Genomic DNA, 453584 nt, shown 5'->3' with positions numbered 1-453584 from the left:
GTGATCTTCGAGTCGCTGACGCTGGAGGATATGCTGGGCACGCCCGACCTGGCCCAGCAGGTCATCGAGGCCTGAGCCCACCCCCGCACCCGGGTTGATTCAGGTCAATGCGTCCCCGGCCGGCAAGATGTATTCGATCCAACGAATATGTCTGTCCGACGGGAGGAATCGGGGATGAGCAAGGACCGGGGGCTGCATGCCTCGCGCCGCGGCTTTCTGGCGCTGGCGGGGCTGGGGGCCGCTGCGGGTGCGGTGGGGGCCGGTGGCGCCGCGCCTGTCGCCGCACAGGCCACCCGCGCCCGCATCGTCATCATCGGGGCCGGGGCCGGCGGCACCGCGCTGGCCAACCGGCTGGTGCAGCGGCTCGACGGCGCTACAATCACGCTGCTGGACCCGCGGCCGGACCACCTCTACCAGCCGGGCCTGTCGCTGGTGGCGGCGGGGCTGAAGCCGCCGGCCTATGTGGTCAGCCGGACGGCGGACTGGCTCCCCCGGGGCGTGACCCTGATCCCCGAACCCGCCGCAGCCATCGACCCGGTCGCCCGGACGGTCGCCACCGCCTCGGGCCAGCGGCTGGACTACGACTTCCTCGTGCTCGCGCCCGGGCTGGTGCTGGATTACGGCGCCATCGAGGGCTTCTCCACCGACCTGATCGGCTCGAACGGCATCGGTGCGCTCTATGGCGGGCCGGATGCGGCGGCGAAGACCTGGCAGGCGGCGCGCCGCTACGCGGAAGAGGGCGGCGTCGGGCTGTTCACCCGCCCCGCGACCGAGATGAAATGCGCGGGCGCGCCGCTGAAGCACACCTTCCTGATCGACGACATCGCGCAGCGGGCCGCACCCGGCAAGCACGAGATCCGCTATGCCTGCCCGCAGGCCGCGCTGTTCTCGGTGCCCATCGTGGCCGAGAAGGTGCGCATGCTGTTCGGCGAACGCGGCATCGCCACGCACTATGGCCACACCCTGACCGCCATCGACCCGGGCACGCGGCGCGCGACCTTCGCCACCGTGACCCGGGACGCGGCGGGCGTCGAGACGCGCTCGGACACGCAGCTGGACTACGACTACCTGCATGTCATCCCGCCGCAGCGCGCGCCCGAGGTGATCCGCCAGTCCGGCCTGTCCTGGGCCGACAAATGGGTCGACCAGGGCTGGGCCGAGGTCGACCAGAAGACGCTGCGCCATCTGCGCTTTCCCGAGGTCTTCGCCATCGGCGATGTCGCGGGCGTGCCCAAGGGCAAGACCGCGGCCTCGGTCAAGTGGCAGGTGCCGGTGGTCGAGGATCATCTGGTCGCCGCCATCGCCGGGGGCGAGGGCACGGCCAGCTATGACGGCTATACCTCCTGCCCGCTGATCACCCGCGTGGGCCGGGCGATGCTGGTGGAGTTCGACTACAACAACAACCTCGTCCCCAGCTTCCCGGGCGTGATCGCGCCGCTGGAGGAGTTGTGGATCAGCTGGCTGATGAAGGAAGTGGCGCTGAAGGCCACCTACAACGCCATGCTGCGCGGCCGGGCCTGAGGAGGCGACGATGAAGGAACTGACATACGGCACGATGATCGCGGTCTTCGAAGAGATCTTCGGGCGCAGCCTGTTCTGGGTCATGGTCGCCGTGGCCGCCGCGGTGACGCTGGCCTACCTGTTCGTGCTGATCCGGGACCGCGCCATTTCCTGGCGCAAGTTCCTGCTGGCGCAGCTGTCGATGCCGGTGGGCGCGGTGGCGGCGGTGCTGTTCGTCCTGCGGGTCACCCATTCCGGCCTGCGCGACATCGGCGGCCCGATCGACGTGATCGTGCTGCTGGCGGTGGCCGGAATCGGCGCCGTGGGGCTCGCGATCCTCGTCTACACCGTGCAGTCGCTGCTGCGCCCCGGGCGGGACGGGATCTGAGACGGGCGCGCCCCGTCCGCCGAACGGACGCAAAACCCCGGCAAAGGCCGCTTGTTGCCATAGTCTCGCCATGCAGCCGGCCATAGTCTGAAGGCATGACCCAGGATGTGCTGATCACTGCTGTCCATGCCATCGGCCTGCTGTGCCTCTGTACGGTGGTGTTCAGCCACGCGCAGCGGTCGCTGCGCAGCGACTGGCTGCGGCAGATGGCGACAGGCGCAGTGCTCGGCCTGGCGGCCAGCGTCACCATGCTGCAGCCCTACATGGCCGTCGACGGGTTCCAGCTGGACGCGCGCAACCTGTTCGTGGGCATGGCCGCGGCCTTCGGTGGGCCGATCTCGATGGCGGTCATGCTCGCCCTCTCGGCGGCGACCCGGCTGGCGATCGGCGGCGACGGCGCCCTGACCGGGATCGCCTTCATGCTGCTGGTGACGATGGGCGCCGGGATCTGGGCCTTCACCACCCGCAACGTGGCGCAGCGCCCCTGGACCAGCTGGATCACGCTGGGCCTGATCGTCAGCCTGCCGGCGATCCTTGCGCTGCCGATGGCGGGAACAGAGCTGTCGAACTGGCTGATCTTCCGCATCTCCTCCAACATCGCCACGGTCGCCCTGTTCGGCCGGCTGTTCGAGACCGAACTGCGCCGGGCCCGCCGCGAACGCGAGCTGGACCGCGAGGCCAGCACCGATCCGCTCACCGGCCTGCCGAACCGCCGGTCGCTGATGCGCATGGTCGACAGCCTCAGCGAGGAGGAACGGCGGTCGATGGCGCTGGTCATCGTCGATATCGATCATTTCAAGGGGATCAACGACGCCTATGGCCATGACACCGGCGACCGGCTGCTGAAGGAATTCGCGCGCCGCCTGGCCGACAATATCCGCATCTGCGATTTCGTCGCCCGCTGGGGCGGCGAGGAATTTGCGGTGCTGATCGAACTGACGCATGCCCATGACGGCTACGGTCTGGCGGACCGGCTGCGCAAGGGCGTCTCGGGCCAGTATCTGGTCAACGGACAAGAGATCGAGATCACGGCCAGCATCGGCGGCAGCTGCCTCGCGCTGGATCCGACCGGCTTTCCCGCCGCCTACAAGGCCGCCGACAAGGCGCTGTACAGCGCCAAGCATCTGGGGCGGAACCAGACCGTCTTCGTCTGACCGCCGCGCCGGTGACGGGTCAGTCGCGACCAGCGCAAGCGCCGAGGGCCGCGCGTCGGCAAAGGCCGGCCGACGCGACCGGCGGGCGGCCGCGCCGGTTCGCAGGCGGGACTGCTTTCGTCTTGGCACCGGCGGTCGATCGCGGCAGGGTCGCCCGCGAGACCGACAGCAACCCGACAGGTGAGGAATGACCGAAGATCCGCGACAGGTCGTCGAAGAGGAGCTGGCCCGCGGCCTTCCCTCGCGCGACCACCTGCCAGAGCATCTGCGGCCGGTGCTGGAACGCCACTGCGCCAACCTCGTCGGGCTGGCCGCCGCGCTGCAGGCGGCGGGCAATGATCGCGATACGGTACGCGAGGTGGTGGGCAAGCTGGTGCGCACCTATGAGGCCGACCTGATCGCGGCGCTGGAGACGCGCTGATGGCGAAATTCTCGACCTTCAAGCCGGATGACGAATCCGGCCGCCTGGCCGCGCTGCACCGCTATGAAATCCTCGACACCCCGTCCGAGAAGGAGTTCGACGACATCGTCGCGCTGGTGAAGACGGTCTTCCGCACCGACTTCGCCGCCGTGACCCTGATCGACGCCGACCGCCAGACGGTCAAGGCCTCGGCCGGCCTCGACATGCCCGATTGCGACCGGGCGGACTCCTTCTGCACCCACACCATCCGCACGGCGGAACCGCTGCAGGTGCCCGATGCGCTGACCGATCCGCGCTTCGTGACCAGTTCCTTCGTCACCGGCAGGCCGGGGCTGCGCTCCTATCTCGGCGCGCCGCTGATGACGCCCGACGGCTATAACGTCGGCGCGCTCTGCGTCTTCGACACCCGCCCGCGCAGCTTCACCCCGCAGGAGGCCGAGGTGCTGCAGAACTTCGCGCGGGTCGTCGTCTCGCAGATGGAACTGCGGCAGACCGCGCGGCGCGACGGGCTGACCCGCGCGCTCAGCCGCCGCGCCTTTCAGGACCGGGTCGAGGCGGCGGTCGCGGGCGAACCGGCCCCTGACGCGGCCTCTGCCGAGGCGGTGCGGACGGCGAGCCTGATCCTTGTCGACATCGACCATTTCAAGCGGATCAACGACACCTATGGCCATCCGGCGGGCGACAGGGTCCTCTGCGCCGTCGTCGACAGCATGACGGCGCAGGTGCGCCGCACCGATGCCCTGGGCCGGGTGGGGGGCGAGGAATTCGCGCTGCTGCTGCCCGACACGGGGCAGGAGGCCGCGATGGCGCTGGCCGAACGGCTGCGCGCCGCGGTGGCCGGCCAGCCGATCCCGGCGATCGGGCTGGAACCGCCGACGATCAGCCTCGGCGTCGCGGAACTGCGGCGGGGCGAGACCGCCGAGGCCTGGTTCGCGCGGGCAGACCGCGCGCTCTACGCCGCCAAGCGCGGCGGCCGCAACCGCGCGGTGGCGGCAGAGGAGCGGGCGGGGTGAGCCGCGCCCCAGAGGAACGCGTCCTTGCGGCCTTGGCCAGGATTGGCGAAGCGCGTGGAAAGTTTATTCCGCTGGCGGTATTTCGGAAGGCATTTCCTGAGCCATCCAAGATCCTTGCCCCATCGCAACAGATCTATGTGGTGCTTTCACAGGGCACACCGTTGGAAAGCGCTTCACCGTCCATTCTGGCGACTGCGCTCACAAACGTTGCAATCCGACAGCTCACACGCGCGCGCTACTTTTCCCTCATCCGGCTCACCCGTGAAATAGGAATGATCAATTATGATCGCCCGTTGGGAATGGAGGAGATATTGACGCTGCTGCAAGTGGATGGGGACGGCGTCTTAGGCTACGATGAAAACATGACCTTCTTGTTCTATCTTGACTACGATAATTCAGGGCGCGTTATTGAGTTAGAGTACCCGAAGAACTACATAAATTGAACAAGGCTCACTTCAAAGGCCAAGCCACCGATCGAAGCGAGAAGTTGGAGGCATGACCACCCTGGGAGCACGAGATGACCACCGACTCCCATACCGACTGGTGCCCCTATCACGAACTGCCCGGCTTTACGGAACTGCTGTTGGAAGAGAGCTATGTTCTGGAAATCTCTTGTCGCCCCGAAGGAGTATGCATTCGAGTCGAGCTCGCACTGCTGATGGGGCATCCCAAGTATTCGCCACCCGCAGCCGACGAGCGCCATTGCTATAAGATGGGCGAAATACGTTTTGCGGCGCCACGAGAGGTGTGCTTGAGCGTGAAGCGTTGGGCTGTTTTCTTTGACGCGAGCGAAGAAGCCGATCTTGGAAATATTGACGCCTTCGTTTGGCTTAACGAGAGGCATTTCCTTGAAGGCGATTGGGGAAAGCTGGACCTGAGATCGAGCGCGCCCTCAATCTCGCTGACGTAGCTTCTGCGAAGCGCCGCGCGAGACTCGTTGGTAGCAGCCGCGGCCGGCGAATGGGCTGGCGGACGAGGATACGATCTGCCGGCCCTTCGGCGCGAGGAGAGACGCCCCTCAGCCGAAGACCGCCGCCAGCGGCATCCGCTGACCGAGCGCGAAGCCCTGCGCTTTGTCGATGCCCTCGGCCGCCAGCGCGGGCACGAGGTCCGGCCGGTCCACCTGTTCGGCGACGACGGTCATCCCGGCCTTCGCCGCATAGTCCCGCACCTGCCGCACGATCAGCTGGTCGTGGCTGCCCGGCTGCAGGCAGTCGCGCATGAAGCTGCCATCGAGCTTCAGGCAGTCCACCGGCAGGTTGCGCGCCCGCCAGAAGTTCGACCGCCCGGTGCCGAAATCGTCCAGCGCGATCCGGCAGCCCATCCGCCGCAGCCGGGCCAGCAGGTCGCAGGCCCGGTCCGGCGCCGACAGGGCCGCGCTCTCGGTCAGTTCGAACTGCAGCCGCTGCGGCGGGACGCCCGAGCCGCGCAGCATTGCCTCGACCCCGTCGCCGCCGGCACCGCTGACGGTGACCGAGGACAGGTTGATCGACAGGTCCACCTCGGGATGCGCGGCCAGATCGGCGGCATGGCCGAGGACGCGCGCCACGATGGCGAGGTCCAGCGCCGGCATCAGCCCCTGACCCTCGGCCTGCTGGACCGCGTCCGAGGTGGGCAGCAGCGCCCCGTCCGGCAGCCGCAGCTCGACCAGCACCTCGTATTCCCGGCGAAGGTTCGGACCCTGCAGGGCGACGATCGGCTGCGCGATCAGGTCGAAGCTGCAGGCGCTGATCGCCCGCGCCAGCAGGGCATGTTCCAGCGGCTGGACGGCCGGGGCCGGCATCAGCCCCGCGCCCTGCCCATCGCCGGCCCGTCGGGCGCGGCAGGTCCTGCGGGGCGCGGCCCCGGCGGCGCCCCCGTTCCGGGCCGGATGGTCGGAACCTGCGCGCGCAGGCACAAGCGGATCATTGCAGTCTCCTGGCGCGGTCCCCGCACGGGCGGCTCGACGTTCTTCTCACCCTTCATGTCCCGATTGCAAGCCGCGCTCAACCGCCCCCGCGCGAGGCGCGCATGCCCGCACGGGTGTCGTCCCCCGCCATCTGGTTGTGCATCTGTTCGAACAACCGGAAGGCCTGCGCGCGCTTGCCCGCGTTCAGATAGGCATAGGCCCGCAGCACGCCCAACCCGCGGTTGAGCCCGCCCTGCATCTCGTCCAGCGCGTCGAGATAGCCGATGGTGCGCAGGTAATCCTGCCGGTCGTAGGAGGCAACGGCCCGCTGGGTCAGGATCTGTCCCTCGACCGCGCGGCGCTGTTCCAGGGTGAAGTTGGTGGCGGCGGCGATCTTGGCCGCCTCGTTGGTCATTTCCATGTCCAGATAGGACAGCGCCATGCCATAGCGCGCATCGCGCGCCATCGCGGCCGGGACGCGCCCCTGCGCCACGGCGGCGAAAGAGCTCAGCGCCTCCATCGGCCGGTCGAGGTTGAGGCTGCACCAGCCGCGTTCGTTCAGCAGGTCGAGCGAGCGGGGCTGCGGCGTCAGGGCGAGGCAGCGCTGCCATGCCCCGGCCGAGGCCGCGGCCCGCATCTGCCCCAGCCGCGGATCGCCCGACACCGGCAGCCGGCCCCAGGCGGTCGCGGGCATCGGGATGGCGCCGCCGGCATTGCCCGGGGCCGGCGCCGGGGCGCGGGCCGAGGACTGGCCCGCAGACTGGCCCGAAGACTGGCCCGACGACTGGGCCGAAGGCGCGGCACGGCGCGGCGCGGGATCCGCAGCCGCGGCCTGGCGCGACGCACCCGGGCGGGCGGCGGGCGCCGTGGCCGGGGCGGCGGTCGTCACCGTCGCCTCGCCCCGCCCGGCGCGCAGTTGCTGTTCCAGGTCGGCCAGCGCCGCCTCCTGCCCGGGAAAGCGCGACGCGGCCTCGGCGAACATCGCGTCCAGCTGGTCCAGGGGCGCGACGGGGTCGGCCTTCTGCAGCGTCGCATAGACGTCGGGGAAGGCCGGGCAGGTGGCGACGATGGAACGGTAGGCGCCAAGGGCCTGCGCCCCCTGCCCCGATTTCTGCTGCGCCTCGGCCAGCCGCCAGACATTGTTGATCCGGTCGCAGCGGGTCAGCGCCGGCGTGGTGCGGGCCAGTTGCGCCGCCCGCGCCGGATCGCTGTCCACGATGCTGTCGAACTGCTGCTGCGCCCGCGCCGTGGCCAGCAGGCTGCGCATGTCGGCGGGCGGCACCCAGTCGGCGAAGCGCGCCTGCGTCGCGGTGATCAGCGCCTGCGCCTCGTCCAGCTGGCCCGAGGCGATCAGGCGGTAGATCTGGTCGATCTCGGCGGTGGGGGTGGCCTCGGCCTCGATCCGGCTCAGGTCGGCGGGCGGCGTCCAGTCGGGATAGATCTGGCGCAGCCGCTGCAATTCGGCCTGCACGGAACTCTGGTCGCCCTGCTGCACGTAATAGCGCAGCGCGGCGAGGTCGGAAGTCGAGGGCGCCGATTGCGCCACGGCCGGCCCCGCCAGCAGCGACAGCGCCAGAACCAGCGGCGCGACCGCACCGCGCCCGCGGATCAGATCGGAACGCATGCCGGGAATCCTTCAAGCTGGGCGATCAGCACGAACAGGTGCAGCGTCGCGGGATAGTAGGGCTGGTCGATGGTGAACAGCGGGATCGGCAGGCCCGTGCCGGATGCGGGCGCGGCACAGCGGGAAAGCCCGGCGATCGCGGCATAGCCGGAATGGGGGCTGCGTTCCTGCACCGCGCCCGTCAGCGCGTCCATGACCGTGGGCGTGGCGTCGCCCCCGGCCATCGCCGCGGCATAGGCGGCGGCGAAGCGCGCCACCAGCGGGTGCCCGCCCTGCCCGCTCAGGCACAGATACAGCGGCAGGCGCATCGCCTCGTATCCCGCATTGGCCGAAAACCCCGCGGGCGGCGGCTGCCAGCCGGCCTCGGTCGCCAGCGCCCAGTCGGGCGCCAGCCCGCGCGCGGCAAAGGCACCCAGCTGGCGCAGCGCCGCCTCGGCCGCCTGCACCAGCCGCGGCCGGTCGAATTCGGTGCCGAGTTCGGTCATCAGGCGGGGCATCCAGTAGGAGGGGTTGAAGATCACCCCTTCCGGCCGGTCGAAGCCCTCGGCCCCCGGCAGCATCAGCAGCGCGCCCGGCTCGGCGGGCAGCGGGCGCAGGCAGACCTCGTCCAGCGCGGCGGCGATGGCCGCGGCCCGGCCCCGGGCCTCGGGCAGGCCGAAGGGCTCGGCACCCGCGGCCAGCGCCCAGGCATAGAACAGATCGCCATCCGAGGCGTTGTTCAGATCCTCGACCGGCGGCGTCGCCTCGGCCCGCCAGCGCCAGGCCAGAAGTCCGTCGCCCCGGATGGCGAGGTTCGCCTCGGTCCAGGTGTAGATGCGGCGGAACGCGTCGCCATCGCCGAAGCGGGTGGCGAGGTACAGCCCGTAGCCCTGGCTTTCGGAATGGCTGGCGCCTTCCTGATAGGCGTCCACCACCCGGCCATCCGCCGTCAGGTTCGCGGTCTTCCACGCCTGCCACGCCGTGTTCAGCGGCGCGAGCGTCGGCGCCTCGCCGGTTTGTGCCGGCGCCGCGCGCGGCGCCAGGCCCAGCCCGGCCGGGATCAGGGACAGCGAGGCGCAGATCATGCCGCGACGGTTCATCCGTGGTTCCCCTTTCCGCGTGTCAGCCGCACGAAGGCGATGGCCGGCAGCACCGACAGCAGCGCCAGCCCCACCAGCACCGCCGTGTAATAGGCCGGCCCCCAGGAGGCGAAGTTGCCCACCACCGCCAGCAGGTTGGCCCGGGTCACCGGCCCCTGCAACTGCGGCGCGGGCCGCGGCGGCCAGCTGGTCCAGCTGCCATCCTCCAGCCACAGCGCGACCTCGGCACCGTTCGCGGCGCGGTCGTGGCGGAAGCGGTCGAAGGCAAGCGCCGCCGCGGACGCATCCTCGCCCGAGCGCAGGACCAGCGACCATTGCCCCGGCTGCCCCTCTGCCGGGGCCAGCAGCACCGCCCGGGCCGAACGGCCCGCGATCCAGTCGGCCAGCGGTTCGGCATCGGGCACCACGGTGTTCCAGATCGGCTCCACCACCGCGCGGGGGGACCAGCGCGGCCCGGGCGCAGGCTCGGCTTCGGCCGCGGCGGTATCGGCGCCGGAGGGGGCGGCCTGCTGCAGGGTGAACCCGGTCGGCTGCGTGGCGGGCTGCGACGGGGTGGATGCCGCGGGCGCAGGCAGCACCTCGATCACGCCTTCCAGCACCTGCAGGATCTGCTGGCGGCTCAGCGCGGCGCGGTCCGGCAGGCGCGACAGGTCCTGCGGCACCTGCCCGACGACCAGCGTCTGCGGCTCGGGCGGCGGCGGGGTTTCCGCCGCCAGCTGCGCCTGGAACGGCAGCGCCAGCGTCCCGCTGTCCGACATCGGGCCGACCTGTCCGCCGCCGATCGACAGCAGGTCGTCCTGGCTGTCGCCAAGGTTCATCGGCGGGCTCGGCGGCACCGACAGCGTGCTGTCCCCGAGGATGGCCAGCATGTCGGTTTCCCGCGCCGGGCATTCCAGCGTCGGCGGGTCGCCGGGCACCACCATCTCGAACGACACGCGGTTCTCGCCGCCCTGCAGCAGGTTCGCCGGAAAGCGCACGCGCAGGGGCGGCAGCACCGCACCCCCCTGCAAGTCCAGCGGCAGCAGGCTGATCGTCTCGCCATTGACCTTGACCAGCAGGATCGAGCCGTCGGGCAGGCCCGCACCATAGCCATAGCGCAGGTTCAGCGTCGCCCGCTGCGAGGCCAGCAGCATCCAGTCGTCCGGCAGGCGGAACGGCACCTCCGCATCGGCATAGCGGGTGTTGCGCACGATCAGCGGCTGGCCCAGATCGGCGAAGCTGACCTCGCGCCCCGGTTCCAGCAGCGGCAGCACCGGCTTCGCCACCTCCGGCCCCAGACCCTGCGCCAGCAGCCGGTCCAGCCCGTCGCCCTCGGTCACGCGCAGGATCAGCGCGCCCTGCGCGTTGCGCAGGAAGCGGATCGAGGCGGTCGTGCCCTGTTCGATGGAAATGCCGACGCGCCGGCCCGCCCCCTGCACCGGGTCATAGGGGCTCAGAACCCGGACCTCGGGCATCTGCGGCAGGATGGCGCGCACCGCCTGCATCACCGTGCCCAGCGTGGCGGGGTCCACCCCCGGCTGCATCCGCACCTCCACCGGCAGGCCGCGGCTGACGGCATTGGTCGCCAGCACCCGGAAACTGTCGGCGGCCAGCGGCACGTCCCCCGCGGCGAGGCTGACGCCGCTGCGCATCATGTCGATCTCGGTCCAGACGCCGAAGCTCGCCTCGGGGCCGCAGAAGATGCGGTGATGCTGGGTCAGGTCCAGCAGGATGCGGTTCACGCCCGGCACCAGCGCGTCGCCGGGAATGGCGATCTGGCCCCAGCCGTCCTGCTGGTCCAGCGGGAAGGTGCCCGCCTCGGTATCGTTGACGCGGACGACCAGCCGCGACTGCTGCGGCAGCAGGTTGATCCCCGACCGCAGCACCAGATCCAGCGTGCCGGGGATCGCCGCGCCATCGGGCAGGACCAGCGTCATGTCCTGCTGCACCGTCTCGCCGGTCAGGCGCAGGATGGCATCCTGCGGCAGGCTGGCGCCCATCGTCACCCGCCCCTCCGGCAGGCCGGGCGGCAGGCCGAAGCCAAGCCGCCAGTCGCCGCTGCCGGCTGCCGGAACCGGCGCGGCGGCGTCGCGGCGGACGGCGCCGATGCCGGGCAGCGGCCCCGTGGCCGGAGGCGTCACGGCGGGAGGCGTCGCGGTCGGCGCGGCGTCGGCTGAGTCGGCATCGGCGGCATCCGCCGCGGGCGTGGCGGCGGTGCCGGGCGATGCGGGATCGGCCGCTGGCAGGTCGGGCAGCAGGATCGTCGGCGATCCCGCCTCGCCCTCTTGCGCCGCGGCCGGCCCGGCCGCCAGCAGCGGTGCCAGCATCAGCGCCGCCAGCGCGGCCTTCGGCAAGTGCACGACCCCGGTCATGCCGCCCCCCCGCCCGCGGCCGCCGCGACGGGCGGCGATGTATCCTCGACGAAGTCGCGGCCGAAGGCGACCAGATGCGCCGGCTGCTGCTGGCGCGGGGCCACCGCCGCCTTGCGGCGCCGGGCCGGTTCGCCCACATAGTCGCGGAAGGTCAGGGGCAGGCTGCGGATCGCGAGCCAGGCGATATACAGCAGCCCGCGCGTCAGGCCGACTCCGGCCCGCGTATCCTCGCGCATCTTTTCCCAGACATCGCTGTTGCCGAAGATCAGGAAGGCCACCGCCTCGCGCGCCGTCATCGGCTGGTCGGGCGGGAACAGCAGGCGCAGGGCGATGGTGCCGCCCTCCTCCTTGGTGCTGCGGATCACGCCGCGCACCGGCCGTTCCAGATGCCGCGCATCGGGAAAGCGCGGCACGAAGCTGACCATGTCCCCGACCGCGACGCCCGCCCCCGCCAGATGCCGGGGCACCACCACCTGCGCGCCCGAGGTCGAGGCATCGATGATCGTCGCCTGCACCGCCTGCGACCCGGCCAGCGTCACCTCGGCCGGGACCTGCATCGCGATCCGGGGCGAGGCGCGGCGCTGCTGCTTTTCGCAGGTCGCGCGCAGCGACAGCGACACCAGCAGGAAGTTGAACACCGCCCAAGCCCCCACGACCTGCAGCACGGCGCGGTCGCCGGGGAAGGCGATCCAGCGCCCGATGGCCAGCAGCACCCCCGCCAGCATCAGCCCGAACAGCGCCAGCAGCGGGCCGTAGACCGGCGAGATGAAGTCGCTGTCCAGCGTCTCGTCCTTCGCGGTCACGTTGAACCGCGCCGCGCGCGGGCGGCGGAAGGTCTGCACGATGGCGCGGAACAGATAGGGCGCCTGCGCCACCTCGTAGACCTCGGATACCAGCGGCCAGCGGAAGCGCGAGAAGATCGCGTTCTGCGTCAGGAAGCTGAGGATCATGTAGGTGCCGGTATAGGCCGCGGCCTCCTGGATCGTGGCCACGAAGATCTCGATCCCGAAGATCAGATAGACCAGCGGCGCCAGCAGATAGACCAGCCGGATGACCGGGAAGAACCAGAAGCTCATCGAGTTCAGGTAGCACAGCCGCTGCCGCAGCCCGAGCCCCTTGCGCATCAGCGGGTTCTTCAGGAGCAGCATCTGCATCATGCCGGTGGCCCAGCGTCCGCGCTGCTGGATGAAGGACGAAAAGGTTTCGGGCTGCAGCCCGGCGATCATCGCGCGGTTCAGGTAGAGGCTCTTCCAGCCGCGCGAATGGATTTCCAGCGCGGTTTCGGCATCCTCGGTGATGGTCTCGCCGGCGAAGCCGCCCACGTCGTCCAGCGCCTTGCGCCGCAGCACCGCCGCCGAGCCGCAGAAGAACGCCCCGCCCCAGCGGTCGAGCCCGCGGTGGATCAGCCCGTAGAACATCTCGTTTTCCGGCGGGCATTTCGCCGAGAAGCCGACATTGCGCTCGATCGGGTCCTTGTTGATGAAGAAGTGCGGCGTCTGCACCAGGAACAGCTTCGGGTCCTGCCGGAAATAGCCGACCGTCCGGGCGAGGAAATCGCGCGACGGCACGTGGTCGGCGTCGAAGACCACCACCAGTTCGCCGTCGAGCCGGGCCAGCGCGGCGGACATGTTGCCGGCCTTCGCATGTTCGTTCTTCGCCCGGGTCGAGTAGATGATCCCCAGTTCCGCGCACAGCGCCTGCAGTTCCGCCCGCCGTTCCCGCGCCCGCGCCGCCAGCGTCAGGTCCGACGAGTTGCAGCGCTGGTCGGTGCCGCCATCGTCGCACAGCACCACGCGGCGCTTGGCGGTGGGGTAGATCATGTTCTTCGCCGCCGACAGCGTCACGCTCAGCATCTCGGTCGGTTCGTTGTAGGACGGCACGAGGATGTCCACCGTCGGCAGATCGGCCACATCGGTGATGCTGGGCGGCACGAAGCGCCGGGTCGGGTCGGCCACGAGGAAGGCGTTCAGGAAGAACACCGCGATCGAATAGGTCTCGATCGCCAGCAGCAGCACCGCGAAGGTGAAGGAAAAGCTCAGCCCCGGATCGGGCAGGGTGCTGGTCACCCGCCACAGCCAGTAACGCAGCACGATCACGCTGCCCACCGCCAGCAGGATGAACCGCGGCCAGCCGCGCCGGGCATAGGGCTTGACCAGCACCACGATCACCAGCGCCACGAAGGACACGCACAGCTGCGTGGCCAGCGAGGTGGGCGCGCTGATCAGCACGAGGATCGGCACCAGCAGGACGATCCAGGTCGCGAGCAGCAGAAACGAGGTCATCCGGGCCATGCGCAATAAGTCCTTACCTGTCGGGCAGCGGCCCGGCGAGCGGCGACAGCAGCCGGCTGCCGGTCTGCCCCGCCAGCCCGCTGCGCCGGCCGTATCCGATCGTTTCGGCGCGGATCGGCGACAGGGCCGCCGTCGAGTCGCCGTTCACGCAGTTGCGCAGCACCGCGTCCAGCCCGTTCATGCCCTGCGGGATCAGCCGTTCGCCGCCGTCGAACCGGCGCATCGCCAGCACGCAGACGGTGGTCGCGCCATAGCTTTCCTGCACCCAGCTGTAGGTGCCCAGTTCGTCGGTGCCGATAACGAAATCCGATTCCGTCACCTTGTCGAAGGGGGCCGGGAACCCGCCGATGCGCCGGCGCAGCGCGTCGAACTGCAGCCGGCCGGGCGCCTCGCGCCCCGGGGCGAAGGCGCGCAGGATCAGCGCGTTGTCGCCCTGAACGGCGGTGTTGTTCGGAAGGGCCACGACCTGTTCCCGTTCGGCGCCCACGACGCGTTCCATCGTCAGGATGCTGCCGGGCGCGTTCACCCACACCCGCCCGGCGGGAACCGCCTGAAAGGTGGTCACCCGGCGCGCGAAAGGGTCCGACAGATCGGTCGTCCCGTTGCTGCCGCAGGCCGCGACAAGCCACAGCAATGCCACGGCAGCGATCCGTCCGCTGCGAGACGTGCAACGCATGCCTGTCTCCTTGTGCCTCGGGCCGCCCTTGTGCGGACGTCCTCCGACCCCTTGTACCGGGGTCTTATCTCGTTGACTGCACCCGGCAAGAGTAGATGATTCAAGAACTAATCAATAAGTTGGACCGATTTGCGGCACCATGGCGGCATTCTTGCCGCAGTGCCGAAGGGCGGTCTTTCCCGCGACCCGACCCCTCCTGCCCGCCCCCTGTCACAAAGACTTGATGTTGGCGGCGTACTCCGGCGGCGAACGCAGAAGGGACTCATCATGAAACACATTCTTCTTGCTACGTCCGCCCTCGTCGCCGTCGCCGGTGCCTCGATGGCGCAGGATCTGCCTCAGGCCGGCACCGAATGGTTCACCGATGCCGAGGCCGCGCTCGCCGCGCGCCTGGAAACCCAGCCGATCACCGCGCGCGCCAAGAACGTGATCCTGTTCACGGCCGACGGCAACGGCGTCGGCACCAACTACGCCATCCGCCTGTTCTCGGGTCAGCTGGAAGGCGGGCTTGGCGACGACTACGTCCAGCCGCAGGAAACCCTGCCCTATTCGGCGCTGGTGAAGACCTATTCGTCGAACGGCCAGACCCCGGACTCCGCCCCCACCGCCATGGCGATGAACTCGGGCGTCAAGGGCAAGAACGGCATGATCAACGTCATGGACACCGTCGCCGTCGGCGACTGTGCCGCGGGCGCCGAGGCCGGCACCAAGACCTTCGCCGAGATCGCGTCGGAAATGGGCAAGTCGGTCGGCGTCATCTCGACCGCGCGCATCACCCACGCCACCCCGGCGGCCGTCTATGCCCGCACCGTCAACCGGGACTGGGAAGACAACTCGCTGCTGCCCGAGGGCTGCACCCAGAAGGACATCGCCGACCAGCTGATCGACCAGATGAAGGCGGGCGTGATCGACATCGCGCTCGGCGGCGGCCGCCAGCACTTCCTGCCCACGGAAACCACCGATGTGGAAGGCAAGGCCGGCAAGCGCACCGACGGCCGCGACCTGACCGCCGAGGCCACCGAGGCCGGCGCGCAGGTGGTCTTCGGCGACGAGGATTTCGCCGCGCTGACCATGGGCGACAACGCCCCGGTCCTGGGCCTCTTCGAAGCCAGCCACATGAAGTACGAATATGACCGCACCGGCGAACCCTCGCTGGCGGAAATGACCGAGGCGACGATCAACGCGCTGTCCTCGAACGAGGAAGGCTACTACATCTCGATCGAGGCCGGCCGCGTCGACCACGCCAACCACGAAGGCAACCTCTACCGCGTCCTGACCGACGGCAAGGCCTTCGCCGACGCCATCGCCAAGGCGATGGAACTGACCAACCCGGAAGAAACGCTGATCATCGTCACCGCCGACCATGAACACGCGATCGCCTTCAACGGCTATTGCGGCCGCGGCTCGAAGATCAACGGCCTGTGCATGGGCGAGAACGAGCAGGGCACCGAACACACCGGCGAGCCGAACCTCGGCGATGACGGCAAGCCCTACACCGTCGTCAACTACCTGAACGGCGCCGGTGCGGTCGTGACCGAACAGGCCGACGGCACCTGGTCGGGCAGCCGCCCGGACCTGACCGAGGAAGAAGCGACCGATCCGGACTATGTCCAGCAGGCGCTGATCCCGCTGTCGTCGGAAACCCACTCGGGCGAGGACGTCGCCGTCTTCGCGCGCGGCCCCTGGGCGCATCTGTTCCGCGGCGTGATCGAGCAGAACGAGATCTTCCACGTGATGAACTACGCGGTCCACGCCGAATAAGGCCCGCGACCATCTGACAGGGCCCCGGAGCGATCCGGGGCCCATTCCTTTGTGACGTTGTCACGGTCCTTTGGCAGACTGCCGCCGTGTCACCGCCGCGCGCCCCCCGATCTGCCGGGGGCCGCCGCCCGTGAGAAGGAGGGTTCCATGAACCGCCGTCACCTCTTGTCCGTCCTGCCCGCCCTCGCCCTCGCCGCGCCGCTGCGCGCCGCCGAAGAGCCGATCCGCCTGCGCGAGCTGTACGAGAAGGACCTCAGCTTTTCCGACATCGCGCTGGATGCCGAAGGGCGGCGCATCCCGATCTGGGGCTTCATGGCCCCGCCGCTGAAGGCGGATTCCGTCTTCTTCGTCCTGACCAACCGGCCGATGGCCGTCTGTCCCTTCTGCGAACCCGGCATGCCCTGGCCCGACGACATCCTTGCCGTCTATGCCAAGCGCATCGTCGATGTCGTGCCCTTCAACGTGCCGATCGTGGTCGAGGGCGTGCTGGAGCTGGGCGATTACGTTGACCCGGAACTGGGCTTCTATTCCAAGGTCCGGCTGGCCGATGCCACCTTCCGCCGCGTCTGAACCCGCCGGGTCCCGCACCGCGCCGGGGCCCGCCGCGCCCGACCTGCTGGTCGAGGCGCTGCAGGTCCGCGACGGCGGCGGGCGCGTGCTGCTGGCCATCGACCGGCTGACGCTGCGCGCCGGGCAGTCGCTGGCGGTGCAGGGGCCGTCCGGCGCCGGCAAGTCGACGCTGCTGCATGTGCTGTCCGGCCTGATCCGCCCCGCCACGGGCCGGGTGGTCTGGGGCGGCACCGACATCGCCGCGCTGTCCGAACCGGCCCGCGCCGCCTTTCGCCGCAACCGGCTGGGCCTGATCTTTCAGGACTACAACCTGTTCGAGGAACTTCCCGCGCTCGGCAATGCCGCACTGGCCGCGGCCTTCGCCCCGGCGCGCGACCGCGCCGCGCTGCGCGACCGGGCGGCGGGCTGGCTCGACCGGCTGGGCCTGGGCGCGGCGGGGGGCCGCACCGTCGCCTCGTTCTCGGGGGGGGAACGGCAGCGCATCGCCGTCGCCCGGGCGCTGGCCGCCGATCCGCCGGTGATCCTCGCCGACGAGCCGACGGCCAGCCTCGACCGTGCCGCGGCCGACGCGCTTGGCGCCGATCTGGCGCGGCTGGCGCGGGATGGCGGGCGCACGCTGGTGGCGGTGACCCATGACCCGGCGCTGGCCGGGCTGTTGCAGCGGCGGCTGGCCATCGCCGATGGCCGGGTGGTGGAGGACAGCGATGCGTGAGATTTGGGCGGGCCTCTCCCCCGACCTGCAGGACGCGCTGATCGCGCTGGCGCTGCTGGCGCCGGGGCTGGCGGCCGGGGCGCTGGTGCTGCGCGGGCTGGCGCCCTTCGGGCTGGTGCGGGCGATGCTGCGCCGCTTTGCCTGGGTCAACCTGCTGTTCGTGCTGCTGATCGCGGTGTCTGTCGGGCTGGGCGTCGGGCTGGTGGCGCAGGAACGCGGGCTGCGGCAGGGCTCTGCCCGCGCCGCCGAGGGCTTCGACCTGATCGTTGCCGCCCCGGGCAGCGAGGTGACGGTGATGCTGGCCGCGGTCTATCTGCAACCCTCGGACATGGCGCTGCTGACCGGTGCGCAATATGACGAGATCGCCACCGCCGAGGGCGTGGCCTTCGCCGCCCCCATCGCCTTCGGCGACAGTGTCGACGGTGCGCCGGTGGTGGGCACCACCCCCGATTTCGTCACCCATCTGGCCGGCGATCTTGCCGAGGGCAGCATCTTCGCCACCGAGGCAGAGGCGGTCGCGGGCGCCTTCGCCCCCGTCGGCCCCGGCGACAGCTTCACCCCCGCGCATGGCCATGGCGCGGCGGCCGAGGGCGAGGCCCATGCCGGGTTCAGCTATACCGTCACCGGCCGCATGGCCCCGACCGGCAGCCCCTGGGACCGGGCGGTGCTGGTCCCGGCGGAAAGCGTCTGGTCGGTGCACGGGCTGGCCAACGGCCATGCGCCCGGCGACGACCGCATCGGCCCGCCCTATGACCCGGTCTATATGCCGGGCACGCCGGCGGTTCTGGTCCGCGCCACCGAATTGTGGGGCAATTACGCGCTGAAATCCCGCTTCACCCGCAGCGACATGATGGCCTTCTTCCCCGGCACGGTGCTGGCGCAGCTGCACGGGCTGATGGGCGAGGTGCGCGCCGCGATGTCGGCGCTGGCCACGCTGACGCAGGTTCTGGTCACGCTGTCGGTGCTGATCGGGCTGGTGATCCTCGTCCGGCTGATCGCCCGCAGCCTTGCCGTGCTGCGGGCGCTCGGCGCGCCGGTCCGCTTCGTCTTCGCCGTGGTCTGGAGCTATTCGGCCGCGCTGATCCTGACCGGGGCGGCGGCGGGGCTGGTGCTGGGCCTCGGCGCGGCGCGGGCGCTGGCGGCGCTGATCACCGTCCGGACGGATGTGCTGGTGACCGCACGGCTCGGCTGGTCCGAACTTCACCTCGTCGCGGGCTTCGTCAGCCTGACGCTGATCCTCGCGCTGCTGCCCGCCTGGGCCGCGATCCGCCGTCCCGTTCTTGCCGATCTTCGCAACTGAAGGAGTTGTCCATGCGACTGCCGATCACCACGCTCGCCCTTCTCGCCGCGCTGGCGACTCCCTTGGCCGCACAGGAGCATGACCATCACGACGACCATGTGGCCGAGGCCGATGGCCTGCGCGTCGTCCATGCCTGGACGCCCGCGCGCGGTGCCGGCGACGAGGCGCTGATCTATATGGATGTCGAAAACCGGACGGATGCCGAGGCTATGCTGACCGGTGGCGAGGCGATGGGCCAGGAACTGGCGCTGGTGGGCTTTACCTATGGCGCCTCGGGCGAGGTCTGGACCGTGCTGCCGGGCCTGCCCGTCCCGCCCGGCGGCGAGGTCGAACTGGCCCCCCGCGTGCTGGCGCTGCGCCTGCCCCGCCTGGCCGAACCGCTGGTCGAGGGCGAGGAGCTGGAGATCGAGGTCGAATTCGGCGGCACCCATCTGCACGCCCATGCCGAAATCGGCGCGTCCTCGGCCACCGCCCACAGCCATGCGGGCCACAACCACTGACGAGGGTCGTCGCGGCGCTCAGTCGCGCGCGTCGGCGAGGATGGCGAGGAAGGCCGCGCCGAAACGGTCGGCCTTCTGTTCGCCCATGCCCGGCAGGCGGGCGAGGTCGGACAGGCTGCCGGGGCGGCGTTCGGCGATCTGGCGCAGCGTGGCATGGCTGCAGGACAGCGGCTTGCCGGTGCCGTCCTCGCCCCGCGACAGGGCGACGGCCGCCTCGGCCAGCCGGTCGAACAGCGCGCCCTCGGGCCGCCCCGCCAGCCGCAGCCGCGCCGGATGCATCTGCTCCGCCGCCCCCGCGATCACCTCGAGGAAGGTGGCCCCGTAGGTCTGCAGCTTTTTCGCGCCGACGCCGGTGATGCCCGCCATCCGGTCCAGCGTCTGGGGCCGCGTTTCCGCCATCTCGATCAGGGTGCGGTCGGTGAAGACCACATAGGCCGGCACGCCCTGCGCCTCGGCCAGGGCGCGGCGCTTGGCCTTCAGCGCCGACAGCAGCGGCGCATCCTCTTCCGCCACCAGCGCGTGCACCACCGGGCCGCGCCGGGCGGCCAGCGTGTCGCGGCGCAGGGTGACGGCGGCCTCGCCCCGCAGCACCGGGCGGGCGTTGTCGGTCATCCGCAGCGCGCCGTGACGGTCGGGATCGGGGCGGACGAGGTCATGGCCCATCATCTGCCGGAACACCGCCTGCCATTGCCCGCGCGGCAGATCGCGCCCGACGCCGAAGGTGGGCAGCGCGTCATGGCCGCGCTCGCGCACCTTGTCGGTGGCATTGCCGGTCAGGATGTCGATCAGGTGTCCCGCGCCGAAACTTTCCTGCGTCCGCAGGATCGCGGACAGCGCCTTGCGCACCGCCTCGGTCCCGTCGAAGGTGTCGGGCGGGCTGTCGCAGATGTCGCAGTTCCCGCAGGGTGCCGCCTGTTCGCCGAAATAGCCCAGCAGGCGCTGGCGGCGGCAGGCCACCGCCTCGGCCAGACCCAGCAGCGCGTTCAGCCGCGCATGGTCGGCGGCCTTGCGGTCGGGCGGGGCCAGCCCCTCGTCGATCTGGGTGCGGCGATAGCGGATGTCGTCGGCGCCATACAGCGTCAGCGTCTCGGCCGGCGCACCGTCGCGGCCGGCGCGGCCGATTTCCTGGTAATAGGCCTCGATGGATTTCGGCAGGTCGGCATGGGCGACCCAGCGGATGTCGGGCTTGTCGATGCCCATGCCGAAGGCGACGGTCGCCACCACGATCAGCCCGTCCTCGCGCTGGAACCGCCCCTCCACCTCGCGCCGCGACTCCGGGTCCATGCCGCCGTGATAGTGGCAGGCGGCATGGCCCTCGGCCCGCAGCGCCTGTGCCAGAACCTCGGTCTTGGCCCGGGTGCCGCAATAGACGATGCCCGACTGCCCGCGCCGGTCGGCGGCGAAGCGCAGGATCTGCGCGCGCGGACCGTCCTTGGCCGCGAAGGCCAGATGGATGTTCGGCCGGTCGAAGCCGCGCAGGAAGGTGTCGGGCGCCGCACCGTCGAACAGCCGTGCGACGATCTCGGCCCGCGTCTCCTCGTCGGCGGTGGCGGTGAAGGCGGCCAGCGGCACGCCGAGCGTGCGGCGCAACTCGCCGATGCGCAGATAGTCGGGGCGGAAATCATGGCCCCACTGGCTGACGCAATGCGCCTCGTCCACCGCGATGGCGGTCACGCCGGCCCGGCGCAGCAGATGCAGTGTGCCGCCCGCGCCCAGCCGTTCCGGCGCCATGTAGAGCAGTCGCAGCGTCCCGGCATCGAGCGCGGTGAAGACCTCGTCGGTTTCCGCCTCGGTATTGCCCGAGGTCAGCGCCCCCGCCTCGACCCCCGCGGCGCGCAGGGCGCGGACCTGATCCCGCATCAGCGCGATCAGCGGCGAGATCACCACCGTCACCCCCTGCCGGCAGAGGGCGGGCAACTGGTAGCACAGCGACTTGCCGCCGCCCGTGGGCATGATCGCCAGCACCGAGCGCCCGGCCAGCACGGCGCGCACGATCTCTTCCTGCCCCGGCCGGAAGGACGGAAAGCCGAAGACCGAGGTGAGCAGGGAGTCCGGGGATGCGTTGGCCACCGGCTCAGTAGCCGTAGAAGAAACCGGCATTGTTCTGCAGCGCCTGCCGCAGGATCAGCAGGATGATGAAGGCCACCAGCGGCGCAAGGTCCAGCCCCGCCGTGTTCGGCAGGACCCGGCGGATCGGGCCGTAGATCGGTTCCAGCAGGTTGTTCAGCCCGTACCACAGCTGCGCCACCAGCGGCTGGCGGATGTTCAGCACCTGGAAGTTCAGCAGCCAGGACAGGATGATATGCACGATCATCACGAACCAGACCACCTGCAGGATCAGCATCAGGGCCTGATAGAGGGTCGTCATGCAGATCTCCGAATGGATGGCGCGTCGATGCGCCGACAGAGGTAAGGCCAAGCCCGCGGATGCGCAACCTCTGCCGGGCGACATCGGTAACGCGACGTAGCGATTGACGGGGGCGCGCCGCCCGGGCGACGCCTTGGGCAGACCCGCGCCCGGAGCCGCCCATGTATCCGCTGATCCGCCTTGCCACCGGCATCGCCCGCGCGCGCCGCGCCGCGCGGCTCGGGCTGTTCGACACGCATGTGTCGCAGCACATCTGCTGGCCCTGGGACATCGACCCTTGGTCCGAGCTGAACAACGGGCGCACGCTGACGCTCTACGATCTCGGCCGGCTGCCGCTGGCCGTGCGCACCGGGCTGGTGGACACGCTGCGCCGGCACCGCTGGGGCCTGACCGTGGCCGGCAGTTCCACCCGCTATCGCCGCCGCATCCGCATGTTCGACCGGTTCGAGATGCGCAGCCGGGCGCTCGGCTGGGACGGGCGCTTCCTCTATATCGACCAGAGCATGTGGCGGGGCGACGATTGCACCAGCCAGGTGCTGATCCGCATGGCCTTTACCGGGCGGGCGGGCATCGTGCCGCCGGCCGAGGTGGTGACGGCGATGGGCCTGCCCGCCGACAGCCCCGCCCTGCCGGGCTGGGTTGCGGCCTGGATCGCCGCCGAGGCGGAGCGGCCCTGGCCGCCCGCCCCCTGATTTCAGCCGCCTGATCCGGCCCCTTGGTCCGTCCGGGTGCCCGGGTCCGGCCGTGGCGGCGGGGGCTTCGCGCCCCCGCACCCCCGCGGGATATTTGGATCAGCTGCAGGGGGCGGCGAAGGCAGGACGGACGCCGCCTTTGCGGCTTGCGGCAGGGGCGGCTTTGAGGCCTTATCCCGCTGCGGCAGCGCGGAGGGCGGTGAATGGCGAACGTGGCGGAACTTCCGGCGGCGGGCCTGCCGCAGCCGGCGCGGCGGCGGATCTGGGGCTGGTATTTCTTCGACTGGGCGAGCCAGCCCTATGCGACGCTGCTGCTGACCTTCATCTTCGCCCCCTATATCAAGGACGTGCTGGGCGACGGCACCGCGGCACAGACCGCCTGGGGCTATGGCATCGGCATCGCCGGGATCGTCATCGCGCTGATGTCGCCCTTGCTGGGGACCATCGCCGACCGCGCCGGCGGGCACCGGGGTTTCCTGTGGCTGTTCTCGGCCTTCTACATGCTGGGAGCCTGGGGCCTGTGGTGGGCGCGGCCCGGCGATCCCAACCTGATCCTCGTGCTGGTCAGCTTCGGCATCGGGCTGGCGGCGATGGAATTCGCCACCACCTTCACCAACGCCATGCTGCCGGGGCTGGGCACGCGCGAGGAGATCGGTCGCATCTCGGGCACCGGCTGGGCCTTCGGCTATGCCGGGGGGCTGCTGGCGCTGGTGCTGATGCTGACGCTCTTCGCCGAAAGCGGCGAGACCGGGCGCACCCTGATCGGGATTTCCCCGGTGCTGGGCCTCGACCCCGCCTTGCGGGAAGGGACGCGGGCGGTGGGGCCCTTCACCGCGATCTGGTACGCGCTGTTCATGATCCCCTTCTTCCTGTGGGTGCGCCAGCCGAGGCGGCCCGATGCGCTGCCGCTCGGCCAGGCGGTGCGGGCGGCCTGGCCGGACCTGCGCGCCTCGCTGCGGCTGCTGCCGGGACGGCGCAGCCTGTCGGCCTATCTGCTGTCCTCGATGTTCTACCGCGATGCGCTGAACGGCATGTATGCCTTCGGCGGCATCTATGCGGCGGGGGTGCTGGGCTGGTCCGTGGTCGAGGTCGGCACCTTCGGGCTGCTGGCGGCGCTGGCGGGCGCGATCTTTGCCTGGATCGGCGGGCGGGCGGATGCGCGCTTCGGTCCGAAGCCGGTGATCGCCGCAAATGTGCTGCTGCTGACGCTGATCGCGGTGGGGGTGATTTTCGTGTCGCGCAGTTCCGTCTTCGGCATCCCGGTGGCACCGGACAGCAGCCTGCCGGACCTTGCCTTCTATGTCCTCGGCGCGGGCATCGGCGCGGCGGGCGGCGCGCTGCAATCGGCGAGCCGGACCATGCTGGTGCGGCAGGCGGACCCGTCGCGGATGACGGAAAGTTTCGGCCTCTATGCGCTGGCGGGCAAGGCCACCTCCTTCATCGCGCCCCTGTCCATCGGCGCCGTGACCCAGATCACCGGCAGCCAGCCCGCGGGGATCACGCCGTTGATCCTGCTCTTTCTTCTCGGGCTGGTGGTGCTAGTCTGGGTGCGCCCGGAGGGAGAACAGGCCCGATGATCAGACATGTCCTCGCCGCGCTCACGCTCGCGGCGCTCGCGCTGCCGCTGCAGGCCGAACCGCTGGCCCGGCAGCTGTTCGGGGCGGAATCGCTGCCCTCGCGGCAGGCGTCGCAGCCGATCGGTTTCTATTCGCGCGGCTGCGCGGCGGGGCTGGTGCAGATGCCCGAAAGCGGGCCGACATGGCAGGCGATGCGGCTGTCGCGCAACCGCAACTGGGGCCAGCCCGAGATGATCCAGTATCTGGCCGACCTGTCCGCCACGGCGCGCAGCCTGGGCTGGGCGGGGCTTTACATCGGCGATATCAGCCAGCCGCGGGGCGGGCCGATGACCGGCGGCCATGCCAGCCACCAGATCGGGCTGGATGCCGATATCTGGATGCTGCCGCCCCGGCGGCTGAACCTGTCGGTGGCGGAACGCGAACGCATCTCGTCGATCTCGGTCCGGACCGAGGATCAGACCCGGGTGAACGGCAATTACACCCCTGTCCATGCCGAGCTGCTGAAGCGGGCGGCGAGCGATCCGCGCGTCGACCGCATCTTCGTCGCCGCCGCGGTGAAGATCGAGATGTGCCGGACCGCGACCCGGCGCGACACGAAATGGCTGCAGAAGATCCGGCCCATCGCCGGGCACAACACCCATTTCCACGTCCGGCTGAAATGCCCGCGCGGCAGCCGCCTGTGCGAGACGCAAAGCCCGACCGTCGCCGAACTGTCGAAGGGCGGCAATGGCTGCGACGAGACGCTGACCTGGTGGGTGACGGATTACCTGCGCGGCCCGCAGCCCGGCGACGATGCGCCCGAACCCGACCCCGGCCCGCCGAAGAAGACGGCGCGGACCTATGTGATGGCCGACCTGCCGCCGCAATGCGCCGCCGTCCTGCGGTCGGACTAGGGCTGGCGGCGATCCTCGCCGCGCTGCTGCTGGCGGCGCGGGTGGGGGCGCAGGCGCAGGGGCCGGCGGAACTGGCCGGCGTGCATATCTGGCGGTCCACGCAGCCCCGGCTGGGCGGCATATCGGGCTTCGACCTCGCGCCGGACGGGGTGACGTTCACCGCAGTGTCGGATCGCGGGCGGCTGCTGACCGGGCGGCTGCAGCGCGACGCGGCGGGCAGCGTCACCGGCACCGGCCCGGTCGAGGCCTGGCCGCTGCTGGATGAACGGGGCCAGCCGCTGGACTGGGGCGCCGACGATGCCGAGGGGCTGACGGTGACGGCCGGGGGGATCGTGGTGTCCTTCGAGGGCGCGGCGCCCTACAGCCGGGTGATGCGCTATGCCCGCCCCGGCGGGCCGGCTGTCGCCCTGCCCCGCGCGGCAGAGTTCGACGGCTTCCCCGAAAATGGCGGGATGGAGGCGCTGACCGCGGATGCCGCCGGCGCCATCTATACCCTGCCGGAACGCGGCGGACCCGACATCCCGGTGCTGCGGCTGGCCGGGGGACGGTGGAGCACCGCCTTCCACCTGCCGCGCGACCGGTTCTGGAAGCCGGTGGCGGCGGATTTCGGACCGGACGGGCGGCTCTATCTGCTGGAGCGCGGCTTCTTCGGGCCGGGCTTTTCCAGCCGGCTGCGCCGCTTCACCCCCCGCGGTGCCGCGCTGCTGGCGGAAACGCTGCTGGAAACCGGCCCGGGCTATCACGACAACCTCGAGGCGCTGGCGATCTGGCGCGACGGTGCGGGCCGGCTGCGCGCCACGATGGTGTCGGACGACAACTTCCTGTGGCTGCAGCGGACCGAGATCGTGGATTATCGCCTGCCGGAGTAGGGGGAACGGGCTTGACCCGATGACGCGCCGGGCGTATCGCACCGCGTCCCCTGCCCGGCCCGCCGCCGGGCCGGGGGCCAAGTCTCCGCCACCTTGTCAAAACGGACGCGATCATGACCCGTCTTCTTCCCGGCATCCTTGCCATGGCCGCCATCGTCGTGGCCTCGAACATCCTCGTGCAGTTCCTGTTCGGCCAGTGGCTGACCTGGGGCGCCTTCACCTATCCCTTCGCCTTCCTCGTCACCGACCTGACCAACCGCCTGCAAGGCCCGCGCGCGGCGCGGCAGGTGGTGGTGGCGGGCTTCGCCGTCGGCGTGATCTGTTCGCTGATCGGCAGCCGGATCATGGGCGAGTTCGGGCCGCTGGTCAGCTTCCGCGTGGCGCTGGCCTCGGGCGCGGCGTTCCTCGCGGCGCAGCTGACCGATGTGGCGGTCTTCGACCGGTTCCGCCGCGCCGGCTGGTGGAAGGCGCCGCTGGTGTCGACGCTCGTCGGATCGACGCTGGATACCGCGATCTTCTTCACCCTCGCCTTCGCCGCGGCGCTGACCTTCCTCGAACCCGGAAACGACGTGTCCTGGGCGAACGAGGCGCTGCCCCTGCTGGGGGTCGGCCCGGTCCTGCCGCTGTGGATGTCGCTGGCGGTGGCGGACTGGAGCGTGAAGATTCTGCTCGCTTTGGTGGCACTCGTGCCGTTCCGGGTGGCGATCGGCAAACTGAACGCGCGCGCCACAAGGGTTGCGTAAAAGGGTTTGACACACACAAAATCTGTGGCACCCTTTCACTAACGGCAACGCAATGAAAGGAGGTGGTCCAGTGTCTAGAGTGATATTGGAGAGTGGTGTTGGGACAGTCAGGGGGGCCGTGGCCTGAGGGCAACCCCGAGGGCTTTTGAACCCTGACTGGGCCGTGCCGGTCTCCGGCGCCCTAACTGGCCCACCTCCGTAGATCTCGGGGGCCGTTTCCGGAAGGAAACGGCCCTTTCCCATTGCCGCCTGCCCGCCGTGGCCCCACATTCCGCCCTCGGGACCCCCCGCCCTTCGCCAAGCCAGAGGACAGCCGGCGCCATGCTGCGCATCACCGACACCATCACCATCGCCGACTGGGAGCTGACGGAGACCTTCACCCGCGCGCAGGGTCCGGGCGGGCAGAACGTCAACAAGGTGTCGACGGCAGTGGAACTGCGGTTCGAGGCGGATCGCAGCCCGCATCTGCCGCCGCCCGTGAAGGCGCGGCTGCGGCGGCTGGCGGGGCGGCGCTGGACGGCGGACGGGGCGATCGTGCTGCGCGCCGAGGAAACCCGCAGCCAGGCCCGCAACCGCGAACTGGCGCGCGAACGCCTGGTCGAGCTGATCCGGGCGGCGCTGGTCGCGCCCCGGCGGCGCATCGCCACCAAGCCGACGCTCGGCAGCCAGCGCCGGCGGCTGGCGGGCAAGGCGGCGCGGGGCGAGGTCAAGGCCCTGCGCGGAAAGGTCGAGGATGCGGATTGATCCCCCGCCCCCCGCGGCCGGCGCGGCCCGCGGCCAGCCGCCGCTGTTCGCGCGGTTTCGCGGCGCGCTGGCGCTGTTGCTGGGGCGGCGGCCGCCGCTGCTGCAGGTGGCGGCGCTGTGCCGGCGCGAGGGGCCGGCGGGGACCGAGATGCTGTTGATGACCAGCCTCGATACCGGTCGCTGGGTCCTGCCCAAGGGCTGGCCGATGCGCGGACGCAGCCTTGCCGGCGCGGCGCTGCGCGAGGCCTGGGAAGAGGCGGGGGTGGTCGGCTCCGCGGCGCCCGACCCGGTGGGCAGCTATCTGTATTTCAAGCGCCGGACCGGCGGCTATGTCCAGCGGGTCGAGGTGAAGGTCTTCCCGGTGCGGGTGCGCCGGATGGACAAGCATTTTCCCGAACGCGGCCGGCGCCGTCTGGTCTGGTTGCCGCTTGCCGAGGCGGCGGCCCGGGTCGAGGAAGAGGGGCTGCGCGAGTTGCTGATGACGCTCGCCGCGCCGGAACAGCCGCTTGCGGGGGGCGTTGTCAGGCCTTAGGACAGCGTCCCGCCCGCATCCGCGGGCGCCCGCCGGAGACATCGCCACGACACCGCCCCCTCGCCACCCCGCCGCCCCGCCTTCGCCTGCCCGGCCATCCCCTGCCCGGCCGTCGCCCCCGCCCGGACCCGATGCCCGCGGCACGGCCGAATGGGCCGGGCTCGACAAGGATCTGTCCCGCTTCGCCCGGCTGGAGGACGCGGCGCAATTCGCGTTGCGGCCGACGGTGGCGCCGGCGCTGGCACTGGTGTTCATCCTCGTTTCGGCGCTGGTGGCGGCGCTGGCGCTCGGCCACCAGCCGGCGGCGCTGGCCGGGGTCATGGCGGCGGCGGCGGCGGCCTATATGGCGCTGAACATCGGCGCCAACGATGTCGCCAACAACATGGGGCCGGCGGTGGGGGCCCGGGCCGTCAGCCTGCCCGTGGCGCTGGTGCTGGCCGCCATGGCCGAGGTCGCGGGCGCGCTGATCGGCGGCGCCCGGGTGGCCGAGACGGTGGGCGGCGGGATCGTGCAGCCGGGGGCGCTGCTGCCGCAGGGAATGGTGCTGGCGATGACCGCGGCGCTGCTGGCGGCGGCGGTCTGGATCAACATCGCCACGCTGATCGGCGCGCCGGTCTCGACCACGCATTCGGTGGTGGGCGGCGTCGTGGGCGCGGGCCTGGCCGCCGGGGGCGCGGCGGCGATCGACTGGACCGGGTTCCTGTGGATCGCGGGGGGCTGGGTCGTCTCGCCCCTGCTGGGGGGCGGGCTGGCCGCGGGGCTGCTGGCGCTGGTGTCGCAGCGCATCCGCCGTTCGCCGGACCCGGGCGGGGCCGCCCGACGGTGGGTGCCCCGGCTGTTCGCGCTGATGGCGGGGATCTTCGCGCTCTATCTCGGCTGGACCGGGATGCCCGGCCTGCCGCCGCTGCCCGCGGGCATCGTGCCGGTGGTGGCCCTGCTGGCGGCGCTGGCGGGCGGCGCCTTGGGCCGGCGGACGGCGCGGCGGGTGCTGGCGGACGCGGACAGCCCGGACGGCAAGAAGGCGGTGAAGGCGCTGTTCGCGCCGGCGCTGGTCGCGGCGGGGACGCTCCTGTCCTTCGCGCATGGCGCCAACGACGTGTCGAACGCCGTTGGGCCGCTGGCCGCGATCCTCGCCGCGCAGGCGGGTCTGGCGGCGGTGCCGGGGGAAGCGGTCGCGGTGCCGCTGTGGGCGCTGGCGCTCGGCGGCGGCGGGATCGCCCTGGGGCTGATGCTCTTCGGGCCGAAGCTGATCGTGATGGTCGGGCAGGAAATCACCCGGCTGAACCCGCCCCGGGCCTTTTGCGTGGCGCTGGCCACGGCCCTGACCGTCATCCTCGCCTCGGGGCTGGGGATGCCGGTCAGTTCCACCCATGTCGCGCTCGGCGCGATCTTCGGCATCGGCTTCTATCGCGAATGGGAGGCCGCGCGGGACGCCCGCGTCCGGCGGCCCAACACCCGCCCCGAGGAAGAGCGCGAACGGCGGCGTCTGGTGCGCCGGTCCTATCTGGTGACCATCGTCGCCGCCTGGACCGTCACCGTGCCGGTGACCGCGGCCATCGCGGGCGCGATCTATGCGCTGGCCGACATCGCCGCCGGCTAGGCGCCGCGCCTCAGACCAGCACCTCGGCCGCCGCCTGTTCGCCGACGCCGAAGATGGCGCGATAGCGCGCGATCTCGTCCGCGGGGCCGGTCGCCTTGTTGGGGTTGTCCGACAGTTTCACCGTGGGCCGCCCGTTGACGCTGGCCGCCTTGCAGACAAGGCTGAAGGGCGCCAGCGCATCGTCCGGCAGCAGCCCGCGGAAATCGTTGGTCAACAGCGTGCCCCAGCCGAAGCTGACCTTCACCCGGCCCGCGAACTGGGCCTGCAGCTCCTCGATCTTGGCCACGTCCAGCCCGTCCGAGAAGATCACCAGCTTTTCGCGCGGATCCTCGCCGCGCGATTTCCACCAGGCGATGGCGGTTTCCGCCCCCGTCGCCGGATCGCCGCTGTCGACGCGCACGCCCGTCCAGCCCGCCAGCCAGTCCGGCGCATGGGCGAGAAAGCCGGCGGTGCCATAGGTGTCGGGCAGGATCACCCGCAGGTTGCCCTCATGCTCCTCGTGCCAGTCGGCCAGCACCTTGTAGGGCGCCTCGCGCAGTTCGGCATCGCTGTCGGCCAGCGCCGCCGTCACCATCGGCAGTTCATGGGCATTGGTGCCGATCGCCTCGATGTCGCGGCGCATGGCGATCAGGCAGTTCGACGTGCCGGTGAACCGCTTGCCCAGCCCCTCGATCATCGCCTGCACGCACCAGTCCTGCCACAGGAAGCTGTGGCGTCGCCGGGTGCCGAAATCCGCGATGCGCAAGCCGGGCAATTCGCGCAGCCGTTCGATCTTGGCCCACAGCTTGGTCATCGCCCGGGCGTACAGCACCTGCAGCTCGAACTTGCCCATGTCATGCATCACCGCGCGCGAGCGCAGTTCCATCAGCACCGACAGCGCCGGGATTTCCCACAGCATCACCTCGGGCCATTTGCCCTCGAAGGTCAGCTCGTACTGCCCGTCGCGCTTTTCCAGATGATAGGGCGGCAGGCGCAGGCCCTCGAACCACTCCATGAAATCGGGGCGGAACATCTGGCGCTTGCCGTAGAAGGTGTTGCCGCGCAGCCAGGTCGACTCGCCGCGGCTGAGCGACAGCGAGCGGATGTGATCCAGCTGTTCGCGCAATTCGCCCTCGTCGATCATCTCGGCCAGCCGCATGTGGCGCGACCGGTTGATCAGGCTGAAGGTGACGTCGGCATCCGGGCGGTTGCGCAGGATCGACTGGCACATCAGCAGCTTGTAGAAATCGGTGTCGATCAGCGACCGCACGATGGGGTCGATCTTCCACTTGTGGGCCCAGACCCGCGCGGCGATGTCCACGGCCTAGCCCTCCAGTGTCACGCCGGCCGCGCGCATGTCCGCCAGCGCCGTGTCGAGCGAGCCGTCGAGGTCGATGGCCCGGCAGGCATCGAGCCGCACCCGCGCGTCGAAGCCGAGCCGGCGCGCGTCGAGCGCGGACCAGCCCACGCAGAAATCGGTGGCAAGCCCCACGAAGGTCAGCTCGGTGATGCCGCGGTTGCGCAGATAGCCCTCCAGCCCGGTGGGCGTGCTGCGGTCATTCTCGAAGAAGGCGGAATAGCTGTCGATCCCGGGGCGAAAGCCCTTGCGCAGGATCAGGTCGGCGCGGTCCGTGCGCAGCGCCTGGTGGAACCCGGCGCCCCCCGTTCCCTGCACGCAATGCGCGGGCCACAGCACCTGCGGACCATAGGGCATCTCGACCGTCTCGAACGCGTCGCGGCCGGGATGGCTGGCGGCGAAGCTCAGGTGACCGGCCGGGTGCCAGTCCTGGGTCAGCACCACGGCGAAGGCCTCGTCCATCAGCCGGTTCACCAGCGGCACGATCGCATCGCCGCCGGTCACCGCCAGCGCACCGCCGGGGCAGAAATCGACCTGCAGGTCGATCACGATCAGGGCCTCGGTGGCATGTTCAGGTCCGGCGGGCATGGCGGTTCCTCCTCGCCCTTGGTAGGCAGGGGTTGCGGCAGGGTCAATGCCGTGATCCCGCTGCCGGGTCGCCACGGCCTGCCAATGTCCGGGCGCGACCCCTGCCCGCTCCCCCTTGCGCGGGGTATGACTTCGCCCCTATCTGCCGCCCATGTTCGCCATTGCCGCGCTGTACCGTTTCGCCCCGCTGCCCGACCCCGCCGCCTTGCGCGGGCCGCTTCTGGACCTGTGCCGGGCCGAGGGCGTGCGCGGCACGCTGCTGCTGGCGCCCGAGGGGATCAACGGCACCATCGCCGGCACGGCCGGGGCCCTCGCCACGGTCATCGCGCATCTGGAAACCTTCCCCGGCTGCGCGGCGCTGGAGGTCAAGCGAAGCGAGGCCGAAACCATGCCCTTCGGCCGGATGAAGGTGCGGCTGAAGCGCGAGATCGTCACCATGGGCCAGCCGCAGGTGGACCCGCTGGCGGGCACCGGCCGCTATGTCGAGCCGCAGGCCTGGAACGCGCTGATCCGCGCCAACGATGTCGTGGTGATCGACACCCGCAACGACTATGAGGTGGCCATCGGCAGCTTCGCGGGCGCGGTGGACCCCGGCACCCGCAGCTTTCGCGACTTCCCCGACTGGTGGCGCGCGCATCGCGACGATTTCGCCGGCAAGCGCATCGCGATGTTCTGCACCGGCGGCATCCGCTGCGAGAAGTCGACCAACTTCCTGCTGGGCGAGGGCGTGGACGAGGTGTTCCACCTGCGCGGCGGCATCCTGAACTATCTGGAACAGGTGCCGCGGGAAGACAGCCTGTGGCGGGGCGAATGCTTCGTCTTCGACCAGCGCGTCAGCGTCGGGCACGGGCTGGTTCCCGGCGGCCTGAGCAGCTGCCACGCCTGCCGCCGTCCGCTGGACGCGGCCGATCGCGCCCATCCGGATTACGAACAAGGCGTGTCCTGCCCGCGCTGCCGGGCGGACCAGACCGAGGCCGACCGCGCCCGGTTCCGCGAACGCGAGCGGCAGATGCGCATCGCCGCCGCCCGCGGGCAGCGCCATCTGGGGGCGGAGTTCGGCTGAACGACCGGCACCGCCGGAACGGAAAGGGGGCGGCCCCGAAGGACCGCCCCCGATGTCACGCGACCGGCGCCGGCAGGGCGCCCGTCGATGTCAGGCCTTGCGGCGACGCAGCAGGGCGAGACCGCCCAGAGCGCCGACGAGCAGCAGGCCGCCGGCCGGAAGCGGAACCGGCGCGGGCGTCACGGTGATGAAGCCCGACGAGGTGGTGGTGCCACCCAGGGTCAGCGCCGCATGGTCCTTGAAGTCGATGGTGACCATGCTGCCGTCGGACAGCGTGAAGGTCGCCGGGACCGAGTCGTCCCACATCAGCGTACCGCCGATGATCGAACCGGAGAGCAGGAGGCCCGAGCCCGAACCGCTGGCGGTGAGGGTGAACGGTTCCGGCCCGTCGAACACGAGGTTGACCTCGATGCCGTAGGACAGGTAGCCCGTGCCTTCGCCGGTGAAGGTCAGGAAGTCGAACTGGGTCGTGGTGCCCTCGTCGGCCGAGAAGTCGGAGTCGGCGAAACCGACGTCGAGCCCGCAGGACGAGAGATCGCAAACGACACCACCCTCTTGGGTGAGGGTGATCGAGGAGGCGGAGAGGTCGAGCGAGAAGTCGACCGTAGCGGCGGACGCTTCGGTCGGGATCGCGAGGCTCGCCACGAGGGCGAACGCCGCGGCCGAAACGGCCTTAGCGAGCGTCTGGAACATGTTGGTTTCCTTCAAGGGCTTTTTGTTTATTCAGGTCTGCGCGCAGGGAGCCGATTACGTAGCCACTGGTCAACACGTCCGCGCCGTCGCACGGCACTCGTCACAGGGGGCCAAAAGCACTCGGAGTTCCCGCCACAGTGTTACCACAATTTACGCAGTCTAGTTCCTGAACTTTTGGCCTCTGGCCGGTCCGGCGCAGATTTTCTTCTGCGGTTGCATCCGCGAGGTGCACAATTCCGCAGGATCGCAGTTTTGCTGCCGATTTTCTGCACCGCCGCGCGATGCGTCCGCCGCGCGGGCCCATGCGGGCGGGCACCGGCGGCAGATGATTCGCGGGCGCCGCATCACGGTTTCGGGGCTGAAAACGCGACTCGCTGCGGGCCGCGGCGGACCCGCCGGACAGGGTCAGCGGTCGCGGATCAGCCCTTCCAGATAGCGGCCGTAATCGCTTTTGCCGAAGCGTTTGGCCTGCGCCGCCAGCGCCTCGGCATCGATCCAGCCCAGCAGGTAGGCGATCTCTTCGGGGCAGCCAGATTGCATGCCCTGCCGGGCCGACAGGGTCCGCACGAAGTTGCCCGCGTCCAGCAGGCTGGTATGGGTGCCGGTGTCGAGCCAGGCATAGCCCCGGCCCATCTTCTCGACCGACAGCGAGCCTTCGCGCAGGTAGATCTCCAGCAGGTCGACGATCTCCAGCTCGCCCCGGGGCGAGGGCTTCACCTCGCGCGCCCGGTCGCTGGCGCGGCCGTCGAGGAAGTAGAGGCCGGTCACCGCATAGTTCGACGGCGGCACCTGCGGCTTTTCGACGATCTCGCGCGCCCGGCCGTCCGGGTCGAAGGCCACGACGCCATAGCGTTCCGGATCGGCGACATGATAGCCGAAGACGGTGCCGCCCTCGGGCTTGGCATCGGCGGCGGCCAGCATTTCCGGCAGGCCGTGGCCGAAGAAGATGTTGTCGCCCAGCACCATGGCCGACGGCGCGCCGTCGAGGAACTCCTCGGCCAGCAGATAGGCCTGCGCAAGGCCGTCGGGCGAGGGCTGGGTCAGGAAGGTCAGGCTGACCCCCCACTGGCTGCCATCCCCCAGCAGCCGCCGGAACTGCGCCTGATCCTCGGGCGTGGTGATGACCGCGATCTCGCGGATGCCGGCCAGCATCAGCACAGACAGCGGGTAATAGATCATCGGCTTGTCGTAGATCGGCATCAGCTGCTTCGACACGCCCAGTGTGATCGGCCAGAGGCGGGTTCCAGACCCGCCGGCGAGGATGATGCCCTTGCGGCGGGTCATGCGCGTGCTCCGAGTTCCTTGAGGACGATGTCGAGCCCCGCGCCCCAATCGGAACGGGCGAGGCCGAAGGCGGCGAGGCCCGCGCAGTCCAGCCGGGAATTGGCGGGCCGGCGGGCCGGCGTGGGATAGGCCGAGCTGGGGATGTCCACCACCTCGGGCGCGAGGCCGGCACGGGCAAAGATGGCGCGGGCGAAATCGGCCCAGCTGACATCCGGGGCGCCGGACAGGTGATAGATGCCGGTCAGGCCGGGCGCGTCGCCCAGCCCGGCCGCGATGGCGAGGCAGGTCGCGGCGATGTCGCGGGCGGGGGTCGGCCCGCCGATCTGGTCGGCGACGATGGTCAGCCGGTCGCGCTCGGCCCCCAGCCGCAACATGGTCTTCACGAAGTTTGCCCCATGCGCGGAAAAGACCCAGGAGGTGCGCAGGATCGCATGGACCCCGCCCGCCGCCTGCACCGCCTGTTCCCCGGCCAGCTTCGTCCGGCCATAGGCGCCGAGCGGCGCGACCGGGTCGTCGGGCCGCCAGGGCCGGTCGCCCGACCCGTCGAAGACATAGTCGGTAGAGATCTGGACGAAGGGGATGCCCCGCGCCGCGCATTCCGCCGCCATCGCCCCCGGCGCGGCGGCATTGACCAGATGCGCCGCCGGCTCTTCGGTCTCTGCCTTGTCGACTGCGGTCCAGGCGGCGGCATTGATCACCGCGGCGGGCGCATGGGCGCGGATCGCCGCGGCACAGGCGGCGGGATCGGACAGGTCCGCCGCCGCGCGCCCCAGGAAGGTCGCCTCCGGCGCCAGCCGCGCCAGTTCCCGCGCCACCTGGCCGGTGCTGCCGAAGACCAGCAGATCGCCGCTCACGCGACCTTCTCCGCTCCGCCAGAGCCTGTCGTGCCCGGGCCGGTCCCCAGCCGGACGCCGACGCCCTGCCGGGCCTGCAGCGGCCGCCACCACGCCTCGTTGTCGAGATACCATTGCACGGTGCGGCGCAGGCCCTCTTCCACCGTCACGCTCGGCCGCCAGCCCAGTTCGTCGCGGATGCGGCCCGGGTCGATCGCATAGCGCGCGTCATGGCCGGGGCGGTCGGCGACGAAGGTGATCAGCTCGGCATAGGGCCGCGCGGCGGGGCGCAGATCGTCGAGGATCGCGCAGAGAGTGCGCACCAGATCGAGGTTTGTGCGCTCGTTCTCGCCCCCGATGTTGTAGCTGCGGCCGACGGCGCCCTTCTCCAGCACCAGAAGCAGCGCATCGGCGTGATCCTCGACATAGAGCCAGTCGCGGATGTTCTCGCCCTTGCCGTAGATCGGCAGCGGCTTGCCCGCCAGCGCGTTCAGGATCACCACCGGGATCAGCTTTTCCGGGAAGTGATAGGGTCCGTAATTGTTGGAACAGTTGGTCAGCACCACCGGCAGGCCATAGGTTTCGTGCCAGGCCCGCACCAGATGGTCCGACGCCGCCTTCGATGCGGAATAGGGCGAGCGCGGGTCATAGGGCGTGTCCTCGGTGAACTTCACCGCCGGGTCGGGCGGCAAGGAGCCGAAGACCTCGTCCGTCGAGATGTGGTGGAAGCGAAACCCGCCGGGCCGGCCCGCCGCCTGCCAGTAGCCGCGCGCGGCCTCCAGCATGTTGAAGGTGCCGGTGACATTGGTGGCGATGAAGTCGCCGGGCCCGTCGATCGAGCGGTCCACATGGCTTTCCGCCGCCAGATGCATCACCGCATCGGGCCGATGGGTGGCGAAGATCCGGTCCAGCGCCGCGCGGTCGCGGATGTCCGCCTGTTCGAAGCTGTAGAGGTTCGATCCCGCGACCGTCGCCACATTGTCGAGGCAGGCCGCATAGGTCAGCGCGTCGAGGTTCACCACCTCATGCCCGCGCGCCACGGCAAGCCGCACCACGGCCGAGCCGATGAAGCCCGCGCCCCCGGTGACGAGGATCTTCATGCCGGCACCCCGTCGAAGGCGAAGGGGCTGTCGAAGGCGGCCAGCAGCGGCGCCTTCGCGTCCTTGTCGGACAGGACCGCCGCCGTCTCGATCCCCCAGTCGATGCCGATGGCCGGATCGTTCCACAGGATCGCGCCGTCGCATTCGGGCGCGTAATAGTCCGAGCACTTGTAGACGATCTCGGTATCCGGGGCGCGGGTGACGAAACCATGGGCAAAGCCCGCGGGGATGAACAGCTGCAGCCCGTTCTCCGCCGACAGTTCGACCCCGGCCCAGCGGCCATAGGTCGGGCTGCCGCGCCGCAGGTCCACCGCGACGTCGAACAGCACCCCCTGCCCGCAGCGCACCAGCTTGGCCTGCGCATGGGGCGGGGTCTGGAAATGCAGGCCCCGCACCGTGCCCGGCTGGCGCGACAGCGAGTGGTTGTCCTGCACGAAGTCGAGGTCGATGCCCCCCGCCGCCAGAACCCGGCGCGACCAGGTCTCGGCAAAGAAGCCGCGGTCATCGCCAAATCGGCGTGGCTCGATCAGAATGAGGCCCGGCAGGTCGAACGGGGAAATCTTCATCGGGCTCTCCGGTCAAATATGCCGGGAGGTTAGCCAGACCATCGGCCCCGTGCAATCGCAGCAGGCCGATTGCCCGGCTTTTTCTGCACGGCAGCGACAGCTGTCGGCTCAGTCCCGCTGACGGAGGACGCGGGCCGGGACACCCGCGGCGATGGCGAAGGCCGGCACGTCGCGGGTCACCACCGATCCCGCGCCGATGACGCAGCCCTCGCCCAGCGTGACGCCGGCGGTGATCACGCATCGGGTGCCGATCCAGCAGTCCGGGCCGATGGTCACGTCGCGTTCGGTCATCGGCTGATCGGTGATCCGCTGGCCCGCGGCCAGCCCATAATCGGCGGCGGTGACGAAACAGTCGGGCCCGATGGTGGTGCGCGCGCCGACCGTGATGCGCCCGGTCGCCTTGCCAGCCCACAGCGACGTCCGCGCGCCGACCTGCACCGCGTCGCCCAGCTCGATCCGCTCGCCATGCGCGAACGAGGCATTGGGCGCGATGCGCACGCCCCGACCGAGGATCATCCGCGACCGGGGCACGACATGGCTGTAGCCGTAATAATGCAGCAGCCGGAACGGATGCAGCAGCAGGCCCGGATGCAGGACCGACGCCGCGAGCCGGCGCAGCCTGTCCGCCGGCGTCTGCTTGGTCGGCATGGATCTGGCCGGCATGGCACCCTTTCCCGTCTGGCCGCACCCGGCGGCGTCATCTTTCAGCGCAGGGCGACGATGCCGCTGGCTGTCGTCCCGGTGGCGAGCACCCGCCGCACCCGCAGCGGGTAGATCATGCCCGCCTGCGCCTCGGCCAGGGTGACGGTCGCCCCCGACAGCATCTCGACCGCCAGCGTGCCGGACCCGCCCACGTACAGCGCCCGGCTGACTGCGGCCAGAGGCTGGCTGTCGCTGGGGGTGACCGCATCGGCGTCGCGGGCGGGGGAATCGAGGGCTGTGGCAAGCCCGGCGAAATCATCGGCCATGTTCGTCGTCTCCTCGGCTGGATGGTGGCCGAGGTCTAGGCAGGCGGCGCTGAACGTCCGCCTGCGCGACCGGACGCCGCGGCCGCCCCGCAGGCAACGGCGGCGATCAGGACGCAGCCGATCAGGAGCCGTAGCCATAGGCATAGCCGTCGGCGGGGTCGAGGAAGCGGCACTTGTTCACCACCACGCCCATGACATTGGTCTGGGCCGCCAGCTCGCGCTCGCACAGGTCGATCTGCTTGATCGTGGTGGCCTCGGCCGCCGCGACCAGCAGCACGGCATCGACCTTGTCGACGAAGGCCATCACATCGTCGCCGGTCATCATCGGCGGCATGTCGAACAGGGTCACCGTCGGGGCATAGACCGTCTCCATCCGCTCCAGCGCGGTGGCGGCATGCGGCTGGCCGAGGATTTCGGCGGAATTGCGCAGGCCGGCGGGATTGGTCGCCACGGCTAGGTTGTCGGCCAGGCGCAGGGCGCAGTCGCCGAATTCGGCCTCGCCCGACAGCACGGCCGACACCGGCGCCGTTTCCGGCAGGCCCAGCATCCGCACCATCGAGGGCCGGCGCAGGTCCGCCTCGACCAGGATCACCCGCAATTCCGGCTGGCGGGCAAGGCTGAGCCCGAGGTTGAGCGAGATGGTGGTCTTGCCGCAGGCGGGGCTGGGCGAGGTGATGGCAACGCGGCGCCAGCCATTGGTGCGGATCGCCTGCAGCAGCCGCGTGCGCATCACGTCGAAGGTGGTGGCCTCGCGGCGGTCGCCATCCTCGATCAGGTGGTTGCGCAGAAACACCTCGGGTGCCGGGCGGAAGGCGCGCAGCGACGACCATGCGGCCGAGGTGGCCGAGACGCCGGCGAAGGCCGCCGCGGGGCCGGCATAGCCGCCGCCGGCCGCCGCGCCCTTGGTGCCGCGGGCCGGGGCGGCTGCCCCGGCGCCCCGCGCGGCGCGGGCCTTGGCGAGTGCGGCCTGGATCTTTTCCATGCGCGATACTCCGGGTTCAGCCGATGGCGCGCTGCAGCGCGTCGGACAGGGTGAAGATCAGGTCGTCGATCGGCATCACCAGCATGTGGATCGCCGCCAGCGCCGCGGGAAGGGCGATCAGCGCCACGGTGGTCACCGCGCCGCCGCCCGCGGGTTTGCTGCGCCGCTGCGTCTCGTCCGGCTCGCGCATCAGCGGGACGGTGGCGAAGGGCGTGATCCCCAGCCGCGCCGTCAGTTCCGACGGGCGACGGATCGCGGTGTTCGTCATCTCGATCAGCAGGATCAGCGCCAGTCCCAGCATCATCCCGCCGCCGAGCCCCGCCGCGGCGATCAGCGGCCGGTTCGGGCTGTCAGGCTGGCGCGGCACCTCGGCCTGTTCGATGATCGAGATCTTCTGGCCCTTCGACAGCGCCTCGATCAGGTCGCCGGTTTCTGCCTGGGCCTTGCGCGCCACGGCGGTGTCGTATTGCTGGCGCACGTTCGCATAGTCGCGTTCCAGCGTTTCCAGCGCGATGGCGTTGCCCGGCGTCGCGTCGATGGTGGCGGTCAGCTCTTCCATCGTTGCCGTCAGGCGCGCCTTCTCTTCGGTCAGCTGCGCGATCTGGGCGTCCATATCGGCCACCTGCAGGTCGAAGGCCGACAGCGGCGCCTCGGTCTCGGCCGGGTCCGGCGCAGCGTCGGCGGCCTGCGCCGCCACGATCCGTTCCAGCGCCGCGACCTGGCTTTCCAGCAGCCGCACGTTCGGATGCTGTGGCGAATAGACTGCCAGCGCCCGCGTCAGCGCGTCGCGCGCCTCTTGCAGCTGGCGCGCCTCGGGGGTGCGGGTATCGGTCGCGACGGACACCTGCCCGGTGCGCGAAAAGACCTCTTCCAGCCGCGTGCGGCGCTCGGTCAGGCTGGACAGGTCGCGCTCGATCTGCAGCAGCCGCTCCTGGATCACCGCCTGCTGGTTGCGCCGGTAGTCGAGGCTGTCGGGCAGCGCCTGCATGTTGGCCTGCTTGAAGGCGAGGATACGCTCGCTGCGCAGCGCCACCTCGCGGTCCAGCCGCTCGACCTCCTGCGTGAAGAAGTCGACCGTATCCGAGGATACGCCGGTCCGCAGGGCCACATCCTCGGACAGGATCATGGTCACGACCTCGTTGGTCACGCGCGCGGCGAGCTGCGCGCTCGCATCCGCGAAGGACACGGTGACGATGGTGGCCTGGCGCTGGCCGCGCGCCTCGCCGCCGGTGGTGACGATGCGGATCCGCTGACGCAGGTCCTTGACGATGTCATCCGGCGTCGGCTGCGGCGACGCGCCTTCATAGATGCCCAGCCGGTTCGCCAGCTCGATCAGTTCCGCCCGCGTCTGGATGCGCTGCTGGATGATCTGCAGCTGTTCCGTCGCCTCCACCCGTACCGTGGATTCGGCCAGATCGCCCGGGATCTGCTCGCTTTCCACCAGCAGGCGCGCCTCGGCCACATAGGTCGGCGGCAGCACGGCGGCCACCCCCAGCCCCAGCCCCAGCCCGACGAGGCTGAGAAGGATGAACCATGGCAGCCGCCGCAGGAACAGGGACAGGTAGAACTTGAAGTCGAAGGTCATGATCAATGTCCCATTCTCAGATCCTGCGGCACCGGCCCAGGACGCACGGCACCGCCGCCGAAGAAGACCCCGTCATCCAGCACCTGTTGCACGGTGGACCGCGCGACGCGCTGGACATTGCGGGTGAAGGCATAGACCAGCGCCAGATCGCAGAGCTGGTTCACCAGACGGGGCACGCCGCCCGACGCCTCGCACACGAGGTCGCAGGCGGCCGCGCTGAAGATGTCCGATTCCGCCCCGGCGATGCGCAGGCGATGCCGGATATAGGCGCGGACCATCGGCGCATCCATCTCGGGCAGGTGAAAGCTCGCGGCGACCCGCTGCGCGAATTGCGTCAGGTCGGGCCGGCGGATGGTGTCGCGCAGCTCGGGCTGGCCCACGAGCACGAGCTGCAGCAGCTCGTCCTTGTTGGAGTTGATGTTGGTGAACATCCGCAGTTCCTCGAGCGACTCGCGGCTGAGGTTCTGCGCCTCGTCGAAGATCAGGATCACGCGCCGGCCTGCGGCATATTCCTCGATCAGGAACGTCTGGAACTGCCCGAACAGATCGACATAGCAGGCGTCGGACGCGGCCGACTGGCCCAGGGCCAGCAGCACCCAGCGCAGAAGCTCGCCCCGGTCGCCATGGGCATTGGCGATCAGGCCGATGCGCACGTCATCCTCGACGCTGCGCAGCAGGTGGTGCAGCAGCGTGGTCTTCCCCGCCCCCACCTCGCCGGTGATCAGGGTGATCGGCGCGCGGGTGACCAGACCGTATTCCAGCATGGCGAAGGCACGGCGGTGGTTCGCCGACCAGAACAGGAAGTCGGGATCGGGCACCAGCGTGAACGGGCGCTCCTTCAGGCCGAAGTAGGAGGTGTAGACGTCGAGTGTGCTCACCATGTCGCTTCGTTCGCTGAAGGGGGGCACGCGCCGGACCGGAGCGGGTAGTCCGGCACATCCGCCCGATCGCCGGGCCCCCGACCTGTCTGCCGCGTCCCTTTCTGCCAAGTCCGGCCGCCGCTGGCCAGCCTTCGCGGGGGGTCGGCGAAACTTTCTGCGACAGCGAAATGGGTATGTTTGGCGACAATCGGATGCATTTTCCAGATTCGTTCGGTTATTGACCCCAATCAAATGCGCAACCTTCGACAGGATCAAGACAAAGGATAGACGACAGCCCGGCCTTCGGGGGCCGCCGGCGCTGCCCGGCAAGTACCCGAATCAGAACACATTCACGATGCTGCATCGCGGCGCCGATCAGACCCGGATCGGCGCCGGCGCGAGGGTCGAGGCCGCAAAACTGACATCTGTGGCGAAACAATCAGCCGGAATCCGGCAGAAATCCGCGCTGCGGTCGCAAATCGGGCCGGCTTTTGCCGCGTTTGCTGCCATTGCGCTTTCGTCCCGCCGCCGCCCGTGCTTAAAATTGAACTGCGGTCGGGCATCTCGATCCCACTTTACGCCGACTGACTTTTCGCCGCGGCCCCCGCCCGCGCGCCTCCTTATCGCCGATGGCCATGCGCCAAGCGGAGTAGAATTATGACATTGCAGTGTCACGATATTTCGAAATCCGCGGCCATCGTGCGGGACCACCCTCCGCGCCAGGTCGCCGGCGGGGTAGCCGCGTCGAAAGGGTTCACCCGGCCGGAACCGGGCGATCGCGCGGACCGCCGGGGCCTCTATGACCGCGGGCTCAAGCGCTGGTTCGACCTCGCCGCCGTGATCCTGATGGCGCCCGCCGCGCTGCCGCTGATCCTGCTGCTGGCGCTGTGCGTCGCGATGGATGGCCACGGCCCCTTCTTCCGGCAAAAGCGGGTCGGACGCGGGGGACGCGTCTACACGATGTGGAAGCTGCGCAGCATGGTCCATGACGCCGAGGCGCGGCTCGAGGCGCATCTGCTGGCCGATCCGGCGGCCCGGCTGGAATGGGACGTCACGCAGAAGCTGCGTCAGGACCCGCGCATCACCCGCTTCGGCCGGTTCCTGCGCAAGACCTCGCTCGACGAGCTGCCGCAGCTGTGGAACGTGCTGACCGGCGACATGAGCCTGGTCGGCCCCAGACCGATGCTGCCCGACCAGCAGCACCTTTATCCCGGCACCGCCTATTACGCCCTGCGCCCCGGCATCACCGGCCCCTGGCAGGTGACCTCGCGCCATACCTCCGGCTTTTCCGAGCGCGCCCATTATGACGCGGCCTACCTGTCCGAGATGTCGCTGCTGACGGATCTTCGCCTGCTGGGCGCGACCGTCGGCGTCGTCGTCAATGGCACCGGCTGCTGAGGCGCGCCAAAGGCCAGAGACCAATCACGGAAGGCAGACCATGACCCATGCGACCCGCATCCTTGTCGCGGCGGCATTCGTTGCGGTGGCCTTCGGCCTGTCGGGCTGCCAGGACAAGGCCACCCGCGCGGCGAACCACTTCGCCTCGGCCCAGACCCTGCTGGCGGAGGGCGACGAGGATCGCGCCATCGTCGAGCTGCGCAACGTCTTCAAGTATGACGGCCTGCACCGCGAGGCGCGGCGCACCTATGCCGACCTGATGCTGAAGCGCGGCGACACGAACGAGGCCTACAGCCACTATCTTCTGCTGGTCGAACAGTATCCCGACCTCGTGGAGGTGCGGGTGATGCTGGCGGAACTGGCGCTGGCCCGCGGCGACTGGCGCGAGGTCGAGCGGCACAGCGCGGCGGCGGCGACGGTGGATCCCGATGCGCCACGGGTGCAGGCGCTGCGTCTGGCCGTCGACTATCGCAATGCCGTCGGCATCCGCGACGTGACCGCCCGGACCCGCATCGCGGCGGCGGCCCGCGACCTGCTGGATGCCGATCCGGACCTGCCGGTAGCGCGGCGCATCCTGATCGACGACCTGATGAAGGGCGCTGACCCGCAGCGCGCGCTGCCGGAACTCGACGCGGCGCTGGCGCTGCAACCCGATGCCTTCGACCTGAACATGCTGAAATACCGGCTGCTGGCGCAGTCGGGGGACCCGGCGAAGACCGGCGCGCAACTGCAGGCGATGCACGCGCTGTACCCCGACAACATGCAGATCCAGGGCCTGCTGGTGCGCTGGTATGTCGCCTCGGGGCAGTTGCCCGAGGCGGAACGGTTCCTGCGCCGGCTCGCCGGCCCCGATGACGGGCCGCCCGAACGCCACATGTCCGTGGTTCAGCTCCTGCGCGAAACCCAAGGGCTCGACGGCGCGGCGGCAGAGCTGCAGCGGCTGGCCGCGGCCAACCCGGACAGCGACCTTGGCACCTACTACGCCGCCCTGCGCGCGGGCCTCGCCTTCGACGAGGGCGACCGGGCGGGCGCCATCGCCACCATCGAGTCGCTGCTGCGGGACGCGGGGGCGAGCGACCGCACCCGCAACGTGCGGGTGATGCTGGCGCGGATGCTGATCACCGAGGGCAACCGCGTCGGCGGCCGCGCGCGTATCGAGGAAGTGCTGCAGGAAGACCCCACCCATGTCGGCGCGCTGAAGCTGCGGGCGGGCCTGCTGATCGGCGAGGACGATCCCGGCGCGGCCATCGTCGACCTGCGCACCGCGCTTGGCCAGGAACCGAACGATCCCGAGATCCTGACGCTGATGGCGGCGGCGCATGAACGCGACGGCAGCCCGGAACTGGCGGGCGAGCGACTGGCGCTGGCGGTGGACCTGTCCGGCGGCGCTCCGGCGGAATCGCTGCGCTATGCCCAGTTCCTGCTGCGCGACGGGCGCCGTGCCGCCGCCGAGGCGGTGCTGGTGGATGCCGTGCGGGTCTCGCCGCAGGCCGTGCCGGTGGTCGCCGCGCTGGCCGAACTGCGGCTGGCCAACCGCGACTGGACCCGCGTGGCCGAGGGCGTGGCGCAACTGCGCGACATCGGCACACCGCCCGCCATCGCCGCGGCCCAGCGCCTGCAGGCGGCGCTGCTGACCGGGCAGGACCGGGTCGACGAAAGCATCGGCTTCCTGCAGGGGCTGGTGGCCAGCGGCAATGCCGACAACAGCGCGGTGGCGCTGATCCTGCAGACCCAGCTGCGCAGCGGCCGAGCGGCCGAGGCGCGCAGCTATCTCGACGGCATCCTGGCCGAGCGGCCCGGCGATTTCGGCCTGCGGCTGCTGGGGGCGAGCCTCGACGCGCTGATCGGCGAGCCGGAGCGGGCCGAGGCGACGCTGCGCCGCCTGATCGACGAGGCGCCCGAGGCCGAACCGCCGGTACGCATCCTGCACGGGCTGCTGATCGGGCAGGGACGCCGGGACGAGGCCTCGGCGCTGGTCCGGACCGCGCTGGAACGCCAGCCCGGTTCGGTGACGCTGCGCTGGATCCGGGCGGGTGAGCTGGAGAATTCGGGCGATATCGACGGCGCCATCGCCATCTACGAGGCGCTTTATGCCGAACAGAGCAACAACCTCGTGATCGCGAACAACCTCGCCAGCCTGATCACCGCCCACCGGACCGATGCGGAAAGCCTCGAGCGCGGCTATGCCATCGCGCGGCGGCTGCGCGGGTCGGAGGTTCCGGCCTTCCAGGACACCTATGGCTGGATCGAGTTCCGGCGCGGCAACCGCGACGCGGCGCTGGAGGTGCTGTTGCCCGCGGCCGAGCGGCTGGCGAACGACCCGCTGGTGCAGTTCCATGCGGGCGCGGCGCTGGCGGCGGCCGGCCGCACCGACGAGGCCGAGGCAAAGCTGCGGCGCGCGCTGGAACTGTCGACCGATCCGCCGCTGCCGCAGATGCAGACGGCACGCGACCTGCTGGCGCGGATCGAGGCGGGCGAAACGGCACCGCAGCTGGCGGCACCGGCCGCCCCCCCGGGCGGGGCGGCGGACAGCGGCGGTGGTTGAGGCCGCTCCGGGAGGACAGAGGCGCGGCGGGCGCGGATGCCCCGCTGTTGCAGGGCCGGCACGTTTGCCTTGTGCCGGAAGGGAAATTCGGAGCCGCCGCGTCAATTCGATTGGTGAGCCACCGGCATTCGGGTAGAAAATTTGAACAGGCGCGCTTCGAGCAGACCTAGCGGGCAAGCCCTGAGGAGAATGACCAGATGACCTTCAAGACCGTTCTGCTGACCGCTGCGCTGGTCGCGGCGACGCCGGCCCTGGCGCAGGACAGCTACCGCATCGGCACCGGCGACGTGCTGCGGATCGAGGTTCTGGAGGATGGCGACCTGAACCGCACCGTGCTGGTATCGCCCGACGGCCGCATCACCGTGCCGCTGGCCGGCAGCGTCCCCGCCGCGGGCCGCAGCCTCGATCAGGTGCAGGCGGACCTGGCCGGGCGGCTGGCCCCGAACTTCGCCGCCGCGCCCAATGTCTATGTCTCGCTCGACCGGCTGGCGGAACGCCGCGCCGCGACGGGGCCGACGACCCCCGCCACGATCGAGGTCTACATCCTCGGCGAGGCGGCAAAGCCCGGCGTGGTGGAACTGGAGCCCGGCACGACGCTGCTGCAGGCGCTGGCGGCGATGGGCGGCTTCTCGAAATTCGCGGCGACCAAGCGGCTGCAGCTGCGCCGGATCGGGCCGGACGGATCGGAACAGGTCTACCTGATCAACTACCGCGCCATCGAACAGGGGCAGAGCGCCGCGGGCAACACCGTGCTGGCCGAAGGCGACGTCATCATCATCCCGCAACGCGGCCTTTTCGAATAGGGCCGCGACGGCACCCGGACTGCCGGGCGGCATCCCCCGCGCCGGACATGGCCGAAGAACCGGACGACAAGGCGGGGGCGAGCGGCGAGGAGAGGGCAGGTCTTGGCGCAGGCATCCCAAGGGCGGGCGAATGACCGGAAGGCGATCGCCGGAATGGCTATGATCGGGCGGGCCTCGGTCTGGCGCGGGCTGGTCCGGACCGGGCTGGTGCTGGTGGCGGGCGCCCTGCCCGCCGCGGCGCAGGACGAGGTGCAGCCGCGCCTGACCTTCAACGTGACCGAGCGGCTGGAAAGCACCGAGAATCTGGGGCTCGACCCAGACAGCCTCGGCCGCACCGACCAGTCGCTGACCTCGATGTCCCTGCGCTGGCACAGCGCGACCCCCACCAGCGAGCTGATCTTCGATCTGGGCGGGCTGGTGCGCATCGACGACGGGCCCGAGGCCGACGACACGGTGAACGGTCTGACCGATCCGCGACTGTTCTTCAGCTATTCGCGCGAGGCGGCGACCGCCGCGCTGTCGGTCACCGGGCGCTATCGCCGCATCCCCATCACCTCGCTGCTGCCCGATCCCGACGATCCGCTGGGCGTCGAGGACGAACGCGGCACCGGGCTGCGGGAGGACGCGGAACTGGGCGCGCGCATCGACTGGGGCATCGGCACGCCGGTGGGCTTCGGGCTGGAGGCGAACCTGCGCGACGTCGACTATTCCGACGACGATGGCGCCAACGATCCCTACCGGCGCGAAACGGTCAGCGCGCGGCTGCGCCATGCCTTCGACCACGCGACCGAGGGGCGCGTGACCCTGCGCTATTCCCACTACAAGGCCGAGGACGAGGACGCCCGCGAAACGCCCGGCCTCGATGTCGAACTGGACCGGCAGCGCCCCGACGGGCTGTGGACCGGGGTGCTGGGCTTCGACGATCCGCCCGAGGGCCTGCGCACCCGGCTGGAATTCGGCCGCGACCGCGACCTGCCCGCCGGCCGGATCGGGTTCCGCATCGGCGCCACCCATTCCGAAGCCGCGGACAAGACCATGCTGACCGGCCGTTTCGACTGGCGGCGCGACATGCCGCTGGGGCGTGTCGATTTCGGCCTGAACCGCAGCGTGCGGTCGGGCGAGGATGACGAGGAAACGCTGCTGACCGGCCTGCGCGCGGGCCTCAGCCGCGAGATCGGGCCGCTGAGCGCGCTGTCGCTGAACCTGTCCTATGTCGTGTCGGAAGAGCAGGGCGGGGATGACGAGACGACGCGGGACGGCACCCTGTCCGCCGCCTATCGCCGGACGCTGGCGCAGACATGGGACCTGTCGCTGGGCTACCGCCACCGGATGCGCGACGAGGAGGGCGAGGACACGGCCCGGTCCGACAGCGTGTTCCTGACGCTGGAGCGCAGCTTCGTGCTGCTGCCCTGAACGGGCCCGGCCCGGCCCAGTCCGGGCGGGCGTGAACGCAACGGCGACGGTCAGGCGCGGCCCGCGCCCTGCCCGTCCGCCCGACGACCGGAGGCTGACGGATGCCGATGACCACACCGCCCGAAGGCAGGACCGCCGCCCGGCTTCAGGGCGTGGACCCGGTCGCGGCGGGCTGGTTCGTGCTGCTGCTGGCGGCGCCGCTGCCGCTGTTCTGGCCGGGTTTCGCCGCGCTGGCGGCGGCATGGTCGACGCCGGAATACAGCCACGGACCGCTGATCCCGATCATCTCGACCTACCTGTTCCTGCGCGAGTTGCGGCGGGACCGGCAGGCCGGCCGGATGCCGGTTCCCGGCGACAGCCGCCTGCCCGGCATCCTGCTGATCCTGGCCGCGCTCACGGTGGCGGTGCTCGGCAATCTGGTGCGCATCCCGGATGTCGTGACCTACGGCTTCATCCTGTGGGTCGGCGGCGTGGTGCTGACCGGCTTCGGCTGGCGGTCGGGCCGCCGGCACTGGGCCCCGGTGCTGCACCTGATCTTCATGCTGCCGCTGCCGCAGATCCTGTACTGGAAGCTGACGATCTTCCTGCAGCTCGTCTCCTCGGAACTGGGCGTCTGGTTCATCGCGCTGGCCGGGGTGCCGGTCTATCTGGAAGGCAACGTGATCGACCTCGGCATCTACAAGCTGCAGGTGGCCGAGGCCTGTTCCGGCCTGCGCTACCTGTTCCCGATCCTGAGTTTTTCCTACCTGTTCTCGATCCTCTATCGCGGCCCGCTGTGGCACAAGGCGACGCTCTTGCTGATGGCCGCGCCGCTGACCGTGTTCATGAACGCCTTCCGCATCGGGGTCATCGGGGTGCTGGTCGACCGCTACGGCATCGAACAGGCCGAGGGGTTCCTGCATTTCTTCGAGGGCTGGGTGATCTTCGGCACCTGCGTGGCGATCCTGTTCCTGACCGCCACGATGCTGCAGCGCACCACCCGGACCCCGCTGACGCTGGCCCAGACCATCGACCTCGACACGCAGGGCTTCGCGGCCGAGATCGCGCGCCTGCGCAACATCGGCCCGGCCCGCCCCCTGGCCGCCGCCGCGCTGCTGACGCTGGCGGTGACGGCGGTCACGCTGGCCGCGCCGGCGCCCGCCCGCGAACCGGTGTCGCGCGACCAGTTCCTGCTGTTTCCCCGCGCGCTGGACGACTGGTCCGGCTTCAACGAGCCGCTGGACCCCGAGGTGGTTCAGGTGCTGGCGGCCACCGACTATGTCCACATGACCTTTGCCGCGCCCGGCCAGGCGGGCGCCGTCAACTTCTTCGCCGCCTGGTACGAGAACCAGACCGAGGGCGCGGGCATCCATTCGCCCGAGGTCTGCCTGCCCGTCGGCGGGTGGGAGATTTTCTCGCTGGAACAGGTCACCCGCTCGTTCCCCGGCACGGTGCAGGGCACCTTCCAGGTGAACCGTGCGGTGATCCAGAAGGGCCTGTCCCGGCAACTGGTCTGGTACTGGTTCGAACAGCGCGGGCGGCGGATGACCAACGACTATGCCGCGAAGCTGGCCGTGGTGCGCGACGGGCTGGTGCGCGGCCGCACCGATGGCGCGCTGGTCCGCTTCGTCACCCCGATCGTGGGGGACGAGTCCGAGGCAGATGCCGAGGCGCGGTTGCAGCAACTGGTTGCGCAGGTCCTGCCAAGACTGCCACGCTTCATCCCGGAATGATCCGCGACCGGAGTCCGGACGGGATATGTCAGCGATGAAGATCCGCGCCGTGAACGGGCCGGGGGCGGCCAGCCTGCCCGCGGCCCTGCCGCTGTGGCTGCTTTGCGCGCTGTGCGTGGCGATCGAGGCGCTGCTGACGGCGGCGGATCACGGCCTGATCGGTTCTGCCCGGTGGCGGCCGATGGCCTATCAGTATGGCGGCTTCTGGTCGGGGCTGATCCGCGGCGGCTGGCAGCCGAACTTCGCCGCCCAGCCGGTGACGATGTTCGCCACCTATGCGCTGCTGCATGCGGGGCCGGGGCATCTGCTGGGCAATGTGGTGACGCTGCGGCTGCTGATGCCCGAGATCGCGCTGCGCTTCGGCCGGCGGGCGATCCTGACGCTGTGGGCGCTGTCGCAGCTGGGGGGCGGGCTCGGCTTCGCGGCGCTGAACCGGGGCGCGGCGCCGATGGTCGGCGCCTCGGGCATCGTCTTCGGCTTCCTCGCCGCGCTGGTCGCGGCGCGGCTGGCGGGGCGGCCGGGCCGGCAGTGGCTGCGCGGGCTGGCGGGCGCGGCGGCGGGCTTCGTGGCGCTGAACGCCGCGATGTGGCTGCTGCTGGGCGGGCGCATCGCCTGGGAAACCCATCTGGGCGGTGCGCTGGCGGGGCTGGCGGCCGGCTGGCTGATGGCCCGGCGCGGCTGATCAGCCGGCGGTGGAGGCGGCCGTGCCGCCACCCGCCGGCGCCGGCAGCGGCGCGGTCTTGCCGGCCCTGGCGAAGACCCGGTCATAGGCGGCCAGCAGATGCGGCACCGAATGATCCCAGCTCAGCCGCGACAGCACCCGTTCCCGCCCCAGCTTGCCCATCCGCGACCGCAGCGCCGGATCGTCGATCAGCCGCGCGATCTGGCGGGCGAAATCCTCGGGATCGTTCGCCCGGGCATAGAGCGAGGCCTCCCCCGCCGAGGCGCGGCCCTCGGTCAGGTCGAACTGCACCACCGGCTTTTCCAGCGTCATGTATTCCATGACCTTGTTCATGGTGGAGATATCGTTCATCGGGTTCTTCGGATCGGGCGACACGCCGATATCGGCGGAATTCAGCACCGCCAGCAGGTCTTCGCCGTAGAGCGGCCCGGTGAAGGTGAAATGCGCCTCCAGCCCGCGCGCCGCCACGTCCTTCTGCACCTCGGGCAGATGCGGGCCGAAGCCCACGATCGCCACATGTACTGACGGATAGCCGAGCTTGCGCACCAGATGGTCCACCGCCGCCACCAGCAGGTCCATACCCTCCTGCTGGCCGATCACGCCGACGTAGCCCAGCAGGATGTCGGCGCCCTTCCGGTGTGCCGGGTCGGCGGGGCGCAGCTCGAACTTCTCGATCCGCGGGGCGGATCGGACGACGAATACATCCGCGGGCGCCATGCCGCCCCGGCCCTCGGCGATGGCGCGGAAACTTTCGTTGGTGGCGATGGAGACGGAGGCGGTGGCGAAGGTCAGCTTTTCCCACCACAGCATCACCCGGTAGAGCAGCCCCTTGCGGCCGAACTTCGCCTCGAACAGTTCGGGGCAGACGTCGTGATGGTCGAAGAGATAGCGCACCCCCGCCAGCCGCCAGCGCCAGGCCAGCAGGAAGACCAGGTCGGGCGGGTTGCAGCCGTGGATCACGTCGAACCCCTGTTCGCGGCGCACCTTCCGCGCCAGCCGGAACATGTGCCACAGCGCGAGGCCGTATTCGACCGCATAGGCCTTGGCGCCGGAATGCGCCTCGGGCGGTTCGGGATAGCGGTAGATATGCACGCCTTCCAGGCATTCGTAGGGCGCGTCCCAGCCCCGCCCCGTCGGGCAGATGACCGAGACATGATAGCCCCGGCCCACCAGGGTCGTCGCCTCCAGCCAGACGCGGCGGTCCAGCGGCACGGGAAGGTTTTCGACCACGATCAGGACCCGGCGGCTGGATTGGTCGGTCATGCAATATCCCCTGCCTGCAATGCCGCGGCAGGATACCGCGCATTCGCTGCACATGCAAAGTGATGGGGGCAGCTTCCGCCGGGTAGCTGTGGACAGAAATTCCGCCCCCCACTAGAAGAAGCTGGTTGCCGGAGTGCCTGTACATGCTCGATGCCATCAGCGCGTGGTCCCTTGTGCCGCGAAGCCGGATGTGGCGATGGAGCTTCGCCGCGCTCGCCTCGCTCGCAGCCTTTCTGCTGCGCTACCTGCTCGATGGCATCCTGCCGCCGGGCTTTCCCTTCCTGACCTTCTTTCCGGCGGTGATCCTGACCACCTTCTTCGCCGGGATCCGGCCCGGCGTGGCCGCCGGCATCGCCTGCGGGCTGGCCAGCTGGTACTTCTTCATTCCGCCGCTCCGCTCGGTGGCGCTGACCCCGTCCTCGGCCCTGGCCATGGGCTTCTATGTGCTGATCGTGGCGACCGACATCCTGATCCTGCACCTGATGCGCCGCGCCGCCGAAGGTCAGGCGCGCGAGATGCAGCGCAATGCCGAACTGGCCGAATCCCGCCGGCTGATGTTCCACGAACTTCAGCACCGCGTGTCCAACAACCTGACCGCCGTCGCCTCGCTGCTGAAGCTGCAGCGCCGGCAGGTGGCCGACGCGGCGGCGCGCAAGGCGCTGGACGAGGCGGTCAACCGGATCGCGCTGATCGCGCGGATGCAGCGGATGCTGCACGACCCCGGCATGCAGCAGATCGACTTCGCCCGCTTCCTGCAGGACATGTCCGAGGATCTGCTGAATTCCGCCGGGGCGGCCGGCCGCATCCGCTGCGACGTCGAGGCCGAGACGGTGCGGATCGGCCCCGACCAGTCGGTGCCGCTGGGGCTGATCGCCACCGAGTTTCTGGCCAATGCCATGGAACATGCCTTTCCCGACGGTCGCGCGGGCCAGCTGCGGATCCGGCTGTCCCGCGACTGCGACAGCGATCCGGCCCGCGCCCTGCTGGAGATCCACGATGACGGCGTGGGCCTGCCGTCGGATTTCGCGCTGGACCGGACCGAAAGCCTTGGCCTGATGATCGCGCGGCAGTTCGCCCAGCAACTCGACGCCGATATCGCGATGATCCGCCATCCCGACGGCGGCACCGTATCGCGCCTGCGGTTCCCGATGCCTGCCTGAGGCGGATCGGAAAGGTCAGGCGGCGGGCCCGCCCTGCAGGCGCTGCGGATGGCTGTGCAGCTCGAACGCGGCGCCGCGGGTGCGCGCGATCAGCGTCAGCCCGGCGCGCGTGGCCTCGCGCACGGCCAGCGTCGTGGGGGCAGAGGCCGCGACGATCACCGGCGCGCCGATGATCGCGGCCTTCTGCACCATGTCGGCCGAAATGCGGCTGGTCAGCACCACCACGCCCGCCGACGCCTCCCGTCCCGCCGCCAGCATCGCCCCCGCCAGCTTGTCCAGCGCATTGTGCCGGCCCACATCCTCGCGCACCAGGATCGGCGCCTGCGGCTGCCAGAACCCCGCGCCATGGACCGCGCGGGTCGCGTCGTGCAAAGGCTGCGCCGCCGCCAGCGCCGCCATGGCCGCGGCGATATCGGCATGGGTCACCCGCGGCCCGTCGGCGACCTGCGGCAAGGGGCGCAGCGCCTCGGCCAGGCTGTCGATTCCGCACAGGCCGCAGCCCACCGGCCCGGCCATCGACCGCCGCCGCGCGGCGACCCGGTCGGCGGCGGGCGCGGCCAGCCAGACCTGCGCCTCGATCCCCTCGGCCAGCGGCAGGATCGTCATCTCCTCGATCTCGTCCGGCCGGGCCAGCCCCTCGGTCAGCAGGAAGCCGCGGGCGAAATCCTCCAGATCGGCGGGTGTCGCCATCATCACCGCCTGCGTGGTGCCGTTGATGGTGATCGCCACCGGCACCTCTTCGGCCAAGGGGCGGTCCACCTGCTGCCATGCACCCTCGCGCCATGCAGCCGGCGTGAAGGCGGGGCGGGGCGGGATCGGATCGGCGGACAGGGCGGCCTCCTTCCTGGGTGCAGGCCCATCTAGGACCGGCCCGTCCCCGCTGGCAACCGCCCTCACCGCGCCTTGCCGAGCCGCTCGGCCGCCGCGACCAGCGCGGCCAGCAGCGGGGGATGCGGCGCTCGCAGCGGCGCGACGAGGCCGACCACATGGCTCGCGCCCACGCCCGCGATGGGGACCGCCGCCAGATCGGCCGAACGCGCGAACAGGACCGCCAGCGCCTCGGGCACGACCGAGCCCCAGCGGCCGGTGGCCACATGCGCCGCCAGCGCGATGGTGGAATTCGTCTCGACCTGCGGGACCGGGGGCTGGCCCGCGCGCGACAGGTGGCGGTCGACGATCCGGCGGTTCTGCATGTCGGGGGTCAGCAGGCACAGCGGCAGGCCCGCCACCTCGTCCCAGGTCACCTCGGCCCGCTCCGCCCGGGGATCGCGCGACGACACCAGCAGCCGCAGGCTTTCGCGCCACAGCGGCAGTTGCGCCAGACGGCCGGTCGGCTCGTTGTCCAGATAGGTGACGCCCGCATCCAGCTCCAGCGCCTCGATCCCGGCCAGGATCCCGTCCGAGGTCCGCGACAGCACCGTCAGCCGCAGATCCGGCCCGCGCGCCAACAGCGGCGCCGTCAGTTCGGCGATGCGCGGCAGCGCGGTGGGGATGACCCCGATCCGCAGCATCCCCGACAGGCCCTGCCGGGCGGCGCGCATCTCGTCCTTCAGCGCACGGGTGTCCGCCACGATCCGCCGCGCCCGGTCCAGCAGCCGCTCGCCCTCGGGCGTCAGGCCCTGAAAGCGCGACCCCCGCTGCACCAGCTGCACGCCCAGCGTCTCTTCCAGCTGCCGGATCGCCGAGGACAGCGTGGGCTGCGTCACCCCGACCGCAAGGGCCGCCCGGCCGAAATGCCGTTCGCGCGCAAGGGCGAGGAACATCTCCAGCTTGTCGATCATCCTGCCTTCCCCTGCCCGGTATCCCCCGCCCGGCTGGCACAGGATATTGCCGCGGGCCCGCTGCGCAAGCGCGCGACTTGTTCCGAAGGCCGGCGCGGACTAGATCGGGGGCATGACCGTCATGCCCCGCCGCCCCGCCCTGCCCTTCCTGTCCCGCCCGCCGCGCGTATCCGTGCTGCGGCTGCAGGGCACCATCGGCGGCGCCGGCCGGATCGGCGGCGGCGGGCTGACCGATGCCGGGCTGGCGCCGCTGGTAGAACGGGCCTTCCGGCGCGGCAGGCCGGCGGCGGTGGCACTGGTCGTCAACTCTCCGGGCGGATCGCCGGTGCAATCCTCGCTGATCGCCGCCCGCATCCGCCGTCTGGCGGCCGAGACGAAGCTGCCCGTCCATGCCTTCGTCGAGGATGTGGCGGCCTCGGGCGGCTACTGGCTGGCCTGTGCCGCCGATGACATCTGGGCCGATGACAGCTCGATCCTCGGCTCCATCGGCGTGATCTCGGCCAGCTTCGGCTTTCCCGAATTCCTCGCCCGCCACGGGATCGAGCGGCGGGTGCACACCGCCGGCGGATCGAAGAGCTTCCTCGACCCCTTCCGCCCGGAAAAGCCCGAGGATGTGGACCGGCTGAAGAGCCTGCAAGAGCAGATCCATGCCAGCTTCATCGCCCATGTCCGCGCCCGGCGCGGCGACCGGCTGGCGGCGCGCGACGACCTGTTCACCGGCGAGGTCTTCGTCGGGCAGGGCGCGGTCGAGGCGGGGCTTGCCGATGGCATCGCCCATCCGGTGCCGAAGCTGAAGGAGCTGTATGGCGACAAGGTGCGGATGACGGTCCTGGCGCGGCGCCGCCCGCTGTTGCGCCGGATCGGGACCGAGGCGGCGGGGCAGCTGATCGGCGCGGCGGAAGAGCATGCGCTCTGGTCGCGCTACGGGCTGTGACCGGATGCTGCTGAAGATCGTCCTGCTGTTTCTGCTGGTGATGGCGGTACTGGGCATGGTCGGCGCCTTCCGGGTGCGCGGCCGTCGCGGCGCGCCGCCCCGCCGTCGGGGGGTCCGCAGATGACGGCGCTCGTCACCGGCGCGGCCCGCCGGATCGGGCGCGAGATCGCGCTGTGCCTCGCCCGCCGGGGGCATGACGTGGCAATCCACTACCATGGCTCGGCCGAGGCGGCCGAGGCGACGGCGGCCGAGGCGCGGGCGGCGGGCGTGCGCGCGGTGACGCTGGCGGCCGATCTGCTGGACGAGGACCAGACGGCCGCGCTGGTCGGGCGGGCGGCGGCCGCGCTCGGCCCGCTGACGGTGCTGGTGAACAACGCCTCGATCTTCGAATACGACACGCTCCACAGCGCCACGCGCGACAGCTGGAACCGGCATATCGGGTCGAACCTGCGGGCGCCGTTCCAGCTGATCCAGGCATTCGCGGCACAGGCCCCGGCGGCCGGCACGCAGGACGGCGAGCCGGTGGCGACGGCGCTGGTCGTCAACATGATCGACCAGCGGGTGCTGAAGCCTACGCCCGAATTCATGACCTATTCGCTGGCGAAGGCGGGGTTGTGGGCCTTGACGCGGACGGCCGCACAGGCGCTGGCCCCGGCGATCCGGGTCAATGCCATCGGTCCGGGCCCGACGATGCAGGGCGCGCGGCAAAGCGCCGACCACTTCGCCCGCCAGCGCGCCGCGACGGTTCTGGGCCGGGGCGCCGATGCGGACGATATCGTGGCGGCGCTCGGCTATCTTCTGGATGCGCGGGCGGTGACGGGGCAGCTCATCTGCGTGGACGGAGGCCAGCACCTCGGCTGGCGGACGCCCGACGTGCTGGGCCCGGAGTGACGCTGCGTGAGCCGACCGGCAAAGTTGTGCACCGGCCATACAAGCGTAACATTTCCGTTATGAATCCTTTAATAGTTTCAGGGATTTGCCGCCATACCGATTTTTTACTAATATATATCAATAGCTTGACGTTTTGCCTATTTCTTGTGCGAGCAGCTCAGGGAGCCTGAAAACAAGGAGGATTCCGTCATGGCGGAATGTTCCCAACAGAGTTGTCCACAGAAACGGTGGAGATGTTTTCTCTTGCCCGATGACGCGTAAGATTGCAGCCCGGACATGGAATCGGAACGAGACGGAATGACCCAGCCCCCCGACGGCGACACGCGGCAGAGCGCGGCACCGGCCCTGACGGGTCATGCCGTGATCGCGGATGCGGTGCGTCATCTGGACAATTCGCCCGGCGTCTACCGGATGCTGAATGCCGCGAACGAGGTGCTGTATGTCGGCAAGGCGCGGAACCTGAAGGCGCGCGTGTCGAACTATGCCCGCCCCTCGGGCCATTCGGCGCGCATCGCCCGGATGATCCGCGAAACCGCGCAGATGATGTTCCTGACCACGCGCGCGGAAACCGAGGCGCTGCTGCTGGAACAGAACCTGATCAAGCAGCTGAAGCCGCGCTACAACGTGCTGCTGCGCGACGACAAGAGCTTTCCCAACATCCTCGTCAGCCAGAGCCACGCCTTCCCGCAGATCAAGAAGCATCGCGGCAAGAAGTCGGAACCGGGCAACTACTACGGCCCCTTCGCCAGCGCCGGCGCCGTCAACCGGACGCTGAACCAGCTGCAGAAGGTGTTCCTGCTGCGGAACTGTTCGGATTCGATGTTCGAAAGCCGGACCCGGCCCTGCCTGCTGTACCAGATCAAGCGCTGTTCGGCCCCCTGCGTGGGCTATGTGGGCACCGGGGACTACGCCGCGCTGGTATCGGATGCCGAACGCTTCCTGCAGGGCCGCTCGACCCGGGTGCAGGCGGAACTGGCGCGGCAGATGGCCGAAGCCTCGGCGGCGATGGAGTTCGAGAGGGCGGCGGCCCTGCGCGACCGGATCCGCGCGCTGACCAACGTGCAGTCGTCGCAGGGCATCAACCCCCGCGGCGTGGCCGAGGCCGATGTGGTGGCCCTGCATATGGAGGGCGGGCAGGCCTGCGTGCAGGTCTTCTTCATCCGGGCGCATCAAAACTGGGGCAACCGCGACTTCTACCCGCGCACCGGCGCCGGCGCGGAAGAGCCGGAGGTGCTGCAGGCCTTCCTCGCGCAGTTCTACGACGACAAGGAACCGCCGCGCCTGATCCTGCTGTCGCATCCGATCGAGGATGCGGACCTGATGACCGACCTGCTGTCGCAGCGGGCCGGGCGCAAGGTGGTGCTGGGGGTGCCGCAGCGGGGCGAGAAGGCGGAGCTGGTGGAGAACGCCGCCCGCAATGCCCGCGAAAGCCTGGCCCGCCGGATGAGCGAAAGCGCCACGCAGTCGAAGCTGCTGGACGGGCTGGCCGAGGCCTTCGGGCTGGACGGACCGCCCACGCGGATCGAGGTCTACGACAACTCGCATATCCAGGGCAGCGATGCGGTGGGCGGCATGATCGTCGCCGGGGCCGAGGGCTTCCTGAAGTCGCAATACCGCAAGTTCAACATCCGCGGGCAGGACCTGACCCCGGGCGACGATTTCGGCATGATGCGCGAGGTGCTGACCCGCCGCTTCACCCGGCTGCTGAAGGAAGACCCGGACCGGCAGACCGATGCCTGGCCCGACCTGCTGCTGATCGACGGCGGCGCGGGGCAGGTCTCGGCGGTGCAGGGCATTCTCGAGGAGCTGGGGGTGGAGGACATCCCGATGGTGGGCGTGGCCAAGGGCATCGACCGCGACGCCGGCAAGGAAGAGTTTCACCGCCCCGGCCAGCAGCCCTTCGCCCTGCGCCACAACGACCCGGTGCTGTATTTCGTCCAGCGGCTGCGGGACGAGGCGCATCGCTGGGCCATCGGCGCGCATCGGGCGAAACGGGCGAAGGCGGTGGGGGCGACGCCGCTGGACGACATTCCCGGCGTGGGCGCGACGCGCAAGCGCGCCCTGCTGCAGCATTTCGGCAGCGCCAAGGCGGTGGCGCGCGCCGGGCTGGCGGATCTGGAGGCGGCCCCGGGCATTTCCAGCGCCATCGCCCGGACGGTGCACGACTTCTTCCACGCAAAGGGCTGAGCCGGTCAGTCGGGCCAGAAGCCTTCGTGCACCTTCCGCGCCTCGGTCTGCAGCATCGGTCCCACCACCTGCACCTCGCCGCCCGCGGCGGCCAGCACCGCACGGCAGCGGATGTCACGGGCCGATTGCGCGCCGGCGCTGCCGAACCCGGCCATCTCTTCCTGCGGGGTGCCGAAGACGACGCGGCCGATCCCGGCCCACCGCGCCGCGCCCGCGCACATCGAACAGGGCTCGGTGCTGGCATAGAGCGTGGCGCCCCGCACCCGGTCGCGCCCCAGTTCGCGCATCGCCCGCGACAGCAGCGCCAGTTCCGCATGGGCCGTGCCGTCGCCGCTGGTGACGACGGTGTTGCCGCCCTCCATCAGCAGCCGCCCCTCGTCATCGACAAGGCAGGCGCCGAAGGGATGGTCGCCCCGCGCGCGGGCGAGGCTGGCCTGATGGATCGCCTGCCGCAGATGGGTCACGTCGTCGAAGGTCGGTTCGGGAAGGTCCATGCTGCCTCGCGATGCTGGTGCGGCCAATACCCGCTGACGGGCCCTGCGGTTCCCGTCGTCAGCCGCTTCCCGCCGCGCGGGCTTTCGGCTAGGACTGCGGCATGAAATGGACAATCCCCAACATCCTCACCGTCCTGCGCCTGCTGGCCGCGCCCGGGGTGCCGGTGATGTTCCTGTATTTCAGCCGCCCCTGGGCCGACTGGGCCGCGCTGGCGCTGTTCATCGGCGCGGCGGTCACCGACTGGTTCGACGGCTATCTCGCACGGCTGTGGAAGCAGGAATCGCGCTTCGGCGCCATGCTGGACCCGATCGCCGACAAGGCGATGGTGGTGATCGCGATCATGGTGATTACCGGCTATTCCGGCATGAATCCCTGGCTGATCCTGCCGGCGACGGTGATCCTGTTCCGCGAGGTCTTCGTCTCGGGCCTGCGCGAATTCCTCGGGGTCGAGGCGGCGCTGCTGAAGGTGACGAAGCTGGCCAAGTGGAAGACCACGGCGCAGATGGTGTCGATCGCAGTCCTGTTCCTGGGCACCGGGCTGACCTATGTCGCCCATGGCCACGGGCCGGAGGCGGGCGGCGCCGTCCGCTTTGCCCAAGGGACGGCGGGATGGGCGACAGTGGCGGGGCTGGCACTGATCTGGGTGGCCGCCGCGCTGACCTTCATCACCGGCTGGGATTACTTCCGCAAATCGCTACCCTATCTGAAGGACCGGCCCTGACCGCCGGTCCCATCGGGAGGGGCGGGTGGAGTTCGACTATATCGTGATCGGGGCGGGCAGCGCGGGCTGCGTGCTGGCGAACCGGCTGTCCGCCGATCCGCGGGTGACGGTGCTGCTGCTGGAGGCGGGGGGCAGCGACGCCTATCACTGGGTGCATATCCCCGTGGGCTATCTCTACTGCATCGGCAATCCGCGCACCGACTGGCTGTACAGGACCGAGCCGGAGCCGGGCCTGAACGGGCGCGTCCTGGCCTATCCGCGCGGGCGGCTGATGGGCGGATCCTCCTCGATCAACGGCATGATCTACATGCGCGGGCAGGCCGCCGATTATGACGGCTGGCGGCAGATGGGTTGCACCGGCTGGGGCTGGGACGATGTGCTGCCGCTGTTCCGCCGGCAGGAAGACCACTATCGCGGCGCCGACGGGATGCATGGCGCGGGCGGGCCGCTGCGGGTGGAAAAGGCGCGCGTCCGCTGGGATGTGCTGGACGCCTTCCTCGCCGCCGCGGTCGAGGCCGGAATTCCGCTGACCGACGATTTCAACCGGGGCGATAACGAGGGCGGCGGCTATTTCGACGTGACCCAGCGATCCGGCCTGCGCTGGAGCGCGCGGCGCGCCTTCCTGCCGCCAAGGGTGCGCCGCCGCCCGAACCTGCGCATCCTGACCCATGCCGAGGTCGACCGCCTGATCGTCGAGGGCGGCGAGGTGCGGGGCGTCCGCTTTCATCGCGGCGACACCGCGCAAGAGGCCCGCGCCCGGGTCGAAACGGTGCTGGCGGCGGGTGCCATCGGCTCGCCCGTCATCCTCGAACGCTCGGGCTTCGGACGGCCCGGGGTGCTGGCGGCGGCGGGGATCGCCGTCCGGGCCGAGATTCCGGATGTGGGCGAGAACCTGCAGGACCATCTGCAGTTGCGGCTGATCTACAAGGTGACCGGCGTCCCCACCCTGAACGAACGCGCCAGCCGCCTGACGGGCCGGATGTCCATCGGGATGGAATACCTGCTGCGCCGGTCCGGCCCGATGGCGATGGCGCCCAGTCAGGTCGGCATCTTCACCCGGTCGGGGCCGGAAAAGGCGACGCCCGATCTGGAGTACCATGTGCAGCCCGTCAGCCTCGACCGCTTCGGCGAACCGATCCACCGCTTTCCGGCGATGACCGCCAGCGTCTGCAACCTGCGGCCGGACAGCCGCGGATCGGTGCACCTGTCCGATGCCGCGCATCGCAGCGCGCCCCGGATCCGGCCGAACTATCTGTCGACGGACAGCGACCGCGAGGTGGCGGTGCGGGCCATCGAACTGACCCGGTGGATCGCGGCGCAGCCGGCCTTCGCGCGCTATGCACCCGTCGAACATCTGCCCGGGGCCGAGGTCACCGGGCGCGAGGCGCTGATGCAGGCGGCGGGGGCGATCGGCACCACGATCTTCCACCCGGTCGGCACCTGCCGGATGGGGGCGGATGCAGGCTCGGTCGTCGATCCGCAACTGCGCCTGCGGGCGGCGGGGCGGTTGCGCATCGCCGATGCCTCGATCATGCCGCGCATCACCTCGGGCAACACCAACGCGCCGGTGATGATGATCGCCGAGAAGGCGGCGCAGATGATGCAGGAGGCGCGGGGCGCCTGACCCCCGCCGGTGGCCGCCGGGCTTCGGCCTTGTGTCCCGCCGCCGTCTGCGGCAGGACTGGACCACCCCCCGCGACGGAGGCCGCATGACCATCGACATCCTTTATTTCGCCTGGGTCCGCGAGCGGATCGGCCTGCCGCGCGAAACGGTCGAGACGGCGGCCCCGACCGTCGCCGCGCTGGTGGACGAGTTACGCGCCCGGGAAGAGCGCTACGCCGCCGCCTTCGCCGATCTGTCGGCGCTGCGGGTGGCGCTGGATCAGGACATGGCGGGTTTCGACGCGCCCCTCGCCGGCGTGCGCGAGGTCGCCTTCTTCCCGCCGATGACGGGGGGCTGACGATGGCGGTGCGGGTTCAGGCCGAAGCCTTCGATCACGGCGCGGAAGTCGCGGCCTTCGGCCAGGGCGGACGGGACACCGGGGCGGTGGTGACCTTCCTCGGCATCGTGCGCGACGACAGCGGCCGGATGACGGCAATGGAGATCGAGCATTATCCCGGCATGACCGAGCGCGCCCTGCAGGCCATCGAGGCCGAGGCGCGGGCACGGTGGGACCTGACGGACTGCCTGATCCTGCACCGTCACGGCCGGCTGGCGCCGGGAGAGCCGATCATGATGGTGGCCACCGGGTCGCGGCACCGGGCGGCGGCCTTCGCCGCAGCGGAATTCCTGATGGACTATCTGAAATCCCGCGCGCCGTTCTGGAAGAAGGAGATCGGCGACGATGGCGCCGCCTGGGTGGCGGCCAGGGACGAGGACGAGGCGGCGCTGTCGCGCTGGCAGCCGAAGGGCTGAGGATCAGGCGGCGGAGGTGCTGGAATTCCCGGCCGAGGCGCCGCTGCAGATCACCGTCTGCAGGGTGCGCTCCAGCACCGGCTGCGACAGCGGCTTTTCGATCACCACGGCGCGTTCGTCCGACGGCAGGCTGCCCGGCGCATAGCCCGTCGCATAGACGACCGGCACCCCGGCATCGAGCAGCCGGTTGCCAAGGTCGAACGAGGTCCGGCCGTTGCCAAGATTGACGTCCAGCAGCGCAAGATCCGGCAGGCCGCCGTTCAGCTGCCGTTCCGCCCCGTCCAGCGAATAGGCGACGGCGACATCGCCGAAGCCGATGTCCCGCAGGACCTCGGCCGTTTCCAGGGCGATGATCGCTTCGTCTTCAAGGTAGAGGATCCGCATGTCCGAGGGGGTCCTTCTCGCTGTCATAGTCCACTTCCGTCGCCGCTTCCCACGCAACGGTCATAACAGCCGTCAAGCCCTCGGGTTCCCAACGGGATTCGAGCACCCCGCCCAGGGACCCCTCGATCATCGATTGCACCAGTTGGCTGCCGAAGCCCCGTCGCCCGGGGGGTGACACGGCCGGACCGCCCCGTTCCTGCCAGCGCAGCACCAGCAACTCGCCGTCGCCGTCATCCGTCTTCGACCAGCGCACGGTGACCTGCCCCTCGGCGTTGGAGAAGGCGCCGTATTTCGACGCGTTGGTCGCAAGTTCGTGCAGCACCATGCCGATGGCCAGCGTCGCCCGCGCGTTCAGCCGCAGGTCGGGGCCGCGCAGTTCCACCCTTTCGGGCCCATAGACCCGCACCAGTTCCAGGTCGAGGATGTCGCGCAGCGCGGTGGAGGACCAGTTTTCCGCCGTCAGCAGGTTATGGGTATTGGCGAGTGCCCCGATGCGGCGCGACAGCGTTTCGAAGATCTCCTTCGGATCGCCCTGTTCCCGCCCCGCGCGTTTGACCAGCGCGATGACGTTGGACAGCATGTTCTTCACCCGGTGCTGCAACTCGCGCATGATCCGCCGCAGGTCGGCCTGCAGGACCATCAGCTGCGTCACGTCTGTGAGGTTGAAGCCCACGCCCCGGGTCTGCCCGTTCGAGAGCACCGGATACCAGTCGATCTGCCAGATGCGCCGTTCGCCCGGCGCCTCGGCCGAAGTGCCGCGCACCATGTCGTGCAGCAGCGGTTCGCCCGACTGCAGCACCCGCCGGATCGAGGGCAGGACGAGCGCCGCGAATTCCGGCGCGATCTCGGCCAGCCGGGCGCCGATCAGGTCATCCTGCGGCACGCCGGTGATGCCGGTCAGCCGCCGGCTGGCCCGCAGCACCCGCAGATCGGAATCGATCAGCCCCATCGCACTGGGGCTGGTGCTGTAGAGCGTTTCGATCTCTTCGGCCCGGGCGCGGATTTCCGCCTCGGCGCGGGCGGCCTCGCGGGCATAGCGCGCGACCTTGGTGACGTCGAAGATCGAGAACACGACCCCGCCACCATTGCCGGCGGAATCCGACCGGTAGGGCGCCACCCGCAGCAGCACCGAGGCATGGCCGTCGGTGGTGGCCATCTCCAGTTCCTCGACCTCGCCATTCGACAGCACCCGCTGGCAGGCGGCGATCAGAAGGCCCATGTCCAGCCGGGTGCCGATATCCCCCAGGTCGCGGCCCCGGTCGTGATCGACGAACCGGAACCATGTGGTGGCCTCGGGCGTGAAGGTGCGCAGCCGCAGCGAGGAGTCGACGAAGACGGTGGCGACCTGCGTCGATTCCATGAAGTTGGCGAGGTCGTTGTTGGCCTGTGCCAGTTCGCGCAGCTTGCTTTGCAGCTCGTCGTTGGTGGTCGACAGCTCCTCGTTGGCCGATTGCAGCTCCTCGTTCATGGACATCATTTCCTCGTTCGAGGATTTCAGTTCCTCGTTCGAGGTTTCGAGCTCTTCCACCGTGGTGCGGATCGTCTGGCGGGCATTTTCCAGCTCGTCTTCCAGCTGGCTGACATAGGCCTCGTCGATGACGATCTGCGCCTTGCCATCCTCGGCTCCGGGTTGGGGGGCATCCGGCCGCGCCTCGGCCCTCTCGAAGGTGACGACACGCTCGCCGCTCGCCAGGATCCGGGCACCGATGGCCAGCTTCGGCGGCAGGTCGGGGCCGGAATTGGACAGTTCCAGCCGCCGATAAGGGGCATTTTCCAGTGCCAGGCCGGTCAGCACCCGTTTCAGCGCCGGCTCCAGTTCCGGCAGGATCAGCGCCCGCGCCCCCAGCGACACCCGCCCCGCAGACACCCGCAGGAACCGTTCGGCGCCGCGGCCGATCACCGCGATCTCGTCGTCCGGCTTCAGCACGATGAAGGGCGGCACATAGCGGTCGAACAGCGCCTGCGCGACCGCGGGCGCCATGCCCAGCACCTCGAGGTCCTCGTCCGCGCCGCGATGCGCGCCCGCGTCGGGGGTCGGGCGAAAGCTGCGGGGCAGGTCCAGCGGGCGCACCTGCGCGGACGTCCGCCGCCAGATCCTGAATTCCGTCGCCGCGGGGGCAAAGCTCGGATCCTCGGCCGGCAGGCCCTCGCTGGTGCCCAGCATCAGGAAGCCGCCGGGGCGCAGCCCGTACTGGAACACCCGATGCGCCAGCGCCTGCAACCCGCTGTCGAAATAGATCAGCACGTTGCGGCAGGTGATGAGGTCCAGCTTGGAAAAGGGCGGATCCTTGATCAGGCTCTGGATCGAGAAGCGGACCATGTCGCGGATTTCGGACTTCATGTCATAGCCCGCGCGCGTGGCGTTGAAATAGCGCTCGAGGAAGGGCTGCGGCACCTCGGCGGCGATGCTGGACGGGAAGCTGCCCTTGCGCGCGACGGCGATCGCCTCTTCGTCGATATCGGTGCCGAAGATCGAGACCTGCGGCCGCACGTCGCTGCGCGACATCTCTTCGGCGAAGAGCATGGCGATGGTGTAGGCTTCCTGCCCGGTGGAACAGCCCGGCACCCAGACCCGCACCTCGTCATCCGGCGATTTGCTGTCGAGGATGGCGGGGATCACCCGCGTTCGCAGCGCCTCGAACACCTCGGGGTCGCGGAAGAAGCTGGTGACGTTGACCAGCAGGTCGCGGAACAGCCGTTCCGCCTCGCCCCGGCTCTGCACCAGTTCGCGCAGGTAGTCCGCCGGGCTTTCCAGTTCCAGCACCGACATCCGCAGCGAGATGCGGCGCAGCAGCGTGCCGTGCTTGTAGCCGGAAAAGTCGTGGCCGGTGCGATAGCGGACGTTCCGCACCACCTTTTCGATGAATTCGGAATCGCTTTCCAGCGCCGGGACCAGCCCGGTCTGGCGCATGTGAAAGTCCCGGAGGACAGAGATCGTATCGGCGGCCGGCACCACCATATCGACGGCGCCCGTGGCCATGGCGCTGCGCGGCATGCCGTCATAGCGCGCCTCACGCGGTTCCTGGGCGAAGACCAGCCCGCCCGCCTCCTTGATCGCGCGCACGCCCTGGCTGCCGTCGCTGCCGGTGCCGGACAGGATGATCCCGGCGCAATCCGGCCCGTGTTCGCGGGCCAGCGCCTCGAAGAAGCTGTCGATCGGCCGGCGCAGCCCGCGCGGGCTGTCGAAGGGGCGCAGGCGCAGGGTGAACCCCTCGATATCCAGCTCATAGGCGGGGGGGATCAGATAGATATGGCCGCGTTCGACCGTCTGGCCGTCCTCGATGGACAGGACCGGCAGTCGTGTGCGCTTGGCCAGCAGTTCCGGCAGCAGGCTTTCATGTTCCGGGTCGAGATGCTGCACCAGGATCAGGGCGAAATCGTCACTGGGACGCAGCGCGCCCAGCAGGCTGCGGAACGCCTCCAGCCCGCCGGCCGACGCCCCGACCCCCACAAGGACGAGCCTGCGATCGGGCTCGGGACCTGCGGGGCTGGAAGTGGCGTCGCTCATGTGTAACCCTTGTCAACGGCAGGGCCGCCTGCCTTCGTCGCCACTGCCCGTCGCGTGTCCGGGCGTCCGTGCCCGGTCGCGGGCGCACTATCGCCGCCGGTCCGGGCAACCTATATCCTTGCCCGACGGGGTCAAGAACGCCCCCGAGCGCCAGAAGAGAAATGCAATGCCCGACAATCCGTTCCCCCGTGCCACCGCCGTGATAGAACGGTCGGCGGTGGCGCTGACGCTGGCCGACCTCGAGGCGGAGGATTCGCCGCTGGTGGCGGCGAACGGCCGTTTTTCCGACCTCACCGGATATGCGGCGGCACAGGTCCTGGGGCGGAACTGCCGCTTTCTTCAGGTGCCGGGGGAGAACGCCACCGAACGGGCCGAGATCCGCCGCGCCATCGCGGAGCGGACGGAATTGCAGGTGATCCTGCGCAACCGGCGCAAGGACGGCTCCGAATTCGACAACCTTCTGTTCCTCAACCCGGTGCGCATCGGCCCCCATGCCTATATGCTGGGATCGCAGTTCGAACTGGCGGACCGCGCCGGCGCCCGTGACGGGGCACCCCGGCATGCGAACCTGCTGGCCGACGATATCGGCCGAATCATGGACAAGGCAGGCCAGCTGCAGATGGGATACCGCCGGCATCTGGCCGAGACGGCCACCTTCCTCGTCGGTCGCTGGGCGAGCTGACCCTGTCTCGGCGGATCGCACCGCCGCAGTGCGGCGTAATTCTGCCGCAATGCCGCGAAAAGCCCGTGACCCCGGGTCACCGCGCTTGACCTGCGGGGGCGGACATGCACGATGGCAGCGATTGAGCGACAGGCCGGTTCGGCGCCAGTTTGGCGCAAAAGACGTTGAATACAATCATTCGCATGGAGCGTACGATGGCGACCACAGACATTGCCGACAGTTCGGTCAGCGTGGTGCGTGAGCAGCTTGCTGGCATCCGCGAGATCGAGCGCAGCGAGGGGCTGGCCGCGGCAGAGCGCGCGCTGGTCGAATATATCCGCGGCGGCGTGCAATCGCACCTCGCCTTCATCGCGCTGGCCCGCGTGCTGATGAAGCAGCGCAAGTTTGCCGATGCCGCCCGCGCCGCGACCAAGGCGCGCTCGCTCGCCCCGCTGGAGCCGGAACCGCCGATCGCGCTCGGCATCGTCAGCATCCGGCTGAAGGAATTCGCGCAGGCGGCCGAGGCCTTCGCCGCCGCAATCCGCATCGACCCGAACAACGCCCGTGCCCATCTGGGTGCCGCGGCGGTGAAGATGGCGGACGAAAGCTATGACGACGCCATCGCGCTGTGCGAACGGGTGCTGGACCTCGACCCCTCGCTGGAACGCGCGCATGAGCTGATCGCGCGGATCCGCATGCGGCAGGGCCGCAAGGAAGACGCCATCGCCGAACTCAAGACCCTGATCGCCAAGAACCCGGGCAACCGCCGGGTGCTGCGCGCCTATGTGCAGCTGATGCGCAACGAGGGCCGGGGCGACGAGGCGATCTCGTTCCTCGAAAGCGATGTGGCGGCCAATCCCGACGACAAGGCCCGCGTCGCGCGCCTGTCGCTGGTCGCCGCCCGCGCCGGCCGCCCCGACATCGCCGTGCAGCAGTTCCAGCGCGTGATGGACGAAGGCAATGCCACCATCCTCGACCGGGTGCGCTATATCATGGCCCTGATCGCGGCCGACCGGATCGGCGAGGCGCGCAGCGCCATCTCCGAACTGGGCGACGTGAAGATGATGAAGCCGGTGATCGCCAAGCTGGAGGGCGACATCGCCCTGAAGGGCGGCGATGCCGAGGCGGCGATGACGCAGTACCGGCTCGCCTGCCGCGCGGCGCGGGTCGAACCGCTGCCGGAGGAGGAAGAGGCCGGCGCCGACACGCCCGAGGCCAAGGCCAAGCTGTGGCGCGCCCATGCGCTGAAGTCCGTCACCGACGCCTTCCGCCGCCGCCGCGCCGCCGCTTGACGGCCCCCTGCCGCAACGGGCCGGGCGTCTGCCCGGCCACCCCCTCCAGTGACCGCAGTGCGCGGGGACCATCATGGCCAAAGACCTGATCTACATCATCATGGACAGCTGCCGCTACGACAGCTACGTCCGCGCGAAGACCCCGAACATGGATCGCATTGCCATCGCCGAACAGCGGTTCAGCTATGCCTCCTGGACGGCTCCGTCGCATCACAGCATCTTCATGGGGCAGGTCGCGCATAACAGCCCGACGAAGATCCTCGCCTCCGAGGTGTACAAGAAGGAATTCGCCAAGTGGGTGCACCGGATCGACGTGCCCGACCTGTCGTTCAAGTCCTTCATCCCCGAACTCAGCCTGTCGAAGATGCTGCAGAAGATCGGCTATCGCACGACCGGCCGCGTCTCGATGCCGGTTCTGAACCCGCTGACGGGGTTCAGCCGGTTCTTCGACGACTACAAGCTGATGAAGGATCATAACGACTTCAAGGGCATGGTCGACGAGGTCAGCTTTTCGGCGGATCAGCCCAGCTATTACTTCATGAACCTCGGCGAAACGCATTACCCCTACATGCTGAAGGACGAACAGCTGCCCCGCATCTCGGGCGTGCATGGCGTCATGAAGGGCATGGACGAGGCGATCGCCCGGTCGGGCGACGTGCCGGACGAGGAACCGCAGTTCTTCACCATGCCGGAAATGCAGGCGCTGCACGACCAGCAGGTGCGCTGCGTCGAATATGTCGACAGCGTGCTGGACGAGCTGATCTCGAAGGCGCCGGTCGGCACCCATTTCATCATCGCCGCCGACCATGGCGAATGCTTCGGCGAGGGCGATTATTTCGGCCATGGGCCGGTCATGCACAACAAGGTGTTCGAGGTGCCCTTCCTCGAAGGCCGCAAGACCTGACGCCGCAGGATCCCCACGCCGGATCCTTACCCGGACTGAAAAGGCCCGCCGCATGGCGGGCCTTTGTCTTGCGGCAACGGCCGGCGCGTCAGGCGGCGCTGTCCACCTCGCCCTCCTCAGGCGCGGCGGTGCCCTCCAGCAGCAGCGCGCCGCCGTCCAGCCGCGCCAACCGCAACGGCCGGTCGGATGTGGCGACAACCTCGGCCTGCAGCGCGGGGGTGACGCGATGCAGCGCGGTCGCGCCCGCCGGTTCGGCCGTCAGCACCAGCAGGTCGGGCCCGTCCAGCGCCAGTTGCAGCGGGATCGACCGCGCCTGCCCCAGCAGGCTGCCCGGTCCGATCCGCGGCACCAGCAGCCGCGCGGGGCTTGTGCGCAACTCGCCCGCCAGCAGCACCGGCAGGTCATCGGGGCCAAGCGCCATCAGGTCGCCGGCGATATGCAGCCCCGGGATCGCGGCGCGCACGCCATCGTCCGGACCACAGGCCCAGACCGGCACCCCGCCCCAGATCAGCGCATCGGTCACCGCCGCATTGGTGCCATAGCGGCTGGCCCCGTCGCCGGTCAGCAGGTGCCATTCGCCATCCTGTTCCCGCCACAGGTGAAACCCGCGTTGCGGATCGTTCAGAAACAGCAGAACCCGCCCTTCGGCATCGGTCAGCATCGGCCCCGCCACCTGCCCGGGCAGCAGGTCCGGCCCCTTGCGCCCCGGCGCGCCGAAATCGCGCAGCGCGGGCCGCGTTTCCACCAACCGGGTCGTGCTGCCGCCCGCATCCATCAGCGCCAGCAACCGACCGCCGGTCATGGCGATGCGCAGCGGCACCTCGCCATCCGCCTCGATCACCTCCTGCCCGGCATCCACATGCAGCAGGATCTCGCCCGGAACCAGCAGCAGCGCGCCGCCCTGTCCGTCGGGCAGCAGGTCGCATTGCGCCGCCGCCGGATCGGCCGAGGTCCAGATCGGCTCTGTCCCGTCGGGGCCGGCCAGCGCCAGCAGCACCGCATCCTCTACCATCGGCGAGGGGCCGGCCAGCAGCACCTCGCCGCTGTCCAGCGCGCAGGCGGCGAGCGGCGCCGCCGGGCGGAACATGGCGGCGGGGTAGGTCAGGCCGGGGCGGGCGCGGGACGAACGAGCCATCACTGATATCCGAGGCAATTGGCCAGCTGGCGCAGATAGGCCTGCCGGGGTGCGTCGAGCCGGGTGCCGTCCTCGGTCGCGAAAAAATCGTCGAGCCGCCCGAGCCGCGGCTTGCCGGGGCGGAACTTCGGGCTGTCGATGAATTTCGGGTCGTTGCCGAAGGCCGCATTGACCGGCCCCAGCACCGCATAGGGCGATTCCTCGGGCCGCAGCATCGCGGCGATGGCCGCGTCATCGGTCCGCAGACCCAGCCATTCCGCCACCTGGCGCATGACGTTGCTGGCATCCGACAGCACATCCTCGCCGCGGATCCGCAGATACTGGCCCGGCGCGAGGGTCGAGCAGAAGTCGAGGATGTTGCGCTGCGTCACCGGCCACATGGTCATCGAATTGCGCAGCCGCACGTCCTTTTCCACGTCGCTGAGACGGGTCAGCTCGCGGATATATTCGTCCATCGACTTCTTCAGGTTCACCGGATGCCGGGTGACGTGGATATACATCGCATCCGGCCAGGCGCGGCGGATCCGTTCCATCGCCGGCGGCAGGAAGGTCACCGAGGGCGACTTTTCCAGGCAATACTTCGCCCCGGTCACCTCGGTCGCGCGGTCCATCACCAGATTGATGATGTCTTCGGACCGGGTGTTGGCGTTGTCTTCCAGAAAGTTCGCCGCTTCCAGCACGTTCTCGGCGGTCTGGCCGCCATAGACCAGTTCGGCCAGCGTGCGCAGCAGGCCGGGCGGGCCGAGGAAGCGTTCGCAGTTCCGCTCCCACTTCAGCGCCTCGCCCACCGTGTCGCGCATCATGATGTGCAGTTCGGGGAAGCCGTAGATCTCGGGGTGCTGGCCGATCATCGTCGAGACCAGCGACGAGAAGGATCGCGGCGGCGACAGCAGCATCAGCATCCGGGCCATGCGCTACTCCTTGCCGGCGGCGGAGACGGTCTTCCTGCCGGCGGCCGCCTTCTTGCCACCCGCGGTCCTCTTGCCTTCCGCAGTCTTCTGGCCGTCCGCGCCCTTCTTGCCGGCGGCGCGCGCCTTGCCCCCGGGCCGGGCCGCCGCCGCGTCGGACGGCGCAGGCTCGTCCGCCAGAGCCTCGGCCAGCGCCGTGGGCGGGGTCGGGTCCGGCGCGGTCTGCACGGGTTCCGGCGGCGCGGCCTCGACCTCGGTCAGGCGCTGCTTCAGTCGCTTCAGCAGCCCCTCCAGCCCCTTGCCGACGGAATCCACCACCGCCTTGCGCGCCTCGAGGTCGCGCTGCAGCATCAGCAGTTCCTCGCGGTCGCTGCCGTCCATCACCGCGAGGCTTTCGTTGTGCAGCTGGTCGCGCAGCGACCGCCACACCGCCGCCGCGCCGCGATGGGCCGCCTCTTCGGGCGTATGCATCAGATGCGGGCGCGCCAGCAGATCCTCGCGCAGATCGCCGTTCACCCGCAGGGTGCGGCGCAGGTCGCCCTTGCCCTTCAGGAAATCGGCATAGTCGGCCGAGAACGGGTCGCGGGCATAGAAGGCCTCTTCGTCCTCGGGCATGGCGTTCGGCGGCATGACCTGTTCAAGGAAGTCATCCCGCTCTGCCGAGAAATCGGCGATCGACGCCTGTGCGATGTCCAGCGCCACCGGAACGGCGCTGGACGGGAATTCGGCTGGACGACCGGGCGTGTCAGCGCGCGGGCCGGGTTTCTTCGCGGTCTTCTTCGTCATCGGCGCAGGCGATCCCCGTTGCCAGCGGTTTCTGGGCTCGTTCCGGCTTATTCGGCGGCGAGCGCGGTCACGCCCAGCGGTTCGTCGCTGAGACGCATGATGATGTCGCGCTTGCCATCCTCATAGGACCGGCGACCGTGCATCACCCGCATGTTGTCGACGATGGCCAGCCAGCCCGGCTGCCAGTCGATGTTCTGCGTCAGCGATTCACCGATGGCGTGGATCTTGTACATCAGCTCTTTCGGCAGTTCGGACCCGTCCTCGAACCGGACCTTGCTGTCCTGGATGCCCTCGATGTATTCGCGCGCCATCCAGACCAGAACCGAGTTGATGAAGGCGCGGCCGGCCGGCACGTCGTGATAGGCGTGGCAGACATGCAGCGTCTCGATCGTGCCGTCCTCGTGTTCGGTCAGCTGCACGCCGTTCTTGGCGCAAAGTGCCCGCACATGGTCGAGGCTGTCGGTCTTGTAGACCTTCTTCCAGGCATCGTCGTTGTAGATGCGGCGATAGGCCAGGCGCTTGGTCTCGAACAGCTCCTTCGCCTCGTCCGGCAGGGCCGCCCAGAACTTGATGCCGTCGCAGATCGTGGTCTGGCCGTTTTCGGAGGCCGGGTTGATGCAGCAGAAGAACAGCGTCTCCGGCCGCGGCAGGGTGTAGAACATCTCGCCATGCAGCGGGATCGCGTATTTCGCTGCCGATCCGCCCGTCACCGTCAGCACCGTCTTGCTGGCGCCATAGGCCGAGTCGCGGTCGTTGTTGGCGCCGCCCACATATTCCATGAAGCTGCCGGCCAGCCGTTCGGTCACGGCCACGAATTCGGCATGGCGAATGTCGCAGCCGGTGATGACGACGGCGCCGTAGGTCTTGAACGCGTCGACGATCGCCGGAAGGTCGAGCTTGGCCGGATCCTTCACGGCAGAGGCGTCGATCATCGCACCGGAGGTCAGGGGGGTGATGGTCATCGAGGGAGTTCCCGTCATGTGTTCAGTCGTCATTGCAAATCATCCTGAATGGGACCTTCAATCGTGACCGCAGCGTCCTCCTGGGTGGCTGCGCGGTCGGGTTCACACAATACTCATTCGGCCGGCATGGCAAGCGGGTAGCCCAGGTCCCGCGCCAGCCCTGCGACCTTCGGAAGCAGGGTGTCGCCGTCGCCCCGCCAGGGCAACGGCCGGTCGGCGCGGCCGGGGCTGCGCCGGTCGGCGGCGCGGCGCAGCGCATCGCCGATGGTCAGGCCCACGATCTCGAAATCCGTGCCGAAGGGCGCGGTATAGGGACCGGGCGCGGCATAGCCGGGCAGGCCGCCGGTTAGCATCGCCTGCACGGTCGCGGCATCCGCGTCGGCCCCCAGCCGGGTCAGCAGCCCGGTCAGCACCTCGCCCGGGCGTTCGACCAGCGCCTCCAGCTCGACCCGGGTGACGCGCTCCGCCGGCAGGTCGGCCAGCACCCGCCGCGCGGCATCGTTGGTGCGATACCAGGCGTATTGCGGGTCGAAGACCGGCGGCTGGCAGGACCAGTCGATCAGCTGTTCGCCGATCTCGAATACGTCCATGCAGGGCTGCAGCCGCCCGCGCCGGTCCCAGAAGTCGAGGCTGAGCGTGATCGACTGCCAGACCGGCAGGCTGACCGCGCGGCCCTGCGACAGGGGATCGCGGGTCAGGTGGATCACATGCGCCTGAGGCAGCGCATCGACGGCCCGGCGCATCGCCGGTTCGTTCTGCGACACCAGCGGCGAATAGTCGACCAGCCGGCGCGGCGCGACCAGCCCCCGCAGCCGCATGTGCAGATCCGCCGCGCTGTCGTCGCGGGCGTTGCGGCCCAGCCAGCGCAGCGCCGCCTGCACCGACTGCACCGTCTGTTCCGCCATCAGCTCCTGCCCCAGAAAGCGCAGCAGCCCGTGCATGTGGCTGTCGCGCGGGATGCGGGCATATTGGGCGAGTTGCCAGAACGCCTCGAAGGCCAGCACGTTCAGATGCGGCGCGCCGCAGAACCCGGGATGCATCCCCAGCAGCGAGGACAGCAGGCTGCCCCCGCTTTCGCGGGCCGCGAGGATCAGGACAGGAGGAGGAGTGTCGGACAAGCGTGCCTCAGGAACCGTTGAGCCGCATGAAGATGATGGCAGAGTCCTTCTTCGACGGCGTGCGCATCGTCGAGGGGCCGGCCTCCAGCTCGCCGCGGAAGCGCAGCACCTGCGCGAGGTAGCGGCCATCGGGCGAGACGCCCAGCACATCGCCGAAGGCGCCCGACCCGTCGCCCAGCGTGTCGGGCATGTAGACGAAGCGCAGCTCGCCGTCCGGGGTCAGCCCCGCCAGATAGCTGGTGGGATTGCCGGTGGGCGAGGACAGCTCGGTGATCTTGCGCTTGTTGTGGCGCACGGTGACCTTGCCCGCGACCAGGGCAGAGATCACCACGCCCTTGGCGTCGGCGCGAATCTCCGGCCCGGTGCCCGGGCCGCCGCCGCCGGCGCTGGCCACCCACATCGGTTCGCCGCTGCCGTTCAGCCGCAGCAGGAAATCGTCGCCGCGCTTGCCGATCGCCGGCACCTCGCGCGAGATCATGAAGGCCGGGCCGACATAGGCGCCCGCGACATAGACGGACCCGCCCGGGCCGGCCGCGATGCCGCGGATCAGGTCGGTTTCCCGGCCGCCGACACCCTTGATCCAGGCGAGCCGTCCCTCGGCCGTCAGCTTGGCCACGGCCCCGTCCCAACCGCCGCGCGACTCGACCCGCGTGTTGCCCGACCCGACCGAGCCCTGGAACTGGAAGCCGACGAACACCTCGCCGGCCGAATTGATGCCCATACCGCGAATCCGCTCGGCGCCCGGTCCGTTGAAGGGTGCGACCCATTTCACGCTGCCATCGGCGCCCATGCGGATCGCATAGGAATCGCGCCGGCCGCCGCCGAACCCGAATTGCTGTCCGTCGATCTCGACATCGCCTTCGGTGATCAGCGCCACCGCGATCTCGCCGCTCGGCAGCACCTCGATCTCGTTGCCGCCGTCGCCCTGCGGGCCGCCGAAGCTTTTCGCCCAGACCGGCTTGCCGTTGCGGTCCAGCTTGACCACGAACATGTCGGTCGCGCCGCGGTTGCGCAGCTCGCGGTCGCCGATCGTCACGCCCGCGGAAAACCATCCCGACAGGATGATGTTGCCCTGTCCGTCGGTGCGCAGGTCGAAGGTGTTCTCGTCGCCCGGTCCGCCGGCCTGCATTGCCCAGTTGATGCTGCGGTCGGGCGCGATGCTGGCGACGAAGATGTCGCCCTCGCCCTTGCTGGTGAAGGTGCGGTCGCCAAAGCGCACATCGCCCCGGAACACGCCCGACACGACGGTATTGCCGTTCGGGTCCACCGCGACGGCATCGACCTCATCCTCGTCGACATCGGTTTCGCCGACCGGCAGCGCCCACAGCACCTCGGGCCTGGAGCCGCCCGCGAATGCCTGCATGTCGTCTGCCGCGGCGGGCAATGCCGCCAGCAGCGCAAGTGCGGCCGCGGCCGCCCCCGTCACGATCGTTCCGAAGTGCCGAACCATATCTCGGTGCCTCCTCGCGGGTTGTCGTGGTATTCCCAGCGTCCCTTTTCGACCTGCACCGCCGAGCGCGGGCCGAACTGGTTGGTCGAGCCGATATACAGCCCTTGCGGCGTGGACAGCAGGTTGCGCACGCCGTGGTTATAGGGGTTCTCGAAGCCGGAGCGGGTGACGGGCACCCAGTTCTCGCCGTCGCGGCTGCGCCAGACGTCATAGCCGCCCCAGCCCTCGACGAAGGATTCCACGTCCATGCGGCGCAGGATCTGGGCGGCCGGCGAGTCGAGCTTGTCGAAATCGCGGTACAGCAGGAAGGACAGCCAGTCCTGCGTGCCGCAATACAGCCAGCCGTCATGCACGTTCTGCTTCCAGATCGAGCCGCAGAAGACATTGTTCCAGCCGGGCAGCATGCCGCTGATCGGCCCGCCGGGCACCCGGTTTTCGCCCATGATCACGTCATGGCTGCCGTCGGGGTTCAGGCGCACCAGTTCCGGACCGGCGGGGCCGACGCGGTTTTCCTTGTCGATCCCGCCCTTCTGGATGCCGGAGCCGACGAAGATGCAGTCGCGGAAGGCCGCCATCGACACGACGCCCTGGTTGAGCCGCCCGCGCCCGGCGCCATCGGACAGCACCTGTTCCCAGTCGTAGGGCGGGTTGCCCTCGGCCTTGGTCCGCCACAGCTGATAGCCCTTGGCGAGGTTTGCGGTCCCGGCATAGAGCCAGTCGCCCGAGGTGATGATCTCGAACACGCCAAGGTTGTTGCGGTCGCCGAAGCCGCGGGTATTGGCATGAACCCATGTCCCCATCCGCGGGTCGCGGCTTTCGAGGATGGCGGCGATGCCCGAGGCGTTCTGCCGTCCGGCGGTCGAGCCCGTGGGGCTGGTGAACAGCCGCCCCTTGAACGGCACCAGCGACCGGGTGGAGGTCGCGTCGAGCCCGCCGAGGCCGGGCGGCCCCACCGGCTCGAAATGCAGCCCGTCCTCGGTCCGCAGGATCTGCATCCCCTCGCCGCGCGACCGCGACCAGTTCGAGACGTAAAGGCAGGGCTCGTCGTCGCTTTCGCCCTGGAACACGCACATGGCGCGATAGCCGAGGTCGCGGCTCATCCAGGTGCCGTCGGTGCCATAGACCATCGGCGCCTGATAGACGCGCGTCCAGACGCCCACGGCGGGGTCCATGCGCCAGATTTCCGCCCGGGCCTGCACGGTTTCGAATTCGGGGGTGAAGACGCGGTGGGTCAGTTCCACCGGCCAGGCGTCAAGGCTGACATCCTTCATCCCGCCCTTGTCGCCCGCCCCCAGCAGCGCCATCGTCGCGCGCGATGTGCCGGCATAGACATAGCCTTTGAACCAGGCCATCGAATGGGTGTAGGCGTTGTAGCCGTCGCCGAAGCCGTTGACGTTGATCTTGCGGAAATCGGCGCGGCTGAGGCCACGGTTCGCGGCCTTGGGCTGGGCCGGCTTGACGAGCGCACCTCCGTCCAAATCCGATGCTCCCTTTCGCGCCGGCACATCGGCCGGATTCCGGGGCCATCGCTCACCTTCTGGCGGCCCGCCCCTGCGACGTTAAATCGACGAAATCATAACCTTTGGTAAAGCGCCGGCGGTTCAACAACCCGTGCCCGAAGCGACCATAGCCTTCCCCGTCGGGCCTGACAATGCTGCAGGGCAGCAAAGGGGCCTGCGGCGGCGCGGTTCCGCCGCAGGTTGTGCCGGTCACAGCGCCAGCAGCATCCCGCCCGCCGCAATGTGCAGCCGCCCGCCCAAGGCATGGAGATCCGCCGACTCGGGCACATCGTCGCCGAAGACGGTGGCGCCGATCTCCTCCCAGGTCTCGCCGTCCGTGCTGCGATAGAGGCTCGACCTGCCGCCCGCGCCGAAACAGGTCGCGGCGAAGAGGGCATCGCCCGTCCCGGCCAGCGCGATCCGGTCGCAATCGCTGTCGAAGCCGGGGCCGAACAGCGCCGCGGGCACCTGCATCCCCTGCCGGGAAAACCGCGGCTCGCCCACCAGCAGATCCCAGTCGCCGTCGCCGTCGAGACGCAGCAGTTCCGGCGCGACATGCGGCAGCGGATCTTCCGACTCGCAGCCCGTCGCCAGCAGCAGCGCGCCGTTCCACGGCTGGATCGCGGTCAGCCGCGCGTTCATGCCATAGCGGGCGGCACCCTCGTCCAGCCGCTGCTCCCACCCCTCTGCCGCGGGGTTGGCCATCGTCCACAACTGGAAACCCCGCAGGGGGTTCGAGGTCGCCAGCCACAGCCGGTCGTCCTCTGCCGCCAGGGCCGAGATGCCATCGTTGTCCGCGTCGCCCAGACCCGGTTCGCAGAAGGGCTGCCACGAGTCGGGCCGGGCCGGGTCATCCGAGACGATCAGGCTGGCCGGGGCAAAGCCGCCGCCGATCATCCCGCCCGCCGCCGGCCCCGTCGCCAGCGCCAGCCGTCCCGCCCACAGGCAGGCGGCACCGATGCCGCAGCGGAAGCCATGGCGCGGGCCCAGCACCACCTCGGCCGCGCCGGTGTCATCGACCGCCAGCACCAGCCCGCCGCTGTCGGCCGAACAGACGACGTAGAGCCGCGGCGCCGCGTCCGAGGTGCCCTGCATCCGGGCCATCGCCAGCACCGGCGCCGTTGCCGCGCCTGCCGGCAGGGTCAGTTCGGCCTCGGCCCCGTCGGCTTCCAGCCGGATCAGCCGCGACCGCCGCGCCGCCGCATCCCAGACGGCCACGACCAACGCGTCGCCTGCCTCGGCCAGCGCGGTGATCCGGCCCGGCCAGATGCCCAGCATCGCGGCCGCTCGCGGCCGTGCGGCCGGCTTTCGGTGAACCTGCGTCATCAAAATCTCTCCGGATCTAGCGATAGCCGTAAAATGCGGCAAGCCGGCGGGTCTGGGGCGAGAACGCGCGCTCGGGCGCCCAGTCCATCGGCGCGTCGAGCGTGGGCGTCTCCATCCGGGCCAGCCGGTCGAAATCGAGCGTCGGATTCTCGAGGAAGCCGGAATTGGTGCCATGCGGCGCATTGGCAGGCCCGGGAACGGAATAGGGCGAGTCCTCGGGATGCAGCATCGCCTCGATCGCCTCGGCATCGTCGCGGATGTCCAGCCATTCGCAGATCTGCGGCAGCCAGAACCGCGACTCGCGCAGCAGATCCTCGCCGATGATCCGCATCATCTGTCCGGGCGGCAGCTGCCGGCCCAGATCGTGGATCATCACATGGGTGTCGGTCCACTTCGCCTCATAGTCCAGCTCGCCGCCCAGCATCGACTTCAGCCGCATCAGCGCCTGCTGCCGCATCGCCTTCTGATGCGACAGGCCGCGGCTGCGGGGATGGCGCAGCAGCTGCAGGAAATGCGCCGAAGGATAGGCTTCGACCACGCGGTTGAGGCAATGGGCCTGAATGACGTTTGCGGGGCTTTTCTCGACAAGGATGCGGTCGCCCACCAGCTCCTGGATATGATCCATCACCTGCCGGGGGGTCATGCGGCGGTTCGCCTCCATCCAGGCCACGGCCAGATCCACCGTCTCTTCGGTCTGGGTGCCGTGATGCAGTTCGGCGATGGTCCGGCGCAGCCCGGGCAGCGCCCGCCGGCCCGAGGCGGAATAGGCGTCCAGCGCCTCGCCCAGCGTGTCGGCCACGAAGATCGACAGTTCCGGCAGGCCATAGCATTGCGGGTGCTGGCCGATCATCGCCGAGACGACGGACGAGAAGGATCGTCCCGGGCACAGAATGAACAGGGGTTGCGGCATCGGTCGTTCCTGATCTCGCACCCGGCCGTGCCGGCCGCCGGTGCAGGGAGGGCGAAGGACGCGGCGGCGGGTCCGCCGCGCCGGCTGTCACGCGGCGGTCAGGGCAGCCAGGACCACAACTCGACCCGGAAGAACCGCTCGATCACCCGGCCGAAGGCCTGCCAGACCGGGCGCTCCGCCGCCTCGATCTTGCCGAAGCCGGTCATGTTGCCCGCCAGCCGCCCGTCCGGGTTCGGCACCTCGACCTTCACGCGGATGATCTGGCCGAAATCGCGTTCCTCGGCGCGGGGGGCGATGGACCGGACGGTGCCCGCCAGCGGTTCGTCCGGCGCGCTCCACAGCCGCAATTCCGCGCTGGCCCCGATCTCCACCTCTTCGATATCGGTCTCAGGCACCTCGATCTCGACCATCACCACCCGGTTGTCCTCGAGCTCGGCGAAGAGCCCGCCCTCGGGCAGGAAGGCCCCGACCGGCACGGTGGACAGCGACCCGGCGATGCGGCCGTCCACCGGGGCGCGGATCTTGGTCTCTTCCAGCAGGCGCTGCAGATAGGCCAGTTCCTGGCGGTTGCCGTCGATATCGGCCTGCTGGGCGGCGGTCTCGCTCTGCCGCGCCTCGGACCGCACCTCGGCGAGGTTCGCCGCGGCGCGGTCGCGTTCGGCGATGGCCAGCTGATGCGCGCTGCGCGCATCTTCCACCGCCTTCTGCGACACCGCGCCGCTGGCGAACAGCGCCTCTTGCCGCGCCAGATCGCGCGCCGAGACCTCGACCGCGACCTCGGCCCCGGCGACGCCCTGCTGGGCCACCGCGATCTGTTCGGGGGTGGAACCGGCGATCAGCGTCGCCAGCTCGGCCTCCTGCCGCGCGATCTCGGCCTCGCGCACGGCGATGTCGCGGCGCAGGTCCCAGTCCGACAGCTGTGCCAGCATGTCGCCCTGCTCGACCCAGTCGCCCTCGTTCACCGCGACCGAGACGATCTCGCCCGCCGTGCGGGCGCGCACCTCGATCCGGTCCAGCGGCTGCACGATGAAATCGCCGCCCACCTCGAACGGATAGGGCAGCATGGCGACCCAGACTGCGCCTGCCAGCGCCGCGACCCAGAACAGCCGCGCCAGCCAGATCCGCCAGCGCGAGGGGCGGGCATGGCCGGTGCGCAGCACGCTGTCGAGCTCGCGCATCTGCGGCGACACCGCACCCCGGCGCGGGGCGGCCGGAACCGGCGCCTGCCGGGGCAGCGCCGGGGCCGGGACCGCGGCGGCGGTTGCTGCGGCGGCAGCTGCGGCGGCGGGGGAGGGCGAGGGTTGCGCGCGGCGGGCGGCGGGGTCGGTGACTGCAGCCGGGCCGGGCTCCGGCCGGGCGGCCGACGGTGCCACAGGTTCCGGCGCGGGCGCCGGAACCTCGGCATCGGCCAGCAGGCCCATCAGGTCGTCGTCCTCCTCGACGGGGGGCGCCGGATCGGGCTGCGGCTCCTCGAAGGCGGCGAGGATGGCGTCGAGTTCCTCCGACGAGGCGCCGCCCTCGGCCTCCGGCGGGTCGGGCAGGCGAGAGCCCCGCGCGGCGGCCCGCTCGGCGGCACGTTCGGCCAGGCTGCGCTGCGTCTTGGCCGCGGCGACGGCGGCGGCCAGCGGCGTGCCGGAAAACCGCGCCGGCGCGGTCGAGGTGCCGAGGATATCGTCCAGCGTCGCATCCATCGGCGCATCCGCGGCGGCGGCGGGCGCCTCCTCCTCGTGATCCCAGTCCGAGGGATGGGCGAGGTCCCAGTCCGGATCCTCGCCCGGCCCGCTCCAGACCGCCTCGTCCGCCAGCAGTTCCGACAGCGCCTCGGACCCGGTCGCGGCATCATCGGCAGGCGAGTCGGCCTCGCCGCCCCGAACCGGACCGGGGCGGCCCGCCCTATCCGCCCTGCGCGCCACCCGCGAACTGTTGCTGGCCATCTGTTCCTGACTTTCTGAAACGACTTCCGGAGATGAAATACGAAGGTAGGACTGCGCGTTCGCCGCGAGCGCCGGTTGCGGCGATGCTGGCCGCTTCGCTGCGCCTTGGCGAGGACCGGCCGCCGCGCCACTCTTGCGCCGCTTCCGATTTGCCCGAACGCTTAGCAGAAATGTCCCCACGCTGACCAGCAGCAGACAGAAGATGAAGACACCGGTGCCGCGGAACCGCTCTTCCAGGGCGAAGGCGATGGCGGTCAGCACCAGGTAGACGATGACGGCGGTGAAGACGATCGACGCCAGGGCATAGGTCATCAGCAGCCAGTATTCCCGGCGGGGCAGATCGGGCGGGATCGGACGGCGGGTGACGGTCATCCACAGCACCTGCATCGCGTGCGGGCGCAGCTTGGGCCGCTGCGTCGCGGCGGCCACCCAGTGATAGCCGTCCGCCGGCCACAGCGGGTTGGCGTTGAACAGGAAGGCCCCGAAGCCCACCGCCCCGACCGCCAGCAGCAGTTCCGACAGGCCGGGGGCCGAGCGGTGCAGCATCGTCCAGCCGAGAATCCCCCCTGCGAAGACCGACAACCGCGCCAGCAGCGGCGCGGCATAGCAGGCACGCTGGTTGCGGAAGGACATGCCGCGAATCGCCTGATGCTCGATGTAGAAGCGCGGCAGGAAGCCGAAGGCCAAACGGATGCCGAATTCGCGACTCTGCGCGCCGCACCAGTTCATGGTGATGCCTTGGGCCAGTTTCGCGCTCAGGTTGGCGGAAAACAGCCCAAGAAGCAGGTTCTGCAGGAACGAGAAGGTCAGCATCACCCGGTCCAGGTGATCGACAAGCTGATACCAGTTGAATGCTGCGGCGCAGCAGGCCAGAATGGCGGCGGGCCAGACGAGGCGCCAAAGGAAACGTAACGGCAGAAGGAGGGCCGCGAGAAAGCTGAACGGCAGCCGAGGGTCGAACAGCTTCAGCGAGAAGGGAACATGTGGAGCGGCATCCGACCGGCCCCGGGGGCCGGATCCTGCATCGGAACGTGCCGCTTCGCTGAAGGCCATAGGTCAATTTCCCGGCGAGAATCGATTTTGCGTGAACAGCTTGCACCGAACCCAGCTTGCTGTCTTGTGCCGAGATTGATACCATCGCCCCCGTTTTCGACAGGTAGAGTTAAAGTAAGTTTTCGTCTGACCCCAACTTCACGACCCGGCAGCATTTGATACCGAACGGATAGGGATAAGAACATGCCGAACTCCAATGGAATGGACGCGATGGCGTCGGTGGACGACCGCAAGCAGAAACGGCAAGCCCGCATGGCGGCCCTTGTCGGGCGCCGTGGCGGCACCGCAGCGAAGGTTTCGGGCGCGGAGGTCACCACCCGCGATCGCGCCAAGGGCTTTCTCACCGGTCCGGAAGGGCAGCAGCACCGCAAGTCGCTGGCCCGTATCTATCGCGTGATGACCGACACCCCCGCCGATGACACGGGGATGGTCGAGGGCACGCCCTTCAGCAAGGCGGGGGTCGCCACCCTGATCGCCACGCTGGACAAGCGCGCGGCGAACGAATCCGCCCCGGGCGCCAAGATGGCGGGGGCGCTGAAGCGCGTCCTGACCAACAAGGCCGAGGACGAGGGCGAATCGGTTCACGGCGTAAGCGTGGCAAAGCTTCAGAAAATTGCCGAAGTTCTGGGCAAGTTGAAACAGAAGCGCGCCGCAAAGGCCTGACAGGCTTTCCGGCGGCGCGGGCCGGGCGGATAGACCCCGGCCAGCAAGTATTAGTCTTCGCCCCCTGCCAAGGGGGCGTCGCACAAAATGTTTTGGATCGGAGTAGGGCGAGCGCATGGCTGACAGGCTGGGGAAACCGCCGGCGGATGACCGTTTTCGCTGTGTCGTTCTGGCTCCTGCCGGGCTCGACCCGGCCCGGCTGCTGATCGCATCCGAGAGGGCGGGCGCCACGCCCCTGATCCCGGTGCAGCCCGGGGCGGGGATCGCGGCCGCCCTGCGCATCGCCGCGGATGCCGGCCTGTCCGGCTTCGGCCTGCTGATCGACCAGCCCGCGCTGGTGCCCGCCGCGACCGAGGTGCCCGCCGGGCTGCGGCTGCTGGTGGCCCCGCCCGCGACGCTGGCCGGTGCCCGCCGGTCGGTGCAGGCACTGCGCCGCCGCGGGGTCGAGGTGCTGTGCGAGGCGATCCGCGCCGACGAAGCCGCGCTGGCGCTGGAACCCGAGATCGACGGCTATGTGCTGAAGGGCCACGAATGCGGTGGCATCGTGTCCGAGCAGACGACCTTCATCCTGCTGCAGGAATTCCGGCGCCGCACGGCGCTGCCGCTGTTCCCCCGCGGCGGCATCACCCCGGAAACCGCCGCCGCCGCCAGCCTCGCCGGGGCGCGGGGCGCGGTGCTGGACGACCAGATCCTGCTGCTGGCCGAATCGCCGCTGACGGACGAGGCGCTGCGCCGCCGCCTCTCGCGCTTTTCCGGCAGCGAGACGCTGCAGGTCGAGGAACCGCGCGGCGGGCGCTATCTGCGCGGGCTGGACCAGCCCGGGTCGAAGCGGATCGAGGATTTTGCCGCGCAGCTGCGCGCCGATGCGGGCGCGATGGAACGGATCGCGGCCGGCTTTTCCTGGGCCGGCGCCGCGACCGGTGAAACCGTCGCCCCGGCGGGCCAGGGTCTGGCGCTGGCCGGGCCGCTGGCCGACCGCTATCGCACGCTCGGCCGGCTGATCGGCGCGATCAGCGCCGCCGTCGACAAGCTGCCCGCCGAGGCCGCCACCCGCGCGGCACTGGCCGAGGGCGCGCCGCTGGCTCAGGCGCTCGGCATCCGCTATCCGATCCTGCAGGGCCCGATGACCCGCGTGTCGGACGTGTCGGACTTCTTCCTGAAGGTCGCCGAGGGCGGCGCCCTGCCCTTCGCGGCGCTGGCGCTGCTGTCGGGCGAAAGCACGGAAAAGCTGCTCGCCTCGACCCGCGATCTGCTGGGCGACCGGCCTTGGGGCGTGGGGATGCTGGGCTTCGCCGACACCAAGGTGCTGAAGCCGCAATTCGACGCGGTGGACCGCATCCGCCCGAACTATGCCATCATCGCCGGCGGCCGCATCAACCAGGTCATGGATTTCGAGGGCAAGGGCATCCCCACCTTCGTCCATTCCTCGACCGCCTCGCAGATCCGCCACTATCTGGACGAGGGCGTGCGCCGCTTCATCATCGAGGGGCGCGAATGCGGCGGCCATATCGGCCCGCTGTCCAGCTTCACCCTGTGGGGCAGCATCGTCGCCACGCTGCGCGACCATCCGGCGGTGGCGCGCGACGGCAGGAAGATCATGGTCGTCTTCGCCGGCGGCATCCATGACGAGCTGTCGGCGGCGATGGCGATGACCGTTGGCGAACCGCTGGCCGCGCTTGGCGTGAAGATCGGCGTGCTGATGGGCACGGGCTATCTGTTCACGAAGGAAATCGTCGAGTCGGGCGCCATCGTGCCGGACTATCAGGAGGTGGCGCTGTCCTGCGACAGCACCGTGTCGCTGTGGGAAGGCCCGGGCTTTGCCAGCCGCTGCGCCATCACGCCCATCGTGGACGAATTCCGCGACACCAAGCTGAAGATGGAATCCGAGGGCGCCAGCGTCCCCGAGGTGCGCGAGGTGCTGGAAAGCTTCTCGCTGGGCCGGCTGCGGATGGCGACCAAGGGGCTGGCCCGCACCGGCCCCGAAAAGACCCTGACGGAGATCGGGGCCGAGGAACGGCGCCAGCGCGGCATGTACATGATCGGCCAGATCGCCGCGATGCGCCACGAAGTCAGGACCATCGCCGAGTTCCACGACACGGTCTCTGCCGGCTCCGTTGCCTTCCTGTCCGAGGCACAGCGCGACCGCGCCCGCCGCCGCCAGCCCGCCCCCCCCGCCGCCGACATCGCCATCGTCGGCATGGCCACGCTGCTGCCGGGGGCGGATACGCTGGACCGCTACTGGCGCCGCATCCTGTCGGGCGAAAGCGCGATCCAGCCGGTGCCGGCCGACCGCTGGGTCGAGGACGACTACTTTTCGGAAGACCGCCACCTGCGCGACCATGTCTATTCGCGGCGCGGCGGCTTCCTCGACGACGTGGCGTTCAACCCGCTCGACTACGGCATTCCGCCCACCACGCTGGAAGCGGTGGACCCGATGCAGTTCCTCGCGCTGGAACTGGTGTCGGACGCGCTGAAGGATGCCGACATCGCCCCGCAGGACGAGGGCGACCGCGCCCGCACCTCGGTGCTGTTCGGCTTCTCGGGCGGTCTGGGAGAGATGGGCTCGCGCTATGCCACGCGGGCGGAACTGCCCCGGCTGATGGGCGAGGTGCCGGAATCGCTGCTGGCGCAGTTGCCGGAATGGACGGAAGACAGCTTCGCCGGCCTCTTGCCGAACGTGGCGGCGGGGCGCGTCGCCAACCGCTTCAACTTCGGCGGCACCAACGTGACCATGGACGCGGCCTGCGCCTCGTCGCTGGCCGCGATCTATGCGGGCGTGCTGGAACTGGAAAGCGGCCGCGCCGACACGGTGGTGGCGGGCGGCATCGATTCGCTGCAATCGCCCTTCGGCTATCTGTGCTTCTCGAAGACGCAGGCCCTGTCGCCGCGCGGCATCTGCAACACCTTCGACAAGAAGGCCGACGGCATCGTCATCTCCGAAGGTCTCGCCGCCGTGGTGCTGAAGCGTCTGGCGGATGCCGAACGCGACGGCGACCGCATCTATGCGGTGATCAAGGGCGTCGGCGCCTCGTCCGACGGCAAGGCCAAGGGCCTGACCGCGCCGCTGCCCGCCGGGCAGCAGCGGGCGCTGGCCCGCGCCTATGCGCAGGCGGGCTTCGATCCGGCGCAGGTGGAACTGTTCGAGGCGCATGGCACCGGCACCGTGGCCGGCGACAAGGCGGAACTGGAAACGGTGACCACGGCGCTGTCCGCCGCGGGCGCCGGGCCGAAGACCGCCGCCATCGGTTCGGTCAAGACGCTGATCGGCCATACCAAGGCGTCGGCGGGCGTGGCGGGCCTGATCAAGATCGCGCTCGGCCTGCATCACAAGGTGCTGCCGCCGCATGCGCTGGTCGAGGATCCGAACGCGGTGTTCGAGGATGACGCCTCGCCGCTGGTCCTGTCGCAGAAACCGCTGCCCTGGATCACCGCGCCGGGCAACCGCCGCCGCGCCGGCGTGTCGGCCTTCGGCTTTGGCGGCACCAATTTCCATATGGCGCTGGAGGAATATGTCGATCCCCACGCCCCGGCGCCCGCCGCCGATCTGGGCCGCGACATCCTGCCCTTCGCCTTTGCCGGCGCCGACCGCGCCGCGCTGCTGAAGCAGGTGCAGGGTCTGGGCGAGGCCGCGACGCTGCAGGCGCTGGCGCTGAAGGTGCTGCGCAAGCCGGGGACCGGGCCGCTGCGGCTGGCCTTCGCCGCCGCCTCGATGGACGAGGCGCGGGCGAAGCTGGCGCTGGCCGCCGACTTCCTGTCGGGCACTGCGGACACCGCGCCGAAGGGGCTGTACTTCTCGGCCGCGCCGCGGCTGCTGAACGGCGGCAAGCTGGCCTTCGTCTTCCCGGGCCAGGGCTCGCAATATCCCGACATGATGCGCCAGACCGCGCTGATCGACCCGGCGATGGTGGGCGTGCTGCAACTGGCCGAAGAGGTGCTGGCCGATGCGCCGAGCCTGGCCGGGCGCCGGCTGTCGCGGCTGATCTACCCGGGCGAGGGCTTCACGCCCGAGGCGAAGAAGCGGCAGATGGCCGAACTGACCGCGACCGAGATCGCGCAGCCCGCGCTCGGCGCCGTCGAGGCCGGGATGCTGCGTGTCCTGTCCCGGCTGGGCGTGGTGCCCGACATGGCGGCGGGCCACAGCTATGGCGAATTTGTCGCGCTGCATGCGGCGGGCGCCTTCGACCTGCCCGCGCTGATCCGCCTGTCCGAGGCGCGGGGCCGGGCGATGGTCGCCAATGCCGATCCCGACCGTCCGGGCGCCATGGCGGCGGTCGCGGCGGATGCCGATGCGGTTCGGGCGGCGATCGCCGCCTTCCCCGATGTGGTGGTGGCCAATCTTAACAGCCCGCGCCAGACGGTGATCGCAGGACCGCGCGCCAGCGTCGAGGCGGCGATGGCGGCGATGACCGCGGCCGAATTGCAGGTGACGGCGGTGCCGGTCAGCCAGGCCTTCCACTCGCCGCTGATGCATGCGGCGCGGGCAGAATTCGACGGCGTGCTCGCCGGGATCGACTGGCAGGCGACGGCGCTGCCGGTCTATTCCAACACGCTGGCCGCCCCCCACCCGGCCGATCCCGAGGCGCAGCGGCGCCTGATGGGCGAACATCTGGTCAGTTCCGTCGATTTTACCGGCATGGCCCGGGCGATGGCCGCCGATGGCGCGACCGTCTTCCTCGAGGTCGGGCCGCGTTCGGTCCTGTCGAACCGGCTGGTCGAGATCCTCGGCAGGGATGCCGCGGCGACCATCGCGCTCGACCGCAGCCAGGGCGACGCGGCTTCCTTCATCGAGGGGCTGGTGCAGCTTTATGTCGAGGGCGCGCCCGTCGATCTGGCGAAGCTCGCCGCCGGCATGGCCGCGCCCGCCCCGCGCCATCGCGACGGCGACCCGCGGCACCTTTGGCTGCTGAACGGCGCCTATGCCCGCCGGGCCGACGCGCCGCGCCGCCGTGCCACCGCGCCCGAGGGGCTGAGCCTCGCCCCGGCCGCTGCCGCCGCCGCCCCCGCATCTTCCGCGGCACATCTTGCCGCCACTGCCCCTGCCGCGCTTACGGCGCTGCAGTCCCGATCGCTGACCCCTACCACCCCGGAGGCCGCGCCCTCCCCAGCAGAGGAGCTTGAGTTCATGGACGTGACCGAGACCGACCCGCGGCACGGAGGCGGCTGGACGGCCGGGCCTTCCGTGCTCGGCGACTACCACACGATGATGATGGAATTCCTGCGCGTGCAGGAACGGGTGATGATGACCTATCTCGGCGGCGAGGCGCAAGCCCCCCGCGCGGTCGAGATGCGGCCCGCGATGGCGGCGCCGATGGCCGTCGCCATGCCCCGTCCGGTGGCAATGCCCGCCCCGATGCCCGTGCCGGTGGCGATGCCCGCGCCGGTGATGGCCCCCGCCGCGGTGGCAGCGCCCGCCCCGGCCCCCGTCGCGGCGCCCGCCCCGGCGCCTGCCCCGGCCCCCGTCGTGGCGGCCTCCGCCACCGTCGTGCAGATGCCGGTCGCGGCACCCGCCGCTGCCGCCGCCCCGGCCGCCGCCTTCGACCTGCTGGCGCAGTTCACCGCCATCGTGGCCGACAAGACCGGCTATCCGGAAGACGCGCTCGACCCCGATCAGGGCATGGAATCCGACCTGGGCATCGACAGCATCAAGCGGATGGAAATCCTCGGCGCCGTGCAGAAGATCCTGCCCGCCACCGCGGCCGAGGCGATGCGCGCCGAAATGGACCGGATCGCCGAACTCGCGACCATCCGCGAGATCGTCGATTTCATCGGCACCCGGATGCCTGCGGGCGGTGCCCCGGCCGGAGGCGCCGTCGCGGCGGAAGCCCGCCCTTTTGATCAGACCGCGGGAGGGGAAATCGCCGCTGCCGTCCTCCCGCGGTATATCCAGGTTCCGTTCGCGGAGCCTGCCGACCACGTGACGGAAACCCTGCCCCAGGGCTTCCGGATCGTGGTCACCGAGGCAGCGGACGGGTTCCACACCCCTCTGGTCGCGGCGCTTGCCGCGGCCGGCGCCGTGCCGGTGGTGATGCCCCGGTCCGTGCTGGTGGGGGCCGGAACCGACGAATTGAAGGCCTGGGTCGCCGAACAGGCCGCCGGCGGACCGCTGGGACTGGTCTATCTCGACAGCCGCGCGGCGCTGCCCGACATCGCCACGCTGGACTTCGACGGCTGGCACGCGCTGCACCAGGCCGGCACCAAGCGGCTGTTCCTGATCCTGCAGGCCTTCGAGCCGCATCTGCGCAGCGGCGGCCGGCTGATCTGTGCGATGGAAACGGGCGGGCTGTTCGGCCGCACCACCGGCCCGGTGAAGCATGGCGTCTCGGCGGTGGCGGGTGCGCTCGGCCTCGTCAAGGCGCTGTCGCTGGAATGGCCGGAATGCAGTTCCAAGGTCGTGGACCTCGACCCCGCGCAGGGGATCGAGGCGCGCGCGGCGCAGATCGCGAAGGAGTTGTCCTTCCTGCGCGGCCGCCGTGAGGTCGGCTATCCGGCCGGCCAGCGCACGATCCTGCGCACCGAACCCGCGACCCTGACCCCGCCCGAGGCGCCGGTCGTGCCGAACCGGGACTGGGTTGTGGTCGCCACCGGCGGCGGGCGCGGCATCACCGCCGAATGCCTGCGCACCATCGCCCCGCACGGCGCGCGGCTGATCCTGGTGGGCCGGTCGAAGCTGCCGGCGCCGGAAACGCCGGAACAGGCGGCACTGGATGCGCCGGGCCTGCGCCAGCACTTCATCGAGGCGGCGCGCGCGGCGGGCGAGAAGATCCGGCCGGCCGAGATCGAATCCAAGGTCGCCCGCCATCTGGGCAACCGCGACATGACCCTGAACATCCGCGATTTCGAGCGGATGGGGGCCAAGGTCGAATACCGCATCGCCGATGTGTCGGACGCGGCGGCGGTGAAGGGTCTGTTCGACGACCTCTATGACAAATACGGGCGCGTCGATCTGGTCGTGCATGGCGCAGGCCTGATCGAGGACACGCTGCTGGAGAAGAAGACCGCCGAAAGCTTTGCCCGCGTCTTCGACGCCAAGGTGGACAGCGCCTTCCTGATCGCCCGCGCGCTGCGGCCCGAAACGCTGAAGGGCCTGTGCTTCTTCACCTCGGTCGCGGGCCGCTATGGCAATCGCGGCCAGACCGACTATGCCGCCGCGAACGAGACGCTGAACCGCCTTGCCTGGGACCTGCGCCGCCGCTGGGGCGAGGGCGTGGCGGTCAAGGCGATCAACTGGGGCCCCTGGGCCGCGACGACCACGGGGGCCGGCATGGTCACCACGGCGGTGCGCCAGCAGTTCGAAAGCCGCGGCATCTTCATGGTCGAACCGGTGCCGGGCCGCGACCTGTTCTACAAGGAAATGTTCTGGTCGCCCGCCGACCAGGTCGAATCCGTGGGCTGGGTCGCCGATGGCGAGACGATGGAACAGGCCGTCTGCGCCCTGCCCGACCTGCCGGGGCACGAACGGATCGGCGCGCCGCTGACGCTCTTGCGCAATGGCTATCGGCGCGAGAATGGCCGGCGCGAGGTGGTCTGGCGGCTGGATCTGGTGAACGCGCCCTATATCGACCATCACCGCTTCGACGGGGTGGGGGTGATGCCCGTCGCCGCCGTCATGCAGGCGATGAGCGAGATGCCCGCCGCCTTCGGCATCTCGGAACCGGTGGTGGCGATCGAGAACCTGCAGATGTTCAAGGGCCTGACGCTGGGCGACGGGCCGATCGACCTGCGGGTCGAACTGGAGGCCGCCGCCGCCGACGGTCGCCGCCGCGTCAATATCCGCACCGCCGACGACAAGCTGCGCGTGCGCTATCGCGCCGACCTGCGCTTTGCCCCGGCGATCCCGGCGGGCAACCGGGTGCTGACGCCCGGCAGCCTGCGCAAGGTCTGGACCGGCCCCGGCATCGACGGCGTCTATCGCCGCTGGCTCAGCCACGGGCCGCGCTTCCAGACGCTGACCGATATCCTCGACGTGACGCCGGCCGGCGCCTGGACCACCGCCTTCGGCACCCGACCCGCCGATTTCGTGCCGGTGGAACCGACGCAGCGCTGGAACTTCGACCCCGGCCTGATCGACGGCATGCTGCAGACGGTCTGGATCTGGTCGCGGGCCATCCAGGGCGCCTCGACCCTGCCGCTGTCGGTGGCGGCGGTGCGCCGCTTCTCCGGCGATCCGCTGAACGGGCCGCTGACGGCGGAAACCGTGATCCTGTCGGGCAAGGACGATCCGACCATCGTCACCACGCTCCGGGTCTATGACAGCACCGGCGCGCTCTGCTACGAGCTGGAGAACTTCGAAGGCCAGTCCTCGCGCCAGCTGAACCGCCTGGGCGGCGGCTGGCAGGGCGGGGTGCGGGAAATCACCACCTCCAGCGGAGAGCGGGCGCAATGAGCTTCGAGACCGCGGATATCGCCATCGTCGGCATGGCCGGGCTCTATCCCGGCGCGGACGATGTGGACGTGTTCTGGCAGAACATCCTGACCAAGGTCGATGCGGTCACCGACTCGGCCGAGGGCTGGGTGGGCGATGGCAGCATCCTCGACCCGGAAAGCGACGATCCGCTGAAGATCTACACGCGGCGCGGCGGCTTCCTCGGCGACCTGTCCCGCTTCGACGCGCGGCAGTTCGGGACCATGCCGCTGTCGGTGTCGGGCGGCCAGCCCGACCAGTTCCTTGCGCTGAAGGTGGCGCATGACGCGATGGTGGATGCCGGCTATGCGCCCGGCACCTATGACAGCAGCGCGACGGGCGTGATCCTCGGCCATGCGATCCATGCGCATCGCGGCAATTCCAACGGCATGCAGCAGGTCTGGTTCAACCCGCAAATGCAGGCGCTGCTGCAGGCGCTGTTCCCCGACCTGCCGGCCGCACAGGTCAACGACGCGATCCGGCTGATGCAGGCGAAACTGCCGCGCATCCTGCCCGAGGCGGTGCCGGGCCTGGTGCCCAACATCCTGACCGGGCGCATCGCCAACCGGCTGGACCTGATGGGGCCGAATTACATCATCGACGCGGCCTGTTCCTCGTCGATCATCGCCGTGGACCTCGCGATCAACGAATTGCGGTCGGGCCATGCCAACATGATGCTGGCGGGCGGCGTCAACACCACCACCTCGCCGCTGGTCTACAGCGTGTTCTGCTCCGTCTCGGCCCTGTCGCGCGAAGGCCGCATCCGGCCCTTCGACCGGCAGGCCAGCGGCACGGTGCTGGGCGAAGGCTGCGGCATGGTCGTGCTGAAGCGGCTCGACGATGCGCTGGCGGCGGGCGACCGGGTCTATGCGGTGATCAAGGGCGTGGGCCAGTCCTCGGACGGCAAGAGTTCGGGCCTGATGGCGCCGCGGCTGGAAGGCGAGGTGCTGGCGATGCGCCGCGCCTATGCCAATTGCGGCATCGACCCCGCGACCATCGGCCTGCTGGAGGCGCATGGCACCGGCATTCCGCTGGGCGACAAGACCGAGGTCGAATCGCTGCGCGCCATCTTCGGCGAGCGGCAGGGCAAGCTGCCGACGGTGCCGGTCGGCTCGGTCAAGTCGATGATCGGCCATTGCATCCCGGCCTCGGGATCTGCCGCCATCATCAAGATGGCACTGTCGCTCTATACCGGCATCCAGCCGCCGACCCTCTGCGACGAGGTCAGCGAGGAGATCGGGCTGGACAGCACGCCCTTCCACGTCGCCACCGAGGCGCGGCCCTGGGTGCATTCGGCGGATCATCCGCGCCGCGCGGCGATCAACGCCTTCGGCTTTGGCGGGATCAACGCGCATATGGTGCTGGAAGAGGCGCCCGGCGCCGCCTTCCGCGACCCGACCGCCGCCTTCCTGCCCGCGATCCTGCCCGAGGCGATCGCGGCGCCCGAACATGTCTTCGCCTTCGCCGGCACCGACCGCGCCGGGCTGATGGCGGCGGTGGACGGCTTCCTTGCCACCGCCCATGCGGGCAGCCTGGCCGAACGCGCCGCCCATGCCTGGGCCGCCGCCGCGGCCAGCCCGGGGCCGGAACGTCTGGCCATCGTCGCCGCCTCGGAAGCAGAGCTGGACAAGAAGGTGGCGGGCCTGCGCGCCAAGCTGGCGAACCCGGCGCAGGGCGCGATGCAGACCCGGAACGGCATCTATTTCGAACCCGCCCCCATCGGCGGCAAGGTCGCCTTCCTGTTCCCGGGCGAGATGGCGCAGTACCCGGGCATGATGCGCGATGCAGCCATCGCCTTCCCGATGGTGCGGGCCTGGTTCGACGATGTCGCCGCCCTGACCGAGGGCCGCCGCGACGTGGCGCTGCAACAGGTGATCTTCCCGCCCGACACGCTGGTCGATGCCGCGGGGCAGGCGGAACTGGAGGCGCTGATCCACCGGGTCGACTACGGCTCGGAAATGGTCTTCGCCGCCGATCAGGCGGTCTTTGCCCTGCTGACGAAGCTGGGCGTGAAGGCCGATGCGATGCTGGGCCATTCGACGGGCGAGAATGCCGCGCTTGTCGCCTCGGGCCTGCTCGACATCGACCGCGCCGGGGTGCTGGCAATGATCGCCCGCATGAACGAGATCTTCGACGAGGTGCAGGCCAGCGGCGCTGTGCCGACCGGCGTGCTGCTGAACGTCGCCGCGCTGGAACGCGCGAAGCTGGAAACGCTGGTCGCGAAGCACGGCAGCCTGCATTTCACCATGGACAACTGCCCCAACCAGGCGATCCTGTTCGGCCAGGCAGAGGAGATTGCCGCGCTGCAGGCCGATGCGGTGGCCGAGGGCGCGATCTGCACGCAGCTGCCGATCAGCTGGGGCTATCACACCGAACATGTGCGGCCGCTGGCCGAGCGGTTCGACGGGCTGTTCGACGGCGTCGGGCTGAAGCCTTCGGACGTGACGCTCTATTCCTGCGGGACCGCCGCGCCCTTCCCCGAGACGGTGGCAGAGTTCCGGTCCACCGCGATCTCGCAATATGTCTCGAAGGTGCGCTTCACCGAGGGGATCGAGCGGCTGCATGCCGATGGCTGCCGCGTCTTCGTCGAATGCGGGCCGAACGCGGTGCTGTCCTCCTTCGTGCGCGACATCCTCGGCGACCGGCCGCATCTGGCGGTCAGCGCCGACAACCGCCGCCGCGGAATGGTCGCGCAGCTGCGGCATCTGGTGGCGCAACTGTTCGTCGCCGGCGTGCCGCTGGAGCCGATGGCGCTGCTGGCGCCGGTCGAGGGAGCGGACCAGACGCGCCGCCGCGAGATCCGCGACAAGCAGCGCAAGGCCCCGCGCCTGCCCAGCGAACTGCCGGTGGTGACGCTGGCCGAGACCGACATCGCCCAGCTGCGCGAGATGCTGTTGCCGGCCCGTGCCGCCCTCGCCCTCGGCAACGCGGCGCCGGCCAACGGTGCGCTGGCCGCCGTGGCGCCGGCCCCCATGCCCGCCGCACCGGCACAGGCGCTGGCGGCGGTGCCGGTGCAGGCCGCAGCGCCTGCCCCGCAGCCGCAGCCGGCACCGGTTGCCGCGGCCCCCGCCACTACCGCCGCCGCCCCGGCCGGCGGTCTGGCGGTGCACGACCATATCGGCCTGATGACCGGCTTCCTGCACAGCACGGGCCGCGTCGCGAGCCAGGCCCTGGGCGGTACGGGCAACGGCACGGCGCCTGCTCCTGCCCCGACCCGGCGGATCGAGGTCATCGACCTAGCCCGGCTGTTCCGGCTGCCCTTCGAGCTGCGCGCCTATGCGATGCACGGCTCGCCCAGCTTCGAAAGCCTGCTGCCCTATCTGGCCCCGTCGGAACAGGACGAGGCGCGCGAGGTGCTGATCCGGCGTGGCCACGCGGATGCCTGGCAGGAATGGAGCCTCAGCCGGCTGGCGGTGAAACGCGCCGCGGCCGAGGTGCTGCGCAACGGCGCCGCGAACCTGCCGCCGCAATCGGCGCTGGAAATCCGCAAGCATGACAGCGGGGCGCCCTATCTGGCGGTCGACGGCGCGGCGGCGGCACCGGCGATTTCGCTGTCGCATGTCGAGGCGGTGGGCGCGGGCGCCGCGGCGGCCCCCGGCTGGCGCATCGGCATCGACTATGAACGCCCGGCCCGCATCCGCGATCCGCAGGGCTTTTATGAATCGGTGACCAGCGAGGCCGAACGCGCCGCGCTGAACCTGGCCCCCAGCCGCGAGGCGGCGGTGCTGGTCTGGAGCGTGAAGGAGGCCGCGGCCAAGGCTCTTGGCCTTGGCATGCAGGGGCGGCCGCAGGAATTCGCCCTTCTGGGCTACGATCCGGCGCAGGGCAGCGCGCTGGTGCAACATCAATCGCATCTGGTGTCGGCGCAGGTGCGCCCGGTGCGCGACGCCATCTGCGCCATCGCCTATGCCGCGGCTTCCTGAGCGGCGCCACCACCCGCCGGACCCCGGCGGGCAGACATCGCCGCAAGGCAGCGCCGTCGATGGACGGCCAGAACGAGGGACGGAAGAGCATGAGCACGGACATTCAAGAGCGCCTGAGGACGGTCCTGCAGGAATTCGTCGCGGATTGGGGGCTCGACGTGCCGATCACCGAGGACACCGCGCTGGTCGAGGATCTCGGTTTCGACTCGATCGACGTCATCCAGTTCGTTGTCGCGGTGGAGAACGCCTTCCAGAACCGCAAGCTGGGCTTCCAGGACCTGCTGATGCAGAACGGCCGCTATGTGGACGACCTGAAGATCGGCGAGATCGAGACCTTCCTCGCCTCGCGCCTCGCGCTCGCCTGAAGACCAGCCAAAGGACCGGCCCCATGACCACGCGTACCCTCCTCATCGGCCTCGACGGCGCCACCTACACCGTGCTGGACCAGTTCCTGAAGGGCACCTGCGAAGAGGGCGTGGTGATGCCCTTCCTCGCCGGGCTGATGGAACAGGGCTATGCCGCCAAGCTGAAGTCCACGAACCACCCGCTGACCCCGCCGGCCTGGACCTCGGTGATGACCGGGCGTACGCCGGGGGTGCACGGCATCTACGACTTCGTCCGCTTCGAGGATATGGGGCACGAGCTGTTCTTCACCCTCTACGACGCGCGCGACATCAGGGTCGAGACGATCTGGGAATTCGCCAGCCGCGCCGGCCAGTCGGTGGTGTCGCTGAACTTCCCGATGATGGCGCCCCCGCCCCGGATCAACGGGTCGCTGGTGCCGGGCTTCGTGTCATGGAAACACCTGCGCCGCAACGTGACGCCGCCGGAACTGTATGACCGGATCAAGAGCTTCGACGGTTTCGACCCCAAGGAACTGTCCTGGGACTTCGAGCGCGAAAGCCAGATCGGCGACGTGATGGAGGACGCGGAGCTGTATCGCTGGGTCGAACGGCACCTGCCGCGCGACCGCCAGTGGTTCAACATCGGCATCCGCCTGCTGAAGGAGGATCAGCCCGACCTCTTTGCGCTGATGCTCGACGGCACCGACAAGATCCAGCATCAGGCCTGGCATGTGCTGGACCCCGCGCTGTGGGACGGCGGCAAGACCGAGGACGCAAAGAAGGTGCGGGCGCTGGTCGTCAGCTACTTCCGCGAACTCGACGGCTTCCTCGCCGAACTGCACGCCGCCGCGCCCCAAGCGCAGATGATCATCGTGTCCGACCACGGCTTCACCGGGTCGGAAAAGGTGGTCCGCGTGAACAAGTATCTGGAAACGCTGGGCGTGCTGACCTGGCGCGAAAGCGATGGCTCGGATGCGGCCAAGCGGCGCGACATGGCGAACTTCGCCAACCTGGACTGGACGCGCACGCAGGCCTTCTGCCCCACGCCCTCGTCCAACGGCATCGTCATCCGCAAGAAATCCGACGCCTGCCCCTGCGGCGTGGCCCCCGAGGACTATGCGGCCTTCCGCGACAAGCTGATCGCCGACCTGCTGGAGATGCGCGACGACGCCACCGGGCTGCCGGTGATCCAGGCGGTGCTGCCGCGGGAAGAGGCTTTCCCCGGCGGCGCGATGGAAAATGCGCCCGACCTGACGCTGATCCTGTCGGACCACGGCTTCGTGTCGGTGCGCAACAAGGAGCCGGCGGTGGTGACGCGGCCGATCCCTCTGGGCACCCATCACCCCGACGGCATCTTCATCATGGCCGGCCCCGGCGTCGCGCATCAGTCGGGCGCGCCGATGTCGATCGTCGACACCACGGTGATCGCCAGCCACTGCCTGGGCCTCGACATCCCGTCGGACCTGGAAGGCCGGATCCCCGAGGACCTGTTCACGGCGGACTGGCTGGCCAGCCATCCGGTGAAGATGGGCGCCGCGACGGCGGCGGGGGCGGCAGCCGCAACGGCGGCCCCCGCCCCCGCGACCCCCGGCGCGGCCGAGGACGAACAGCGCGAGGAGATCCTCGCGCAGCTTCGTCTGCTCGGCTACCTCGAGGACTGAGGGCGGCGGCGTAGGATGGCGCGGGTTCCCGTCAACGGCACGACCCTCGCCGTCACCCGGCTGCCGCAGCGCAAGGGGCCGGCCCGGCATCTGGGGGACGGCACCCCGATCGTGATGGTGCACGGGCTCGCCGCCTCCTCTGCCTTCTGGTACGCGGCGGGGGCGCAATTCGTATCGCTGCTGGGGCCCGTGCTGATGTACGACCTGCGCGGCCACGGCAAGAGCGAGACACCCGAAACCGGCTACAGCGTCACCAACATGGCGCGCGACCTGCTGGCCCTGCTGGATGCCGAAGGGGTGGAGAGGGCGCATCTCGTGTCCCACTCCTTCGGCGGCATGATCTGCCTCGCCTTCGCGCTGGCCCATCCCGACCGGGTCGCCAGCCTGACGCTGGTGGACGTGCGGGTGCGGCCGATCCAGCGCAAGCTGTCGATCCCGGCGCGGCAGCTGCCCCCGGCGGTGGAACGGCGGCTGGCCTCGCTGGGTCTCGACATCGCCGCGATCAATACCCAGGACGACGGCATCCACTATCTGAAGACCGTGGCCCGGATCGAGGTGGAGGCGGGCGAAGAGGCGGTGGAGCTGCTGAACGCGCTCTATCGCCACCCTCGGCTGTTCCGCAACCGCCGCGCGGCGGAACGCTGGATCACCCTGACCGAGCGGGTCAGCCTGATCGCGGATCTGGAGGAGGAAGAGGCTTTCACCGCCCGCGATCTGGCGCAGTTGCAGTTGCCGATGCTGATCCTCGTCGGCGGCAATTCCACCACCGTGCCCTCGGCGCAGGAACTGGCGCGGCTGTGCCCGCATGCGATCCTGCGCGAGATCCCGGATGTCGGCCATTTCTTCCCGATGTCGCAGCCCCGCCTGTTCCTGCAGCCCACGCTGCGCTTCCTGCGCGCGCTGGAAACGGGGCGGCTGGCGGGGCCGCGCGGGCGGGCGGGGCTTCGCTCCGATGGCGACGGGCGGCCCCCGGCCCGGTAGGATGCCCGCGGGCCGGGCACCCCGCCGGCCCGGTCAGGTCAGGTCAGCTGGTCGTGCAGCCAGGGATGGCTGTCGAACAGCGCCGCCAGATGGTCCGCGACCCCGACATCGTCCTGAACGGCCGGAACCGGCGTCACGGCGGCCGTCTGCACCTGCGCCGCGGCTGCCGCATCCTCGGGCACGGTCAGGGTAACGTCGGTGACGGTGCCCGCGACGCTGTCGCCCTTCAGGTCGCCGACGATCAGGCCGTATTTGCCGGGATCGTCGGTGCTGCCGCTGGCCGCGCCGGTCGCCACCACCTCGCCGTCGAGGAGGATCGACATCTCGCTGCCGTCATAATGCAGGCCGATCTCGTGCAGGTCGGTATCGCTGAAGGTGCCCGGCGCGCTTTCGACGACATAGCGTCCCTCGTCGGTCTTCATCTCGAAGCGCAGCGCTCCGTCATCCGTCACCGACAGGCCCAGAACCTTTTGCAGGCTCAGCAGGTTGCCCGAACCGCCGGCGCTGTCCTTCTGGAAGTCGAGCGTGATGTCGAAGGCGTCGTAGCCGGTGATCTGCTCGTTGCCGCTGTCCACCGCGAAGCCGTTCTTGCCCGAGACGTGAAAGCCGCTGTCGCCGCCCGCGTCCAGCGTGCGCAGCGCCGTCTTGCCGCCGCGCACGAGGATCGAGGTGTCATAGCCCGACACGTCCGACAGGCCGTTGGCCGCGAAGTCGATGTCGAGGAAGACCTTGCCGGCCGGTATCGGCTCGCCGGTGTCCTCGCCCGTATCGCCGCCCGTGTCCTCGCCCGCGTCCTCTCCCGTATCGCCGCCCGTATCGCCGCCTGTCCCGGTGTCATCGGGGATGTCGGGCTGCTCGGCCGGCGCCTCGCTGGGGATCGTCATGCTGAAATCGTCGACCAGCCCGGTGGCATCCGTTCCCCACGGGTTGCCGAGGACCAACCCCCAATAGGCCACGTCCGGCGTGCTGCCGGTGGCGGCGCCGGACGCCTCGACCTCGCCATCGACCAGGATCGACATGGTGCTGCCGTCATAGGCCAGCGTGATGTCGTGCCATTCGGTATCCGACATCACGCCGGGTCCGGTCTTGACGGTAAAGCTGCCATCGGTGGTGGTCAGCTTGAACTGGATCGACCCGTCCTTGAGGATCTGCACATCCGTCGTCTGGTGCAGGTTCAGCAGGCCGCCATAGCCGGCCGCGCTGTCCTGCTTGAAGGACAGATTGATCTCGAAGGCGTCGAGGCTGTAGATCTGCAGGTTGCTGCGATCCACCGTCAGCGTCGTCTCCGCGCCGAGATGCCAGGCGGTATCGCCGCCCTCCGACACCAGCGCCGTTCCGCCCGTGCCGGGGGTGACGGTGGTGTCCTGACCCGAGCCGTCGGCCAGCGCGTTCTCGAAATCGAAGTCGAACAGCACCGGGTTCGTCACCTCGACCACGCGGGTGATCGTGTCGCTGTTGCCCTGCCCGTCCGTGACCGTCAGCTCGACCGAATGCAGGCCCGGCGTGGCGAAGACATGCTCGACCGTCCAGCCCTCGGCGGTGGTGCCGTCGTCGAAGACCCAGGTCGCCGTCGCGCCGCTCCGGGCCAGCGCGCCCGTCTCGCCCAGGCTGTGGCTGGCGTCGAAACTGATGGCGAGCGCATTGCCCTCCACATCCTCCAGCGCCATCACCGCCTCGACCCCGTCCTCGCAGGACTGGTCGGAACTGATCGTCGCCCCGTAGACGCCGTACCAGTCGCTGTCGACCCTCAGCCGCAGGTCCCGTAGGTCGCCGTCGCTGCCCCAGTTGACGATATGGTTGCCGACATAGTTGGGAGCGTTGACCAGCGTGTAGCTGACGACGGCATTTTCGGCCGAGGCACCGGCGGGCATGGACGTGCCGCCGAGGGAGCCGGTGATGTTGCCCGACACCTCGACATCGATGGAATTGCTGACGTTGATCGAGGGCGCGGTGCTGCCCGGGGCGGAACTGGCGCTGGACTTGGTCGCCGCATCCGGGTCCCACAGGACGGTGTTCGAGTCGATGGTCACCCCGGCGGCGTCGGTGACGCTGATCCCGTGATAGGCCCCATTCGAGATCAGGTTATCCTCGATCACGATATTCTCGTAGCGGCCGTTCACCTCGGCCTCGCCCTTGCCGTAGATCTCGTTGCGGATGAAGATCGTCTGGGTCGCCGCGCCGTCGCCGGCGTCGAAGACGTTGCCGGAAATGGTGATGTCGCTGGTCAGCGTCTTGGCGTTGGTGCCCCAGATCTGGATCATGTCGGAATGGTTCAGCGTCTGGGTCGAACCATAGAAATCGTGGAAATTGTTGTCCTCGATGGTGACGTTCTGCCAGCCGCCGCCGCGGATACCGTCGCCCTGCACCGCGAAGATATCGTTGCCCGTGATCTCGACATTCTGGCATTCCAGCATGCCGATGCCGTGGAAGACGTTCGAGATCGAGTTGTCGACGATGGTGATGTCCTGCGAATCCCGCACGAAGATCGCGCCTTCGCCCTGGGTGGCCGTCCCGTCCTCGGACAGGTAGCCATCCGCCCCGCCGGTGAAGGTATTGCCGATCAGCGCGATATTGTCGGAACTGGCGATCCGCACATCCTCGGCCTTGTCGCCATGCCCGCTGATATCCAGGCCCACCAGCGCCACATGCGACACCTGGGTCAGTTCGGCGCTGCTCAGCAGGGCGGGTTCGGCGGGATCGGCCGAGGTGATGACGATCGGCGATTCCGCCGAGCCGGCCTTGTAGAGGTCCAGCGTATAGGGGTTGCCCGCCGGATCGAGGAGGATCGTGCCCCCGCCGGTCATCTCGAGCGTCTCGAATGCCTCGGCCAGTTCCTCGGACGACGAGACGGTGATGGTGCGATCATCGAACCCTTGCGGATAATCCCAGTCGGGCAGGTGCAGGCTGGCGTCGGTGGTCATTGGATCAAGCTCCTCGGGGTCGCGCGGACTGACCGGATTCGGTTACGCCCGCCGAACTCCGCCGATGGATGCCACGGCAAGCGGGCAGCGGGCGGGCCGGAAGGCGGCGGAAATGCGGAGGACGGGCACAAATCATCTGCGCCTTACTCCCGGAAGGCCCGATCCAGCTGGCTGGCCAGCGGATCGAGCAGGTAGGACAGCACGGTATGGCTGCCGGTTTCGAGGAAGGCCTCGGCCGGCATCCCCGGCACCAGCGACACGCCGTCGAGCCGGGCCAGTTCCCCGGGCGGCACCTCCAGCGTGACACGGTAGAAGGCCCGGTCGGACACGGGATCGCGCACCGAGGCGGGTGCCACCGAGGCCACGGTGGCAGCGAGTTTCGGCATGTCGCGGCTGTCCAGCGAAGCGATGGCCAGCTGCGCCGGCTGGCCCGGCCAGACCTCGTCGATGCGGCGCGGATCGACCTGAAGCTCGAACTCCACCCCCTCGTCCAGCGGGATGATCTGCAGGATGGTGGCCCCGGGCGCGATGACGCCGCCGATGGTCGTGGCCGCCAGTTCATGCACCACCCCGTCGGCGGGGGCGCGGATCTCGACCCGGTCGAGCTGCGCCATCGTCGTCACGATCTCGATGGTCAGTTCCTCGATCTCGGCCGTCACCTCGCGCAGTTCGGTCACCACCTGTTCGGTAAAGCTGCGCCGGTCCTGCAGGGTGGTCAGTTCGGCATCGCGCAGAGCGTTGGCAAGGCGCGCCGCCTCGGCCTGAAGGGCGGCGATCTCGCCCGCGACCTCGGCCCGGTCGCGCTGCAGTTCCTTCACCTGGCTGTCGCGGACCAGACCCTGGTCCTTCAGCCGCCGGAAATCCGCCAGTTCGCTGTCCAGCAGCGACAGCCGTTCGCGCGTCGCGGCAAGCTGCCCCTCGGCCCCGGCGATCTGGTTGTCCAGCTGCGCGACCTTTTCGCGGCCCTGCGCCTCTTGTCCCGACAGAAGGATGCGGCGCGCCTCGAAGATGCGGGTCTGGCCGGCCTCGGCCCGCGCGGTGTCGGGCAGGGCGAAGGGCAGCGCCGCATAGACGAAACGCAGCGACGCCAGCCCCTGCTGTTCCGCCTCGAGCCGTGCGCGCCAGGCCAGCGCCTCGGCCAGCCGGCCACGCGCGATGTCGAGGTTGACGGCCAGCAGCGTCGGGTCCAGCCGCAGCAGCAGATCGCCCCGCGCCACCCGCGCGCCATTCGCCACCTCGATGGCGGCGACGATGCCGCCGTCGAGGCTTTGCACCAGTTTCGGCTGGCCGCGCACCACCGCCTGACCGGAGGCGATGACGGCGCTGCCGATCGGCGTCACGGCGGCCCAGCCGACCAGCGCGCCCAACAGCAGCACCGACCCCACCGCGCCCAGCATCAGCGGCAGGCGCAGCCCGGTCTTCAGCCCCACATCCTCGCGGGTCGTCGCAGATCCGCGCGGCAAGGCCAAGGCGGCGGATCGCAGCGTGTCCAGCGACAGGTTCGCTTCGGCCCCCATGGATCAGCCCCCCCGCGTCAGGTCGCCCGCCGCGGCGGGACGGTCGGGGGCAGCGGCGAGCCGCGCCAGCTTGGCCGCGACGCGGCCCCCGGTCATCGGGCTCGGCCCTGCCGGTTCCGGCGCGACGGCCGGGGCCACCGGCGCATTCGCGGCCGGCGCGGCAGCATGCGGCATCGCCGGCACCTGGCGCGCCCGCAGCGCAGCGGGGATCGCGGGCTCGCCGGCCACAGGCGGGGTCGCCGCGCCCGCAGATTGCGTCGCCATCCGTCCGCGGACCGAGGGCGCCAGCACCTCGTCCTTCGGGCCGAAGCGCGCCACAGCCCCGTTGCGCAGCAGCAGGATGCGGTTGACGGCGGCCAGCGCGCTCGGCCGGTGCGCCATCACGATGACGATCGAGCCGCGGGCCCGAAGTTCGGTGATGGCGGCGGTCAGCGCCTCGTCCCCGGCCATGTCGAGATTGGCGTTGGGTTCGTCCAGCACCACCAGCTTCGGCAGGCCGAAGATCGCCCGGGCCAGACCGATGCGCTGGACCTGCCCGCCCGACAGCGGTGCGCCCCCGCCCGCGCCCTGCGCCCCGACCTGCGTGGCATAGCCCTGCGGCAGCGACAGGATCATCTCGTGCACCCCGGCCAGACGCGCCGCGGCGATCACATCGGCATCCCGCGCCGCCGGATCGAAGCGGGCGATGTTGTCGCGCAGCGTGCCGGGCAGCAGTTCCACCGTCTGCGGCAGATAGCCCACATGCCGGCCGAGCGCCGCGGGCGCCCATTGATCCGCCGTCGCGCCGTCCAGCCGGATCTCGCCCTGATCGGCGGTCCAGGCGCCCACCAGCAGCCGGGCCAGCGTCGATTTGCCCGATGCGCTCGGCCCGATGACGCCAAGACCCTCGCCCGGTTCCAGCGCGAAGCTGACATCGTTCAGGATCCGCCGCCGCTCGCCGGTGGCGCCGGCCAGGCCCAGCTTCACCAGCCGGTCCACCTGCAGCGCGCCGGCAGGCGGCGGCAGCTGGATGGCGCGCGGCAGGTCGGGCAGCGCGGCGAACAGGTCGCGCAGCCGGCGATGCGCGGCGGCGGCGGCGCCGATGCTGCGCCACTGGCCGGTGATCTGGTCCACCGGCGCCAGCGCCCGCCCCGACAGGATCGACGAGGCGACGATGGCGCCCGCCGACATCTCTTGCCGCAGCACAAGGAAGGCACCCAGCGTCAGGATCGCCGATTGCAGCAGCATCCGGAAGGCGCGCGAGGCCGCCGACAGCACCTCGGCCGCGTCGCTGCCCCGCTGGGTTTCGGCCAGCGCCTTGCGGCGCAGCACGGACCAGTGCTGGGCCAGCCGGTCCTGCATCCCCATCGCGCGCGCGGGTTCGGCCCCGCGCCAGCACTGGTCGGCAAAGTCGCGTTCGGCGGTTTCCGCCGCCACGGCGCGGGCGATGGAGCGGTTCGACAGCGCCCGGTTCGCCAGCGCGATCAGCGCCGCGACCGCCCCGCCCGCCAGCGTCAGCCAGCCCAGCCAGGGATGCAGCAGGAACAGCACGGCAAGGTAGACCGGCGCGAAGGGCAGGTCGAAAAGGCCGGATGCGACCGGGCTGCCGACGAAGCCGCGCACGGTGTCGAGGTCGCGCAGGGGCCGCCCGCCCGCATCGCCGCCGCCGGGCCCGCGCCGCGCATCGACCCAGGCCAGCAGCGCCGGTTCGGCCGCGGCCACGTCCAGCCGCGTCGCCAGCCGCGACATCACCCGCGACCGCAGGAAATCGTAGAAGGCGAGGAACAGGTAGAGGACGACCACGATCAGGAACAGTCCCGCCAGCGTCGGGACCGAGCCCGAGGTCAGCACGCGATCATAGACCTGCAGCATGTAGATCGAGCCGGTCAGCATCAGCAGGTTGATCACCAGGCTGAACCCCGCGACCGCGATCAGGCTGGATCGCGCCGCGGACAACGCGGCGCCATAGGCCGTGGCGGTGGCAGGCCGCCCCCCGGCAAGTGTCGTCATCCGTCCGTCCCCACGTCCGTCCCCAGGTCGGGCGCCCGCCGCAAGTGTCCGGGCAGCCCGCACGTTCAGGTTGACGGGCGCAAATGGCGGCATTCCGAAAGGTTTCGGGCCATTTTGGGGCAGTCGGATCGAGTTGCGGCGGGAATGCGGCGTCGCAGAAAACAGGCGCTGTCCCCGCCGGCCCTACCGGGCCAGGCAGCCGGGCCGGGCGGTGGGTCAGACGGCCGGTTCCCACCCGCAGCGGCGGGCGAACAGCCGCGGATCGCTGCCGGGGTCGAGCGCCATGGCCCGCCGCCGTTCCAGCGATCGCCAGGCCCGCAGCCGATAGGCCGGCAGGCCGAGTCCGAACCGGTCCACCCGGACGATCGGGCTCCAGACCGGCAGCCGCGCCGCCCATTTGCGGCGCAGGAAATCATAGGCCGCGCCGAAATCCGCGCCGAGCCGCCCGTGGAAGCCATCGTTGTGCACGCAGGCCAGGTCGGCGACATAGGCGCCCCGGCCGGCCGCGCGCGCCGCCTGCACGATGTCGGTGCCGTAGAGATGCCACAGCGGCAGCGCCTCGTCGAAGCGCAGCCCGGCATCGCGCCGCATGACCAGCAGCAATTCGTCGAAACTCGCGACCGGCTGCGGCTCGGCCGGGGGTTCGCCGAGCGCGCGGCCCAGGCTGGTGGACCAGACATGGCCGACATGGCCGCCGCCGTCGCGCACGCCATAGGGGCCGATCAGCGCCCAGTCCGGGTCGCGCGCCTCGACCGCCGCCAGTGCCCGGGCCAGCCGCGCCTCCCACCCCGCCGGCAGGTAGACGTCATGATGGGCGAAGATGACCAGCGGCGCCGCCGTCGCGTCCAGCCCGCGATTGTAGGCCACCGCGGCCGACGGTGCGCCGCGCACCACCTCGACCGGGACGCCCGCGGCGACCAGCGGCGAGGCCAGCAGGTTGCGGTTCAGCACCTCGTCCGAGTTCGAGGCGACGACGATGCAGATCCGGTCGCGCAGGTCCTGGGTCATGTCTCAGCTCCGGTCGAGGGGTCTGCTGCGGTCCAGCACCCAGGCATAGCCCCGCTGGCCGAACAGCAGCGCCAGCAGGGCCTTGGCCCATCCCGTCAGGGGGCGGGGGTGCCGCCGTGCGGCGCGGATGGCAAGGCGGCGCGCATCGGCAGGTTCGGCCGGGTGCAGCGCCTGCGCCAGCCGGAATTCGGCGCCCGACAGCATGCGCTCCACCAGCGCGCGGCGGGCGGGCGACAGGGGCCGCGCTGCCAGCGCCTGCAGATAGCGGCAATGCATCTGCCGGGCATAGGCCGGATCCTTGCGCGTCAGGCTGGTGATGCTGTCGCCATCGCCGGGCAGGCGGATGATGTCGGCCATCGGCGCGGCGGTCACGAGGAACGGTCCCTCCAGCGCCAGCAGGCAGAAGAGCGCGGTATCCGACAGCATCCGCATCCCGGTGTCGAAACCGCCCATCCGCCGCAACACATCGGCCCGGATCGCCGCCGCCTGCAGCGTCATCCCGGAAATCACCAGCGGCAGCGCATCGTCGACCCGCTCGGCCCGGTCGGGCGGAAACTGTCGCCCCTTGATGGCGAACAGCCCCTCGCGATAGCCCTCGCCCAGATAGTGCACGTCGCCCAGATGGCAGACCACATCGGCGGGCGCCGCCGCGAGGTCGCGCGCCACCGCCGCCAGATGGCCGGGGGTCCACAGATCGTCGCTGTCCTGAAAGGCGATCCAGTCGCCGGTGGCGGCGGCGAGCCCGGTGTTGCGGGCGGCGGCCACCCCGGCATTGGCCTGCCGGATCAGCCGGATCCGGCCCGCATAGGGCGCAAGCGCCGCCATGATGCCGTCGGTCGATCCGTCATCGACCACGATCACCTCATGCGGGGGCACCGTCTGCGCCAGCACGCTGTCCAGCGCGGGGGCCAGGCTGGCGGCACGGTTGTAGACGGGCAGGATGACCGACACGCGCGGGTCGGGCGGCAGCGCGGGGACGGGGTCTGCGGCGGCAGGGATCGCATCCGGATCTGGCAATGCGGCAACCTCTATCGCTGTCGTGCCGTTGCCGGCGTGGAATGACTTGTCCTGAAGCCGGTTCAGAAATAACACCCTTGGCGGGGAAGGGTAAGTCGGTTCGGGCATATCCCGCCGGAGGGCCTTTGTCTGTCATCCACCGCCTCACCGCGCTGTTGCCCGCCTTCGTGCGCAAGACGCTGGCGTCCTTCCTGCTGCGCTTCACCGGGCTCGGCCTGCAGTTCGTGGGCGCCATCGCGATTTCGCGCGCCATCGGGGTCGAGGGCTTCGGCGCCTATACCTATGCCTTCACCTGGGTCACGCTGATCGGCACCGTGCTGGGGCTGGGCTTCGGCCAGCTGGCGGGGCGGGAATTGCCGGTCTACGTGGCGCAGGGGCAGCACGGGGCGCTGCGCGGCTATCTCGTCGCCGGCCCCGCCGCCATCCTCGCCACGGGTATCGTCGCGGCGATCGTCCTGGCCGTGCTGCAACGGGCGGGGCTGTTCAACCTGACCGTGGGCTGGCTGCTGGTGTCGCTGGGCGCGATGCTGCACGCGGCGATCCTGAACACCTCCTCGATTCTTGCCGGCTTTCAGCAAGTGCTGAAGGCGCAGGTGCTGGAATCGCTGCTGCGCCCGCTGATCTTCCTGGGGCTGCTGCTGGCGGTCTGGGCCTCGGGATGGGCGCTGTCGGCGAATCTCGTCTTCTCGATCTCGCTGCTGGCGATGCTGCCGCTGCTGGCGCTGAGCCTGCGGGCGATGGGACGCGCGGCGCGCGAGGCGCTGCCCCCCGATGCCGAACCCCGGCGCTATCTGCTGGCCGCGTGGTTCGCGGCCTCGCTGCCGATGCTGGCCTCGAGCCTGTCGACCTTCATGCAGACCAATATCGACGTGATCCTGCTGGGGATGATCGATGGCGACGTGGCGGTGGGACAATATCGCGCGGCCAGCCGCGCGGCGGACTTGACGCTGATCGCGAACGGCATCGCGCTGCAGGTGCTGGGACCGATGCTGTCGCGGGCGCTGGCCTCGGGCGACCGGGCGGGATCGCAGCGGATGATCTCGCAAAGCGCGATGATCTCGGGCGCGGTGGGCATGGCGATCTGCCTGACCTTCGGGCTGGGGGCGGAGCTGTATCTGTCGCTTTACGGCGAGGCGTTCCGGCCCGCCGCCGATGCCCTGCGGCTGCTGATGCTGGCGCAGGCGGTGTCGATCCTCTGCGGGCCGGTGGGCGTGATCCTGATCATGATGCGCCGCGAACGGACGGTGCTGGCGCTGAACCTCGCCAGCCTCGTGGCGAATTTCGTGCTGAACCTGCTGCTGATCCCGCGCTTCGGACTGACCGGCGCGGCCTTCGCGACGATGCTGGCGGTGGCGGGGGTCAGGCTCGCGCAGCTTTGGGTGGTGCTGCGGGTCTCGGGCTTCGACCCGACGGTCTGGACGCCGCTGCGCCGCCGCTTCGGCCGGGGGCGGGGCTGACATCCCCGGCCTGTTCCTGCGGCGCGTCGGCCAGCCAAGCCCCCGCGCCCAGCATGAACATCGCGAAGACATAGGTCGCGTTCCACAGATGGACGGTGGCGATCTGCAGGCCAAGGCCGATCAGGGCGAAGACCAGCGCCTCGCGCATCAGCCGTGCCCCCGGTGAGGTCGGGCGCGCCCGGCACATCGTCACCAGCGCCGCGAAATAGATCCCGACAATGCCGATGAAACCGGGGATGCCGAACTTCATCGCGTTCACCAGCCAGAAGTTGTCGACACTGCGCGAGGCCATCCATTCGGGCCGCGCCCAATCCCCCATCCCGAGCCCGACCAGCGGATGGGCCCAGACATTGTCCATGCCGAAATCGAAGATCAGCACCCGCCAATAGGCGGTATGCGCGTCGAAGGCGAGGAGGCTCATCAGCACCTGGGGCGCGCTGCGGTTCGACGCCAGGTCGATGAAGACATAGCCGGCCGCGACCAGCGCGCCGAGGATGTGCCAGCGCCTCGGCACATTGCGGAACACCAGGCCCCAGGCGATCAGCCCGCATTGCGCCATCAGGCCCAGCCATGCCCCCGCCGACAGCGAGAAGAACGTCACCGCCGCCGCCGGCGCCGCGAACAGCAAGGCCGTCGTCTCGCTGCGGCCCTGCGCGCGCGCCAGCGACCGGATCGGCGCGAACAGCATGCCCGCGAAGATGCCCGACAGGATCGGATGTTCGAAGGCCGTCTGCGCCCGGGTCAGGCCAAGGCGGGGATCGGTGTTCGCCGCGGGCGGGGTGGTGAAGACCGTATCGAGCAGCGCCAGAAGCGGCGCCCGCCCGGTCACCGCCTCGAAACAGGCCAGCGGCGCGAGGATGACCACGATCCAGAACAGGATGCGCAGCAGCCCGGCGAAATCCGCCTCGCTGCGGATGAAGACCCGCGCCATGAAATAGGGGGCGAGCACCTCGATGCAGGAGATGCCGACCAGTTCCAGATTGGCCGCGCCGCCCGTCACCAGATAGGACAGCGACAGCCAGAAGCAGAAGAACAGCGCGAACCCGTCCGAGGCCCGGACCGGCCCCGCCCGCCCCGAGGCCCACAGGATCAGCGCCGGGAACAGCGCGACCGCCAGCACCAGCCGGTTGGGCGACAGGCGCAGCGGCCCGAGGTTGAAGAAGATCGGCAGGACCAGCGCGATCATCAGCGCCGGGACCAGCGGGTTCAGCCGCCGCGCCGCATCCATAGGGGCGACACGACCGGGCACCCTGCCGGCGCGGCCCGGTGCGCTGTCGGGAGCGGTATCCGGCGCGCCGTCATCCGGCCCGGTCGCGCCCGGCACCCCGGCGGGGGCGGGCGGCGGAAAGCGGGTGTAGCGGCTCATCTTGCGTCCCGATCATGCGCTCGGGTCCAGTATCCAGACCGGGGCGGCGCTGTCCACTGCGGCAAGCGCCCTCAGCACCCGGCGGGCGACATAAACCCGCCGATTGTTTCGCGATTGCAGCATGGCCATTGCCCTGCCCGGGGTCGCGCCACAGTCTGGAAACCATACCGAAGGAGGCGCGCCGCCATGATTCTCCGCCTGTTGCCGCCGTTGCTCGCGGCATTCGCGCTGCTGCCCGCGACGATGGCCGCCGCCGCCGACATCCACGTGGCCGCCCCCTCGGCCCGTCCGGTGGCCGAGGCGGACGGATCGGCGGAGCGGCCTTTCCCGCAGCTGGACGCGGCGTTGCAGGCGGTGCGGGGGGGCGACCGGGTGCTGCTGCTGCCGGGCGACTGGCCCGAACTTTCCATCCGCAAGCTGCAGCCGAACCGGCCGGTGACGTTCCGCCCCGCCGCGGGGGCGCAGGTCCGGGTGCAGCACATCACGGTCGAACAGTCGCGCAACCTGACGGTCGAGGGGCTGACCGTCGTGCCGGTGCGGCATGACCGGAAGGAACTGGTGACGACCGACACGCGGTCCGAGGACATCACCTTCCGCAACCTGACGATCCTCGCCCGGCCCGACGCCCGCGACTACCGGCGCTGGAGCCTCGACGACTGGCTGGACAGCCGGCAGTCGGGCGTGCTGCTGCGCGGGCCGCGCAACACGATCGAGGACAGCGAGGTCTGGGGCACCCGCTTTGCCATCGCCACCACCGGCCCCGAGGCGCGGGTGGAACGCAACCGGATCATGGGGTTCAGCGGCGATGCGCTGCGCGGGCTGGGGGACCGGTCGGTGTTCCGCGGCAACTACGTCGCCGATTGCGTCAAGATCGACGACAACCATGACGACGGCTTCCAGTCATGGTCGCTGGGGCCGGATCGCCGGCCCGGCGGCGGCACGGTGCGCGGCCTCGTCATCGAGTCCAACACCATCCTCGAATGGACCGGGCGCGACCATCCGCTGCGCTGCGCGCTGCAGGGCATCGGATTGTTCGACGGCATGTTCCGCGACACCACGATCCGCGGCAACCTGATCGTGGTGCAGGCCTATCACGGCATCTTCGTGTCGGGCGCCATCGACACCACCATCGCCGACAACACGCTGGTCAACCCGTTGAAGCCGGGCGCCACGCAGCCCTGGGCCGGGGCCGGGCCGCACAAGAACGGCACCCCGGCGCGCGGGGTCCGGATCACCGGCAACATCGCCCCCCGCATCCGCGCCGATGGCGAGGGGGTCGCGGCGCCGCGCGATGCCAACCTGATCGCGACCTATCCGGCGCAGCTGCTGGTCGCGCCCTATGCCGGCGACTACCATGCCCGGCCGGGCAGCGCCGCCACCCGCTTCGGCGTGCCCTCGCTGCGCTGAGGCCCGGACGCGCCGGCGGTCGCGCGCGGCGCGCGCGCGCCCCGGGCGGTGCGGCGGCAACGGCGGGAAACGCCTTCTAGGATCGCGCCCCATCGCGCATCCCCGGAGGAGTTCATGCAGATCGGCCTTTCGCTCGGCAGGCAGGGGCGCCGCCGCGCCGCCGCCGCGCCCGTCCACATCTTCGTCATCGCCGGCCAGTCCAATGCGCTCGGCCGCGCGGCGGATGACAGCGTCGACAGCTACCCCGCCGGCACCATCGAATACGGCGCCGGCGACAGCTGGGCGCCGGTCGGGCCGCGCCTCTATCACGGCGCCTGGTCGACCGACGAAGCGCTGGCCCTGCCCGCCGCCGGCGCGAATTTCGGCTGGGACCGCGCCTTTGCCGCCGCCTATGCGGCAGAGAACCCGGGCGTCACCGTCGGCCTGATCGGGGTGGCCGATGGCGGCACCGGCTTCGTCACCAACCAGTGGAACAAGGGGCAGCCTTCTTACACCCAGGCGGTCGCCCGCATCGCCGCCGCCCTCGCCGCCCGACCCGCAGGCGCGGTGCTGAAGGGCATCCTCTGGCACCAGGGCGAGAACGATGGCGTCACCGCCGGGGGGCCCGCGGCCTATGACGCGGCGCTGATGCAGTTCCTGACCGATTTTCGCGCCGATACCGGGACCACGGACGTGCCCTTCGTGCTGGGCGGCCATGTCTTCGCCACCGGCTATTACAACAGCGAGATCCAGCGCACGATCCAGTCGATCCCGAACCGCGTGCCGCTGACCGGCTATGCCGATGTGTCGAGCCCCGTCGAGGCGACGATCTTCGACGCGGTGCATCTCGACGCGGCCTCGCTGCGCCGCTTCGGGCCGCAATATCTGCGCGGGCTGAAGGCGGCGGCGGCCAATACCGGGCTCGGCGGCACGGGGCCGATCACCGCCGGCACGCCGGTCCTCTACCAGATCCCCGGCACGACACCCGCCACGCACACCGCCAGCGGCCTCGCGCTCGGCACCCCCGCGCCGGACCGGCTGATCCTCGCCGCCGTGACCTGCCGGGGCACCAATGCGCGCTGGCCCGTCAGCCTGACGATCGGCGGCGTCGATGCGGTGCGGGTGGGCGAACCCGCCAGCGGTTCCTCGCAATGCGGGGTGACGCTCTTCCAGGCCGAGGTGCCGGAGGGGGCGACGGGCGAGCTGGCGGTGGCGTTCAGCGGCAGCGTCAACACCAACCAGTCGGCGGTCCTGCTGCTGCCCGTCTATGGCGCCCGGCCCGGCATCGCCACGAATGACGGCTTCGGCTCGGCCAAGGGGGGCACGGCGCATGGCACGGCCCTCGGCTGCGAGGTGGACGTGGCGGCGGGCGATCTGGTCTTCGCCGCCGCCGCCGGCATCGCCTCGTCCAGCCCGGCCGCGACCGGCACGCTGAACCTCGCGGGCAGCCAGACGCTGGCGCATGCGGGGTCCAACATGTGCAGCCAGATCGGTTTTGCCATCGCCGCCGCGGCGGAGGACGGGCGCGCGGTGACGGCCAGCTTCTCGAAAACGGTCAACTATCCCTCCGTCGCCGCGATGGTGCTGAGGCCGCGCTAGGTCAGCGATTCTCTGGCAGGCCACACCCCCACAGGTGTCTCCGTACAGCAGTAGCGAAGCGGCCGTGCCGGCCACATCCTATGGCATGGTCGCGACCCGCCTCACAGGCGAACCGACCGTGGGCATCCTCTGAAAGAATCGTGGGGGCGCCGCAGCCGTTCAGGCCCGGGATGCAGACCGGGCCGTCACCAGATCGATGAACCCCCGCAGCTCGGGCGAGGCGTTGGCGCCGCTCCAGGCGATCGAGATGTGGGACCTGAAAAGCGGGTGCTCGATCCGGCGCGCGACCACACCCGGCCCCAGAACCCCGACCAGGCTTTCGGGAAAGACCGTAATCCCCAGCCCGGCCGCGACCAGCCCGGCGATGGCCAGGGTATGGGCCGCCTCGAAGCGCGGAGTCAGCGACAGACCCTCTGCGCCGAACAGGCTTTCCAGCCGCCAGCGATATTCGTCCCATTCCTGCATCTCGCCCAGGACAAGCGGCTGCTCCGCCACCTCTGCAGGGGTGACGGACGGGCGCAGCGCCAGCGGATGCGCCGCCGGAAGGATCGCGTAAAGCGGTTCATCGGCGAGCTGCCGGCTGTAGAAATCGGGATGATCGAACGCGCCGATGAGAAAACCTGCATCAAGCTCGTTCTTCGCCAGGGCCAGTTTCTGCGCCTGCGTCCGCAGATAGGTCGTCGTCAGCCGCACATAGGGATAGGCCGCGTGATACTGCGCCAGCAGACCGGGCATCAGTTCGGGCGCGGCAAAGGTCATGTAGCCGATGCGCAGGCCATCTGTATGGCCCGCGGCGACACGACGGGCCGCCTGAACCGCCTCGCGATAGCTGTCCATCAGCGCCGCGTTGTCGCGGTAGAAGGATTGGCCTGCAGGTGTCAGCGACACTTCCCGAGTGTTGCGCTGCAAGAGCCGAAATCCCAGCAGATGCTCCAGCTTCTGGATGCGTCTCGTCAGGGCAGACTGATCCAGATTCAAGCGCTCCGCGCTGCGGCGGAAGTTAAGCTCTTCTGCTACAACGATAAATGACGAAACAAGCTCCAATCCGCCGAGTGGTTTCACAAAACGTCCTCGCCAGTTCCCATGATGCACTCAGTGCATCAATTCTTGATCAATGACCATTTCATTTTCGACTTTGCCCCTCGCATCCTTGGTCCAGATGCCTCGCGCCGCCCCGCGGGGGATGGCTTTGGACCGGAGAGACCCATGCAAGACCTAGACCCGAAAGAACTGGACCGCCTGCTCCAGCAGGCCTTCGACACGGCCAGCAAGCTTTATCAGGAACGTGGCTTCCAGCGCCGCGTCGGCTTTGGCCACCGGCCGGCGCTGATCAGCGTCGACCTGGCGAATGCCTGGACGCGACCCGGCAATCCCTTCACCTGCGATCAGGAAAAGATGGACGGCGAAATCATTCCGTCGATGCAGAAGCTGCTCGCCGCCTGCCGCACGAACGGGGTGCCGGTCATTCACGTCACCACCGCCTACGAGATCACCGACCGCACCTCGCCCTTCACCGACATGGGCCTGTGGCATGACAAGATCCCGGTCGAGGCCGTGAACCTCAAGGACACGGAGCTCTGGGCCATCGACAGCCGGATCGCGCCTGTCGAGGGTGAATACACCCTGCTGAAGAAGCGCGCCTCGGCCTTCCACGGCACGGAACTGGCGGGCATCCTGCGCGCCGCGAATGTGGACACGATCCTCGTCACGGGGGTGACCGCCTGCGCCTGCGTCCGCCAGACCATCTGTGACGGGCTTGCCGACGGTTTCCGCACCATCGCGGTCAGGGAAGCCATCGGCGATCGTGTGCCCGGGGCAGTCGCCTGGAACCTCTTCGACATCGACGCCAAGTTCGGCGACGTGGTGGGGGTCGACGACTGTGTCGCCTACCTCAACGGGATAAAGGCGCGTCAGGCCGCCGCCTGATCCCCGACGCTAGGGCTGCGCCGCCGGCCTGCGGGCCGAGCGGCGCAGGTATTTCAGGAACGTGTCCAGCGCCAGCGACCGGCTTGTCCTGTCCCAGACCGCCGTGACCGGCAGCTTGTTGGTCACGTCGCTGAGAGGCCGGACCACCACGCCCTGGCGCGGCAGATTGCCCACGCAGCTGGAATAGATGGTGATCCCCACACCGGCCACGACCAGCCCGAAGATGCCTTCGCTGTTCGACGCCTCCAGCGCGATGTCGGGGAAAAAGCCCCTGCTGCGGCATTCCGCGAAAAGACGATTGCGGAAGGCAGACCAGTTGTCACCCGTACCGAGGACGAACTTTTCGTCCGACAGTTCGGCCAGCGTCAGCACCTCACGATCGCTGAGCCGGTGGGAGGCCGGCAACAGCGCGACATAGTCATCCTCGTCGAAGGTCAGGCTGCTGGTCGTCTTGTGCTCGAAGGCACCGATCATGAACCCGATGTCGATCGCCTGCTGCAGCAATGCCATGTGCTGCGCCGTGGTGGGCATGAAGATCAGGTTCAGGCGGATATCGGGATGCGCCCCCGCAAAGTCGCGCAGCATATGCGGCAGCCGCCCGTTGATCGCGAAATCGGTGTAGGCGATTCTCAGCTCGCCCCGAAGCCCGCGTGCCGCATGGCGCGCGCTTGCCACCGCCTGTTCGATCTGCGTCTCGATGCTCGCGATCTCCGCCAGGAAGGTCTTGCCCGCCTCGGTCAGCTCGACCCTTCGCGTCGTCCGCAGCAGGAGCGGCGCACCGATCTCGACCTCAAGCTGCTGAATGATCTTGGAAAGAGCGGGCTGCGCCATATGGAGCTGATCGGCAGCCCGGCCGAAATGAAGCTCTTTGCCAAGGGCGGTGAACGCGCGGAGATGGCGAAGGTCCAAGCCCATTTCATGCTCGAAGTTTGATATCCACACGGAATTAATAGAGCAACAATTGATATTTTACAATCGCTGCAGCAACCCCCATCGTAGTCCGACACCGCAAACGAAGACCGACGCAGGCACCGCACCTGCCGGCACAAAAGGGAAGTAGACACAGATGACCGCCGATCTTCGCACCGCGCCCCGCCTCTCGCGCCGCCGCCTTCTTGGCCTGCTCATGGCCGGAACCGCCCTGCCCGCGCTGATGCCCCGGACCGTCCATGCGGCGGGCGGAACCATCGTCGTTTCCAACTGGGGCGGCGACTGGAACGACCGCACCGTCCGTTTCGTCGAAAAGCCATTGCTCGAGGACAAGGGCTTCACCGTCGTCCGCGATCTGGGGATGGAGCCGGAGCGCAAGGCCAAGCTTCTTGCCGAAAAGCGCATCCGCCGCGCCTCGGCCGATGTCATCCACGTCAACAGCTCGGACGCTTTCGAACTGCGGCAACAGGACGTTGTGGCGGATCTGGATATGGCGCAGATCCCGAACTACGCCAATGTCGCGGAAGAGCTCAAGGCGCCCTACTTCGTGCCATGGCTCTACAGTGCGGTCGTCATCATCTACAACAAGGACAAGGTCTCTGAGCCGCCGAAATCCTATGCCGAGCTGTTCGATCCCAAATGGGCGGGGCGTATCGGGCTGACCAACCAGCTCTACTTCAACTACATGATGATGGCTGGTCTGGTCGCCAAGGGCGACATGACCAGCGTCGAGGACGGCAAGCCCCTGCTCGAGAAGCTGGCGGCCGAAAACGGCCCGCGGCTCTACGCGGCACATCAGCAGCTTCAAGCCGGTCTGGCGAACGGCGAAGTGGACATCGCCGTGAACTACAAGGCCCGCGGGCTGCAATGTGCCAAGGACGGCCTGCCGCTGGCGATCCAGTATCCCGAGGAAGGGGCGATCGCTGTCACCTTCGGCGCCTGCCTGACCGAATACGGCCCGAACCGCGAGGGCGCCTACGCCTATCTCGACGCCATGCTCGATCCCCAGGCGATGGCGGATCTGGCCGAGGCGAGCCTCTACGCCCCCGCCAATGCCCAGGCCGCGCTGTCCGACGAGCTGCGGGCCCTGGTCGATTTCTCGGCCGAGGAACGCGCGAAGATGCGTTTCCTCGACTACGCCTATGTCGCCGAAAACACGGCCGAATGGCTGGAATGGTGGAACAAGTCCTTCGCGATTTGATCTGCATCTGGCCGGGGAAGACGCATGAGCATGTCACATACCGCTGCCGGCAGCCCTGCCCCCGTCGCCCCCAACGGGGCGGCGCGCAGGGCAGGCACACCCATGCTGGCCGCGCCCGGCCTTGTCTTCGTGACGCTGGGCCTTCTGTTGCCGCTGGCATTGATGCTGCGCAACAGCCTGAACCGATACGATCCGTCGGAACTGATGATCAGCGCGGTCACGGCCGAGAACTACCTCAAGTTCTTCGGCGATGCCTTCTATCAGGAAGTGCTGTGGCGCACGGTCTGGATCTCGGGCCTGTCGACGGCCATCTGTCTGGTCGCTGGCGTGCCGGTCGCCTATTTTCTGGCCCGCCACGTCAGCGCATTGGCCAAGCGCATGTTGCTGATCGTCATTCTGGTTCCCCTGCTGATCGGCAATGCGGTGCGCACATCGGCATGGATGCTGATCCTCAACGACAAGGGCGTGCTTGCGGCATTCCTGGGTCTTTTCGGGCATGAGGGACCGCTTGGCCTGATGTACTCGGCGCAGGGCGTCATCATCGGCCTCGTCTCGGTGCTGCTGCCCTTCATGATCATCACGCTGAACAGCGTCTTTGAATCGATCGACCAGAATCTGGAAGATGCCGGTCAAAGCCTCGGTGCCGGCCATTTCACCATCATGCGCCGGATCGTCTTGCCGCTTGCGATGCCGGGCGTCCTCGCGGGCTCGGTCCTGTGCTTCATCCTCTCGATGAACGCCTACGCGACGCCCGTCCTGATCGGCGGGCCGACGTTTCACATGATGGCGCCGACCGTCTACCAGCAGATCGCGAAGGTCATGAACTGGCCCTTCGGCGCCGCCCTGGCCTTCATCCTCATGGCCGTCACGTTGATCCTGACCGTCGGCGTCTCGGTCGTCGTGCAGCGCAGATACCGGAAGTGGAGCGAATGATGCGCGCGGGTCAGTCCAGGTCCATCCGTATCGGCTATACGGCCTTCAGCATGGCCGTGATCGGCTTCATCGTGCTGCCGCTGATCTTCATCGTCTGGATGAGCTTCTACTCGAACAAGATCCTGTCCTTCCCGCCCGAGGGCTACACCCTCGACTGGTACCGCCGCGCCTGGGCGCTGTCGGATTTCCGCAACGGCTTCTTCCTCAGCCTCCGCACCAGCCTGATCGCGACGGTCGTGGCACTGTGCCTTGGCCTTCCCGCCAGCTTCGCCCTGGTGCGCGGCAGGTTCTGGGGCCGCGAGACCGTCAGCACGGTGCTGATGTCGCCGATGGTGGTGCCCGGCATCGTCGGGGGCAGCGCGCTGTTCGTCTTCTTCCTCGAGGTCGAGTTCCTGACCGGCTGGCGGGTCGCAGGCACCAGTCTGGGACTGATCGTCGCGCATAGCCTGATCGCCCTTCCCTGGATGATCCGGTTGGTGACCACCTCGCTCATCAGCGTGAACCCGTCGATCGAGGAGGCCGCCAGAAGCCTCGGCGCCGCACCGCTGACCGTCTTTTTCCGCATCACGCTGCCGGTGATCAAGCCGGGGCTGATCGCGGGATCGCTCTTCGCCTTCATCAACTCGTTCATCGACCTCGAGAAGTCGATCTTCCTGGTCGGGCCCGACAGCACGACCCTGCAGATCGCACTGATCAACTATCTGGAATGGAACTTCGATTCCACCATCGGCGCCGTGGCGACGGTGCAGATCGCCCTGATCACGGTGCTTCTGCTGATCACCGACCGCTACGCCAAACTCAGCCGCGCCTTCTGAAAGGACACAGATATGCCGGACGTCGTTCTTCAGGATGTCGCAAAGCACTACGGGCCAGCGGTGGCCGTCGCGAACATGTCGCTGCGCATCGGCGACGGCGAACTGGTCGCACTTCTGGGCCCCTCGGGGTGTGGCAAGACCACGACGCTGCGCATGATCGGCGGCTTTGTCGAAACGACCAGCGGCTGCATCACCGTGGGCGGGCGCGACGTGACCGCCCTGCCCCCCAACCGGCGCAACATGGGCTTCGTCTTCCAGAACTACGCGCTTTTCCCGCATATGACCGTGGCGCAGAACGTGGCCTTCGGGCTCGAGATGCGCGGCGTCAACCGCAGCGACACCGACCGCAAGGTGCGCGAGGCCCTGGTGCGGGTGCGCCTTGCCCAATATGCCGACCGCCTTCCCCGGCAATTGTCCGGCGGCCAGCAGCAGCGCGTCGCGCTTGCCCGTGCGCTGGTGATCGAACCCGACGTTCTGCTTCTCGACGAGCCGCTGTCCAATCTGGATGCCTCGCTGCGGCAAGAGATGAAGATTGAGATCCGGCAGTTGCAGCAGTCGCTCGGGCTGACGACCATCTTCGTCACCCATGACCAGGACGAGGCGATGAGCACCGCCGACCGCATGGTGCTGATGTACAACGGCAAGGTCGAACAGGTCGGCCCCCCGGACGAGGTCTATGGCGCCCCGCGCTCGGTGTTCGCGGCGGGCTTCCTCGGCATCCCGAACCTTCTGCCGGGCCAGATGCTGCCCGGCCAGCAGGGCTTCCGGTTGGAGGCAGGCCCCGTTCTTCGCCTGTCCGGTCAGGCCGCCGTCGCCGGGCGGTGCTTTCTTGCCCTTCGCCCCGAAGTCATCTCGATCCATGCGGCGCCGCCGTCAGACGCCGAGAATTGCCTCGCCGGGCGGGTCGAGATCATGACCTACCACGGCTCCGCGGTGGAGTATCAGCTGCGCACCGATATCGGCCTGACGCTGACCGCGCGCGCCGTGGCCCCCGGTCTGGGCGGGCCCGCACTCTTGCCCGAGGGCAGTCGGGCCTGGCTGTCCTGGCCCGCAACGGCAGGCGTCACCGTCAGCGAGAACTGAGTTTCCAGGAGTTGAAATGATGAACCAGCAAACCCTCCTTTCGGAGGCCGAAATCCTGCATGCCCGCCTCACCGTCCTGGACGGGCTGATCGTATCCGATTTCGGCCCCGAGGTCTTCCGCGACATGCGCAAAGGCGGCATCACCGCGGCCAACTGCACCTGCTGCATCTGGGAAGATTTCACCGCGACCATGCGCAACATCATGCAGTGGAAGGCCTGGTTCCGCGACCATGGCGACCTGATCCTACAGGTGAAGACCACCGCCGACATCCGCCGTGCCAAGGCCGAGGGCAAGACCGGCATCATCCTGGGCTGGCAGAATGTCAGCGGCATGGAAGACCAGCTCGGCTATCTGGCGCTGTTCAAGGAACTGGGTGTCGGCATCATCCAGATGGCCTACAACACGCAGAACCTTGTCTGCACCGGCTGCTACGAGACGAAGGACGGCGGTCTGTCCGATTTCGGCCGCGAGATGCTGGCCGAGATGAACCGCCTGGGCATCCTCTGCGACTTGTCCCATGTCGGACCGAAAAGCAGCAGCGACATCATCGAGGCATCGACCCAGCCCGTTGCCTATTCACATTGCCTGCCGGCCGGTCTCAAGGCGCATCCTCGCAACAAGAGCGACGAGCAGTTGCGCTTCATCACCGACCATGGCGGCTTTGTCGGGGTGACGATGTTCACACCCTTCCTGGCCCGCGGGGTGGAGGCCACGGTCGACGACTACGTCGAAGCCATGGAATACGTCATCAACCTCTGCGGCGAGGATCGGGTCGGCTATGGCACCGATTTCACCCAGGGCCATGACCAGCAGTTCTTCGACTGGATTACCCATGACAAGGGCTATGCCCGTCGCCTGACCGAATTCGGCACGATCCAGAACCCTGCGGGGCTCGACACCATCGGCCATACCGGCGCATTGACCGACGCAATGCTTCGCCGCGGCTGGAAAGAAGCGCGGATCGAAAAGATCATGGGCGAGAACTGGGTTGCGCTTCTGCGCGAGGTTTGGGGGGCCTGATCGGACGCGCACCCTTGCCCGGTCTGACGCCTGCCGTGGCGCAGGCTGCCGTGCATCCCGGCCGTGCGACTCCGGACACCGGACGAACGACCCGGCTAGGGTTCGGGCGGGATCGCGGACGGCATCGCGGAAGGGGAGCCGAGAGCAAGCCGCGATGCGGCCCCCGCCTTCGCCAGCAGCCGCGGCGCGATCTCTGCCGCCACCACCGCCGCGCCGCCCGGCAGGTAATGCGCGTGGTCGAAGGCGAAGGGCGCGCCGCCGGCATGGGTCCGGCAGGGCCCGCCGGGGCAGATCAGGGCCAGCAGGTCGAGGTATCCGGCCCCGGCCGCCCGCGCCGCCGCCGCGATTTCTTCCCCCACGGCCCGGCGGTCGGGGTTGGTCGCGCCGGCCGCCGTCCGGCTGCCCCGCATCAGGTCGCGGGCCAGCAGCTTCGGCAGCGGCGCGCGCCATTCCGGCGTCACCCCCAGGACCAGAACCTGCGCCACCCCCGCCGCCCGCAGATGGGCCACGGTCGCCGCCAGCGCCGCGCCATCCCCCGCGCGCCAGTTCGCGCTGATCACCACCGCCTCCGGCGGCGCGGCGGGTAGCCAGTCCTGCAGGACGCGACGCATCAGCGCCACACAATAGGCGGGCCCCACGGGTTCCAGCACCGGCCGGCAGGCCGAGGCATTGGCCTGCAGCACCGCCAGGTCGGGCCGCGCCGCCGCCAGCGCCGGCACCAGATGCGCCGCATAGCTGTCGCCCAGCATCAGCACCCTCGGCCGCCCGCCGCCATCGCCCAGACAGAAATCCGCGTCGAAAGCCGCGGCGCCCGCCGGCGTGGTCGAGGTCACGAAGCAGCGGTCCCGCCGGTCGCGGGCGCGCCCCTCCTCGGTGAAGGCCCAGCCTGTCAGCGATTCGAGCCGCGCCACCTCTGCCGGCCAGTGGCGCAACCGCTCGGGCCGCTGCGCGATGGCGACCGACAGCGCCACGCCGAGGCCCAGCACCGCCGCCGCCCCCGCCAGCAGCCGGCGGTCCCCGAAGCCCGGCGGCAGGGCGCGCAGCGGTTCCTCCACCAGCCGCGTCGTCAGTGCCGCCAGCACCACCGACAGCGCCGCCACCCCCGGCAGGGCGCCCGGCGGCAGGTCGGGGCCAAGGCGCAGCCGGCACAGCACGATCAGCGGCCAGTGCCACAGGTAAAGCGCATAGGAGATCCGGCCCATCCCGACCGGCAGCGCCCGCGACAGCAGCCGCCCGCCCATCGATTCCGGCCCCGCCGCGATCAGCGCCACCGCGCCCAGCACCGCCGGCAGCGCGCCCGGCCCGGGAAACGGATGGCCGGGCCGCAGCAGCAGGAAGCTGCCGAGGATCAGCCCGATCCCGGCCAGCGACAGCGCGTCGTGCCCCGCCCGCGGCCGCCACGCCACCATCGCCAGCAGGCTGCCCGCCCCCAGTTCCCACCAGCGCGACGGCAACAGGTAGAAGGCCGCCGCCGGGGCACGGCCGACCAGCACCGCCGCCAGCAGGAAGGACAGCGCCACGCTCGCCGCCAGCGGCCAGACCCGCCGGCCCGGTGGCAGGCGCAGCATCAGCCAGACCAGCGCGGGCAGCAGCAGGTAGAACTGCTCCTCGACCCCCAGCGACCATGTGTGCAGCAGCGGGTTGTCCTTCGCCACCGGTGCGAAATAGTCGACCTCGACCCAGAACAGCAGGTTGGACCCCGACATCAGCGCCGCCGCCGCCGCGCGGGCGGTCGCCCGCACCTCGCCCGGCAGCAGGACCGCCACCGACAGCACCAGCGTCGCCGCCACCACCAGCAGCAGCGACGGCAGGATCCGCAGCGCCCGCCGCCGGTAGAAGCGCATCAGCGAAAACTGGCCCGCCGCCATCTCGCGCCGCAGGATCGCGGTGACGAGAAAGCCCGAAATGACGAAGAATACGTCGACCCCGGAAAACCCGCCCGGCAGCCAGCCGGCCCCGAGGTGATAGACCAGTACCCCCGCCACCGACAGGCCGCGCAGCCCGTCGATATCGGCGCGCCAGTCCCCGGCCCGCGCCGCCCCCGCCTGCCATGCGGGCCGGCCCGCCTGTCCGTTCCTGATCAGACCCGCCATTCGGCTTCCTTGCATCACGCCCTGCCCCCGCGCCCATAGCGGCAGGGAGTGGTTAACGACTGGTTAGCGCGGCCCGGCCCGCGGCCCCGCGGACCTGCGTTCCGGCACCGCCGCCCCTCGCCCTTGGCAGGCCGATGCTCTATCCTGCGCGCGCACCCCGAGCCCGGCGGCCAGATGCCAGAACAGGCGGACCGACAGATGCCCGATCCCGAACCGGCCGATGCCGGATCCGGCCCCGCCCATCCCGAGGCGCCGCCGCCGGAAGCCGCGATCATCATCCCGCACTATAACGATGTGGACCGCCTGCTGCGCTGCCTCGCCGCGCTGGTGCCGCAGCTTCGCCCCGCGGTGGAACTGGTGATCGTCGACAACGGATCGACCGACAGCCTTGCGCCGCTCGCCGCCGCCCATCCCGGGCTGCGGGTGGTGACCGAGCCGGAGAAGGGCGCCGCCGCCGCGCGCAACCGCGGCGTGCGCGACACGACCGCGCCCTGGCTCTTCTTCCTCGATGCCGATTGCGTGCCGGCCGCGGACTGGCTGGACCGGGCGCTCGGCCATGCCCGCGTGGGCGAGGCGGCGGCGCAGGCCGACCTGATTGCCGGGCGGGTCGATGTCTTCGACGAATCGCCCGGCCCCCGCAGCGGCGCCGAGGCCTTCGAGACGGTCTTCGCCTTCCGCTGCCGCGACTATGTGGAAAAGGAAGGCTTCTCCGTCACCGCGAACCTGCTGACCCGGCGCGCGGTGTTCCTCGCCACCGGCGACTTCGTCAACGGCCTGCCCGAGGACAAGGAATGGTGCCTGCGCGCCCGCGCCCGCGGCTTTGCCATCGCCTATGACGACGCGCTGGCCGTGGCGCATCCGACCCGGCGCGACTGGCCCGCGCTCCGGCGCAAATGGCGGCGCCTGAGCCAGGAGGCACATGCGCTCCACCGCCTGCAGGGCGGTGGCGCCGGGGCCTGGGCGCTGCGCGCGGGCGCGGTACTGGCCTCGGGGTTCGCGCATCTGCCGCAGATGCTGCGCGCGCCCCTCGCCCCCGGCGAACGGCGGCGCGGGGCGGCGACGCTGCTGCGGCTGCGCGCGGTGCGGGCGGGCTGGATGGCGCGGCAGGCGCTCGGCCTGCCGATCTGAGCGCGGCGCGGCGAGTGGCGCGGCCGCCGCGCGACGCCATGGCGTTGCGGGCTGCGGGCTGCGGGCGGCAGCGGGGGTTGCGGCGGCGCGCGCGGATGATGCAGGCGGGCTTGCCCCATCCGTGCCGAGACGGCAGAACGGTCGGCGGGGCCGCCGCGGCCCGATCCCGAAGCGGAGAGTGTCGATGCCCACCGTCCATGTCCTCAACGGGCCGAACCTGAACCTGCTGGGCCAGCGCCAGCCGGAAATCTATGGCACGACCACCCTTGCCGATATCGAGGCCGACTGCATCGCCACCGGCCGCGACCTGGGGCTGGAGGTCCGCTTCTTCCAGTCGAACCACGAGGGCGCCCTCGTGGAACTCATCCATACCGCCCGGCAGGAGGCCGCCGGCATCGTCATCAACCCCGCCGCCTTCACCCACACCTCGGTCGCGATCCTCGACGCGCTGTCGGCCTTCGACGGCCCGGTGATCGAGGTGCATCTGTCGAACGTCCACAAGCGCGAAAGCTTCCGCCACCGCTCCTTCGTCAGCCTGCGCGCCGACGGCGTGATCGCGGGCTGCGGTCCCCAGGGCTATGACCTGGCCCTGCGCCGCCTAGCGCTGCTGCTCGACGCGGGGGGGTGAGAGGGGTCTGCGGTCGGGCTGAGGGGCAGACCGGGGCCGGCGGGCGCGGCCTGAAGTGGCAGGCGGGCGGGCGGCGCGAGGCGTGAGGCGTGTCAGGCGCCTCTGCATGGGTGAAGTGCCGTCCGGTAGGGCGAGGCGCAGGGCCCACCCCGCCCCCGCGCCGGGCGCCAGCCGCCTCACCGACCCGCGCGCGAGCGAAGCGCGCGCGAATGGCTCCAGACCGCGAGGATCGAGTAGCGCCGTGGCCGCTGCGCGCCGCGCTCACCGATACCGTCGCGGTGAAGCGGCTTTCGGAGGGCCCACCGCGCCCTCGGACCGGGCGCAACCCTCCATCCCGCGCGCGGGCAGGGCAGGCGCGGATAGCTCCGGTCCGCGGGGATCGCGCAACCCCGCGGTCTTAACCGGCCCCCTCCCCCCCGGCGCGGGCAAGACAGCCGCAAGCGGCCCCCACCCGGCGCGCGCCCTGTCGGATGAAGACTCGGGGATAAAACGGCGTCTTGCCGGGCAGGGAGGATATTCCTCCACCACCCGCCGGACCCGAACCGCAGTCATCGGGCCGGCAGCAACCGGCCACCGGCGCCATCCGGCACGGGCATTCCGACCGCGCCACCGACCCAGGGGTTGGGGGCCCCGATGCCGCCCGCCGACTGCCGCCCCCCTCAATGCACCACGAATTCCGCGTGCAGGGCGCCGGCGGCGTTGATGCTTTTCAGGATGTCGATCATGTCGCGCGGGCTGACGCCGAGCGCGTTGAGGCCCGCCACCACGTCCGACAGCGTGCTGCCCTCCGGCAGTTCCGCCATGCCGATCCCGGGCTCCTCGGTCAGGCCGGCGCTGCTGCGCGGCACCACGACCGTCTCGCCGCGGGCGAAGGGGTTGGGCTGTACCGCGAGCGGCGCCTCCTCGACCCGCAGCGTCAGGTTGCCCTGGCTGACGGCCACCCGGCTGATCCGCACATCCTCGCCCATCACGATGGTGCCCGACCGCTGGTCCACCACGACCCGCGCCCGTCCCTGCGGCTCGACCGCGAGGTTCTCGATCCGCGACAGCAGATGCGCGGGCGAGCCGCTGCGCGCCGCCGCGATGTCGAGCGCGACGGTCCCGGCATCGGACATGCGCGCGACACCGCGGCCGAGTTCGGCGTTGATCGCCGCCTCGATCCGGCGCGCGGTGGTGAAGTCGGGGCTGCGCAGCGCCAGCCGGATCGTGGCCATCCCCGAGAAGTCGAAGTCGATCTCGCGCTCGATCCGGGCACCGGCGGGGATCGAACCCGAGGTGGGCACGCCCTGCACGACGCGCGCCGCATCGCCCTCGGCCGCGGCGCCGCCGGCGAGCACGGTACCCTGCGCCACGGCATAGATCTGCCCGTCGGCGGCGTTGAGCGGCGTCATCACCAGCGTGCCGCCCAGCAGGCTTTTCGCGTCGCCGATGGCCGAGACGGTGACGTCGATGCGCCCGCCCGCCCGGGCGAAGGGCGGCAGCGCGCCGGTGACCAGCACCGCGGCGACATTCTTCGGCCGAAACTGTTCGCCCGCGACGTTCACGCCCAGACGTTCGAGGATATTGGCCATGATCTCTTCGGTGAAGGGCGAATTCCTGAGCCCGTCGCCGGTGCCGTCGAGCCCGACGACCAGCCCGTAGCCCACGAGGTCGTTGCCCCGCACGCCGTCGAATTCCACCAGATCCTTCAGCCGGATCGGGGCCGCCCCCGCCGCCGTCGGGATCAGCATCAGGGCCGTCAGCAGGGCGGCGAGGATCTTCATCACAGGTAATCCGCGAGGCTCAGCTGCGACAGGCGGGCCGTCACGGCATAGAGCGTCTCGATCTGGGTCTGCACCGCCTGAAGCTCGGTCGCGGCGTCATACTGGTCGACCCCGATCAGCCCGGCCCGCGCGAGTTCGAGTGCCGTGGCCTCGGCCGCGTTGCGGGTCTGCGCCTCGGCGATCGTGGAACCGGCGGTGCCCGTCCTCGCCTGCAGCGCCACAAGCCCCGGCGCGGCGGCGAGAAGCCGCTGGCCCGCCGCCTGCAGCAGTTGCGCCTGCGCCGCCGGATCCCCGGCGAAGGTGCCGCCATCGACCAGCGCCGCCAGCGCCAGCCCCTCGATCACCGCCCGCAGCGCGGGATCGGCGGCGGTGGGCGGGGCGGCAACCGTCATGCCGTCGCCGAGGCGAAACCCGGTCATCGGGTTGTCCGACCCGAGATAGACCGTGTCGAGATAGCCGCCCGCGCCGGCCGGCGCGGCGAACCAGTCGCCGACCGCGGCTGCCGCATCCTCCACCGTCGCGGCCCCCGCCGCCGCGGCCGAGAGCGCCGCCATCAGCGTGCCGGCAGGGGCGAGCGGGGCGGTGTCCGTCGCCGCCCCCGCGAAGACATGCCGGCCACCCGCCGAGGCGCCGAGCAGCGCGACCGCCTGGTCCAGACGGGCGCGCGCCTCGGCCCCCAGGGTCGCGGTGCCGATATCGGCGGCACCGGCGAGGCCCGCGAGGTCCGCCCCGAAGCCGGCGGTCAGATCGTCGAGGCCGGACAGCGCCGCCGCGGCCGCCGAGGTCAGCACCGCCGCCTCGGCCGCGGCGCGGTCATGCGCGTCGAGCGTCGCCAGCGCGCGTTCGATGCCCGAGAGGGTCGAGAACCGGCCCGAGACGGCGGCGGCGCGATCGTCAGCCAGCCCGGTCACGGTCTCGCGGCCCAGCCGGTCGAGCCGCAGGGCCAGTTCGGCATTCTGCCGGCGCAGCGTCATCGACTGGGCGAGATCGCCGATGGAGGTGAAGGTCATCTCAGATCTCCAGGATTCGTTGCAGCATCTCGTCGATGGCGGAAATCACCTGCGCGTTCGCCGCATAGGCGCGTTCGATCAGCAGCAGGGCCTGCATCTCGGCATCGGTGTCGACGCCGTTCCGGGCCAGCGTCGCGGCGAAGGCGTCGCGCTGGCTGCGGGCGACGGTCAGGTCATCCTCGGCCGACAGCCGGTCGCCCGAGACCTGCGACAAGAGCTCGGCGGCCAGCCCCCCGGCACTGCGCGCGGTGCCGGTGAACGCGCCCGAGGCCGGGGGCACCTCGGCCGCCAGCGCATCGGCCAGCGCCAGCAGCAGCGCCGACTGGCCGGCCTCGCCCTCGGCGGCGGCGCCGAGGCCGTCGCGGATGCGCCACAGGTCGCCACCCTGCGCGGGATCGGCCAGCGGGTTGACCGCGATGCGGGCGGAAAGGCCCGCCTCGTTCAGGGAGTCGAAGGCCGCGCCGCCATCGGTCAGCAGGCCCCCCGCCCCCGGTGCGAGCGTCGGGTCCGCCGCCGCCAGCCGCTCCACCAGATCGCGGGCGATGGCGTCGAGCTGCGCCTGCGCCTCGACCGCGAGATCGTCGCGGACGGCGAAACCGGCGGACAGCGCGCCGCCGCCGATCAGCCCGGTCTCGCCGGTCGAGATCGCCTGCCCGTTGACCGTCAGGCCCGACAGGGCGCCGCCCTCGACCGTCATCGCCTCGGTCACGGTGCCGGCCGGATCGAAGCCGAAGGTCACCGGCGTGTTGTCGAGCAGCAGCAGCCCGCCCTCGGAATAGAGCGTGACCTGCCCCAGCTCTCCCGGCACCTCGCGCAGGGGGACGATCACCGCGATCTCGTCGATCAGCCGCTGGCGTTCATCCATCAGCGCCGAGGGGTCGCCGCCCGTCGCCCCGACCGTGACGATGTCGGTGTTGAGGCTGTCGATCCGCTGCAGGTTGGCGTTGAGCGTGGCGACCTGATCGGCGATGGCGGCATCGGCCTGCAGCCGCGCGTCCTGCACATGGTCCGACAGCGCGTTCAGCCCCTCGGCGAGGTCGGCGGCGGCATCGAGCACCGCCTGCAGGCCGGCGTCGCTGTCCGGGCGGCTGGCGGCGTCGAGCAGCGCCGCCTTGAGACCGGCGATCTGCGTGGTCAGTGCCCCCGGCTCGCCCGGCAGGCCGAGCGCCGTCTCGAACCCGGCGTAGAAATCGCCGCGGACCGTCGCCCCGGCCACGGCGGCATCGGCGCCGCGCCGGGCGGTCAGCACGGCCGGGTCCACCTGCCGCGACACGCCGTCGACCCGGACCCCGCCCCCGGTCCCGCCGAGCGAGACGGAGGACAGCGACAGGCTGCGCCGGGCGTAATCCTCGGTCAGGGCATTGGCGACGTTCCCGGCCACCACCTCGCTGGCGCGACTGTTCGCCGCCAGGCCCGAGACGGCGATGTTCATGGCGCTGGACAGGCTCATGGCTCAGACCCTCAGCGCTTGATGTTGGTGGTTTCCTGCAGCATCTCGTCCACCGTCTGGATGACCTTGGCGTTCGAGGAATAGGCGCGCTGCGTCTGGATCAGCGCGGTCAGTTCCGCGCCGACATCGGTGGTGGAGCCTTCGAGCGCATAGCCCACCACCGCCCCGGTCGGCCCGTCCCCCGCATCCCACAGGAAGAACGATCCCGAATCGGGCGAGACCTGGAAGCACTGGTTGTTCAGCACCTTCAGCCCGTCGGGATTGGGCACGTCCACCAGCGGGATCTGATAGATCACCCGGGTGAAGCCCGTGTCATAGGTGGCGGTGATGAAGCCGTTCTCGTCGATCTCGACCCCGGTCAGGTTGCCCACGGGCGAGCCGTCCTTGGTGATCGAGGTGGTGGCGAAGCTGTCGGACAGCTGCGTCAGCCCGTTGGTGTCGCCGATCTTGCCGATGGTCATTTCCATCGGCCCGCCGGCCACGGTCAGCGACAGGGTGCCGGTGGTCGAATCGTAGGCGCCGCCCGACACCACGGTGACGGAGGACAGGGTGCCGCCGTTTTCGCGGCTGTCGTCGAAGGTCAGGACATATTCGCCGATCACCGCATCGCCCTGCGCGCTGTCGGTGATGACCATGGTCCATTCATAGGACTTGCCGCTGGCCGGGATTGTCGGCGTGAAGGTGATGCCCAGCGTTTCCGACGTGCCGAGATTGCCGAAATATTCCACCGACAGCGGCAGCGGATCGCCCGAGGCGTCGAAGGCCGTTTCCGTCGCCGGCAGATTGACGCCGAGGTTCATCGTGGTGGTCGGGTCGCCCGCCGTCTGGTTGGCGTTGATCACCACGGGTTCCAGCCCCGCGGTGGTGTCGCGCGGCATGGTGGGGATGGTGCCGTCGGCATTGGCAGGCCAGCCGAGCAGCACCAGACCCGAATCGGTCATCAGCACCCCGTCGGCATCGGTGTGGAACGAGCCCGTCGAGGTCATCATCATCGGCTGCTGGCCGGTGGTGCCCGCATCCATCGCCACCGAGGTGGTGACGGGCAGGAAGCCCCGGCCGGAAATCGCGATGTCGAGCGCGTTGGAGGTGGAGACGAGCGCGCCCTGTTCGTTGATGTCGCGCGAGGTCGTCACCCGCACGCCGCCGGCCGAATAAGTGCCCGACCCGGCCGATCCGGTGATGACGAGGCTTTCGAAGGAGGCGTCGGCGCCCTTGTAGCCGTAGGTGCCGGAATTGGCGATGTTGTCCGAGATGGTGGCGAGCCGGGTCGCGTTCGCGGCCAGGCCCGCGACCCCGGAATTCAGCGAAGAGGAGATGGACATGCCGGGATGCGCCTTTCTGCTGCGAAGGTCCGACTTCGCCCCCAGACTGGCCCTCGCGGCTTAAGATGCGCCTAACGGCCTCCGGCAGGATCGGACCGCAGCAGGATTAGCTCCACCCGGCTGTTGCGGGTGGCCATCGGATTGGGGTCTGCGGGGCGGCGGTCGGCAAGGCCCGTCACCCGCTCGATCCGCCGCGGGGGAAGGCCCGCCTCCTCCAGCAGCAGCCGCAGACGCATGGCGCGGCGGGCGGACAGGTCCCAGGACGGATCGACGCGCAGAACCTCGGGCTGGGCGCGGATATGGCCCTGCACGGCCACGCCATTCGTCACCAGACGGAAGGCCCGCGCCGCCGCCCCGGCCAGCGCGACCATGACCGGTTCGGGTTGGTCGCCGCCTTCGGCAAACAGCGGGTCGGTGTCGGTGTCGAAGAACTCGACCACCAGCCCCTCATCCGTCAGCCGGGTCAGGACATGGCGGGGGAGGTTCGGCGTGACGAGGCTTTCGCCGCCGATCCCCTGCAGGGCGGCCGCCACCTCTTCCAGCGCGCGCCGCTCTGCCGCGGCGGCTGCCTCGGCCCCGGCAGAGCCCGCCGAGGGGTCGGCGGCGGCCGTGCCCTCGCCTTCCGGCACGACGCTGCCGCCGGCGCCCGACCGGCTGAGCGCGTCCTGCGTGAACAGGCTGTCGCCCCCGAGCGCGCCGTCGCCGCCGCCCGAGATCCGGTTCACGGGGATCGTCGGATTGAAGTAATCCGAGATCCCCTTCCTCTGCTTTTCAGTCGTCGCGTTCAGCAGCCACATCAGCAGGAAAAAGGCCATCATCGCGGTGACGAAGTCGGCGTAGGCCACCTTCCATGCACCGCCGTGGTGGCCCCCGCCGGCCACGACCTTCTTCCGTTTGATGATGACCGGCGCCGCGTTGTCACCCGCGCCCATGCCATCCACCCGTATTCACCCGGGGCAAAACGTAAGCGCCCGGCTGTTACCGGGCGCTTAACGGGGTCACGGTCGAACTGGCGGGGTCAGGCGTGGCGTTCGCCGCCGTGGCCGGTCTCTTGCCCCGCACGTTCCCTTTCGCGCTTGTCCAGCGCGAAGGCCGCGTCCGATTGCGAGATCAGCGTATAGAACATCGGCACCACGAAGAGGGTAAAGCAGGTGCCGATCATCAGACCCGAGAAGATGACGATGCCCATGGCCTGACGGGCCGCGGCGCCCGCGCCCTCGGCGATGATCAGCGGCACCACGGCCAGCGCCATCGCGGCGGTGGTCATCAGGATCGGCCGCAACCGGGTCTTCGCCGCCGCGACGATGGCCTGCCGCCTGCTCATCCCGTGCTCCTCGCGCTGCTGGTTGGCGAATTCGACCATAAGGATGCCGTGCTTGGTGATCAGGCCGATCAGGGTGATCAGGCCCACCTGCGTATAGATGTTCAGCGTGCCGAGCCCGAGGTTCAGCGGCAGCACCGCGGCAAAGATCGACAGCGGCACCGACATCAGGATGATCAGCGGGTCGCGGAAGCTCTCGAACTGCGCCGCCAGCACCAGATAGATCACCACCACCGCCGCGGCGAAGGCGATCAGGATGGTGTTGCCCTGCGTCACCTCCAGCCGCGACTGGCCCGAGTATTCGAGGAAGAAGCCCTCGGGCATGATCTCGTTCGCGGCGTCGATGATCACCTGCAGACCGGTCCCCGTCGCCACGCCCGGCAGCGGCAGCGCCGAGATGGTGGCAGAGTTCAGCTGGTTGAACTGCTCGATCGCCGCCGTCGTCGCCTGCGTCTCGATCCGCACCACCGACGACAGCGGCACCATCGACCCGTCGGCGGCGCGCACGAAGAAGTCGCCCAGCCGTTCGGGGTTGTTGCGCCAGTCGCGCGGGACCTGGGTGACGATGTCATAGCTGTTCGACTCGCGGTCGAATTCCGAGATCGCGCCCCCGCCGACGAGGATGCCGAGCGTGCCGCCGATTTCCGAGATCGGCACGTTGAGGCTGGCCGCGCGGTCGCGGTCGATGGTGACGACCGCCTCGGGCGCGTCGAAGGCCAGCGAGTTCTGCACCACGATGAACTGGCCCGAGGCCTCGGCCCGCGCCTTGATCTCCTCGGCCACCTCGACGACCCGTTCGGGATCGTGGATCGACTGGATCACGACCGAGATCGGCAGGCCGCCCCCCGTCCCCGGCAGCGTCGGCGGCGCGAAGACGAAGCCTTCCAGCCCGCCGATCTTGTTCAGCTCGGCCTGGATCGTCTGCTGCACCTCGGCCTGGCTACGCTCGCGCTCGCCCCATTCCTGCAGCGCCCAGATGTAGATGCCGGAATTGTTCTCGCCGCCGAAGCCCGCGATGGAGAATTCCAGATCGACCTCTTCGATGTCGCGCGTCAGCTGCGAGATCTGGTCGGTGTAGAGCGCGGTATACTCCTTCGTCGCATAGCGCGGCCCGGTCAGCAGCGCGAAGAGCGCGCCCTGATCTTCCTCGGGGGCGAGTTCCGACGAGGTCTTGGTGAACATGAAGCCCGTCGCCCCGACCAGCGCCAGCACCATCAGGATCGTCACCGGCCGGTAGTCCAGCGACGAGGAGACGCGGCGTTCGTACCAGTTGGACAGCCGGTCGGAGGTGCCGTCGACGATGCGCTGGAACCGGCTCGCCTGCCCGTGCTTCAGCAGCCGCGCGGACATCGCCGGGGTGATGGTCAGCGCCACCACGCCCGAGATGATGACAGACCCCGCAAGGGTGAAGGCGAATTCGGTGAACAAGGCCCCGGTCAGCCCGCCGGTGAAGGCCAGGGGCGCCAGCACGGCGGCCAGGGTGATCGTCATGGCGATGACGGGGCCGGTGATTTCCTTCATGCCGACGATGGCGGCCTGCATCGGGGGCAGGCCGTCCTCGATATGCCGGTGGACGTTCTCCACCACCACGATGGCGTCGTCGACCACCAGACCGATGGCCAGGACCATGGCGAGCAGGGTCAGCAGGTTGATCGAATAGCCGAGCGCCAGCAGCACCGCGCCCACCCCGATCAGCGACAGCGGGATGGTGACGATGGGCATCAGCACCGACCGCAGCGAACCGAGGAACAGCAGGATCACCACGATCACGATGGCCACGGCCTCGGCCAGCGTCTTGAACACCTCCTCGATCGAGGCGCTGATCTGGTCGGTCGAGTCGTAGACCAAGTCGATGCTCATCCCCTCGGGCAGGGTGTCGTTGATCGCGGGCAGTTCCGCCACCACCGCCGCGGCGGTGTCGAGCGGGTTGGCCTCGGGCGTGGCCGAGATGCCGAGGAAGGTGCCCGACCGGCCGTTGAAGGTGACGATCTCGTTGCCGTCTTCCGAGGCGAGTTCCACCCGCGCCACGTCGCGCAGGCGCACCACCTCGTCGCCCTCGCCGTTGATCGGCAGCGCGCCGAAGGCTTCGGGCGTCTGCAGCGTCGATTGCAGGCTGATCGAATAGGCGAAATAGTCGTTCTCGGTCGATCCCGCCGCGGCAAGGAAGTTCGCGGCCTGGATCGCCTGCGCCACTTCCGAGGCGGTGATGCCGCGCGCCGCCAGCTTCAGCGGGTCGATCCAGACCCGCATCGCATAGTTGGCCGCGCCGATGACCTCCAGTTCCGCCACGCCCTCGATGGTCGACATCCGCGGCCGCACGACGCGCTGCAGATATTCCGTCAGCTGTTCGGGCGTCATGTTAGGGTTCTGCGCCGCAAGATACATCAGCGCGAAGGTCTGGCCGGTGCCCGACACGATCACCGGGTCCTCGGCATCGCCGGGCAGCTGGCCGCGCACCGACTGGACCTTGGACAGCACCTCGGTCAGCGCCGCATCAGGGTCGGAACCGAGCTGCATGTTCACCGACACGATCGAGGCGGAGGGCCGCGAGGTGCTGGAGACGTAGTCGATGTTCTCCGTCGTCGCCACCGCCTCGGCGATGGGGGCGGTGATGAAGCCCTGCATCAGGTCGGCCGAGGCGCCGGGATAAGTGGTGGTGATGGTCACCACCGTTTCCTCGACCTCGGGATACTGGCGGACCGGCAGGTTGATGATGCCCTGTGCGCCGATCAGCAGGATGAACGCCGCCAGCACGGTCGTCAGGACCGGCCGCCGGATGAAGAGTTCTGAGATGTTCACCGGCTGTCCCTCACTCGCTGGCGGCGGGTGCGGACGCGCCTTGGCCCGCTCCGCCCCCGGCCGCTCCGTCGCCGGCCGTTCCGCCTTCGCCCGAGCCGCCCTCGGCGGCCTGGCTTTCCGCATCGGGGGCGGGCACCTCGGTTCCCGGCGCGCCCGGGGCGGGGGCATCCTGGCCGGCACCCTCTTCGGCCGCATCCTCGACGGCCGCGTCGCCGGCGCCCGGCGCCGGGGTGACCGTCTCGCCCGCAGGAACGGGGGCCACGCTGTTGTCGATCGTCACCGCCGCATTGCCGGACAGCCGGTTCTGGCCGGCATTCACCACCCTGTCGCCGGCCTCCACGCCTTCGGCGATCTCGATCAGGTCGTCGGACCGGCGGCCCAGCCGGACGAAGACCTGCTCGACCCGCATCGGCTCGTCCTCGGCGGTGGGATCGCGCACGATCCAGACCGAGTTCCCGTAGAGGTTGGAGGTGACGGCGGTCTGCGGCAGGGCGATCACGCCCTCTTCGGCGGGCAGTTGCACCCGCACCCGCAGGAACTGGCCAGGGGTCAGCGCCGCGCCGGGATTGTCCACCTCGGCCCGCATGTCCACCAGCCGGCTCGCCGGGTCCACCTGCGGCTCGATGCCGGTGATCCGCCCCTGCGCGGTCACGTCGCCCACTTCCGAGGAGACGGTCACCGGCGTGCCGATGCGCACCATCGCCGCATCCTGTTCGGTCAGCGCGAAGTCGACGCGCATCCGGCTGATATCCTGCAGGGTCGCATAGATGGTGCCCGGGGTGACATATTCGCCCGCCTCGATCTGCGGGATGCCGACGGTGCCGGAGAAGGGCGCCACGGCCCGCTTCTGGTCCAGCGCCGCGTTGATCCGCTCGACCTGCGCGCGCGCCTCGACCGCGCTGGCCTCGGCCGTGTCCAGGGTGTCGGCGGTGCTGACGCCGCGCGCCTCCAGCGCGCGGGTCCGGGACAGTTCCGTCTCCGACAGGTCGCGCGCGGCGATGGCGGCGGCAAGGTCGGCCTGCTCGCTGCGGTCGTCGATCTGCACCAGTTGCTGGCCCTGCTCGATCTGCTGGTTCGGCTCGAACAGGACCTCGCGCACCACGCCCGAGGCCTCGACCGACAGGTCGACGCCCTGCGCCGCGCGGGCGGTGCCGACGGCCTCGATGCCCGGCGTCCAGGTGATCGGCGTCGCCTCGGACACCGAGACGACGACCGGCGGCGGGGTCATGCCGGCAAAGTACTGCGCGATCATCTTGTCGCGGAACAGGTTGAAGCCGACGATGCCGCCCACGACCACCCCCAGAAGGATGATCGCGATGATGATGCGCTTGACCACAGGACACTCCGCCCGTTCGGCGGGAACCCATCCCGCACATGTTTCTTTCCATCCCGGGGCAGTAACTGTACCGTCCAGACGGTAAAGTCAATAACCAGGAGCATACGACTCGTGAACATACCCCGGCACCGCAACGCCACGGATACACGCCGAAGGCTGCTGGAAGCAGCCGGAGACATAGCGCGCGATGCAGGTGCGGCGAGCCTATCGCTGGACGCGGTGGCCGCAAGGGCGGGCGTGTCGAAAGGCGGGCTGCTGTATCACTTCCCCAGCCGGCACGCGCTGCTGGCGGCGCTGGTCGCCGACAAGATGACCACGATGCGCCGCTTCGTCGAGGATCATGCCCCCGGCGCCCTGTCGGGCGAGGGCAATGCCATCGACGGGGCGCGGGCCTATCTCGACCTGATGGAGCAGAACTTCACCTGCTGCGAACGCCCCGCCTCGGGCGTGCTGGCGGCGATGCTGGAGGATCCGGAGTTCATGCAACCCGTCTGCGATTTCCGCGACGCGGTGGCCGCCATGTTCGCCCGCTGCAACGATCCGGAAACCGCGCGCGTCGTCTACCTGGCCTGCGAGGGGCTGAACCTCTTGCGCCTGACCGGCGGCGATCCCTGCCCCGACGGGCCGCAACCGCAGATCTTCGTCACGCTGCGCCGCCTGCTCGACCGCGCCTGCGGCACCTGATCCCGGGGACGGCGCCGCCCGAAGGGTCGCAGTCTCGGGCCGAACACTGCATCGGCGATTGCCAGACGTTCCGCGCCGGTGCAACGCTGCGGGTGCCGCAACCAGGTGCCGCCATGTTCCGACGCCCCCTTCGTGCCCTGACCCTTGTCTGCCTCGCCGCGCCGCAGGCATTGGCGCAGACCCCTCTCGGGTCGCCCGTCGGGGCCGCGCCGGACCCGGGTGCGCTGGTCGCGCTCGGCACGCCGATCCGGCCCGGCGCCGACCTCGCCCCCGTCATCGCCCCGGACGACACCACTCACTCGGCGCAGCCTCCGGTCAGCGCCACGGGCACCGGCTTTGCCGTGACGGCCGAGGGCCATGTCCTGACCAACCAGCACGTGATCGACGGCTGCGCCGGTATCCGCGTTGACGGCCGGCAGGCGGAACTTGTCGCCGAGGACCCGGTGCTGGATCTTGCGCTGTTGCGGGGCGCGGCAGCCGGGCCGGTGGCGCGCTTCGCCCCGCGGCCCGCGCCCCTGAACAGCGACGTCACCGTGGCGGGCTTTCCGCTGGCCGGGCTGCTCGACGGGCTGAACGTCACCCGCGGCGCCGTCACCGGGCTGACCGGGCTCGGCGCGAACCGCGACGAGATGCAGATCTCGGCCCCGGTGCAGCCGGGCAATTCCGGCGGCCCCGCGCTGAACGCGAGGGGCGAGGTGGTGGGCGTCGTGGTGGCGAAGCTCGACGCGCAGCTGGTGGCGGCGGAACTGGGCGATATCCCCCAGAACGTCAATTTCGCGATCCGGGGCGAGGCGGCGCAGCATTTCCTCGCCCAGAACGGGGTGATGCCGCAGGTCGGCGGCGCCGTCGAGCCGCTGCCGCCCGAGGCGCTGGCCGAACTGGCCGCCGCGATCACGCTCTTTGTCGAATGCGAGGCGGGGCCGGGCTGAGCGCGGTCAGCGCAGCAGCCGGTCCAGATCGATGCTGTACCAGCTGGCCGACCCCTTGGCGGCGCCGATGTCGAACCCGGCGCTCAGCCCCGGAATGTCCAGGCAGGCGATGGCCTTGGTCTTGTCCGCGGCCAGCTGCCGCAACAGGGCCAGCATCTCCCAGGCCTGCGCGCCGAGGGCCTGCAGTTCGACCCCCTTCAGCAGCAGCTTCCACAGGCCCTTGAAATCCCCCTCCAGCCCCAGCGCGAAGGAGGCCTCGTCCGCGCCGCCCGAAAACCCGTTCATCTGCGAAACGCTGGCAAAGCCCTTTGCGGCCAGCACGCCGATCCCGGCATTGGCGGCGAAGGAGGTGGGCAGCTTGTCCAGTTCCTTCGCCAGCGCCTCGAGGAACTTGACCATCGTCGCGCTGGCGCCGCGCGACCGCGCCAGCCCCGCCAGCTTGCCCGCCGTCAGCGTGCCCCCCGCCCCGTGGCGCGGCGTCAGGCCCAGCAGATAGCCGGCCGGCCGCAGCGCGGCCATCGCGCCCGGCTTGCCGTTGCGGATGCCCTTCATCTCGCCGATCACCAGATCGAATCCGATGGGGACCGAAACCCCCAACGGCGCCAGCAGCACCCGCACCGCGCCCGAGACATAGGGGTCGGTCAGCGAGATCTTGACGGCGGGGCCATAGAACAGCGGGGGATCGAAGGTGACGGCGGCGAAATGCTCGGGCGTCGGCTGCACGCCCTGCGGCGGCACCGGCTGCGGCGCGGGCTGCGGGGCGGCCCCGCCCGAGGACAGCCGCTGCAGCTTGGTGAAGGTGGTTCCGCCCGGATCGACCACGCCATCGACCACCCGGAATTCGCCGCGCTGCTTCCACAGCGTCTGGAAGTCGACGATCGCGCGGTGCAGGTCGGGCGAACAGACCCGCTCGCTGACCAGGGGCGGCAACTCCCACCGGCCCTGGCGCCCGCCGCTGGCGGCGGGAATCGCCATCAGCATCTCGATGACCTGCACCTGATCGACGGCCCGGTTCGCGACCTGCGTCATCCCGTTCCGGATGCCGACGGGCTGCGCAATCTGCCCCTGTGGCATGAGATACCCTCATCCTGGCCCCACGCCGGGGGCGCGCCAATGTCTGTATGCGGACCGCGACCGCGCCGAAATCGGGGGCAGGGCCGGGTCGAAGCCGAGAAGATGAATGTCCTGCACGCAAATGCGACCGTGCAGACGCGCCGAGCATCGCCGAACTCGCCCGCTCGATCAAGCATGTCGCCGAAATGCCCAAGGGCCGCCGGCATCGCTGCCGGCGGCCCTTGCGGATAGGATGGTGAGCCCGACAGGATTCGAACCTGTGACCCACTGATTAAAAGTCAGTTGCTCTACCAACTGAGCTACGGGCCCATCACAGGGGGCGTATCTAGAAAGCTCGCGAACCGAGGTCAAGCGGAAATCGGACGGAAAATCCGGCCCACTGGCAAATGCGCTGTCAAGGGCGTATATGCCCGGCCATGAAGGACTCGGCCCAGCCCGCCGGCCTGCCGTTCATGAAGATGCATGGCGCCGGCAACGATTTCGTGGTGATCGACGCGCGCCGCACGGATGCCCCCGTGACGGCCCGGCTGGCGCGTGCGCTGGCGGATCGCAACCGGGGCGTGGGCTTCGACCAGCTGGCGGTGATCCGCGCGGCCGCGGATGCCGATGTCGCGCTGCAGTTCCTGAACGCCGACGGGTCCGAGGCAGGGGCCTGCGGCAATGCCACCCGCTGCGTCAGCGATTTCCTCCTGCGCGAGACCGGGCAGGACAGCCTGCGCCTGCGCACCGCGCGGGGGATGCTGCAGGCGCTGCGCCGGGCGGACGGGCTCGTCAGCGTCAACATGGGGGCGCCGGTGCTCGACTGGGCCGCCGTGCCGGTGGCGCGCGAGATCGACCTGCTGCACCTGCCCGTGCCGGGCGATCCGGCGGCGGTGGGCATGGGCAACCCTCATTGCATCTTCTTCGTCCCGGATGCCGAGGCGGTGGACGTGGCCGCGCGCGGCGCCGCGATGGAACGCGATCCGCTGTTCCCCGAGGCGACGAATGTCGAATTCGCCAGCGTCACCGGGCCCGACAGGCTGCGGATGCGGGTCTGGGAACGCGGCGCGGGCATCACGCTGGCCTGCGGATCGGGCACCTGCGCCACCGCCGTCGCCGCGCATCTGCGCGGGCTGACGGGGCGCCACGTCACCGTGGACGTGGATGGCGGCACGCTCGACATCGACTGGCGCGACGATGGCGTCTGGATGAGCGGCCCCACCGCGCATGTCTTCGACGGCTGGCTGACACCCGATTTCCTGGCCCGCCACAGATGACGCAGGTCCCCGTCTTCGCCACCCTCGGCTGCAGGCTGAATGCCTACGAGACCGAGGCGATGAAGGAATTGTCCGCCGCCGCCGGCCTGCCGGGCGCGGTGGTGGTCAACACCTGTGCCGTGACGGCCGAGGCGGTGCGCAAGGCCAAGCAGGAGATCCGCCGCCTGTCGCGCGAACATCCCGGCGCGCCGGTGATCGTGACGGGCTGCGCCGCGCAGACCGAACCCGAGACCTTCGCCGCCATGCCCGAGGTGACGCGGGTGATCGGCAACCACGAAAAGATGCAGGCCGACACCTGGGCGGGCCTGCGCCGGGACCTCGCCGTGCCCGACCTGATCGGCACGACCGAGAAGATCCGCGTCGACGACATCATGTCGGTGAAGGAAACCGCCGGCCACCTGATCGACGGCTTCGGCCGGCACCGCGCCTATGTGCAGGTCCAGAACGGCTGCGACCATCGCTGCACCTTCTGCATCATCCCCTTCGGGCGGGGCAATTCGCGGTCGGTCCCGGCAGGGGTGGTGATCGAACAGATCAAGCGGCTGGTCGGCAAGGGCTTCGCCGAGGTGGTGCTGACCGGGGTGGACCTGACATCGTGGGGCGCGGACCTGCCGGGGGAACCGCGGCTCGGCGATCTGGTGATGCGCATCCTGCGGCTGGTGCCGGACCTGCCGCGCCTGCGGATCAGTTCGATCGACTCGATCGAGGCCGACGACAACCTGATGCTGGCCATCGCCGGCGAGCCCCGGCTGATGCCGCATCTGCACCTGTCGCTGCAGGCGGGCGACGACATGATCCTGAAGCGGATGAAGCGCCGCCACCTGCGCGACGATGCCATCCGCTTCTGCGAGGAGGCGCGGCGCCTGCGGCCCGACATCGTCTTCGGCGCCGACATCATCGCGGGCTTCCCCACCGAAACCGAGGCGATGTTCGACAATTCGCTGAAGCTGGTCGAGGACTGCGGGCTGACCTTCCTGCATGTCTTCCCCTTCAGCCCGCGCCGGGGCACGCCCGCGGCGCGGATGCCGCAGGTTCGCGGCCCGGCGGTGAAGGAGCGCGCGGCGCGGCTGCGCGCGGCGGGCGACGCGGCGCTGGTCCGGCATCTGGCGGCGCAGGCGGGGCGGCAGCACCGCGTGCTGACCGAAGGGCCGCGCATGGGCCGGACCGAGCAGTTCACCGAGGTCGCCTTCGCCAGCGACCAACCCGAGGGCGCCATCGTCCCCGCCCGGATCGCGGGCCATGACGGCGCGCGGCTGCTGGCCTGACGGTCGGCAGGCAGGGCGGTTCGCAGGCGGGGCGGTTGGCAGGCGGGGCCGGGCGGGCTAGGATCGCGGCGCAACGCCGGAGATCCCCCATGCGCCTGTTCCATTCCGCCACCTCGCCCTATGTCCGCAAGGTGATGGTCACCGCGATCGAGACCGGACAGGCCGAGGCGATCACGCTGGTGCCCTCGAACGGCACGCCCCTGACGCCGGACGAGGCGGTGGCCGCGCACAACCCGCTGGGCAAGGTTCCGGCGCTGGAAACCCCCGAGGGGCAGATCCTGTTCGACAGCCGGGTCATCTGCCGCTGGCTCGATGCCCGCGCCGGGGCCGGGCTCTACGGCAGCGGCGATGCGCAATGGGATCTGATGACGCTGGAGGCCGCGGCGGACGGCATGATGGATGCGGCGCTGCTGATGGTCTACGAGGACCGGCTGCGCCCGGAACCGATCCGCTCGCTCGACTGGGTGGAAGGCCAGTGGAAGAAGATCGCGCGCACGCTCGACGTGATCGAGGACCGCTGGATGGCGCGGATCGAGGCGCCGGAGCTGAACATCGGCCAGATCGCCACCGCCTGCGCGCTGGCCTATCTGGACCTGCGGCACGGGGCACGCGACTGGCCGGCGGGGCGCGACCGGCTGGCGGGCTGGTTCACGGGTTTCGCCGCCCGGCCCTCGATGACCGGCACCGGGCCGGCCTGACCGCCCCGGGCTTCACGCTGCCCTCGTGCGGCTCAGAAGCGGTAGCTGACCCCGATATTGACCGCATGGGTCACGATCTCGGTCTTCAGCGTCTCGTCATCCTCGAGGTCGGCCTCGTGGTCGGACCAGGTGCCCTTGTATTCCGCGAAGACGGCCCAGTGCTCGCTGACCGGCCGGCTGACCCCGGCCACTGCCTGCACCACCGGCCCGGTCACCTGATATTCGAAGGTGTCCGACCCGCCCACCGGCGTCACCTCGACATGCGGCACCGAGATGCCGAGGCCGCCGCCGACATAGGGTGTCCAGCCGGCCCAGCGGTCCTGCCAGCGGTAGAAGACGTTGGCGGTGACGAAATTGATCCCGTCGGTGAATTCCAGCGTCTCGTAGCCGTGATCCTCGGCATCCTTCGCATAGATCTTGGCGTGATTCACCTCGGCGCCGAAGCCCCAGCCGTCCGGGCGCCACCAGGTCGCGCGGATCCCGTAATAGGGCGGCATGTCAAAGGACCGCCCGTCCCAGCTGATATCCTCGCTGCCGGCTCCGCTGCGGCTGACATCGCTGTCCATCGCGCCCTGGAACCCGGTATAGAGGCTGATCTCGACCTCGGCCCGCGCCGTGGCCGGCTGCATGGCCACCAGTGCCGCGGTCGCCAGTGCCGCCGCCCCGACGGCCGTTCTGCCCGTTCCCGTCATCGCCCCACCTCCTCGCTTTCTTCCATCGCAGGAAAACCCTGACATGCGAAGTGGTTCCCTCTTGCAAGGGATTCAATGTCACGGCGCGGCGAAGTGCCTCACCTGCGCCTGATTGTCTTCTGGACTGGTCCGCGCGCTGCGGCTAAAAACCGCCCCGAGGGGCTGCGTTTTCGCGGCCCGGTACCGCATCTGGCCAGTCCCCTGGCCGAGAAGGGAGAAGGCTCGTGTCCCACGCAGACGACCACGCAGGCACCACCCGAAGGGATTTCCTCTACTACGCGACGGCGGGCGCCGGCACGGTCGCAGCGGGAACCGCGGTCTGGACGCTGGTCAACCAGATGAACCCTTCGGCTGACGTGCAGGCGCTGTCGTCCATCTATGTCGACATCAGCGCGGTGCAAACCGGCACACAACTGACCGTGAAGTGGCGCGGCAAGCCGGTCTTCATCCGCCGCCGCACCCCCGAGGAGATCGAGGCGGGCCGCGCGGTGCAGATGTCGGAGCTGATCGACACCAATGCCCGCAACGCCAATATCGACGCGGCGTCGGATGCAACCGACCAACACCGCACCATGGACGAGGCCGGCGAATGGCTGGTGATGATGGGCGTCTGCACCCATCTGGGCTGCGTGCCGCTCGGCAATGGCGCGGGCGATTTCGGCGGCTGGTTCTGCCCCTGCCACGGCTCGCATTACGACACGGCCGGCCGCATCCGCCGCGGCCCCGCGCCCGAGAACCTGCCGGTGCCGACCGCGCAGTTCTCGGACGAAACCACCATCCTGCTGGGCTGAGGAGGAAACGATGGCCGGTATTCCGCACGACCATTACGAGCCCGGAACGGGCGCCGAGAAATGGCTGTTCAAACGTCTTCCCATCGTCAGCCTCGTCTATGACACGCTGATGATCCCGACGCCCAAGAACCTCAACTGGATGTGGATCTGGGGCATCGTGCTGGTCTTCTGCCTCGTGCTGCAGATCGTCACCGGCATCGTGCTGGTCATGCACTACACGCCGCATGTCAGCCTCGCCTTCGCCAGCGTCGAACATATCATGCGCGACGTGAACGGCGGCTACATGCTGCGCTACCTGCACGCGAACGGCGCCTCGCTGTTCTTCTTCGCCGTCTACCTGCACATCTTCCGCGGCCTCTATTACGGCAGCTACAAGGCCCCGCGCGAGGTGACGTGGATCGTCGGCATGCTGATCTACCTCTGCATGATGGGCACCGCCTTCATGGGCTATGTGCTGCCCTGGGGCCAGATGTCCTTCTGGGGCGCCACGGTGATCACCGGCCTCTTCGGCGCGATCCCGGGCATCGGCGGCGCGCTGCAGACCTGGCTGCTCGGCGGGCCGGCGGTGGACAATGCCACGCTGAATCGCTTCTTCTCGCTGCATTACCTGCTGCCCTTCGTGATCGCGGCGCTGGTGGCGGTGCATATCTGGGCCTTCCACACCACCGGCAACAACAACCCCACCGGGGTCGAGGTGCGCCGCGGCTCGAAGGCCGAGGCGCAGAAGGACACGCTGCCCTTCTGGCCCTATTACGTCATCAAGGACGTCTTCGCGCTGGCGGTGATCCTGATGGTGTTCTTCGCCATCGTGGGCTTCATGCCGAACTACCTGGGCCACCCCGACAACTATATCGAGGCGAACCCGCTGGCGACGCCCGCGCATATCGTGCCGGAATGGTACTTCCTGCCTTTCTACGCGATCCTGCGCGCCTTCACCGCCGATGTCTGGGTGGTGCAGCTGGTGCAGTTCGTGACCTTCGGCATCGTCGATGCCAAGTTCTTCGGCGTGCTGGCGATGTTCGGCGCGATCGCGGTCATGGCGCTGGCGCCCTGGCTCGACACCTCCTCGGTGCGCTCGGGCCGCTACCGGCCGATGTTCAAGTGGTGGTTCCTGCTGCTCTGCATCGACTTCGTGGTGCTGACCTGGGTCGGCGCGATGCCCACCGACGGGATCTATCCCTGGATCTCGCTGATCGGGGCGACCTACTGGTTCAGCTACTTCCTGATCCTGCTGCCGCTGCTCGGCGTGATCGAGAAGCCGCTGCCGATCCCCGCCACGATCGAGGACGACTTCAACGCCCATTATGCCCCGAATGTCGGCGGCACCAAGACCGTCGCGGCCGAGTGAGGATGCCTGACATGATGAGGAAACTCGCGCTCTCCGCCGTCGCGGCCCTGTCCTTCGCCGGAATGGCCCATGCCGCCGGCGAGGAAGGCCATATCCACGACCACGCCTTCTCGTTCGAGGGGCCGTTCGGCACCTTCGACGAATTCCAGCTGCAGCGCGGGCTGCAGGTCTATACCGAGGTCTGCTCGGCCTGCCACGGCATGAAATTCGTGCCGATCCGCACGCTGGCCGACGAAGGCGGGCCGCACCTGCCGGAAGACCAGGTCCGCGCCTATGCCGCGAACCTCGACCCGGTGGTTCTGCCCGACGGGACGGAACGCCCGCGCGAGGCGACCGACCACTTCCCCGAACGCACGGGCGAGGGCATGGGCCCCGACCTCAGCCTGATGGCCAAGGCGCGGGCCGGCTTCCACGGACCCTACGGCACCGGGATCAGCCAGATCGTCAACGGCATGGGCGGGCCGGAATACATCGTCGCCATCCTCACCGGCTATACCGGCGAGGAGAAGGTCGAGGCGGGCACCACCTTCTATGCCAACACCGCCTTCCCCGGCGGCTGGATCGCCATGCCCCCGCCGCTGTCGGACGATCTGGTGACCTATGCCGACGGGCATGAGGCGACGGTCGAACATCTGGCCGAGGATGTGGCGGCCTACATGATGTGGGCGGCCGAACCGAAGATGATGGCGCGCAAGCAGGTGGGCTTCGTCGCCGTCCTGTTCCTCGGGCTGCTGTCGGTGCTGCTGTACCTGACCAACAAACGGCTGTGGGCCGGCGTGAAGGGCAAGCAACACGCCTGATCCCGCCCGCGCGGCGCCCGCGCCGCCATGGCAAGCTGCATGACGCCCGCCCCTCCGGCGGGCGTCATCATGTTCCCAGATAGGCCGCCAGCGCCGGCGGCGGCCTGTCCAGCAGCGGCCCCGCCGGCACCGGCGGATGCGCCCGCCCCTCGGCCACGAGGATCGCCTCGCCCTCCAGCCGGCGGGCATCGGCCGGGTCGTGGCTGACCATCAGCAGCGTCGCCCCCTGTTCCGCCGCGATGTCCTTCACGAGGTCCAGCATTTCCACCTTCAGCGCGGGGCCGAGCGCGGCGAAGGGCTCGTCCAGCAGCAGCACCGGCCTGCGCCGCAGCAGCGCGCGGGCCAGTGCCACGCGGCCCTGCTGCCCGCCCGACAGTTCCGCCGGCCGCCGGTCCGCCATGTCCGGCAGGCCCACCCGGTCCAGCGCCGCCGCGACGGCGTCCCGATCCGCGCCGGTCAACCGCAGGGCGGGGTTCAGCCCCAGCCCGACGTTCTGCGCCACGCTCAGATGCGGAAACAGGTTCTGGTCCTGAAACAGGATCGAGACCGGCCTCTGCCCCGGCCGGAGCGCCGCGAGGTCTTGCCCCTGCCACAGCACCCGGCCCGTCGTGGGCAGAACGAAGCCCGCGATCAGCGACAGGAGCGTGGACTTCCCCGCGCCCGACGGCCCGATCACCGCCACCCGCGCCCCCGGCGCGACCCGCAGGTCGGCGGCAAGGCGAAAGTCGCCCTGCACCAGCGTCACGTCATCGAGTTGCAGCGCCATGCCGGCCCCCCCGGTCGAAGATCCAGAACAGCCCGAGGCTGAGCGCCGTCAGCAACAGCGCGGCCCCCATCGCCGCCTCCATCCGGTAGGCACCCATCAGGCGGTAGAGGTGCAGCGGCAGCGTCTCGCTGCGCCCGTCGGCGAAGAGCGTGATCACACCCAGATCCCCCGCAGACAGGGCCGCCGCCAGCCCCGCCGAAAATCCGATCGGCGCCCGCAGCCGGGGCAGCACCAGCAGCCGCCAGCGTGCCGCCCCCCGCAGGTCCAACGCCGCCGCCAGCCGCCCGTAATCCGCCTGCACGTCGCGCAGCGGCGGCAGCACCGCCCGCAGCGCGAAGGGCAGCGCCATCACCGCATTGACCAGCATCGTCACCGGCAGCGCCGCCTGGGCCGGTGCGACCTGCCCCCGCAGGATCAGGAACAGCCCCGTGCCCAGCACCAGCGACGAGGTGGCGAGCGGGATCAGCCCCACCGCCTCGAACCAGCGGCCGAACGGGCTGCGTGCCGCGGCGTCGGCGAGCGGCAGCGCCAGCGCCAGGCACAGCGCCGTCGACGCCAGCGCCAGCGCCAGCGACCGGCCTGCCGCGGCCAGCGCCGCCGGGCCAAGCTGCGTCAGCCCCGGCAGGCCGGACAGCGCCACCAGCGCCAGCGGCAGCAGCAGGAACAGCGCGGCCGCGCCGATGGCGAGCGCGTCCTGCAGCCGCAGCCAGACCCCGCCCCCCGGCGCGGGCAGCGGCCGGTCCATCCCCGCCCCGAACCCCGCCGGCCGCGCCACCCCCGCCGCCAGCGCCGCCGCGCCGAGGCACAGCGCGATCTGCACCCCCGCCAGCAGCGCCGCCCGGCCGAGGTCGAAGTCGAAGCGGAAGGCCTGATAGATCGCCAGTTCCACCGTGGTGGCGCGCGGCCCGCCGCCCAGCGTCAGCGCCACCGCGAAACTGCTGAGGCAGATCACGAAGATCGCCACCCAGACCCCCGGCAGCACCGCGCGCAGCATCGGCCGTTCCAGATGCCGCGCCACCTCGGCCGGGCCGAAGCCCAGACTTTCCGCCAGCCGGAACCGTTCGGCCGGGATCGCGCCCCAGCCCTGCAGGATCAGCCGCACCGCCAGCGGCAGGTTGAAGAACACATGCGCCAGCACCACCCCCTGCAGCCCGTAGATCGACACCGGCGGCAGCCCGGCCCAGACCAGCGCGCCGTTGACCAGCCCGCCGCGCCCGAAGACGGCCAGCAACCCCAGCACCGCCACGATCACCGGCAGGATGAAGGGCGCCCCCGTCAGCAGGATCAGCGCCGCCCGCCCCGGAAAGCGCCGGCGCGCGAAGGCCCGCGCCACCGGGATCGCCAGCCCCGCCGACAGCGTCGCCGACAGGATCGCCTGCCACAGGGTAAAGCGGATCGCCTGCAGGTCGGCGGGGCCGAGCGCCGCGCCCGCGCCCTCGGCCAGCCCCCGCCACAGCACCGCCGCCAGCGTGCCGAGCCCGAGCGCGAGGATCAGCGCGGCGACCGCCAGCCCCGGCAGATGCCGCGTCACCGCGACAGGGCCGCCTGCCATTCGGCCAGCGCCTCGTCGCGGATGTCCTCTGCCTCGCCGGGAGGATAGAGCAGCGCCTGAACCGGGGCGATCATCGTCTCGAACCCCGCCGGCAACCCGCCCGGCGGCGTGACGGCCGGATACATCCAGTTGGTTTCGGGGATCACCGACTGGAAGTCCGGCGTCACGATGAAGGCCATGAACCGGTCGGCCAGATCGCTTTCGGCACTGGAGGCGATCTTGCCCGCCACCTCGACCTGCAGGTAATGCCCCTCGGCAAAGCTGGCGGCGGCCTTGCTGTCGTCGCCTTCCGCGATCAGGTGATAGGCGGGCGAGGTGGTGTAGGACAGCACCATGTCCGCCTCGCCTTCGGTGAACAGGCCATAGGCCTCGGACCAGCCGGGGGTGACGGTCAGGATGTTGTCGGCCAGACCCTGCCAGATCTCGGCGGCGCGGTCGGGATAGGCGGCCTTCACCCACAACAGCAGACCCAGCCCGGGGGTCGAGGCGCGCGGGTCCTGGATCACGATCTTCAGGTCCGACGCGGCCAGCGCGGGAAAGTCGGCGGGCGGCTCGGCCACCCGCGTCCGGTCGTAGACGAAGGCGAAATAGCCCCAGTCATAGGGCAGGAACATCGGGTCGTCCCAGACCACCGGCATGTCGAAATCGACATCCGTCACGCCGTGATCCGCAAACAGCCCCGTGGCCGTCGCCGCGGCGGTCAGGTTGCTGTCCAGCCCCAGCACCACGTCGGCCTCGGTCGTGGCGCCTTCCAGCCGCAGCCGGGCCAGCAGTTCGGCGCCGTCCCCGGCCGCGACGAAGACCAGATCGCAGCCGCAGATCGCCTCGAAGGCAGTCTCGACCTGCGGCCCCGGTCCCCAGTCCGAGACGAAGCTGTCATAGGTATAGACCGTCAGCACCGGACGGTCCTGCGCGGCGGCCGCGACAGGCAGCAGCAGCGCGGTAAGGGTCGAAATCGGGCGGATCATCGGCTCATCACCTCCAGCCATTCGGCAAGGGCCGCTGCGCGCAGCGCCTCGGCCTCGGTTTCGGAAAAGAACAGCGTCTTCGGCGGGCGCGGCAGACCGGCAAAGCCGGCGGGCAGCCGCGCCGGGTCCAGCCGCGCGGGATAGGACCAGTTGCCGGTGGCGATCATCGACTGGAAGGGTTCGGACAGGATGAAGTCCATGAAGTCCTGCGCCAGCGCCGGCTGGTCCGTCCCGGCCAGTTGCGCCGCCAGCTCGACCATGAAGTAATGCCCCTCGGGAAAGATCGCGGCCTTCTTCGTCGCATCGCCCTCGGCAATCAGGTGATAGGCGGGCGAGGTGGTGTAGGACATCACCATGTCCGCCTCGCCCTCGGTGAACAGGCCGTAGCTTTCCGCCCAGCCCGGGGTGACGGTCAGGATCTTCGGCTTCAGCCGCGCCCAGGCCTCGGCCGCGCCCTCGCCATAGACCGCCTTCACCCACAGCAGCAGCGCCAGCCCCGAGGCCGAACTGCGCGGGTCCTGGATGACGATCTTCAGGTCGTCCGGCGCCGCCAGCAGCGCCGCGAAGCTGGCCGGCGGGTCGGGCAGCCGTCCGGTGTTGTAGACAAAGGCCGTCTCGCCCCAGTTGAAGGGCAGGAAGACCTCGTCGGCCCACGCCACCGGCATCGTCAGGTCCGAGGTGTCCTGCCCATGCGGCGCGAACAGGCCCGAGGCCCGCGCCCGCGCCGTCTGGTCGGTGTTCAGGCCGATAATCGCATCCGCCTCGGTCGCCGCGCCCTCCAGCAGCAGCCGGGACAGCACGTCGCCGGTGACGAAGCGCAGGTCGCAGCCGCAGCGCGGTTCGAACAGCGCCTCGATCTGCGGGCCGGGTCCCCATTCGGAGCCGAAATAGTCGGGTGCGTAGACGGTAAGCACGGGCGTTTCCTGCGCCATGGCCGTGCCGGCCAGCAGGAAACCCGCGACGATCGGAAGCGGTCTCATGCATCCTCCAATGCCTGCGGGCGGAGCAAGGGCTGGAGAATGTCCATCTGTCCTTCCCTCCGCCGGTTCTAACCGGATCAGGTTCGACGGGTTCGCTTGCGCATCTCAGCCCGTTGCCGGGCACCCCGAGGTAGGGCCGAACATACCGCCGGCGGCGCGGCTGGCAAGAAGAAACCGTCACAAACGCAAGCGGCGCCCGAAGGCGCCGCCCGGGACAGGAAAGCCCTGTCCCATCTTCTGTTCCCAAATATCCCGGGGGTGAATGGCCCCGACAGGGGCCAGAGGGGGCAGCGCCCCCTCCTCTTGCCTCAGGCCCGCGCCCGGCGCGACAGCAGGCTGTCGGGCCGCGCCCGCGCCACGCCCGCGGTGATCATGCCGGCCAGCGCCGCCTTGATCAGGTCGCCCGGCACGAAGGGCAAGAGCAGCGGCAGCACCCCGGACAGCGGTTTGTCCAGCACCAGCGCCATGCCCACCGCCCCGCAGGCATAGAGCACCACGATCCCGCCCAGGACCGCCGCCCCGATCGCCACCGGCAGCAGCGGCAGGCCGCGCAGCCGTTCGACGATCAGCCCGGTGACGAAGGCCGCGGGCAGCCAGCCCAGGAAGAAGCCCACGGTGGGGCCGGCATAGACGCCGATCCCGCCGCGCCCGCCCGCCAGCAGCGGCAGGCCCAGCGTCACCAGCACGATCAGCAGCAGCACCGCCAGCGCCCCCTTGCGCGCGCCCAGAACGGTGCCGCACAGCATGATCCCCATGCTTTGCGCGGTGATCGGCACGCCCGACATCAACGTGATCGGCGGCACCAGCCCCAGCGCCGCCACCAGCGCGGTGAACAGCACCACCAGTACATAGTCCTTTTCCATCCGTCCCTCCTTACAGGTCGTCGGGCAGTCCGCCCCTTGCCTTCAAAGCCTCGGCCACATGATCGGCATCGTCCAGCGCCATCACGATCCAGGGCATCAGAATCTGCCAGCCCGGCCGCCGCGGGCTGCGCGCCCGCCATGCCTCGGCCAGCCGCGCGCCCTTCTCGGCCAGAACCGGCGTGAAGCGCAGCACCAGCACCGCCGCGAAGGCCGGCCGCGCCGGGTTCAGCCCCAGCCAGCGCAGCGGCGACAGCAGCCGCACCAGCAGCGCCATCATCGCGTCGAAGCGCGTGGTCAGCGTCACGAGGTTCGCCAGCGCCACCGCCGCCAGCAGCCGCAGCGCCAGCATCAGCCCCAGCGCGGCCTCGCCCGTCCACAGGTGCCAGGCCAGGATCAGCGCCGCGAAGACCGCCACCATCCGCAGCGGCGCCAGCCCCTCGCGCGCAAAGGCCGCCCCGCCCGACAGATACAGCGCCCCGGTCCCCGCCAGCGCCAGCGCCGCCGCGCCCGGGCCGGGCAACCGGAACAGTGCCACCGTCGCCGCCGACAGGGCGGCAAGCTTGGCCCAGGCGGGCAGGCGGTGCATCCAGGTGCTACGTTCCGAGGTCAGGCTCAGCATCCGCCGCCTCCATCGCGCGGGCATAGTCCGCCAGGACCGCCGCCGCCGGCCCGTCCCCGGCGATGCGCCCGGCCTCCAGCCAGAGGGCGCGGTCATAGCCGGCGAGGGCGGACAGGTCGTGGCTGACATGGATCAGCATCGCGTCCACCCCGTCCAGCACCCGGCGCAGATGCCGCGCCGTCGGCATGTCCAACCCCGTGAAGGGTTCGTCGAGCACGATCACCGCGGGCCGCATCGCCAGCACCGCCATCAGGCAGACCAAGTGCTTTTGCCCCTGGCTGAGCGTTCCGGTCGGGCGGTCGTGCCAGTCGGCATGGCCGAAGCGGGCCAGCACCGCCCGCGCCGCCGCGCCCGCCTCCTCCCGCGACCGCTTCATCTGCCGCAGGCCGAAGGCCAGTTCCTCGCCTACCGTAGGGAAGACGATCTGGTGGTCGGGGTTCTGGAAGATCATGCCCACCCGCGCCAGCGCCGCCTTGCGGTCGCGGGCGACGGCGGCACCGTCCACCGTCACCTCGCCCGCATCGCCGGCGATCAGGCCGCAGATGGCGCGGGCCAGCGTCGACTTCCCCGACCCGTTGCGCCCGATCACTGCCACCCGGCGTTCCGTCAGCGTCAGGTCCAGCCCGTCCAGCACCCGCCGCCCGCCGCGCGACAGCGACAGGCCGCGGATCTCGACCCGCGCCGCACCGGTCATTCCCGAAGTTTCGGCCACCCGCCCATCCGTTCCGCCCGCCGTGGGCGCGGACCCTAGCCGCAGCTCTGCCCCCCGGCAAGCGCCGGCAGCACGGTCACGGGCAGGCGATCAGGGCGCCAGATGCGACAGCGGCGCGCGGAAGACGGCGCGCAGCCCTTCGGGATGAAAGTCCACCTGCGGCGGCTCGGACCCGACCAGACCCGCCTGGATCAGCCGCGAGCCGAAGCCCTGACCGTCCGGCGGCACCACGGGCGGGCCATCCCGTTCGCGCCATTCCAGCACGAAGGCGGGCTCGCCCGCGGTGTCGTCAATCGACCATTCCACGTCCACGCCGCCCTCCTCGACCGACAGGGCGCCGTATTTCATCGCGTTGGTGGTCATCTCGTGCAGCAGCATCGACAGCGACAGCGCCGCCCGCGCCCCCAGCCGCAGCGGCGGACCCTGCAGGCGGAAGGCGCCGACGCCGCCTTCGGCCACGGATACCGACAGATCGAGGATCTGGCGGATGTCGGCAGCGGCCCAGCTGTCATGCGCCAGCAGGTCATGGGCCCGGGCCAGCGCCTCGAGCCGAGTCGAGAAGACCTGCATCCGGCCGGGATCGAGCTTGCCGAAGGACTGGCGGGCCATCGCGCGGACCATCGCCATCATGTTCTTCATCCGGTGGTTCAGCTCGTGGTTCAGCAGCTGCTGCTCTTCCTCGGCGCGGCGCTGCGCCAGCGCCGCCTGCAGCCGATCGCCCACCGACCGCACGAAGACCTCTTCCTCGGCGGGGATGGCGCGGGGCCAGTCGTAATGCACGAAGACCACCAGTTCGAACCGCCCGCTCCGGAAGATCGGCACATTGATCAGCACGCGGATGCCGATATCCAGCAGCGCCCGGCAGTTCTCGGCCGTGCGCGGGTCGGTTTCGACATCCGCCACGATCACGGTCTGCCCGCGCTTCAGATCCTCGATGAAGCTGCCATAGGTGCGGAAATGGTGCGGCCCCGCCAGCGTGCCGATGCCGGGCGCGCGCCATTCCGGCTGCATCTGCACCGTTTCGGCCTCGGGGTCGACGATGCCGAAGCCGGCGCGGCTGGCATCCATGGTCCGCGCAAGGATCGTGGCGGCGGCGGTGATCATGTCGGCCGAGTCGCGCAATTCGCTCAGCCGGTCGCCCAGTTCGACCAGCGCCAGCGCCCGGCTGGCGGCGGCGCGCATGGCGGTGACGTCGCGGACTGCGCCGCGTAGGATCTCGCGCCCCCAGGCATCCCGCACCCGGTCCCCGCGCCGCAGGATCCAGCGCGCGGCACCGTCGCCGGGCCGGCGGATGCGGTATTCGACATCCGCCACCGGTCGGTCGTCGCCCGGGGCATGGCCAAGGTCGAAGATCGGCAGATCCTCGGGCAGGACCAGCGCCCGCACCGTGTCGAGGGGCAGCGGCGCGCCGGTTTCGGGCAATCCGAAAATCGCGCAGAAATCTTCCGACACGTCGAGCGTCCGCGCCGCGACGTCGAGGTCGAACAGCCCCAGCCGGCCCCCCTGCCGCAGGGCGCGGCTGCGGAAGTCCTGCGCCTTGCGCGCCAGTTCCAGATCGTCCAGCAATTCGCCCAGCCGGGCCCCGGTATGCCCGGCCTGCCGGGCAAGGATCAGCGCCACCGTCTGCCGGGCCAGCGCCAGCAGGCCGTCGCGCTGTCGCCGGGTCAGGCCTTCGGGGCGCGGTTCCGTGTCGATGACGCAGACGGTGCCGACCGTCACCCCGTCCGGCAGGGTCAGCGGCGCCCCGGCATAGAAGCGGATGCCCGGCGCACCGGTCACCAGCGGGTTCTGCGCCGTGCGCGGGTCGGTCACGGCATCCGGAACAACCAGCAGCTCGCCCCTCGCTACCGCATGCCGGCAGATGGAGTGCGAGATCGGCGTTTCGGACGGATCGAAGCCGATGCGCGCCTTGAACCACTGCCGGTCGCGATGCACGAGGCTGACCAGCGCCACCGGTGTGTCGCACAGCGCCCGCGCCAGCAGCGCGATGTCGTCGAACTCCGCTTCGGGCGGACTATCGAGAATGCCGACGGCGTCCAGTGCCTCAAATCGGCGTTGATCGGGCATCAACGGCGTTTCCTGTGCGGATATGATTCCGAGTTTGCAGGCCTGCAGGAAAGGTGCAAGCCTTATCCGACGCCACGGGGGGCATCCGCAGCGATCAGGTCTCGTAGCGGCTCAGATCCCGCACCGCGCCGCGGGCAGCGCTGGTGGTGAAGGCGGCATAGACCTTCAGCGCCGTCGACACCTGACGGTCGCGACTGACGGGTTTCCACGCCCGGTCGCCCTTCGCCTCCATCGCGGCGCGGCGGGCGGCCAGCACCTCCTCGGGCACCGCCAGCCGGATCGTGCGGCCGGGGATGTCGATCTCGATCCGGTCGCCATCCTCGACCAGCGCGATGGTGCCGCCCTCGGCCGCCTCGGGCGAGACATGGCCGATCGACAGGCCCGAGGTGCCGCCCGAGAACCGCCCGTCGGTGATCAGCGCGCAGGCCTTGCCCAGCCCTTTCGACTTCAGATAGCTGGTCGGATACAGCATTTCCTGCATCCCCGGCCCGCCCCGCGGGCCTTCGTAGCGGATCACCACCACATCGCCCTCGACCACCTTGCCGGTCAGGATCGCGCTGACGGCATCGTCCTGGCTTTCATAGACCTTGGCCGGACCCGCGAAGACGAGGATGCTTTCATCCACGCCCGCCGTCTTCACGATGCAGCCGTCGAGCGCGAGGTTGCCCGACAGCACCGCAAGCCCGCCGTCTTGGCTGAAGGCATGGGCGCGGTTGCGGATCACGCCCGTCTCGCGGTCGGTGTCCAGTTCGGTCCAGCGCTGGCGCTGGCTGAAGGCCACCTGCGTCGGCACCCCGCCCGGGGCGGCGCGGTAGAATTCGTGCACCTTTTCCGACTGGGTGCGGGTCACGTCCCAGCGGTTCAGCGCATCGGCCATCGTCGGGCTGTGGACGGTGGGCAGGCTGGTATCCAGCAGGCCCGCCCGTTCCAGTTCGCCCAGGATCGCCATGATCCCGCCGGCGCGGTGCACGTCTTCCATATGCACGTCCTGCTTGGCGGGGGCGACCTTGCACAGGCAGGGCACCTTGCGCGACAGCCGGTCGATATCGTCCATGGTGAAGGGCACGCCGCCCTCCTGCGCCGCGGCCAGCAGGTGCAGCACGGTATTGGTGGACCCCCCCATCGCGATGTCGAGGCTCATGGCATTCTCGAAGGCGGCAAAGCTCGCGATGCTGCGCGGCAGGACGGACTTGTCCTCCTGCTCGTAATAGCGCTTGGCCAGATCCACGATCAGGTGGCCCGCCTCGACGAACAGCCGCTCGCGGTCGGCATGGGTGGCGAGGGTCGATCCGTTGCCAGGCAGCGACAGGCCCAGCGCCTCGGTCAGGCAGTTCATCGAATTGGCGGTGAACATGCCGGAACAGGAGCCGCAGGTCGGGCAGGCGGACCGTTCGATCACCTGCACCTCTTCGTCGCTGATCTTGTCATCGGCGGCGGCGACCATCGCATCGACGAGGTCCAGCGCAACCTCCTTCCCCTTCAGCAGGACCTTGCCCGCCTCCATCGGCCCGCCCGAGACGAAGACAGCCGGGATGTTCAGCCGCATCGCCGCCATCAGCATGCCGGGGGTGATCTTGTCGCAGTTCGAGATGCAGACCATCGCATCGGCGCAATGGGCGTTGACCATGTATTCGACGCTGTCGGCGATCAGCTCGCGCGAGGGCAGGGAATAGAGCATCCCCGAATGGCCCATGGCGATGCCGTCATCGACGGCGATGGTGTTGAATTCCTTGGCGACGCCGCCCGCTCTCTCGATCTCGCGCGCCACAAGCTGACCCAGGTCCTTCAGGTGGACATGGCCCGGCACGAACTGCGTGAAGGAGTTGACCACCGCGATGATCGGCTTGCCGAAGTCGCTGTCCTTCATGCCGGTCGCACGCCAGAGGCCACGCGCCCCTGCCATGTTGCGGCCGTGGGTCGATGTGCGCGAGCGATAATGCGGCATGGGTCTCACCTTCGGCTGGCCGGGCCGGCCTGCGCCGCCCGTTCGAGGGGCGCAGCATAGGCCCCGCGCCACCGGAGTCCAGCCCCGCGCTGTCGCCGCCAGCCCGCAGGGGGGCCGGCGGCGGCAGGTTAGAGGATGACGTTGATCAGGAACAGCGCCACGACCACGACGCCGATGATGTAGAAGATGCTGTGCATGGGTCCTCCGAAAGCGGGCAATGTCCGGGCGATGCCGGTCAGGGGGCGAACAAGGCTTGGGCTGGTCTGGTTCCCCATTTGCTGCCGCGCCGGGCTGCCCCCCCGCCGCTGCACCCCGCCGGAACAAAGCCCCGGCGTCCATGTTCGGATCACCGCGGGGCTCGACCCGCACCAGATTGACGGTCCGGGCATCCGCCGCCCGGACACGGATCCAGCACATCTGCCCCACGGAGGATACCGATGGCCGACAAGACGCTCGACACCCTGTTCCACGAGACGCTGCGCGACATCTACTATGCCGAGCGCAAGATCACCCAGGCGCTGCGCAAGATGGCGCGGGCGGCGCAGGACCCCAAGCTGAAAGAGGCTTTCGAGACGCATGAGGACGAGACGCAGGGCCAGATCGAGCGCCTGACCAAGGTGTTCGAGCTGATCGGCAAGCGTCCGCGCGGCAAGACCTGCGACGCGATCGAGGGCATCATCTCGGAAGGCGAGGAGGTGATGGAGGAATTCAAGGGCTCGCCCGCCCATGACGCCGGCCTTCTGGCCGCGGCGCAGGCGGTGGAGCACTACGAGATCAGCCGCTATGGCACGCTGAAGGCCTGGGCCACGCAGCTTGGCATGGACGAGGCCGCGGACCTTCTGGGCCAGACCCTGGCCGAGGAGGAGAAGACCGACGGGCTGCTGACCAAGCTGGCGAAGACCGCCGTGAACACCGCCGCGCAGAAGAAGGCCGCCTGATCGAGCCGCCCCGCGGGCAGCCCCCGCCGGCCAAATTGACACGCCCCGCCGGCAATCGCGCCGGCGGGATTGTCGTTTTATGGCCGCAATACTAAGGTTGTCTTCACAAATCCGGATGCGATCCTCAGGACGCCGATGACCGAGAGCACGCCTTCCCAGCCCGGCGCCGATCTGGCCGCGATGCTGACCGAGCTGCGGGAAGAGCTGGCGCGGGCCGAGGTGCCGCCGGAGCTGATCGAGCTTGCCCTGCGCCTGCAGCAGGAACTGGAGGCGCTGCCTCTGGCCGCCCCGGCGACGAATGGCGCGCGCGGCAGTTCCCCGGGCCGCGCCGACCTGGGCTGAGGCGCGAAATCCCCGACGAGGCTTGCGGCACCCGCGCGCCGCAACTATTCCCGCCACACGGACCCAGCGGGAGCGCGTGATGAGCGTCAACACATTCGGCCACCTGTTCCGCGTCACCACCTGGGGCGAAAGCCACGGGCCGGCGCTTGGCGCCACGGTGGACGGCTGCCCCCCCGGCATCCCGCTGGACGAGGCCGCGATCCAGCACTGGCTGGACAAGCGCCGCCCCGGCCAGAACCGCTTCACCACCCAGCGGCAGGAACCGGATGCGGTGCGGATCCTGTCGGGGGTATTCGAGGGCCGCACCACCGGCACGCCGATCCAGCTGATGATCGAGAATACCGACCAGCGGTCGAAGGACTATGGCGACATCGCCCGCCAGTTCCGCCCCGGCCATGCCGACATCACCTATCACCAGAAATACGGGCTGCGCGACTATCGCGGCGGCGGCCGGTCCAGTGCCCGGGAAACCGCGGCGCGCGTCGCGGCGGGGGGCGTGGCCCGGGCCGCGCTGGCGGTGCTGGCGCCGGGGCTGACGATCACCGGCTACATGGTGCGGATGGGGTCCAGGGCGCTGGACCGCAGCCGGTTCGACGCGGCGGCCATCGGCGAAAACCCCTTCTGGCTGCCCGATGCGGCGGCGGTCGAGGACTGGGCCGACTATCTGGACGGGCTGCGCAAGTCGGGCAATTCCGTCGGCGCGGTGATCGAGGTGCTGGCGCAGGGCGTGCCCCCCGGCCTGGGCGCGCCGGTCTATGGCAAGCTCGACGGCGACCTGGCGGCGGCGATGATGTCGATCAACGCGGTCAAGGGCGTCGAGATCGGCGAGGGCATGGCGGCGGCGGAACTGACCGGCACCGAGAATGCCGACGAGATGCGCATGGGCAATGACGGCCAGCCCGTCTACCTGTCGAACCATGCGGGCGGCATCCTCGGCGGCATCTCGACCGGGCAGGACGTGGTGGTGCGCTTCGCGGTAAAGCCCACCTCGTCGATCCTGACCCCGCGCCAGACCATCGACACCGGGGGCAACCCCGTGGACCTGATCACCAAGGGCCGGCACGATCCCTGCGTGGGCATCCGCGCCGTGCCGGTGGGCGAGGCGATGATGGCCTGCGTGCTGCTGGACCATCTGCTGCTGGACCGGGGCCAGACCGGCGGCGTCCGGGGTCGCATCGGCTGATCCGCCCGCCGGTTCGTGCATCTGGGATACAGCTTCCGCCGAAGCCGCGACGCTCACGATCTTGCAGGTTGCATCCGGCGCGGGCATCGGCGAAAGCCGGGCACAGGGAGGAGGCGTCGGACGCAGCCTCAGGAGACCCGCATGGCCAGCCCCACCTGCCTCCCGCTGGAGGACGCCGCCCGCCCCGCCGCGCCGGTGAAGCCCGGCATCGTGCTGTTCGCCCTGGCGATGGGCGGTTTCGCCATCGGCACCACCGAATTCGCGGCGATGGCGCTGGTGCCCTATTTCTCGCCCGATCTGGGCGTGTCCGAGGCGAAGGCGGCCGAGGCGATCTCGGCCTATGCGCTTGGCGTGGTCGTGGGCGCGCCGACGCTGGCGGTGCTGGGCGCGACGATGTCGCGGCGCATCCTGCTGATCTGGCTGATGCTGGCCTATGCGCTGTTCAACACGCTGTCGGCCCTGTCGCCGGATTTCGGCACGATGCTGCTGTTCCGCTTCCTGTCGGGCCTGCCGCATGGCGCCTATTTCGGGGTGGCGGCGCTGGTCGCGGCCTCGGTCGTGCCGCCCAACCGCCGATCCGCCGCCGTGGCGCGGCTGATGATGGGGCTGACCGTCGCCACCACGCTTGGCGTGCCCTTCGCCAACGTCCTCGGCCAGACCATCGGCTGGCGCTTCGGCTTCGGGATCGTGGGCGTGCTGGCCACCGCGACCGCCATCGCCGTCTTCCTCGTCGCGCCGCGCGATGCGCCGCGGCGGGGGGTGAACCCGCTGCGCGAACTCGACGCACTGAAAAGCCGGCAGGTCTGGCTGATCCTCGCCACCGGGGCCATCGGCTTCGGCGGGTTCTTCGCCGTCTACACCTACCTCGCCTCCACCGTCATCGAGCGGATGCCGGGGCAGGACTGGCTGGTGCCCGCGGTGCTGATGCTGATGGGGGCGGGGATGACACTGGGCGCGCTGATCGCCGGCTGGGCCTCGGACCGCAATCAGGAGGTGGCGGGCTTCGCGATCATGGGCAGCATGTTCGTGATGCTGATGATCTATCCCGTGGCCACCAACAGCATCTGGACGATGCTGCCCGTGGTGCTGGCCATCGGCGCCACCACCGGCCTGTCCACCGTGCTGCAGACCCGGCTGATGGATGTCGCGGGCGAGGCGCAGACGCTGGCCGCGGCGCTGAACCATTCCGCCTTCAACGTCGCCAACGCGCTCGGCCCCTGGCTCGCGGCCGAGGCGCTGCGGGCGGGCCACGGCTTCGCCTCGTCGGGCTATGTCGGCGCGGCGGTGACGGCGGCGGGCATCCTGATCTTCGCGGTGACGGTGATCGACGGCCGACGCCGGCCGCGGCTCGGCTAGGTCTCTGCCGCCAGCAGCGCCGCCAGACCGCGCCGATAGTCCGGATAGCGCAGGGCGATGCCCAGATCGGTCTTGATCCGGTCGTTCCGCACCCTTTTGGATTCCGCATAGAAGCTGCGCGCCATCGGGGTCATCCCGTCCGCGACCGCCGCAAAATCCTCCGCCGGCGGCACCGGCAGGCCCAAAAGGCCCGCGGCATGGGCGATCACCTCTTCCGGCGGGGCCGGGTCGTCATCGCAAAGGTTGTAGATCGCGCCCGGCTGCGGCCGCGCCATCGAGGCCGCCAGCACCTGCGCGATATCCTCGACATGGATGCGGCTGAACACCTGCCCCGGCTTGACGATCCGCCGCGCCGTGCCCGCCCGCAGCTTGGCGAAGGGGCCGCGCCCGGGGCCATAGATGCCGGCCAGCCGGAAGATGTGCAGCGGCAGCCCCGCCTCTGCCGCCCGCCGCTGCCAGTCCGCCTCGGCCGCGACGCGCATCCGCCCGCGCAGGGTCGCGGGGGCAAGCTCCGACCCCTCGTCCACCCAGTCCCCGCCGCGGTCGCCATAGACCCCGGTGGTGGACAGGTAGCCCGCCCAGACCAGCCCCGGCGCCGCCGCGGCAATGGCGGCGCGTTCGGTGCGCAGCACCGGGTCGCCCGCCTCGTCCGGCGCGACCGAGGTCAGCAGATGCGTGGCCCGCGCCAGCGCCGGGCGCAGGTCGGCGGTGGGCCAGACCAGCGGCTCCACCCCCTCGGCGCGCAGCTGGTCGGCGGTGGCGGCGGTGCGGGTGGTGCCGATCACCTGCCAGCCCGCGGGCCGCAGCAGCGCGGCCAGCGCCCGCGCCGAATAGCCGTGGCCGATGGACAGCAGCGTGCCGGTCACGACTGCCCCCCCGCCTGTCCCGCCCGGTCGAGATGGCCGAGGTCGCGGTCGGGCGCGATCACGTCGCGCACCCGGCCCTTCAGCGTCTTCACGTCGGGACAGCCGCCGTCGCGCTTGCGTTCCCAGACCAGCGCGCCGTCCACCCGGATTTCGAACACACCGCCATGCCCGGGGATCAGCGCGACCGAGCCCAGATCCTCGCCGAAGGTGGACAGCAGTTCCTGCGCCATCCATCCCGCCCGCAGCAGCCAGTTGCACTGGGTGCAATAGGCGATGGTGACGGCGGGCAGGGTCGCGGCTTCGGGGGCGGGGTCAGACATGGGGCGGCTCCTTCCGGCGCGGCCAGCCTAGGCGCAGCGGCCCGGGAAGGAAAGCTCAGCCCGCCAGCAGCCGCAGCAGCGCCCGCTCTGTCAGCCGCAGGCCCTCGACCTCGGGCAGGGCGCGGGTCAGGTCGGCGCGGTCGGCCTCGGACAGGTCCGGCAGGGCCAGCACCCCGGGATGGATATAGCTGCCCCGCGCCACGGTGGGGGTGTTGTGCAACCGGTCCGCCGCCGCCTGCGCCATCAGCTTCACCGTCGGCCGGTCCGCGGCCAGCGCCGCCTCCAGCGCCGCGACCGAACCGTTCCAGGTGCGGAAGGTCTTGGCCGTCGCCCCCGCATCCTCCACCAGTTCCGCCAGCCGGGCGTTGACCATGTCGGATGTCACGGGCCGGCTGCGCCCCTCGGCGTCGATCCAGCGCACCAGCGTGCGGCCGGGCAGATCGTCCATTTCCGCCAGCACCCGGTTCAGCGTCCGGTCGGCCACGGCGGCGCGGATGCGCTGCCCGCCCTTGGCTGTATAGTCCAGCCGCAGCCCCTGCGCCGTCAGCTTCAGGTGCCGCCGCTTCAGCGTGGTCGCGCCGAAACTGCCGTTCATCTCGGCATAGGCCGGGTTGCCGACCCGGATCGACAGCCGGTCGATCATCGCCAGCACCGCGGCCACGGCGAAATCCTGATCGCCCGCCTCGCCCTGCAGGTCGCGCCGGATCGCGCGGCGGATGCGGGGCAGCGCCTGACCGAAGACCGGCATGCTCGCATATTTCCGCTCGGACCGGAACGCCGTCCAGTCGGGGTGATAGCGGTACTGCTTGCGCGCCCGCGCATCGCGCCCCGTCGCCTGCAGATGGCCAAGGGGCAGCGGGCAGATCCAGACATCCTCATAGGCGGGCGGCACCGCCAGCGAGGCGATGCGGGCCCGTTCCCCCGGATCGTCGATGCTGGTGCCGTCGGCCGCGCGATAGCTGAAGCCGCGGCCGCGGCGCAGGCGGCGGATGCCGGGTTCGCTGTCGGGATAGTAGACGAGCTTCGGTCGGTCGGCTGGCATGTCGGCTCCTCCGCCGGTCAGAACAGCCGGCGGGGCGGTCGGGTTCCGGGACGCCGCTGGCGGGTGCCGAGCGGGGGCCTCGCGCCCCCGCACCCCCGCGGGATATTCGATCGGCTGCAGGATGCCGCGCGTCGCTGAACCGTCACTTGCGCCTGCGCCGGGGCGGTGCCAGATTTCGGCATGGAACCGAAGCACGATCTGCCAAGCTGGCCCGAGGCCGCGCCCCGCCTCGTCGCCGTCGCCGCGGGGCGCGAGATGGCCGATCTGGTGATCCGGGGCGGGAGATGGGTCAACGTCCACAGCCGCGAGGTGCTGGACGGCCATGACATCGCCGTGGCCGCGGGACGCATCGCCTTCGTCGGCCCCTCCGCCGCGCATTGCACCGGGCCGGGGACAGAGGTGATCGAGGCCGCGGGCCGCTACATGATCCCGGGCCTCTGCGACGGGCACATGCATGTGGAATCCGGCATGCTGACGCCCGCCGAATTCGCCGCCGCCGTCATCCCCCACGGCACCACCACCATGTTCGCCGACCCGCACGAGATCGCCAACGTCCTCGGGCTCGCCGGCGTGCGGATGATGCATGACGAGGCGCTGATGCAGCCCGTCAACCTGTTCATGCAGATGCCCTCCTGCGCGCCCTCGGCGCCGGGGCTGGAAACCACCGGCTTCGCCATCAGCGCCGCCGACGTTGCCGAGGCGATGACCTGGCCGGGCATCGTCGGGCTGGGCGAGATGATGAATTTCCCCGGCGTGATCGCGGGCGATCCGCAGATGCTGGCCGAGATCGCGGCGACGCAGCGGGCGGGCAAGACGGTGGGCGGGCATTATGCCAGCCCCGATCTGGGCCTGCCCTTTGCCGCCTATGTCGCGGGCGGGCCCGCCGACGATCACGAGGGCACGGTCGAGGCCGATGCCGTGGCCCGGGTCCGGCAGGGGATGCGGGCGATGCTGCGGCTCGGCTCGGCCTGGTACGACGTCGAACGGCAGATCACGGCGATCACCGAACGCGGGCTCGATCCGCGCAACTTCATCCTCTGCACCGACGACTGCCATTCCGGCACGCTGGTGGACGAGGGGCACATGAACCGGGTGGTGCGCCATGCCATCGCCTGCGGCTGCGATCCGCTGGTGGCGCTGCAGATGGCGACGATCAACACCGCCACGCATTTCGGCATGGAGCGCGAGCTGGGCTCGCTGACGCCGGGACGACGGGCGGACGTGATCCTGACCCCGGACCTGCGGACGCTGCCCGTCGAGCATGTGATCGCCCGCGGGCGGACCGTGGCGCGCGACGGGCGGCTGCTGGTGGACTGCCCGCATTACGACTGGCCGGCGGCGGCGCGGGCGACGGTCCGGCTGGGCAAGCGGCTCGGCGCCGGGGATTTCGCCATCGCCGCGCCGGAGGGTGCGAACAGCGTCACCGCGCGGGTGATCGGCGTGGTGGAAAACCAGGCCCCCACCCGGGCACTGACCGCGGAACTGGCGGTGACGGACGGGCGGGTGGAACCGGACGAAGGCCAGGACGTGGCGCAGATCGCGCTGGTGGAACGGCATCGCGCGACGGGGGGCGTGGTCAACGGCTTCGTCTCGGGCTTCGGCTATCGCGGGCGGATGGCCATGGCCTCGACCGTGGCGCATGACAGCCACCACATGATCGTCGTCGGCACCGACCGGGCGATGATGGCCGCGGCGGCGAACCGGCTGGGCGAGATCGGCGGCGGCATCACCGTCTGGAAGGACGGGGCGGAACTGGCCGTGGTGCCGCTGCCCATCGCCGGGCTGATGAGCGACAGCCCCGCCGCCGAGGTGGCTGCGCAGGCGGGCGCGATGATGCGGGCGATGGCCGAATGCGGCTGCACCCTGAACAACGCCTACATGCAGCATTCGCTGCTGGCGCTGGTGGTGATCCCGGAACTGCGCATCTCGGACCTCGGGCTGGTGGATGTCACGCGCTTCGAACTGACCGGACTGTTCCAATGACCCTGCACGACACGCCCGCCGGCATCGCCATCGCCCCCTGCCACGCCGCAGAGGCCTTCACCGATCCCGCCGCCGCGGTGGACCGGCTGGAGGCGCTGTATGGCCAAGCGACGGATTTCCTGCTGGACGGGTTCAACCGCGTCATCGCCGAGGGGCATCCGGGCCGGCGCATCCGGGCCTTCTATCCCGAGGTGCGGATCACCGTCACCAGCCACATGAAGGGCGACAGCCGCCTGAGCTTTGGCCATGTGGCCTTGCCCGGCACCTATTCGGCGACGATCACCCGGCCGGACCTGTTCCGCAACTACCTGATCCAGCAGCTGGGCCAGCTGATGCGCAACCACGCGGTGCCGGTGATCGTCGGCCTCTCGGCCACGCCGATCCCGGTGCATTTCGCCGTGGCCGGACGCGCGGGGGTCGCGGTGCCGCAGGAGGGCGTGCTGGATTTCAGCCTGCGCGACGTGTTCGACGTGCCGGACCTCGCCACGATGGACGACGACATCGTCAACGGCACCAACCTCAGCCATCCGGACGGGTCCGGGCATCTGGCGCCCTTCACCGCGCAGCGGGTGGACTATTCGCTGGCGCGGCTGTCGCATTACACCGCGACCGGGCCGGAGCATTTCCAGAACCACGTCCTGTTCACCAACTACCAGTTCTATGTCGACGAGTTCGAGGCCTTCGCCCGCCGGGCCATCGCCACGGGCGACAGCGGCTATTCCGCCTTCGTCGGGCCGGGGAACATGGTCATCACCGATCCCGAGGCGCCGCTACCGCATCTGCCGCGCCTGCCGCAGATGCCCGCCTATCATCTGGTCCGGCCCGACGGGCAGGGGATCACACTGGTGAACATCGGCGTCGGCCCCTCGAACGCGAAGACGGCGACCGACCACATCGCGGTGCTGCGCCCCCATGCCTGGCTGATGGTGGGCCATTGCGCGGGCCTGCGGCACACGCAGCAACTGGGCGATTTCGTGCTGGCCCACGCCTATCTGCGCGAGGATCACGTTCTGGACGACGATCTGCCCACATGGGTGCCGATCCCGGCGCTGGCCGAGATCCAGATCGCCCTGCAGGAAGCGGTGGCCGAGGTGACGCAGCTCGACGGGTACGAGCTGAAGCGGATCATGCGAACCGGCACCGTCGCCACCATCGACAACCGGAACTGGGAGCTGCGCGACCAGTCCGGCCCGGTGCAGCGCCTGTCGCAATCGCGGGCCGTGGCGCTGGACATGGAAAGCGCCACCATCGCCGCCAACGGCTTCCGGTTCCGGGTGCCCTACGGCACGCTGCTCTGCGTGTCGGACAAGCCGCTGCATGGCGAACTGAAGCTGCCGGGCATGGCGTCGGACTTCTACCGCACCCAGGTCAGCCGGCATCTGCTGATCGGCGTGCGCGCGATGGAACGGCTGCGCGACATGCCTCTGGAACGCATCCACAGCCGCAAGTTGCGCAGTTTCGAGGAAACGGCCTTCCTGTGACGCCGGGAAATCGCCGATGCGGGCGGAAAACGCTTGCCATGCTGCGCGAAAAGCCGTTTAGCAGCCCGAGGATGACGCCAAGGCGATGACCCCGAACGGGGCAGATGTGAGGAGATGAACATGTCCAAACCGATGACCAAGACCGAACTGGTCAAGCAGCTGGCCGACGAGATGAGCGCCGACAAGAAGACCGCGACTGCGGCTCTGGATGCGCTGGCGGCCGTCGTGTCGAAGGCCGTCGCCGATGGCGGCGCCGTGACCATTCCGGGCATCGGCAAGGTTACCTGCCGCGAGCGTCCCGAACGTCAGGTCCGCAACCCGGCCACGGGCGAGACCATGACCAAGGCCGCCGACAAGGTGGTGAAGGTCACCATCGCGAAGTCGCTGAAGGACGTCGTGAACGGCTGATCCCGTTCCGCCCGGCGGCTGGTCCGCCGGTGTTTCAGGGGGCCGGCTCCGTGCGGGGGCGGCCCCCTTCTCGTGTGTCGCGCCCCGATCGGAGTCTGCCATGGACCTGCGCGCCGTCCTGATGGGCCTCGCCTTCGCCTTCATGTGGTCCTCGGCCTTCACCTCGGCCCGGATGATCGTGGCCGATGCCGCGCCGATGCATGCGCTGGCGCTGCGCTTCCTCGTCTCGGGCGTGGCGGGGGTCGTCCTCGCCCGGATCATGGGGCAGGACTGGCGGCTGACCCGGGGCGAATGGCGCACGGTCGTCATCTTCGGCCTTTGCCAGAACGCGCTGTACCTCGGCCTCTATTTTGTGGCGATGCAATGGATCGAGGCGTCGCTGGCCTCGATCATCGCCTCGTCGATGCCGCTGATGGTGGCGCTGGCCGGATGGCTGGTCTTCGGCGACCGGATGACCCGCGGCGGCGTGGCGGGGCTGGTCGCCGGCATGGCCGGCGTGGCGCTGATCATGGGATCGCGGCTGTCGGGCGGGGCCGATCCCCTGGGCGTGGCCTTCTGCATCCTGGGTGCGGTGGCGCTGACGGTGGCCACCCTGTCGATGCGGGGCACCGCCTCGGGCAACCGGGTGATGATGGTGGTGGGGCTGCAGATGCTGGTGGGGTCCGCCGCGCTCGGGCTGGTGGCGGTGGCGGTGGAACCGCCGCATGTGACCTTCACCCCCCGACTGGTGATGGCCTTCCTCTATACCTGCTTCGTGCCGGGGCTGCTGGCCACCTGGGTCTGGTTCCTGCTGGTGGGCCGGATCGGCGCGCTGAAGGCCGCGACCTTCCATTTCCTCAACCCGTTCTTCGGTGTGGCGGTGGCAGCGGCCCTGCTGGGCGAGGGGCTGGGCTGGGTGGATGTGCTGGGCGTCGCGGTGATCGCGGCCGGTATCCTTGCCGTGCAGCGGTCGCGTGCGGTGCAGATGACGCGTTCGTGATCGGCGGCGGCGTAACCGCCCCCGCCCGCCGCCCGTAGAGACCAAGGAACAATCGGGGGCGACCTTGGACCTGATCCTTGCTTTCGCGGCGGGCCTGCTGACGCTGATCAATCCCTGCGTGCTGCCGGTGCTGCCGCTGGTGCTGGCCTCGGCGGCGCAGGCGCATCGCTGGGGCCCCGTCGCGCTGATGGCGGGGATGAGCGCCTCGTTCGTCGCGGCGGGCCTGCTGGTGGCCGCGGCGGGCCAGAGCCTGGGGCTCGACGAGGAGCGGATGGTGCAGGCCGGCGCGCTGCTGATGATGGCCTTCGGCGCGGTGCTGCTGGTGCCGTCCTTTTCCACCGGCTTCGCCACCGCCACCGCCGGCATCGCCGCCCGCGCCGATGCCGGGATCGACCGGCTGGATCGCGGCCCGGCGGGCCTCGCGCTCGGCGGCGCCTTCCTCGGCCTGGCATGGAGCCCCTGCATCGGCCCCACCCTTGGCGGCGCCATCGCGCTGGCGAGCCAGGGCGAGAACCTGCTGCGCGCCGGGGCGGTGATGCTGGCTTTCGCCGCCGGGGTATCGGCGCTGATGCTGGCCTTCGCCTATGGCGCCCGCGCCGCGCTGCTGCGCCGGCGCGCGGCGCTGCGGGCGCTCGCCGTCCGGTCGCGCCCGATCCTCGGCGCCGCCTTCCTGATCATCGGCCTTGCCACCCTGACCGGCGCGCTGCGCGGGCTCGAGATGCTGGCCGTCCGCTACCTGCCGCCCTGGCTGCAGGACCTGTCCGTTTCGATCTGACCCCGCGAAAGGAACCGCCATGACCCGCCCCCGTCGCCTTCGACCCGAACTGATCGCCGTCCTGACCGCCGTCTCGCTGGTGGCGCCGCTGCCCGCGACGCTCGGCCCGACGAAGGCGCGCGCGGAAACCCCGGCCGCCAGCGCCAGCGCCGCGGCGCCGATGGACTACACCCCAGGCCTGATCGACAGCCTGCTGGCCGAGGGGCGCGTCGTCTTCGTCGACTACAAGGCCAGCTGGTGCACCACCTGCGCCGCGCAGGAACGGGTGATCGCCCGGCTGCTGGCCGAGAACCCCGAATATGCGGAGCGCATCGCCTTCGTGAACGTGGACTGGGACCAGTGGAAGCGCGATCCGGTGACGACCGGCCGCGACGTGCCGCGCCGCTCGACCCTGCTGCTGCTGCAGGGCGACCGCGAGCTGTTCCGCATCGTCGCGGGCACGTCCGAGAAGGACATCCGCGCGATGCTGGACCGGGGCCTGCAGGCCGCCGCCGCCTGAGGCGGGCGCAGGATCAGGCGCGGCGGGTCGCCACCGCCACGCCCAGAACCTCCAGCACCTTGGCCTCGATCTGCGGGGCGTTCATGCCGGCAACGGCATACATGTCCTCGGGCGACATCTGGTCGATGAAGATGTCGGGCAGGACCATGCTGCGGAAGGTCAGGCCGCGGTCGAAGACGCCCTCTTCGGCCAGCAGCTGCGCGACATGGCTGCCGAAACCGCCGACCGCGCCTTCCTCGACACAGATCAGCGCCTCGTGCTCGCGCGCCAGCCGCAGGATCAGCTCGCGGTCCAGGGGCTTGGCGAAGCGAGCGTCGGCGACGGTGGGGGCAAGGCCGCGCACCGCCAGCGCCTCGCGCGCGCGCATCACCTCGGCCAGACGGGTGCCGAAGGACAGGATCGCCACGCGTCCGCCCTCGGCCACGATGCGGCCGCGCCCGATCTCCAGCGGGACGCCCTGTTCCGGCATCTCGACCCCCGTGCCCTCGCCCCGCGGATAGCGGAAGGCGATGGGACCCTCGTCATGCGCGGCGGCAGTGGCAACCATATGCACCAGCTCTGCCTCGTCGGCGGCGGCCATGACCACGAAGCCCGGCAGGTTCGACAGGAAGGCCACGTCGAAGCTGCCGGCATGGGTCGCGCCATCGGCGCCCACCAGACCCGCCCGATCGATGGCAAAGCGCACCGGCAGCCGCTGGATCGCCACGTCATGCACGACCTGATCGTAGCCGCGCTGCAGGAAGGTGGAATAGATCGCGCAGAAGGGCTTCATCCCGCCCGCCGCCAGCCCCGCGGCGAAGGTGACGCCATGCTGTTCGGCGATTCCCACGTCGAAGCAGCGGCGCGGAAAGCGTTCGGCGAAGAGGTTCAGCCCCGTCCCGTCGGGCATCGCGGCGGTGACCGCCACGATCTTCGGGTCGGCCTCTGCCGCGCGGACCAGTGCCTGCGCGAAGACCTTGGTGTAGCTCGGCGCGTTCGACGGCGCCTTGACCTGCGCGCCGGTGACCACGTCGAATTTCGCCGTGGCATGGCCCTTGTCGGCGGCGCGTTCGGCGGGGGCATAGCCCTTGCCCTTGCGGGTGATCGCATGGATCAGCACCGGCCCCGTCGCCCGCGTCCGCACCGCGCGCAACAGCGGCACCAGCTGGTCGAGGTCATGGCCGTCCACCGGGCCGATATAGGTGAAGCCCAGTTCCTCGAACAGCGTCCCGCCGACGGCGAGGCCCTTCAGCATTTCCTTGGCGCGCTTGGCGCCTTCCTGCAGCGGCGGCGGCAGCAGGCTGACGGCACCCTTGGCCGCGGCTTTCAGTTCCTGGAACGGCCCCTTGGCATAAAGCCGGGTCAGATAGGCCGACAGCGCCCCCACCGGCGGCGCGATCGACATCTCGTTGTCGTTCAGGATCACGAACAGCCGCTTGTCCAGATGGCCGGCATTGTTCATCGCCTCGAAGGCCATGCCCGCGCTCATCGCGCCATCGCCGATCACCGCGATGGCGTCGCCCGGATCGCCCCCCAGATCGCGCGCCGCGGCAAAGCCGAGCGCGGCCGAGATCGAGGTCGAGCTGTGGGCGGCGCCGAAGGGGTCATAGGGGCTTTCGCTGCGCTTGGTGAAGCCCGAAAGCCCGCCCTTCTGTCGCAGGCTGCGGATGCGCTCGCGCCGCCCGGTCAGGATCTTGTGGGGATAGCACTGGTGACCCACATCCCAGATCAGCTTGTCGCGCGGCGTGTCGAAGACGGCATGGATCGCCACGGTCAGTTCGACCACGCCCAGACCCGCGCCCAGATGGCCGCCGGTCACCGACACCGCGTCGATCGTTTCGGCCCGCAGCTCGTCGGCCAGCTGGCGCAGCTCGCGCTGCGACAGCGCCTTCAGGTCGGCGGGCTGGTGCACCCGGTCCAGCAGCGGGGTGGCCGGGCGCGTGTCGGGGCGGGTGTCGGGACGGTCGCTCATCGCTGCCCTTTCCTTCCGGTCAGTTGCGCCGGGCGATAGCGAAGCGCGCCGCGTCGCGCAAGGTTCCCGCCGCCGCACCGTAGGGGTCCAGCGCCGCCTCGGCCTCGGCAACCAGTGCGGCGGCGCGGGCCTTGGCGCCATCGAGCCCCAGCAGCGACACGAAGGTGGCCTTGCCGGCGCCCGCATCCTTGTTCAGCCGCTTGCCCGCCGCCGCAGGGTCGCCCTCGACATCGAGGATGTCGTCCGCGATCTGGAAGGCAAGGCCCAAGGCCCGGGCATAGTCCGCCAGCGGCGCGGGGTCCGCCCCGGCCAGGATCGGCCCCGCCTGCGCGGCAAAGCCGATCAGCGCCCCGGTCTTGCCCGCCTGCAGCCGTTCGATCTGCGGCAGGGTCAGCGGTGCCGGGGCGGATTCGGCGGCGATGTCCAGCGCCTGGCCCAGCACCATCCCTTCGGCACCCGAGGCGCGCGCCAGCGCCGCCACCAGCGCCACCCGCCGCTCTGCCGGGCCGAGCGCGGGGTCGCAGCACAGCTCGAAGGCCAGCGTCTGCAGCGCGTCGCCGGCCAGCACCGCCACCGCCTCGTCCCATTTGACATGCACGGTCGGCTGGCCGCGGCGCAGGTCGTCATCGTCCATGCAGGGCAGGTCGTCATGGACAAGGCTGTAGGCATGCAGCGCCTCGACCGCCGCCGCGGCCGGCATCGCGCGGCCGGACCCGATCCCGTGCAGCGCCGCGCCTTCCAGCACCAGAAAGCCGCGCAGCCGCTTGCCGCCCGCCACCGCATAGCGCATCGCCTGCACCACCGGCTCGTCGCCGCGCGTGGCCAGCGCGGCGGTCAGCGCGGCGCCGATCGCCGTGGCATGCGCCGCCAGCACCTTGTCGAACATGTCAGAGCCCGTCCACCGGCGTCAGGCCCGAGGGCTGGCCATCGGGGCCCAGCGCGATCTTCGCCACCTTTTCCTCGGCGGCGCGCAGCTTGTCGTCGCAATGGGCGCGCAGGGCCGCCCCGCGTTCGTAAAGGCCGATCGATTCCTCCAGCGGCACGTCGCCCTTTTCCAGCTTGCCCACCACCGCCTCGAGCTCTTTCATCGCCGTCTCGAAGCTCATCGCCTTGATGTCGTCCATCCGCGCCTCCTTGCCTTGGGCACCGATATAGCGGCCCCGCGCCTGAGCGGCCACCCCGGGGCGGCGGCTTGGCAACCCGCTGCCGCCCGCCCCGGGCCGCTATTCCGGCATCAGCATGTAGCCCGCACCGCGGACCGTCTGCAGATAGCGCGGTTCCTTCGGATCGCCCTCGATCTTGCGGCGCAGGCGGGTGATCTGCACGTCGACGGCGCGTTCCTGCGTGGCCTCGGCGCCGCCCTTGTCGCGGCCCAGTTCCTCGACCAGAACCTGCCGCGACACCGGCTCGCCCGGGCGGCCGGCGAAGATCCGCATCAGCGCGGATTCGGTGGCGGTCAGCCGCACCGGGCTGTCGCCGCGCCACAGCTCGCCCCGGTCGATGTCATAGCGCACGGGGCCGAGATGGATGAATTTCGGCCCGTTCTCGGCCGGCGGCGGGGTGCGGCGCAGGATGGCGTTGATCCGCAGCAACAGCTCCCGCGGCTCGAAGGGTTTCGGCAGATAGTCGTCCGCCCCCGCCTCCAGCCCCTCGATGCGTTCCGCCGTCTCGCCCTTCGCGGTCAGCAGCAGGATCGGCATCGACGCCTGCCGCCGCAGGTCGCGGGTCAGGCTGATCCCGTCCTCGCCCGGCATCATCACGTCGAAGATGCCCATGTCGAAATCGAGCCCCGCCAGCAGCCGCCGCGCATGGGCGGCATCGCGGGCGCCGGTCACCAGAAAACCCTGCCGCACGAGGAACTTCTGCAGCAGGCTGCGGATGCGTTCGTCGTCATCGACGATCAGCAGATGCGTGTCCGCGGTCATTGCCTGCCCCTCCGTCCTCGTCTGGCGCCTCCGCCGGGCCACGGCCCGCGGTCAGGAGCCACCGTCCTTCATCGACTGATAATACCGCCGCAGGTCCGGGTCCATCATCGCCTCGAGCACCTGCCGGAAGCCGGCCACCGCCTGCGGGCCGGCATTGCGATAGGCCGCCCGCATCCGGCGGCGCTGCGCGTCCGACAGTTCGCGTTCCAGCTCGTCCCCCGCCGGGGTCAGGAACAGGTGGCGTTCGCGCTTGTCCTTGCGGCCCACGCGGCTTTCGACCAGCCCGTCGTCGATCAGCGAGCGCAGCACACGGTTCAGGCTCTGCTTGGTCACGCCCAGCACCCCCAGAAGCGTGGTCACGGTCTGCCCCGGGGCGCGGTGGATGAAGTGGATCGCGCGGTGATGCGCCCGGCCATAACCCCGCGCCTCGAGAATGCGGTCGGGATCGGCGGTAAAGCCGCGATAGGCGAAGAACATCGCTTCGATCCCCTTCCGCAGCTGCTCGTCCGTCAGGAACAGCAGGCTTTCGCCCCCGTCCCGCGCGCGTGCGCCCTGGGTCATGGTCCCCCCGATCACCTTTGCCTTCGATCGGCCCCTATTTACGTCAGCCTTGTTGACTTTCCAAGAATCAATTGATAGCCCGAGGCCGCGCAAACGAAAGAATATGTCCGCTTCGGACGTTAGGAGCGCAACATTCGCAAATGCAGCAGGGGCTGCGAGGAGGTGGAGATGGCTGGATCCTATGAGGACCGCGACGGCAAGATCTGGATGGATGGCCAGATGGTCGAGTGGCGCGGGGCGCAGGTCCATATCCTGACCCATGCGCTGCACTACGCGTCGAGCGTGTTCGAGGGCGAGCGCTGCTATAACGGCAAGATCTTCAAATCGACCGAACATTCGCAGCGGCTGCTGAAATCGGGCGAGCTGCTGGATATGCCGATTCCCTATACCGTCGAACAGATCGACGCGGCGAAAGAGGCGGTGCTGGCCGCCAACGGCCTGACCGACGCCTATGTGCGCGCCGTGGCCTTCCGCGGTGCCGGTGACGAGATGGGCGTGTCGGCCATCGGCAACCCTGTGCGGCTGGCCATCGCGGTCTGGTCTTGGGGCGCCTATTACGGCGACGCGAAGATGAAGGGCGCGAAGCTCGACATCGCGAAGTGGAAGCGTCCCTCGCCCGAAACGATCCCGACCGCGGCCAAGGCGGCGGGGCTCTACATGATCTGCACGATGGCCAAGCACTCGGCACAGGCCAAGGGCTGTTCCGACGCACTGTTCTTCGACTATCGCGGCTATGTGGCCGAGGCGACGGGGGCCAACATCTTCTTCGTCAAGGGTGGCGAGGTGCATACACCGCTGCCGGACTGCATCCTGAACGGCATCACCCGCCAGACGGTGATCGGCATGCTGCGTGCCAAGGGCATCACCGTGCACGAACGGCATATCGAGCCGTCGGAACTGGAAGGCTTCGAGCAGTGCTGGCTGACCGGCACCGCCGCCGAGGTGACGCCGGTGGGCCAGATCGGCGACTACCGGTTCGAGGTCGGCGCCCTGACCCGCGACATCGCCACCGAATACGAGGCGCTGGTCCGCGCCTGACCGCGCCGCAACGGCAAGGGCCGCGGCGGATGCCGCGGCCCTGACACGTGCCGGGTGCGGCCTGTCCGACGCTCAGGCGTCGTGGCCGCGTTCGATGCGAAGATACTGTTTCAGCCGGGCAAGGCTGCCCGAGGGGGCGGACCCCTTCCGCGGCCGGCGCGTCAGCGCCCGGGCGGCGGGATGGTCGCCCTCGTCCCGATGGGTCCGTTCAAGCTGCAGGAACCGGCGCAGGCGCGCGCTGGTGGCAGCCTTCTGCTTGTCCGCGATATGGCGTGTCATCTCTGGATCCTCCTTCCACGAAACTTGGACAGAGTGACACAGCAACACCCGAGTCGGGCAGATGTTTCCGCCGCGACCCGCCGCAGGCCCGGCCCGGCGCGCCGCCACCGGGCGTCAGGCATGGCCGATCAGCCGCGTCTCGACCGCGACATTGCCCGCCACCGCGTTGGTGTAGGGGCAGTAGAAATGCGAGCGCTCGAACAGCTTTCTGGCCGATTCCTCGCTATAGCCCGGCAACAGCACGTCCAGCGCCAGTGCCAGTCCGAAGCCGCCGTCATCGCGCGGGCCGATGCCCACGGTTGCCGTCACCGCCGCCTCCGGCGCGATCGGGTCCAGCCGGTCCTGTGCCACGACATAACGCATCGCGCCCAGAAAGCAGGTCGCGAAGGCCGCGGCGAAGAATTGTTCCGGATTGTTGCCGCGCCCGTTCCCCCCCAGTTCGCGCGGCACGCCGAACGCGACGTCAATCGCGCCATCCCCCGTCGACACGTGACCACTCTGTCCGCCTCCCGTCGCGGTGGCCTGCGTCGTGTAGAGTATTGTAACTGCCATAACTTCCCTCAAAACCATCGCGCACGATCTTGTCGGGCGCGGCGATGCTGGAACGCAGAAAGCCTCTTTCGGTTTCGGTCTAAAATGCCGAACGCTGATTGTTCGGCGGAATGACGTCAAGTAAGGACACGTCATGGACGAGCACGACGCGCACATTCCCCTAGAGCGACAGTTATGCTTCGCGCTGTATAGCGCAAGCCGAACTATTCAGCAGGCGTATAAACCGATCCTCAACGACATGGGGATCACCTTCCCGCAGTATCTGGTGCTGGTGACGCTGTGGGACGAGGATGACCGCACCGTCAGCCAGATCGGCCAGAAGCTGCAACTCGACAGCAACACGCTGACCCCGCTGCTGAAGCGGATGGAGGCGATGGGGCTGGTGGTGCGGACGCGCGACGCGGCCGACGAACGGCAGGTGCGGCTGCGGCTGACCGGCGCCGGGCGCGATTTTCAGGCACGGGCCGGCGAGTTCGTCGATTGCGTGGTCAGCAAGACCGGGCTCAGCGTCGAGGAACTGACATCGCTGCAGGCCCGGATCACGCTGTTGCGCGACCGGCTGCGCGGGCGCTGCGATCCGGAACCGGACGCCGCGTTCTGAAGGTCCCGCGTCCTAGAAGTCCAGATCGGCGTAGTGCGCGGGCGGCGGGAAGCCCGGCACCTGATCGGCAAGGATCGCGCGAAACGAGGGCCGCGACTTGATCTTCGCATACCATTCCCGCACCGCCGGCTGCCGGTTCCAGTCCACGTCCGAGATGTAGTCGAGACAGCTCAGATGCGCGGCGGCGGCGAAATCGGCCAGCGTCATCTGGTCGCCCGCCAGCCAGCGCCGCTGATCCAGCAGCCAGGCCATGTAGTCGAGGTGATACTTGATCCGGGTCGCGCCGAACTTGACGTTCTTCGAGTCCGGATAGCCGAGGCCCATGACCTTCTTGTTCACCCGTTCATACAGCAGCTTCGACGTCACATCCTCGTGGAACTTGTCGTCGAACCAGGCGCAGAGGCGGCGCACCTCGTAGCGGCCGTCGGCATCGCGCGGAAACAGCGGCGGCTGGGGCACCGTCTCTTCCAGCCATTCGCAGATCGCCTGGCTTTCGCTGAGCGTGCGGCTGTCCCACCGCATCACCGGCACCTTGCCGGCCGGGTTGCGGCGCAGGAAATCGGGGCTCTGCTCCCAGTACCGCTCTTCGACCAGCTCGACCTCGATCTTCTTCTCGGCCAGCGTCAGGCGCACCTTCCGGCAAAAGGGCGACAGGGCGACGTGGTAGAGACGGACCATGGTGGCTCCCGGGTTGCGGCCTGTCGGGTGTAGACCCAAGGCCGGGTCCTGTTCAACCCGGGCGGTCCCTAGCCCTCGAAACAGGCGGCGCGGCCATCGACCTTGATGGTCCCCGCGCCGTCGACGATGGCCTCGGCCCGGCGCAGCAGGCTGCCGGGCAGGTCGGCGGGGTTGCGTTCCTTGGGATTGGGCAGCACCGCCGCGATCCGGGCCGCCTGCATCGGCGTCAGCTCCGACGCCGGCACGCCGAAATAGTGCTGTGCCGCCGCCTCGACCCCGAAGATGCCTTCGCCCATCTCGGCCACGTTCAGGTAGATCTCCAGCAGCCGCCGCTTGGTCCAGACCAGTTCGACCACCGGGGTCAGCAGGGCCTCCGCCGCCTTGCGCGGCCAGCTGCGCCCCTGCCACAGGAAGACGTTCTTCACCACCTGCTGACTGATGGTCGAGGCGCCGCGCTGCGCGCCCCGGTCCAGCGCGTCGCGGATCGCCGCCATGTCGAAGCCCCAGTGCAGGCAGAAATTCGCATCCTCCGCCGCCACCGCCGCGCGCAGCATCACCGGCGCGATCCGGTCCGCATCGACCCAGTCGACGGAAAGCGGGCCGATCCGCATCCGTTCCGCGATCATGTAGGGCGTGCGGATGGGATTGATCACGGTCAGCGCCACGATCAACGCCAGCAGGGCCAGCGCCGCGCGCCCCGCCCACAGCCCGGCCAGCCGCAGCCAGCCGCGCGACCGGCGCGGCGCGGGGGCAGCCGTCGCGCGGGACGCCTTCGCGCGGGACGATGTCGCAGGTTTCCGGGCCATGCGCCGCTTAACTCATGCCCGCCCCGGCGGGTCAAGACCGGGGCGCCCGCAGGCGTCAGGCCTCGGGCACCGCCACCGATTGCCGCTCGATCAGGGCGCGCAGCCGCGTCTCGTCCTCATCCGACAGCGAGGTCTGCAGCACATGGCCGCGCGCGCGGAATTCTTCGAGCCGGGCCAGCAGCTTGTCACCCGACAGCCGCCGCGCCAGCACGCACAGCGCCGATCCGCCGGGGCGCAGCTTCTCGCCGATTTCCTTCATGAAGCCGTCGTCGATGCCGGTATCGGTGACGGCGCCGGAAATCGCCCCGGCCCCGGCGCCCACTGCCGCGCCCAGAAGGGGGTTGAGGAAGATCAGCCCGATCAGCATCCCCCACAGCGATCCGCCGACCGCGCCTGCCGCGGCGAGGTTCACCGCCTGATGCAGCCGGACCTTGCCATCATCGTCGCGGGTGACGACCACGACATCCTCCATCTCGATCAGGTATTCGCGCTGCAGCCGCGCCAGCGCCGCGCGCATCTCGAAGGCCGTCGTATCGTCGTCGAAGGCCACCACCAGCAGGTCGGACATGGAACTGTCTCCGGGTTCGGGGTTCGGGGTTCGGTTTCGGGGTCTGGCGAACCATCGCGCGAAGCCTGTGTCGGTTCCGTGACGGGGAGGGCGGCGCCGCCGCAGCCGCCCGTTGATCTGGCACAAGGCAGCCGGGCCGATTCGCGCGCAGCATGCTGTCCGGCCCGTCCCGGGCCTGCGGAGAGACGTCATGTCCGAGACCGACAAGAAAGACCGCACGATCGTCGAGGAAATCGAGGTCGGCGGCAGCCAGCTGATCGACAAGGTCAAGCACCTGATCGCCGAGGGCCGCGTGCGCAAGCTGCGCATCCGCACCGAGGATGACTTCAGCCTCGAACTGCCCGTCAATGTCGGGCTGCTTGCGGGCGGGGTGGTGGCGCTTGGCGCGCCGTGGCTGGCGGCCATCGGCGTCATCGCGGCGCTGGTCGCGCGGGTGAAGATCGAGGTGGAGCGCGAGCCGGAGGCGGCCCCGGCAGAGACGCCGGCCGCCGAAGCCGCCGCGACCGGCGAAAACGCCTGACCCACCGGCGGGTCGGCCGGACATCGCCGGCCGGCCCGTCATGTCATTCCGCCGGCACCGCCTGCGGTTCGTCCGACAGCGGATGAGGCAGGTGCACCAGCATCTCCTTCGGGCAGACCTGGATGAAGTTCGCCCGTTCCTCGACCCAGTTCTGCAGGATCGCCTGCGCCTTCAGGCTGCCGGTCTCGCGCGCGTGGCGTTCGATCAGGCCCTTCAGCTGCGCCTCCCAATGCGGATGGCTGACCGCGCAGGTAACGAGGCTTTCGAGGTTCATCATGTCCTCGGCCGTGCCGTCCGGGTCGTGGATATAGGCCATGCCCCCGGTCATCCCGGCGCCGAAATTCGCGCCGATGCGGCCAAGGATCACCGCCACGCCGCCGGTCATGTATTCGCAGCCATTGGTGCCGCAGCCCTCGATCACCACCTTCGCGCCCGAGTTGCGCACACCGAAGCGTTCGCCCGCCCGGCCCGCCGCGAACAGATGGCCGTCCGTGGCACCATAGAGCACGGTGTTGCCGATGATGGTGTTCTCCGACGCCGTCAGCGGCGAGGACATCGGCGGGCGCACCACGATGGTGCCGCCCGACAGGCCCTTGCCGACATAGTCGTTGGCATCGCCCTGAACCTCGATCTTCAGGCCCGGCGCGGCGAAGGCGCCCAGCGACTGCCCGCAGGACCCCGCCAGCTTCACCGTCAGATGATCGGGCTGCAGCGCGTTCCGCATCCCGAAGTTCTGCACGATATGGCTGGAGGCGCGGGTGCCGATGGTGCGGTGGGTGTTCCGCACCGCGTAGGACAACTGCATTTTCTCGCCATCCTCGAAGAACCTTGCGCCGTCCTTGACGATTTCCGCGTCCAGCGTGTCGGGCACGAAGTTCCGCGGCTTCGACCGGTCGTAGACGATCTTGTCGAAACCATCGACGGTGATCAGCAGCGGGTTCAGGTCCAGATCGTCCAGATGCGCGGCCCCCCGGCTGACCTGGGTCAGCAGGTCGGCCCGGCCGATGATTTCGTCCAGCGACCGCGCGCCGATGGAGGCGAGGATCTCGCGCACCTCCTGCGCATAGAAGGTGATCAGGTTCACCACCTTGTCGGCATTGCCGGTGAACTTGGCCCGCAGCCGGTCGTCCTGCGTGCAGACGCCCACCGGGCAGGTGTTCGACTGGCACTGGCGCACCATGATGCAGCCCATGGCGATCAGCGCGGCGGTGCCGATGCCGTATTCCTCGGCCCCCATCATCGCCGCGATGACGATGTCGCGCCCGGTGCGCAGCCCGCCATCGGTGCGCAGCGTCACCCGTTCGCGCAGCCGGTTCATCGCCAGGACCTGATGCGCCTCGGTCAGGCCCATTTCCCAGGGCAGGCCCGCATATTTGATCGAGGTGCCGGGCGAGGCGCCCGTGCCGCCGTTATGGCCGGACACGAGGATCACGTCGGCCTTGGCCTTCGCCACGCCCGCCGCGATGGTGCCCACGCCCGAGGCCGACACCAGCTTCACCGTGACCTTGGCGCGCGGGTTGATCTGCTTCAGGTCGTAGATCAGCTGCGCGAGGTCTTCGATCGAATAGATGTCGTGATGCGGCGGCGGCGAGATCAGCGTGACGCCCGGCGTCGAATGGCGCAGCCGCGCGATCAGCGCCGTGACCTTCATCCCCGGCAACTGCCCGCCCTCGCCGGGCTTGGCGCCCTGCGCGACCTTGATTTCCAGCTCCTCGCAGGCGTTCAGGTATTCGGCGGTCACGCCGAACCGGCCCGAGGCCACCTGCTTGATCTTGGCGGACGGGTTGTCGCCATTCGGTTCCGGCACGAAATGCGCCGGATCCTCGCCGCCCTCGCCGCTGTCGGACTTGGCGCCGATGCGGTTCATCGCGACGTTCAGGGTCTTGTGCGCCTCGGGCGACAGCGCCCCCAGCGACATGCCCGGTGTCACGAACCGCTTGCGGATCGAGGTGATGGATTCCACCTCCTCGATCGGCACCGCCTTGCCGATGGGCTTGATGTCCAGCAGGTCGCGCAGATGGATCGGCGGGTTGGCCCGCATCGCCGCGGAATACTGCTTCCACAGGTCATAGCTGGCCCGGTCGCAGGCCGCCTGCAGCATGTGCATGGTCTGCGCTTCCCAGGCGTGCTTCTCGCCCGACCGGCGCGCCTTGTAGAAGCCGCCGATGGGCAGCACGTCCGCATTGTTCCGCCAGCCGCGGGCATGCACCTCTTCCAGCTTGTGCTGGATGCCGTGCAGGCCGATGCCGGAAATGCGGCTGTGCATGCCGGGGAAATATTCCGCCACCATGGCGCGGGACAGGCCCACCGCCTCGAAGTTCAGGCCGCCGCGATAGGACGAGATGACGGAGATGCCCATCTTCGCCATGATCTTCAGCAGGCCCGCATCCACCGCGTCGCGATAGCGGCGCATGGCGTCGATCAGGCTGCCCTCGATCAGGCCGCGGTCGATGCGGTCTGCGATTGAATCCTGCGCGAGGTAGGGGTTCACCGTGGTGGCGCCGCAGCCGATCAGCACCGCGAAGTAATGCGGATCGATGCATTCCGCCGCCCGGACATTGACCGAACAGAAGGTGCGCAGCCCCTTGCGCGTCAGCCAGCTGTGCACCGCGCTGGTGGCAAGGATCATCGGCATCGCCACCCGCTCCGGGCCCTGATGCTGATCGGTCAGCACCAGATGGCTGGCGCCGGACCGCACGGCATCCTCGGCCTCGTTCCGGATCCGCTCCAGTTCCTGCCGCAGCGCATCCTGGCCCGCGCCTTCGGGGAAGGTGCAGTCGATGATCGCCACGCTTTCGCCGAACTGGCGCACCATCTCGTCGAATTCGGCATTGGCGATGAACGGGCTTTCCAGCACGAGGATCTCGGTCTGGCTGCTGTTTTCGTCCAGTACGTTCTTCAGGTTGCCGAAGCGCGTCTTCAGGCTCATCACCCGGCTTTCGCGCAGCGAGTCGATGGGCGGGTTGGTGACCTGGCTGAAGTTCTGGCGGAAGAAATGCGACAGCGGACGATAGACGCTGGACAGCACCGCGGGCGGCGTGTCGTCGCCCATCGAGGCGATCATCTCCTTGCCGTCCTCGGCCATCGGCGCCAGCACCTGCTCCAGTTCCTCCAGCGTGTAGCCGGCGGCGATCTGGCGCTTGCGCAGGTCCGGCCCCTCGAAGACGCGGGTTTCCGGTACGTCCTTCATCAGGGCGTTCAGGTCGGTGACCTTCTCGATCCACTCGCCGAAGGGCTGGCTGTTGGCGAGCCGGTTCTTGATCTCGACATCGTGGTAGAGCCGCCCGTCGCGCATGTCGACGGCGATCATCTGACCGGGGCCGAGCGCGCCCTTTTCCTTCACGCGGGTCTCGTCGACCGGGACCATCCCCGCCTCGGACCCCGCGATCAGCAGCCCGTCGCCGGTGACGACATAGCGCAGCGGGCGCAGGCCGTTGCGGTCGAGCCCGCCGCAGACCCAGCGGCCATCCGTCATCGCCAGCGCGGCAGGGCCGTCCCACGGCTCCATCACCGCGTTGCAATAGGCATACATGTCGGCCCAGGCCTTCGGCATCTCGCCGGTCGATTTCGACCAGGCCTCGGGGACCATCATCGTCTTGGTCATCGGCGCCGACCGGCCCGAACGCACCATCACCTCGAACACCGCGTCCAGCGCGCCCGAATCCGAGGTACCGGCGGGGATGATCGGCTTGATGTCCTCGGCCGCCTCGCCGAAGGTGGACGAGGCCATGCGGATCTCGTGGCTTTTCATCCAGTTGATGTTGCCGCGGATCGTGTTGATCTCGCCGTTATGGGCCAGCATGCGGAAGGGCTGGGCCAGCCACCATTGCGGGAAGGTGTTGGTCGAATAGCGCTGGTGATAGATGGCGAAGGCGCTTTCGAACCGCGCGTCCTGCAGGTCGGGATAGAAGACCGACACCGCCTCGGCCAGCATCATCCCCTTGTAGATGATCGACCGGCAGGACAGCGAACAGAGGTAGAGCCCCGCGATCTGCGCGGCGACGGCCGCCTTCTCGATCCGGCGGCGGATGATGTAGAGCTCGCGCTCGAAGGTTTCCTCGTCGATGTCCTTCTCGCAGCGGATCAGGATCTGCTCGATCTCGGGGCGGGTGGCGTTGGCCTTCTCGCCCAGGACATCGGTGTTCACCGGGACGTGGCGCCAGCCATAGATGTAATGGCCCATGCGCAGCACTTCGGTCTCGACGATGGTCCGACAGCGTTCCTGCGCGCTGAAATCGGTGCGCGGCAGGAAGACCTGGCCCACGGCGATCAGCTTGGTCCGGTCGGGTTCATGGCCGGTGCGGCGCACCTGGTCATAGAAGAAGGGAACCGGGATCTGCACATGGATGCCCGCGCCGTCGCCGGTCTTGCCGTCGGCATCGACCGCGCCCCGGTGCCAGACGGCCTTCAGCGCCTCGATCCCGTTCTGAACCACCTGCCGCGACGGCTTGCCGTCGATGGACACGACCAGCCCGACCCCGCAGGAGGCGTGTTCGTCATCGGCGCGGTACAGCGAATGTTCGTCCATCCACTTGCGCTTGGCTTCCTCGGCGGCAACCCAGGCTTCATCGTATTGCGTCATGGCTCACTCCTCTGGGCTGGCGACGGAGGCGAGGAACTCGGCCTCGGTGATCTTCTTGCTGTCGCCCGCAAAGGCGAAGGCATCGGGCTTGCGGTCGAAGAACAGCTCGTGCCCGATGTGCATCCCGCTCAGGTCGTCGAACAACCCGGCCGCGACATAGTGGGTGACGGTCTGGCCCGGGATCGTCAGGTGGTACCAGAGCGTCGAGCCGCAGACCCGGCAGAAGCAGCGTTCCGCCCAGTCGGACGAGCGGAAGGCCGCGACATTCCCGGCGCCTTCGACCGCCAGGTCGGCCTCGGCCACGCCAAGGGCCATGGTGCACAACCCCGTCCAGCGGCGGCACATCTCGCAATGGCAGGCGCCCAATTCGTGCGACGGGTTGGTGACGGTGATGGAAACGCCACCGCACAGGCAGTGTCCGGTCCGGGTCTCAGCCATGATCGGCCTCCTTCGCGTGGGGCAGCGGCGCCCGCGACATCAGTTCCGTGCAGTCGAACAGCGGCACCGTGGACAGATAGCCCGGCTCGCCCGGAAAGATGAACAGGACCGGTGTATTGTCGGTCGGCAGCACGCCTGCCCTCCCCTCCCACATCTCGGCGCCCGAAAAGAACAGCCGCCAGTCGCGGTGGATGAACTGGTTTCCCCAGCGGCGGGCGGTGACCGTGCCCGTCTCGTCGGTCTCGGTCATCTCGAACTCGGTCACTTCCAGCGGGATGCCGTCGATCGTCTGCGTGCGGCCGGTCAGCCGGTCGAAGCCTTCATAGTTCAGGCGGCGCCCCGTCTCGTCGCGGGTGGTGAAGTCATAGCGGTCCTCGCCGGTGCCGATCAGCGCCGAGAACGAGGCCGGGTCGCGCGAGGAGTCGAGCAGGATGGTCAGCGGCGGGTCGATCTCGTGGCTTTCGACCCACTGGTATTCGGCATCCACGCGCGAGGTGAAATAGGGCCCGTCGGAGTCGTAGAGCGTGTCCCACTGTTCGCCCGGCGCATCGCCCGCGCAGCTGTAGTAATGCGCGACCAGACAGCCGCGCATCTGCACGGTCATCTTCGCGGTGCAACCCTGCGGCGGCACGAAGGTGCCGGCCAGCGCGGCACAGGGGCCGGCGGCCGCCAGCAGCGCGACCGCAGCCAGTCGGGAAAGGCGTGGGCTGGTCCTCATGTCCCGGGTCCCTTCGCTGGGCCGCCTCACTCGGCGGCGATGGTGGCAGGTTGCGCCAGATAGCCGAGGATCGCCTCGGCTGCCTCGCGTCCGTCGCGGATCGCCCAGACGACGAGGCTGGCACCGCGCACGATGTCGCCCACCGCATAGACGCCCGGCAGGCTGGTGGCATGGGTGCGGAAATCGGCCTTGATCGTGCCCCAGCGGGTCACTTCCAGTTCCGGCACGCCCCACAGCGCGGGAATGTCCTCGGGCTCGAAGCCGAGCGCCTTGACCACCAGATCCGCATCCTCGACATAATCCGCGCCCTCGATCAGCTCGGGGCTTTGCCGGCCGGTCGCGTCGGGCGCGCCAAGGCGCATCTTCTGCACCATCACGCCCGCCACCTGCTCGCCGCCGGTGAAGCCCTTGGGCGCGGCCAGCCAGACGAACTCGACGCCTTCCTCCTCGGCATTGGCGACCTCGCGCTGCGAACCGGGCATGTTGGCCCGGTCGCGCCGATAGAGGCATTTGACCGAGGTCGCCCCCTGCCGGATCGCGGTGCGCACGCAGTCCATTGCCGTGTCGCCGCCGCCGATCACCACCACGCGCTTGCCCGCGGCGTTCAGCTCGCCCGAGTCGAATTCCGGCACCTCGTCGCCGAAGCTGCGGCGGTTAGAGGCGGTCAGATAGTCGATGGCGCGCACGATGCCTGCCGCGCCCGAGCCCGGCCCCTTCAGGTCGCGGGTCTTGTAGACGCCGGTGGCGATCAGCACCGCGTCATGCCGGCCGCGGATCGCGTCGAAGCTCAGATCCTCGCCCACATTGCAATTCAGCACGAACTGCACCCCGCCCTGTTCCAGCTGGGCGTTGCGGCGCATGACCACGTCCTTTTCCAGCTTGAAGCCGGGGATGCCATAGGTCATCAGCCCGCCCGCGCGGTCATAGCGGTCATAGACCGTCACCTGCAGCCCGGCCCGGCGCAGCATGTCGGCGGCGGCCAGCCCGCCGGGGCCCGCGCCGATGATGCCAACGCTTTCGGTCCGTTCGGCCGCCGGCACGATCGGCTTCACCCAGCCGTTTTCCCAGGCGGTATCGGTCAGGAACTTCTCGACGGACCCGATGGTGACGGTGCCGTGGCCCGACTGCTCGATCACGCAATTGCCTTCGCACAGGCGGTCCTGCGGGCAGATGCGGCCGCAGATTTCCGGGAAGGTGTTGGTGGCCTGGCTGACCTCATAGGCCTCCTGCAGCCGGTTCTCGGCGGTCAGGCGCAGCCAGTCGGGGATGTTGTTCTGCAGCGGGCAATGCGCCTGGCAGTAGGGCACGCCGCACTGGCTGCAGCGACCTGCCTGCTCCTCGGCCTTGGGCACCGCATATTCGCGATAGATCTCGGCAAAGTCCTGCGCGCGATCCGTGGCGGGACGCTTTTCGGGCGTCTCCTTCGCGACGGTCACGAACTGGAGCATGCGTTGCTTGGCCATCGGCTGCGCCTCCATCAATCTGCGGTGCGCATTGCTACACTGGGTCGCCGCCGCAATAAAGTCAGCACACGTGACCTATTTCCATTATTTTCGCCGCCTGATGCCGCTTCCGGCCGCCAACGGGCAGAAATTAGGTCAGCACGTTTTCCATATCTGCTACAACCCGGCCTGCAACGCCACCAGAACGACGCCGCCTACAACGATTCGCCACCAGCCGAACAGCGCGTAGCCATGACGGGAAACGTAGCCGAGAAGCCCCCGCACCACGAAGAGCGCCGCGACGAAGGCACAGAGGAAACCGACCGCGATGTCGCCCAATGCCGAAGAATCCAGCAGATCGCGGTTCTTGTAGAGGTCATAGGCAAAGGCGCCCGCCATCGTCGGCATCGACAGGAAGAACGAGAATTCCGCCGCCGCCCGCTTCGATGCACCGAGCGCCAGCGCCCCCACGATGGTCGCGCCGGACCGCGACACGCCCGGCACCATGGCGAGGCACTGGCAGAAGCCGATCGCCACCGCCAGCCAGACCGGAAACCGTTCCGCGTGATCGTATTTCTGGCTCAGCGGCATCCGGTCCACCGCCAGCAGCACGAAACCGCCGAGGATCAGCATCACCGCGATCAGGTGCGGCGTCTCGAACAGCACGGTCTTGATGAAGTCATGCGCCAGAACCCCGATCACCACCGCCGGCAGGAAGGCCAGCAGCACCGACAGGATGAACCTGCGCGCCACGGGGTCATGCGGCGCGGCCGAGAAGATCGCCCACAGCCGCACCGAATAGACGCCGAGGATGGCGAGGATCGCACCCAGCTGGATCACCACCTCGAAGGTGTTGCCGGGGCTGTCGAAACCGAGGAAATGCCCGGCGAGCAGGATATGCCCGGTGGAGGAGACGGGGATGAACTCCGTCAGGCCCTCGATTAGGCCGAGAAATGCCGCGACCAGGGTGGAATTGCCGTCCATGCTGCGCCCTCAGGTTCTTGCCGCGGCGCAGAATGGCGGGGGGTCGCGGAAAAGTCGATGCCCCGGGGCACGGAACGCCCTGCCCCGGCAGCGGGACGCTCAGGCCTTCAGGTTCTTTGCCGAGGCCTTGATCGCGTCATACTGGCCCGAGGGCCGGAAGCGCCACAGATAGCCGGGCAGCACCGCCTCGACCGGCGTGGAGGTGATGCCCAGATCGGTCAGCCCCCTCGCCCCCGGCGACACGACATTGTCGCGGGCGAGGTTCGCCACCTGGTCGCGGGTCAGGGTGCCGTTGTGGATCAACCCCATCGACACCGCCTGCACCAGCCCCAGTGCCCCCGCCATCAGACGAGCGATGCCGAAGGGGATGTTCACGATCAGCCGGCGGCGATGGATCGTGGCCAGCATCTGCCGCATCAGGTCGCGGAATGTGTGCACGTCCGGCCCGCCGAGTTCATAGACCCCCGGCGCCGCGGTGCCGAGGACGCCCATCACCGCCGCCTGCGCGACATCGTCGACATAGACCGGCTGGAATTTCGTGCCGCCGCCGACGACCGGCAGCACCGGCCCCAGGCGCGACATCGAGGCGAAGCGGTTGAAGAACTGGTCCTCGGGCCCGAAGATCACCGAGGGCCGCAGGATCACCGCCTGCGGAAAGGCCGCCAGCACCCAGGCCTCGCCCGCGGCCTTGGTCCGGGCATAGCGGCTGTCCGACTCGGCATCGGCGCCAATGGCCGAGATATGGACCAGCCGCGGCACGCCCATCTCCGCGGCGATCCGCGCCACCCGGCCCGCGCCCTCGGCCTGCACTGCGTCGAAGCTGTTCTTCGCCCGTTCGGTCAGCACGCCCACGCAGTTGACCACCGCATCCGCGCCGATCATCGCGGCGCGCACCGATTCGTCATCGCGGATGTTGCACAGCACCGGCTCGACCTGACCGACGGTCCCGTAGGGTCGCACGAAGATCGCCTCGTTCGGGCGGCGGACGGCGACGCGGACGCGCCAGCCCTGTTTCGCCATGCGCCGGGCGATGTAGCGCCCCACGAACCCCGAGCCGCCATAGATCGTGACCAGTCTGGACATGGGCGAAACCCCTTCAAGCCTTGACGGCCCCTGATTAGCGCCAGACGCCGCACCGGACAAGGCGCAAAGGCCCTCCCTCCTGCCCCGCATGGCCCTGCATCCGCCCGCGAAACGGCCCCGCAACTTCCGCTGAAATCGCCGTTGACAGCCCCCGGAACCGGCTATAGACACCGCCTCCACGACACCGGCCCAGGTGGCGGAATTGGTAGACGCGCACGGTTCAGGTCCGTGTGCCGCAAGGCGTGGAGGTTCGAGTCCTCTCCTGGGCACCATCGTCGATCGTCTCTTCGGCCGAACGTCTTCGGGCAGGGAAGCGCCAGCATCGAGACACCCCCCGGAAAACCTGATCCAGCACCGACGGAGCGCGCGCCCGCCGCACGATTTCCGTCACCTGCATGGCCGCGCGGACAACGTGAACCCCACAACCCCGGGTCGCGGGAACGTCGCGGCCGGTCGGGCTGCGGTTCCGGTTAACGCGGTGTTTGCAAACGCACTTCCATCAAGGCACTGCCTGGAACAGCGGATGATTGCGGTCACCGGGGCAAAAGAAGACGATAATGCCGATATGGCCATGCGACGCTGCCACCAAGGCCTGTGGCGGTTTGTGCCAGTGCGGGATCAGGGGCCTTGGCATAACTCCGTGGGCAATACATGACGTGCGATCAATCCGACCTGTCTCAAATGATGCAGCTGAGCTCCTTCGCGTTGGTCGCCCGCGACATCAACGATGTGGACATCGATCACCTGCATGCGCTGACGATTTCCGTGCGCTGGCCGCATCGGCAGAAGGACTGGGGGTTTCTGCGCCGGGTCGGGCGCGGCATTGCCGCCGTCGACGAGATCGGGCGCGTCTTCGGCAGTGCCATGTGGTTCCCGCAGGGAGAGGACTTCGCCACGGTCGGCCTTGTCATCACCACCCCGCGCGTGCAGGCGCAGGGCGGTGGCCGCTGGCTGATGGAGCAGCTGTTTGCCCGCTGCGGCAAGCGGAACCTGGCCCTGAACTCGACCCATGCCGCCTATTCGCTGTATCTGTCGCTTGGCTTCACCACCGAGGGGATCGTCCACATGCGGCAGGGCGTGGTCCGCGCTGCCCTGCCGGATCTGCCCCCCGTTTCGGGCACCTGCGCCGCCCTGCCACGAGAGCGGGTGGCCGAACTCTTCGCGCTGGACGCGCGGGCCTTCGGCCATGACCGGTCCGACATGCTGATCTCCCTCGCGCCGCTGTCGTCCATCATCGTCCTGCGGCGCGAGGGCGAGATCGCGGGCTATTCCATGTGTCGCGAATACGGGCGCGGGTTTCAGGTCGGGCCCACCGTCGCCTACGACAGTGCCGATGCCACCCATCTGACCGCAGCGCATCTCGGATCGCTGGGGGGCCGCTACGCAAGGGTCGACACGCACGAGACGGATGGTCCCTTCGCCGCCTTCCTCGAAGGCTGCGGCCTGCGCGTGGAAGAGACCGTGACGACGATGTCGCGGGGCCGCCCGTTCCTGAACGTTCAGAAATCGGAACCGCGGGTCTTCGGCCTTGCGGCGCACGCCATCGGCTGACGGCCCTCCGAGTCTGCCGCACCGGCCGGAGGCGCGGCTAGAAGTAGCCGAGGATGGACTTGACCTCGAGATACTCCAGCACGCCCTCCACCCCGTATTCGCGGCCATCGCCCGACTGCTTGAACCCGCCGAACGGCGCATGCGGGTCCCAGGCGGGGTAATTGAGGTGCACCTGCCCCGCCTCGATCCGGGCCGCGACATGCCGCGCGGTCGCAAGATCGGTGCCCTGCACATGCGCGCCCAGCCCATAGACCGTGTCGTTGGCGATGGCGATCGCCTCGTCGACGGTGTCATAGGGAATGATGCACAGGACCGGTCCGAAGATTTCCTCCTGCGCGATCCGCATGTCGGTGCGCACGTCCGAGAAGATCGTGGGCCGCACGAAATAGCCCACGGCGCATCCCTCCGGGCGGCCGGGACCGCCGGCCAGCAGCCGGGCGCCCTCGTCGATCCCGACGCGGATCATGGTCTGGATGCGGTCGAACTGCGCCCGATTGGCGATGGCGCCATGTGTCGAGTTGTCGGCCAGCGGATCGCCGACCACGATCTGGGCGGCGGCCTGCCGCGCCAGGTCCTCCACCTCTTCGAGGCGGGCGCGCGGCACCAGCAGGCGGGTCGGGGCGCTGCAGGACTGGCCGAGATTGCGGAAGGCGGCGGCAACGCCAGGGGGGATCGCCTTGGGCAGATCGGCATCCGGCAGGACAAGGTTCGGCGACTTGCCCCCCAGTTCCTGGGCGACCCGCTTGACCGTCGGCGCCGCGGCCTGCGCAACGGCGATGCCCGCGCGCGTCGATCCCGTGATCGAGATCATGTCGACATCCGGATGCGCGGCCAGCGCCGCACCGACGCCCGGACCGTCGCCCTGCACGAGGTTGAAGACGCCGGGGGGAAAACCGGCCTCCTCCATCGCTTCCGCGAACAGGAGGGCGGAGAGCGGGGCCAGTTCGCTCGGTTTCAGCACGATGGTGCAGCCGGCCGCCAGCGCCGGCGCCACCTTGGCGGTGATCTGGTACAGCGGCCAGTTCCACGGCGTGATCAGCGCGCAGACGCCAATCGCCTCGCGCGTGACGGCGGTGGTCCCCCGCCGCTCCACGAAGCGGAAATTCGTCAGGACCTCTCGCGCGGTTCTGACATGGGCAATCGCCAGCGGCACCTGCGCCGACCGCGCATACCCGATCGCCGCGCCCATCTCGAGCGTCAGGCACCGCGCCAGCAGGTCCTGCCGCGCCTCGAGCCCCGCCTGAAGCCGGTCCAGCAGCTCCGCGCGGCGGGCCGGTTCGGTCCACTTCCAGCCGGCAAGGGCCCGCCGGGCCGCGGCGACCGCGTCCGCCACGTCCTCGCCATTGCCCAAGGGCACCTCGCACAGCGGTCGTTCCGTGGCAGGGTTCACCACCGCGGCCACGGCGCCGCCCCGGGGCGCGACCCAGCGACCGTCGATGAAGAACTTGCCCAGGTGGGCGGTGCCGGACAGATGTTCAAGCGGAGAGTTCATCAGGCGACGTCCTGCAGGCGATAGGGTGGGACAGGTTCGGTGATTGCGGACACGCCGGCCTACCAGCCGCGGATCCGGGGCCAGCGGGCCTCGATATCCGGGCGGGTGCCGGCAACCACGTTGTAGACCTCGTGCTGGGCGGCCATCGCACAGGCGTGGTTCGGCAGGATGCGCACCCTGTCGCCCACGTTCAGATCCGGCAGTTTTCGCTGCGATCCGGGGCGGACCGTCAGGATGCCATGTTCCTGGCTCGCCTGCGCGACGATCACATCCTCAAACACCCGCCCGGCCGCGTCACAGACCAGGCCATAGCCCTGATCGACCGGCTGGCTGGCCGTTCCCCGGTCGCGCGACAGCGCCATCCAGCCGGCATCGACCAGCACCCAGCCCTTTTCAGGCTTCGTCCCGATCACCGTCGCCAGGACCGAGATCGCCAGATCGTCGATGGCGCAGACGCCGACCCCGTGCTGCACCAGATCGAAGAACATGTAGACGCCGGCGCGCAACTCGGTCACGCCTTCCAGCGAACGGGCGAAATGGGCGGTCGGGGTCGAACCGATGCTGACGATGGGGCAGGCATGGCCGTGGCTGCGAAGGCGTTCGGCGGCATGGACGGTGGCCTGACGTTCATTCTCGGCCGCCCGTTCCAGCGCCTCGGGCGTGTTCAGCGCATAGGACTCGCCGGCATGGGCGAGAACGCCCGCAAGCGTCCAGCCCGAGGCGACGACCCGCTCCGCGACCTCGATCAGCCTCGGATCGTCGGGCTTCAGGCCGCCCCGGTGATCGTCGCAATCGAGCTCGATCAGGACCGACCCCGCCATGCCCGTGGCGGACCGGATGCCGGCCAGCGCATCGGCCTGTTCCACGGTGTCCAGCAACAGCCGGATATCGGCCCCGCTGCGGCGGCCGATCTGCATCGCCCGCAGCGCCGAAGCCGGCGAAAGACCGACGGCATAGATCATGTCCCGATAGCCGTGGCCGGCGAAATACTCGGCCTCGGCCAGTGTCGAGACGGTGATCGGGCCGGGCCCGTCCGGGAACAGCCTGCGGACGACATCGACGCTCTTGGCGGTCTTCACATGCGGCCGCAGGGTGACGCCGAGGTCCCGGGCGCGGGACGCCAGCCGCCGGATGTTCCTGTCCAGCCGCTCCCGATCCAGCAACAGCGCCGGGGTAATCAGGTCGCCGATCCTTGCCGCATCCTGTGTCGCGGTCCTGTCCTCGACCGGTGTGTCCATCTCTGCAGGCTCCCGAATGACGTCTGTTTCCGCAGGCGTTGGCGGCGGTGGGCTCGCCTCGGCCGGTCTGCGCATCAGACCGTGTCGCTGCGCACGTCCAGCGCGTCGCGCAGCCCATCGCCGATGAAGTTGAAGCTGGCCACGGCCACGGTGATGGCAGCGCCGGGGATGATCGCCAGCCAGGGCGCGCCGGCCAGATACTGCTGCGCGCCGTTCAGCATGTTGCCCCAGCTGGGCAGGGGGGGCTGGATGCCGAACCCGAGGAAGCTGACATAGGCTTCAAGCAGGATCGCCCGGGCCACCGTCAGGGTGGCCGCGACGATGATCGGCCCCATGACATTGGGCAGCAGTTCGCGGAACATGATATGCGCCCGTCCCAGCCCCAGCATGCGCCCGGCGAGGATGAACTCGCGCTCCTTGAGCGAACGGACCTCGGCCTCGACGATCCGGGCGACCTCCATCCAGCCGGTCAGGGCGATGATGACGGTGATCATCATCGGGCTGGGCTTAAGCGCGGCAGACAGGGCGAGCAGCAGGAAGATCGAGGGAAAGGACAGGAAGCCGTCGACGGTCCGCATCAGCACGGCGTTGATCCAGCCGCCCCGATAGCCCGCGATGACGCCGACCAGGGTTCCGACAAGGATGGCCAGCGCCATGGCGATGAAGCCGACCAGCAGGGACACCCGCCCCGCCATCAGAAGCCGGGCCGCGATGTCGCGCCCCAGCGGATCGGTGCCCAGATAATGGTTGCCGGTGAACGGCGGCGCGAAACGGGCACGCAGGTCGATGAAGAGCATGTCATAGGGCAGCAGCCACGGACCCACCACGCAGGCCAGCGTCAGCAGACTGATCATCACCAGCCCGAACAGCGCCAGCTTGTGACTCATGAAACGGCGCATGACGCGGCTTTGCCACCAGTGGCTGGGCGAGCGGGCTGCGGTGATGGCGGTCATTGTGCGACTTCCTTGTCTTTCATCCGGATCAGGCGAGGCGGATGCGCGGATCGACCAGCGCCACGACGATATCGGCGATCAGGTTGCCAAGAATGGTCAGGATGGCAGAGAACATGAGCAGGCCCATCACGACGGGATAGTCGCTGTAGCCCAGGCTATCGAGGAACAGCCGGCCCATGCCCGGCCAGGTGAAGACGGTCTCTGTCACCAGCGCGCCCGTCAGGATCGAGGGCAGCTGCACGCCGGCGAGCGTGATCATCGGAAGAAGCGCGTTGCCGACGACATGCTTCATGATCACGCGCCGTTCGCTCAGCCCCTTGGCGCGGGCGGTCTTCACGAATTCCTGGCTGATCGCATCCAGCGTGGACGCGCGCATGAAGCGGCTCCAGATCGCGATATGCACCAGTGCCAGCACCGTCGACGGCATGATCAGGTGGTGCAGGTAGTTCAGGACCGACCCGTCGCCGATCGTGTACATGCTGCCTGCCGGCAGCCAGCCCAGCTTCAGCGAGAAGACATAGATCCCGATCAGGCCGAACCAGAAGGTCGGGATCGACAGCGCCACCATGGCGCCGATCGTCGCGGCATAGTCGAAGATCGAATAGCGGTGCGTCGCGCCGCGGATCCCGATCCAGGTACCGATGGCGACGGCGATGACGGTCGACGACCCCATGAGGAGGAAGGTCGCGAAGACATGGCGGCCGATCACCGTCGTCACCGGGTTCCCGTCCCGGAACGAGGTGCCCCAGTCGCCCTGCAGCATCCGCCAGGCCCAGTCGAAATACTGCACCCAGATCGGCCGGTTGAGGCCAAGCTGTTCGGCAAGCCTGTCCATGTCGTCCTGCGTCATGCCGGGATCGAGGGCATATTGGGCCATCGGCCCGCCGGGGATCAGGTTGAGCACGGCGAAGCCGATGATCGAGACGATCACCAGCAACACCAGGCTCTGCAGCACGCGCTTGAGCAGGAAGGCGGTCATGGACGGCTCCGTTCCAACCAGAAGGTGTCGGTGCGGCCACCCGCGCCGTTCGTGGCGCGGGTGGCGGAGTGTCGGATCAGGCCCAGTACCAGCCCGCCGCGTGCCAGGACTCGGTCCGGGTGTTCGCGTTCGCGGTGAAGCCTTCGACGCCCTTCTTGATCCCGTAGACCGAGGTATTCGCGAAGAGCGGCATGAACGGCAGGTCCCTCCGGATGATCTCCTGCACCTGCAGGTAGATGTCCTTGCGCTTCTCGGGGTCGAAGGTGCGCGCGCCCTCTTCCAGCAGGGCGTCGACCTCGGGGTTCGAGTATTGCGCGTTGTTCGAGCCGCTGCCGCCCTTGGCCACGATCGCCTTGGTGTGGAAGCGGTTGGTGACATCGGGATCGGAGCCGATCAGGTAGGTGATGCCGACCATGGCGGTCTCGAACTGCGAGCGCACCCAGAAGTCGCCCCACATCACCGCCGAGGGCAGGTTCTCGATCAGCATTTCCACGCCGATCTCGGCATAGGTCTGCTGGATGAACTGCTGCGCCTGCTCGCGCAGATGTGCCCCGGACGTGGTCGAGTTCTTGAAGGACAGCCGCACCCCGTCCTTGGCGCGAATGCCGTCCGCGCCGGGAACCCATCCGGCATCGTCGAGCAGCTGACGCGCCCGGTCCAGGTCGAATTCATGCTTCGGCAGGTCGGGATTGTAGAAATACGACTGCGTCGGCATGAAGGTCTCGGTCTCGCGCGGAACGCCGTAGTTCAGCGCGTCGATGATCGCCATCCTGTCGATTGCGGCATACAGCGCCTCGCGCACGGCGAGGTCCTGGAACTGCGGAAGATCGAGGTTGAAGTAGATGGATTCGACCGATGCCTTGGGAACCAGCGTCACGACGCGGTCGGGCAGGTCCTTCGCCTCGGCATAGTTGTCGGGGGTAAGATAGGACTGGCCCACGACGTCGATGTCGCCGCTGCGGAACTGGGTGTACAGCACCGTCATGTCGGGGATGTACTTGAAGACCAGCTGCTCGATATAGGGCCCCTCGCCGAAGTAGTCGGGGTTGGCAACCAGTTCCAGCCGGTCGCCGGCAATGCGCCGGCCCCACTTGAAGGCGCCGGTGCCGATCGGGGCCTGATGGAAGGCACCCTCGTTCATGTCGGCCTGAGCTTCGAGGATGTGCTTGGGCACCATGAAGGTTTCGGTCAGGAACGACAGGTAGGGCGCGAAGGCCTCTTCCATCCGCCAGGTCAGCTCGGTCGGCGACACCACCGTGATGTCGCGGACCAGCGCGTGGCCGGTCGTGCGCCATGCGCGGAAATCGGGATTGGTGATCAGTTCCAGCGTGTATTTCACGTCGTCGGCCGAGAAGGCCGTACCGTCATGCCAGCGCACGTCGTCACGCAGCTTGATGCGCCAGTTCAGCCCGTCTTCCGAAATCCCGCCGTTTTCGAGGCTGGGAACTTCGGTCGTCAGGTTCGGCACGATCTCCCCTTCCGGGGTGATGCGGAACAGCGCGTCGAACATCGAAAAGTTGACGCCGTCATCCACCTCGATATGGGCCATCAGCGGGTGGAACACCGTCGGCTCCTGCGACAGGCCGACGATGATGCGGCCGGTCGGGGCGGCGGGCGGGGTCTGGGCGAAGGCAGGCTTGCCCAGAAGGTTGGGGGCGATCAGCCCGGCAACGCCACCCGCCGCAATCATGCGCAGCGCCGCGCGGCGGGAATGGTCGATCTGTCCGTTCTTGTTCTTGGTCATCTGGCAGTTTCCCTTGTTGGAGCTTTTGTCGTTGATCTTAGTTTGCGGCCGCGACCGGATGCGGCCCCCGCGGACTTTCGCCCGGGATGGCGGCCACCAGTTCGCGGGTGTAGGCGGATCGCGGATCGAGGAAGATCTGCGACGGCGGACCCTGTTCCACGATCCGCCCCTTCTGCATCACGGCGATCTGGTCGCAGATCTGGCTGGCGACACGAAGATCGTGGGTGATGAAGATCATCGACACACCGGTGTCGCGCTGGATGCGGTCCAGCAGCTGCAGGATCTGGGCCTGGATGGAGACGTCGAGCGCCGAGACAGCCTCGTCCGCGATCAGCAGCCTGGGCTTGAACATCAGCGCGCGGGCGATGCCGATGCGCTGGCGCTGGCCGCCCGAGAATTCGTGCGGGTAGCGGTCCAGCGCACCCGGGTCCATCCCGCACTGATCCAGAAGCGTGCGCGCCTCCTGCCGTGCCCTGTCATGGGACATGCCATGGGCGACAGGGCCGACCGTCAGGATGCGGCCTATGGTCATGCGGGGGTTCAGCGAGGCGAAGGGGTCCTGGAAGATCATCTGGATCTTCTGGCGAAGGCTCCGGAAGCCGGCCTCCGGCAGCGGCGCGATGTCCTGGCCGTCGAACAGGATCTGGCCGCTGTCGGCCTCGATCAGCTTGATCAGCAGCCGCCCGAGCGAGGATTTTCCCGATCCGCTCTCGCCGACCACGCCCAGCGTCCGTCCGGGGGCGACCTCGAAGGAGACGTCCTGCACCGCCGGCACGATCCGTTCGGTCCGAAGGAAGGCGCTGCCGCTGCGATAGGTCTTGACCAGGTTCCGGACCCTGATCACCGGTTCCGTGTCGGCGACCGGCACCGGGGCACGGTCCACGCCGGTCAGGTGCGGCACCGCCGCGATCAGCCGGCGGGTATAGGGATGGTCGGGCGTGCGCAGGACCTTGGCGGCGCTGCCCTGTTCGACGACCCGGCCCTTCTCCATCACTACGACGCTGTCGGCGATCTCGGCCACCACGCCGAAATCATGGGTGATGAACATCACGCTCATCCCCTTGCGGGCCTGAATGTCGCGGATCAGCTTCAGGATCTGGGCCTGGGTGGTCACATCCAGCGCGGTCGTCGGCTCGTCCGCGATCAGGATCGAAGGTTCCAGCGCCAGTGCCATGGCGATCATCACCCTCTGCCGCTGACCGCCGGACAGGCGGAACGGGTACTGGTGATACATCAGTTCGGGATCGGGCAGGCCCACTTCGGTCAGCAGCTCGATGGCCCGCTCGCGCCGGGATGTGGGGGTTCCCACACCATGCGCCAGCATCGCCTCGTCGATCTGCGCGCCGACCGTCATCAGCGGGTTCAGCGCGGAAAGCGGGTCCTGGAAGATCATCGACACGACCCGGCCGCGCAGACCGCGAAGGGCTTCCGGCCCCATGCCGACGATCTCGCGCCCCTCCAGCCGGATGGACCCGGCCGTAATACGGATGGCCTTGGGCAAGAGCCCCATGATGGTATTGGCCGTCACCGACTTCCCGGAACCGGATTCGCCGATCACGCACAGGATCTGGCCACGGCGCAGATCGAACGAGACGCCCTCGGCGGCATGGACGCGTTCCATGCCTTTGGGCAGGCTGATCGTCAGACCACGCACGGACAGGGCGACATCAGGCTCGGCCTTGCGATCGGTCTTGGCTGTCATCGGAACCCCTTGCCCTTCCGCTTCGAGATTGCGCGCTCCGGTCGCGGTCCCGCCGCCGTCAGCCGGAGATGACAGCCCGAAGGATTGCACAGCGACTTCGGGAGAGGACCTCTCGCGAACCAGGATCATTATTGTCAAACTCCCCGTTACGGCTTCGATGGCCGCAATCTTTTGGTTGTGTCGCCAATTCTGCTTCGGCTGCCTGACAAACGGTGCTGAAACCGGCCGGATCGGCAGCACTAGCAACTGTAGTTGTGGCGACCGCGGCAGATAATTCTGCTCTGCCGCAGCCCGCAGGCCACTCGCCCGGGCCGCCCCTTATCCGGCATCGGACGCAGAAGCCCGCCTCAGCCGAAGGACTGGTTTGCCAGGGCGAATATGCGGGCGTCGCCGGCCGGTTCCGGCAGCACCCCCCGGACCATCGCGGTCGCCTCCGAGACGCGGCGCAGGCCAAGGCTGTCCAGCCACTCGCCCAGCCCGTCATGGGCATAGACGTCGATCCGCACGAATTGCCCCTGCAGATGGGCCAGATGCGCGAGGATCAGTGCCTGCGCGGCTTCGGCGGTATCGGCGACGACCGGACCGACGACATGGCCGCGCCCGAACAGCCGCGCGACCGAATAGCCCAGGATCCGGCCGGCCCGCTCGGACAGCATGACCCGGCCCGTGCGGGCAAGTTCGCCGATCAGCGCGTGCCGCGGCATCCCGGCCGCCTGCGCATCGAACTGCCGAAGCGCTGGCAGGTCCTCCGCCGTCGCCGGGCGGAGGGCAGCTGACGCATCCGGCGCCACGGCGTCGACAAGCGGCCCCTGATGCTGCAGCACTTGCGCCCAGGGCGAGAAACCGCGCCGCCGATACAGCGCGAAGCCTTCCTGCGTCGAGTTCAGGAACAGGTTTCGCCCCTCGGTTGCCGCCAGCAGGCCGTCGAACAGCCGGGCGCCGTGACCGCAGCCCTGTTCGGCAGCGGTCACGATGATCATTCCGGCAGAGGCGAAATCCTGACCGTAGGTCCACCACAGCGCGGTTCCGATCACCGTGCCCGACCGTTCCAGCACAAGCCCCTGCCCCAGCGTCGCGGCGGTTTCCCAATCCTCGAACCGGTAGGGCCAGCCCATCTCCTGCGAGAGCTTCAGCGCGCCCGGCAGATGGCGCCGCTCCAGCGTCGTCAGCCCCGCCGGGGCGCATGTCCTGGGATCCGTTTCCTGAAGCGTCATGGGCGTGTCCTGCCGTATCCGATCGTTTGGAGTTGCCAGCCTGGCGGCAACGCCCCGGCTTATGCTGCCGTTTCCCGCGGTCGCAGGGGCGGCATCATTCGTTTCCCGGCAGGGATCAGCAGAAAAAGCGGTCCCGGCCGGACTAGGAACGGTCTGAAGGCCGGTCGCCGGTCAGGGCGGCCCGGGTCCGCGGAACGGAACGAAGGAACCCCGATGATCTATGTCAGCGAAGAAGAATCCGCCGCGCTTGTCTCGCACGAACTGGCCTATGAGGCCGTGCGCCGTGCGCTTGTCGCGGCGGCCTCGGACCAGTGCGAGGTCTTTCCGGCGGTGCTGGGGCGGACGCGCGAGCCGACCAACACCTTTTCGATCAAGTCCGGTTGGGCCGAGGACCTCACAGGGGTGAAGATCGGGTCCTTCTGGTCGGGAAATCCCGCGCGCGGCCTGCCGAGGCACAACTCCACCATCGTGCTTCTCGATCCGTCGAACGGACGGCCCGCCGCCCTGATCGAGGCCGGGCGGGTCAATGCCTACCGCACGGCGGCGGCCAACGCCGTCGCCGCCGATCTGCTGGCCCGGCAGGAGTCGCGGGTTCTGGCGGTCTTCGGCGCGGGCAACCAGGCCGGATTCGAGGTGGCGGCGCTGGCCCGCATCCGGCCGCTCGACACCGTGCTGGTCGCCGCGCGGCCCTCTGCCCGGCGGGACGCCTTTGTCGAGCGGCTTGGCGACACCGGGCTGGCTGCACGCGCCGCGACGCCGGAGGAGGCCGTTCGCGCCGCCGATATCGTGGTGACAGCGACCCCGGCCCGGGAACCGCTGTTCGACGCCGCCTGGGTGCGGCCGGGCACCCATGTCGTCAGCATGGGCTCCGACGCGCCGGGCAAGCACGAGCTTCCGGTCGAGCTGTTTCCCGCGGCGACGCTCTTCTGCGACCTGCCGTCCCAGTCCCTGCAGATCGGCGAATTCCAGCACGTGCGCGAGGAGGTCCATGCCGGCAGGCTGACGCTCACGCCCATCGGCGACGTGATCGAGAAGCGGGCGCCCGGCCGCCGCCAGGACGACGAGATCACCGTCTTCGACAGTTCCGGCATCTCGCTGCAGGACCTCTACATGGCGGCCGCCCTGCTTCAGGTCCGGGCGGCCTGAACCTCGCTCGGGCCATAGGGGGAAATTCCCGACAAAAACACTATTGATTGTCGGGGGGCGGAGGGCTAACGCAGGGCGACCGGTTTATCGGAAATGGAACCATGAGACCTGCCAGACTTGCGGCCCTCGGCGGAGTTGCCGCCGCCCTGTTGTCCACTGCCGCGCTGGCCGAGGCGACGAGCTACCCCCTGACCATCGAGAACTGCGGCCAGCAGGTGACCTTCGAGAAGGCCCCCGAACGCGCCGTGGCCCTTGGCCATAACAGCGCCGAGATCCTGTTCCTGCTGGGGCTGGAGGACAAGATGGCCGGAACGGCCTTCTGGCCGAACAGGGTGCTGCCCGAGCTTGAGACCGCCAACGCGAAGGTCGAGGTCCTGACGGTCGAGTTCCCGACGCTCGAGGCGATCCTGGCCCGGCAGCCGGACTTCGTCCCGGCGATGCTGGTCACGCTCCTCGGTCCCGACAGCAAGGTCGCCAAGCGCGAGGATTTCGAGAAGCTGGGCATTCCGACCTATCTGTCGCCCAGTGCCTGCACCACGGTCACCGACGCCGACAACACCACCGGCAGCGGGGCCACCAGCGTCTATGGCCTGCGCGAAAACCTGTGGAACATGGACCTGCTGTATCAGGAAATCGACGATCTGGCGCGGATCCATGACGTTCAGGATCGCGGGCAGGCGCTGATCGCCGATCTGAAGGCGCGCGAGGCCAGGCTGCGGGACGAGTTTGCCCGACGCGACGATCTGACCTTCCTCTTCTGGTTCTCCTCGCCCTCGCCGTCCGACGACGCCTATCTGGCGGGCGGCAATGGCCCCTCGGGCTTCATCGCCGACCTTCTGGGCGGATCGAACGCGCTGAAGACCGAGGCCGAATGGCCCGCGCTCGGCTGGGAGGGCATCATGGCCTCGAACCCGACGGTCATCGTCGCGGCGCAGGTCGACCGCAGGCGCTGGGGCCTGGACGAGGCGCAGACGAAGATCGAGTTTCTGACCACCGACCCCGCCGTCAGCCAGATGGAGGCCGTCAAGGCCGGCCGGATCGCCGTGATCAGCGGCGCCGCGATGAACCCCTCGGTCCAGACCCTTTACGGCGCGGAACAACTGGCCGAACAGCTGCGGACCTTTGATCTGCCGTGACGGATGGCGGCACAAAGCCGGGCGGGGCAGGCACGCTTGCCCTGTTCCTGGGACTCGTCCTGATCCTGCTGGTCCTCGCGGTCGCCTTTGCCACCGCCATCGGCGACTACAGGATCGGGATCGGCACCGTGTTTCTGGCCGTGACCAACGGTCTGGGCCTGACCGCCGCCGACATTCCGCCGATCGAGCAGAGCGTGGTCTGGGACCTGCGGCTGAGCCGGGCGCTGGTCGCGGCGCTGGCCGGGGCGGGGCTGGCGATCTGCGGCGCGATCCTGCAGGCGCTTCTGCGCAATGCGCTGGCCGAGCCCTTCGTGCTGGGCGTGTCGGCCGGTGCCTCGACCGGGGCGGTGGCGGTGATCGTCCTGGGGATCGGCGCCGGCAGCCTGTCCCTGTCGATGGGTGCCTTCGCCGGGGCCTTCGCGGCCTTCGCCCTGGTGGCGCTGCTGTCCAATGGCGCGACAAGCGGGCCGAACCACACGATCCTCGCGGGCGTCGTTGCCTCGCAGCTCTTCAATGCCCTGACCTCCTATATCGTTACCACGTCGGGCAATGCCCAGCAGGCGCGGGACGTGATGTTCTGGCTGCTGGGCAGCTTCGGCGGCGTGCGCTGGCCGGATTTCCAGCTTCTGATCGTGGTCGTGCTGATCGGCCTTGCGATCTGCCTGTTGATGGCGCGGTCGCTGGATGCCTTCACCTTCGGCGATGAGGACGCCGCAGCCTTGGGCGTGCCGGTGGCGCGCATCCGGCTGATCCTGTTTGCCGTGACCGCGCTGATGACCGCGACCATCGTCAGCATGGTCGGCACCATCGGCTTCGTCGGCCTCGTCGTGCCCCATGCCGCGCGCTATGTCGTCGGGCCGCTGCACCTGCGCCTGCTGCCCGCCTGCGCGACGGTGGGGGCGGTGTTCATGGTGCTGGCCGACATCGCCTCGCGCGTGGTGGCCGAACAGCAGGTCATTCCCATCGGCGTGGTGACCGCGCTGGTCGGCGTGCCCTTCTTCGCCGTCATCCTGTACCGGGCAAGGCCGCAGACATGACCGTCATCGCGCGGAATCTGGTCTGGGGCGTGCGGCGCCGGACCATCGTCAACGACGTGTCGCTGACCGTGGCCGAGGGCGAGACGCTGGGCCTGATCGGCCCCAACGGTTCGGGCAAGTCGTCGCTCCTGCGGCTTCTGTCGGGGTTGAAGGCGCCGCAGTCGGGGCGGGTGGAGATCCGGGGCGAGGATATCGCCCGCATCTCGCGCCGGGCCCTTGCGCGGCAACTGGCCTTCGTCCAGCAGAATGCGACCACCGATACCAATGTCTCTGTCCATGACGTGGTGCGGCTGGGCCGGACGCCGCACCGTTCGGCGCTGGCCGGCTGGACCGCGGCGGACGAGACCGCCGTGGCGACCGCGCTGACCCGGGTCGACATGGCCGACCGCCGCGACCAGCCCTGGCAGACGCTGTCGGGCGGCGAGAGGCAGCGCGTTCACATCGCCCGCGCCCTCGCCCAAAGCCCGCGGGTGATGTTCCTCGACGAGCCGACGAACCACCTCGACATCCACCACCAGATCGAGATCCTGCGCATGGTGCGCAGGCTGGACGTGACCAGCGTGATCGCGCTGCACGACCTGAACCTTGCGGCCATGTTCTGCGACCGGATCGTCGTCCTTCGGGGCGGGGCCGTGGTCGCCTGCGGAACGCCGGCCGAGGTCCTGACGGAATCGCTGCTGCGCGACGTGTTCCGGGTGGAAACCGAAGTCGCGCTCGGCCCGGACTCCGCGCAGCCGCATATCCGGCTGAAATCCGATCCGCAGGCAGGGCGCTGACGGACCGCCGGACCGCCCTTCACCGCCACGCGTGGGAAAAGGTGGCCCGGTCAGCGTTTGGCGCGCCACCAGGAAATCCGGTCCCGGACCGCATAGCTCTTGATGATCGCGGGCATGAACCAGGGATTGCCCCGATACAGCGGCACCGCGGCCGGCGGACGGAAGTCGAAGGCGCTGCGCGCCTGCTCGGCATGGCCCAACAGCCTGTAGGCGGCCCGCATCCCGACCCAGGGCGCCCAGACCACACCCGAGCCGCAGAAGCCGCTGGCATAAAGCACGCCGTCCTTTTCGAAGATGCGGGGGATCATGTCGCGGTTCATCGCGACATTGCCGAACCAGCTGTGCGACAGCCTGACGTCCTTCAGTTCGGGGAAGATCTCTGCCAGCCCGGCGCGGACCCGGAGCGTCGGGGCCGGCGGGTCGCCGGCCAGCGAGCTGTCGCGCCCGCCCAGCAGGATCCGCGACCCGTCGGGCGTCGGACGGTAGTAGAAGCCCAGGATCCGGCTTTCCCCCATCATCATGCGCCTCGGCAGCAGCCGGTCCATGACCTCGGGCGCCAGTTCCTCGGTCGTGATGATCCGGGCGCGGACGGGCACGAGGCGCCGGCGCAGATAGGGGGCGGCGCCATCGGTATAGCCATTCGTGCAGACAAGGACCTGCCGTGCCCGGACCGGCCCCGCCGCGGTCAGGACCCGGAACCGGTCGCCGTCGCGCGCGATCTTCGTCACGGGCGTATTCGCGTGGACGGTCACGCCCGCCGCAAGCGCAAGGCGCAGGATTTCCGCGTGCAGCTTCCCCGGATGCAGGCCGCCGATATCCATGCGGGCCGTGCCGCCGCGGTAAAGATCGCTGCCGACATAGCCCTGTTGTTCCGCGCGCGGAACCGCGAAGGAGTCGATCCCCAGCAGCCTTGCCAGCCGGTCGGCACCGCGGGCCATGCTGTCATACTGGTTGTAGCCGAGCGCGCCCTTGAAGAGGCCAGTCAGCCTGAAGTCGCAATCCAGCCCCTCGCGGCGGATGAAATCGTACAGGAATTCGCGCGCGGCCTTTCCTTCCCTCTCGATCGCCAGCGCGCGCTCCTCGCCGAAATGCTTGCTCATCGTGGCGAAGTCGGGCCGGATCGTGCCGCTGGTGATGCCGCCATTGCGCGAGGATGCACCCTCGCCGGGGTTCATCCTGTCGAAGATCGCGACCGAGCGCCCCTCGCGCGCAAGCACCAGCCCAGCCGACAACCCGGCGAATCCCGCACCGACGATCAGCACGTCGATGCTGGCGGTCGGTTGCTGCTTGGGCAACGGTTTGACCGGAGCGGCCTCCCACCAGTAGGGGGTGCTCTTGTCGGCGATCCTTGGTGCAGGCACGGTTCTGTCTTTCACAATTGATCCGGGGCCGACCATCATCCGGGGCGGAACTGGCCAGACTCCTCCGAAGTCTGGCCGGGTTCCCCGCAGCTTCTGCGCCGAAACCGCGCCCCGATGCAGCACGAGCGGCTGATCTGCCTGCCCGTTTCGGCACGTCCTGTCGTGCCCCCGCGCCCGGGCCGCAGCGGGCCGCCGGTCAGAGACCGAGAGCCCGGGCCAGCCCCGAGATGTCGGAAACCTCGACATAGCCATAGTAGGGGTTGGCGGGCTCGTGGCCGCGGTTGACCCAGACCTTGTTCTTGATGCCGGCATCGTAGGCGGACATGTGATCGTAGCGGAAGCTCGACGAGACATGCACGAAGTCCTCCGGCGCGCATCCCAGCGTGTCGAACATGTATTCGAAGGCCCGCAGGTGCGGCTTGTAGGCGCCGGCGTCCTGCGCCGTCAGGACATGGGTGATCGGCGCGCCGAGCCTGGCGATGTTATGCGGGATCTGGGCGTTCATCGCGTTGGTCAGCGCAACCAGCGGGATCTCCTTGGCGACCTTCTCCAGACCCGCGGGCACATCGGCATGCGGCCCCCAGGTCGGCACGCGGCCGTAGATCTCGGCGGGCACCTCGGGATCGAAGGCGATACCCATGCGCTTGCAGGTGCGTTCGACCGAGTTGTGGATGACCTCGGAATAGGGCTTCCAGTCGCCCAGCACCTCATCAAGCCGATAGGCCGCGAAATGGCGCACAAACTCGTCCATCTGCGCGGGAGACAGTCTTGCGCTGTAGTGATCGCGGGCAGCGCCGGCCATGTCGAAGTCGATCATGGTGCCGTAGCAGTCGAAGCTGACGAATTTCGGGCGGAAGGACATCATTCACTCCATTCAGGGTTGGTGCATCAGCATCGCCCGATTCAAAAGGCAGTCCTTGCTGCTCTCGACCGGCGGGGAGCAGGTTATTGCGGATGGGGGCAAGACATGCGGCACAGTGTGCTGTGCGGCCGCGTCATTCGGTGACGCTTGCGGCGCGGTCCCGGCCAGTCTTTCCCTGCACGGTTGCAGCAAGGATTCATGCACATGACCACCATCGTTCCGATCAATCCGAAGCCGGATTTCGCGCCGCGCCCCGGCGTGCCGTTGCCCGAACGCCTGATCGACGGAAACCCGGTGTTCAGCACCTGGGAACAAGACAACACGCCCGCCGGCGAGATCCGCTGGAACAAGGTCCTGACCGGCGTGTGGGAAGCCAGGCCCGGGCTGACCCATTCCATCAAGGGAACGACGTTGGAATTCTGCCACATCATTCATGGCAGCGCCGAGATCACCTCGGCGACCGGAGAAAGCTGGACCTTCGGACCCGGCGACAGCTTCGTGATGAAGCCGGGCTTCGTCGGGACATGGCGAACGATCGAGACGATCCGCAAGATCTACGTCGTCGCACAGGAGTGATCGGTCGGATGAAGCCGGAACCGCTACCGCCCGAGGCCATGCTGGCGCGACTGGTCGCCTTTCCCAGCGTCGTCGGCCGTCCGAACGGCGCGATCACCGGCTTTGTCCGCGACTGGCTGGGCATTCATGGGGCGCTCTGCCACGTCCTGCCGGGACCGGAAGGCGACCGGGCGAACCTGTTCGCAACCATCGGACCGGCGGACCGGCCCGGTTACGTCCTGTCCGGTCATCTGGATGTGGTGCCGGCGTCCGAGCCCGGCTGGCTGGCCGATCCCTTCACCCTGCGCAAGGTGGGGGACAGGCTGATCGGACGCGGCGCCTGCGACATGAAGGGATTTGTCGCCGCGGCCCTCGCTCTGGTGCCCGAGCTTGCCGCGATGGACCTCGCGGCGCCGATCCACCTGGCCTTGTCCTATGACGAAGAGGCGGGGTGCCGCGGCGTGCCGCATCTCCTGTCGCGACTGCCCGAATTGTGCGCGCCGCCGGCCGGGGCGATCATCGGCGAGCCGTCGGGGCTTGTGCCCGTCCTCGCCCACAAGGGCAAGGCCGCGATCCGTCTGCGGGCGGATGGGGTGGCGGGGCATTCCTCCCGTCCCGATCTCGGGTCGAATGCGATCCACGCCCTCGTGCCCGTTCTCGACGCGGCCGTCGCGCAGGCGGCCGTGCTGCGGTCCGGGCCGCAGGACGCGCGCTTCGCGCCGCCCTGGTCCAGCCTGCAGATCGGGACGATCTCGGGCGGTCTGGCGCTGAACATCATTCCGGACCGCGCCGAGGCCGAACTCGAGGCCCGCGCCATCGCCGGCGTCGAGCCGAGGGACCTTCTGGCACCGGTGACGGAGGCAGCGCGCACCGCCGGGGTCGCGGTCGAGACCCTGTCCAGCTATCCGGCGCTGGCGCTGGACCCCGATCATCCCCTGGCCGCGCTGATCGAGGATCTGTCGGGCAAGGCCCCCCTGGCAGCCGTCAGCTACGGCACCGAGGCCGGGCTTTTTCAGGCGGCGGGGGTTCCTGCGGTGATCTGCGGACCGGGCGCGATCGACCGCGCCCACAAGCCCGAGGAATATCTGACGACCGGCGAACTCGACTCCTGCTGCGCGCTGATCCGCCGGCTTGGGCAGCGATTGCTTGGCTGACGAAACTTCCTGCCGTGGCCCGTCCGGCGACAGGCGCAAGCTGCCGTCCGTTCCGGTGTTGGAGCCAAAGATGCCGCCAAAGCCGGTCTAGGCTGGCGGCGAACAGACCGCAGCCTGTCAGCCCGACTGCGGGCAAGGCGGCACGAAGGGAGCAATCATGTTTACCGGGAAGATCCTCGCGAACTCGCTGGTCGAACTGGATCGCCGGCATCTGGTGCATCCCGTCTCGTCCTTCCGGGGCCACGAGGCGCGCGGGGTCCGGCTGATCGTCTCGGCCCAAGGGGCAACGGTCACCGACTCCACCGGCCGCCAGCTGATCGACGGCTTCGCGGGTCTCTGGTGCGTCAATGCGGGATACGGGCAGGACAGCGTGGTCGAGGCCGCCATGCGCCAGATGCGCGAACTGCCCTATGCGACGGGCTATTTCGACCTTGGCGCCGAGGCCCCCATTCGCCTTGCCGCGGCCCTGGCCGAGCGGGCGCCGGGCGACCTGAACCATGTCTATTTCACCCTGGGCGGATCGGATGCCGTGGACAGCACGATCCGCTTCATCCGCTATTACTGGCATTCGAGGGGACAGCCGGCGCGCGACCAGTTCATCTCGGTGGCATCGGGCTATCACGGCTCGACCAGCATGGGCGCCGGGCTGACGGCGCTGCCGCTGTTCCATGAGGGGTTCGGCATCCCGCATGACTGGCAGCACAAGATTTCGTCGCATGCGCTGTACCGCAACCCCCTGGCCACCGATCCCCGGGCCGTGATCGACGCCTCGGTCGCCGAACTGCGGGCCAAGGTGGCGGCCATCGGCGCCGACCGCGTCGCGGCCTTCTATCTGGAGCCGATCCAAGGATCGGGCGGGGTGCTGGTGCCTCCGCCGGGCTGGGTCAAGGCGATGCGCGACACCTGCACCGAGCTGGGCATCCTGTTCGTCGCCGACGAGGTGATCACCGCCTTCGGTCGCACCGGCCCGCTGTTCGCCTGCGAGGACGAGGGGATCGTGCCCGACCTGATGACGGTCGCCAAGGGCCTGACCTCGGGCTACCTGCCGATGGGCGCCGTCCTGATGTCGGACGAGGTCTACGAGACCATTGCCGAAGGCGCCGGTGCCAGGGCCGTCGGCCACGGCTTCACCTATTCGGCGCATCCCGTCTCGGCCGCCGTGGCGCTGGAGGTGCTGGCGCTGTACGAAGGCGGCCTTCTGGACAACGGCCGCCGCATGGGCGAGCGGCTCCAGGCCGGTCTGCGCGGGCTGGCCGATCATCCGCTGGTCGGGGATGTCCGGGGGCGCGGCATGCTGGCCGCTGTCGAACTGGTCAGCGACAAGGCGGCGAAGACACCGCTGCCCGCGGAACTTGATCCGGCAACCCGGCTGTTCGACCGGGCCTGGGATCAGGGGCTGATCATCCGGTCCTTCGCACAGGGCGTGTTCGGCTATGCCCCGCCCCTGTGCTGCACGGCGGACGAGATCGACGCCATCGTCGAACGCACCGCCAAGGTCCTGGACCTGACCCTGCAGGATCCCGAAATCCGGGCGGTACTGGGCTGATGGCGCTGCTGTTTCTGTCAACCCGCGAACGGGCGCCGGTCTGGCATCGTATCCTGACCGAGGCCGGCGAAGAGATGGTCGACGGCGAGGCGGCCGTCACCGATCCCGCCGCCATCACCGAAATTGCCTGCTGGACCCCGCCGGCCGATCTGGGGCGCTATCCCAACCTGCGTGCCGTCATCTCGGTCGGCGCGGGGGTCGATCACCTGCCGCCCCTGCCGCCCGGGGTCGTGCTGTCCCGCACCCTGTCCGCCGGCATCGACGCGATGGTGCGGGACTGGGTGATGATGGCCGTGCTGATGCTGCATCGCGACCTGCCGGCCTATCTGCAGCAGGCCCGGCAGGGCCTCTGGAAGGCCCGGCCGGTGCGCGAGGCGGCGTCCCGGCGGATCGGCATTTTGGGGATGGGGCGGATCGGCAGGCTGGTGGCCGACAGCCTGACGACCCTCGGGTTCGACGTCGCGGGCCAGTCGCGATCGGGCGCCGGGGGGCCGGGCAGCACGCTCTTCCGGGCCAGCGAGACCGAAGCCTTCCTCGCCCGCAGCGATCTGCTGGTCTGCCTCCTGCCCCTTACCGAGGAAACCAGGGGCATCCTCGGCGCCCGGACCTTCGCGATGCTTCCCCGTGGGGCGGGCCTGATCCATGCCGGGCGCGGCGGTCACCTGCGCATGACGGACCTGCGCGAGGCGCTGGACGGCGGCCAGCTGTCCGGCGCGGTGCTGGATGTCACCGACCCCGAACCCTTGCCGGCGGATCACTGGCTCTGGTCGGACCCTCGGGTCATCGTGACCCCGCATGTCGCGGCCCAGACCAACCCGGTCGAAGGCGCGCAGCACGCGCTGGCCGTGATCCGGGCCCTGCGCGCCGGCCACGCGGTTCCGGGACGTGTGGATCGGGAACGGGGCTATTGACGGTGTGAATGGCCCGTCGGCCGGATCAAGCCCTGGACCTGCGGTTCCCGGACATGGGATGGGTGCGGCGGAATCCGAACGTGCTAGTCCCGCTCGTCGAACAGACGGGCCAGCGGGATCTGCTGTTTCACGAATGGGGTCTTCAGCACCACGAAGCTGAAATACTTGTCGATCCCGAGATTGCGGTCGATCAGTCCCTCGACCATCGACTGATAGGCGGAGATGCCGGAGGTCACGAATTTCGCGAGGTAGTCGTACCCGCCAGAGACGAGGTGGCACTCGACGCAGCTCTCGACCTTCTCCAGCGCCTCCTGGAAACGGGCGAAGTCGATCTGGCGATGGTTCTTCAGGGTGAACTCGGTGAAGACGGTCAGGGTCTCGCCCAGTTTCGACAGGTCGATCTGGGCCGAATAGCCGGTGATATATCCCGCCTGCTGCAGCTTCTTCACCCGCATCAGGCAGGGCGAGGGCGAGAGGTTCACCTCGTCGGCAAGCTCGACATTGGTGATGCGGCCGTTGCGCTGCAGGACCGCCAGAATCTTCACATCAATCCGGTCGAGCCTGTAGTGACCTGTCATGGTCATGTCCCTCACAGCGTGCTGTCGCGTGCCTCTGTCAGCGTACCGCAACCCTCTTCCGCGCAACAATCGAAAGCCTTCCGCATTCAGCATAAAATGCCGCGGGCGCCCGGGACATCGGAAGATTGCCGCATGATCGGGCTGCTAGCGTCCCCGCAGACACAGGAGATTGCCATGCCGGCCCCACTGCTAGAGGTCGCGACCTCGAACCACCTTCCCCCCTCGGCAGATTGCGTGGTGATCGGGGGCGGGATCGTGGGCGTGTCGGCGGCCTACTGGCTGGCCTCCGCCGGGCAGAAGGTGGTCCTGCTGGAAAAGGGCCTGGTCGGGGCCGAGCAGTCCAGCCGGAACTGGGGCTGGTGCCGTCAGCAGAACCGCGACGCGCGCGAACTGGCGCTGGCGACGCGGAGCCTCGATCTGTGGGAACGGATGGCGGAGGATATCGGCGACAGCCTCGGCTTCTCCCGCTGCGGGCTGCTGTACCTGTCGAATTCGCCCGCAGAGATCGAGGGCTGGGCAAACTGGGGCCGCTTTGCGCGGGGCGCGGGCGTCGAGACGCACATGCTGACCGCCGCCGAGGCCACGGAACGGGGCGCCGCGACGGGCCAACGCTGGGCCGGCGGGGTCTGGTCGCCGTCGGACGGGACAGCGGACCCGTCCCGCGCCGCGCCGATGATCGCCCGCGGGGTCGAGGTGCATGGCGGCCATGTCGTGCAGAACTGCGCCGCGCGCGGGGTGGAACTTGCCGCGGGGCGCGTCGCCGCCGTGATCACCGAACGAGGCACCATCCGGACCTCCGCCGTCGTGGTCGCGGGCGGGGCCTGGGCCGGAAGTTTCGTGAACCAGCTCGGCATCGCCTTTCCGCAGGCCTCCGTCCGCAGCTCGGTCCTGTCGGTCGCGCCGGGGGCGAAGGGCCTGCCCCCCGCGCTCGTCTCGGGCGGCGTGGCCGTCACCCGGCGCGGCGACGGCGGGTATATGCTGGCGATCTCGGGCCGGGCCTGCCTCGATCCGACGCAGGGCGCGATTGCCGGCATCCGGCATTTCCTGCCGATGTTCGCCCGCAGGTGGCGCTCGCTGCGGCCCGGCGGCCTGCAGGCCTGGAACGCCGGCTTCGAGACCCGCGCCCGCTGGGCGCTGGACCGGCCCACGCCGATGGAGCGGACGCGCATCCTCGATCCGCGCCCCTCGGCAAGGATCATTGCCGAGACGCTGGCCAAGGCGCGGGCTCTGGTGCCGGACCTGCGGCACCTGCCGGTGCAGGCCACCTGGGCCGGCTATATCGACAGCACGCCGGATGGCGTTCCGGTGATCGACGCCGATATCGGGATCCCCGGGCTGGTGCTGGCCGCCGGCCTGTCGGGCCATGGCTTCGGCATCGGTCCGGGCGTCGGCCATCTGGTCGCCGACCTGGTCCTGGGCCGCCGCCCCATCGCCGACACGAAACACTACCGGCTGGCCCGTTTCGGCCTCAGCCAATGGGGCAAGGTGTCCGACTTCTAGGCCTGTCGGGTCCGGGCGCGCCTCGCTCTTCTGTCGCGCCGGGTCCGGAACGGCGCGATCTGCCGCCAATCGCGCCCGATCCGGCATCATGGACCGCGATCCGGCCCGCATTCTGCACGCGCTACCCAAGGAGACTGCCATGAGGACGCACAAGCTGGCCGTGATCCCCGGTGACGGGATCGGCGTGGATGTCACGGACGCCGCGCTGGCGGTCCTGCACGCGGTCGCAGGCCGCTTCGGCTTCGGGGTCGCGACGCAGGGCTTTCCCTGGTCCTGCGCCTACTATCTCGAAACCGGGGCGATGATGCCCCCGGACGGCATCGACACCCTGCGCAGCTTCGACGCCATCCTGCTGGGCGCGGTCGGCTGGCCGGAAACCGTGCCGGATTCCGTCTCGCTGCACGGGCTGTTGCTGCCGATCCGCAAGAGCTTCAACCAATATGCCAATATCCGTCCGCACCGGCCTCTGCCGGGGGTCGACGCGCCGCTGAAAACCTCTGCCTTCGACATCCTCTGCATCCGCGAGAATACCGAAGGCGAATATTCCGGCGCCGGAGGCCGCGTGCATCAGGGCACCGCCGACGAAGTGGCGATCGAGACGTCGATCTTTACCCGTACCGGGGTGGAACGCATCCTGCGCTTTGCCTTCGATCAGGCACGGGCGCGCCGGGGGCACGTCACCTCGGTCACCAAATCCAACGCCCAGCGACATTCGATGGTGTTCTGGGACGAGGTGACCCGCCTTGTCGCCGCCGACTACCCCGATGTCCGCGTCTCGCAGATCCATATCGACGCGATGGCGGCGCGGATGGTGATGGCGCCCGACAGCCTCGATGTGGTCGTGGCCTCGAACCTGTTCGGCGACATTCTCACCGACCTCGGCGCCGCGATTCAGGGCGGTCTCGGCTTTGCCGCCTCGGCCAATATCTGCCCGGACCGGTCCGCCCCCTCGATGTTCGAACCGGTGCATGGCTCGGCGCCCGACATCGCCGGGCGCAATGTCGCGAATCCGATCGCCGCCATCTGGTCGGCGGCGATGATGCTCGACCATCTCGGCGAAGCCGCGGCCGCCGGCGCCGTCATGGAGGCCGTCAACGCGACGACGGCCCGGGGCATCGGCACCTCGCAGGGGCGCAACACCACCGATGAGATCACGGCGGCGATCCTCGCCGCGCTGGAGGCGCAATGATGAAGCTGCACGATCCCGACCTGTTCCGAAACGCCGCCCTGATCGACGGCGAGTGGCTGGCGCGCGCCGACATGCCGGTCACCGATCCGGCGACGGGCGACACGCTGGGGATGCTGCCCGACTGCACCGCAGAGGAAACCGCCACCGCCATCGACGCGGCGGCGCGCGCCATGGTCGGTTGGCGGGCCCGGACCCATGCGCAGCGCGCCGACATGCTGATGCGGTGGTATCAGCTGATGCTGGACAATTCCGAGGATCTGGCGCGCATCCTGACCGCCGAGCAGGGCAAACCCATGTCGGAAGCGCGCGCCGAAGTGGCCTATGGCGCCAGTTTCGTGCGCTGGTTCGCCGAAGAGGCGCGGCGCATCAACGGCAAGATCATCCCCTCGCCCGTGGCGGGCAAGAAGATCCTTGCCATGAAAGAGCCGGTCGGCGTCTGCGCGATCATCACGCCGTGGAACTTCCCCATCGCCATGATCACGCGCAAGGTCGCGCCGGGGCTGGCGGCGGGCTGCACGATGGTGGTGAAACCGTCGGACTTCACCCCCTATTCGGCGCTGGCGCTGGCCGTCCTGGCCGAAAGGGCGGGCATCCCTGCGGGCGTGCTGAACATCCTGACCGGCAAGCCCGAGGCGATCGGCGCGACGCTGACCGCGAGCCCGGTCGTGCGCAAGCTGTCCTTCACCGGCTCCACCCGGGTGGGCGCGTTTCTGGCCGAACAATGTGCGCCGACCCTGAAACGCCTGAGCCTGGAACTGGGCGGCAACGCACCCTTCGTGGTCTTCGACGACGCCGATCTCGACGCCGCGGTCGAAGGCGCGATGCAGTCCAAGTTCCGCAACGGCGGGCAGACCTGCGTCTGCGCCAACCGGATCATGGTGCAGTCGGGCATCCATGATGCCTTTGTCGACGCGCTGGCGCAGCGTGTCGATGCGTTGAAGGTCGGCCCGGGAACAGAGGCGGGGGTGGACATCGGACCGATGATCAACGCGGCCGCCATGGACAAGATCGGCGCGCATGTGGCGGATGCGCTGGACAAGGGCGCGACCCGGGTCACACGGACCCGCAACCTGCCGGGAAACTTCGCCGATCCCGTGGTGCTGTCGGGCGCCAGCGGCGCGATGCGGCTGGCGACGGAGGAAACCTTCGGCCCCGTCGCACCGATCTTCCGGTTCGAGACCGAGGATGAGGCGCTGACACTGGCGAATGGCACGCCCTTCGGACTGGCGGCCTATTTCTACACCCGCGACATGGCCCGCGCCTTCCGCTTCGGCGAGGCGCTGGAATTCGGAATGGTCGGCCTCAACACCGGGCTGATCAGCAACGAGGTCTCCCCCTTCGGCGGCGTCAAGGCGTCCGGCCTCGGCCGCGAAGGCGCCGAGGAGGGGATCGAGGAGTATCTGGAAACCAAGGCCTTCCATTTCGGAGGACTGTAGTCGTGCGGGCGGCCTGCGGGACGGCTGGCCGACAGGCCGGCCGCGGCCCGCAGGTTATGCGCCACGCCCGGCGAACAACGCTATTTTGTTTCGCGCAGCCGCGGCATCCGACAGCAAACGTTTCCCGATCCGCAGTCCCCTGTAGGGCATGACGGCAGTCGATGGGGAACCCTGCTGGAAAACCCGATGCGCCTACCTCCAACCCGCAAACGCGAGCCACGTCCATGTCCGGTCTGAACGCCCCCTTCTTCGCCGATGATGCCGTCGCCACCCCGTTCTGGTGGGATGCGGCCCGCCCGAACGGGACCAATGCCGACGACATCCCCTCCACCACCGAGGTGGCGATCATCGGGGGGGGCTTCACCGGCCTCAACGCGGCGATTGTCCTGGCAAGGGCCGGCAAGCAGGTCAGCGTCTTCGACGCCGATGCGCCGGGCTGGGGCGCCTCGTCGCGCAATGGCGGGTTCCTTGGGCCCGGCTGGGCCTTCTTCGATACGGCCATGCAGCATGGCGAGGACGTGGCGCGCCGCGTCGTGGAAGAAAGCTTCGAGTCCCTGCAACACGTCAAGGACGTGGTTGCACGGGAAGGGATCGACTGCGACCTGAAGGTTGTCGGTTACTTCAAGGGGGCGATGACCCCGCGCATCTATGACAGCCTGGGCAGGAACATCGACCGCATCAGCAAGGTGATGCCCTGCGACGCCTACATGGTCCCCCGGTCCGAACAGCACAAGGAAGTGGGCTCGGATCTCTATCACGGCGGGGTCGCGATGCCCGGCTATGCCGGCATCCACCCGGCGAAATACGTCCGGGGCCTCGCCGAAGCGGCCCGGCGACTGGGCGCCCGGGTCTTCGGCCAGGCACGGGTCACCGATCTTCGTCAGGCGGACGGCACCTTCGCCTTCAAGGTGCAGGGCCGCGACGTCAGGGCGCGGCAGGTCCTGATCGCGACCAACGGATACAGCGGCGCGCTGCTGCCCTATCTGAAGCGGCGCATCATCCCGGTCGGAAGCGGCCTCGTCGCCACCGAGGAGCTGCCGCCCGAGCTCATGAACAGGCTGATGCCGAAACAGCAGATGCTGGCCGGCAGCCAGCGCGTGGTGACCTACTATCGTCCCTCGCCGGACGGAAAGCGCATCATCCTGGGCGGGCGCGTGCTCGACATGAGCGGGACGGACAGAAGCAACGTCGCCAATGCCACCTATATCCGCAGCCTTCTGCTGAGGATCTTTCCGGAACTCGCCGCCTACAAGATCAGCCATTACTGGCACGGCCAGCTCGGCTTCACCTTCGACCATCTCCCGCATGTGGATACTATCGACGGGGTGTATTTCGCCGGCGGCTACAACGGCACGGGCGTGGCGCGCGCCAGCTGGCTGGGCAGCCGCATCGCGAACCGGATGCTCGGCAACGACGACGGCAGGACGGTCTATGGCGACCTCGCTTTCCCGTCGCGCCCCTTCTACAACGGCAAGCCGTGGTTCCTGCCTCTGGCGGTCTGGTACTATGGCATGCTGGACAGATGGGATCAGCGGTGACCGGGACGGGTCCGCATCCCGTCAGCGCTGATCCAGCAATCGCGTCTGAAGGTCTTCCCAGTGCTCCTGAAAGGCATCGCGGGCGGTGCCGTAGTGGCGGCTCTTCAGGCTGTCGATCAGCCGCTCATGCTCCAGCGCCATGTCCTCGGCCGCCGCATAGAAGCCCTGCCTCTGGATCAGCAGAAGCTCGATTTCGCCCTCGAGGCCGGAATAGGTCCGCTTCAGCCGCGCGCTCCCGCTCGCGGCGATGATCGCGCGGTGAAAGTCGCGGTCGGCGGTCACCAGCGCCGACCGGTCGGCCGACCGCGCCGGATCCCGCATGACCGCGACCGCGTCCAGCGCGGCGGGCGGGATCACGCCGGTCAGCACGATCATTCGGACGGCCTCGCCTTCGATGGCGCCGCGCAGGCGGGTGATATCGACGATGTCGTCAGGCCCGAACTCGGGCAGCATGAAGCCCCGGTTCGGAATCTGGCGCAGCAGGCCCTGGGTGACGAGCACAAGCGCCGCCGTCCGGAACGTGTGCCGCGAGGTCGAATGCTCCTCGCACATCTTGACGTCGCGCAGGAACTCGCCGGGCCTGAAATCGCCGGACAGGATGCGTCGCCGCAGGTCCTGCGTCAGGATCTCCACCGCGCTGGCGGGGATGGGTCCGGAACCGGACGGAAGTTCCTGAACGTGCGTCATGGCTTTGGCCGTGGGTGAAGCGTCTTGCGGCGTCGCGCCTACCCCTGCACCGCCCGCAGCGCCGCGTCCACACCTTCCAGCAGGCGGCCCGCGTCGGAGGAGGTGAAGACCAGCGGGGGCCTGATCTTCAGGATATGGGCATCTGCCCCCGTCGCGGAAATCAGGATGCGCCGGTCGCGCAGGGCGTTCACCGCCGCCAGCGCCCGGTCCATGTCGGGAACCTTGCGGTCGCGATCCTTGACGAGCTCCACCGCGAAATAAAGGCCGGTGCCGCGCACATCGCCCACGAAGTCGTACTTGTCCTGAAGGTCGCGCAGGCCGGAGAGGATGTCGCCGCCGACTGTGACGGCATTGTCCATCAGGCCCTCGTCGCGGATGGTGTCGAGCACGGCCCGAGCCGCGGCAATGGCGACGGAATTGCCCCCGAACGTGTTGAAATAGCGCATGCTGGCGCCAAATTCGGCAACGAGATCGGACCGCACCACCAGACCCGCGACGGGGTATCCGTTGCCCATCGGCTTGCCGAGGGTGACGATATCGGGATCGACCCCGTGACGGGCATGTCCCCACAGATGCGTGCCGGTCCGTCCGAAGCCGGATTGCACCTCGTCGGCGATGAACAGCCCCCCCGCCTTGCGCACCACGTCCGCCACGGGCCCCAGCACGTCGGTCGGATCGACATAGAGCCCGTCCGACGAGAAGACCGAGTCGGCGACGAAGGCCGCCAGTCCGCCGCCATGCCGTTCGATGTCGGCGATCTGGCGGGCGACATCCTCGGCCATCCTCCGGCCGATTTCCTCGACCGGCAGCCGATAGGAATCGGGCGCGGCAACCGTCCGGACAAAGGGATCGAGCGCCGACTTCCTGCCCAGCGAGGGCGAGATCGCCGCCACCGCGCCGCTGTTGCCGTGATAGGCCTCGGCGGTGACGATGACGCCGGTCTTGCCGGTGTGATATCGCGCGATCCGCAGGGCCAGATCGTTGGCTTCCGACCCGGTGCAGGTGAACATCGCGCATCCGGTCCGGCCCAGTTCGCCGCCGAACGTGCCGATCAGCGCCTCGGCATAGTCCAGCAGGGGTTCCTGCATGTAGCGGGTATGGGTGCAGAGAACTTCCAGCTGTTTCTGGATGGCCGCGACGACCCGCGGATGAGAGTGACCGACCGACACCACGTTGTTGTAGGCATCGAGATATTCGGTGCCGTGCCTGTCATAGAGGTAGACGCCTTTGGCGCGGGATACCTCGACCGGCGTTTTGTAGAAAAGCCGGTAGGCGGGGCCGAGCAGCCTTTGCCGCCGTTCCACATGCGCCGCATCCTCGCCTGAAAGATGGGCCGCGTCCTGCGGGTTGAAGCCGTTCGCCATGTCGCCGCGGTAGCCCCTGGGCAGGGTCGTCGCCTCTTTGGACATCAGGTTTCCTCTCGGGTCAGAAGGTCGGCGATCTGGGCGGTGGACATCGTGCTGAACCATTCGAGATTCACCCAGCCCGCTTCGGTATGGCGCAGGATGTAACGGCTGTTTTCCGGAAACAGCGTGGCGCGCCAGCAGGTCAGCAGCGCGCGGACCGCCAGCCTGCCGAGGGCGAGGAAGGGGATGAGGCGCAGTTCCTCTGCGGTCAGGTCGGCATGGCGGAGATAGCCGCGCAGAACGTCGCGCGGCCCGTCGAACGGGTCCGACCGGTTCCCGGCGTCGAGAGTCCTGGGCATCTGGTTCATCAATGCCGTCGAGACATCGACGGCGATGGCCGTCCGGACCGCATCGCCGAAGTCGATGACGCCGGTCAGGAACCGGGGATCGGCGGGATCCACGACGAGGTTGGAGGTATTGAAATCGTTGTGAAGCACCTGCCGCCGGCACCGGTCCAGCCGCGGCTTGATGCCGGCAAACTGGTCGAGCGCATGGAGCGTCCACGCCCGCTTGCTGCCCTCCGGAACGAAGTCCAGAAGGTCCGACAGATCGAGCAGATGCGTGACATCCCAAGCCAGCCTCCGGCCGTCGGCGGGATGAGAGAAGTCCGCCATCGAATGACGCAGCCCTGCCAGAACCTCGCCGATCCGTTCGCGCTGCGGCGCGGTGGAGGTCGTCCGGTCCAGCGGCGTGCCGGACAGAAAGCTGATGAGCCGGACCGCGCGCCGCTCGCCGGCCCCGGTCATGACGACGGGCAGATCCACCCCGTCCAGGTCGGCATGGGCGCGCGGGACGGGAAGGCCGGGATCGCGCTTCTCGACATGGCGCAACAGCGCCACCTGAAAATCGAGTTCGTCCATCCGCTCGGACGGATGGGCGATCTTCAGGACGAACTTGCCCCGATTCGCACAGTCGAGAAGGAACGTGTCGTCCTTCTCGGTCTCGAACCGGGTAGCAGAACCGCTCATGCCGTAAAGGCGTCCGGCGATGTCCTCGGCTTCGGCCGCACCCACCCGCTGGCACGCCTGCGAAAGCTCCGAGGCGCGGGCCGGCTTCAGCTGACGATCGTGGGCCATCTTCCACCCGGGATCTTGCGCGTCGAGATAACGCGCGGCGTTGCAGGCGGGAGCACCGTGCCGACCCTTTATTGTCCAACAATATCTGTGGGTCAAGTGCGGGCACTGCGGATACTATAGTAAGTTTTGGTGCGAATAGGCAGAAACGTGCCATTTTTGTTGAACACCAATACCTCTCGCCGCCGGCACCCCCCGCCGCTGCCGCCTGTTGAACCTCGAGGACAACGCCCGCACCGGTCCCCGCTAGGCCGACCCGTTCCCCGCCGTTGACAGCCCCCGGAACCGGCTATAGACACCGCCTTCACGGCACCGGCCCAGGTGGCGGAATTGGTAGACGCGCACGGTTCAGGTCCGTGTGCCGCAAGGCGTGGAGGTTCGAGTCCTCTCCTGGGCACCACATTCAAAACGCCTCCGCCCTGCGGGGGCGTTTTGCGTTTCCCGCCCGGCAGATCGCAGCCTGCGTTGGCATCCGGGGCGGCGGGTGCCTATATGGCGCCAGACCGGACAGACAGCAGCGAAGGCGGCCCAAGTGACCATCCACCTCTACCAGAACGACCTGCCCGACGGGCTGGACCTTGGCCCCGTGGTGGCCATCGACACCGAGACGATGGGCCTCGATCCCCGGCGCGACCGACTGTGCCTGGTGCAGATGTCCTCTGGCGACGGCAACGCGCATCTGGTGCAGATCGCCCTTGGCCAGACGCGCGCGCCCAACCTCGAACGGATGCTGACCGATCCGTCGGTGCTGAAGCTGTTCCATTTCGGCCGCTTCGACATCGCCGCACTGGAGAATGCCTTCGGCGTCGTCACGGCGCCCGTCTGGTGCACCAAGATCGCGTCGAAGCTGATCCGCACCTTCACCGACCGCCACGGGCTGAAATACCTGCTGGCCGAACTCGTGGGCGTCGACGTGTCCAAGCAGCAGCAGACCTCGGACTGGGGCGCGCTGTCGCTGACTGAGGCGCAGCTCGACTATGCGGCCTCGGACGTCCTCTACCTGCACCGGCTGAAGGACGAGCTTGAGGCGCGGCTGGTCCGCGAGGGCCGGCTGGAGCTGGCGCAATCCTGTTTCGACTTCCTGCCGGTGCGGGCCCGTCTGGACCTGCTGGGCTGGTCCGACACCGCCGACATCTTCAACCACTGAGGTCCCGATGACCCCCCGCCTGTCCGCCCCGCCCACCGAAGACGACGCCCGGACCTTCCTTGCCACCGGCCGGCGGGTGGTGGGGATCGAGGCGCGCGCGCTCGACCTGCTGGGCGCGGCTCTCGACGACAGCTTCGCCCGGGCGGTGGCGCTGATCCTCGGCTCGCGCGGGCGGGTCATCGTGTCGGGCATGGGCAAGTCGGGTCATGTCGCGCGCAAGATCGCGGCGACGCTGGCCTCGACCGGGACGCCCGCGCATTTCGTCCATCCGGCCGAGGCGAGTCACGGCGACCTTGGCATGGTGACGCCCGAGGATGTGGCGCTGGTCCTGTCCAATTCCGGCGAGACGCCGGAACTGGCCGATATCATCGCCCATACCCGCCGCTTCTCGATCCCGCTGATCGGGGTGGCGGCGCGCGAGGGCTCGACCCTGCTGCGCCAGTCCGACGTGGCGATCCTGCTGCCCCGGGCCGAGGAGGCCTGCGGCACCGGCGTCGTGCCCACGACCTCGACCACGATGACCCTGGCGCTCGGCGATGCGCTGGCCGTGGCGCTGATGGAGCACCGGCAGTTCACGCCCGAGGATTTCCGGACCTATCACCCGGGCGGCAAGCTGGGCGCGCGGCTGAGCCGCGTGTCGGACCTGATGCATGCCGACATGCCGCTGATCGACGAAGGCACCCCGATGCCCGAGGCGCTGCTGGCGATCAGCCGCAAGGGCTTCGGCGTGGTGGGCGTGACCGACGGTGCCGGGCGTCTGGTCGGGATCATCACCGATGGCGACCTGCGGCGGCACATGGAGGGGCTCTTGTCCCATAGCGCCGCCGAGGTGATGACCCGCAACCCCCGCACCATCGACCCGGGCGCGCTGGCCGAGGCGGCGGTGGCCCTGATGCAGGAGCGCAAGATCACCTGCCTCTTCGCGCTGGACCCCGAAGGCGACGGCCGGCCGCGCGGGATCCTCCATATCCACGACTGTCTGCGCGCCGGGGTCGTCTGACCGATGGCAGCCTTCGACAATGCCCATTCCCGCATCGTCGCCTGGCTGAAGGTGTTGCTGCCGCTGGCGGCGCTGGCGCTGCTGTCGACGCTGTTCCTGGTGTCGCGGCGGATGTCGCCCGACATGGACCTGCCCTATAGCGAGGTCGAGGTGCAGGAGATCGCGCGCGAATCCCGGCTGAACGCGCCGCGCTTTTCCGGTGTCACCGCCGATGGCGCGGCGCTGTCGGTGACGGCGGTCGCCGCGCGACCCGACCTCGCCCGCCCCGGCGACGCCAGCGCCGAGGGGCTGGCGGGGCGGCTGGAAACGCCGGACGGGATCGTGACCACGCTCGCCTCGGTCAGCGGGCGGCTCGATGCCGGGGCCGATCTGGTGACGCTGCAGGGCGATGTGCGGGTGGAAACCTCGGCCGGCTACCGCATGACCTCGGAACGGCTCGATGCGGCGCTGGACCGGACCCGGCTCGAATCGCCCGGCACGGTCAGCGCCACGGCGCCGATGGGCCGGATCGAGGCGGGGTCGATGCTGATGACCGCCGAGGGCGCCCACTATGTCGTGGTTTTCAAGGATGGCGTGAAGCTGGTATATCGGCCGCGCCAGCCGGATACGCCCGATCCCGCCCCCAGCCCGTGATGGACAGAACATGCCGCGCCCCTTTCGCCTGACTCCCGTCCTGCTGGCTGCCGCCGTCGCCGCGCTGCTGCCCGGCCTGGCCTCTGCCCAGGGCACCGACCTGACGGTGTCGGGCCTGCAGCAGGATACCTCGGCCCCGGTCGAGGTGACGGCGGACAGCCTGGCCGTGGATCAGGCGCAGGGCACCGCGGTCTTCACCGGCAACGTGCTGATCGTGCAGGGCGGCATGCGGCTGGCCGCGGCCGAGGTGACGGTGACCTATGCGAAGGCCGCGGATGGCAGCATCGACACCTCGACCATCGACCGGATGACCGCGACCGGCGGCGTGACGCTGGCTACCCCGGCCGAGGCGGCGGAATCGCAGGAGGCGGTCTATTCGCCGGGTCCCGGCGATCTGGTGATGACGGGCGACGTGCTGCTGACGCAGGGGGGCAATTCCGTCTCGGGCCAGCGGCTGACCGTCGACCTCGACACCGGGGCCGGGCGGATGGACGGGCGGGTGCGCACGCTGCTGCAGACCGAGGGCCGGCAGGGGCAGCCCGCCGGGTCCGCGCCATGACCCCGCCCCCCGACCTGACCGTCGCCGATGGCAGCCCGGGTCTGCGCGTCGTCAACCTGCGCAAGAGCTACAAGCGCCGCCCGGTGATCCGCGACGTGTCGCTGGACCTGCGCCGGGGCGAGGTGGTGGCGCTGCTCGGCCCGAACGGATCGGGCAAGACCACCTGCTTTTACAACATCGCCGGGCTGATCACCCCCGAGGGCGGGCAGGTCACCATCGACGGGCGCGACGTCACCGGCCTGCCGATGTATCGCCGTGCCCGCCTCGGCATCGGCTATCTGCCGCAGGAAGTGTCGATCTTCCGCGGCCTGTCGGTCGAGGACAACATCCTCGCCGTGCTGGAAATCACCGTGTCCGACGGCCACAAGCGGCGCGAACGGCTGCAGGAACTGCTGGCGGAATTTTCCATCGCGCATCTGCGACGCGCGCCGGCGCTGGCCCTGTCGGGCGGCGAGCGGCGGCGGGTGGAAATCGCGCGCTGTTTGGCCGCCGATCCGAAATACCTGCTGCTGGACGAACCCTTCGCCGGGGTCGACCCGATCGCGGTGGGCGAGATCCGGACGCTGGTGCATGACCTCAAGTCGCGCGGGATCGGCGTGCTGATCACCGACCACAACGTGCGCGAGACGCTGGAGATCGTCGACAGGGCCTATATCCTGCATGACGGCAAGGTGCTGATGAGCGGCACCACCGAGGAAGTCGTCCGCGATGAAAACGTGCGCCGGGTCTATCTGGGGCAGAGCTTCCGCATCTCCTGACCGGGGGCCGTCATGGCCCTGACCGGGCGGCTGCGGCTGTCGGCCAGCCAACGGCTGGCGCTGACGCCGGGGATGCGGCAGTCGCTGGCGATCCTGCGGCTGCCGGCGCTGGACCTGTCGGACGAGGTGGCGCGGCTGGCGGCGGACAACCCGTTCCTGATCGTCCGCACCGCCTTGGGCCGGGGAACGGTGCTGCCCGAACAGGCCGACGGGCCCCCCTCGCTCTATGTCGCGCTGGCGCGGCAGATCGCCGCCCAACGGCTGCCCGATGCGGTGCGGGACGCCGCCCGGGTGCTGATCGCGGAACTGCGCGAGGACGGCTATCTCGACGCGACGCTGGCCGAGATCGCGGCAGAGACGGACCTGCCGCTGCCGGTGCTGGAGGCGGCGCTGACCGCGCTGCAGCGCTGCGAGCCGCCGGGCGTCGGCGCCCGCGACCTGCCCGAATGTCTTGCGCTGCAACTGGTGGCCCGGGGCCATCCGCCCGATCTGGCCCGCGCCATCTGTTCCCGCCTCGACGCCTTCGCCGAAGGCCGCTGGCCGCAGCTGCAGCGCCTGCTGGGCCTGCCGCAGGCGGAATTGCAGCGCATCGCCGCGCTGCTGCCCGGGCTGAAGGGCCGGCCGGCAGAACCCGAACCCGCGCCGACGGTGCCGCGGATCCCCGACCTCATCCTGTCCTTCGCGCCGGATGGCAGCCCGCGGGTGCTGCCCAATCCCGATGCGCTGCCGGTGGTGACGCTGGCGCCGGCGATGGCCGGGGCGGGCCCCGACCTGACGGCCGCCCGGGCCGAGGCGGGGCTGATCGTCGCGGCGCTGCGGGCGCGGGTCGCCACCCTCTTGCGCATCGGCGTCTGGCTGGTCGGCGAACATCGCGGCCATTTCACCAGCGCACTCAGCGAACCGCTGCGCCCGCTGACCCGCGGCACCGCCGCGGCGGCCCTGGCGATGCATCCCTCGACGCTGGGACGGGCGATCGCGGGCAAGGCGATCCTCGCCTTCGGCCGGCCGGTGCCGCTGGACGAGCTGTTCCCCCGCGCGCTGCAGGGGCCGGAGGGCGCGGTGTCGGCCCATGCGGTGCAGCGGCGCCTCCGCGCGCTGATTGCCGCCGAACCGCCCGGCTCCCCCCTTGCCGATGCCGCGCTTCAGGCCCAGCTTCGGAAGGAGGGCGTTGACATCGCGCGCAGGACTGTCGCCAAATATCGCAAATGCATGCGTATCGCCTCATCGTACGAGCGTCGGCGCAGGACGGTCCCGCAGGATCGCCCGCCAAGCGGTTCGGCCGATGGCCCGGCCGGATACTAACCGTCCCGAAAGCCGTGACGACCGATGCTTCCCGGCGCAACGGGGCAATCACCTGAAGGAGGAGCCATGCGCTATCAGATCAGCGGCAAGGGGATGGAAGTGGGCGATGCCCTGCAGACCCACGTCAAATCCGAACTGGGCGAGACGCTGGAAAAATATGCCGGCCGCCCGACGGATGCGACCGTCGTGTTCTCGAAGAATGCGTATGAATATGTCTGCGAGGCGACGGTGCACCTGTCCACCGGCCTGACCGCCGCCTCGACCGGCAAGGCGGGCGACATCTACCCCGCCTTCGAGGCCTGCCGCGAGAAGATGGACAAGCAGCTGCGCCGCTACAAGCGCCGCCTGAAGGACCACCACAAGGAGCGTCTGGAGCCGGTTGAATTCGCGGGCGCGCCCTCGTATATCCTCGCCGCGAACGGGGAAGCCGACGACGCAGAGCCCGACAGCCTGCAACCGATGATCATCGCCGAGATGGAGACGAAGGTGCCCACCCTCTCCGTCGGCGAGGCGGTGATGCAGATGGAGCTGTCGCAGGCCGCGATGCTGGTCTTCCGCAACGAGAAAAGCGGCGGCGTCAACATCGTCCATCGCCGCGACGACGGCAATATCGGCTGGATCGACCCGGCCCAGAGCAGATAGGGCGCCACGGATCCGGGGCGTGGAACAGTCAGGTCAGATGGAACTTTCTCAGCTGCTGAAACCGAATGCCGTCAAGGCATTCGGCCACGCCACTTCGAAGAAGCGCCTGTTTCAGGACCTGGGCGAGATCGCCCAGTCCGTCTACGGGCTGAACGCGGCCGATACGGTGGATGCGCTGCAGGAACGCGAAAGCCTGGGCCCCACCGGCGTGGGCCATGGCGTGGCCCTGCCCCATGCGCGGCTGCACGGGCTGGACCGGGTGGTGGGCGTATTCGTGCGGCTGGACAAGCCGATGGATTTCGACGCGGTGGACCGCCAGCCCGTCGATCTGGTCTTCGCCCTCTTCGCGCCGAAAAGCTCGGGCGTCGATCATCTGAAGGCGCTGGCGCTGGTGTCGCGGACCATGCGCGACGCCGCCACCTGCGCGAAACTGCGCGCCAATTCCGACCCCGCGACGCTGCATGCCGTGCTGACCGAGGCGCGGGGCACGCAGGCGGCATAGGGCGTCAGCCCCGCCACTCCCCATAGCCGAAGGCCGCATGGTCGCGGGCATAGGCCTCGCGCAGCGCCGCCGCGATCTCGTCCGTCATCACCTCGGCCAGCGGGAAGGGTCCCGTCGACCCGGGCGGCGCCAGCGGCGGGCTGTCGCGGCCCAGCATCGCCGCCAGATGGCCGAGGTCGCGTTCCAGCGTTTCCTCGCGGGCGATCAGGTCGGGCGCGGCGAATTGCGCGAAGCCGTGCAGCACCGCCGACTGGCTGGCCCAGGCCCCGTCGATCCGCACCGCCGTCTGCCCGGCCAGATTGCCCTTCAGGAACCGCGCAAAGCCGAGGAAGGCCGCCCGATGCGCGGTCAGGTCCATCGCCGCCACCTTCGCCGGCGCAGGCAGCGGCAGCTTGTAGGTCCGGCGCAGCTGGTCGCGGATTTCGGCATAGCGGCCGTTCAGCACATAGTCGCAGAAGGCCCGATGCGCCCGCACCGCCGGATGCGACAGGACGGTGAACCCGCGATGGCCGGGCCGGTCGCGCAGCCACTGGCGCAGCGTCTTCTGGGTGAAGCCCTCGTCCACCCCGCCCTCCGCGCCGCCCAGCCGCCCCAGCCAGTCCGCCACCCGTTCCACCGGCCCCGCCTTCACCGGCATGAACAGCGCCGGCGCGCCGCGCGCCGCCAGGAAGCCGGGCACCGCCGGGCCGCGCCGCGGCTCGAAATTCGGGGTGCGCGCCAGGTTGAACCGGTCGAGCGTGGCCAGCGCCGCCTCCATCGCCGGCAGGTTCGCCACCTTTTCCTCCAGCGGTTCGGGGTTCTGCTTCACCAGCCCCGCCGGCTGATCCTCGACGCGGCCCTCGACGCCCAGAAAGGCGGCAAGACCGTTCAGCACCGACAGGTCCTGCAGATCCTCGTAATCCAGATAGAAAGCCGTCTGTCCCGCCGCCTGCAGCCCGCGCAACAGCCGCAGCTGGAAGTCCTGCAGGCCCTGCAGATGGTCGCGGAACTCGTCGGCGTCGAAGATCACCTGCCCGCGCCGCTGGTGCCGGGCATCGCCCAGCTTCCACTGCCCGGTCTGCCGCGCGATCTTCAGCGAGACATAGCTTTCCATCGGGTTGCGGGTCAGCACCACCTTGGCGCAGCGCGGATCCCCGATCAGCGCGTCGAGGATCCGCGGGTCGTGGTCGTGGAAATAGCGAAAGCCGTTCAGTCCCGGCCGCGCCCGGATCCTGGCGAGCAGCGCCATCGGGTCCGCCTCGCGCGCGCGCAGGCTGGTCCCGAGCAGTTCGGTCAGGTCGGGATAGCCGGGAAAACGGGGATTGAACGCCTCGCCATGGCAGGTCACGCCGGGGATGGAATTGAGGTTCGCCTCCAGCAGGTTGGAGCCGGTGCGCATTTCTGCGAAGATCACGAACAGGTCGAAGCGCGGGACCATCGGCCTATTGCACCAGATAGGGGCGCCGGCCCTGCGGGCTGGCCGTGCGCGGGTCGCCTTCCACCGGGAAGTCGCCCATCAGGATCGGCTGCATCCCCTGGTTCTTCAGGTTCTGCAGGAAGCGGCCATAGCCCGTCAGGTCGACGATGCGCGGCACCTCGGTCAGGCGGCGCTGCATGCGGGGGCTGATCTCGTCGATGATGGTCTGCAGGGGCTCCATCGGGTTCTCGATGAAATCCGACATCGTCCAGATCCGCACCCGCGCCTTCACATACATCGACCGCAGGATCGCCAGATGTTCGGTTTCCAGCCGCTGCAGGCGCGCGGCCTCGGCCCGCACCTCGGCGAAATCGGCGCGCGAGCGGAACAGCGGCACCGACCAGGCGCCGGTGATGACGCTGATCTGGGCGTTCGGGTCGGTGGCGGTGAACCAGTTGATCGCCTGGTTGTCGCGCGGGCTGAACATGAAGCACTGCCGCTCGCCCCGGCTGTTCCAGATCAGGCTGGTGAGAAAGGCCTTCGGGTTGTAGTCGCGCAGGGCCGCGCTGTCGGTCAGGCAGCCGTTGAACACGGTCTCGCCGCCCGCGAATTCGGCCCGGGCGGGCGCGAACAGATGGCCGTGCACCCGTCCGGTGCCGACGGCCCGCGCCAGCCAGGGCTCGAACTCCTCGAACAGGTCGGTGAAGCCCTGAAACACCGAATAGGCGGCGCCGGTCTTGCCGTTCTCGTGGTCCTGCCGGGGAAACCGCGCCTGCATGTAAAGCCCGGGCCGCCCGCGCGTCCGCCGTTCGACCGCGCGGGAAAACAGCCGGTCGATCTTGGCCGGCTGCGGTTCGGCCCGCTGTTCCGGCGTGGCCCCGCCCTCCAGGAAGGTGCGGTACAGCCGGTCCGCCTGCGGCCAGATCTTGCGGGCCATGAAACAGTCCGACCGGCGCAGAAGCTGCAGATGGTCGTCGTAGAAAATGTGCGGCTTGCCCTGATAGTCGAACTTCGACAGCGTCAGCGACCGGCTTTCGACATGGGTCGAATACATCCGCGTCAGCGTCTGGAAATAGCTTTCGTCGGGGATCCAGACCCGGCGGAAATAGCGGTCATGCGCCTCGCGCTCGGGATCCTGCAGGATCGAGGTCAGCGTGCGCCGGGTCAGGCACCACCACTGGCTTCCCAGATGCGGGACGACGCCCGGCGGGATGCGGCGGCGGAACTTCAGCTTGCGCTGCAGGTCGACATAGCGGTCGAAGGCCCAGCGGTGACGCTTCCACGAAAAGGGAAAGCGCAGGGTGAAGCGTTCGATGTTCAGCCCGCCGACGGTCCAGCCCACATCCGCGGTGGTGACGCTTTCGATGAAGTCGGTGGTGGGGCGAGCGTCGAGATAGGCCACCAGCTCCTCGACCGGCCGCAGCGGCAGGCAGGACCCCGAGGCGAGGCAGACATGGCGGACATCGGCGTGACGCTCCAGCATCTGTTCCGCCCCCGCCTGCGTCGCCGCCACCAGCGACCATGTTCCCCATTCGCAGGGATACCGGCGGCAGAAGCTGACATTGGCAAGGTCGGACAGCATCCGGCGGAAGGCGCCGAATTCCTGCGGCGGCACCCGCGCATCGACATGGATCACCACCGGGCAGCCGGCGACCGACCAGAAGCGCGCGACCTGCGCGGCCCGGTCCAGCGCCGTGTGGCACAGCATGACGAAGCCGACCGTCATCCGTGCCGCCCCCTCATGCCCAGTTGCCCTTCGACATCAGGCCGAGGATTTCCAGCTGGCGCCAGTTGATGTACTTCTCGCTCCACTTGCACCACAGGTCGGGGCTGTCCTTCAGCCCCTGCTGATAGGCGCGGTATTCCCGGCTGCCGGCATAATGTTCGCCGCGCGTGAGCTCTTCCTCGACCTTGGCGGGCAGGGTCGACAGGAACTTGGCATGCAGCAGGCAGCCGCTGGCCTTTTCGCCGCCCCATTCGTCATAGACGAGGTTCAGCCCGCGCGGCAGCAGCATATGGGTCGAACTGACATAGCAATAGGAGCGATGCCACTTCACCAGCGGGATCTTGTTCAGCGTCGCGCTGTGCAGCGGATCCTCCGCGAACATCGTGCGCGCCCGCGGCCCGCCCTGGATCCACAGGTTGCCGTAGAGCGGGTTGCGCGAGATCATGTAGTTGCCGCTGTCGAACCAGCAGGCGATCTCGAACGGGTTCTGCCCCTCGCGATAGGGCTGCGCGTCGATCGGCCCCTTCGGATACATGTCGAGCAGCATCGCCGGGAACGAGCGGATCTGCATCGTGTCCAGCCAGTCGGTCAGCGCCGGCAGGGGCCGCGTGTCGCAGAACGGATAGACGAAGAATTCGTCCGGATCGACCACCAGCACCCAGTGGCCATGGGCATGGCGCATCTTCAGCCAGTTCAGCCAGTCGACGCCGAAGCGCGAGCGGCGATAGCTGGCCGTGGTCCGCCAGACCGAGACATCCTTCTGTTCGGCCAGATATTCCGCGCTGCCATCGGTCGAGCCGTTGTCGACGATCAGGAAATGCCCGACGCCCAGATCGCGGTAATAGCGCAGGAAGAAGGGCAGGCGCAGCCGTTCGTTGCGCAGGGTCGAAAAGACGAGGATGTCCTCGGGGCGGATCGCGTCGGTGCGGCGGGCCAGCGGGGTCAGCTCGCGGCGACGGCGGAAGGCACGCCAAAGCCGCCGCTTCCGTTCCAGCCGCAGCCTGTAGTTCTGCCAGACGCCCAAGACCATTCCTCAGCGGGACCCGTGCCGGGACCGCTAGCACATTGCCGTCAGCGCACGGTCAACATGCTCGTCCCAGCCCGGCAGAACGGGCGGGACGTACCGCCTGCCGTTTGCCCCCAGATGCCCCTCAATCCCTTTCCGCCAAGAATATAGATCGTGGACCGGCGCGTAAACCGGGTTGTCGCCGAGGATTTCCGTATAGACCGGCAGCGGCCGCACCAGCGACGGCACCCCCAGCACCGCCGCCTCGGCCACCGGCAGGCCGAAGCCTTCGGCATGGCTGGGCATCAACAGCGCCCGCGCCCGCAGCAGCGCCGCCGATACCGCCGCATCGGGCAGCGCGGGCAGGTGGTGGATCAGCCGCCCGTGCGCGGGATGCGCCGCGATCCGGCGCATCAGTTCGGCCACCATCCAGCCCTCGCGCCCGGCGATCACCAGCTGCGGCACCCCGCCTTCGGGCGGCGCCGCGATCAGGCCGTCCCACAGGTCGATCAGCAGCGCATGGTCCTTGCGCGGCTCGATCGTGCCCAGCGACAGGAACAGCGGCCGGTCCCAGTCCGGCCCGGGGGGCAGCCGCGCGGGATCGGGCGGCGCGGGCGCCACCCCCAGATGCGAAACGGCCAGGGGCGGGACCGGCCCGGGCATGTGCCGGGCCACGTCACCGGCGGTCGCGCGCGAATTGGTCAGGATCAGGTCCGCCGCCGCGGCCGTGGCCAGCAGGCGGCGCATCTCCTCGACGGCATGCGGGCGGGAGAACTGGGGGAAATCCAGCGGGATCGTGTCATGCACCATCACCGCCACCTTCAGCCCCGCGCCGCGCAACACGGCGACCAGCGCGGGATCGGCGAAGGCATGGCCGAGGTTCAGATACCACGCCCCCGCCACTGCCCCGCCGGCAGCGCGCAGCGGCAGCGCCCCCGCCCGCAGCCGCAGCGCCGCCACGCGCGCCGCGCGGCGGTCCCCCGGCCCGCGCCGGACCGTCACCGCCTCGCGCCAGCCCTGCGCCACAGGGGGCGCATCGAGCCAGCGGTCGAGCCGCGTTGCCGCCGCGCCCGGCAACAGCCAGGGCCCGCCTTTGCCCTGCAGCAGCAGGTGGAACGGTTCGTCCCGCTGCGCCAGCCGCCGCAGCCAGGCGCGTTCGACCCGGTCGATGCCGGTCAGCACCGGCCGCCCGACCCGCAGCACGAGGCGGGTGACATCCAGCACCCACCCCGTCGCGGTCATCGCGGCCGGCCGGTCACTTGGCGTAGCTGCCGGTCTGGTGCCAGCGCCAGGCATCGCCGACCATCTGCGCCATGGTGGATCGCCGCGGCTCCCAGCCCAGTTCGGCCATCGCCCGTTCGGAACCGGACACCAGCTTGACCGCATCGCCCGCGCGCCGCCCGCCGATCACGATCGGCACCTCGCGGTTGGTGACGGCGCGCGACTGCTCGATCACCTCGCGCACCGAAAAGCCGCGCCCGGTGCCAAGGCAGAATACCCGGCTGCCGCCCGCGCCCGCCAGATGCCCGGCCTCCAGCCATTTCAGGCCCAGCACATGCGCCTCGACCAGATCCATGACATGCACATAGTCGCGGATGCAGGTGCCGTCCTCGGTCGGATAGTCGGTGCCGAAGACGGTCAGCGCCGCGCGCTTGCCCTCGATCGCGTCCAGCATCAGCGGGATCAGGTGGGTTTCCGGCTGGTGGAACTCGCCCACCTCGCCGTCCGGGTCGGCGCCCGCCACGTTGAAATATCGGAAGATCACCGACCGCAACCCGTGCGCGGCGCCGAAATCCCGCAGCATGTCCTCGATGGCGCGCTTGCTGGCGCCATAGCTGTTCAGCGGCATCTGCGGCGTGTCTTCGTCCAGCATCACCCCGTCATGGTCGCCATAGGTGGCGCAGGTCGAGGAGAAGACGAAGTCGAGGCATCCGGCCGCCACCGCCGCCTCGATCAGGTTCAGCGAGGCGCAGACATTGCCGCGCCAGTACTTGCCGGGTTCGCGCATCGCCTCGCCCACCTGGCTCAGTGCGGCGAAATGCATCACCGCCGCCGGTTTCCAGCGGGCGAAGACCTCGTCCAGCCGGGCGCGGTCCATCAGGTCGCCCTTCTCGAACGGCCCGAACTTCACCGCCTCTTCCCAGCCGGTGGTCAGCGAATCGAAGGTGACGGGGACGTAGCCCGCCGACCGCAGGGCCTTGCAGGCATGCGAGCCGATATAGCCCGCACCGCCCGTGACCAGAATGTTCTGCGGCATCGTCGCGTTACTCGGCCGCCTGCCGCATCGCCACGATCTCGGCCAGGAACTGCGAGAACTCGGCGCTCAGATCGTCGCGGGCCAGACCGAAGGCCACGGTCGCCTGCAGGAACCCGGCCTTCGACCCGCAGTCATAGCGCTGGCCGCGGAAGCGGAAGCCGAAGACATTGCCGGTTTCCGTAATTTCGCGGGCGATGGCGTCGGTCAGCTGGATCTCTCCGCCCGAGCCGATCTTCTTCTCGTTCAGGTTTTCCATCACCTTCGGCTGCAGGATATAGCGACCGATCACGGCGAGGTTCGAGGGCGCCTCGTCGCGCTTCGGCTTCTCGACCATGCCCTTCGCCCTGACCATCGCGCCCATGTCCTCGGCCACGTCGAGCACGCCGTAGGACGACACCTTGTCCATCGTCACTTCCATCGTGGCCACGACGTTGCCGCCGGTGTTGTGATAGGCTTCCATCATCTGCTGCAGGCAGGGCGTTTCCGCGGCGATGACGTCATCGGGCAGCACCACTGCAAAGGGCTCGTCCCCCAGCAGGCGCCGCGCGCACCAGACTGCATGGCCCAGGCCCATCGCCTTTTGCTGGCGCACATAGGCGATGGCCCCCGAATCCATATCGGTGGCCTTCAGCACGTCCAGCAGGTCCGTCTTGTTCTTGGCGCGCAGCTCCTGCTCGATCACCGGAGCCGCGTCGAAATAGTCCTCGAGCGCCGACTTGCCGCGCGAGGTGACAAAGATGAATTCCTCGATCCCGGCCGCGCGTGCCTCGTCGATCGCGTATTGGATCAACGGTCGGTCCACCAGCGTCATGATTTCTTTCGGGATCGACTTCGTCGCCGGCAGGAACCGCGTTCCCAGACCCGCCACCGGAAAGATCGCCTTCTTGACGTCGCGTACCATATCTCTTCATCTCTTCCTTTGTTGTCGCGATGCATGCCCCACGCATCACGCCGCGGCATAATGACCCTCGATCATGGCAACACAAGGTTCGGCTTGGGGCAAATCCGATATTCGGTTCAATCGCCGCGCGGGGGCCCCGGTTCCAGCGAAACTTTGCCGAAAGCACCATGATTCATCGGCACGATCATCGCATGGACCGGCCGGCGATTCTGCACCTGCACGGTCTCTTCCTTGCATCGGTTTCCGAAACTCCAGTCTTTCGGCTGCGCGGCGCGATCCGAAAGGCCCCATTGCCCACCCGTTTGCTCCCAGTATCCCCGGGCATCGTAGCGCTGCCAGTGCCGCCGCCAGCCGCGCCCGAACAGGAACAGGGTCACGATCCGCCCCTCTGCCGCCTGTGTCGCGGCGGTGCGGCGCAAGTGGCGCGCCTGATGCGGCCGGCCCGCGATCAGCACCCCGTCCCGGTCCGGCGCGGGAAAGGGCATGAAGGGCGGCGGCGCCTCCGCCAGCGGCACCAGCGGCCCCAGCCGGCGCGACAGGCCGTCCGCGATCCCGTCGTCGAGGCCCTGCAGCAAGCGGCCGACATCGCGCGGCTCGATCTCACCGGCGACCATGTGGCGCAGCGCCTTGGCCCGTTCCTCCCGGCGCAGGACGGCCAGCGCCGCCTCCCGCTCGGCCGGGTCCGCGCCGTGGCGCCGCAGGAAGACGGCGCTGCTGGCCCCCACGTCCCACAGCGACAGCGGCGCCCGTGCCGGGCTGCGCTGCCGGCTGCCGGCCTTGTAATGCGCGACCTGCGCGCCCGGCACCACCGCCACCAGCGCCGACAGGCCGGCCAGACGCAGGTTCACCTCTGTCTCGTCGAGGTAATAGCGCAACTCGGGGTCGAAGCCGCCCATCCCGGCCAGCAGGTCGCGGCGATAGGCGCAGTTCACGCCCTTGACCTCGACCGCGCGGCCCGGGGCCGAACGGTGCAGGCTGGTGCGGTCCGCGGCCGCCTCCAGCGGCCCGGTGCGCATCAGCCGGTCCACCGTGCCCGACCGCCACTGCCAGCTGATGCCGTTCCGCCCCCGGACCCAGCCCCCCGCCGCCGCCACCGCCGGATCGGCGAAGGGCGCCGACAGCCGGGCCAGCCATGTCGGTTCCGGCACCGCATCGTCATCGGTAAAGGCCAGGACATCGCCCGCGGCCAGCGCGATGCCGGCGTTCCGCGCGGCCGAGATATTGGGTTCGTCGAATTCCGCCAGCTTCAGCGGCCAGCCGAGCGCCCGCACCCGCGCGGCGCTGGCGGGATCGGCCACCACCACCAGTTCCATCGCCGGATGCGCCATCTGCCGCACCGCCGTCAGGCAGCGCAGCAGCGTGTCGGGCCGGTGGCGCGAGACGACGATCAGGCTGGTGGGCGGCGGCGCGGCCCCGCCCGCTGCGGTCATTCCATCCCCATGCCGGCCATCATCGCCTCCAGCCGGGGCACGTCGGAGGGGTTGTTCAGTTCCCAGAATTGCCGCCCGCGCGCCTCGACCTCGACGCACAGCACCGCCCGGCCGTTTTCGAGGAAGCGCAGCTGTTCCAGCCCTTCCAGCGTTTCCAGGGGCCCCGTCTGCCAGTCGGGATAGGCGGCCAGCGCCGCCGGGCGATAGGCATAGACGCCGACATGATGGAAGACCGGCGTCGGCTCCTCCGGCGCATAGTCCCGCCCGCAGAAGGGAATCACCTCCTTGGAGAAATAGAGCGCCCGCCCCCCCGCGCCGAAGACGGCGGTGGTGCCGCCGACCCGGCCGTTGCGGCGATCCTCCAGCAGGCTGTCGCGCATCGCGCCTTCGCAGCGCAGCACCGGGGTCGCGATCTCGGCCCCCGGATCGGCGGCCAGGCCCGCCACCAGATCCTCGACGAACCAGGCGGGGGTCAGCGGCGCGTCGCCCTGCAGGTTCACCACGATGTCATAGCCGCCGCCCAGCACCGCATGCGCCTCGGCGCAGCGTTCGGTGCCGTTGCGCCAGTCGGGCGAGGTCATCACCACCTCGGCGCCGAAATCGCGGGCATGGTCGCGGATGCGGTCGTCATCGGTGGCCACCACCACCCGGTCGGCGCCCCGCACCGCCCGCGCCGCATCCCAGCTGCGGCGGATCAGGCTTTTCGCCGCGCCGCCCGCGCCGCGCAGTTCCACCAGCGGCTTGCCCGGATAGCGGGTCGAGGCGTGGCGGGCCGGGATCACGATCAGCACGCCGCCGCCGGGCGCGGGGCTGGCCATCACTTCACCAGCAGCACGCCGGGCGCATAGGCAATGAAGAACGGGTTGGCGAAGCCGTCCTTGCCATAGGTCAGCGGCTTGTGATCGTCGAAACGCACCACCTCGCCGCCGGCGCCGCGCAGCACCGCGTCGCCCGCCGCCGTGTCCCATTCCATCGTCCGGCCGAGGCGCGGATACAGATCCGCCTCGCCCGTCGCCACCAGGCAGAACTTCAGCGACGACCCGGCCGAGGTCATGTCGCGCACCGCGTATTGGGCGATGTAGTCGTCGGTCGCCTGATCGCGATGCGATTTCGACGCCACGACCATCAGGCCGCGGTTGTCAGGGGTGGACACGGCGATGGGCGCCTGTTCGCCCGGCGCATCCTTGGCGAAGGCGCCATGTTCCTCGACCGCGCGGCCATCGGCCAGCGTGTAGAACAGCCGGCCCTTGGCGGGCGCATAGACCACCCCGCGCAGCGGCACGCCGTTTTCGACATAGGCGATGTTCACGGTGAAATCGCCGCGGCGCTGCACGAATTCCTTGGTGCCGTCCAGCGGATCGACGATCAGGAAGGTGCTGACGGACTGGCCGTGGCTCGCCGCCTGTTCCTCGGTCACCAGCGCCACGTCGGGGAAGGCCGCGCGCAGGCCCTCGGCGATCAGCGCATCCGCCGCCTCGTCGGCCGCGGTCACCGGGCTGTCGTCGGATTTGGACCGCACCTCGAAATCCGGCGCGTCATAGATCTCCATGATCCTGTCGCCCGCTTCGAGGGCGAGCCGCCGCATCACCGCTGTCAGTTTCCCGAAATCCACGTCGCGCCTCCTGGGGTAGGGTCTGTTGCCTGATGCCACGGTTGCACTTATGCTGTGACGCAAGGGGAACGGCAAGGATTGCATGGCATTTCCCCGCCGAAACCCGCCCGCAGTCCCGCCGGCGGCGCGGCAACACGGGATGGACCGGGCAGGCATGTTCTACCGCCAGACGCGCAAGACGCCGGTCATGGCCGCGCTCGAAATCCTCGAGCTGATCTACCATTCCACCGTCCGCAACGTCCGGCAGGGCCATGGCAACGCCGTCTACGGGCTGTTGCTGAACGTGTTCCAGACGGCGCTGCTGCTGCTGGTCTTCTACTTCGTGATGACGCTGATCGGGATGCGCGGCACCGCGATCCGGGGCAGCTATTTCCTGTACATGCTGTCCGGCATCGCGGTGTTCATGGCCCATACCAAGACCATGGCCGCGGTGGCGGGGGCCGGCGCCTCGACCTCGGCGATGCAGCTGCACGGGCCGATGACCACGGCGGTCGCCATCGCCTCGGCGGCGCTCGGCGCGCTCTACCTGCAGATCGTGACGCTGGTGGTGCTGATCTACGGCTATGACGTCATGTTCGAACGGGTGACGATCGACCGCCCGATTCCGGCGCTGGGGCTGGTGCTGTTGGGATGGTTCTACGGGCTGGCGCTCGGGCTCGTGCTGCTGGCGCTGCGGCCCTGGGCGCCGCGGGGGGTGGCGATCCTGCAGGCGATCTACATGCGGGCCAGCATGTTCGCGTCCGGCAAGATGTTCGTCGCCAACTCGCTGTCCTTCACCATGCTGCAGTTCTTCGACTGGAACCCGCTGTTCCACATCATCGACCAGGTGCGGGGCTTCGTCTTCATCAACTACAACCCGCATCACACCAACATCCCTTATCCGGTCTGGGTGACGCTGGTGGTGCTGACCATCGGGCTGATGGGCGAATTCTACACCCGCCGCCGCGCCTCGGCGAGCTGGAATAAGTAGCTCAGTCCACCACCCGCAGCGTCAGGTTGATGCGCCCGCCCTTCGGCAGCAGGGTCGAGGTGCCGGCCGCCACCCGGTCGACGCCGTGATGCAGCAGCCGGGCGGCGCCCCCCAGCACCAGCACGTCGCCGGATCGCAGCCACAGGCTTTCGGTCGGGCCGCCGCGGTCGAGATTGCCGATGCGGAACAGCGCGTCGTCGCCCAGGCTGACCGACAGCACCGGCCAGCTGAAATCCGCCTCGTCCCGGTCCTGATGCAGCCCCATCCGCGCGGTGCCTTCGTAGAAGTTGACCAGGCAGCAGTCCGGCTCTCGCGCCAGCCCCGTGACCCGGTGCCACAGGTCCAGCACCCGGTCCGGGATCGGCGGCCAGTCCACCCCCGAGGGGTGCTGCCGGTCATAGCGATAGCCGCGCCGGTCCGACACCCAGCCATAGCGCCCGGCCGAGGTCATGCGCACGCTCATCGGCTTGCCCCAGCGGGTGACGGGCGAAAACAGCGGCGCCGCCGCGACGACGCCGCGCAGGTCGGCCAGCAGCGCCTCCTGCGCGGGCCGGTCGAGCAGCCCGGAATAGAGCGCCGCGCCCCGGATCACCGCATCGGGTGCGAGGGGCGCGGGGCCTGTCACAGCGCCTCGCTGTCCGGCAGCGGCCGACCCAGATGCAGCGCCAGCGCATCGGCGAGGCTGGGCGCGATCAGCGACCCGTGGCTGGTTTCGGCAAGGCGGCGATAGCGCACCGACAGCCCGCCGATGCCCGCCAGCCGTGCCGCCATCTCGCGCGCTTCAAGCTGTCCCTCTCCGCGCGGATCGGGCTGGCCATCGGCGCGGGGCGGGCGCTGGCCCGAGTTCTGCACCAGCAGCTGCAGCGGCCGCGCAAAGCTCCCGCCCGCCGCCGCCACCCCGGTGCGGAACGCCGCCTCTTCCTGCAGCACCGACCCGCCGTTCCACCACAGCGAGGGGTCCGCCGCCGCGATCGCGCCGAACAGCGCCGGACGGCGGAACAGCACATGCAGCGCGAACAGCCCGCCCAGCGAATGGCCATAGAAGCTGCGGGCGGCGGGGTCGATCCCGTGATCCGCCGCCAGCCGGGGCAGCAGCCGGTCCTCGATCATCGCCAGCAAGGCGTCGCGCCCGCCGGTGGGGGTGCCCTGCCGGCGGCCCAGATAGTCCGCCGCCGTCGCCGGTGTCAGGTCGAGGAACCGCCGTTCCAGGTCGAAACGCTGGTCGGTCGGATAGCCGATGCCGGCGATCAGGACGGGCGCGTCGGGGGCCAGCCGCTCGCGCGCATGCCACAGCAGCGGGAAGGTCGCGTTCCCGTCCACCGCCAGCAGCAGCGAATGGCCGCCGGCCGGCGCGGCGACCGCCGGCAGCCCGACGAAGATGCGCCACGGCGCCTCGGCCGGGCCCAGATCGAAGGCGATGGCGCGGGGGTCGTCGATCCGTTCCGCCGGCGCGTCGTTGCCCCGCGCCGGCTGCGCCCGCAGCGCACGGGGCAGCAGCGCGGGCATCGCCGCCGCCGCGAGGGCCGACCCGATCAGCGCGCGGCGGCCGAGGGCGGGTTGCGGGGACGCGGGACGGGACGGGGTCGGTCGCGGCACGGGGGCATCCATGGGGGCATCTCCTCTGGCAAGGCCTTGGGTTGCGCCTTCGGACCCTGCCGCGCCGCTGCCTCGGACGCCCTCGCGCTAGCATCCGGCGGGGCCGCGATCAAGCCTGCGGAACCGGCACGCCGGGCGGTCGCATCTGCGGCAATTCTCTGCGTTTCGCCGGGGTGCGGCGCTTGCAGCAGAAATTGCCCCTCCTTATATGTCGCCAGAACCCGGGGGCATGCCCGGACACGAATTTGGGATCGGAAGGCAGGGGCCGCGCTCGGGCCTGTCATCCACAACATCGCCGCAAGAAGAGGTACATATCATGGCCAAAGTCATCGGGATCGACCTCGGGACCACGAACTCCTGCGTCGCCATCATGGACGGGGCGCAGCCGCGCGTCATCGAGAATTCCGAAGGTGCCCGCACCACGCCGTCGATCGTCGGCTTCACCGACAGCGAACGGCTCGTCGGCCAGCCCGCCAAGCGTCAGGCCGTCACCAACCCGACCAACACCATCTTCGCCGTCAAGCGTCTGATCGGCCGCCGCGTCAACGACGCCGAGGTCGAGAAGGACCGCAAGCTGGTGCCCTATGCCATCGTCGATGGCGGCAATGGCGACGCCTGGGTCGAGGCCCGGGGCGAGCGCTATTCGCCCTCGCAGATCTCGGCCGTCATCCTGCAGAAGATGAAGGAAACCGCCGAGAACTATCTGGGCGAGACCGTCACCCAGGCCGTGATCACCGTCCCCGCCTATTTCAATGACGCCCAGCGTCAGGCGACGAAGGACGCCGGCAAGATCGCCGGTCTGGAAGTGCTGCGCATCATCAACGAGCCGACGGCCGCCGCGCTGGCCTACGGGCTCGACAAGAAGGAATCGAAGACCATCGCCGTCTATGACCTCGGCGGCGGCACCTTCGACATCACGATCCTGGAAATCGACGACGGCCTGTTCGAGGTGAAATCGACCAACGGGGATACGTTCCTCGGCGGCGAGGATTTCGACATGCGGATCGTCAACTACCTCGCCGACGAATTCAAGAAAGAGCATGGCGTCGACCTGACCAAGGACAAGATGGCCCTGCAGCGTCTGAAAGAGGCGGCGGAGAAGGCCAAGATCGAACTGTCCTCGAGCCAGCAGACCGAGATCAACCAGCCCTTCATCAGCATGGACATGAAGTCCGGCACGCCGCTGCACATGGTGATGAAGCTGACCCGGGCCAAGCTGGAAAGCCTGGTGGCGGACCTGATCAAGAAGTCGCTGAAACCCTGCGAGGCCGCGCTGAAGGATGCGGGCGTCTCGAAGGGCGACATCGACGAGGTCGTGCTGGTCGGCGGGATGACCCGGATGCCGAAGGTCATCGAGGAAGTGACGAACTTCTTCGGCAAGGAACCGCACAAGGGCGTCAACCCCGACGAGGTCGTGGCGCTCGGCGCGGCGATCCAGGCGGGCGTGCTGCAGGGCGACGTCAAGGACGTGGTGCTGCTGGACGTGACGCCCCTCAGCCTCGGGATCGAGACGCTGGGCGGGGTCTTCACCCGGCTGATCGACCGCAACACCACGATCCCGACCAAGAAGTCGCAGATCTTCTCGACGGCGGAGGACAACCAGAACGCCGTGACGATCCGCGTCTTCCAGGGCGAACGCGAGATGGCGGCGGACAACAAGCTGCTCGGCCAGTTCAACCTCGAGGACATTCCGCCGGCGCCGCGCGGGATGCCGCAGATCGAGGTGACCTTCGACATCGACGCGAACGGCATCGTGTCGGTCAGCGCCAAGGACAAGGGCACCGGCAAGTCGCAGAACATCACGATCCAGGCGTCGGGCGGTCTGTCCGATGACGAGATCGACCGGATGGTCCGCGATGCCGAGGCCAATGCCGAGGCCGACAAGTCCCGCCGCGAACTGGTCGAGACGAAGAACCAGGCCGAAAGCCTTGTCCATTCGACCCGCAAGTCGCTGGAAGAGCATGGCGACAAGGTGGACGGCTCGACCGTCGAGGCGATCGAGCTGGCCGTCGGCGCGCTGGAAGAGGCGCTGAAGACCGACGACGTGGGCAAGATCCGCGGCGGCATCCAGAACCTGACCGATGCGGCGATGAAGCTGGGCGAGGCGATCTACAAGGCGCAGGCCGCCGAATCCGGCAAGGACCGCGACGAGGACGAGGTCCGCTCGGCCGATGACGACATCGTCGATGCCGACTTCGAGGATCTGGGCGAGGACAAGCGTCGCTGATCGCGCGGCGAGGAACAGGCATGACCGGTCCGCGCCCGCGGGCCGGTCATGCGCGTTCCGGATAGGGGTGCAAGATGGCTAAGAGGGATTTTTACGAAGTGCTGGGCCTGTCCCGTGGCGCTTCGCCCGACGAGATCAAGAAGGCCTACCGGCAGAAGGCCAAGGAACTCCATCCCGACCGCAACCAGGACAATCCCGAGGCGGAGTCGCGGTTCAAGGAGGTGAACGAGGCCTATGATGTCCTGAAGGACGACACCCGCAAGGCCGCCTATGACCGCTTCGGCCATGCCGCCTTCGACGGCGGAATGGGCGGGCCGCGGGGCGGCGGGCCGGGGGCTGGCGGGCAGGGCGATTTCGCCAGCGCCTTCTCGGACGTGTTCGAGGATCTGTTCGGCGATTTCATGGGCGGGCGCGGCGGCGCCCCGGGCGGCCGGCAGCGGGCGCAGCGCGGGTCGGACCTGCGCTACAACATGCGCGTCACGCTGGAAGAGGCCTTCCTCGGGTCGCAGAAGACCATCTCGGTGCCGACCTCGGTCGCCTGCGGCGCCTGTTCCGGCACCGGGGCCGAGGGCGGAGCCGAACCCACCGTCTGCCCCACCTGTTCGGGCATGGGCAAGGTCCGGGCGCAGCAGGGCTTTTTCACCGTCGAACGCACCTGCCCCACCTGCGGCGGCCTCGGCCAGACGATCAAGAACCCCTGCAAGGTCTGCCACGGCGCCGGTCGGGTCGAAAAGGAACGGCAGCTGTCCGTCAACATCCCGCCCGGGGTGGAAACCGGCACCCGCATCCGTCTGGCCGGCGAGGGCGAGGCGGGCCTGCGCGGCGGTCCGTCGGGCGACCTCTACATCTTCCTCGAGGTGCGGGAGCATCCGCTGTTCCAGCGCGAGGGCGTGAACCTCTACTGCCGGGTGCCGGTCGGGATTACCACCGCCGCGCTCGGCGGCGAGGTCGAGGTGCCGACGATCGACGGCGGCCGCAGCCGGGTGAAGATCCCCGCCGGCAGCCAGACCGGCCGGCAGATGCGGCTGCGCGGCAAGGGGATGCCGGCCCTGCGCGGCGGCGGCAGCGGCGACATGCTGATCGAGCTGGCGGTCGAAACGCCGGTCAACCTGACCAGCCGGCAGAAGGACCTGCTGCGCGAATTCGAGAAGCTGTCCGAGGACAACAACCCGGAAAGCAACAGCTTCTTCTCGAAGGTGAAGACCTTCTGGGACGGCATGAAGGGGTGAAACCGGAATGCGCGGACTTCCAGTGGAAGTCCGTCCGGTTTCACGGGCACGGCCCTGTCCGTGCCCCGGATTGACCGGATAGGGAGACGCTCCGGTGGAGCGTTTCCCCGCCGAACGCGCGAAGCCACGCCGAAGGCTGGAGGAAAGTCTGACACGGCCGGTCAAGGGCCACGGCCCGCGTTAACCTTCCCGAAACTCTCGCCGGGCAGTCTGGCGCCATGTCCCGCCCGTCCGCCCTGCACGATTTCCAGACGATGTTCGACCTCGACCCGGACGAGGCCGTGGCGGCGCCGCTGCCGGACCGTCTGCCCAGCTATATCCGCGATCATCGCCGCCGGTTGCGACAGCGGCTGATGGAGGGCGGCGCTGCGGCGGTGCCCGATTACGAACTGCTGGAACTGGTGCTGTTCCTCGCCATCCCCCGGCAGGACGTGAAGCCGCTCGCCCGCCGCCTGCTGGACCGCTTCGGCGACGTCAATGCCGTCGTCACCGCCCCGCCCGCCCGCCTGAGCGAGGTGCAGGGCGCGGGCGAGGCCGTGGTGCAGACCCTGAAGGTGGTGGAGGCGGTAGCGCAGCGAATGGCCCGCGCCCGCGTGCTGAACCGGCATGTGCTGTCCTCCTGGGCGGCGCTGATCGACTATTGCCACACGGCGATGGCGCATCGGGACACCGAACAGGTGCGCGTGCTGTATCTCGACCGCAAGAACATGCTGATCGCGGACGAGGCGCAGGCGCAGGGCACGGTGGACCATGTGCCGATCTACCCGCGCGAGGTGATCCGCCGGGCGCTGGAACTGAACGCCTCGGCGCTGATCCTCGTGCACAACCATCCCAGCGGCGATCCCAGCCCCTCGCCGCAGGATATCGAGATGACCGAACGCATCCGCGACGCGGGGGCGGTGATGGGCATTACGCTGCACGATCACCTGATCATCGGCCGCAGCCGCGAGATCAGTTTTCGTTCCGAAGGTTACCTCTAAGGGTCCGGCCGCCGTGCAGCATTCCGAGTCCTGCATTACGGGCGCCGGGCGGAACCGGTTCAAAATCCATGCGTTCACGTTCGAGTCAACGGCAGGCCCAGCGCCTGTCGTCATCAGTCGTGGAGGCCGGGGATGCGGGATGACGAGACGACGACGCGGATTACCGATGATGTCGTCGCGCTGATTCCGGCCCTGCGCGCCTTTGCCTGGACACTGACGCGCGACCCGATCGAGATGGACGATCTGGTGCAGGAAACCCTGCTGAAGGCGCTGTCGAACCTCGACAAGTTCGAACCCGGCACCCGCCTGCGCGCCTGGCTGTTCACCATCATGCGCAACGCCTTCTATTCACGCGCCAAGCGGTCGCGGCGGGAAGCGCCGGGCGTCATCGACGCCGCCTCGATCCCGCAGCCGGTGGCGCCGACGCAGGAATGGACGCTGCGCGGCAAGGAGCTGATGGAGGTCGTGGGCCGGCTGCCGGAACATTACCGGGAAATGCTGATCCTCGTGGTGATGCTGGGCGAAAGCTATGAATCCGCGGCCGCGATCTGCGGTGTGGCGGTCGGCACGGTGAAAAGCCGCGTCAACCGCGCCCGGCAGATGGTGATGGCCGATCTGGGCGACCAGCAGGTCTAGCGGTCGCCCGCCAGCGCCAGTTGTGCGGCCCCGGCGGCCGGCAGGCCCGGCAGCGGCAGCAACACGAACTCGCCCGCATCCGCGACCATATCGCCGCACTCCGGCATCGCGAGCGCGATCTGCTGCATCGTGCCGTCGCGCAGCAGATCCGCCCGGATCTCGCGCCCGCAGCTGGCGGCAGTGACCGCGGCGACCAGTTCCAGCCCGATCACGCCGGCATCCGCCGCGGCGGTGAAGACTTGTGCCAGCGCCGGCATGGGAGCCGAGGAATCGCCAAGCCGCATCAGCCGGCCGATGGCATCGACGGGCCGGCTTGCCGAGACATGGCCGGGCTGCCCCGGCACCGCCCCGGCGACATGCGCGCCCAGTTCCAGCGGCAGGTCGCCCTGCCAGGCCAGCGTCACCCGGCGGGTGGTGGTGAAATCCGGCACCGCGACACGGGCCAGCAGTTCGTCGCCCTCGACAAAGCGCACCGACAGCGCCACGTCGGGCGTCAGGGCCGGCAGCTCCCCCTGCCACAGCCCCTCGGCCGACAGCACCTGGGTGACGCGCAGGCCCGGCTGCGTCAGCTCGATCCGCGCGCCGGGGCGGCAGCGGTCGCTGACCCTCAGCGCGATCAGCGCCCCGGGAACCGCCGCGACATCGAGACCGGGGGTGCAGGCGGCGGCGCTGTCCGGCAGGGCGGGCAGCGGCGGATCGTCGGGCAGGAAGTGCAGCGGCGGCAAGGCCAGCGTCCCGGGGGCGAGGTCCGGCTCGGCCATCCCGGCGACGAGGGTCGCCGCGACGGGGACGATGGAGGTGGGGGTGATCGCCGCAACCTCGACCTGCTGGCCCTTTTGCGACCGCTGCTGCACCAGATGCCCGCTCGCCGCCGCCGTGATGACGGCTGCCGCCAGCGCAAGACCGTTCAGTCGTGTTACAGCCATGACAAACGCACCGATTCCCCGTCTTGAGGAAATCGTTAACGTTTGAACATGGCGAAGACGGGGCGCAAACGGGGCATTCGCCCCGATGCGGCCCCTTTGTCACCCCTAGGGAAACGGAACTGTCGCAAACGGCGCCGGGCGCCGCCCGGCGGGGGGTCTCAGCCCAGCTTGCCGTGGCAGTGCTTGAACTTCAGGCCCGATCCGCAGGGGCAGGGATCGTTGCGCGACGGGTTGCCCCAGGTCGCGGGATCCGCCGCGTCGAAGCCCGGCCGGGCCGCGGGCGCCGGCGGCAGCGGCGCCCTCAGCGCCTCAAGCGTGTCCGCAGCCGCCGGCTCGGCGGCAGGCTGGGCCGGGCGGGACGGCGCGGCCGGGGCGGGTGCGGGCTCCGCAGGCGCCGGTTCCGCCGCTGCGGGTTCGGCAGGCGCCTCGGCCGCATCGGCCTTGGCCGCGACCGGGGCACGCCCGCCCTGCTGCGCCATGTACTGGCGCAGCATCGCCTGCTGCTCTTCCTCGGTCAGCGGCCGGATCTGGCCCAGCTTCTGCGTCACGTCGCTGCGCAGCCCGTCCAGCAGCGTCTCGAACAGCTGGAACGCCTCGGTCTTGTATTCCGACAGCGGGTCGCGCTGCGCATAGCCCCGGAAGCCCACGACCGACCGCAGATGTTCCAGCGTCACCAGATGTTCGCGCCAGCGGGTGTCGATGGTCTGCAGCAGGATCTGCTTCTCGATGTTGCGCATCGTTTCGGGGCCAAAGCGTTCGGCCTTGTCGGCCATGAAACGGTCCGTCTCGGCAGCGATGCGCTCGCGCATCGTTTCCTGATCGACGCCATCCTCGGCGGCCCATTCGGCCAGCGGCATGTCCAGCGCCAGCTTCTGCCGGCAGGCCTCGGTCAGGCCCTCGGTATCCCACTGGTCGGAATAGCTGCGCGCCGGCATGTGCCCGTCCACCAGATCGTCGATCACCTGATGACGCATGTCGCGCACGATGTCCGACAGATCCTCGGCTTCCATGATCTCGCGGCGCTGGCTGAAGATCGCCTTGCGCTGGTCGTTCATCACGTCGTCGAATTTCAGCAGCTGCTTGCGGATGTCGAAGTTGCGGCCCTCGACCTTGGCCTGCGCGCGTTCCAGCGACTTGTTCACCCAAGGATGGATGATCGCCTCGCCTTCCTTCATCCCCAGCGTCGACAGCACCTTTTCCAGCCGGTCCGACCCGAAGATCCGCATCAGGTCGTCTTCCAGCGACAGGAAGAAGGACGACCGGCCCGGGTCGCCCTGACGGCCCGACCGGCCGCGCAGCTGGTTGTCGATGCGGCGGCTTTCATGCCGCTCGGTGGCGAGGACATAGAGCCCGCCCGCGTCCAGCACCTGCTGCTTTTCGGCGGAATGTTCCGCCTCGATCCGGGCGCGCAGCTCGTCGGGATGCGTCTCGGGATCGGCGGCAAGCGCCTCCATCACCTTCATCTCGACATTGCCGCCCAGCTGGATGTCGGTGCCGCGGCCCGCCATGTTGGTGGCGATAGTCACCGCGCCCAGCTTGCCGGCATCGGCGACGATCTTGGCTTCCTGTTCGTGCTGGCGGGCGTTCAGCACGTTATGCGGGATGCCCTCTTTGGACAGCATGGCCGACAGCATCTCGGACTTCTCGATCGAGGTGGTGCCGACCAGCAGGGGCTGGCCCTTGGCATTCGCCTCCTTGATGGCGCGGACGATGGCCTCGTATTTCTCGCGCGCGGTGCGATAGACCTGATCGTGTTCGTCCACCCGGGCGATAGGCCGGTTCGTCGGCACCTCGACCACGCCCAGCTTGTAGATTTCCATGAACTCCTCGGCCTCGGTGGCCGCGGTGCCGGTCATCCCGGCCAGTTTTTCGTAAAGCCGGAAGTAGTTCTGGAAGGTGACGCTGGCCAGCGTCACGTTTTCCGGCTGGATGGTCACGCCTTCCTTGGCCTCGATGGCCTGATGCAGCCCGTCGGACAGGCGGCGGCCCTTCATCATCCGGCCGGTGAATTCGTCGATCAGCACCACCTCGCCGTCGCGGACGATATAGTGCTGGTCCTTCTGGAACAGCTTGTGCGCCCGCAGGGCCTGCGTGACGTGGTGGACGATGGTCGTGGATTCCGGGTCGTACAGCGTCTGCCCCTCGGGCAGGACACCGGCCTCGTGCAGCCGCTGTTCGAGGTATTCGTTGCCTTCCTCGGTATAGGTGGCGTTGCGGGCCTTTTCGTCCAGCGTGAAGTGCTCGTCCGTCAGCTCGGGGATATAGGCGTCCAGCGTGCGATACAGCTCCGACCGGTCCTGCGAGGGGCCCGAGATGATCAGCGGCGTCCGCGCCTCGTCCACGAGGATCGAGTCCACCTCGTCGACGATGGCGAAGAAATGCCCGCGCTGCGCCATCTCCTCGACCGAGGTCTTCATGTTGTCGCGCAGATAGTCGAAGCCCAGCTCGTTGTTCGTGGCATAGGTCACGTCGGCGCGATAGGCGGCGCGCTTTTCCGCCTCGGGCTGGAAGGGATAGACGACGCCGGTGGTCAGGCCGAGCGCCGCATAGACCTTGCTCATCCATTCCGCGTCGCGCTTCGCCAGGTAGTCGTTGACGGTGACGACATGCACGCCCTTGCCCGCCAGCGCGTTCAGATAGACGGGGAAGGTCGCCATCAGTGTCTTGCCCTCGCCAGTCTTCATCTCGGCGATATTGCCCTGATGCAGGAAGATGCCCGCCATCAGCTGCACGTCGAAGGCCCGCAGGCCGAGCGCCCGGCGCGCGCCCTCGCGGCAATTGGCAAAGGCCTCGGGCAGCAGGCTGTCGAGGCTTTCGCCCTTGGCGACGCGGTCGCGGAACTCGGCGGTCTTGGCGATCAGCCCCTCGTCGGACAGGGCCTGAAAGTCCGGCTCCAGGGCGTTGATCTTGCCGATCAGCGGGCGGACGGACTTGACCAGCCGGTCGTTCGGGGTGCCGAAGACCTTCCGCGCGAGACTTCCGATGCCCAGCATGTGTTCTCCGCCCGGGTTCGAGTGACAGGATCGTGTGGGATGCGGCCTTGCCCGCCTGCGGCGCCTTGCCTAGTAAGGCGGCTAACGATGGGCGGATCGGCCTCCACAGGACCAGTCGCGATGTAAGGGGCTGCCGTCAGAGTGTCAACGCCGCGGGAAACCGCGGCCTATCGCGGAGCTTCCTCTATGACCCTTGCCCGACTCCTCGGCACCACGGCGATCCTGCTGTCGGTCGCGGCCGCGCTGCCCGCCGCCGCGCAGGATGCCGCCCCCGCCCCGGCACCCGAGACCGCGGCGCCCGAGACGGCGGCGCCGGGAACTGCGGCACCCGGGACGGCATCCGAGGCTCCGGCGACGGCCGGGACCGAAACGGCGGCCGACCCCGACGCCCCGGCCCCCACGGCGGATACGGTCGTGGCCACGGTCAACGGCCGCGACATCACGCTGGGCCACATGATCGCCCTGCGCGCCACCCTGCCGGCGGAATACCTCGCCCTGCCGGACGACATCCTGTTCCAGGGCATCCTCGACCAGCTGGTGCAGCAGACCGCGCTGGCCGAGGCCGGCGAGGCCGGGCTGACCCGCCGTGACGAGCTGATCCTTGAAACGCAACGGCTGGGCTATCTGGCGGGCGTGGCGCTGGACGACGTGGCGGTGGACGCGGTGACGGACGAGGCGCTGCAGGCGGCCTATGACGCGGCCTATGCCAATGCCGAACCGCAGACGGAATACAACGCCTCGCATATCCTGGTGGAAACCGAGGAAGAGGCGCAGACCGTGAAGACCGAGATCGAGGGCGGCAAGGATTTCGCCGCCGTCGCCGCCGAACATTCGACCGGCCCCTCGGGCCCGAATGGCGGCGAACTCGGCTGGTTCGGGCTGGGGATGATGGTCGAGCCCTTCGAGACCGCCGTGGTGGCGCTGGAGCCGGGCGAGCTGTCCGACCCGGTGCAGACGCAGTTCGGCTGGCACATCATCCGCCTGAACGAGACCCGCCAGTCCGAGGCGCCGCCGCTGGATCAGGTGCGCGACGAACTGGCCGCGCAGATCCAGCAGCAGGCCGTCGCCGACCGCATCACCGAGGTCACCGCCTCGGCCAGCGTCGAACGGATGGTTGACGGGATCGACCCGGCAGTGCTGAAAGACGACACGATCCTTGCCGAGTGACGGCAAGGCAGCCTGAACGGGGAACGGCGCGGATGGCGAAGGACAAGGACGGCAAGGCGAAGGACAAGGTCCGGAAGCTGAAGGCGAAGGTCGAGAAGCTGAAGTCGCAGCTGGCCCCGCCGGCCGCGGCCGAGGCCCCGGCGGCCCCGGCGAAGAAGAAGGCGCTGGCGGTGTCGCCGCTGGCCCCCGCCGCCTTCCCTGCCCTGCCGGTGATCGGCGGGGTGGAATTCGCCGCCGCCGCCGCCGGCGTCCGCTATGCCGGCCGCACCGACGTGATGCTGGTGCGCATCGCGCCGGGCGCGGCCATCGCCGGGGCGTTCACCCGGTCCTCCACCCGCGCCGCCTGCGTGCTCGACTGTCAGGCGAAGCTGGCGGGCCGCGTCGATGACACGGCCGGCGCGGCGATCATCGTCAACTCCGGCAATGCTAACGCCTTCACCGGCGCGGGCGGGCAAGAGGCGGTGGACCGGCTGACGGGCGCGGTCGCGGCGGCGCTGGACGTGCCGGCGTCGCGGGTCTTCTCCTCCTCCACCGGGGTGATCGGCGAGCCGCTGCCCTGGGAACGGATCGCCGCGCGCATCGACGAGCTGAAGGGCGCGCTGGACGATGCCGCGATCGAGGATGCGGCACGGGCGATCATGACCACCGACACCTTCCCCAAGGGCGCCGCAGCCGAGATCGAGGGCGAGGGCGGACCGATCCGCATCGCCGGCATCGCCAAGGGGTCGGGGATGATCGCGCCCGACATGGCGACGATGCTGGTCTATCTGTTCACCGATGCCCGGATCGACCGCAAGGCGCTGCAGAAGATGCTGTCGCGGCAGGTGGACACGACCTTCAACGCGATCACCGTGGACAGCGACACCTCGACCTCCGACGCGCTGATCCTCGCCGCGACCGGCACCTCGCCCGCCGCGCCGATCACCGACCTGCGCAGCAAGGTCGCCCGCGATTTCGAGGCGGCGCTGAAGGCGGTGATGACCGATCTGGCGCAGCAGGTGGTGCGCGACGGCGAAGGCGCCACGAAGTTCGTGGAAATCCGCGTGACCGGCGCCGCCGATGCCGCCGATGCGCGCCGCGTCGCCATGTCCATCGCCAATTCGCCGCTGGTCAAGACCGCCATCGCCGGGCAGGACGCCAACTGGGGCCGCATCGTCGCCGCCGTCGGCAAGTCCGGCGCGCAGGCCGACCGTGACCGGCTCGCCATCCGTTTCGGCGACATCCTTGTGGCAGAGAAGGGCTGGCGCGCGCCCGGCTACGACGAGGCCGAAACCTCGGCCTACATGAAGAACGACGCGCTGGTGATCGGGGTCGATCTGGGGCTGGGCCGCGGCCGCTTCACCGCCTGGACCTGCGACCTGACCCACGGCTATATCGACATCAACGCCGACTACCGGTCCTGACGCGATGAAGATCGTGCTGGTGGCGGCCGTCGCGCTGATCGACGCGGACGGCCGCGTGCTGCTGGCGCAGCGCCCCGAGGGCAAGGCGCTGGCGGGCCTGTGGGAATTTCCGGGCGGCAAGGTCGAGCCCGGCGAGACGCCCGAGGCCGCGCTGATCCGCGAGCTGCACGAGGAACTGGGGATCGAGACCTGGTCCTCCTGCCTCGCGCCCCTGACCTTCGCCAGCCACAGTTACGAGACGTTTCACCTGTTGATGCCGCTCTTCGCCTGCCGGCGCTGGCAGGGCACGGTGACAGGGCGCGAGGGGCAGGCGCTGGCCTGGGTGCGGGCGCGGGATCTGACGAACTACCCGATGCCGCCCGCCGACATTCCGCTGATCCCGATCCTGCGCGACTGGCTGTGACCCAGGGCGGCGCCTTCGCCGCAGCGCAGCGATCTTGCGGAGATATTAACGACAGCGCAATTTTCTGTCTTGTCGATGATGTCGAATTTGTGTCAGATTAAGACATGGGGTGGCGAGAAGCGGCGCGAAATTGATCAGCGTGCGAATCGCTTCAATAACTGGGGGTTGGGGCCATGATCAGGACTATCACCGTCGGCAGCTGCGTTTCCGTCCAGGGGACGTTCGAGGCACAGCTTGACAACGGCAAGATTCAGGTGCGCGTCGGGGAACGGCTTTATGTCGGGAACCCGGTGAACAGGAAGACCGACTGAGGGAGGAAGGTCGGTCTTCACCTCGGAAGGGGGGCTTCGCGGCCCCCCTTTGCCTTTTCCACCCGTTTCCGGGCCGGCAACGGCCATGCAAAAAGGGCGCCCACCGGGCGCCCTTCGTCATTTCCGGCAGGCCGGGTCAGGCCAGCTTGCGTTCGACCTCTTCGCGTTCGAAGATCTCGATCACGTCGCCCGGGCGGATGTCGTCATAGGCCTCGAAGGCCATGCCGCATTCCTGGCCGGACTGCACTTCCTTGACCTCGTCCTTGAAGCGCTTCAGCGTCTTCAGCGTGCCCTCGTGGATCACCACGTTGTCGCGCAGCAGGCGCACGCCCGCCGAACGGCGCGCGATGCCTTCGGTGACCAGACAGCCCGCGACCTTGCCGACGTTGGAGACCTTGAAGACCTCCTTGATCTCGGCATAGCCGATGAAGTTCTCGCGCACTTCCTTCTTCAGCAGGCCCGAGGCGGCATCGCGGATATCGTTCACCAGATCGTAGATGATCGAGTAATAGCGGATCTCGACACCCTTCTGGTTCGCCGCGGCCCGCGCCGGGGCGTTCGCCCGGACGTTGAAGCCGATGACCGGCGCGCCCGACGCCTCGGCAAGGCCGATATCGCTTTCGGTGATGGCGCCGACACCCGAATGCAGCACGCGCACGCGCACCTCGTCGTTGCCGATCTTCTCCATCGCCTGCACGATCGCCTCGGCCGAACCCTGAACGTCGGCCTTCACCAGGATCGGCAGTTCCGACACGTCCTTGTCGGCCTTGGCCCGCGCCATCAGCTGTTCCAGCGTGGTGGCGGCCCCGGCGGCGGCGCGCTTGTCCTTGGCGGCCTGTTCGCGATAGGCAGCGATCTCGCGCGCCTGCGCCTCGGTCTCGACGACGTTCAGCACGTCGCCCGCCTCGGGCGTACCGTTCAGGCCCAGCACCTCGACCGGCACCGAGGGACCGGCCTCGTCGACGCGGTCGCCCTTGTCGTTGATCAGGGCCCGCACCTTGCCCCACTGTTCGCCGACGACGAAGATGTCACCGCGCTTCAGCGTGCCGTGCTGCACCAGAACCGTCGCGACCGGACCCCGGCCCACATCCAGCTTGGCCTCGATCACCGCGCCCATGGCCGCGCGGTCCGGGTTGGCCTTCAGGTCGAGGATCTCGGACTGCAGCGCGATGTTTTCCAGCAGGTCGTCCAGGCCCTTGCCGGTCTTGGCCGACACCTCGACGTCCAGCACCTCGCCGCCCATCTGTTCGACGACGACCTCGTGCTGCAGCAGGTCGGTCCGCACCTTCTGCGCGTTGGCATCCGGCTTGTCGACCTTGTTGATCGCCACGATCATCGGCACGCCGGCGGCTTTGGCGTGGTTGATCGCCTCCACCGTCTGCGGCATCACCGCGTCGTCCGCCGCGACCACCAGCACCACGATATCCGTCACCTGCGCGCCACGGGCCCGCATCGAGGTGAAGGCCGCGTGGCCGGGCGTGTCGAGGAAGGTCAGCACCGAGCCGCGTTCCGTCGTCACCTGATAGGCGCCGATATGCTGGGTGATGCCGCCGGCTTCGCCCGACACGACGCTGGTCTTGCGGATCGCGTCCAGCAGCGAGGTCTTGCCGTGGTCGACATGGCCCATGATCGTGACGATCGGCGGGCGCGGCCGCAGGTCGGACGCGGCATCCTGCACCGTGTCGATCACCTGTTCCACGTCGGCATCCGACACGCGCACGGCGCGGTGGCCGAATTCCTCGATCACCAGTTCGGCGGTATCGGCGTCGATGGGCTGGTTCATCGAAACCATCATGCCCATCTTCATCAGCGCCTTGACCACGTCGGCGGCGCGTTCCTTCATCCGGTTCGCCAGTTCCTGCACCACGATGGTTTCAGGCAGCTGCACGTCGCGGACCTGCTTTTCGGCGCTGGCGCCATAGCCCATCGCCTTTTGCCGGGCCTTGTCCTGCTTGCGCTTCATCGCGGCCAGCGACCGGGTGCGGCCGCCCTCGCTGTTCAGCGCCTCGTTCAGGCTCAGCTTGCCCGAGCGGCGGTTGTCGTCGCCCTTGCCCTTGCCGCGGCTGTCCCGGTCCTGCGCCTCGCGCTCGCGGTCCGTCTTGCGCGGGCCGGCGGCGGCGACGCCCTTGGTCGCGGCGCGCGCCTCGGCGGCCTGCGCGGCAGCCGGATCCACCGCCGCCGGACGGGCCGGGGCGGGCTTGCGCACCTCTTCCTTCTTCTGGGCGCGGATCTCGGCCTCGCGCAGCTTGCGGGCCTCTTCCTCGGCCTTCAGGCGCAGGGCTTCCTGATGCTCGCGCTCGTCGCGCTCTTTCTGCTCGATCTCGCGGCGGCGCTCTTCGCGCTCGCGCTCGCGCTCGGCCTCGTCGGCGGCGCGCTGCGCGGCCTCCTCGACCTCGCGGGCCTTGGCCGCGCGCAGCGCCGCAAGACGGCGTTCCATCTCGGCGTCGGAAATCCCGGCAGGCCGGCGCGAGGGGTCGCCCGAACCGCCGGACCCCGCCGGCTTGCCGGACGGGGTGCCGGGCTTCGGCACCACCACGCGCTTGCGCTTGGTCTCGACCTGAACGGTCTTGGTCCGGCCGTGGCTGAAGCTCTGCTTCACCTGACCGGGACGCCCGCCGCCGAGCCCAAGGGGTTTTTTGCCGTCCGTATCGCTCATTCCGATTTCGTATCCTTCCCGGCGGACTCGCCGCCGTCCTGCTGTCCGTCAGCGGTCTGCGCCAAGCGCAACCCGGACAGCTTTGCCGCTTCCTCTACAACACGCGATGCGAGTCCGCCAGCCGCAAGCGCGCCGTGTATCGCATAGTCCCGACCGAATGCCAAACCCAATTCCCCGGCGGTCAGACAGCCGAAATATCGTCCTCCGGGCGGGGTCCAGAGCTTGGCCTTGCCGCGCTCCGATCCGTCCGAAGCCTGAAGCAGCACCCGCGCCCGTCCCTGGGCCAGCCACTCCTTCACCTTCTCGAATCCGGTGACCGCCTCGCCCGCCTTGCGGGCCAGCGACACCAGATGCACCACCCGGTCGACCAGCAGCGCCTCGACGCGGTCGGCCAGATCGGGCGGCACCGTCACCGGCGCCTTCGCGGCGCGCGAGAACAGTCCCTTCTTCGCCGCGCGGTCCAGCGCGGCGCGGTCGGCCGAAACCCAGATGCCCCGGCCGGGCAGCTTTTCCGCCAGATCGGGCACCACCACCGCGTCGGGGCCGACGACGAAGCGGATCAGCCCCGTCTTCGGCTGCGCCTCGCCCGTGGCGATGCACTTCCGTTCCGGCCCGTCCGTTTCGTCCCTGCGGCCCCCGCGCGTCATGCCCGCTGCGTCCCGAGGCCGGTCAGGCCTCGTCCTCCTCGGTTTCGGTCGCGTCCTCCTCGACGCCGGACAGTTCCGCCGGATCGACCCAGCCCAGCTGGATGCGGGCGGTCATCACCAGGTTCTGCGCCTCTTCGAGGCTGACGTCGAACTTCTCGAGGATGCCGTCGTCCTTGACGCGCTCGCCATTGACCGTCGTCCAGCCGCCGGCCAGTTCCCAGTCGGCGCAGGTGGCGAAATCTTCCAGCGTCTTCACGCCATCCTTCGCCAGCGCCTCCACCATCTGGGGAGTGAGGCCCTCGAATTCAATAAGGCTGTCCTCGACTCCCAGCTCGCGGGCCGCTTCCAGCGCCTTGCGGTTCTGTTCCTCGATCCGGTCGCGGGCGCGGGCCTGCAATTCCTCGGCCGTGCCCTCGTCCACCCCGTCGATCACCAGCAGCTCGTCGAGATCGACATAGGCGACCTCTTCCAGATTGGTGAAGCCTTCCGCCACCAGAAGCTGGGCGAAAGTCTCGTCCAGATCCAGCGCATCCATGAACATCTGCGTGCGTTCGGTGAATTCGGCCTGACGGCGTTCGCTTTCCTGCGCCTCGGTCATGATGTCGATGTCGAGCCCGGTCAGCTGGCTGGCCAGCCGCACGTTCTGGCCGCGCCGGCCGATGGCGAGGCTCAGCTGTTCGTCGGGCACCACGACCTCGATCTTGCCGGCTTCCTCGTCGATGACGACCTTCGACACCTCGGCGGGCTGCAGCGCGTTCACGAGGAAGGTGGCCTGATCCTCGTTCCACGGAATGATGTCGATCTTCTCGCCCTGCAACTCGTTCACCACCGCCTGCACGCGGCTGCCCCGCATGCCGACGCAGGCGCCGACCGGGTCGATGGAGTTGTCATAGCTGATCACGGCGATCTTCGCCCGGCTGCCCGGATCGCGGGCCACGGCCTTGATCTCGATGACGCCGTCGTAGATTTCCGGCACTTCCATCTTGAACAGCTCGGCCATGAACTGCGGGTCGGTCCGGCTGAGGAAGACCTGCGGGCCCCGCGCCTCGCGCCGCACGTCCTTGATATAGGCGCGGATGCGGTCGTTGGGGCGATAGCTTTCGCGGCCGATCTTCTCGTTCCGGCGCAGGATTGCCTCGCCCCGGCCGATATCGACGATGATGTTGCCGTATTCCTCGCGCTTGACCATGCCGTTGATGATCGAGCCCTTGCGGTCCTTGAACTCGTCGAACTGGCGGTCGCGCTCGGCCTCGCGCACCTTCTGAAGGATCACCTGCTTGGCCGACTGCGCGGCGATGCGGCCCAGATCGACGGGGGGCACCTCGTCCACGATCTCGTCGCCGATCTGCGGGTCGGCCAGATACTGCTTGGCCTGCTTGGCGGTCAGCTGGGCGTGATAGTTCTCGACCGCCTCGTCCTCGACCACAGTGCGCACCCGGGTGAAGGTGGCGCGGCCGGTCTTGCGGTCGATCGACACGCGGATGTCCATCTCGGCGCCGTAACGCGACTTCGCGGCGCGGGCGAGGCTTTCCTCCATCGCCTGGATCACCAGTTCCGGGTCGATCATCTTCTCGCGCGCGACGGCCTCGGCCGTCTGGAGAAGTTCAAGCTGGTTGGCAGAGGTAATCGCCATCTGTCGTCACTCCCGGTCTGGGGTTCTTGGTCTTAGTGTTTCACCGCGGGGGCGTCGTCATCCTCGGCGCCTTCCGTATCGTCCGTCTCGTCAATCTCGTCGAACTGGCTTTCGTCGATGATCCCGGCATCCTTGCGCTGGCGCAGCATCTCGGCGATCAGCTCGTCGGTCAGCACCAGCTTGGCATCGGCCAGCCAGTCGAATTCCAGCCCGATCACCACCGACTCGCCGCCGTTCTCGATCTCGATCAGCACCTCGTCGCCCTCGGTGCCGCGCAGCATGCCCTTGAACCGCTTGCGCCCGTCGATCTGCTCGGTCGTCTCCAGCCGCACCTCGTAATCGGCCCAGGCGTCGAAATCCTTCAGCCGGGTCAGCGGCCGGTCGATGCCCGGCGAGGAAACTTCTAGGTTGTAGTTGTCCTCGATCGGGTCCTCGACATCGAGGACGGCCGACACGGCGGTGGAAATCTTCGCGCAATCCTCGACGTCGATCCCGCCCTCGGGCCGGTCCGCCATGATCTGCAGTGTCTTGGTCTGCCCGCCCATCAGCCGGATGCGCACCAGTTCGAACCCCAGCCCCTCGATGGCGGGCTGCACGATCTCGGCCAGGCGACGGTCGATCGCGGTCTTGGCGATAAGGTCGGTCATTCCGGTGCCTCAAAACGAAAAACGGGCCGAAGCGGCCCGCACATCTTCCGGTTGGGCTGCGAGTTTGGACCCCGCAGCGCCGCTGTTGACGCGGATATAGGCAAAGGCCGCAGAGTCTGCAAGCGGAGTCTTCGGCGGCCCCGCGGCCGGGGCCGGCCGGGTCAGACCTTCGGATTGAAGCGCCAGATCCACAGGTTCAGCGCGGCCGCCACCGCCAGCCAGGCGAGGTAGGGCAGGATCATCAGCCCCGCCAGCGTGTCGAGCGTCCAGAAGGTGACCAGCGTGCCCACCACCGCCACCAGCAGCGCCCCCATCACCAGCAGCCCCGTCAGCATCCGGTGCAGGCCGAAAAACACCGGCGTCCACAGCGTGTTCAGCGCGATCTGCATCGCCCAGAAGGCCAGCGCCTGGCCGTTGCCGGGCAGCACGGCGACCCGGGCCGCGGCCCAGGCCATCAGCAGGTACAGCACCGTCCACACCACCGGGAAGGCCCAGTTCGGCGGTGTCCAGGAGGGCTTGCGCAGGCCATCGTACCAGGGGCCCGGCTTGAACAGGAACCCGGTGGCGCCGGCAGCGACGCAGGCGGCAAGGAAAGTCAGGAACAGGGGCAGGGTCGTCATCGCGCTCTCCGGCGGTTCAGCGCGCGGGGCCGTCGCGCAGGGCATTCATCACCCGGACAAGTTCGGCGCTGATCCCCGGTTCCGACAGCGCGTGGCCCGCGACCGGGATCAGCCGCAGATCGGCCCGCGTCCAGCCCTGCGCCAGCCGCCAGGCGGAAACCGGCGGGCAGATCATGTCATAGCGCCCCTGCACGATGGTGGCGGGCACATGGTCGATCAAGTGGCGGTCCTTCAGGATCTGCCCGTCCTCGCGCAGGAAGGCGTCATGGTGGAAATAATGGTTCTCCAGCCGGGCGAAGGCACGGGCATAGTCCGGCGCCGCCTCGCCCAGCGGCAGGTCATGGTCGACCGAGGCCAGTGCATTTTCCCAATGCGCCCAGATCCGGCCATGCCGCGCCTCGGTCGCGTAGTCGCCGCTGAACAGCCGCCGGTGATAGGCGCCGATCAGGTCGCCGCGTTCCGCCTCGGGGATCGGCTGGCAGAACCCCGCCCAGAGATCGGGCCAGAACTTCCCCGCCCCGCCGCCATAGAACCAGTCGAGCTCTGCCCGGGTGGCGAGGAACACCCCGCGCAGCACCAGATGCGCCACGCGGTCGGGATGCGCCTGCGCATAGATCAGCCCCAGCGTCGCGCCCCAGCTGCCGCCGAAGACGATCCAGCGGTCGATGCCAAGCGCCTTGCGGATGCGCTCGATATCCGCGACCAGATGCCATGTCGTGTTCGCCTCGACGCTGGCATGGGGCCGCGACCGGCCGCAGCCGCGCTGGTCGAACAGCACGATGCGATAGACCGACGGGTCGAAATAGCGCCGCATCGCCGGCGAACAACCGCCGCCCGGCCCGCCATGCAGGATGACGACCGGCAGCCCGTTCGGATGGCCGCATTGTTCGACATACAGGCGATGCCCCTCGCCCACGTCCAGCAGCCGCTGGTCGTAGGGATCGCACGGGGGATAGAGCAAGGCGCCGGGCGCGCGCTTTTGACCTGCGGTTCTGTCCATGATCGGACTATATAACGCAAAATATTCGCCCGCCACCGGGCGTTGCACCCGGAAGGAGTTGCCGCCATGACAGCAGAGACCGCCAGCGCCGCGACCGGCTCCATCGACCCGGCCGAGGTCGCGAAATTCGAGGCGATGGCCGCCGAATGGTGGGACCCCGAGGGCAAGTTCAAGCCGCTGCACCTGATGAACCCCTGCCGGCTGGACTATATCACCCGGCAGATCGCGGCCCAGTTCGACCGCGACCTGACCGCGCCCCTGCCCTTCGCCGGGCTGCGGATCCTCGACATCGGCTGCGGCGGCGGGCTGCTGTCGGAACCGATGGCGCGGCTGGGGGCCGCGGTGACAGGTGCCGACGCTGCCGCGCGCAACATTCCGGTGGCGCGGCTGCATGCCGAACAGTCGGGGCTGGCCATCGACTATCGCCATACCACGGCCGAGGCGCTGGCCGGGGCGGGCGAGGCCTATGACGTGGTGCTGAACATGGAAGTGGTGGAACATGTGGCGGACCCGCCCGCCTTCCTGCGCACCTGCCACGACCTGTTGCGCCCCGGCGGGCTGATGATCTGCTCGACCCTCAACCGCAACGCCAAGTCCTTCATGATGGCGATCGTCGGCGCGGAATGGGTGATGCGCTGGCTGCCGAAGGGCACCCATGACTGGGCGAAGTTCATCACCCCGGACGAGCTGTTCGCGATGATCCGCGCCGCCGGACTGGACCCGGCGGACCGCAGGGGAATGGTTTTCAATCCGATCGCGTGGAGCTGGTCCCTGTCCGACCGCGACCTGAGCGTGAACTACGTCACCGCCAGCGTCCGCCGCTGATCATCGCCGGCGGACGGGCGGCTCCTCGGTCGGACGCTCGACCTGTTTCGCCGGGTTCTGCACGTCGAACTCCTCGGGCCGGTGCTTCGAGCCCTCGTGATCGTCCTGGTCGTTGCGCCGGTCGGGCGGATCGGCCTTGTCGCGCGACTTGGGTGAATTGGGCATGGTGGCTCTCCTTTTAGACAGGAAACACCCACCGCCGCGGATTGTTCATCCGCCGCTGACGTCCAGCCGCGCGCGCAATTCGCGCAGCACCGGCAGCGCGGCACGCACCTTGTCGGCGCCGATGGCCTTCACCACCTCGGCGATGACCGGGGTCAGTGCCGCCAGCGCCGCGTCCCGCGCCGCACGCCCCGCCGGGCTGATCGACACGAACTTGCGTCGCGCGTCGTCCCAGTCGGGGCGGATATGGACATGACCCGCCCATTCCAGCTTGGACAGGGTGTTGGTCATCGCGCCCCGGGTGACGTGGAAGGTCTGCGCCAGTTGCGCCGGGGTGCGTTCCTCGGCCGAGCGAGCCAGATGGTTCAGCACCGAGAAATGCGAGATCTCCATGCCTTTCGGCAGCGCCTTCGACACGACGCCGCGGGCCAGCTGGTCAGCCATGAACACTTCGGCGAACAGCGCCGCGGCAAGGGATTCGACGCCATCGCTCATCAGGGATTGTCGAAGGGCCGGTCGTGGGACAGCGACGGAACCCGCGCCCGCGCCCGGTCTACCTGCGCAAGGTCGATGACCGCCTCGACGATGCCGGGGGCGGCGCCGCCATCGGCGACCACCTCGCCCCAGGGCGCGACGACCAGGCTGTGGCCATGGGTGCGGCGCGGGCGTCCGCCGTGGTCGGCATGGCTGCCGCATTGCGCGGGCGCCAGCACCCAGCACCCCGTCTCGATCGCGCGGGCGCGCAGCAGCACCTCCCAATGCGCGGCGCCGGTGGTGTCGTTGAAGGCGGCGGGCACAGTCAGCACCTGCGCCCCCGCCTGCGCCAGCCGGCGATACAGATGCGGGAAGCGCACGTCGTAGCAGACGGTCATCCCGATCCGTGCGAAGGGCGTTTCCGCCAGCACGGCGTGATCGCCGGGGCAGTAGCCGGCGGATTCGCGATATTGCTCGGTCTCGGACACCGTCACGTCGAACATGTGGATCTTGTCGTAGCGCGCCACCACGCTGCCATCCGGGCCGATCAGGAAGCTGCGATTGGCAAAGCGGCCATCCGCGTCGCCGGTCTTCAGCGCCAGCGAGCCGATCAGCAGCCAGATGCCGGCCTGCGCCGCCTCGGCCCGCAGCGCGGGCAGCGTCTCGTCCTCCTCCTCGGTGCGCAGCACCGCCTGCTGATGGGTCCGGTCCGACGAAATGCAGTTCGTCACCTCGGGCGTCAGCACGAAGTCGACGCTGCGCGCTGCCGCCTCGCGCAGCATCCGGCGCACCATGTCGAGGTTTTCGGCGGGCTGGTCGGTCGAGGTGATCTGCAGCAGCGCGACGCGCATCGCCTCACCCCTTCAGCAGCGGGTCGAGCCGGCCGGCATGGTCCAGCGCGTGCAGGTCATCGGACCCGCCGACATGCTGGCCGCCGATGAAGATCTGCGGCACGGTGCGCCGCCCGCCGGCCCGCTCCATCATTGTCTCGCGCAGCGCAAAATCGCGGCTGACGTCGATTTCGGTATAGGCGGCGCCCTTCCGGGCCAGCAGGCGCTTGGCCGCATGGCAATAGGGGCAGGTGGGGGTGGTGTAGATCTCGACGGGCTGCATGGTGGTCCTTTCCGGTTGGCAAGGACTATAGGACTTCAGCCGTCCTTCGCAACGCGCGCCAGCGACAGAACACGCACCGAGCCTGCGCCGGCCGCCAGCGCCGCCTCGGCCGCGGCGGCGAAGGTGGCGCCGGATGTCATCACGTCATCGACGATCAGCAGGTCGCGGTCCCTCAGCCGCGCCGCGCGGGCGGGGGCGACTCGGATCGCGCCCGCGAGGTTGCGGAACCGGTCGTCGCGGCTGCGCCCGTCCTGGCTGGGCGTAGCGCGGCGGCGGCGGAACAGGTCGGGGCAATGGTCGCAATTCACCGCCCGCGCCAGCGCCCCCGACAGCAGCGCCGACTGGTTCGCCCGCCGCGCCAGCAGCCGCCGCCAGTGCAGCGGCACCGGCGCGATCAGCGTGCCCGGCCGGATCAGCGGCGCCGCCGCCTGCGCCAGCCAGCGCGCGAGCGCCGGCACCAGGTCCAGCCGGTCGCCATGTTTCAGCGCCAGCACCAGCTGCCGCCCCGTGCCCTCATAGACCATCGCCGCCCGCCCCTGCACCCAGGGCCGCGCCACGCGCAGGCAGTCGTCGCAATGTTCGGCCCGGCCCGGTTCGGCCTCGCCCGGCAGGGGCGCGCCGCAGAGGTCGCAGGCCAGCCCCCGGATGAAACCCGCATTGCCCCAGCAGGCCGGGCACAGGCCGAAGGGTTCGGCGACCGGGGCGTCGCAGGCGACGCATTGCGGCGGAAAGATCAGGTCGATCCCGCCCCGCCAGCCGCGCCGCGCGATCCGGCGCAGGGCCGCCGCCGGCCTTGCCGGGCTTTGCATTCCATCGGGACCGCCCCTAGATGCATCCATCATGACCCAGTCGAATTCCCCCGCCGCCCCGCGCCTGACCGACCGCGCCGCGCTTGCCCGCCACCGCGCCCGCGCCCGGCGGCAGGGGCCGGCGCTGTTCCTGCACCAGGAGGCAGCGGACGAGGTTCAGGAAAGGCTGGCCGAGGTTAACAGGGCGTTTACGGCCCCCGCCATCGTGACGCCCTTCCCCGAGGCATGGCAGGCCTTTCCCGATGCGCTGATCCTGCCGGATGCCGAGGATCTGGGGCTAGGCCCCGGCGCGCATGATCTGGTGATCCACGCGCTGGCGCTGCACTGGGCCGATGACCCGGTGGGGCAGCTGGTGCAGTGCCGCCGCGCGCTGCGGCCCGACGGGCTGTTCCTCGGCGTGCTGTTCGGCGGGCGCAGCCTGCAGGAATTGCGCGCCGTGCTGGCAGAGGCCGAGTCGGCGGTGACCGGCGGGCTGTCGCCCCGGGTGCTGCCGATGGCGGAGATCCGCGATCTGGGCGGGCTCTTGCAGCGCGCGGGCTTCGCGCTGCCGGTGGCCGACGCGGTGACGCGGCAGGTGGAATATCGGGGCCTGCCGCATCTGGTGCGCGACCTGCGGGCGATGGGCGAGACGAATGCGCTGGCCGCCCGCCACCCGGCGCCGATGCCCGCCGCGATGCTGGCGGAGGCGGGGCGGCGCTATGCTGCCGGCTACCCCGCGCCCGAAGGCCGCATCCGCGCCACGGTCGAGACGATCTTCCTGACCGGATGGGCCCCGCATGACAGCCAGCAGCAGCCCCTGCGCCCCGGTTCCGCCGCCACCCGGCTGGCCGATGCGCTGCGGCCGCGCGACTGACGGGCCGGGTTCAGGCGGGCCGGGATCAGGCGGCCCCGGTCGGCGCCTCGGCCTCCTGCGGCGGCTCCTCGGCCTGTGTTGCGCGATCTACCGCCCCCTCTACCGCCCCGTCCAGCGCCGACAGGAAGGCCTCTGACCACCAGTGCACGTCCTGCGCCTGCACACCGGCCATCAGCAGCTCCCAGCGTTCCTGCCGTTCGTGACGCGGCATGGTCAGCGCGGTCAGGATCGTGTCGGACACGCCCTGTTCGTCATGGGGATTGACCAGCAGCGCCGCCTCCATCTGTTCGGCCGCGCCGGCAAAGCGGCTGAGAATCAGCACGCCCGGATCGTCGGGGTTCTGCGCCGCGACGAATTCCTTCGCCACGAGGTTCATCCCGTCCATCAGCGGCGTCACCAGCCCCACATGCGCGGCGCGGTACAGGCCCGCCAGCGTGTCGCGCGGGATCGGCCGGTGGATATAGCGGATCGGCTGCCAGGTGATGTCGGCGAAGCGGCCGTTGACCCGGCCCGACAGCGATTCCAGCTCGTCCCGGATCGCATCATAGGCCTTCACCCCCTCGCGGGTGGGCGGCGAGATCTGCAGCAGCGAGACGTGGCGGTGCCATTCCTCGTTGCGTTCGAGGAAGGTTCCGAAAGCGCGGAAGCGTTGCGGCAGGCCCTTGGAATAGTCCAGCCGGTCCACGCCGATCATCATCTGCCGCGTCGGCTTCACGATCCCCTGCGGCAAGAGGTCGAACTGCGTCGCCGCCAGACGGGCGAAATCGTCCGTGTCGATGCCGATGGGGAAGGCCGCGATCCGCGTCGACAGCGCCCCCATGCGCATCCGGCCGTCGTCCTGCAGCTCGGCCCCGCCCAGCAGTTGCATCCCGCCCACCGCATGAACCACGTCGCGTTCCGCCTGCAGGCCGACAAGGTCGTATTCCATCAGCCAGTGGCACAGCTCGGCCCCGTAGGGCATCGCCTGCAGGCCCAGCGGGGTCGGGAAGGGCGTGTGCAGGAAGAAGCCCACGGGGTTCTTCGCCCCCAGTGCCCGCAGCTCGTGCGCCAGCGGCAGCAGGTGGAAGTCATGCACCCAGATCCGGTCGTCGGGCTTCAGGATCGTGGCCACCAGCCGGGCGATGCGCCGGTTCACCGTGCGATAGGCATCGTAATATTCGCTGCGGATCTCGATCAGGTCGGCGCGGTCGTGGAACAGCGGCCACAGCATCGAATTGGAATGGCCGGCGTAGTAGTTTTCCTTCTCGTCCGCCGACAGGTCGAAGGACAGGCGGCGGAAGGGTCCGCCCTCCACCTCGGTCAGCGTCTCTGCCGGTTCCTCGACCGTCTCGGCGGCAGAGCCGATCCAGATGCCGCCGGTACGCTCCAGCACGTCCTGCAGCGCCACCACCAGCCCGCCCGAGGGGTTCGGCCCCAGCGGGATCCGGTTGGAAATGCAGATCAGTCGTCCCATGCCCCTGCCCCCTACATATCCGCCGCGCGCAGCCAGACCAGCACCTCGGCCGGCCCCGCCAGCCGGTGCCGCGCCTGCGATGCGCCGTCGCCGATCTTGACGCCGAGCCCGCCGGCCTGCTGCGCCCAGCCGATGGCGGGCTCGTCGGTGGCGTCGTCGCCGGCATAGACCGGGCGGCGGCCGGCGAAGGGCGGCTCGTCCGCGATCCGGCGCAGGGCGATGTCCTTGGACGCGGATTTCGGCTTCAGCTCGAAGGCCATCTTCGCGGGCTGGATCTTCAGGTCCGGCCAGTCGGCCAGCACCTCTTCCACAAAGGCGCGCGCCTCGTCCTCGGCCTCGGGATTGCCGCGGAAATGGATCGCCGCGCCATGCGGCTTCGGTTCCGCCAGCAGGCCGCGCGGCGCGGCGAAGTCGGCAAAGCGCGCATGCAGCGGCGCAAGGTCCTGCGCCGCGCCATCCGCAGCGGCCAGCGTGGGCAGGCCCCGCGCCTCGGCCCCGTGGCTGCCGATGATCGGCCCGCGATAGCCGGGCAGGAAGCCTGCCAGATCGGCGATGGCGCGGCCCGAGACCAGCGCCAGCGCGCCTTCGGAGGCGTCGTGCAGGCGGTTCAGCAGGTCCGCCATGCCCTGCGGGATCTCTACCGCATCGGGTGTGGGGGCGATCTCGACCAGTGTGCCGTCGAAATCCAGAAAAATGGCATCGCCGCGCGGGTCCAGTCCCGGCGGTTCCTGAAATGTCATCCTGTCGGTCGTCCTTCCTGTCATCGTCATGGTTCCGAAGTCGCCCCTGGCGGTTCGGACTTGCGGCAATCTGCCGGGGGCGGTTCCGATTGACCCATAGCCAAAACAGGTTATCTGCGGTTCGGTTCCGACCAGAAGCCAAGTCCGAGGACGATCCAGATGACCGAGCCGCAGCCGCGCGTCCTGCCGCCTGCCCAGCGACCCGCCCATGCCCCCGCAGACCATCCGGCCCTGCCGGCGGAACGGATCGGCATCCTTCTTGCCAATCTCGGGACGCCGGACGGCTATGACTACTGGTCGATGAGACGGTACCTGAACGAGTTCCTGTCGGACAAGCGGGTGATCGACTACCCGTCCTGGAAATGGCAGCCGCTGCTGCAGACGGTGATCCTGGCCAAGCGCCCCTTCACCTCGGGCGCGAACTACAAGTCGATCTGGAACGAGGAGCGCGGCGAAAGCCCGTTGATGACCATCACCCGCGACCAGACCGCCGCCATCGCCGCCGCGGCCCTATCCCGTTGGGGCGACAAGGTTCTGGTCGATTTCTGCATGCGCTATGGCAACCCGTCCACGGCCTCGGTGGTAGACCGGATGGTGAAGGCGGGCTGCACCCGCATCCTGTTCTTCCCGCTCTATCCGCAATACGCGGGCGCGACCTCGGCCACCGCGAACGACCAGTTCTTCCGCGCGCTGATGCGGCAGAAACGTCAGCCCGCCAGCCGCACCGTGCCCGAATATTGCGCGCATCCGCTGTATATCGAGGCGCTGGCGCAATCGGTGGAGCGGGTCTATGCCACGCTGCCGGCGCGGCCGGATGTGCTGGTGGCCTCCTATCACGGGATGCCGAAGCGCTATCTGATGCAGGGCGACCCCTACCATTGCCAGTGCCAAAAGACCTCGCGCCTGCTGCGCGAACGGCTGGGCTGGGACAGGGGCGCGATCGACACCACCTTCCAGTCGGTCTTCGGCCCGGAGGAATGGCTGCGGCCCTATACGGTGGAACACGTGGCCGAGCTGGCGCGGCAGGGCAGGCGCCACATCGCCGTCGTCTCGCCCGCCTTCAGCGCCGACTGCATCGAGACGCTGGAAGAGATCAACGGCGAGATCCGCGAAAGCTTCCTCCATGCCGGGGGCGAGACCTTCACCTATATCCCCTGCCTCAACGCCGATCCGGCGCATGTGACGGCGCTGATGGCGGTGATCGGGGAGAACCTCGCGGGCTGGGTCTGACCTGGCCCGCCCGGACCGGGCCCGCCCGGTTCCGGCGCCTGTCAGAGAACCCGTCGGGGCAAACGAAAAGGCGGTGGACATGCCACCGCCTTTCCAGTCGTCTGAAACCTTGCGGTTCGATCAGTCGGCGGCCACGGCGGCAGCGACCAGAACCAGCAGCAGCAGCGGAACAACGATGCCGGCCGACGAGGACGAGGTGTCCTCGACGATGACTTCCGGCTCGATGATCGGCTCAACATAGCCGCCGGCGAAAGCGGTGGAAGCGGCGACCGACAGAGCAGCGGCGAGCGCGATTTTCTTCATAGTAACCTCCAGTTACGCCCCGTGCCGATTCTTTGTGAGGACGGCAAGAAGGCTCAAGTCTGTACCTCGTGTCTCCGTCTAAGCAGCTACCGAAGTGATTTGCAACGGGCACCTCGCGCAGCCGCAGAAGACGGCCTTTCGATGTCGTCAAATTAGCAACACCTGCGTGCCTACTTTCGCCAGCGAAAAAAGTTCCGTGATATGCTCATTATAGAGCCCGATGCAGCCGTTCGACGACCGCCGACCGATCTTGCGCGTGTCATGTGTGCCGTGGATCCGGTAGTACTGCCACGACAGGTACAGCGCATAGGGACCGAGCGGGTTTTCGGGCGCGCCGCCTTCCACCACATCCGGCCATTCGGGGTTGCGCTCCTTCATCGAGGGCGTCGGCCGCCATGTCGGCGCCACCACCTTCTGGATCACCTCGGTCTCGCCCAGCCGGGTCAGTTCGTCCGAGACGGGAACCGAGGTCGGATACAGCTTGTAGACCGATTCATCCTCGGACCAGTAGTGCAGCGCGCGGGACGTGATGTCGACGAGGATGGCGCCGTTCTTCAGGCTGCCGAAATAGGGCTGCCACTGCAGCGACCGGAAGCTTGACGCATTGCGGCGCGAGACCGAGGTGACGGCGGTTTCCATCTGGGTGCTGCCGTTCATCAGCTGCCCGCCCGACTGGGCCAGCGCCGACTGGGTCAGCGCGGGCGTCGCCGCCAACGCCGCCGCCGTCCCGAGAAAGGCCCGGCGGCCCAGCCCGCCCGGCCGACCGCCTGTCCGCTGGTTCTGCATCCGTTTCTCTCCTTGCACCGCTGCCATGGCCCTGTTCCCGGACCCTGCCCCTCGACCGGCCGGCGAAGGTCCGCCGCCGGTTGCGAAAACCGGCCGGAAGATAGGCGCGGCCGCGAAATTCCGCAATTCAAACCGCCGTCAGCGGCAGCACGTTGCGTTTGAACCGCCGCGGTGAAGGCGCTACAGCTGCAAGCCGCATGATGCACCCCGCTCAGGACCAGACATGACCCGCACCACCGGCCTCCTGCTTTCCGCAGCCCTCGTCCTCGCCGCCTGCAGCGTCGGCGAGCCGCCCCGGCTGGGGGCCGATGGCAAGCCGCTGCCGCGGGTCTATGCGATCCGGCCGGGCAGCGAGGGCCAGATCCAGTACCGGATGCTGGATGCCGTGAACGCGCTGCGCCAGGCCCGCGGGCTGACGCCCCTGCAGCTGAACGCGCAGCTGAACGCCGCCGCTGCCACCCATGCCCGCGACATGCATGTGCAAAACCGGCCCTGGCATTTCGGCTCGGACGGATCCTCGCCGATCGACCGGGTGCGCCGCGCGGGCTATCCCGGCACCATGCTGGGCGAGAACATCTCGGAAAGCTTCGAGACCGAGCTGGAAACGCTGTCGGCCTGGATGGCGGACCCGACCACCGCGCAGGTGGTGGTGGACCCGATGGCCCGCGACATGGGCTTTGCCTGGTATCAGGAACCCGCCGGCAAGATCTGGTGGACCATGGTCACCGGCGGCTGAGGCGCCCGCGGCTGAGGCGCCCCGAGGCGCTCACGGATAGATGATGATCGGCGTGCCGTCGCGGACCATCGCGTAGATGTCCTCGATTTCCTTGTTGCGCACCGCGATGCAGCCGGCGGTCCAGTCCGCCTTGCCCCGCCGCAGGTCGCCCTCGCCATGGATGAAGATGTCGCCGCCGGGGCGCTTGCCGGCCTCTTGGGCGAAGGCCACGTCGTTGGGATTCGGGTAGGAAATGCCCAGCGACAGGTGATAGCGGCTGTTCGGGTTGCGGCGGTCGATGTAATAGACCCCTTCCGGCGTCTTGCCGTCGCCCTCGAACTGCTTCGGTCCCTGCGGCGCATTGCCGAGGTAGATGTCATAGGCCTCCAGCACGCGGTTGCCGTGCAGCAGGTACATCTTGCGGTCGGTCTTGCTGACATAGACCTGCGTGACCTCGGGCCCGTGATAGGTTTTGAACTTGGAATCGCCGCAGGCGGCGAGCATGGCCAGCCCGGCAAGCAGCAGGAATACCTTGAAGAAACGCATGGAAGCGGTGCCTGTCCCGTTTTCCGCGGTCATACACCGATTTCGCCGCAGCGCCTAGACGGCGGGAAGCCGCTCACGAAAGCGTCAGCGCCGGAAGGGCGCGACCAGCTCGACATGCGGCGACCAGCGGAACTGGTCCACCACCGTCACCGGACCCATGCGATAGCCGCCGGCGATCAGCGTCTGGGCGTCGCGGGCGAAGGTGACGGGGTTGCAGGACACCGCGGCGATCACCGGCACGCTCGACCGCGCCAGCTCCGCCGCCTGCGCCTCGCAGCCCGCGCGCGGCGGGTCGATCACCACCGCATCGAACCCCGCCAGTTCGTCCGGCAGCAGCGGCCGGCGGAACAGGTCGCGCGCCTCGACCGTCACCCGCCGCAGGCCCGGTGCCTGCCGCCACCCAGCCTGCAGCGCGGCCAGCGGCGCCGCCTCACCCTCGACCGCATGCACCTCGGCCGTTTCGGCCAGGGGCAGTGCGAAGGTGCCCGCCCCCGCGAACAGGTCCGCCACCTGCCGCGCCGCGCCGATATGGGCGCGCACCGCGGCGACCAGGGCCGCCTCGCCCGCCTGCGTCGCCTGCAGGAAGCCGCCGGGCGGCGGCACCACCCGCGCCCGCCCGAACTCCTGCGCGGGCGGGCGGCGGGTCGCCACCGGCTCGCCCTCCCAGGTCAGGCGGGCAAGGTCGGCGCCCTCGGCCAGCGCGGCGAGCGTCTGGAACAGGCCCGCGTCCATCGGCTTGCCGCCCGCCACCGCAAGGTCGATGCCCCCGCTGCTGTGCGTCACGGTCAGGTCCAGCCCGCCCTTGCGGCTGGCCCCCGCCGCCACCACGGCGCGCAGCACCGGCAGCGCCGCCATCAGCGCCGGGTGCAGCAGGTGGCAATCCGCGATCTCGACCACCGTGTCGGAGGCTCGGGCGTGAAAGCCCAGGGTCACGCCCTTCTTCGTCCGCCGCCCGGCCAGCACCGCCCGCCGCCGCGACCGGGGGGGCGAGGTCCGGACCGCCGCCACCTCGGCCGCGATGCCGCGCGCGGACAGGGCCGACAGCACCGCCTGTGCCTTCCAGCCGGCGACGAAGGGATCCGAGGCATGTTGCAGCGAACAGCCGCCGCAGGCGCGGAAATGGGCGCAGGGCGCGCGCACCCGGTCGGGCGAGGGCGTCAGGATGCGCGGCGCGGCGATGCGGCCCGCCTCGGGCTCGCCCTCCACCACCTCGCCGGGCAGCGCCATCGCCACCCGCACCGGCCCGTCCGGTCCCTGGGCGATGCCATCGCCCCGGTGCCCCAGCCGCTCGACCGTCAGGATCACTCGGCGGCCTCCGCCCCGGTCTCGTCCTCGTCGGTGCCGATGAAGCCGCCGGACTGCCGGTTCCAGTAGCGGGCATACAGCCCGCCCCGCGCCAGCAGCTCGTCATGGCTGCCCTGTTCGACGATCCGGCCGGCATCCATCACCACGATCCGGTCCATCGCCGCGATGGTGGACAGCCGGTGCGCGATGGCCAGCACCGTCTTGCCCTGCATCACCTGCGTCAGCGCGGTCTGGATCGAGGCCTCGACCTCGCTGTCCAGGGCCGAGGTCGCCTCGTCCAGCACCAGGATCGGCGCGTTCTTCAGGAAGGCACGGGCCAGCGCGATCCGCTGCCGCTGGCCGCCCGACAGCTTTACCCCGCGCTCGCCCAGATGGGCGTCATAGCCGGTCCGCCCCGCATGGTCGCGCAGCCCGAGGATGAACTCATGCGCCTCGGCGGCCCTGGCGGCGGCGATCATCGCCTCTTCGCTGGCGCCGGGATCGCCGTAGAGGATGTTCTCGCGGGCCGAGCGGTTGAACATCGCGGTTTCCTGCGTGACCATGCCGATCTGCCGGCGCAGGCTTTCCTGCGTCACGCGGCGGATGTCGTGCCCGTCGATGCGGATCGCCCCGGCCTCGACATCGTAGAGCCGCAGCAACAGCGCCACGAGCGTGGACTTGCCCGCGCCCGAGGCGCCGACGATGCCCACGCGTTCGCCCGGGTGGATGGTCAGGTCGATGCCCTGCACCCCGCCGCCGCCGCCCCGGCCATAGGTGAAGGTGATCCGGTCGAAGGCCACCGCGCCGGTGACGCGGCCCAGCACCTCGGCATCCGGCGCGTCGGTCAGGCTGTGGGGCGGCGACAGGGTGCGCATCCCGTCCTCGACCTCGCCGACGCTGCCATAGATCGACATCAGCGTCATGCTGACCCAGCCCGACATCTGCGCGATCCGCAGCGAGATGGCGCCCGAGGCGGCGATGTCGCCCGCCGTCGCCCCGCCCTGTTGCCACAGCAGGATCGCGCCACCGATCAGGATGATCGGCAGCAGCCCCGACAGCGTCATCAGCGAGAAGCGGAACGAGGCCGAGACATAGCCGAAATCCAGCGCCCGGTCGCGGAACCCCGCCATCGCCGACAGGGCGGCGCGATCCTCGTGATCGGCATGGGCGAACAGCTTGACGGTCTTGATGTTGGTGATCGTGTCCACCACCTGCCCCGTCACCATCGCCCGGGCCGAGGCGCGGGCGGCCGACCGGCCGCGCACCCGGGGCAGGAACCAGCGGATCATCCCCAGATAGACGACGAGCCACGCCGCCAGCGCCACCGCGATCCAGGCGTCGATGGCCACGAGGAAGATCACCGACCCGATCACCGAGGCCAGCGCGAAGGCAACGACGTTGATCACCTCGCTCGCCACATCGGTGACGGCGCGGGCGGTCTGCATCTGCTTTTGCGCGATGCGGCCGGCAAAATCGTTATCGAAGAAGGTGACCGCCTGCCCCATCGTCCAGCGGTGCAGCCGCGACAGCACCAGCGGCAGCAGGTTCGGCTGCACGAGGATGCTGTTCGAGGCCGAGGACAGGCCGAAGATGCCCGGCCGCACCACCATGTAGAACAGCGCCGCCGACAGGAACAGCGGCCAGTGATCGCGGAACACCGTCTCGGGGGTCGAGGACAGCGCCCCGTCGATCACCCGGCCCAGCACCACCGCCGACACCACCTCCAGCGCGCCGGCCGCGACCGAGAAGAGCCCCGCCCAGACCAGCACCTTCCACGCCCCGGCGAGGCACCAGGCGAAAAACGCGCCCAGGCTTTGCGGCGGCGGACCCTCGGCGGGGCTGAAGGCGTCGATCATCCGGTCGGTGTTCATTCGGCGGCCCTTTCGTCCAGATCGGTGCCGATGAAGCCCCCCGACTGATGATCCCAGAACCGGGCATACAGCCCGCCCGCGGCCAGCAGGTCGGCATGGCTGCCTTCCTCGGCGATGCGGCCCGCCTCGATCACCACGATCCGGTCCATCCGCGCGATGGTGGACAGCCGGTGCGCGATGGCGATCACCGTCTTGCCTTCCATCACGCCATAAAGCGTGTCCTGAATTGCCGCCTCGACCTCGCTGTCCAGGGCCGAGGTCGCCTCGTCCAACACGAGGATCGGCGCGTCCTTCAGGATCACCCGCGCCAGCGCAACCCGCTGCCGCTGGCCCCCCGACAGCTTCACCCCCCGTTCGCCCACCTGCGCGTCATAGCCGCTGCGGCCCTCGGGGTCCTTCAGCGTCAGGATGAAGTCATGCGCCTCGGCCCGGCGGGCGGCGGCGATCATCTCCGCCTCGGTCGCATCGGGGCGGCCGTAGAGGATGTTGTCGCGCACCGACCGGTGCAGCAGGCTCGAATCCTGCTGGACCATGCCGATCTTGGCGCGCAGCGAATCCTGCGACACCTGCACGATGTCCTGCCCGTCGATCAGGATGCGCCCCTCCTCGGGGTCGTAGAACCGCAGGATCAGCTTCACCAGCGTCGACTTGCCCGCGCCGGACCGCCCGACGATGCCCACCTTCTCGCCCGGCGCGATGGAAAGCGTCAGCCGGTCGAGCCCGCCGCTGCCGCGCCCGTAGTGATGGGTCAGCGCGTCGATCTCGATCCGGCCCTCGCGCAGCGCCAGCGGCGGCGCGGCCGGCCGGTCGGTCAGCGCGATGGGCTGGGCGATGGTTTCCATCCCCTCGGCCACCGTGCCCAGCGCCTGCACCAGCCCAGTGGTGGCCCACATGATCCAGTAGGTCAGGTTGTTCAGCCGCAGGACCAGCGCCGCCGCCGCCGCGACCACGCCCACCGTCGCCTGCCCGCCATGCCACAGCGCCATCGCCCAGCCGGTGACCCCGACGATCAGCAGCCCGTTCAGCACCGTCAGCATCACGTCCATCGAGGTGATGATCCGCATTTCCTTCTGGAAGGTCCGGCGGGCAGTCTCGATGGCGTCCTTGGCATAGCCGATCTCGCGGTCGTGATGCGCGAACAGCTTCACCGAATGGATGTTGGTATAGCTGTCCACCACGCGCCCGGTGATCGCCGACCGCGCGTCCGAGGATGCCTTCGACGCCGGCCCCGCCCGCCGCACCGTCCAGCGCAGAAGCGCGAGATAGGCGAGCAGCCACAGGATCAGCGGCAGCGTCAGCCGCAGGTCCGCCCCGGCCAGCATCGCGAAGGACCCGATGACCGTGGTCACCGCGAAGGCCATCGCGTCGAAAGTCTGGAACACCGCATCCCCCGCCGCGGGCGGGGTCTGCATGATCCGGTTGGCGATGCGCCCGGCGAAGTCGTTCTCGAACCAGCCGACGGGCTGGCGCAGCACATGCCGATGCGCGCGCCAGCGGATCAGCGTGCCGAAATTGGTCAGGATCGTGTTGTGCAGCAGCGCCATGTCCGCGCCGGCGATGATCGGCCGCAGCACGAGGATGACGAAGGCCGCACCCGCGAATTCAAGCCCATGCGCCGCCAGCACCGCCCCCGGATCGCCCGAGGACAGCAGGTCCACCACCCGGCCGACATACCAGATCAGCGCCACGTCCAGCGAGGCGACCAGCACCGACAGGATCGCCGTCACCGCGAACACGCTGCGGAACGGCCCGCAATAGGACCACAGGAACGCCCACAGCGTCCGGGGCGGGGTATCCGCCTCGGGATAGGGGGCGTAGGGATCGACGAGGTTTTCGAAGAAGCGGAACACGGGAATGCGCCTTTCCGTTGCCCCGTGCATATAGCGGCTGCGCGGGCGAAGGAAAACCGGGAAGGCTAGTCTTGCCCGTCGCTGCCCCCGCCCTCTCCGCCGCCCGTCCCGTCGTCGCCCAGCAGGTCGTCGCGGCTGGCGGTCAGGTCCGACGCGATCCATCTGGCCTCGCGCGCCTTCAGTTCGGCCCCCAGCGCCGGGCCGGCAAAGGCGGGCATCAGGTCGGCGGCGGTCAGGGGGAATTGCGCCGCCGCCCCCCGCGCGACCGCCTCCTGCCAGCCTTGGGGCAGCGGCTGTTCCAGCAGCGCGGCGCGGGCCATCAGCGCATCGCGCGCGCGGTCGGCCCCCAGGCGCCAGCCCAGTTCCGCCGGCCCCTGCCCGCCCGTCGCCGCCGCGCGCAGGTCGGCAAGGTCGCGCGCCTGCGCCCGGGACAGGCGCAACGCCTCGTCCGGGGCCGCGCCACCCAGCACCGCCAGCCGGCGCAGCGGATCGGGGGCGGCGCCCTCCTCCAGATGCAGCAGCGGCGCCAGCGCCCGGTCATCCGCCCCGGGCAGCACCCGCGCCAGCACCCCCGACGCCCGCATCGCTGCGACGGCGGGGGCCGGGTCGGGCGCGGCCAGCAGCTTCAGCATCTCGGCCCCCACCCGTTCCCGCGACAGACGCTCGATACCCTCGGCCCCGGCGGCGCAGGCGGCCAGCCCCTCGGGGTCGAGTCCCCCGGCCGGATCGGCATACCAGGCGTGGAACCGGAAGAAGCGCAGGATGCGCAGGTAATCTTCGGCGATCCGGTCCGCCGGTTCGCCAACGAAACGCAGCCGCCGCGCCGCCAGATCGGCAAGGCCGGTCCCCAGCGGGTCGATGACGCGGCCGCCCCCCTCGGCATAAAGCGCGTTCATGGTGAAGTCGCGCCGCGCCGCGTCGTCCTCGATCCGGGTCGAGAAGGCGACGGTCGCGTTCCGACCGAAGGTTTCGACATCGCGGCGGAAGGTCGTCACCTCATGCGGGACACCCCCGGCGACGACGGTGACGGTGCCGTGGACCAACCCGGTGGGCACCGTCTTCAGCCCCGCCGCCTGCATCAGCGCGATCACCCGGTCGGGCTCCGCATCGGTGGCGATGTCGAGGTCGCTGACCGGCGCCCCGATCAGCGCGTTGCGCACGCAGCCGCCCACCAGCAGCGCCCGCTGCCCGGCCCCGGTCAGCGCGTCCAGCACCGCCACCAGCCCCGGTGCGGTCAGCCAGTCAGCCGTGATCCGCATGTCCCGCATCCGCCATCGCCTCGGCCAGCGCGCGCAGCATCCGCGCCGTCGCGCCCCAGATGTAATGCGGGCCGTAGGGCACCGCCCAATAGGCCCGCCATGTCCCGCGCCAGCGCCGCCGCTCGATGCGATAGTTCGACAGGCGCGCGACATGGGCCAGCGGCACGGTGAACACCTCGTCCACCTCGCCCGCCTCGGGCACCGGCCGGAACGGCCCGACAATCTGGGCGACTACCGGCGTACAGACGAAGCCCGTCACCGTTTCATGCGGCGGCAGCACGCCCAGCACCTGAACCGAGGCGACGGGCAGCCCCACCTCCTCGGACGCCTCGCGCAGGGCGGCGCCGACCGGACCGTCATCCGCCGGCTCGACCTTGCCGCCGGGAAAGGCGATCTGCCCCGGATGATGCTTCAGCCGGGACGAACGCTTGGTCAGCACCAGGTCCGGCCCCGCCCGACCGGTCTGGAAGGCGACCAGCACCCCCGCCGCCCGCAGCGCGCGGGACGGCGGCAGGACGGTGCCGGGGTTCAGGTCATAGTCGGAACTGGGCCGCAGCGGGCGCGCCAGCGCGACGCGCAGCGCCTGCAGCGGGTCGGCGGGGTCAGCGGTCACCCTCGCCCTCCGGCCCGGTCTCGTCGTCTTCGGGCGCGGTCGCGGCTTCGAAGCCCAGCGTCGCGGGATCGAAGACGTAATGCGCCCCGCAGAACTGGCAATCCGCCGTCACCGTGCCCTCGTCGGTGGTCATCGTGGCGATGTCCTTCGTCGAATAGATCGACAGGCTCTGCCGCACCTTGTCGGCCGAACAGGTGCAGCCGAACTCCACCCGCTGCGGATCGTAGACGCGGGGGCGCTCCTCGTGGAACAGCCGCACCAGCAGGTCGGTCGGGTGCACCGTCGGGCCGATCAGTTCCAGATCCTCGACGGTGTCGAGCAGGAGGTTGGCGCGCCCCCAGTTCTCTTCGTCCTCGCCCTGCAGGATGTCGCCCGCGGCCAGCAGCCCGCCCTCGCCCGAGCCGCCCTCGCCCGCGGCGAAGGGGCTGGCCTTCGGCATGTGCTGCAGCATCACCCCGCCCGCGCGCCACTGTTCCGGCTTTCCGGGCAGGGTGGACCGGCCGTAGGACAGCGCGAAGCGGGTGGGCAGCTGTTCGGACTGCGCGAAATAGGTTTCCGCACAGGCGGCGAGCGAGCCGCCCGCGATGGGCGTGATCCCCTGATAGGGCGTGGTTCCCGGGCCCTGATCGATCAGGATGGCGAAATAGCCCTGTCCGATCAGGTCGAACGGCTGCGGGGCGTCGAGCGCCTCCATCCGGTCGCGGTCGAAGCTGGCCCAGCCGCGCACGCGGGCCGGCTCGCCATCGGCGCCGGGGCCGTAATAGTCGGTGGCGATGATCCGCGCCGGGCCGTCGCCGCGGATCTGCAGCGACAGCTTCCAGCGCAGCTTGATGGTCTGGCCGATCAGCGCCGTCAGCAGCGCCGCCTCGGCCACCAGCGCCTCGATCTGCGGCGGGTAGTCGTGCTGTTCCAGCACCTTTTCCAGAACGCCGTCGAGCCGCGCCACCCGCCCGCGAATATCGCTGCGGTCAAGCTGGAATGGCAGGACGGTATCGTCCCAGGCGATCTGCGACAGGGTCGTCATATGTCCTCCTTTTGGGAGTCTCGGGCTTCGTGGATTGTCGGGGTTGGCCGGGCGGGGCTTTTCATGGTGCTCGCCCCTTGGCATACCCGGTCCATATAGGGACGGCAACGACAGGACCAAGGGCAATGATCAGGCGCGTGGGCGAGCCGCCCGAGGCGGGACGCAGCTATGGGCGCAGGCCCGGGGTCTATGCCGTGCTGGCGCTGGGATCGTCGGTCCTGCTGACGCATCAGGCGCGGCCGGTGCCCGAATTCCAGCTGCCCGGCGGCGGGATCGACCGCGGCGAACAGCCGATCCGCGCCCTGCACCGCGAGGTCTACGAAGAGACCGGCTGGTCCATCGCCCGGCCCCGGCGGCTGGGGGCGTTCCGCCGCTTCACCTACATGCCCGAATACGACCGCTGGGCGGAAAAGCTGTGCACCGTCTATCTGGCCCGGCCCGTGCGGCCACTGGGCCCGCCGACGGAGCCGGGGCATCTGGCAATCTGGTTGCCCGCCGCCGAGGCGGCCGAGTTGCTGGGCAATGACGGGGACCGGCTTTTCCTGCGGCAGGCGATGGGGTTGGCCTGACGACCGCCCCGCGCGGCCGGGTCAATCCGCGTTGCGCTTTGCCCCGTGGAAGTCGAGGCAGACGGCGGACACGTCATCCGCGGGCTCGCCCGCCGCATGGGCGGTGACGCCGGCCACCAGCGCGGTCAGCAGGTCCGGCCCCGGCAGGCCGGCGGCGCCCTGCAAGAGCCGGGCCAACCCCTCCTCCTCCAGCAGCCGGCCCTCGGCATCCGCCGCCTCGATCACGCCGTCCGAGATCAGCAGCAGCCGGTCACCCGGGTTCAGCCGCAGCTCTACCTCGGCATAATGCGCGCCGGGCAAGAGGCCGATCGGCAGGCCGCCGCTGCCGCAGAACTCGACCTTGCCCCCCGCGCGCAGCACCGCGGGATGCGGGTGCCCCGCCTGCACCATCGCCACCCGCCCCGACACCAGATCGACATCGGCGTAAAGCAGGGTCAGGTAGCTGGCCTCCGACATCTCGGCCAGCAGGATCGCGTTCAGCTGCGCGGCCAGTTCCGCCGGCGGGCGCCCGTCATAGATGCCGAAATCCGTCTGCACCAGCGCGAGGTTCCGGTCGGGCGAGCTGCCGGACAGGAGCCCCGCCAGCCGCGCCGTCATCAGCGCCGAGGCGACGCCATGCCCCGCCACGTCCAGCGCGAACAGGCCCACGCGCCGGGCGTTGATCGGGAAGAAGCCCACGAGGTCGCCCCCCACGTGGCCCGAGGGATGCAGGACCAGCGACACCTCGGCGCTGCCGAAGCTGCGGTGGCGTTCGCGCAAGAGGCTTTGCTGCAGGTTCCGCGCCTCGGCCAGATCGCGGTCCAGCGCGTCATGGATGCGGCGCAGGTCGGCCAGCGCGGCGGTCAGGCTGCGGTTCTTCTGCGTCAGTTCGCGTTCCATCTGCAGGATGCGGCCGCCCGCGGCGATGCGCGCGCGCAGTTCCTGCCCGTCTACCGGTTTCGACAGGAAGTCGTCCGCCCCCGATCCCAGACCCGCCGCGACCTCGCCCGCCCCGCGCTTCGAGGTCAGCAGGATGAAATAGACATAGCGGCCGGGCAGCCTGCCCCGCATCTCGCGGCACAGGGTCGGGCCGTCCATGCCCGGCATCACCCAGTCCGACAGCACAAGGTCGAAGCGGTCGCGCAGGGCGATCTCCAGCGCCTCCTGCCCCGAGGCGGCCTCCACCACCTCGATCCCGTCGCGGCCCAGCAATGCGGCCAGCATCCGCCGCTGCGCCCGGCTGTCATCGACCACCAGCGCCCGCCGCACCCCGCCCGGGGCGGGCGGGCCGGCAGAATCGGTGCCGGGCGGGCCGGGCGGAAGGCGGGCGGGCGGCGTCACGGGGTCCCTTCGCGGTCTGGCGCGCGCCACTGTGTCCGGCCGGGCGTTAAGGGCGGGTGAAACGCCGCCGGACCCGCCGGTGCTTAACCCCGCCTTCAGCCCCGCCGCCGATCATCGGGCGACACTGGCGGAGGCGGCGATGGACGGAAGGGCGGAGGGCGGGGCCGCGGGCGCGGCGGACGCGCCCCTGATCGACTGGGCGCGCGTTCGTGACCTGCGCGACGAGATCGGCGAGGACAGCTTTGCCGAGGTGGTGGAGCTGTTCCTCGACGAGGTGGAACAGGTGCTGGCACGCCTCTCGGGCCCCGGCGGGATGGAGGCCGACGCGGCCGCGCTGGCCGATGACCTGCATTTCCTGAAGGGCAGCGCCTGGAACCTGGGCTTCGCGCGCTTCGCCGATTTCTGTGCCCGGGCCGAGGCACTGGTGGCGCTGGCGGGTCCGGCCGGGCGGCAGATGGGCGCGGCGCTGGACCTCGCCTCGGGGATCGCCTGTTTCGCGGCCTCGCGGCGCGCGCTCCTGTCCGGCCCTCCGGCCTGACCGCCGGCCCCGGCTGCCCGGGCGCCGGATGGGCGGCGCCGGTCAGATCAGGAACTCGGCCAGCGTCTCGTCCTCGGTGATGTCGCGCCAGACGAAGCCGGCTTCCAGCAGCGCGGCCTCCAGCCGGGCGAAATTCTCGGCTTCCGCCGTCTCGATCCCGATCAGCACCGAACCGAAGTTGCGGGCGGATTTCTTCAGGTACTCGAAGCGCGCGATGTCATCCGTCGGCCCCAGCAGGCCGAGGAAATCGCGCAGCGCGCCGGGTCGCTGCGGCAGGCGCAGGATGAAATACTTCTTCCGCCCGGCAAAACGCTGCGCGCGTTCGCGCACCTCGGGCAGACGCTCGAAGTCGAAATTGCCGCCCGAGGTCACGCAGACGACGGTCTTGCCGGCGATGTCGGGCGCAAGCTGGGGCAGCACGTCGATGGACAGGGCGCCCGCGGGTTCTAGCACGATGCCCTCGACGTTCAGCATCTCGATCATCGTGCCGCAGATCCGGTCCTCGGGCGCCAGCAGCACCTGCGCCGGGTCCACGCCCGCAAGCCGCGCGAAGGGCAGCGCGCCGATCCGCGCCACCGCCGCCCCGTCGACGAAGCTGTTCACGCGCGGCAGCGTGACCGGCGCGCCCGCCGCCAGCGCCGCCGTCAGGCTCGCGCCCCCCGCCGGTTCGACGAAGCGCAACTGCGTCCCGGGCGCGCGGTCGGCCAGAACGCCGGCGATGCCCGCCGCCAGCCCGCCGCCGCCCACGGGCAGCACCACCAGATCGGGCGCGCGGCCCAGCTGGTCCAGCATCTCGACCGCGACCGAGGCCTGACCCAGGATCACGTCGGCATCGTCGAAGGGGGCGAGGAACCGCGCCCCCGCCTCGGCGCAGAAGGCCTGCGCGGCGGCGAGCGTCTGGTCGAACCAGTCGCCGGTCAGCCGGATGTCCACCTGCGCACCGCCGAAGGCGCGGGTCTTGTCGATCTTCTGCTGCGGCGTCGTCACGGGCATGAAGATCGTCCCCCGCACCCCGAATTCCCGGCAGGCATAGGCCACGCCCTGCGCATGGTTGCCAGCGCTGGCACAGACGAAATGATCGAGCCGCGGATCGGCGGCCCGCATCCGCCGCATCGCGGTGATGGCGCCGCGCAGCTTGTAGCTGCGCACCGGCGTCAGATCCTCGCGCTTCAGCCAGATGTCGGCGCCGTGGCGGTCCGACAGGAAGTCGTTGCGCTGCAGCGGCGTGGCAGGGAACAACCCGCGCAGGGATTCGGTGGCGGAACGGGCATCGTCGGCAAAACGGGTCATGGAGCGGGCATAGCCGCCACCGGCCGCGACAGCAAGTTCGGCCGGCGCCGCCCCGGCCTCTGTCTCCCCGGCCTCAGCCCGCGGCCGAGGCGAGCGGCCGCGGCGCCCCCGCGGACCGGGACAGGGCGGACAGCGGCACCCGCAGCAGGAACTGCGCCCCTTCCTCGCCGATCTCCTGTTCATGGGTGCCGCCCAGCGAGCCGGCGCTGGCCGCGATCAGGCGCAGGCCTGCCCCCCGGTGCCGCGGGTCCGGCGGGCGCCGCAGCACGTCGCGGTTGCCGCTTTCGCGCCAGCACAGCGTGAAGACCGGCTCGCCCCCCGTCCGGTCGATGGTCCAGTCGAGCGCGACATGCCCGTCCGGGGCGGCGAGCGCACCGTGCTTCACCGCGTTGGTCGCCAGTTCATACAGGATCAGCGCCAGCGCCGGCATCGCCTGCGGCGCGATCGGGACAGGCGGTCCGCCGAAGGACATGCGGCCCGGTTCCGCCTGCCAGGGTTCCAGCGCCACCGCCACCAGCGCGCCCACCTCGCCATCGCCGCTGCCCACGCCCAGAAGCAGGTCCTGCGCCCGCGACAGGGCCATCAGCCGCTCGCCCACCGCCGACAGCGCGGCCTTGGTGTTGTCGACGGTGCGCAGCGTCTGCGACACCAGCGCCCGCACGACGGCCAGCTGGTTCTTCATCCGGTGCGACAGTTCGGCATTGACGATCTGCTGGCGCCGTTCCGCCTCGTGCCGGTCGGTCACGTCCACCGCCTGCACCAGCACGCCGGCGGTCGCCCCGGTGTCGTCCGGGAAGGGCTGAAAGACGAAATCCAGCACGCGCTGCTGCGGGGGCCTGTCCCGGTCGCGCTGCAGCGTGATCGTCACGCCCTCGCCGACATGCGGCTCGCCCGTTTCGTACACGCGGTCCAGCAGATCGACATAGCCCTGCTCCACCACCTCGGGCAGCGCCTCGGCCACCGGCTTGCCAATCACGTCGCGGAACCCGATCAGTTCGGAATAGGCCCGGTTGACCATGCGAAATTCGTGCTTCGGCCCGCGCAACAGCGCCACAGCCCCGGGCGACAGCCGGAAGCAGGTATAGAGGATCTCGCGTTCCTGCTCCTCGCGCCGGCGGGCCATGACCTGCGCGGTGGTTTCGGTGCAGCAACAGAACATGCCCAGCACCTCGCCCCTCTCGCTCTTCACGGGGGTATAGGAAAAGGCGAAATGCGTCTCTTCCGGATAGCCGTTGCGGTGCATGATGAAAGAGATGTCATCCATCTGCGTCCCCTGCCCGGCATAGGCGCGGAACAGGATCGGCGAGACATCGTCCCAGATGTCGTACCACAACTCGCGGAAGGTCTTGCCGATGGCCGGGTGCCGCGCCTCGCACATTTCGGCATAGCCGTCGTTGTACAGCATGATCTGTTCCGGCCCCCAGGTCAGGAACATCGGCTGGCCGGACCCGTGCATGACGCTGACGAGCGTGCGCAATTCCGGCGGCCAGCTTTCGGCGGGGCCGAGCGGATTGGCCGCCCAGTCGAATTCGCGCATCAGCCGGGCGCATTCGGTATTGGCCGAAAACATGGTCTTCCTTTCGCGGCATGCCGGTCCGGCATGGCCAAGCCCAGCATAGCCAAGCGCCTGCCCCCCGCAAGCCCGGGCGGCAGGGCGCGCCGCCGGGGGCACATTGCCCCGGGTACAAGTTTACCGTCCCCCTGCGGGCCGCCGCCCTTGCTGCACGGGGCAAAACTGCCTATTCCGGCGAGCCAGTTGACCCTGACCCCACGGAGCCGCCGATGTCCGCGCCCAAGAAAGTCGTGCTCGCCTATTCCGGCGGCCTCGATACCTCGATCATCCTGAAATGGCTGCAGACGGAATATGGCTGCGAGGTGGTGACCTTCACCGCCGATCTGGGCCAGGGCGAGGAGTTGGAGCCGGCGCGGCAGAAGGCGCTGCTGCTGGGGATCAAGCCCGAGAACATCCACATCGTCGACGTGCGCGAGGAATTCGTGCGCGACTTCGTCTTCCCGATGTTCCGGGCCAACGCGCTCTACGAGGGCGAATACCTGCTGGGCACCTCGATCGCCCGGCCCCTGATCTCGCAGCACCTCGTACGGATCGCGCAGGAAACGGGGGCGGATGCCGTCGCCCATGGCGCCACCGGCAAGGGCAACGATCAGGTGCGCTTCGAACTGGGGGTCGCGGCGCTCGATCCGGCGATCAAGGTCATCGCGCCCTGGCGGCTGTGGGACCTGACCAGCCGCACGAAGCTGCTGGAATTTGCCGAGGCCAACCAGATCCCGATCGCCAAGAACAAGCGCGGCGAGGCGCCCTTCTCGGTCGATGCGAACCTGCTGCACACCTCGTCCGAAGGCACGGTGCTGGAAAACCCCGCCGAAGAGGCGCCCGACTACGTCGCGCAGCGCATCGTGCCGGTGGAAGAGGCGCCCGACACCGCCGAGATCATCGAGATCACCTTCGACAAGGGCGATGCCGTCGCCATCGACGGCCAGGCGCTGTCGCCCGCCACCATCCTGACCCGGCTGAACGAACTGGGCGGCAAGCATGGCATCGGCCTGCTGGATTTCGTCGAGAACCGCTTCGTCGGCATGAAATCCCGCGGTCTTTACGAAACCCCCGGCGGCACCATCCTGCTGGCGGCGCATCGCGGCATCGAGCAGATCACGCTGGACAGCGGCTCGGGCCACCTGAAGGATTCGATCATGCCGCGCTATGCGGAACTGATCTACAACGGCTTCTGGTTCAGCCCGGAACGCGAGGCGCTGCAGGCGCTGATCGACAAGACGCAGGAACATGTTTCGGGCACGGTCCGCCTGAAGCTCTACAAGGGCATGGCGCGGGTGATCGCGCGCTGGTCGGACGAGTCGCTTTACAGCGAGAAGCACGTGACCTTCGAGGAGGATGCCGGCGCCTATGACCAGCGCGACGCGGCGGGGTTCATCCACCTCAACGCGCTGCGGCTGAAGCTGATCGCCACCCGCAACGCCCGGGTCGCGCAGAAGGGCTGACCGACGCGGGCGGCCGCCCCCGGGATACTCCCGCCGACGAAACGCCACGGCCGGCTCGCGCGCAGTTGACCGGCGCGGGGCGGCCGAGGGCTTTTACCCCGCGCAGGATCGTCTAGATTTCCGGGATTCCGCGCGGAATTGTGGTCGCGGCCCCCGCTGGAGACCCGATGCCCGAGGATCTGACCGCGCACCCCGCCCCGCCGCATCCCGCCCGGATCGACCCTGCCTATGCCGAAGCGCCCGGTGCCGCCGTTGCGGAACGCCCCGGTATCCGCCACGCGCGCGAACTGGAACGGCACCTGACTTGGCTGGACAGCTTCACCGGCACCGCCCTGGGCGTGCTGTCGGCGGCCTCGGGCATTTACACCTATCTGGGCGTGCGGACGCTGCTGGACGGCAGCGGCGTCTGGACCACCTTCGCGGCGCTCTCCTATTCCATCGCCGTCTCGGTCGGGATCTTCGTCTTCTGGTCCTACATGATGCGGCTTCTGCCGGCGGTGCGCACCGCGGCGGCGCGGGTGGGGCTGTTCCTGTCGATGGGTCTGGGCTGTCTGGCCATCGTCGCCATGTCCTCCTGGCTGAACGCCGCGGCGCTGGCCGGGTCCGCGGCGGTGGAACAGCATCTGGCGACCACGGTGCAGACCTATCAGGCGGCGCTGGAACGGGCGCAGTCCAATGCCGTCGCGGGACAGGGGCTGGCGCGGGACGTGTCGCGCGTCAGCCAGAGCTTCGGCGACCTTTCGGAACAGGAGGCCGGGGGCGGCCTGTCGGGCTTTGCCGGCCAGGGCGCGGTGTTCCGGGTGCTGACCCAGAAGGCCGCGGAACTGGCCGCGCTGGAATCGCAGATCGCGGCGCAGGACGAACCCATTGCCACCGCCTTTGCCGAGGGCAACCGCATCCTCAGCCGGATGCGAGCGCTGACAGTGGAGCCGGGTCCGGTCGAGGAACGGTCGGTGCGCTTCTCGGAAGAGGCGGTGCGCCTGTCGGGGATCGTGGCCCAGCTGCGGCAGCTGAACGTGGCCCCGCTGGTGGACCGGGCGGCGCAGGATCTGGCGGATTCGGTGGTGCTGCCGGAACTCGACGGCGGCAGCGAACTGGCGCGCAGCAGTCAGGCCAGCACCATCGATTCCGTGCTGGGGCTGGTCGCGCTGCGGGCACAGACGCTGGCGGCGGCCGCGGCCGAGGTCATCGCCCTGCCGCAGCCGGACGAGACGGTCTATACCCCGATCTCGGCCGCCGATGCGGTGATCCGCTATGCCGGCAACTTCATTCCCAGCTGGGCGGGCGCCGTGGCCATCGACCTGCTGCCCGCGGTGCTGGTCTTCATCCTGATGGTGACGCAGGCCGCGATCCGGGCCGGGCGCGGCGACAGCACGGTCGAGGATACGATGACCGTCGCCGAACTGCGCGCGGCGCTGGCCACGGTGCGCAGCCTGCCGGGCCAGCATCCGCTGGACCAGCCGGGTCCGGACCGGCCATGACCGAGGCGCGGCGCAGCACGCCCGACCGCGCCCTGCGCGCGGTGATGGTGGGCCAGATCGCCATCGCGCTGGCGGTGGTGGCGCTGGACCTTGCGCCCGCGGCGCGTCAGGCCGCCGATCCGGCGACCTTCGCCCCGCCCGGCAGCGGCCCCGCCACGCGCCCCTACCGCCCCGATGTCCGCCCAGGCGGCACGCCGGGCGCCCCCGCGATGCAGCCGATGCCGGAACGGCTGGAATTTTCTGCCGACGGCACCGCCGTCACCCTGCTGGGCCAGATCGCCGAGGGCGATGCCGACCGCTTTGCCGCCTATCTGCAGGAACGGCGCGATGCCGGCGCGCGGGCGACGCTGTTGCGGCTGGACAGTTCCGGCGGCTCGGTGGCGGATGCGCTGGAAATCGGCCGCGCCACGCGGGCCGCGGGAATGGCGACCGAGGTGGCCGAGGGCGCGGTCTGCCTGTCGGCCTGTCCCTATATTCTCGCCGGCGGGGTGGAGCGGCGGGTGGCCGAGGGCGGGCGGGTGGGCGTGCACCAGCACTATTTCGGCGAAAACTCGATCCTGCCCGCCTTCCTCGCCGTCGAGGATGTGCAGCGCGGGCAGGCGGCGGTGATGGATTATCTGGACCGGATGGGCGTCGACCCGATGCTGATGCGCGATGCGCTGACGACGCCGCCCGACGAGATCTTCCTGCTGGATGCCGAGGCGCTGCGCGACTACCGGCTGGTCACGACAGAAGATTCGGGCGAGGCCGGGGCCGGCTGAGGGACAGACGGCGGTGATTCGGCTACTCGCGCGAATGATCTTGCTGCCGAAACGTATTCCGCCGTAGATTCCGCCGCAGATCCCCGATCCGGCGGCCAAGTTCGCCAGCACATTCCGTCGCGGCGGATGCATCTTCTGCCGCACCACGCGAACAGGTGCAGCAGGAGTTTCCGGTCATGAAGGTCGTCGTCCTCGGGGCGGGTGTCATCGGCATCACCACCGCATATGAACTCGCCCGGGCGGGGCATGAGGTGACGGTGCTGGACCGGCAGCCCGGCCCGGCGCTGGAGACGAGCTTTGCCAATGCGGGCGAGGTCAGCCCCGGCTACTCCGCGCCATGGGCCGCGCCCGGCATTCCGCTGAAGGCGCTGAAATGGGCCTTCCAGCGCCATGCGCCGCTGGTCGTGGGTCTCGCGCCCGATCCGGTGAAACTGGCCTGGATGGCGCGGATGCTGGCTAACTGCAACGCCGCCGCCTATGCCCGCAACAAGAGCCGGATGGTCCGGCTGGCCGAATACAGCCGCGACCGGCTGATCGCGCTGCGCGCCGAAACCGGCATCCGCTATGACGAACGGATGCAGGGCACCCTGCAGGTGTTCCGCAGCGACAAACAGGTCGAGGCCGCGGCCAAGGACATCGCCGTGCTGCGGGCCGATGGCGTGGCGTTCGAGGTGCTGGACCGTGCCGGCTGTCTTGCCGCCGAACCGGGTCTGGCCGGGGCGGCCGACCGGATTGCGGGCGGGCTGCGCCTGCCGGGGGATGAGACCGGCGACTGTTTCAAGTTCACCGCGGCGCTGGCCCCGCTGGCCGCATCCAAGGGCGTGACCCTGCGCTATGGCGTCGCCGTCACCCGGCTGATCGCCGAGGCCGGGCGGGTGACCGGCGTGCTGACCTCCGACGGGCCGCTGGCCGCCGATGCGGTGGTGGTGGCGCTTGGCAGCCATTCGCCGCGGGCGGTGGCGCCCCTGGGGCTGCGCCTGCCGGTCTATCCGGTGAAGGGCTATTCGCTGACCATGCCGATCCGCGACGAATCCCGCGCCCCGGTGTCGACGGTGATGGACGAGACGTACAAGGTGGCGATCACCCGGCTGGGCGACCGCATCCGCGTGGGCGGTCTGGCGGAGATCGCCGGCTTCGACCTGTCGCTGCGCAAATCCCGTCGGGCGACGCTGGAAAAATCCGTGGGTGAGATGTTCGTGGGCGGCGGCGATGCGGCGACGGCACAGTTCTGGTGCGGCCTGCGCCCGATGACGCCGGATGGCACGCCTGTGGTCGGACCCACGCCGGTGGCCGGGCTGTGGCTGAACACCGGCCACGGCACGCTGGGCTGGACGATGGCAGCGGGTTCGGCCCGGCTGCTGGCGGACCAGATGTCGGGGCGGGCGACCGATATCGCGGCCGCCGATCTGGGCTATGCGCGCTATCTGCGGCACGGCGGCACAGGCCGCCGCGCCCCGGTCCCCGCCGCGGCCTGAGCGCCGGCCCGGCCGCGCGGCGTCCCCTACTCGATGACCGCGCAGGCCAGCCGTTCGCCGGCGCCGCCCGCGGGCTGCGATTCATAGTCGTCGGGTTCGGCATGCAGCATCAGCACATGGCCCGAGACATCACCCGGCGCGCCATCGCCCAGCGTCACGAAGGTGTTGAACACCTCGCTGCGCAGGTTGCCGTCGCTGTCGACCCACTGGTTCGGCATGTCGCCGGCATGCGGGCCGGTCTCGACCATGAAGCCGTGGTCGGACTCGTTGGGATTGAAATGCCCGCCCGCCGTCTCGAACCGCTCGCCGGGGTCGCAGGCGGTGCCTTCGTGGATGTGGAAGGCGACCCAGCCCTCGGGCGGCAGGCCGGTCATGTCGAGCGCGATCAGCACCCCATGCGGCGTGGCCGTCAGTTCGGCGCTGCCGAGCGAGGCACCTTCGGCGTCGATGAACTCGGCCGTGCCGGAGGCCATGGCGGGATCGCTGTTCGTGGGCGCTGTCTGCGCGGGCGCGTCCTGCGCCGCGGCGGGCGAGGCGAGCAGCGCCGCAAGGGCGGCGGCGCAGGCGGCCGGGGCTGTGGCGAGGCTGGTGCGGGACATGGCGTTCCTTTCGGTCGAACATGAATTTCCGGGCGCGGCACCGGCTGTGGCATCCCGACGCCCGCCTAAAGGGAACAGCCCCCGCCGCGCGATGTTCCGGGACGAGACAGGCACGATCCGGCCCGGGGACCCGATGCGTCACCCGCCGCGGCACCCTGCCGCTGCGACCTGCCGACGCGCTGCGACGACACGTCCCTCGATGAAGGGTGCAATCTACACATTTACAAGGCAGAATATGTTCAGGGACGCGACCCCCTGGGCCGCCGCCGACAAGAAGGGAAAACCGATGTTCGACGCTTTCGACGCGGAGGTGCTGGCGCGGATGCAGTTCGCCTTCACCGTCGCCTTCCACATCGTCTTTCCGGCCTTCACCATCGGCCTTGCCAGCTTTCTGGCGGTGTTGCTGGGGCTGTGGCTGACGACGCGCGAGCGGGTCTATCTGCGGCTCTTCGATTTCTGGAAGACGATCTTTGCCCTGTCCTTCGGCATGGGCGTCGTGTCGGGCATCGTCATGTCCTACCAGTTCGGCACCAACTGGGCGGCCTTCTCCGACAAGGCCGGGCCGGTGATCGGGCCGCTGATGGGCTATGAGGTGCTGACGGCCTTCTTCCTCGAGGCCGGGTTCCTGGGGATCATGCTGTTCGGGCGCAAGCGGGTGGGCGAGGGGCTGCACCTGTTCGCCACGCTGATGGTGGCCTTCGGCACGCTGCTGTCGGCGACCTGGATCCTCGCCGTGAACAGCTGGATGCAGACGCCCGCGGGCTTTGCGATCAACGAGGTCGGGCAGTTCGTGCCGGTGGACTGGTGGGCGGTGATCTTCAACCCCTCCTTCCCCTACCGGCTGGTGCATATGGTGCTGGCGGCCTACCTGACCACGGCGCTGGTCGTGGGCGGGGTCGCGGCATGGCACAAGCTGCGCGGCCGCGACGTGGCCGAGGTGCATCGCATGTTCACCATGGCGATGGGCATGATCCTGGTGGTCGCGCCGATCCAGATCTTCGCCGGCGACATGCACGGGCTGAACACGCTGGAACACCAGCCCGCCAAGGTCATGGCGATGGAGGGGCATTTCGAAAGCCATCCCGAGGGCGCGCCGCTGATCCTGTTCGGCCTTCCGGACCAGGAGGCGCAGACGGTGCGCTATGCGGTGGAAATACCGAAACTGTCCTCGCTGATCCTGAAGCACGACCTGAATGCGCCGCTGGCGGGTCTGGACACCATCCCGCGCGACGAACAGCCGCCGGTGCCGATCGTGTTCTGGTCGTTCCGCGTCATGGTGGCACTGGGCTTCGCCATGCTGGGGCTGGGCGGCTTTGCGCTGGTCCAGTTCCTGCGTGGCCGGCTGCATCACAGCCCGTGGCTGCACCGCTATGCGCTGGCGATGGGGCCGATGGGCTTCGTCGCGGTGCTGGCGGGCTGGGTCACGACCGAGGTGGGGCGTCAGCCCTGGACGGTCTATGGCCATATGCTGACGGCGGACAGCCTGTCGCCCGTCTCGGCCCCGGCGGTGGGCGCGTCGCTGGTGGCCTTCGTCGTCGTCTATTTCCTGATCTTCGGCACCGGGGTCTTCTACCTGCTGCGGCTGATGGCGCGCCTGCCCGAGGTCGACGAACAGGAACTGGTCGATGCGCCGATCCGGACCGCGGGCATCACCCCCGGCCCGGCCAATCCCGAACCCGCGAAGGAGACGCCCCATGCCCTTTGACCTTGCGTCCCTGCCCCTCGCCTATGTCTGGGCGGCGATCATCGCCTTCGCGGTGCTGGCCTATGTCATCATGGACGGCTTCGATCTGGGCATCGGCATCCTGTTCCCGCTGTTCCCGGAGAAGCACGACCGCGACGTGATGATGAACTCCGTCGCGCCGGTCTGGGACGGCAACGAGACGTGGCTGGTGCTGGGCGGCGGCGGGCTGCTGGCGGTGTTTCCGCTGGCCTATGCCACGATCCTGCCCGCGCTTTACGCGCCGCTGATCGTGATGCTGCTGGCGCTGATCTTTCGCGGCGTCGCCTTCGAATACCGCTGGCGGACGGACTCGCGCCGCTGGGACGCGGCCTTCTTCGGCGGCTCGATCACCGCGACCTTCGCGCAGGGCATCGCGCTCGGCGCGCTGGTGCAGGGGATCCGGGTCGAGAACCGCGCCTATGCCGGCGGCTGGTTCGACTGGCTGACGCCGTTTTCGCTGATGACCGGCGTGGCGCTGGTTCTGGGCTATGCGCTGCTGGGCGCCTGCTGGCTGGTGCTGAAGACGGAAGGCGGCCTGCGGGACGAGGCGCGGCACATGGCGCGGCGGGCGCTGGCGGGCACGCTCGCCGGCATGGGCGTGGTCAGCCTGTGGACGCCGTTCCTGCAGCTGGGCTATCTCGACCGCTGGTTCGAATGGCCGACGATGATCTTTTCGTTCATCGTCCCGGCGCTGGTGGCGGGGATGGCGCTGTTGCTGTGGCGCGGCCTGCAGCGGGGGCCGGACTGGCAGCCCTTCCTCTGCGCGCTCGGCCTGTTCGTGCTGGGCTATGCCGGGGTGGGTATCAGCTTCTTCCCCTGGATGGTGCCCTTCGCGCTGACGATCGAACAGGCGGCCGCCCCGCAATCCTCGCTGGTCTTCATGCTGGCGGGGGCGGTCGTGCTGCTGCCGATGATCCTCGCCTATACCGCCTATGCCTATTGGGTGTTCCGCGGCAAGATCGACCCGGAAGAGGGCTATCACTGATGCCGCAGGTCCTGCGCCGGCTGGGCTGGTTCGTGCTGCTGTGGCTGGCGGGGGTGGCGGCGGTGGGCAGCGTCGCCTTCCTGATCCGGCTGGTGCTGCTGTAGCCGGCGTTCCAGGTCTATCAGCGCCTGCTTGCGCCACAGCCCGCCGCCATAGCCGGTGAGCGAGCCGTCGGCGCCGATCACCCGGTGGCAGGGGATCACCAGCGCGATGCGGTTGGCGCCATTGGCGCGCGCCACCGCCCGCACCGCCGTGGGCCTGCCGATGGACTGCGCGAGCGCGGCATAGCTGCGCGTCTCGCCCGCCGGGATGCGGCGCAGTTCCTGCCAGACCATGCGGGTGAAGGGGCTGCCGGCCAGGGCCAGCGGCACCTCGAACCGGGCGCTGCGGGCGGCGAAGAAGCGGTCCAGTTCCCCGGCCACCTGCTCCATGGGTGCGGTGCGGCCCAGCCCGATGCCGCCCGCCTGCCGCCGCAGCACCGCCAGTTCCGACGGCAGCGCGCGGCGGTCGGCGAATTCCAGCAGGTGCAGCGCATGGGCATCGGCCACCGCCACCATCGGCCCCAGTGGCGTGTCGATCCAGTCCGCCCGCAGCAGCGCGTCGCCCGCGAATTCTGCCGGGCTGCCGCCCATCAGCCGGGCGAAGGCGGCGCGAAAGGCGCTCGGGCTGTCGAACCCCGCCTCCAGCTGCGCGTCGATCACCCGCCCGCCGCGGGCAATTTCCGTCATGCCCGCCTGCACCCGGCGCAGCCGCGCCATGTCGAGGAAGGTGATGCCGAACTGCCGGCGAAAGGCGCGGCGCACGGTCGAGGGGTCGAAGCCCATCGCGGCCACGTCCGCCTCGCTCCAGCGCCGGGCGGGATCGGCCTCCAGCGCCTCGGTCAGGGTGGCGATGGCGGGGTCGGCCCCGGCCTCGGGCGCCAGCGGATGGCAGCGTCGGCAGGGCCGGAACCCGGCGTCGAGGCATTCGGCCACCGTCGCGCGAAAGCTGCAATTGGCGCGCAGCGGCTTGCGCGCCGGGCAGGTCAGCCGGCAGAAGATGCCGGTGGAGGCGACGCAGACATAGGCGCGCCCGTCCCAGCCCGGATCGCGGGCCAGAAGCGCGTCATAAAGCACGTCGTCGGGGGGAAGCGGGAACAGGGTCATGCGCCGATCCTGACACGAGCCGCCCCGCCTGTCCGCCGGTTTCCGGGCGTGGATTTCCGATCGCGGCCCTCTGGCGAATTCGCGCCCGTGACGCCGCGCCCCGCTGGACAGCGCCCCGCCCGCCGCGCCAGATGCCCCCGCACAGCCGGAGATCCAGATGACACTCGACGACATCGCCGCCCGCATCGACCGCAAGCTGAAGGAAAAGCCCTTCGAGGGCTCGCTGAAATTTGATTGTGGAGAAGGCGGCGTGATCGTGCTGGCCGATGGCGGCGCCAGCCGGGTGGATCGCGATACCGACTGCACGCTGAAGATCAGCGAGGAGAACCTGGTGAAGCTGCTGTCGGGCAACCTGAACCCGATGACCGCGCTGGTCACCGGCAAGATCAAGCTGCAGGGCAATGCCGCCGTGGCGATGAAGCTGTCGAAGCTGATCGGCTAGATCCTGACCGCCGCCAGCCGGTCGTAGAAGGGCAGCGCCGCCGCGGCCAGCGCGGCATAGTCCGGGGCAAGCTCCGGCAGCGGGCCTTCCGCCCCGTCGAAGCCGGTCGAGCGGTGGACCGCCCCGTACCAGTGCGGCGCCCAGACCCCGTCGAAGGGCTTCGGCCCCGCCGGCCAGTGCAGCATCGCCGGCGTGAAGTCCAGCCCGATCGCCGCGCAGAGCCGCGACAGAACCGCCGCCGGATCGGCGCGGATATCGCCGCTGTCCACCACCACCGGCGCGCGGCCGGTCATCGCCGCCACCTGATCGTAAAGCTCCGCCTGCTGGACGAAGCCCAGATCGGCCAGCGTAGGCCCCTCGCGCTTGGCGGCGTAGGAGGCGACGACCCGGGCGGGATGGCGGATCAGGAAGACGTTGGTGCAATCGCGGATGAAGGACCGGTCGAAACCGTCGATCATGTGCAGCGTCATGTGCTTCTGGTAGAAATGCCGCGCGCCCCCCGGCGCGGGCGCGGCGCAGGCGCGGGCGACGATGTCCGGGTCGGCCTCATGCGCGGCGACGATCGCCTCGCGCATCGGATGGTCGATACCGGTCGCGGCCAGATAGGCCGCATAGAAGGGCTCGTCCCAGACCGCGCAATCGCCCCGCGCCGCGAAGGCATACATCATCGCCGTCGACAGGTTGCGCGGCCCCGACCACATCGCGATGTTCATGCGCCCGCCCCCGCCAGAAAGGCCTCGACCTCGGCCCGGGCCGGGATCGCATCCGCCGTGCCGTGCCGCGTCACCTTCAGCGCCGCCGCCGCCGCCGCCCGGCGCAGGGCCGCCTCGGGCGGGTCGCCCGCATCCAGCCCCGCCGCCAGATAGCCGGCGAAGGTATCGCCCGCCCCGGTCGTGTCCACCGCCGCCACCTTCGGCGACGCCACATGCAGGTGCAGCCCGCGCGCAGGTTCGATCCAGTCCGCCCCCGCCGCCCCCCGGGTGATCAGCAGCTGCGGCACCGGCACCGCCTCGGGCGCGCAGCCGAGCGCCGCGGAAAGCTGCGCCGCCTCGACCGCGTTCAGCGCCAGCAGCGTCACATGCGGCAGCACCGCCTGCACCGCCGCCACCTCGAACGGGGCGGCGGAATACATCACCCGCAGCCCCCGCCCCGCCGCCAGCATCGCCGCCCGCGCCTGATGCGCCGTCTCGTTCTGCAGCAGCAACAGGTCCCCCGGCGCGGCCCCCGCCAGCGCCCGGTCCACCGCGTCGAAGGCGAAGCCGTGGTTGGCGCCGTGATGGATGACGATGCTGTTTTCACCCGCCGCATCGACATTGATGATCGCATGGCCGGTGGCAGCCTCGACCCGTGCCACATGGTCCACCTCCACCCCCCAGCCGCGCAGCCGGTCCAGCGTCCAGCCGCCATCCGGCCCCACCGCGCCCAGATGCACCACCCGCGCGCCCGCCCGGGCCGCCGCCGCCGACTGGTTGGCGCCCTTGCCGCCCAGACCGGTGCGGTAGTCCAGTGCCGCCAGCGTCTCGCCCGGGCCGGGCAGATGCGGCAGGCGATAGACATGGTCGATGTTGATCGAGCCGAGGTTGTAGATCGTCATCGCCGCCCTGCCTGATCCTGCGTCCGGGCGAATCCTAGCTGCGCGGACCGGCCCCCACAACCGATCCGCGCGCCCGGCCTTTTCCCTGCGCCCGGGCTTCGCTAGGGTCCGCGGACAGCCAAGACGGGGCAGGCAAAGGGGGCAGGTTGTCCGAACCGACCGCAACGCCGATGATGGCGCAATATCTGCAGATCCGGGCCGCCAATCCGGGCGCGCTGCTGTTCTACCGGATGGGCGATTTCTACGAGATGTTCTTCGACGACGCGGTGGCGGCGGCGGCGGCGCTCGACATCGCGCTGACGAAGCGGGGCCAGCATCTGGGGCAGGACATCCCGATGTGCGGCGTGCCGGTCCATGCGGCCGAGGGCTATCTGCTGACCCTGATCCGCAAGGGATTTCGCGTCGCCATCGCCGAACAGCTGGAAGACCCGGCCGAGGCGAAGAAGCGCGGGGCGAAATCCGTGGTGGCGCGCGACGTGGTGCGGCTGGTCACCCCCGGCACCCTGACCGAGGAATCGCTGCTGGAGGCGCGGCGTCACAACTTCCTCGCCGCCTGGGCCGAGGTGCGCGACGCGGCGGCGCTGGCCTGGGTCGATATCTCCACCGGCGAATTCCGGGTGGCCGACTGCCCGCTGGTGCGCCTGCCGCCCGAACTGGCGCGGCTCGCCCCGCGCGAGCTGCTGGTGGCGGATGCGCGCGAGGCGGACCTGCGCCCGCTCGCCGCCGAGGCGCAGGCGGCGCTGACGCCGCTGGCGCGCGCCAGCTTCGATTCCGCCGGGGCGGAACGGCGGCTCTGCGACCTGTACGGCACCGCCACGCTGGACGCCTTCGGCAGCTTCGGCCGGGCGGAACTGGCGGCGATGGGGGCGATCGTCGATTATCTCGACCTGACGCAGCGCGGCCGGCTGCCGTTGCTGCGCCCGCCCCTGCGCGAAACCGCCGGCAGCGCGATGCAGATCGACGCCGCCACCCGGCGCAGCCTGGAACTGACGCAATCGCTGTCGGGCGGGCGCGAGGGATCGCTGGTGGCGGCCATCGACCGCACGGTGACGGCGGCGGGCGCGCGGCTGCTCGACCGGCGGATCGCCGCGCCCTCCTGCGACCTCGGCGCGATCCGCGCGCGCCACGCCGCCCTGCGCTGGCTGCTGGAGGACAACCGCCTGCGCGCCGACCTGCGCGACCGGCTGCGCCGCGCGCCCGACATGGACCGCGCCCTGGGCCGGCTGGCGCTGGACCGGGGCGGGCCGCGCGATCTGGCGGCGATCCGCGCCGGGCTGACGCAGGCCGGCCAGGTGGCGACGCTGCTGGACGGCGAGGTGCCGCCGCTGCTGGGCGAGGCCGCCACGGCGCTGACCGGGCATGAGGCGGTGCTGGCGCTGCTCGACGCTGCGTTGGTGGCGGAACCGCCGCTGCTGGCGCGGGACGGCGGGTTCGTCGCGGCCGGACATGACTCGGAACTGGACGAGACGCGCGCGCTGCGGGACGAGGGGCGCGGCGTCATCGCCCGGATGCAGGCCGACTATTGCGCCGAGACCGGCATCGCGGGCCTGAAGATCAAGCACAACAACGTGCTGGGTTATTTCATCGAAACGACCTCCGCCCATGCCGAGCGGATGATGGCGCTGTCCGACCGCTTCATCCATCGCCAGACCACGGCCAGCCAGGTCCGCTTCACCACGGTAGAGCTGAGCCAGCTGGAAACCCGCATCCTGAACGCGGCGCAGCACGCGCTGGCGATCGAGAAGCGGATCTTCGACGGCCTGCGCGCCGCCGTGCTGGCCGAGGCGGCGGCGATCAGGCAGGCGGCGCAGGCGCTGGCGCAGATCGACCTGGCCGCGGCCTTCGCCGAGATCGCCGCCGAGGCCGGCTGGTGCGAGCCGCAGATGGATGACAGCCGCGCCTTCGCCATCGCGGGCGGGCGGCATCCGGTGGTGGAGGCGGCGCTGCGCCGGGCGGGGCAGCCCTTCGTCGCCAATGATTGCGCGCTGACCGAGGGCGGGACCCCGGCGGTCTGGCTGCTGACCGGCCCGAACATGGCCGGCAAGTCCACCTTCCTGCGGCAGAACGCGCTGATCGCGCTGCTGGCGCAGGCCGGCGCCTTCGTTCCGGCAGAGCGGGCGCATATCGGCCTCGTCAGCCAGCTCTTCAGCCGGGTCGGCGCCGCCGACGACCTGGCCCGCGGCCGGTCCACCTTCATGGTCGAAATGGTCGAGACGGCGGCGATCCTCAACCGCGCCGACGACCGCGCGCTAGTGATCCTCGACGAGATCGGGCGCGGCACCGCGACCTGGGACGGGCTGTCGATTGCCTGGGCGGTGCTGGAACATCTGCACGGGGTCAACCGCTGCCGCGCGCTGTTCGCCACCCATTATCACGAAATGACGGCGCTCGCCGCCAAGCTGCCGGGGGTCGAGAATGCCACCGTCGCGGTGAAGGAATGGGAGGGCGAGGTCATCTTCCTGCACGAGGTGCGGCAGGGCGCGGCCGATCGCAGCTATGGCGTGCAGGTGGCGCGGCTGGCGGGGCTGCCGCCCGCGGTGATCGACCGCGCCCGCGTGGTGCTGGAGGCGCTGGAAAAGGGCGACCGCGAAGGCGGCGCGCGCAAGGCCGCCATCGTCGACGACCTGCCGCTGTTCAGCCGGGCAGCGCCGCCCGCCTCGGCCGCCGTGCCGAAAGGCCCCTCGCCGGTCGAGGCACGGCTCGCGGCGCTGCACCCCGACGAGCTGTCGCCGCGGGCGGCGTTGCAGGCGCTTTACGACCTGAAGGCACTGCTGGAGGGGTAACGGGATGGGGGCGCTGCCCCCGTCCGCCTGCGGCGGACTCCCCCGGGATATTTGCGCCGACAAGAAGCGCGCAAGCTTTCCTTAACCGGGATGCCGCAGCATCGGGATGCGGTACAGGCGGGGACGCCGATGACCGCCCGACGAGAAGCGGCCCGCCCCTGTGAAAAGGGCGGGCCGTGCCGCCCGAAGCCGGCGGGCACCTTCTTGTCGGCGGAAATATCCCGCGGGGGTGCGGGGGTGTGAAACCCCCGCGGGCGACGGCAGCCGTCAGGACTTCGGCATGGAACTGACGCCCACCTGCGCCGGGCGCAGCAGCCGGTCGTGCAGCATGAAGCCCTCGGCCATCACCTGGATGATGTCGCCGGCCTTGGTGCCGGGCAGCGGCGCCTCGAACATCGCCTGGTGCAGCTGCGGGTCGAAGGTATCGCCGACCTTGGGCGCCACCGGGGTCATGCCGTGCTTGACGAAGACATTGGTCAGTTCGCGCAGGGTCAGCTCCACGCCCTCGATCAGCGCGGCGGCGGCGGCGCGCTGTTCGTCGCCCGCCGCGTCGAGCGCCCGCTTCAGCGCGTCATGCACCGGCAGCAGGTCGCGGGCGAGCTTCGATCCGCCATATTGTTCGGCCTCGCGCCGGTCGCGGTCGGCCCGCTTGCGCGAGTTCTCGGCATCGGCGAGCGCGCGCATGAACCGGTCGCGCAGCTCGTCGCGTTCGGCCCGGATCGCCTCGATCTCGTCGAAGCCGGCCTCGTCGGCGGGTTCGGCGATCTGCGCCTGATCCTCGAGAATCTCGTCTTTCTTCGTCTCGCTCATGTCTACCCCTTGCGCCGGTCGGACAGCAGGCGCCCGACCAGTTGCGCCGTATAGTCGACGATCGGCACGATCCGCCCATAGTTCAGCCGGGTCGGGCCGATGACGCCGACGGCGCCGATGATCTTACGGTCAGCGTTCATATAGGGAGAGACCACCAGAGAGGAACCCGAAAGTGAGAAGAGTTTGTTTTCGGATCCGATGAAGATGCGCACGCCCTCGCCGGTTTCCGCCAGTTCGAGGAAGTCGGCGATGTCGCGCTTGCGTTCCAGATCGTCGAAGAGTTCGCGGATGCGGTTCAGCTCCTCGGCCTCGGCCGCGTTGATCAGGTTGGCGCGGCCGCGCACGATCAGCCGTTCATAGGGCCCGCCCTCGTTTTCCCACAGCACCCCGCCCGATTCGACCAGTTCCCGCGCGAGGATGTCGAGCTCCTGCCGCCGGGCCACGATCTCGCGCCCGATATGGCTGCGCAGTTCCGACAGGGTCTTGCCCTCGGCCAGCGCGTTCAGGAAGTTCGACGCCTCGCGCATCGAGCTCGGGGTCTGGCCGAGCGGCGGGCGGAAGACGCGGTTTTCCACATGGCCGTCGGCGAAGACCAGCACCACCAGCGCCCGGTCGGGACCCAGCTGCACGAATTCGATATGCCGCACCGGCGCCTCGTGCTTGGGCGCCAGCACGAGGCTCGCGCCCCGGGTGATGCCCGACAGGGCAGAGCCCACCCGGTCGAACAGCGCGGCGGTGTCGGCCTCGTTGGTGCCGAGCGTGGCGTCAAGGCGCTCGCGGTCGGCGGCGGACACGGTCGAGACTTCCATCAGCCCGTCGACGAACATCCGCAGGCCAAGCTGCGTCGGCACCCGACCGGCCGAGACATGCGGGCTGTCGAGCAGGCCGAGATATTCCAGATCCTGCATGACGTTGCGGATGGTCGCGGCGCTGACCTTCTCGCTCATGCTGCGGGTCAGGGTGCGCGATCCCACCGGCTCGCCCGAGTCGAGATAGCTTTCGACGACGCGGCGAAAGACCTCGCGGCTGCGGTCGTTCAGTTCGGCGAGGATCTTGCTGCCGTCGCTCATCGCCGCCGTTCCGCCACGCCCGCCCGCGACCCTTCTGCCTGTCCGCTGCAGCGGAGCCCCTGATGGAAGACAATTATTGAGCGGCAGCCGCCGGCGTCAACCGGGCGCGTCGCCGCGACCCCGGACGGTGCCGGCGATGTCGCCGCGCTGCACCGCGGGTCGCATCGGCGGGTTGCATCGGCGGGGGCCGCCCCTCTAATGGGCGCCAGACGAAAAAGACACGCCCGACAGCAAAGGACCACGTCATGCGCCCCTCTGGCCGGAAGCTCGACCAACTGCGCCCGATCTCGATCGAGACCGGGGTGACGAAACATGCCGAAGGTTCGTGCCTGATCCTGATGGGCGACACGCATGTACTGTGCACGGCCTCGATCGAGGAGAAGGCGCCGCCCTTCCTGAAGGGCACCGGCAAGGGCTGGGTCACGGCCGAATACGGGATGCTGCCGCGCGCCACCCACAGCCGCAACCGGCGCGAGGCGGCGGCAGGCAAGCAATCCGGCCGCACGCAGGAAATCCAGCGCCTGATCGGGCGCGCGCTGCGGGCGGGCGTGGATCTGCGCGCGCTTGGCGAACGCCAGATCACCATCGACTGCGACGTGATCCAGGCCGATGGCGGCACGCGCTGCGCCTCGATCACCGGGGGCTGGGTGGCGCTGCGGATCGCGGTGAAGCGGATGCTGGCGGCCGGGGCGCTGACCAGCGACCCGATCCTCGACCATGTCGCGGCGGTGTCCTGCGGCATCTATGGCGGGCAGCCGGTGCTGGACCTCGACTATGCCGAGGACAGCGAGGCGGGCACCGACGGCAACTTCATCCTGACCGGCGCAGGCAAGCTGATCGAGGTGCAGATGTCAGCGGAAGGCGCCACCTTCTCGCGCACCGAGATGGGGCAGCTTCTGGACCTGGCCGAGGCGGGCGTGGCCGATCTGGTCAAGGCGCAGAAGGCCGCGACGGCATGACCCGGCGGTTCAGCGGCGACCGGCTGCTGGTCGCCACCCACAACCGCGGCAAGCTGGAAGAGATGGCGGCGCTGCTGGCGCCCCATGGCGTCAGCGTCGTCGGCGCGGCCGAGATGGGGCTGCCGGAGCCTGCGGAGACGGAAGAGACCTTCGTCGGCAATGCCCGGATCAAGGCGCATGCTGCGGCGAAGGCCACGGGCCTGCCGGCGCTGGCCGACGATTCCGGCATCGAGGTGGATTGTCTGGGCGGCGCGCCGGGCGTCCACACCGCCGACTGGGCCGAAACCCCGGCCGGCCGCGACTTCGCGATGGCGATGACCCGCACCTGGGCGGACTGCGAGGCCATCGCGGCCCCCCTGCCCCGCACCGCGCGCTTTCGCTCGACGCTGGTCCTGGCCTGGCCGGACGGGACCGACGCGGTATTCGAGGGCAAGGTGGAAGGCCGGCTGGTCTGGCCGATGCGCGGCACGCAGGGTCATGGCTATGACCCGATGTTCCAGCCCGAGGGGTTCGACATCACCTTCGCCGAAATGGATCCCGCCCAAAAGAACCGCATCAGCCATCGGGCCGATGCCTTCCGCAAGTTCATCGAAGGATGTTTCGCATGAGAAAGCTGATCTCCTCTGGCTCCGAGTTCGAGAAGACGATGGGCTATTCGCGCGCCGTGGTGGCGGGCGACTGGTGCTTCGTCTCGGGGACCACGGGCTATGACTATGCCACGATGACCATGCCCGACACCGCCGCCGAGCAGGCCGAGAACTGCCTTGCCACCATCGCCGGGGCGCTGGCCGAGGGCGGCTTCTCGATGGCCGATGTGGTGCGGGTGCAATACACGGTCACCAACTCGGCCTGGGTCGAGGATATCGTGCCGGTGCTCGGGCGCCATTTCGGCGAGGTCCGGCCGGCGGCGACGATGGTCATCGCCGACCTGATCCGCCCCGAGATGAAGGTGGAAATCGAGGTCACCGCCTTTCGCGGCTGACCCTCAGCGATTATCTGGACCCGGTGGCCGAGTACGCGGCCCCGGGAGACGGCGATGGACGAGAGCCTCGAGGACTGGCGGAACGGTGGCTTCGGCCTGTACCTGCACTGGCCGTTCTGCGCCTCGAAATGCCCCTATTGCGATTTCAACAGCCATGTCGCGGCACGGGTGGACCAGCGCCGCTGGCAGGCGGCCTTCCTGTCGGAAATCGACCGCATCGGCGCAGAGACACGGGGCCGCATCCTTGACACCGTGTTCTTCGGCGGCGGCACGCCCAGCCTGATGGAGCCGGAGCTCGTGGCCGCGGTCCTCGACAGGGTGCGGGCGACATGGCCGATGCGGAACGATGCCGAGATCACGCTGGAGGCCAATCCCGGCAGCATCGAGGCCGGGCGGTTTCGCGGCTATCGACAGGCCGGGGTCAACCGGGTGTCGATGGGCATGCAGGCGATGAACGATGCCGATCTGCGGCGTCTGGGGCGGCTGCATACAGCGGCCGAGGCGCGGGCGGCCTTCGAGGTGGCGCGGGCGGAGTTCGACCGCGTCAGCTTCGACCTGATCTATGCCCGGCAGGACCAGAGCCCGCAGGACTGGGCGGCGGAGCTGAAGGCGGCGCTGGCGCTGGCCGTGGATCACCTGTCGCTCTATCAGCTGACCATCGAGGAGGGCACGGCCTTCGGTGCCCGCCATGCGGCGGGCGGGCTGCGCGGTCTGCCGGTCGAGGATGACGCCGCGGACATGTATGCGCTGACGCAAGACATCTGCGCCGCCGCCGGCCTGCCGGCCTATGAGGTGTCGAATCACGCGCGCGAGGGTGCGGAAAGCCGCCACAACCTGATCTACTGGCGCTATGGCGACTATGCAGGCATCGGTCCCGGGGCGCATGGGCGGTTGACGCTGGGGGGCCGAAAATTCGGCACCCAGACCCCGACGGCGCCGCAGGTCTGGCTGGAACGGGCCGAGGCCGGCAATGGCGAAGCCCCGCGCGAGGAACTGGGCTTGACGGAACAGGCGGATGAATACCTGCTGATGGGGCTACGGCTGGCCGAAGGGATCAGCCTCGCCCGACATGAAGCCCTTGCCGGATCGCCGATACCAGGCGACGCGATCCGCGACCTCCGGGAGTTGGGGATGATCGAGACCAATGCCGACCGGCTGCGCGCCACCGAACGGGGCCGGGCCGTGCTGAACGCCGTGATCCGGAAGCTGGCCGCATGATCGCGCGGATGCTGTGGGCGGGTCTGGGCTGGACCGCCCTGGGGCTGGGCGCGATCGGCGTCGTGCTGCCGCTGCTGCCGACGGTGCCCTTCGTGCTGCTGGCGGCCTTCGCCTTTGCCCGGTCGTCGGAGCGGGTGCATCACTGGCTGGTCACGCACCCGACCTTCGGCCCCCATATCCTCGCTTGGCGCGAGCGCGGGGCGATCCCGCTGCGCGGCAAGCAGCTCGCCTCGCTGTCTTTTGTGGGAAGCCTCGGTCTGGCGGTGCTGTTGCGGCTGCCGCCGCTGGCCATCGCCGGGCAGGCGCTGGCGCTTGCCTGCACGGCGCTGTTCATCTGGACGCGGCCGAGCGCCTGATCCCGCCTCAGCGCATCGTCGACAGGACGCGGCAGATCTCGTCCAGATCGTCCAGCGACTTGTAGGCGATGGAGATGGTTCCCCCCTCCCCCTTGTGGTCGATCTGGACCTTCATACCAATGGTAGCGGTCAGATCCTGTTCCAGCACCCGCGTATCGGCATCCTTGTCTGCCGTGGGCGCGGGCCGGTCCCGGGGCGCGCGCGGCTCGCCCACGCCCTTGGCCAGCCGTTCGGTTTCCCGCACCGACAGGCCCTTGGCGATGACCTGCCGCGCCAGGTCGGCGGCATCGTCGGTCACGATCAGCGCCCGCGCATGGCCCGCCGTCAGCCGGCCCTCGCGCACATGGTCCACCACCTCTTGCGGCAGGTTCAGCAGCCGCAGCAGGTTGGCAATGTGACTGCGGCTTTTCGACAGCGCCTCGGCCAGCTTTTCCTGCGTATGGCCGAAGCGTTCCATCAGCTGGCGATAGGCCATCGCCTCTTCGATCGGGTTCAGGTCGGCGCGCTGGATATTCTCGATGATCGCGACTTCCAGCACCTCGGTATCGTCGAGGTCGCGGACGATCACCGGCAGGTCATGCACCTGCGCCAGTTGCGCCGCCCGCCAGCGGCGTTCCCCCGCGACGATCTCGAAGCGGCCATCGCCGGCCTCGCGCACGATCAGCGGCTGGATCACGCCCTTTTCGCGGATCGAGGCCGCCAGCTCCTCCAGCGAGGCCTGGGCGAAGTCGCGGCGCGGCTGGTTCGGGTTTGGAACCAGCTTTTCCACCGGCAGGCGCAGGTCGGCGCGGCGCGGCTGATCGCGGGTTTCGCTGGCCGGGGTCAGGTTCACATCGGCCATCAGCGCCGACAGGCCGCGGCCGAGGCCCCGGCGTTCGGGTTTCTTGTCGCTCATCCCGTCCTCTTCGTTTCTCAGGCCGGCATCATGCAGCGTGCCAGCAGTTCCTGCGCCAGGGCTCGGTAGGCCTGACTGCCCTTCGACAGGCTGTCATATTGCAGCACCGGCACCGCATAGGACGGCGCCTCGGACACCCGGACGTTGCGCGGTACCACCGTGTCGAAGACCAGGTCCCCCAGCGTGTCGCGCGCGTCCTTTTCAACCATTTGCGACAGGTTGTTGCGCATGTCGTGCATGGTCAGCACCACACCCTCGATCCGCAGGTCGGGATTGGCGGTGGCGCGAACCTCGCGGATGGTGAGCATCAGCTGCGACAGGCCTTCCAGCGCAAAGAATTCCGCCTGCAGCGGCACCAGCACCGAATGCGCGGCGACCATGGCGTTGACGGTCAGCAGGCTCAGCGACGGCGGGCAGTCGATCAGCACGAAGCCCAGGGCGAAGTCGTCGATTTCCACCTGCCGCAGCGCATCGTGCAGCAGGAAGCTGCGCTTTTCATTGGCGACAAGCTGGATGTCGGCCGAGGACAGGTCGGTGGTCGCGGGACAGATCCAGATATTGGCGATACCGGAGGGACGCACAACATCTTGAAGTGGCGCATCTTCCAGCAACAAGTCATAGCTGGTCAGCCCCCGATCCCCGGGTTCCAGCCCCAACCCGGTCGAGGCATTGCCCTGCGGGTCCAGATCGACGATCAGCACGCGATGCCCGGCCTCTGCCAGCGCGGCGGCGAGGTTGATCGCCGTCGTCGTCTTCCCCACCCCGCCCTTCTGGTTGGCAACGGCGATGATGCGCGGTCCGGGCGGGCGGGACGGATCAGACATGGGCAACACCTGTCACTTCGAGGATGACCGCCTGCGAGTCGGTCTGGCTGGGATGTTTCTGCAGGTCGAAGCGCCAGCTGGCAAGCGCCTCGGCAATCTCTGCGGCATGATTGGCACCCTTCGGCAGAAGCGCCCTGCCCCCCGGCGCCAGATGCCGTTCGGCAAAGGCCAGCAGCTGCGGCAAGGGGGCCAGCGCGCGGGCGGACAGCACATCGGCAGACAGGGGCGCAACAGCCTCGATCCGATCGGCGAGCACCCGGACGTTCAGCCCCGTTTCCCGCGCGACGGTGGACAAGAACGCGGCCTTGCGCACATCGGATTCGACCAGCGTTACCGCCAGACCCGGGGCGCGCTCTGCGGCGAGGATCGCCACCACCAGCCCCGGAAACCCGCCGCCAGACCCGAGATCGGCCCAGCGGGTCGCGCCCGCCGGGCAGAGGTCGAACAGCTGGGCCGAGTCGCGAAAATGGCGGGTCCAGAGGTCGCCCAGCGTGGACTTCGCGACGAGGTTGATCGCTGGATTCCACTTTCGCAACAGCGACTCATAGGTTTCCAGCCGGTCGCGTGTTTCACGTGAAACATCTGCCAGCGAATCGGCGCCGGTCATCCCGCCGCGCGGCGGTTGTCCCGCCCCATCGCCTTCAGCCTGGCGAGGATCAGCGTCAGCGCTGCCGGCGTCATGCCGTCGATGCGACCAGCCTGCGCCAGCGTCTTCGGTTGCACCCGCGCCAGCTTGCCCTTCAACTCGTTCGACAGCCCGCCGAGGCTCGAATAGTCGAACCCGGCGGGGATTTCCTGCGTCTCGTCCCGCCGCATCGCTTGCACGTCGGCCTCCTGCCGCGCGATATAGTTGGCATAAAGCGCATCGCGGGCCAGCTGTTCGCGGATGCCCGGCGCGATCTCGGCCAGGGCTGGATCGGCCTGCATCAGCATGTCGAAGCTGGCATCCGGGAAGGACAGCAGCGCAAACCCGTTGCGGCGCAACCCGTCCTGGCTCGTCTTGATACCGATCTCGGCCGCTTCCTTCGGTGTCAGGCTCATCGCCTCCAGCCGCGACCGACCGGCCTGCAACGCCTCCATCTTCTCGCCGTAGGCCCGCGCCCGGTCTTCCCCCACACAACCGAGGCGCAGCGCCAGCGGGGTCAGGCGCTGATCCGCATTGTCGGCCCGCAGCGACAGCCGGAACTCGGCCCGCGAGGTGAACATCCGGTAGGGTTCGGTGACGCCGCGGGTCACCAGATCGTCGATCATCACGCCGATATAGCTGTCGGACCGCGAAAAGATCGCCTCGTCCCGCTCTTGCGCCAGCAGCGCCGCGTTCAGTCCGGCGACCAGACCCTGCGCCGCCGCCTCTTCATAGCCGGTCGTGCCATTGATCTGCCCGGCGAGGAACAGCCCCGGCACCGCCTTCAGCTGCAGCGTGGCGGACAGTGCACGCGGATCGACATAGTCATATTCGATGGCATAGCCTGGCTGGAGGATCGCGACATTCTCCAGCCCCCGCATCGACCGGACATAGTCGTGCTGCACATCCTCGGGCAGCGAGGTCGAGATGCCATTGGGATAGACGGTGTGATCGTCCAGCCCTTCCGGCTCCAGAAACACCTGATGCGACTCCTTGTCGGCGAAGCGCACCACCTTGTCCTCGATCGAGGGGCAATAGCGCGGGCCGACGCCTTCGATATGGCCGCCATACATCGCAGACCGGGACAGGTTGTCACGGATGATCTGATGCGTCCGGGCATTGGTATGGGTGATGCCGCAGGCGACTTGCCGGACGAAAGGCGTCTTGTGCAGGAAGCTGAACAGCACCGGATCCTCGTCGCCCGGCTGATCTTCCAGCACCGACCAGTCGATGGTGCGGCCGTCCAGCCGCGGCGGGGTGCCGGTCTTCAGCCGCCCCATCGGCAGGTCCAGCGCCCGCATCCGTGCCGCCAGCGGCAGCGAGGGCCGGTCGCCCATTCGCCCGCCCGGCCGCCGCACATCGCCGATATGGATCACGCCGTTCAGGAAGGTGCCGGAGGTCAGCACCACCGCCGGCGCCGCCAGCTCGCTGCCATCGGCCAAGACGACACCGGCAACCCGGTCCCCCTGCATCAGGAAGTCTGCCGCCTCGCCCTCGATCACGGTCAGGCCCGGCCGCGCCGCCATTTCCGCCTGCATCGCCTGCCGATAGATGCTGCGGTCGGCCTGCGCCCGCGGCCCCTGTACCGCCGGCCCCTTACGCCGGTTCAGCAGGCGGAACTGGATGCCGGCCTTGTCGGCCACGCGACCCATCACGCCATCCATGGCGTCAACCTCGCGCACCAGATGGCCCTTGCCGAGCCCGCCGATGGCCGGATTGCAGGACATGACGCCGATGGCATCGGCGCGCAGCGTCACCAGTGCCGTGGTCGCACCCATCCGCGCGGCGGCCTGTGCGGCCTCCGACCCGGCGTGACCGCCGCCAATGACGATGACATCGAACTGTTTCACGTGAAACACTCCTACTTGCCGATGCAGAAGCTGGAGAAGATTTCGCCCAGCAGATGCTCCACGTCGACGCGACCGACGAGCGAGTCGAGCGCGCGGATCGCGCGCCGCATCTCCTCCGCCGCCAGCTCTGCCTTGTGGGAGCCTTCCCTTACATCATCCCGCGCCGATTCCAAAGCCTCGATGGCGCGAAGGATTGCCAGCCTCTGCCTCTCGCGGGTCACGACCCCGGCATCCGACGCACGGGCCGACAGGATCGCGCCGATCCGGTCCATCAGCTCCGGCACCCCTGCCCCGGTCCGGCCGGAGACGCCGCCGCCCGCATCCGCCTTGCCGCGGATGACAATGTCCTCGCCCGCGGGTTCCAGCCCCTCGGGCAGACCGTCATCGACCATCAGGAACACGCGCAGGTCCGCGGCCCTCGCCCGCGCCAGCGCCCGTTCCACCCCGATCGCCTCCACCGCGTCCTCGGTCGCGCGCAGGCCGGCGGTGTCCAGCACCGTCACCGGCAGGCCGCGAAGATCCATCTGCACCTCGATCACGTCGCGCGTCGTGCCGGCATGTTCGGAGGTAATCGCCGCCTCGCGCCCCGCCAGCGCGTTCAGCAGCGTGGACTTCCCCGCATTCGGCAGCCCGACAATGGCGACCTCGAACCCGTCCCTGATGCGTTCGGAAACCAGGGCGCCCGCCGCCTCGCGCCGCAGTTCGGCCAGAACGCCTTCCAGCAGCACCGTCACCTCGGGCGTCACATCGACCGGTACATCCTCATCCGCAAAGTCGATGGTCGCCTCGATCAGCGCCGCCGCACGGATCAGCCGCGCACGCCACGCCTCTGCCCGTGCACCTACCGCGCCCGACAGCACCCGCAGCGCCTGACGCCGCTGCGCCTCGGTCTCGGCTTCGATCAGGTCCGACAAGCCCTCGACCTGCGCCAGGTCCAGACAGCCGTTTTCCAGCGCCCGCCGCGTAAACTCACCCGGCTCCGCCAGCCGCAGGCCCGGCAGGTCGCCCAGAACCCGCAGCACGGCATTCACCGTGGCGATGGAACCGTGCAGCTGGAATTCGACCACATCCTCGCCAGTGAAGCTCGCGCCCGCCCCGAAACACAGGACCAGCGCCTGATCCAGCGGCTCGCCCCGGTGGCGCAGCAGCCGCAGCGCACTGTGCCGGGGCTTGGGCAGGCTGCCGGCCAGCGACTGCCCGGCCTCCATCGCCCGGGGACCCGAGATGCGGATGACCGCCACCCCGGCCCGGCCACGCGCAGAGGCCAAGGCGAAAATCGTCTTCATCGTCTCCTGCCGGATCGGTCCTGGCCGGCGTCAGCCGTTCATCGATTCGAAGAATTCGCCGTTGGTCTTGGTCTGTTTCAGCTTGGAAATCAGGAACTCGATGGCATCGGTCGTGCCCATCGGGTTCAGGATCCGGCGCAGCAGATAGGTCTTCTGCAGATCGCGCGATTCCACCAGCAGGTCTTCCTTCCGGGTGCCGGATTTCAGGATGTCCATTGCCGGGAACACCCGCTTGTCGGCGACCTTCCGGTCCAGCACGATCTCGGAGTTGCCGGTGCCCTTGAACTCTTCGAAGATGACCTCGTCCATCCGGCTGCCGGTATCGATCAGCGCCGTGGCGATGATGGTCAGCGAGCCGCCTTCCTCGATGTTCCGCGCGGCGCCGAAGAAGCGTTTGGGGCGCTGCAGCGCATTCGCGTCGACACCACCGGTCAGCACCTTGCCCGAGCTCGGCACCACAGTGTTGTAGGCGCGCCCAAGTCTGGTGATCGAGTCGAGCAGGATCACAACATCTCGCTTGTGCTCGACCAGACGTTTCGCCTTCTCGATCACCATCTCGGCCACCGCAACGTGGCGCGAGGCCGGTTCGTCGAAGGTCGAGGACACGACCTCGCCCTTCACGCTGCGCTGCATGTCGGTCACTTCCTCGGGCCGCTCGTCGATCAGCAGCACGATCAGATAGCATTCGGGGTGATTGACCTCGATCGAATGCGCGATGTTCTGCAGCAGCACCGTCTTGCCGGTGCGCGGCGGTGCCACGATCAGGGCGCGCTGCCCCTTCCCGATGGGCGCCACAAGGTCGATGATCCGGGCCGAGCGATCCTTGATCGTCGGATCCTCGATCTCCATCTTCAGCCGCTCGTTCGGGTAAAGCGGCGTCAGGTTGTCGAAAGCGACTTTGTGGCGGGCGCGGTCGGGATCGGTGAAGTTGATCTGTTCGACCTTGGTCAGCGCGAAGTAACGCTCGGCCTCCCCCGGCGCGCGGATGATGCCGGACACGGTGTCGCCGGTGCGCAGCGAATACTGGCGGATCATGTCAGGCGAAACGTAGATGTCGTCCGGACCCGGCAGATAGTTCGCCTCGGTCGACCGCAGGAAGCCGAAGCCGTCCTGCAGCACCTCCAGCACGCCGTCGCCGCCGATGTCATAGCCTTCCTCGTCGGCATATTCGCGCAGGATCGAGAACATCATCTCGCCCTTGCGCATGGTCGAGGCGTTCTCGATCTCCAGCTCCTCGGCCATCGCCAGCAGGTCGGCGGGGCTCTTGGCCTTGAGTTCGAAAAGGTTGAGACGGTCCTGGGTATCGGTCATGGCGCTCGGAACATGCGGGCACACCCCGAAGGCGGGGCGGCGGACAAAAGACTACGGGGGGCGCATCGGGCCGGACGGCCCTGCTGGTGGCGTCACATAAGGATGCCCGGGCCGCGAGTCAACGCTGCCGGCCCTTCGACGGCGAGAAACCCGCCTTCAGAACTTCACGATGACCGAGAAGACGATGACCAGCAGCAGCAGCGTCGGCACCTCGTTCATCATCCGGTAGGTGCGGCCGCTGCGGCTGTTGTCGCCGCGGGCGAACTCCTTGCGGCGCAGGGCCAGCCAGTGGTGATACCAGGTCATCGCCAGCACCGCCGCGGCCTTGGTCCAGGGCCAGACCATCGTCCAGTCCACGATCCCCGGCGTGAAGACCAGCGCCAGCCCGAAGATCCAGACTGCCAACATTGACGGGTTCATGATGTAGCGCAGCAGCTTGTGTTCCATCACCGTGAAGCTGTCGCCCGGTTCGCCCGGCGCCTGCCCGCGTTCGGCGTGATAGACGTAGAGCCGCGGCAGATAGAAGATCCCCGCCATCCAGGTGATGACCGCGATCACGTGCAGGCTCTTGGTCCAGGGATAGATCGTCGCCAGCAGGTCGGTCATCTTCGTGCTCCGTCAGTCTTCAGCTCTTCTTAAAGACAAAGAATAAAGAGAGAAGAGTAGATGATGTCGTAGGGCCTGTGGGTAACGGGATCACGGGCCTTCGACGGGGTTCATCCACATCGTCCGCAGGGTGTGGAAAGACCTGTTGGCAGTTCTGCCGCAGAGTCAAGATATACGGAAAGCCATTTTAGAACAGAGAGTTGCGAGGGGAAGTTTCACAGGATAGCTGTGGATAACTATTGAAGATCCCGGCCGACCGGGCGCTGTCCACACCCCGTGGACGGCGCCGCGCACATGTGAAAAACCCGCCCTCGCGCGGTTGACAGAGCGGGCGGAATCCGGTGACCGAAGGGGGACCGCCCGATATCCCCGCCGCCCCCGGCCGGTTGCCCGCCACTTTTCCACAGGATTGCCCGCGTGACGCCGATCATCCTCGCCTCTGCCTCGGAAACGCGGGCCAGCCTCTTGCGCAACGCGGGACTGGCCTTCGAGGTCCATCCCGGCCGCGTCGATGAAGAGGCGATCCGCCACGCGCTGACGGCCGAGGGCGCGACGCCCCGCGACATCGCCGATGCCCTGGCCGAGATGAAGGCGCGCAAGGTATCCGAGCGGTGGCCCGAGGCGCTGGTGATCGGCGCCGATCAGGTGCTGGAGCTGAAGGGAAAGGTCTTCGCCAAGCCCGGCTCGCCTGATGCAGCCCGGGCACAGTTGGCCGAGCTTGCGGGAAAAACCCACCGCCTGCTGTCGGCCGCCGTGGTATATCGCGCGGGTCAACCGCTCTGGCGGCATGTGGGCGAGGCGCGGCTGACCCTGCATGACCTGACCGAGGGCCAAATAGACGCCTATGTGGCGCGCACCTGGGAGGACATCCGGCATTCCGTCGGCTGCTACCAGATCGAGAAGGAGGGCGTGCGGCTGATGTCGCGCATCGAAGGCAGTCATTTCAGCATTCTGGGCCTGCCGCTCGTGGAACTGCTGAACTGGCTGAGGCTGCGGGGGGAGCTCGCGCCATGACAGATCATCCGCGGATCCCGCTGGCGGGCGTCATCGGCTCGCCGGTCGCGCATTCGCGTTCGCCCGCGCTGCATGGCTATTGGCTGCGGCGCTATGGCATCGCCGGGGCCTATGTCCCGCTCGACATCGCGCAGGCGGACCTGCGCGATGTTCTGGCGGCCTTGCCCAAGGCCGGGTTCGTCGGCTGCAACGTCACCATCCCGCACAAGGAAAGCGTGCTGCAGATCGCCGATGTGGTGACCGACCGCGCCGCGCTGATCGGGGCGGCCAATACCCTGATCTTCCGCAAGGACGGCAAGCTGCATGCCGACAATACCGACGGCTATGGCTTCATCGCCAACCTGCGCCAGCAGGCGCCGTTCTGGGCACCCGCGGCGGGTCCGGCGGCCGTCTTCGGCGCGGGCGGCGCGGCCCGCGCCGTCGTCGCCTCGCTGCTTGAAGTGGGCGTGCCGGAAATCCGTCTCACGAACCGTACGCGGCCGCGGGCCGAGGCGCTGCGCGCGGAATTCGGCGCGCGGATCGTGGTGCATGACTGGGTGCAGGCGGGCGCGATGCTGGAAGACGTCGCCACCGCGGTCAACACAACCTCGCTCGGCATGACCGGCAAGCCCGAGTTCCTGGCCCCGATGGATGCGCTGCCGCAGACGGCGGTGGTGACGGACCTGGTCTATACCCCGCTGAAGACCCGGTTCCTGAAGACGGCTGAAGAGATGGGCTGCACCACGGTGGACGGTCTGGGCATGCTGCTGCATCAGGCGGCCCCGGGGTTCGAGCGCTGGTTCGGCCAGCGGCCCGAGGTCGATGCAGAGACCCGCGCCGCGGTTCTGGCCGGATGAGGCCGTTCCGGCTGGGCCTGACCGGCTCCATCGGCATGGGCAAGTCGACGACGGCCGCGATGTTCGGCGAACTCGGCGTGCCGATCTGGGATGCGGATGCGGCGGTGCATCGGCTCTATGCGCCGGGCGGGGCGGCGGTGGCGGCAATCGCCGCGCTGCACCCGGCGGCGGTGCGGGATGGCGCGGTCGATCGCGGCGTGCTGAAAGACTGGATCGCCGCCGACCCCGCCGCCCTGTCCCGGATCGAGGCGGCGGTGCATCCGCTGGTTGCCGCCGACCGTGCCGAATTCGTCGCGCAGGCGGCGGCACAGGGCGCGGTGCTGGTGCTGCTGGACATCCCGCTGCTGTACGAGACCGGGGGCGAGGCGCAGGTCGATGCGGTGGCCGTCGTGTCCGCCCCTGCCGAGGTGCAGCGCGCGCGGGTGCTGGCCCGGCCCGGCATGACCGAGGCGCAGCTGGAGCTGATCCTCGCGCGGCAGATGCCGGATGCCGACAAGCGTGCCCGCGCGGATTACGTCATCCCCACCGTCGATCTTGCGCAGACCCGCGCCGCCGTGGCAGCACTGGTGTCCCGGCTGAAGGACCGACCCGATGCGTGAAATCGTTCTCGACACCGAAACCACCGGCTTCGAACCCGGCGAGGGCCACCGGATCGTCGAGATCGGGGCGGTGGAACTGGTGAACCTGATGCCCACCGGGCGGACCTATCACCAGTACATCAACCCCGAACGCGCCATGCCGCAAGAGGCCTTCGACGTGCACGGGCTGGGCGACGACTTCCTGCGCGACAAGCCGGTCTTCGCGCAGGTGGCGGATGCCTTCCTCGCCTTCATCGGCCCCGATTCGAAGCTGGTCATCCACAATGCCGCCTTCGACATGAAATTCCTGAACGCCGAACTGTCCTGGTGCCGGCGTCCCCCGATCGCGCAGGACCGGGCGGTGGATACGCTGGCCATCGCGCGCCGCCGGTTCCCCGGCTCGCCCGGCTCGCTCGACGCGCTGTGCCGCCGCTTCGGCGTCGACAACTCGTCGCGGGAAAAGCATGGCGCGCTGCTCGACAGCGAGTTGCTGGCCGAGGTCTATCTGGAACTTCTGGGCGGCCGGCAGCCGGATTTCGCGCTCGGCGGTCCGATGGCGACCGGACTTTCCACGGCGGCCGGACAGCCCGCCGGCTGGCGGCCCCGCCCGCGCCCCGTGCCCCTGCCGCCCCGCCTGACCGAGGCCGAGGCGGCCGCCCATGCCGCCTTCGTGGCTGGGATGGGCGAGGCCGCGCTGTGGAACCGCTATCGCTGAGGCGCGGCAGACCGGGTCAGGCCAGCGCCCGGACCGCGTCGCGCGCCGCCCGCCAGCGGGCATGGCCATCGGCAAAGGCCCCGGCCAGTGCCGCCTGCGGGTCCACCGTGCGGGCGATCCGGGGCGGCGCTGCGATCTCGGCCCCCGCGCCGGTCGCCGCCATCATTGCCAGCCGTGCCGCGCCGAAGGCCCCGCCGAAGTCGCCCGCCTCCGGCACCTGCACCGGCATGCCCAGCACCGTGGCGATGGCCTGCAGCCAGTAATCCGACCGCGACCCGCCGCCCACGGCGATCAGGCTGTCGATCCGGGTCCCGGTGGCAGCCAGCGCGTCGCGGCAATCGGCGATGGCGAAGGCCACGCCCTCCAGCACCGCCCGCGTCGCCTCGTCGCGGCCGGTCGCATGTTCCAGCCCCAGGAACGCCCCGCGCACCGCGGCATCGTTCAGCGGCGTCCGCTCGCCCCCCAGATAGGGCAGGAAACGCGTCTTGCCGGGCGGTTCCAGCGGCCCCAGCCCGCGCGTCAGGTCCGCTGCATCGCTGCCGGCCAGCCGCGCGAACCAGTTCAGCGCATCCGTGGCGGCGAGGATCACCCCCATCTGGTGCCAGGTTCCCGGCAGCGCGTGGCAGAAGGTATGCACCGCCGTCGCCGGATCCGGGCGATAGCCGTCATTGGCCGCGAACAGCACGCCCGAGGTGCCGAGGCTGACGAAGGCCTGCCCCGCCCGCACCACGCCCACCCCGATGCCCGAGGCGGCATTGTCGCCGGCCCCGCCCGCGACGGTGACGCCCGTGCCCATGCCGAAGCGGTCCGCCAGCGCCGGGCGCAGCTGGCCCGAGACCTCGGACCCCTCGACCAGCCGGGGCATATGCGCCCGGGTCATCCCGCTTGCCGCCAGCAGCGTGTCGGACCAGTCCCGCGCGCCGGTGTCGAACCAGCTGGTCCCGGCGGCATCCGACATGTCGCCCGCATGTTCGCCTGTCAGCCACAGGCGCAGATAGTCCTTGGGCAGCAGGACGCGCGCGACCTGCGCGAAGATCTCCGGTTCGTGCTTGCGCAGCCAGACCAGCTTTGGCGCGGTGAAGCCGGGAAAGACGATATTGCCGCTGATGGCGCGAAAGCGCAGGTCCGCGTCCAGCGCCGCCGCCTCGGCATGGCTGCGGGTGTCGTTCCACAGGATGCAGGGGCGCAGCACCCGGTCGCCGGCATCCAGCAGCGTCGCGCCATGCATGTGGCCGGACAGGCCGATCCCCTGCACCGCCGCCAGCCCATGCCGGGCCAGCGCCGCCAGCACCGTTTCGGCCGCGGCGATCCATCGCGCGGGGTCCTGCTCGGCCCATCCTTCGGCGGGCCGGTCGACCGTCAGGGTGGCCGTCGCCTCGGCCAGCACCTGCTGCCGGTCGTCGATCAGCACGCCCTTCAGCCCCGAGGTCCCCAGATCCAGCCCGATGAACATATGCGCTTCCCCCCGTTCTGCCGGTCCTGCCCGCTGCACTGAACCACGCGGGGCGGCCGGGGCAAGCGGAAAGCCGGGAACCCACCGGCACGAGGCGGAAAATTTCCGCAAACCGCTGGAACCGTGGTGGCCTCTCGGGGTTCTTGTCTCGACCGTCGCGGCTTTGCCGGGCCGCACGGCGATCCGGCTTCAGGTCCCCGCCAATGCCGGATGCCGCGGAACGGACTTCCCCATTGTCCCTCACCAGAAGTCCGTTCCGCGGCTCCCTTCACGGGATGCCCCTCCGCGGGACCGCGACGCTGTCAACGCCTTGATGTGCGCCGAAATCTGCCTACCATCCCCTGAGGACGCGACGGACAGACAATCCAGCGGAGGATGCGTGACCGAACAACAGGCCACCCTGACCCCCTGGGGCGTCGTCACCGGCGTGTGGGACGTGATGAACACCCGCAATATCGGCCTCGTCGCCGCGGGGGTCGCCTTCTATGCAATGTTCGCGGTCTTTCCCGCGCTGACGGCGCTGGTCGCTGTCTGGAGCTGGATGGCCGACCCCGCCGTGATCCAGGAATATCTCGAGGTTGCAGCCGGCTTCATCCCGCCCGAGGCCTTCGGGCTGATCACCGGACAGGTCGACGCCCTGATCCAGAGCTCGGGCGCCAGCATCGGCTGGCGCACGGGCCTGTCGCTGATGGTGGCGCTGTGGTCGTCGCGCGCGGGCCTGTCCTCGGTGGTGCAGGGGCTGAACGCGATCCATGCCTTCCCGAACCGCGGCGGCATCGGCCATATCGTTGTCGCGCTGCTGCTGACGCTGGCGGTGATGGCGATGGCCATCGTCGCGCTGGCGACGGTGGTCATCCTGCCGATCCTTCTGCATTTCCTGCCGCTGGGGCCGGTCGAGGGCAGCCTCGTCGCCGCGCTGCCCTGGATGCTCAGCTTCACGCTGGTGCTGGCGACGCTGGGGATGGTGTATCGCTACGGGCCGAACAGCCCGATCCGCGAGCGCGCGCCCTGGCTGACGCCGGGCGCGGCGCTGGCGGCACTGCTTTGGGCGGCGGCCTCGGTCGCGTTTTCGGTCTATCTGGCGAATTTCGCATCGTACAACCGCATCTACGGCTCGCTCGGCGCCGGGGTCGCGTTGCTGATGTGGTTCTACCTCACGGCCTATGCCGTGTTGCTGGGCGCGGCGCTGAACCAGGTTCTGAACATCCCCAGGCCGCTGCCGCGCCATGCCGGGGCCGCCGTCAGCGGCCCCGTTTGACCCCCTGCCCCATCGCGCGCCCCGATTGCATGCCCATCAGGAAGGCGCTGCCCAGGGGAACCGGCGGTGCCGGCGGCGGCAGGCGCGGGCGCATCGCCATGACCAGCGTCAGCAGCAGCGCCAGCAGCAGATAGGCCGCCCCCAGTACCAGCGCGGCGAGCGCGGTGCCGAAGGCATTGGCCAGCGCCACGAAGGCCGCGACCGACAGCAGGATCGACGCGCCGATCAGGCACAGGCCGATCGCCACGCCGAAGACGATGGTCCTTGCCGCGCGGCGTGCGGCAAGGACCATGCGGTATTCGACGTTGTTCAGAAGGCCGAACATCAGCGCCGCGACGAGGCGAGGCCCAGAATGAAGCCGAGCGCGGCCGCGATCGCCACCGCAGTGCCCGGACGCTCTTTCACGAAGGCATCGGCCTGATCGACCGCATCGTTGGCGCGCAGGCGCAGCGCCTCGACCTGTTCGGCGCCGGCGTCGCGCAGCTGGTCGGCGGTGGCGCGGGCCTGGGCCGCGGCATAGCGCGACTGGTGACGGCCCATGTCGGCCAGCGTGCCGGTGATGCCGGCGAGATCGGATTTCAGCGCGGCGATCTGTTGCGACAGCGCCTCGTAGTCGGCCTGTGCCACCTTGCCGTTGCCGTTGGTGATATCGGGTTCGCGGGCCATGACTTCCATCTCCTGAACTGGTGCCGGGCGGGATGCTCCGGCAATCGGCATTCCTGACGGTAACGCCCGCGTGCGAACAGGGTTCCGGCAGGTTCCGCGACAGCCCGTCGCAGAGCGGCGCCGCAGGCCCGCGCCGGCCGCTCAGGAACCGCGCGGGCTGCCGGACGTTTGGAAGGCAATGCGCCCCTCGGGGACGCACCCCACCCAAGCCTGCGGGGCTACCCTCGCCCTGCTGCCCCCGTAACCCGTATCGCGAAAGGAGGCCCCCGATGCTCTACTGGGCCGCTGTGTTCTTCATCATCGCGCTGATTGCCGGCGTCTTCGGTTTTGGCGGCATCGCCAGCGCGTCGGCCGGGATCGCCCAGATCCTGTTCTTCATCTTCCTCGTGCTGTTCGTCGTCGCGCTGATTGCGCGGGCCCTGCGCGGCCAGACGCCGTGACCTGCGAGCAGACCCCAACCCCTGACAGGAGCTGACCATGACCGAACCGCTGAAGGTCGTCCCCCATGACAAGGCCGTAAAGACCGGCGTCACTGATCCCTCGAAAGTGGCCGAGTCGCTGGCGGGCTCGCTCGCCGATACCTACCGCCTGCTGTTCAAGACCCACGCCTATCACTGGAATGTCGAAGGCCCGCTGTTCTACTCGATCCACATGCTGACCGAAGAACAGTACGAGGACATGTTCGAGGCCGCCGACGAGATGGCCGAACGCATGCGCGCGCTCGGACAGCTGGCGCCGCATACGCTGGCCGAGATGGAAAAGCTGTCCTGCATCAAGGACACCGCCAAGCTGCCCGACGCCGCCAACATGGTCGAGGAGCTGGCCGGCGACCATCAGGCCGTGGCCAAGCGCCTGCATGACGTGGCAGAGGTGGCCGAGGATGCCAAGGACATCGTCACCGCCGATCTGGTCACCGCTCGCGCCGCGTTCCACGAAAAGGCGGCCTGGATGCTGCGCGCGACCGTCGCGCAGTGATCGCCACGGCAACCGACCGATCCCGCACATGCAAAGGGCGCCCCGGAGGCGCCCTTTTCCGTTCCGAAGCCGGACCCGCAGATGGCCCGCTCAGGCCGCCAGCGATTCCGTCGATGCGAAGAACATCGCCTGGCTGACCGCCGACCGCACCTGTTCCTCGAGATAGGGCTTCGAGATCAGGAAGGCCGGCTCGGGCCGTTCGCCGGTCAGCAGCCGTTCCGGGAAGGCGGTGATGAAGATCACCGGCACATCGCCCATCAGGGTCAGCAGGTCGTTGACGGCGTCGATGCCTGACGAGTTGTCGGCAAGCTGGATATCGGCGAGGATCAGGTCCGGCCGTTCCTTGTCGCCCAGCGCCACGGCCTGATCTCGCGTGCGCGCCACGCCCACGACCTCATGGCCCATCGCCTGTACGATGCTCTGGATGTCCATCGCGATGATCGTCTCATCCTCGATGATCATCACCCGGCCCAGTACGCTGCGCTCCATCTCGCGCATGGCGATCTCGACCAGTTCCTCGGCCTCGGCCTGGCTGATCGTCATGATCTGCGCGATCTGGTCGAAGCGCATTTCCTCGATGGTCCGCAGCAGCAGCGCCTCGCGCGTGTTGCGGGTCAGGCCCGACAGATGCACTTGCGCCCGCGCTTCCAGCGTGTCGCTGCCTTCTTCCGCGACGGGCGAGCCGGCCGAGGACCAGATGGCGTGGAAGGCGCGGAACAGCGCGACGCGCGGCGACAGGCCGGATTCAAAGACGGACCGGTCCACAAGAATGGCCTCCAGCGTGGCCACCGCATAACGGTCTCCGGTCCCCTGGCTGCCGGTCAACGCGCGCGCATATCGGCGCAGATAAGGCAGTTCTGCCCCGATCAGCGCCGAGATGTCAGTCGACGTGCCTTCTGTCATGTCATCTCCGAACGAAATATTCCTTGTCCCGGGGAACCAAACGCCAGACCGGCGGTTCGGTTCCAGCGCGCGTTCAAATAATGTCAGGCCGGTACTGCAGATATGAAGTCGAACGGAACCACCCCGAAGAATCCGACCGTCGAACGGCAGATTGATGAAAACCTTCGACGCGTCTACCAGCAGATGGTGGATGAGGAGGTTCCGGACAAGTTCATGCAGCTTCTGCAGAAGCTCAAGGAACAGGATCCGTCCAAATGAGCGCGGGCAGCGCCGACCCGCGCGAAGAGCTGGTGACCCATCTGGGCGCGCTGCGCGCCTTTGCATTGAGCCTGACCCGCAACTCGGCCGCGGCCGACGATCTGGTGCAGGACACGATCCTGAAGGCATGGAGCAATATCGACCGCTTCCAGCGCGGCACGAACCTGCGCGCGTGGCTGTTCACCATCCTGCGCAACACCTTCTATTCCGCCCGGCGCAAGACCCGGCGCGAGGTGGCCGATGTCGACGGCATCCATGCCGCGCGGCTGGCGACGAAGCCGGATCACGACGGTCGCCTCGCGCTCGCCGATTTCCGCAACGCCTTTGAACAGCTGCCCGACGAACAGCGCGAGGCGCTGATCCTTGTCGGTGCCTCGGGCTTTGCCTATGAAGAGGCGGCGGCCATGTGCGGTGTCGCGGTCGGCACGATCAAGAGCCGTGCGAACCGCGGGCGCCGCCGTCTGGCCGAACTGCTGCAGCTGGCCGAAGGCGAGGAGCTGACGATGACCGATCCCGCGACGATGGCAGTGATGGCGGCTTCCGGCTCCGGCTCCTGAGCGTCATGAAGACCGGGCTCAGGGGCAGGCTGCGGTTCACCGAGCGGCTCGGGTTTCGTCTCGCCTTCCTGTTGTCCGTCGCGCTGCTGCCGCTGGGGATGATCGCGCTTGCGCAGACCTGGCAGATGGCGCGCGATGCCGACAAGGCGGCGGAACAGGCGCTGATCCAGCGCACTTCCGATGCCGTCGCGTCGGAGCGCGCGATCCTCGAAAACGCTCTCGGCGCCTCGGCCGCGCTGATCCCGTCGGTGCTGGACCGGATCGGCGATGCCGACGCCTGCAGCCAGGTTCTGACCGATTTCGTGAATCGCTCGCCGATTTTCTCCTTCGCCGGGTTGATCGAGACCGACGGCATGATGCGCTGTTCCTCGTCCGAGATCCCGCGGGACATGTCGGATACCCCGACCTACCGCAGTTTCATGGCAAATCCGGGGGCGCAGGTCACCGCGAACGAACGCGGCCGTGTCACCGGCCAGCCGGTGCTGATCGTTTCGCAGCCGGTCACGCGCGACGGGGTGCTTCTGGGGCTGCTCACCATCTCGGTTCCCCATGCCACGCTGCAGGCGCTGCGCAGCGGCGGGGGACAGCGCGATCGGTCGCTGGCGCTGGTAATGTTTACCAGCGACGGCACCGCCGTTTTCTCGAACGATCACAGCCTGGGCGACACGGATGTGGTGCTGCCGCAGGGGCTCGACCTGACCGTGCTGGCCGAGGCGGGGACACAGGTCTTTCGCGGGCGGGATCATGAGGGCAAGAACCGGGTCTTCGTCGTCTTTCCTGCGGTGCCGGGGCTGGTGAACGTGCTGGGCAGCTGGCCCGCCGAGGCGGTGCAACTGGGCCGCGACCTGATTGCGCCCACGACCCTGCTGTTCCCGCTGACGATGTGGCTGACCAGCCTTGTGGTTGCCTATGCCGCCATCGACCGGCTGGTGATCCGCCATGTCCGGGAACTGCGGGGCCAGATGCGGCGCTTTGCGCTCGGCCGGCGGAACACCGCGCCCGAGGTGCTGGCCTCCGCGCCGGCGGAAATCGCAGATGTCAGCCAGACCTTCCACAACCTCGCCCGCATCCTGATCCGCGACGAGGCCGAGCTGGAGGCGAGCCTGCAGGAAAAGACCGTCCTGCTGAAGGAAGTCCATCACCGGGTGAAGAACAACCTGCAGCTGATCGCCTCGATCATGAACATGCAGATCCGTCAGGTGAAGGAACCCGTCGCACGTGCGGTGCTGAAATCGGTGCAGGACCGGGTGGCGAGCCTCGCCACCATCCACCGCAACCTCTATCAGGCCGAAACGCTGTCGGCGGTGCAGGCGGACAAGTTGCTGGGGGATATCGTGTCGCAGATGACGCTGATGACCGTGACCCCGGGCAGCAACCTGCGGATCGAGACGGAATTCGACCCTGTCATCCTTTACCCCGACCAGGCGGTGCCGGTGTCGCTGCTGGCGACCGAGGCGCTGACCAATGCGATCAAGTATGCGGTCCCTCCGGCGGGCGAAACGGCCAGCCGGATCCGGATCGCCCTGAAGGCGGATGGCGACCGCCACGCGATCCTCAGCGTCACCAATTCGCGCGGCCCCGGCGCCCCGGCCGAGGCGGCGCCGCATTCCGGCCTGGGGACGCAGCTGATCGACGCCTTCGCCGGCCAGCTGGGCTCGGCCGTCGAGCTTGACGGCAGCGACGAGTGCTATCGCCTGTCGCTGCGGTTCGAGGTGGCACAGTTCGATCCCGCGACCCCCGGCCAGTTCGGCCTGCGCAGCGGTCACGCCTGACAGGCGGTCCCGGAAAAATAGCGGTTCCGGCGGTCCGGCGTAACACGCGCCCGGGCACCTGCCCCTGCTGTCGCGGCCCCGGACGAACCACGCAATCGTCGCTACCCGGTCCTCGCCCGCCCGCCAAAGCAAAAGGCCCGGGCAAAGCCCGGGCCTTCGTCGTCAGGGGATTGCAGATCAGCCCTGATATTCGGGCATCTGCTCCAGCTCTTCTTCCGTGGCGGTGACGTGGACGCGCAGCGTTTCGCCGCCATCTTCCGTCATCACTTCCATCTGCTCGAAGTCGAGCGCGACGGGCTTGGCGCCGATGCCGAGGAAGCCGCCGATATCGATCACGGTATGGGTGATGGTGCCGTCATCGGCCACCACCAGTTGCGACACGTCGCCGATGCGCTCGTCATTCGCGTCATAGACCGGGGCGCCCTGCAGCATCTCGGCGGTCAGCGTGTTGGGGTCGACGGCCTCTTCCATGCCGGCCTCGCCCGTCGCGTCGGTCGCGGCCATGTCGGTGGCAGCCGGGGCGGTCGCGGTGCTGTCCGTCATCGCCGGGTCGGCGGCCGTGGTCGTGGTCGCGGCCATGTCCTGATCGGTGGTGCCGTCAGCCGCCGGCGCCGTCGTGTCCATCGCGGCGGTGTCGGTCCCGCTCATGCCGGCGCCAGCGCCCATGCCGGTGTCGGCAGCCATGCCCGCATCGGCGTTCTGCTGCGCGTCCATCGGACCCATGTCGAACTCGGGGGCGTTTTCCAGCGCCTCGCGGCTCGAGCTGAAGGCCACGAAGAAGTCGCCGGCGTTGTCGCCGTCGGGAACGATCGACAGCTGGTCCATGCTGACTGCGACGGTCTTCTCGCCGATGCCGAGGAAGCCGCCGATATCGACCAGCACGGCCTGCGCCTGGCCTTCGGGGTTCATGATGATGTCGCTGACTTCACCGATGTCATCCCAGTTGGCATCCGCCTCGTTGATCGCAGCGGTGTCCACGTCGCCCTCGGCGGTGTACAGGCGCTTGCCGAGGAAGTCGGACGCCATCACCTCGTCGCCGGTCGGCATGTAGGAAAAATCGCTGCCGCCCATGGTGTCGGTGCCCATGGTCGCGGCCGCATCGGCCGTGTCCTGGGTGTCCATCGCCGCATCCGGCGCGGTCATCGTGTCGGTCGACGAAGCAGCGGGTGCGTCGGTCGCCATCGAGCCGGTGGATTCCGGCGCGGTCGTCTCGGTCGTTTCGGTCGCGGTCTGTGCGGCAAGCGGCAGAGCCGTCATCGCAACGATAGCGGTCGATGCAAGAAGCTTGTTCATGTCGCAGTCCTCTCATGAAGGGTGGGCCGCCATGCGACCCGCTATGCCGCAACAACCCGTCACCCCTTGGGCAAGTTCCTGACACAAATCAGATTCTTGTGATCTGTTCCTGGAACAAATCGCGGCGCAGGATGTTCGCGCGCGATTCGACGAACGGATTTGGCGCGACGGTCCGCCTCAGTAGTCGCGCTGGTAGAAGATGCCCAACCCGCCGCCGCCCTCGCTGCCGACCTGACCCCGGACCGTGACGTTCCGCGTCACGTCGAGGTTGAGGTTGATCGAGCTTTCGCCGGCACCGCCGATGGTGATGTCGGTATAGACGCGGTCCGTCAGGTATTTGCCGGCCCGCAGCGCGGCGTTGCCCTCGTCATCCGTGGTGACGTCGAAGTCGTCCAGGCCGAAATCCTGCCGCAGCCGCCCGATGATGCCTTCGCCGCCCTGCCCCGCCAGCGTCGCGACCGCCGCCGCCAGCTGCGCGGCCTGGAAGGCCGTCAGGCTGTCCAGCCCGCGCCCGAACAGCAGCCGCGACAGCACCTCTTCCTCTGGCAGGCCCGCGCCCGAAACGAAGCGGATCTCGGGTTCCGAGGCGAAGCCCTCGATCACGATGGTGGCGGTGTCGTCCTCCGTCTCGGTCGAGGCCGAGAAGCGGATATAGGGGTCGAGGTTGCCCTGCAGCTGGAACAGCCCCTCGTCCAGCGTGAACCGCTGGCCGAGAATGTCGAGCCGCCCGCGCACCAGCTCGAACTGGCCCTGCGGCTGCACGTTGTTGGTGTCGCCGCGCACCAGAAGCTGCCCGCCCAGTTCCGCGTCGAGCCCGCGGCCCCGCACGAAGATCTGGTTGGGGGCAAGGATGCGCACGTCCAGGCCGTAGGGCCGGCCGCCACCGCCGCCGCCCGAACCGCCATCCTGATCCAGCAGCCCCGCGCGGACGCGGGTGCGCCGCACATCCGCCGGCTCGCCCACATGGTTCAGGTCGGTCAGGGTGCTGGCCCCGCCGAGCCCCGTCGAGGGCACGCGGATTTCCGTCTCGTCCAGCGTCAGGCTGCCCGAGATCGTGGCCCCGCCGGTCAGCGGCCCGTCGATGGACAGGTCGCCGCTGACGCGGGTGTCGTACAGTTCGGGATCGCGCAGATGCGCCCGCGTCAGGGTCAGGTCCAGCGCGCCGTCATAGCCGCCCGACAGCGTCACCGGCCCCGACAGCGCGAGCCGGCCGCCCTCGCTGAAGCGTCCCTGCAGATCGATCTGCGCGCGTCCGCCCGACAGGCCGATGGTCGCCGCGATCTCCTCCAGCGCGATGCCGGCGGTGGGGGCGGTGACGCGCGCGCCCGAGGTCCGGACCTGCCCGGACAGCGCCGACAGGCCCGGCGCGCCGTTCAGCCGCAGGTCGAATTGCAGCGGCCCCTCGGCGGCCTGCGGGGCGATGAACGGATTGACCAGCCCCAGCTGCGCCGACCCGGCAATGGCAAGATCCGCCGTGCCGAAGCCCGCCGCAACCGTGCCGCGCACCGTCGCATCGGTGCCGCCCGGCCCGCGCCCGGCCAGATCCAGCCGATAGCCGCCATCGGCCAGCTCCTCGGCCGTGCCCTCCACGGTCAGCGGCCCCGGAAAGCCCGGCACCAGCAGCGCGAGGTTCGCCAGCCGCGCGTCCAGGGTGATCGCCCGGGCGCCATCCGCCGCTTGCCCGCCGCTGGCCGTGGCCGTCAGCTGCGGGTTCGTCAGGTTCAGCCGCTCGATGCGGATCGCCTCGCCCTCCATCGTCGCGGCAAGGGCCAGGTCGGTGCGGCCGGCGAGGATGCGGTCAAGCTCTGCCTGCGCCAGCGACAGGTCCTGCCCGGTGCCGGTCAGGTCCAGCCGGCGCAGCGCGCCCTCTTCGGTCAGCCGCGCCTCGGCGGTCAGGCTGCCGCCATAGCCCCGGCCGAGCGCGCCCATATCGGGAAAGTCCAGCCGTGCGGTCAGGTCGCTGTTGCCCGCCTGATAGCGCCCGCTGGCGTCGAGCGTCAGCGCCGCGTTGCCCAGCCGGGCCACGTCCAGCACCACCGCGCCCTCCTGTTCGCTGCCGGTCAGCGTCAGTTGCGTGCTGCCCGACAGCAGCCCGTCGAGTTCCGGGATGCCGACTTCCAGCGCCTCGCCCGTGCCGGTGACGTTGAACCGGCGCAGCGTCCCGGCCTCTTGCAGCGCCGCCTCGACCGACAGTCGTCCGCCATATTGCGGCCCCAGCACCGACAGGTCGGCGAAATCCAGCGTCGCCGTCAGGTCCGACGCCTCGGTCCGCAGGGTGCCCTGCGCCGCGGCGGTCAGGGTCTGCGCGTCCAGCGTCAGGCTGCGCAGGGTGGTGCCTGTCTCGTCGCGGCGGGCGGACAGCGCCACCTGCGACCGGCCCGCCAGCAGGCGATCGAGTTCCGCGATGCCGGCCGACAGGTCGGTGCCCTCCACCGCCAGTTCCGCGTCGAAGATGCCGGACAGGATGCCGTATTCCCCATCCACCCGCGCCTCGGCGGCGCCGGACAGCGGCCGTCCGGCCAGACCCGACAGCCGCGACAGGTCCGACAGCCGCGCCACCGCCTGCCCGTCTACGGTAAAGGCGCTGTCGAGGCCGGAGATCACCGCATCGCCCGTCAGCCCGTAATCCGCACCTGACAGGTCCAGATCGCGGATCGTCACCGATCCGCCCTGTTGCCAGTCGATCCCGGCACTGCCGGTCACCTGCGGGCCGAGCGCCTGCGCCAGCGCCGGATCGGCGGGGGCCAGCCCCTCGGCCGTCAGCATCAGCTGCCCGGTCAGCGCCGCCGTTTCAGCCCGCTGCAGCTGGCCGGTCCCGTCCAGCCGCAGGTCCGCGATGTCGAGGTCCGGGCGGTCGAGGCCCAGGACCTGACCCGCGACCCGCCAGTCCGGCCCGGTCGCCGCGTCGAAGCTGACCGTCAGGTCGGCGGACCCGACCCGCGTCTCCGCGCCTGCCACGGGCAGCAGCACCGGCTCGCCGCCGGGCAGGCCCAGCTGGCCGCGCAGGTCCACCAGCACCGGCAGGCCCCCGGCATCCGTCCGCAGCTGGCCGGTCAGCGTCAGCGCGCGCGACTGCAGCGTCAGGTCCGACAGCGACAGCTCGCCCGCCGCCGTCCGCGTCCCGGCAAGGTCGAGGCTGATGCGGTCGCCGAAGAATTCCTGATATTCCGGCAGGAACAGCGGCGCCACATCCCCCGCCAGCGCGGTGCGGAAGCTGCGGACGGGCGGGGCGCCCTCTGCCGCGCCCTCGGGCACCGTCGCCAGCAGTTCGACCGTGCCTTGCAGCCGCGGCTGGCCATCGGTCGTCAGCGCGATCTCGGCATCGAAATCGTCCAGCGGCCCCGCGCCGGTGACCGCCAGCGTCAGCGACGGGTTGCCCGGCACGCCCAGCAACCCGGCCGCGATGCCGTTCGCCCCTTCGGACAGCATCAGGTCCAGCTGCGCGGTCCGGCTGTCATTGTCGTAGGACCCGGCGAAGGTCAGCTCCCCCGCCGCCCCGTCGAGCCGGGTCACCGACAGGTCCGTCTCGCCCTCGCCGCCGGCCAGCCGGGCGCTGCCGCTCAGCGAGAAGGTGACCGCCGTGCCGAAGACCGGCGCGCCGATGCTGACGCGATCGGCCCGGATCGTGCCGATCTCGACCGCGACCGGCAGGTCGGGCAGGGCAAAGCCGCTGGCCTCGGCTTCGGGCAGGGCGTCCTCCTGCGCGGCGGGTGTGCGCGGCAGGTCGATCTCGGCCGCCGTCAGTTCGGCGATCTGGATGCGCCCCGCCAGCAGCGCCGCGCGGTTCCACTGCATCGCGCCGTCGCGCAGCGTGAGCCAGACGCCCTCGTCATCGGCGATGGACAGTTCCTCGAAGGTGGCGCGGGACGACAGCGCGCCCTGGAACCCGACCAGCCGCACCGAACGCCCGGCGCCGGACAGGTTGTCCTCGATCAGGCCCGTGATCCAGCCGCGATCCTCTTCGGTCTGGGCGCTGTCGGCGGGGGCCGCCTCCTGCGCGGCGGCCGCCAGCGGCAGCAGCCCGGCCGGCAGCAGACAAAGCGCGAGCGACAGAAGCGTGTGCCTGATCATCCGAATCCCTGCCTTCCGCTGTCAACCTGCGCCTGCCTCGGGGCGGGCGTCAGAACGCCTGCCCCAGCCCGATATAGACCTGCACGCCCTCGCCGGTATCGCCGCCGGCCGGGGCGGCCACGTCCAGCCGGATCGGGCCGATCCCGGTGTTGTAGCGCAGGCCCAGACCTGCGCCCGCGTGCCATTCGCCGTCGGAAAAGTCGCCGTCGCCGACATAGCCCGCGTCATAGAAGGCGACGACGCCGATATTCTCGGTGATCCCCGCGCGCAGCTCTGCCGAAAAGGCGGCAAAGCGGTTGCCGCCGTAATCCTCGCTGTCGGTGCCGTCGGTAACCGTCAGCTTCAGCGACTGGTAGGGCTGGCCGCGCACCGTGCCGCCGCCGCCCGAATAGAACAGATAGTCGCGCGGCGTTTCCAGAAGATCGGCCCCCGCGACGGCGCCGATCTGCGCGCGCCCTGCGATCACGAAGCGGTCATCGGCAAAACCCTGATAGGCGCGGCCGTCGAAGGTCAGCTGCGCGCCGTTGCCGGTATCGGCGAAACCGCGAAAGGCCAGGACCCCGCCTTCGAGGTAGAAGCCCTCGGTGGCGTTCGTGGTGCTGTTGCGCGCGTCCCAGGTCAGGCTGACCGGCAGGATGATCTGCCGGAATTCGCGCTCGCCAAGGCTGTCGGTGACGTTCGAGGCCTCGTAGCCCAGCCCGACCTCGCCCGTCAGCCGGTCGGTGATATAGCGTTCCAGGCCGAAGGTCAGGTTCGCCGTGTCGGAATCGTAATCCTCTTCCTGCAGCCGCGCGATATTGGCCTCGATGAAGGCGTTGCTGTCGCGGAACGGCGTGCCGGGACGTTCGAACCGCGCGCCCAGCGAATAGTCGACGCCGCCGGTGCCGCCGCCGATCCCCGCCACCTCGGCCTCGAGGTTCAGACTCTCGGCCCCACCCAGCAGGTTGCGGTGCAGCCATCCGGCGGTGACGCGCCCGCCATCGACGCTGGAAATCTCGGCGCCAAAGCTCAGCCGCCGCCGCCGCTCCTCGCTGACCACCAGCATGTAGTCGAGCGTATTGCCGGGGCCGAGCGTTTCCGCCTCGGTCAGGGACACCGACCGGAAAGTGCCGGTGCGGCGCAGCCGGTTCGCCACATCCTCCAGTTCCTCGGGGTCGTAAACCTCGCCCGATGGGAAGCCCGCGATCTTCTCGATCCGCCGGGTGGTGACGCGGCGGTTGCCCGACACCGTCATCTCGCCGAAGATCACGCGCGGCCCGGGGGCGAAGACCAGATCGGCGGCCAGCGTCGCCTGCCGGTGATCGGCGGTCACCTCCTGCCGCGCGAGGTCCACCTTCGCATGGCCGGCGCGCCGCCAGCCTTCGGCGCCGGCATCGGCCGCATTGGCGATTTCCTCCGAAAAGGCGGGCTCGCCCCGGGCATAGCCTTCGGGCAGTTCGGTGCCCGGCACCAGCGGCGCCGCCGTGGCGCGGGAAAAGCGGAATTGCGGGCCGGGGTCGATCAGAACGTCGATCCGGCCGATCCGTTCGGGCATGTCGAGCGGTGGGATCTCGGCCGCCTCGCGCCCGTCGATCAGGATGCTGATGACGCCGGAATAATGCCCGCGCGCATAAAGCGCCCCCAGCAGGCGCCCGTAATCGGCGCGTGCTGCGGCGTAGAGGTCCGGCAGTTCCGATTCCTCGTCGCGTCTGGTCGAGGCGATCAGCGAGGCGCCGAGGATCGCGTTGCGCAGCGCATCGTCATCCTGCGCCTTCACCCGGAAGGTGACGTCCTGCGCCGCCGTCGTTCCCGCGACCGATGCCGTCAGCCCGAGGGCGAGGACCGGGGCGACCCGGCGGTACAAGCTGCGCATCTGTGGTTCTTCCCTCGCGTCCTGCCCGCAGGTTTGCACCTTCGGGCCTCTTGTGCCAGAGCCAGAGATACAATCGCGCGGCCCGTTGCCGGTTCCCGGTGGAAAACGGGGGCGGGCCGCCTGTGCCCGCCCGGCCACATCGGGCCGCCGTGCCGCGGTCAGTTCGCCGGGGCCTGCGCCTTCTGCGCCTCCAGCCGGCGGGCGATCTCGCCGCGGTAAAGCGCGAGGAAGTCCACGGTGTCGAGGTTCACCGCCGGGAAGCCGCCGTCACGGGTGGTATCGGCGACGATGCGGCGGACGAACGGGAACAGCATCCGCGGGCATTCGATCAGCAGGTAGGGATGCATCTGATCCTCGGCCACGCCATCGACATGGAAGATGCCGCCGTAATCCAGTTCCAGCAGGAACAGCGGCGTATTGTCGGCGCGGTTGGTCGAGGTCACCTTGAACTTGGTCACCACCTCGTACTGCTTGTCGGCCGGGCGCTTCTTGGCGTCGAGGCTGACCTGCACCTGCACTTCGGGCTGCACGTCGCCGCTGGTCAGGCCCTTCTGCGCCACCACATTCTCGAAGGACATGTCGCGGATGAACTGCGCCAGAACCTGCATGCGCGGCACCTGGGGGGCGGCGGGCTGCGGTGCCGGTTGCGGCGCGGCTCCGTTGCCGGTCTCTGACATGGGTCTCTCCCGTTGGTCTGTCTGTCTCGGGCGAGTGTTATCAGCTTGGGGTGCGGGCCTCAATGCCGGGTCCAGCCCGACCCGCCGGGCCGGGCGGGGCCATCGCTGTCGTCCGGCCTGTGCAGCGTATCGTGCGGGACCTCGTGAAATTCGCCGTCGATCACCTCGGGGCGCGTCCGCACCGTGCCGGTGGCGAAGCCCGCCACGCGGACGCGCCGGCCCATCCGCGCCAGCAGCATCCGCCGCAGCGGCGGCACCAGCAGCACCACCCCGACCGCATCGGTCAGAAAGCCCGGCAGCAGCAGCAGCGCGCCGCCCAGCAGGATCAGCGCCCCGTGTGCCAGGGGTTCCGCCGGATCGCGCAGCTCGTCCAGCGACCGCCGCAGGTCGGCCATCGCCCGCATCCCCTCGGCGCGCATCACCATGATGCCCACGGCCGCCCCCAGCACCACCAGCGCGAGTGTCGGCCCGAGGCCGATCCAGCCGCCCACCAGCACGAAGAGGGCGATCTCGATCAGCGGCAGGGCCACGAAGGCAAGCAGCAGCCACATCGTCGGGGTTCCTTCCGGTCGGGGCGCGGGCGCAGGGCCGCGCAGGGTGGGCATCGGGGGGCGGTGGACTTGATGCCGCCCCTGTCCTACATAGGTAAGGTCTGCCAGGACCGCCACCGTTGCCGACAGGCCCGCTTGCAGCCCCGCATCTGCAGGCCGTCGCACGGGACAGCGTCCAGCCCGACCGCCAAGATACCGCTGCCCCAGTCCGCCCGTTCGTCAAAAGGTCCGCCGATGCAAAGTTCCCTGATCCAGCTTCTCGTGCTCGCGGGGATTGCCATCTTCCTGATCCTGCGCCTGCGCGCGGTCCTGGGCACCCGCGAGGGGTTCGAGAAACCGCCTGTGACGGTGCCGGTGCCGGACAATCGCCCCTCGCGCCGCGACTTCGAGGTGATCGAGGGCGGCCCCGACCGGGACATCACCGACCATGTGGCCGAAGGCACCCCCGCGGCAGAGGCGCTGGCGGCGATGAAGCGGGTCGAGCCCAGCTTCTCGGTCGGGCAGTTCCTGCAGGGCGCGCGCGGCGCCTACGAGATGATCCTGATGGCCTTCGAACGGGGCGATCTGGAACCCGTCCGCCCCTATCTGGAACCCGAGGTCTTCGACAGCTTCGCCGAGGTCGTCGCCGCGCGCGAGGCGCAGGGCCTGAAGGTCGAGGCGCAGTTCGTGGGCCTGCGCGAGCTTGCGCTGCACGGGGCGGAGTTCAACCCCGACACCGGCGAGGCCGAAATCTCGGTCCGGTTCACGGGCGAGCTGATCTCGGCCGCGCGGAACGCGGAGGGCCATGTCGTCGAGGGCGATCCCAAGGCATCGAAGCGGCAGCGCGACGTCTGGACCTTCGGGCGCCGCATGGGCAGCGACGATCCCAACTGGCAGCTGGTCGCCACGGGCGGGTGACCGGCATGACCGAAGCCGGTGGCGCGCCGCCCCGCGCCGGAAATGCCGCCTTCGGGGCGGCATTTTTCATGCCCCGCGGGGCATCGCGATGACGCGCCGCCGGCCCCGCGGGCTGAGCCCGGAAGAGCGCGCGCTGTGGGACCGCATCGCCGCCAGCGCCGCGCCCCTGCATCCCCGCGCGGCGGCGGAGGCCGATCCTGCGCCGCCTTTGCCGCCCGAGGTGCCGCGCGCCGATCCCGACGCGCCGCGCGAGCCGCCGGCCCTGCCCGCCTTCCGCATCGGCCAGTCGGCCACCCGCCTGCCGCCGCGCATCGACCTGGCCCCCGGCCCGGGCGAGAGGCTGGCGGCCCAGCCGGTACGGATGGACCGCAAGGCCCATCGCAACCTGATCCGCGGCAAGATCGAGCCCGAGGCGCGGATCGACCTGCACGGCCTGACGCTGGCCGAGGCGCATCCCGAACTGATCCGCTTCGTGCTGTCCTCGCAGGAGCGCGGCCGGCGGATGGTGCTGGTCATCACCGGCAAGGGCCGGCGGGGGCTGGATGACGGTCCGATCCCGCAGCGCCGCGGATTGCTGCGGCATCAGGTGCCGCACTGGCTGCAGATGCCGCCGCTGTCGCATGTCGTGCTGCAGGTGACGCAGGCGCATCTGAAGCATGGCGGCGAGGGGGCGTTTTATGTGTGGCTGCGGCGCGGCTGACCCGCGTCAGGTGATCCGCCTCAGGGCGACAGCACGCCGGCCAGCCCCTCGCCCGGCTGCAGCACCACCTGCGTCGCCTGTTGCACCGTCAGCACCGCCCCCGGCAGCAGGCCCGCACGCCCGGACGGATCGCCCGCAAAGGCCGCATCCACCTGCCGCAACGAGGCCAGCAGCCGCAGCAGCGCGGGCGAGGTGGCCGGGGTGAAGTGCCCCACCCCGGTGGAATAGGATGTCACGTCGATCAGCGTCACCTGCAGCTCTGCCAGCTCGTCCACCTGCGACAGGTTTCCAAGCCGCCGCGCCTCGCCCGACAGGCGCGAGGACAGCGCCAGCGCCCGGTCGCGGCGCGAGGTGAAGATCAGGAAGGGCTGCGGCAGCGGGCCGATCCGCGCCGCCTGCGCCCGGAACAGCGCCACGTCCAGATCCGGCGAGATCAGCACCACGCCGCCGATCCGCGCCTGCGCGGGGTTGCCGCCGATCGCCATCTGGCGCAGCACCTCCATCACGATCTCGGCGCCCATCGAATGCGCGACGAGCAGGATGCGGTCGGGCCGCGCCGCCGCCGTCTCCTCGATCAGCCGCTCCAGCCCGTCGCGGGCGAACAGCGCCGAGTCCCGGTCGTAGCCATAGGCGAGCGGCTGGCCTTCGGAGGGCCAGGAATAGGCCATCGGCACCCCCGGCAGCCCGAGGTCGTGCGACAGTTGCGCCATCCGGTAGATGCCCTCGGCGAAGGTGGTGTTGAACCCGTGGACGAAGATCACCGCGTCGCGCTGTCCCGCCGGCCGCTCTGCCAGCGCGCGCGCCAGATCGCGGCGGAAAGCGGCGGGTTCGGCAAACTGCCGGTCCCCCACCGTCAGGAAGTCGCGCTGCGGGTCCGGCACGTCGCCCGGGCGGGTATAGGTGATCCGCCCCGCCGCGTGATCGGCGGGCACGGCGATGTCATAGCGGGCGAAGCGGGGCGAGGGGCTGCGACCGGGCCCGAAATCGCCGGGCCGCGCCGGATCCGGGTCGCGGCTGGTGGCGACGAACAGCGCGACATCCGCTGCCGGCATCGTGCCTTCTGGCGCGCGCACGATCGCGCCCCGGGGCGCGCAGCCCGCCAGCGCCAGCGCGCCGCAGGCGACAGCGCAGACGAGCATGCGATGCAGGAAACGGCTGGGACAGGGCAGGGCGGCCTCCGCGATCCGGTCGCGCGCAAGCTAGCGCAGCACCGGTCGCGGCGGAACCCGGTCCCTACAGGACGTAGCGGCTGAGATCGGCCGAGCGCGACAGGTCGCCGATATTGCGTTCGACGAAACCGGCATCCACCGTCACCGTCTGGCCGGACCGGTCCGGCGCGGCGAAGGACAGTTCCTCGAACACCCGTTCCATCACCGTGTAAAGTCGCCGCGCACCGATATTCTCGATGCTGCGGTTGACCTCGGCGGCGATGCGGGCCAGCGCGGCGATGCCGTCCTCGGTGAAGCCGACCTGCACCTCTTCGGTCGCCATCAGTGCGGTGTATTGCCGCGTCAGGGCATTGTCCGTCTCGGTCAGGATGCGGACGAAATCGTCCTCGGTCAGCGCCCGCAACTCCACCCGGATCGGCAGGCGACCCTGCAGTTCGGGCAGCAGGTCCGACGGCTTGGCGATGTGGAAGGCGCCCGAGGCGATGAACAGGATGTGGTCGGTCCTGACCGGCCCGTATTTCGTGCTGACGGTCGTGCCCTCGATCAGCGGCAGCAGGTCGCGCTGCACGCCTTCGCGGCTGACATCGGCGCCGCGCGCCTCGGCCCGGGCGCAGACCTTGTCGATCTCGTCGATGAAGACGATACCGTTCTGCTGCACCGCCTCCAGCGCCGCCTGCTTCACCTGTTCGTCATCCAACAGCTTGTCGGCCTCTTCGCCGATCAGCACGTCATAGCTGTCGGCCACGGTCATCTTCTTGCGCACCCGGCGCTGGCCGAAGGCCTTGCCGAAGATGTCGCCCAGGTTCATCGCCCCCATGCTCATCCCCGGCTGGCCGGGAATGTCCAGCATCGGCAGGGCAGGGGGCGTGTCGGCCACTTCCAGTTCGATCACCGTCTGGTCCAGTTCGCCGCGCTTCACCTTGGCGCGGAACATCTCGCGCGTGCCTTCGCGGGCATCGGTGCCGGCCAGCGCCGTGATCACGCGGTCCTCGGCCGCCTGCTGGGCGCGGGCCTTCACCTCGTCCCGCATCCGGGCGCGGGTATCGGCGATGGCGGTGTCGGCCAGATCGCGGATGATCTGTTCGACGTCGCGTCCGACATAGCCCACCTCGGTGAACTTCGTCGCCTCGACCTTGATGAAGGGCGCGCGGGCCAGCCGGGCCAGCCGGCGGCTGATCTCGGTCTTGCCGACGCCGGTGGGGCCGATCATCAGGATGTTCTTCGGATAGACCTCGTCGCGCAGGTCGTCGGCCAGCATCTTGCGCCGCCAGCGGTTGCGCAGCGCCACGGCCACGGCGCGCTTGGCCTCGGACTGGCCGATGATGAAGCGGTCGAGTTCCGAGACGATCTCGCGCGGGGTGAGGTTGGTCATGGGGTCCTCGACGGCTGGTTCCTTGCCTGCCCGATGTAGGCGGTGGGGCAGGGGATGCCAAGGCGGGCGGGGTGTATTGACGTGGTGTATATACACCGTTAAGGTTTCGGCAATGTATCGGCGGCAGGCTCCGGTTTGGAGGCTGCCGATGCAATTCGAATGGGACGAGGCGAAGCGGCAGGCGACGCTGGTCAAGCACGGGCTGGATTTCGTCGATGCGGTCGCGATCTTCGATGACGACTGGCTGCTGATCGACGCCCGGTCTACGGGCGAAATCCGCAGCATCGCCATCGGTCCGCTGGACGGACGGCTGATCGCGGTCGTCTTCACCTGGCGCGGGCAACGGCTGCGGCTGATCACGGCAAGGAGGGCGCGAACGAATGAGCGAAGAGCGTATCACGCGCGTTACCCTGGAAGAGGCGCGCAAGATGAAAAGCGAAACCGACTGGGAGCGGGTGCGCGCCCAGACGGAGGACCCGCCCTGGGATCCCGAGGAGGATTTCGAGGTGGACTGGGACTCGGCCGTCTTCGTCGAGCCCGGGCGCAAGCCGATGATCTCGCTGCGGGTCGATGCCGATGTGCTCGACTTCTTCCGCAAGGGCGGAAAGGGCTATCAGACCCGGATGAACGCGGTGCTGCGGGCCTACAAGGAGGCGGCGGAAAAGGCGGGGAAGGCGTGAACCGGCCTCAGCCGCCGATCCGCTCCACCGTCAGGTTGCCGTTGGTGTAGACGCAGATCTCGGCCGCGATCGCCATTGCCTTGCGGGCGATGGCCTCGGCATCCAGATCGCCGTCGATCAGGGCGCGCGCGGCGGCCAGCGCATAGTTGCCGCCCGATCCGATCGCCGCTACGTCATGTTCGGGTTCCAGCACGTCGCCCGCGCCGGTGACCACCAGAAGGTCGGTGCCGTCGGTGACGATCAGCATCGCCTCCAGCTTCTGCAGATACTTGTCGGTGCGCCAATCCTTCGCCAGCTCGACGCAGGCGCGGGCCAGCTGCCCGGGCGCGGCTTCCAGCTTCTTTTCCAGCCGTTCCAGCAGGGTAAAGGCATCGGCGGTCGATCCGGCGAAGCCTGCCACCACCTCGCGCCCGCCGGGCGACAGGCGGCGCACCTTGCGCGCCGTTCCCTTGATGACGGTCTGGCCGAGGCTCACCTGCCCGTCGCCCGCGACCACCACCTGCCCGCCCTTGCGCACGCCGATGATCGTGGTCCCGTGCCAGCCGGGAAACTGGTCCCTGTCCATCCGCCGCTCCTGTTCCTGCGTCGGGACCGAGATAGGCCCGGCGGCGCGGGGGAACAACCCTCGCCCCCGTCAGGCCCAGCCGTCAGGCGACATGGCGGCCGCGGATGGCAGAGCGGTAGGTGGCGGCGAGGTCGTTGAACCGGTCGCCCTGCACGGCGATATGTTCGCGCATCTGCCGCGTCACCCGTTCGGCATCGCCCGCCACCAGCGCCTCGAAGATCTGCCGGTGCTGGCGCAGGCTTTCGGGCATCCGGCCGCGCACCCGCAGCTGCAGCCGGCGAAACGGCGTCAGCCGCCGCTGCAGGCGCTCGGCCTCGCCGGCGAGGAACCGGTTGCCCGCGGCGTGATAGATCAGCCGGTGAAAGTCGTGGTTGGCGCGGTAATAACCCTCGACATCCTGCTGCGCCGCCGCCGCCTCGCAGGCCAGCAGTGCGGCCTCGATGGCTGACTGGTCCTCGGCGGACATCCGGCGCGCGGCATAGCGCCCGCACAGGGCCTCGATCTCGGCCATGACGTCGAACATCTCGACCACATCCTCCAGCGAAGGGAAGCGGACGAAGGCGCCGCGCCGGTGGCGCAGTTCTACCAGACCCGAGGCCGCCAGCGCCTGCAATGCCTCGCGCAGGGGCGTGCGCGATACGCTGAACCGGTCGGCGAGGCTGACCTCGTCCAGGCGCGCGCCATCGGCGAAATGACCCTCGACGATCATCTCTTCCAGCGCCTCGCGGATCTGGTCGGTGCGGCGGTCGATGGGGCCTTCGGTCACGTTGCATCCTCGACTGGACATTTTTGCATACAATATCCTTGACCCATAATATACTCAATGCCAGTCTGCGTGCATATCGCAGAATTCGCGACACCTTTGGGAGGAGGTTTCCGATGAGACTGATGAAGATCGCGGCCTTGGCCGCCCTGCCGCTGTGGGCGGGTGCCGCCGGGGCCGAGGAGCTGCGCCTGTCGCACCAGTTCGCGCCGGGCGACCTGCGCCACCGCATCGCCGAGATGGTGGCCGAGGATGTCGCCGCCGCGGACGTGGACCTGACGATCCAGATCTTCCCGTCGGGATCGCTGTTCAAGGCGACCGAGCAGTACCTGCCGCTCAGCCGCGGTCAGCTCGACATGACGGTGCTGCCGCTGTCCTATGCCGGCGGCCAGCGGCCGGAATACAACCTCACGCTGATGCCGGGCCTGATCAAGAGCCACGACCATGCCGCGCGGATGAACGCCTCGCCCTTCATGGCGGAAATCGAGCGCATCCTGAACGAGGATGACGTGATGACGCTGGTGCACGGCTATCTGGCCGGCGGCTTCGCCAGCACCGATGGCTGCATCCGGCGGCCCGAGGACATCAAGGGCAAGACCGTCCGCGCCGCCGGCAAGGGCTTCGAGGAGATGCTGCAGGCCGCGGGCGCCTCCATCGCGTCGATGCCCTCGTCGGAAACCTACAACGCGATGCAGCAGAACGTGCTGCAGGCGCTGAATACCTCGTCGTCCTCCTTCGTCTCCTTCCGGCTGCAGGAACTGGCGAAGTGCTATACCCCGGCCTCGGACGTGACGCTGTGGTTCATGTATCAGCCGCTGCTGATCAACAAGACGACCTTCGACCGGCTGACCCCGGAACAGCAAGAGGCGCTGCGTGCCGCCTCCGCCAAGGCCGAGGCCTATTACCTCGAAGAGGCGAAGAAGGAAGACGCGGCCTCGGTCGAGGTGTTCCGCAATGCCGGTGTCGAGATTGCCGAAATGACGGAAGAGGATTTCATGGCCTGGCGCGACCTCGCCCAGCAATCCTCCTACAAGGTCTTCGTCGAGGAGGTGCCCGACGGGCAGAAGCTGCTGGACATGGCGCTGGCCGTCGAATGACCGGCGGGGGCGGCGCGGCCGCCTCCCGAAGTCCCAGCCAAAGTCCCAGCCGAAGGACCCGGGAGTGATCCATCCATGACAGCAACCATCGCTGCGACGCCGGCCCGGCCGGGCGGCAATGCCTTCATCCGGGCCGTCCACGCGATCTCGACCGTCTGCGGCTGGATCGCCGCGGCCCTCACCGTGATTGCGCTGTTCGTCACCTGCCACATGATCTTCGTCCGCTCGGTTCTGAACCAGTCCACCATCTGGCAGACCGAGGCGGTGATCTACCTGATGATCGCGGCGACGACGATCGGCCTGCCCTACGTCCAGCGGCTGCGCGGCCATGTGAATGTGGATCTCGTGCCGCAGATGTTGCCGCCCCGGGCGCGCCGGGTGCTGGCGATTGCGGTGCTGCTGGCCACCATCGCGGTGACGGCGACCATCGCGTGGTACGGATTCGAGGTCTGGCATCAGGCCTTCGACCGGGGCTGGAAATCCTCGACCGTCTGGGCGCCGCCGCTATGGGTGCCCTATCTGGCGCTGCCCGTGGGCTTCGCGCTGTTCCTGCTGCAGCTTCTGGCCGACCTCGTGGGGCTTCTGACCCGCGCCGACGCCCCCTTCGGTATCGGAGACCGTTGATGGACCCGCTGGTTCTGGGCCTTCTCGTGGCGGTGGCGACGATTGTCGTGCTGTTTTCCGGCGTGTCGGTGGCGGTGGGGCTGCTGGTGGTGTCGGCGGCCTTCCTGCTGATCTTCGACGGGGCGCGCTCGCTCGAGATGATGCCGGAGATCTTCTTCGCCGACCTGAACAGCTTCACCATCCTGTCGATTCCGATGTTCATCATCATGGGGGCGGCCATCGCCTCCACCCGCGCGGGCGCCGACCTGTTCGAGGCGCTGGAACGCTGGCTGACCCGGGTGCCGGGGGGCCTTGTCGTGTCCAACCTCGGGGCCTGCGCGCTGTTCGCGGCGATGTCGGGGTCCAGCCCGGCCACCTGCGCCGCCATCGGCAAGATGGGCATCCCCGAGATGCAGAAACGCGGCTATCCGGACGGGGTGGCGGCGGGCGCCATCGCGGCGGGCGGAACGCTGGGCATCCTGATCCCGCCCTCGGTCACGCTGATCGTCTATGGCATCGCCACAGAAACCTCGATCGGCCGGCTGTTCCTGGCCGGGATCATCCCGGGGCTGCTGCTGACGCTGCTGTTCATGGCCTGGGCGATCTATGCGACCTGGCGGTCGGGCAATGCGGCCGTGCTGTCGCCGCGGCACTACAACCTGCGCGAACGGTTCGAGATCCTGCCCCGCGTCCTGCCCTTCCTGCTGGTGATCGCCGGCGTGCTCTATGCCATGTATGGCGGCATCGCCACGACGTCGGAAACGGCGGCGGTCGGCGCGGTGCTGTGCCTGCTGATGGCGATTGCGATCTACCGGCTGTGGAACCCCCGCGCGATCTGGGGTGTCCTGCGCGACAGCACCCGCGAAAGCGTGATGATCCTGTTCATCATGGCCGCCTCGGGCGTCTTCGCCTACATGATGTCGTCGCTGTTCATCACCCAGTCCATCGCGCAGTGGATTTCCGCGCTGGAGGTCAACCGCTGGGTGCTGATGGCGGTCATCAACCTGTTCCTGTTGGTCGCGGGCTTTTTCCTGCCGCCGGTCGCGGTGATCCTGATGACCGCGCCGATCCTGCTGCCGATCCTGGAAACCGCGAATTTCGATCCCTACTGGTTCGCGGTGATCCTGACCATCAACATGGAGATCGGGCTGATCACGCCCCCCGTGGGGCTGAACCTGTTCGTCATCAATTCCATCGCGCCCAACATCTCGCTGCGGACGATCCTCTGGGGATCGGCGCCCTTCGTCGGCTGCATGGCGCTGGCCATCGTCATCCTGTGCTTCGTGCCGGAACTGGCGACATGGCTGCCGGACCGCGTCATGGGCCCGGTCTGAGGAGGCCGGGATGAGCCGTATCGCCTTCTTCTCCGACCTGATGGGGACGCTGTTCGAACGGCGGCCCTCCGCCCCCGCCGCGCAAAGCCGCCGGCCGCTGGCCGAACTGTGCGAGGCGCTGCTGTCGGCGCAGGGCGAGGTGTCCGGCGTGCGGCTCGCGGCCGAGATCCTGTCGGGCTATCGCGCCCTGTCCGCCGCCGACCGGCAGGAGTTCTTCCGCCACATGGCGCGGGCGCTGGACCTCGACCCCGGGCGGGTCATCGCGGCCGCGACCCGCTATCGCGACAGCGGCGACCCCGAGGCGCTGGCCGACCTCTGCCACGAGGCAGAGCCGCGCCGCCAGGAACTGCTGCGCCGGCTGAACCAGGCGCCGGGGGCGACGGAAGATCTGGTGCGCATGCGGCTCGACCTGTTGCGGATGCTGCCCGAGGCGCCGGAACTGGCGGTGATCGACTGGGACTTTCGCCACCTCTTCGCCAGCTGGTTCAACCGCGGCTTCCTGGTGCTGCGGCATATCGACTGGCGCAGCCCGGCCAACATCCTCGAGAAGATCATCGAATATGAGGCGGTGCATGCCATCGACGACTGGGACGACCTGCAGCGCCGGCTGCGGCCCGAGGACAGGCGCTGCTTTGCCTTCTTCCACCCGGCCATGCCGGAAGAGCCGCTGATCTTCGTCGAGGTGGCGCTGTGCCGGGGCATCCCGGGATCGGTGCAGGCGCTGCTGGCCGAAGAACGGACGCCCGTCCCCGCCGCGGAGTGCGACACCGCCGCCTTCTACTCGATCTCGAACTGTCAGGAAGGGCTGCGCGGCATCTCGTTCGGCAACTCGCTGATCAAGCAGGTGGTCGAGGAACTGCGCCACGACCTGCCGCAGATCGAATGCTTCGTCACCCTTTCGCCGGTGCCGGGGCTGGTGCGCTGGCTGAAGGGCATCGCGCCCGACCGGCCCGAGGCCGCGCGCCTGCTGAACCTGGTGGCGGCGGGCGATGCCGCGGCGATCGCGCCCGAGGCCGACACGCTGCGGCGGCTGACGGCGGAATTCCTGCTGCAGGCGCGCCGGGGCGACGGGCTGCCGGCCGATCCGGTCGCGCGCTTCCATCTGGGCAACGGCGCGATCCTGCACGACGTCCATGCGCTGGCCGATACCTCGGCCAACGGCCTGCGGCAGTCGGCCAGCGCGATGGTGAACTACCTCTATGACCTGTCGCAGGTCGAGCGGAACAACGAACGGTTCGGGACCGAACGGACGGTCGCGGCCGCGCGACAGGTGCGGGCGCTGCTGGCGCAGGCCCGGCCAGAGGGCAAGAAGACCACGGGAAGGACAGCATGACCAATCCGCTCTACGATGCGCTTGCCGCGCCGCTGGCCGGGCGCGACACCCCCGTTCTGACCGATGCCGGCGGCACCGCGCTGACCGGCCGCGACCTGCACCGGATGGCGATGGCGCAGGCGGCCGCGCTGGCGGGTCTGGGCCTGCGGCCGGGGGACCGCATGGCGGTGCAGATCGACAAGACGCCGCAGGCGCTGGCGCTGTATCTGGCGGCGCTGGCGGCGGGCATCGTCTTCCTGCCGCTGAACACCGCCTATACCGCCGACGAGGTGGAGTATTTCGTGGCCAATGCCGGGGCGGCACTGCTGGTGGGCAGCCCGGTCCGGGCCGACAGCCTGCGCGCCGTCGCCGCCCGCAACGGGGCCCGGTTCGAAACGCTGGACGCCGCCGGCGCGGGCAGCCTGGCCGACCTTGCCGCCGGGGCCGACCCCGGCTTCGCCCCCGTGCCGCGCGCGCCGGACGATCTGGCGGCGATCCTGTACACCTCGGGCACCACCGGCCGGTCGAAGGGCGCGATGCTGACCCATGCGAACCTTCTGTCCAATGCCGAGGTTCTGGCCCGGGAATGGCGTTTCACCGACCGCGACGTGCTGCTGCACGCGCTGCCGATCTTCCACACCCACGGGCTGTTCGTGGCGACGAATGTGGTGCTGCTGTCGCGGGGGGCGATGATCTTCCTGCCCGGCTTCAAGACCGATCAGGTCATTGCCAGCCTGCCCGCCGCCACCACGATGATGGGCGTGCCGACCTTCTACACCCGGCTGCTGGACGATCCGCGCTTCACCCGCGATCTGGTGGCGCATATGCGGCTGTTCACCTCGGGTTCCGCCCCGCTGCTGGCCGAAACCCATGTGCAGTTCGAGACTCGGACAGGCCACCGCATCCTCGAACGCTATGGCATGACCGAAACCAACATGAACACCTCCAACCCCTATGACGGCGACCGCCGCGCCGGGACGGTGGGCCTGCCGCTGCCGGGGGTGGAGGTGAAGATCACCGATCCCGTCACCGGCGCCAGCCTGCCGCAGGGCGAGCCCGGGATGATCGAGGTGCGCGGCCCCAATGTCTTCGCCGGCTACTGGCAGATGCCGGAAAAGACCCGCGAGGAACTGCGCGCGGACGGCTTCTTCATCACCGGCGATATCGGCGTAATCGACGCGGACGGCTATGTCAGCATCGTCGGCCGGCAGAAGGACCTGATCATCACCGGCGGCTACAACGTCTATCCGAAAGAGATCGAGCTGATCCTCGACGAACAGCCGGGGGTGCTGGAAAGCGCGGTGATCGGCGTTCCGCACCCGGATTTCGGCGAGGCGGTGGTGGGCGTGATCGTGGCCCAGCCGGGGGCGCAGGTCGACGATGCCGCGCTGCAGGCGGCGATGGCCGAGCGTCTGGCGAAGTTCAAGCAGCCCAAACATATCGCCGTGGTGCCGGAACTGCCGCGCAACACCATGGGCAAGGTGCAGAAGAACCTGTTGCGCCAGGACTTCGCCACGCTGTTCCGCTGACGCCGCCCGCGCGCCGGGCCTTGCGCCAGCGCGCGACTGCGGCTCTGCTCGGGGCGACGGGCCAGCGGCGGGCGACAGAGAGGGCGGACCATGCGCGACGACGGGCGGGACCACGGGCGGGATGTGCCCGGCGACCGCGCGGCGCAGCTGGCCGGGGCGATGGCGCATTGGCCGCGCCTTGCCCGGGCGGCGGGCCTTTCGCCCGAGGGCTGGCGGGCCGAGATCGTCACCCGCCGCGACGAACCCGCCCGCCGCCGCATCGTGCTGTCGCTTATCCGGGACGACGGGACCGGCGACGCGCTGGTCCTGAAGCACATGACCCGCCCGGCCGATCCCGCGCTGGTCGCCGCCGAGATCGCGGCACAGCGCCGCGCGCGCGAGGCGACGGGCGGGCAGGCGCCGCTGATCCTGGCCGAGGATGCCGGGGCCGGGCTGATCCTGATGGAACAGGTGCCGGGCCGGACGGTGGAACACTGGCTCGACGATGCCCGCAGCCCCGCCGCCATGCGCGCCATCCTGACCCGCGCCGCGCGCTGGCTGTCGGACTTCCACGCCGGCACCTCCAACGGGCTGCGGCCCTACAATCCCGCCAAGGTCTGCGAGCATCTCGCCCGGCAGCGGCAGGCGGTGGCCGAGGGGCGGCGGCGGGTGCGGGCGCCGGACCGCTTCGTCGCGCTGTCGCTGCGGGTCGAGGCCGAGGCCGCGCACTGGCAGGGACGGCCCGCGCTGTCGGCGGCGCGGCATGGCGACATGAACCTGCGCAACATCCTGATGGACGAGGACCGCGCCTGGGGCATCGACTTCGCCGGGCCGCAGACCGCCCCGGCGGGCCATGACGTGGCGCGGCTGATGCTGGCCTATGCGCTGGCCTATGTGCCCGCCGGCGCGGCGCCGGCCGGCCGGCTGCTGCCCGCGGCAGAGGAGGCGGCCTTCTTCACCGGCTACCGGGCGGCGGATGCCGCGGATGGGGCGATCGGCTTCCTGATGCTGAACCAGCTGGTCGCCGACTGGGCCCGTCTGGGGCAGGCGGGCGCGCCGCCGGGCCTGTGGCGCGACCAGCGGATGGAGGCGCTGATGCGGCTGGCGGGGCGGGTGTTTCCGGACCTGTGGTAGGCCCGCGATACGAAAGGGGCGCCCGCAGGCGCCCCCCAATCTGCGGGCAAGGGCCGGGCGCGATCAGATCTCGGACTGGATCCAGCTTTGCAGCGCGGCCTTGGGCGCGGCGCCGACCTTGTTCGACACGACCTGACCGTCCTTGAACATGAACAGCGCCGGGATGCCGCGCACGCCCAGCTGGGCGGGGGAATCCGGGTTCTCGTCGACGTTCACCTTGACGATCTTGACCTTGCCGGCCAGTTCCTCGGCGATCTCTTCCAGCGCCGGGCCGATCTGCCGGCAGGGGCCGCACCATTCGGCCCAGAAATCCACCACGACCGGAATGTCGGACTGGCGGACTTCGCTGTCGAAGGTGGCATCGGTGACGGGGGTGGTGGCCATGACGCTTCTCCTGAATGCGGGGCTGGGGATGAACCTATGAACGCACCCCCGTCCGGTCAAGGTGCGGCCCCGTCAGGTCGGGGCCAGCGCCTGTCCCGCCCGGCGCAAGGCCGCGTCCACCAATTCGCATGGCAGCGGCATCAGCGTGCCGGTCGCCGTCCAGACCACGGCCATCTCGACCTGCCGGCCGGGGAAGGCAAGGCGCAGCGCCGCGCGATAGGCCCCCATCTGCCGCAGGATGCCTTCGGGCACCGCCTCGGCCCGGTCCGGCACCACGCGGTTCGACTTCCAGTCGAGCGCGGTCACGCGGTCGGCCGCCACGTGCAGCCGGTCCACCGTCCCGTGGACCTGCCGCCCGCCCAGTTCCGGCAGGCGCGCGCTCAGCTCCACCTCGGCCAGGGTCTCGGGGCCGAGGAAGCGGGCAAGCCCCGGCGCGGCCAGAACTCCGCGCGCCGCCGCCAGCAGGCCCGGCAGGTGCAGCGGGTCCATCGCCTCGTCGCCCCGGCACAGCAGCCGCGCGGCCAGCTCCGCCTGATCAGCCGGGGGCCAGCCCGGCAGATATTCCAGCAGCAGATGCAGCCGCGTGCCCCAGGCCAGCGCCTCGGCCTCGGGCAGGCCCGCATCGCCCGGCAGCGCCTTCGCCCCGCCGAGGTCCGAGGGCGACAACACCCGGTCGGTCGCGGGGCTGGCGGGGAAGGCCCGCATCCAGCCGGGCAGGGCCGGCGCGGCGGGCGGGGCGGGGGGCGCCTCTGCCCGGGGGGCGGGCGCGGGCCAGTCGCCTTCGGCATGGCGGCGGATCTCGCCGAAGGACCCGGTGTCGATGGCCTCCGTCGGCAACCGGTCCATCGCCTCGGCCACCTGCAGATACCATTGCGGACCCGTGCCGCGCCCCGGATCGCCCGCGCCGCAGACCACCAGCCAGCATTCGGCCCGCGTCATCGCCACATAGAGCAGCCGGTCGCGCTCCTCGGCCTGCCGGTCCTTCAGCGCGTCGCGGGCGGCGGCCAGCGCCGGGGGCGCCTCGTCCGCGGTCATCCGCCAGACGGCGGTGCCGGCCGGTCCGTCCCCAGGCAGGCGCAGCACCGCGCCCTCGGCCCGCGGATCGCCGCGGATCGTGTCGGGCAGGATCACCACGGGCGCCTCCAGCCCCTTGGCGCCATGCACCGTCATCACCCGGATCGCCCGGCCCGCCGCCTCGGGGCGGCGCTTCACCTCGACCTCGCCGCCTTCCAGCCAGACGAGGAAGCCGGTCAGGCTCGGCACCGATGTCCGCTCGAAGGCCAGCGCCTGCGTCAGCAGCTCGTCGATGCCGTCCTCGGCCTCCACCCCCAGCCGCGCCACCAGCCGGGCGCGGCCACCATGCCGGGTCAGCAGCCGCTCGATCAGCTCGAAGGGGCGCAGGTAATCCGCCTGCCCGCGCAGATCGTCCAGCACCGCCCGTGCGGCCAGCGCGCCGGCATCGGTCCGCGCGCGCAGTTCCTGCCACAGATAGCCCTTGCGCGGCTGGGCGAGCGCATAAAGCTGCGGCTCGGTCCAGCCGAACAGCGGCGAGCGCAGGGCGGCAGCCAGCGACAGGTCATCCTCGGGCGTGGCGAGGAAGGACAGCACCGCCCGGATGTCCCGGACCGCCAGTTCGCCCCCCAGCTTCAGCCGGTCGGCCCCGGCAATGGCCAGACCCGCGGCCTTGCAGGCGGCGATGATCTCGGCGAACAGGTCCGACCGCCGCTGCACGAGGATCAGGATATCGCCCTCGTGCATCGGGCGGGGGCCGTCCCGCGCAGGGATGCAGGTGCCCGCGGCCAGCGTGGTCCCGATCCATCCGGCGATCCGCCGCGCCAGCTGCACGTTGTGATGCGTCTCGGGCAGGGCATCGACGGGGGCGGACCAGTCCTCGGGCTCGGCCGGTTCGGCCCTGGGGATCAGCGGCCACAGGTCCACCCGCCCCGGCATCCGGTCCTTGAAGGCGATGTGGCGGGGCGCCCCGCCCAGGCCCCCGCCACGCGTGTCGGCGAAGGTTTCGTCCACCGCCCGCAGCACGGCGGGGGCCGAGCGGAAGGAATGGTCCAGCGTCAGGTCCTGCATCGCCGTGCCGAGCGCGGCGAAGCGTGCGCCGAAATGGCCGCGCATCCGGTCGAAGGCGGCAAGGTCCGCGCCCTGAAAGCTGTAGATCGACTGTTTCTTGTCGCCGACGACGAAGATGGTGCGCGGCCGGTCGCGCGCGCCTTCGCCCGCGGTGAACTCCTCGGACAGCCGCTCGATCACCTGCCACTGGCCGGGCGAGGTGTCCTGCGCCTCGTCCACCAGGATGTGGTCGATCCCGCCGTCCAGCCGGAACAGCACCCATTGCGCCACCCCCCGGTCGGACAGCAGGGCGGCCGCCCGCAGGATCAGGTCGTCGAAGTCGAGCCAGCCCGCCGCCTGCTTGCGCGCCCGGTAGCGCGGCAGGAAGGCCCCGGCAAAGCGGTGCAGCGCGGCGGTCCACAGCGCGGCGGCCAGCGCGATCCGCCGGGGGCGCGCGGCCTCGACCCGGCGCATCAGGTCGTGCAGGCGCGGCAGAAGCGCGGCGCAGGGGCCGTCGCGCAGGTCCTTGGTGGGGAAAGCGTCGGTCTTGGCGGCGAAGGCACCGGCCTTGGCCTTGGGGCCATACAGGAACACGGATTCGAGCTGTTCCAGACAGGCCGGCCCCAGATCGCCGGACAGCGCCGCCAGCACCGTTCCCGCCTTCTGGTCGGTGCTCTTGCCGCCTTCCAGAAGGGGCAGCAGCTCTGCCAGCAGCTCGGCCTCGCCGCCCAGGAACACCTCGGCCGCCAGCGCCTCTTCGGTCAGGTCGGCGGCCAGGCCGAAGACCTGGCGCGCGGAGGCTGCGTCCAGCGGCGGTTCGAAGGCCGGGGCATGGGCACAGATTTCCGCCAAAAGTCCGTCCACCCCGTCGCCGCTGGCAATCGCGGCCAGCGCGTCCACCGCGTCCCGGTCCTCGCCCGCGGCGAGACCTTCGAAGATCTCGGCCCGCAGCAGTTCCGCCGCGCGGTCGTCCATCTCGGTGAAGCCGGGCGCGACGCCGGCCTCCAGCGGGAAGCGGCGCAGAAGACCCGCGCAGAAGGAATGGATCGTCTGGATCTTCAGCCCGCCCGGCGTCTCGATGGCGCGGGCGAACAGCCGCCGCGCCTCGGCCAGCGTGGCCGGGGAGACGGGGCCTTTGGCGCCCAGATCCTGCAACTGCCGGCGCAGGTCGGCCTCGTCCAGCATCGCCCATTGCCCCAGCCGCGCGAACAGGCGGTTCTGCATCTCGGACGCGGCGGCCTTGGTATAGGTCAGGCACAGGATGCGCTGCGGTTCTGTCCCGCCCAGCAACAGCCGTGCCACCCGGTCGGTCAGCACCCGGGTCTTGCCCGATCCGGCATTGGCCGACAGCCAGGTCGAGGCGGCGGGGTTCGCCGCCGTCACCTGCCGAAGGCTCGCGTCGTTCAGGCTCATGCCGCGCCCCCGCCGTTGCCGTTCTGGCCCGGATCGTCGCCTACCGGGATCGTCTGCGCCGCCGCCGTGATCTCCCACTCGCCGAAGCGGGACAGGTGGTCATAGTCGCTGGCGCTGCGCGTCTCGAACATCGCGCGGCGGGCGGGGTAGGGGCGGCCCTCGGCCAGATAGCCCTGCATCAGGCGGTTCAGCCCGTCCCAGGTCTGGCCGATGGTCAGGCCCTTGTCGGCATCGGTCAGCGGGTTCGTCACCTGCCGCGCCCTGGTGCCGAGGCCGATATAGGTCACCGCCTCGACCTCGCGCGGACCCAGCATCTCGAACCCGCCGCGTTCGGCCATCGCCGCCTCCAGCAGCAGCTGTTTCTCGAAATGCGCCTGCTGGTCGAGGCTGGGCGGCGTGCCGGTCTTGTAGTCGTAGATATGCACCCGCCCGTCCTCCAGCAGGTCGATCCGGTCGGGTCTTGCGGTCAGCGTGAAGCCGAGCGCGGGTAGCGTCACCCGCCCCGTGCGTTCCAGCACCACGGGCTGTCCCCGCGCCGCGCGCCCCGCCTCGGCGGCAAGGAACCGGTCGGCGACCCGGGCGAGCCGCGCCAGCCACAGCCGCTGCGCCCCGGTCCAAGGCACCTCTTCGGCCAGCACCGCCTCGGCCACGGCCAGCAGCCGGGCGCGGGTCAGCTCCGCCGTCTCGTCCGCGGCGCGCCCGCGCAGGAAGCGCTCGACGATCAGGTGCAGCACCTGCCCCCGCAGCCGTGGGTCTGGCGCCGCCCCCACGGGGTCGAGCGGGCGCAGCCGCAGGATATGGCGGGCATAGATCGCATAGGGGTCGCGGATCAGCGTGCGGATCCCGGTGACGGCCAGTTCCCTTGGCCGGTCCTTCAGCGGCGGGCGGGGGGCGGGGCGGGGCGCGCGCGGTTCGGCCGCCGCCGGCGCCTCCAGCGCCAGCGCATCGCGCAGGATCGCCCGCCCCCGGTCCCGCATCGCGGCCAGCGCCTGCGGTCCGCCCCGGCCCGGCAGACCCTCCATCAGGTTGGTCAGCCGGTTCAGCCAGCGCGAGGGCACGGTTTCCGCCTCGGCATCGCGCAGGGCGCGGGTCAGCACCACCTCGGGCGCGGCGACAGCCTGCTGGAAGTCATGCGCCGCCAGCCCCACCTGCCGTTCGGGCAGGCGCAGCCCCGCCTCCATCCGCATCCGCCGCGACATCCACGGGTCGGGCGCGGGCATCGCGGGCCAGGTGCCTTCGGTCAGACCGCCGAGGATCACCAGTTCCGCCCCCTGCGCCCGGGCATCGCGCGGTCCCCAGATCGACAGCAGCGGATGCGCGCCCTCGGGCAGGCGGACCGAGCCGCGGTCCAGCAGCCCGGCCAGCAGCACCGCATAATCGCGCGGACCCATCGCGCCGCCATGCCCGGCCTCTGCCGCCAGTTCCGCCATCACCGTCCAAGCCGCGCGCCCCGCCGCGTCGCGCCACAGCGCGCTGGCCTCGACCGTGCCGCCCGGTCCCGCCGCCAGCGCCCCGGCCAGGGCCAGATGCGCGGCCACCCAGTCCGGCAGCGGCCGGTCGCCCGACTGCGCGTCGAGCCCGCCGATCCGCGCGGCCAGCCAGCGTGCCCAGTCCTCGCGCCCGTCCTCCGCCGCCCTCGCCGCCCAGCGGATCAGATCCTCGGGGGCGGGGAAGGCGGGGCCGTGGCGGCGCAGGTGCAGTTCCAGTTCGCGGGTGAAGCGCAGATGCGGCCCGCGATCCGTGCCGCCGGTATGGGCCAGCGGATGTTTCAGCAGCGTCAGCAGCGATTCCACCGAAGGCTTGCGGCCGAACAGGTCCGCCACATGCCGCAGGAACCGCCCGGGCGGCGACAGGATCAGCGGCTGCCCGGCGGAATCGTCGGCGACCAGCCCCCAGCGGTCCAGCGCCGCCGCCACCCGGCGCGTCAGCAGCCGGTCGGGGGTGATCAGCGCGGCGCGGGTGCCCTCCTCCACCGCCTGCCGCAGGCGCAGGGCGACAGCCAGCGCCTCGGCCCGCGGATTGGGCGCCTCGATCAGCGTCATCCGCCCGGCGGCCTCGGCCAGGGGCGGCAGGGCCGCGCCTTCGACCAGCCACTGGTCGGTAACGGGCGCAGGGCGCAGCGCCAGCGACACCAGCGCGTTGCGCGCCGGGCTGGGCGCGGGCGCGTCGTGCCAGCGCCGGATCTGGGCCGGGGCCAGGCCCAGCGAGGTCGCCAGCGCCAGATGCCGGTATTGGGGATGATCCTCGGCCGGGACCGGCCCGGCATCGAGGATGTGCCACACGGCCTCCGGCAGGTCGAAGTCGAAGCCGGGCAGCACCACCGCCCCGCCCGGCAGCGCCGCCACCGCCCGCAGGAAGGCGGCGATCGGCCCGCGCGATCCGGTGGAGCCTGCGGCAATCACCGGGCCGGGGGGTGGGACCAGCTGCCACGCCCGGGCCTGCGCCTCGACCGCCAGCCGCAGCCGCAGGCCGGGATCGGGCGGCTCGTCCCCGGTGCAGAAGCGGGCGACGATGCGGATGAAGGCCAGCGAGCGCTGCCAGTGCGCGGCATGGTCGGCCACATCCAGCCCGTCCAGCGCGGCGGGATCGACCGCCTCTTCCTGCATCTCGGTCATCAGCGCCTGCAGGCTGTCGGCCAGATCGTAGGGCGCGCCGCCCGCGGCGAAATCCGGCTGGCGCGCCACGAGGCCCGCGACCAGCTGCGCCAGTTCCAGCCGGCGGCGCAGCGGCGGCACCGCGGGCGGCAGGTCCGACAGCGGGTCCTGGCCGATATCGGTGACCAGCCGCAGCCGCGGCAGCAGCAGCGCCCGGCCCGGGGCCACGCGGGCATCGAAGGCGCGGCGCACCTGCCGCAGCATCCGCCCGCCGTTCAGGTAGATCGTCACCCGGGCCATCGCCTCGGGCGGGGCACCGGCCATCCGCCCGATCAGCCCGGCGACCAGCGCCTCGGCGAAATCGACACCGCAGGGCAGGGCATACAGCTCAGCCATGCAGCAGCGTCTCGGCCAGCGGGATGCTGTCGGGGCGGCCGACATCGCACCAGCCGCCGGGATGGGTCACGCCGAACAGCCGCCCGCGCGCGGCGGCGCGGTTCCACAGCAGGTTGTTGGAAAAGACCGCGCCGTCGCCCGGTTCGATCAGGCGGGGCGTCAGGATCTGCGCGCCGGTATAGACGCGGTCCGCCGCCACCCCCGGACCCCGCTCCAGCCGCCCGTCGGGATGCAGCCGGAAATCGCCCGCCCCGGCATGGCCCGTGGCCCGGTCCTGCGGCACCACCAGCAACAGCGCGTCCATCCGCGCCGCATCCCATGCCGCCGCGAGGGTGGCGAGCGGGCCGGGCCCGGTCCAGACCGCATCGGTGTTCAGCGTATAGACGGGATCCGCGTCCAGCAGCGGCAGCGCCGCGGCGAGGCCGCCGCCGGTATCCAGCAGCACCGGCTCGTGCGAGATCGCGATCCCCCGCCCGGCCAGATGCGCGGCCAGTTGCGGCGCGCGGTAGTGGCTGTTGGCGACGACGCGCAGCCCGTCCGGCACCAGCGCCAGCGCATGGTCGATCAGCGCCCGGCCCGCCACCGCGACCAGCGGCTTGGGCCGGTCGTCGGTCAGCGGCCGCATCCGGGTGCCAAGCCCCGCGGCATACAGCATCAGTGCAGCGGGTGGCGTCCGCATTCGTCCTTGATCCTTCGCAGGGTCGCGGGGTCGGGGGGCGGCAGCAGGGCCGCGACGGCGCGCGCCAGGTCCGCCAGCGCCGGGTGGGACAGGTCGCGCTGCAGCAGATCCCAGACGCGGGGGATCAGGTCCACATAGTGCGGCTTGCCGTAATGCATCGACAGCCGGGCAAAGACGCCGATGATCCGCAGGTTCCGCTGCGCGCCGCAGAAGGCGTATTCCGCGGCAAAGGCCTGCGGGTCCAGCCCCTCGTCCGCGGCGAACCGCGCCCGCAGCTCGGCCTCGGCCGCGGGTGTCACGTCGCGCCGGGCGTCCTGCAGCATCGACACGAGGTCATAGGCCCGCGGCCCCGCCATCGCGTCCTGGAAGTCCAGCAGGCCGACCCGCGCCGCGCCGTCCCGCTCTGGCAGCCACAGCAGGTTTTCAGCGTGGAAGTCGCGCAGCACCAGCACCGGCTCGCCCGGGGCGAGGCGATCCTTCAGCCCGGCGACCATCGCAGCGAAGGCGGCGGAGGCATCCGGATCGCGCGCCAGCCCGGTCGCGCCCGGCAGATACCAGTCGAGCGCCAGCGCCGCCATCCGGCCCATCAGCGCCGCGTCATAGCGGGCGATGCCCGGGGGCAGCGGCGCCGCGTGCAGCCGGGCCAGCGCGGCGGCGGCGGGGGCGTACAGTTCGACCTCGCGGCCCGGTTCGGCGGCGAGGATGCGGGCAAAGAGCGCGTCGCCCAGATCCTCGATCAGCAGGAAGCCCTGCGCCACGTCCTCGGCCAGGATCGCGGGCGCGGACAGGCCCTGCGCGGCCAGATGGCGGGCGATGCGCAGGAAGGGGCGCACATCCTCGCCTTTCGCCGGATCGGCATCCATCAGCACCGCAGCGGCCCCGGTCCCGGCCCGGGTCAGGCGTTCGTATTTCCGGTTCGAGGCGTCGCCCGCCAGCGGCCGGCGCAGGGCATCGGCCCATCCGGCGGCGGCCAGCATCGCGGCGGGGCTGCGCGAGGGCGTCACGGTCCGGCCCCCGCCAGTCCCGCCAGCCGGTCCGGCCAGCTGGCCCCGCCCGACAGGCGCAGCCGCCGCCCCTCGCCCGCGATACCGAACTCCAGCCGCAGCCCGTGACCGGGGACCAGCGGTCCCAGCCGGTCGGGCCATTCGATCAGGCAGAGCGCGCTGTCGAACGCCTCGATCAGGCCCAGTTCCTCGACCTCGGCGGGGCCGGTCAGGCGATAGAGGTCGGCATGCCAGATCTCCATCCCGCCGGCCTCATAGGTCTGGACCAGCGTGAAGGTCGGCGAGGGCACGTCCTCGACCTGACCGTCGCGGGCCATCAGCTGCTGGATCAGGTGGCGGGCGAAATGGGTCTTGCCCGCGCCGATGGGGCCTTGCAGCAGCAGGACATCCCCGGCCCGCAGCAGCGGCGCCATCCGCCGGGCCAGCGCCTCGGTCGCGGCGGGGTCGGGCAGGGCCAGCACGACCTCGCAGGCGGGGCTGGCGGGGGGCGCCGGATCGGGAAAGCGGGGGGCGGGGCTCATGCCGTCATCTAGCCCCCCGCGGCGGGTCGCCGCAAGGCGGCAGGCGGCGGAGGGCCGTGGCGGCCGGCGTCTCAGGCGGGGCAGCTCAGGCGGGGGGCGCCTCCTGCTCCGGCCGGTTCGCCGCGATGGCGGACAGCCCGCCCCGCCGCCGCTGCCGGGCGACCTGCAGCGCGCCGCCGTCCAGCGGCCGGAAGCTGGCCATGACCCGCCCGCCCGGCAGGGTGCGCAGCCGGAACGACAGCCGCTGCCCGCCCCACAGCGTCACCTCTGCCCCCCAGTCCGGGCGCGGTCCCGACCGGGACAGGAAGTCGCGCGCCGCCTCCCATGTCTGGTTCGGCAAGCCGCGCGCCTGCCACAGCCGGATCGTGGCGGACAGCCCCGTCTCGGCCATCAGCCGTTCGGGGTCCTGCCCCCAGATGCGGCCATAGGCGGCGTTCGACATGATCAGGCTGCCCGTGGGCGAGAACACCGCGATCCCCTCGTCGAGCGCGTCGACGACGCTTTGCCCCAGTTCCAGTTCGGACCGGAAGCGGCGGGTCAGCGACATCTCGGCAGAGATGTCCTCGATCATCAGCGCGACCGCCCCGTCGGGGTGGGGCCGGCCCGTCACCTGCCAGGTCTGCCCGCCCGCCAGCGCCCATACCTCGCTGTACTGGCCCGAGGCCGCGGCCTTTTCCAGCGCCGCCATGTCGCGCCGCCAGCTGCCGTAATCCTTGGGTTCGGGGATCATCCGCGCCTCGCGCAGCCGGTCGAGAAAGGCGAACAGCGTCGGGCGCGCCGACAGGAATTCCGCCCCCAGCGTCGTCAGGTCCGTCAGCGCGGGATTGAACAGTGCCAGTTGCCGCTGCCGGTCGAAGATCGCCAGACCGATCGGCAGATGCGCGAAGGTCTTGGTCAGGGTCTGCACGAATTCGCGCAGCGCTGCCTCGGCCCGCACCGTCGCATCCGCCGGCAGCGCGACCCCCAGCCTGCCCCCCGGCAGGTTGTGGCGGTAGCCCTCGAACCAGCGGGTGCCATCGCGTCCCCCGCTCGCGGGCCGGTCGAGCCGCAGCCGCCTTGTGCCCTTGTCCTGCGGGACCGGATCGAAGAGTTGCGGCAGGGGCCAGGCCGCCGCCACGCCCTCGGGCGCATCCGCCTCGGACCGGATCAGCGACAGATAAGCGCGGTTCGCCCAGATCACCTGCCCTTCGGCATCGCTGCGCCAGACGGGGGCGGGCAGGTGCTGCACCGTGTCGCGCAGGGCGCGCAACTCGTCCTCCATCGCCCTCAGGCTCAGCGCGTCGAGCCGGACCGACTGGCCCTCGGCCGTCAGGTCCACCAGCGTGATCCGCGCCAGCGCGCCCGCCATCTCGGCCCGCAGGCGCAGCGGCGCCGGCTCCTCGCTGCGCAGGTCGAGCGTGCCGATGTCGGCCAGCCGGGCAATCCGGCCCTCGATCCCCGGGAAACGCGGCGCGAGGAAGGCCGCGAGCCGCGCCCAGTCGGAGGCGCCGGGGGGCAGCGTGTCGAACAGGCCCTGGGCGGCGGGCGAGGCTTCGACCAGCAACTGGTCGTCGAACAGGAAGACCGCGGCGTGATCCTCGGCCCCGATCTCCGCCGCCTCGCCCAGGCCGGCGGTCCGGGCGCGGTTCCGGCGCAGCATGACCGTGATCAGCAGCAGGGACAGCAGGGCGGAGGATAGCGAGATGGCGACGAGCGTGGCGGGAAGCAGGATGTGCGGCGGCAGGACAGTAAGCGGCATGTCAATTCCCGATGGTCGCGCCAGCAATGTATTCAATCGCGTACGATGCAAGTCAAGGTTGCGGCCAAAGGTTAATGATCTGTTAAAACTGGTCGAATCGGGCAAAAGCGCGCCCTGTCCGTTCCACAATCGGAAGTTGTCAGGGCGTCAGGCGGGGATTGTCGCCCAGCGGGCCGCCGCGCGGCGTCAGCCGGTCGCGGGGCAGGCGCACCTCGACGATGGCGCCGCAGCGTTCGGGCCGTTCCTCCGCCGACAGGAACGGGTCGCTGCCATTGGCGAAGGACAGCTCGGCCCCGGTCCGTTCCAGCAGGGTCTTGGCGATGAACAGGCCCAGCCCCATGCCCTCGTAGCCGGGGCGCGCCGGATCGCCGCCCGGCTCCGGCTCGGGCTGCGGGCCGGTGCGGCGGCGGCGCATGAACGGGTCGCCGATCCGGCCCAGCAGATGCGGCGGGAACCCGGGCCCGTCATCCGCGATCCGCAGCCGCAGCCAGGCCGGCGTCCAGTCGATGTCGATCCAGACATCCTGCGCGGCGAAATCGACGGCGTTCTGCACGAGGTTGCGGATGCCGTGGATCAGTTCCGGCAGCCGCAGCACCGCCGGATGCGCCGGATCGCCGCCGGGCAGCGGGCCGGCGGCGATGTGCAGGGTCTTGCCCCGGTCGGCATGGGGTTCGGCCGCCTCCTGCACCACCTGCAGGAACGGGGCGCTGGTCACCTGCAGGTCGCTTTTCCCGGCGCGGCCCATCGACCGCAGGATATCGCGGCAGCGGTCGGCCTGTGCCCGGATCAGCAGCGCGTCCTCGCGCAGGTCCGGCCGGTCCTCCAGCTCGTCCACCAGCTCGCTGCTGGCCAGCTTGATCGTGGCCAGCGGCGTGCCCAGTTCATGCGCCGCCGCGGCCACCACGCCGCCCAGATCGGTCAGCTTCTGTTCGCGGGCCAGCGCCAGTTGCGCCGCCAGCAGCGCCTCGGACATCGAATGCACCTCCGACGAGACGCGGCGGGCATAGACAGCCAGGAAGACGACGCCGATGACGATGGCGAGCCAATGCCCGAACTCGAACAGCGCCGGCACCCGGATCGGGGTGCCGTCGATCAGCCGCAGGGGCAGGTTCACCCAGCCGATGGCGGTGATCATCGCCACCGTCGCGGCGACCAGCATCACCGTCGATTGCGTGCGCAGCGCGGTGGCGCCGATGGTGGCGGGGGCGAGGATCAGCAGCGCGAAGGGGTTGTGCAGCCCCCCCGTCAGCGCCAGCAGCACGGCCAGCTGCGCCACGTCGAACAGCAGCGTCAGCATCGCCTGCGTTTCGGTCAGCCGCTTGTTCAGCGGGAAGACGAAGACCGACACGAGGTTGGCGATGATCGCCGCGCCCACCGCAAGGAAGCAGGCCCCGAGGTTGAGGTCGACCTTGTAGATGCGCCAGGCCACGGTGATCGCCGCCAGCTGCCCTCCGATGGCGCCCCATCGCAGCAGGATCAGCGTCTGCAGCCGGATCCAGTCGCCATGCGTTTCGCGCGCCGGGTCGGGATGGGCACTGAAGGACATGGCGGCGGCTCCCGGTCCGGGCCCATTGTCGCATCGGGCCCGAGCGGGATTGATAGTCGCCGCGGGATCGGGGATCAATGCGCCTGCCCCGGACAGGCAGACGGCAGGGCAACACGGGGGTGCGGACCCCCGAGGATACGGAGGCGCGAATGGCCATTTCCAGCGGGCGATATGCGGCGGCGGCGGTATCCGTGCTCGCCATCGGGCTTGTGGCGACCTACGCGATCACCAGCGGCGGCGGCGCCGACCAGTTCGCCGATTGCCGCCAGGGCGCGGTCGCGGGCGGCGCGGGCGCCATCGGCGGCCCGTTCGAGCTGGTGGACGAAGACGGCCGGACCGTCACCGACGCCGAGGTGATCACCCAGCCGAGCCTGCTGTATTTCGGCTATACCTTCTGCCCGGATGTCTGTCCGCTCGATGTCGCGCGCAATGCCGAGGCGACCGACGCGCTGGAGGAAATGGGATACGAGGTGCAGCCCGTCTTCATCTCGATCGACCCGAAACGCGACACGCCCGAGGTGGTGAAGGAATTCACCGAAATCATGCATCCGCGGATGCTGGGCCTGACCGGATCGGAAGACCAGGTCCGCGCGGCGAGCCAGGCCTATCGCACCTATTACAAGGCGCAGGATTCGGGCGACGAATTCTATCTGGTCGATCATTCGACCCAGACCTATCTGGTCCTGCCGGAACACGGGTTCGTGGAATATTTCAACCGCGATGTCACCCCCCAGGACATGGCCGAACGCACCGCCTGCTTCGTCGAGGCGGCGGGCTGACGGCGGCACCGGCGGCCGCGCCCCGGCCCGCCCGACCGGCTTAAATTGACCCGCGCCATGCACCGGCCTAGAAAGACCGGAAGATCATGCGAAAAGGGTGACCCATGTCCGACGACCAACAGCCCGATCTGGGGCCGGATCGTTCGCTTCTGCTCGTCGATGACGACGCGGCCTTTGTGGCGAGACTGGCGCGGGCCATGGAAAAACGCGGTTTCGAGCCGGTGACCGCCGAGAGCGTCGCCGCCGGCAAGGCCCGGGTCCAGACCGCCCCGCCCGCCTATGCCGTCGTCGACCTGCGGCTGGAGGATGGCAACGGGCTCGATGTCGTCGAGGCGTTGCGGGAACGCCGGCCCGATGCGCGGATCGTGGTGCTGACGGGATATGGCGCCATCGCGACCGCCGTGGCGGCGGTGAAGATGGGCGCCACCGATTATCTGTCGAAGCCCGCGGATGCGAATGACGTGATGAATGCCCTGCTGGCGCGCGGCGATCTGCTGCCCTCGCCGCCGGAAAATCCGATGTCGGCGGATCGCGTGCGCTGGGAACACATCCAGCGCGTGTATGAAATGTGCGACCGCAACGTCAGTGAAACGGCGCGCCGGCTGAACATGCATCGCCGGACATTGCAGCGCATTCTGGCAAAGCGCAGTCCGCGCTGACGGCAATCGGATTGGCAGCTTTTAACGGGGCTTGATTTCGTATAGGCCTCTGGGGCGGACTTAAAACCGTCTGAGGCAAGATACGGAAGGGAACGATCCGAATGGCCTATGATCTCGACAACATGTCGCTGAAGGAATTGCGGGAATTGCAGACGCAGGTTGCGCGCGCGATTTCCACCTTCGAGGACAGAAAGAAGAAAGAGGCGCTGTCCGAACTCGAAGAGACGGCGCGGAAAATGGGCTTCACGCTGGCGGAACTGACCGGCGTGAGCAGCCAGAAGAAGCGCAAGTCGGCCCCGCCGAAATACGCCAATCCGGCGAACCCGTCGGAAACCTGGACGGGCCGGGGACGGCGCCCGCGCTGGGTGGAAGAGACGCTGGCCAAGGGCGGCAGCCTCGAAAGCCTGGCGGTCAGCTGACCCGCAGCGGCGCGCCGGTCCCGCCGGGGGTATCGGCGCGCCGAAGGACGTCAGGGCATTGCCTCCATCAGCATCCGGTGCCGGGCGGTGTAGTCCGCCCGCACCTCGGACGGGGGCCGCAGGCGGATTTCCAGCCCCGCGATCAGCCGCGGATCGGCCCGGCCGAACAGCCGGTCGGCCTCGGCCCGCGAAAACCCCGCGATCTGCACCGCCTCCAGCCAAGCCGAGACCTGGTCGGCGCGCTTGACCGCCTTCTTCACCGTCGCCGGCAGTGAAGCCGGCAGGCCGAATCGCAGATGCACCGCCGCCGCGAGCCGCGCGTCGAGTTCGCCATAGGCCGGACCGATCGCCGCCTTCACCGGGCTGATCATGTCGCCGATGACATATTCCGGCGCATCGTGCAGCAGCGCCGCCAGCCGCCATTTCACCGGTGCCTCGGGACTTTGGCGGGTGAAGATCTGTTCCACCAGCAGCGAATGCTCGGCCACCGAATAGGGCCACTCGCCGCGCGTCTGTCCGTTCCAGCGCGCGACGAAGGCCAGCCCGTGGGCGATGTCCTCGATCTCGATATCGAAGGGCGTGGGGTCCAGCAGGTCCAGCCGGCGGCCCGACAGCATCCGTTGCCAGGCGCGGGGCGGCTTTGCGGGTGCAGGGGGCATCGGGCGGCTCCGTCAGGGGACCGTCCGGACTTAGCGGCGGGGCGTGGCCCTGTAAACCGGGGCCACAAACCGCGGCCGCCAGCGTCCGCTGCGGCGGATCGCGGGATCGCCGGGCGGAACCCGCCGCGGGCGCGAAGTGTTCTTGCCGCAACACCCTTTCGTTCGCACCCGAGGCAGGGAACCAGACCATGCCGATCCGCAGCACCCTCGCGATAGCCCTGACCGGGCTGGCCGCCGCCACCGTCCTGATGACGGATGCCGCCGAATCCTTCGCCCCCTCGTTCACCGCCAGCCCGCGCGCGCCCCTGTCGCGACCGGCGGCGCAGCACCCGACGCTCGACAACCTCGCCGTCATGAATCTCGTCACCGCGCATGGCGCGTCGCAGGCCTATGACGAGCCCTATTGCGATGTCCGCGTGACGGTGACGACGAAGCTCGCCGCCGATTTCGAGGAACGCCGCGTCGCCCCGCCCCGTCTGGTCGAGGACATGCAGGTCGAGGTCTGGGCCTCGGACCGGCTGGGCACGTGGACGATGCTGGCCACCCGCCCCGACGGCATCGCCTGCGTCATCGACACCGGGCGGAACTGGGCGGGCGAGACCGATCCCTTCGCCCTTGCCCGGCTCTGACCCCGTCCGGCTGACGCCTCGCTGCGGCATTGCCGCGCCTGCATGGGGATGTTACCTCCTGTCCCGGACCGGACAGGGAGTACATGTGCTGTGGATTACATCGTCAAGGACATCTCGCTGGCCGGATTTGGCCGCAAGGAACTGACCATCGCGGAAACCGAGATGCCAGGCCTGATGGCCCTGCGCGAGGAATTCGGCGCGAGCCAGCCGCTGAAGGGCGCGCGCATCGCCGGATCTCTGCACATGACAATCCAGACCGGCGTGCTGATCGAAACGCTGGTGGCGCTGGGCGCGGATGTGCGCTGGGCCTCGTGCAACATCTTCTCGACCCAGGACCATGCCGCCGCCGCCATCGCCGAAAGCGGCGTGCCGGTCTTCGCCATCAAGGGCGAGACGCTGGCGGAATACTGGGCCTATACGGACCGGATTTTCCAGTTCGCCGAAGGCACCTGCAACATGATCCTCGACGATGGCGGGGATGCGACGCTGTATATCCTGCTGGGCGCGCGGGTCGAGGCGGGCGAGACCGCGCTGATCGAGGTGCCCACGTCGGAGGAAGAGGTCTGCCTCTTCGACCAGATCCGCAAGCGCATGGCCGAAAGCCCCGGCTGGTTCACCGCGCAGCGCGACGCGATCCTTGGCGTGTCGGAGGAAACCACGACCGGCGTGCACCGGCTCTATGACCTGCACCGCAAGGGCCTGCTGCCCTTCCCGGCGATCAACGTCAACGACTCTGTCACCAAGTCGAAATTCGACAACAAGTATGGCTGCAAGGAATCGCTGGTCGACGGCATCCGCCGCGCCACCGACACGATGATGGCCGGCAAGGTCGCCGTCGTCTGCGGCTATGGCGATGTGGGCAAGGGTTCGGCCGCGTCGCTGCGCGGCGCCGGCGCCCGGGTGAAGGTGACCGAGGTCGACCCGATCTGCGCGCTGCAGGCGGCGATGGACGGCTATGAGGTGACGCTGCTGGAGGATGAGGTGGCCACCGCCGACATCTTCATCACCACCACCGGCAACAAGGACGTGATCCGCATCGAGCACATGCGCGACATGAAGGACATGGCCATCGTCGGCAACATCGGCCATTTCGACAACGAGATCCAGGTCGCCGCGCTCAAGAACCACAAGTGGACGAACATCAAGGATCAGGTGGACATGATCGAGATGCCTTCGGGCAACCGGATCATCCTGCTGTCCGAGGGGCGCCTGCTGAACCTCGGCAATGCCACGGGCCATCCGTCCTTCGTGATGTCGGCCAGCTTCACCAACCAGGTTCTGGCGCAGATCGAGCTTTACACCCGCCATGAGGACTACGCGCCGGGCGTCTATATCCTGCCGAAGCATCTGGATGAAAAGGTGGCCCGCCTGCATCTGAAGAAGATCGGCGTGAAGCTGACCGAACTGCGCCCCGACCAGGCGGCCTATATCGGCGTCACCGTCGAGGGTCCGTTCAAGGCGGACCATTACCGCTACTGAGCCTGCGACACTCGACGAACTTGCCATCACGGCGGCGTGAGCACAGACTTGCCCCAGGCCCGGCGGCGACCGGGCCGGTTGTGCGAGGGAGTGAAACATGGGCAAGCGCGACGAACTGATCGCCCGGTATGCCGAGGCGCTGAAGACCCGCGGGATCGAACCCGACATGCCGCTGCTGGAAAAGGTGACGATCGGCTGCGGCCCGTCGATCTACAGCGCGGATTCCGAAACCATCGCCGCCAGCGACAAGGCGGAACTGGCGCGGGTGAAAGCCGGCTTTCTGGTGAAGAAGCTGGGTCTGCCGGACGGGCCGGACCTGGACCGGGCGCTGGACGAGGTGATCGAGGCCTGGGGCCGGTCCGACCGCAACAAGTATCGCGCGGCGATCTATTACATGCTGGTCAAGAAGCTGGGCCGCGAAGCCGCCTATGCCTGACGCGCGGGTCGCGCGGTGGCGTTGCCGCGAATACGCGGAAAATGCCGCGCAACCCCCGCTTGCCCGACTCGGGGCATCCGGCCTAGCGTCCGGTCACGGCCAGTAGGCCCGGACCTTTGAACAGATCACGTGTGGTGGGTGTGCACGTGGGGTGGTGAAGGGTCCCGGGCAGGGGTGGCCGGGACCCTTCATTTTTCGTTCACGGTGCGACGCCGCCCATCTCGCAGACGATGCGCCATTCCGCCTCCGTCACCGGCTGCACCGACAGCCGCATCGAGGTGACCAGCGCCATCTGCGCCAGCCGCGGTTCGGCCTTGACCTGCGCCAGCGTCACCGGCGTCTTCAGCGGCCGGACGGCGCGGATGTCGACGCATTCCCAGCGGGGATCCTCGGTCGTGCTGTCGGGATGCGCCTCGCGGCAGACCTCGACGATGCCCACGACCTCTTTCCCGATGTTGGAATGGTAGAAGAAGCCGAGGTCGCCCACCTTCATCGCCCGCATGTGATTGCGCGCCTGATAGTTGCGCACCCCGCCCCATTCCTCGCCCTCGGTGCCCTTGGCCACCTGCTGGTCCCAGCTCCAGGCGTCGGGTTCGGATTTGAACAGCCAGAAGGCCATCAGCCGATCACCTTGTTCCACTGGGTGACGGTGACGCTGTCGAACAGCCCCGCCTTGCCATAGGGGTCGCCCGCGACCCAGTCCTGCGCCGCCTGCAGGCTTTCGGCCTCGACCACCACCAGCGAGCCGCACATCTGCCCGTCTTCCAGGAACGGGCCGGCCAGCACCACCGGCGTCGATTTCAGATAGGCCACATGCGCGTCCCGGGTGTCGAGGCGGGTTTGCAGATGGCCGGGCTTGTCGCGGCAGATCACGGCATAAAGCATCGTCATTCCTTCTTCAGGGGGCGGGAAAGCAGGGCCTCTGCGGCCTCGGCGACGGTCAGGCGCCGGCTGGCCAGCGCATCGACGGTGGCCGCCAGCGGCATGTCGATGCCGCGCGCCGCGGCCAGACGGGTAACGGCGGCGGCGGTGGCCACGCCCTCGACCGTAGTCGCTGGGTCGAATTCGGCGCCCTGCCCCAGCGACAGGCCGAACCGGAAGTTGCGCGATTGCGGGCTGGTCGCGGTCAGGATCAGGTCGCCGAGGCCCGAGAGGCCCGCCAGCGTCTCGCCCCGCGCGCCAAGTGCCAGCGCCAGCCGGCTCATCTCGGCAAAGCCGCGGGTGATCAGCGCCGCGCGGGCGGATTCGCCCAGACCCGCGCCGATGGCGACGCCCGCCGCGATGGCGATGACGTTCTTCAGCGCCCCGCCCAGTTCCGCCCCCTTCGGATCGTCGCTGCGGTAAAGCCGCAACGCCGGCGCCGCCAGTTCCGCCTGCAGCGCCCGCGCGGCGGCGGGATCGGCGCAGGCCAGCGTCAGCGCGGTGGGCAGGCCGCGGGCGATATCGGCGGCAAAGCTCGGCCCCGTCAGCACCGCCGCGACCGCCCCCGGCGCCAGCCGCGCGATCAGCGCCGTCGGTCCTTCGAGACTGTCGAGGTCGATGCCCTTGGAACAGGCGACGAGCGCCCGGCCCGCAAAGCGCGGATGCGCGGCGAGAAATCCCGCCAGCCGCTGCATCGGCACCGCCAGCAGCACGGTTTCCGCGCCATCCGTCGCGGACAGATCGTCGGTGACGGTCACCCCGTCGGGCAGCGCGACCCCGGGCAGCCGGCGGTCGTTCAGGCGACTGTCGCGCATCGCCGCCACATGGCTGCCATCCCGCGCCCACAGCATCACCCGGTGCCCCGCGCCCGCCAGCACCACGGCCAGCGCCGTGCCGAAGGCCCCCGCGCCCAGCACCGCGATCATGCCTTGGCCCCCTTGCGGCCCGAGCCCAGCATCGGCGCGGTGGTCCGGTCCAGCGGCCAGCGCGGGCGGGCGGCAAGGTCCATGCCGTCGCGCGCGCCCAGCCGGAACCGCTCGATCCCCGCCCAGGCGATCATCGCGGCATTGTCGGTGCACAGCGCCAGCGGCGGCGCGAGGAAGCGCACCCCGCATTCCGCGCAGACCTGTTCCAGCCGCCCCCGGATCGTGCGGTTCGCGGCGACGCCGCCCGCGACGGCCAGCGCGGGTTCGGCGGGCGACAGCGCCATGTACCGGGCCAGCGCCCGCCGCGCCTTGCCGGCCAGCACATCCGCCACCGCCGCCTGAAACCCGGCGCAAAGATCGGCGCGGTCCTGCACCGTCAGCCCGCCCTGCCCGGCCATCACCCCGTCGCGCGCCCGCAGCAGCGCTGTCTTGAGCCCCGAAAAGCTGAGGTCGCAATCGGCCCGGTCCATCAGCGGCCGGGGAAAGGCGAAACGGGCGGGGTCGCCCTTCGCCGCCTCGGCCTCGACGCTCGGCCCGCCGGGCTGCGGCAGGCCCAACAGCTTGGCCGTCTTGTCGAAGGCCTCGCCCGGCGCATCGTCGATGGTGCCGCCAAGACGGGTGAAGTCTTCCACCCCCCTCGCGATCAGGAACTGGCAATGCCCGCCCGAGACCAGCAGCATCAGATAGGGGAAGGCCAGCCCGTCGGTCAGGCGGGGGGTCAGCGCATGGCCGGCGAGGTGATTGACGCCGACCAGCGGCAGGCCCGCCCCGGCGGCCAGCCCCTTGGCGCACATCACCCCGGCCATCACCCCGCCGATCAGCCCCGGCCCCGCCGTCACCGCGATGCCGTCCAGATCGGCCAGCGCCGTGCCCGCCCGGTCCAGCGCCTCTTCCACGCAGAGGTCGAGCTTTTCCACATGCGCCCGCGCGGCGAGTTCCGGCACCACCCCGCCGAAAACGGCATGCAGCGCGGTCTGCCCGGCGACGACCGAGGCGAGGATCTCGGCCCGGTCCCCGCGCAGCCGGACGACGGCGGCGGCGGTATCGTCGCAGCTGCTTTCGAGTCCGAGGAAGGTGATGGCGTTCATTCCGGCCGGCCCGTCACGCGCCGGTTGCCGGCGCCGCATGGCGCGAGGTAACACCGGGGCACCCGCCAGACAATGGCGCCGCGCCGGATGGATGCCCGCATGACCCCCGCCACTGACCGCGCCGCGCTGCTGCTGACGCGCCCTGCGGCGGACTCGGCCCGCTTGGCCGCGCTGGCGCTGGCGCGGATCGGGCCGCGGCCGGTGGTGATCTCGCCGGTGATGGCGGTGGTGCCGCTGCCGCTGCCGCCGCTGCCCCGGGTCGCGGCGGTGGTGCTGACCTCGGCCCATGCGGTGGCGGCGCTGGCGGACTGGCCGGCGCGGCCCCCGGCCTTCTGCGTGGGCGAGCGCACGGCCGAGGCGGCGCGGCAGGCAGGCTTTCCCCTCGCCGCGACGGCGCCCGATGCGGCGCGGCTGCTGCCGCTGATCCGGGCGGCACGGCCGGGGCCGCTGCTGCACGCGCGGGGGCGGCACGCGGCCGTCGATCTGGCGGCGGCGCTGGCGGGGGACGGGATCGAGGTGGCGGAGGCCGTGGTCTACGAGCAGCCGCGCCAGCCGCTGACCCCGGCGGCGCGCGCACTGATGACCGGGGCGGCGCCGGTGCTGCTGCCGCTGTTTTCGGCCCGCACGGCGCGGCTGCTGGCCGAGGATCTGCCGGCGGGCGCGGCCGCGCCGCTGTGGATCGCGGCGATCGGCGAGGCCGTCGCCGCCGCTGCGGAACCGCTGTCCCCCCGGCGCATTGAGGTGGCAGACCGGCCCGCGCTGGCGGCGATGCTCGACGCGCTGGACCGGCTGGCGACAGACGAGGCCGCAGGCTGACCGCGACCCTGCGCCGCTTGAGGCGGGCGGAACCGGCGGCTAAGCTGTCCGCAGGACGAAACCGAAAGGAACCGCCCGGTGAAGAAGCCCAGCGAGACGCCCCCGGAAACCGAGCCGCAGGCGGCGCCCGATCTGCAGGGTCCGAACCCGCAGGGGCCCGGGGCGCAGGATGCCGGCCCGACCACAGCCGCCGGGGCCAAACGCCCGCGCGGGCGCAGCAAGGCCGCCGGGCGCGAGGGGACGTCGGACCTGACGGCACCCGAGGCCGGAGCGCCGGACCCCGCGCCGACCCCGGCGGAGGAGCCGGTGCCGAACCTGACCGGCGATGCGCGGGTATCGGACCCGCTGGAGGATTTCCCGCAACCGCACGAACCGGCCGCGATGGCCGATGCGGACACAGTGCCCGCAGACACGGTGCCCGCATCCGGTCCCGGGCCCGAGGCGATGGCGCTGGCGACCGAATCCGCGCCGATGCCCCCCGCCGAGGAACCGGCGCCCCCGCCCGCCGACCCGCCCAAGGCAAGGGACGACAATCCTTCGCCACGCCGGGGCGGCTTCCTGCCCGCGCTGCTGGGCGGGGTTCTGGCGGCGGCACTGGGTGCGGGCGCGGTGATCTGGCTCTTCCCGCAGGGGCTGCGCCCGGTGCCGCAGGCCGACATGGGCCCCGTCGAGGCGCAGATCGCCGCGCTGAGCGATGAGGTCGCGGCCCTGCGCGCGGCACCGCAGGCAGAGGCGGCGCCAGAGGATCTGCTGACCCGGATCGACCAGCTGTCGTCGGACCTCGCCGCCTCGCGCGCGGCGGAAGGCGAGGCGCTGACCCGGCTGCAGGACATCGAGGCGCGGCTCGGGGCGGTGGAATCGGGGGAGGGGACGACGGCTGCCGCCGACCCCGCCCTGCAGCAGCAGATCGACGATCTGCGCGCCGCGATCGAGGGCCAGTCCGGCCTGCAGGACAGCGTCGCCGCCGCGGCAGCCGCCGCCGAAGAGCGCATCGCTGCCGCCGAGGCCGAGGCGCAGCGGCTGCGGGCCGAGGCCGAGGAAACCGCCCGCGCCGCCCGCGCCCGGGCCGCGCTGTCGCATCTGCGCGCGGCGTTGGACAGCGGCGCGCCGCTGTCGCCGGTGACGGAAGAACTGGCCGCCGTCGGCGTGACGGTGCCCGAGCCCCTGTCCTCGCGCCCCGACGGCGTGGCGAGCCTCGCCGGGTTGCAACAGGACTTCCCCGCGGCGGCCCGCGCCGCGCTTGCCGCCGCGCTGCCGGTGACGGCGGGCGAGGGCTGGCAGGCGCGGGTCGGCGCCTTCCTGCAGGCCCAGACCGGCGCGCGGTCGCTGACCCCGCAACAGGGCACCGGCCCCGATGCGGTGCTGTCGCGGGCCGAGGCGGCGCTGGCCGAGGGCGACCTGCAGGCCGCGCTGACGGAGTTGCAGGGCCTGCCGCCGGAAGGCCGGGCCGCCACCGCCGCATGGGAAGCGGATGCGCAGGCGCGGCTCGACGCGCTGGCCGCGGCCGACAGCCTCGCCGCCGAGATCGGATAAGGGAACGCGCATGATCTGGTCCTTCGTCAAGGTCGCGCTGTTCGTCGCGCTGGTGGTGGTGCTGGCCCTGGCCGGCACATGGTTGTCGAACAGCGGCGAGGGCATCCGCATCGCCGCCGCCGGGATGGAATTCACGCTCGGCCCGCTGCAGGCGGCGCTGGTCCTGCTGGCGGGCGTGGCGCTGGTCTGGCTGGCGCTGGCGGTGATCGGCTTTCTGGTCGCGCTCATGCGCTTTCTCGCCGGGGACGAAACCGCGATCGGCCGCTGGTTCGACCGCAACCGTGAACGCCGCGGCTATGAGGCGCTGGCCGATGGCCTGCTGGCCTTGGCCTCGGGCGAGGGCCGCACCGCCGCCGCCCGCGCGCAAAAGGCCGAACGCCTGCTGAACCGGCCGGAACTGACCAGCCTCGTGTCGGCGCAGGCGGCCGAGATGCAGGGCGACCACCGCCGCGCGATCCAGTATTACAAGCGGCTGCTGAACGACGACCGGTCGCGCTTTGCCGCCGTGCGCGGGCTGATGATCCAGAAGCTGGCGCAGGGCGAGACCGAAACCGCGCTGCGGCTGGCCGAGAAGGCCTTCGAGATGAAGCCCGCGCATCGTGAGGTGCAGGATGTGCTGCTGCGCCTGCAGACCGAGGCCGGGAACTGGGCCGGCGCTCGCGCCGTGCTGGGCGCGAAGGCGAAGACGGGCGAGCTGCCGAAAGACGTGCACCGCCGCCGCGACGCGCTGCTGGCGCTGCAGGAGGCCAAGGACGTGCTGGACGAGGGCCGGTCGATCGAGGCGCGCGAGGCCGCTATCGCCGCCAACCGCGCCTCGCCCGACCTGATCCCCGCCGCGGTGATGGCGGCGCGGTCCTATGCCGCAAAGGGCGAGCCGAAATATGCGGTGCGCGTGCTGCGCAAGGCATGGGAGGCGCAGCCCCATCCCGACCTCGCCGCCGCCTTTGCGGGGCTGGTGCCGGATGAATCGCCGCAGGACCGGCTGTCGCGCTTCGAGACGCTGTTCAAGGCCGCCCCCGAGGCGGAAGAGACGCGGCTGACGCGCGCCGAGCTGCTGATCGCGGCCGAGGATTTCCCCGCCGCGCGCCGGACGCTGGCCGATCTGCCGGAACGGCACCCGACCGCCCGCAGCCTGACCTTGATGGCCGCCATCGCCCGGGGCGAGGGCGCCGACGATGCCGAGGTGCGCGGCTGGCTGACCCGCGCCGTCTCGGCCAGCCGGGGGCCGCAATGGATCTGCGACAAGTGCCAGACCGTCAGCGCCGACTGGGCGCCGGTCTGCCCGCACTGCGGCGGGTTCGACACGCTCAGCTGGCGCGAGGCCCCCGATACGCCGCCCCTGCCGCACGGGGCCGAGATGCTGCCGCTGATCGTCGGACGCGGCGCGGCGGCGGAGGCCGAACCGCCGGTCGATGCCCCGGTGCCGCCGGTGGAACCGGCAGCCCCGCCGCGGCACGACCCCGCGCCGCAGGCGGCGCCAGATCCCGCACCGGAGCCGGAGCCGGAGAAGGACGACCCCTTCGCCGACCCGCCCTCCGTCGCCGCCGCCCGCAGCGCGGGGCTGTAGCGGCGCCCGCGCCCGAGGTGCAAGAAGGCGGCAAAAGGGGCTACACACCCGCCGAGGATGGTGCTATCAGCCCGCCACCAGGCCGCTGTAGCTCAGCTGGTAGAGCACGTCATTCGTAATGATGGGGTCGGGGGTTCGAGTCCCTTCAGCGGCACCACGCTTCTGCAAGCGTCATCCAGCAGTCGTCCGACATGCCAAGTCGCGGGTATCGCACCTCCGGCGGGGAGCCGGTGGCTATCCCAACGAAGGCATCTCGATCCTGCAGCGGGGCGGCCGTAGCCCCGGGGTCAGCCAGCGCCGCCATTCGGCAGCAACGGGCGCGACGCTAGGAAGAGGCGCGGGCCGCGTCGGCGGCCTACCGCAGCAGGAAGTCGGCGCAGCGTTCGCCGATCATCACGCAGGGCGCATTGGTGTTGCCGCTGACAAGTTTCGGCATGACCGAAGCATCGGCGATCCGCAGGCCGTTCAGGCCCCGCACCCGCAGCTCGGAATCGGTCACCGCCATCGCATCCGTCCCCATGCGCGCGGTGCAGGACGGATGGTAGACCGTCTTGGCGAACCGCCGCGCGTGATCCTCCAGCCCCTCGGGCGTGTCCCCGGACGGCCCGGGGGCCAGCTCCTCGCGCACCAGCGCGGCCAGTGCGGGCGCCTTGAGGATGCGACGGCACAGCGCGACCCCGCGCATCACCGTGTCCACATCCTCGCGCGTCGTCAGGTTCATTGCCCGCACCACCGGCAATGCCTGCGGATCCGCGCTGCGGAGCGTCATCGACCCGCGCGACGTGGGGCGCAGGCAGCAGGGGTTGAGCGAGATGCCGTGGCCCTCGGGCGCGGGGCGGTCGACATCGCCCAGCATGGTGGGCACGACATGCAGCTGCACATCGGGCCTGCCGGTCCCGGCCGTGTCGATGAAGCCCCCGCATTCGATGACATTGGAGGTCAGAAGCCCGGTGCGCGTCAGCAGGTATTGCAGCATGTGCCGCACCGCCTTCATCCCCCGGTCGGCGCCGAAAACGCCGATCGGATCGCGAAGGCCGCCATAGACCGAAGCCGCGACATGATCCTGAAACCCCTGACCGACGCCGGGCAGGTTGTGACGGACCGCGATGCCATGCGGGGCCAGGTCGGCCTCTGCCCCGATCCCCGACAGCATCAGGATCTTGGGCGAGGACAGCGCGCCCGCGGCCAGCACGACCTCGTGCCGCGCGGCGAAGCGCAGGCGCTGGCCGTTGGCCATCCGGCATTCGACCCCGGTCACGGTCCGATCCTGAAGGATCAGGCGTTCGACCGCCGCTCCGGTGCGGATGGTCAGGCGGGGATTGCCCCGCACGGGGTTGAGATAGCAGACGGCGGTCGAACCGCGGCGCCCGTCGAAGGTGGTGGTCTGGTAGAAACCCACGCCCTCCTGCCGGGAGCCGTTGAAATCGTGAGTCAGCGGCAGTCCGGTCTGCTGGGCGGCCCGCAGGAACGCATAGGCCAGCGGATGGCGATAGGCGGGGTCCGAGACGCGCAGCGGGCCGTCCGTGCCGTGATAGTCGTCGGCCAGGCGCTGGTTCGCCTCGGCCTTGCGGAAGAAGGGCAGCACATCGGCATAGGACCAGCCTGCCGCCCCGGCCGCAGCCCAGTCGTCGTAATCCTGCGCGTCGCCCCGGATGTAGATCATCGCGTTGACCGACGAGCTTCCCCCCAGCATCCGGCCCTGCGGCACATGCATGACCCGCCCTGCCGCGCCCGGTTCGGGCTCGGTCGCATAGGGCCAGGTCCGCCGGGTGCCGATGACCTTCACGAAGGCACCGGGGATATGGACGAAGGGCACGCGGTCGCTCGGCCCCGCCTCCAGCAGCAGGACCGATCGACCGGCATCGACCAGACGCCGGGCGACGGTCGCGCCGCCCGAACCTGCGCCGACGACGATATGGTCGAAGCTCTCCATCCCTCAGCCGTTTCGCTGCGAGACGAATTTCGTAGTCAGGTAGGCCATGATCCCTTCCGACCCGCCCTCGGACCCGTGGCCCGAATCCTTGACCCCGCCGAAGGGGGTCTCGGGCGCGGCGAGGCCGAAATGGTTGATCGACAGCATCCCGGTCTCGATCCCGACGGTCATCTCATGGGTGCGCGCGGCCAGCGTGGAGAAGCCGAAGGCGGCCAGGCCATAGGGCAGGCGGTTCGCCTCGGCGATGGCGTCGGGCAGGTCGGCGAAGCGGTTGACGACGGCGATCGGGCCGAAGGGCTCTTCCGACATGATCCGGGCCGAAGGCGGGACATCCGCCAGAACCGTAGGCTCGAAGAACCAGCCCTCATTGCCGCGGCGCTTGCCGCCCGTGACCAGCCGCGCGCCCTGCGCCACGGCATCGGCCACGAAATCCTGCATCGCGTCGAGCCTGCGGCCATGGGCAAGGGGGCCCATCTGCACGCCCTCTTCGGCCGCGGCGCCCAGTTTCAGCGCCTGCGCCTTGGTCGCGAACCGGTCGAGGAAGCCCTCGAACGCCGCGTCCTGCACCAGAAACCGGGTCGGCGAGGCACAGACCTGCCCGGCATTGCGGAATTTCAGCCCGACGCCGAGGCTGCTGACCGCCTCGATATCCGCGTCGTCGCAGACGATGAAGGGCGCGTGGCCGCCCAGCTCCATCGTCGTGCGTTTGAGGTGTTGCGCGGCCATCGCGCCCAGATGCCGCCCCACCGGGACCGAGCCGGTGAAGGATACCTTGCGGATGACGGGCGAGGGGAGCAGATGGGCGGAAATCTCGGACGGGACGCCGAAGACGAGGTTGACGACACCGGCGGGGACGCCCGCCTCCTCGAAGCATCTGACGAGCAGCGCGATGCAGGTCGGCGTTTCCTCGGGGCCCTTGGCGATGATCGTGCACCCGGCCGCCAGCGCGCCCGCGATCTTGCGGACCAGCTGGCCGACCGGGAAGTTCCAGGGGCTGAAGGCCGCGACGGGACCCACGGGTTCAAGGATGACGCTTTGCATCACCTGCGGGGCGCGCGCGGGAATGATCCGGCCATAGGTGCGCCGCGCTTCCTCGGCATACCATTCGATATGATCGCCCGCGCCACCTGCTTCCATCCGGGCTTCGGACAGCGGCTTGCCCTGCTCGCGGCTGATCGCCTGCGCCATCTCCTCGGCCTTGCCGCGCGCGATGGCGGCGGCCTTCTTCAGCAACCCCGCCCGGTCATGGGCCGAGGTGGCGGCCCAGGCCGGGAAAGCGCGGCCCGCGGCGGCAAGGGCACGGTCGAGGTCGGCCTTTTCGGCGAAGGGCACCTGCCCGATCGCCGCGCCGGTGGCGGGATCGAAGACATCGCCGCGGCGGGTGCCGGAACCGGCGGACCACTGGCCGTCGATGAAAAGAAGGTCGGTCATCGGAAACTCCGGGATGCAAGGAGACGGGGCGCGCCCCGGGACGGGCGAACCAGCAGGGGCAGGAGGACGCCCGGTCGGGAATCAGGCCTCGGGCAGGGGGGCGTATTCGGGCCGGGCGGGGGTGAAGACGTCGAGGTTGATCACCTCTTCGTCGCCGACGACCACGGCATGGTGCATGACCCCGCCGGGCACCACGATGATCCCGCCGGGTCCGAGACGGGTCACGCTGTCGCCGACATGGAAGTCGCAGGTGCCGGAGACGATGTAGGCGATCTGCTCGTTGTCATGCTTGTGCGGTTTCGGTTCGTGCTGCGGCTGCAGGCGGTGCAGCGCGATGGTCGCCCCCTGCCCGGAAAACGCCTTCTGCTCGACACCGGGGCGGATGGTCTTCCACTCCAGCCGGGACCAGTCGATCTGATGGATGTTCATGGTGATCTCCTTGCGGTCAGGCGCGCGCGGCGGCCATCAGCCGCCTTGCGCCGCCGATGAGCAGCCCCTGGTCGGAGCCGCAGACGAAAAGGGTGATGCCGCCGGCGACATGACCCGCGATGGTGGCCGGATCGGCGACGAACAGTCCGGCAGCCTTGCCCGCGCGGCGGGCAGCGGAAACGACCGCCTCGGTTGCGGCGGTCATCTCCGGCGCGGTCACGGCGCAGCCCAGCGACAGCGACAGGTCCTGCGGGCCGATGAACAGGACATCGACCTCGGGCACCGCCGCAATCGCGTCCAGGTGGTCGAGCGCGGCGGCATCCTCGATCTGGGCGAGGAAGACCCCCTCGTCATCCTGCCGGCGGCGATAGTCCGCCCCCGGCATCGTGCCATAGGCCCCGGCACGGCCGGAGGGCGAGAAGCCGCGGCCGCGCCCGTATTTCATCGCGCCCGCCGCCGCCTCGGCCCCGGCCGCGCTGCGGACATGCGGCACCATCACCCCCGCGCAGCCCATGTCGAGCGCGGGCCAGATTTCCGCCCCCTCTGCATTGCGGGACCGGATCAGGACCGGAAGGCCGACCGACCGGCCAGCCAGCGTCATCAGGTCGAGCGCACCGGTCCCGATGGGTGCATGTTCCCGGTCGGCGACCACGAAATCCATGCCGCCCAGACCCAGCAACTCGATCACCTGCGGGCTCGGCGTCTTGACGAAGCAACCCACCAGCCGCTCGCCCGCAAGGATGCGCCTGCGCAGGCTCATCCCTCGATCCCCGCCAGTTCCCTCGCGACGGTCGAAGTCATCATCCGCACCTCGGCATCGTCATGGCCGAGCTTGATCAGCAGCTCGATCATCGAGCGCATGCCTTCGACCGGGGTGGGGTTGTTCTTCTGGCCGAGGTCGGAGCCGAAGAAGGTGTTCTCGACCCCCGCCGCCGCGATCACCGCCCGCAGGTGGTTGTCATCGAAGAGGTGGAAGGTCGAGGGGATGAACATGCAGATCGAATGTTCCATCTTCACGCCCATCGCCACGAGGGACCTGATGTCTTCGAGGCTGCCTTCGTTGACGTAGGTCGGATGGTTCAGGAACAGTCGCGTCACGCCGCGCGCCTTCGCTTCCTCGTAGAACGGGAACGCCTCGCTGATGTGGTGGTGCCCGGCAGAGACGACCGCGTCGTTTTCCGCGATCAGGTCGAGGATCAGCTTCACCTCGTCACGCACCGCGCCCGCCTCGTCGGTCAGGGTCGCCGGGATCGCGGCCACGGTCTTCTTGGAATTGACCGGGAACTTGTTCTTGAAATCGGCTTCCTTGGCCTCGTGGTCCAGATGGTTCCTGGCATGGGCCGTCGCCATCCACACCACGCGCGCGCCCTGTTTCAGCGCATAGTCCACGGCAGAAGGGTTCAGCCCGCCGACCGGGTTGTTCAACACGATGGCGCCGATCGCCTCGGTCTGGCAACCGAGGTTGTCGTTCATCAGCCGGGTGATCGGCATCGTGGGATAGTAGTGATCCTTCAGAAGGATCGCGCGCATGCCCGCGGCATCCGCGGCGCGCAGCACCTCCATATGGTCCACCTTGCGCGGATGCAGCGAGGGCCCCGAATGGATATGCAGGTCGACCGCGCCTTTCATCAGCGCGTCGACGCGGGCAGTGAGATCGGTCATGTCGTGGTCTCCGTGAGAGCCGCGTCAGAGGGCGCGGGAATGAAGTTGCGCCAGTGGTCGTCGAGTTTCGGCATGTCGGCGAAGCGTTTGCGCGCATCGCCCGCGCGGCCGACCAGATCCGCCGCGGTCAGGTTCTTGGCGGTGCAATAGCGGTCGAGTTCGGCGACGGCCTCGGTCAGCACCGGCCATCCGCGCAGCATGACTTCGGACGACAGGCCCACGGCAGAGGCGCCGGCGAGCAGCATTCGCGCCACGTCCTCGCCGTTCGTGGCGCCGTTGATGCCGATGAGGCTCGGCCCCGGCCCCAGGGCCGCGCGGGTGGTGGCGAGCCAGTGGCAGGTCAGCGGCAGGTTCCACCAGCCGCCGATTCCGCAGCTGGTTCCCAGCATCGGCGCCATCGTGTCGAGATCGGGCAGCATCCCCAATGCGCGGCCGGCCATCACCACGCTTTCCGCACCGGCCGCGAAGGCCGCGGCGGCAAGGTCGGGAACGCGTTCGCTCTGCCCGGTGATCTTGACCCAGACCGGAATGTCCACGGCCTGCACCATCATCCGCGTCAGGTCGCCGACGCGGTCGGGCGACAGTTCGGTCGAGACCGCGCCTGTCGCCGCCTGGCTGGCATAGGGGGTGCCGATGTTGAATTCGAGCACCCGCAGGCCCGCGGCCTGGACCGCGCGCGCCATCTCCACCGCCGGTCCGGGGGCGGCGAGGATCAGCGACGGCACATAGAGACAGTCGTGCAGACCGGCGAAGGCATCCATTTCGACGCATTGGGCGAGCCAGGCGTCGAAGGGCAGCGGGGTCAGGCCCGACCGGGTCAGCACCGTCGCGCGGGGCGCGTCGGCGCCCCATGTCACGGGCCGCCAGTCCGGGTCCAGCGCCACATATTCCGCGCGGGTCAGCTGGTCCTTCGCGGCCTCGGATTCGTTGGTGGACTTGCCCACCACCGCACCGGCGCCCGCCAGGATCGCCGACCGGATGCCGGCCGCGTCGATCATGTGCTCGCCCGCCGCGGCGATGACGGGGTTCTTCAGCCTGAGGCGGCCCACCCTTGTTTCCAGACGCGTCATCGTCATGCCCCCCCGATGGCCCGGGGCAGGAACAGCACCACATCCGGGACCAGCGCGACGATGGCGAGCACGATCAGCGCCAGCGCGATCATCGGCAGCGCCTTGAGGCTGATCCTCTCGATCGGGCGGCCGGTGACGCCGGCAATGACGAAGAGGCACAGGCCGACCGGCGGCGTGACGAAACCGATCAGCACGTTGAAGACGACCATTACCCCCAGATGCACCGGGTCCATTCCCAGCGTCGTGCCGATGGCCGTCAGTGCCGGAACGGTCAGGATCAGGATCCCGATCGTGTCGAGGAACATGCCGAGGATCAGCAGGATGATATTGACCATCAGAAGGATCAGCAGCGGGTTGTCCGTGACCGTCGTCAGGCCGGCGACCGCCTTTTGCGGCAACTGCTCGATCGCGAAGATGAAGGCCGCGATATTGGCCATAGCGATCAGGATGTAGATCGCGGACGAGATGATGGCCGTCGACAGCAGCGCCTCGCGCAGGAACCGCCAGCTGAGCGCCCGGTAGACGAAGCCTGACACGAGCAGCGCGTAGATGGCGGCGACGGCCGCGGCCTCGGTCGCGGTGAAGATGCCGCCGCGGATGCCCACCACGATGATGACCGGCAGCAGCATGACCGGGATCGCCTGCACCGCGTTGCGCAGGATCTCGGCCGGGGGCAGGGCCTCGGCCCGCGGATACTGCTCGCGATGCGCGACCCAGATCGCATAGCAGGACAGGATCGCCGCCAGCATCACCCCCGGCACGATGCCCGCGATCAGCAGCTGCGAGATCGAGGTGCCGGACAGCGCGCCGTAGATGATCATCGCGATGGACGGGGGCACCAGCGGCGCCATCAGCGACGACACGGCGATGAGCGCCGCGGAATAATCCTCGTCATAGCCCTGCCGCTTCATGTCGGGAACCAGCACGGTGCCGAGCGCCGCGGCATCGGCGGCGGCCGAGCCGGAGACGCCGCCGAACAGGAACGCCCCCCAGACGGCGGTCAGCGACAATCCGCCCCGGAACCGCCCGACGACAGAGTTTGCCAGCCCGACCAGGCGGCGCGTCAGTCCGCCCACATCCATGATGCTGCCCGCCAGCACGAACAGCGGTATCGCCAGCAGCACGAACTGGTCCATGCCCGCGATCATCCGCTGCGGCAGTGCGATCAGGAACTTCGTCTGGTCGGTCATGACGAAATAGCCAAGGCCGCTGATCCCCAGCACGAAGGCGATCGGCACGCCGATGAGCAGCGTGAAGACGAAGATCGACCCGAGCCAGATCATCGGATCGCCTCCTCGGCCAGCAGGGGCCGTCTGCCCCAGATCGCCTCGGCAAGCACATGGGCCGCCATCAGGATCGAGCCGACGACAATCGACACATGCAGCCAGATCAGCGAATAGCCGAGCGTGCTGGACAGTTGCAGGCGGGTCTTCCAGGCGAATTTCCAGCCGAACCAGGCGATCGCCGCCAGAAAGCCGACGACGAGCAGGGCGGAGAGCAGATTGCAGGCCCGTGCCAGCGGTTGGGGCAGCGCCTCGACCAGGAACTGCATGCCCAGAAACTGGCCCCGCGAATAGGCGAGGCCCGAACCCAGCATGACCGTCCAGATCATCGACAGGCGCATGACCTCTTCGGACCAGACCAGAGAATTGCCCGAGACATAGCGAAACCACACCTGCAACCCGCCGAGGATGGCGACGATGCAGATGCCTGCGATGCAGACGGTCTCCACGGCCCTGCGATAGCCGCTCAGCAAGGGGTGCATCGGTTCTCCTCCCGATAAAGCGTCGGGCGGGGCGGACCCCGCCGGTGTTGGGTCAGTTCGTGCGCGGCAGCGCTTCGGCCGCATCGACGAAGGCGCCGATCAGCGGGTCTGCGTCGCGGTAGGTCGCGACGACCGGGGCCACGGCATCGTCGAAGGCGGCGGCAAAGGCCGCGTCGGGGGTAATCACCGGGATGTTCAGCTCTTCGAGATGCGCCACGACCTTCTCGTCCAGCGCCTTGACGGCCATCACCTGCGGTTCGGTGATCTCCACCGCGGCCTCCTTGATCGCGGCCTGCTGCTCGGGCGTCAGGCCGTCGAACACATCCTTGTTGACCAGCAGGAAGCTCGGCCAGAAATAGTGGCCGGTCAGGGTGACGCCCTTGGCGACCTCGTAGAACTTTTCGGATTCGATCGAGGTCAGGTTGATCTCGACGGCATCGAGCGTGCCGGTTTCCAGGGCGGAGTAGACCTCACCATAGGCCATCGGCGTCGGATTGGTGCCGAGCGCGGACCAGACATCGAGGAACAGCTTCACCGGGGCCACGCGGGTCTTCAGGCCCTTGAAACCCTCCATCGCGGTGACCGGCTCGCCCACCGTCAGAAAGTGGCGCTGGCCGCCCTCATAGAGGCCGAGCGCGATCATTCCGTGCTTTTCCAGCGTGTCCATGATCTCGCGCGCCGGTTCCGAGACGGCGAGTTGCGCGAATCCTTCATAGCTCGGGATCACGCCGGGCAGCTGGAAGGCATCGACCGAAGGCTCGAGCGTCGCAAAGGCGGAAGAGGCGTTGACGGTCATGTCGACGGTGCCGAGCTGGACGCCCTCCATCAGCTCTTTCACGTCACCCAGCTGGCGGGCGGGAAAGATCTCGATCTTGACCTCGCCATTCGTCAGGCGCTCGACGGCTTCCTTGAAGCGGACCGCCGTATCGTGGTTCGGGTGTGCCTCGAAGACGGCATGGCCGAGGCGCAGGGTGACGGGTTCGGCGAAGGCGTGGACGGCGGTCGAGCCGAGCAGCAGCGCCGACAGTGCCAGAAGACGGGTCATGGATACTCCTCCCAGAGATGCGTTCTCCTGTAGAGAACACTGTTCTCCATAATCGGGATGTGCTAGAAATTGTCAATGCGGTGATGCGGGCGACCGTGGCGCCGCAGGCGGATCAGAACGACAAGTGGCAGGGAATATGACGGTCAGCGAAGGGGTTAAGGCAGCGGACATCTGCCTGCAGATCCTCGAATTTGTTGCGTTCGAGGCGCAGGGTGCGGGGGTGACGCAGATCGCGCAGGCGGTGGGAATCGCCAAGAGCGCTGTGTTCAAGCATCTGCAGACCCTGATCGACCGCGGCTTCGTCGCGCAGGATCCGGCGACGTCGCGCTATCGTCTGGGTCCGAAGACCTGGCTTCTGGCGCGCAATGCGCCCGATCTGGATGATGTGGCGGCCATCGCGCTGCCGCTGATGCAGGCGGCCCGCAACGAACTGGGGCTGGCGGTCGTGCTCAGCACCCCCAGCCCGCGGTCGGCCTATGTGGTGGCCACGGTCCCGAGCAACCATCAGATCGAGATCGGCGTGCGCGCCGGAAGCGAACTGACGTTGCACGCCTCCGCCCAGGGCAAGATCTACCTCGCCTTCGGTCCCGCGGACGCGCTGTCGCGGGCCCTGGCGGCACCGCTACCGGCGATCACCACCCGCAGCGTGACCGATCCCGCCCGTCTGGCCGCCGAGATTGCCGAGGTCCGGCGTCTCGGTTATGCGGCCGCGCCCGAGGAAAGCCTGCTTGGCGTGAACGCGATCGCGGCGCCGATCTTCAACTATGAACAGCGGCTTGTCGGCAGCATCGGCCTGATCGGCAGCGTGCAGCACATCACCACGCCGCCGGATCCGCAGCTGGTGCACAGGCTGCTGGCCCTGACCGGCGACATCTCCAACGCGCTGGGCGCCCGGCCGCGCTGAGCCCGGCGCCCCTCGACCCCTTCGCAGCCGCCGCCGAGGACCAGCTAGGCCGCCACGTCGTCCGGGATCGTCCGGGGCAGCACCACCTCGAAGGTCGAGCCCTTCTCGTTCGACAGGCAGCGCACGGTGCCGCCATGGCCCTGTGCCACGTCATGCACGATCGCGAGGCCAAGGCCGCATCCCGAGGCATGATCCGTGTCGATGCGGAAGAAGCGGTCGAAGATCCGCTCGCGCAGATCCTCGGGGATGCCGGGGCCGTCGTCGCTGAACCGCAGGCGGACGACATCGGGCTCGAAGGACACCACGGCATCCATCTGGCCGCCGGGGCGCAGCGCGTATTTCGCCGCATTGTCGAGGATATTGGTCACCAGTTCCTCGATCAGGACCGGATCGCAGGCTACCGGCTCCGGCGTGCCGGTGACCGAGAAGCCCACATCGACACCGCGCCGCAGCTGGGTTTCCGCGAAGGGGCGGACCTTGTTCCGCACCAGCGCCACCAGATCCAGCGGCTTGGCCAGCAGCCTGAGGCTGCGGCCGCGCACCCGTTCCAGCGACAGCAGTTGCGAGGTCAGCCGGCTGGTGTGCCGCGCGCTTTCCGCCACGTCCTGCACGCGCGACCGCAGTTCGGCCTCGTCGGGAGCGCTGATCGCGGCCTCGGCCAGGCTCTGGATCGCGGCCACCGGATTGCGCATCTGATGCGCCGCGTCCGAGATGAAGCCGTCGCGCAGCGCGATGGCCCGCGACAGCCGGTCGAACAGCGAATTCAGCGTGCGCACCAGCGGGCGCAGTTCGGGCGGCACCCAGCGGCGGATCGGGCGCAGGTCGTCGGCGCTGCGCTGGCCGATGGCCTCGCGCAGTTCCAGCAGCGGCTTCAGGCCCAGCTGGATGGCAAACCACAGGACCAGCGCGGCGGTGACGATCACCGACCCCAGCAGCATGATGGACTGCGCGACCAGTTCCCGTGACAGGGCGCGGCGCTGCGTGGTGGTCTGCCAGACCTCGACCGTGACCCAGCCGCCGAACCGCGGCTCGCCGATGAACTCGCGCAGGGTGACGGCGCGGACCGTCTGGCCCAGCGACACGCTGTCGTAGAACATCGGCGAGGCGCTGTCCTGCACCATCCCCTCCGGCGGATCGGGCGGGTCGGAATAGCCGGTGACGAAGCTGCCGTCCGGCCCGGTGATCCGGTAATAGACCGGATCGCCCAGCGCAGCGGTGAGGTCTTCCAGCAGCGTTTCGGTCAGGATGTCGCCTTCCGAGATCACCACATCGCGCGAGATGGTCAGCGCCACGGCCAGCAGGGTGTTGTCGTACAGTTCCTGCGACAGCCTGTTCGCCGACAGGTAGCGGGCGGAGGACGCGACCGCCGCCACCAGGATCAGCGGCAGGATCAGCAGCAGGAACAGTCGCGCCCGCAGCGACAGGTGCCACCGCATCATCCTTCGTCCAGCATGTAGCCAAGGCCGCGGGCGGTGCGGATGGTGACGCCGGACCCGTCGATCTTGCGCCGCAAGCGGGACACCAGCAGTTCCACCGCGTTCGGCTCTACCGGCGCGCCGGTGCCGTACAGCGCGTCGGCGATCCGGTCCTTCTCGATCAGCCGGCCCCGGTTCTCCAGCAGCACCTCGAACAGCGCCAGTTCGCGCCGGGGCAGGTTCAGGCTACGCTCGCCATGCCAGACGCTGCGCTGTTCCCGGTCATAGACCAGCTGTCCCACCGGCTCGCGCGAGAGGGCCACTTCCGGGCGGCGGCGCGCGAGGGCGCGCAGGCGGGCGACGAGTTCTTCCATGTCGAAGGGTTTCACGAGGTAGTCGTCCGCTCCGGCATCCAGCCCCTCGACCCGTTCCGACGTCTTGCCCCGTGCGGTCAGAATCAGGATGGGGATGGTGTCGCGCCGCGCCCGTGCCCGCCGGATGATTTCCAGGCCCGACAGCCGCGGAAGGTTGACGTCCACGATGGCCACATCCGCGCGCTGGCGCGACAGGAAGGCATCGCCGTCGAGGCCGTCTTCGAGATGATCCACGGCATGACCCTGATCTTTCAAAGCATTTTCAATGCCCTTGGCCAGGCTCGGGTTGTCTTCCACCAGAACGATCCGCATCAAAAGCCCTTTTATGGCAGACAGGTTTCCGACAGAATTCTCCCTTAGGTGTGCATCAGGCTGTTCTTCGGAGGAGAAATCAAGAACGGCATCGCGCCCGAACGCCATTGCGGGGCGCACCTGACAAGAGAGGGAGGAACAAGAATGTCTGAACCAGTGGGTTTCACGCGCCGCTTTGCACTTGGTGTCGCGGCTTGCGCGGTCGCACTCGGCCTGGCCGGACCGGCCGCCGCCGAAGTCGATTTTTCGGGCGAGACGATCGAATGGATCATCCCGTTCTCGGCGGGTGGCGGATCGGACACCTGGGCGCGGTTCAACGCGCCGCTGCTGTCCAAATATCTGCCGGGCCAGCCGACGGTGATCGTGGTGAACGAACCGGGTGGCGGGTCCACCAAGGGGACCAACCTCTTCGCCGCGCGGGCCAAGCCCGACGGGCTGATGATCCTCGGCACCTCGGGCTCGACCCAGTTCCCCTACCTGCTGGGCGACCCGCGGGTGCGCTATGAATACAAGGACTGGAAGATCGCGATGGCCGGCCCCACCGGCGGCGTGGTCTACACGACGCCGGATCTCGGGCTGACCGGTCCGCAGGACATCGCGATGCTGAAGGACAAGGAGCTGGTCTATGCCAGCCAGGGCGCGACCTCGCTGGATCTCGTGCCGCTGCTGGGCTTCCGGCTGATGGGTCTCGACGTGCAGCACGTCTTCGGCTTCAAGGGCCGCGGCGATGGCCGGCTGGCCTTCGAGCGGGGCGAGGTCAATATCGACTACCAGACCTCCTCGGCCTATCTGAAGAACGTCCAGCCGCTGGTCGATGCCGGCGAGGCCGTGCCGCTGTTCAGCTGGGGCGTCCTGAACGAGGCCGGCGAGGTCGTGCGCGACCCCACCTTCCCGGACCTGCCCTCTTTCGTCGAGGCTTACGAGACGCTGACCGGCGCCCCGCCCTCGGGCCCGGACTATGAGGCCTATTTCGCCTTCTTCACCGCCGGGTTCCCCGCGCAGAAGATGGTGTTCCTGCCCAAGGACACCCCGGACGAGATCGTGGCCGCCTACCAGAAGGCCTTCGAGGACATGAAGGCCGACCCGGACTATCAGGCCAATGCCGAAACGGTGCTGGGCACCTACGGGCAGGTCACCGGTCCGCTGGCGCAGGCCCTGTTCGAAAGCGGCACGACCATCGCGCCCGAACTGCGCACCCGAGTGGCCGAGACGCTGGCCACCGAATACGGTGTGAAGCTGGGCGAGGACTGATCGCGCCCCTCGATATCTGACGGGGGCGGGCTCCGGGACCGGATGTCCGCCCCTCCCCTTTTCGTCTTCGCTGACCTGTCGCGGTTGCCGCGATCAACACGGGAGAGTCCTCCGTGGTCGATACCCTAGTTCTCGCCTTGTCCGAGCTTCTGAGCCTGCAGCACTTGGCGTACATGTTCCTCGGGCTGCTCGTCGGGCTGATGATCGGCGTGCTGCCCGCACTGGGCGGAATCGCCGGCCTGTCGCTGCTGATCCCCTTCATCTACGGGATGGATCAGGTCTCGGCGCTGGCCATGCTGATCGGGCTTCTGGCCATCATGCCCACGGGGGATACCTTCTCCTCCATCCTCCTGGGCATTCCGGGCGGATCGTCCAGTCAGGCCACCGTGCTGGACGGCTTCCCGCTGGCCAAGAAGGGCGAGGCTGCCCGCGCCCTGTCCACCGCCTTCATCTCGTCGATGTTCGGCGGGGTGTTCGGGGCGGTGGTGCTGACGGGCTTCGTCTTCATCGCGCGGCCGGTCATCCTTGCCTTCGGCTCGGCCGAACTGTTCATGCTGGCGCTTCTGGGCCTGTCGATGGTCGCCGTGCTGTCGGGGCGCAGCCTCGTGAAAGGCATCGGCGCCTGCTGCATCGGTCTGGTCATCGGCTCGATCGGGGCGGCCCCGGCCACGGGCGAGTTCCGGATGGTCTTCGATGTCGAGTATCTGTACGACGGCATCCCGCTGGTCGTGGTCGGTATGGGCGTCTTCGCCATCCCCGAGATCGTCGACCTGATGCGCGCCAACCAGGCCATCGCGGGCGAGATGCCGCTGGGCAAGGGCTGGACCCGCGGCATCCGCGACTGGGCCGCGAACTGGTTCCTGTCGCTGCGTTGCGCGGCCGTGGGCTGCATGGTCGGCGTGATCCCGGGTCTGGGCGGATCGGTCGTGGACTGGATCGCCTATGGCCATGCCGTGCAGACCACCAAGGACACCTCGGAATTCGGCAAGGGCGACATCCGCGGCGTGATCGCGCCGGAAAGCGCCAACAACGCCATGACCGGCGGCGCCATGCTGCCGACCATCCTGTTCGGCATTCCCGGATCGGGGGCGATGGCGGTGTTCCTGGGCTGCATGGTCCTGATCGGGATCGAGCCCGGCCCGTCGATGGTCACCACCGACCTGCACCTGACCTACACGATGATCTGGTCGCTGGCGCTGGCCAACATCTTCGGGGCGATCGCCTGCGTGGCGCTGGCCCGTCCGATCGCCGGGCTGACCAAGGTGCCGTTCCAGTACATGGCACCCTTCCTGATGGTGATGATCGCCTTCGCGGCCTTCCAGTCCACCCGGTCGGTCAACGACCTGCTGGCGCTGCTGGTGCTTGGCGTGGTGGGCGTGCTGATGAAGCGGTTCGGCTGGTCGCGTCCGGCGCTGCTGATCGGTTACGTGCTGGCCCCGCAGGCCGAGACGTTCCTGTATCAGGCGGTGCAGTTCAACGGCTGGTCGTTCCTCGGCCGTCCGGGCGTCATCATCATCGGCCTGCTGACGCTGGCCTCGGTGATCTTCGGGCTGCGCAACCGCGTGGACGAACACGGCAAGCTCGGCCCGGTCGACGACAAGGCCCCCGACGTGCCGCAGTTCCAGGCGCATCTGCCGCAGATCGGTTTCGCCGCGCTGGTGCTGGCGGCCATGGCGCTGGCCTTCTGGGACGCGCTGCAGCACGACTTCCTCGGCAAGGTCTTTCCGCTGTCGGTGTCCATCGTCGGGCTGGTGATGGTGGCGGTGCTGCTGTGGGAACTGTGGTTCGGCAAGACCGGCCACCATTCGCATTTCGACAGCGAGCTGACGGGCGAGCATGTCGGCAAGCCCGGCGTCTATGGCATCTGGTCCGGCCTCGCCTGGCTGGCGGCGCTGGTGCTGTTGTCCACGCTGGGCGGCTTCGTGCTGGGCGTGGCGGTGTTCTTCATGGTCTTCATGCGGCTGCGGGTCAGGGCCAGCTGGCTGCAAAGCCTGCACATGACGGCCTGGGCAGTGGGTGGAATCATTCTGGCGGCGTGGCTATTGTCGCTCAACTTCCCCTCGGGCCTGCTGCAATACTACGTCGACCTGCCTTGGCCCTTCCGCTGATCGCATCCGGCCCGCGCTGACCGCGCGGGCCTTTCCCAGTTCCGGACGGAGGCACGCATGGCCCAGACCCCGATTCCCTATCACTTCTTCCGCGGCGGCACCTCGCGCGGGCCGTATTTCCGGCGCGAGGATCTGCCCGCCGATCAGGACATGCTGGCCCGCGTGCTGGTCTCGGTGCTCGGGTCGGGGCAGAAGCTGAACATCGACGGCATCGGCGGCGGCGCGGCCGTCACCACCAAGGTGGCGATGCTGTCGCGGTCCGAGGCGCCCGACTGCGACATCGACTATTTCTTCGCCCAGGTCAGCGTCGAGGACCGGCTGGTGGACTTCAAGCCCACCTGCGGCAACATCCTGTCCGGCGTCGGCCCCGCCGCGGTCGAGATGGGGCTGGTCGCCCCGCAGGGTGACGTGACGCGCATCCGCATCCGCTCGGTCAACACCGGCGCCAAGGTCGAGGCGGTGATCCGCACCCCCGGCGGCGCGGTGGAATACGAGGGCGAGGCCGCCATCGACGGCGTCCCCGGCACCGCCGCGCCGATCTATCTGAACTTCATGGATGTCGTGGGCTCGGTCACCGGGGCGCTGTTGCCCACGGGCGCGCTGCGCGACACCATCGACGGGATCGAGGTCACCTGCATGGATGTGGCGATGCCGATCGCCATCGCCCGTGCCGCCGACTTCGGGCTGACCGGCCATGAAACCGCGGCCGACCTGGACGCCAACCGCGACTTCTATGCCCGGATGGAGCCGATCCGGCAGGAGGCCGGGCGGCGGATGGGCATGGGCGACGTGTCGAAATCGGTGACACCGAAATTCGCCCTGCTGGCCGAACCGCGCGCCGGCGGCACCATCGCCGCCCGCTATTTCATGCCGTGGAGCTGCCACCCCACCATGGCCGTGACCGGGGCGCAATGCCTCGCCTCCTGCGTCCTCACCCCCGGCACCGTGGCCGAGGGTCTGTTCACCCGGCCCGAGGGCACGCCGGCGCTGGTGCTGATCGAACATCCCGGCGGCGTCATCGACGTGACCGTGGATTACGAGATGGGCGACAGCGGATTCGCCCTGAAATCCGCCGGCCTGCTGCGGACCGCGCGGCTGCTGGCACGGGGCGAGGTGATGGTGCCCGGTTCGGTGTGGGACGGAAAGTGAAGGTCCACATCCTCGACGACTGGTTCGACACGCTGCGGGGGCTGCCCTGTTTCGGGCGGCTCGCCGGGCATGACGTGACGGTCTGGACGGATCACGAACCCGACCCGGCCCGTCTGGCCGAACGGCTCGGGGAGGCCGAGGCGCTGGTGCTGTTCCGCGAACGCACCCGCATCGGTGCCGACCTGCTGGACCGCCTGCCCAACCTGCGCCTGATCAGCCAACGCAGCGTCTATCCGCATGTCGATGTGCCCGCCTGCACCCGCAACGGGGTGCTGCTGTGTTCCAACATGCATGCGGACACGCCGTCCTATGCCGCCGCCGAACTGACCCTGACGCTGATGCTGGCCAGCCTGCGCCAGATCCCGCAGCAGGTTGCCAGCCTTCGGCAGGGCGACTGGCAGATGGGGGTCGGCCGCACGCTGCGGGGGCGGGTGCTGGGCCTTTACGGCTATGGCCGGATCGCCCGGGCGGTCGAGGGCTATGCCGAGGCGCTTGGCATGCGGGTGCAGTGGTGGGCGTCCGAGGCGGGTCGCGCCCGCGCGGCGGCCGATGGCAAGACCGTCCCCGACAGCCGCGAGGCGTTCTTCGCGACCTCGGACATCGTCAGCCTGCATGTGCGGCTGAAGCCGGACACGAAGGGCATCATCACCGCCGCCGATCTTGCCGCGATGCGCCCGCGCAGCCTGCTGGTGAACACGTCGCGGTCGGGCCTGATCGCGCCGGGGGTGCTGGAGGCGGAAATCGCCCGGGGACGCATCCATGCCGCCGTGGACGTCTTCGACGAAGAACCCTTGCGCGACACGCGCCATCCGCTGCTGGTGCATCCGAACGTGCTGCCCACGCCCCATATCGGCTATGTGACCGAGGACGAGTTCGACCTGCAGTTCAGCGACATCTTCGATCAGGTCAACGCCTATGCGGCCGGCGCGCCGACCCACATGATCAATCCCGAGGTTCTGGCGGCCCGGGCGTAGCGCCCGGCTTTTCGCGCACCGCCCCGGCCAGCCGCGCGGCGACCGGGGCGCCCAGAATGACCACCACCATCCGCGTCAGATGGTGAAGGATCACGAAGCCCAGATCCGCGCCCGCGACCAGCGCCAGCACCGTCATCTCCGCCTGCCCGCCGGGCGCGAAGGACAGGAACCCCTCGACCGGGCGGGCCAGCCCGGTCAGGGTAACGATCTCGGTGAACAGGGCGGCCAGCACCGCCAGCAGCACCACGAAGGCCAGCCCCGACAGCACGTAACTGCGCAGTTCCCGCAGCGTCACGCCCACATACTGCACCCCGATCCCCAGCCCGATGAACAGCTGCGCGGCCAGAATGGCCTCGGCCGGGGGGCGGGTATGGATCAGCCCGGCCAGCGACAGGGCCGCGGTCAGGATCATCGGGCCGAGGATCGTGGCGCCGAACAGGCCCAGCCATTCCGCCACCTTCCAGCCCAGCACCGCCGCCGCGGCCAGCAGCGCCAGCTCGCCGGCCGGAAGATCGCGGGCGGCGGCGCCCACGGCCCCGGTCAGGTCCGCGTCGTAGAGCCCGGTCAGGATCAGCGGCGCCAGCGTCACGATGATCAGCACGCGGGTGGCATGGATCAGCGCCAGCGCGCGGACATCCGCCCCCGCCTCCTGCCCGAAGGCCACCATGTCCTGCAGCCCGCCGGGCATGGCCGCATACCATGCCGTCACGGGATCGAACCCCAGCCGGCGGAAGAAGGGAAAGCCCACCAGCCCGATCAGCACCACATACAGCGGCACCAGCGCCACGCTGCCTGCCATCTGCGGAATGCGGTGCACCACCTCGGGCGTGATCGAGGCGCCGATCCCCGCGCCGAGGACGGTGCGTGCTAGCGTGGACAGCAGGCCCATCCCCTTCAGCGGCGCCCCCGCCAGCGCCGCCAGCAGGCACAGCGTCATCGGCCCGAACAGGAACGGCAGGGGCAGGCCGAGGGCATGGAACAGCCCGGCCCCCGCGAGCGCCAGCGCGAATGTCCCGGCGCGACGCACCATCTGATCCGGCATGACGATCTCCTTGCCTGAACATGTATCCATATGTATACCGTCGGACACACCAGCCGCAAGCGAGTCGATCCGATGGCCGACGACAGTGAAATTCCGCAAGGTCAGGGGGCCTACCGGCGCCTGCTGGAGGAAATCCGCAACGGCGCGCTGACCCCCGGCGCGCGGCTGCGCGAAACCGAACTGGCCGAACGGCTGGGCATCAGCCGCACCCCCGTGCGCGAGGCGATCCGCCAGCTGGAAGCGGACGGACTGGTCGTCCATATGGCCCGGCAGGGCGCCACCATCCGCAACCTCGACCATGCCGAGGTGGTGGAACTGTACGAGATGCGGTCGGTTCTGGAAGGCACCGCGGGCCGGCTGGCGGCGCGGGCGGCCTCGGATGTCGAACTGGCCGAACTGGCCGCGCTGAACGACGCGCTCGCCGCCTCTGACCCGGGGCCGCAGGCGCGTGAACTGAACCGGCAGTTTCACCGCACCCTGCTCGAGGCGGCCCGCAACCGCTTTCTCGTCAAGTCGATGAGCGCGCTGCAGAAGACGCTGCTGATCCTTGGCCCCAGCACGCTGACCGAAGCCGAACGCGCCGTCTCGGCCGTCGAGGAGCACCGCGCGGTGCTGGTGGCGCTGCAGGCGCGGGACGGGCAGGCGGCCGAGGCGGCGATGCGCCTGCATGTCGATGCCGCGCTGTCGGCCCGCCTGCGCGGGATGCGCGGCCGCGAAGTTTCACCGGAGGACGATCTGTGAAGGACTGGCCCGAAACCTTTGACCTGGCGGTTGTGGGCGGCGGCAATGCCGCGCTGTGTGCCGCGATCACCGCCGCCGAAGCCGGGGCCAGCGTGCTGGTGCTGGAAGGCGCGCCCGCGCCCTATCGCGGCGGCAACAGCCGGCACACCCGCAACTTCCGCTGCATGCATCGCGGCCCGATGTTCCCGCTGACCGGCGCCTATGAGGAAGAGGAATATCTGCACGACCTGATGCTGGTCACCAAGGGCAAGACCGACGAGGGGCTGGCCCGGCTGGCGATCCGCTCGTCGGAAGAATGCCTGCCCTGGATGCAGGCCCATGGCGTGCGGTTCCAGCCGTCGCTGTCCGGCACGCTCAGCCTCAGCCGGACCAATGCCTTCTTCCTGGGCGGCGGCAAGGCGCTGGTGAATGCCTATTACAACACCGCCGCCGATCTGGGCGTGAAGATCGCCTATGACGCGCAGGTCAGCCATGTGCATCTGGACGGCGACCGCATCGCCTGGGCGGAGGCCGAGATCGCCGGCCACCCGGTGACGGTGCAGGCCCGCGCCTTCGTGCTGGCCTCGGGCGGGTTTCAGGCCGATCTGGACTGGCTGGCCCGGGCCTGGGGTCCGGCGGCGCGGAATTTCCTGATCCGCGGCACGCCCTACAACCGCGGCGTGGTGCTGCGCGACATGCTGGATCAGGGCGCGGACTCGGTCGGCGACCCGACGCAATGCCACGCGGTCGCCATCGACGGCCGCGCCCCGAAATACGACGGCGGCATCGTCACCCGGCTGGATTGCGTGCCGTTCTCCATCGTGGTGAACCGGAACGGCGACCGCTTCTACGACGAGGGCGAGGATGTCTGGCCCAAACGCTATGCCATCTGGGGCCGTCTGGTGGCGGCCCAGCCCGATCAGGTGGGTTATGCGCTGATCGACGCGAAATCCATCGATCTGTTCATGCCCTCGGTCTTTCCGCCGGTGAAGGCCGACACGATCGAGGGGCTGGCCGCGCAGATGAACCTCGACCCGCAGGCGGTGCGCCGGACGGTGGACGGGTTCAACGCCGCCTGCCGTCCCGGTCCCTTCCACCCGACCGAGCTGGACGGGCTGCGGACCGAGGGGCTGGAGATCGCCAAGACCAACTGGGCCCGGCCGCTCGATACCCCGCCCTTCTACGGCTATCAGCTGCGCCCCGGCGTGACCTTCACCTATCTGGGGCTGAAGGTGGATGCCCGCGCGCAGGTCCATACCGCCGCCGGACCGATCCGCAACCTCTGGGCCGCGGGCGAGATCATGGCCGGCTCCATTCTGGGGCAGGGCTATCTGGCCGGCTTCGGCATGACCATCGGCACCGTCTTCGGACGCATCGCAGGCAAGGAGGCCGCCGCGCATGTCGCTTGACCTGACACCCCCGCAACTGTCGGCCACCGAAGAGGCGCGCCGCCAGATCGAGATCTGCAATGCCTGCCGCTATTGCGAGGGGTTCTGCGCCGTCTTCCCGGCGATGACGCGGGAACGGGCCTTCGCCGACGGCGACCTGACGCAGCTTGCCAATCTCTGCCACAACTGCCGCGGCTGCTATTACGCCTGCCAGTATACCGCGCCGCATGAATTCGCGCTGAACATCCCCGCCGCGCTGGCCGAGGTGCGGGTGGACAGCTGGGAACGGCTGGCCCGCCCGCAGGCGCTGGCGCGGCTGTTCCAGACCCATGGCGTCGCCATGGCCGGGGCGCTGGTCGTGGCGCTGGCCGCGTTCTTCTGGGCGCTGGCGGCCCTGCGCCCCGAGACGGGCGCGGGCTTCTACGCCTATCTGGCGCATAACACGCTGGTCGCGATCTTCGTGCCGGCCTTCCTGCTGCCGCTGGCGCTGATCGGGCTGTCGCTGCGCGACTACTGGCGCGAGGTCGGGGGCGGGCGGGTCCGCCTGTCGCATGTGCTGCGCGCCTTCGACAGCGCCGCCCGGATGAAGAACCTGTCCGGCGGTCATGGCGAGGGCTGCAACTTCGAGGAGGGCGACCGCTTCAGCGACCGCCGCCGGGTCTTTCACCAGCTGATGATGTACGGCTTCCTGCTGTGCTTCGCCTCCACCGCCAGCGGCACGGTGCTGCATTACGGCTTCGGCTGGGAGGCACCCTATCCGCTGCTGTCGCCGCCCAAGATCCTGGGGGTGCCGGGGGGCGTGATGATGCTGGCGGGCACCGCCGGTCTGGTCTGGCTGAAACTGCGGGCGACCGCCGCGCTCGGTGCCGTGCGGGTGTGGGGCGGAGAGATGGCCTTCATCCTGCTTCTGGGCGCCATCGCCGCCACCGGGCTGGCGCTGTACGGGGCCAGCGGTACCGCGCTGGTCGGCCCGCTGCTGGCCGTGCATCTGGCCACCGTCATGGTGCTGTTCCTGCTGATGCCCTTTTCCAAGATGGTGCACGGCTTCTTCCGCCTCGCCGCGCTGGTCGCCGAGGCCGGCAAGCCCGCACCGGCCGGCGGCGGCGAATAGGTCCGCACCGGCTGCGGCCCGGCGAACGGGCGAGGGCACGGCCCGCCGCAAATGAGAACGGCGGGCCCGGGGGCCCGCCGCGTCGGTTCTGCCGTGACCGGCCTCAGGCCAGGTCGAAGCGGTCCGCGTTCATCACCTTGGTCCAGGCGGCGGCGAAGTCCTGCACGAACTTGCCCGCGTTGTCGTCTTGGGCGTAGACCTCGGCATAGGCGCGCAGGATCGAGTTCGAGCCGAAGACCAGATCGGCGCGGGTAGCGGTGTAGGCCGTCGCGCCGCTCGTGCGGTCGACGATGTTGTAGCTGTTCCGCCCCGTCGGCTCCCACTTGTAGGCCATGTCGGTGAGCGTGACGAAGAAGTCGTTCGTCAGGGCACCGGGCCGGGCGGTGAAGACGCCATGCGCCGTGCCGCCGAAATTGGTGCCCATCGCGCGCATCCCGCCCACCAGCACCGTCATCTCGGCCGCGGTCAGGCCCATCAGCTGCGCCCGGTCCAGCAGCAGTTCCTCGGGCTGGACGACATAGTCCTTCGACAGGAAGTTGCGGAACGCATCCGCCACCGGCTCCAGCACCTCGAAACCTTCCGCATCGGTCATCTCGGCGGTCGCGTCGCCACGGCCCGGCGCGAAGGGCAGGTCGAGGTCGAAGCCCGCGGCCCGTGCCGCCTGCTCGACCCCGACATTGCCGGCCAGCACGATCACGTCGGCGATGCTGGCGCCGGTTTCCGCGGCGATCAGTTCCAGCACCCCCAGAACGCGGGCCAGCCGTTCGGGCTCGTTCGCGACCCAGTCCTTCTGCGGGGCCAGCCGGATGCGCGCGCCGTTCGCGCCGCCGCGGTTGTCCGACCCGCGGAAGGTACGGGCGCTGTCCCAGGCCGTCGACACCATGTCGGCGATGCTCAGGCCGCTGGCGGCAATGCGGGCCTTGACCGCGGCCACGTCATAGTCGGTGCGGCCCGCCGGGATCGGGTCCTGCCACAGCAGATCTTCCTGCGGCACCCAGGGGCCGAGGTAGCGGGTCTTCGGCCCCATGTCGCGGTGGGTCAGCTTGAACCAGGCGCGGGCGAAGGCATCGGACAGCGCCTCCTGGTCGTCCCGGAACCGCAGCGCGATCTCGCGATAGACGGGATCGACCTTCAGCGCCATGTCGGCATCGGTCATCATCGGGTTGTGGCGGATCGAGGGATCCTCGACATCGACGGGGCGGTCGGCCTCGGCGATCGCCACCGGTTCCCACTGCCATGCGCCGGCGGGCGACTTGCGAAGTTCCCACTCATGGCCGAACAGCATCGCGAAATAGCCGTTGTCCCATTTCGTAGGCTCGCTGGTCCAGGCGCCTTCCAGGCCGCTGACCACCTGATCGCGGCCGATGCCGCGGCCCTTGGCGTTGAACCAGCCCAGACCCTGATATTCCAGATCCGAGGCTTCGGGATCGCCGGTCAGGTCCGCCGCGCTGCCATTGCCGTGGCACTTGCCGATGGTGTGGCCGCCCGCGGTCAGGGCGACGGTTTCCTCGTCGTTCATCCCCATGCGGCCGAAGGTTTCGCGCATCTGGCGCGCGGTGGCGGCCGGATCGGGCTGGCCGTTCACGCCTTCGGGGTTGACGTAGATCAGGCCCATCTGCACGGCGGCCAGCGGATTTTCCAGCGTCTCGGGCTTGGCGACATCGCCATAGCGGTTGTCGGACGGCGCCAGCCATTCCTTCTCGTCGCCCCAGTAGGTGTCCTTCTCGGGGTGCCAGATGTCCTCGCGGCCGAAGGCGAAGCCGAAGGTCTTCAGCCCGGCTTCCTCATAGGCCACGGTCCCGGCCAGCATCAGCAGGTCGGCCCAGCTGATCCGGTTGCCGTATTTCTTCTTGATCGGCCACAGCAGGCGGCGGCCCTTGTCGGTGTTGACGTTGTCCGGCCAGCTGTTCAGCGGCGCGAAGCGCTGGTTGCCGGTATTGCCGCCGCCGCGCCCGTCGGTGGCGCGGTAGGACCCGGCCGCATGCCAGGTGACGCGGGCCATCATGCCCACATAGCTGCCCCAGTCGGCCGGCCACCAGGCCTGGCTGTCGGTCATCAGCGCGCGCAGGTCGGCCTTCAGCGCCTGGAAGTCGAGCTTCTGCACTTCCTCGCGGTAGTTGAAGCCCGTCAGCGGATTGGTCTTGGTATCGTGCTGATGCAGGATGTCGAGGTTCAGCGCGTTCGGCCACCAGGCCATCACCGAACTGCCCGACGCCGTGTTCGCGCCATGCATGACCGGGCAACCCCCGGCCGGCTTCATCTCGTTCCCGTCCATCTTCGGCTCCATGTCTGGCTGTGTCGCTTGTCATCCGGTGGCAGGCGAAGGTGACGGTCCCGTGTCACCACGCCCGGACTCCGCCGGTTCGACGCGGGTTCTAGCAGAGTCGCAGGATAATTAGAATTTTCATTTTCAAATTGCCCCCATATGGTGCGCTTATGAGTGCCATCACCATGCGCCACCTTCGCTATTTCGACGCGCTGTCGCAGCAGCTGCATTTCGGCCGCGCGGCCGAGGCTTGCGCCATCTCGCAGCCGGCCCTGTCCCTGCAGATGAAGGAGCTGGAGGATATCCTCGGCGCGCCGCTGATCGAACGGGGGGCGCGGCAGGTGCGGCTGACCGGGCTGGGCGAGGTCTTCGCCGAACGGGCGCGTGACATCCTGCGCTCGGTCGACGAGCTGGGGACGCTCGCCCGCGCCGCCGACGGCCCGCTGACCGGGCCGCTGCGAATCGGCATGATTCCGACCGTGGCGCCCTATCTGCTGCCGCGGATGATCCAGCGGCTGCAGGCCAGCCATCCGACGCTGGACCTGCGCCCGCGCGAGACGGTGACCCCGCGGCTGGTCGAGGATCTGCTGGAAGGCCGGCTCGACATGGCGGTGACGGCGCTGCCGGTGTCGGAACCCGCGCTGCTGGAACAGCCGCTGTTCGCCGAGGAATTCGTGCTGGTCCGGCCGCTGGCCGATGCCGATGCGCCGGTGCCCCCGCCCGAGGCGCTGCCCGAGATGCGGCTGTTGCTGCTGGAAGAGGGGCATTGCTTCCGCGATCAGGCGCTGTCCTTCTGCAACCGCGCGCCGACGATCCGCAACCTGATGGAGGGCAGTTCGCTGTCCACCCTGGTGCAGATGGTGGGGGCGGGGATCGGGGTGACGCTGATCCCGCAGATGGCGGTCGCGATGGAAACCCGTATCGCGCCGGTGGCGGTGGCCCGGCTGCCCGCGCCGCGGCCAAGCCGCACGATCGGGGTGATCTGGCGGCGGACCAATCCGCTGGGGCGGCATTATGCCCCGCTGGTAGAGACGATGCGCAGCCTGGCCCCAGGCGGCACGCTCAGCCCGGCCGAGGGCCATGCCCTCAGCCCTGCCAGCATCCCGCCGGGACCCGCCACAGCGTGACCCGGTCGCCGGCCCAGGCCCCTTCGGCCGGGGTGATCTGCCGCAGGGGCGGGGCGGCCGCCACGCAGGGCGGTGCGGTGGGGCTGGTCGTGGCATAGAGGACATCGCCCGGTTGGCCGGGATCGAGCGGGAATTTCAGCGCGTAGTGATGCGGCGCGGGGCCGGCATCGACCACGGCGCGAAAGCTGAGGCCGCTGTCCCGCCCGGTATGGAACAGGTCGGCGAGAATGTCGCGGTTGCGGGCGGTGACGGTCGACAGCCCCTCGGCCCGGGCGGTGTCGATGATGGCGCGCGACATCTCGGCCCGGCCCAGGTAGCGCGCGAAGAGAAGATCGCCGCCAAGGGACAGGCGGTCGGCGAAGATCGCGCCCAGGGGCAGGGCAAGGCAGACTGCGCCGTTGATCAGGAACGAGGCCGCGAGCCAGCCCCGCGCCCGCGCCAGAAGCCAGGGCACCACGGCGACGGTGCCTGCGACATAGGCCGAGGCCGCCCAGTTGGCATAGGCCTCGGCGAGGAAGGCCTGCACCGTCACCACCGCCAGCGGCGGCAGCGCAAGGCACAGCAGCAGCGGCACCGGCGCCCGGGCCGCGCCCCGGACCGCGGCGAGCGTCAGCCCGACCAGCGCCCCGAACAGCACCGGCCCGAACACCCCGAACTGTTCCAGCAGGAACAGCGCCGGGTCGATCAGCCCGACGGTCGAGCGTGCGCCGGGGTCGCGCACCCAGTCGGCATTGTCGAGCGTGTGGTTCAGCGTCGAGAAGCCGTTCGCGGCATTCCAGATCAGGTTCGGCGCAACGACCAGCCCGCAGGCCAGCAGCGCCGCCCCCGCCTGCGCCGGCCGCAGCCGCATCGCCGGCACCGCGAGCGCCGCCAGCGCCGCCCCCCCAAGATAATAGACCCCGGCATATTTCCCGAGGATCGCGAGGCCGAGGCAGGCCCCCGCCGCCAGCGCCGCGGCGATGCCCCGGCGTTCCGCCGCGCGCAGCCAGAACCAGAGTGCGGCGGCGAGGAACGGAAACATCACCGTATCGGTCGAGATCAGGATCGACGCGACCGCCACCATCGGCAGCGTGGCGAAGCCCGCCGCGGTGAACACCGCCGCCCGCCCGTTCCACAGCCGCGCGGCCACGGCACCCAGGATCAGCGCCGTCGCCATGTGCAGCAGGGGCCCCGGCAGCCGGATCCAGAACGGTGCGTCCGACCCGCCCAGGAAAGTCGACAGCCCGATCACCCAGGCGATGAGCGGCGGCTTCGAGTAATAGCCGAAGGCCGGATCCTCGGACCACAGCCAGTATTGCGCCTCGTCGACGAACAGGTCCATCGGCGTCAGCGCCAGCGCGAGGATGCGCAGCGCCGTCAGCGCCCCCACCGCGACCAGCGCGGGGGCCAGCCAGTCGCGGCTGTCAGGCCGCACGCCGTTCCGCCTCGATCAGCCACAGGTTACGCAGGTAGATGAACAGCCCCATACCCTGCCCCAGCACGAAGACCGGATCGCGCCGGTAGATCGCATAGGCCAGCAGGATCAGCCCGCCGCCGATGGAAAACCACCAGAAGGCCACCGGCACCACCGACCGCCGCGCCCGTTCCGAGGCCAGCCACTGCACGAGGAAGCGGGCGGTGAACAGAAGCTGCCCCGCCAGCCCGATCATCACCCACCAGAATTCGCGCCATCCCCCGACATGCAGGAAGGCAAAGACCGCGTCTTTCATGGCTCGCTCCGCGGATGCAGGGGCAGTTCGACCGGGCGCGCCTTCTTGCGCCGCCGGATCAGCCAGGCCACGCCGACGAGGTCGTAAAGCCCGACCAGCGCCCGCTGGATGTTGGAATAGTTCGACCGCCCCGACATCCGCCCCCGGTGGCTGACATCGACATGGGCGATGTCCCAGCCGTCGCGGCGGAACAGCGCCGGCAGGTAGCGGTGCATGTGGTCGAAATAGGGCAGTTCGAGGAAGCCCGCCCGGCGAAACGCCTTCAGCCCGCAGCCGGTGTCGCGGGTGCCGTCCTTCAGCATCCAGCCGCGCAGCCGGTTCGCGGCGCGGCTGGCCAGCTTTTTCGACGCGGTGTCCTGCCGTTCCACGCGCTGACCCGCGACCAGCCCCAGCCGGCCCGAGGTATCGGCCAGCAGCGGCGCCATCAGTCGGGGCAGTTCGGCGGGCGGGTTCTGCCCGTCGCCGTCCAGCGTGCAGCAGATCGCGCCGCGCGCCGCCAGCACGCCCGAATGCACCGCCGCAGACTGTCCGCCGGACCGTTCATGCCGCAACAGCCGCAGCGCCGGGATTTCCGCCGACAGGGCGCGCACCGCCTCGCCCGTGCCGTCGGTCGAACCGTCATCGACCACGAGGATCTCGAAATCCGGTCCCGGGGAACAGGCGGCGACGATCTCGCGCAGCAGCGCGGCGACGTTGCCGGCCTCGTTCTTCATCGGGATCACGATGGAAACCTCTGTCATCCCGGCCTGCCCGTCCCGTCCGTTCCGCTGCTCCCCGCGCCGCGCCGGTCTGGGGGCGGCGCTCGGGCACCCAGCCGTTAAACACGAGCCGGGCGGGCTTGTCCATCTGGCCGGCCGCGTCCCCGCCGGGCGGCCGCCGGGTCAGGCCTTGCGGATGGTGTCGCCGGGTTGCAGGCGCGGGGTCAGTTCGATCCGCTCGCCACCGATCAGGCCCGACCCGCTCTGCCCCGCGACGATCTTCGCCGCCTGCTGGCCGATCTCGCGCCGGCAGGCATCCATCGTGGCCAGCCGCACCGGCAGACCGTCCAGCAGATCGACGCCGTTGAACCCGGCCAGCCCGATCTTGCCCGGCACGTCCAGCCCCTGGCCCAGACACCACAACAGCCCGCCCGCGCCGATCATGTCGTTGGAGTAGTAGAGGAAATCGAGATCGGGCGAGCGGGCCAGCATCGCCTGCGTCATCTCGCGCCCCTTGGCCAGCGCCGATCCGCCGGAATAGAACTCGCGATCCGCCAGCGCCAGGCCCGCCTCGGCCAGCCCCGCCTCGAACCCCTCCATCCGTTTCCGCGCCCGGTGGTCGAGCGGCATCTTCGTGCCGAGGAACCCGATCCGGCGATAGCCCGCCGCCACGATCGCCCGCGCCATCTCGCGCCCCGCGCGCATATGCGAGATGCCGACGACCGAATCGATGGGCTCGCCATCCACATCCATGATCTCGACGATGGGGATGCCGGCATTGCGCAGCATGGCCGAGGCCGCGTCGGAATGTTCGAGCCCCGCGACGATCACGCCCGAGGGCCGCCAGCTGAGCATTTCGTACAGCACCGCCTCTTCGCGGTCGGGGGAATAGTTGGTGACGCCGAAGACCGGCTGCAGCCCGGTATCCTCCAGCGTTTCCGACACGCCCGCCAGCACCTCGGGGAAGACGAGGTTGCCGAGCGAGGGGATCACCACGGCGACGAGGTTGACCCGCTGGCTGGCCAGCGCCCCCGCGATCTTGTTCGGCACGTAGCCAAGCCCCTTGGCGGCCGCCAGCACCTTTTCCCGCGTCGCCACCGACACGTCGCCCCGGTTCCGCAGCACCCGGCTGACCGTCATTTCCGACACGCCGGACGCTTCGGACACGTCCCTCAGCGTCAGGGGGCGGCGCGGTTCGGGCGGGACGGGCGGTTGGGGCACTGGCATGTCCGGGCTGGGGGCGATGCAATCTGCATAGCGCCAAAGGAAAACCTTGTGCAAGCCGCGCCGCGCCTGCTATGTTAACGCTAACGGGCGGAAGCCCGGACTCCGGCGCGTCACGCAAGCTTCCTATCCAGACGCAACGGACCCCGGGGGGGCGGTGGGCCAAGATCTGCCCCCCCGACACCTCCCCCGACATCCCGCCCGATCCCCGATGGCCGCCCGACCTGCCCCCGCGCTTGCCGCCTGTCATTGCCCCCGTACTTGCAACGCGCCGCATTTGCCCGCATGAAGGGCGCGGCCGGTCCCGCCGGACCGGACGCCCCCGTAGCTCAGGGGATAGAGCGACCGCCTCCTAAGCGGTAGGTCACAGGTTCGAATCCTGTCGGGGGCACCAGCCCAATCCTGAAGACAGCGTGTAGGTCGGCCCGGTTCGGCGGGCGGGGTGTAGGCGGGCAGGGTGTCCGTGCTGAAGCGGGGGTGTTGCCGGGGGACAGGTCGAGGTGTTGGCGCGGAGGGCTGCCGTTCGCTGCAGGGCGCGAGAAGGTCTGCTGCGAACTAATCTGTCGACTATACCCAGGAAGCCGGCATAAACTCGAGGGAACCCGCTCTTCAGGCGCCTATTCAAGGTTGCAATGTATTTCGGTATTGATCTCGGAACGACCAATTCGCTTATCAGCGTTTTCGAGAATGGCCGCCCGCGCGTGCTTGGGGGATCTCAGCCGCTGTTTCCCTCAGTCGTCTCCGTTATGGATGGCACCCTCGTTCTTGGCGCCCCGGCGAGGGAGCGGCTGGTCTCTCACCCGGAACATACCGCAGCAGCGTTTAAGCGCGCGATGGGGACCAAGAAGGCCTTCCGACTCGGCTGGAAACAATATGACGCCCAAGAACTTTCGGCGCTGATCCTTCGGGCTCTTCGCCAACGCGCGCTCGAGGAAACCGGGGTCGCGCCGCAGGATGTGGTCGTCTCGGTCCCGGCGTATTTCAATCAGATCCAGCGCAACGCGACGCGGGCGGCGGCAATCGCCGCAGGGCTGAACCCGATCCGGCTGGTCAACGAGCCCACGGCGGCGGCCATTGCCTATGGTCTGCAAGACATCGCGGCCGAGGGCCACACCCTGGTTGTCGATCTCGGCGGTGGGACCTTCGACGTCTCAATCGTTGAGGTCTTCGAGAAGGTGATCGAGGTCAAGGCATCCAGCGGTGACGCCTTCCTCGGCGGTGAGGATTTCACGCGCGCCCTGTTCAATCGGCTGGCGCAGGAATTCGATCTGGCGCCGAAGACCGATGCCGAGCGGGCGCTGCTGTGGAATGCGGCTGAAGTGCTCAAGCTTGGTCTGACGCGCGCGCAGGAAGCGAGCTGTCCATTGCCGTGGCGCGACGGGGCACGCGCGCTTTCGATCACGCGCGAAGCTTTCACGGATGCCAGCGCCTCCCTCATTCAGCGACTGCGCCTTCCGATCGAACGGGCAATCCATGACGCCGGCTTGTCGCGGGACGAGATCGACAGGGTTGTGCTCGTGGGCGGGGCAACCCGGATGCCGCTGGTGCGCACTCTGGTCGCGCGCCTGACGGGCAAGCTGCCTGAAAGCGGGCTCGATCCCGATCAGGTGGTCGCGCTCGGCGCTGCGACCCAGGCGGCCCTGATTGCGCGCGATGCCGGCTGCGACGATGTCGTGATGACCGATGTCTCGGCCTTCTCGCTCGGCTTCGAGGTCGCCCGAAGGGTCGGCGACAGGATCGAGCAGGGCTATTTCGAGCCAGTCATCGAGCGCAACACCACGATTCCCGTCTCGCGAGAGTTCGTGTTCCAAACCACCCAGAAGGGGCAGAGGGAGATATTGTTCGAACTCTTCCAAGGCGAAGCGCCACTGGTGCGCGACAACATCGCATTGGGCAAGCTTCTGGTCGCCGTGCCCCGGAACCGGGCGGACTACGAAATCGTCATCGCGCGTCTGAGCTACGACAGCTCGGGCCTGATCGAGATCGACACAAAGGTGGCCTCCACCGGTGCCACGCGGTCGATCGTCATCACCGACCTGACCGGAGGGCTGTCGGAACGGGAACTGGACGCGCGCCGCAAGACGCTTGCGGCGCTCAAAGTCCACCCGCGGGAGGGTGCCGAGAATGTCGCGCTGTCGGCGCGGCTCGAACGCTGCTTCGCGATGGCGCTGGGAGAGGACCGGGTCACGATCCAGGACATGCTGGCCCTGTTCAGGCAGGCATTGGAGCGCCAACATCTGAGCGAGATCGCAGCGTTGCGCGAGCAGATCGGTCAAACTCTCGACCAGTTTGAGGCGGGTTATGTCCGGTGACCTGCGTTGGCCCTATTCTGAGCTGGGGCTCGAAGCCGATCAGCCGACGAAGGCCGAGATCCGCCGCGCCTATGCCTCCCGTCTTCGCCAGCTGAACCCGGATGAGGACCCGCGAGGTTTTCAGGCCCTGCGCGAGGCTTACGAGGACGCACTGGACAGGGTCGCACAGGAACCCGAGAACGCATCGACGTCACCAGAGCCTCCCGGGCCTGCCCTTGGGCCCATTCAACCTGAAGCCCCGGATCCGCACCCCGAGGAAGCCGAGGCAGATCCCGACACGGTGGATGGGGCATTGGGCCTCCCGCTCGGGGACCAATCGCTGATTGACCGGGTCGAGACGCGAGAGACGGGTGAATCGGACGCGGCGCGTCTTGCAAAGCTGTTGCGGGATCCGCGGATGGCGGATCCGGACATCGCGGCCCGGGTGGAGGCGGAGATCTATTTCTATCTGCTGGATCGAACCCGGCCCGGAGCGGGGCAGGAGGGAAGGGTCTTTCTTCTGAATGGGCCGGAGCGAGGACTCGCCGCAAGCAGGATCGAGATGCAGCACCTGATGAAACATCTCGACAGCCAGTTCGGATGGATGTCGGACGCGGTGCGGATGAAGCGCAGCTTTCCTGACTACGGCGATTTCGTCGAAGCGGTCCGCGGCCTCGACCAGACGCCTTTTTCGAAACTGCTGCACAGACGCATGACCGGCCGCGTAGTACAGGTCGTTCTGTTCATGCTCTTCGCTATTATCCAACTGTGGGCGGTGTTCGACCCCACTTCAGCACGCAATACAACTCCAGTACCAAATAGTATCCTCGCTGCCTCAAAAGAGGTGCGCACCGATTTCGACTTCCTAGAATCGCTTGGAGGCCCACTTAAGCCTTCCGAGGGGACGACACAGTTCCTGCGCGGACTGGCGAGTGCGCAGGGTTTTCCATCCGCCGTGGTGGACGACGTTAAACTTTTGGTGCTGCGCAACACACTGGTGCGTAACTGGCGCGGGAGTCTGCCGTCTGACCTGTTTTCGGCCTACGACCAACCTGCGGAACTGCAATATCTGCTCGGGGTGCTCGTCGCCGCCCGGTTCCAGATGGAGCGCAACCTCGACTACCTTGCCCCCGACCACTTCCGGCTTGTGCCCGCTCCCGACGGGGGCATGGCGACTTGGCAGATTGCGCAGGTTGCGTCAAACCACACCCGCCTCTGGCGGGGGAGCGGCGGCTACGTGGTCGCCGCGCGGCCACCCGGCCCTGCAACTGGCTGGCAGCCTGTCTATCCCGCAATCTATGTTGACAGGTTGCGACAACTCTCGGGGAACAATCTCCGGGTGATAGAGGGCGGGCTCGGCCTGCGTTTCCGTGCGTTCGACAAGACGCCGAGATTGAATCTCTACCTCTTTGACGACCCGCACTTCCCAACCGTTGCCGATGTTTCCGTGGCTCTCACTGGGCATGCGCTCGTGCGGCTGGGGCTTTCCCAAAACCGTTGGCCCGTGCGCGCGTTCCTCCCGGTCAATCGCCCGTGTTCGATGCTGACGCCGATTACGGACGGGTTCGAAAGAAAAACTCTCTGTGATTGAGTTGCTTTGGGTGGTCTCTGCTCGCTCACCCAACGCTGCGCAAAGAGTGAACGTCCGAAAATCGCTACGATCCGGACCTTCGCCAATCATGGTGTAGAGGTCCGGTCTGGGCCGGCAGCGACGGATGCGAGCCTTGCAGCGCCATCGCCACGACCCCGCCTGGCCGCCGTTCGCCCGACGGCCGCAACATCCCACGTTCCGGGCTCTCTCCACCCACCACCGCAGCTCGCCCGAACGGCAGCCCAAGGCGCGCGTCGACCCCCCTCACACCGGATGCAGCTCGCGTCCCTCGCCCTCGGGCGCCTCGTCGCCGGTATCCCGCTGGCCGTCATCGCCGCGGATCTCGTCGCCCTCGGGGCCGAGGGGGGCGGGGCGCTCGCCGCCCAGGAAGTTTCCCAGCCGTTCCAGCCCCGGGATATGGTCGCAGAGCACGCGGAACACCACCAGCATCGGCACCGCGACGATCATCCCCACCACCGACCACAGCCAGGCCCACAGCGCCACGGTGACGAAGACGACGACCGTGTTCATCTCCAGCCGGCGCGAGACGCTGTAGGGCGTGATGAACTGCCCCTCGATCGAGGAGAGGCCGGCATAGGTCGCCCCCACGAGGATCGGCCCCGCGAACCCGTCCATCGTCACCAGCGCGATGGCGGTGGCCATCAGCATGCCGGTCAGCAGCCCAATATAGGGGATGTAGTTCAGCAGGAACGCCCCCACCGCGAACATCGCCGGGGCGGGCATGCCCCAGGCCCACATCGCCACCCCGATGGCTAGGCCGAGGCCCGCGTTGATGATGGTGATCGTGCCCAGATAGCTGCCGAGGCTGTCCTCGATCTGGCGCAGGGCGGCATAGGCGCGACGCTTCTGCGCCAGCGTGCCGAAGCTCTGCACGATCTTCAGGTAGAGAAGGTCGCCCGAGGCCAAGAGGAAGAACAGCAGGATCAGCACGAAGGCGATCTGCCCGGCCAGCGCCGGGGTCGAGCTGGCGATGGACATGATCAGGTTGGTGCTGTCCAGCGGCATCAGCTCTTCTTCCGGCTCGGGCTGCTCCGCCGCGGCGGCCTCGCGCTCGTCCAGCCCCAGCGAGTCGGCCACCGACCGCGAGCGCCGCTCTTCCTCGCCATTGCCGATCCGTTCGGCGAAGTCGCGGATCTGAACCAGCCGGTCGCGGACGCCGCCGAACTTCTCTTCCAGCCGCACCCCGATCTCGGGCGCGCCGCGCACCAGGTCGTTGGCGGGGCCGGACAGGACCATGCCGATGGCGAGGATCAGCGCGAAGAGGCCGAGGATCACCCCCGCCGCGGTGACGCCGGCCGGGATGCCGAAGCGGTCGAGCCGCCGCCGCACCGGCACAAAGACGAAGAACAGCAGCACCGCGAGCGTCAGCGGCATCAGGAAGACCCGCGCAAATGTCAGCGCCGCGAAGGCGAGGATGACGAAGATGCCGATCAGCGCCCAGGCCGGGCCCCCAACCTGCCGCACGACGGGGGCCGCGCCGTCCCCCCCGCCCAGTATGGGCCGATCCGCCATTCCGGCACCTCCGCGTTCGCCGCAGTCCAAACAACGAAGCCCCCGCATTGGTTGCCTGTCAGATCATGCGGATCGCGTTTTTCGGTACGGACAGGACATATCCCTTGCGCGCGATGTTGCGCACCAGCAGTTCCGACACCAGCTGGTTGCCCAACGCGTCGCGCAGCCGCTTGATCCGGGTGGCGCCCGCCGCCTCGTCGCAATCGGCGCTGTCCCGGCCCGAGATCACCGCCTCGATCTGCGCGCCGGTCATCACCTCGTCGTCCAGCCGCGCCTCGGCCAGCACCGACAGCGTCTCGATCGCCGCGGCAGTGAGCTTGAAGGTCATGTCGTTCAGGACGACGGCATTCTCGCCCCGGCTGATCAGCAGCGAGGCGACCTCGATCCCCTGCCGCTGGATGTCCGACATCCGCCGGTTCTGGCCGAGGATCACCACGAGGAACACCAGCGAGGCCACCAGCAGCGCCGCCGAAAAGGTCAGCAGCACGAAGATGATCGCGCGATAGCTGGTCAGCACCTCGGAAAAGGCGGTGCCGGACTGGGCGAGGATCTCCAGCAGCCGGATCTCGTTGGCGCCGGTCAGGGCGTCGTTCTCGATGAAGATGCGCTCGACGCGGGCGTTGAAGGCATTGGCATCGGGCAGGTTCAGGAACAGCAGCACCGCAGCCGCCAGCAGGATCGCCACGATCGCCGCGAGGCCGAAGGCCAGCACCCGGTTGCCCCGGCGCAGCACCTCGGTCGCGCGGGGGCCGGCGGCGGCGGGATCAGTAGCGGAGGAAGAAGTCACCGGCGCTGCCTTTCCGCTGGTCGAGCCCCTCGGGGCCGAAGACCGAAACCACGTTCAGAAGCGTCCAGCCCTCGGCGGCCAGACGCGGGGCGAGCGCCGCCGCCGCATCCCCGGCCGACCCGCAGGCCCGGTCCGGAAGGCGGGCGACGCCATAGTGCAGCCGCAGCCGGCCCTCGTCGCGCTTGGCCTTGTAGTCGGCATAGCACTCGGCCGAGGCGGATACCGCGCTCAGCAGCAGCAGGGCAAGGGTGGCGGATGCCAGCTTCATGGGTGCCTCGATCGTTGGGGCGGGTCCGGGACAGGGTCCGGGGCGGCGCCGGTCAGGCGATGGGCGAAACATTGCCGCCGCCGCGCCGGTTATTCAATGACCGCCCGCCGCGCCGGCCCACGCTATCGGATAGCCGCCCGCCGTTATTGCCCGTCCGGGCCGAACCGGTCCCCCCTGTCCGCATCGGCCGCAACACCCGCGGCGCATCGTTCAGGAAAGGACCGCAGATGACCCTCACCAGACCCGCCAGCCGCCTTGTCGCCACCGCCGCCGCCGCCGCGATGGCCTTCGGCACCGTCGCCCCGGCGCAGGCCGCCACCGACTGGGGGCAGGGCCCGAACGCGATGACGCTGATCCTCGGGCTTGCCGCCATCGGCATCGTGGCGCACGAGCTGGACAAGGACCGCGACGACGATGACGACGACGACCGCAAGGACGACCGCTATGACCCGCCGCGGGGCGGCTATCATTCGGGCTATGGCTATCCGCCGGGTTACTGGGGCCAACCCCACGGCCAACCCGCCTGGGGCCAGCCGTCCCGGGGCCAGCCGCCGCGCGGCGGCCACGGCTATCAGCAGCCGCAGAAGGTCAGCAGCGCCAAGCTGATCCCCGAACGCTGCGTGGTCGAGGCCCGCACCAACGGCAGCTGGACGGGCTTCGTGTCCGAAGACTGCTTCCGCAACGCGCGCGGCAGCCGCCTGCCCGAGTCCTGCGAAACCGAGGTGAGGACCTCGCGCGGGCGGCAGTCGGTGCATTCGATGTCCTGCCTCGCGGGGCGCGGCTACCGCATCGTCGAACGCTGATCCCGGCAGCGGCGCCGGTTCGCCGGTGCCGCGACCTCTCGGGCAGAGGCCGCCCCGGCAGAAGGGCGGTCGAGAGGCGGTGGGGGCGGGATCATTCCCGCCCCTTCTGCATTCCCCGGCTTGATCCCCGCCGCCCGATGGGCTTTGCAGGGGACATGACGACCGATGCCCCGATCCTTCCCGACTTCACCCATGAAGAGGCGGCGCTCGCCCGCGGGATGATCTGCGTGGCCGGCGTCGACGAGGTGGGGCGCGGGCCGCTCTGCGGGCCGGTCACCGCCGCCGCCGTGGTGCTGGTGCCCGGGCGGATCCCGCCGGGGCTGCGCGACAGCAAGGCCCTGACCGCCGCCGCGCGCGAACGGCTGGCCGCAGAGATCGAGGCGGTCGCCCATTGCGCCGTCGCCCATGCCAGCGTGGACGAGATCGACAGCCTGAACATCCTGCGCGCCAGCCATCTGGCGATGTGCCGCGCCATCGCCGCCCTGCCAGTGGCGGCCGACCATGTGCTGATCGACGGCAACATGATCCCGCGCGATCTTGGCTGCGGCGCGCAGGCCGTGGTCCGGGGCGACGCGATCTGCCTGTCCATCGCCGCCGCCTCGATCATCGCCAAGGTGGCGCGCGACCGGATCATGGTGGGTTTGGCGCAACAGCATCCGGGCTATGGCTGGGATCGCAACGCCGGCTACGCCACACGCGAACATCTGGACGCGCTGCTAAATCTCGGGCCGACCCCTCACCATAGGCGTTCGTTCCGGCCGGTTCACAACATATTGTATCAAGAACTTTCCATAACCCCCTGATTCAAAAAAGAATTTGACGGCGAATCGGCTCTGACTCATCCTTTGGGCAACCAATGACACGGCGAAACGCCGGAGCGGTGAGGCAGAGATGACGAAGACGATGGCCAAGGGGGCGCAGGCGGCGCTGCCCCTGAACACGATCCTTGCGGGCGATTGCATCGAGGTGATGCGGTCGCTGCCAGAGGCATCGGTCGACCTGATCTTCGCCGACCCGCCCTACAACCTGCAACTGAGGGGCGACCTCCACCGCCCCGACAACAGCCGCGTGGATGCGGTGGACGATGCCTGGGACCAGTTCGCCAGCTTCGAATCCTATGACCGCTTCACCCGCGACTGGCTGTCGGCCGCGCGCCGGCTGCTGAAACCCAATGGCGCGATCTGGGTCATCGGCAGTTATCACAACGTCTTCCGCATGGGGGCAGAGCTGCAGAACCAGGGCTTCTGGATCCTCAACGACGTGGTCTGGCGCAAGTCGAACCCGATGCCGAACTTTCGCGGCAAGCGGCTGACCAACGCGCATGAGACGCTGATCTGGGCCTCGAAATCCGAGGTGGGCAAATACACCTTCAACTACGAGGCGCTGAAGGCCCTGAACGAGGGCGTGCAGATGCGGTCGGACTGGGTGATCCCGCTGTGCACCGGCCACGAACGGCTGAAGGACGAGACCGGCGACAAGGCGCATCCGACGCAAAAGCCCGAGGCGCTGCTGCACCGGGTGCTGGTCGGCACCACCAACCCCGGCGACGTGGTGCTGGACCCGTTCTTCGGCACCGGCACCACCGGCGCGGTGGCCAAGATGCTGGGCCGCGACTTCATCGGGATCGAGCGCGAGGAGAGCTATCGCCGCGTCGCGCAACAGCGGATCGACCGCGTCCGCCGCTTCGACAGCGCGGCACTGGAAACCGCCACCTCCAAGCGCGCGGAACCGCGGGTGCCCTTCGGGCAGGTGGTGGAACGCGGGATGCTGCGCCCGGGCGAGGAACTGTTCTCGCCCCGCGGCGGCGTGGCCAAGGTCCGCGCCGACGGCACGCTGATCGGCCATGACGTCAAGGGCTCGATCCACCAGGTCGGCGCGCATCTGGAAGGCGCGCCCTCCTGCAACGGCTGGACCTACTGGCACTTCAGGCGCGACGGCAAGCTGATCCCCATCGACATCCTGCGCCAGCAGATCCGGGCCGAGATGGACGCCGACCGCGCCCTGCCCAACTGAGCCACCCCCTTTGCGAACGCCGGTGCCGGTGCCGCCCCGACGGGCGCCCGGCACGACCTGCCCCGCCGCGCGCCCCGCGCCGGCGGGGGTTTTTCATGGCGTCAGGCCGCGCCGCGCGGCAGGGGGTTGCTGCCCCGGTTGTAGGGCTGCCAGTCGGTCACGTCGGGATAGAACCGCCGCCGCCAGGCCCGGACGCGCGGGTTCATCACCCGCCGCCATGCGGGCGGCACCATCGCCAGCGCCGCCATCGCCGGATAGCCGAGCGGCAGTTGCGGCGCCTCTTCCTCGGCATAGGTCTGCAGCAGCGGGAAGCGGCGGTCGGGCTTGAAATGGTGGTCCGAATGGCGCTGCAGGTTGATCAGCAGCCAGTTCGACGCCGTCTGCGCCGCGTTCCAGCTGTGCCGCGGCAGGACATGTTCATAGCGGCCCTCGCCCAGATGGCGGCGGGTCAGGCCGTAATGTTCGATGTAATTGGTCAGCTCCAGCTGCCAGACCGCGCTGGCCGCCTGGAACAGGAACAGCCCCAGCCCCTGCCAGCCGCCGACCGCCAGCGCCGTGGCCAGCATCGCCGCCTGCAGCGCCGCATAGCGCCAGAACGGGTTCCGGGCATCGAAGCGCCCGCGCCCCGCCCGCGCCAGCATCTGCACCTCGGCCCGCCAGGCCGAGCGCGGGCAGTCGCGCAGCACCCGCCACAGGAACCGGTGGAAGCCCTCGTTGTAGCGCGCGGTCACCGCATCGCGCGGGGTGCCGACATGGCGGTGATGCACCAGCAGATGTTCGCTGCGGAAATGGCTGTAAAGGACGCTGGCCAGCAGCAGGTCGCCCAGCGTCCGTTCCAGCCGGTTCTTCTGGTGCAGCAGCTCGTGGGCATAGACGATGCCGACCGTGCCCGAGATCACGCCCATCCCGAAGAACAGCCCCAGCTGTTCCGCCAGCCCCAGATGACCGGTTCGGGTGACGAAGGCGATGGTGCCGAAGATCGCCGCCAGCTGCAGCGGCGGCCACACGAGCGTGATCAGCCGGTACCAGAACAGTTCCGCCTCGGGCGTGTCGGGATCGGGATTGGCCTCGTTCTGCCCGATCAGCCGGTCGAGGATCGAGATCAGCGCCCAGCCGTAAAGCGGCAAGAGCGCCACCGTCCAGCCGCCCCGCACCGCGCCCACCGCCAGCAGCGGCAGGGTCAGCAGCGACAGCCAGAAGGGCAGCGCGTCCGTCAGGCGGGGGCGGGTCTTGTCGGTCAAGGTCGCTCTCCTGTGGCGGCGCCGGGGGCTTCGCGCCCCCGGACCCCCGCGGGATATTTATGCCGACGAGAAGCCGGCGGAAAAGAGGCGCGGGCGTGAAAGCCGGGGGCCAGCGTCAGCCTGACGCAGCGGCCCAGACCTTGCGCATCAGCGTGGGCAGCGCGGCGGGGCGGAAATCGGTTGCCGCGACGAAGCTGCCGCGATCGGGATTGGCGCCCGGCGGCAGGGTCGCGGCTAGCACCGTCAGCGTCAGGTGGAAATGGGTGAAGGTGTGGCGCACGCTGCCCGCCTCGCGCCAGTCGGCGGCGGCGGGGGGCGCGGGTTCGGGCGCCTCGGTCCAGTCCGATCCGGGAAAGCCCGGCATCCCCCCCAGCAACCCGCGCGGCGGCCGGGTTTCCAGCAGCACCGCCCCATCCGCCCGCCGCCCGACATAGGCGAAGCCGCGCCGTTCGGGCTTCGCCGCCTTGGGCTGCCTGCGCGGCAGCAGCGCGGCGATGCCGGCGGCCCGCGCGGCGCAGGGGTCCATCAGCGGGCAGATGCCGCAGGCGGGCTTGCGCGGGGTGCAGATCGTGGCGCCGAGGTCCATCATGCCTTGCGCGAAATCGCCGGGGCGGTCCGCGGGCGTCAGCGTCGCCGCCAGCGCCGCCAGCCGCGGCTTCGCCCCCGGCAGCGGCTCTTCCACCGCGAAGAGCCGCGACACCACCCGTTCCACATTGCCGTCGACGACGGTCGCCGGTTCGTCGAAGGCGATGGCGGCAATGGCGGCGGCGGTATAGGGGCCGATCCCGGGCAGGGCCAGCAGCCCGTCGCGGCTGTCCGGGAACTGCCCGCCGTGATCCGCCGCCACCGCCCGGGCGCAGGCCAGCAGGTTGCGGGCGCGGGCGTAGTAGCCGAGGCCCGCCCATTCCGCCATCACCTCGGCATCCGGCGCGGCGGCGAGGTCGGCCACCGTCGGCCAGCGGGCCGTGAAGCGGTGGAAATAGGCGCGCACCGCGGCCACCGTCGTCTGCTGCAGCATCACCTCGGACAGCCAGACGCGATAGGGGTCGGGGCGGGTTCCCGCCCGCCGCTCGGCCGGGCCGGTCCGCCAGGGCATCGTGCGGGCATGACGGTCGTACCAGTGCAGGAGCGCTGCGGCGATGGCGCCCTCGGGTCCATGCCGGGTTACGGCCGCGTCACGCATTCTTTATGGCCCCCGCGCCCGCCGGCGTCCCATTCCGCTGGCGCAGCCGCCGGCGCCGCCTAAGATAGCCGCGAAACGGGACAAGGCCAGTAGGGACGGGGCCAGCCGATGAGCGACGAATACCCCGCAGCGGACGAATCCGGCGCCGGCAGGGCGCGGCCGGCCCGTGCCCCGCGCCGGGGTGGCGGACCGCGCGGCTTTGCCCCTGCCCATGCCTTCCTGCGCGACACGATCCGCAGCGCCGGCGAGGAACGCGGCTTTGCCGTCACCCGGCTGCTGACCCATTGGGCCGAGGTCGCCGGCCCCGAGGTGGCGGCGGTGGCGCGGCCGGTCCGCATCGGCTATGGCCGCGACGGGCTGGGCGCGACGCTGACGCTGCTGACCAGCGGCACCGCCGGGCCGATGCTGCAGATGTGCCTGCCCGAGCTGCGCCGCAAGGTGAACGCCTGCTATGGCTACAACGCCGTGTCGCGCATCGTGCTGACCCAGACCGCGCCCACCGGCTTTGCCGAGGGGCAGGCCGCCTTCGACCCGGCGCCGCCCGCCCCCCGGACCCCGCCGCCCGTCGGCCCCGAGGCCGCGCGCCGGGCCGAGGGCGTGGGCGATCCCGACCTTCGCGCCGCCCTTGAACGGCTGGCGCAGAATGTGCTTTCCCGTCCCGGCCCCGAAGGGGCGGACCCGAAGAAGAAAGGCTGAACTCATGAAGCGTCGCAATTTCCTCATCGCCGCCTCGGGCGGGCTCGTCGCCGGCGGTGCGCTCCTGGGCCTGGACGGCGGCAGCCGCACGGGCGCGGCATTCGCGCAGGACGCCACCGCCGAGATCCGCCCCGACTTCGTGCAGGGCAGCGCCGACGCGCCGGTGACGCTGATGGAATATGCGAGCTTCACCTGCCCGCATTGCGCCAATTTCCACGCGACGGTCTATCCGCAGCTGAAGGAAAATTACATCGACACCGGCAAGGTGAAGTTCATCCTGCGCGAGGTCTATTTCGACAAATACGGTCTCTGGGCCGGCATGGTCGCGCAATGCGCGGGAGAGGCGCGCTATTACGGCGTGGCCGACATGCTGTTCGACCGCCAGCGCGAATGGCTGGGCGACGGGCAGGATGCGACGATCGGCGCGAACCTGCGGCGCATCGGCGCGACTGCCGGCCTGTCGCCCGAGCAGCTGGACGCCTGCCTGAACGATCAGGCGATGGCGCAGTCGATGGTCGCCACCTACCAGAAGAACGCCACCGATGACGGGGTGAACGCCACGCCCACGCTGTTCATCAACGGCACCAAGCACCAGAACATGAGCTACGAGGAGCTGTCGACGCTTCTCGACGCGGAACTCGCCGGCTGATGCAGCCGCTGGCCGGGCTGAAGGTCGTCGAACTGGCGCGGATCCTGGCCGGTCCCTGGGCCGGCCAGATCCTTGCCGATCTGGGGGCCGAGGTCATCAAGGTCGAGGCGCCGGAGGGCGACGATACCCGCCGCTGGGGCCCGCCCTTCCTCGACCATGACGGCGAACGCAGCGCCGCCTATTTCCACGCCACCAACCGCGGCAAGCGGTCGGTCATCGCCGATTTCCGCGACGCGGACGATCTGGCGATGGTGCGGGCGCTGATCGCCGATGCCGATGTGGTGATCGAGAATTTCAAGGTCGGCGGTCTGGGCCGGTTCGGGCTGGACTGGGACAGCCTCGCCGCCGCGAACCCCCGGCTGGTCTATTGCTCGATCACCGGTTTCGGGCAGGACGGGCCCTATGCGCAGCGCGCGGGATACGACTACATCATCCAGGGCATGTCGGGCCTGATGAGCATCACCGGCGAGCCCGAGGGCCAGCCGCAGAAGATCGGCGTGGCGGTGGTGGACCTCTTCACCGGCGTCTATGCCGCGACCGGCATCCTCGCCGCGCTCCACCAGCGGCAGGCGACCGGGCGCGGGCAGAGGGTAGACATGGCGCTGTTCGACGTGGCCGCGGCGATGACCGCCAATCAGGCGATGAACTATCTGGCCACCGGCATTGCGCCGGGACGGCTGGGCAATGCGCATCCCAACCTCGTGCCCTATGCGGTCTTTCCCTGCGCGGACGGGCACCTGATCCTCGCCGTGGGCAATGACGGGCAGTTCGCGCGGCTCTGCCGCCTGCTGGGCCTGCCCGGTCTGGCCGAGGCGCCGGCCTACCGGACCAATGCCGACCGCATCGCCAACCGCGCCGCGCTGACCGAGGCGATTGCGGCCGTGACGCGCGGCTGGTCCAAGGCCGACCTGCTGGCGGGGTGCGAGGCGGAGGGCGTGCCCGCCGGCCCGATCAACGACATGGCAGAGGTCTTCGCCGATCCGCAGATCCTGGCGCGCGGGATGAAGATCGCGCCCGAGGGTGTGCCCGGCCTGCGCACGCCGATCCGGTTTTCCGATGCGGATCTGGCGCTCGACCGCGCCTCGCCGCGGCTGGGGGCGGACGATGCCGCGGTGCGCGCGGTGCTGCGGGACCGGGTGCGCTAAAGCCCGATCCGGTCCAGCGCGGCGTCGAGCGGGCCCCAGTCGTCCAGCACCAGCCGCACCGGCAGGGTCAGCACCTTCGGCCGGAACGCGGCGGGCAGGCGGGCCGCATCCTTTTCGGTGGTGACAAGCTGTGCGTTCAGCCGCCGCGCCTCGGTCTCCAGCCGGGTCAGCAGCCGGTGGTCGAAGGGCTGGTGATCCGCCAGCGGTTCCGCCCGGGCGAGATCGGCGCCAAGCGCGCGCAGGGTGGCGAAGAATTTCTCCGGCTGGCCGATGCCGGCGAAGGCCAGCACCCGCAGCCCCTGCCAGTCCATCCCCGTCTGCAGAGGCTGCAACTGCCCGGTCAGATGCGGCAGGCCCAGCCGTCCCCCCCAGCGGGCGGCAAAGCCGGCCTGCGCCGCCGCGCCCCCGATCGACAGCAGCAGGTCGGCCCGCGCCAGCCCCGTGTCCACCGGCTCGCGCAGCGGCCCCGCCGGCAGGCAGCGCGCGTTGCCGAAGCCCTGCGCCGCATCGACGACGACCAGCGACAGGTCCTTGGCGACGCTTGGGTTCTGGAACCCGTCATCCAGCAGGATCGCCCGCGCCCCTCCGGCGACGGCGGCCGCCGCCCCGGCGGCGCGGTCCTTCGCCACCCAGACCGGCAGGAAGGCCGCCAGCAGCAGCGGCTCGTCCCCCACCTCGGCCGCGCGGTGGCGGCGTTCGTCGACGCGGAGGGGACCGTCCAGCCGCCCCCCGTGCCCCCGGCTGACCACATGCACCTGCACGCCGCGTTCCGCCAGCCGCCCGGCCAGCGCGATCACCGTGGGCGTCTTGCCGGTGCCGCCGGCATTGAGGTTGCCCACGCAGATCACCGGCACGCCCGGCTGAACGCCCGGCCCCTGCGCCAGCCGCCGGGCGGTGGCGCGGGCATAGGCCCGGCCGAGCGGCGCCAGCAGCCGCGCCTGCCAGGCCGGCGCCTCGGGCGCGGTGAACCAGAAGCCGGGGGCGCGCATCAGGCCGCCCCCCGTGCGGTTTTGCGGTCGAGCGCGGCGAGGATATGCCGGGCCGCGGCCTCCGCCGCGCCCGCCCCGCCCGAGGTCACGACCCAGGCGTTATGGGCCAGCGTCGCGGCCTTGTCGGCGGCGATCAGGTCCACCAGCGCCTCGGCCAGTTCCGCCTCGCCCGAGACCCGGCGCGCCGCCTTTGCGCCCGCCAGCCGCGCATAGGCGGCCTCTTGCGGCGCCTCCTGCGGGCCATAGAGGATGGCAGAGCCGAGCGCCGCCGGCTCGAACGGGCTGCGGCCGCAGGTGGTGGGGTGCAGCGTGCCGCCCATGAAGGTGACGGGGGCGAGCCGGTACCACAGCCCCATCTCGCCCTCGGTATCGGCAATGAAGACCTGCACCTGTTCCTCCGGCTCCTCCTCGCGCGACCGCAGCGCCACCTCCCAGCCATCGGCGGCGATGCGGTTGGCCAGCCGCGGCCCGTCTTCGGGCGCCGCGGGGGCGAGGATCAGCAGCATCCGGTGCGCCAGCTGGATGGCGCGGGCATGGGCGGCCAGCACCGCCTCCTCATCCTCGGGGCGGCAGGCGGCGGCCAGCCAGACGGGCCGCGACTTCAGCAGCGCGGCCAGCGCCTCGCGTTCCGCCTCGTTGCAGGGCAGCGGGTCCGAGGTTTCGTCGATGGGCCCCGTCACCTCGATCGGCAGGTTCTGTCCCCCCAGCCGGCGCAGCCGCCGGTCGCTGTCGGCGTCCTGTGCCAGGATCGCGGCGCAACGCGACAGCAGCGCCGTCGCCAGCCCGGATCGCCAGCGCCAGCGCCGCCAGTCGGCCAGCGTGAACCGCGCATCGGCCAGGATCAGCGGCACCCCCCGCGCGTGGGTTTCATGGATCAGCGCGGCCGGCAGCGCCGCCCCGGCCAGAACCGCCACATCGGGGCGCATCGTGTCGAGGAAGCGGCGCAGCGGCACCAGCCGGTCGGGCAGGGAGGGCAGCAGCAGCGTTCCGCGCGGGAAGCCGTCCGCCGCCGGCGCATCGGTGGTCACGACGAAGCGCAGCGCGGGATGGCCGCGGCGCAACCGCTGCGCCAGCTGGGCGATGCCCGCGGGCGGCGTGGTGGCATCGGGGTTCAGCCAGATCAGGGGACCATCGCCCGGAGGCGGGGTCATGCCCGTCGGACCCGGCCCGTCGCCACGGGCCGCCAGCAGCGCCAGCCACAGGGCGAACGAGCGTTTCATGGCCGTTGGATCCGATCCCGGTCGGGCTGGTGCGGGGCAGCCAGTGTCAGGCGTCCTGCCTCAGGCGCCCAGTTCCTCGGTCGGGCCGGCCGCCGTCGTCTCGTCGCGCAGCCGGTGCAGATGCGCGATGAAATAGCGGGTCTGCGCCTCGTCCACCGTGCGCTGCGCCTCGGACTTCCAGGCGCGGTAGGCGCTGTCGTAGTCCGGGAAGATGCCGACGACATGGATCTTGCTGACGTCCCGGAAGACGGTCTTGTCCGAGGCGACGAGTTCGCCACCGAAGACGAGGTGAAGGCGTTGCGGCATGGCGGGCTCCATCGACTGCGATTGCGGCCAAGCTACACAAGCCCCCCCGCACCCTCAAGCGGACTTCCGCCGCAGGGGTCAGCCAGGCAGTTCGGTCACCGGCACCAGCCGGTCCATCAGTTCGGCATGCAGCCGCGGCGCCGCGGCCACCAGCCCCTGCGCCCGCGCGCCGGGGCTGTTGTAGCGATGCACAAGGCCTAGCCTGTCCGTCACCGTGGCACCGGCGGCGCGGGCGATCAGGTCGCCCGCCGCCATGTCCCATTCCCAGATCGGCCGGAAGGACAGCACCGCGTCATGCCGGCCCCCGGCCATCAGCGCCAGCCGCCAGGCCAGTGCCGGGCGAAAGCTGCGGCGAAATCCCGGGGCCGCGCCGCCGCGCCAATGCACCGGGTCCAGCGCCTGATGCGGCGCCAGCAGCCGCGCGCCTTCGGGATGTTCCGCGGCCGAGGCGGCAATGGGCGCGCCGTTCAGCGTGGCCGGCCCGCCCGCCGCCGCGGCATAGGTTTCGCCCCGCGCCGGCAGGTGGATCACCGCCGCCGTCACCGCCCCCGCCTCGACCGTGGCCAGCGCCACGGCAAAGCCGTCCTCCCCCGCGATGAAGGCGCGGGTGCCGTCGATGGGGTCCACGATGAACAGCCGCTCTGCCGCGAGCCGCGCGGCGGGATCGTCCTCCGTCTCTTCCGACAGCCAGCCGTAATCCGGCCGGGCGGCGCGCAGGTCGGCCCGCAGCATCCGGTCCACCGCTAGGTCCGCCACCGTCACCGGCCCGGCGCCCCCCGCCTTTTCCCAGGCCTCGGGCGACAGCCGCCAATAGGTCATCGCCAGCCGGCCCGCCGCCTCGGCCGCGTCCAGCAGCAATTGCAGGTCGCGCCCGGGGTCGTCAGGCGCCGGCAACGGTCAGCCCCTCGACCAGCAGGCTGGGGATGACATGGCTTTGATGCGCCCGCCCGTCATTGGCGGGGATCAGCGTCATCAGCATCTGCCGCAGGTTGCCGGCGATGGTGCACTCGTTCACCGGATAGGCGATCTCGCCATTCTCGATCCAGAAGCCCGAGGCGCCGCGGCTGTAGTCGCCCGTCGTCGCGTTGATCGAGGACCCGATCAGCTGCGTCACCAACAGCCCGCGCCCCATCTGCCGGATCAGATCCTCGCGGCTGGCGGCGCCAGGGGTCAGCGCGATGTTGGAATGCGCGGGCGAGGGCGGCGCCGAGGTGCCGCGGCTGGCATTGCCGGTGCTGTCCATCCCCAGCTTGCGCGCGGTGGCAAGGTCGAGCGTCCAGCCGGTCAGCACGCCCGCCGCCACGATGTCCCGGCGTCGGGTGGGCAGGCCCTCGGCATCGAAGGGGCGGCTGCCGCCGATCCGCACGCGGAACGGATCCTCGGTCACCGACAGGCCCGCGGGCAGGACCGGCTGGTGCAGCGCGTCGCGCAGCCAGCTCGCACCCCGGGCGATGGCCTGCCCGTTCACCGCCGCCAGCAGATGCCCGATCAGGCTGTTCGACACCCGTTCGTCATAAAGCACCGGGAAGGCCCCGGTCGGCGGCTTGCGCGAGCCGTGGCGGGCGGCGGCGCGTTCGCCCGCGCGCTGGCCGATCTCTTCGGGGCTGGGCATGTCGGCGGCGAAGATGCGCGACTCCGCCGCCCAGTCCCGTTCCATGGTCAGGCCCTCGCCGGCGATGGCGCTGGCCGACAGGTGGCGCGAGCTGCGGACATAGCCGCCGGAAAAGCCATTGCTGGCGGCGATCCAGACGCTGCGCCGCGATTGCGCCGCCGATGCGCCCATCGACCGGCTGACGCCCGCCACCGCCAGCGCCGCCGCCTCGGTCCGCAGCGCCTCCTGCTCCAGGTCCGCCGGGGCGGGGTCGGCGGCGGGGTCGGCCAGTTCCAGCGCCGCGATGTCCCAGTTCCGCGCCAGTTGCGACGGGTCGGCCAGGCCCGCGTTCGGGTCCTCGGGCGCCTCGCGGGCCATGGCCACGGCGCGTTCCGCCATCTCGGCCATCGTCCGGTCCGAGATATCGGAGGCCGAGACGCAGGCCTGCCGCCCGCCGATCAGCACCCTGAGGCCGATTTCCACGCCCTCGGACCGTTCCGCCTGTTCCAGCCTGCCGTCGCGCACGTCGATGGACTGCGCGACACCGTCCACGGCGATCGCATCGGCGGCCCCCGCCCCCGCGCGGGCAGCGGCGGCCAGCAATGCCTGCGTCAGGCGTTCCAGACGGTCGGACATGATCGGACTCCTTTTCCGCAGGACTTACGCGCTGTGGCGGGCAATGCAAGCGGGGGCCAGCCTCGGCGGCCCCCCGGGACGAATCAGGGGCGGAAAGGCCTCAGGTCACCACGTCCGGCGCGGTGCGGCCGGTGCGGGCGGCGATGCCCGCGATCTCTTCCGCCGCGGCGATCACCGGGGCCAGCGCCGCCTGCACCTCCTGCGCCTGACGGGCCGGGTCGGGTTCGTAGCGTTCGAGGTACAGCCTCAGCGTCGCGCCCTCGGTCCCCGTGCCCGACAGCCGCAGCACGAAGCGCGAGCCATCGGCAAAGACCACGCGGATGCCCTGCTGCGCCGAGGTCGAGCCGTCCACCGGGTCGGTATAGGCGAAGTCGTCGGCGGTGGCGACGGTCATGCCCGCCACCTCGCGCCCCGGCAGGCCAGGCAGGGCGGCGCGCAGGTCACCCACCAGCGCATCGGCCAGCGCCTTGTCCACCGCCTCGAAATCGTGGCGGCTGTAATAGGTGCGCCCGAACCGCGCCCAGTGATCGGCCAGCAGCTGCGCCACCGGCTTGCCCGTCGCAGCCAGGATGTTCAGCCACAGAAGCACCGCCCACAGCCCGTCCTTTTCGCGGACATGGTCCGATCCGGTGCCGAAACTCTCCTCTCCGCAGATCGTGGCGCGCCCGGCATCCAGAAGGTTGCCGAAGAACTTCCACCCCGTCGGCGTCTCGAAGGCAGGGATACCCAAGGCCTGCGCCACCCGGTCGGCGGCGGCAGAGGTGGGCATCGACCGGGCGACGCCGGCGAGGCCGCGGGCATAGCCGGGCGCCACGGCGGCATGTTCGGCGAGCACGGCGAGGCTGTCCGAGGGCGAGACATAGCAGCCCCGGCCCACGATCATGTTGCGGTCGCCGTCGCCGTCCGAGGCGGCGCCGAAATCGGGCGCGTCGGGGCCCATCATCTCGTCCATCAGCGTCGCGGCCCAGGTCGGGTTCGGGTCGGGATGGCCGCCGCCGAAATCCGGCAGCGGCGTGCCGTTGATCACCGTGCCCGGTGCGGCGCCGAGCCGGCCCTCGAGGATGTCGGTGGCGTAGGGGCCGGTCACCGCATGCATCGCGTCGAAGCGCATGGTGAAGCCCGCGGCGAACATCGCCCGGATCGCCGCGAAGTCGAACAGCGTCTCCATCAGCGCGGCATAGCCGGCGACGGGGTCCACCACCTCGACCGTCATCCCGCCCAGCGTGGTTTCGCCGAGGCTGTCGAGGTCGATGTCCTGCGTCTCGAGGATGCGGAACTCGCCCGTCTCCCGGGCGCGGGCAAAGATCGCCTCGGTCACCGATTCCGGGGCCGGGCCGCCGTTCGGGGTGTTGAACTTGATGCCGAAATCCTCGTCGATACCGCCGGGATTGTGGCTGGCGGACAGGATGATGCCGCCATCGGTCGCCCGCTGCCGGATCAGGTTCGACGCGGCGGGGGTGGACAGGATGCCGCCCCGGCCGACGATCACCCGCGCCGCGCCGTTGGCAGCCGCCATCCGCAGGATCACCTGCACCGCCCGGTCGTTGAAATAGCGCCCGTCGCCGCCCAGCACATAGGTGCGCCCCCCGGCGCCGCCGGTGGCGTCGAGGATCGCCTGCACGAAGTTTTCCAGATAGCCCGGCGTCAGGAAGACGCGGGTCTTCTTGCGCAGGCCCGAGGTGCCGGGCTTCTGGTCGGGAAAACCGGGCGAGCGGTGAGTGGCGATCTGCATGGGCATCCTCTGGTCGGCGGCGGCGGCGGGAAGGGTGTCAGGCGGGAAGGGCGTCAGGCGGGGCGCTGCGCGAACAGCGCGACGGATTGGGCGGCGATGGCGGCGCGGGGGTCGCGTTCGGCCCGTTCGGCCGCATCGGGTTCGGCGGTGTCGAGCATGCGGTGCCACAGCTGGCCGGGCAGGGTTTCGGGCAGCGTCACCTCGGCCGCGCCATCGCCGTTGACCACGACGAAGACCACGTCATCGGTCATCGAATAGGCGGGGGTGAAGCTGGAGGCGCGGATCTCGATGCAGACGGTGCGGAAGCCCGGATCGCGCCAGTCGTCGGGCGTGGGCGTGCTGCCATCGGCCTTGCGCCAGAACACGTCGGGGATGCCGTCCTTGTGGCGGGGCAGGGCGTGCAGGAACAGCCGCTGCCGCAGCACCGGATGGTCGCGCCTGAGCCGGGCGAGCCGGCCGACGAAGGCGGTCAGCGCCCGGTCGGGCCGGTCCCAGCCGACCCAGCCCACGGGATTGTCCTGCGCATAGGCGTTGTTGTTGCCGCCCTGGCTGTTGCCGATCTCGTCGCCGGCCAGCAGCATCGGCGTGCCCTGCGCCAGGAACAGCGTCGCCAGCAGGTTGCGCTTGCGCCGGGCGCGGGCGGCGCGGATGGCGGGATCCTCGCTCTGCCCCTCGACGCCCATGTTGTCGCTGAAATTCGGCTCGTGCCCGTCGCGATTCTCCTCGCCATTGGCCCAGTTGTGCTTGGCGTTGAAGGAGACGAGATCCTCCAGCGTGAAGCCGTCATGCGAGGTGACGAAATTGACCGAGGAGGTGGCGGCGCGGCCGTCGTGGTCGAACAGGTCCGCCGAGCCGAGCAGCCGGCTGGCCAGATCGGCGGTCGCCCCCGCCTCGCCCCGCCAGAAGCGGCGCACCCCGTCGCGGAAGCGGTCGTTCAGTTCCATGAACGGATGCGGGAACTGGCCCAGCTGATAGCCGCCATGCCCCACGTCCCAGGGTTCGGCCACCAGCTTCACCCGGTTCAGCACCGGGTCCTGCCGGATCGCCGACACGAAGCCGCGCGTCGGGTCGAACCCGGCCGGTCCCCGCGCCAGCGTGGTGGCAAGGTCGAAGCGGAAGCCGTCGACATGCATCGCCTCGACCCAGTAGCGCAGGCTGTCCATCACCAGCCGCAGCACGGCCGGATGGTCGAGATTCAGGCTGTTGCCGGTGCCGGTGACATCCTCGTAGAAGCGCGGGTTCTGCGCCAGCCGGTAGTAGGACCGGTTGTCGAGCCCGCGGAAGCAGACGGTGGGGCCCAGCTGGTTGCCCTCGCCGGTGTGGTTGTAGACCACGTCGAGGATCACCTCGATCCCGGCGGAATGGAACCGCCGGACCATGGTCTGGAACTCCCACAGCTCGTTCTGGCGCAGGAACCGCGGATCGGGCGCGAAGAAGCCGACCGTCTGATAGCCCCAGTAGTTGACCAGCCCCTTTTCGGCGAGGAAGCGTTCGTCCAGATGCGCCATCACCGGCATCAGCTGCACCGTGGTCACGCCCAGCTTCACCAGATGGTCCAGCACCGGCGCGGAACAGAGGCCGAGGAAGCTGCCGCGCTTCTTGCGGTCGACCCCCGGATGCTGGGCGGTCATCCCCTTCACATGCGCCTCGTAATGCACCGACAGCGACCGGCGGTGCCGGGGCGGGCGATCCTCGCCCCAGTGAAAGCTGGGATCGGTGACGATGCATTTCGGCACGGCAAAGGCGCTGTCGCGGCTGTCGAAGGACAGGTCGGCCCGGGCCGAGCGCGCCTGATAGCCTAGAAGGGCGTCGGACTGGCGGAACTTGCCGGTCAGCCGCCGGGCATAGGGGTCGAGCAGCAGCTTGTTGGGGTTGAAGCGCAGCCCTTCGTCCGGGACGTAGGGACCGTGGGCGCGAAAGCCGTAGCGGGCGCCGGGCGTCAGCCCCGCGACATAGACGTGCCAGACATCGCCGTCGCGTTCCCGCAGCGGGATCCGCGCCAGTTCGGCGCGCCCGTCATCCGAGAACAGGCACAGTTCGATCAGGGTGGCGTCGGCGGAAAAGACGGCGAAGTTGGTGCCCTCGCCATCCCATGTCGCGCCGAGCGGATCGGGGCGGCCCGCCGACAACCCATGATGCGGCAGCTTGGCAGGGATGGTCCGGGCCTCGTTTGGCCGCGGGTCGCGGCCGGCCTGGGTCTGCATGTTCACCGGGCGATATCCTCGTAGAGCCGGGCATAGGCGGCGGCGGACCGGCGCCAGCCCATGTCCTGCTTCATACCCGCCCGTTGCATCGCGCGAAAGACCGCAGGTTCGGCATAGAGATCGCACAGCTGGTCCAGCGCCTGCGACAGGCCGGTCGCATCCACCTGCGGGAAGACCACGCCCGTCGCGCAGCCCGCGTCCAGCGCCACGCGATTGGCATGGATCACCGTGTCGGCCAGCCCGCCCACCGCGCTGACCACCGGCACCGCGCCATAGCGCAAGCCATACATCTGCGTCAGCCCGCAGGGTTCGAAGCGCGAGGGCACCAGCACCGCGTCGCCGCCCGCGAACATCCGGTGCGGCAGCGTTTCGTCATATCCCGTGCGCAGGGCCACCCGGCCCGGATAGCGGGCGACCACACCCGCCAGCGCCACCGAGATCGCCGCATCGCCCGCGCCCAGCACCGCCAGTCCGCCGCCGCGCGCCACGAACCCGTCCACCACCTCGGGCAGCAGATCGAGCCCCTTCTGCCAGCTCATCCGGCTGACGACCACGGCCAGCGGGCCCGGCACATGGGTCAGCCCGAAATCCTCGCGCAGGCGGTCGCGGTTCTGCGCCTTCAGCTTCAGCGTGCGGGCGTTGAAGGGGATGATGCGGGGGTCGGCTTCCGGGTTCCAGACCTGCGTGTCGATGCCGTTCAGGATGCCGACCATCGCGCCCGCCCGCGAGGCGATCACGCCTTCGAGGCCCATCCCGAAATCCGGCCGCAGCAATTCGCGCGCATAGTTCGGCGACACGGTGGTGATGCGGTCGGCGGCGATCAGCCCCGCCTTCAGCATCGAGATCTGGCCGTAATATTCCAGCGTCCCGTCCCAGAACGCCTGTTCCGGCAGGCGCAGCCCGTGCAGCCGGTGGGCGCCGGTCAGCCCCTGGAAGGCGATGTTGTGGATGGTCAGGACCGAGGCGCAGGCAATGCCGCGATAGCGGAGATAGACGGGCGCCAGCGCGCCCTGCCAGTCATGCGCATGGACGAGTTCGGGCCGCCAGCCATCGGACAGGCCCTCGGCTGCGATTTCCGCCGCGACCCAGGACAGCGCGGCAAAGCGTTCCGGATTGTCGGGATGGTCGCGTCCGTCGGTGCCGAGATAGGGCCCGCCCGGCCGGTCGAACAGGTGCGGCGCGTCCAGCAGCAGCATCGGCACCTCGGCCGGGGCCGTGCCCGCCATGCCGGCCAGGATCCGCGCCGGGCCGCCGAACAGGTCGGGATGCGACCAGACCTCGGCCGCCTCGGCGATCCGGTCCAGCATGCCCGGATAGGCGGGCATCAGCACCCGCATGTCCCAGCCCTGCGCCGCCATCGCCGAGGGCAGCGCACCCGCGATATCGGCCAGACCGCCGGTCTTGATCAGGGGAACGCATTCCGAGGCAACCGAAAGCACACGCCGCAACCCCGCCGCCTCGACCATCATCGCGCCTCATCTCTCCAGGGTCCAGCAAAGCGCCACCCTTTGCCGGACAACCCGGGCGGCGCGGTCATGTTCCCAGCTTCGCGGCCCGGCGGTCAAGCATCGGCTGCGTGATCAGGACGACGCCGCCTTCGGAGACGCGGAACCATTTCGCGTCTTCCTCGGGATCCTCGCCCACCACCAGATTAGCGGGCACCTTCACCCCCCGGTCCAGCACGACGCGGGTCAGCCGCGCATGGCGCTCCACCTCGGCATAGGGCAGGGCCACGACCTGTTCCATCATCGAATAGCTGTGGCTGCGCACCCCGGTGAACAGCAGCGATTCCCGCACCTCGGTCCCCGAGATGATGCAGCCGCCCGAGATCATCGAGGAAATGGCCAATCCGCGCCGCCCCTCTTCGTCATGGATGAACTTCGCGGGGGGCACCGCCTCGCTGTAGGTCCAGATCGGCCAGCTCGTGTCGTAAAGGTCCAGTTCCGGGGTGAAGTTGGTCAGGTCGATATTGGCCTGGTGGAAGGCGTCGATGGTGCCCACGTCGCGCCAGTAGGGTTCGTCCCCCGCGCCGATGAAGCTGTCGGCCAGCAGATGCGCCATCGCCTTGCCGCCCTTCACCAGCGCGGGGATGATGTCATGGCCGAAGTCGTGGCTGGAATTCGGATCCTCGGCATCCTCTGCCAGCAGCTTGCGCAGGAAGGACCAGTCGAAGACGTAGATCCCCATCGAGGCCAGCGCCAGATCGGGCTTGCCGGGCATGCCGGGCGGGTCTTTCGGCTTTTCCAGAAAATCCACGATGCGCTTGTTGCTGTCGATATGCATCACGCCGAAGGCTGAGGCCTCGGCCCGCGGCACCGTCAGGCAGCCCACGGTCACGTCCGCGCCGCTTTCGACATGGTCGCGCAGCATCACCTCGTAATCCATCTTGTAGATGTGATCGCCGGCCAGCACGACGATGTAGTCGACACCGTAGCTGTCCACGATGTCGATGTTCTGCGTCACCGCGTCGGCGGTGCCCAGATACCACTTGTTTTCATCCACCCGCTGGCTGGCGGGCAGGATGTCGAGGTATTCGTTGCGTTCTGCCCGGAAGAAGGTCCAGCCGCGCTGCAGGTGGCGGATCAGGCTGTGCGCCTTGTACTGCGTGGCCACCGCCATCTTGCGGATGCCCGAATTCAGCGCGTTCGACAGGGCGAAGTCGATGATCCGGGTCTTGCCGCCGAAATAGACCGCGGGCTTGGCCCGCACATCCGTCAATTCCCGCAGCCGGCTGCCGCGCCCTCCGGCCAGCACGAAGGCCATGGCGCGGCGGCTCAGTCTGTCGCTGGACACTGGCCCCATTTCCGTCCTCCCTTGCGGCTCTGGCCGCTACCCCTTGCGGAACATGACGACCGACAGCGGCGGCAGCGTCAAGAGCGCCGATTGCTGCAGACCATGCGAGGCGACATCCTCGGTCAGCACGCCGCCCAGATTGCCCCGGTTCGCGCCGCCATAGATGGCGGCATCCGTATTCAGAACCTCGCTCCACCGGCCTTGTTCCGGGAATCCCAGACGAAAGCCCGTGCGTTCCACCGGGGTGAAGTTGCAGACCACCACCACCGGCGCGTCGCCCCGCCGCCCGCAGCGCGCGAAGGCCAGCACCGACTGGTCGCGGTTGTCGGCGTCGATCCAGCGGAATCCCTCGGGCCGACTGTCATGGACATGCAGCGCCGGCGTGTCGCGGTAGAGCCGGTTGAGATCGCGCACCAGCCGCTGGATGCCCGCGTGCTGCGGATCCTCCAGCTGGTGCCAGTCGAGGCTGGTGTCGTGGTTCCATTCGCGACCCTGCGCGAATTCCTGGCCCATGAACAGAAGCTTCTTGCCCGGATGCCCCCACATGAAGCCGTAATACGCGCGCAGGTTCGCGAATTTCTCCCAGGGGCTGCCCGGCATCTTGCCGATCATCGACCCCTTGCCGTGCACCACCTCGTCATGGCTGATCGGCAGGATGAAATTCTCGCTCCAGGCATAGACCATGCCGAAGGTCAGCTGGTCGTGGTGCCAGCGGCGGTGGACGGGATCGCGCGCGATGTAGTCGAGCGTGTCGTTCATCCAGCCCATGTTCCACTTGAAGCCGAAGCCGAGCCCGCCCTCGTGCACCGGCCGCGACACGCCGGGGAAGCTGGTGCTTTCCTCGGCTACGGTCATGCTGCCCGGCAGGTCGGCATAGACGGCGGAATTCATCTCGCGCAGGAATGCCGAGGCTTCGAGGTTCTCGCGCCCGCCATGGACGTTCGGCACCCATTCGCCCTCGGGCCGGGAATAGTCGCGATACAGCATCGAGGCCACGGCATCGACGCGCAGCCCGTCGGTGCCGTATTCGGCCAGCCAGTAGATCGCGTTGGCGATCAGGTAGTTCTTCACCTCGCGCCGGCCGTAATTGTAGATCAGCGTGTTCCAGTCGCGGTGAAAGCCTTCCTTCGGGTCGGCATGTTCGTAGAGCGCGGTGCCGTCGAACCGGCTCAGCCCGTGCGCGTCGGAGGGGAAGTGCCCCGGCACCCAGTCGAGGATGACGCCCAGACCCGCCGCATGGGCCGCCTGTACCAGCACACGAAACTCGTCGGGCGTGCCGTGGCGGATGGTGGGCGCGAACATGCCCACCGGCTGGTAACCCCATGATCCGTCGAAGGGGTATTCGCTGATCGGCAGCAGTTCCAGATGGGTGAAGCCCATGTCCCGGGCATAGCCCACCAGTTCGCTCGCCAGTTCGCGGTAGGACAGGCGGCGGTTGCCCTCTTCGACCCGGCGGCGCCACGACCCCAGATGCACCTCGTAGATCGAGATCGGCGCGTCGACGGAATTCGCCTCGGCCCGGCGGGCGCGGTTCTCCTCGGGCTGGCGCGGCGGCAGGCCCCGCACGATCGAGGCGGTGGCGGGCGGGTGCTCCGCGCCGAAGCCCACCGGATCGGCTTTTTGCGGCAGGCTTTCGCCGCCCGGGCCGAGGATGTCGTACTTATAGGCGGTGCCGGCGGGGATGCCGGGCAGGAAGATTTCCCAGACCCCAGTCGCACCGCGCCGGCGCATCGGCGCGCGACGGCCATCCCACCAGTTGAAGTCGCCCACCACCGACACGCGCTGCGCATTCGGCGCCCAGACGGCGAAATGGGTGCCCTCGACGCCCTCGTGCCGCATCGGATGCGCGCCCAGCCTTTGCCACAGCCGCAGGTGCCGGCCCTCGGACATCAGATGTTCGTCGAGCGGGCCCAGCACCGGACCGAAGCGGTAGGGATCGTCGAATTCCCATGTGGCGCCATCGCCCTCGGCGGCCAGGCGGTAGGGCGCCAGCCGCGGCACCCGGCCGGCGAAGAAGCCGGGCACGTCCGGCCGTCCGGCCAGCGGATGGCGCCCGTCCTCCATCAGCGCGACCACGCGCTCGGCCCCGGGCACGAAGCAGCGCAACACCCAGTCCGGTCCTGCGGGATGCAGCCCCAGAACGGAGAACGGGTCCCCGTGCCGGCCCGCCGCGATCGCCTCGGCCGCGGCCCGGTCGATCCCGCCACCTTCTGTCGTTTCCATCCGTCATCCTCCGGGCCTGGGGCCCGGACCCACCTCAGACGGCGGAGGTCACGGACCAGATATCCGACATGTAGCCCCTGATCGTCCGGTCGGACGAGAAGAATCCCATGCGCGCCGTGTTCAACGCAGCCATGCGGGTCCAGGTTGCGGACTCCTTGAAGACACGGTCCACATCGCGCTGGCGGGTATAGTAATCCTCGAAGTCCGAGGTCACCAGATAGTGGTCGTGGTTCCACAGCATGTCGGTCAGCGCGTGATAGCGGCCGGGATCGCCGGGGCTGAACACGCCCTCGGCCAGCATCTGCAGCACGTCGCGCAGGTGCTGGCTTTCGCTGATGGCCGCCCGTTCGTGCCCGATGCGGGCGCGGCGGGCGATGACCTCGGGCGTGGTCAGGCCGAACAGGAAGAAGTTCTCCGCCCCCACCTGTTCGCGGATCTCCACATTCGCGCCGTCCAGCGTGCCGATGGTCAGCGCGCCGTTCAGGCTGAACTTCATGTTGCCGGTGCCCGATGCCTCGGTCCCCGCGGTCGAGATCTGTTCCGACAGGTCGGCGGCCGGGATCAGCTTTTCCGCCATGCTGACATTGTAGTTGGCGGGATAGACGATCTGCAGCCAGTCCTTCGTCGCCGGATCGGCATTGATCACCGCCGCCGCGTCGTTGATCAGCCGGATGATCAGCTTGGCCGTCGCATAGCCGGGCGCCGACTTGCCGCCGAAGATCTTCACCCGCGGCACGATGGCCGAGGACGGGTTCTCGCGGATCTGGTGCCACAGCGCGATCGCCTCGAGGATGTTCAGAAGCTGGCGCTTGTATTCGTGAATGCGCTTGACCTGCACGTCGAACAGCGCGTCGGGGTTGACCTTCGCCCCCGCCGTACGCGCCAGCCAGTCGGCCAGCCGCGCCTTGTTGCTGCGCTTGGCGGCGGCGAAATCGGCCAGGAAGGCGGCATCGCCCACATGCCGTTCCAGCCCGCGCAGCCGGTCGAGGTCGTCCTGCCAGCCGTCGCCCACCGTCTGCGTCACCAGCCCGGACAGCGCCGGGTTGGCCAGCGCCAGCCAGCGCCGCGGGGTGATGCCGTTGGTCTGGTTCACGATCCGGTCGGGATGCAGCACGTTCAGGTCGTGGAACACCGTCTTGCGCATCAGGTCGGTATGCAGCGCCGACACGCCGTTGACGCGATGCGCGGTGACGAAGGCCAGCGTGCCCATCTGCACCTCGTCATGTTGGAAGATCGACAGGCCGGCGGGGCGCGTCGGGTTCTTGCGGCGGTGCCAGTCGTCGATGCGCTCGATGATCTGCAGGTGGCGGGGCAGGACCGATCCCATCATCCAGGTCGACCAGCGTTCCAGCGCCTCGGGCAGAAGGGTGTGGTTGGTATAGCCAAGGACCTGCAGCGCCACCTCGCAGGCCTCGTCGAAGTCGATGCCATGCAGGTCCACCATGATCCGGATCAGTTCCGGCCCGGCGATGGCGGGATGGGTGTCGTTCATCTGGATCGCGACCAGTTCGGGCAGCTTGCGCAGGTCCGTCTGCTGGCCGAGGAAACGGCGCACGATGTCCGAGATCGAGGCGGCGGTCAGGAAATATTCCTGCTTCAGCCGCAGCTCCTTGCCCGCCTGCGTGCCGTCGCTGGGATACAGCACCCGGCTCAGCGTCCGGGCCAGCGCCTCGGGTTCCGAGGCGGCGGTATGGTCGCCCATGTTGAACCGGGCGAGGTCGAACAGCGTGGTGGGCCGCGCCCCCCACAGCCGCAGCGTGTTGGCCCAGCGTCCCTTCCAGCCGGCCACCGGCATGTCGTTGGCCTCGGCGATCACCGTCTCGCCCGGCAGCCAGACGGCGCGGCCGTCGCGCGTCTCGACATGGCCGCGAAAGCCGATGGTCGCCACCGCCTCGGGCCGCTCGAACACCCAGGGGTCGCGGCGCAGCAGCCAGTCCTCGGGCGTCTCGACCTGCTGGCCGCCCTCGAACCGCTGGCGGAAGATGCCGTGTTCATAGCGGATGCCATAGCCGTAGGAGGGGCAGCCCAGCGTCGACATGGAATCGAGGAAACAGGCCGCCAGCCGCCCCAGCCCGCCATTGCCGAGCGCTGCATCGGGTTCGTCATCGACCAGCGTGGCGAAGTCCGGGCCGATGCCCGCCAGCGCCTCGGTGCAGACCTGGTGCAGGCCAAGGTTGATGGCCGCATCCTCCAGCATCCGGCCGATCAGGAACTCCATCGACAGGTAATAGACCCGCTTGCGCCCCTCGCCATAGGTGCGCCGGGTCGCGGCGAACCAGGGCTCGATCACCAGGTCGCGCAGCGCATAGGACAGCGCCATCCGCCAGTCGTAGATCGAGGAATGCCCGGGGTCCTTGCCCAGGCTGGTGCGCAGATGGTCGAGGATCGACGCGCGCAACGCGGCGGGGGTGGTGCCGGCCACGGGCGGCACGGGGGTTTGCATGTCGGTCATCGGGGTCGAACCTCGTCCTGTCGTCGCGTCAGGGATTCCACAGCCTGCCCCGCAAAGCCAGCAGGCGTCGCGGAAATGACATGGAACAGGCGGCACATCGTCATTCCGGGCACAGTCGCGCGGCGAAACATCCAAAAAGGCGGCATCCCGGCCACGCCGCCGCCCCGGTTGGGCGTCATTCCGCCCAGCCGGTTGCATCCCGGGCCGCGCCGGCATCCGATGGCGCGCGCAGGAACGAGGAGCGAGAGATGACGGAGTGGTGGCGCAGCGCGGTGATCTACCAGATCTACCCGCGCAGCTTTCAGGACGACAATGGCGACGGGGTCGGCGATCTCGCCGGCATCACCCGCAGGCTGGACCATGTGGCCGACCTCGGCTGCGACGCGATCTGGCTGTCGCCGATCTTCCCCTCGCCGATGGAGGACATGGGCTATGACGTGTCCGACTATACCGGGATCGAGCCGCTGTTCGGCACGCTCGCCGATTTCGACGCGCTGATCGCCCGGGCGCATGATCTGGGCCTGAAGGTCATCATCGACCAGGTGATCTCGCACAGTTCCGACCGGCACCCCTGGTTCGTCGAAAGCCGGTCGAGCCGCGAGAATCCGCGCGCCGACTGGTATGTCTGGGCCGATCCGAAACCGGACGGAAACCCGCCGAACAACTGGCTGTCGGTCTTCGGCGGCTCGTCCTGGACCTGGGATGCGGGGCGGCGGCAGTATTACCTGCACAACTTCCTCGACAGCCAGCCCGACCTGAACCTGCACACGCCCGCGGTGCAGCAGGCGCTGCTGGACGCGATGCGCTTCTGGCTGGAACGGGGCGTGGACGGGTTCCGGCTGGACACGGTCAACTACTACTTCCACGACGACCGGCTGCGCGACAATCCGGGCCTGCCGCGCAAGCCCGGCGTGCTGCCCCCGGTCAATCCCTATGACATGCAGGAACACCTGTTCTCCAAGACCCGGCCGGAAAACATCGCCTTTCTGAAACGGCTGCGGGCGCTGACCGACAGCTTCCCCGACCGCATGATGGTGGGCGAGGTGGGCGACGCGCTGCGCTCGGTGCAGATCATGGGCGAATACACAAAGGGCGGCGACCGGCTGCACATGGCCTACAGTTTCGAGATGCTGGGGCCGGACTACACCCCCGCGCATTTCCGTAAGGTGATCGAGGGCTTCTTCACCGGCGCGCCGCAGGGCTGGCCCTGCTGGAGCTTTTCCAACCACGACGTCAACCGCCATGTCAGCCGCTGGTCGCCGCATGATGCGGGCGGGGATGCGCTGGCGCGGCAGGCGGCGGCGCTGATCCTGTCCTTCGAGGGGGCGATCTGCCTCTATCAGGGCGAGGAGCTGGGCCAGACCGAAACCGACATCCTGTGGGAAGAGCTGACGGACCCGGTCGGCCTGCGCTTCTGGCCCGACAACAAGGGCCGCGACGGGTGCCGCACGCCGATGGTCTGGGATCGCGACGGCCATGCGGCGGGCTTTTCCACCGCCGAACCCTGGCTGCCGGTGAAGCCGCCGCAACGCGCCCGCGCCGTGTCGGAACAGGCGGGCAAGGCCGGTTCGGTGCTGGAGGCCTATCGCGCGATGCTGGCCTTCCGCCGGGCCACGCCCGCGCTGACCGGGCGGGGGACGCGCTTCCTCGACCTGCCGGAGCCGCTGCTGGGGTTCGTGCGGGGCGAGGGCGCCGGGGCGGTGACCTGCCTGTTCAACCTGTCCGCCAAGCCGGCGAAGCTGCCGAAGTCGGCGCCCGGCGGCGTGGCCATCGGCCCGGCGCAGGGGGTGGAGACCGCCGGCCGGCTGGGGCCGAACGGCTATGTCTTCCTGCGGGGGGCGGGCTGAGCGGCCCGCTTTCCGTCGCCAGCATCCTCGGCGAGGGGTGCGGAGGGGCAGACGGCCCCTCCTGCCGTCCGGCGCTTACTGGATCCGCTGGCCGTTCGCGTAGATGCCGCCATCCTCGCGGAATTCGATCAGCGTGTTCAGCTCGTCCTCGCCCGGACCCTGCTGGGCGAAGAGCCCGGCCATCATCCGGAAGCCGGTCGCCTGCTGTTCGGGCACCAGCCCCAGCGACACCAGCCGGTCCAGCAGCCCGTTGCCGCCCAGCAGGCGCAGGGTGATCTGCCCTTCGGGCCGCGGCATCTGCGCGAAGGGCTGGGCCGCCGCCTCGTCGAAGGTCAGCGCGCCGCCGCCCGTCAGTTCCGCCCCGGCCAGCGACAGCCGCAGCTGGTTCACGTTCAGCGTGTTCAACTGGCCCGGAGGCTCGGTCGCGGTGCCTTCGGCCAGCGCGGGGTCGAGCAGGCTCGTGTCGAGCGTCGCTGTCCCGCCGAGGTCCAGCACCAGCGTCGCCGGGTCGCGCGGCAGCTGCGCCGTCGGATCGACGATGGCCCAGACCTCTTCGTTCACCACCAGCTCTTCCATCCGCAGTCCCAGCGTGAAGTCCTGCGGCTCCGCCCCGGCGGCCAGCGGCATGGTCAGCTCGAAGGCGGTCGCGGCCACCGCCGCCCGGATCGGGAAGGGCAGCTGAGAGGTCTCGGCGGCCACCTGGCCATAGCCGCCGGTCACGCCGTAATGAAGCCCGGCGTCGTCCATGCGGACGGCGATCTCGCCCTCGCCGCCGCTGGCCTCGAAATTCGCGGTCTGGCCGGCATCGTCGAGGTCGAAACTGTATTCGCCCGACCCATAGCGGAAGGTGCCGTCGAAGCCGAAGCCCGCGGCCAGCGCGGCGGCCATGTCTTCCATGCCGACATCGCCCTCGGGCTTGGTCATGCTGCCGTCGCCCACGACATCGGTGATGCGCCCGGTCAGGTTCATCGTGCCGCTGCCTTCCGGGTCGGCGGCGGCGAGGGCGAAATTGACCTCGCGCGCGGTCATGCTCTCGGCGCTGCGATCGGCGCCGACCGTCGACCGCCCCGTCAGCCCCTCGGCCGTCACGTTCAGCGTCATCTCGATGGGCGTGCCCTCGGCCTCCATCTCGTCCAGCGAGAAGGTCATCTGCGGCGCGGAATAGTCGTAGACGATCTCGTCCGGCGTGCCCGAGGCCACCAGCGACAGGCCGGTATGGGCGACGGTCATGCCCATGACCGTGCTGCGGCCTTCCGCGTCGGTGCCGGTCATCGACACCGGGATGCTTTGCGGGATCTCGATGGTCACGCTGCCCTGGGCCTCGGTCATCGTCACCTGCGGCATGGTCGCGGTGACGGTGCCGTCGGGAACCCGGCTGACCAGCGTCACGTCGCGCAGCACGAGGCGGTCGCCGCCCGGCTCTTCCGCGCCCGCCGTCACCTCATAGCCGAGATCGGCATAGTAGGTCTTCCAGTTCTCCCAGACCTGGGCGGCGGTCACATCCGCCAGCGTCGCCGTGCTGCTCAGAAGCAGGGTCGCCACCGACCCGCCCACCAGTCCGAAACGCATCATCGGGAAACTCCTCCTCGCACACGACTTGGCGCGCATCCTCCGGTCCCGGCCGGGGAAGGTCAAGCATTTCACCGGTCGTCCACCTGCGCTATGCCGGTGGCGCAGGCAGGGGACAGAAGGGGGCCGGGCGATGATCGAACTGCACCGGGACGACGCGTTGTGGACGGTGACGCTGAACCGCCCCGACAAGGCGAACTCGCTGACCCGCGCGATGCTGGACCGGCTGGAACAGATCGCGGCCGAGGCGGCGGGCGCGGGCATCTGCGCGCTGGTGCTGACCGGTCGCGGAAAGGTGTTCTCGGCCGGTGCCGATCTGGACGAGGCGCGGGCGGGTCTGGCGACCGATCCGGTCTGGGAACGAGTCTCGGCGCGAATCGCGGCGCTGCCCTGCCTGACCGTGGCCGCGCTGAACGGCACCCTGGCCGGGGGCGCCCATGGCATGGCGCTGGCCTGCGACCTGCGGCTGGCGGTGCCGGGGGCGAGTTTCTTCTACCCGGTGATGCGGCTGGGCTTCCTGCCGCAGCCGTCCGACGTGACGCGGCTGGCGGCGCTGGTCGGCCCGGCGCGGGCGCGGATGATCCTGCTGGCCGGGGCGCGGATCGGCGCCGAAGAGGCGCTGGCCTGGGGCCTGATCGACCGCATCGCCGCGCCCGAGGCGCTGCTGCCAGACGCGCTTGCGCTGGTGGCCGAGGCGCGTGCCGCCCATCCCGCGCATGTCGCGGCGATCAAGGCGATGCTGGGCCGCCCCTAGCCGCGCGACCGGTCCCTAGTTGCGCGACCGGCGCGGCCCGCCCGGCACCCGGCTGAGGAAGCCTTCCGGCCGCTTCGCCACCCATTCCGCGAAGCGTGCCAGCCGGGGATGGGCGCGCAGCGCCTCGGGGGTGTTGTAGCTGCGGGCCAGTTCCGCCTCGGTCAGCGCGGCGTGCACCTCCTTGTGGCAGATGTGATGCATCAGCACCGTCGGCCCGCCGCGCCCGCCCTTCAGCCGCGGGATCAGGTGGTGCAGGCTTTGGGGCACATCGGGCGGGATCGGGCGCAGGCATAGCGGGCAGACGGGCGGCGCCGCCTCCGCCTCTTCCTCCGCCTCGGTCCATGCCCGCCGCCGCGCCATCGCCGCCCCTTGTTCCGCCCGGTCTCTGGTGCCACAGGTGGGGCATCCGGAACGAAGGGCAAGCCGATGGATGCGCCGATGGATGCTGCGGTGATCGGGGCGGGCCCGGCCGGGCTGATGGCGGCCGAGGTGCTGGCGGGCGCGGGCGCCCGGGTCACGGTGTTCGAGGCCAGGCCCTCGCCCGCGCGCAAGTTCCTGATGGCGGGCAAGTCCGGGCTGAACCTGACCAAGGACGAACCGCTGCCCGAATTCATGTCGCATCTTCACGGCGCGCGGATGGCCGAGATCGTCGCCGCCTTCGGCCCGCAGCAGGTGGCGGACTGGGCGCGCGGGCTGGGGCAGGAGCTGTTCACCGGCTCGTCGGGCCGGGTTTTTCCGGTGGCGATGAAGGGCTCGCCGCTGCTGCGGGCCTGGCTCGCGCGGCTCGACGGGCGGGGCGTGGCGCTGCGCACCCGTTGGCGCTGGACCGGCTGGCAGGAGGGGGCGCTGGCCTTCGACACGCCGGACGGGCCGCGCCGCGCGATGCCGCGCGTGACGGTGCTGGCGCTCGGCGGCGCAAGCTGGCCGCGGCTGGGGTCGGATGCGGCCTGGGTGCCCTGGCTGGCGGCGCGGGGGGTGGAGGTCACGCCCTTCCGCCCGGCCAACATGGGCTTCCGCGTCGACTGGTCGCCGCATATGGCGCCCTTCCTCGGCCAGCCGGTCAAGGGCGTCGCGCTGCAGGCCGGCCCGCTGTCCGATCGCGGCGAATTCGTCCTGTCCGCCCGCGGGATCGAGGGCGGCGGCATCTATGCCGTCTCGGCCGCGGTGCGGGACGGGGCCCCCCTGACGCTCGATCTGATGCCGGGGCGCGGCCTGCCCGAACTCGCGGGGCGCCTGACCGCCGCCCCGCGAAAGGACAGCATGGCGAACCGGCTGCGCAAGGCGCTGCACCTCGACCCGGTAAAGATCGCGCTGTTGCAGGAATGGGGCCGGCCGCTGCCCGCCGATCCGGCGCGTCTGGCGCGTCTGGTCAAGGCCCTGCCGGTGCGCCATGCCGGCCCCCGCCCGATCGAGGAGGCGATATCGAGCGCCGGCGGCATCGCCGCTGCATCGCTTACGCCCGATCTGGAACTGCGGGCGATCCCCGGCACCTTCGCCTGCGGCGAGATGCTGGACTGGGAGGCGCCGACCGGCGGATATCTGCTGACAGGTTGCCTCGCCACCGGGCGCCATGCCGGCCTGGCCGCGGCGCGGCGGCTGTCCTGACGGGGCAGGTGCCGCTTATGTTGCATTGCAGCATCATGTTGCGCTGCAGCGCCGGTGGGCTTGCGCCTGCCGGCGGCGACCCCCAAGATGCCGATGTTTCGAGGATAATAATCAGATTCGGACCTTTGACATGCAAGCCTCCCTTACCGTGCCACGCCGAATCCTCGTGACCGGAGGCGCAGGCTTCCTCGGCAGTCACCTCTGCGACCGGCTGGTCGAGGCGGGGCACGAGGTCCTGTGCCTCGACAACTACTTCACCGGCCGGCGCAAGAACGTGGCTCATCTGCTGGACAAGCCCAATTTCGAGCTGATGCGCCACGACGTGACCTTCCCGCTCTATGTCGAGGTGGACGAGATCTACAACCTCGCCTGCCCGGCCAGCCCGATCCACTACCAGTACGATCCGGTGCAGACGACGAAGACCAGCGTGCACGGTGCGATCAACATGCTGGGGCTGGCCAAGCGGACGAAGGCCAAGATCTTCCAGGCCTCGACATCCGAGGTCTATGGCGATCCCAGCATCCATCCCCAGCCCGAGGAATACTGGGGCAACGTCAACCCGATCGGCCCGCGCTCCTGCTATGACGAGGGCAAGCGCTGCGCCGAGACGCTGTTCTTCGACTATCACCGCCAGCACGGGCTGCGGATCAAGGTCGCGCGGATCTTCAACACCTACGGGCCGCGGATGCATCCGCAGGACGGGCGCGTGGTGTCGAACTTCATCGTGCAGGCGCTGAAGGGCGAGCCGATCACCATCTTCGGCGACGGCACCCAGACCCGGTCCTTCTGCTATGTCGACGACCTGATCCGGTCGTTCATCGCGCTGATGGCCAGCCCGGACGACGTGACCGGCCCGATCAATGTCGGCAATCCGGTGGAATTCTCGATGCTCGACCTCGCGCAGGCGGTGCTGGACCTCACCGGCTCGCGGTCGCGGATCGACTTCCATCCCCTGCCGCAGGACGATCCGAAGCAGCGCCGCCCCGACATCAGCCGGGCGAAGGCGATCCTCGGCTGGCAACCCGAGGTGCAGCTGCGCGAGGGGCTGGCCCGGACCATCGCCTATTTCGAGGCGCGCCTCGCCGAACCGGCCGATGTCTGACGATCCGGGCAGGCTGCGGCTGGTGATCGTCGCGCCCTCGCTGGACGGCGGCGATGTGGGCGAGACCTATTCCGCCTTCCGCTGGGTCGAGGCGCTGTGCGCGGTGGCGGAGGTCACGGTGCTGGCCTCGGTCCGCCATCACGCCCGGCCGCTGGCCGAACAGCTGCCCGACGCCCGCGTCGTCACCTGGGCCGAGCCGCGCTGGCTCTATACCCGGTTCGAGCGGTTCAACGCCCAGGCCAAGCCGGGGCTGGGGCATTTCGTGCGCCGGGCGCGGGCCTGGATCGCGGCGGAACAGGCGGCGGGGCGGCGGTTCGACATCCTGCACCAGATCCTGCCGCAGGCGATGCGGCACCGCGTGGTCTGGGCGGGCCTGGGCATCCCCTATGTCATCGGTCCGCTGGGCGGCGGGCTCGACACCCCGCCCGGTTTCGCGGCCGAGGTGGGCGGCGGCGCGGGGCTCGGCCGGCTGCGCGAACTGGACCGCTGGCGCCTGCGCAACGACCCGTGGCTGCGCGACGGCTATCGCCGCGCGGGCCTGATCCTCGGCGTCGCGCCCTATGTCGGCGACCGTCTGCGCGAGGCGGGGCTGGGTGCGGTGCCGTTCCGCCCGATGCTGGAACGCGGCTATGGCGATGCGATGCCCCCGCCGCGGATGCGCGATGCGGAACCCGGGCGGATGACGCTGCTGCATGTGGGCCGGGCGATCCGCACCAAGGGGCTGCGCGACACCATCCGCGCGCTGGCGCTGCTGCCGGACCTGCCGGGCGTGACGCTGGTGTCGGCCGGCGACGGCGAGGATCTGGCCGCCTGCCGGCGCGAGGCGGCGGACCTGGGGGTCGGGGCGCGGGTCCGCTTCCTCGGCCGCATCCCCCGCGCCCAGGTCGACGAGGAATATGCCGCGGCCGATGTCTTCTGCTTTCCCAGCTTCCGCGAGCCGATGGGCGGGGTCTTCTTCGAGGCGATGGCCCACGGGCTGCCGATCGTTACCGCGGCGCGGGGCGGGCCGGATTTCATCGTCGACGACAGCTGCGGCCTGAAGGTGCCGGCGACGGACCCGCAGCAATTCGCCCGCGACATCGCCGCCGCGATCCGGCGGCTTGCCGCGGACCCGGCGCTGCGCCTGTCGCTGGGGCAGGGGTCGTTGGCGCGGCTGCGATCCTTCGGAACATGGCAGGACAAGGCCGATACCATGCTGGGACTGTACCGGGACGTGCTGGCGGGGCGACTGACATGACGACACCTGACGCGCCCTCCGACCTGACGGCCGCCCCCGACCTGTCCATCGTGATCGTCAACTGGAACACGATCGACCTGCTGCGCGACGTGCTGGCCTCGGTCCTGTCGGTGCCGCTATCGGTGCGCTGCGAGGTGATCGTGATCGACAACGCCTCGGCCGACGGATCGGCCGAGATGGTGGCGGCCGAATTTCCCGGCGCGATACTGATCCGCAACGACGAGAACCGGGGCTTCGCGGCGGCGAACAACCAGGGTTTCGCGGTGGCGGGGGGGCGGCACATCCTGCTGCTGAACTCGGACACGATCGTGCTGGGCGATGTGCTGGGCGCCTCGGTCCGCTATCTCGACAGCCACCCGGACGTGGGCGCGATGGGCTGCCGGGTGCTGAACCCGGACCGGACGATGCAGCGCACCTGTGCCATGTGGCCGAGCCTGCCGAACCTCATGTTGCTGGCCTCGGGCCTGTGGAAGGTGAGACGGCCGAGCTGGTTCGCCCGCCATGCCGGGCGCTACCAGATGATGGATTGGCAGCGCGACAGCGAACGGGAGGTCGACAGCATCTCGGGCTGTTACCTGATGCTGCGGCGCGAGGTGCTGGACCGGATCGGCCCGCTCGACGAGGCGTTCTTCTTCTTCGGCGAGGAAACCGACTGGTGCCGGCGGATGCGCGATGCCGGCTGGCGGCTGATGTTCGCCCCGGTGGGCGAGATCGTGCATTACGGCAGCGCCTCGGCCCGCAAGCTGAACCACCGGCGCGACCTGCTGCTGACCGACGCGATGGTGCGGCTGCACCGCAAGCATGACGGGCGGCTGGCCGCCGCGGCGGCCTGGACGATCCTGCTGGCCTTCAACGTCAGCCGCGCCGCGGGCTGGAGCGTGGCCAGCCTGCTGCGCCGGGGCGCCGGCGACCGCGCCCGGCACTTCCGCCGGGTGGCGACGGGGCAGGTCGCGGCGGCGCTGCCCGGCCGGTCCGGCTGAGGCGCCTGGCCGCCGCGATCCGCATCAGGCCGGGACGCAGCCGATACCCTGCATCGCCTCGGCCGCCAGCGTGAAGGACCGCTTCCGCGCCGCATGGTCGTGGATCTGGCCGGTCAGGATCACCTCATCGGGGCGATAGCGGTCGATGAACTGCGCCAGCTGGGCGCGCACGGTCGTGGGCCCGCCCACCGCCGTCACCGACAACGCATGTTCCACCTGCGGCAGGATCGCGGGCGGCAGCACGGACCGCACGTCCTCGACCGGGCGAGGCAGCGGACCGGGCCGGCCGGTGCGCAGGTTGGCGAACGCCTGCAGCATCGACGAGCGCAGGAAATGCCCCTCGGCATCGTCCTCGCCGGCGAAGACGTTGATCGCCAGCATGAAATGCGGACGCTCCAGTTGCTCTGACGGGCGGAAGCCTTCCCGGTAGACCTCCACCGCCTGATCCAGCGCGGCGGGGGCGAAATGGCTGGCGAAGGCATAGGGCAGCCCCAGATACGCAGCCAGTTGCGCGCCATAAAGCGACGAGCCAAGAATCCAGACCGGCACCTTCGTTCCCATGCCCGGCACCGCGACGATGCGCGCGCCCGGCTGCGGCGCGCCCATGTATTGCATCAGTTCCACCACATCGCCGGGAAAGCGGTCCTCGGGCTGCATCCCGCGGCGCAGCGCCTGCATCGTCGCCCCGTCGGTGCCCGGCGCCCGCCCGAGACCGAGGTCGATCCGCCCGGGATAGAGTTCGGCCAGCGTGCCGAAGGCCTCGGCCACCTGCAGCGGCGCGTGGTTCGGCAGCATGATCCCGCCCGAGCCGACGCGGATCGTCCGCGTGGCCCCGGCGACATGACCGATCAGCACGGCCGTCGCGGCGCTGGCGATGCCGGTCATGTTGTGGTGTTCCGCCAGCCAGTAGCGGTGATAGCCCAGCGTTTCGGCGTGGCGGGCCAGATCGCGGACATTGGCCAGCGCCTCGGCCACCGTCGCGCCCTCGGGCACGGGCGCAAGGTCGAGCAGGGAATAGGGAAGGTCGGTCATGGCGTTTCCTTTCCCCATCCATGTAGGCAGGCCCGTGCCCGGGGTTAAGGGCGCGGGGTCGCCGGCGCGGTATCGGGGGTCAGCCGCCGCTGGCCATTGCCCGCTGATAGGCCGGACGCGCCGCCATCCGCGCGAAATGGTCGGCGACCTTCGGCTCCGTCACCGGGAAATGCGCCACCCGCGCCCAGGCTCCGCAATGGCCGCAGATGATGTCCGGCACCGTCATCCGCTCGCCCATCAGGAAGGGGCCCGCCCCCATGCGCGACGCCAGAACCTTCTGGCTGCGCTCGAATTCCCATTTCAGGCTGTCTTTCACCGCGCCCTGCCGCAGCGCCTCGGGCAGGACGAAGCTGTGGCGGGCGGCCATCCACAGCGCCGCGTCGAATTCGTCCAGCAGGAACTGCGTCAGGCTGTCCTGCCGCGCCCGGTCGAGCGTGCCGGCGGGATAGGTCAGCGCACCGTGCTTGTCGGCGAGGTATTGCAGGATCGCGGTGGAATCGAGGATCGGCACCCCGTCCTCGATCAGCACCGGCACCTTGCCCGCCGGGTTCACGGCGGTGACGTCGGGCGATTGCGGCAGGGCGGGGACGTGGTCGAAGGGCTGCCCCAGCTCCTCGAGCATCCACATCACGCGCAGGGCGCGGCTGCGCCCGGTGCCGATGACGGTATACATGACCTGTCCCCTGCCTGACGCCCGTCCCAGCCTGCCGGGCAGGGCCATTGGGCCATGACGGGGCGGCAGGGGCAAGGGGGGCCGGGGAAGAGGGGCCGGGTCAGACCAGCCCGGTTTCTTCCAGGATGCCCCGCCGCTTGGCCTCGTAGTAATAGCCGCGCGAATACCAGCCGACCGCCGCATCCTCGGACCCGTCGGCGCAGAGCCAGGCCCCGCGCAGGTATTTCACCGCATAGGTCAGGTTGGTCTCGGGGTTCAGCAGGTCCTGCGGCTGGCCGCGGAAGCCCATGGTCGAGGCGGTCTGCGGATGGATCTGCATCAGCCCGTAATAGGGGCCGTTGCGCGCGGCGGGGTTATAGCCGCTTTCGCGCTGCACGACCCGATGCACCAGCGAGGCCGGCACGTCGTAGCGCCGTGCATAGCTGTCCACCAGCCGGCGGATTTCCTCGCTGCCGCCGGTGTAGGAACCGGTGTCGCGACGGCTGGGCTGTTCGCGCTCCGCGCAGGCGGCAAGGGCGGCCACGGGCACAAGCGCCAGCAGGCGGCGGCGGTTCATCTGCATCTCTTCGTCCCCCGGCGTCGTCGGCCCTAGGGCCGGGGCGGTCATTCACGCCGCGCCACGACAATGTTGCGAAAAGTGATACAGGCCCCCGGGAACCGCGCAACATTCACGGGATGTCGCAAGGCGGACATCGGCAAGAGAACGCCGATCCGGCCCCGTCATCGCCCCCTCAGCGCCGGTTCAGCATCGCCAGCCGCATCAGCGCCCGTTCCATCACAGCCATTGCCGGGGCGCGGCTGGAAGAGCGCAGCGTCAGGTCGGTATCCACCAGCACCCGCAGCGCCATTTCCAGCCGGTCCAGCGGCCAAGCCTGCGCCTGCCGCAGCATCCGGTCCCGGCGCGGACCCCAGACCGGCGGGCGCATCCGCGCGATGCCCGAGGATGGGCCCCCCGGATCGGCCACCGCCGCATGCAGCGCGCGGAAGTGGCGCAAGGCCGCGATGCAGACCGTCACCGCGCCCACGCCCTGGCCTTCCAGCCGCCGCACCGTCGGGCCGAGCCGCCGCGCCTCGCCCTCGGCGACGAGGGTCAGCAGGTCGTCCACATCGGCCTCGATCGTCGCGGGGGCGCAGGCCGCCACATCCTCGGGCGACAGGGGCGCGGGATCGCCGTGCTTGTACAGTGCCACCTTCTCGACCGTCTGGCGGAAATCGCCGGGGTCCAGTTCCCGCGCCAGGGTCAGCAGGTCGTCCATCGCCTCGCGCCCGATCTGGGCCAGCCCGGCGCGGCGCAGCGTCTCCTCGATCTCGTCGCGCCCCGGAGGGTCGTCATAGATGCCGATGGCATAGGCGTTGGGATGATCCTCGAAGATCTTGCGCAGGGCCGACTTTGCCTTCAGGTCGCCCGCCGTCACCACCACCGCCGCGTCGCCCGGCCGCCAGTCGGCCACCGCATCGGCGACGAGGGGGGCGAGCGTGTCGGTCGCATCCTCCAGGAACGCCACGCGCTGGCCGGGGAAGAAGCCCTGCGCGCGGATCGCGTCGGACAACAGCGCCCCGTCCTTGCGCAGCTCGCCCGCCGGGATGCGCGACAGGCGCATCTCGCCCTCGCCCTCCGGTCCGATCAGCGCGGCGATGACCTCTTGCCGTCGCAGGGCCACGCGCATCGCATCGGCCCCGAAGATCAGCAGCCCCATCCGCGCCGGGTCGGGACGCGCGAAATAGCGCGCCGCGGCGGCACCGGTCAGCTTCACGGGGCTGCCGCGGCCGTCGCGGCCGGCACGGCCCGCTTCCACGTCGCCGAAGAGGCGATCAGTTCGATCACGATCTGGTCGGCCAGCAGGCGCATCAGCCGTTCATAGGCATCCTCTTCCGCCGACAAGGTCGAGATCGTGGTGCCCGAGGCCGAATAGGAGACGAAGTTGCGGACGGTTCCCGAGGTCAGGACCACGCGCCCCGTCTCGTCCGTCAGCGTATAGCGGACCCTGCCGTCGATATTGTAGCGGGTGATCGAGTTGTCGGTGGTATAGGCCAGCCCGTTGCTTTCGGTCTCGATCTCGTAGGTCATCCGGTAGAGCGGCGTGCGGGTGCGGCCCAGCCGTTCCTCGATCCGCTCGACCAAGAAGAACCCGTTGCGGTCGGAGGGGTCGGCGACCCGGACCTGTTCCAGCAGTTCCGCCCCCGCGCCGCCGGTGCCGTAGACGGGCGAGAAGCCGCACCCGGCCAGGGCCAGGGCGGGCAGGGCCAGCAGCCCGAGGAAGGAGCGGCGGTCAGACGACGACATTGATGATCCGGCCCGGAACGACGATCAGCTTCTTCACCGGCTGGCCGGCGAGGAATCGCACCACATCCTCGTTGGCCAGCGCCAGCTTTTCAATCTCGGCCGGCGGCATGTCCTTCGGCACGGTGATTTCGCCCCGGCGCTTGCCGTTGATCTGGATGGGCAGCGTCACCTCGTCCTCCACCAGCATCGCGGCGTCGGCCTCGGGCCAGCGTGCCTGCGCGACCAGCCCCTCGCCGCCCAGCATGTGCCAGATCTCTTCGGCCAGATGCGGCACCATCGGCGACAGCAGCTGCGCCATCACGCCCATCGCCTCGCGCCGCGCGGCACAGCCGGCCCGCGATTTCGACAGGGTGTTGGCGAAACCATAGAGTTTCGCGACCGAGGTGTTGAAGGCGAAGCCCTCGATCCCCGCCGTAACATCGGCGATGGCGCGGTGGGTGGCGCGGGTCAGCGCCCGGTCTTCCTCGGGATCGTCCGGCGTGTCCGAGGCCGCGATCTCGTCCGCCATCCGCCACAGCCGGCCGAGGAACTTGTAGGCGGCCTCGGCGCCCGAGGCGGTCCATTCCACGTCGCGCTCGGGCGGGCTGTCCGACAGGATGAACCAGCGCGCGGTATCGGCGCCGAAGGCCCGGACGATGTTCACCGGATCGACGACGTTCTTCTTCGACTTCGACATCTTGGCCGAGGGGATGATCTCCACCGCCTCGCCGGTCGCGCGCAGCCGCCCCTCCTCGACATCCTCGGGCAGGTGATAGACCGGCCGGCCCCCGGCATCGCGGGTCATGTAGATCTCGTGCGTCACCATGCCTTGCGTGAACAGGGCGTCGAAGGGCTCGATCGCCTTCGCGGGCAGGTGCCCCGTGGCATGCATCGCCCGGGCGAAGAAGCGCGAATACAGCAGGTGCAGGATCGCATGCTCGATGCCGCCGATATACTGGTCGACATTCATCCAGTAGTCGGCTTCCGCCGGATCGGTGGGCGTGGGCGCACGGGGCGCGGTGAAGCGGGCATAGTACCACGAGCTGTCCACGAAGGTGTCCATCGTGTCCGTCTCGCGCCGGGCCGGGCCGCCGCAGGACGGGCAGGCACAGTCGCGCCAGGTCGGATGCCGGTCCAGCGGATTGCCCGGCTGGTCGAAGCTCACGTCGTCGGGCAGGCGGACGGGCAGGTTCTCCTTCCGCTCGGGCACGACGCCGCAGGCCGGGCAATGGACCACCGGGATCGGGCAGCCCCAATACCGTTGCCGCGACAGGCCCCAGTCCCGCAGGCGATAGTTGGTGACGCCGCGCCCCACGCCATTCGCCTCGCAGAAGTCGATGGCGGCGGCGATGGCGGCCTCGCCGGTCTGGATCTCGGCCCCCGCAAAGCCGCGGACATAGCGGACGGGTTCGGTCTTTGGCGGCACGAAGGCTTCGGCCAGCGGCACCTCGTCGCCCGCCGGGTCCGAGCTTGCGGGCAGGAAGACCGGGTTGATCGGCAGACCGTATTTGGTGGCGAACTCGAAATCCCGGGCGTCATGGGCCGGGCAGCCGAAGATGGCGCCGGTGCCATAGTCCATCAGGATGAAGTTGGCGATGTAGACCGGCAGTTCCCAGGCGGTATCGAAGGGGTGGCGCACCCGGATCCCGGTGTCCATGCCGCGCTTTTCCGCCTTTTCCAGCGCCTCTTCGCTGGTGCCGATGCGGCGGCAGTCGGCCACGAACTCTGCAATCTCGGGATCGTGCCGCTCCAGATGCTTGGCCAGCGGATGATCGGGCGAGATCGCGCAGAAGGACGCGCCCATCAGCGTGTCGGGCCGCGTCGTGTAGACCTCGACCCGGTCGAAGCCGTCGGGCGCATCGACGGTCGAGAAGGCGAATTGCAGCCCGCGCGACTGGCCGATCCAGTTGGCCTGCATCAGGCGCACCTTCTCGGGCCAGTTCTTCAACCCGTCCAGCGCCGACAGCAGCTCGCCCGCGACATCCGAGATGCGGAAGAACCACTGCGTCAGTTCCTTGCGCTCGACCAGCGCGCCGGACCGCCAGCCCCGGCCGTCCTCCACCTGCTCGTTGGCAAGCACGGTCATGTCGACCGGGTCCCAGTTGACCATCGCGGACTTGCGGTAGACCAGCCCTGCCTGCAGCATGTCGAGGAACATCGCCTGCTGCTGGCCGTAATATTCCGGGTCGCAGGTGGCGAATTCGCGGCTCCAGTCGATCGACAGGCCCAGCGGCTTCATCTGGGCGCGCATGTCGGCGATGTTGCCGTAGGTCCAGTCCTTGGGATGGCCGCCCCGTTCCATCGCCGCATTCTCGGCCGGCATCCCGAAGGCATCCCAGCCCATCGGATGCAGCACGCTGAAGCCGCAGGACGCCTTGTAGCGCGCGATCACGTCGCCCATCGTGTAGTTGCGCACATGGCCCATGTGGATGCGTCCCGACGGGTAGGGAAACATCTCCAGCACGTAGTATTTCGGACGGGCCGGATCGTGGCGCGCGACGAAGACGCCCTCCGCCTCCCAGGCGGCTTGCCATTTCGGTTCGGTGGCGGCGGGATCGTAGCGCGACATGAAGGCCCTCGGGAATGCGTCGCGGGCCGTTATACAAGCCCCCGCGCCAAGGTCCAGCGCGGCGGGTCGCGGAAGGGGGCGCCCCGGTCCGGGCGGGTGGGGCCTACAGCCGGCTGTCGCGGATGCGCAGCTGGCGGGCGCGGGTCAGGATCGCGTCCTCGACCGCGCGGACGGTATCGGCATCGGCCGCCCCGCCCGAGGTTTCCAGCGCGACCTTCAGGCTGCGGGCATCGAGCGCGGGATCGGTGACATAGACCGTCGCGCGATAGGACCGCCCGCCCCCCGGCGGCGTGCCGAAGCCGGTGACGATGACGCCCGAGAAGGGATCGACCGATTGCACCGGCAGGAAGTTCAGCACGTCGAGCGAGGCCTGCCAGATGTACTTGTTCACCTCGACGGTGGTGTTCGGGTCGTCCTGCCGCCCGAACACGTCGAAGATCGACTCGCGGATGCTCAGCCGCTCGGTCTGGTTGTCGTAGTCCTCCAGCCCGGTCAGCGCCTGCTGCTGGGCCTGGTTGCTTTCGCGGGTGCCGAACAGATTGCCGCCGCAGGCCGCGACGGTGCCTGCCAGACCAAGCACCAGACCGGCGCGCAGGATGCGGTGCACGAGCATGTGACGATAAGCCCCCGTTCTTCTTTCCCGCTGTCTAGCCGAAGCCCCCCGGGGCGACAAGGTTTTTCCCCGGCAGGCGCGGGGACCGGCGCGGCGCGGCGCGGCGGCCTGTCCGGCGCTGCGCCGCGGGTGACGCCACTGTGGCAAGACTGCACCACGGTTTCCGGCATTCCGGGGCGTGCGATCCGTTTCCGTTGCAATGCGGGGGGCGAAGGATGAAACAGAAGCCCATACCCAACTCGGATTCCCCTGGGGTGGGCGCAGCTTTGATACAACGAGGGAAACGATGAAAAAGCTTCTTCTTGCTTCGACCGCTCTGGTCGGCCTCGCGGGTGCCGCGGCCGCTGAAGTCGTGATCGAAGGTTCGGCGGAAATGGGCGTCACCACCATCGACTACGGTGCGGGTGACTCGCTCAAGTTCCACAACAGCTACAATATCAACTTCGTGATGACCGGTGAAACCGACACCGGCCTCTCGTTCGGCGCGACCTACCGCCTCGACGCGGATGCCAACTCGGAAGAGAACCAGAACCCGGTCGGCGACAACGGCACCGTCTGGATCTCGGGCGCGTTCGGCAAGCTGACCCTCGGTGACACCGACGGCGCGCTCGACTGGGCGATGACCGAACCGGCGATGGGCACTGCCATCACCGACGAAGGCACCACCCACATCGGCTATGACGGCAACAGCGACGGTTTCTACGACGACCAGGTGCTGCGCTACGAATACGCCTTCGGTGACTTCGGGTTCGCCTTCTCGGCCGAACAGGATGATACCGAAGACGCCGATGGCGATGTCGATGACGCTGTCTTCGGCCTCGGTATGAAGTACGCGACCGAATTCTCGGGCGTCGAGCTGGGCTTCGGCTTCGGCTACCAGACCGGCGAGGGCGGCCGCACCTACACCGTGCTGAGCGATCTGATCGCCACCGCTGGCGGCGTTTCGACCGTTGCTGGTTCGGCGGACGAGCTGGTTGCGAGCGACTTCGACAAGTACGGTCTGAGCGTCAAGGCGGCGATGGACAACGGCTTCTCGCTGGTCCTGAACTACTCGATGACCGAATTCGACGACGTCACCGCCGATTACGGCGTGGCTGTGGTCGACTTTGACGGCGCTGACGTCGAGCACTACGGCATCGGCATCGGCTACGAAATGGGCGCGCTGCTGCTGCACGCGAACTACGGTCAGTACAACTTCGACATCGGCAGCGTCTCGGGCTCGACCCCGGCTGCTCCGGCTGGCGTTGACCTCGACGGCGACTTCGAAGACAGCTACGACTCCTACGGCCTGATCGTGAACTACGATCTGGGCGGCGGTGCGATCCTCGCGGCCGGCTACGCGTCGGACGTCTCGGTGGAAGACGGCGACCAGGACCAGTACTCGATCGGTCTGTCGCTCTCGTTCTGATCCCCGGATCGGACGGAATTGGGGAAGAGCGGGCCTTGTGCCCGCTCTTTTCCGTTGCGGGGTCGCCCGATCCCCGCCGCCCCGCTCTCTCGACACTGCTGCCCCCGGCCGGTAACGTCCGCCGCGACGCAGGCGACGGACCGGACCCATGGTGACTGACAGCAAGATCGACCTCGAAGCCCTCTATGCCGAGGCGATGCGGCTGCAGGCGGCCGGGCGCCTTGAAGAGGCGCTGCAGCGCTACGAGCGGATGCTGGCGGCAAAACCCGGCATCCCCGAGGTGCATTTTCAGGTCGGCCGTATCTTCCTGACCGCCGACAAGATCGACCGCGCCCTGCCGCATCTGCAGGCCGCGACCCGGCTGCGCCCCGGCGAACCGGCCGTGTGGCTGGCGCGGGCGCAGGCGGTGGCGCTGGCGGCCGATCCGCAGGCCGAGACGGCCTTCCTGTCCGAGTTGAAGACGGCCCCGGTCCCGGCGGACCTGCGCCTGCGCCTGCAGGACCGGTTCGGCGCCGCGCTGCGCCGCCCCGCCGGGCTGCCGCCCGCGCTGCAGGTCGAGGGGCGCAAGCTGCTGGCGCTGATGGCCGCGGGCCGTTTCGCCGAGGCCGACCTTGCGGGCACCGCGCTGCTGGCCCGCCACCCCAATCTGGCGCCGGTGCTGAACCTCGTTGCCACCGCGCGGGCGAAACAGGGCAAGGTCGAGGCCGCGACCGAGGCCTATCTGCGCGCCGCCCGTGCCGCGGGCGACGACCCGGAACCCTTCGAGAATCTCGGGCAGATGTATCTGCTGCAGCGCCGCTTCGCCGAGGCGAAAGAGGCGTTCAAGCAGGCGGTCGCACTGGGCCCGCGCCGGGCCTCGGCGCTGGCGCTGCTGGCGGCGGCCTGCCTGCAGCAGCGCGACCTGCCCCGTGCCACGCGCCTCGCCGAGGCGGCGATCCGGCTCGACCCCCGGGACGCGGCACCGCATGTCACGCTGGCCAATGTCCGGATCCGGCAGAAGGATTTCGCCGGGGCCGAAGGGGCGCTGCGCGCGGCGCTGGCGGCCGATCCCGACCGCGCCGATGCGCTGGCGCTGCTGGGGCAGTGCTGCTCGCGCCTCGGCCGCGACGACGAGGCGATGGCCTTCTATCGTCGGGCGCTGGACCTGCGCCCCGATCTGCCGCTGGCCGTGTCGGGACTTGCCACGCTGTACCAGACGCTGGGCGATTTCGAGGCCGCCGAACCGCTGTTCCGCCGCAGCTTCGAGCTGTCGCCCAATGCCGGCGAGACATGGCGTAACTTCCTCGCCTCGCACCGCGTCACGGAGGGCGACCCGATCCTGGGCCAGATGCAGGCGCGGTTCGACAACCCGATGCTGGGCGACGAGGATCGCATCGGCTTCGGCTTTGCCATCGCCAAGGCGCTGGAGGACCTGAAGCAGTATGACCGGGTCTTCCCCTACCTGAAGACGGCGAACGACCTGTCACGTCGGCTGTATCCCTATGACATCGCCCAAAGGCAGGCGCGCGTCGCCGATGTGATGGCCAGCATGGCCAGCCGCGACTGGCCGGGCACGGCGGTCGGGGGCACCGAAGGCTTCGCGCCGATCTTCGTTACCGGCATGCCGCGGTCGGGCACCACGCTGGTCGAACAGATCATCGCCAGCCATTCCGCCGTCACCGGCACCGGCGAGGTCAATGTCGCGGCGAACCTTGCCACCGCGCTTCTGTCCGCCGGCACCCATGCCCGCGCCCTGGCCGGGATCCCGGATGCCGAAATCGCCGGGCTGGGCCGCGACTATGCCGCCGCACTGGCGACCCGGGCGCCGGGCGCCGCGCGGATCACCGACAAGTCGATCCAGAGCTACATGTATATCGGGCTGCTGAAGCTGGCCCTGCCGCAGGCGCGGTTCATCGTGGTGCGCCGCGATCCGCGCGACAACCTCGTGTCGATCTACAAGAACCGCTTTGCCGAGGGCACGCATCTCTATTCCAACAGCCTGCGCGACCTCGGGCTCTACTACCGCACCTTTCACGAGATGATCGAGTTCTGGCGCGCCCGGGTGCCCGGCTGGTTCCACGAGGTGCAGTACGAGGATCTGGTCGCCGACCCCGAGACCCAGACCCGGCAGCTGATCGCCGCCTGCGGGCTGGACTGGGAGGATGCCTGCCTGAACTTCCACCAGAACCGCCGCAAGGTCGACACGCTGTCGGTGTTCCAGGTGCGCCAGCCGATCAGCACCGGCTCGCTGCAGTCCTGGCGCCGCTATGCCCCGCATCTGGGCGAGCTGTTCGAGGCGCTGGGCGACCTCTTGCCGGGGGACGGCGATGCCGCTGAGTGACATCCGCGCCCGCATCGCCGAGGCGGAGACCGCCGCGGGCCGCGCGGCGGGATCGGTGACGCTGATCGCCGTGTCGAAGATCCAGCCCGCCGCGCGGGTCGAGGCGGTGCTGGACGAGGGCCAGCGCATCTTCGGCGAGAACTATGTGCAGGAGGCGGCGCTGAAATGGCCCGCATGGCGGGCGCGCTGGCCGGGCGTCAGCCTGCACCTGATCGGACCGCTGCAGACCAACAAGGCCAACAAAGCGGTGGAACTGTTCGAGACGATCCAGACGCTGGACCGCCCGAGCCTCGCCGAAAAGCTCGCCCGGCTGGCGCAGGGGCGGGGCACCAGCCCGGAGCTGTTCGTGCAGGTCAATACGGGGGCAGAACCGCAGAAGGCCGGCATCCTGCCCGACATGGCCGACGATTTCATCGCCGCCTGCCGGATGATGGACCTGCCGCTGGCCGGGCTGATGTGCATTCCGCCCGATGGCGAGGACCCGGCCCCGCATTTCGCGCATCTCGCCCGCATCGCCGAACGCAACGGCCTTGCCGGCCTGTCGATGGGCATGTCGGCGGATTTCGAAACCGCCATCGCCCATGGCGCCACCCATGTGCGCGTGGGGTCCGCCATCTTCGGCGCGCGCAGCCCCCGCCCGGCCTGAGCGCCCGGCCTCGCGCAGCGGGGGGAGGGGGCAGTCTTTCCGCCGCCCGCTGCGCCGGATCAGGCCCGCACCACCAGCCGCGAGTCGGGCCTCAGCCGGCGGGCGATCCCGATCAGGTCGGCCCGTGCCAGCGCCACGCAGCCGGCCGTCGGATGCCCGGGCCGGCGCCAGATATGCAGGAAGATCGCCGAGCCGCGTCCCGGCTGCGCCTCGGGCCAGTTCCAGTCGGTGACCAGCACGAGGTCATACATCGGATCGGCCCGGCGCAGCCGTTCGGCGCTGGCGGGGAAGGGCGCCGCGACCATCTGGTTGTAGTGCTCGTGATCGGGGTCGTCGCACCACAGGTCGAAGGGCCGGATCGGCACCGCCCAATCGGGCAGGGCCGTGCGGGCGATGCGGTCGGGGCGATAGAGCATGCCCACGATCCGGTGCCGTCCCGCCGGGGTGCAGCCGTCGCCTTCGCGCTTGCGGGCCGTGATGCCGCCCCGGCCGATGGTGCAGGGCCAGAGCCTGCCGCCGAAGCGCAGGCCGCCGGGGGTCACGACCAGATCCGTCGCGCTCACAGCAGATGCCCCGACTTGGCGGCCTTGGTCGCCAGATAGGCGGCGTTGAACCGGGTCAGCCCCACCTTCAGCGGCACACGTTCCACCACCTCGATCCCGTTCGCCTCCAGCATCCGGACCTTGGCGGGGTTGTTGGTCAGCAGCCGCACCTTGCCGAAGCCCATGCGCTGCAGCAGGCCCGCGCCGATGCGGAAGTCGCGCTCGTCATCCTCGAAGCCCAGACGGTGATTGGCCTCGACCGTGTCGAAGCCCTGATCCTGCAGCGAATAGGCGCGCATCTTGTTGGCCAGGCCGATGCCCCGGCCCTCCTGGTTGAGGTAGAGCAGCACGCCCGCGCCCTCGGCCCCCATCTGGTCCAGCGCGGCATGCAGTTGCGGCCCGCAATCGCATTTCAGGCTGCCCAGCACATCGCCGGTAAAACAGGCGGAATGCAGCCGCGCCAGCACCGGCGCATCGCGGGGGGGCGCGCCGATCTCGACCGCGTAATGTTCCTCGCTGCCGTCGCCGGGGCGGAAGATGTGCAGCCGCCCGCGTTCGGCCGCGGCCATCGGCAGCCGCGCCGCCACCACCGGCGCCAGCGGCGCGGCGAGGTCCAGCGCCGGACCCGCCTCGGCCATGTCGATCCGGGTCAGGCCCTCGGCCTGTGCCAGCGCGGCGCCGTCCGCCACCGGCAGGACCAGCGCCGCGGGCAGCAGATGCGCCGATTTCGTCAGCCGGATCGCGGCGCGATGCAGGTCCGCCGGCCCGTCGCGCAGCGACTGGAACGGCCCCTTCATCGGCATCGCCAGATCGCGGGCCGGGTCGGCCACCGCCGCCACCCAGTCGAGCGTCGCGGCCTCGGGCACCGCGATCCGGGCCAGATCGCCGTCATAGGCCCGGGCCTTCAGCGTCTCGGCCCGCCGGTTCGTCACCGCCAGCGCCAGCGTGCCGCCCATCGCCCGCAGCCCGGCCAGACGCGCCGCATCCACCGCCTCGGCCGCCACCGCCACCACCGCGCCCTGCCCATCGCACAGCACCACCGGCACGCCCATGCGCAGGTCGGCGCGGGCGCGGTTCAGTCGTTCGACGATGCTGGGGCCAAGCGGCATGGGGATGTCCGGTGCGGGCGATCTCGGCCTCACAGATAGTCCGGCCTGTCGTGATTTGAAACATATCCCCCGCAGGCGACACGTCCGCGTGAGAGATTTGTTGCATTCCTTGTCCCCCCGCCGGCGGTCGCGCATCTGTGAGGACAGCCGAGACCGGCACCTGCCCAGAAACGGAGGCGAGCATGGCCAACCTGAAGAAGATCCTGCTGGTGGACGATGACGAGGACCTGCGCGAGGCATTGGCCGAACAACTGGTCGCCACCGAGGATTTCGACGTGTTCGAGGCGGGCAGCGGCCATGAGGCGGTCGAGAAGGTCAAGGGCGCGATCTACGACCTCGTGATCCTCGACGTGGGCCTGCCCGATACCGATGGCCGCGAACTGTGCAAGCGCCTGCGCAAGCAGGGCGTCAAATGCCCGGTGGTGATGCTGACCGGCCATGACAGCGATGCCGATACCATCCTCGGGCTGGATTCGGGCGCGAATGACTACATCACCAAGCCGTTCAAGTTTCCGGTGCTGCTGGCCCGGCTGCGCGCGCAGCTGCGCCAGCACGAACAGTCGGAAGACGCGGTCTTCCAGCTTGGCCCCTACACGTTCAAGCCGGCGATGAAGATGCTGGTCGACACCAAGGACCGCAAGATCCGGCTGACCGAGAAGGAAACCAACATCCTGAAGTTCCTCTACCGCGCGCCCGACGGCGTGGTGGCGCGCGACGTGCTGCTGCACGAGGTCTGGGGCTACAATGCCGGGGTGACCACGCATACGCTGGAAACCCACATCTACCGGCTGCGGCAGAAGATCGAGCCCGACCCCTCGAACGCGCGGCTGCTGGTGACCGAGGCGGGCGGCTACCGGCTGGTCGCCTGAGGGGCGGCTGACGCCAGTATGGGTTCTGGACGGGATTTGCGGAACCGGAAGGCCGGGATCGCGTTCAGACCTCACCGGGCCGGACAAGACCGCCCGATGCGAATTCCAAGCCCTCCCGCGCCGGGGTCAAGGCGCGGCTTCCCTCCCTGTTGGACTTGCCCGGGCTTCGGCCCGGGCTTCTTTTTTCCGGCGGGCCGGCGAAGGGTCAGTTGGCGGCGGTGACCGTCGCCTCGGGGAAGGCCACGTCCTTCAGGAACGGATAGGCGATGGCGACCAGCTGTTGCTGCTGCGCGCCCTCGATCCGCATCATGTACCATTCGCCGCCCTCGTTCAGCACCAGCAGCGACTGGCGGTTGAGCGTCTTGCCGCGGGCGTTGGCGGCGGTGAACTGGGTCGGCACGATGGCCCAGGTCACGCGGCTGCCATCGGGCAGGGCGGAATCCGTGGCCTCGACCCCGGTCACATCCGCCGCGAAATCGGCGAAGGTGGCGGCCTTCAGCAGCGCGGCAGTCTGTTCGGTCAGCACCGCGTCCAGCTGTCCCGCCTCGATCCCGGCCGATCCGGCGAAGATGTTCTTGATCCGGGGCGGCAGGGCTGCGACCACGCGGTCGGCCTCGCCCCGGCCGATCGCGCGCAGGTAGCCGTCGACGGCGCCTTGCATCTGGCGGGCCTCGGCGGCTTCCAGCGGCCGCGCGGCGGCCGGCAGCGCCGCCAGAACCGGCAGGCTCGCCAGCAGCGACAGGGTCAGGGCGGGGATCGGGCGCATCGGTTTTCCTTTCGCTCGGGCCGGCGTTTCCGGGGCCGGTCTGCCTGCGAAGGGCCCATCCGGACCCTCCGGCCGTGGTTTGGGCGATCTGTGACAGCAGGCGGGGCAGGGCTCAAGTCACAAACCGGCCAGTGGCGGCGCATTGCCCGCCCGCCGCGGCGCGGCTATGGTCCGCCGCCGGCCGGAGCCCGGCCGCAGCGGAGACCGGACATGCCCTTCACCCTCGCCACATGGAACATCAACTCCGTCCGCCTGCGCGAGGGGCTGGTCAGCCGGCTGCTGGCGGAAGAGACGCCCGACATCCTGTGCCTGCAGGAATGCAAGGCCCCGGTGGACAAGATGCCGCTGTCGGTCTTTGCCGCCGCCGGCTACCGCTGGTGCGTGGCGCGCGGGCAAAAGGGCTATAACGGCGTCGCGATCCTGTCGAAGCTGCCGATCGAGGACGCGGGCGACCGCGACTTCGCCACGCTGGGCCATGCCCGCCATGTCGCGGCCCGGCTGGAAAACGGCGTGACCGTCCACAACTTCTATGTCCCGGCGGGCGGCGACATCCCGGACCGGCAGCAGAACCTGAAATTCGGCCAGAAGCTCGACTTCCTGACCGACATGACCCACTGGTTCGCCGCCGACCGCCCGCACAAGGCGATCCTCGTGGGCGACCTGAACATCGCCCCGCGCGAAGACGACGTCTGGAGCCACAAGCAACTGCTGAAGATCGTCAGCCATACGCCGGTCGAGGTCGATCATCTGGGCAAGGTGATGGAGTCGGGCCGCTGGGTGGACATCACCCGGCAGGACATCCCGTCGGGGCTGCTCTATTCCTGGTGGTCCTATCGCGCCGCCGACTGGGACGCCGCCGACAAGGGCCGCCGGCTCGACCATGTCTGGGCCACGCCCGACATCGCCGGCGCCGCCCATGGCAGCCGCATCCTGCGCGCCGCGCGTGGCTGGGACCAGCCGTCGGACCACGCCCCGGTCTTCGCGACCTTCGACCTGTAGCGGCGGGGCCGGCAGGCCCGCCCCGGCGGCGCAACCCCCTTGGCGGGCCGGGCCGAAAGGCTCATATAGGCGCCAGACCCTTGCGCAGGAGGAACCGATGCTGGAACTCGGCCAGAAACCCGCCCAACCGACCGCCGCGCCCGGCGACCTGGTCAAGGACGTATCCGAACGCGACTTCATGGCCGAGGTGATCGACCGTTCGCGCGAGGTTCCGGTGATCGTCGATTTCTGGGCGCCGTGGTGCGGCCCCTGCAAGCAGCTGGGCCCGGCGCTGGAGGCGGCGGTGACGGCGGCGAAGGGCCGGGTCGTGATGGCCAAGGTCAATGTCGACGAAAACCAGATGATCGCCGCGCAGCTGCGGGTGCAGTCGATCCCCACCGTCTATGCCTTCTGGCAGGGCCAGCCGGTCGACGGCTTTCAGGGCGCCGTCTCCGGGTCCGAGGTGAAGGCCTTCGTCGACAAGCTGGCGGCGCTGTCGGGCGATGGCGGGCTCGCCGAGGCGATCGAGGCGGCCGAGACGATGCTGGCCGAGGGTGCCGCGGTCGATGCGGCGGAAACCTTCGCCGCCATCCTCGAGGAAGAGCCCGAGAATGCCGCGGCCTTCGGCGGGCTGGTGCGGGCGCATCTGGCGCTGGACAATGTCGATCAGGCCGAGGCGCTGCTGAACGCGGTGCCTGCCAAGATCGCCTCCGCCGCCCCGGTCGAGGCCGCGCGGGCGCAGCTGGCGCTGCTGCGGCAGGCGGCGCAGGCCGGCCCCGTGGGCGAGCTGCGCGCGCGGGTCGAGGCGGACCCGGCCGACCACCAGGCGCGCTTCGACCTGGCGCTGGCGCTGCATGCCGCCGGTCAGGCCGACGAGGCGGTGGACCAGCTGCTGGACCTGTTCCGCCGCGACCGCGAGTGGAACGACGGCGCTGCCAAGGCGCAGCTTCTGACCATCTTCGACGCGCTGAAGCCGACCGACCCCCTGGTGCTGAAAGGGCGGCGGCGGCTGAGTTCGATGATCTTCTCCTGATCCGGCCGCGGGGCGTTGCCCCGCTGCCGCACCGGGCTAGGTGGAACGCGATGATGAAGGCCGCAGACCTGCCTGACGCGATCCCGCTGTTTCCCCTGCCGGGGGCGCTGTTGCTGCCCCGCGCGCGCCTGCCGCTGCATATCTTCGAGCCGCGCTACCTGCAGATGCTGGAGGATGCGATGAAGACGCGCGACCGGCTGATCGGCATGATCCAGCCCCGGCCCGCGCCGCAGGGCGAACGCAAGCTGAACGCCATCGGCTGCGCCGGCCGCGTCACCGCCTTTTCCGAAACCGAGGACGGGCGCTACATGATCACCCTCACCGGGATCTCGCGGTTCCGGCTGCGGCGCGAGGTGGCGGGCTTTGCCCCCTATCTGCGGGGCGAGGTGGACTGGACGGGCTTCGACCGCGATCTGGGGCGCCCCGAACAGGACGACGGTTTCCGCCGCGAGCCGTTCCTTGCCCTGCTGGGCCGCTATTTCGAAAGTCAGCAGCTGGCCACCGACTGGGATGCGCTGAAGGATGCGGAGGACGAGTTGCTGATCAACTCGCTGTCCATGCTGCTGCCCTTCGAGCCCGAGGAAAAGCAGGCCCTGCTGGAGGCGCCGACACTGGCGACGCGGCGCGAGACGCTGGTGACGCTGATCGAGTTCGCGCTCCGCTCCGGCGGCGAGGAGGATGTGCTGCAATGAGCGACGAGACGCAGTTTGACCGCCGCATGCTCGAGGCCCTGGTCTGCCCGCTGACCCATGCGCCGCTGCACTATGACGCGGACCGGCAGGAACTGGTGTCGAAACCGGCGCGGCTGGCCTTCCCGATCCGCGAGGGGATTCCGGTGATGCTGGTGGACGAGGCGCGGGAAGTCGACTGAGGCGGGATCAGGCCGGCAGCCCCTGCAGCAGCCGGGGCAGCGGCCCGGCCAGCGGCGACAGGCCCGCCGCCTGCCGCATGAAGCCGCGGCGCAGCGCCGGCACCGCCTGCACCAGCCCCATGCCAAGGTCGCGGCCGGCCCGCAGGATCGGGTTGTCGTTGGAAAACAGCCGGTTCACCGCATCCATGCCAAGGGCAAGCGTGGTGGAATCGAACCGCCGCCACTGCTGATAACGGTCCAGCACGTCGGCGGCGCCGATGTCCTCGCCCCGCCGCCGCGCCTCGGCCAGCACCTCGGCCAGCGCCGCCACATCGCGCAGCCCGAGGTTCAGCCCCTGCCCGGCGATGGGATGCACGCCATGCGCGGCATCGCCCACCAGCGCCAGCCGCGGCGCGACATAGCGGTCGGCCAGCGTCAGGCCCAGCGGATAGCTGAAGCGCGGCCCGCACAGGCTGATCGCCCCCAGATGATCGCCGAAGCGCGGCCGCAGCACGGCGAGGAAGCCCGCATCGTCCAGCTGGGCGATGTCGGCGGCGGTGGCGTCGCGCTCGCTCCAGACGATGGAACTGCGGTTGCCGGTCAAGGGCAGGATCGCGAGCGGGCCGGAGGGCATGAAGAACTGCTGCGCCACCCCGCCATGCGGGCGCTCATGCGCGATGGCCGCGACCAGCGCCGTCTGGCCATAGCCCCATCCCGTGCGCCGGATGCCCGCGCGGCTGGCCGTGGCCGACCCGCGCCCGTCGGCGCCGATCAGCAGCCGCGCCGTCAGCGTCCGTCCGTCCGACAGGGTGACGGCGATGCCGGCGGGGGCGGGCGCCTGCGCCACCACCGGGGTGCCGGGGATATGGGTGATCGCGGGGCTGGCCTCCATCGCCGACAGGAAGGCCGCGTAAAGGTGCCGGTCCTCGACCATGAAGCCGACGGGGCCCTCCTCGATCTCGGCCGAGCGGAAGTCGAGGAAGAAGGGTGCCGCGCCCTCGCCCGCCCGCCCGTCCGAGGCGCGCACTGCGGTCATCGGCTGGGCATCGGCGGCCAGCGCGGGCCAGACGCCGATGGCGGACAAGAGCCGCTTGGACGCGATGGCCAGCGCATAGGCCCGCCCGTCGAAGGCGGCCTCGGCCCGGGCGCGGGCGGGCTGTGCATCCACCACCGTCACCGTCAGCCCCGCCTGTGCCAGCGCCAAGGCCAGCGCCGGACCGTTCAGCCCGCCGCCCGCGATCAGGACATCGCAGGACGGGGCGGCGGCGGCGGGGGGCGGGGCATCGGTCATGGGCCCGAATATGGCGCGGCGGGCGGGATTGTCCATGCGCGCATCTGCCGCTAGCGTCCGTTCCGGCAACCGGGGATGGCGATGGACTGGCGGACGGCGGGCGCGGGCGAGTTGGGGCGGGCGATCGGGCGGGGCGAGGTCGATCCCGTCGCGCTGACGGAAACGTTTCTCGACGCGGCGGCGGCCGATCCCGACGGCCCGCGCATCTATGCCCGCCTGACCCCCGACCGCGCGCGGGCCGAGGCGGCGGCGGCGCGCGACCGTGCCCGGTCCGGCCTGCGGCGCGGCCCTCTGGACGGGGTGCCGGTCAGCTGGAAGGACCTGTTCGACACCGCGGGCGTGGCGACCGAGGCGGGATCGCGCCTGCTGGAAGGCCGGGTGCCCGGGCGCGACGCGCAGGTTCTGGCCCATGCGACGGCGGCGGGGCTGATCTGCCTCGGCAAGACGCATATGACCGAACTGGCCTTCTCGGGCCTCGGCGTGAACCCGATGACGGCGACGCCGCCCAATGCCTTCGATCCGGCGCTGGCGCCGGGCGGCTCGTCCTCGGGTGCGGCGCTGTCGGTGGCGCGGGGTCTGGCGGCGGCGGCGATCGGCTCGGATACCGGCGGATCGGTCCGCATCCCCTCGGCCTGGAACGGGCTGGTCGGGCTGAAGACGACGCATGGCCGCCTGCCGCTGGACGGCGTGGTGCCGCTGGCGCCCTCCTTCGACACCGTGGGGCCGCTGGCGCGGAACGTCGAGGATTGCGCCCTGCTGCTGGCGGTGCTGGAGGGCGGGCGCCCCGCCGACCTGCGCGGCGCGACGCTGGCCGGCGCGCGGCTGCTGGTGCTGGAAGGCGCGCCCTTCGACGCGGCGCGCGATGCCCCGGTGGCGGCCTTCGAGGCAGCGGTGGAGCGGATGGGGGCGGCGGGCGCGCGGGTGGACCGCGCCGACCTGCCGATGACCGGGCCGGCGCTGGCGCTGTCGCCGCTGCTGTTCGCGACCGAGGCCTATGGCGTCTGGTCCGAGGTGATCGAGGCGGCGCCCGACAGGATGTATGCCCCCGTGCTGGATCGGTTCCGCGGCGGGCGCGGCGTGTCGGCGCCCGACTATGTGGCGGGCTGGCGGCGGTTGCAGGCGCTGCGGGCGGACTGGCGGACGGCGGTGGCGGGATATGACGCGGTGCTGCTGCCCACCGCGCCGATCCTGCCGCCGGACGTGGCGCGCCTGTCCTCGGATGCCGAATACTTCATGACCGAAAACCTGCTGGCGCTGCGCAACACCCGCATCGGCAACCTGTTCGGCCTCTGCGCCCTGTCCCTGCCCTGCGCGGCGCCGGGCACCGGACTGTCGCTGATGGGCCTGCCGGGGCAGGAGGAAGGGCTGTTGCGCATCGGCCACGCTGCCGAGGCGGCGCTGCGCGACTAGGCCACGGCGGGGGTCGCAAACGCCGCTGCGACGGGACTTTTTCTGGACCGCTGCCCCGGCTTTGGCTAGACTCCGGTCGAACGGGGCGCCACGACCCCGACGACGAGAGGCAGACATGGCATTCCCCGAGCGGTTCTCGAACCTGCCGGAATACGCGTTTCCGCGCCTGCGGGCGCTTCTGGATCACCACCAGCCGGGGGGTGAGCCCATCGCCATGACCATCGGCGAGCCGACTCATCCCATGCCCGGTTTCGTGGCCGAGGTGCTGACGGCGGAACTTGCGGGCTTTTCGAAATACCCATCGAACGAGGGCACGGCGCCGCTGCTGGCGGCGATCGCGGGCTGGATCGGCCGCCGCTATGGCGTGACGGTCGGGCCGGGGCGGATCTGCACCGCCAACGGCACGCGCGAGGCGCTGTTCAATGCCTGCGTCGCGCTCAGCCCGGAACGCAAGGACGGCAAGCCGCCCGTCGTGCTGATGCCGAACCCCTTCTATCAGGTCTATGCGGTGGGCGCGGTGGCTTCGGGGGCGGAACCGGTCTTCGTGCCGGCCACGGCGGAAACCGGCTTCCTGCCCGACTATCACGCCCTGCCCGCCGACCTGCTGGACCGGGTGACGGTGGCCTTCCTGTGTTCGCCCGCCAATCCGCAGGGGGCCGTCGCCTCGCGCGACTACCTGATGCGGCTGCTGGCGCTGGCGGAACGGCACGATTTCACCGTCTTCGCCGACGAATGCTATTCCGAGGTCTGGCGCGACGCGCCGCCCCCCGGCGCGCTGGAGATCGCCGCGGCGACAGGGGCGGATCCGGAGCGGGTGCTGGTCTTCAACTCGCTGTCCAAGCGGTCGAACCTGGCCGGGGTGCGGTCGGGCTTCGTCGCCGGCGGGCCCAAGGCCATCGCCCGCATCCGCCAGCTGCGCGCCTATGCCGGCGCGCCGATCCCCGGCCCGCTGCAGGCGCTGAGCGCCCGGGCCTGGGCGGACGAGGCGCATGTCGAGGCGAGCCGGGACCTGTATCTGCAGAAATACGATGCCGCGGCCGAGGTCCTTGCCGGGCTGCCGGGCTTTGCCTTGCCCGAGGGCGGCTTCTTCCTGTGGCTGCCGGTCGAGGATGGCGAGGCGGCGGCGCTGAAGCTGTGGCAGCAGACCGGGGTGCGGGTGCTGCCGGGCGCCTATCTGGCGCGCGACACGGCGCAGGGCAATCCGGGCAAGGGTTATCTGCGGGTGGCGCTGTGCGCGCCGCTGGACGAAACGCGACGCGGGCTGATCCGGCTGCGCGACTGTCTGTATGGGTAAGGAGAGGAAGATGGCGTCCTATCAGGCAAGGCAGCGCGATCCGCTTCTGGACCAGAACACGCAGGCGGTGCTGGAACGGCGCGGCAAGGAACTGCTGGGCGGCGCGCTGATCGTGCTGGGCGTGCTGACGGCGATGATGCTGGGCAGCTATTCGCCCGACGACCCCAGCTTCCTCGCCGCCACGGACGAACCGGCGCAGAACCTGCTGGGCGGGATCGGCGCCGCCATCGCCTCGCCGCTGTATGTCATTGCCGGGCACGGAGCCTGGGGACTGTCGCTGTGCCTTCTGGGCTGGGGGCTGCGCTTCATGCTGCATCGCGGGGAAGAGCGTGCGGCGGGGCGGGTGATCTTCGCCCCGATCGGCGTGGCACTGATGTCGGTCTATGCCTCCACGCTGCTGCCCGGGCCGGAATGGACCCACAGCTTCGGCCTCGGCGGGCTGTTCGGCGACACGGTGCTGGGTGCCCTGATCGGCGTGGCGCCGGTGAAGGCCACCTTCGGGCTGAAGGTGATCTCGCTTCTGGTCTTCGCGGCGATGCTGGCGGTGGGCGCCTTCGTGCTGGGCTTCGACCGGGCGGAACTGACGGCGATCCGGCGCTTCCTGCTGGTGGGATCGGTCATCATCTATGCGCGGCTGCTGAACATGGCGGGCCGGGGGGCCGACCTGTCGATGCGCGCGGCGCAGGCGGCAGCGGAAAAGGCGCGCGAACGCCGCGCCGTGGCCCGCGACCGCGCGGCGGAGGCCGCGCAATGGGATGCCGCCGAACGCGCCGTGCCGGAGCCGCGCCGCCGGGCGCTGCCGGCGCAGGCAGCGTTGCAGGATCACTGGCAGCACGAGGACGAACCCGCCCCGCCGCCCCGCCGGGTGCTGCGGGCCGAGCCGGCCTATGCCGCGCCCGAAGAAGACGACCTGATCGAGGACGAGCCGGTCTGGGACGCCGCCCCCGCGCCGCGGCAGGGCCTGCTGGCGCGGGTGTCGTCGCAGATCCGCCGGGTGGTGGAGCCCGAACCGGAACTGGTGGAGCCGCCGTTGCTGTCGCCGCGCGCCGCGCTGGCCGATGCCCCGCCCGAAGAGCGGATCCGCGCCCGCATTGCCGATGCCGTCAAAAGCCGCAGCCGGCTGGTCGCCGATCCGCGCCCCGGGGCGCCGGTCGCGCCCGCCGCCGCCGCGGCCCCGCGCCGGATGGAACCGCCGGTGACCGCCGCCGCCGCTGCTGCCGCGGGGC

General features: G+C 69.7%; 405 protein-coding genes, 5 tRNA genes, 2 pseudogenes and 1 riboswitch (1 of these 413 running past the window's edge). Of the genes and pseudogenes, 192 read left to right on the top strand and 220 right to left on the bottom strand.

What is annotated here, in order from left to right; translation table 11 throughout:
* The 8 genes from EEY80_RS05125 to EEY80_RS05090 form a co-directional block, all read left to right on the top strand.
* Window positions 1–75: the 3' end of an RrF2 family transcriptional regulator gene (locus tag EEY80_RS05125; protein WP_126975490.1), read on the top strand. It extends 378 nt beyond the left edge of the window; the window shows 75 of its 453 coding nt (coding positions 379–453); the start codon falls outside the window, past its left edge; it ends in the stop codon at window positions 73–75.
* Between the two features lie 99 nt (window positions 76–174).
* Window positions 175–1521, top strand: coding sequence for an NAD(P)/FAD-dependent oxidoreductase (locus tag EEY80_RS05120; RefSeq protein WP_126975489.1), 1347 nt, complete (start codon window positions 175–177; stop codon window positions 1519–1521).
* Window positions 1522–1531: 10 nt separating this feature from the next.
* Complete coding sequence (locus EEY80_RS05115; RefSeq protein WP_126975488.1) at window positions 1532–1888, top strand: DUF5368 domain-containing protein; 357 nt, start codon at window positions 1532–1534, stop codon at window positions 1886–1888.
* A 95-nt stretch (window positions 1889–1983) separates the two neighbouring features.
* The gene (locus EEY80_RS05110; protein WP_126975487.1) at window positions 1984–3042 is read left to right on the top strand and encodes a GGDEF domain-containing protein; all 1059 of its coding nucleotides are present in this window, start codon (window positions 1984–1986) and stop codon (window positions 3040–3042) included.
* A gap of 187 nt (window positions 3043–3229) precedes the next feature.
* Entirely contained in the window at window positions 3230–3463 is a 234-nt protein-coding gene (locus tag EEY80_RS05105) for a hypothetical protein (protein ID WP_126975486.1), read from the top strand.
* The gene (locus tag EEY80_RS05100) at window positions 3463–4476 is read left to right on the top strand and encodes a sensor domain-containing diguanylate cyclase (RefSeq protein WP_126975485.1); all 1014 of its coding nucleotides are present in this window, start codon (window positions 3463–3465) and stop codon (window positions 4474–4476) included. Before EEY80_RS05105 ends, EEY80_RS05100 begins: the two co-directional genes overlap by 1 nt.
* Window positions 4473–4919 (top strand): hypothetical protein, encoded by a 447-nt coding sequence (locus tag EEY80_RS05095; RefSeq protein WP_126975484.1) that lies wholly within the window; start codon window positions 4473–4475, stop codon window positions 4917–4919. The genes EEY80_RS05100 and EEY80_RS05095 overlap by 4 nt, the downstream gene beginning before the upstream one ends.
* A 74-nt stretch (window positions 4920–4993) precedes the next feature.
* On the top strand, window positions 4994–5386 hold the full coding sequence (locus EEY80_RS05090) for a hypothetical protein (RefSeq protein ID WP_126975483.1): 393 nt from the start codon (window positions 4994–4996) through the stop codon (window positions 5384–5386).
* A gap of 108 nt (window positions 5387–5494) precedes the next feature.
* Here EEY80_RS05090 and EEY80_RS05085 read toward each other — a convergent pair whose 3' ends face one another.
* The 6 genes from EEY80_RS05085 to EEY80_RS05060 all read right to left on the bottom strand — a co-directional run bounded on the left by EEY80_RS05085 (window position 5495) and on the right by EEY80_RS05060 (window position 14385).
* Window positions 5495–6259, bottom strand: a complete 765-nt coding sequence (locus EEY80_RS05085) for an EAL domain-containing protein (RefSeq protein WP_126975482.1) — start codon at window positions 6257–6259, stop codon at window positions 5495–5497.
* Between the two features lie 202 nt (window positions 6260–6461).
* Window positions 6462–7988, bottom strand: coding sequence for a hypothetical protein (locus EEY80_RS05080; protein ID WP_126975481.1), 1527 nt, complete (start codon window positions 7986–7988; stop codon window positions 6462–6464).
* Window positions 7973–9067, bottom strand: a complete 1095-nt coding sequence (locus EEY80_RS05075; protein ID WP_126975480.1) for a glycosyl hydrolase family 8 — start codon at window positions 9065–9067, stop codon at window positions 7973–7975. The genes EEY80_RS05080 and EEY80_RS05075 overlap by 16 nt, the downstream gene beginning before the upstream one ends.
* Window positions 9064–11418: a cellulose biosynthesis cyclic di-GMP-binding regulatory protein BcsB gene (locus EEY80_RS05070; protein ID WP_126975479.1), complete on the bottom strand. Its 2355-nt coding sequence runs from the start codon at window positions 11416–11418 to the stop codon at window positions 9064–9066. Before EEY80_RS05070 ends, EEY80_RS05075 begins: the two co-directional genes overlap by 4 nt.
* Entirely contained in the window at window positions 11415–13709 is a 2295-nt protein-coding gene (gene bcsA, locus EEY80_RS05065; protein ID WP_126975478.1) for a UDP-forming cellulose synthase catalytic subunit, read from the bottom strand. The genes EEY80_RS05070 and bcsA overlap by 4 nt, the downstream gene beginning before the upstream one ends.
* Window positions 13710–13722: 13 nt before the next feature.
* Window positions 13723–14385: a hypothetical protein gene (locus EEY80_RS05060; RefSeq protein WP_126975477.1), complete on the bottom strand. Its 663-nt coding sequence runs from the start codon at window positions 14383–14385 to the stop codon at window positions 13723–13725.
* Window positions 14386–14652: 267 nt separating this feature from the next.
* Between EEY80_RS05060 and EEY80_RS05055 the strand changes: the two genes are divergently transcribed.
* The 5 genes from EEY80_RS05055 to EEY80_RS05035 all read left to right on the top strand — a co-directional run bounded on the left by EEY80_RS05055 (window position 14653) and on the right by EEY80_RS05035 (window position 19228).
* The gene (locus EEY80_RS05055) at window positions 14653–16146 is read left to right on the top strand and encodes an alkaline phosphatase (protein ID WP_126975476.1); all 1494 of its coding nucleotides are present in this window, start codon (window positions 14653–14655) and stop codon (window positions 16144–16146) included.
* 147 nt (window positions 16147–16293) lie between these two features.
* On the top strand, window positions 16294–16716 hold the full coding sequence (locus tag EEY80_RS05050) for a hypothetical protein (protein ID WP_126975475.1): 423 nt from the start codon (window positions 16294–16296) through the stop codon (window positions 16714–16716).
* Window positions 16694–17428 carry an ABC transporter ATP-binding protein gene (locus tag EEY80_RS05045; protein ID WP_126975474.1) on the top strand — a complete coding sequence of 245 codons (735 nt, stop codon included), beginning with the start codon at window positions 16694–16696 and terminating at the stop codon, window positions 17426–17428. Before EEY80_RS05050 ends, EEY80_RS05045 begins: the two co-directional genes overlap by 23 nt.
* Complete coding sequence (locus EEY80_RS05040) at window positions 17421–18728, top strand: ABC transporter permease family protein (RefSeq protein WP_126975473.1); 1308 nt, start codon at window positions 17421–17423, stop codon at window positions 18726–18728. Before EEY80_RS05045 ends, EEY80_RS05040 begins: the two co-directional genes overlap by 8 nt.
* A gap of 11 nt (window positions 18729–18739) precedes the next feature.
* Window positions 18740–19228 (top strand): copper chaperone PCu(A)C, encoded by a 489-nt coding sequence (locus EEY80_RS05035; RefSeq protein ID WP_126975472.1) that lies wholly within the window; start codon window positions 18740–18742, stop codon window positions 19226–19228.
* Window positions 19229–19246: 18 nt separating this feature from the next.
* On the opposite strand, the gene recQ is transcribed toward EEY80_RS05035, so the two are convergent.
* Window positions 19247–21298 carry a DNA helicase RecQ gene (gene recQ, locus EEY80_RS05030; protein ID WP_235829715.1) on the bottom strand — a complete coding sequence of 684 codons (2052 nt, stop codon included), beginning with the start codon at window positions 21296–21298 and terminating at the stop codon, window positions 19247–19249.
* Window positions 21299–21302: 4 nt separating this feature from the next.
* Window positions 21303–21596, bottom strand: a complete 294-nt coding sequence (locus tag EEY80_RS05025; RefSeq protein WP_126975470.1) for a YggT family protein — start codon at window positions 21594–21596, stop codon at window positions 21303–21305.
* Window positions 21597–21757: 161 nt separating this feature from the next.
* On the opposite strand from EEY80_RS05025, the gene EEY80_RS05020 reads away from it, so the two are divergent.
* From EEY80_RS05020 to EEY80_RS04985, 8 genes are all read left to right on the top strand, one after another.
* Entirely contained in the window at window positions 21758–22288 is a 531-nt protein-coding gene (locus tag EEY80_RS05020; RefSeq protein WP_126975469.1) for an acyl-CoA thioesterase, read from the top strand.
* 203 nt (window positions 22289–22491) lie between these two features.
* Window positions 22492–23865 carry an MFS transporter gene (locus EEY80_RS05015; protein ID WP_126975468.1) on the top strand — a complete coding sequence of 458 codons (1374 nt, stop codon included), beginning with the start codon at window positions 22492–22494 and terminating at the stop codon, window positions 23863–23865.
* A complete protein-coding gene (gene mepA, locus EEY80_RS05010) occupies window positions 23862–24758 on the top strand; it encodes a penicillin-insensitive murein endopeptidase (protein WP_126975467.1) in 897 nt (298 codons plus the stop codon). The genes EEY80_RS05015 and mepA overlap by 4 nt, the downstream gene beginning before the upstream one ends.
* A complete protein-coding gene (locus EEY80_RS05005) occupies window positions 24731–25627 on the top strand; it encodes an esterase-like activity of phytase family protein (protein ID WP_126975466.1) in 897 nt (298 codons plus the stop codon). The genes mepA and EEY80_RS05005 overlap by 28 nt, the downstream gene beginning before the upstream one ends.
* 113 nt (window positions 25628–25740) lie before the next feature.
* A complete protein-coding gene (locus tag EEY80_RS05000) occupies window positions 25741–26370 on the top strand; it encodes a queuosine precursor transporter (protein ID WP_126975465.1) in 630 nt (209 codons plus the stop codon).
* 321 nt (window positions 26371–26691) lie between these two features.
* Window positions 26692–27114 carry an alternative ribosome rescue aminoacyl-tRNA hydrolase ArfB gene (gene arfB, locus EEY80_RS04995; protein ID WP_126975464.1) on the top strand — a complete coding sequence of 141 codons (423 nt, stop codon included), beginning with the start codon at window positions 26692–26694 and terminating at the stop codon, window positions 27112–27114.
* On the top strand, window positions 27104–27646 hold the full coding sequence (locus EEY80_RS04990) for an NUDIX hydrolase (RefSeq protein WP_126975463.1): 543 nt from the start codon (window positions 27104–27106) through the stop codon (window positions 27644–27646). The genes arfB and EEY80_RS04990 overlap by 11 nt, the downstream gene beginning before the upstream one ends.
* A 214-nt stretch (window positions 27647–27860) precedes the next feature.
* Window positions 27861–29246, top strand: a complete 1386-nt coding sequence (locus EEY80_RS04985; protein ID WP_235829714.1) for an inorganic phosphate transporter — start codon at window positions 27861–27863, stop codon at window positions 29244–29246.
* A 10-nt stretch (window positions 29247–29256) separates the two neighbouring features.
* Here EEY80_RS04985 and pncB read toward each other — a convergent pair whose 3' ends face one another.
* Both pncB and pncA read right to left on the bottom strand, forming a co-directional pair.
* A complete protein-coding gene (gene pncB, locus EEY80_RS04980) occupies window positions 29257–30546 on the bottom strand; it encodes a nicotinate phosphoribosyltransferase (protein ID WP_126975462.1) in 1290 nt (429 codons plus the stop codon).
* 3 nt (window positions 30547–30549) lie between these two features.
* Window positions 30550–31170, bottom strand: coding sequence for a bifunctional nicotinamidase/pyrazinamidase (pncA, locus tag EEY80_RS04975; protein ID WP_126975461.1), 621 nt, complete (start codon window positions 31168–31170; stop codon window positions 30550–30552).
* Between the two features lie 151 nt (window positions 31171–31321).
* Between pncA and trhO the strand changes: the two genes are divergently transcribed.
* On the top strand, window positions 31322–32233 hold the full coding sequence (trhO, locus tag EEY80_RS04970) for an oxygen-dependent tRNA uridine(34) hydroxylase TrhO (protein ID WP_126975460.1): 912 nt from the start codon (window positions 31322–31324) through the stop codon (window positions 32231–32233).
* 90 nt (window positions 32234–32323) lie between these two features.
* Here trhO and EEY80_RS04965 read toward each other — a convergent pair whose 3' ends face one another.
* The 10 genes from EEY80_RS04965 to EEY80_RS04920 form a co-directional block, all read right to left on the bottom strand.
* Window positions 32324–32926: a VPLPA-CTERM sorting domain-containing protein gene (locus tag EEY80_RS04965; RefSeq protein WP_126975459.1), complete on the bottom strand. Its 603-nt coding sequence runs from the start codon at window positions 32924–32926 to the stop codon at window positions 32324–32326.
* A 405-nt stretch (window positions 32927–33331) separates the two neighbouring features.
* A complete protein-coding gene (gene rfbA, locus EEY80_RS04960) occupies window positions 33332–34210 on the bottom strand; it encodes a glucose-1-phosphate thymidylyltransferase RfbA (protein WP_126975458.1) in 879 nt (292 codons plus the stop codon).
* Entirely contained in the window at window positions 34207–35064 is an 858-nt protein-coding gene (rfbD, locus tag EEY80_RS04955) for a dTDP-4-dehydrorhamnose reductase (RefSeq protein ID WP_235829713.1), read from the bottom strand. The genes rfbA and rfbD overlap by 4 nt, the downstream gene beginning before the upstream one ends.
* Window positions 35061–36143: a dTDP-glucose 4,6-dehydratase gene (gene rfbB, locus EEY80_RS04950; protein WP_126975456.1), complete on the bottom strand. Its 1083-nt coding sequence runs from the start codon at window positions 36141–36143 to the stop codon at window positions 35061–35063. Before rfbB ends, rfbD begins: the two co-directional genes overlap by 4 nt.
* Entirely contained in the window at window positions 36140–36709 is a 570-nt protein-coding gene (gene rfbC, locus EEY80_RS04945) for a dTDP-4-dehydrorhamnose 3,5-epimerase (protein WP_126975455.1), read from the bottom strand. The genes rfbB and rfbC overlap by 4 nt, the downstream gene beginning before the upstream one ends.
* 108 nt (window positions 36710–36817) lie before the next feature.
* Window positions 36818–37372 carry an acyltransferase gene (locus tag EEY80_RS20650; protein WP_126975454.1) on the bottom strand — a complete coding sequence of 185 codons (555 nt, stop codon included), beginning with the start codon at window positions 37370–37372 and terminating at the stop codon, window positions 36818–36820.
* Window positions 37373–37413: 41 nt separating this feature from the next.
* Window positions 37414–37677, bottom strand: coding sequence for a spike base protein, RCAP_Rcc01079 family (locus EEY80_RS04935; protein WP_126975453.1), 264 nt, complete (start codon window positions 37675–37677; stop codon window positions 37414–37416).
* A 121-nt stretch (window positions 37678–37798) separates the two neighbouring features.
* Window positions 37799–38659, bottom strand: a complete 861-nt coding sequence (locus EEY80_RS04930) for a CpsD/CapB family tyrosine-protein kinase (RefSeq protein WP_126975452.1) — start codon at window positions 38657–38659, stop codon at window positions 37799–37801.
* Window positions 38660–38675: 16 nt separating this feature from the next.
* The gene (locus EEY80_RS04925; protein ID WP_126975451.1) at window positions 38676–40244 is read right to left on the bottom strand and encodes a GumC family protein; all 1569 of its coding nucleotides are present in this window, start codon (window positions 40242–40244) and stop codon (window positions 38676–38678) included.
* A gap of 2 nt (window positions 40245–40246) precedes the next feature.
* The gene (locus tag EEY80_RS04920; protein WP_126975450.1) at window positions 40247–41125 is read right to left on the bottom strand and encodes an ExeA family protein; all 879 of its coding nucleotides are present in this window, start codon (window positions 41123–41125) and stop codon (window positions 40247–40249) included.
* Between the two features lie 678 nt (window positions 41126–41803).
* On the opposite strand from EEY80_RS04920, the gene EEY80_RS04915 reads away from it, so the two are divergent.
* From EEY80_RS04915 to EEY80_RS04890, 6 genes are all read left to right on the top strand, one after another.
* On the top strand, window positions 41804–42502 hold the full coding sequence (locus tag EEY80_RS04915; RefSeq protein ID WP_235829712.1) for a sugar transferase: 699 nt from the start codon (window positions 41804–41806) through the stop codon (window positions 42500–42502).
* 40 nt (window positions 42503–42542) lie between these two features.
* Window positions 42543–45047 carry a tetratricopeptide repeat protein gene (locus EEY80_RS04910; RefSeq protein ID WP_164738140.1) on the top strand — a complete coding sequence of 835 codons (2505 nt, stop codon included), beginning with the start codon at window positions 42543–42545 and terminating at the stop codon, window positions 45045–45047.
* 197 nt (window positions 45048–45244) lie between these two features.
* Window positions 45245–45850: a polysaccharide biosynthesis/export family protein gene (locus EEY80_RS04905; protein ID WP_126975447.1), complete on the top strand. Its 606-nt coding sequence runs from the start codon at window positions 45245–45247 to the stop codon at window positions 45848–45850.
* A 153-nt stretch (window positions 45851–46003) separates the two neighbouring features.
* Window positions 46004–47263 (top strand): hypothetical protein, encoded by a 1260-nt coding sequence (locus EEY80_RS04900; RefSeq protein WP_126975446.1) that lies wholly within the window; start codon window positions 46004–46006, stop codon window positions 47261–47263.
* 107 nt (window positions 47264–47370) lie between these two features.
* Window positions 47371–48975, top strand: a complete 1605-nt coding sequence (gene xrtD / locus EEY80_RS04895; protein ID WP_235829711.1) for a VPLPA-CTERM-specific exosortase XrtD — start codon at window positions 47371–47373, stop codon at window positions 48973–48975.
* A gap of 34 nt (window positions 48976–49009) precedes the next feature.
* Window positions 49010–49657: a rhomboid family intramembrane serine protease gene (locus EEY80_RS04890; protein ID WP_126975444.1), complete on the top strand. Its 648-nt coding sequence runs from the start codon at window positions 49010–49012 to the stop codon at window positions 49655–49657.
* Here EEY80_RS04890 and EEY80_RS04885 read toward each other — a convergent pair whose 3' ends face one another.
* The gene (locus EEY80_RS04885; RefSeq protein WP_126975443.1) at window positions 49658–50920 is read right to left on the bottom strand and encodes a glycosyltransferase family 4 protein; all 1263 of its coding nucleotides are present in this window, start codon (window positions 50918–50920) and stop codon (window positions 49658–49660) included.
* Window positions 50921–51063: 143 nt separating this feature from the next.
* Between EEY80_RS04885 and EEY80_RS04880 the strand changes: the two genes are divergently transcribed.
* Complete coding sequence (locus tag EEY80_RS04880; protein ID WP_126975442.1) at window positions 51064–52080, top strand: sensor histidine kinase; 1017 nt, start codon at window positions 51064–51066, stop codon at window positions 52078–52080.
* A 15-nt stretch (window positions 52081–52095) separates the two neighbouring features.
* On the opposite strand, the gene fdhD is transcribed toward EEY80_RS04880, so the two are convergent.
* Window positions 52096–52839 carry a formate dehydrogenase accessory sulfurtransferase FdhD gene (gene fdhD / locus EEY80_RS04875; RefSeq protein ID WP_235829710.1) on the bottom strand — a complete coding sequence of 248 codons (744 nt, stop codon included), beginning with the start codon at window positions 52837–52839 and terminating at the stop codon, window positions 52096–52098.
* A 134-nt stretch (window positions 52840–52973) separates the two neighbouring features.
* Complete coding sequence (locus EEY80_RS04870; protein WP_126975441.1) at window positions 52974–53861, bottom strand: LysR family transcriptional regulator; 888 nt, start codon at window positions 53859–53861, stop codon at window positions 52974–52976.
* A 112-nt stretch (window positions 53862–53973) separates the two neighbouring features.
* Here EEY80_RS04870 and EEY80_RS04865 point away from each other — a divergent pair, with 112 nt between their 5' ends.
* The 3 genes from EEY80_RS04865 to uvrC all read left to right on the top strand — a co-directional run bounded on the left by EEY80_RS04865 (window position 53974) and on the right by uvrC (window position 57873).
* Window positions 53974–54795, top strand: a complete 822-nt coding sequence (locus tag EEY80_RS04865; RefSeq protein ID WP_126975440.1) for a S49 family peptidase — start codon at window positions 53974–53976, stop codon at window positions 54793–54795.
* A 120-nt stretch (window positions 54796–54915) separates the two neighbouring features.
* Window positions 54916–55686, top strand: a complete 771-nt coding sequence (locus EEY80_RS04860; protein ID WP_126975439.1) for an SDR family oxidoreductase — start codon at window positions 54916–54918, stop codon at window positions 55684–55686.
* Window positions 55687–55983: 297 nt separating this feature from the next.
* Window positions 55984–57873 (top strand): excinuclease ABC subunit UvrC, encoded by a 1890-nt coding sequence (gene uvrC / locus EEY80_RS04855; protein ID WP_126975438.1) that lies wholly within the window; start codon window positions 55984–55986, stop codon window positions 57871–57873.
* Window positions 57874–57878: 5 nt separating this feature from the next.
* On the opposite strand, the gene EEY80_RS04850 is transcribed toward uvrC, so the two are convergent.
* On the bottom strand, window positions 57879–58367 hold the full coding sequence (locus EEY80_RS04850) for a nucleoside deaminase (protein WP_126975437.1): 489 nt from the start codon (window positions 58365–58367) through the stop codon (window positions 57879–57881).
* Window positions 58368–58468: 101 nt separating this feature from the next.
* Between EEY80_RS04850 and pgsA the strand changes: the two genes are divergently transcribed.
* The 4 genes from pgsA (at window position 58469) to EEY80_RS04830 (ending at window position 61505) form a co-directional block, all read left to right on the top strand.
* Window positions 58469–59089 (top strand): CDP-diacylglycerol--glycerol-3-phosphate 3-phosphatidyltransferase, encoded by a 621-nt coding sequence (pgsA, locus tag EEY80_RS04845; protein WP_126975436.1) that lies wholly within the window; start codon window positions 58469–58471, stop codon window positions 59087–59089.
* Window positions 59090–59114: 25 nt separating this feature from the next.
* Complete coding sequence (locus tag EEY80_RS04840; protein ID WP_126975435.1) at window positions 59115–60713, top strand: GMC family oxidoreductase; 1599 nt, start codon at window positions 59115–59117, stop codon at window positions 60711–60713.
* A gap of 91 nt (window positions 60714–60804) precedes the next feature.
* Window positions 60805–61050, top strand: a complete 246-nt coding sequence (gene moaD / locus EEY80_RS04835; protein WP_126975517.1) for a molybdopterin converting factor subunit 1 — start codon at window positions 60805–60807, stop codon at window positions 61048–61050.
* Window positions 61051–61052: 2 nt separating this feature from the next.
* Window positions 61053–61505: a molybdenum cofactor biosynthesis protein MoaE gene (locus EEY80_RS04830; RefSeq protein ID WP_126975434.1), complete on the top strand. Its 453-nt coding sequence runs from the start codon at window positions 61053–61055 to the stop codon at window positions 61503–61505.
* 3 nt (window positions 61506–61508) lie between these two features.
* Here EEY80_RS04830 and EEY80_RS04825 read toward each other — a convergent pair whose 3' ends face one another.
* Window positions 61509–61889, bottom strand: a complete 381-nt coding sequence (locus EEY80_RS04825) for a response regulator (RefSeq protein ID WP_126975433.1) — start codon at window positions 61887–61889, stop codon at window positions 61509–61511.
* Entirely contained in the window at window positions 61870–65397 is a 3528-nt protein-coding gene (locus tag EEY80_RS04820; RefSeq protein ID WP_126975432.1) for a chemotaxis protein CheB, read from the bottom strand. Before EEY80_RS04820 ends, EEY80_RS04825 begins: the two co-directional genes overlap by 20 nt.
* A gap of 166 nt (window positions 65398–65563) precedes the next feature.
* On the opposite strand from EEY80_RS04820, the gene EEY80_RS04815 reads away from it, so the two are divergent.
* The 3 genes from EEY80_RS04815 (at window position 65564) to EEY80_RS04805 (ending at window position 68254) form a co-directional block, all read left to right on the top strand.
* On the top strand, window positions 65564–66079 hold the full coding sequence (locus tag EEY80_RS04815; protein WP_126975431.1) for a PAS domain-containing protein: 516 nt from the start codon (window positions 65564–65566) through the stop codon (window positions 66077–66079).
* A 194-nt stretch (window positions 66080–66273) separates the two neighbouring features.
* Window positions 66274–67350: a tetratricopeptide repeat protein gene (locus tag EEY80_RS04810; protein ID WP_164738138.1), complete on the top strand. Its 1077-nt coding sequence runs from the start codon at window positions 66274–66276 to the stop codon at window positions 67348–67350.
* A gap of 73 nt (window positions 67351–67423) precedes the next feature.
* Window positions 67424–68254 (top strand): sulfatase-like hydrolase/transferase, encoded by an 831-nt coding sequence (locus EEY80_RS04805; protein ID WP_126975429.1) that lies wholly within the window; start codon window positions 67424–67426, stop codon window positions 68252–68254.
* An 88-nt stretch (window positions 68255–68342) separates the two neighbouring features.
* Here the strand turns inward: EEY80_RS04805 and EEY80_RS04800 are convergent, their stop codons facing one another.
* The 10 genes from EEY80_RS04800 to EEY80_RS04760 all read right to left on the bottom strand — a co-directional run bounded on the left by EEY80_RS04800 (window position 68343) and on the right by EEY80_RS04760 (window position 81335).
* Window positions 68343–69389, bottom strand: coding sequence for a hypothetical protein (locus tag EEY80_RS04800; RefSeq protein WP_126975428.1), 1047 nt, complete (start codon window positions 69387–69389; stop codon window positions 68343–68345).
* Entirely contained in the window at window positions 69389–70300 is a 912-nt protein-coding gene (locus tag EEY80_RS04795; protein WP_126975427.1) for a sulfotransferase family protein, read from the bottom strand. Before EEY80_RS04795 ends, EEY80_RS04800 begins: the two co-directional genes overlap by 1 nt.
* 3 nt (window positions 70301–70303) lie before the next feature.
* Window positions 70304–71083, bottom strand: a complete 780-nt coding sequence (locus EEY80_RS04790) for a hypothetical protein (protein ID WP_126975426.1) — start codon at window positions 71081–71083, stop codon at window positions 70304–70306.
* A gap of 47 nt (window positions 71084–71130) precedes the next feature.
* Complete coding sequence (locus tag EEY80_RS04785) at window positions 71131–72078, bottom strand: TauD/TfdA family dioxygenase (protein ID WP_126975425.1); 948 nt, start codon at window positions 72076–72078, stop codon at window positions 71131–71133.
* 80 nt (window positions 72079–72158) lie between these two features.
* A complete protein-coding gene (locus EEY80_RS04780; RefSeq protein ID WP_164738137.1) occupies window positions 72159–73163 on the bottom strand; it encodes a sulfotransferase in 1005 nt (334 codons plus the stop codon).
* Window positions 73164–73170: 7 nt separating this feature from the next.
* On the bottom strand, window positions 73171–74613 hold the full coding sequence (locus EEY80_RS20000) for a hypothetical protein (RefSeq protein WP_164738136.1): 1443 nt from the start codon (window positions 74611–74613) through the stop codon (window positions 73171–73173).
* Window positions 74586–76091, bottom strand: a complete 1506-nt coding sequence (locus EEY80_RS04775; RefSeq protein ID WP_126975423.1) for a hypothetical protein — start codon at window positions 76089–76091, stop codon at window positions 74586–74588. The genes EEY80_RS20000 and EEY80_RS04775 overlap by 28 nt, the downstream gene beginning before the upstream one ends.
* 231 nt (window positions 76092–76322) lie before the next feature.
* Window positions 76323–77438: a hypothetical protein gene (locus tag EEY80_RS04770; RefSeq protein ID WP_126975422.1), complete on the bottom strand. Its 1116-nt coding sequence runs from the start codon at window positions 77436–77438 to the stop codon at window positions 76323–76325.
* 16 nt (window positions 77439–77454) lie between these two features.
* Window positions 77455–78348, bottom strand: coding sequence for a sulfotransferase family protein (locus EEY80_RS04765; RefSeq protein ID WP_126975421.1), 894 nt, complete (start codon window positions 78346–78348; stop codon window positions 77455–77457).
* Window positions 78349–78446: 98 nt separating this feature from the next.
* On the bottom strand, window positions 78447–81335 hold the full coding sequence (locus EEY80_RS04760) for an HlyD family efflux transporter periplasmic adaptor subunit (RefSeq protein WP_126975420.1): 2889 nt from the start codon (window positions 81333–81335) through the stop codon (window positions 78447–78449).
* A gap of 210 nt (window positions 81336–81545) precedes the next feature.
* Here EEY80_RS04760 and EEY80_RS04755 point away from each other — a divergent pair, with 210 nt between their 5' ends.
* The 6 genes and pseudogenes from EEY80_RS04755 to EEY80_RS04730 all read left to right on the top strand — a co-directional run bounded on the left by EEY80_RS04755 (window position 81546) and on the right by EEY80_RS04730 (window position 97308).
* Complete coding sequence (locus EEY80_RS04755) at window positions 81546–81998, top strand: hypothetical protein (protein ID WP_126975419.1); 453 nt, start codon at window positions 81546–81548, stop codon at window positions 81996–81998.
* A 115-nt stretch (window positions 81999–82113) separates the two neighbouring features.
* Window positions 82114–89235: pseudogene (locus EEY80_RS04750) on the top strand (SDR family NAD(P)-dependent oxidoreductase); the annotation flags it as partial.
* 1142 nt (window positions 89236–90377) lie between these two features.
* Complete coding sequence (locus tag EEY80_RS04745) at window positions 90378–94322, top strand: type I polyketide synthase (protein ID WP_126975417.1); 3945 nt, start codon at window positions 90378–90380, stop codon at window positions 94320–94322.
* 89 nt (window positions 94323–94411) lie between these two features.
* Window positions 94412–94687: an acyl carrier protein gene (locus tag EEY80_RS04740; protein WP_126975416.1), complete on the top strand. Its 276-nt coding sequence runs from the start codon at window positions 94412–94414 to the stop codon at window positions 94685–94687.
* Window positions 94688–94710: 23 nt separating this feature from the next.
* Entirely contained in the window at window positions 94711–96327 is a 1617-nt protein-coding gene (locus EEY80_RS04735; RefSeq protein ID WP_126975415.1) for an alkaline phosphatase family protein, read from the top strand.
* 15 nt (window positions 96328–96342) lie between these two features.
* Window positions 96343–97308: an alpha/beta fold hydrolase gene (locus EEY80_RS04730; protein WP_126975414.1), complete on the top strand. Its 966-nt coding sequence runs from the start codon at window positions 96343–96345 to the stop codon at window positions 97306–97308.
* A 38-nt stretch (window positions 97309–97346) separates the two neighbouring features.
* Here EEY80_RS04730 and EEY80_RS04725 read toward each other — a convergent pair whose 3' ends face one another.
* The 5 genes from EEY80_RS04725 to EEY80_RS04705 form a co-directional block, all read right to left on the bottom strand.
* Entirely contained in the window at window positions 97347–100229 is a 2883-nt protein-coding gene (locus tag EEY80_RS04725) for a LamG-like jellyroll fold domain-containing protein (RefSeq protein ID WP_126975413.1), read from the bottom strand.
* A gap of 143 nt (window positions 100230–100372) precedes the next feature.
* Entirely contained in the window at window positions 100373–101746 is a 1374-nt protein-coding gene (locus EEY80_RS04720; protein WP_126975412.1) for an HlyD family type I secretion periplasmic adaptor subunit, read from the bottom strand.
* A 3-nt stretch (window positions 101747–101749) separates the two neighbouring features.
* A complete protein-coding gene (locus EEY80_RS04715; protein ID WP_126975411.1) occupies window positions 101750–103735 on the bottom strand; it encodes a type I secretion system permease/ATPase in 1986 nt (661 codons plus the stop codon).
* Window positions 103736–103951: 216 nt separating this feature from the next.
* The gene (locus EEY80_RS04710; RefSeq protein ID WP_126975410.1) at window positions 103952–104743 is read right to left on the bottom strand and encodes a glycosyltransferase family protein; all 792 of its coding nucleotides are present in this window, start codon (window positions 104741–104743) and stop codon (window positions 103952–103954) included.
* 3 nt (window positions 104744–104746) lie between these two features.
* Complete coding sequence (locus EEY80_RS04705; protein WP_164738134.1) at window positions 104747–105760, bottom strand: glycosyltransferase family 2 protein; 1014 nt, start codon at window positions 105758–105760, stop codon at window positions 104747–104749.
* Window positions 105761–105885: 125 nt separating this feature from the next.
* Here EEY80_RS04705 and EEY80_RS04700 point away from each other — a divergent pair, with 125 nt between their 5' ends.
* Window positions 105886–107217 carry an oligosaccharide flippase family protein gene (locus EEY80_RS04700; protein ID WP_164738133.1) on the top strand — a complete coding sequence of 444 codons (1332 nt, stop codon included), beginning with the start codon at window positions 105886–105888 and terminating at the stop codon, window positions 107215–107217.
* On the opposite strand, the gene EEY80_RS04695 is transcribed toward EEY80_RS04700, so the two are convergent.
* A complete protein-coding gene (locus EEY80_RS04695) occupies window positions 107120–108583 on the bottom strand; it encodes an O-antigen ligase family protein (protein ID WP_126975407.1) in 1464 nt (487 codons plus the stop codon). The two genes, EEY80_RS04700 and EEY80_RS04695, sit on opposite strands and share 98 nt — an antisense overlap.
* Window positions 108584–108769: 186 nt before the next feature.
* Here EEY80_RS04695 and EEY80_RS19995 point away from each other — a divergent pair, with 186 nt between their 5' ends.
* Together EEY80_RS19995 and EEY80_RS04685 are read left to right on the top strand one after the other, a co-directional pair.
* Window positions 108770–109990 carry a right-handed parallel beta-helix repeat-containing protein gene (locus EEY80_RS19995; RefSeq protein WP_164738132.1) on the top strand — a complete coding sequence of 407 codons (1221 nt, stop codon included), beginning with the start codon at window positions 108770–108772 and terminating at the stop codon, window positions 109988–109990.
* 114 nt (window positions 109991–110104) lie between these two features.
* Window positions 110105–111568: a sialate O-acetylesterase gene (locus tag EEY80_RS04685; RefSeq protein WP_126975406.1), complete on the top strand. Its 1464-nt coding sequence runs from the start codon at window positions 110105–110107 to the stop codon at window positions 111566–111568.
* A 159-nt stretch (window positions 111569–111727) separates the two neighbouring features.
* Here the strand turns inward: EEY80_RS04685 and EEY80_RS04680 are convergent, their stop codons facing one another.
* Entirely contained in the window at window positions 111728–112630 is a 903-nt protein-coding gene (locus tag EEY80_RS04680; protein WP_126975405.1) for a LysR family transcriptional regulator, read from the bottom strand.
* A 144-nt stretch (window positions 112631–112774) separates the two neighbouring features.
* Between EEY80_RS04680 and EEY80_RS04675 the strand changes: the two genes are divergently transcribed.
* Window positions 112775–113494: an isochorismatase family protein gene (locus EEY80_RS04675; protein ID WP_126975404.1), complete on the top strand. Its 720-nt coding sequence runs from the start codon at window positions 112775–112777 to the stop codon at window positions 113492–113494.
* Window positions 113495–113503: 9 nt separating this feature from the next.
* Here EEY80_RS04675 and EEY80_RS04670 read toward each other — a convergent pair whose 3' ends face one another.
* Complete coding sequence (locus EEY80_RS04670) at window positions 113504–114409, bottom strand: LysR family transcriptional regulator (protein WP_126975403.1); 906 nt, start codon at window positions 114407–114409, stop codon at window positions 113504–113506.
* 151 nt (window positions 114410–114560) lie between these two features.
* On the opposite strand from EEY80_RS04670, the gene EEY80_RS04665 reads away from it, so the two are divergent.
* From EEY80_RS04665 to EEY80_RS04645, 5 genes are all read left to right on the top strand, one after another.
* A complete protein-coding gene (locus tag EEY80_RS04665; RefSeq protein ID WP_126975402.1) occupies window positions 114561–115625 on the top strand; it encodes an ABC transporter substrate-binding protein in 1065 nt (354 codons plus the stop codon).
* A 102-nt stretch (window positions 115626–115727) separates the two neighbouring features.
* Window positions 115728–116558, top strand: a complete 831-nt coding sequence (locus EEY80_RS04660; protein WP_235829709.1) for an ABC transporter permease — start codon at window positions 115728–115730, stop codon at window positions 116556–116558.
* Window positions 116558–117373: an ABC transporter permease gene (locus EEY80_RS04655; protein ID WP_126975400.1), complete on the top strand. Its 816-nt coding sequence runs from the start codon at window positions 116558–116560 to the stop codon at window positions 117371–117373. Before EEY80_RS04660 ends, EEY80_RS04655 begins: the two co-directional genes overlap by 1 nt.
* 12 nt (window positions 117374–117385) lie before the next feature.
* Complete coding sequence (locus tag EEY80_RS04650; RefSeq protein WP_126975399.1) at window positions 117386–118456, top strand: ABC transporter ATP-binding protein; 1071 nt, start codon at window positions 117386–117388, stop codon at window positions 118454–118456.
* A 16-nt stretch (window positions 118457–118472) separates the two neighbouring features.
* Window positions 118473–119477 (top strand): dipeptidase, encoded by a 1005-nt coding sequence (locus EEY80_RS04645; protein ID WP_235829708.1) that lies wholly within the window; start codon window positions 118473–118475, stop codon window positions 119475–119477.
* A 95-nt stretch (window positions 119478–119572) separates the two neighbouring features.
* Here the strand turns inward: EEY80_RS04645 and EEY80_RS19990 are convergent, their stop codons facing one another.
* Window positions 119573–121570, bottom strand: a complete 1998-nt coding sequence (locus EEY80_RS19990; protein ID WP_164738131.1) for an acyltransferase family protein — start codon at window positions 121568–121570, stop codon at window positions 119573–119575.
* Window positions 121571–121768: 198 nt separating this feature from the next.
* Here EEY80_RS19990 and EEY80_RS04630 point away from each other — a divergent pair, with 198 nt between their 5' ends.
* Entirely contained in the window at window positions 121769–122698 is a 930-nt protein-coding gene (locus tag EEY80_RS04630; RefSeq protein ID WP_126975397.1) for a glycosyltransferase family 2 protein, read from the top strand.
* Between the two features lie 184 nt (window positions 122699–122882).
* Window positions 122883–123326 (top strand): type II 3-dehydroquinate dehydratase, encoded by a 444-nt coding sequence (gene aroQ, locus EEY80_RS04625; RefSeq protein ID WP_126975396.1) that lies wholly within the window; start codon window positions 122883–122885, stop codon window positions 123324–123326.
* Window positions 123327–123985: 659 nt separating this feature from the next.
* On the opposite strand, the gene EEY80_RS04620 is transcribed toward aroQ, so the two are convergent.
* From EEY80_RS04620 to EEY80_RS04590, 7 genes are all read right to left on the bottom strand, one after another.
* Entirely contained in the window at window positions 123986–125089 is a 1104-nt protein-coding gene (locus EEY80_RS04620; protein WP_126975395.1) for a flagellar basal body P-ring protein FlgI, read from the bottom strand.
* Entirely contained in the window at window positions 125089–126099 is a 1011-nt protein-coding gene (locus EEY80_RS04615) for a flagellin (protein ID WP_126975394.1), read from the bottom strand. Before EEY80_RS04615 ends, EEY80_RS04620 begins: the two co-directional genes overlap by 1 nt.
* Window position 126100: 1 nt before the next feature.
* A complete protein-coding gene (gene flgK, locus EEY80_RS04610) occupies window positions 126101–127549 on the bottom strand; it encodes a flagellar hook-associated protein FlgK (protein ID WP_126975393.1) in 1449 nt (482 codons plus the stop codon).
* Between the two features lie 11 nt (window positions 127550–127560).
* Window positions 127561–128871 (bottom strand): flagellar hook protein FlgE, encoded by a 1311-nt coding sequence (locus EEY80_RS04605; RefSeq protein WP_126975392.1) that lies wholly within the window; start codon window positions 128869–128871, stop codon window positions 127561–127563.
* A 71-nt stretch (window positions 128872–128942) separates the two neighbouring features.
* Window positions 128943–129803 carry a flagellar motor protein MotB gene (locus EEY80_RS04600; RefSeq protein WP_126975391.1) on the bottom strand — a complete coding sequence of 287 codons (861 nt, stop codon included), beginning with the start codon at window positions 129801–129803 and terminating at the stop codon, window positions 128943–128945.
* 86 nt (window positions 129804–129889) lie between these two features.
* Window positions 129890–132991: an efflux RND transporter permease subunit gene (locus tag EEY80_RS04595; RefSeq protein WP_126975390.1), complete on the bottom strand. Its 3102-nt coding sequence runs from the start codon at window positions 132989–132991 to the stop codon at window positions 129890–129892.
* Window positions 132992–133001: 10 nt separating this feature from the next.
* Window positions 133002–134327 carry an efflux RND transporter periplasmic adaptor subunit gene (locus tag EEY80_RS04590; protein WP_164738130.1) on the bottom strand — a complete coding sequence of 442 codons (1326 nt, stop codon included), beginning with the start codon at window positions 134325–134327 and terminating at the stop codon, window positions 133002–133004.
* Window positions 134328–134438: 111 nt separating this feature from the next.
* On the opposite strand from EEY80_RS04590, the gene EEY80_RS20645 reads away from it, so the two are divergent.
* Entirely contained in the window at window positions 134439–135011 is a 573-nt protein-coding gene (locus EEY80_RS20645; protein WP_164738129.1) for a TetR/AcrR family transcriptional regulator, read from the top strand.
* Between the two features lie 113 nt (window positions 135012–135124).
* Window positions 135125–135940, top strand: coding sequence for a S1C family serine protease (locus EEY80_RS04580; RefSeq protein WP_126975389.1), 816 nt, complete (start codon window positions 135125–135127; stop codon window positions 135938–135940).
* A 6-nt stretch (window positions 135941–135946) separates the two neighbouring features.
* Here the strand turns inward: EEY80_RS04580 and EEY80_RS04575 are convergent, their stop codons facing one another.
* Both EEY80_RS04575 and EEY80_RS04570 read right to left on the bottom strand, forming a co-directional pair.
* On the bottom strand, window positions 135947–136969 hold the full coding sequence (locus EEY80_RS04575; RefSeq protein WP_126975388.1) for a hypothetical protein: 1023 nt from the start codon (window positions 136967–136969) through the stop codon (window positions 135947–135949).
* A 278-nt stretch (window positions 136970–137247) separates the two neighbouring features.
* Window positions 137248–137323: transfer RNA gene (locus EEY80_RS04570), tRNA-Lys, on the bottom strand.
* A gap of 107 nt (window positions 137324–137430) precedes the next feature.
* Here EEY80_RS04570 and dapF point away from each other — a divergent pair.
* From dapF to EEY80_RS04555, 3 genes are all read left to right on the top strand, one after another.
* Complete coding sequence (dapF, locus tag EEY80_RS04565; protein WP_235829707.1) at window positions 137431–138270, top strand: diaminopimelate epimerase; 840 nt, start codon at window positions 137431–137433, stop codon at window positions 138268–138270.
* Entirely contained in the window at window positions 138267–139535 is a 1269-nt protein-coding gene (gene mtaB, locus EEY80_RS04560) for a tRNA (N(6)-L-threonylcarbamoyladenosine(37)-C(2))-methylthiotransferase MtaB (RefSeq protein WP_126975386.1), read from the top strand. The genes dapF and mtaB overlap by 4 nt, the downstream gene beginning before the upstream one ends.
* An 89-nt stretch (window positions 139536–139624) precedes the next feature.
* Window positions 139625–140233, top strand: coding sequence for a glutathione S-transferase N-terminal domain-containing protein (locus EEY80_RS04555; protein WP_126975385.1), 609 nt, complete (start codon window positions 139625–139627; stop codon window positions 140231–140233).
* A 32-nt stretch (window positions 140234–140265) separates the two neighbouring features.
* Here the strand turns inward: EEY80_RS04555 and EEY80_RS04550 are convergent, their stop codons facing one another.
* Window positions 140266–140925, bottom strand: coding sequence for an outer membrane protein (locus EEY80_RS04550; RefSeq protein ID WP_126975384.1), 660 nt, complete (start codon window positions 140923–140925; stop codon window positions 140266–140268).
* A gap of 224 nt (window positions 140926–141149) precedes the next feature.
* Between EEY80_RS04550 and petA the strand changes: the two genes are divergently transcribed.
* From petA to EEY80_RS04535, 3 genes are read left to right on the top strand one after another with little or no spacing between them, the layout of a single operon-like run.
* The gene (gene petA, locus EEY80_RS04545; protein ID WP_126975383.1) at window positions 141150–141716 is read left to right on the top strand and encodes a ubiquinol-cytochrome c reductase iron-sulfur subunit; all 567 of its coding nucleotides are present in this window, start codon (window positions 141150–141152) and stop codon (window positions 141714–141716) included.
* A gap of 10 nt (window positions 141717–141726) precedes the next feature.
* Window positions 141727–143064, top strand: coding sequence for a cytochrome b (gene petB, locus EEY80_RS04540; protein ID WP_126975382.1), 1338 nt, complete (start codon window positions 141727–141729; stop codon window positions 143062–143064).
* A gap of 11 nt (window positions 143065–143075) precedes the next feature.
* Window positions 143076–143864, top strand: coding sequence for a cytochrome c1 (locus EEY80_RS04535; protein WP_126975381.1), 789 nt, complete (start codon window positions 143076–143078; stop codon window positions 143862–143864).
* A 67-nt stretch (window positions 143865–143931) separates the two neighbouring features.
* Here the strand turns inward: EEY80_RS04535 and thiQ are convergent, their stop codons facing one another.
* The 10 genes from thiQ to EEY80_RS19985 form a co-directional block, all read right to left on the bottom strand.
* Window positions 143932–144630: a thiamine ABC transporter ATP-binding protein gene (gene thiQ / locus EEY80_RS04530; RefSeq protein WP_126975380.1), complete on the bottom strand. Its 699-nt coding sequence runs from the start codon at window positions 144628–144630 to the stop codon at window positions 143932–143934.
* Window positions 144611–146182 (bottom strand): ABC transporter permease family protein, encoded by a 1572-nt coding sequence (locus EEY80_RS04525; RefSeq protein WP_126975379.1) that lies wholly within the window; start codon window positions 146180–146182, stop codon window positions 144611–144613. The genes thiQ and EEY80_RS04525 overlap by 20 nt, the downstream gene beginning before the upstream one ends.
* Window positions 146158–147150 (bottom strand): thiamine ABC transporter substrate binding subunit, encoded by a 993-nt coding sequence (thiB, locus tag EEY80_RS04520; protein ID WP_126975378.1) that lies wholly within the window; start codon window positions 147148–147150, stop codon window positions 146158–146160. The genes EEY80_RS04525 and thiB overlap by 25 nt, the downstream gene beginning before the upstream one ends.
* Window positions 147147–148130, bottom strand: coding sequence for a thiamine ABC transporter substrate-binding protein (locus tag EEY80_RS04515; RefSeq protein ID WP_126975377.1), 984 nt, complete (start codon window positions 148128–148130; stop codon window positions 147147–147149). Before EEY80_RS04515 ends, thiB begins: the two co-directional genes overlap by 4 nt.
* A 37-nt stretch (window positions 148131–148167) precedes the next feature.
* A riboswitch (TPP riboswitch) is annotated at window positions 148168–148268 on the bottom strand.
* Between the two features lie 170 nt (window positions 148269–148438).
* Window positions 148439–148993 (bottom strand): biotin transporter BioY, encoded by a 555-nt coding sequence (locus EEY80_RS04510; protein WP_126975376.1) that lies wholly within the window; start codon window positions 148991–148993, stop codon window positions 148439–148441.
* A gap of 10 nt (window positions 148994–149003) precedes the next feature.
* Window positions 149004–149612, bottom strand: a complete 609-nt coding sequence (locus tag EEY80_RS04505) for a CbiQ family ECF transporter T component (protein ID WP_126975375.1) — start codon at window positions 149610–149612, stop codon at window positions 149004–149006.
* The gene (locus EEY80_RS04500; protein ID WP_126975514.1) at window positions 149587–150306 is read right to left on the bottom strand and encodes an energy-coupling factor ABC transporter ATP-binding protein; all 720 of its coding nucleotides are present in this window, start codon (window positions 150304–150306) and stop codon (window positions 149587–149589) included. Before EEY80_RS04500 ends, EEY80_RS04505 begins: the two co-directional genes overlap by 26 nt.
* A 108-nt stretch (window positions 150307–150414) precedes the next feature.
* Window positions 150415–152391 (bottom strand): GAF domain-containing protein, encoded by a 1977-nt coding sequence (locus EEY80_RS04495; protein WP_126975374.1) that lies wholly within the window; start codon window positions 152389–152391, stop codon window positions 150415–150417.
* A gap of 94 nt (window positions 152392–152485) precedes the next feature.
* Window positions 152486–154336, bottom strand: a complete 1851-nt coding sequence (ilvD, locus tag EEY80_RS04490; protein ID WP_126975373.1) for a dihydroxy-acid dehydratase — start codon at window positions 154334–154336, stop codon at window positions 152486–152488.
* Window positions 154337–154464: 128 nt separating this feature from the next.
* Window positions 154465–154611 (bottom strand): hypothetical protein, encoded by a 147-nt coding sequence (locus tag EEY80_RS19985; protein WP_164738128.1) that lies wholly within the window; start codon window positions 154609–154611, stop codon window positions 154465–154467.
* 162 nt (window positions 154612–154773) lie between these two features.
* On the opposite strand from EEY80_RS19985, the gene EEY80_RS04485 reads away from it, so the two are divergent.
* From EEY80_RS04485 to EEY80_RS04470, 4 genes are all read left to right on the top strand, one after another.
* On the top strand, window positions 154774–155274 hold the full coding sequence (locus EEY80_RS04485; RefSeq protein ID WP_126975372.1) for a YciE/YciF ferroxidase family protein: 501 nt from the start codon (window positions 154774–154776) through the stop codon (window positions 155272–155274).
* A gap of 135 nt (window positions 155275–155409) precedes the next feature.
* Window positions 155410–155616, top strand: coding sequence for a hypothetical protein (locus EEY80_RS04480; RefSeq protein ID WP_126975371.1), 207 nt, complete (start codon window positions 155410–155412; stop codon window positions 155614–155616).
* A gap of 79 nt (window positions 155617–155695) precedes the next feature.
* Entirely contained in the window at window positions 155696–156799 is a 1104-nt protein-coding gene (gene aroC / locus EEY80_RS04475; protein ID WP_126975370.1) for a chorismate synthase, read from the top strand.
* Window positions 156800–156940: 141 nt separating this feature from the next.
* On the top strand, window positions 156941–158155 hold the full coding sequence (locus EEY80_RS04470) for an MFS transporter (RefSeq protein WP_205749025.1): 1215 nt from the start codon (window positions 156941–156943) through the stop codon (window positions 158153–158155).
* On the opposite strand, the gene EEY80_RS04465 is transcribed toward EEY80_RS04470, so the two are convergent.
* Genes EEY80_RS04465 through EEY80_RS04455 form a run of 3 tightly spaced genes read right to left on the bottom strand, consistent with a single transcriptional unit; the run spans window position 158152 to window position 160383 of the window.
* Complete coding sequence (locus EEY80_RS04465; RefSeq protein WP_126975369.1) at window positions 158152–159021, bottom strand: SDR family oxidoreductase; 870 nt, start codon at window positions 159019–159021, stop codon at window positions 158152–158154. The genes EEY80_RS04470 and EEY80_RS04465 overlap by 4 nt on opposite strands.
* Complete coding sequence (locus tag EEY80_RS04460; RefSeq protein WP_126975368.1) at window positions 159018–159341, bottom strand: SelT/SelW/SelH family protein; 324 nt, start codon at window positions 159339–159341, stop codon at window positions 159018–159020. Before EEY80_RS04460 ends, EEY80_RS04465 begins: the two co-directional genes overlap by 4 nt.
* A 55-nt stretch (window positions 159342–159396) precedes the next feature.
* Window positions 159397–160383 carry a DNA topoisomerase IB gene (locus EEY80_RS04455; protein WP_126975367.1) on the bottom strand — a complete coding sequence of 329 codons (987 nt, stop codon included), beginning with the start codon at window positions 160381–160383 and terminating at the stop codon, window positions 159397–159399.
* Window positions 160384–160563: 180 nt separating this feature from the next.
* Between EEY80_RS04455 and ade the strand changes: the two genes are divergently transcribed.
* The 6 genes from ade (at window position 160564) to EEY80_RS04425 (ending at window position 166508) form a co-directional block, all read left to right on the top strand.
* Window positions 160564–162366, top strand: coding sequence for an adenine deaminase (gene ade, locus EEY80_RS04450; protein WP_126975366.1), 1803 nt, complete (start codon window positions 160564–160566; stop codon window positions 162364–162366).
* Complete coding sequence (locus EEY80_RS04445; RefSeq protein ID WP_126975365.1) at window positions 162363–163847, top strand: AMP nucleosidase; 1485 nt, start codon at window positions 162363–162365, stop codon at window positions 163845–163847. The genes ade and EEY80_RS04445 overlap by 4 nt, the downstream gene beginning before the upstream one ends.
* 120 nt (window positions 163848–163967) lie before the next feature.
* Window positions 163968–164255, top strand: a complete 288-nt coding sequence (locus EEY80_RS04440; protein ID WP_126975364.1) for an HU family DNA-binding protein — start codon at window positions 163968–163970, stop codon at window positions 164253–164255.
* Window positions 164256–164355: 100 nt separating this feature from the next.
* Window positions 164356–165234, top strand: coding sequence for a DMT family transporter (locus EEY80_RS04435; RefSeq protein WP_126975363.1), 879 nt, complete (start codon window positions 164356–164358; stop codon window positions 165232–165234).
* A gap of 64 nt (window positions 165235–165298) precedes the next feature.
* A complete protein-coding gene (locus EEY80_RS04430; RefSeq protein ID WP_126975362.1) occupies window positions 165299–166009 on the top strand; it encodes a cytochrome c biogenesis CcdA family protein in 711 nt (236 codons plus the stop codon).
* 19 nt (window positions 166010–166028) lie between these two features.
* Window positions 166029–166508 (top strand): thioredoxin family protein, encoded by a 480-nt coding sequence (locus tag EEY80_RS04425; RefSeq protein ID WP_126975361.1) that lies wholly within the window; start codon window positions 166029–166031, stop codon window positions 166506–166508.
* Between the two features lie 13 nt (window positions 166509–166521).
* Here EEY80_RS04425 and dxs read toward each other — a convergent pair whose 3' ends face one another.
* The 5 genes from dxs to EEY80_RS04400 all read right to left on the bottom strand — a co-directional run bounded on the left by dxs (window position 166522) and on the right by EEY80_RS04400 (window position 170945).
* Window positions 166522–168459, bottom strand: coding sequence for a 1-deoxy-D-xylulose-5-phosphate synthase (gene dxs / locus EEY80_RS04420; protein ID WP_126975360.1), 1938 nt, complete (start codon window positions 168457–168459; stop codon window positions 166522–166524).
* 19 nt (window positions 168460–168478) lie between these two features.
* A complete protein-coding gene (locus EEY80_RS04415; RefSeq protein ID WP_126975359.1) occupies window positions 168479–169345 on the bottom strand; it encodes a polyprenyl synthetase family protein in 867 nt (288 codons plus the stop codon).
* A 1-nt stretch (window position 169346) separates the two neighbouring features.
* Window positions 169347–169583: an exodeoxyribonuclease VII small subunit gene (locus EEY80_RS04410; RefSeq protein WP_126975358.1), complete on the bottom strand. Its 237-nt coding sequence runs from the start codon at window positions 169581–169583 to the stop codon at window positions 169347–169349.
* 99 nt (window positions 169584–169682) lie between these two features.
* Entirely contained in the window at window positions 169683–170384 is a 702-nt protein-coding gene (locus EEY80_RS04405) for a response regulator (protein ID WP_126975357.1), read from the bottom strand.
* Window positions 170385–170435: 51 nt separating this feature from the next.
* On the bottom strand, window positions 170436–170945 hold the full coding sequence (locus EEY80_RS04400) for a MarR family winged helix-turn-helix transcriptional regulator (RefSeq protein ID WP_126975356.1): 510 nt from the start codon (window positions 170943–170945) through the stop codon (window positions 170436–170438).
* A gap of 168 nt (window positions 170946–171113) precedes the next feature.
* On the opposite strand from EEY80_RS04400, the gene EEY80_RS04395 reads away from it, so the two are divergent.
* Entirely contained in the window at window positions 171114–171983 is an 870-nt protein-coding gene (locus EEY80_RS04395; RefSeq protein ID WP_126975355.1) for a branched-chain amino acid aminotransferase, read from the top strand.
* A 72-nt stretch (window positions 171984–172055) separates the two neighbouring features.
* Here the strand turns inward: EEY80_RS04395 and EEY80_RS04390 are convergent, their stop codons facing one another.
* Window positions 172056–172262 (bottom strand): hypothetical protein, encoded by a 207-nt coding sequence (locus tag EEY80_RS04390; RefSeq protein ID WP_126975354.1) that lies wholly within the window; start codon window positions 172260–172262, stop codon window positions 172056–172058.
* Window positions 172263–172376: 114 nt separating this feature from the next.
* Window positions 172377–172814, bottom strand: a complete 438-nt coding sequence (locus EEY80_RS04385) for an Ohr family peroxiredoxin (RefSeq protein WP_126975353.1) — start codon at window positions 172812–172814, stop codon at window positions 172377–172379.
* A gap of 133 nt (window positions 172815–172947) precedes the next feature.
* On the opposite strand from EEY80_RS04385, the gene EEY80_RS04380 reads away from it, so the two are divergent.
* The gene (locus EEY80_RS04380) at window positions 172948–173415 is read left to right on the top strand and encodes a MarR family winged helix-turn-helix transcriptional regulator (RefSeq protein ID WP_126975352.1); all 468 of its coding nucleotides are present in this window, start codon (window positions 172948–172950) and stop codon (window positions 173413–173415) included.
* A gap of 12 nt (window positions 173416–173427) precedes the next feature.
* On the opposite strand, the gene fzlA is transcribed toward EEY80_RS04380, so the two are convergent.
* The 3 genes from fzlA to EEY80_RS04365 form a co-directional block, all read right to left on the bottom strand.
* A complete protein-coding gene (gene fzlA / locus EEY80_RS04375; protein WP_126975351.1) occupies window positions 173428–174093 on the bottom strand; it encodes an FtsZ-binding protein FzlA in 666 nt (221 codons plus the stop codon).
* 68 nt (window positions 174094–174161) lie between these two features.
* Complete coding sequence (mtgA, locus tag EEY80_RS04370; RefSeq protein WP_126975350.1) at window positions 174162–174899, bottom strand: monofunctional biosynthetic peptidoglycan transglycosylase; 738 nt, start codon at window positions 174897–174899, stop codon at window positions 174162–174164.
* A gap of 55 nt (window positions 174900–174954) precedes the next feature.
* On the bottom strand, window positions 174955–175467 hold the full coding sequence (locus EEY80_RS04365; RefSeq protein WP_126975349.1) for a DUF1269 domain-containing protein: 513 nt from the start codon (window positions 175465–175467) through the stop codon (window positions 174955–174957).
* A gap of 190 nt (window positions 175468–175657) precedes the next feature.
* Here EEY80_RS04365 and EEY80_RS04360 point away from each other — a divergent pair, with 190 nt between their 5' ends.
* Entirely contained in the window at window positions 175658–175987 is a 330-nt protein-coding gene (locus EEY80_RS04360; RefSeq protein ID WP_126975348.1) for a DUF4342 domain-containing protein, read from the top strand.
* Window positions 175988–176030: 43 nt separating this feature from the next.
* Here the strand turns inward: EEY80_RS04360 and gltB are convergent, their stop codons facing one another.
* The 6 genes from gltB to EEY80_RS04330 form a co-directional block, all read right to left on the bottom strand.
* Entirely contained in the window at window positions 176031–180569 is a 4539-nt protein-coding gene (gene gltB, locus EEY80_RS04355; RefSeq protein ID WP_126975347.1) for a glutamate synthase large subunit, read from the bottom strand.
* 3 nt (window positions 180570–180572) lie between these two features.
* The gene (locus EEY80_RS04350; RefSeq protein ID WP_126975346.1) at window positions 180573–181007 is read right to left on the bottom strand and encodes a GFA family protein; all 435 of its coding nucleotides are present in this window, start codon (window positions 181005–181007) and stop codon (window positions 180573–180575) included.
* Window positions 181000–181725 (bottom strand): hypothetical protein, encoded by a 726-nt coding sequence (locus EEY80_RS04345; protein WP_126975345.1) that lies wholly within the window; start codon window positions 181723–181725, stop codon window positions 181000–181002. Before EEY80_RS04345 ends, EEY80_RS04350 begins: the two co-directional genes overlap by 8 nt.
* Before the next feature lie 26 nt (window positions 181726–181751).
* The gene (locus tag EEY80_RS04340) at window positions 181752–183188 is read right to left on the bottom strand and encodes an NAD(P)-dependent oxidoreductase (protein WP_126975344.1); all 1437 of its coding nucleotides are present in this window, start codon (window positions 183186–183188) and stop codon (window positions 181752–181754) included.
* Window positions 183189–183344: 156 nt separating this feature from the next.
* Entirely contained in the window at window positions 183345–184151 is an 807-nt protein-coding gene (locus tag EEY80_RS04335) for an undecaprenyl-diphosphate phosphatase (protein ID WP_126975343.1), read from the bottom strand.
* 99 nt (window positions 184152–184250) lie between these two features.
* A complete protein-coding gene (locus EEY80_RS04330; RefSeq protein ID WP_126975342.1) occupies window positions 184251–185234 on the bottom strand; it encodes a complex I NDUFA9 subunit family protein in 984 nt (327 codons plus the stop codon).
* Between the two features lie 187 nt (window positions 185235–185421).
* Between EEY80_RS04330 and EEY80_RS04325 the strand changes: the two genes are divergently transcribed.
* Window positions 185422–185506 (top strand) — tRNA-Leu (locus tag EEY80_RS04325).
* Window positions 185507–185915: 409 nt separating this feature from the next.
* Complete coding sequence (locus EEY80_RS04320; RefSeq protein WP_205749024.1) at window positions 185916–186785, top strand: GNAT family N-acetyltransferase; 870 nt, start codon at window positions 185916–185918, stop codon at window positions 186783–186785.
* 37 nt (window positions 186786–186822) lie between these two features.
* On the opposite strand, the gene EEY80_RS04315 is transcribed toward EEY80_RS04320, so the two are convergent.
* The 7 genes from EEY80_RS04315 to EEY80_RS04285 form a co-directional block, all read right to left on the bottom strand.
* Window positions 186823–188277, bottom strand: a complete 1455-nt coding sequence (locus tag EEY80_RS04315; RefSeq protein WP_126975341.1) for an aldehyde dehydrogenase family protein — start codon at window positions 188275–188277, stop codon at window positions 186823–186825.
* 59 nt (window positions 188278–188336) lie between these two features.
* Window positions 188337–189515, bottom strand: a complete 1179-nt coding sequence (locus tag EEY80_RS04310; RefSeq protein WP_126975340.1) for an alanine racemase — start codon at window positions 189513–189515, stop codon at window positions 188337–188339.
* Window positions 189516–189589: 74 nt separating this feature from the next.
* Entirely contained in the window at window positions 189590–190468 is an 879-nt protein-coding gene (locus EEY80_RS04305) for an ABC transporter permease (RefSeq protein WP_126975339.1), read from the bottom strand.
* A gap of 28 nt (window positions 190469–190496) precedes the next feature.
* Entirely contained in the window at window positions 190497–191447 is a 951-nt protein-coding gene (locus tag EEY80_RS04300; protein WP_126975338.1) for an ABC transporter permease, read from the bottom strand.
* A gap of 76 nt (window positions 191448–191523) precedes the next feature.
* Window positions 191524–193191, bottom strand: coding sequence for a peptide ABC transporter substrate-binding protein (locus tag EEY80_RS04295; protein ID WP_126975337.1), 1668 nt, complete (start codon window positions 193189–193191; stop codon window positions 191524–191526).
* A 37-nt stretch (window positions 193192–193228) separates the two neighbouring features.
* Window positions 193229–194893, bottom strand: coding sequence for an ABC transporter ATP-binding protein (locus EEY80_RS04290; protein ID WP_126975336.1), 1665 nt, complete (start codon window positions 194891–194893; stop codon window positions 193229–193231).
* 347 nt (window positions 194894–195240) lie between these two features.
* Window positions 195241–196107, bottom strand: coding sequence for a GNAT family N-acetyltransferase (locus EEY80_RS04285; protein WP_126975335.1), 867 nt, complete (start codon window positions 196105–196107; stop codon window positions 195241–195243).
* A 213-nt stretch (window positions 196108–196320) separates the two neighbouring features.
* Between EEY80_RS04285 and EEY80_RS04280 the strand changes: the two genes are divergently transcribed.
* The 4 genes from EEY80_RS04280 (at window position 196321) to EEY80_RS04265 (ending at window position 200202) form a co-directional block, all read left to right on the top strand.
* Window positions 196321–197253: an ornithine cyclodeaminase family protein gene (locus EEY80_RS04280; RefSeq protein WP_126975334.1), complete on the top strand. Its 933-nt coding sequence runs from the start codon at window positions 196321–196323 to the stop codon at window positions 197251–197253.
* Window positions 197254–197354: 101 nt separating this feature from the next.
* Complete coding sequence (locus EEY80_RS04275) at window positions 197355–198389, top strand: ABC transporter substrate-binding protein (protein ID WP_126975333.1); 1035 nt, start codon at window positions 197355–197357, stop codon at window positions 198387–198389.
* Window positions 198386–199426: a FecCD family ABC transporter permease gene (locus EEY80_RS04270; RefSeq protein WP_126975332.1), complete on the top strand. Its 1041-nt coding sequence runs from the start codon at window positions 198386–198388 to the stop codon at window positions 199424–199426. The genes EEY80_RS04275 and EEY80_RS04270 overlap by 4 nt, the downstream gene beginning before the upstream one ends.
* Window positions 199423–200202: an ABC transporter ATP-binding protein gene (locus EEY80_RS04265; protein WP_126975331.1), complete on the top strand. Its 780-nt coding sequence runs from the start codon at window positions 199423–199425 to the stop codon at window positions 200200–200202. Before EEY80_RS04270 ends, EEY80_RS04265 begins: the two co-directional genes overlap by 4 nt.
* A gap of 50 nt (window positions 200203–200252) precedes the next feature.
* Here EEY80_RS04265 and EEY80_RS04260 read toward each other — a convergent pair whose 3' ends face one another.
* Together EEY80_RS04260 and EEY80_RS04255 are read right to left on the bottom strand one after the other, a co-directional pair.
* The gene (locus tag EEY80_RS04260) at window positions 200253–201563 is read right to left on the bottom strand and encodes an NAD(P)/FAD-dependent oxidoreductase (protein ID WP_126975330.1); all 1311 of its coding nucleotides are present in this window, start codon (window positions 201561–201563) and stop codon (window positions 200253–200255) included.
* 196 nt (window positions 201564–201759) lie between these two features.
* The gene (locus tag EEY80_RS04255; protein WP_205749023.1) at window positions 201760–202425 is read right to left on the bottom strand and encodes a haloacid dehalogenase type II; all 666 of its coding nucleotides are present in this window, start codon (window positions 202423–202425) and stop codon (window positions 201760–201762) included.
* Between the two features lie 204 nt (window positions 202426–202629).
* Between EEY80_RS04255 and EEY80_RS04250 the strand changes: the two genes are divergently transcribed.
* From EEY80_RS04250 to EEY80_RS04235, 4 genes are all read left to right on the top strand, one after another.
* Complete coding sequence (locus EEY80_RS04250) at window positions 202630–203001, top strand: cupin domain-containing protein (RefSeq protein WP_126975328.1); 372 nt, start codon at window positions 202630–202632, stop codon at window positions 202999–203001.
* 8 nt (window positions 203002–203009) lie between these two features.
* Window positions 203010–204134 carry an acetylornithine deacetylase gene (gene argE, locus EEY80_RS04245; protein WP_205749022.1) on the top strand — a complete coding sequence of 375 codons (1125 nt, stop codon included), beginning with the start codon at window positions 203010–203012 and terminating at the stop codon, window positions 204132–204134.
* Window positions 204135–204291: 157 nt separating this feature from the next.
* The gene (locus tag EEY80_RS04240) at window positions 204292–205680 is read left to right on the top strand and encodes an aminotransferase class III-fold pyridoxal phosphate-dependent enzyme (protein ID WP_235829703.1); all 1389 of its coding nucleotides are present in this window, start codon (window positions 204292–204294) and stop codon (window positions 205678–205680) included.
* Complete coding sequence (locus tag EEY80_RS04235) at window positions 205680–206591, top strand: 2-hydroxyacid dehydrogenase (RefSeq protein WP_126975327.1); 912 nt, start codon at window positions 205680–205682, stop codon at window positions 206589–206591. The genes EEY80_RS04240 and EEY80_RS04235 overlap by 1 nt, the downstream gene beginning before the upstream one ends.
* An 83-nt stretch (window positions 206592–206674) precedes the next feature.
* On the opposite strand, the gene EEY80_RS04230 is transcribed toward EEY80_RS04235, so the two are convergent.
* Window positions 206675–207169: an Lrp/AsnC family transcriptional regulator gene (locus EEY80_RS04230; protein WP_126975326.1), complete on the bottom strand. Its 495-nt coding sequence runs from the start codon at window positions 207167–207169 to the stop codon at window positions 206675–206677.
* Window positions 207170–207343: 174 nt separating this feature from the next.
* On the opposite strand from EEY80_RS04230, the gene EEY80_RS04225 reads away from it, so the two are divergent.
* The 4 genes from EEY80_RS04225 to EEY80_RS04210 all read left to right on the top strand — a co-directional run bounded on the left by EEY80_RS04225 (window position 207344) and on the right by EEY80_RS04210 (window position 212832).
* Window positions 207344–208669 (top strand): NAD(P)/FAD-dependent oxidoreductase, encoded by a 1326-nt coding sequence (locus EEY80_RS04225; protein ID WP_126975325.1) that lies wholly within the window; start codon window positions 207344–207346, stop codon window positions 208667–208669.
* 139 nt (window positions 208670–208808) lie between these two features.
* The gene (locus EEY80_RS04220; RefSeq protein ID WP_126975324.1) at window positions 208809–209858 is read left to right on the top strand and encodes a tartrate dehydrogenase; all 1050 of its coding nucleotides are present in this window, start codon (window positions 208809–208811) and stop codon (window positions 209856–209858) included.
* Entirely contained in the window at window positions 209855–211294 is a 1440-nt protein-coding gene (locus tag EEY80_RS04215) for an NAD-dependent succinate-semialdehyde dehydrogenase (RefSeq protein WP_126975323.1), read from the top strand. Before EEY80_RS04220 ends, EEY80_RS04215 begins: the two co-directional genes overlap by 4 nt.
* Before the next feature lie 224 nt (window positions 211295–211518).
* Window positions 211519–212832, top strand: a complete 1314-nt coding sequence (locus EEY80_RS04210; RefSeq protein WP_126975322.1) for an NAD(P)/FAD-dependent oxidoreductase — start codon at window positions 211519–211521, stop codon at window positions 212830–212832.
* Window positions 212833–212853: 21 nt separating this feature from the next.
* Here EEY80_RS04210 and EEY80_RS04205 read toward each other — a convergent pair whose 3' ends face one another.
* From EEY80_RS04205 to EEY80_RS04195, 3 genes are read right to left on the bottom strand one after another with little or no spacing between them, the layout of a single operon-like run.
* Complete coding sequence (locus EEY80_RS04205) at window positions 212854–213519, bottom strand: GntR family transcriptional regulator (protein WP_126975321.1); 666 nt, start codon at window positions 213517–213519, stop codon at window positions 212854–212856.
* A 38-nt stretch (window positions 213520–213557) separates the two neighbouring features.
* On the bottom strand, window positions 213558–214928 hold the full coding sequence (locus EEY80_RS04200; protein ID WP_126975320.1) for an aspartate aminotransferase family protein: 1371 nt from the start codon (window positions 214926–214928) through the stop codon (window positions 213558–213560).
* Window positions 214928–216001, bottom strand: a complete 1074-nt coding sequence (locus tag EEY80_RS04195; RefSeq protein ID WP_164738127.1) for a phosphotransferase — start codon at window positions 215999–216001, stop codon at window positions 214928–214930. Before EEY80_RS04195 ends, EEY80_RS04200 begins: the two co-directional genes overlap by 1 nt.
* A gap of 312 nt (window positions 216002–216313) precedes the next feature.
* Here EEY80_RS04195 and EEY80_RS04190 point away from each other — a divergent pair.
* The 9 genes from EEY80_RS04190 to EEY80_RS04150 all read left to right on the top strand — a co-directional run bounded on the left by EEY80_RS04190 (window position 216314) and on the right by EEY80_RS04150 (window position 222541).
* Window positions 216314–216398 (top strand) — tRNA-Leu (locus EEY80_RS04190).
* Window positions 216399–216530: 132 nt separating this feature from the next.
* A complete protein-coding gene (locus EEY80_RS04185) occupies window positions 216531–217145 on the top strand; it encodes a ribonuclease D (protein WP_126975319.1) in 615 nt (204 codons plus the stop codon).
* A gap of 7 nt (window positions 217146–217152) precedes the next feature.
* The gene (locus tag EEY80_RS04180; RefSeq protein ID WP_126975318.1) at window positions 217153–218145 is read left to right on the top strand and encodes a KpsF/GutQ family sugar-phosphate isomerase; all 993 of its coding nucleotides are present in this window, start codon (window positions 217153–217155) and stop codon (window positions 218143–218145) included.
* A gap of 3 nt (window positions 218146–218148) precedes the next feature.
* A complete protein-coding gene (locus EEY80_RS04175) occupies window positions 218149–218778 on the top strand; it encodes a hypothetical protein (protein WP_126975317.1) in 630 nt (209 codons plus the stop codon).
* Between the two features lie 10 nt (window positions 218779–218788).
* Entirely contained in the window at window positions 218789–219337 is a 549-nt protein-coding gene (locus tag EEY80_RS04170) for an LptA/OstA family protein (protein WP_126975316.1), read from the top strand.
* A complete protein-coding gene (lptB, locus tag EEY80_RS04165; RefSeq protein ID WP_126975315.1) occupies window positions 219334–220095 on the top strand; it encodes an LPS export ABC transporter ATP-binding protein in 762 nt (253 codons plus the stop codon). The genes EEY80_RS04170 and lptB overlap by 4 nt, the downstream gene beginning before the upstream one ends.
* A gap of 12 nt (window positions 220096–220107) precedes the next feature.
* Window positions 220108–221397: an RNA polymerase factor sigma-54 gene (locus tag EEY80_RS04160; RefSeq protein WP_126975314.1), complete on the top strand. Its 1290-nt coding sequence runs from the start codon at window positions 220108–220110 to the stop codon at window positions 221395–221397.
* 66 nt (window positions 221398–221463) lie between these two features.
* Window positions 221464–222039, top strand: coding sequence for a ribosome hibernation-promoting factor, HPF/YfiA family (gene hpf / locus EEY80_RS04155; RefSeq protein ID WP_126975313.1), 576 nt, complete (start codon window positions 221464–221466; stop codon window positions 222037–222039).
* Between the two features lie 37 nt (window positions 222040–222076).
* Window positions 222077–222541 (top strand): PTS sugar transporter subunit IIA, encoded by a 465-nt coding sequence (locus EEY80_RS04150; protein ID WP_126975312.1) that lies wholly within the window; start codon window positions 222077–222079, stop codon window positions 222539–222541.
* Window positions 222542–222545: 4 nt separating this feature from the next.
* Here EEY80_RS04150 and EEY80_RS04145 read toward each other — a convergent pair whose 3' ends face one another.
* The 9 genes from EEY80_RS04145 to cysQ all read right to left on the bottom strand — a co-directional run bounded on the left by EEY80_RS04145 (window position 222546) and on the right by cysQ (window position 232842).
* Complete coding sequence (locus EEY80_RS04145) at window positions 222546–223958, bottom strand: nodulation protein NodH (RefSeq protein ID WP_126975311.1); 1413 nt, start codon at window positions 223956–223958, stop codon at window positions 222546–222548.
* A 4-nt stretch (window positions 223959–223962) separates the two neighbouring features.
* Window positions 223963–225663, bottom strand: coding sequence for a DUF5927 domain-containing protein (locus EEY80_RS04140; protein ID WP_126975310.1), 1701 nt, complete (start codon window positions 225661–225663; stop codon window positions 223963–223965).
* Between the two features lie 13 nt (window positions 225664–225676).
* Window positions 225677–226693 carry a glycosyltransferase family 2 protein gene (locus EEY80_RS04135; RefSeq protein WP_205749021.1) on the bottom strand — a complete coding sequence of 339 codons (1017 nt, stop codon included), beginning with the start codon at window positions 226691–226693 and terminating at the stop codon, window positions 225677–225679.
* Window positions 226694–226720: 27 nt separating this feature from the next.
* Window positions 226721–227911: a glycosyltransferase gene (locus tag EEY80_RS04130; protein WP_126975308.1), complete on the bottom strand. Its 1191-nt coding sequence runs from the start codon at window positions 227909–227911 to the stop codon at window positions 226721–226723.
* A 13-nt stretch (window positions 227912–227924) separates the two neighbouring features.
* Window positions 227925–228926: a UDP-glucose 4-epimerase GalE gene (galE, locus tag EEY80_RS04125; RefSeq protein WP_126975307.1), complete on the bottom strand. Its 1002-nt coding sequence runs from the start codon at window positions 228924–228926 to the stop codon at window positions 227925–227927.
* 7 nt (window positions 228927–228933) lie between these two features.
* Window positions 228934–229827 carry a UTP--glucose-1-phosphate uridylyltransferase GalU gene (galU, locus tag EEY80_RS04120; RefSeq protein ID WP_126975306.1) on the bottom strand — a complete coding sequence of 298 codons (894 nt, stop codon included), beginning with the start codon at window positions 229825–229827 and terminating at the stop codon, window positions 228934–228936.
* A 116-nt stretch (window positions 229828–229943) separates the two neighbouring features.
* Window positions 229944–231257 carry a glycosyltransferase family 2 protein gene (locus tag EEY80_RS04115; RefSeq protein WP_126975305.1) on the bottom strand — a complete coding sequence of 438 codons (1314 nt, stop codon included), beginning with the start codon at window positions 231255–231257 and terminating at the stop codon, window positions 229944–229946.
* The gene (locus tag EEY80_RS04110; RefSeq protein ID WP_126975304.1) at window positions 231254–232075 is read right to left on the bottom strand and encodes a 3-deoxy-manno-octulosonate cytidylyltransferase; all 822 of its coding nucleotides are present in this window, start codon (window positions 232073–232075) and stop codon (window positions 231254–231256) included. Before EEY80_RS04110 ends, EEY80_RS04115 begins: the two co-directional genes overlap by 4 nt.
* Entirely contained in the window at window positions 232075–232842 is a 768-nt protein-coding gene (cysQ, locus tag EEY80_RS04105; protein ID WP_407920717.1) for a 3'(2'),5'-bisphosphate nucleotidase CysQ, read from the bottom strand. Before cysQ ends, EEY80_RS04110 begins: the two co-directional genes overlap by 1 nt.
* A 181-nt stretch (window positions 232843–233023) precedes the next feature.
* Here cysQ and EEY80_RS04100 point away from each other — a divergent pair, with 181 nt between their 5' ends.
* The gene (locus EEY80_RS04100) at window positions 233024–233839 is read left to right on the top strand and encodes an ABC transporter permease (protein WP_126975302.1); all 816 of its coding nucleotides are present in this window, start codon (window positions 233024–233026) and stop codon (window positions 233837–233839) included.
* A 1-nt stretch (window position 233840) separates the two neighbouring features.
* On the opposite strand, the gene EEY80_RS04095 is transcribed toward EEY80_RS04100, so the two are convergent.
* Together EEY80_RS04095 and EEY80_RS04090 are read right to left on the bottom strand one after the other, a co-directional pair.
* Window positions 233841–234464 (bottom strand): alpha-ketoglutarate-dependent dioxygenase AlkB family protein, encoded by a 624-nt coding sequence (locus EEY80_RS04095; RefSeq protein WP_407920716.1) that lies wholly within the window; start codon window positions 234462–234464, stop codon window positions 233841–233843.
* Window positions 234461–235435, bottom strand: coding sequence for an alpha/beta hydrolase (locus tag EEY80_RS04090; RefSeq protein WP_235829702.1), 975 nt, complete (start codon window positions 235433–235435; stop codon window positions 234461–234463). Before EEY80_RS04090 ends, EEY80_RS04095 begins: the two co-directional genes overlap by 4 nt.
* Before the next feature lie 316 nt (window positions 235436–235751).
* Here EEY80_RS04090 and dnaK point away from each other — a divergent pair, with 316 nt between their 5' ends.
* The 4 genes from dnaK (at window position 235752) to EEY80_RS04070 (ending at window position 240507) form a co-directional block, all read left to right on the top strand.
* On the top strand, window positions 235752–237662 hold the full coding sequence (gene dnaK, locus EEY80_RS04085; RefSeq protein ID WP_126975300.1) for a molecular chaperone DnaK: 1911 nt from the start codon (window positions 235752–235754) through the stop codon (window positions 237660–237662).
* 74 nt (window positions 237663–237736) lie between these two features.
* Complete coding sequence (gene dnaJ / locus EEY80_RS04080; protein WP_126975299.1) at window positions 237737–238891, top strand: molecular chaperone DnaJ; 1155 nt, start codon at window positions 237737–237739, stop codon at window positions 238889–238891.
* Between the two features lie 218 nt (window positions 238892–239109).
* Window positions 239110–239871 (top strand): RadC family protein, encoded by a 762-nt coding sequence (gene radC, locus EEY80_RS04075; RefSeq protein WP_126975298.1) that lies wholly within the window; start codon window positions 239110–239112, stop codon window positions 239869–239871.
* 132 nt (window positions 239872–240003) lie between these two features.
* A complete protein-coding gene (locus EEY80_RS04070; protein ID WP_126975297.1) occupies window positions 240004–240507 on the top strand; it encodes a sigma-70 family RNA polymerase sigma factor in 504 nt (167 codons plus the stop codon).
* Here the strand turns inward: EEY80_RS04070 and EEY80_RS04065 are convergent.
* Together EEY80_RS04065 and secA are read right to left on the bottom strand one after the other, a co-directional pair.
* A complete protein-coding gene (locus EEY80_RS04065; RefSeq protein WP_126975296.1) occupies window positions 240504–241433 on the bottom strand; it encodes a hypothetical protein in 930 nt (309 codons plus the stop codon). The two genes, EEY80_RS04070 and EEY80_RS04065, sit on opposite strands and share 4 nt — an antisense overlap.
* A gap of 158 nt (window positions 241434–241591) precedes the next feature.
* Window positions 241592–244426: a preprotein translocase subunit SecA gene (secA, locus tag EEY80_RS04060; protein WP_126975295.1), complete on the bottom strand. Its 2835-nt coding sequence runs from the start codon at window positions 244424–244426 to the stop codon at window positions 241592–241594.
* A 186-nt stretch (window positions 244427–244612) separates the two neighbouring features.
* Here secA and EEY80_RS04055 point away from each other — a divergent pair, with 186 nt between their 5' ends.
* Genes EEY80_RS04055 through mutT form a run of 3 tightly spaced genes read left to right on the top strand, consistent with a single transcriptional unit; the run spans window position 244613 to window position 247399 of the window.
* Window positions 244613–245593: a peptidylprolyl isomerase gene (locus EEY80_RS04055; RefSeq protein ID WP_126975294.1), complete on the top strand. Its 981-nt coding sequence runs from the start codon at window positions 244613–244615 to the stop codon at window positions 245591–245593.
* Window positions 245594–245625: 32 nt separating this feature from the next.
* Window positions 245626–246996, top strand: a complete 1371-nt coding sequence (gene argJ / locus EEY80_RS04050) for a bifunctional glutamate N-acetyltransferase/amino-acid acetyltransferase ArgJ (protein WP_126975293.1) — start codon at window positions 245626–245628, stop codon at window positions 246994–246996.
* 4 nt (window positions 246997–247000) lie between these two features.
* Window positions 247001–247399 carry an 8-oxo-dGTP diphosphatase MutT gene (mutT, locus tag EEY80_RS04045; RefSeq protein ID WP_126975292.1) on the top strand — a complete coding sequence of 133 codons (399 nt, stop codon included), beginning with the start codon at window positions 247001–247003 and terminating at the stop codon, window positions 247397–247399.
* A gap of 447 nt (window positions 247400–247846) precedes the next feature.
* Here mutT and infB read toward each other — a convergent pair whose 3' ends face one another.
* The 6 genes from infB to pip form a co-directional block, all read right to left on the bottom strand.
* Complete coding sequence (gene infB / locus EEY80_RS04040) at window positions 247847–250366, bottom strand: translation initiation factor IF-2 (protein ID WP_126975291.1); 2520 nt, start codon at window positions 250364–250366, stop codon at window positions 247847–247849.
* The gene (locus EEY80_RS04035; protein ID WP_126975290.1) at window positions 250363–251013 is read right to left on the bottom strand and encodes an RNA-binding protein; all 651 of its coding nucleotides are present in this window, start codon (window positions 251011–251013) and stop codon (window positions 250363–250365) included. The genes infB and EEY80_RS04035 overlap by 4 nt, the downstream gene beginning before the upstream one ends.
* A 22-nt stretch (window positions 251014–251035) precedes the next feature.
* Window positions 251036–252646: a transcription termination factor NusA gene (gene nusA / locus EEY80_RS04030; RefSeq protein ID WP_126975289.1), complete on the bottom strand. Its 1611-nt coding sequence runs from the start codon at window positions 252644–252646 to the stop codon at window positions 251036–251038.
* Between the two features lie 32 nt (window positions 252647–252678).
* On the bottom strand, window positions 252679–253293 hold the full coding sequence (rimP, locus tag EEY80_RS04025; RefSeq protein WP_126975288.1) for a ribosome maturation factor RimP: 615 nt from the start codon (window positions 253291–253293) through the stop codon (window positions 252679–252681).
* 161 nt (window positions 253294–253454) lie between these two features.
* The gene (gene tspO, locus EEY80_RS04020) at window positions 253455–253913 is read right to left on the bottom strand and encodes a tryptophan-rich sensory protein TspO (RefSeq protein WP_126975287.1); all 459 of its coding nucleotides are present in this window, start codon (window positions 253911–253913) and stop codon (window positions 253455–253457) included.
* 16 nt (window positions 253914–253929) lie between these two features.
* Window positions 253930–254913 (bottom strand): prolyl aminopeptidase, encoded by a 984-nt coding sequence (gene pip / locus EEY80_RS04015; RefSeq protein ID WP_126975286.1) that lies wholly within the window; start codon window positions 254911–254913, stop codon window positions 253930–253932.
* Window positions 254914–254979: 66 nt separating this feature from the next.
* Between pip and ubiG the strand changes: the two genes are divergently transcribed.
* Window positions 254980–255738 (top strand): bifunctional 2-polyprenyl-6-hydroxyphenol methylase/3-demethylubiquinol 3-O-methyltransferase UbiG, encoded by a 759-nt coding sequence (gene ubiG, locus EEY80_RS04010; protein ID WP_126975285.1) that lies wholly within the window; start codon window positions 254980–254982, stop codon window positions 255736–255738.
* Here ubiG and EEY80_RS19980 read toward each other — a convergent pair whose 3' ends face one another.
* Genes EEY80_RS19980 through EEY80_RS03990 form a run of 5 tightly spaced genes read right to left on the bottom strand, consistent with a single transcriptional unit; the run spans window position 255739 to window position 258296 of the window.
* The gene (locus tag EEY80_RS19980) at window positions 255739–255903 is read right to left on the bottom strand and encodes a hypothetical protein (RefSeq protein WP_164738126.1); all 165 of its coding nucleotides are present in this window, start codon (window positions 255901–255903) and stop codon (window positions 255739–255741) included.
* A 45-nt stretch (window positions 255904–255948) separates the two neighbouring features.
* Entirely contained in the window at window positions 255949–256395 is a 447-nt protein-coding gene (locus tag EEY80_RS04005; RefSeq protein WP_126975284.1) for a MarR family winged helix-turn-helix transcriptional regulator, read from the bottom strand.
* Window positions 256395–257225, bottom strand: coding sequence for a carbon-nitrogen hydrolase family protein (locus EEY80_RS04000; RefSeq protein WP_126975283.1), 831 nt, complete (start codon window positions 257223–257225; stop codon window positions 256395–256397). Before EEY80_RS04000 ends, EEY80_RS04005 begins: the two co-directional genes overlap by 1 nt.
* Window positions 257226–257229: 4 nt before the next feature.
* A complete protein-coding gene (gene grxC, locus EEY80_RS03995) occupies window positions 257230–257487 on the bottom strand; it encodes a glutaredoxin 3 (RefSeq protein WP_126975282.1) in 258 nt (85 codons plus the stop codon).
* Window positions 257488–257522: 35 nt separating this feature from the next.
* Window positions 257523–258296: a ComF family protein gene (locus EEY80_RS03990; RefSeq protein ID WP_126975281.1), complete on the bottom strand. Its 774-nt coding sequence runs from the start codon at window positions 258294–258296 to the stop codon at window positions 257523–257525.
* Between the two features lie 31 nt (window positions 258297–258327).
* Here EEY80_RS03990 and EEY80_RS03985 point away from each other — a divergent pair, with 31 nt between their 5' ends.
* Complete coding sequence (locus EEY80_RS03985) at window positions 258328–259149, top strand: methyltransferase domain-containing protein (protein WP_126975280.1); 822 nt, start codon at window positions 258328–258330, stop codon at window positions 259147–259149.
* A 25-nt stretch (window positions 259150–259174) separates the two neighbouring features.
* On the opposite strand, the gene EEY80_RS03980 is transcribed toward EEY80_RS03985, so the two are convergent.
* On the bottom strand, window positions 259175–260602 hold the full coding sequence (locus EEY80_RS03980) for an alpha,alpha-trehalose-phosphate synthase (UDP-forming) (RefSeq protein ID WP_126975279.1): 1428 nt from the start codon (window positions 260600–260602) through the stop codon (window positions 259175–259177).
* Window positions 260603–260613: 11 nt separating this feature from the next.
* A complete protein-coding gene (otsB, locus tag EEY80_RS03975) occupies window positions 260614–261342 on the bottom strand; it encodes a trehalose-phosphatase (protein WP_164738125.1) in 729 nt (242 codons plus the stop codon).
* Between the two features lie 159 nt (window positions 261343–261501).
* Here otsB and hemH point away from each other — a divergent pair, with 159 nt between their 5' ends.
* Window positions 261502–262572: a ferrochelatase gene (gene hemH, locus EEY80_RS03970; RefSeq protein ID WP_126975277.1), complete on the top strand. Its 1071-nt coding sequence runs from the start codon at window positions 261502–261504 to the stop codon at window positions 262570–262572.
* 120 nt (window positions 262573–262692) lie between these two features.
* On the opposite strand, the gene EEY80_RS03965 is transcribed toward hemH, so the two are convergent.
* Together EEY80_RS03965 and EEY80_RS03960 are read right to left on the bottom strand one after the other, a co-directional pair.
* Entirely contained in the window at window positions 262693–262875 is a 183-nt protein-coding gene (locus EEY80_RS03965; protein ID WP_126975276.1) for a hypothetical protein, read from the bottom strand.
* A 147-nt stretch (window positions 262876–263022) separates the two neighbouring features.
* A complete protein-coding gene (locus EEY80_RS03960) occupies window positions 263023–263661 on the bottom strand; it encodes a L,D-transpeptidase (RefSeq protein ID WP_126975275.1) in 639 nt (212 codons plus the stop codon).
* Window positions 263662–263884: 223 nt separating this feature from the next.
* Here EEY80_RS03960 and dalA point away from each other — a divergent pair, with 223 nt between their 5' ends.
* Window positions 263885–264397 carry a divisome-associated lipoprotein DalA gene (dalA, locus tag EEY80_RS03955; protein WP_126975274.1) on the top strand — a complete coding sequence of 171 codons (513 nt, stop codon included), beginning with the start codon at window positions 263885–263887 and terminating at the stop codon, window positions 264395–264397.
* 30 nt (window positions 264398–264427) lie between these two features.
* Here dalA and EEY80_RS03950 read toward each other — a convergent pair whose 3' ends face one another.
* The 7 genes from EEY80_RS03950 to hslO form a co-directional block, all read right to left on the bottom strand.
* Window positions 264428–264922: a L,D-transpeptidase family protein gene (locus EEY80_RS03950; RefSeq protein WP_126975273.1), complete on the bottom strand. Its 495-nt coding sequence runs from the start codon at window positions 264920–264922 to the stop codon at window positions 264428–264430.
* An 84-nt stretch (window positions 264923–265006) separates the two neighbouring features.
* Window positions 265007–266227 carry a class I SAM-dependent RNA methyltransferase gene (locus EEY80_RS03945; protein WP_126975272.1) on the bottom strand — a complete coding sequence of 407 codons (1221 nt, stop codon included), beginning with the start codon at window positions 266225–266227 and terminating at the stop codon, window positions 265007–265009.
* A complete protein-coding gene (locus EEY80_RS03940) occupies window positions 266224–268077 on the bottom strand; it encodes an ABC transporter ATP-binding protein (protein WP_126975271.1) in 1854 nt (617 codons plus the stop codon). The genes EEY80_RS03945 and EEY80_RS03940 overlap by 4 nt, the downstream gene beginning before the upstream one ends.
* Window positions 268074–269927 carry an ABC transporter ATP-binding protein gene (locus EEY80_RS03935; RefSeq protein WP_126975270.1) on the bottom strand — a complete coding sequence of 618 codons (1854 nt, stop codon included), beginning with the start codon at window positions 269925–269927 and terminating at the stop codon, window positions 268074–268076. Before EEY80_RS03935 ends, EEY80_RS03940 begins: the two co-directional genes overlap by 4 nt.
* A gap of 65 nt (window positions 269928–269992) precedes the next feature.
* On the bottom strand, window positions 269993–271186 hold the full coding sequence (locus EEY80_RS03930) for a CCA tRNA nucleotidyltransferase (protein ID WP_126975269.1): 1194 nt from the start codon (window positions 271184–271186) through the stop codon (window positions 269993–269995).
* On the bottom strand, window positions 271170–271799 hold the full coding sequence (locus EEY80_RS03925; RefSeq protein WP_126975268.1) for a CoA pyrophosphatase: 630 nt from the start codon (window positions 271797–271799) through the stop codon (window positions 271170–271172). The genes EEY80_RS03930 and EEY80_RS03925 overlap by 17 nt, the downstream gene beginning before the upstream one ends.
* Complete coding sequence (hslO, locus tag EEY80_RS03920; RefSeq protein WP_126975267.1) at window positions 271789–272823, bottom strand: Hsp33 family molecular chaperone HslO; 1035 nt, start codon at window positions 272821–272823, stop codon at window positions 271789–271791. Before hslO ends, EEY80_RS03925 begins: the two co-directional genes overlap by 11 nt.
* Before the next feature lie 125 nt (window positions 272824–272948).
* On the opposite strand from hslO, the gene EEY80_RS03915 reads away from it, so the two are divergent.
* On the top strand, window positions 272949–273392 hold the full coding sequence (locus EEY80_RS03915; RefSeq protein ID WP_126975266.1) for an NUDIX domain-containing protein: 444 nt from the start codon (window positions 272949–272951) through the stop codon (window positions 273390–273392).
* Between the two features lie 21 nt (window positions 273393–273413).
* Here EEY80_RS03915 and EEY80_RS03910 read toward each other — a convergent pair whose 3' ends face one another.
* A complete protein-coding gene (locus EEY80_RS03910; protein WP_235829701.1) occupies window positions 273414–274712 on the bottom strand; it encodes a PP2C family protein-serine/threonine phosphatase in 1299 nt (432 codons plus the stop codon).
* A 79-nt stretch (window positions 274713–274791) separates the two neighbouring features.
* Between EEY80_RS03910 and EEY80_RS03905 the strand changes: the two genes are divergently transcribed.
* Complete coding sequence (locus EEY80_RS03905; RefSeq protein ID WP_328590493.1) at window positions 274792–275250, top strand: Hpt domain-containing protein; 459 nt, start codon at window positions 274792–274794, stop codon at window positions 275248–275250.
* A 42-nt stretch (window positions 275251–275292) separates the two neighbouring features.
* On the opposite strand, the gene ilvA is transcribed toward EEY80_RS03905, so the two are convergent.
* Both ilvA and EEY80_RS03895 read right to left on the bottom strand, forming a co-directional pair.
* The gene (gene ilvA, locus EEY80_RS03900; protein ID WP_126975265.1) at window positions 275293–276540 is read right to left on the bottom strand and encodes a threonine ammonia-lyase IlvA; all 1248 of its coding nucleotides are present in this window, start codon (window positions 276538–276540) and stop codon (window positions 275293–275295) included.
* Between the two features lie 73 nt (window positions 276541–276613).
* Window positions 276614–278110 (bottom strand): PAS domain-containing sensor histidine kinase, encoded by a 1497-nt coding sequence (locus tag EEY80_RS03895; RefSeq protein WP_126975264.1) that lies wholly within the window; start codon window positions 278108–278110, stop codon window positions 276614–276616.
* 212 nt (window positions 278111–278322) lie between these two features.
* Between EEY80_RS03895 and EEY80_RS03890 the strand changes: the two genes are divergently transcribed.
* The 4 genes from EEY80_RS03890 to EEY80_RS03875 all read left to right on the top strand — a co-directional run bounded on the left by EEY80_RS03890 (window position 278323) and on the right by EEY80_RS03875 (window position 283272).
* A complete protein-coding gene (locus tag EEY80_RS03890; RefSeq protein WP_126975263.1) occupies window positions 278323–279555 on the top strand; it encodes an argininosuccinate synthase in 1233 nt (410 codons plus the stop codon).
* 167 nt (window positions 279556–279722) lie between these two features.
* Window positions 279723–281036 carry a hypothetical protein gene (locus EEY80_RS03885; RefSeq protein WP_235829700.1) on the top strand — a complete coding sequence of 438 codons (1314 nt, stop codon included), beginning with the start codon at window positions 279723–279725 and terminating at the stop codon, window positions 281034–281036.
* Complete coding sequence (locus EEY80_RS03880; protein WP_126975262.1) at window positions 281033–281797, top strand: COG3904 family protein; 765 nt, start codon at window positions 281033–281035, stop codon at window positions 281795–281797. The genes EEY80_RS03885 and EEY80_RS03880 overlap by 4 nt, the downstream gene beginning before the upstream one ends.
* 155 nt (window positions 281798–281952) lie before the next feature.
* Complete coding sequence (locus EEY80_RS03875) at window positions 281953–283272, top strand: D-amino acid dehydrogenase (RefSeq protein ID WP_328590492.1); 1320 nt, start codon at window positions 281953–281955, stop codon at window positions 283270–283272.
* A 26-nt stretch (window positions 283273–283298) separates the two neighbouring features.
* Here EEY80_RS03875 and EEY80_RS03870 read toward each other — a convergent pair whose 3' ends face one another.
* Window positions 283299–283871, bottom strand: a complete 573-nt coding sequence (locus EEY80_RS03870) for a superoxide dismutase family protein (RefSeq protein ID WP_126975260.1) — start codon at window positions 283869–283871, stop codon at window positions 283299–283301.
* Window positions 283872–284157: 286 nt separating this feature from the next.
* Between EEY80_RS03870 and EEY80_RS03865 the strand changes: the two genes are divergently transcribed.
* Both EEY80_RS03865 and cydB read left to right on the top strand, forming a co-directional pair.
* On the top strand, window positions 284158–285576 hold the full coding sequence (locus EEY80_RS03865) for a cytochrome ubiquinol oxidase subunit I (protein ID WP_126975259.1): 1419 nt from the start codon (window positions 284158–284160) through the stop codon (window positions 285574–285576).
* A complete protein-coding gene (cydB, locus tag EEY80_RS03860; protein WP_126975258.1) occupies window positions 285566–286579 on the top strand; it encodes a cytochrome d ubiquinol oxidase subunit II in 1014 nt (337 codons plus the stop codon). Before EEY80_RS03865 ends, cydB begins: the two co-directional genes overlap by 11 nt.
* On the opposite strand, the gene EEY80_RS03855 is transcribed toward cydB, so the two are convergent.
* Window positions 286573–287724, bottom strand: coding sequence for a bifunctional transcriptional activator/DNA repair enzyme AdaA (locus EEY80_RS03855; protein ID WP_126975257.1), 1152 nt, complete (start codon window positions 287722–287724; stop codon window positions 286573–286575). The two genes, cydB and EEY80_RS03855, sit on opposite strands and share 7 nt — an antisense overlap.
* A gap of 157 nt (window positions 287725–287881) precedes the next feature.
* On the opposite strand from EEY80_RS03855, the gene EEY80_RS03850 reads away from it, so the two are divergent.
* Window positions 287882–288166 carry an SCP2 sterol-binding domain-containing protein gene (locus EEY80_RS03850; protein ID WP_126975256.1) on the top strand — a complete coding sequence of 95 codons (285 nt, stop codon included), beginning with the start codon at window positions 287882–287884 and terminating at the stop codon, window positions 288164–288166.
* Here EEY80_RS03850 and EEY80_RS03845 read toward each other — a convergent pair.
* Together EEY80_RS03845 and EEY80_RS03840 are read right to left on the bottom strand one after the other, a co-directional pair.
* Complete coding sequence (locus tag EEY80_RS03845) at window positions 288163–288879, bottom strand: sulfotransferase-like domain-containing protein (RefSeq protein WP_126975255.1); 717 nt, start codon at window positions 288877–288879, stop codon at window positions 288163–288165. The two genes, EEY80_RS03850 and EEY80_RS03845, sit on opposite strands and share 4 nt — an antisense overlap.
* Window positions 288876–289760: a ribokinase gene (locus tag EEY80_RS03840; protein ID WP_126975254.1), complete on the bottom strand. Its 885-nt coding sequence runs from the start codon at window positions 289758–289760 to the stop codon at window positions 288876–288878. The genes EEY80_RS03845 and EEY80_RS03840 overlap by 4 nt, the downstream gene beginning before the upstream one ends.
* 170 nt (window positions 289761–289930) lie before the next feature.
* Here EEY80_RS03840 and mutS point away from each other — a divergent pair, with 170 nt between their 5' ends.
* Window positions 289931–292543 (top strand): DNA mismatch repair protein MutS, encoded by a 2613-nt coding sequence (gene mutS, locus EEY80_RS03835; RefSeq protein WP_164738141.1) that lies wholly within the window; start codon window positions 289931–289933, stop codon window positions 292541–292543.
* A 267-nt stretch (window positions 292544–292810) separates the two neighbouring features.
* On the opposite strand, the gene EEY80_RS03830 is transcribed toward mutS, so the two are convergent.
* Both EEY80_RS03830 and hrcA read right to left on the bottom strand, forming a co-directional pair.
* Window positions 292811–293353, bottom strand: a complete 543-nt coding sequence (locus EEY80_RS03830; protein WP_126975252.1) for a nucleotide exchange factor GrpE — start codon at window positions 293351–293353, stop codon at window positions 292811–292813.
* Between the two features lie 2 nt (window positions 293354–293355).
* Window positions 293356–294423 carry a heat-inducible transcriptional repressor HrcA gene (gene hrcA / locus EEY80_RS03825; protein ID WP_126975251.1) on the bottom strand — a complete coding sequence of 356 codons (1068 nt, stop codon included), beginning with the start codon at window positions 294421–294423 and terminating at the stop codon, window positions 293356–293358.
* A gap of 245 nt (window positions 294424–294668) precedes the next feature.
* Here hrcA and rph point away from each other — a divergent pair, with 245 nt between their 5' ends.
* The 5 genes from rph to EEY80_RS03800 are packed head-to-tail and all read left to right on the top strand — an operon-like array spanning window position 294669 to window position 297938.
* On the top strand, window positions 294669–295382 hold the full coding sequence (gene rph, locus EEY80_RS03820) for a ribonuclease PH (RefSeq protein ID WP_126975250.1): 714 nt from the start codon (window positions 294669–294671) through the stop codon (window positions 295380–295382).
* Window positions 295379–295990: an RdgB/HAM1 family non-canonical purine NTP pyrophosphatase gene (rdgB, locus tag EEY80_RS03815; RefSeq protein ID WP_126975249.1), complete on the top strand. Its 612-nt coding sequence runs from the start codon at window positions 295379–295381 to the stop codon at window positions 295988–295990. The genes rph and rdgB overlap by 4 nt, the downstream gene beginning before the upstream one ends.
* Window positions 295987–296364, top strand: coding sequence for a RidA family protein (locus tag EEY80_RS03810; RefSeq protein WP_126975248.1), 378 nt, complete (start codon window positions 295987–295989; stop codon window positions 296362–296364). The genes rdgB and EEY80_RS03810 overlap by 4 nt, the downstream gene beginning before the upstream one ends.
* Window positions 296365–296418: 54 nt before the next feature.
* On the top strand, window positions 296419–297582 hold the full coding sequence (gene hemW, locus EEY80_RS03805; RefSeq protein ID WP_126975247.1) for a radical SAM family heme chaperone HemW: 1164 nt from the start codon (window positions 296419–296421) through the stop codon (window positions 297580–297582).
* A complete protein-coding gene (locus EEY80_RS03800; protein ID WP_126975246.1) occupies window positions 297579–297938 on the top strand; it encodes a YbaN family protein in 360 nt (119 codons plus the stop codon). Before hemW ends, EEY80_RS03800 begins: the two co-directional genes overlap by 4 nt.
* A gap of 7 nt (window positions 297939–297945) precedes the next feature.
* Here EEY80_RS03800 and EEY80_RS03795 read toward each other — a convergent pair whose 3' ends face one another.
* The 7 genes from EEY80_RS03795 to hemJ all read right to left on the bottom strand — a co-directional run bounded on the left by EEY80_RS03795 (window position 297946) and on the right by hemJ (window position 305335).
* On the bottom strand, window positions 297946–298833 hold the full coding sequence (locus tag EEY80_RS03795; RefSeq protein ID WP_126975245.1) for a ParB/RepB/Spo0J family partition protein: 888 nt from the start codon (window positions 298831–298833) through the stop codon (window positions 297946–297948).
* 17 nt (window positions 298834–298850) lie between these two features.
* Window positions 298851–299657: a ParA family protein gene (locus tag EEY80_RS03790; RefSeq protein WP_126975244.1), complete on the bottom strand. Its 807-nt coding sequence runs from the start codon at window positions 299655–299657 to the stop codon at window positions 298851–298853.
* Window positions 299650–300264, bottom strand: a complete 615-nt coding sequence (gene rsmG, locus EEY80_RS03785) for a 16S rRNA (guanine(527)-N(7))-methyltransferase RsmG (RefSeq protein ID WP_126975243.1) — start codon at window positions 300262–300264, stop codon at window positions 299650–299652. The genes EEY80_RS03790 and rsmG overlap by 8 nt, the downstream gene beginning before the upstream one ends.
* The gene (gene mnmG, locus EEY80_RS03780) at window positions 300261–302141 is read right to left on the bottom strand and encodes a tRNA uridine-5-carboxymethylaminomethyl(34) synthesis enzyme MnmG (RefSeq protein WP_205749020.1); all 1881 of its coding nucleotides are present in this window, start codon (window positions 302139–302141) and stop codon (window positions 300261–300263) included. The genes rsmG and mnmG overlap by 4 nt, the downstream gene beginning before the upstream one ends.
* A gap of 2 nt (window positions 302142–302143) precedes the next feature.
* A complete protein-coding gene (mnmE, locus tag EEY80_RS03775; protein ID WP_126975241.1) occupies window positions 302144–303418 on the bottom strand; it encodes a tRNA uridine-5-carboxymethylaminomethyl(34) synthesis GTPase MnmE in 1275 nt (424 codons plus the stop codon).
* A gap of 30 nt (window positions 303419–303448) precedes the next feature.
* Window positions 303449–304729: a transcription termination factor Rho gene (gene rho / locus EEY80_RS03770; RefSeq protein ID WP_126975240.1), complete on the bottom strand. Its 1281-nt coding sequence runs from the start codon at window positions 304727–304729 to the stop codon at window positions 303449–303451.
* A gap of 156 nt (window positions 304730–304885) precedes the next feature.
* On the bottom strand, window positions 304886–305335 hold the full coding sequence (hemJ, locus tag EEY80_RS03765; protein ID WP_126975239.1) for a protoporphyrinogen oxidase HemJ: 450 nt from the start codon (window positions 305333–305335) through the stop codon (window positions 304886–304888).
* A gap of 417 nt (window positions 305336–305752) precedes the next feature.
* On the opposite strand from hemJ, the gene EEY80_RS03760 reads away from it, so the two are divergent.
* The 4 genes from EEY80_RS03760 to dnaQ are packed head-to-tail and all read left to right on the top strand — an operon-like array spanning window position 305753 to window position 308478.
* On the top strand, window positions 305753–306349 hold the full coding sequence (locus EEY80_RS03760; protein ID WP_126975238.1) for a Maf family protein: 597 nt from the start codon (window positions 305753–305755) through the stop codon (window positions 306347–306349).
* Window positions 306346–307185 carry a shikimate dehydrogenase gene (locus EEY80_RS03755; RefSeq protein ID WP_126975237.1) on the top strand — a complete coding sequence of 280 codons (840 nt, stop codon included), beginning with the start codon at window positions 306346–306348 and terminating at the stop codon, window positions 307183–307185. Before EEY80_RS03760 ends, EEY80_RS03755 begins: the two co-directional genes overlap by 4 nt.
* The gene (coaE, locus tag EEY80_RS03750; protein ID WP_126975236.1) at window positions 307182–307784 is read left to right on the top strand and encodes a dephospho-CoA kinase; all 603 of its coding nucleotides are present in this window, start codon (window positions 307182–307184) and stop codon (window positions 307782–307784) included. The genes EEY80_RS03755 and coaE overlap by 4 nt, the downstream gene beginning before the upstream one ends.
* On the top strand, window positions 307777–308478 hold the full coding sequence (dnaQ, locus tag EEY80_RS03745) for a DNA polymerase III subunit epsilon (RefSeq protein ID WP_126975235.1): 702 nt from the start codon (window positions 307777–307779) through the stop codon (window positions 308476–308478). The genes coaE and dnaQ overlap by 8 nt, the downstream gene beginning before the upstream one ends.
* A 16-nt stretch (window positions 308479–308494) precedes the next feature.
* Here the strand turns inward: dnaQ and xylB are convergent, their stop codons facing one another.
* A complete protein-coding gene (xylB, locus tag EEY80_RS03740) occupies window positions 308495–309931 on the bottom strand; it encodes a xylulokinase (RefSeq protein ID WP_126975234.1) in 1437 nt (478 codons plus the stop codon).
* Window positions 309932–310310: 379 nt separating this feature from the next.
* On the opposite strand from xylB, the gene EEY80_RS03735 reads away from it, so the two are divergent.
* Window positions 310311–311189: a YihY/virulence factor BrkB family protein gene (locus EEY80_RS03735; RefSeq protein WP_164738124.1), complete on the top strand. Its 879-nt coding sequence runs from the start codon at window positions 310311–310313 to the stop codon at window positions 311187–311189.
* Here the strand turns inward: EEY80_RS03735 and EEY80_RS03730 are convergent.
* Both EEY80_RS03730 and EEY80_RS03725 read right to left on the bottom strand, forming a co-directional pair.
* On the bottom strand, window positions 311173–311514 hold the full coding sequence (locus tag EEY80_RS03730) for a phage holin family protein (RefSeq protein ID WP_126975232.1): 342 nt from the start codon (window positions 311512–311514) through the stop codon (window positions 311173–311175). The genes EEY80_RS03735 and EEY80_RS03730 overlap by 17 nt on opposite strands.
* Window positions 311514–311855, bottom strand: coding sequence for a DUF883 family protein (locus EEY80_RS03725; protein ID WP_164738123.1), 342 nt, complete (start codon window positions 311853–311855; stop codon window positions 311514–311516). The genes EEY80_RS03730 and EEY80_RS03725 overlap by 1 nt, the downstream gene beginning before the upstream one ends.
* A gap of 269 nt (window positions 311856–312124) precedes the next feature.
* On the opposite strand from EEY80_RS03725, the gene EEY80_RS03720 reads away from it, so the two are divergent.
* Both EEY80_RS03720 and EEY80_RS03715 read left to right on the top strand, forming a co-directional pair.
* Window positions 312125–312295 (top strand): DUF1328 domain-containing protein, encoded by a 171-nt coding sequence (locus EEY80_RS03720; RefSeq protein WP_126975230.1) that lies wholly within the window; start codon window positions 312125–312127, stop codon window positions 312293–312295.
* 37 nt (window positions 312296–312332) lie between these two features.
* Window positions 312333–312830, top strand: coding sequence for a Dps family protein (locus tag EEY80_RS03715; protein WP_126975229.1), 498 nt, complete (start codon window positions 312333–312335; stop codon window positions 312828–312830).
* Between the two features lie 90 nt (window positions 312831–312920).
* Here EEY80_RS03715 and EEY80_RS03710 read toward each other — a convergent pair whose 3' ends face one another.
* The gene (locus tag EEY80_RS03710; RefSeq protein WP_126975228.1) at window positions 312921–313733 is read right to left on the bottom strand and encodes a response regulator; all 813 of its coding nucleotides are present in this window, start codon (window positions 313731–313733) and stop codon (window positions 312921–312923) included.
* Window positions 313734–313835: 102 nt separating this feature from the next.
* Here EEY80_RS03710 and EEY80_RS03705 point away from each other — a divergent pair, with 102 nt between their 5' ends.
* The 3 genes from EEY80_RS03705 to EEY80_RS03695 are packed head-to-tail and all read left to right on the top strand — an operon-like array spanning window position 313836 to window position 316320.
* Window positions 313836–313991 carry a NepR family anti-sigma factor gene (locus EEY80_RS03705; protein WP_126975227.1) on the top strand — a complete coding sequence of 52 codons (156 nt, stop codon included), beginning with the start codon at window positions 313836–313838 and terminating at the stop codon, window positions 313989–313991.
* On the top strand, window positions 313988–314548 hold the full coding sequence (locus EEY80_RS03700) for an RNA polymerase sigma factor (RefSeq protein WP_126975226.1): 561 nt from the start codon (window positions 313988–313990) through the stop codon (window positions 314546–314548). Before EEY80_RS03705 ends, EEY80_RS03700 begins: the two co-directional genes overlap by 4 nt.
* Window positions 314549–314553: 5 nt before the next feature.
* Window positions 314554–316320, top strand: coding sequence for a sensor histidine kinase (locus EEY80_RS03695; RefSeq protein WP_126975225.1), 1767 nt, complete (start codon window positions 314554–314556; stop codon window positions 316318–316320).
* A gap of 177 nt (window positions 316321–316497) precedes the next feature.
* Here EEY80_RS03695 and EEY80_RS03690 read toward each other — a convergent pair whose 3' ends face one another.
* From EEY80_RS03690 to EEY80_RS03670, 5 genes are all read right to left on the bottom strand, one after another.
* The gene (locus EEY80_RS03690) at window positions 316498–317613 is read right to left on the bottom strand and encodes a PRC-barrel domain-containing protein (protein ID WP_126975224.1); all 1116 of its coding nucleotides are present in this window, start codon (window positions 317611–317613) and stop codon (window positions 316498–316500) included.
* 177 nt (window positions 317614–317790) lie between these two features.
* On the bottom strand, window positions 317791–321684 hold the full coding sequence (locus tag EEY80_RS03685; RefSeq protein WP_126975223.1) for a translocation/assembly module TamB domain-containing protein: 3894 nt from the start codon (window positions 321682–321684) through the stop codon (window positions 317791–317793).
* Window positions 321685–321733: 49 nt separating this feature from the next.
* Window positions 321734–323536, bottom strand: a complete 1803-nt coding sequence (locus EEY80_RS03680; protein ID WP_126975222.1) for an autotransporter assembly complex protein TamA — start codon at window positions 323534–323536, stop codon at window positions 321734–321736.
* 158 nt (window positions 323537–323694) lie between these two features.
* Window positions 323695–324213 carry a protein-export chaperone SecB gene (gene secB, locus EEY80_RS03675; protein ID WP_126975221.1) on the bottom strand — a complete coding sequence of 173 codons (519 nt, stop codon included), beginning with the start codon at window positions 324211–324213 and terminating at the stop codon, window positions 323695–323697.
* A 59-nt stretch (window positions 324214–324272) separates the two neighbouring features.
* Window positions 324273–324764, bottom strand: a complete 492-nt coding sequence (locus EEY80_RS03670; RefSeq protein WP_126975220.1) for an FxsA family protein — start codon at window positions 324762–324764, stop codon at window positions 324273–324275.
* Window positions 324765–324998: 234 nt separating this feature from the next.
* Here EEY80_RS03670 and EEY80_RS03665 point away from each other — a divergent pair, with 234 nt between their 5' ends.
* Together EEY80_RS03665 and EEY80_RS03660 are read left to right on the top strand one after the other, a co-directional pair.
* Complete coding sequence (locus EEY80_RS03665; RefSeq protein ID WP_126975219.1) at window positions 324999–325661, top strand: Tim44/TimA family putative adaptor protein; 663 nt, start codon at window positions 324999–325001, stop codon at window positions 325659–325661.
* Between the two features lie 88 nt (window positions 325662–325749).
* Window positions 325750–326361 (top strand): Smr/MutS family protein, encoded by a 612-nt coding sequence (locus EEY80_RS03660; RefSeq protein WP_126975218.1) that lies wholly within the window; start codon window positions 325750–325752, stop codon window positions 326359–326361.
* 20 nt (window positions 326362–326381) lie between these two features.
* Here the strand turns inward: EEY80_RS03660 and EEY80_RS03655 are convergent, their stop codons facing one another.
* Both EEY80_RS03655 and hslU read right to left on the bottom strand, forming a co-directional pair.
* Window positions 326382–327500, bottom strand: coding sequence for an alpha/beta hydrolase (locus tag EEY80_RS03655; protein ID WP_126975217.1), 1119 nt, complete (start codon window positions 327498–327500; stop codon window positions 326382–326384).
* 94 nt (window positions 327501–327594) lie between these two features.
* Window positions 327595–328902, bottom strand: a complete 1308-nt coding sequence (gene hslU, locus EEY80_RS03650; protein ID WP_126975216.1) for an ATP-dependent protease ATPase subunit HslU — start codon at window positions 328900–328902, stop codon at window positions 327595–327597.
* Here hslU and EEY80_RS20690 point away from each other — a divergent pair.
* Window positions 328850–329227: pseudogene (locus EEY80_RS20690) on the top strand (BrnT family toxin); the annotation flags it as partial. The gene hslU and the pseudogene EEY80_RS20690 overlap by 53 nt on opposite strands.
* Window positions 329228–329282: 55 nt before the next feature.
* The gene (locus tag EEY80_RS03640) at window positions 329283–329582 is read left to right on the top strand and encodes a BrnA antitoxin family protein (RefSeq protein ID WP_126975215.1); all 300 of its coding nucleotides are present in this window, start codon (window positions 329283–329285) and stop codon (window positions 329580–329582) included.
* A gap of 7 nt (window positions 329583–329589) precedes the next feature.
* Here the strand turns inward: EEY80_RS03640 and hslV are convergent, their stop codons facing one another.
* Together hslV and EEY80_RS03630 are read right to left on the bottom strand one after the other, a co-directional pair.
* Window positions 329590–330147: an ATP-dependent protease subunit HslV gene (gene hslV / locus EEY80_RS03635; RefSeq protein WP_126975214.1), complete on the bottom strand. Its 558-nt coding sequence runs from the start codon at window positions 330145–330147 to the stop codon at window positions 329590–329592.
* A gap of 82 nt (window positions 330148–330229) precedes the next feature.
* Entirely contained in the window at window positions 330230–330913 is a 684-nt protein-coding gene (locus EEY80_RS03630; protein ID WP_407920715.1) for a GntR family transcriptional regulator, read from the bottom strand.
* A gap of 113 nt (window positions 330914–331026) precedes the next feature.
* On the opposite strand from EEY80_RS03630, the gene dctP reads away from it, so the two are divergent.
* From dctP to EEY80_RS03600, 6 genes are all read left to right on the top strand, one after another.
* Window positions 331027–332007, top strand: a complete 981-nt coding sequence (dctP, locus tag EEY80_RS03625) for a TRAP transporter substrate-binding protein DctP (RefSeq protein WP_126975212.1) — start codon at window positions 331027–331029, stop codon at window positions 332005–332007.
* Between the two features lie 75 nt (window positions 332008–332082).
* The gene (locus tag EEY80_RS03620) at window positions 332083–332631 is read left to right on the top strand and encodes a TRAP transporter small permease subunit (RefSeq protein WP_126975211.1); all 549 of its coding nucleotides are present in this window, start codon (window positions 332083–332085) and stop codon (window positions 332629–332631) included.
* Window positions 332631–333944, top strand: a complete 1314-nt coding sequence (locus EEY80_RS03615) for a TRAP transporter large permease (RefSeq protein WP_126975210.1) — start codon at window positions 332631–332633, stop codon at window positions 333942–333944. Before EEY80_RS03620 ends, EEY80_RS03615 begins: the two co-directional genes overlap by 1 nt.
* A 10-nt stretch (window positions 333945–333954) precedes the next feature.
* A complete protein-coding gene (locus EEY80_RS03610) occupies window positions 333955–335277 on the top strand; it encodes a malonyl-CoA decarboxylase (RefSeq protein WP_407920714.1) in 1323 nt (440 codons plus the stop codon).
* On the top strand, window positions 335274–336785 hold the full coding sequence (locus EEY80_RS03605) for a malonate--CoA ligase (RefSeq protein ID WP_126975209.1): 1512 nt from the start codon (window positions 335274–335276) through the stop codon (window positions 336783–336785). The genes EEY80_RS03610 and EEY80_RS03605 overlap by 4 nt, the downstream gene beginning before the upstream one ends.
* A 90-nt stretch (window positions 336786–336875) precedes the next feature.
* Window positions 336876–337898 (top strand): phosphotransferase family protein, encoded by a 1023-nt coding sequence (locus tag EEY80_RS03600; protein ID WP_126975208.1) that lies wholly within the window; start codon window positions 336876–336878, stop codon window positions 337896–337898.
* A 63-nt stretch (window positions 337899–337961) separates the two neighbouring features.
* On the opposite strand, the gene trxA is transcribed toward EEY80_RS03600, so the two are convergent.
* The 8 genes from trxA to regB form a co-directional block, all read right to left on the bottom strand.
* Window positions 337962–338282: a thioredoxin gene (gene trxA / locus EEY80_RS03595; RefSeq protein ID WP_126975207.1), complete on the bottom strand. Its 321-nt coding sequence runs from the start codon at window positions 338280–338282 to the stop codon at window positions 337962–337964.
* Window positions 338283–338354: 72 nt separating this feature from the next.
* On the bottom strand, window positions 338355–341756 hold the full coding sequence (addA, locus tag EEY80_RS03590) for a double-strand break repair helicase AddA (RefSeq protein ID WP_126975206.1): 3402 nt from the start codon (window positions 341754–341756) through the stop codon (window positions 338355–338357).
* Window positions 341753–344746 carry a double-strand break repair protein AddB gene (gene addB, locus EEY80_RS03585; protein WP_126975205.1) on the bottom strand — a complete coding sequence of 998 codons (2994 nt, stop codon included), beginning with the start codon at window positions 344744–344746 and terminating at the stop codon, window positions 341753–341755. The genes addA and addB overlap by 4 nt, the downstream gene beginning before the upstream one ends.
* Window positions 344739–345425 carry a nucleotidyltransferase family protein gene (locus EEY80_RS03580; RefSeq protein WP_126975204.1) on the bottom strand — a complete coding sequence of 229 codons (687 nt, stop codon included), beginning with the start codon at window positions 345423–345425 and terminating at the stop codon, window positions 344739–344741. Before EEY80_RS03580 ends, addB begins: the two co-directional genes overlap by 8 nt.
* Window positions 345401–346402 (bottom strand): aminoglycoside phosphotransferase family protein, encoded by a 1002-nt coding sequence (locus EEY80_RS03575; protein ID WP_126975503.1) that lies wholly within the window; start codon window positions 346400–346402, stop codon window positions 345401–345403. The genes EEY80_RS03580 and EEY80_RS03575 overlap by 25 nt, the downstream gene beginning before the upstream one ends.
* A 23-nt stretch (window positions 346403–346425) precedes the next feature.
* A complete protein-coding gene (tsaE, locus tag EEY80_RS03570) occupies window positions 346426–346950 on the bottom strand; it encodes a tRNA (adenosine(37)-N6)-threonylcarbamoyltransferase complex ATPase subunit type 1 TsaE (protein ID WP_126975203.1) in 525 nt (174 codons plus the stop codon).
* A gap of 85 nt (window positions 346951–347035) precedes the next feature.
* Window positions 347036–348688, bottom strand: coding sequence for a PAS-domain containing protein (locus tag EEY80_RS03565; RefSeq protein WP_126975202.1), 1653 nt, complete (start codon window positions 348686–348688; stop codon window positions 347036–347038).
* A 139-nt stretch (window positions 348689–348827) separates the two neighbouring features.
* Window positions 348828–350234 (bottom strand): sensor histidine kinase RegB, encoded by a 1407-nt coding sequence (regB, locus tag EEY80_RS03560; RefSeq protein WP_126975201.1) that lies wholly within the window; start codon window positions 350232–350234, stop codon window positions 348828–348830.
* A 149-nt stretch (window positions 350235–350383) separates the two neighbouring features.
* Here regB and EEY80_RS03555 point away from each other — a divergent pair, with 149 nt between their 5' ends.
* The 3 genes from EEY80_RS03555 (at window position 350384) to EEY80_RS03545 (ending at window position 352091) form a co-directional block, all read left to right on the top strand.
* On the top strand, window positions 350384–351013 hold the full coding sequence (locus tag EEY80_RS03555) for an SCO family protein (protein ID WP_126975200.1): 630 nt from the start codon (window positions 350384–350386) through the stop codon (window positions 351011–351013).
* A 104-nt stretch (window positions 351014–351117) separates the two neighbouring features.
* Window positions 351118–351672: an ActR/PrrA/RegA family redox response regulator transcription factor gene (locus EEY80_RS03550; protein ID WP_126975199.1), complete on the top strand. Its 555-nt coding sequence runs from the start codon at window positions 351118–351120 to the stop codon at window positions 351670–351672.
* A gap of 101 nt (window positions 351673–351773) precedes the next feature.
* Window positions 351774–352091 (top strand): H-NS histone family protein, encoded by a 318-nt coding sequence (locus EEY80_RS03545; RefSeq protein ID WP_126975198.1) that lies wholly within the window; start codon window positions 351774–351776, stop codon window positions 352089–352091.
* Between the two features lie 50 nt (window positions 352092–352141).
* Here the strand turns inward: EEY80_RS03545 and EEY80_RS03540 are convergent, their stop codons facing one another.
* Complete coding sequence (locus tag EEY80_RS03540) at window positions 352142–352750, bottom strand: YfbR-like 5'-deoxynucleotidase (protein ID WP_126975197.1); 609 nt, start codon at window positions 352748–352750, stop codon at window positions 352142–352144.
* Between the two features lie 188 nt (window positions 352751–352938).
* On the opposite strand from EEY80_RS03540, the gene EEY80_RS03535 reads away from it, so the two are divergent.
* The 3 genes from EEY80_RS03535 to EEY80_RS03525 all read left to right on the top strand — a co-directional run bounded on the left by EEY80_RS03535 (window position 352939) and on the right by EEY80_RS03525 (window position 355294).
* The gene (locus tag EEY80_RS03535; protein WP_126975196.1) at window positions 352939–353379 is read left to right on the top strand and encodes a hypothetical protein; all 441 of its coding nucleotides are present in this window, start codon (window positions 352939–352941) and stop codon (window positions 353377–353379) included.
* A gap of 48 nt (window positions 353380–353427) precedes the next feature.
* On the top strand, window positions 353428–354858 hold the full coding sequence (gene ahcY, locus EEY80_RS03530) for an adenosylhomocysteinase (protein WP_126975195.1): 1431 nt from the start codon (window positions 353428–353430) through the stop codon (window positions 354856–354858).
* 97 nt (window positions 354859–354955) lie between these two features.
* Window positions 354956–355294 carry a DUF2853 family protein gene (locus EEY80_RS03525; RefSeq protein WP_126975194.1) on the top strand — a complete coding sequence of 113 codons (339 nt, stop codon included), beginning with the start codon at window positions 354956–354958 and terminating at the stop codon, window positions 355292–355294.
* A 199-nt stretch (window positions 355295–355493) separates the two neighbouring features.
* Here the strand turns inward: EEY80_RS03525 and EEY80_RS03520 are convergent, their stop codons facing one another.
* From EEY80_RS03520 to tsaD, 4 genes are read right to left on the bottom strand one after another with little or no spacing between them, the layout of a single operon-like run.
* On the bottom strand, window positions 355494–355913 hold the full coding sequence (locus EEY80_RS03520; RefSeq protein WP_126975193.1) for an EVE domain-containing protein: 420 nt from the start codon (window positions 355911–355913) through the stop codon (window positions 355494–355496).
* The gene (locus tag EEY80_RS03515; RefSeq protein ID WP_126975502.1) at window positions 355913–356179 is read right to left on the bottom strand and encodes a YciI family protein; all 267 of its coding nucleotides are present in this window, start codon (window positions 356177–356179) and stop codon (window positions 355913–355915) included. The genes EEY80_RS03520 and EEY80_RS03515 overlap by 1 nt, the downstream gene beginning before the upstream one ends.
* 2 nt (window positions 356180–356181) lie before the next feature.
* Window positions 356182–357141 carry an NAD(P)H-dependent glycerol-3-phosphate dehydrogenase gene (locus tag EEY80_RS03510; protein ID WP_126975192.1) on the bottom strand — a complete coding sequence of 320 codons (960 nt, stop codon included), beginning with the start codon at window positions 357139–357141 and terminating at the stop codon, window positions 356182–356184.
* Window positions 357138–358229 carry a tRNA (adenosine(37)-N6)-threonylcarbamoyltransferase complex transferase subunit TsaD gene (tsaD, locus tag EEY80_RS03505; protein ID WP_126975191.1) on the bottom strand — a complete coding sequence of 364 codons (1092 nt, stop codon included), beginning with the start codon at window positions 358227–358229 and terminating at the stop codon, window positions 357138–357140. The genes EEY80_RS03510 and tsaD overlap by 4 nt, the downstream gene beginning before the upstream one ends.
* A gap of 99 nt (window positions 358230–358328) precedes the next feature.
* Between tsaD and EEY80_RS03500 the strand changes: the two genes are divergently transcribed.
* From EEY80_RS03500 to EEY80_RS03485, 4 genes are all read left to right on the top strand, one after another.
* Window positions 358329–359045 carry a uroporphyrinogen-III synthase gene (locus tag EEY80_RS03500; protein WP_164738122.1) on the top strand — a complete coding sequence of 239 codons (717 nt, stop codon included), beginning with the start codon at window positions 358329–358331 and terminating at the stop codon, window positions 359043–359045.
* Window positions 359046–359123: 78 nt separating this feature from the next.
* Window positions 359124–360578: a COG4223 family protein gene (locus EEY80_RS03495; RefSeq protein ID WP_126975189.1), complete on the top strand. Its 1455-nt coding sequence runs from the start codon at window positions 359124–359126 to the stop codon at window positions 360576–360578.
* Window positions 360579–360588: 10 nt separating this feature from the next.
* Entirely contained in the window at window positions 360589–362145 is a 1557-nt protein-coding gene (locus EEY80_RS03490) for a heme biosynthesis protein HemY (RefSeq protein ID WP_126975188.1), read from the top strand.
* 81 nt (window positions 362146–362226) lie between these two features.
* Window positions 362227–362302 (top strand) — tRNA-Thr (locus tag EEY80_RS03485).
* 198 nt (window positions 362303–362500) lie between these two features.
* Here the strand turns inward: EEY80_RS03485 and EEY80_RS03480 are convergent.
* From EEY80_RS03480 to EEY80_RS03440, 9 genes are all read right to left on the bottom strand, one after another.
* Complete coding sequence (locus EEY80_RS03480; protein WP_126975187.1) at window positions 362501–364078, bottom strand: GMC family oxidoreductase; 1578 nt, start codon at window positions 364076–364078, stop codon at window positions 362501–362503.
* Between the two features lie 3 nt (window positions 364079–364081).
* The gene (locus tag EEY80_RS03475; RefSeq protein WP_126975186.1) at window positions 364082–365509 is read right to left on the bottom strand and encodes an NAD-dependent succinate-semialdehyde dehydrogenase; all 1428 of its coding nucleotides are present in this window, start codon (window positions 365507–365509) and stop codon (window positions 364082–364084) included.
* An 81-nt stretch (window positions 365510–365590) separates the two neighbouring features.
* Window positions 365591–365938, bottom strand: coding sequence for a cupin domain-containing protein (locus tag EEY80_RS03470; RefSeq protein ID WP_126975185.1), 348 nt, complete (start codon window positions 365936–365938; stop codon window positions 365591–365593).
* A 16-nt stretch (window positions 365939–365954) separates the two neighbouring features.
* The gene (locus EEY80_RS03465; RefSeq protein WP_126975184.1) at window positions 365955–366698 is read right to left on the bottom strand and encodes an HpcH/HpaI aldolase family protein; all 744 of its coding nucleotides are present in this window, start codon (window positions 366696–366698) and stop codon (window positions 365955–365957) included.
* A complete protein-coding gene (locus tag EEY80_RS03460; RefSeq protein WP_126975183.1) occupies window positions 366695–367600 on the bottom strand; it encodes a DUF6282 family protein in 906 nt (301 codons plus the stop codon). Before EEY80_RS03460 ends, EEY80_RS03465 begins: the two co-directional genes overlap by 4 nt.
* Entirely contained in the window at window positions 367597–368670 is a 1074-nt protein-coding gene (locus EEY80_RS03455) for a tRNA-dihydrouridine synthase (protein ID WP_126975182.1), read from the bottom strand. Before EEY80_RS03455 ends, EEY80_RS03460 begins: the two co-directional genes overlap by 4 nt.
* A gap of 2 nt (window positions 368671–368672) precedes the next feature.
* Entirely contained in the window at window positions 368673–369953 is a 1281-nt protein-coding gene (locus tag EEY80_RS03450) for a TRAP transporter large permease (RefSeq protein WP_126975181.1), read from the bottom strand.
* Window positions 369950–370435 carry a TRAP transporter small permease gene (locus tag EEY80_RS03445; RefSeq protein WP_164738121.1) on the bottom strand — a complete coding sequence of 162 codons (486 nt, stop codon included), beginning with the start codon at window positions 370433–370435 and terminating at the stop codon, window positions 369950–369952. The genes EEY80_RS03450 and EEY80_RS03445 overlap by 4 nt, the downstream gene beginning before the upstream one ends.
* Before the next feature lie 52 nt (window positions 370436–370487).
* The gene (locus EEY80_RS03440) at window positions 370488–371480 is read right to left on the bottom strand and encodes a TRAP transporter substrate-binding protein (protein ID WP_126975179.1); all 993 of its coding nucleotides are present in this window, start codon (window positions 371478–371480) and stop codon (window positions 370488–370490) included.
* A 136-nt stretch (window positions 371481–371616) separates the two neighbouring features.
* Between EEY80_RS03440 and EEY80_RS03435 the strand changes: the two genes are divergently transcribed.
* On the top strand, window positions 371617–372384 hold the full coding sequence (locus EEY80_RS03435) for an IclR family transcriptional regulator (RefSeq protein ID WP_126975178.1): 768 nt from the start codon (window positions 371617–371619) through the stop codon (window positions 372382–372384).
* A gap of 44 nt (window positions 372385–372428) precedes the next feature.
* On the opposite strand, the gene EEY80_RS03430 is transcribed toward EEY80_RS03435, so the two are convergent.
* Window positions 372429–373823, bottom strand: a complete 1395-nt coding sequence (locus EEY80_RS03430) for a sensor histidine kinase (protein ID WP_126975177.1) — start codon at window positions 373821–373823, stop codon at window positions 372429–372431.
* On the bottom strand, window positions 373820–374593 hold the full coding sequence (locus EEY80_RS03425; protein WP_328590490.1) for a response regulator transcription factor: 774 nt from the start codon (window positions 374591–374593) through the stop codon (window positions 373820–373822). The genes EEY80_RS03430 and EEY80_RS03425 overlap by 4 nt, the downstream gene beginning before the upstream one ends.
* Window positions 374594–374629: 36 nt before the next feature.
* Between EEY80_RS03425 and EEY80_RS03420 the strand changes: the two genes are divergently transcribed.
* The 4 genes from EEY80_RS03420 to EEY80_RS03405 all read left to right on the top strand — a co-directional run bounded on the left by EEY80_RS03420 (window position 374630) and on the right by EEY80_RS03405 (window position 379967).
* Entirely contained in the window at window positions 374630–375736 is a 1107-nt protein-coding gene (locus EEY80_RS03420) for a tripartite tricarboxylate transporter substrate-binding protein (RefSeq protein ID WP_126975176.1), read from the top strand.
* A gap of 113 nt (window positions 375737–375849) precedes the next feature.
* Window positions 375850–377844: a tripartite tricarboxylate transporter permease gene (locus EEY80_RS03415; protein ID WP_126975175.1), complete on the top strand. Its 1995-nt coding sequence runs from the start codon at window positions 375850–375852 to the stop codon at window positions 377842–377844.
* Between the two features lie 57 nt (window positions 377845–377901).
* Window positions 377902–378993 (top strand): 4-oxalomesaconate tautomerase, encoded by a 1092-nt coding sequence (locus EEY80_RS03410; RefSeq protein WP_126975174.1) that lies wholly within the window; start codon window positions 377902–377904, stop codon window positions 378991–378993.
* Window positions 378990–379967, top strand: coding sequence for a D-2-hydroxyacid dehydrogenase family protein (locus tag EEY80_RS03405; protein WP_126975173.1), 978 nt, complete (start codon window positions 378990–378992; stop codon window positions 379965–379967). Before EEY80_RS03410 ends, EEY80_RS03405 begins: the two co-directional genes overlap by 4 nt.
* Here the strand turns inward: EEY80_RS03405 and EEY80_RS03400 are convergent.
* Entirely contained in the window at window positions 379936–381009 is a 1074-nt protein-coding gene (locus EEY80_RS03400; RefSeq protein WP_126975172.1) for an AbrB family transcriptional regulator, read from the bottom strand. The two genes, EEY80_RS03405 and EEY80_RS03400, sit on opposite strands and share 32 nt — an antisense overlap.
* A 72-nt stretch (window positions 381010–381081) precedes the next feature.
* Here EEY80_RS03400 and EEY80_RS03395 point away from each other — a divergent pair, with 72 nt between their 5' ends.
* From EEY80_RS03395 to tcuB, 3 genes are read left to right on the top strand one after another with little or no spacing between them, the layout of a single operon-like run.
* Window positions 381082–381750, top strand: coding sequence for a GntR family transcriptional regulator (locus tag EEY80_RS03395; protein ID WP_126975171.1), 669 nt, complete (start codon window positions 381082–381084; stop codon window positions 381748–381750).
* Window positions 381747–383138, top strand: a complete 1392-nt coding sequence (tcuA, locus tag EEY80_RS03390; RefSeq protein ID WP_126975170.1) for an FAD-dependent tricarballylate dehydrogenase TcuA — start codon at window positions 381747–381749, stop codon at window positions 383136–383138. The genes EEY80_RS03395 and tcuA overlap by 4 nt, the downstream gene beginning before the upstream one ends.
* Complete coding sequence (gene tcuB, locus EEY80_RS03385; RefSeq protein ID WP_126975169.1) at window positions 383128–384228, top strand: tricarballylate utilization 4Fe-4S protein TcuB; 1101 nt, start codon at window positions 383128–383130, stop codon at window positions 384226–384228. Before tcuA ends, tcuB begins: the two co-directional genes overlap by 11 nt.
* 103 nt (window positions 384229–384331) lie before the next feature.
* Here the strand turns inward: tcuB and katG are convergent, their stop codons facing one another.
* A complete protein-coding gene (gene katG / locus EEY80_RS03380) occupies window positions 384332–386503 on the bottom strand; it encodes a catalase/peroxidase HPI (protein WP_164738120.1) in 2172 nt (723 codons plus the stop codon).
* A gap of 161 nt (window positions 386504–386664) precedes the next feature.
* Between katG and EEY80_RS03375 the strand changes: the two genes are divergently transcribed.
* Complete coding sequence (locus EEY80_RS03375; protein WP_126975168.1) at window positions 386665–387621, top strand: hydrogen peroxide-inducible genes activator; 957 nt, start codon at window positions 386665–386667, stop codon at window positions 387619–387621.
* Here EEY80_RS03375 and EEY80_RS03370 read toward each other — a convergent pair.
* From EEY80_RS03370 to EEY80_RS03355, 4 genes are all read right to left on the bottom strand, one after another.
* Window positions 387581–389035: an ArnT family glycosyltransferase gene (locus tag EEY80_RS03370; RefSeq protein ID WP_126975167.1), complete on the bottom strand. Its 1455-nt coding sequence runs from the start codon at window positions 389033–389035 to the stop codon at window positions 387581–387583. The genes EEY80_RS03375 and EEY80_RS03370 overlap by 41 nt on opposite strands.
* Entirely contained in the window at window positions 389025–389330 is a 306-nt protein-coding gene (locus tag EEY80_RS03365) for a lipid-A-disaccharide synthase N-terminal domain-containing protein (protein WP_126975166.1), read from the bottom strand. Before EEY80_RS03365 ends, EEY80_RS03370 begins: the two co-directional genes overlap by 11 nt.
* Window positions 389327–390070: a glycosyltransferase family 2 protein gene (locus tag EEY80_RS03360; protein ID WP_126975165.1), complete on the bottom strand. Its 744-nt coding sequence runs from the start codon at window positions 390068–390070 to the stop codon at window positions 389327–389329. Before EEY80_RS03360 ends, EEY80_RS03365 begins: the two co-directional genes overlap by 4 nt.
* A 141-nt stretch (window positions 390071–390211) precedes the next feature.
* A complete protein-coding gene (locus EEY80_RS03355) occupies window positions 390212–391255 on the bottom strand; it encodes a LacI family DNA-binding transcriptional regulator (RefSeq protein WP_126975164.1) in 1044 nt (347 codons plus the stop codon).
* Window positions 391256–391570: 315 nt separating this feature from the next.
* On the opposite strand from EEY80_RS03355, the gene EEY80_RS03350 reads away from it, so the two are divergent.
* The 3 genes from EEY80_RS03350 (at window position 391571) to EEY80_RS03340 (ending at window position 395134) form a co-directional block, all read left to right on the top strand.
* Window positions 391571–391646, top strand: a tRNA-Arg gene (locus EEY80_RS03350).
* Window positions 391647–391884: 238 nt separating this feature from the next.
* The gene (locus tag EEY80_RS03345; RefSeq protein ID WP_126975163.1) at window positions 391885–393564 is read left to right on the top strand and encodes an Hsp70 family protein; all 1680 of its coding nucleotides are present in this window, start codon (window positions 391885–391887) and stop codon (window positions 393562–393564) included.
* Window positions 393554–395134: a J domain-containing protein gene (locus EEY80_RS03340; RefSeq protein WP_126975162.1), complete on the top strand. Its 1581-nt coding sequence runs from the start codon at window positions 393554–393556 to the stop codon at window positions 395132–395134. The genes EEY80_RS03345 and EEY80_RS03340 overlap by 11 nt, the downstream gene beginning before the upstream one ends.
* A 264-nt stretch (window positions 395135–395398) precedes the next feature.
* Here EEY80_RS03340 and EEY80_RS03335 read toward each other — a convergent pair whose 3' ends face one another.
* Genes EEY80_RS03335 through EEY80_RS03325 form a run of 3 tightly spaced genes read right to left on the bottom strand, consistent with a single transcriptional unit; the run spans window position 395399 to window position 397722 of the window.
* The gene (locus EEY80_RS03335; protein WP_164738119.1) at window positions 395399–396667 is read right to left on the bottom strand and encodes an AI-2E family transporter; all 1269 of its coding nucleotides are present in this window, start codon (window positions 396665–396667) and stop codon (window positions 395399–395401) included.
* Between the two features lie 58 nt (window positions 396668–396725).
* Window positions 396726–397454, bottom strand: coding sequence for a winged helix-turn-helix domain-containing protein (locus tag EEY80_RS03330; RefSeq protein ID WP_164738118.1), 729 nt, complete (start codon window positions 397452–397454; stop codon window positions 396726–396728).
* Window positions 397432–397722 (bottom strand): hypothetical protein, encoded by a 291-nt coding sequence (locus tag EEY80_RS03325; protein ID WP_126975160.1) that lies wholly within the window; start codon window positions 397720–397722, stop codon window positions 397432–397434. Before EEY80_RS03325 ends, EEY80_RS03330 begins: the two co-directional genes overlap by 23 nt.
* A 227-nt stretch (window positions 397723–397949) precedes the next feature.
* On the opposite strand from EEY80_RS03325, the gene EEY80_RS03320 reads away from it, so the two are divergent.
* From EEY80_RS03320 to EEY80_RS03310, 3 genes are all read left to right on the top strand, one after another.
* Window positions 397950–398525: a hypothetical protein gene (locus EEY80_RS03320; RefSeq protein ID WP_126975159.1), complete on the top strand. Its 576-nt coding sequence runs from the start codon at window positions 397950–397952 to the stop codon at window positions 398523–398525.
* Window positions 398526–398680: 155 nt separating this feature from the next.
* The gene (locus EEY80_RS03315) at window positions 398681–399328 is read left to right on the top strand and encodes a ribonuclease HII (RefSeq protein ID WP_126975158.1); all 648 of its coding nucleotides are present in this window, start codon (window positions 398681–398683) and stop codon (window positions 399326–399328) included.
* Window positions 399329–399416: 88 nt separating this feature from the next.
* Window positions 399417–400538, top strand: a complete 1122-nt coding sequence (locus EEY80_RS03310) for a site-specific DNA-methyltransferase (protein WP_126975157.1) — start codon at window positions 399417–399419, stop codon at window positions 400536–400538.
* 101 nt (window positions 400539–400639) lie between these two features.
* Here EEY80_RS03310 and EEY80_RS03305 read toward each other — a convergent pair whose 3' ends face one another.
* On the bottom strand, window positions 400640–401779 hold the full coding sequence (locus tag EEY80_RS03305; RefSeq protein ID WP_126975156.1) for an alkane 1-monooxygenase: 1140 nt from the start codon (window positions 401777–401779) through the stop codon (window positions 400640–400642).
* 115 nt (window positions 401780–401894) lie between these two features.
* On the bottom strand, window positions 401895–402962 hold the full coding sequence (mutY, locus tag EEY80_RS03300) for an A/G-specific adenine glycosylase (RefSeq protein WP_126975155.1): 1068 nt from the start codon (window positions 402960–402962) through the stop codon (window positions 401895–401897).
* Between the two features lie 108 nt (window positions 402963–403070).
* On the opposite strand from mutY, the gene EEY80_RS03295 reads away from it, so the two are divergent.
* From EEY80_RS03295 to EEY80_RS03285, 3 genes are read left to right on the top strand one after another with little or no spacing between them, the layout of a single operon-like run.
* Window positions 403071–403658: a DUF721 domain-containing protein gene (locus tag EEY80_RS03295; RefSeq protein WP_126975154.1), complete on the top strand. Its 588-nt coding sequence runs from the start codon at window positions 403071–403073 to the stop codon at window positions 403656–403658.
* Window positions 403659–403662: 4 nt separating this feature from the next.
* Window positions 403663–404307, top strand: coding sequence for a DsbA family protein (locus EEY80_RS03290; RefSeq protein ID WP_126975153.1), 645 nt, complete (start codon window positions 403663–403665; stop codon window positions 404305–404307).
* Entirely contained in the window at window positions 404307–405452 is a 1146-nt protein-coding gene (locus EEY80_RS03285) for a CaiB/BaiF CoA transferase family protein (RefSeq protein ID WP_407920713.1), read from the top strand. The genes EEY80_RS03290 and EEY80_RS03285 overlap by 1 nt, the downstream gene beginning before the upstream one ends.
* Here the strand turns inward: EEY80_RS03285 and lpxK are convergent.
* The 11 genes from lpxK to EEY80_RS03230 all read right to left on the bottom strand — a co-directional run bounded on the left by lpxK (window position 405449) and on the right by EEY80_RS03230 (window position 421598).
* Window positions 405449–406441, bottom strand: a complete 993-nt coding sequence (gene lpxK / locus EEY80_RS03280; protein WP_126975151.1) for a tetraacyldisaccharide 4'-kinase — start codon at window positions 406439–406441, stop codon at window positions 405449–405451. The two genes, EEY80_RS03285 and lpxK, sit on opposite strands and share 4 nt — an antisense overlap.
* Window positions 406441–407661 (bottom strand): 3-deoxy-D-manno-octulosonic acid transferase, encoded by a 1221-nt coding sequence (locus tag EEY80_RS03275; RefSeq protein ID WP_126975150.1) that lies wholly within the window; start codon window positions 407659–407661, stop codon window positions 406441–406443. The genes lpxK and EEY80_RS03275 overlap by 1 nt, the downstream gene beginning before the upstream one ends.
* A 60-nt stretch (window positions 407662–407721) precedes the next feature.
* On the bottom strand, window positions 407722–407967 hold the full coding sequence (locus EEY80_RS03270) for a DUF4170 domain-containing protein (RefSeq protein WP_126975149.1): 246 nt from the start codon (window positions 407965–407967) through the stop codon (window positions 407722–407724).
* Between the two features lie 78 nt (window positions 407968–408045).
* Entirely contained in the window at window positions 408046–408861 is an 816-nt protein-coding gene (locus tag EEY80_RS03265) for a 3'(2'),5'-bisphosphate nucleotidase CysQ (protein ID WP_328590489.1), read from the bottom strand.
* Complete coding sequence (locus tag EEY80_RS03260; protein WP_126975148.1) at window positions 408848–410194, bottom strand: TldD/PmbA family protein; 1347 nt, start codon at window positions 410192–410194, stop codon at window positions 408848–408850. The genes EEY80_RS03265 and EEY80_RS03260 overlap by 14 nt, the downstream gene beginning before the upstream one ends.
* 100 nt (window positions 410195–410294) lie before the next feature.
* Entirely contained in the window at window positions 410295–411926 is a 1632-nt protein-coding gene (locus tag EEY80_RS03255; RefSeq protein WP_126975147.1) for an alpha-D-glucose phosphate-specific phosphoglucomutase, read from the bottom strand.
* A gap of 53 nt (window positions 411927–411979) precedes the next feature.
* Entirely contained in the window at window positions 411980–414130 is a 2151-nt protein-coding gene (gene glgX / locus EEY80_RS03250; protein ID WP_126975497.1) for a glycogen debranching protein GlgX, read from the bottom strand.
* Between the two features lie 2 nt (window positions 414131–414132).
* Entirely contained in the window at window positions 414133–415599 is a 1467-nt protein-coding gene (glgA, locus tag EEY80_RS03245; protein ID WP_407920712.1) for a glycogen synthase GlgA, read from the bottom strand.
* Between the two features lie 64 nt (window positions 415600–415663).
* On the bottom strand, window positions 415664–416923 hold the full coding sequence (gene glgC, locus EEY80_RS03240; protein WP_268885643.1) for a glucose-1-phosphate adenylyltransferase: 1260 nt from the start codon (window positions 416921–416923) through the stop codon (window positions 415664–415666).
* A 36-nt stretch (window positions 416924–416959) separates the two neighbouring features.
* Entirely contained in the window at window positions 416960–419146 is a 2187-nt protein-coding gene (gene glgB / locus EEY80_RS03235; protein WP_126975145.1) for a 1,4-alpha-glucan branching protein GlgB, read from the bottom strand.
* Between the two features lie 34 nt (window positions 419147–419180).
* On the bottom strand, window positions 419181–421598 hold the full coding sequence (locus EEY80_RS03230) for a glycogen/starch/alpha-glucan phosphorylase (protein ID WP_235829699.1): 2418 nt from the start codon (window positions 421596–421598) through the stop codon (window positions 419181–419183).
* Between the two features lie 248 nt (window positions 421599–421846).
* Between EEY80_RS03230 and EEY80_RS03225 the strand changes: the two genes are divergently transcribed.
* Window positions 421847–423445 (top strand): alpha-amylase family glycosyl hydrolase, encoded by a 1599-nt coding sequence (locus EEY80_RS03225; protein ID WP_126975144.1) that lies wholly within the window; start codon window positions 421847–421849, stop codon window positions 423443–423445.
* Window positions 423446–423520: 75 nt separating this feature from the next.
* Here EEY80_RS03225 and EEY80_RS03220 read toward each other — a convergent pair whose 3' ends face one another.
* Complete coding sequence (locus tag EEY80_RS03220; RefSeq protein ID WP_164738117.1) at window positions 423521–425017, bottom strand: DUF2125 domain-containing protein; 1497 nt, start codon at window positions 425015–425017, stop codon at window positions 423521–423523.
* Window positions 425018–425147: 130 nt separating this feature from the next.
* Here EEY80_RS03220 and EEY80_RS03215 point away from each other — a divergent pair, with 130 nt between their 5' ends.
* Window positions 425148–425768, top strand: a complete 621-nt coding sequence (locus EEY80_RS03215) for an enoyl-CoA hydratase/isomerase family protein (RefSeq protein WP_126975142.1) — start codon at window positions 425148–425150, stop codon at window positions 425766–425768.
* A gap of 15 nt (window positions 425769–425783) precedes the next feature.
* On the opposite strand, the gene EEY80_RS03210 is transcribed toward EEY80_RS03215, so the two are convergent.
* Window positions 425784–426128, bottom strand: a complete 345-nt coding sequence (locus EEY80_RS03210) for an HNH endonuclease family protein (protein ID WP_126975141.1) — start codon at window positions 426126–426128, stop codon at window positions 425784–425786.
* A 78-nt stretch (window positions 426129–426206) separates the two neighbouring features.
* Here EEY80_RS03210 and EEY80_RS03205 point away from each other — a divergent pair, with 78 nt between their 5' ends.
* From EEY80_RS03205 to EEY80_RS03190, 4 genes are all read left to right on the top strand, one after another.
* Window positions 426207–427373, top strand: coding sequence for a TIGR03862 family flavoprotein (locus EEY80_RS03205; RefSeq protein ID WP_126975494.1), 1167 nt, complete (start codon window positions 426207–426209; stop codon window positions 427371–427373).
* A 130-nt stretch (window positions 427374–427503) separates the two neighbouring features.
* The gene (locus EEY80_RS03200) at window positions 427504–428475 is read left to right on the top strand and encodes a UDP-glucuronic acid decarboxylase family protein (RefSeq protein WP_126975140.1); all 972 of its coding nucleotides are present in this window, start codon (window positions 427504–427506) and stop codon (window positions 428473–428475) included.
* A complete protein-coding gene (locus EEY80_RS03195; protein ID WP_126975139.1) occupies window positions 428468–429712 on the top strand; it encodes a glycosyltransferase in 1245 nt (414 codons plus the stop codon). Before EEY80_RS03200 ends, EEY80_RS03195 begins: the two co-directional genes overlap by 8 nt.
* Window positions 429709–430692, top strand: coding sequence for a glycosyltransferase family 2 protein (locus EEY80_RS03190; protein WP_126975138.1), 984 nt, complete (start codon window positions 429709–429711; stop codon window positions 430690–430692). The genes EEY80_RS03195 and EEY80_RS03190 overlap by 4 nt, the downstream gene beginning before the upstream one ends.
* A 24-nt stretch (window positions 430693–430716) precedes the next feature.
* On the opposite strand, the gene EEY80_RS03185 is transcribed toward EEY80_RS03190, so the two are convergent.
* The 7 genes from EEY80_RS03185 to EEY80_RS03155 all read right to left on the bottom strand — a co-directional run bounded on the left by EEY80_RS03185 (window position 430717) and on the right by EEY80_RS03155 (window position 437842).
* Window positions 430717–431724 (bottom strand): LLM class flavin-dependent oxidoreductase, encoded by a 1008-nt coding sequence (locus EEY80_RS03185; RefSeq protein ID WP_126975137.1) that lies wholly within the window; start codon window positions 431722–431724, stop codon window positions 430717–430719.
* 79 nt (window positions 431725–431803) lie between these two features.
* Window positions 431804–432397, bottom strand: coding sequence for a glutathione S-transferase family protein (locus EEY80_RS03180; protein WP_126975136.1), 594 nt, complete (start codon window positions 432395–432397; stop codon window positions 431804–431806).
* 100 nt (window positions 432398–432497) lie between these two features.
* Window positions 432498–432953, bottom strand: coding sequence for a lytic transglycosylase domain-containing protein (locus tag EEY80_RS03175; protein ID WP_328590488.1), 456 nt, complete (start codon window positions 432951–432953; stop codon window positions 432498–432500).
* Between the two features lie 175 nt (window positions 432954–433128).
* Window positions 433129–434151, bottom strand: a complete 1023-nt coding sequence (holA, locus tag EEY80_RS03170; protein ID WP_126975134.1) for a DNA polymerase III subunit delta — start codon at window positions 434149–434151, stop codon at window positions 433129–433131.
* On the bottom strand, window positions 434148–434681 hold the full coding sequence (gene lptE / locus EEY80_RS03165) for an LPS assembly lipoprotein LptE (protein WP_126975133.1): 534 nt from the start codon (window positions 434679–434681) through the stop codon (window positions 434148–434150). Before lptE ends, holA begins: the two co-directional genes overlap by 4 nt.
* Window positions 434668–437229 (bottom strand): leucine--tRNA ligase, encoded by a 2562-nt coding sequence (leuS, locus tag EEY80_RS03160; protein ID WP_126975132.1) that lies wholly within the window; start codon window positions 437227–437229, stop codon window positions 434668–434670. Before leuS ends, lptE begins: the two co-directional genes overlap by 14 nt.
* A gap of 103 nt (window positions 437230–437332) precedes the next feature.
* Window positions 437333–437842, bottom strand: coding sequence for a DUF3576 domain-containing protein (locus tag EEY80_RS03155; RefSeq protein WP_126975131.1), 510 nt, complete (start codon window positions 437840–437842; stop codon window positions 437333–437335).
* A 286-nt stretch (window positions 437843–438128) separates the two neighbouring features.
* Between EEY80_RS03155 and EEY80_RS03150 the strand changes: the two genes are divergently transcribed.
* The 3 genes from EEY80_RS03150 (at window position 438129) to EEY80_RS03140 (ending at window position 442216) form a co-directional block, all read left to right on the top strand.
* On the top strand, window positions 438129–439250 hold the full coding sequence (locus EEY80_RS03150) for a porin (protein ID WP_126975130.1): 1122 nt from the start codon (window positions 438129–438131) through the stop codon (window positions 439248–439250).
* Window positions 439251–439398: 148 nt separating this feature from the next.
* Window positions 439399–441570, top strand: a complete 2172-nt coding sequence (locus EEY80_RS03145) for a tetratricopeptide repeat-containing sulfotransferase family protein (protein ID WP_126975129.1) — start codon at window positions 439399–439401, stop codon at window positions 441568–441570.
* The gene (locus tag EEY80_RS03140) at window positions 441557–442216 is read left to right on the top strand and encodes a YggS family pyridoxal phosphate-dependent enzyme (protein WP_126975128.1); all 660 of its coding nucleotides are present in this window, start codon (window positions 441557–441559) and stop codon (window positions 442214–442216) included. Before EEY80_RS03145 ends, EEY80_RS03140 begins: the two co-directional genes overlap by 14 nt.
* 59 nt (window positions 442217–442275) lie before the next feature.
* Here EEY80_RS03140 and EEY80_RS03135 read toward each other — a convergent pair whose 3' ends face one another.
* Complete coding sequence (locus EEY80_RS03135) at window positions 442276–442779, bottom strand: L,D-transpeptidase family protein (RefSeq protein WP_126975127.1); 504 nt, start codon at window positions 442777–442779, stop codon at window positions 442276–442278.
* Window positions 442776–443867, bottom strand: coding sequence for a GTP cyclohydrolase II (gene ribA / locus EEY80_RS03130; RefSeq protein ID WP_126975126.1), 1092 nt, complete (start codon window positions 443865–443867; stop codon window positions 442776–442778). The genes EEY80_RS03135 and ribA overlap by 4 nt, the downstream gene beginning before the upstream one ends.
* 182 nt (window positions 443868–444049) lie before the next feature.
* Between ribA and EEY80_RS03125 the strand changes: the two genes are divergently transcribed.
* The gene (locus tag EEY80_RS03125) at window positions 444050–444736 is read left to right on the top strand and encodes a response regulator transcription factor (protein WP_126975125.1); all 687 of its coding nucleotides are present in this window, start codon (window positions 444050–444052) and stop codon (window positions 444734–444736) included.
* Between the two features lie 205 nt (window positions 444737–444941).
* Here EEY80_RS03125 and EEY80_RS03120 read toward each other — a convergent pair whose 3' ends face one another.
* Window positions 444942–445502, bottom strand: a complete 561-nt coding sequence (locus tag EEY80_RS03120) for a hypothetical protein (RefSeq protein WP_126975124.1) — start codon at window positions 445500–445502, stop codon at window positions 444942–444944.
* 210 nt (window positions 445503–445712) lie between these two features.
* Here EEY80_RS03120 and EEY80_RS03115 point away from each other — a divergent pair, with 210 nt between their 5' ends.
* From EEY80_RS03115 to EEY80_RS03100, 4 genes are all read left to right on the top strand, one after another.
* Window positions 445713–446501, top strand: a complete 789-nt coding sequence (locus EEY80_RS03115; RefSeq protein WP_126975123.1) for an exodeoxyribonuclease III — start codon at window positions 445713–445715, stop codon at window positions 446499–446501.
* Window positions 446502–446598: 97 nt separating this feature from the next.
* A complete protein-coding gene (locus EEY80_RS03110; RefSeq protein ID WP_126975122.1) occupies window positions 446599–447513 on the top strand; it encodes a thioredoxin family protein in 915 nt (304 codons plus the stop codon).
* Window positions 447514–447563: 50 nt separating this feature from the next.
* Window positions 447564–448205 carry an LON peptidase substrate-binding domain-containing protein gene (locus EEY80_RS03105; protein WP_126975121.1) on the top strand — a complete coding sequence of 214 codons (642 nt, stop codon included), beginning with the start codon at window positions 447564–447566 and terminating at the stop codon, window positions 448203–448205.
* Window positions 448202–448384, top strand: coding sequence for a Trm112 family protein (locus tag EEY80_RS03100; protein WP_126975120.1), 183 nt, complete (start codon window positions 448202–448204; stop codon window positions 448382–448384). Before EEY80_RS03105 ends, EEY80_RS03100 begins: the two co-directional genes overlap by 4 nt.
* A gap of 7 nt (window positions 448385–448391) precedes the next feature.
* Here EEY80_RS03100 and EEY80_RS03095 read toward each other — a convergent pair whose 3' ends face one another.
* Complete coding sequence (locus tag EEY80_RS03095; protein ID WP_235829716.1) at window positions 448392–449654, bottom strand: UbiH/UbiF/VisC/COQ6 family ubiquinone biosynthesis hydroxylase; 1263 nt, start codon at window positions 449652–449654, stop codon at window positions 448392–448394.
* Between the two features lie 81 nt (window positions 449655–449735).
* On the opposite strand from EEY80_RS03095, the gene EEY80_RS03090 reads away from it, so the two are divergent.
* The 3 genes from EEY80_RS03090 to EEY80_RS03080 all read left to right on the top strand — a co-directional run.
* Window positions 449736–451064: an amidase gene (locus EEY80_RS03090; RefSeq protein WP_126975118.1), complete on the top strand. Its 1329-nt coding sequence runs from the start codon at window positions 449736–449738 to the stop codon at window positions 451062–451064.
* 115 nt (window positions 451065–451179) lie between these two features.
* Complete coding sequence (locus EEY80_RS03085; RefSeq protein ID WP_126975117.1) at window positions 451180–452358, top strand: aminotransferase class I/II-fold pyridoxal phosphate-dependent enzyme; 1179 nt, start codon at window positions 451180–451182, stop codon at window positions 452356–452358.
* A gap of 10 nt (window positions 452359–452368) precedes the next feature.
* Window positions 452369–453584: DNA translocase FtsK 4TM domain-containing protein (locus tag EEY80_RS03080; RefSeq protein WP_205749019.1), on the top strand; the 1216-nt coding region annotated here is incomplete at its 3' end.

It is taken from the genome of Frigidibacter oleivorans, from assembly GCF_003993775.1.
GTDB classification, from domain to species: Bacteria; Pseudomonadota; Alphaproteobacteria; order Rhodobacterales; family Rhodobacteraceae; genus Frigidibacter; species Frigidibacter oleivorans.
This window is presented reverse-complemented; position numbering and strand designations above follow the sequence as displayed.

What these genes read in the sequence shown, in the direction of transcription:
- EEY80_RS04630 (WP_126975397.1), top strand. Translation starts at nt 121,769, where the DNA reads ATGCCCGATCCCGAACCGGCCGATGCCGGATCCGGCCCCGCCCATCCC.
- coaE (WP_126975236.1), top strand. Translation starts at nt 307,182, where the DNA reads ATGAGGCCGTTCCGGCTGGGCCTGACCGGCTCCATCGGCATGGGCAAG.
- EEY80_RS03865 (WP_126975259.1), top strand. Translation starts at nt 284,158, where the DNA reads ATGTTCGACGCTTTCGACGCGGAGGTGCTGGCGCGGATGCAGTTCGCC.
- EEY80_RS04410 (WP_126975358.1), bottom strand. Translation starts at nt 169,583, where the DNA reads ATGGACGACATCAAGGCGATGAGCTTCGAGACGGCGATGAAAGAGCTC.
- rho (WP_126975240.1), bottom strand. Translation starts at nt 304,729, where the DNA reads ATGACCGATACCCAGGACCGTCTCAACCTTTTCGAACTCAAGGCCAAG.
- EEY80_RS03220 (WP_164738117.1), bottom strand. Translation starts at nt 425,017, where the DNA reads ATGATGCGTTTCGGACTGGTGGGCGGGTCGGTGGCGACCCTGCTTCTG.
- EEY80_RS03365 (WP_126975166.1), bottom strand. Translation starts at nt 389,330, where the DNA reads ATGAAAGACGCGGTCTTTGCCTTCCTGCATGTCGGGGGATGGCGCGAA.
- EEY80_RS03755 (WP_126975237.1), top strand. Translation starts at nt 306,346, where the DNA reads ATGACAGATCATCCGCGGATCCCGCTGGCGGGCGTCATCGGCTCGCCG.
- EEY80_RS03175 (WP_328590488.1), bottom strand. Translation starts at nt 432,953, where the DNA reads ATGAACCGCCGCCGCCTGCTGGCGCTTGTGCCCGTGGCCGCCCTTGCC.
- EEY80_RS04510 (WP_126975376.1), bottom strand. Translation starts at nt 148,993, where the DNA reads ATGGAAAAGGACTATGTACTGGTGGTGCTGTTCACCGCGCTGGTGGCG.
- EEY80_RS03120 (WP_126975124.1), bottom strand. Translation starts at nt 445,502, where the DNA reads ATGCGCCCGATCCCCGCCCTGACCCTGTCGCTGCTGGCGAGCCTGCCG.
- EEY80_RS04735 (WP_126975415.1), top strand. Translation starts at nt 94,711, where the DNA reads ATGACCACGCGTACCCTCCTCATCGGCCTCGACGGCGCCACCTACACC.
- EEY80_RS03525 (WP_126975194.1), top strand. Translation starts at nt 354,956, where the DNA reads ATGGGCAAGCGCGACGAACTGATCGCCCGGTATGCCGAGGCGCTGAAG.
- EEY80_RS03395 (WP_126975171.1), top strand. Translation starts at nt 381,082, where the DNA reads ATGGCCGACGACAGTGAAATTCCGCAAGGTCAGGGGGCCTACCGGCGC.
- thiB (WP_126975378.1), bottom strand. Translation starts at nt 147,150, where the DNA reads ATGATCCGCCCGATTTCGACCCTTACCGCGCTGCTGCTGCCTGTCGCG.
- EEY80_RS03140 (WP_126975128.1), top strand. Translation starts at nt 441,557, where the DNA reads ATGCCGCTGAGTGACATCCGCGCCCGCATCGCCGAGGCGGAGACCGCC.
- EEY80_RS03845 (WP_126975255.1), bottom strand. Translation starts at nt 288,879, where the DNA reads ATGAACATCGCGATGTGGTCGGGGCCGCGCAACCTGTCGACGGCGATG.
- EEY80_RS05025 (WP_126975470.1), bottom strand. Translation starts at nt 21,596, where the DNA reads ATGACGACCCTCTATCAGGCCCTGATGCTGATCCTGCAGGTGGTCTGG.
- EEY80_RS04215 (WP_126975323.1), top strand. Translation starts at nt 209,855, where the DNA reads ATGATGAAGCTGCACGATCCCGACCTGTTCCGAAACGCCGCCCTGATC.
- EEY80_RS03580 (WP_126975204.1), bottom strand. Translation starts at nt 345,425, where the DNA reads ATGCGGACGCCACCCGCTGCACTGATGCTGTATGCCGCGGGGCTTGGC.
- EEY80_RS03375 (WP_126975168.1), top strand. Translation starts at nt 386,665, where the DNA reads ATGAGTGCCATCACCATGCGCCACCTTCGCTATTTCGACGCGCTGTCG.
- EEY80_RS04920 (WP_126975450.1), bottom strand. Translation starts at nt 41,125, where the DNA reads ATGGTGAGCACACTCGACGTCTACACCTCCTACTTCGGCCTGAAGGAG.
- EEY80_RS03830 (WP_126975252.1), bottom strand. Translation starts at nt 293,353, where the DNA reads ATGAGCGAGACGAAGAAAGACGAGATTCTCGAGGATCAGGCGCAGATC.
- EEY80_RS04220 (WP_126975324.1), top strand. Translation starts at nt 208,809, where the DNA reads ATGAGGACGCACAAGCTGGCCGTGATCCCCGGTGACGGGATCGGCGTG.
- EEY80_RS03705 (WP_126975227.1), top strand. Translation starts at nt 313,836, where the DNA reads ATGAAGTCGAACGGAACCACCCCGAAGAATCCGACCGTCGAACGGCAG.
- infB (WP_126975291.1), bottom strand. Translation starts at nt 250,366, where the DNA reads ATGAGCGATACGGACGGCAAAAAACCCCTTGGGCTCGGCGGCGGGCGT.
- dapF (WP_235829707.1), top strand. Translation starts at nt 137,431, where the DNA reads ATGAAGGACTCGGCCCAGCCCGCCGGCCTGCCGTTCATGAAGATGCAT.
- EEY80_RS03665 (WP_126975219.1), top strand. Translation starts at nt 324,999, where the DNA reads ATGCAAAGTTCCCTGATCCAGCTTCTCGTGCTCGCGGGGATTGCCATC.
- EEY80_RS04615 (WP_126975394.1), bottom strand. Translation starts at nt 126,099, where the DNA reads ATGACCTTCACCTCCATCGGCGATCTCGCCCAGTCGATGACGCTGCGC.
- EEY80_RS04300 (WP_126975338.1), bottom strand. Translation starts at nt 191,447, where the DNA reads ATGACCGCCTTCCTGCTCAAGCGCGTGCTGCAGAGCCTGGTGTTGCTG.
- mutT (WP_126975292.1), top strand. Translation starts at nt 247,001, where the DNA reads ATGAAGATCGTGCTGGTGGCGGCCGTCGCGCTGATCGACGCGGACGGC.
- EEY80_RS03850 (WP_126975256.1), top strand. Translation starts at nt 287,882, where the DNA reads ATGACACTCGACGACATCGCCGCCCGCATCGACCGCAAGCTGAAGGAA.
- EEY80_RS04765 (WP_126975421.1), bottom strand. Translation starts at nt 78,348, where the DNA reads ATGCCGCAACCCCTGTTCATTCTGTGCCCGGGACGATCCTTCTCGTCC.
- EEY80_RS04365 (WP_126975349.1), bottom strand. Translation starts at nt 175,467, where the DNA reads ATGTCCGACCTGCTGGTGGTGGCCTTCGACGACGATACGACGGCCTTC.
- EEY80_RS03100 (WP_126975120.1), top strand. Translation starts at nt 448,202, where the DNA reads ATGAGCGACGAGACGCAGTTTGACCGCCGCATGCTCGAGGCCCTGGTC.
- mnmE (WP_126975241.1), bottom strand. Translation starts at nt 303,418, where the DNA reads ATGAAGACGATTTTCGCCTTGGCCTCTGCGCGTGGCCGGGCCGGGGTG.
- pip (WP_126975286.1), bottom strand. Translation starts at nt 254,913, where the DNA reads ATGGACAGAACCGCAGGTCAAAAGCGCGCGCCCGGCGCCTTGCTCTAT.
- EEY80_RS03325 (WP_126975160.1), bottom strand. Translation starts at nt 397,722, where the DNA reads ATGAAGCTGGCATCCGCCACCCTTGCCCTGCTGCTGCTGAGCGCGGTA.
- EEY80_RS05115 (WP_126975488.1), top strand. Translation starts at nt 1,532, where the DNA reads ATGAAGGAACTGACATACGGCACGATGATCGCGGTCTTCGAAGAGATC.
- EEY80_RS03110 (WP_126975122.1), top strand. Translation starts at nt 446,599, where the DNA reads ATGCTGGAACTCGGCCAGAAACCCGCCCAACCGACCGCCGCGCCCGGC.
- mutY (WP_126975155.1), bottom strand. Translation starts at nt 402,962, where the DNA reads ATGCGTGACGCGGCCGTAACCCGGCATGGACCCGAGGGCGCCATCGCC.
- cydB (WP_126975258.1), top strand. Translation starts at nt 285,566, where the DNA reads ATGCCCTTTGACCTTGCGTCCCTGCCCCTCGCCTATGTCTGGGCGGCG.
- EEY80_RS03410 (WP_126975174.1), top strand. Translation starts at nt 377,902, where the DNA reads ATGGCCCAGACCCCGATTCCCTATCACTTCTTCCGCGGCGGCACCTCG.
- EEY80_RS04255 (WP_205749023.1), bottom strand. Translation starts at nt 202,425, where the DNA reads ATGTCCTTCCGCCCGAAATTCGTCAGCTTCGACTGCTACGGCACCATG.
- EEY80_RS03355 (WP_126975164.1), bottom strand. Translation starts at nt 391,255, where the DNA reads ATGCCAGTGCCCCAACCGCCCGTCCCGCCCGAACCGCGCCGCCCCCTG.
- galE (WP_126975307.1), bottom strand. Translation starts at nt 228,926, where the DNA reads ATGCCGCAGAACATTCTGGTCACGGGCGGTGCGGGCTATATCGGCTCG.
- nusA (WP_126975289.1), bottom strand. Translation starts at nt 252,646, where the DNA reads ATGGCGATTACCTCTGCCAACCAGCTTGAACTTCTCCAGACGGCCGAG.
- EEY80_RS03725 (WP_164738123.1), bottom strand. Translation starts at nt 311,855, where the DNA reads ATGGCCCGCGAACCCGATATCACCAACGGCAACGGCAAGGTGGCACAG.
- EEY80_RS03150 (WP_126975130.1), top strand. Translation starts at nt 438,129, where the DNA reads ATGAAAAAGCTTCTTCTTGCTTCGACCGCTCTGGTCGGCCTCGCGGGT.
- ilvD (WP_126975373.1), bottom strand. Translation starts at nt 154,336, where the DNA reads ATGCCGCATTATCGCTCGCGCACATCGACCCACGGCCGCAACATGGCA.
- EEY80_RS05045 (WP_126975474.1), top strand. Translation starts at nt 16,694, where the DNA reads ATGCCACCTTCCGCCGCGTCTGAACCCGCCGGGTCCCGCACCGCGCCG.
- argE (WP_205749022.1), top strand. Translation starts at nt 203,010, where the DNA reads ATGAAGCCGGAACCGCTACCGCCCGAGGCCATGCTGGCGCGACTGGTC.
- EEY80_RS03455 (WP_126975182.1), bottom strand. Translation starts at nt 368,670, where the DNA reads ATGACGCGTCTGGAAACAAGGGTGGGCCGCCTCAGGCTGAAGAACCCC.
- flgK (WP_126975393.1), bottom strand. Translation starts at nt 127,549, where the DNA reads ATGAGCCTGTCCAGCGCCATGAACATCGCCGTCTCGGGCCTGGCGGCG.
- EEY80_RS03210 (WP_126975141.1), bottom strand. Translation starts at nt 426,128, where the DNA reads ATGGCGCGGCGGCGGGCATGGACCGAGGCGGAGGAAGAGGCGGAGGCG.
- cysQ (WP_407920717.1), bottom strand. Translation starts at nt 232,842, where the DNA reads ATGCGGCGGCTCGCCCTCGAAGCGGGCGACAGGATCATGGAGATCTAT.
- EEY80_RS04000 (WP_126975283.1), bottom strand. Translation starts at nt 257,225, where the DNA reads ATGCGCGTCGCGCTGCTGCAGATCACCTCGACCGACCAGCCCGCCGAA.
- EEY80_RS04645 (WP_235829708.1), top strand. Translation starts at nt 118,473, where the DNA reads ATGATGAACCAGCAAACCCTCCTTTCGGAGGCCGAAATCCTGCATGCC.
- secA (WP_126975295.1), bottom strand. Translation starts at nt 244,426, where the DNA reads ATGCTGGGCATCGGAAGTCTCGCGCGGAAGGTCTTCGGCACCCCGAAC.
- EEY80_RS04225 (WP_126975325.1), top strand. Translation starts at nt 207,344, where the DNA reads ATGCCGGCCCCACTGCTAGAGGTCGCGACCTCGAACCACCTTCCCCCC.
- EEY80_RS03800 (WP_126975246.1), top strand. Translation starts at nt 297,579, where the DNA reads ATGATCGCGCGGATGCTGTGGGCGGGTCTGGGCTGGACCGCCCTGGGG.
- EEY80_RS03890 (WP_126975263.1), top strand. Translation starts at nt 278,323, where the DNA reads ATGTCCGCGCCCAAGAAAGTCGTGCTCGCCTATTCCGGCGGCCTCGAT.
- EEY80_RS04425 (WP_126975361.1), top strand. Translation starts at nt 166,029, where the DNA reads ATGACCCGCCCCCGTCGCCTTCGACCCGAACTGATCGCCGTCCTGACC.
- EEY80_RS04175 (WP_126975317.1), top strand. Translation starts at nt 218,149, where the DNA reads ATGGCAGCCTTCGACAATGCCCATTCCCGCATCGTCGCCTGGCTGAAG.
- EEY80_RS03980 (WP_126975279.1), bottom strand. Translation starts at nt 260,602, where the DNA reads ATGGGACGACTGATCTGCATTTCCAACCGGATCCCGCTGGGGCCGAAC.
- mepA (WP_126975467.1), top strand. Translation starts at nt 23,862, where the DNA reads ATGATCAGACATGTCCTCGCCGCGCTCACGCTCGCGGCGCTCGCGCTG.
- EEY80_RS03285 (WP_407920713.1), top strand. Translation starts at nt 404,307, where the DNA reads ATGCAGCCGCTGGCCGGGCTGAAGGTCGTCGAACTGGCGCGGATCCTG.
- EEY80_RS05035 (WP_126975472.1), top strand. Translation starts at nt 18,740, where the DNA reads ATGCGACTGCCGATCACCACGCTCGCCCTTCTCGCCGCGCTGGCGACT.
- EEY80_RS05080 (WP_126975481.1), bottom strand. Translation starts at nt 7,988, where the DNA reads ATGCGTTCCGATCTGATCCGCGGGCGCGGTGCGGTCGCGCCGCTGGTT.
- EEY80_RS03550 (WP_126975199.1), top strand. Translation starts at nt 351,118, where the DNA reads ATGTCCGACGACCAACAGCCCGATCTGGGGCCGGATCGTTCGCTTCTG.
- EEY80_RS03225 (WP_126975144.1), top strand. Translation starts at nt 421,847, where the DNA reads ATGACGGAGTGGTGGCGCAGCGCGGTGATCTACCAGATCTACCCGCGC.
- EEY80_RS04480 (WP_126975371.1), top strand. Translation starts at nt 155,410, where the DNA reads ATGACCGAGAGCACGCCTTCCCAGCCCGGCGCCGATCTGGCCGCGATG.
- EEY80_RS03115 (WP_126975123.1), top strand. Translation starts at nt 445,713, where the DNA reads ATGCCCTTCACCCTCGCCACATGGAACATCAACTCCGTCCGCCTGCGC.
- EEY80_RS04495 (WP_126975374.1), bottom strand. Translation starts at nt 152,391, where the DNA reads ATGCCCGATCAACGCCGATTTGAGGCACTGGACGCCGTCGGCATTCTC.
- galU (WP_126975306.1), bottom strand. Translation starts at nt 229,827, where the DNA reads ATGGTACGCGACGTCAAGAAGGCGATCTTTCCGGTGGCGGGTCTGGGA.
- EEY80_RS04445 (WP_126975365.1), top strand. Translation starts at nt 162,363, where the DNA reads ATGACCCTGCACGACACGCCCGCCGGCATCGCCATCGCCCCCTGCCAC.
- uvrC (WP_126975438.1), top strand. Translation starts at nt 55,984, where the DNA reads ATGACCCAGCCCCCCGACGGCGACACGCGGCAGAGCGCGGCACCGGCC.
- glgB (WP_126975145.1), bottom strand. Translation starts at nt 419,146, where the DNA reads ATGGAAACGACAGAAGGTGGCGGGATCGACCGGGCCGCGGCCGAGGCG.
- EEY80_RS04170 (WP_126975316.1), top strand. Translation starts at nt 218,789, where the DNA reads ATGCCGCGCCCCTTTCGCCTGACTCCCGTCCTGCTGGCTGCCGCCGTC.
- grxC (WP_126975282.1), bottom strand. Translation starts at nt 257,487, where the DNA reads ATGCAGCCCGTCGAGATCTACACCACCCCCACCTGCCCCTATTGCCAT.
- EEY80_RS05050 (WP_126975475.1), top strand. Translation starts at nt 16,294, where the DNA reads ATGAACCGCCGTCACCTCTTGTCCGTCCTGCCCGCCCTCGCCCTCGCC.
- EEY80_RS03470 (WP_126975185.1), bottom strand. Translation starts at nt 365,938, where the DNA reads ATGAACATCCATCAGATCGACTGGTCCCGGCTGGAGTGGAAGACCATC.
- EEY80_RS03460 (WP_126975183.1), bottom strand. Translation starts at nt 367,600, where the DNA reads ATGACCGATCTCACTGCCCGCGTCGACGCGCTGATGAAAGGCGCGGTC.
- petB (WP_126975382.1), top strand. Translation starts at nt 141,727, where the DNA reads ATGGCCGGTATTCCGCACGACCATTACGAGCCCGGAACGGGCGCCGAG.
- trhO (WP_126975460.1), top strand. Translation starts at nt 31,322, where the DNA reads ATGTTCGCCATTGCCGCGCTGTACCGTTTCGCCCCGCTGCCCGACCCC.
- EEY80_RS19995 (WP_164738132.1), top strand. Translation starts at nt 108,770, where the DNA reads ATGATTCTCCGCCTGTTGCCGCCGTTGCTCGCGGCATTCGCGCTGCTG.
- EEY80_RS03950 (WP_126975273.1), bottom strand. Translation starts at nt 264,922, where the DNA reads ATGCGTTTCTTCAAGGTATTCCTGCTGCTTGCCGGGCTGGCCATGCTC.
- EEY80_RS03790 (WP_126975244.1), bottom strand. Translation starts at nt 299,657, where the DNA reads ATGTCTGATCCGTCCCGCCCGCCCGGACCGCGCATCATCGCCGTTGCC.
- leuS (WP_126975132.1), bottom strand. Translation starts at nt 437,229, where the DNA reads ATGTCGCGCTACGATCCCGCCGCCACCGAACCGAAATGGCAAGCCGCC.
- EEY80_RS04810 (WP_164738138.1), top strand. Translation starts at nt 66,274, where the DNA reads ATGGCGACCACAGACATTGCCGACAGTTCGGTCAGCGTGGTGCGTGAG.
- EEY80_RS04930 (WP_126975452.1), bottom strand. Translation starts at nt 38,659, where the DNA reads ATGGAAAAGATCCAGGCCGCACTCGCCAAGGCCCGCGCCGCGCGGGGC.
- EEY80_RS03990 (WP_126975281.1), bottom strand. Translation starts at nt 258,296, where the DNA reads ATGCAAAGCCCGGCAAGGCCGGCGGCGGCCCTGCGCCGGATCGCGCGG.
- rfbA (WP_126975458.1), bottom strand. Translation starts at nt 34,210, where the DNA reads ATGACCCGCCGCAAGGGCATCATCCTCGCCGGCGGGTCTGGAACCCGC.
- tsaE (WP_126975203.1), bottom strand. Translation starts at nt 346,950, where the DNA reads ATGAGCCCCGCCCCCCGCTTTCCCGATCCGGCGCCCCCCGCCAGCCCC.
- EEY80_RS04200 (WP_126975320.1), bottom strand. Translation starts at nt 214,928, where the DNA reads ATGTCCAAAGAGGCGACGACCCTGCCCAGGGGCTACCGCGGCGACATG.
- EEY80_RS03450 (WP_126975181.1), bottom strand. Translation starts at nt 369,953, where the DNA reads ATGATCTGGCTCGGGTCGATCTTCGTCTTCACGCTGCTCATCGGCGTG.
- otsB (WP_164738125.1), bottom strand. Translation starts at nt 261,342, where the DNA reads ATGACATTTCAGGAACCGCCGGGACTGGACCCGCGCGGCGATGCCATT.
- EEY80_RS03090 (WP_126975118.1), top strand. Translation starts at nt 449,736, where the DNA reads ATGGACTGGCGGACGGCGGGCGCGGGCGAGTTGGGGCGGGCGATCGGG.
- fzlA (WP_126975351.1), bottom strand. Translation starts at nt 174,093, where the DNA reads ATGGTCCGTCTCTACCACGTCGCCCTGTCGCCCTTTTGCCGGAAGGTG.
- EEY80_RS03895 (WP_126975264.1), bottom strand. Translation starts at nt 278,110, where the DNA reads ATGTTTTCGGCCAATACCGAATGCGCCCGGCTGATGCGCGAATTCGAC.
- EEY80_RS04005 (WP_126975284.1), bottom strand. Translation starts at nt 256,395, where the DNA reads ATGAGCGATGGCGTCGAATCCCTTGCCGCGGCGCTGTTCGCCGAAGTG.
- EEY80_RS04285 (WP_126975335.1), bottom strand. Translation starts at nt 196,107, where the DNA reads ATGACGCTTCAGGAAACGGATCCCAGGACATGCGCCCCGGCGGGGCTG.
- EEY80_RS05040 (WP_126975473.1), top strand. Translation starts at nt 17,421, where the DNA reads ATGCGTGAGATTTGGGCGGGCCTCTCCCCCGACCTGCAGGACGCGCTG.
- EEY80_RS04150 (WP_126975312.1), top strand. Translation starts at nt 222,077, where the DNA reads ATGGAACTTTCTCAGCTGCTGAAACCGAATGCCGTCAAGGCATTCGGC.
- ade (WP_126975366.1), top strand. Translation starts at nt 160,564, where the DNA reads ATGGAACCGAAGCACGATCTGCCAAGCTGGCCCGAGGCCGCGCCCCGC.
- EEY80_RS04115 (WP_126975305.1), bottom strand. Translation starts at nt 231,257, where the DNA reads ATGACCGCAGCGGGCGGGGCCGCGCCGCCGCCCACCAGCCTGATCGTC.
- EEY80_RS04280 (WP_126975334.1), top strand. Translation starts at nt 196,321, where the DNA reads ATGATCTATGTCAGCGAAGAAGAATCCGCCGCGCTTGTCTCGCACGAA.
- EEY80_RS03155 (WP_126975131.1), bottom strand. Translation starts at nt 437,842, where the DNA reads ATGCTCGTGCACCGCATCCTGCGCGCCGGTCTGGTGCTTGGTCTGGCA.
- EEY80_RS05105 (WP_126975486.1), top strand. Translation starts at nt 3,230, where the DNA reads ATGACCGAAGATCCGCGACAGGTCGTCGAAGAGGAGCTGGCCCGCGGC.
- EEY80_RS05070 (WP_126975479.1), bottom strand. Translation starts at nt 11,418, where the DNA reads ATGACCGGGGTCGTGCACTTGCCGAAGGCCGCGCTGGCGGCGCTGATG.
- EEY80_RS20000 (WP_164738136.1), bottom strand. Translation starts at nt 74,613, where the DNA reads ATGGTTCGGCACTTCGGAACGATCGTGACGGGGGCGGCCGCGGCCGCA.
- EEY80_RS04710 (WP_126975410.1), bottom strand. Translation starts at nt 104,743, where the DNA reads ATGACCCAGGACCTGCGCGACCGGATCTGCATCGTCGTCGCCTCGAAC.
- EEY80_RS03795 (WP_126975245.1), bottom strand. Translation starts at nt 298,833, where the DNA reads ATGAGCGACAAGAAACCCGAACGCCGGGGCCTCGGCCGCGGCCTGTCG.
- EEY80_RS19990 (WP_164738131.1), bottom strand. Translation starts at nt 121,570, where the DNA reads ATGGCGGGTCTGATCAGGAACGGACAGGCGGGCCGGCCCGCATGGCAG.
- EEY80_RS03260 (WP_126975148.1), bottom strand. Translation starts at nt 410,194, where the DNA reads ATGTCCGACCGTCTGGAACGCCTGACGCAGGCATTGCTGGCCGCCGCT.
- EEY80_RS04130 (WP_126975308.1), bottom strand. Translation starts at nt 227,911, where the DNA reads ATGACCGCGACGGGGTGGGTGCTGGATGTCACCCGCCTCGTGCTGCGG.
- EEY80_RS04235 (WP_126975327.1), top strand. Translation starts at nt 205,680, where the DNA reads ATGGCGCTGCTGTTTCTGTCAACCCGCGAACGGGCGCCGGTCTGGCAT.
- hrcA (WP_126975251.1), bottom strand. Translation starts at nt 294,423, where the DNA reads ATGAGCGACGGCAGCAAGATCCTCGCCGAACTGAACGACCGCAGCCGC.
- EEY80_RS03605 (WP_126975209.1), top strand. Translation starts at nt 335,274, where the DNA reads ATGACCAATCCGCTCTACGATGCGCTTGCCGCGCCGCTGGCCGGGCGC.
- EEY80_RS03985 (WP_126975280.1), top strand. Translation starts at nt 258,328, where the DNA reads ATGACCCAGTCGAATTCCCCCGCCGCCCCGCGCCTGACCGACCGCGCC.
- EEY80_RS05120 (WP_126975489.1), top strand. Translation starts at nt 175, where the DNA reads ATGAGCAAGGACCGGGGGCTGCATGCCTCGCGCCGCGGCTTTCTGGCG.
- rfbC (WP_126975455.1), bottom strand. Translation starts at nt 36,709, where the DNA reads ATGAAGATTTCCCCGTTCGACCTGCCGGGCCTCATTCTGATCGAGCCA.
- EEY80_RS04990 (WP_126975463.1), top strand. Translation starts at nt 27,104, where the DNA reads ATGCGGATTGATCCCCCGCCCCCCGCGGCCGGCGCGGCCCGCGGCCAG.
- EEY80_RS03880 (WP_126975262.1), top strand. Translation starts at nt 281,033, where the DNA reads ATGACCGAGGCGCGGCGCAGCACGCCCGACCGCGCCCTGCGCGCGGTG.
- EEY80_RS03430 (WP_126975177.1), bottom strand. Translation starts at nt 373,823, where the DNA reads ATGATGCGGTGGCACCTGTCGCTGCGGGCGCGACTGTTCCTGCTGCTG.
- EEY80_RS04715 (WP_126975411.1), bottom strand. Translation starts at nt 103,735, where the DNA reads ATGACGACACTTGCCGGGGGGCGGCCTGCCACCGCCACGGCCTATGGC.
- EEY80_RS04580 (WP_126975389.1), top strand. Translation starts at nt 135,125, where the DNA reads ATGTTCCGACGCCCCCTTCGTGCCCTGACCCTTGTCTGCCTCGCCGCG.
- EEY80_RS05075 (WP_126975480.1), bottom strand. Translation starts at nt 9,067, where the DNA reads ATGAACCGTCGCGGCATGATCTGCGCCTCGCTGTCCCTGATCCCGGCC.
- EEY80_RS04650 (WP_126975399.1), top strand. Translation starts at nt 117,386, where the DNA reads ATGCCGGACGTCGTTCTTCAGGATGTCGCAAAGCACTACGGGCCAGCG.
- EEY80_RS04205 (WP_126975321.1), bottom strand. Translation starts at nt 213,519, where the DNA reads ATGACGCACGTTCAGGAACTTCCGTCCGGTTCCGGACCCATCCCCGCC.
- EEY80_RS04315 (WP_126975341.1), bottom strand. Translation starts at nt 188,277, where the DNA reads ATGAACTCTCCGCTTGAACATCTGTCCGGCACCGCCCACCTGGGCAAG.
- EEY80_RS04900 (WP_126975446.1), top strand. Translation starts at nt 46,004, where the DNA reads ATGGCTATGATCGGGCGGGCCTCGGTCTGGCGCGGGCTGGTCCGGACC.
- EEY80_RS04485 (WP_126975372.1), top strand. Translation starts at nt 154,774, where the DNA reads ATGGCCGACAAGACGCTCGACACCCTGTTCCACGAGACGCTGCGCGAC.
- EEY80_RS04065 (WP_126975296.1), bottom strand. Translation starts at nt 241,433, where the DNA reads ATGGCTGTAACACGACTGAACGGTCTTGCGCTGGCGGCAGCCGTCATC.
- EEY80_RS04400 (WP_126975356.1), bottom strand. Translation starts at nt 170,945, where the DNA reads ATGACCCAGGGCGCACGCGCGCGGGACGGGGGCGAAAGCCTGCTGTTC.
- EEY80_RS04415 (WP_126975359.1), bottom strand. Translation starts at nt 169,345, where the DNA reads ATGTTCGACAAGGTGCTGGCGGCGCATGCCACGGCGATCGGCGCCGCG.
- EEY80_RS04140 (WP_126975310.1), bottom strand. Translation starts at nt 225,663, where the DNA reads ATGACGGTCGGCTTCGTCATGCTGTGCCACACGGCGCTGGACCGGGCC.
- EEY80_RS03515 (WP_126975502.1), bottom strand. Translation starts at nt 356,179, where the DNA reads ATGCTTTATGCCGTGATCTGCCGCGACAAGCCCGGCCATCTGCAAACC.
- ubiG (WP_126975285.1), top strand. Translation starts at nt 254,980, where the DNA reads ATGACAGCAGAGACCGCCAGCGCCGCGACCGGCTCCATCGACCCGGCC.
- EEY80_RS04820 (WP_126975432.1), bottom strand. Translation starts at nt 65,397, where the DNA reads ATGAGCGACGCCACTTCCAGCCCCGCAGGTCCCGAGCCCGATCGCAGG.
- EEY80_RS03200 (WP_126975140.1), top strand. Translation starts at nt 427,504, where the DNA reads ATGCAAGCCTCCCTTACCGTGCCACGCCGAATCCTCGTGACCGGAGGC.
- EEY80_RS04035 (WP_126975290.1), bottom strand. Translation starts at nt 251,013, where the DNA reads ATGACGCGCGGGGGCCGCAGGGACGAAACGGACGGGCCGGAACGGAAG.
- EEY80_RS04455 (WP_126975367.1), bottom strand. Translation starts at nt 160,383, where the DNA reads ATGCCAGCCGACCGACCGAAGCTCGTCTACTATCCCGACAGCGAACCC.
- dctP (WP_126975212.1), top strand. Translation starts at nt 331,027, where the DNA reads ATGAGACTGATGAAGATCGCGGCCTTGGCCGCCCTGCCGCTGTGGGCG.
- EEY80_RS04695 (WP_126975407.1), bottom strand. Translation starts at nt 108,583, where the DNA reads ATGAGCCGCTACACCCGCTTTCCGCCGCCCGCCCCCGCCGGGGTGCCG.
- bcsA (WP_126975478.1), bottom strand. Translation starts at nt 13,709, where the DNA reads ATGGCCCGGATGACCTCGTTTCTGCTGCTCGCGACCTGGATCGTCCTG.
- hslU (WP_126975216.1), bottom strand. Translation starts at nt 328,902, where the DNA reads ATGACCAACCTCACCCCGCGCGAGATCGTCTCGGAACTCGACCGCTTC.
- EEY80_RS03320 (WP_126975159.1), top strand. Translation starts at nt 397,950, where the DNA reads ATGACCCTCACCAGACCCGCCAGCCGCCTTGTCGCCACCGCCGCCGCC.
- EEY80_RS04340 (WP_126975344.1), bottom strand. Translation starts at nt 183,188, where the DNA reads ATGGCCAAGCAACGCATGCTCCAGTTCGTGACCGTCGCGAAGGAGACG.
- EEY80_RS04290 (WP_126975336.1), bottom strand. Translation starts at nt 194,893, where the DNA reads ATGACAGCCAAGACCGATCGCAAGGCCGAGCCTGATGTCGCCCTGTCC.
- EEY80_RS19985 (WP_164738128.1), bottom strand. Translation starts at nt 154,611, where the DNA reads ATGGGGAACCAGACCAGCCCAAGCCTTGTTCGCCCCCTGACCGGCATC.
- ahcY (WP_126975195.1), top strand. Translation starts at nt 353,428, where the DNA reads ATGTTACCTCCTGTCCCGGACCGGACAGGGAGTACATGTGCTGTGGAT.
- EEY80_RS04800 (WP_126975428.1), bottom strand. Translation starts at nt 69,389, where the DNA reads ATGGCTCGTTCGTCCCGCGCCCGCCCCGGCCTGACCTACCCCGCCGCC.
- EEY80_RS04230 (WP_126975326.1), bottom strand. Translation starts at nt 207,169, where the DNA reads ATGACAGGTCACTACAGGCTCGACCGGATTGATGTGAAGATTCTGGCG.
- EEY80_RS04380 (WP_126975352.1), top strand. Translation starts at nt 172,948, where the DNA reads ATGGACGAGCACGACGCGCACATTCCCCTAGAGCGACAGTTATGCTTC.
- EEY80_RS03620 (WP_126975211.1), top strand. Translation starts at nt 332,083, where the DNA reads ATGACAGCAACCATCGCTGCGACGCCGGCCCGGCCGGGCGGCAATGCC.
- EEY80_RS03870 (WP_126975260.1), bottom strand. Translation starts at nt 283,871, where the DNA reads ATGTCCCGCACCAGCCTCGCCACAGCCCCGGCCGCCTGCGCCGCCGCC.
- EEY80_RS04145 (WP_126975311.1), bottom strand. Translation starts at nt 223,958, where the DNA reads ATGGTCCCGCGCTTCGACCTGTTCGTGATCTTCGCAGAAATGCGCACC.
- EEY80_RS03655 (WP_126975217.1), bottom strand. Translation starts at nt 327,500, where the DNA reads ATGCTCGTCTGCGCTGTCGCCTGCGGCGCGCTGGCGCTGGCGGGCTGC.
- EEY80_RS04390 (WP_126975354.1), bottom strand. Translation starts at nt 172,262, where the DNA reads ATGACACGCCATATCGCGGACAAGCAGAAGGCTGCCACCAGCGCGCGC.
- argJ (WP_126975293.1), top strand. Translation starts at nt 245,626, where the DNA reads ATGGCGAAGGACAAGGACGGCAAGGCGAAGGACAAGGTCCGGAAGCTG.
- EEY80_RS03255 (WP_126975147.1), bottom strand. Translation starts at nt 411,926, where the DNA reads ATGCAGATCGCCACTCACCGCTCGCCCGGTTTTCCCGACCAGAAGCCC.
- EEY80_RS04825 (WP_126975433.1), bottom strand. Translation starts at nt 61,889, where the DNA reads ATGCGGATCCTCTACCTTGAAGACGAAGCGATCATCGCCCTGGAAACG.
- rfbB (WP_126975456.1), bottom strand. Translation starts at nt 36,143, where the DNA reads ATGAAGATCCTCGTCACCGGGGGCGCGGGCTTCATCGGCTCGGCCGTG.
- EEY80_RS04555 (WP_126975385.1), top strand. Translation starts at nt 139,625, where the DNA reads ATGCGCCTGTTCCATTCCGCCACCTCGCCCTATGTCCGCAAGGTGATG.
- EEY80_RS03095 (WP_235829716.1), bottom strand. Translation starts at nt 449,654, where the DNA reads ATGACCGATGCCCCGCCCCCCGCCGCCGCCGCCCCGTCCTGCGATGTC.
- EEY80_RS04620 (WP_126975395.1), bottom strand. Translation starts at nt 125,089, where the DNA reads ATGAAGATCCTCGCCGCCCTGCTGACGGCCCTGATGCTGATCCCGACG.
- EEY80_RS04210 (WP_126975322.1), top strand. Translation starts at nt 211,519, where the DNA reads ATGTCCGGTCTGAACGCCCCCTTCTTCGCCGATGATGCCGTCGCCACC.
- EEY80_RS03965 (WP_126975276.1), bottom strand. Translation starts at nt 262,875, where the DNA reads ATGAAGAAAATCGCGCTCGCCGCTGCTCTGTCGGTCGCCGCTTCCACC.
- pncA (WP_126975461.1), bottom strand. Translation starts at nt 31,170, where the DNA reads ATGCCCGCCGGACCTGAACATGCCACCGAGGCCCTGATCGTGATCGAC.
- EEY80_RS04665 (WP_126975402.1), top strand. Translation starts at nt 114,561, where the DNA reads ATGACCGCCGATCTTCGCACCGCGCCCCGCCTCTCGCGCCGCCGCCTT.
- dnaQ (WP_126975235.1), top strand. Translation starts at nt 307,777, where the DNA reads ATGCGTGAAATCGTTCTCGACACCGAAACCACCGGCTTCGAACCCGGC.
- EEY80_RS04600 (WP_126975391.1), bottom strand. Translation starts at nt 129,803, where the DNA reads ATGGGCGCGGGTGACAACGCGGCGCCGGTCATCATCAAACGGAAGAAG.
- EEY80_RS20650 (WP_126975454.1), bottom strand. Translation starts at nt 37,372, where the DNA reads ATGCCGGCCAGATCCATGCCGACCAAGCAGACGCCGGCGGACAGGCTG.
- EEY80_RS04440 (WP_126975364.1), top strand. Translation starts at nt 163,968, where the DNA reads ATGTCCAAACCGATGACCAAGACCGAACTGGTCAAGCAGCTGGCCGAC.
- EEY80_RS04850 (WP_126975437.1), bottom strand. Translation starts at nt 58,367, where the DNA reads ATGGACCTTCCCGAACCGACCTTCGACGACGTGACCCATCTGCGGCAG.
- EEY80_RS03195 (WP_126975139.1), top strand. Translation starts at nt 428,468, where the DNA reads ATGTCTGACGATCCGGGCAGGCTGCGGCTGGTGATCGTCGCGCCCTCG.
- EEY80_RS03440 (WP_126975179.1), bottom strand. Translation starts at nt 371,480, where the DNA reads ATGACCCGTCTTCTGGCACTGTCGGCGCTGCTGCTCGGCTCGACCGCC.
- EEY80_RS03555 (WP_126975200.1), top strand. Translation starts at nt 350,384, where the DNA reads ATGGCCATTTCCAGCGGGCGATATGCGGCGGCGGCGGTATCCGTGCTC.
- EEY80_RS03640 (WP_126975215.1), top strand. Translation starts at nt 329,283, where the DNA reads ATGAGCGAAGAGCGTATCACGCGCGTTACCCTGGAAGAGGCGCGCAAG.
- EEY80_RS03540 (WP_126975197.1), bottom strand. Translation starts at nt 352,750, where the DNA reads ATGCCCCCTGCACCCGCAAAGCCGCCCCGCGCCTGGCAACGGATGCTG.
- rsmG (WP_126975243.1), bottom strand. Translation starts at nt 300,264, where the DNA reads ATGACCGGCGCCGATTCGCTGGCAGATGTTTCACGTGAAACACGCGAC.
- EEY80_RS04910 (WP_164738140.1), top strand. Translation starts at nt 42,543, where the DNA reads ATGACCCATGCGACCCGCATCCTTGTCGCGGCGGCATTCGTTGCGGTG.
- EEY80_RS03180 (WP_126975136.1), bottom strand. Translation starts at nt 432,397, where the DNA reads ATGTATACCGTCATCGGCACCGGGCGCAGCCGCGCCCTGCGCGTGATG.
- EEY80_RS03680 (WP_126975222.1), bottom strand. Translation starts at nt 323,536, where the DNA reads ATGCGCAGCTTGTACCGCCGGGTCGCCCCGGTCCTCGCCCTCGGGCTG.
- tcuB (WP_126975169.1), top strand. Translation starts at nt 383,128, where the DNA reads ATGTCGCTTGACCTGACACCCCCGCAACTGTCGGCCACCGAAGAGGCG.
- EEY80_RS03290 (WP_126975153.1), top strand. Translation starts at nt 403,663, where the DNA reads ATGAAGCGTCGCAATTTCCTCATCGCCGCCTCGGGCGGGCTCGTCGCC.
- glgX (WP_126975497.1), bottom strand. Translation starts at nt 414,130, where the DNA reads ATGCAGACCCAGGCCGGCCGCGACCCGCGGCCAAACGAGGCCCGGACC.
- mtaB (WP_126975386.1), top strand. Translation starts at nt 138,267, where the DNA reads ATGACGCAGGTCCCCGTCTTCGCCACCCTCGGCTGCAGGCTGAATGCC.
- EEY80_RS03565 (WP_126975202.1), bottom strand. Translation starts at nt 348,688, where the DNA reads ATGCCGCTTACTGTCCTGCCGCCGCACATCCTGCTTCCCGCCACGCTC.
- hslO (WP_126975267.1), bottom strand. Translation starts at nt 272,823, where the DNA reads ATGACGACCCTGTCGCAGATCGCCTGGGACGATACCGTCCTGCCATTC.
- addB (WP_126975205.1), bottom strand. Translation starts at nt 344,746, where the DNA reads ATGGCTGAGCTGTATGCCCTGCCCTGCGGTGTCGATTTCGCCGAGGCG.
- EEY80_RS03295 (WP_126975154.1), top strand. Translation starts at nt 403,071, where the DNA reads ATGAGCGACGAATACCCCGCAGCGGACGAATCCGGCGCCGGCAGGGCG.
- EEY80_RS03500 (WP_164738122.1), top strand. Translation starts at nt 358,329, where the DNA reads ATGACCCCCGCCACTGACCGCGCCGCGCTGCTGCTGACGCGCCCTGCG.
- EEY80_RS03475 (WP_126975186.1), bottom strand. Translation starts at nt 365,509, where the DNA reads ATGACCGACCTTCTTTTCATCGACGGCCAGTGGTCCGCCGGTTCCGGC.
- EEY80_RS05090 (WP_126975483.1), top strand. Translation starts at nt 4,994, where the DNA reads ATGACCACCGACTCCCATACCGACTGGTGCCCCTATCACGAACTGCCC.
- EEY80_RS04320 (WP_205749024.1), top strand. Translation starts at nt 185,916, where the DNA reads ATGATGCAGCTGAGCTCCTTCGCGTTGGTCGCCCGCGACATCAACGAT.
- hemJ (WP_126975239.1), bottom strand. Translation starts at nt 305,335, where the DNA reads ATGACCGACCTGCTGGCGACGATCTATCCCTGGACCAAGAGCCTGCAC.
- EEY80_RS05100 (WP_126975485.1), top strand. Translation starts at nt 3,463, where the DNA reads ATGGCGAAATTCTCGACCTTCAAGCCGGATGACGAATCCGGCCGCCTG.
- EEY80_RS03275 (WP_126975150.1), bottom strand. Translation starts at nt 407,661, where the DNA reads ATGAAACGCTCGTTCGCCCTGTGGCTGGCGCTGCTGGCGGCCCGTGGC.
- mutS (WP_164738141.1), top strand. Translation starts at nt 289,931, where the DNA reads ATGATGGCGCAATATCTGCAGATCCGGGCCGCCAATCCGGGCGCGCTG.
- xylB (WP_126975234.1), bottom strand. Translation starts at nt 309,931, where the DNA reads ATGTTCATCGGGCTGGATCTGGGGACCTCGGGGCTGAAGGGCGTGCTG.
- EEY80_RS04515 (WP_126975377.1), bottom strand. Translation starts at nt 148,130, where the DNA reads ATGAGACCGCTTCCGATCGTCGCGGGTTTCCTGCTGGCCGGCACGGCC.
- tspO (WP_126975287.1), bottom strand. Translation starts at nt 253,913, where the DNA reads ATGACGACCCTGCCCCTGTTCCTGACTTTCCTTGCCGCCTGCGTCGCT.
- EEY80_RS05000 (WP_126975465.1), top strand. Translation starts at nt 25,741, where the DNA reads ATGACCCGTCTTCTTCCCGGCATCCTTGCCATGGCCGCCATCGTCGTG.
- dnaK (WP_126975300.1), top strand. Translation starts at nt 235,752, where the DNA reads ATGGCCAAAGTCATCGGGATCGACCTCGGGACCACGAACTCCTGCGTC.
- EEY80_RS03930 (WP_126975269.1), bottom strand. Translation starts at nt 271,186, where the DNA reads ATGCGGATCACGGCTGACTGGCTGACCGCACCGGGGCTGGTGGCGGTG.
- EEY80_RS04305 (WP_126975339.1), bottom strand. Translation starts at nt 190,468, where the DNA reads ATGACCGCCATCACCGCAGCCCGCTCGCCCAGCCACTGGTGGCAAAGC.
- EEY80_RS04435 (WP_126975363.1), top strand. Translation starts at nt 164,356, where the DNA reads ATGGACCTGCGCGCCGTCCTGATGGGCCTCGCCTTCGCCTTCATGTGG.
- lpxK (WP_126975151.1), bottom strand. Translation starts at nt 406,441, where the DNA reads ATGCGCGCCCCCGGCTTCTGGTTCACCGCGCCCGAGGCGCCGGCCTGG.
- EEY80_RS03335 (WP_164738119.1), bottom strand. Translation starts at nt 396,667, where the DNA reads ATGGCGGATCGGCCCATACTGGGCGGGGGGGACGGCGCGGCCCCCGTC.
- EEY80_RS03855 (WP_126975257.1), bottom strand. Translation starts at nt 287,724, where the DNA reads ATGACCCTGTTCCCGCTTCCCCCCGACGACGTGCTTTATGACGCGCTT.
- hemH (WP_126975277.1), top strand. Translation starts at nt 261,502, where the DNA reads ATGACCGAGCCGCAGCCGCGCGTCCTGCCGCCTGCCCAGCGACCCGCC.
- EEY80_RS19980 (WP_164738126.1), bottom strand. Translation starts at nt 255,903, where the DNA reads ATGCCCAATTCACCCAAGTCGCGCGACAAGGCCGATCCGCCCGACCGG.
- EEY80_RS03345 (WP_126975163.1), top strand. Translation starts at nt 391,885, where the DNA reads ATGTATTTCGGTATTGATCTCGGAACGACCAATTCGCTTATCAGCGTT.
- gltB (WP_126975347.1), bottom strand. Translation starts at nt 180,569, where the DNA reads ATGACGCAATACGATGAAGCCTGGGTTGCCGCCGAGGAAGCCAAGCGC.
- EEY80_RS03310 (WP_126975157.1), top strand. Translation starts at nt 399,417, where the DNA reads ATGACGAAGACGATGGCCAAGGGGGCGCAGGCGGCGCTGCCCCTGAAC.
- addA (WP_126975206.1), bottom strand. Translation starts at nt 341,756, where the DNA reads ATGAGCCTGAACGACGCGAGCCTTCGGCAGGTGACGGCGGCGAACCCC.
- EEY80_RS03510 (WP_126975192.1), bottom strand. Translation starts at nt 357,141, where the DNA reads ATGATCGCGGTGCTGGGCGCGGGGGCCTTCGGCACGGCGCTGGCCGTG.
- EEY80_RS03610 (WP_407920714.1), top strand. Translation starts at nt 333,955, where the DNA reads ATGAGCCGTATCGCCTTCTTCTCCGACCTGATGGGGACGCTGTTCGAA.
- EEY80_RS04385 (WP_126975353.1), bottom strand. Translation starts at nt 172,814, where the DNA reads ATGGCAGTTACAATACTCTACACGACGCAGGCCACCGCGACGGGAGGC.
- rph (WP_126975250.1), top strand. Translation starts at nt 294,669, where the DNA reads ATGCGCCCCTCTGGCCGGAAGCTCGACCAACTGCGCCCGATCTCGATC.
- EEY80_RS04655 (WP_126975400.1), top strand. Translation starts at nt 116,558, where the DNA reads ATGCGCGCGGGTCAGTCCAGGTCCATCCGTATCGGCTATACGGCCTTC.
- rdgB (WP_126975249.1), top strand. Translation starts at nt 295,379, where the DNA reads ATGACCCGGCGGTTCAGCGGCGACCGGCTGCTGGTCGCCACCCACAAC.
- xrtD (WP_235829711.1), top strand. Translation starts at nt 47,371, where the DNA reads ATGACCACACCGCCCGAAGGCAGGACCGCCGCCCGGCTTCAGGGCGTG.
- thiQ (WP_126975380.1), bottom strand. Translation starts at nt 144,630, where the DNA reads ATGGCGCTGCAACTCGATGACGTGACGCTGGTGCAGGGCGACTTTCGC.
- EEY80_RS03960 (WP_126975275.1), bottom strand. Translation starts at nt 263,661, where the DNA reads ATGCAGAACCAGCGGACAGGCGGTCGGCCGGGCGGGCTGGGCCGCCGG.
- trxA (WP_126975207.1), bottom strand. Translation starts at nt 338,282, where the DNA reads ATGGCCACCACCCCCGTCACCGATGCCACCTTCGACAGCGAAGTCCGC.
- EEY80_RS03085 (WP_126975117.1), top strand. Translation starts at nt 451,180, where the DNA reads ATGGCATTCCCCGAGCGGTTCTCGAACCTGCCGGAATACGCGTTTCCG.
- EEY80_RS04965 (WP_126975459.1), bottom strand. Translation starts at nt 32,926, where the DNA reads ATGTTCCAGACGCTCGCTAAGGCCGTTTCGGCCGCGGCGTTCGCCCTC.
- EEY80_RS03730 (WP_126975232.1), bottom strand. Translation starts at nt 311,514, where the DNA reads ATGTTCGGCCTTCTGAACAACGTCGAATACCGCATGGTCCTTGCCGCA.
- EEY80_RS04500 (WP_126975514.1), bottom strand. Translation starts at nt 150,306, where the DNA reads ATGACCGGTGCGGCGCGGGTCGAGATCCGCGGCCTGTCGCTGTCGCGC.
- EEY80_RS04865 (WP_126975440.1), top strand. Translation starts at nt 53,974, where the DNA reads ATGACCGTCATGCCCCGCCGCCCCGCCCTGCCCTTCCTGTCCCGCCCG.
- EEY80_RS03715 (WP_126975229.1), top strand. Translation starts at nt 312,333, where the DNA reads ATGACCGAACCGCTGAAGGTCGTCCCCCATGACAAGGCCGTAAAGACC.
- EEY80_RS04925 (WP_126975451.1), bottom strand. Translation starts at nt 40,244, where the DNA reads ATGACCTTCGACTTCAAGTTCTACCTGTCCCTGTTCCTGCGGCGGCTG.
- hemW (WP_126975247.1), top strand. Translation starts at nt 296,419, where the DNA reads ATGGACGAGAGCCTCGAGGACTGGCGGAACGGTGGCTTCGGCCTGTAC.
- EEY80_RS03520 (WP_126975193.1), bottom strand. Translation starts at nt 355,913, where the DNA reads ATGGCCTTCTGGCTGTTCAAATCCGAACCCGACGCCTGGAGCTGGGAC.
- EEY80_RS05110 (WP_126975487.1), top strand. Translation starts at nt 1,984, where the DNA reads ATGACCCAGGATGTGCTGATCACTGCTGTCCATGCCATCGGCCTGCTG.
- dnaJ (WP_126975299.1), top strand. Translation starts at nt 237,737, where the DNA reads ATGGCTAAGAGGGATTTTTACGAAGTGCTGGGCCTGTCCCGTGGCGCT.
- EEY80_RS04395 (WP_126975355.1), top strand. Translation starts at nt 171,114, where the DNA reads ATGGCTGGATCCTATGAGGACCGCGACGGCAAGATCTGGATGGATGGC.
- EEY80_RS04935 (WP_126975453.1), bottom strand. Translation starts at nt 37,677, where the DNA reads ATGGCCGATGATTTCGCCGGGCTTGCCACAGCCCTCGATTCCCCCGCC.
- EEY80_RS04815 (WP_126975431.1), top strand. Translation starts at nt 65,564, where the DNA reads ATGCCCGACAATCCGTTCCCCCGTGCCACCGCCGTGATAGAACGGTCG.
- EEY80_RS03490 (WP_126975188.1), top strand. Translation starts at nt 360,589, where the DNA reads ATGATCTGGTCCTTCGTCAAGGTCGCGCTGTTCGTCGCGCTGGTGGTG.
- EEY80_RS03690 (WP_126975224.1), bottom strand. Translation starts at nt 317,613, where the DNA reads ATGAACAAGCTTCTTGCATCGACCGCTATCGTTGCGATGACGGCTCTG.
- EEY80_RS03575 (WP_126975503.1), bottom strand. Translation starts at nt 346,402, where the DNA reads ATGCTGGCCGCCGCCGGATGGGCCGATGCCCTGCGCCGGCCGCTGGCG.
- EEY80_RS04470 (WP_205749025.1), top strand. Translation starts at nt 156,941, where the DNA reads ATGGCCAGCCCCACCTGCCTCCCGCTGGAGGACGCCGCCCGCCCCGCC.
- EEY80_RS03420 (WP_126975176.1), top strand. Translation starts at nt 374,630, where the DNA reads ATGTCTGAACCAGTGGGTTTCACGCGCCGCTTTGCACTTGGTGTCGCG.
- EEY80_RS04685 (WP_126975406.1), top strand. Translation starts at nt 110,105, where the DNA reads ATGCAGATCGGCCTTTCGCTCGGCAGGCAGGGGCGCCGCCGCGCCGCC.
- EEY80_RS03360 (WP_126975165.1), bottom strand. Translation starts at nt 390,070, where the DNA reads ATGACAGAGGTTTCCATCGTGATCCCGATGAAGAACGAGGCCGGCAAC.
- EEY80_RS04525 (WP_126975379.1), bottom strand. Translation starts at nt 146,182, where the DNA reads ATGGCAGGCGGCCCTGTCGCGGTGACGCGGCATCTGCCGGGGCTGGCG.
- EEY80_RS03185 (WP_126975137.1), bottom strand. Translation starts at nt 431,724, where the DNA reads ATGACCGACCTTCCCTATTCCCTGCTCGACCTTGCGCCCGTGCCCGAG.
- EEY80_RS04890 (WP_126975444.1), top strand. Translation starts at nt 49,010, where the DNA reads ATGAAGATCCGCGCCGTGAACGGGCCGGGGGCGGCCAGCCTGCCCGCG.
- EEY80_RS03720 (WP_126975230.1), top strand. Translation starts at nt 312,125, where the DNA reads ATGCTCTACTGGGCCGCTGTGTTCTTCATCATCGCGCTGATTGCCGGC.
- EEY80_RS04110 (WP_126975304.1), bottom strand. Translation starts at nt 232,075, where the DNA reads ATGGCCAGCCCCGCGCCCGGCGGCGGCGTGCTGATCGTGATCCCGGCC.
- EEY80_RS04605 (WP_126975392.1), bottom strand. Translation starts at nt 128,871, where the DNA reads ATGTCCATCTCCTCTTCGCTGAATTCCGGGGTCGCGGGCCTGGCCGCG.
- EEY80_RS04905 (WP_126975447.1), top strand. Translation starts at nt 45,245, where the DNA reads ATGACCTTCAAGACCGTTCTGCTGACCGCTGCGCTGGTCGCGGCGACG.
- EEY80_RS04760 (WP_126975420.1), bottom strand. Translation starts at nt 81,335, where the DNA reads ATGGCCTTCAGCGAAGCGGCACGTTCCGATGCAGGATCCGGCCCCCGG.
- EEY80_RS03660 (WP_126975218.1), top strand. Translation starts at nt 325,750, where the DNA reads ATGACGCGCCGCCGGCCCCGCGGGCTGAGCCCGGAAGAGCGCGCGCTG.
- EEY80_RS04550 (WP_126975384.1), bottom strand. Translation starts at nt 140,925, where the DNA reads ATGACGGGAACGGGCAGAACGGCCGTCGGGGCGGCGGCACTGGCGACC.
- EEY80_RS03400 (WP_126975172.1), bottom strand. Translation starts at nt 381,009, where the DNA reads ATGCCGGATCAGATGGTGCGTCGCGCCGGGACATTCGCGCTGGCGCTC.
- EEY80_RS04505 (WP_126975375.1), bottom strand. Translation starts at nt 149,612, where the DNA reads ATGCTGAGCCTGACCTCGGAACGTAGCACCTGGATGCACCGCCTGCCC.
- EEY80_RS05015 (WP_126975468.1), top strand. Translation starts at nt 22,492, where the DNA reads ATGGCGAACGTGGCGGAACTTCCGGCGGCGGGCCTGCCGCAGCCGGCG.
- EEY80_RS03480 (WP_126975187.1), bottom strand. Translation starts at nt 364,078, where the DNA reads ATGGAGAGCTTCGACCATATCGTCGTCGGCGCAGGTTCGGGCGGCGCG.
- EEY80_RS04100 (WP_126975302.1), top strand. Translation starts at nt 233,024, where the DNA reads ATGTTCTACCGCCAGACGCGCAAGACGCCGGTCATGGCCGCGCTCGAA.
- hpf (WP_126975313.1), top strand. Translation starts at nt 221,464, where the DNA reads ATGCGCTATCAGATCAGCGGCAAGGGGATGGAAGTGGGCGATGCCCTG.
- EEY80_RS03205 (WP_126975494.1), top strand. Translation starts at nt 426,207, where the DNA reads ATGGATGCTGCGGTGATCGGGGCGGGCCCGGCCGGGCTGATGGCGGCC.
- EEY80_RS04720 (WP_126975412.1), bottom strand. Translation starts at nt 101,746, where the DNA reads ATGGGGGCCGAAGCGAACCTGTCGCTGGACACGCTGCGATCCGCCGCC.
- EEY80_RS04180 (WP_126975318.1), top strand. Translation starts at nt 217,153, where the DNA reads ATGACCCCCCGCCTGTCCGCCCCGCCCACCGAAGACGACGCCCGGACC.
- ribA (WP_126975126.1), bottom strand. Translation starts at nt 443,867, where the DNA reads ATGCCGCTTGGCCCCAGCATCGTCGAACGACTGAACCGCGCCCGCGCC.
- EEY80_RS04160 (WP_126975314.1), top strand. Translation starts at nt 220,108, where the DNA reads ATGGCCCTGACCGGGCGGCTGCGGCTGTCGGCCAGCCAACGGCTGGCG.
- EEY80_RS04675 (WP_126975404.1), top strand. Translation starts at nt 112,775, where the DNA reads ATGCAAGACCTAGACCCGAAAGAACTGGACCGCCTGCTCCAGCAGGCC.
- EEY80_RS03710 (WP_126975228.1), bottom strand. Translation starts at nt 313,733, where the DNA reads ATGACAGAAGGCACGTCGACTGACATCTCGGCGCTGATCGGGGCAGAA.
- EEY80_RS03465 (WP_126975184.1), bottom strand. Translation starts at nt 366,698, where the DNA reads ATGAGCCTGCGCAGGCGCATCCTTGCGGGCGAGCGGCTGGTGGGTTGC.
- EEY80_RS03340 (WP_126975162.1), top strand. Translation starts at nt 393,554, where the DNA reads ATGTCCGGTGACCTGCGTTGGCCCTATTCTGAGCTGGGGCTCGAAGCC.
- EEY80_RS03445 (WP_164738121.1), bottom strand. Translation starts at nt 370,435, where the DNA reads ATGCACCCCTTGCTGAGCGGCTATCGCAGGGCCGTGGAGACCGTCTGC.
- EEY80_RS04740 (WP_126975416.1), top strand. Translation starts at nt 94,412, where the DNA reads ATGAGCACGGACATTCAAGAGCGCCTGAGGACGGTCCTGCAGGAATTC.
- EEY80_RS04250 (WP_126975328.1), top strand. Translation starts at nt 202,630, where the DNA reads ATGACCACCATCGTTCCGATCAATCCGAAGCCGGATTTCGCGCCGCGC.
- EEY80_RS04785 (WP_126975425.1), bottom strand. Translation starts at nt 72,078, where the DNA reads ATGACGACTGAACACATGACGGGAACTCCCTCGATGACCATCACCCCC.
- aroC (WP_126975370.1), top strand. Translation starts at nt 155,696, where the DNA reads ATGAGCGTCAACACATTCGGCCACCTGTTCCGCGTCACCACCTGGGGC.
- EEY80_RS04830 (WP_126975434.1), top strand. Translation starts at nt 61,053, where the DNA reads ATGGCGGTGCGGGTTCAGGCCGAAGCCTTCGATCACGGCGCGGAAGTC.
- EEY80_RS03810 (WP_126975248.1), top strand. Translation starts at nt 295,987, where the DNA reads ATGAGAAAGCTGATCTCCTCTGGCTCCGAGTTCGAGAAGACGATGGGC.
- EEY80_RS04870 (WP_126975441.1), bottom strand. Translation starts at nt 53,861, where the DNA reads ATGATCGACAAGCTGGAGATGTTCCTCGCCCTTGCGCGCGAACGGCAT.
- EEY80_RS04405 (WP_126975357.1), bottom strand. Translation starts at nt 170,384, where the DNA reads ATGACCGCGGACACGCATCTGCTGATCGTCGATGACGACGAACGCATC.
- EEY80_RS04330 (WP_126975342.1), bottom strand. Translation starts at nt 185,234, where the DNA reads ATGTCCAGACTGGTCACGATCTATGGCGGCTCGGGGTTCGTGGGGCGC.
- lptB (WP_126975315.1), top strand. Translation starts at nt 219,334, where the DNA reads ATGACCCCGCCCCCCGACCTGACCGTCGCCGATGGCAGCCCGGGTCTG.
- EEY80_RS03600 (WP_126975208.1), top strand. Translation starts at nt 336,876, where the DNA reads ATGCGCGACGACGGGCGGGACCACGGGCGGGATGTGCCCGGCGACCGC.
- dalA (WP_126975274.1), top strand. Translation starts at nt 263,885, where the DNA reads ATGACCCGCACCACCGGCCTCCTGCTTTCCGCAGCCCTCGTCCTCGCC.
- glgA (WP_407920712.1), bottom strand. Translation starts at nt 415,599, where the DNA reads ATGATGGTCGAGGCGGCGGGGTTGCGGCGTGTGCTTTCGGTTGCCTCG.
- EEY80_RS04745 (WP_126975417.1), top strand. Translation starts at nt 90,378, where the DNA reads ATGAGCTTCGAGACCGCGGATATCGCCATCGTCGGCATGGCCGGGCTC.
- EEY80_RS03685 (WP_126975223.1), bottom strand. Translation starts at nt 321,684, where the DNA reads ATGATCAGGCACACGCTTCTGTCGCTCGCGCTTTGTCTGCTGCCGGCC.
- EEY80_RS03315 (WP_126975158.1), top strand. Translation starts at nt 398,681, where the DNA reads ATGACGACCGATGCCCCGATCCTTCCCGACTTCACCCATGAAGAGGCG.
- EEY80_RS04885 (WP_126975443.1), bottom strand. Translation starts at nt 50,920, where the DNA reads ATGACCGACCAATCCAGCCGCCGGGTCCTGATCGTGGTCGAAAACCTT.
- EEY80_RS03125 (WP_126975125.1), top strand. Translation starts at nt 444,050, where the DNA reads ATGGCCAACCTGAAGAAGATCCTGCTGGTGGACGATGACGAGGACCTG.
- tsaD (WP_126975191.1), bottom strand. Translation starts at nt 358,229, where the DNA reads ATGAACGCCATCACCTTCCTCGGACTCGAAAGCAGCTGCGACGATACC.
- EEY80_RS03615 (WP_126975210.1), top strand. Translation starts at nt 332,631, where the DNA reads ATGGACCCGCTGGTTCTGGGCCTTCTCGTGGCGGTGGCGACGATTGTC.
- lptE (WP_126975133.1), bottom strand. Translation starts at nt 434,681, where the DNA reads ATGTCGTCGTCTGACCGCCGCTCCTTCCTCGGGCTGCTGGCCCTGCCC.
- EEY80_RS05060 (WP_126975477.1), bottom strand. Translation starts at nt 14,385, where the DNA reads ATGCGTTGCACGTCTCGCAGCGGACGGATCGCTGCCGTGGCATTGCTG.
- EEY80_RS04805 (WP_126975429.1), top strand. Translation starts at nt 67,424, where the DNA reads ATGGCCAAAGACCTGATCTACATCATCATGGACAGCTGCCGCTACGAC.
- EEY80_RS04350 (WP_126975346.1), bottom strand. Translation starts at nt 181,007, where the DNA reads ATGGCTGAGACCCGGACCGGACACTGCCTGTGCGGTGGCGTTTCCATC.
- EEY80_RS04770 (WP_126975422.1), bottom strand. Translation starts at nt 77,438, where the DNA reads ATGACGCAGGTTCACCGAAAGCCGGCCGCACGGCCGCGAGCGGCCGCG.
- EEY80_RS03145 (WP_126975129.1), top strand. Translation starts at nt 439,399, where the DNA reads ATGGTGACTGACAGCAAGATCGACCTCGAAGCCCTCTATGCCGAGGCG.
- EEY80_RS05085 (WP_126975482.1), bottom strand. Translation starts at nt 6,259, where the DNA reads ATGCCGGCCCCGGCCGTCCAGCCGCTGGAACATGCCCTGCTGGCGCGG.
- katG (WP_164738120.1), bottom strand. Translation starts at nt 386,503, where the DNA reads ATGGACGGGAACGAGATGAAGCCGGCCGGGGGTTGCCCGGTCATGCAT.
- EEY80_RS04730 (WP_126975414.1), top strand. Translation starts at nt 96,343, where the DNA reads ATGGCGCGGGTTCCCGTCAACGGCACGACCCTCGCCGTCACCCGGCTG.
- EEY80_RS04335 (WP_126975343.1), bottom strand. Translation starts at nt 184,151, where the DNA reads ATGGACGGCAATTCCACCCTGGTCGCGGCATTTCTCGGCCTAATCGAG.
- EEY80_RS04880 (WP_126975442.1), top strand. Translation starts at nt 51,064, where the DNA reads ATGCTCGATGCCATCAGCGCGTGGTCCCTTGTGCCGCGAAGCCGGATG.
- EEY80_RS03700 (WP_126975226.1), top strand. Translation starts at nt 313,988, where the DNA reads ATGAGCGCGGGCAGCGCCGACCCGCGCGAAGAGCTGGTGACCCATCTG.
- EEY80_RS03435 (WP_126975178.1), top strand. Translation starts at nt 371,617, where the DNA reads ATGACGGTCAGCGAAGGGGTTAAGGCAGCGGACATCTGCCTGCAGATC.
- EEY80_RS05055 (WP_126975476.1), top strand. Translation starts at nt 14,653, where the DNA reads ATGAAACACATTCTTCTTGCTACGTCCGCCCTCGTCGCCGTCGCCGGT.
- EEY80_RS03535 (WP_126975196.1), top strand. Translation starts at nt 352,939, where the DNA reads ATGCCGATCCGCAGCACCCTCGCGATAGCCCTGACCGGGCTGGCCGCC.
- EEY80_RS04070 (WP_126975297.1), top strand. Translation starts at nt 240,004, where the DNA reads ATGCGGGATGACGAGACGACGACGCGGATTACCGATGATGTCGTCGCG.
- EEY80_RS04860 (WP_126975439.1), top strand. Translation starts at nt 54,916, where the DNA reads ATGACGGCGCTCGTCACCGGCGCGGCCCGCCGGATCGGGCGCGAGATC.
- EEY80_RS04195 (WP_164738127.1), bottom strand. Translation starts at nt 216,001, where the DNA reads ATGGCCCACGATCGTCAGCTGAAGCCGGCCCGCGCCTCGGAGCTTTCG.
- EEY80_RS04660 (WP_235829709.1), top strand. Translation starts at nt 115,728, where the DNA reads ATGCTGGCCGCGCCCGGCCTTGTCTTCGTGACGCTGGGCCTTCTGTTG.
- EEY80_RS03695 (WP_126975225.1), top strand. Translation starts at nt 314,554, where the DNA reads ATGAAGACCGGGCTCAGGGGCAGGCTGCGGTTCACCGAGCGGCTCGGG.
- EEY80_RS04265 (WP_126975331.1), top strand. Translation starts at nt 199,423, where the DNA reads ATGACCGTCATCGCGCGGAATCTGGTCTGGGGCGTGCGGCGCCGGACC.
- EEY80_RS04795 (WP_126975427.1), bottom strand. Translation starts at nt 70,300, where the DNA reads ATGGCCCGGATGCTGATGCTGCTGTCGCCGCCGCGATCCTTCTCGTCG.
- EEY80_RS04055 (WP_126975294.1), top strand. Translation starts at nt 244,613, where the DNA reads ATGACCCTTGCCCGACTCCTCGGCACCACGGCGATCCTGCTGTCGGTC.
- EEY80_RS03190 (WP_126975138.1), top strand. Translation starts at nt 429,709, where the DNA reads ATGACGACACCTGACGCGCCCTCCGACCTGACGGCCGCCCCCGACCTG.
- EEY80_RS04275 (WP_126975333.1), top strand. Translation starts at nt 197,355, where the DNA reads ATGAGACCTGCCAGACTTGCGGCCCTCGGCGGAGTTGCCGCCGCCCTG.
- EEY80_RS03230 (WP_235829699.1), bottom strand. Translation starts at nt 421,598, where the DNA reads ATGACCGACATGCAAACCCCCGTGCCGCCCGTGGCCGGCACCACCCCC.
- EEY80_RS04535 (WP_126975381.1), top strand. Translation starts at nt 143,076, where the DNA reads ATGATGAGGAAACTCGCGCTCTCCGCCGTCGCGGCCCTGTCCTTCGCC.
- mtgA (WP_126975350.1), bottom strand. Translation starts at nt 174,899, where the DNA reads ATGGCCCGGAAACCTGCGACATCGTCCCGCGCGAAGGCGTCCCGCGCG.
- dxs (WP_126975360.1), bottom strand. Translation starts at nt 168,459, where the DNA reads ATGAGCGACCGTCCCGACACCCGCCCCGACACGCGCCCGGCCACCCCG.
- EEY80_RS03105 (WP_126975121.1), top strand. Translation starts at nt 447,564, where the DNA reads ATGATGAAGGCCGCAGACCTGCCTGACGCGATCCCGCTGTTTCCCCTG.
- EEY80_RS04575 (WP_126975388.1), bottom strand. Translation starts at nt 136,969, where the DNA reads ATGACGCAGGTCGCGAACCGGGCCGTCGATCAGGTGCAGGTCATCGAG.
- arfB (WP_126975464.1), top strand. Translation starts at nt 26,692, where the DNA reads ATGCTGCGCATCACCGACACCATCACCATCGCCGACTGGGAGCTGACG.
- EEY80_RS04725 (WP_126975413.1), bottom strand. Translation starts at nt 100,229, where the DNA reads ATGACCACCGACGCCAGCCTGCACCTGCCCGACTGGGATTATCCGCAA.
- EEY80_RS04135 (WP_205749021.1), bottom strand. Translation starts at nt 226,693, where the DNA reads ATGGTCTTGGGCGTCTGGCAGAACTACAGGCTGCGGCTGGAACGGAAG.
- EEY80_RS03940 (WP_126975271.1), bottom strand. Translation starts at nt 268,077, where the DNA reads ATGAACACCGACCGGATGATCGACGCCTTCAGCCCCGCCGAGGGTCCG.
- hslV (WP_126975214.1), bottom strand. Translation starts at nt 330,147, where the DNA reads ATGGACAGGGACCAGTTTCCCGGCTGGCACGGGACCACGATCATCGGC.
- EEY80_RS03270 (WP_126975149.1), bottom strand. Translation starts at nt 407,967, where the DNA reads ATGCCGCAACGCCTTCACCTCGTCTTCGGTGGCGAACTCGTCGCCTCG.
- aroQ (WP_126975396.1), top strand. Translation starts at nt 122,883, where the DNA reads ATGCCCACCGTCCATGTCCTCAACGGGCCGAACCTGAACCTGCTGGGC.
- EEY80_RS05005 (WP_126975466.1), top strand. Translation starts at nt 24,731, where the DNA reads ATGCGCCGCCGTCCTGCGGTCGGACTAGGGCTGGCGGCGATCCTCGCC.
- radC (WP_126975298.1), top strand. Translation starts at nt 239,110, where the DNA reads ATGTCCCGCCCGTCCGCCCTGCACGATTTCCAGACGATGTTCGACCTC.
- EEY80_RS04790 (WP_126975426.1), bottom strand. Translation starts at nt 71,083, where the DNA reads ATGACGAAGAAGACCGCGAAGAAACCCGGCCCGCGCGCTGACACGCCC.
- ilvA (WP_126975265.1), bottom strand. Translation starts at nt 276,540, where the DNA reads ATGACCCGTTTTGCCGACGATGCCCGTTCCGCCACCGAATCCCTGCGC.
- EEY80_RS04755 (WP_126975419.1), top strand. Translation starts at nt 81,546, where the DNA reads ATGGCGTCGGTGGACGACCGCAAGCAGAAACGGCAAGCCCGCATGGCG.
- EEY80_RS04295 (WP_126975337.1), bottom strand. Translation starts at nt 193,191, where the DNA reads ATGACCAAGAACAAGAACGGACAGATCGACCATTCCCGCCGCGCGGCG.
- EEY80_RS03670 (WP_126975220.1), bottom strand. Translation starts at nt 324,764, where the DNA reads ATGTGGCTGCTGCTTGCCTTCGTGGCCCTGCCGCTGATCGAGATCGCC.
- EEY80_RS04345 (WP_126975345.1), bottom strand. Translation starts at nt 181,725, where the DNA reads ATGAGGACCAGCCCACGCCTTTCCCGACTGGCTGCGGTCGCGCTGCTG.
- secB (WP_126975221.1), bottom strand. Translation starts at nt 324,213, where the DNA reads ATGTCAGAGACCGGCAACGGAGCCGCGCCGCAACCGGCACCGCAGCCC.
- EEY80_RS03915 (WP_126975266.1), top strand. Translation starts at nt 272,949, where the DNA reads ATGATCAGGCGCGTGGGCGAGCCGCCCGAGGCGGGACGCAGCTATGGG.
- EEY80_RS03840 (WP_126975254.1), bottom strand. Translation starts at nt 289,760, where the DNA reads ATGACGATCTACAACCTCGGCTCGATCAACATCGACCATGTCTATCGC.
- EEY80_RS03545 (WP_126975198.1), top strand. Translation starts at nt 351,774, where the DNA reads ATGGCCTATGATCTCGACAACATGTCGCTGAAGGAATTGCGGGAATTG.
- EEY80_RS03885 (WP_235829700.1), top strand. Translation starts at nt 279,723, where the DNA reads ATGCCCGAGGATCTGACCGCGCACCCCGCCCCGCCGCATCCCGCCCGG.
- EEY80_RS04670 (WP_126975403.1), bottom strand. Translation starts at nt 114,409, where the DNA reads ATGGGCTTGGACCTTCGCCATCTCCGCGCGTTCACCGCCCTTGGCAAA.
- EEY80_RS04460 (WP_126975368.1), bottom strand. Translation starts at nt 159,341, where the DNA reads ATGTCTGACCCCGCCCCCGAAGCCGCGACCCTGCCCGCCGTCACCATC.
- EEY80_RS04240 (WP_235829703.1), top strand. Translation starts at nt 204,292, where the DNA reads ATGTTTACCGGGAAGATCCTCGCGAACTCGCTGGTCGAACTGGATCGC.
- EEY80_RS03215 (WP_126975142.1), top strand. Translation starts at nt 425,148, where the DNA reads ATGATCGAACTGCACCGGGACGACGCGTTGTGGACGGTGACGCTGAAC.
- EEY80_RS03425 (WP_328590490.1), bottom strand. Translation starts at nt 374,593, where the DNA reads ATGGCGTTCGGGCGCGATGCCGTTCTTGATTTCTCCTCCGAAGAACAG.
- EEY80_RS04360 (WP_126975348.1), top strand. Translation starts at nt 175,658, where the DNA reads ATGTCCGAGACCGACAAGAAAGACCGCACGATCGTCGAGGAAATCGAG.
- EEY80_RS05020 (WP_126975469.1), top strand. Translation starts at nt 21,758, where the DNA reads ATGTATCCGCTGATCCGCCTTGCCACCGGCATCGCCCGCGCGCGCCGC.
- rimP (WP_126975288.1), bottom strand. Translation starts at nt 253,293, where the DNA reads ATGACCGACCTTATCGCCAAGACCGCGATCGACCGTCGCCTGGCCGAG.
- EEY80_RS04310 (WP_126975340.1), bottom strand. Translation starts at nt 189,515, where the DNA reads ATGGACACACCGGTCGAGGACAGGACCGCGACACAGGATGCGGCAAGG.
- pgsA (WP_126975436.1), top strand. Translation starts at nt 58,469, where the DNA reads ATGAAATGGACAATCCCCAACATCCTCACCGTCCTGCGCCTGCTGGCC.
- regB (WP_126975201.1), bottom strand. Translation starts at nt 350,234, where the DNA reads ATGTCCTTCAGTGCCCATCCCGACCCGGCGCGCGAAACGCATGGCGAC.